The following is a 461,373-nucleotide window of genomic DNA, read 5'->3' on the forward strand; positions in this document are numbered from 1 at the left end:
CCCAGGCCGATGTCGTCCATCCAGCGCTGCACCGCCTCGCCCCCGAGCGGCGGCAGCGCCACCTCGCGCGCGCTCCGCCCCGCCTCCGCCGCCACGGCGGCGAGCGGCGCCCGGCCGCCCCCGTGCGGCGCGCGCTCGGCCGCGAGGAGCAGGACCGGATCCTCGGGCCCGAGCAGCCGGACCAGCGCCTCGAGCATCTCCCGGTCCGCCCCGGTCACCTCGTCGGCGTCGTCGAGCACGAGCACAAGCGCCTCGGTCTCCGCCCCCGACCGCCCCCGCGTCAGGCGCTCGTGCGCGCGCAGGGCGCCGAGCGCGCCGGCGGGGAGCGCCTCCTCGCCTGTCGCGCGGCGGAGCATCGAGGCGACAGGCGCCGCGGTCCGCGCGAACCCCTCCACGGCCTCCATCCCGAGCTCGGCGTTCCACTTCGCCTCGCGCAGCACGCGGCTCTTCCCGCACCCCGGCTCCCCGGCGATCACGCATAGGCGCGGCCCGCGCTCCCCGCGCTGGAGCGCCTCCAGCGCCTCGGCGACGGCGCGCATCTCGCCGTCGCGCCCCACGAGGTGGGGCGGCTCCGGCGGCGGCGGGGCCAGCGCGCGCGGCGACGCGCCCACCCAGTCGAGCACCTCGCCCGCGTCGGCCGGCCGGTCGCGCGGCTCCGGCCGCACGAGCCGCTCGACCAGCGCGCCCACCGCCTCCGGCAGCGGCTCGGCGAGGACCGGGGCCACGGCGGCGAGGGTGCGGCCGAGCGAGAAGAGGTCCGCGCGGCCGTCGGCCGGCTCGCCGCGGATCACCTCCGGCGCGAGGTAGCCCTGGGTCCCGGAGACGCCGCCGTCGGGCCTCGCGCCGAGCCGCGCCGCGCACGACAGATCGATCAGCACAGCGCGCCCCGACGCGCCGACGAGGATGTTGGCCGGCTTCACGTCGCCGTGCCGGATGCGCGCGCGGTGGAGGAACCGCAGCGCGTCGAGCACGTCCACGATCGCGGCCCGCACCTCCTCGAAGCGCCGGCCTGTCACGTACTCGTCGAGGGGCGCGCCGAGCACCGCCTCCGACGTGAAGTAGAACCGCGGCTCGCCGGCTCCGGGTTCCCGGAGCATGCCGAAGTCGTGCACCCGGACGAGGTGGGGGTGGAAGAGGCCCGCCAGCATCCTGAACTCGCCGCGGAACGCCGCCCGCTCCGCCGTGCGCGCGCGCCCGAGCAGCTTCAGACAGATGTCGCGGCCGAGCGCCTCGTCCCGCGCGAGCCACGCCGTGGCGAGCCCCCCGCGCCCCAGGGGCCGGATCAGGCGGTAGCGGCGGGCGACGAGCGTTCCTTCGGCCGGGATCACGTGCACAGTGTATCACCATTGTGCCATATGAGACAGTGAGACAGCTTATGAGACACTTGTGCCTTGGTTTTCGCGTTGATTTCCGTCCTTTTTCGTTCGGCACCACCCTTGCTCTAAGGACCGGCATGGCGATGCGGACGACAGCCAGACACGGAGACCGGCGGGGCGCGGTCGTTGCCCTGCTCTCGGTGCTCCTCGGCGGCTGCGTCGTGAGCCCGCAGCCGAGCCCGCCGGTCCACGAGCCGATCCTGGACGGGGGGCTCATCGGGGTGCCCGAGAGCTTCGTGAAGCAGGAGCAGATCTCCCTCCAGGGCCAGCCGGGGGCGGTCGAGCCGGCCGCGGGCGTCGTCCTGGTGACGAACCTCGACAGCCTCGACGCCCCGGTGCTCGCGGAGGTGGCCGACGACGGCAGCTTCCTGGTCACCCTGACGGCCGCCGAGGAGCACGTCCTGCGGATCCAGGCGAAGCAGGGCGAGCGCCGCTCGGCGCCGGTGGACGTCGTGCTCGCGGGGTCGCCCATCAGCGGCACGCACCGGGCGCTCGATCATCTGCCCTGCCTCGAGATCGACACGTGGGTCTCGCTCGAGGGCGGCGCCGGCGCCCGCGACGTGGTCGTCCGCAACACGTGCCTCGAGGACGTCGCCATCGAGGCGCCGCGCCTGCGGCGGGGCGCCGCGCCGTTCAGCGTCAGCCCGGCGGCGGCCTTCGTTGTGCCGGCGGGCGAGACGGGCCTGGTCACCGTGCGCGCGGACGGCGGCGGGGTGGAGCGCGAGGACGTGCTCTTCCTCGACGTCACGTCGCCCGAGCCTGGGCGACGCGCGCTGACGCTCACGCTCTCCGACTGAGCGGTCGGGGGGCGTTCGGGAAGACGACACCGGATCACGCGCCGCGCCTGCGCGCGGCGTCCTGGGCCCCTCCTCGGGAGGGGAGGGGCTCTCTCATGTCTTTCGCCTCGCCGTCCGCGGCGGGGCCCTGTTGGAGGAACATCATGAACATCCAGAATCGTCTCAAGAATAGCCGACTCGGTTCCGTTCTCTGGCTCGCGCTCTCGATCGCCCCGTTCACCGTGGGCTGTCAGGTGGACGTGAGCGACGGCAGCAGCGGCAGCCTCGACTCCGACGCGGAGGAGGTGAGGGGCGGCGGCGGGCAAGGTCGCGCATGCGGCGGCCTCCTGGGGCTCAGCTGTCGGTCTGGGTTCTTCTGCGACTACGAGCTCGAGGCCATGTGCGGCGCGTTCGACCAGACGGGCACCTGCGAGCGCATCCCCGAGGTGTGCACGCGGGAGTACAACCCGGTCTGCGGCTGTGACGGCAAGACGTACGGCAACGAGTGCGAGGCGAACGGCGCGGGCGTCTCGGTGTCGGCGCGCGGCGAGTGCGCGCCGCCTCCGCGGCAGGAGTGCGGCGGCCTGCTGGGCCTCGCGTGCGACGAGGGGTCCTTCTGCGACTTCGCGCCCGACGCGATGTGCGGCGCGGCCGATCAGACGGGCGTCTGCGTGCCCACGCCGGAGGGGTGCACGAAGGAGTTCGCCCCGGTCTGCGGCTGCGACGGCAACACCTACAGCAACGCGTGCATGGCGAACGCGGCGGGCGTCTCGGTGGCGTCGCGCGGCGAGTGCGCGCCGGCGCCGGGCGGCGGTGTGGGCGACGCGTGCGGCACCCGCGGCGCCGCCGAGTGCGCCCCCGGGCTCTTCTGCGACTTCCCGCCCAGGGCCGACTGCGGCTCGTTCGACCTGCCGGGCGCCTGCGCGCCGATGCCGGAGGCGTGCACGTTCCAGTACGACCCTGTCTGCGGCTGCGACGGCAAGACGTACGGCAACGCGTGCGCCGCGAACGCGGCGGGCGTCTCGGTGGCGTCGAGCGGCGAGTGCGCTCCTGCCCCGGAGAAGATCTGCGGCGGCCTGCTGGGCCTCGAGTGCGACGCCGGTTCCTTCTGCAACTACAGCCTCGAGGCGATGTGCGGCGCGGCCGATATGACCGGCGTCTGCGACCCCATCCCCGAGGCCTGCACGGAGGAGTACAACCCTGTGTGCGGCTGCGACGACAGGACGTACGGCAACGCGTGCGCCGCGAACTCGGCGGGCGTCGCGGTGGCCTCGCGCGGCGAGTGCCGCCGGTGAGCTAGCGCCGCGGGAGCCGTCCGGGCCGCGCCCCTCGCGGACTCGACTCGGCGGCTCCCGCCGCTCGCTCCTTGCTCCCGAGCACTCCTGATCAGGAAAAGCCGCACGCGTCTGTGCGATTGATGCGGGAGGGCACGCGGCGTATGCCTGCGCTGCCCTCCTTGCTCATGTCTCCCCTGCAGACCTCCTCCGCGTCCTCGCCGGGCGCGTCGTCGCCTGGCACGTCGTCGCCTGGCACGCCCCCGTTTGCCGCGCCGTCGTCCGGCGCTTCCTCGCCTGGGTCGCTGCGCCTCGGGCTTGTCTGGCTGATGGCGGCGGCCTCGGGCGTCACGGTGGCGAACCTCTATTACAACCAGCCGTTGCTCGGAGACATCGCCCGTGATCTCGGCGGCTCGGGCGGCCTGCTCGGGCTTGTGCCCACGATGACGCAGGTGGGGTATGCGGCGGGGATGCTGCTGCTTGTGCCGCTCGGCGACAGCCACGAGCGGCGGCGGCTCATCGTGGTGATGGCGGCGCTGGCGAGCGTCGCCCTGCTCGGCGCGGCGCTCGCCCCGGGGTTGTCGTGGCTGGTCGGGGCGAGCTTCGCGGTCGGCATCACGAGCGTCGTGCCTCAGCTCCTCTTGCCGTTCGCGGCGCAGCTCGCGCCGGACGCGCAGCGCGGGCGCGTCGTCGGGATGGTGATGAGCGGCCTGCTCATCGGCATCCTCCTGTCGCGCACGGTGGCCGGCTTCGTCGGCACGCAGCTCGGCTGGCGTGCGGTGTTCTGGCTCGCGGCGGGGCTGATGCTCGCGCTCGGCCCGGTGCTGCGCCTGGCCTTGCCGTCGCAGCCGCCTGTCGCGCCGATGTCGTATCCCGAGCTCCTGCGCTCGCTGGGCCGCCTCGCCCGCGACGAGCCTGCGCTCCGGCTGCACTCCGCGCTCGGCGCGCTAACGTTCGGCGCGTTCAGCGCGTTCTGGGCGACGCTCGCGCTGTACCTCCAGAGCCTGCCCGGGCGCCACGGCCCCCAGACGGCCGGCCTCTTCGGCCTCGTCGGCGTGGCCGGCGCCGCCGCGGCGCCGCTCGTGGGCCGCTACGCCGACCTGCGCGGCGACAGGCGGATCAACGCGCTCGCGATCGCTGTGCTGCTCGCGTCCTTCGGGGTGCTGTGGCTGCTCGGAGGGTCCTTGTGGGGCATCGCGCTCGGCGTGGTGCTGCTCGATCTCGGGGCGCAGGCCAATCAGATATCGAATCAGGCGCGGGTGTACTCGCTGCGTCCCGAGGCGCGCAGCCGGATGAACACGATCTACATGACCACGTATTTCGTGGGCGGCGCGGCAGGCGCGTGGCTCGGCACCGCGGCCTGGACGCGCTGGGGCTGGACGGGGGTCTGCGCGGTGGGCGGGGGCATGTCGGCGGCGGCGCTGGCGCTGCTGTGGATCTGGGAGGCGCGGGGGGCGCGCGGAGGGGGGGCCGGCGGAGGGGGGGCCGGCGGAGGCTGAGGGCGGGGAGTGTGGTAGCCTGCAAGCCATCGCCATGAGCAGCATGGAAACCAGGGCCGTCCGGGAGCTCGCCGTGTCGAAGCGAGCGTTCTCCGTACCAGCGCGCTCGCTCGAGGATGCGGTCCGCCTCTGCGACCCGTTCAGCCCGCTGGACCCACGCGAGGACGCGCTCCTGCACGAGGACCTGAGCCGGATCCGGGGCGGCGACCGACTCGCCAGGATCGCGCGGAGCATCCGGCGCGCGGGCGGGACGCCCACGCTGCACCTCTTGAGCGGCCACATCGGGGGTGGCAAGACGACGGAGCTCCTCCTGATGAAGAAGCGGCTCGAGTCTGCCGAGGGCGGGGCGGCTCCTGTCACGACGCTCTTCCTCGACGCCGATGCGGTCCTCGACCGGACCGACGTCGATCTCGAGGACATCCTCGTCGCGCTCTGGGGTCTCGTGTACGAGAAGGAGCCAGTCGCCGCCGCGAAGACCCTCGGCGCGATCTGGAAGACCCAGATAGCCGACATTGTTCGCAAGGTGATCGCGAACCTGCCGGACAAGGTGCCCGACGCGGTGAACAAGCTGCTCGGCGACGTCCGCCTCGCCGGTGTGGACCAGAAGAAGACGGTGAGGACAGCCCTCGGCTCCGTGACCACCGCGCTCATCGAGGGGCTGAACCTCGCCTTCGACGAGATCCGGAGGACCCCGCCCAACGACCCTACCGGCCCGCTCGTGGTGCTGATCGACAACCTGGAGAAGCTCAGCGAGGGGCAGCGCGCCAGCGTCGAGCGGCTTTACCTCGACCGGATGGTGGCTTTGAAGCGCCTTGACGCGCACCTCGTGATCACGGTCCCGCTCTACCTTTGCTATGTGGCGGCGGGGGCCAGCCTGATCGGCCTGTACGGGGGAAATGTCGTGGTCCTGCCGATGATCGAGGTGCGGAAGCGGGCGGCAGACGGCGACGGGGACAACCAGGGTGGTCTCGACGCCCTGGTCCATCTGCTCGAGAGGCGGGTCGCGTTCGAGGAGCTCTTCGAGGAGGCGCGGGCTGCGGCAGCGCGGATTGCGCGGTACAGCGGCGGGTGCATCCGCCACGCGCTGCGCCTCGTGCTCGACGCCGTGAACGAGCACGACCAGCCCAGGGTCACGGCGGCCTCGATCGAGCGCGCGGCAGGCGGCATCCAGGCCGACTTCGAGCGGGCGCTCCCGGAGGCCTATGTGCCCATCCTCCGGCAGGTGGCGCGGGACAACCGTTTCCCCGACGGCTGCGACGACCAGGTCAAGCGGGAGCTGCTCCGGCACCTCTACGTCCTCGAGTACCAGAACGGCGAGCCGGACCCCTGGTGGGCGGTCCATCCGCTCGTGGAGCGGTGCCGCAAGTACCGCGAGAGCGCGTGAGCCAGGGGGCGCAGGAGCCGCTTGCGCTCCTCACCGCAGATTCGGAGCACAACCTCGACGTGCTCCGGCGCGGTCTGCGCCGGGCGGCGAGCTTCGCTTTCTACGTCGTCCTGGCCGCGGACGCTGCGCGGGCCGAGGTATTGCGTCGCCTCCGCGCGTGGAGCGGCTCGGGGGGCGTGCCCGAGCTGCGCTTCTTCGGGGAGGGGGCCGACGGGGCGGAGGAGGTCGCGCGGTTCCTCGCCGTCTCGGATCGAATCCACCCGCTCGCAGGCGCGGTGATCCCTGACGGCGTTGCTCTGGTCGACACCGGAGGTGGCGCCGTTGTCGCGTCGCTCAACATGGCGCGCGACGTCCTTGGCAAGCTCATTCGCGGGCCGCTCGTGCTGGTGATCGCGGCGGATCGCGCGGCGGAGCTGTCGGGGATGGCGCCGGATCTGTTCGATGTGCGGGCAGCGACGCTGGAGATCGCGTCGGTGCCCGGCGATCCTGCTCCGACGTTCGCGCTGCATTCCGCGGAGACGCGAGACAGGCCGCAGGCGCGGTCGCAGGCAGAGCTCCAGGCCGAGGCAGCCCGGTTGCGGGCGTTCGCTGACGACGAGATCCCGGCCGGCTCGCTCGCCGATGCCTGGCTCCGGCTCGGCCGTGCGTTCTTCGACGCGGCCGAGCTGGGCGAAGCCAGGGCGGCCGCTGAAGAGGCGCGGCGGCTCGCCGAGGGCGTCGGTTACACGAGCGGTGTCGGCGACGCACTGGCGCTCGAGGCGCAGGTGCTCGAGCAGACAGGGCCTGCGGAGGCATGGGAGCAGGCCTTGCGACGGGCTCTCGTGCTCCGTCGTGAGGCCGGTGATCCCGCCTGGACCGCGGTAGACCTGTGCAGGCTCGGGCGGGCTGTGGCGTTCCTGGGCCGGCCGGAAGAGGCCGAAGCGCTCCTGCGCGAGGCCATCGGCCTGTTCGAGAAGCTGGGCGAGGTCCGCGGGCGCGCCGTTGCATTGGGTTGTATCGCCGATCTTCTTGAGCGTCGTGGCCAGCTCGACGAAGCGCTCCGTATTCGCCAGCAGGAGGAGCTGCCTGTCTACGAACGCCTCGGCGACGCCGGCATTCTCGCCGTCACGCTGGGCAAGATCGCCGACATCTATCTCGCTCGTGGCCAGCTCGACGAAGCGCTCCGTATTCGCCAGCAGGAAGAGCTGCCCGTTCACGAGCGCCTTGGCGATGTGCGCTCCCGCGCCGTCACGCTCGGCAAGGTCGCCGACATCTATCATGCCCAGGGGAAGCTCGATGAGGCCCAGCGGCTCCTCGAGCGGGAAGTGCTCCCTGTCCATGAGCGCACAGGCGCTGTGAGGCTGCGCGCCGTCACGCTGGGCCAGATCGCTGGCGTGCTCCGGGCTCGAGGCGAACTGGATAAGGCCCTCCACCTCCTCGAGCGGGAAGTGCTGCCTGTACTCGATCGCCTCGGCGATATCCGCAGCAAGCTGTGCTGCGAGACCAACATGGCGATCATTCACCTCGAGCGGCACGCCCCCGGAGACAGCGAAGCCGCCGCCGAGCTGCTCCGTTCTGCCGGCCGCGATGCCGAGCGTCTTCGGCTGCCCGAGGCGGCGATGATCCGCGACCTGCGTCGCAACGCTGGTCTGGACCGCTGAACCCCAATCACGGCCCGCGTCTCGCCGTGGCGCAGCCGCGCAAGGCACCCGTCACGCTCTCGACCCGATGCGACGCGGCGCTCCTGTGCTCATCGATGATCTGACCCCCGGTCGGCCGTGAACGGGTCCACCTCTGTAGAGCGGCATCGGTCTGGGCCTGTCGAAGGGCCGGATGTCACCGCCCGTACGCGGTCCCGCCGAGGTGTTACCGATCGTAACGCGGCCTCGCCGAACGAGCCCACTCGCGCGTCTGCCGCCGGTGAAACGTGTAGGCCCTCCAATCCTCGTGTGGTACAGCAGAGCGCGCGTGTGAGGAGCAATGGCATCGACTCGCGCTCTCGCGCGCGCCGCCCGACACCGACGGCGGGCAACGCTGCCATCTGATTGAACTCTTTGACCGGCCCGGTTGCCGCATCACGCAGGGCGGGGATCCGTCTGGATCTGCCGATCTTGCGCCGGATGGGCTGAAGGGCAGAGGGCTTGGGCGCTGCGCCGCGGGGGACTCGGGCGAACACGAACGGAGCAACCTTTCGAGGGTTGATGACCATGCGGAAAATTCTCTGGGCTCTTCTGTTTCTATCGGTCGCCGCTTGCGGCGATGACACCTCCGGATCCCCGACTTCGACCAGCAGCTCTGGCTCGACGGCCGCGTCCGGCTCCACCGGCGCGCCGACGACCACCAGCGGCACCACCGGCCCGGGCAGCACCGGGCACGGCGGCGGCGGGGAAGGCGGCGTCTCCGGCACCGGCGGCGCCGGCGGAGCGACAGGCACCGGCGGAGCGCCGGGCGAGGGCGGCGGCGGCGGCACCCCCGGTGAGCGCCGCTGGGTCGGCACCTGGACGACAGGCCCGCAGCTCACCGAGACGAACAACAACCCGCCGGCGCCGGGCCTCGGCAACAACACGCTGCGCCAGGTCGTCTATACCTCGATCGGCGGCAGCAACGTGCGGCTGCTGCTCTCGAACGAGTTCGGCGACGGGCCGGTGACCATGCAGTCCGTGCACATCGCGGACTCGACGACCGACGACGGCATCGACGCGAGCACCGATCACGCCCTGACCTTCTCGGGCGCCGAGTCGGTGACCATCCCGGTGGGCAAGGCCGTCTTCTCCGATCCGATCGATTACAACCTCAAGCCCGTCAGCAAGCTCGCGGTGACCATCCGGTTCGGCACCGTCCCGGCCGGGATCACCGGGCACCCGGGCTCGCGGACCACCTCGTATATCCAGACCGGCGATGGGGTCTCGTCGGCGACGCTGACCTCTCCGGTCAAGACCGATCACTGGTACTACATCACCGGGCTCGACGTCATGGCCGATCCCACGGCCGCGGCGGTCGTCATCCTGGGCGACTCGATCACGGACGGCCGCGGATCGACGACGAACGGGAACAACCGCTGGCCGGACTTCCTGTCGCGACGGCTGCGGACCAACATGGGGACCGAGAACGTGGCCGTGTTGAACCTCGGTATCGGCGGGAACAACGTGCTGTCCGGCGGGCTCGGGCCGACAGCCAAGGCCCGCTTCCAGCGCGACGTCCTGGAGCAGCGCGGCGCGCGCTGGCTGGTCATCTTCGAGGGCGTGAACGACATCGGGACCTCGGCCGCCGGCACCGGCCCGACCGTCGCGGACGGCTTGATCTCGGCCTTCGGCGAGTTCATCGACAAGGCCCACGACAAGGGGATGCTCGTTTACGGCGTGCCCATCCTTCCGTTCAACGGCCACGACTACTACACCACCGAGCGCGAGGCCGCCCGTCAGGAGGTCAACGAGTGGATCCGCACGAGCGGCGAGTTCGACGCGGTCATCGATCTGGACGCGGCGGTCCGTGACCCCAACGATCCTTCGAAGCTGCAAGATAGCCTCGACTTCGACGATTGGCTGCACTTGAACCCGACTGGCCTCGAGACGATGGCGAAGGCCGTCGACCTCTCGCTGTTCACCAAGTGACGTCGAGGTAGGTCCGGGAGCACGGCCGGGCGCCTCGAGCTCGTGCGCGCCCGGCGAAGACCACCCGCTCCCCCGGTTGGGAGCGGGTGGTGGCCCCGCCCATCGCGCGGCGCTGCGCCCGGTGACAACCGGTGCCCGGCGCCTCGATCGATCATCGAACACGTAAACGCCCGATCTGCTGCATGTTCACGCTTTGCGTTGTGCGTCCGCACGTGGTCAGCCGTCGCGGTCCTGAGTCGCCTTGGCTGGAGGCGGAGGCATGAGCCGGATCCTGCTGGTGGAGGACGAGGTCGTCATCCGGAAGGAGCTGCGGAGGCTGCTCGCCCGCCACGGCCACGACGTCGTCGAGGCGGGGTCGATCGCCGAGGCTGAGGCGGGCTGCGATCTGCGCGCGTTCGATCTGGTGCTGGCCGACGTGCGCCTGCCCGGCGAGCCGGGCACGGAGCTCGTCGGCCGGTGCGGCGCCGCGCCTGTCTTGCTCATGACGAGCTACGCCACGGTGAAGGCGGCGGTCGAGGCCGTGAAGCGCGGCGCCGCGGATTACCTCTCGAAGCCGTTCGATCACGACGAGCTCGTCTCCTGGGTCGATCACCACCTCGCCGTCGCGCGGTCCGGTGAGGGCGCTGCGCCGGGCGCCGCGCCGCCGGTGCCGCCCGTGCCTTCAGCGCCGCCCGTGCCTTCAGCGCCGCCCGTGCCTTCAGCGCCGCCCACGCCGGCCGACGACGAGCTCGAGGGGCTTGTCGGCGGCTCGGTGGCCATGCGGGAGGTGTTCGCGCAGGCGCGCAAGGTCGCGCCGAGCGACGCGACGCTGCTCATCGTCGGCGAGAGCGGCACCGGCAAGGAGACGCTCGCCCGCGCCGTGCACCGGCTCAGCCCGCGGCGGCAGCTCCCGTTCGTTCCTGTCCACTGCGCGGCCATCCCCGAGGCGATGATGGAAAGCGAGCTCTTCGGCCACGAGCGCGGCGCCTTCCCCGGCGCGCTCGCCGCGCGCGCTGGGCTCTGCGAGGCCGCCGAGGGCGGGACGCTCCTGCTCGACGACATCGCCGAGCTGTCCGCGAGGGTCCAGGCGCGGCTCCTGCGCTTCCTCCAGACAGGCGAGGTGCGGCGCGTGGGATCGAGCCGCGCCCGGCCGGTCGACGTGCGCCTCATCGCCACGACGCGCCGGGATCTCGCGGAGCGGGTGCGCGACGGGTCGTTCCTGAGCGATCTCTACTTCCGGCTGCGCGTCCTCGAGATCCGCCTGCCGCCGCTGCGCGAGCGGCCGGGGGACCCGGTGCGCATCGCCGAGTCGCTGCTCAGGCGGCGCGCGTGGTCGACGGCGCAGACGCCGCTCGCGCTGTCGCCCGAGGCGCGCGCCGCCATCGCGGCCGCCCCGTGGCCTGGCAACGTCCGCGAGCTCGAGAACGCCGTTCACCGCGCCATGGTCCTCGCCGGGCGCAACGAGCTGGAGCTGGTCCACCTCGGGCTCGACGCCGCCCCCGCGCCGCCCGCTCCGTACGTCGATGCGCTCGAGGCAGCGTCCCCTTCCGACTCGCTCGAGGGCTATTTCCGCCGCTTCGTCCTGGAGCACCAGGCCGCGCTGACGGAGACCGAGATCGCCCGCCGACTCGGGATCAGCCGCAAGACCCTGTGGGAGCGCCGGCAGCGGCTCGGGATACCTCGCCCGCGCTCCTGACGGATCGCAGGCGGGCCATTCGACGCGCGCCGCGGTCGGGCCTCCCCGGCATGTCTATCCGCGGCTCCGCAGGAGCGCGCGCGTCTCCATCAGGATCTTCCCGAGCATGTTCCTGCCGACGCCCTCGGCACCACATCCCCAGTAGTAGTCCGAGGTGGACTTCTCGACGATCTCCTCGTCGCCTGTCGCCAGCAAGATCTCCCGGATGTCGGCGTGGGTCTCGAATTTGCGCAGGACCGCGCGCCTCATCACGTCATCCTTGACGCTCTCCCAGTCCGGGCGGAGCGGGAGCCGCCAATCCCGGCCCATTTCCTTCGCGAGCCCGGGCGTCGCGGCGAGGCGTACGCGCTCCTCGTGCTCGGTGCCGGCGAACTTCTGGGCCTGGAAGTAATGCTCGACGGTGGGCCAGTACCGGCCATCCACAGTGAAGCCGTGGAGAGAGGCGTTCGAGAGGCAGCCGTACTCGTCCCGGGGAACGTAGAACGATAGGACCATGATGGTTCCTCGGATGACATCGCCTGACCGGCTCCCCGCCGCGATGCGGTCGAGGCGAGCGCTGCCCTGTTTCATGTACGTGAGTTCACGGGCGTGTGCGTCGCCCGGCGCGAGCCTATCACACGGCGCGGCGGGCGCGGCGGGCGCGGGGTGGGGCGGGCGACGTCGTCGATTGATGTGGACCGGATGCTCGGCGATCACGGCGACTGCCCACGTCTCCTCGAGATGGCGCCCTCCGGGCCGTCGGGCGCGCGCGCTCGGCCCGCCTTGACCGACCCGGGCGAGGCCGCGCCCGCGAAAATTGATTGCATGCCTAACCATCAGGCGGTAGGGTCCCCGGATGTTCGACCACTGCCTGTACTTCAACACGACGTCGCTCGCCCGGCTGCTCGAGCGCGCGTGGAGCGCGGCGTTCGCGCCGTTCGGGCTCACGCCGCCTCAGGGCTTCCTGCTGCGCGTCGTGCTCAAGCGCCCGGGGCTGTCGCAGCGCGAGCTCGCCGAGATCATGACGATCGCGCGGCCGACCGCCACCCGCATCCTGGACGGGCTGGTCGGCCGCGGGCTGGTCGAGCGCCGGACCGGCGAGGCCGACGCGCGCGAGCAGCACATCCACCCGACCCGCGCCGCCGAGCAGATCGCGGGCGCGCTCGACGCGGCCAGCGCCGATGTCACGAGGAGGCTCAAGCAGGCGCTCGGCAAGCAGGTGTTCGACCAGGCCGTCGGGCAGCTACGCGGCATCCGCGCCGCGATCGGATAGCCGCCGCCCGCCCCGGCCCTCCCGGCTCGGCCTGATGGTTAGCTTGCTAATCGATTGCGATCGAACAACGAAAGGAATCACCATGCCCATCCTCAACGTCAAGATCAGCGCCCAGCCCAGCCCGGAGCTCGTCCGTCAGGTGACCGAGGCCTTGCTCGATCTCACCACGCGGATCCTGCACAAGAAGCGCGAATTGACCGCCATCACCTTCGACTTCGTGCGCCCCGAGCACTGGGTGGTGGGCGGCAGGACCCTCGCCGAGCAGGGCAAGCGCAGCTTCTACTTCGATATCAAGATCGTCGACGGCACCAACACCAAGGACGAGAAGGCGGCCTACGTCGCCGCCGCCTTCCAGGCGTTCGCGCAGCTGCTCGGCGAGCTGCACGACGAGAGCTACATCCACGTGCACGACGTCCGCGCAGACGCCTACGGCTACGGCGGGCTCACCCAGGAAACTCGCTACGTGCGCGGCAAGCTCCAGCCCGGGTGAGCCATCGGGCGCGCCGACATCGACGCCGCGAGGGCGCGGCGCGGCCTGGGTGATCCGCTCGGGGAGGCCTGGTACAGGTGGAGCAGGAGGCCCTCCCTGAAGAACCCTCGGCGGCTCTCGCCCTTCCCGCTGGCGCTGATCGCGATCTCCTGTGGTCCCGCCGCCGGGCCGGCCCCGGCGGCGCTCGCGCCAGCCTCGGTCGCCATCCCTCCCGCCCCGCCGGAGGCGCCGGTGCGCGCCGAGGGCGAGCCCGCCGACCCACCCGTCGACCCCTCGGCCCCGCTGATGTTGCCGGCCGCCGCGACGCCGCCTGCGCCCTGGGTCGAGCCGCCCCTCGGAGAGCAGGAGCGCGCGCGGGCCGAGCGGAGCCCGTTCAGCGAGCACCGCGAGGTCGCCCTCGGCGCGCGCGTCGCGGTCTTCGCCGCGCCCGGAGACGGCGCCGGCGCCCCGGGCGGCGCCGGCGCCCCGGGCGCAGCCGCTGTCGGCGCCTTCGCCGTCCACGAGGACCTCGGCGTCGTCGGCCCGTTGAAGCTGCCCGCGGGCTTCACCTGGGTCGGCCTCGCCGGCCAGCGGGACGACGCCCTCCACGTCGCGACGCCCGACGGCGCGCTCCACAGCGCCGCCGACGTCCGCGCCGCGCTCCGGCCCGACGGCTTCGAGCAGCGCGGCAGCGTCGCCGGCGCGACGGCCTGGGACGCCGCCGGCGGCCTCGTCGCCGCCGCGGCGGGGGAGCGCGTCAGCGTCTCCGCGGACGAGGGCCGCACCTTCACCTCGGCCGTCGTCGCGCCGGGCAAGGCGGTGCGCGCGGTGCTCGTGCGGCCCGACGGCGCGCTCGTAGCGCTCGTGGCCGCCGCCGAGGCGCCCGCGCGCGGCCGCCCCTCGCCGTCGGGGCGCCCGGCGCCCCCGCCGCGCCCCGCCGCGCCGGAGACGTTCCTCTCGTCGGATCGCGGGCAGACCTGGGCGCGCTCCACGTTCCAGCCGCGCGCGGTCGAGCGCGCCGGCTCCTGGATCTGGAACGGCGATCCTGTCTGCCCCGCCGTGCTGAGCCGCGACGGCCGGTCGTGGACCCGGGCCGCCCGCGCCGACCTGCTGCACGGCTTGCCGACCTTCGGCGCCGCGCTGCACCTCTCCGACGCGATCCGGGCCCGGGAGGCCGGCGCTCTCCGTTCGGCCCTCGTCCCGCCTGCGCCCGGGCCGCCGCCGCGCGGCGCCGCGGCGGTCGGGCGGGAGCCGCCGTGCAAGGACGACGACGCGGGCGCGGGCGGCGTCATCGGCAGCCTCATGGGCGGCTACGGGGTCTCCTGCGAGGGGGCGCTGTGCCTGCTCGCGGGCCTCCCGCCGCGGCCGCCGCCGACGCGCACCTGGCTCGCGGCGTTCGGCGACGGCCTCTGCGATCCGGCGCGCGTGCCGCCCGGCGGCGCCTGCGCCGCGCACCTCGCGCGGCCGCCCACGTTCGCTGTCGTCGACCAGCGCGCCGGCGCCGTGACGCCCGTCGCGGCGCCGGAGGGGTGCGCGCAGCCGGTCGCGCTGCGCAACGCGGCCGGCGTCGGCCTGCTCGTCTGCCGGGGCGGAGGCGGGATCGCGGCGCTGTTCGTGCGCGGCGCGCAGGGCCCGTGGCGCGCCGAGGGGTCTCACGCGATCCCGGCCGACGCCGTCGAGCACCTCGCCGCGGCGCCGGACGGCACGCTGCTCCTTGTCGGTCCGACGCCGCCCGCGAGCGCCCCGCGGCGCGCGCCGCTGCAGGTGCTCGTGCGCAGCCCGCTGCCGCTGGGCGCGCCGCAGGCGTGGCGGCGCGTCGTGGTGCCGGACGGGGTCGCGGCGCTGCCGGCCCCCGGCGGCGCCGCGCTCCTCGCGAGCTCGCCCGCGGACTCGGCGGGCGGGCGGCTCGATGTGTCGCTGGATCGCCCGGGTCACCCGGTGCTCGTCCTGGCGCGCGGGGTCGAGGTGTCCCAGAACCTGACGAAGATCGAGGTGCACGACGGCCGCGTGCGGCTCCGCGTGCGCCCGAAGCCCGCGCCGGGGCTCCTGGGCAATCGCTGGCTCTCGCCGCCCGGGCCGCTGGACGAGCGCTGGCACGTGCTGACCCACGGCGGCGCGCTCGTCCCGGAGGCGCCGCCGCCGGGGACGCCGGCCGGCGAGCGCCGGTTCGGCCCCGCGGGGCGTTAGCGGAGAGCAGGGACCCCGCCGATGACGGAATACGACACGCTGCGCACACAGGTCACGCCGCGGGATCTCCGTATCGCGCGCCGTCTGGCGCGCAGGCTGGACCCCATCGGCGGGTTCCTTCTCTACGGATTCCTGTGGATCTATGTCTCCGTGGCGGTCGCTGTGTTTGCGGCGAGGGCCGTTGGCTCGGTGCTGAGCTCGACAGGATCCATGGCGCTTCCGCTCGCTCTCTTCGTCCTCGCGTACATGGTGTATCCGATCTGGGTCTGGCGCAGGAGACGCTCTGCGCGGCGGTTGTTTCGCGACGGCACGTTCGTCGACGCGACCGTGGACAAGGTGAGACACTCGTACATGGGCCGCGGGCGCTGGCGGGCGCCGGTCACGCTGGTCAACCTCCAGGTCACCCTCGATGGCAAGGAGAGGTATCCGGGGCTGTCGCTGTTCGGGCACATCGAGCGGCTCGAGCGGGGTGACGTCCTTCCGGTGCTCTCCGTGCCTGGGTACAAGCACTGCGCCGCGTTCCCTGGTCGGGGAGAGCTCGTCGTCGCACAACAACACTTCTTTCCTGAGCAGGGAGAGGGTGGCCCCCGGCGGCGACGGGGCGCGGCGCATGCGCTCATCGCTCGGCGAGGTGATGAGCACCTCGGCCGTTGAGCCGGAGGAGGCGAGCTCGCAGCGCCATTCGGTCTTACCGAGCTCGATGTGCGCCAGGCGCGCAGCGGGGCCGACCTGTATCGTCGGATCGTCGTCGCCCTCCCGCAGGTAGATGACACCGACAGCCAGGCGTCTGGCCGCGGACAGCCAGACGTCTGGCCACGGACAGCCAGACGTCTGGCCACGGCGTCGCGCCTCACGCCGGCGGCGCGGAGAGCGCCTCGGCCAGCGCGTCGCCGAGGTGAGCGGCGTCGTTCCAGACGACGACGCGGTAGCCGCTGCTCGGGTCGTGCTCTAGCAGGCAGACGCCCGTGTTGGCCGGCACCTGCAGCGCCTTCAGCCCGCCGGCGTCCATCTGGAGTATCCGCCCGACAGCGGTCTTGATGGCCGCGCCGTGGGACACCACGCCGATCGCCTCGCCCGCGTGCCGCCCCGCGATCCGGTCGAGCGCGCGCATCATGCGATCGCCGAGCTCCGCGTACGTCTCGCCGCCCCCGCGCCGGACGTCGACGCCGCGCCGCCAGGCGGCCCACTCCTCGGGGAAGCGCGCCTGCACGTCGGCGCGGCTGAGCCCCTGCCAGGCGCCGAGGCTCACCTCCCGCAGCGCAGCGTCCGCGACGGGCTCGAGGCCCAGCGCCGAGGCCAGGCACCCCGCCGTCTCCGCGGCGCGCTCGAGGTCGGAGCAGTAGACAGCCGAGAGCCGGAGCCGCGCGCCGGCGAGCCGCTCCGCGAGCCGCGCGGCCTGCTCGCGCCCCCGCGCGTTGAGCCCGCGCCCCGCCTGTCCCTGGAAGACCTGCGCGCGGTTGTCGTCGGTCTCCCCGTGTCGGATGAGCATCAGCTTCGTGGTGGCGTGCACGATGGCCGCACTGTAGCAGGGCGCGCGCGGCGCGACGGGACCCCGCAGCGCCGCGCTGCGGCTCCTCGCGGCCCGCGGCGCCTCGCGCCCGGGTGCTGGAGCCGCCGTACTACGGCGCGCGACCCGGCGCGCCGCCGGAAGGTCGGCACGAGCATCCAGGCGCGACGGCGCTGACACGCGCTCTGCGCCTCTGATACGGTGACCCCCCTCCAGGAGACAGCCATGCCTCGCTTGAATCAGATCATCGCTATCGAGAAGGGCGTCAAGGCCCGCTCCCACCAGCGCCTCACCGAGGCGCACCACGCGCTGCAGAAGCCGGCGCTGCTCTCCGGGATCTCGCGCACCTACCGCGCGAAGGACGAGGAGGGGGAGCAGCTCCCGCCCGAGGCGACGAGGGTGCAGGTGAAGGCCGAGGACATCATCCGGAACACGGTCGACATCCTGGGCGAGCTCTTCGACGTCACGGCCACCAAGGATCACGCCAACTGCAAGGCGCGCGCGGACGTGGTGGTCGACGGCAAGGTGCTGCTCACGGGGACGCCGGTGACCTACCTGCTCTTCCTCGAGAAGCAGCTCGTCGACCTGCAGACCTTCATCAGGAAGCTGCCGATGCTCGACGCGTCGGAGAGCTGGACGTTCGATCCCTCCGCGGACTCCTGGGCGACCGAGGCCGTGCAGAGCGCGCGGACCAAGAAGATCCCGCGCAACCACGTCAAGGCCGAGGCGACGGACAAGCACCCCGCGCAGGTGGAGGTCTATCACGAGGATGTCGTCGTCGGTTACTGGAAGACGGTGAAGTTCTCGGGCGCGCTGCCGGCGCGGCGCATCAACGAGCTGCTCGATCGGGTGGAGAAGCTGCAGAAGGCGGTCAAGTTCGCCCGCGAGGAGGCGAACAACCAGACGGCCGAAGAGCAGAAGGTAGGGGCCGCCGTCCTCGGGTTCATCTTTGGCTCCTGACCGCGCTCCTGACCGCGCTCCTGACCGCGCTCCTGACCGCGCTCCTGACCGCGCCTGAGCGCGCGCCCGCTCGCCTGCCCCGGTGGTGCTTGCGCCGCGGCGGCCGGGGCGATATCGTGGCGGCGGAGTGCAAGTTGAAGCTCAAGCTCAGCTTGATGGGCACGGCGCCCCAGTGCAGGTTCGAGTCCTGCCCCCGCCATTTCATCGTCGTCTTCACGGCGGGGTAGCCCAACACGGCAGAGGCAACGCCGGCCCGTTCAACGGTCTCAAGCTCTCACTCCAGGCTCGAGCATTCGCCGCCGATCACCCAATCGAACGGGAGGAGGCTTGAATCGTCGGATGCTGGTTCAATTCCAGCCTGGCCAGCCCGCGCTGCGGTGAGGCGTTGCCTCACCCTCGCGCGGCGCCGGGGCGCTCCCGCCCCGGCGCGCGGAACACGATGGCCGGTAGTTCAATGGCAGAACACGGCGGTGTAAGGACTGACCTCTGACCTTAAACGTGTGGGTGTGCGCAGAGGGCGGCAAACCGAGGCCCGGGATCAGGCCAGAGTCCCGGGCCTCACCTATTTCAGGCGCCTCCGTCTGGCAGGCGCCGGGCACGCCCCCGCGCCGGGCGGGGCCCGATCCTCAGCGCGCTGCCGGGTCGTTGACGCGTCCCGCGAAGAGGATCGCCTGCGTCGCCGTGTCGCGGATGAAGAAGAAGAACGGTCGGTCCAGGACGATCGCCGCAGGCAGCGCCGGGAGACCCGAGCCCGTGGAATTGAGGATGACCCCGGTCGACCCTGATGCCTCGGTCCCGGCCTCCTCCACGTCGATCCTCGCCGCGTGAATGACGTCATGGATCCAGAGGAGCTCTGCGCCCGCGATGATGCCCGTGAAGTCGGCCTCGGTGCCGAAGGCGACCTCCATGCCGAGATCGATGAGCGCTCCCTTGAGAGAGGTGGACGTGCCGAACGAGAACTTCGGCATCGTGATGTCGACCGGCTGCTCGTAGGTCGAGTCGATGATCGCCTCGAGCGCCGCGCCGTCGAGCGACGCCTCGAACGCATCCGTGGTCCCCATGGCAGGCAGCACGAGGAACATCGAGACGGCGGACCCCGCATACGGGATCCCCACCGCCTCCCAGCCGTCGCCGGCGCCGTAGCTCGCCTGATGCCTGCCGTTCATCATCTGGGCGGTGACGGTCGAGCCGTCGCCGCGCTGGAACGTCCCCGGCTGCGTCGCGTCCTTCACGAACGCCGTCTTCCACGCGGCGTGGAAGTAGACGGCGTTGACGAGCACGGCCACCGTCTCCGGCGTCACGTCGTCCTCGAGGAGCTTCGGGATCTTGCTCTCCGTCCTGTCGCTCACCCACGCGTTGATGAGCCCCTCGGCCTCCTTCGTGGCGGCGGCGAAATCCGCGAGCCGCACGTGCGCCCCATAGCTCTCGGCGAGCACGTTCAGGAACGGCTTCTCGACGGGGAGATCGATCTGCGCCCAGATCGCGTTGGCCGTGTCGAGCCGGAAGCCGCCTTCCTCGGCGTGCTTGTGGAGCTGGAGGTCCACGTGGTTGAACGCCGGGTGCAACCGCTCCTGGGGGAGCTCGAAGCGCATCGCCGCGGCCATTGCCTGCTCCGTCGTCGTCCGCGCGCCCGCGTACGTCATCGCGAGCGCCGTCGAGATGCTGAGAGGCGCAAAGACGACGTTCTCCGTCGCGCTGTGGAGCGCGCGGCCGAGGTCGAGCGCGAAGCTCGCGTTGTTGCGCGCGAGCGACGCCCGATCCTCCGTTGAGACGTCCGGAGTCTCGATCCGCGTCACGTCCGAGGGCACCACGCAGCCGGGCTTCACCTCGAAGCACTCGACAGGGGCCTCGACCGAGCCGCCCCCGCCCTGGCCCGAGCCGCCCCCTCCCGCGTTCCCGCCCTGGCCTGAGCTGCACCCCACCAGGGCTGAGAGCCCGATGGCCATCAACCATGTTGCCGTCCGCATGACGCTGGGCCTCAGCAGGCTTCGTGCCAGAGCGACTCCGCGCGGAGATCACGTCGTCGCGCCCTGGAACGTGCCATGTGCAACCGATCGTCAGACCAGATTGCGCCACAATGTGCCGCACGGCAGCGCCACGAGCCCGACGTCTGGCCGCTCGCTACTCCCCCGGCGCGAACGGCGCCATCGACGCCCTCCGGGCCCACGTCCCGCCCTCGCGCACGACCCGATGGACGTGGATTCGATAGCTGACGTCGCCGCCGACCCCGTCGCGCGCGATATCGATCTCGTTGTAGCCGTTGCAGGGCCGCGGCCCGCTTGGCGTCCGGCGCGCCCATGGCGCCCTGGCGCAGGTGGCCGATCAGCGACAGGAGCTCATCCCGCACCGGGTCCGTCCCGTGCTGTCCGCCGAACTCCGCCGATCCGAGCCGCGCGAACCGGATGAGCCGCGATCTGCACGACGGCAACCCGCGCGTACGTGGACCCCACTGCCGCCTTCTGCATTCGCTCGCTCTCGCTCGCTGCTCCCCGCAGTCCGCCGCCGCCCGCTACTCGCCAAGCAGCGCCGCGGCCGCCTCCAGCGGCACCTCGACGCGCAGCCAGTAACCGCCCTTCTCGCGGCGCGCCTCCACTGTCGCTCCCCTGGCCCCGCGCTTCCGCAGCGCCGCCTGCGCTGTCCGGGCCGCCGCCCTGGCGCGCTGCTCCTCGGGGTCGCGCCGCTTCGGCCCGGCGGCCTTCTCACGCACCTTGCCGGCCTCCGCGTTCAGCTCGCGGACGGAGATCTCCTCGACGCGCTTCCCCGCGATCGTGGCCCCCTGATCGAGGAGCCACGCCGGCGGATCGACCTCGGGCGTCGCGGCCGTGTACCGCGTGAGCGCATAGGCCTTCTCCGGCCCGAGGGTCAGGGCCTTGTCGCGCGGCAGCGCGTCGACGACGCCGATGAGCTTCTTGGCCTGGCTCAGCCCCATGATGCCGCGCGCCTTGAGCATCTCCCCGAACGTGGCGTGCTTGAGCACCAGATACAGCTTCTTCCGCTGGAGCTCCCGCAGCGCCTCGCCGATCTCGTAGAAGTCCTCCGCGATCCGGGCCTTGCGGCGCTCGATGAGCTCCAGCAGCGCCTGCGCCCGCTTCTCGGCCGCGCCTCCGCCCTTCACCGCCTCGGCCCGGACCCGCGCGAGCGCGGCGCCCGCGCCTCCGGCCTTGTCGACCGCCGCTGCGGCCTTGTCGCCCGCGGCCGCCTTGCCGCCCGCGCGCGCCGCCCTGTCGCTCGCAGGCCTGCGCTTGCCCTCTACAGCCGAGGTTTTCCCCGTCTTCCCCGCCATCCGGTGCCCCCTTGTCTGCGCGTCGAGACAGCGAGGCTATCGCGCGATCGCGGACCGTGGAAGCGAAAGCGGAGCGCCGCGCGGTCGTGGCCAGACGTCTGGCCATGCGCAGCCAGACGTCTGGTAATGGTCAACTTTGACACTCAGTGGTCAAATTAGCCTGATTCCCGTGGCGACTGCGGATCTCGCCGCGTAGGTTCGGCCCAAAGAAGTGCAGCCCGCGTCGGCGGCAACCGACCGGGCTGCGTGGCCGAACCCCGCTCACACGAGGTCCGACGTGACTGTAATACATCTACGCCCTGGAAAGGGCAAAGGGAGCGGTGCGCCCAGAGGGCGGCACGGCTCCGTGTGCCTCACCCGAGAGGAGAGCGCCGCCCTGCGTGCGGTGCTCCAGAACCTGAACCGAACGCGCACGTGGGCCGAGATCGCCCGCGAGATCGGCGTCTGCCGCAACACCGTCCGCTTCGTGGCGAACGGGCGGACACCCGGGTCCGCCGGGCTCGCTCTTCGCGTCGCGCGACTCGCGGGGCTCGGTCTGGAGCGCATCCTGTCGCCTGGACCGGTCGACGCCGGCAAGTGCGACCGCTGCGGGAGGCCCATGTGAGCCGCCCGCGGAAGGGGGCCCGCCGCCCGCCTGCCGTACGACATCCCCGGAAGAAGCCGACGATGGAGGCGCTCCTCGCCGAGCGCGGCATCGTCCGCGCGACGCTCGCCGGCATCCCGAAGCGCGACCGCGCCGACGTGGAGCAGGCCGTGTTCATCGGCGCCTGGAAGGCCATCCGAAGCGGCAGGTACCGTCCGAACCCGAAGGACCCGCCGCGCGACGCGCTCCGGAAGTGGCTCCACGGCATCGCCTGGCGGCAGGCGGCGAAGTACCTGGACTCGGCGTGGGTGCGGCGCTTCATCCTGGACCCGCAGCCACTCGGCCTGCTCCGTGGCGTTGTCGGTCCGAGCCTTGACGCCCAGGTGGAGGCCCGCGACCTGCTCCGGGCGATCGAACGGCTGGAGCCGCGCCACCGCGACATCCTGCTCGCGGTCGACACGCCGGAGACCCTCGCCTCGTACGCCGCGCAGCGCGGGATGAACCCGTTCACGGCTGCCAGCCGCCTCCGTATCGCCCGCGCCATGCTGGCCCTGCGAATCCAGAGGTGGCGGCGATGAGCAAAGAAGTCCGACGCGATCCGAATAGCGGGAAGCCGTACAGCGCTAATTACGCTGTGGCCGTTGTGCAGGGCGGGAAGCGGCACGCCTCATGGCGTGCTACGTGAGCGGTTGGCTTACTGAGTGCGCCTCACACGACGCATGCTGTAGAAGTCTGGCGGACTGCCAGCGTGCTTGATGGCGGCTTCGCGGATCTTGGTGTTCATGCCCTCTTTCCCAAGATCTGCGTCGGTGGCGTCAGCGTTGCGCTCAACGAGAACGGCAACCTGGCCATCGGGCGTCTTAAAGATTGCGGCGTGGAACTCCTTCCCTTTGACGTCAGTGACGTAGGTGCTGTCCAGAGGAATGTTGAATAGCTTGATGTCGAACGCCATGCGGCCCATGTACGCATTCCTCGTCGTGCCGGTAGCGGCGCTTCTGTTCAGTTGTATAGCTGCACCTCCTGCGGGATGCGGGACTGCTCTGGCCGCCAGCTTTGTCCGTCGAAAGTGCCCGGCCATGTGGTCTCGTCCGATCAGTCAGCCTCACCGAACAAGCTCAACTGCACCATCCTGCGCGGCCCCGGCGCGGGCGGCGGCTCTGACGGCGGGGGCTCCGGCTCACGGGGCGGCGTAGGCGTCACAGGCGCAGCCGACGCACTCCCGACGAGCCGAAGGAACCCGCGCCCGTTCGGCAGGGCCCTGGCGGGCGCTGTGGGCGCTCCCGTAGGCGCCTCGGGCAGCTTGAGCGCCTTAGGCTTCGGCGGCTCCGTGGGCGCCTCGGCGAGCGCCGTCGCGACTAACTCCTCGATGCTCCAGACGCGATCGGCCAGCCCGGCCTCCATGGCGGGCGTGACGCGCAGGGCCTCGTGCGGGCGGCAGAAGTTGTAGAACGCCATGTGCAGCGCGACGGCCGCCTTGTGGTGCGGCAGGCGCTTGCTGAAGCCGTTGCAGAGCCGGGTGAACCGGCGGATGTGCATGCGGATCGTCAGGTTCTGCCGCTCGACGTGGCTCGTGCTGGCGCGCTTCATGTCGGGCACCCCGAAGACGGGCGTGCGGGTGATGAAGGGGTCCCGCGGGGGCTCGTAGCGGTGATCGTCGTCGCGGCGCGCCTTTCGCGAGTAGTTCTTCACGACTTGGGCGTAGTCGACGCCGCCCGCGAACGACTCGCCCACCGCCGCGACGTACGGCGCCCACCCGTCGCTGTAGAGCTGCGGGACGGTCACCAGCCGGGCACGCAGGTCCTTGATGAAGGCGGTGGTGTTCTCCTCGTCGCGCTTCCCCACTCGGTAGCTGATGATGAGCTTCGACGCGCTCGCCATCCCCACGAACACGTACGCCTCGCCGACCTCGGGCGAGTCGCCCGGCTTCACGCGCGCCTGCTTCTTCTGGACGTAGCTCCAGATTTCGTCGACCTGCACCGTGCGGCAGTCGACGTCGCGCACCAGGCGGTTGTGCAGCCGCTCGCAGCCCTCGCCCACGCGGAGCAGCAGCGACAGGATCGCGGGCTTGCTCACCTCCGTCAGGCGCGACGTGGGCCGGATGCCCGCTCCCTCGACAAGATGAGCCACGACGTCGATGCGCTTCGCCATCGGCAGCACGTGTGCCATGCAGGGCCTTGCCTTCCCTCCGGCGTCGGCCCATGCTCGCGGTGCGATGCGCGTTCGGCGGGCCACCGCCGGATGTTTCGCAGCCCTGTCTCCGGGGTCCAGCCGGGGACAGGGCGCTTTGCTAAGTGCCCTGCAATATAGCGCAAAACGCCTACGTTTCTCGGCGTTTCGGTGCAGATAGGACACTCGCTGTCCTAGCCCTCGTGCGCGGTTACATCCTGTTTATGGCCCTTTCGCGTCGTGACTCACGAGCGGCAACGGACATACCGGTACGCGTGGCGGTGGCGCTTCGGGCGCGCGGCTTGGATGTCGACAGGTAGGACATGCGGGCGCGCGGGTGGGGCGCGCCTCGCTCCGGGTTCGGCTTCGCGGACGTGCATCTCGTCAAGCTCGCCAGGACCGATGCGGATGGCGCAACTGGGCTTGTTCGGCGATGGCTAGTCTTCGTTTAGGTTTGTCGCCCGGTAGACGCGCCACACGTACATCACGCGGTCTTTTTTATCGAACGTAAGCCTGACTCGGTACCGTCCGACACGTAAACGACCGGTGACAAGGTTATCTGTTGAGCGTGTGTAGTAGTCGCCTTCGCCGGTTGCGGCAAACCTCATAACCGCGGCTGAGACGTCTCCGGACTCTGGCCAGTCGGCCTCCATGAGCGAGGCATCGCCCTGCGGGGTCCAGATAACCGACCACGTCATCGGCGATGGAGAGCTTCAAGCTTCGCGACTACTTCAGCGTGCGACTTGCACTGGCCGCTGATGCCGGCCGCCATCGCCGCGAGTTCTTCCTCGGTGTCAGGCTCATCGTCGATGGGCGCGTTCATGATGGCATGCCACACCGGGTCGTTCTCGATGGACGCAGGCGCTGCGACCGGCGCGCTGCTACGTCGGCGCCTTGCGCCCGCTGTTCTTGTGCCACCGTCCATGATCCACCTCTTGACTGGTATCTACGACTGCATATACGCCACGGCGTATCAAACTTCCAGCTCCGCTTGCGCATCCTGCATCGAGCGAGCCCAAGTAGGCGGACCTCGGGCACGGGTCGTGCCAAATCTACGCGATCGCGTACGCTCGCACTGTACGGCGCCCCGTATGGCAGTCGGGCGGCCCGCGCCGGTCGTGCGAAGCCAGGCGGCGTCCGGTATGACATCCGTGTCATGGATCGCGGTGTGCCCACCCACGGCTTCCGGGCGTTGAGGTCGGCTGCCGTCGCTAGACAACTGCCCACGATCGAGCACGGAGCATGCTTCGGATTTAGCATCAAGGCGGCTGCTGTCCGGTTGGTCAATTTTGACCATTACCAGACGTCTGGCCATGCGCAGCCAGACGTCTGGCCACGACCGCGCGGCGCGACGCGCGCGCGCCGCGGCCCGCCCCTGCGGACGCGCGACTCCAACGATCCACCCCACACATCCGCCCCTTGCTTCGCGCCCCGCGCGCGGGAAAGATCCCCGCCATGGCTCGAACAGCACCGGTGCCGAACATCCCCGCCATTCCCGGCATGAACCCGGGCGTCTTCGTGATGGGAGGCGGCGGCGCCGGCGGAGGGAAGGGCGGGCGCGGGGGCAACGGAAACGGCGACGGGCAGGGCGCCGGGGGCAACAACGGCGGCCAGAACGCCGACGGGGGAGGGAAGGGCGGCAATGCGTGCGGGCAGGGCACGGGCGCCGCCGCCTGCACGAATCCACGCCACGGCGGGAGCGGCGGCACGTCCGCCGGCGATCCCGTCGACGTCGTGACGGGGCGCGTCTTCACCGTGCCCGCCGTCGATCTCGGTCTGCCAGGCCCGCTGCCCCTCGTGCTGCAACGCCAGTACTCCTCGACCGCCCGCGAGCGCGATGTGGGGCTCGGCTTCGGCTGGTCGCACTCCCTCGCATGGATGATCATCCCATCCCGCCGGCGCGTCGACATCCTCCAGGACGATGGCACCGTCCTCGAGGCGCCCCTCCCGGCCGTCGGCGAGTCGCGCCGGCTCTTCGGCGGCGTGTCGCTGCGCGCCGCGCGTTCGGGGTTCGCGCTGTCCCTCGAGAGCGGCGTGACCCTGCTCTTCCACGAGCAGGACGCCCTCGACGACGTGTACCGGCTGAGCGCGATGGTCGACCGCAACGGCAACGAGATCCGGCTCGCGTACGACGGCCCGGACCTCCTCACCGTCACGGACTCCGCCGGCCGCGTCGTCCGCTGCGTGCGCGACGCGTCGAGGCGTATCGCGCGGTTCGAGGTCAAGACCTCCACGGCCCCGAACGGATGGCACGCGTTCCACCGATACGAGTACGACGCTGCCGGCGATCTCGTCGCCGTCGTCGACGCCGAGGGCAACGCGACGCGGTTCGTCTACAGCGAGCACCTGCTCGTCGAGCAGCACCTGCCCGACGGGCTGATCGTCCACCACCGCTATGACCGACAGGGGCGCTGCGTCGAGACGTGGGGAGCGCGCGGCCAGGGGCGCGACCCGAGCCTCGCCGACGGCCTCCCCGAGGTGCTGGCGGACGGGAAGACCGAGGCGAAAGGCCTCTTTCATACCCGGCTCGCGTACCTGGACGACGGGTATACCGAGGTCACCGACGCGTCCCAGCTCAAGCGCGTCATCGGCAACGCCAACGGACAGGCGGAGAAGGTCGCGTGGGGACCAGGCGTGCTGTCCCACGAGTACGACGAGCTCGGAAACTGGGTCTCGTACACGGATCCCCTCGGCGCTGTCACGCGCGTCGAGCGCGACGAGGCCGGCAGGGCGAAGGCCGTGATCGATCCGCTCAACCGGCGCACCGAGTACGCCTACGACGCGCTGGGCGCCGTGACAGCGAGGGTCCGACCCGACGGCCAGGAGATCAGGTTCGAGCGCGACGCGCGGGGCAACGTCACCTTCATCTCCGATCGTCTCGGGCTCGTTGTCGGCTACGACTACGATGAACGCGGCCTCGTCCGGCGCGCCGTCCTGCCGAACGGCGGCGCGACGGCGTTCGAGTACGACGCGCACGGCAACTGCACAGCCGTCACCGAGCCGAGCGGGGCCACGAAGCGCATCGCCTACGACGACCTGGGCCGCCCCGTCGCCATGACCAACGCGGCCGGCGGGATGACCCGGTATGCATACGACGCGCGCGGATTGCTCCGGTTCCTGGAGGACCCCACCGGCGCCAGGACCAGCTACGATCACGACGGCCGGAAGCGGCTCGTCAGGATCACGGACGCGGCGGGGCGCACGGGGAAGCTGACATGGGGCGGCATCAACGCGCTCTGCGAGGTGGAGCGGCCCGACGGGACGCGGATCGGCTACCGGTACGACAGGGAGGGGCGCTTCCTCGAGCTCATCAACGAGGAGGGGCGCGTCCACCGGTACCGGCGGAACGGCGCAGGTCATGTCGTGGAGGAGGAGACGCTCGACGGCCGCGTCCACGCGCTGCGGCGGGATCTCTGCGGCCGGCTGATCTCCTGGCGGAGCTCGAGCGGCGACAGCGTGGAGTACGAATACGACGCCGCTGGCCAGCTCGTGCGGCGCGTGTATGCCGACGACACAGCCGACGAGTTCGAATACGACCTGGCGGGCAGGCTGGCCGTCGCGCGCAACGCCAGCAGCGAGTGCAGGCGCACCTACGACGCGCGGGGGTGCCTGGTCCACGAGGTCCTCGCCATCGGTGGCGAGACGTACGAGATCAGGAGCAAGCACGACGTGATGGGCAAGCGCGTCGAGCGGTCGACGTCGCTCGGGTATCTCGAGCGGCTGACCCGGGACGCGATGAGCGACGTCGTGCGCGTCGACTGGGGCAACGAGGCGCTCGACATCTTCCGGGACGCGCTGCGCCGCGAGCAGCAGGTCGTGCTCCCGGGCGGCGGGCGCGTCGCCTACGCGTACGACGGGCTGGGCCGCCTCGCGCGGCGCACGGTGACCGAGGCCGAGGCCGCCGCCGCGGCCGTCGCGCCGCAGGGAGAGCCGCAGTGGGTGGGCCGCCTGCCGCGCGGTGTCGTGTCCGATGTGTCGTATGCCTGGTCGCCCGTGGGCCTTCTGGAGCAGGAGACCGATGCCCTGCTCGGCGTCACGCGGTATCAGTACGACCCGGTGGGCCAGCTCGTGGCGCGGCTGCCTGCGGAGGCCGCGGGCGAGCTGTTTCGATACGACGCCGCGGGGAATCTCCGGCTGGGCAGCGAGGAGCACGAGCACGGCCCCGGCGGGAGGACGGTCCGGCTCGGAGGCCAGTCGTACCACCACGACAGCGGCGGCCGGCTCGTCGCGAAGGACGTGCCTGGAGGCGGGCGGTGGACGTACGCTTACGATGCCCGTGGTCTCCTGAGATCGGTGCGCGATCCCGCCGGTCAGGTCACCGAGTTCGACTACGACGCGCTGTACAGGCGTGTCGAGAAGCGCGTGCGCGCCGGCGACGGGAGCGCGCGTCGGGTGCAGTTCGTGTGGGACGGCGAGCAGATCCTCCATGAGCTGACGCGCGGGGCGCCGGCGGGGGAAGCGCCCGGCGCGGAGGTGCGCACGTACTGCTTCCTCGACGGCAGCCCGGTGCCCCTCGGCGAGATCGACGCGTCGGGCAGGCGGCGGTTCTACGTCCACGCGCCGAACGGCTTTCCCGAGCTCGTGATCTCCGGCTCGGGCGCGATCGAGGCCGCGCAGCGACATCGCGCGTTCGGCGCGCTCGAGGGCGGCGGCGCGGGCGCGACGCCGCTGCGCTTCCCGGGGCAGTACGCGGACGGCGAGACGGGGCTCTACTACAACCGCTTTCGCTATTACGATCCCGAGATCGGCGCGTACATCAGCGCGGATCCCATCGAGATCTCGCGCAGCCCACGGCTGTACGGGTATGCGGAGAACTCGCCGCCGAACGTCGTCGATCTCGACGGGCTCCAGCCGATGACGACGACCATCCGGCCTTCCGGCGCGTCGGGCCGGAGCGCGGCGGGGCGCGATCGGGACAACCCCGCCGAGGTGCACCCGACGGTCTGGAACAACATGGCCAACCAGGTCCAGGTGCAGTCGCCGAACGGGACGACGAACTGGGAGTTCCCGCAGGCGACGCGCCATCCGGCGAACTGCTCCGAGCCCGCCGCGCTCAGCCAGCACCTGTTCGACTACGAGGATCGAAATGAGCTCCCGAGGGGGACGTGCGGGTCCGCGAACGATCCGAACAACAACCACCTGCGGGCCGCGCTGCGGGGGATCGATTCGATAGAGTCGACGCAGGACGATGGTGGAGCGCGCAATGCGTGCCCCAACTGCGGGGTGCTGATGCGCAACCTCCAGAACCAGGCCAACCAGGGGCGCCCCGAGGGCGAGCCGCCTGTCGATCTCGTGAACCGCGTCACCCCCGGGATCGACGAGCCGAGCCAGCGCTACAGGGACGGCGTGGCCGCGGGCAACCCGCAGCGCACCGCCGTGGAGGCGATGCAGAACCCGAACGCGCCCGGCAACATGGCCGTCCGGCCGCCGCCGAACTGGCGCCCGCGGGGGTCGCGCCGGTGACGCGGACGGGCGGTGCGGCCGGGCGGAGGGGCGGGCGGGTGAGCGCGGGGCGCCTCGACGGGGACCGTCGCGCGATGGCCGCGGCCGCGCCGGCGCTCCAGGGGCTCTCTGACGGCGGGTCGAGCGAAGGAGGATGGGTGTGAGCAGCGGAAAGGAAGGCGGCGGGGCGGCGGAGTCGCTGGCGGGCGTCCTGTCGCCGCGGGCGACGGCGTGGCTCGGGCAGCGCGGCGCCGCGCGCGATCCCGGCCGCGCGACGGCGCCGGAGGCCCTCCGCGAGCAGCTAGCGCGGCTGGGGCTGACGGACGTGGGAGCGCTGCTGCGGTTCGAGGAGGCCTTCGGCGGCCTCTGCGTTCCCTCGGCCGAGGGAGAGGCGCTCTGGTTCGGGATCGGGCTCCAGATCGAGAGAGGCGCGCGCCCGCGGAAGGGTCGCGCGGCGATGGGCGACTTCCCGCACGGGACGTACTGGATGGATGCGCGCGGTCGGGTCGTCGTCGACGACGGGGTGGTCGAGCCGTTCGTCCTGGCCGAGGACGCGCGGCGCCTCTTCGAGCGGTTCGCGATCGGGCAGGAGTACCCGGTGTGTGCCTTCGACTGGCCCGGTCGCATGGCCGTGGAGATGACTGTCGATGTCGCGGCCGAGCTCGCCGCGGCGATGGGCGCACGGAACGTGGACGAGCTCAGCGACGGCTGTCAGGCGGTGTTCCAGAGAGGCGATCTCGCGATCTGGTCGCCGCCCGCGTTCGCGGAGATGAGCGTGGCGCCGTGCACCGCGGTGGCGAGCGACATCGCGAGCGTTTGCGCGCTCGTCGCGGCCGTGCGCCAGGGCTTCCCCGACGTCGGCCTGAGCGTGCGTGTTGGCGGGGCGCACGGCGAGGAGCGCAGCGGCGCGCCGGCGCCCGAGATGCCCGCCGGCGTCCCGTACGAGCGGTGGGACGACGGTGAGCCGACGGGCGCTATCGCGCTCTCGGACGACGGGGGCGTCGTGCAGTGGATCGCGTCGGGCGACGAGGTCGTCGTGGAGCAGATCTCCCAGGACGGCCTGCGCCGGGTCCGTTTCCGCCGCGCCGAGGCGTGACCGGCAGGCGCGGCGCCCGGGTCGCCGCGCGCGGCTCGCCGCCGAGCCAGGGCGCGGCGGACGCCTGCGCGGCGAGCTCGTGGGCGCGCTCGATCGAGCCACGTTACCGCGGCCGCTCGGGCCAGGCGGCGCTCAGCACTCGCACTCGTCCTCCCCTTCATAGGACTTGGCGATGAACGTGATGTCGTACGGGTAGGTCGCCTCGGGCGGCCCATAGATACGGAGGAGAAGGTCGTTCGCGGAATCCAGCCCGTCGCCGTCGAGCCACACCCGCCCATTGTCGCTCTGCCCAGCTCCGACGAGGTCCATCGTCGCCGCGCTGTAGACCTCCACGAACACCGTGTTCTCTGGACGGGATGGCGGAGTGTACTGCTCACAAGCTGCGCCGCACAGCTCTGCCCCGGCGGCCAGGACGCGAAGCCTCCAGTAAAACTCTTCGTACCCGAGAGATGTATCGAGCAGGTACCAATCCTCATTGCCTTGACAGAGGACAAAATCGATCCTCGAGAACCACGCGTCGAAAGAGCCGGCACCACCTGCCGTATACGCGAGCGGCGCCGCCGAGGTGGGCTCGTCATTCCCCTCGTAGGCGTCGTCTTCACAATGCGACGCTCCGCCGCTCCCGGTGTCGCCGCCGCCTCCACCGTCCCCACCGGTGCTGCTGCCGCCGCCGCTGCTGCTACCGCCGCTGCCGCCGCTGCCGCCGCTGCCGCCGCCGCCGCTGCTGCAGCTATCGCCGCTGCTGCTGCTGTCGCCGCTGCTGGTGCTGCTGTCGCCGCCGCTGCCGCTTGTGCTGCTGCTGCCGCCGCTGCCGCTGGTGCTGGTGCTGCTTGTGCTGCTGCTGCCGCCGCTGCCGCTTGTGCTGCTGCTGCCGCCGCTACCGGCGCCTCCACCACCGAGGCCTGCGCCGTCGTCCGACCATCGCAAGCAGGACGTCGTTCCAAGCAACGGGGTGCACAGCGCAGCGAAACTCATGAGACGAATCGAGCCACGGATGAGGGACATACAGAACTCCACTGGGTACAGGTGAACAACGACTTCAGGGCAAGAGCTCGCCCTCGAAGCGCACGCATCGAGCATCGCGCGAACCATGAACGAAATCGACATGTCAGATCATATCATTTCTCACGCTCCCTCCTTTTTCTCATGGCACCAGCGCGACAGCGACGTATCCTTGCCGGCGATGGATACGCATCGATCAATGTGCTCTCGCCGCCCTCGTCGTTGCCGCCGTCCGCGTCGTCCTCGTTCAATGGTCCCTCACTCCGATCGCGGGGCTCGCCTCCGCGGCGTCGCGTGGGGGGCTGTGTTCGCCGCCGTCCTGGGGTGCCGTTCGTCGTCGGCGCCGCCCGCCCGTCAGGAGGTCATCGATATCCATGTGCACCTGACGCAGGCCGACGCAGTGGCACCCTTGCTCGCTCACATGACGAAACATCACATCGATCGCGCCGTCATCCTGGCCAGCCCGGACCTGACCAGCGGCCGCGGTGGATCCGGGCTCGCCGGCTACCGCACGGGAAACGAGATCGTCCTCGATGCCGCTGCGGCCCACCCAGGAAAGCTCATCCCGTTCGTCACCCTGGATCTGGGCAACGACGACCCCGCGTACCTCGCCGACCTCCGCCGCCGGGGCGCCTGCGGCGTGAAGCTCTACCAGGGGCACAACCTCTTCCACGAGCGTCCCCTCGACGACCCCTCGCACCAGGCGACATGGCAGGCGCTCGCGGAGAAGGCGCTTCCGGTTCTCCTTCATGCCAACACAGTCCGCTACCGGAGCGAGCTCGAGGCGGTCCTGCGCGCCTTCCCCGACCTGCGGGTCGTGTGCGCCCATCTCTGCGGTAGCCGCACCGACCTCACCCGCGTGGAGTCCCTGATGCAGGCGTTTCCGGGCCTCCTCGTCGATACGAGCCACGGCTCTTCCGGCCCGGCGGCCGAGGGGTTCGCGCACCTCGAGCGCGAGCGCGCCCAGCTCCTCAGGCTGTTCTCCCGCTGGCCCGAGCGCTTCCTGTTCGGGACCGATCTCGTGACGAGCGGGCTGAACCCGACGTCGACGGAGATGTGGGACCTGCAGGTGGAGTCGAACATGGGTCTCTTGAAAGAGGATCATTTTCGTTTCTTTCGTCAAACCGCCGATCAGTCGGCTCGCACCCTCGGCACCTATCAAGGCCTTCACCTGCCCCCCGAGCTCCTGGGCCCCGTCCTCGGACAGAACGCCACGCGATGGCTCGGCTCCTGCCTGCGGTGAGGGGCATCGCGCAGACCGCCGCCCGCGGCCTCAGGGGCCGAACTTCGCGAGGAAAACATCCCTGGCGGACCGGCGATTCACGAGCGGCCCCGCGCCAAAGTTGATCGTCCCGACGAACGGCCCGGCGACGAACACGTTGCCCGCCCCGTCCATGGCCGTGGAATGGCCGTACTGGTGCCCCCTGTCGCCGCTGTGCCTCACCCAGCGCACGGCGCCCGTCGCGTCGATCTTCGCGACGAAGGCGTCGCCATAAGTGCAGTCCATCAGGCCGGTGCCGAAGTCGACGTCGCCGTACATCAAGCCGGTGATGGCGATCTCGCCGCCCGCGGTCGTCGCGACGTCCAGCGCCGTCTGTGGCCCGTCCTGCCCGAGGCGCTTGGCCCAGAGGAGCTCACCTTCGGGGTTCAGCTTGGTCACGAAGGCGTTGCCGCCCCACGTGACAGAGCCGGGTTCGAGCGGTCCGAACCCTCCGGAGCTCACCAGAGGACCTCCGCCAAAATCCACGCTCCCTTGGAACGTCCCGCTGACGACGATATCTCCAGAGCCGTCGACAGCGACGCCGTACGCCCTCTGGAGAGCGGCGTCGCCGAACCGCTTGCTCCAGAGGTGCCCTCCGTCGGCGTCGAGCTTCGCCACGAGGATATCCTCGCCGCCCGCGTTGATCAGCGGACCGCCGCCGAGGTCGATCGTCTCGGTGAAGTAGTCGCCGAAGCTGCCGGCAAGAACGACGCTGCCCGACGCATCGAGGGCGACGTTGTGGATCTCCGTGTGGCCGAATTGCTTGCTCCAGAGGCAATTCCCCGCAGGGTCGAACTTCGCGATGTAGGAGTCGGCCTGCCCGGCGCTGGTCAGCGAAGCCCCGCAGAGGCTGATCTGGTCCAGGAAGAACCCTGCCACCACGACGTTGCCGGCTGCGTCCACGGCGATGTGGTCCGCAAACTGATCGGAATCAGCGCCGATTCGCGCCGACCAGACGTGATCTCCGTCTGCCGTGAAGACGGCCACGAAGGCGTCCGACCGCTCCTCTGGCCCCACGAGCGGACCGCCTCCGAAGTCGACGCTGCTTCCACGAGTCGATCCCGCCGTGGCGATGAGCCCCGCAGGGTTGACTGCGACGTCGTGTACGAAGCTGGAATCGGAGATTTGCTTGTCCCAGAGGAGCGCTCCTTCGCCGTCGAATTTCGCGAGGGCGAAGACCGAGCTGCCCCGGATCGAGAGCGGACCGCCGCCGAAGTCGACGCCACGGGCGACGTCCATCGCGAGGACGACGTGGCCCGCCCCGTCCACGGCGATGCGGCCTCTCGAGAGCTGGGGTTCGCCTGCGTTCGCGCCGAAGTGCCGGCTCCAGAGAGGATCGCCCGTGCCGGGCGCGCTGCCGCCGCCGCTGCCGGCGCTGCCGCCGGCGCTGCCGCCGCCGCTGCCGGCGCTGCCAGCACTGCCGGCGCTGCCGCTGCCGGCGCTGTCGCTGCCGGCGCTGTCGCTGCCGCTGCCGTCGTCACCGCCTTGTCCCGTCGCGCCGCCGGCGTCGTCGCCGCGAATGGGATCGAGCGGAATACCGTCGCACGCCGCGACAAGCACGTTGAGCACGATGCATCCAGGTACGATGAGGTGTTTCAAGGAGCCCTCTCCGATCTCGGCCGAGGAAGCGCGCGTCGCCTGTTCCTAGGAATGGCCGCCTGCCGCGCCGGCGGCTCACCGCTGGACGACGACGCCGAGCGAGAACGACGCGAGCGGGCTGAAGGTCGATGTCACCCGTCCCACGAACCGGACATCGACAGGCGGGATCGCCGCGCCGCCGAGCGCGCCCGCCGTGAGAAAGAGGGAGTCGATGAGCCGGAGACGCACCTCGGCGCGCCCGTAGACGAGGGCGGTGAACGTGGACTCGTCGCTGTCGACGTAGGGCGGCCTCGCCTCGCCCGACGCGCTCACGTGAGCGAGGCCCAGGCCAGGGGAGAGGACGAGCCCGAGACGGCCCGTCCTCGCGACGGGCGCGAGGACGAGCTCGGCGCCGAGGAGCGTGGAGCGAAAGCCGACCTCGCCTTCCGGTGCCTGGATCGTCGGGCCGACGATCGGCAGGTCCGCAAGGAGCCCGATGCCGACCCGGGCCGAGGGCCAGATCCGGAGCGAGGCGTCGAGCGCCAGCGACACGCCAGGCGTCTGCCATCCCAGGGCCATCGCGACGCCCACATCGACGAGCGCGGCCCTGGGCGCAGCGGGCACCGGGAACGGGGGCGCGGGAGGCGCCCATGCGCCGAGCGGCAGGCTCCGCCACGCCTCACCAGGCCCCAAGGCCACGGCCGGAGGCGCGACGGGTGCGGGCGGGAGCGGCGCCGGCGCGACGGCCGCCGGCGGCGCGTCGCCGGGGGCGCGGGCCGGCGACCGGAGCGCTCGCACCAGCTCTGCCGCGCGGAGCACCCGGGTATCGAGCGGGCCGTCCGGCGCCACGCTCGCGACGAGGTCCGCCCGCCCGCCCGACGCCGACCAGATCTCGATGGCCCCGTCGTCGCCTTCGGGGACGACGATGAGCAGCCCGTCGGGGGCTACCGCCGTCGGGCTCGCCTCGACCTGCACCCGCAGGCCCGCCGCTTCGAGCTCCTGCGAGAGCCGGTGCGCCAGCGCCCCGCGCGCGCCGGCGACGAGGGTGACAGGCGACCGCTCGTCGGCGGCGCACGGCGCCACGAGCGCCAGGCACGCGACGAGCGCGCCGCCCATCGAGCTCGCGGCGGCGCGCGCTCCCCACGAGCTCCGTCGGCGCCGGCTCGACCCCCGTGACCTCCGCGCGCACAGGCTCAATCGGCCCCGCCGGCGAGCGTCGCCGCGAGCCCGGCGTGGGCGCCGTTCGGGTAGGCCGCGAGGTAGCGCGCGGCGAGCTCGCGGGCGCGCGCGTCGAGCTTCAGGTTCCTCGCGCACTCGATCGACCGGCCGAGCGCCTCGGGCGCGAGCGCGCCGCGCGGCCTCTCCGCGAGGTACACGGCGAACCAGCGCTCGGCCTCCGCCCAGGCGCCGCGCCCGTCGAACGCCATGCGGCCGAGGTGGTACGCCGCCACGGCTGCGGCGTCGCTCCCGGCAAACCGATGGCGCGCCGTCTCGTAGAACCGGGCAGCGACGCTCGGCTTGCGCGAGAGCCGAGCCGCGGATCCGAGATCGACCAGCTCCGCGCCGCCGGCGCGCTCGAGCACCGTGTCGACGCCCAGGAGCTCCACGTCCGCGAGCGCCTCGCCGAGCTTGCCTGCGGCGAGGAGCGAGCGCCAGCTCTCGGCGGGGGCCGCCACGGCCGAGGGCGCCTCCGCGCGGGCCGGCGGCGAAGGCGGCGGAGCGGGCGCGGGCGCGCCGGCGCTCGCGCTCGGACCGGCGCTCGCGCTCGGGACGAGCGCGGGAGGCTGGGCGTGCGGGCTTGCCGTCGGAGCGACGGCCGGCGCCGGCGCCTGCGGCGCGGCGGCGCGCGGGGCCACGCAGGTCAGCCGTAGCGACTCGGGGGCGGCGACGGCGCGCCCGGGCGGCTCGACGCAGGGGCCCAGGACGCGCACCCGGCCGGCGCTCATGGAGACAGCGAGCTCCTCGGCCTCCGTGTCCCACGTGACGTCGAACTCGGTGCCGATCACGTGCACCTCGAACGGCCCTCCCGCCACCACCCACCGGGCGTCGTCGCGATGCACGACGCGCACGTGCAGCGATCCGCGCTCCAGGAGGACCCCTGCGCCGAGCGGGCCGACCTCGGTCACGCGGGCGCGCGTCCCCGGCGCGAGGTCCACGCGCGACCCGTCCGAGAAGTCGAGGCCGACCTTCGCGTTGTCCGCGGCCACCCACCGGCCCACGGCGCCCGGCGCCCCGTCGACCCGGTACGTCAGCGGAGTTCCCGGCCCGGACAGCGCGAAGAAGAGGGCGGAGGCGGCGACGCACGCCGCCGCGAGCGCGAAGCCGAGCCGCCGCCGGGAGGGAGCCGCCGTGGCGCGCAGCGAGAGCGCGGCCTCTTTGCGGTAGATCGCCTGGAGCCGATCCGCCGCCGAGGGCCGCGCCAGCCGCTCGAGCTCGGCATCCTGGTGCGCGGCGACCCGGCGCCCCAGGGCCGCGATGTCCTTGGTCCTCACGTCCATCGGTCGCCCTCCGCGAGCCAGGAGGCAAGCACTTCATCCTTCTTGCAGCGCTCGACGAACGCGATCTCCGCGCGGTGGATCCGGCGCTTGACGGTCGCCACCGACACGTCGCAAGCGGCGGCCACCGCGGCGAGCTCCTGGCCCTCGACGATCCGCAGCGTGAAGGCCAGCCGCTCGTCGGGATCGAGCGTCTCCAGGGCGCGGTAGAAGGCGCGCACGCCCTGCCGGGCCTCCGGATCGACGCTGGCCGAGATCTCCGGCAGATCGTCGCTCGCGAAGAACGCGAGCCACCGGTGCCGCCGCTTCTTGCGGAGCGCCTCGCGCGCGACGAACACGGTGACGCTTGTGATGAACGGCTTCAGCGCCGCGGGCTCGCGCACGTCGTCGATGCGGGAGAACACCCGGGCGAACACGTCCTGCACGAGATCCTCCAGGGGCCGGATGTCGCCCAGGAGGCGAAACAGCATCCGCTCGACGAGGCCCGCGTAAGTGTCGAGCAGGCGGCGCTCCGCCGCGGGATTCCGGGCGTGCAGGCCGCGCAGGACCTCGGACGAGGTGGGCTGCGCGTCGCCAGGGGGATCCGGCGAGCGGGGCTTTCGGACGACGCGGAGGTGCGCGGACATCGCGGTGACTTCTAAGATGGCCGGTCCCCGTCGCGACGGCTCAGCTCCGCGTCGCACGCCGGACGAGCTCTGCCGTCGCCTGGCGAGGGGGCACGTGCTCCGCACCCCACCTCCGCAGGCCTCGCCTCCGCAGGCCTGGCTCCGTGCTCGAAGCGACCGCGCACCTCGAACGGAAGGACCAGGGCCGTCGCTCGGTGGATGAAGGCGAGACAGGTCATCGTAACGCTCTCCCCGAGCCCGCTCGGCCACGCAGGCCGATGGTTGCCTCCGGCGCGGGCTGCGCTTCTTCGGCCGAGCTTGGCCCGTCAGGCGAGCTCCGGAGTCGAAGTGCAGCACTCGAACCCAACGTGCAGCACGGCCAGACGTCTGGCTGTGCGTGGCCAGACGTCTGGCCACGGCACATCAGGCGACGGCGGCAGACGATGTGTCGAATTTTAAACGAGTCAGGTCGAGCGCGCGTAATCGATGATTCGGTGTCCGTGGCGCGGTCGAAGTGTGTTGTTTTCTTTCTCTCGTTCGCAGTGCATGCCAGTCTTCGCCCGCCATGCGAAACCGATTCGATCGGCTGGCAAAGGACGTCGCTCAAGAGGGGCTCACGACGACTGGCAAGGTCGTGACCAACGCGGAGGTCGCCGGGGAGACGCAACTCGCGGACGTGTGGTACGAGCCCGACCCGGCGCGCGCGTCAGAGCGGGAGCGTCTCGGGCTGCTCGGCCGCCTCGCGGAGACGGCGTGCACCATCGAGGCGTACAGCGACACGCCGAGCGCGGAGGAGGCGCGCGCGTGCGTGGAGAAGCACCTGGCCGTGTGGCGAGGCCGCGCGGCCCGGGATCGCGCGGCGGAGGCCCCGTTCCTGTGGATGCTGTCGACCGGCCGCCCGGCGGCCGTGCTCGGCGGCCTGTGCAGCGCGCGGATGGCCGGCTGGCCCGCGGGCGTGTACGAGGGCCCCGGTCTGCTGCGAACGGCGCTGATCGTGCTGAGCGAGCTGCCGCGCGAGCGCTCGACCCTCCTGATCCGGCTGGTGGGCGGAGGGCGCGTGCTGCGAGAAGCGATCGAGGATTTCCGGCGGCTGCCGCTGGATGCGCCGGAGCGCGCCATCGCGCTCGGGCCTCTGCTACGCTTCCGGGCGGCGATCGCCGAGGTCGGGCCGGCGACACCGGAGGAAGAGGAGATCGTGATGACCACGCAGGAGCTCGTCGAGCAGTTCATCGAGCAGGGACGCACGCAGGGGATGGCCCGGGCCACCATCACGCTGTACGAGGCTCGGTTCGGCCCGATGCCGCCGGCGCTGCGCTCCGCCGTCGAGGGCATTCGCGACCTGCCGACGCTCGAGAAATGGCACCTCCTGGCCGGCACCGGGACACGCGAGGAGGTGCACGATGCCATCACCGCCGGCACTGGCGTCGGGCGCTCGTCCTGATCATCGACTGACCCGCGCTCGATCGGCGCTGCCGGCGCCGCGTTGCCGCGCGTGGCCAGACGTCTGGCTGTGCGTGGCCAGACGTCTGGCCATGGTGCGCTCCGGCGCTCGGCGGCGGCAATGAGCGAATTCCAAACGCATCGACCTGAGCGCGCGTCAGCGCTCCTTCCGGTGTCCGCCGTGCGGCCGGAGCGTCCATCTTTGGTTGGTCTCGTCCGCACCGCGTGCCAGCTTTCCCACCATGCGAAACCGATCCGGACAACCGCCAGAGGACATCGCTCAACGGGAGCCCACGACGGCCGGCGAGGTCCCGACCGACGCGCAGGTCACCGGGAAGAAGCAACATGCAGAAGTGCTGGACGATTCCGACCGGGCGCGCGCGTCCAGCCGAGAGCGGCTGACCACGCAGGAGCTCATCGAGCAGCTCATCGATCAGGGACGCAAGCAGGGGATGGCGCAGGCGACGATCGCGCTGTACGAGGCCCGGTTCGGCCCCATGCCGCCGGCGCTGCGCTCCGCCGTGGAGGCCATGCGCGACCTGCCGACGCTCACAACGTGGACCCGGCTCGTCGGCACCGGGACGAGCGAGGCGGTGCACGACGCGCTCTCTTCTCATTCCTCTTCCGCCACGTCCGCCCGGCGGTAGCCCGACGCGCGGTGCGAGCGCCTCGTGACGACCCTCCAGCGCAACGCGGGCCCACCAGCGCGGCCGGCTTCTGGGAGCGCCCCGCCCGCCGCCGCGGCGCTGCGAGGTGACGGGGCGGCCGGGCGCGGGTAAGCTCTCGCCGTGCCGAGCCCCCGGAAGACCACCCCCCTGCGCTGCCTGCCCGCGCTCGCGCTCGTCGCGCTGACAGCCATCGCCGGCCCCGCCTGCGTCAGCAAGCCGACGATGCAGCTCGACCACGCCGAGATCACCGGGATCCGCATCGGCTTCCCGCCGAGCCTCGGCGTCCTCATGACCGTGGTCGTCAACGTCCACAACCCGAACTCGTACGACGTCGCTGTGCGCGCCGTCCGCGGTCAGGTCATGCTCGCCGGCCGCTACACGATGCCCGTCGACTTCCGCGCCGACGGCGACGGCGTCTGGCTCCCCTCCGACCGCACGACCCAGGTCCGCGTCCCGGTCAGCATCCCCGTCGACCTGGGTTTCCAGCTCCTGCGCGAGTCGTTCTCCTCTCCGGTCATCCCGTACCGCTTCAGCGGCCGCGCGGACGTCACGGCGAGCCGCACGTTCCGGCTCGAAGCAGACGATTACTCGGTCGACGACCACGGCGTCATCCTCCGCCATCAGATCGAGGCCGCCCTCGGCGTCATGCGATGAGCATGAACGGCGACGCGCGCCGCAGCACCTGATCCCCGGCGCCCCGCGCCGCAGCACCTGATCCCGGCGCCCCGCTGCCCCGGGTGATGGTGGCCGCCGCCGTCAGGTGGAGGCCGCCGCCATCAGGTGGAGGCTCGAGCCTCCAGGCCCCTCGATGACCAGCGACGCGCGGCCGCCGCCGGGGACATCCCACGCGAGCCACGCTCACCTCGGCGGCGGTGCGCCGCGCGACCCCACGGCGCCGGAGCGCCGGCGCGACCGCCGCCGGGCCGCGACGGAGCGACGCTCTCCGGAGCAGCGCGGGTCGCGCGGCTTTGCGACAGGTTGCGCAGGTCCTGCATGATCCGTCACACGGCCCCGACCCGACGCGCCCACGGGCTCCCCCGGGCCCAGCGCGCGCCAGCGGGCCGAGGCGTTGGCCACCGACTTGCTTGAGATCGTTGATCGTTGATCGCTCCTGCCCTCGGCCACGGCCGCGAGGCTCGAACGCCGCGCGCGCCACGCGCGACGGCGCACAAGGCACTTCGCAGCAACGGATGAGGGCCGGCGGCGCTCGCGGGGGCACGAGCGGGGTCGCCCGGACGGCGGTCGACTGCGCGCGATCCGTCGAGGCGGGCGCCTCCCGTCGAATCCATGCGTGGCCTGTCAGCGGATGATGAAGAGAGATCGAGTTCTGAGAGTTCCGTCGTGCCCTGGAGAGACGCTGTCGTACGGCGCTGGCCGCGACGGAACATGACCTGAATCACGCGCCTTCGTCGTGATGGAGAGCGTTCATGATGGATGACTGTCATAGCGGGTTTCTCGCGCTCGATCCGGAGATGCGTCGCCTCCGCGACGCGCTCGAGACCGTGGCCCCGACGCCGCTGCCGGTCCTGATCCTCGGCGAGACGGGGACGGGGAAAGAGGTCGTGGGGGAGTGGATCGCCGGCATGTCGCGGCACGCGCGCGATCGCTTCGTGAAGGTCAACTGCGCGAGCCTCTCGGAGACGCTCGTCGAGAGCGAGCTCTTCGGGCACGAGCGCGGCGCGTTCACCGGGGCGGTGGCGCCCCGCGAAGGGCTGTTCGAGGCCGCCCACGAGGGCACCCTGTTCCTCGACGAGGTCGGGGAGCTGTCCCCGCGCACGCAGGCGAAGCTGCTCCGCACGCTGGAGTACGGCGAGATCGTCCGCGTGGGGAGCACGCGCCCGCGGCGCGTGGACGTGCGCGTGATCGCGGCGACCCACCGCGATCTCGAGCAGATGGTGGCCGAGGGAGAGTTCCGGCAGGACCTCTACTTCCGCCTCAACGCGGTCACGCTGCGGATCCCGCCGCTCCGGGCCCGCACGTGCGAGATCCTCCCGCTCGCGGAGCTGTTCGCGGCGCGCCTGTCGCGCAGGCTCGAGCGCCCGGCGCCGCGGCTCACGCCCGCGGCGACCTCCGCGCTCCTCGCGCACCCGTGGCCGGGGAACATCCGGGAGCTGCGCCACGTGATCGAGCGCGCGGTGGTCATGGCCAAGGGGGGTCCCATCCAGGCGGACCACCTGATGCTTGTCGCGCCGCGCGCGCAGGCCGACGCCGGGATCCGGGGCGACGTGCGCTCGTTCGAGCGGGACCGCATCCTCGCCGCGCTCGACAGGACCCGCCAGAACCAGACGCGCGCCGCGGAGCTGCTCGGCGTGTCGCGGCGCACCCTCACCAACAAGCTCAACGCGTACGGCATCGCGCGGCCCCGCAAGAAGGCCGCGCTGGAGGAGTGCTGACGTGGCCTCGCCGTTCCTCCGCACCATGCGGTCGCTCGAGATCGAGCGCGGGCCGAGGACCTGGATCCGCCTCGCCGTGATCCTCGCCGTGCTCGGCGCCTGGGCGGGCTGGATGCACGCGGCGCGCGTGTCGGTCTACGCCACGACGGCGAAGGCGCGCCTGGAGGTCAGCCGGATGGCCCACCGCGTGGCCGCCGCCGAGCCCGGGCGCGTGTCGGTCGTGCGGGTGGAGCTCGGGCGCCGCGTCGAGCAGGGCGAGGTGCTCGTCGAGCTGGACGCCGCGGTCGAGGAGAAGCGCCTCGAGGAGGAGCGCACCAGGGTGGCCGTGCTCGCGCCGAAGATCGAGGCGCTGCGGCGACAGATCGCGGTCGAGGAGGAGGTGCGCGCGTGGCAGGGGAAGCTCTCCGAGGCGTCGATCGCCCGGGCCAGGATCGACCTGCGACAGCGCGACCTCTCGGCCGCGCAGGGCGAGGAGCTCCGCGCCATCTCCGAGAAGCTGCACCGCGAGCAGCTCGCCTCGACGGCCGATCACCTCCAGGCGAGGACCCGCGCCGCCGACGAGCTGCTCAAGGCCGAGGGGGCGCGCGCCGATCTCCACCGGCTCTCGGTGGCGCGGCGCCACGACGAGCGGCAGGCGGCGGCGCACCTCGCCGAGCTCGAGCGATCGCTGGGCGACCTCGCGGCCGAGCAGCGGGCGGCCGAGGCGGCGGTGCACACGGCGCTCGCGCAGATCGAGCGGCGCACGATCCGCGCGCCCATCGCGGGCAAGCTCGGGAACATCGCCGCGCTCCAGGTGGGCGACGTCCTCCAGGCGGGCGACGTCGTGGCGACCGTCGTCCCGGGCGAGGACGTGCACGCCGTGGCGCTCTTCGCGCCGTCCGACGCTGTCGGGCGCGTCGTCCCCGGCCAGAGGGCGCGCATGCGCCTCGACGGGTTCGCGTGGACGCAGTTCGGCATGCTCGAGGGGGAGGTCTCCCACGTGGCGAGCGAGCCGTTCGACGGCGCGATCCGCGTCGAGCTCGCCGTGCGGCCGGACAGCGCGGCGTCGATCCCGGTGCAGCACGGCATGCCGGGGACGACCGAGGTCGAGGTCGAGCGCGTGTCCCCCTGGACGCTGCTGCTGCGCGCCGTGGCGCCGGGAGGCCCGCGATGAAGCGCGCGTTCCTCGTCCCCGAGGTGCTGCAGACGTCGCTCATGGACTGCGGGCCGGCCGCGCTCAAGGCCGTGCTCCAGGGGTTCGGGATCGACGTCCACTACGAGTGGCTCCGCGACCGCTGCCAGACGGACGTCGACGGGACGTCGATCGACGCGCTCGCCGCGCTCGGGCAGGAGCTCGGGCTCGCGACCGCCGAGATGGTGGTCCCCCACGACAGCTTCCTCCTTCCCGAGGCCGACTGCCTGCCCGCGATCGTGGTCAAGCGCGGCGCGGGCGACGCGCTCCACTTCGTCGTCGTCTGGCGGAGGATCGGGCCGTTCGTGCAGATCCTCGACCCCGGCAGCGGGCGGCGCTGGGTGCGGTGCGAGCGGTTCATGGAGGACATGCCGCACTTCCCGATCCCGATCTCGATCGAGAGGTGGCGGCGGTGGGCGTCGTCCGACGACTCGCTCGCGCCGCTCCGCGCGAAGCTGCGCGCGCTGGGCGCGCAGGGGGAGGCGCTCATCGGCCGGGCGGACGCCGACCCGGGGTGGCGGTCGTTCGCGGCGCTCGACGCGGCCGTGCGGATGGCGGCGCGCCTGGTGCGCGGCGGCGCGATCGCGCGGGGCGGCGAGGCGCAGCGCGTGCTCGAGGGCGTCTTCGACCGCGCGCTCGCCGGCGAGCCGGGCGCGATCCCGAAGGGGTTCTTCTGGGCGGCCGAGGGCAAGGCGCCGGGCAAGCTCCTCGTGCACGGGGCCGTCATCGTCCACTTCGCCGCGCGCGGCGAGGCCGCCGCGCGCGCGGCCGACGTGGCCGCGCGCGCTGCCGCATCGCCCGAGCGGCCGGCGGCGCCGCCCCCGCCGAGCTACCGCGGCAGCGCCGCGCCCTCCGTCGCGCCGGCGGAGCAGGCTCCCCGCGCTGTCGCGACAGCGGTGCTCCCGGCCCCCGTCCGCCGGGAGCTCGAGCTGCCGACGCCCTCGCCGTCCCGCCTCTTCTTCTGGATGCTGCGCGCCGACGCGGGCCGCGCGCTCGCGCTCGTGGGCGTTGCGCTCGCGGCCAGCGCGGCGATCGCCGCGATCGACGTTGTCGTCCTGCGCGGGCTGTTCGACGCGGTGAAGCACATCACGGTCGAGTACCAGCGCGCGCTCGGACTGCTCGCGCTGGTCGCCTTCGCCGCGGGGGGCCTCCTGCTCGAGCTCTTCGTGGCCCACGCCGTCTCGCGCCTCGGGCGCGCCCTCGAGGTGCGCTTCCGCGCGGCCTTCCTGGAGAAGCTGCCGCGGCTCGAGGACCGCTACCTGCGCAGCCGGCCCACCTCGGACATGACCGCGCGCGGCCACGCGATGCACCTGATGCGCGAGGCGCCGGCGCTCTTCTCGCGCATCGCGCGCGCGGCGCTGTCGTTCGCGGCGACGCTCCTCGGCGTGCTCTGGCTCTACCCGGGCGGGGCGTGGCTCTCGCTCGTCGCGGCGGCGGTCGCGCTCGCGGCGCCGTACCTCGCGCGGCGGCCGCTCGTCGAGAGCCTCATGCGCCTGCGCACGCACGCGGCGTCGCTCGAGCGGTTCTACCTGGACGCGCTGCTCGGCGTGGTGCCGATCCGCGTCCACGGCGCGGAGCGGGCGGTGCGGCGCGAGCACGAGGCGCTCCTCGTCGAGTGGGCGCGGACCGGCCGGCTCGTGCACGCGCAGTCCACCGCGATGCAGGCCGTCCAGGGGCTCGCGAGCACGGCGGTCGCCGTCGCGATCGTCGGGGGCTACGTCGCCGCGGGCGGCCCCCCGGCGGCGCTGCTCCTGCTCGTGTTCTGGTCGCTGCGCCTGCCCGCGGTGGCGCAGGAGCTCGTCGCCGCGCTGCTCGGCTGGAAGAACGTGCGCAACGCGTCCGTGCGCCTCTTCGCGCCGCTCGCGGCGCCGGAGATGGACCTGCCCCGCGCCCCCGTCGAGGAGGACGCCGCGCCGGGCGGCGCCAGCGGCGCGTGCGGTACGTCGATCGACCTGCGGGGCGTCAGCGTGCAGGCCGGGGGGCACACGCTCCTGTCCGACGTCTCGCTGAGCCTCCCGGCCGGGGCGCACGTCGCGATCGTGGGCAGCTCCGGGGCGGGGAAGTCGTCGCTGCTGTCGCTGCTCCTCGGGTGGCTCCGGGCGTCGCGGGGCGAGGTCCTCGTCGACGGGCGGCCCTTCGACGGCGCGGCGCTCGCGCGCCTCCGCCGCGGGACGGCGTGGGTCGACCCGGCCGTCCAGCTCTGGAACCGCACGCTCCTCGAGAACATCACCTTCGGCCACGCCGGCGACGCGCTCGCGCGCGTGCCGCGCTCGATGAATCAGGCCGAGCTCACCGACGTGCTCGAGGGCCTGCCCGACGGGCTGCAGGCGGCGATCGGCGAGGGCGGCGCGAGGCTGTCCGGGGGCCAGGGGCAGCGCGTGCGCCTCGCGCGGGCGCTGATGAAGGCCGACGCGCGCCTCGTGCTCCTCGACGAGCCGTTCCGGGGGCTCGAGCGCGAGCGGCGCCGGGCGCTCCTCGCCCGCGCGCGCGAGCACTGGCGGGGCGCGACGCTTGTCTTCGTCAGCCACGACGTGATGGACACGGTCGGCTTCGATCGCGTGCTCGTGATCGAGGGCGGCAAGGTGGTGGAGGACGGCGCGCCGCGCGAGCTCCTCGACGACCCGCGGAGCCGCTACCGCGCGCTCGCGGACGCGGACGCGCGCGCGCGGGATGAGGTCTGGTCGAGGGGGCGCTTCCGGAGCGCGACCATGGAGGGCGGCAGGCTCATCGTGGAGGCTGTATGAAGGCCGAAGGCGCCGAATCGAAGGCGGACGACACCGAGCGCGCGGCGGCGCTGGCCGCTGTCGCGTGGGAGCCCTCGGCGCTCGGGCACGCGATGAGCGCGCTCACGGCCGCTTGCGGGCTCGCGAGCGGCGCGGCGCCGTCGCCCGGCGCGCCGCCGGACGGCGACCCCACCGCGTGGATCGAGGCGTACGCGGGCTGCATGGGCGTCGAGGCGGAGGCGGTCGAGAGCAGCTTCGCCGATCTGCCGCGCGCGATCGCGTCGCTCGGCCCGTCGATCGTCCGCGTCGGGCAGGGCTACCTCGCGGTGATGTCCGCGGGCCGGCGCGGCCTCTCGGTCCTGACGCCGGCGCTCACGCCGGCGCGGGTCCCGCTGGAGGCCGTGCGCCGGGCGCTCTCCGCCCACCTCGAGGACCGCCCCGCGTCGCACGTGGACAAGTGGCTCGCGGCCGCGCGCATCCCCCCGCGGCGCGCGGCGCGGGCGCGCGAGGAGCTCCTCGCGCAGCTCGTCGCGGATCGCCCGATCAGCGGCATGTGGCTGCTCCGCCCCGACCCCGGGTCGAGCTTCCGGCGCCTCCTCGCGCTCCGCGGCGTGCTGCGCCGGGGCGCTGTCTTCCTCGCCGCGGCCACGGCGCAGATCGCGCTCGGCGTGCTCGCCTGGTGGCTGATCGGCGCGGGCGCGCTCGACGGCGCGGTGGAGCCTGGGTGGCTCTTCGCGTGGGTGCTCCTGTCGCTGTCGGCGATCTTCGTGCAGCTCTTCGCCTCCTGGGCGGGGGGGCTGCTCACGATCGACGTGGCCGCGCTCCTCAAGCAGCGCCTGCTCTGCGGCGCGCTCCGCCTGGATCCGGCCGCGATCCGGACGCGCGGCTCGGGCGAGCTCCTCGCGATGGTCTCCGAGTCCGAGGCGGTCGAGACGGCGGGGCTCGGCGGCGCGCTCGGGGCGGTGGTCGGGCTCGTGCAGCTCGCGAGCGCGGCGCTGGTCCTGTCCGCCGGCGCGGGCGGCGGCCTCCACGTCGCGCTGCTCGCCGGGTGGGCGCTCGCGGTGGCGCTGCTCGCCCGCCGCTTCGCCCGGCGGCGGGCGGCGTGGACGCGCGAGCGGTTCGCGATCACGAGCGGCTTCGTGGAGAACGTCGTCGGGCACCGGACGCGCGTCGCGCAGGAGGCCCCGCACCTGCACCACGTGGAGGAGGACGCGGTGCTCGAGCGCTACCACGCCGCCTCGCGCGCGATGGACCGGGTGGGCGATCTCCTCTCGTCGCTGCCGGCGCGCGGGTGGCTCGCGCTCGGGCTGCTCGGCCTCGTCCCGGCCGTCCTCGGCGGGGTGAGCGTCGGCCCGCTGGTTGTCGCGACGGGCGGCATCCTCCAGGCGCAGGCGGCGTTCGCGGCGCTGGCGACGAGCCTCGGCGCGCTCCTCTCCGCCGCCGTCTCGTGGCGGTCGATCGCGCGGCTCTTCACGGCGGCCGCCGATCGCGAGCCCCCGGGGATCCCGCAGGCGGTGCTCGGGCGGCCCGCGACGTCGGACGTGATCCTGGAGGCGCGGGGCGTCACGTTCCGGTATTCCGGGGAGCGCGGCGAGCCGGTCCTGCGCGACTGCGGCCTTGTCCTGTCGAAGGGCGATCGGCTGCTGCTCGAGGGGCGCTCGGGCGGCGGCAAGTCGACGCTCGCGGCCGTGCTCTCGGGGCTGCACGCGCCGACGTCGGGGCTCGTGCTCCTCCGCGGCCTCGATCGGCGGACGCTGGGCGGCGCGGCGTGGCGCAGCCGCGTCGCGAGCGCGCCGCAGTTCCACGACAACCACGTGCTGTCGGGGACGCTGGCGTTCAACCTGCTCATGGGCCGCGCGTGGCCCGCGTCGCCCGAGGACCGGCGGGAGGCGGAGCTCGTCTGCCGCAGGCTCGGCCTCGGCCCGCTGCTCGATCGGATGCCCTCGGGGCTCGATCAGGTCGTGGGGGAGACGGGGTGGCAGCTCTCGCATGGCGAGCGGAGCCGGCTGTTCCTCGCGCGCGCCCTGCTCCAGCGGTCGGACGTCGTCCTCCTGGACGAGAGCTTCGGGGCGCTGGATCCGCTCACGGCCCGCGAGTGCGTGGGCGCGGTGCTCGAGCGGGCGCCTGCGCTCGTCGTCATCGCGCATCCCTGAGCGGAAGGGGGGCCCACCGTCGTTCCAGAGCACCCGTAGACGGGTGATCCTGGACGCGGTGCTCGCAGCACAAAAAGCGAAAGGCCCGTCGCTGCTCATCGCAGCGCGGGCCTTCGCTGTCGTGTTGTCAGGTTCGAGGAGCCGGTCGCCGCGGGCTGCGGTCCGCGGCCCCTCGCGGGCGTGTCAGCAGCAGCAGCCGGGCGGACAGGTGCAAACGACGTTGGCGCCGGCCTGGAGGTCGGTGGGGACCTCCACCGTCAGGCGCGCAGGGCGCTCCTCGACCGTCTCCTGCTTCTGCTCGATCTCGCCCTCGCCCTCGATCTTGATCTGCTCGCTCATGGTGATTGCTCCGTGGATCGGTTGGTTATTTCCAGTTGCGCACTCGACGTCGCGCGATGAGGGGTATTGCAGCCGTCGTGCCACCGCGGTTTTTGCGCGGATGCGGCCTCCGTTGGGCGACTCGTCTGCGCTGCGGCGGCCTCCGTTGGGCAACTCCTTTCCCAGTTGGAGAAGCGGCTCGGGAATCGGCCTTCCCGCCCGGACCACCCGTGTTCCCGCGCCGGGGTCGCGGGCGGCGTTCGCGCAGGCGGCACGGACTTCGCACGTTGATGCGGCGATGGAAACGTCGATGATCCCCGAGCTGCTCTCCTTCCGCGCCCCGTGGCTCGAAGAGAAGCTCGTCAAGGACCGGATGGCCTCTTCCCGCGAGGAGGCGGCGCGGCTCTTTGACGAGGTGAAGAAATACATCTTCGTCTGCCGGGCGGACAGGACGCGACAGGTCCCCATGTTCTCCCGGAGGGTCGACGAGGTCTGGCACCAGTTCGTCCTCTTCACCGAGGAGTACGCGGCCTTCGGCCACACCTTCTTCGGCGAGTTCGTTCATCACACGGCCAACACCGCGCCTCGCGGCGAGCTCGGCGCGCGCCCCGAGATGTCCTTCGACCAGTACCGCGCCGAGTACGAGGCGCTCTTCGGGCCCATCTCGGACGCGTGGCGCGACGAGCTCGCCGTGACGCCCGACACGCGCCTCATCCGCGTCAAGTTCGGCCGCCCCATCTTCGTGCGCGTCGAGGAGGGCAGGGCAGAGCTCGTGTGGTCGCTGGAGCCGCCGCGCATCCTGCTGCGGATCGACGCGTGGGCGAAGGAAGCGCTGCAGTTCATCGTCGACTGCGATCACTTCTATGTCCGCGAGCTCCCCGGCCTCGAGGACAGCGATCGCGTGGCGCTCTGCCGTCCGCTCGTGAAGGGCGACGTGCTCCGGATCGCGCCGTGAGGCTCGCCGAGCTCACCGCCCTGTTCGGGCAGCTCGACTTCCCGCGCGCGCGTGTTGAAGACCGCCAGCGGCCGCCGCGCGATCACGTGCGCGCTGTCGAGGGCGCGGTCCGGGCCGGGCTCTCGGACGACGAGCTCCCGCTCGAGCTCCTCGCGCTCGAGATCGAGCGGCGCGACGGCGCGCCGGATCTCGCGCCGTTCCACGTGATCCCCGAGCTCGGCGTCCGCATCGCGTTCGCGTACTGGCGCCCCGGGCGCGCGGCCGGCGCGCACGAGCACTCCGACTGGACGGTCACCGCGGTGCTCCACAACGCGCTCGACGTCGCGACCTTCGACTGGGACGCGACAGCGCGCGCGCGGCGGCTCGTGCCAAAGCGCCTGTTCTCCGCGGAGGCCGGGCGGGTCGGCCACATCCACGGACCGTGCATCCACGACCCGCGGAATCCGACCCCGCGCTGGTCGATCTCGCTGCACCTGTTCGGGCCGCACGACGGCCCCGTGATCGAGGAGCAGGTGGGCCCCATCGAGGGGCTGAGCCTTCCGGCGCCGCGTTCCACCCAGGAAGACGCGCTGTCGGCGGCGCTCGCCGCGCACGAGCGGGAGTGCGTGCGCCGGGCGCAGATCGACGCCCTCGCGCGGCGGGGCGCGCCGGCCGCCGCGCTCCTCGCGCGCCTCCACGCCCGCGGCGACGCCGGGACCCGGCGGCGCGCCGCCCGCGCGCTCGGCCGCGCCGAGGACCTCGACGCGCGCACCGTCCTCGCGCGCCGGTGGCCGGGCGTGGACCTCGACGTCGCATCGAGCGCAGGCCGCGCCGAGCTCCTCGCGCGCTGCGGCGAGCGCGCGCAGCCCCTGCTCCGCGTGGAGGCGTGGGCCGCGCCCGCGCTCCGCGCCCTCGCGTCCGCCGTCGAGCTCCGCCCCCGCGACATCCCCTGTCTCGCCGAGGCGGAGCAGATCGCGCTCGCCCGCGCGCTCGTCGACTGGGGGACGTTTCAGCCCCTCGAAGCCCAGGAGAACTGACCATGGAACCCATGCAGACGGAATCGTCCACGTCGAGCGCGTCGAGCGCATCGAGCGCGCGCAGGCGGCCCGATCTCTTCGCCTACCGGGCGCCCTTCGTCATCGACAAGCTGCTCATGAACAAGACCGTGGCCACCGAGCGCGAGGCAGAGGTGCTGTTCCGGGAGCTCGCGCGCTATCTGTGGCTCGTCGAGTCCGACCGCACCCGCGCTTATCCGATGTTCTCGCTGCGCGTCGACGAGGCCTGGCACCAGTTCGTCCTCTTCACGATCGAGTACGCCGACTTCTGCGAGCGCTTCTTCGGCCGCTTCCTGCACCACGCGCCGAGCAACGCGCCGGTCACGCACGCGGCCCGCGAGGCGACGTGGGACGAGTTCGCGGCCGCGTACAGCGGCCTTTACGGCGAGCCGCCGCCCGAGGTCTGGAACGACGCGGCCTCCGTCTGCGGCCCGCGGCGCGTGATCCGCGATCGCGATGTGTCGGTCCGGCTGAGCGACGGCAAGGCCGAGCTCGTCGACGGCGACGCGGTGCTCGTCCGCGTCGACCCGTGGGGCGAAGCGGCCCTGCGCTTCATCGCCCGACACGGCATCTTCTACGTGCGCGAGCTCCCCGGGCTCGACCTGGACGACCGCGTCGCCCTCTGCCGGGCGCTCGTCGCGTCGCGCACGCTCCGCGTCGCGCCGTAGCCGCGATCAGGCGCAGATCAGGGGCAGAAGGTGACCTCGAAGCTCGTCTCCGACGAGCACGCGTGGAGGCCGGCGGCGTCGTCATAAGCATAGCTGTACGCCGTGGGACACATCTCGTGCATCCGGCGCACGTAGTCCGTGTGCTCCACGCTCCGCGGGTCCGCGGTGTCACGGCACGCGTCCGACGTCATGCAGGCGTTGGCGGCGGTGCACTGGCCCGTGGCCGGATCGACGGGCGTCGGGCAGCAGAGGTGGAGCCCGGGATCGGCGCTCTCCGGCTGGCCCAGGCCCCAGGGCGCCGGGTAATTCCACTTCTTGCAGGGCGCCATGCAGGCGACCACGTTGCCGTTCCTGTCGCGCACCCGCAGATCCTGGTGCGCGTACGCGGGGAACTGGCCGTTGCCGAGATCCTCGTCGCCGGGGCACTGCGCCAGCGACAGCCGCGAGCAGTCCGAGGTGATACAGCTCCCCTGCTCTGCGCCGGCGCCCCTGGGGACGACCTTGAAGGGCAGGGTGTAGCCGTCCACCTGGCTGAGGTTGTACCAGGTCTGGGCCGCGCCCCCCTTGGCCGCGAAGGTGGCCTCGAACTTCGACTCGAACGGCGGCTGGCAGCCGCCGGCCGGGCAGGGCGCGACGCTGTCGCCCGTTGTGCAGTTATAGCCGCTCTCGTCGCAGCCGGTCTTCGGCCAGAAGCGCGTCGCGCTGATGCCGCCTTCGGGCACGTTGTACGTGTACGCTGCGCCCCGGGTGAGCTTGACGTTCTGCGGGCCCTCCACGTTGGTGGAGTGGGCGACCCAGATCGGCGCCGCGCAGTTGTTGATGATCTTCAGCGTGCGCGCGCCGCCGGGGGAGGAGCCGCCGCTCACCTTGTCGAGCGTCCAGCGCTGGTTGGTGGTGCCCTGGTAGGGGTACTGGAGGATCGCCGTCCCATCGGCGGCGTTGCCCCACGCCAGGTCGACGACCTGATCGCTGTGGCGCGCGTGGATGCTGAACTGGTCGCCCCCGCGGTTGACGAGCTTCCACTGCTGGTTGCCGCCGCCGTTGTAGCTCCATTGCTGGATGACAGCGTTCTGCGCGGTGCTCACGTCGCGCACGTCGAGGGCCTTGTTGCTGTTGACGTTGACGATCTTCCAGTAGCCGTCGCTGGTCGGGGAGACGCGGAACTTCTGCGCGTTGGTCCCGTTGCAGGTCCACTGCTGCATCCGCGTCCCGTCGGCGGTGCTGGACGAGGGCACGTCGAGGCACTTGTTGGTGGCGACCGAGCGGATGACGTACTCCCCCTCGCTGATGCTCGAGACGATGACCGCATCCGAGTCGTCGACGGTGGCCTCTGTCGACGCCATCTCGTCATCGGCGATCAGACACCCCCCCAGCAGCAGGGTCCACCCGAGCGCCAGCGACAGACCACCTAGGGCAACTTTGCGAGCCATGATCACCTCCTCGTCGTTGCGGTGCCCCCTCCATCCCGGTGCACCCGCTTGCCGAGGACGATTGCAGGCGGCGTTCCACGTGGGCAGTCCGTGAGGCGCGCCCGGGTTGCGGAGGTTTTCGCGGGTGTTTCGCGGCGATCCAGGGAGCACCGGGGCGATCTGCTGGATCGCCCCTCCCCGGCGGGAGGCGATCCGCGGGATCACCCCTTCCACGCGAGGGGCGATCCGGTGGAGCGCACCGCGTGGCCGGCCTCACCCCGCCAGCCTCACGGGCTCGCGGCCGCCGTGGCGCGCCAGGCCTGCGCCTGCGCCGCGGCGACCGGCGTGCCAAGGTGCCGCTGTCGCGGCGGCCACGCGCGCGACCGGCACTGGACGGGAGAAGGGACGGAGAGATGACGGATCAGGATCCGAGGACGCAAGAGGACGTCAGCGCGCTCTTCAGGCCGTTTCGGCTCAAAGGACTGACGCTCGAGAACCGGTTCGTCATGGCGCCCATGACGCGCCAGCGCTCGCCGGGGAACGCGCCCGGCGAGCCGAACGTCGCGTACTACGCGCGGCGCGCTGCCGGCGGCGTCGGGCTGATCCTGTCGGAAGGGACGGTGGTGGAGCGGCCGGGCAAGCTCCATCTCCGCGACGTCCCTCATTTTTACGGTGAGCGGGCGCTGGCTGGCTGGAAGCAGGTCATCGACGCCGTGCACAGGGAGGGGGGCAAGATGGCCCCTCAGCTCTGGCACGTGGGCCTCGCGCAGCGCAATCCGAGCGGCTACGAGGAGCCCGCGGACCTGGAAGGCCCGGCGAACATGTCCCGCGAGGACGTCCAGGCCACCGTGCGCGCCTTCGGCAAGGCGGCGGCGGACGCGAAGCGCCTCGGCTTCGATGCCATCGAGATCCACGGCGCCCACGGGTACCTGATCGATCAGTTCTTCTACGAGGTGACGAACCAGCGCACCGACGAGTACGGAGGAAAGACGATCGGCGAGCGGAATCGCTTTGCCGTGGAGGTCGTCGAGTCGGTGCGAGACGCTGTCGGGCCGGAGATGGTGGTGATCCTCCGCCTGTCGCAGTGGAAGATCGGCGCCTACGACCACAAGATCGCGAGGACGCCGGAGGAGATGGAGCAGTGGCTCTTGCCCCTGGCAGCGGCGGGCGCCGACATCTTCCACCTCTCCCAGCGGCACTACTGGGAGCCCGAGTTCGCCGGCTCCGATCTGAACGCCGCCGGGTGGGCGAAGAAGCTCACCGGCAAGCCCACGATCACCGTGGGCTCCGTCGGCCTGTCGAGCGACTTCATGGGGGCCTTCGCCGGCGAGGCCTCCGCGCCCCGGGGGCTCGGTGAGCTCGTGCGCCGCTTCGAGCGCGGAGACTTCGATCTCGTCGCCGTCGGGCGATCCCTCCTCAACGACCCTTCCTGGGTGGAGAAGATCAGGACCGGGCGCACCTCGGAGCTCAATCATTTCACGAGGGAGAGCCTCGGCCAGTACTTCTGATACGGCGAGCTTGTCCCTGCTCTCGTGAGAGAAATTGAACCACAGAGGGCACAGAGGGCACAGAGGGGAGAGAGAGAAAGAGAATTTGATTCTTTGTTCTCTCTGTCTCTTTCCTCTGTGCCCTCTGTGCCTCTGTGGTTCGATTCTCTCCTCTCACGTCACGTGAGACGAGGGCGGCGGACGCGGTATCACCGCGTGCCCGCGCCCAGGTTGGCGACCATCGAGAGGCGCTGGGGGCCGTCGCCGAAGCGCGCGCGCAGCCTGGCGAAGATCGCCTGGCCGAGCTCGTCCCAGCGCGCCTCGCCGAGCTTGTCGCGCAGCAGGACCAGCGGCGCGTTGCCCCGGCGCATCCAGCCCCAGAGCTCCTCGGTCGAGGACGCCTCCATCGGGTGCTCGACCTCGCGCACCGAGACGTCCCGGAAGCCCGCGGCCTCCATCTCGGCGCGGAGCTCGCCCGGATCGCCGAGCGGGGCCTTGCCCTCGCCGAAGGGGAAGCCGGGCAGCTCGGCGCGGATCGCCGAGAAGAGCTCCCCCAGGATCGGCGCCCTGTCCATCGGCGCCCAGCTCCCGACGACGGCGCGGCCGCCGGGACGCAGCACCCGGAAGAGCTCACGGAAGCCGCGGTCGCGGTCGGGGAAGAAGATCAGCCCGAACATCGAGAAGGCGGCGTCGAACGAGCCGTCCTCGAAGGGCAGCGCCATGCCGTCGCCGACGTGGGCGTCCACCGCGAGCCCCGCGCGCGCGGCGCGCTCGCGCAGCTGCTCGACCATCGCGGGCGCGAAATCGACGGCGGTCACGCGCGCGTCCCGGGCGGCGAGGAGGGCCAGGGTGCCCGGCCCGGCAGCCACGTCGAGCACGCGGGCCCCCGGCCCGACGCCCGCGAGCCGGAGCGCGTCGGCGGCGTATTTCTCGAAGTGCGGGACGGTATCCACCGCGTACTCGGTGGCGACCATGTCCCAGGCGACGGGGGTGGCGAGGGGGTTCGGAGGCTGGGTCATCGCGCAAGGCTGCTATCACGCGCGCGGAGCGCTCGTCCAGCCGGCGAGCCAGCGGCGCCGGGACGCTGGCGCCGTCGCCGCGGCGCGCCGGTCAGCGCGCGACCGTGCTCTCGCGGCGCTTCCCGAGGCGCGCGAGCGCCTTCGTCTTGCTCTGTGCGCCGGCGGCGCCGGCCGCCGCCTCGGGCGAGCTCGAGTCGGCGTCCGACCCTTCCTCCTGCTCCTGGTCCGCCTTGTCGGCGTCGGTCTCCGTCGTGTCGTGAGGCGGCAACACAGCCTTCGCCGTCGACACGAGCAGCACGCTCGCCAGGGTCACGACGCTCGCCGAGCCGAGGACGAGCAGGGCGACATGCAGCAGTGTGCGCTGGAGGAGGCTGCCTTGGTTCAACTTCCGGAGTTTCTGCATCATGGTGCACCCTGCCTCGTGGTCCAGCGACCGCTCGCCGCGCGCATCCGGTGATGACCGGAGCCGCCAGCCTCTTCGTTACCTCTCTGGCCAATGCGAGCGTCATGCCAGCAGCCATCCGCTGGATGATCGCAGGAACCGCGGCGGTTCCTGGTGCCGCTCTGCCAAAGTGGACACGCGGGCCACCTAGAGAATGGCGCATCTTGCCAGAATGACAATCCGTCCTGCGCCGGGCGCTCGATTCTTGTGTGATTCCGGTGTGCCCCGGGACCAGGGTGTGTGGAGCGCGGCGCGTCCGGCGTGGCTGGCGAGCCGCAGGCGCTGTCCGCGCGAACCCGTCATGACGTCATGCTCGACACGGATGCTGCTGTCGGCTCATCGCACCTGCGGAGACACCTCTCCAGCGCCGACAGCGCGGCGCCGCGGTGGCTCAGGCGCCGCGGGCGCGCGCGGGGGAGGCGCCCGCGAACGTGCGCGCGGCCTCCGGGTGCTCCGCGATGAGGCGGAGCGCGCGGCGCAGGAGCGAGATCCCGGGCTCCGTCTTGTGCCAGCTCGACGCGCCGCTCGGGTGCGGCAGGCAGATCACGTCGACGTCCACGCCGTGATAGCGCGCGCGGCGCAGCTCGCCGATCACGCCCGCGAGCGGCCCCCGGTGGCCGAGCACCTGCTCCGCCGCGAGGCCGCCCACCGGCAGGATCAGCCGCGGCTCCAGGATCCCGACCTCCCGCGCGAGGTGCGCCCGGCAGCGCAGGATCTCCTCGGGATCCGGCCTCCGATCGCCGCCGCCCCTGGCCTTTCCCGGGAAGCAGCGCGCGACGGCCGACATGTAGACGCGCCGCCTGAACTCCTCCTCGTCCACGCCGAGCGCCCCCTCGAACCAGCGGAACAGGGTGCGGCCCGCCGTCCACGCGAACGGCCGGCCGAAGCTGCCCTCGCGGGCGCCGGGCGCCTGGCCGATGAGCAGGATCCGGCTGGGGACGGCCGGGCCGTGGATCGCCGGGCCGATCATCTTCGGGCAAGCGCGGCACGCGTCGAGGTCGCGATGCACAGCGGCGAGCCGCTCGTCCGGGGTCATGACAGAAAGGCGAACCGCGGGGACGCTCATCGAACCAGCATGAATTGAAGGGAAATCAGCGCCCGGGCGAGGCGACGCGGGCGCGCTCATCCGCGCGGCCGGCGGTCGGCGAGCGGGCGCCCGACGGCGGCCGCAGAGCGCGCGCGCAGGCGGCCCGCGAGGAGGCGCGCCGCGAGGACACCGCCGAGGAAGCCGAACAGGTGGCCCTCCCACGAGATGCCCATCCGCGTGGGCAGCACGCCCCAGAGCATCCCGCCGTAGAAGAGGCCGACCCCCAGCGAGAGCGCGATCGAGACGGCGCTCCGCTCGAACCAGCCGCGGAGGAGCAGGAAGCCGAAATAGCCGAAGATGACGCCGCTCGCGCCGACGTGCACCGAGGAGGGCGACCCGATGAGCCAGACGCCGAGCCCCCCCACGAGGGCCGAGAGGAGCGTCACGAGGGCGAGGTCGCTCGTCTTGCGGAGCATGATCAGCCAGCCGAGCCCGAGGAACGGGAGCGTGTTCGCCGCGAGGTGGGCGAAGTCGCCGTGGAGCAGCGGCGCGAGCGCGATGCCGACGAGGCCCGGGACCGTGCGAGGACGGATCCCGAGCGCGTCGAGCGATCCGCGGAAGATCAGGAAGTCGAGGAGCTCGATGGCCCAGAGGAGCGCGACGAAGCCTCCGAGCAGCGTCGCATGGAGCTTGAGCTCACGGGTGATCGTCCTGGTTTCGGTGGTGCTCATCCTGATCCCTCGCGGGCCCCGTGAACCGTGACGTGCGTGCACGAGGAGCCCACGCCTTCAGCCTAGCTCGTGGAACGAGCACGCGCGCGCGCTCTTCCCGCGAATCCCGTAAGCACGACGTGAGCCGTCGAGCCCGGTCCGCCGCGCGGCCCCGCGCGCGTCAAGCCCCCGCGCCCGCTCGCCCGGGCGCGGGTCGTCGCGGGCCGCGCGCCCGGCGCGGCCCCGGCGTCGATGGCTGTGCGCTGCGCGGGCCGCGCGGTAGAAGTCGGGCTCATGCTGCTCACCCGCGCCGAAGCCACCGGATTCCGTGAGACCTCCCTGCACGCGGACGTGATGCGGTTCGTCCGCGCGCTCGCGGCCCGCGACGACCCGCGCCTCCACGTGACGCGCTTCGGGACCAGCCCCGGCGGGCGCGAGCTGCCGCTGCTCGTGCTGTCGCGCGACGGCGTGCGCTCCCCGGACGAGGCGCGCCGCGCCGGGCGCCCCGTGGTGCTGATGCTCGACGGGATCCACCCCGGCGAGGTGGAGGGCAAGGAGGCGAGTCTCGCGCTCGTCCGCGACCTTCTCGACGGCCGTCACCCCGACTGGCTCGATTCGCTCGTGCTCCTCGTCGCGCCCCTGTTCAACCCGGACGGCAACGACGCGCTCGACCCGCAGAACCGCCGGCTCGACCTGAAGAAGCTCACCGGCCAGCCGGGTCCCGTCGTCGGCACCCGCACCCAGAGCCAGGGCATCAACCTGAACCGCGACTACCTCCGCCAGGCCGCGCCCGAGATGCGCCTGCTCCAGCAGCACGTGTGCGTCCCCTGGGCGCCCGATCTCACGATCGACAACCACGCGACCAACGGCTCGGTGCACCGGTTCCACATGACGGTCGACGTGCCGCACACCACCGAGTCCGGCCGCGCCGAGCCGATCGCGATGGTGCGCGACAGCCTCGTCCCCGACGTGATCGCCGCGGTCCGGAAGCGCGGCTTCGAGAGCGGCTGGTACGGCAACTTCGTCGAGGACGAGCGCGCGCTCGACGCGATCGGCGACGTCGACCCGACAGCGCCCGTGGGCCTCGGGTGGATGACGTACCCACACCACCCGCGGTTCGGCTCCAACTACCGCGGCCTCACGAACCGGCTCGATCTGCTGCTCGAGTGCTACAGCTATCTACCGTTCGAGGAGCGGGTGCAGGCTGCCTCGGCGTGGCAAATCGAGACGCTCACCTGGGCGGCCGCGCACGCCGACGCCATCCGCGAGGTGGTCGCCGCGAGCGCCCGGCCCCCGGAGCGCGTCGCGGTCCGGTACCGGCTCGAGCCGACAGGGGCCCCGGTCGACATCCTCACGCGCAGCCCCCGGACGTTCGAGGGCGCGCCCGTCACGCTGCGGATCCCGCACCACGCGCGGTTCGTCGGGACCACGGTGGTGGACCGGCCGCGGGCCTACCTGGTGCCGCCGGCGATCGCCGAGGCGCTGCGCCGGCACGGGCTCCGCGCGGCGCCGGCCGAGGGCGTCCACGACGTCGAGGTCGCGCGGGTGGCGTCGCTCGGCGTCGAGGGCGGCCGCGCCATCCTGGAGGCGGCCCGGGTCGGCGAGGTCGCCGTGACGTGGCGCGAGGAGGCCCGGCGGGCCCCCGAGGGGTGGTCCCGGGTCGACACAGATCAGCCGCTCGGCGCGATAGCCGTGTACCTGTGCGAGCCCGAGAGCGACGACGGGGCCGTCGAGAACGGCCTCGTGGAAGCGCCCGCGGTCGGGGACGAGCACCCGGCGTGGCGGGTCCGGTGAGCGCGGGGACGCTTGGCATTTCGGGAGCATTCTGCTTTTTCAATGCAGGCGATCCGCTCCGGAGCCAGGAGAGCGCATGAAGGACCAGATTCCCGGTTTTCTGTTCATCGACCACATCGCTATCGCCGTCCCTGCCGGGCAGCTCGACGCGCAGGTGAAGGCCTACGAGCTGCTCGGCTTCCGCGAGGTGCACCGCGAGGAGGTCCTCGGCACGGATCAGGTCCGCGAGGTGATGCTCCGCGTCGGCGACAGCGACAACCTCATCCAGCTCCTCGAGCCGCTGTCCTCCGCGTCTCCCGTCCAGAAGCTCCTCGAGAAGAACGGCGGCCGCGGGGGCTTCGCCCACGTCGCCTACCGGGTCCGCGACGCCCATGTCGCCTTCGACGCGCTCAAGGAGAAGGGATTCCGCATCATCGACGCAGCGCCCCGGCCCGGCTCCCGCGGGACGACGATCTTCTTCGTGCACCCGAGATCGCGCGAGGACGCGCCGTTCGGCTATCTCATCGAGGTGGTGCAGGCCCATGAACATGAGTGAGAGGCTCTTCGCCGACTTTGCGCCGGTCGCGCTCGAGGCGTGGAAGCAGGCGCTCCACCGGGATCTGAAGGGGAAGACAGCGGACGATCTCGCCTGGGCGAGCGCCGAGGGCCTGCTCGTGCCGCCGATCGTCGCGCCGGACAGCCCGGAGCTGCCCGAGGCCGCCGGCGGCCCGCTCGTGGCCTCGCTCGTCGCCGAGCTCCGGGGCGGCGCGGCGGAGCTGCGCTTCACGATGGGCACCAGCTACTTCTTCGAGATCGCCCGCCTCCGCGCCGCGCGCCTCCTGGCCGAGCGCCTGCGGCCGGGCGCGACGATCACCGCCGTGGTCCCGTCGGCGGCCGTGCCCGGCGACGAGCCGCACAAGAACCTCCTCCGCGGCGTCGTCGGGATGATGGCGGCGCTCGCCGGCGGCGCGGACGAGGTCGTCGTTGCGCCGCCCGAGCGCCTGCTCGGCAACGCCCGCGTCATCCTCCGCGAGGAGGCTCGCTTCAACGCCGCGGAGAGCCCCGCGGCCGGCTGCTGGCTCATCGAGCAGCTCGCGCGCAGCCTCGCGCGCTCGGCGCTGCGGCAGATCGACGAGGCCGCCGAGCTGCCCGCGCCTGTCGCGGCGCCCGCGGACGCCGCGCCGCCCGAGCACCTCGGCTTCTCGGCCGGCATCGCGCCGTTCCTGCGCGGGCCGTACACAAGCATGTACGTGGTCCGCCCGTGGACCATCCGCCAGTACGCCGGGTATTCCACGGCCGAGGAGTCGAACGCTTTCTACAGGCGCAACCTGGCCGCCGGGCAGACAGGGCTCTCGGTCGCCTTCGATCTGGCGACCCACCGCGGCTACGACTCGGACCACCCGCGCGTCGTCGGCGACGTGGGCAAGGCGGGCGTGGCGATCGACACCGTGGAGGACATGAAGATCCTCTTCGACAAGATCCCGCTCGACAGGATGAGCGTGTCGATGACCATGAACGGCGCGGTGCTGCCGATCATGGCGTTTTACATCGTGGCGGCCGAGGAGCAGGGCGTGCGCCCCGAGCTCCTCTCCGGGACCATCCAGAACGACATCCTCAAGGAGTTCATGGTCCGGAACACCTATATCTACCCGCCCGCGCCCTCGATGAGGATCGTCGCCGACATCTTCCGTTACACCGCCGAGCAGGCTCCCCGGTTCAACTCGATCAGCATCAGCGGCTATCACATGCAGGAGGCCGGCGCGACCGCCGCGCTGGAGCTCGCGTACACGCTCGCCGACGGCCTCGAGTACCTGCGCGCCGGGATCGCGGCGGGCATGGATATCGACGATTTCGCCGGGCGGTTCTCGTTCTTCTTCGGGATCGGCATGGACCATTTCACCGAGATCGCCAAGCTGCGGGCCGCGCGGCTCCTGTGGGCGAAGATCGTGAAGGGGTTCCAGCCGAAGAACCCGAAGACGATGGCGCTGCGGACTCACTGCCAGACCTCGGGCTGGAGCCTCACCGAGCAGGACCCGTTCAACAACATCACGCGCACGGCCATCGAGGCGCTCGCGGCCGTGCTCGGCGGCACCCAGTCGCTGCACACGAACGCGCTGGACGAGGCGCTGGCGCTCCCCTCGGACTTCTCGGCCAAGGTCGCGCGCGACACGCAGCTCTTCTTGCAGAAGGAGACAGACGTCTGCCGGGTCATCGACCCCTGGGGCGGCTCGCACCACGTCGAGCGCCTCACGGACAGGCTGGCGCGCGAAGCGTGGCAGTTCATCCAGGAGGTCGAGTCGCTGGGCGGCATGGTCAAGGCCATCGAGAACGGCCTGCCCAAGCTGCGCATCGAGGAGGCGGCGGCCCGCAAGCAGGCCCGGATCGACGCGGGCCGCGACGTCATCGTCGGCGTCAACGCGTACCGGCTGGAGCGGGAGGCGCCGCTCGAGCTGCGCGAGGTGGACAACTCCGCGGTGCGCGAGACGCAGGTCGCGCGGCTCCGGGAGGTGAAGGCCGCCCGCGCCGGGGCCGCCGTGGACGCGTCGCTGGCCGCGCTCACCCGCTGCGCCGAGACGGGCGAGGGGAACCTGCTCGCGCTCGCCGTCGAGGCCGCGCGCCGCCGCGCGACGCTCGGCGAGATCTCGGGCGCGCTCGAGCGCGTCTTCGGCCGCTACGAGGCCCCGGTGCGCACGGTCAGCGGCGTGTATGGCGCGGAGATCCGCGAGGCGGGGGCCGGCCGCGACGTGGAGGCGCTCGTCCACGAGTTCGCCGCTCTCGAGGGCCGCCGCCCGCGCATCCTTGTCGCCAAGATGGGCCAGGACGGCCACGACCGGGGCATGAAGGTCATCGCCACCGCCTTTGCCGATCTCGGGTTCGACGTCGATATAGGCCCCCTGTTCCAGACCCCGGAGGAGGTGGCCCGCCACGCGGTCGAGAACGACGTCCACGTGGTCGGCGTCTCGTCGCTCGCGGGCGGCCATAAAACCCTGGTTCCCCAGCTCATCGAGGCGCTCGGGGAGGCCGGCCGCGGGGACATCCTCGTCGTCGCCGGCGGCGTGATCCCGCCGCAGGACTACCGGGTTCTGGAGGAGCGCGGCGTCGCCGGCGTCTTCGGGCCGGGGACGGTCATCCCCGACGCCGCGGCGCGGATCGTCCGCACGCTCATCGAGCGGCTCGGCGCGCAGGAGGCGCGCCCGGGTTGAGGCCGAGCCCGGGGCAGCTCGTCGACGGCCTCCTCGCGGGCGATCGCGCGGCGCTCGCCCGGGCCATCACGCTGGCCGAGAGCGCGCTCCCGCGGCACCAGGCGCTCGCCGAGGAGGTCCTGGAGCTCTGCTTGCCGCACAGCGGCGGCGCCGTGCGGCTCGGCATCACCGGCGTGCCGGGCGTCGGCAAGAGCACGTTCGTCGACGCCCTCGGCGTGCACCTCGTGCGCGAGCGCGACGAGACGGTCGCTGTGCTCGCGGTCGACCCCAGCAGCCCTGTCCACGGCGGGAGCATCCTCGGCGACAAGACGCGGATGCCGCGGCTGGCCAGCGACCCGCGGGCGTTCATCCGCCCGTCGCCGTCGGGCGGCTCGCTCGGCGGGGTGGCGCGCGCCACGCGCCAGGCGATCGTGCTCTGCGAGGCGGCGGGGTATCGCAACATCCTCGTCGAGACCGTCGGTGTCGGCCAGTCCGAGGTCGCCGTCGCCGACATGACCGATTGCTTCCTGCTCCTCATGCTCCCGGGGGCAGGGGACGAGCTCCAGGGCGTGAAGCGGGGGATCATGGAGCTCGTCGATCTCGTGATCATCAACAAGTCCGACGGCGAGAACGAAGGCCGGGCGGCGCGGGCGCGGCGCGACTACGAGAGCGCGCTGCACCTGTTCCCGCCGGCGCCGCACGGCTGGACGCCCGTCGTCGGGGTCTGCTCGGCCCAGGAGAACCGCGGCATTCGCGAGGCGTGGGAGCTCGTGCTGCGCCACCGCGCGCACATGGAGGCAGGCGGCTGGCTGCAGCGCCGCCGGGCCGCGCAGGCGCGAAGGTGGCTGTCCGCGCTGATCGAGGCGCACCTGCGGGAGGCGTTCCTGCGCAGCGCCGCGGTGCGGGAGCGGATGCCCGGGATGGAGGGCCTCGTCGAGGCCGGCGCGCTCAGCCCGCTGCGCGCGGCGCGCGAGCTGCTGGACGCCTGGGAGGCGGCTGGAGGCGGCTGACGGGGTAGGGCGAGCGCGCTGCCGGAGGGCCCCGGTCCGGAGAGCTCGCTAAGATGTCCGCATGCGCCAGCTTGCCTTGTCCCTCGCCGCCCTCTCTCTCCTGCTCACGGCCACCGCGCCGGCGCTCGCCGAGCAGACCGTCACCGAAGAGAGCTGGGCGAAGTCCTACGGCTTCCGTCTCGGCGTGGAGGCGGACGTGCTCGCCCGCACCATCGAGGCGAACCTCCCCGGCCGGGAGGCGGCGAGCGGCGACGGGACGAGCGGCGACGGGACGGGCGGCGACGGGACGGGCGCCGGCGTGGAGGCGCGCTCCTTCGCGGCGTCCTTCGCGGTTGTCGCTCAGATCCCGCTCTTCGCGGGGCTCCACCTGGACGCCGAGCTGCCCCTTGCGTACGGGAGCAGCCAGGCGCGCCCGCCCGGCCCGGCGGAGAGCGACGCGGCGACCGTCGCGCCGGAGCTCGAGGGGTTCTTCTTCGGCAATCCGTCGATAGGGCTCCACTACGTCGCGAGCGTCTTCCCCATGATGATGCTCATCGGCGGGCTCACGGCCTCCATCCCCATCACGCAGGATCCGTCCGACGACACGAAGGCGGCAGCAGCGGCGGCGCTGGCCTTGCGCGGGTACTTCGACTCGCAGCGCGCGCTCCTGGATCACGTCCCGCTGCGAGCCCGCGGCGGCATCGAGCTGCGCCCGTTCGAGGCGCTCTATGTGCGGAGCGATCTCGTGGCGATGTTCGCCATCCCCACCGGCGACGGAGAGACGGAGGTCTTCATCGAGCACGCCAGCGAGGCGGAGCTGCGCAGCGTGGGCGGGTTCGGGGTCGGCGCGCGGCTCCAGTCCGTGTTCCCGCTCACGCAGGCCGACAAGATACAGCTCGCGGCCGAGCCCTTCGTCGGGATGGAGCCGCCCACGTCGGGCGTGTACTTCCGGGCCGGGCTGCTCGTGGCGCTGGACGAGCCCCTCGGGTTCGGTCTGGAGCAGGGCAAGCTGGCGACGGTCCGTGTCGCGCTGGGGGGCAAATTCTGAGTCGGCCGCGGCAGCGGCCGCGGGGTGGGGGCCCCCGGGAGAATTGAAATTCAACCCGGAGGCTCTAGGGTGCCGCCGATGCGCGACGTCTGCTGGCGCTGCCGGCGCCCCCGCCCGGTCTGCTACTGCGCGCTCCTGCCCTCGCTGCCGACGAGGACGCGGGTCGTGCTCCTCCAGCACCCGCGCGAGCGCCGGGTGGGCATCGGCACGGCGCGCATGACCCACCTGTCGCTGCCCAACTCCGAGCTCCACGAGGGGGTGGTCTTCGAGGAGGACCCCCGGATCATGGCCCTCGCCGCCGATCCGACGACCGCCGTGCTCTTCCCCGGAGGCGACCCCGACCCCGCGGCAGGACCGCCAGTGCTGTCGCTCCTCGTCGTCGACGGCACCTGGTGGCAGGCGAGGAAGATGCTCGCCGTGAACCCGCGCCTCGCCGCTGTGCGCCGCATCGGCGTGACGCCCAGGGCGCCGGGCAACTACCGCATCCGCAGGGAGCCGCGCCCGGAGTGCCTCGCCACGGTCGAGGCGGTGGCCAGCGCGCTCGGCGCGCTCGAGGGCGAGCCCGCGCGGTTCGACGAGATGCTCCGGGCCTTCGAGTTCATGGTCGACCGACAGATCGAGCACCAGGCGCGGAGCGACGGCCCGCGGCGGCGGTCGCGCGGGCCGGCCGCCTCGCCGCTCGGGCCGCTGCGCCCCTACCTCGCCGCGCCGGAGCGGGTGGTGCTCGTCGAGGGCGGGGCCAACTCGGGGTGGCCGGCGGACGCCGGCGCGGCCGGGCCCAGGTCCGAGCTCGTGCACCTCGTGGCCAGCCGCGCGTCGGGCGAGCGCTTCGAGGCGTTCCTCCGCCCCCGGCGGCCGCTCGGCCCGAGCGTCGCGCACCAGCTCGAGGTGCCCGAGCGCCGCCTGCTCGACGGCGAGGAGGCGGGCGCGGCCCTGGCCCGGTTCCGCGCGTTCGTCGGCCCGGGCGGCGTGCTCGGCGCCTGGGGCGCCTTCACGGCGGACCTGCTCGCGCAGGAGGGCCTCGGGCGCCCGCCCTCCCTCGACCTGCGCTACCTGTGTGCGCGGCACCTGCGGCGCCGTCCGGGCGGCGTCGCGAACGGGGCGCGGGCGCTCCTCTGCGGGGAACCCACGGAACCCGCGGAACCAACGCCGCGCGGCAGCGGGCGGGCCGGGCGCACGCTGGGCTGGCTCGAGGTCGTCCTCGCGCGCCTCCTCGACCTCGCCGGCGAAGAGGACGTTGCGGCGCGCGGCGCCGCATGAGACGCTCCGTCCGTGCATTCCATCCGGTTCCGCTGAGTCCGGCATCCTCGTCCTCCCCGTAGCCCCGGCGCCGCCGGCGGCACGCGGCGAGCGCGCGGGTGCCTGTCCGTGCCCTGTCTTCCTCCGGGTTCGCTCGAAACGTGGAAGACCGGGGCGCGTCGACTCACGCCCGGCAGCCTGGATGGAGCACGCCACGCGCATCGGATCGGTCGTGAGCTCGCGCCGCGAGTCTTCCCCCTTGTCACGCGCGCCGCCGCCCTGCCGGCGGCGCGCCCAGAGGCTCGCGATCATGACCGAACGTAAAGACACCTCGTCCACCGGTTCTTCTCCCTTCGCGCCGATCGACTCCGTCGGCGCGCTCGCCGATGCGGCGCGCCGCGAGGGGCTCCGGCTCGCCACGAACCACGCCGACTTCGACAAGTCCGGGCTCGACTTCCTCGTCGTGCACGCCCAGGACGAGGACGGCGTGCCGTGGGTCGTGCGCACGCCGCGCCGGCCCGCGGTGGTCGCCTTGGCCCGCGTGGAGGCGCGCGTGCTCGCCCTGGTGCGCAAGCACCTGCCGGTCGCCGTGCCCGACTGGCGCGTGCACACCGATCAGGTGATCGCCTACCCGCGGCTCGTCGACGTGCCCGCGATCTCCATCGATCCCGAGGCGGGCGTGCGCTGGAACCGCCTCGATCCGGCGGCGCCCTCGGCGGCGTTCATCGCGTCGATGGCCGAGGCCCTCGCGGCGCTGCAGCGCATCGGCGCGGCGGAGATCGAGGCGGCGGGCGTCCCCGTGAAGTCGATCGACGACACGCGCCAGGCCCACGCGCGCGCGATGGAGGAGACGCGCGCCGCGCTGGGGCCGCCGGACGTCCTGTGGGCGCGCTGGCAGCGCTGGCTCGCGAACGACGCGATCTGGCCGCGCCACCTCGCCCTGGTGCACGGCGACCTGCACCCCGGGCACATGCTGCTCGACGAGGGAGGCCGGCTCACCGGGATCCTCGACTGGACCGAGGCCCACCTCGGCGACCCCTCGATCGACTTCGCGCTCTTCGCCGGCGCCTTCGGCAAGGGGGTGCTCGACGCGTGCATCGCGCGCTTCGAGGCGGCCGGCGGCGCCACGTGGCCCGGGCTCGCGGCCCACGCCGCCGAGCGCTGGGCTGCGTGGCCCGCGCTGGCCGCGAAGTGGGGCGTCGACTCGGGCAACGAGGGCGTGATCGAGCACGCGCGGAGCATGCTCGCCGGCCTCGCGGCCGAGAGCGCGTGAAGCGCGGGTGACTCGAGGCGCGCGCGACGCGGCGGGCGTCGCGCGCGCCGCCCGCCGCGTCGGCGCGGACCGGCGGGACCGACGTCTCCGAAGCGCGTCGCGCCGCGCCTTGACCGACCCGGACCTCGACGTGGCCCGCGCGCCCGCGCGACGTTTGCGCCGCGATGATGCGGTGCGTCGTTCTGCGGTGCGTATTCAGAGGCGGCGGCCCTGGGTAGCCTCTTCTCCATGAGCGGAGGACACGACGCGGAGGCCGGCGCGGCGGATCGCGCGCTCGTGCTCGTGCTGCTGGGTACATTCCTCCTGCTCTCGCCGGCGCGCCTGCTCTGGGCCCGCGGCCTGCTCGCGGTGGCGGCCGTCTTCGTTGTGTGGATCGCGCTGATCGCGTTCGCCGCGCTCGCGACGCGCGCCGATCGCGCCGATCGCGCCGACGAGGGCCGCGCCGACGCCGGCCGCGGCGATCGAGGGCCGCCGCCTTGATCAACGTCGGCGTCCTCCTCTTCGCCACCGGCGCCTGGCTGGCCGTGCTCGCCGCGATCGCCCTCGCCGCGCAGCGCGAGCGGATCCCCCGCGCGCTCGCGCGGCACCCGCTCGTGCTCGCCCTCTCGCTCGGCGTCTACGCCTCGTCGTGGACGTACTACGGCGGCGTCGGCTTCGCGCAGCGCCACGGGCTCGTCTTCCTCGCTGTCTACCTGGGCCCGACGCTCGCGTGCATCGCCACGCCGCTGCTCTGGTCGCGCGTCCTGCGCATCACGCGCGAGCAGCGCCTCTCCTCGCTCGCCGACCTCCTCGCGTTCCGCTTCCAGAGCCCGGCCGCTGGCGCGCTCGCCGCCGCGTTCTCCCTCGTCGCCAGCGTGCCCTACGTCGCGCAGCAGTTCCGCGCGACCGAGCAGTCGGTCCGCGTGCTCTCGGGGCCGGGGCACGAGGAGGCCGTCGGCGCCGTCTTCTGCGCGCTGCTCGCGCTGTTCACCGCGTTCTTCGGCGCCCGCCCGCCCGCCGAGCAGGGGCGGGACGGCCTCGCCGCGGCTGTCGCGTTCGAGTCGGCGGCGAAGCTCGCCGTGCTCGCGGCCGTGGGCCTCATCGCCGTGCTCGGGGCGTTCGGCGGCGCGGGCGGGCTCGCGGACTGGCTCGGCGAGCACGCCGCCGAGGTCGAGGCGCTCGGCCGCCCCGTGCGCGAGGACGGCGGCTGGACCTCGATGCTCGTCATCAGCTTCGCCGCGGCCTTCCTGCTGCCGCGGCAGTGGCACATGGCGTTCGCCAGCGGCGCCGGCGACCGCGCGCTCGCCACGGCGGCGTGGGCCTTCCCGCTGTTCCTCCTCGCGCTCAACCTGCCCGTCCTGCCCATCCTCTGGGCCGGCACCCGCCTCGCCCCCGCCGAGCCCGCCGACAGCTACGTGCTGCTCGTGCCGCAGCTCCTCGACCAGCGCTGGCTCGCGCTCGCCGCGTTCATCGGCGGCATCTCCGCGGCGAGCGCCATGGTCATGGTCACGGCCGTCGCCCTCGCGAACGACAGCGCGACGCACCTGCTCCTGCCGCTCGCCAGGAGGACGCTGCGCCGCAACGTCTACGCGCGCGTGCTGTGGATGCGGCGCGGGCTCCTCACCGCCATCCTCGTGGGCGGCTGGCTCTTCCACCGCGCGCAGCCGAACCGCGGCCTGCTCGTCGAGAGCGGCATCGTGTCGTTCGTCGCCTTCGCGCAGTTCCTGCCGGGGCTCTTCGCCGTGCTCTTCTGGGAGCGCGCGACGCGCGCGGGGTTCATCGCCGGGCTCGCGGCCGGCATCGCGACCTGGACGGCCACGTGCCTCGCGCCGCTGCTGCCCGAGACGACCGGGGTCGACCCGTCGTGGCTCGACCACCTGCGCGTGGGCGCCGGCCGCGCGGGGCACGTCGCCACCTGGTCGCTGCCGACGCTCGTGTCGCTCGCCGTCAACAGCGCGACGCTCGGGCTCGTCTCGCTCCTGCGCCCGCCGGCCGAGGAGGAGCGCGAGGCGGCGCGCCTGTGCAGGCGGCGCGAGATCGGCCCGTCGGTCGAGCGCGCGACAGTGCCCGCGAGCGTTGACGCGCTGGAGGAGCGGCTCGCCCGGCTGCTCGGCCGCGAGGCCGCCGGCATCGAGGTCACGCGCGCGCGCATCGAGCTCGACATCCCGCGCGACGAGACGCGGCCCACCGAGCTCCACGCGCTGCAGGAGCGGCTGCACCGCAACCTGTCGCCGCTCGTCGGCCCCGTGCTCGCGAGGACTGTCGCGGAGGCGGACGCCCCCGCCGCCGGCGGCGCGAGCGGCGCGCTCACCGAGCAGCTCCGGTGGCTGGAGCGGCGCCTCGCCCGCGGGGAGACGCGGCTCGTCGGCGCCGCCAGGGAGCTCGACCTCCTGCGGCGGTGGCTCCGCTCGGTGCTCGCGCAGCTCCCCCTCGGGGTCTGCGCCGTGGGCTCCGACGGCGCGATCAGCCTCGTCAACCGCCGCCTCGAGGCGCTCGTCGGCGTCGAGGAGCGCGACCTCGCCGGGGCGCCGCTCGACCGGCTGCCGCCCCCGTTCGCGGAGCTGTTCTCCCGCGCCTTCCGCGCGGCCTCCGCGGGCGAGGCCGGCGCGGGCGCCGACGAGGTCGAGGTGCGCGTGGCCGGGCGCGCGCGGGCGCTGCGCGTGCACCGCGCCGCGCTCGACCCGCTCGACGCGCGCGCGGCCTCCGGGGGCGTCGTCCTGCTCGTGGAGGACCGCACCGAGCAGCGCGCGCTCGAGGCGCAGCTCGCCCACCGCGACCGCCTCGCCCAGCTCGGCCGCCTCGCCGCGGGCGTGGCCCACGAGGTCGGCAACCCGCTCACCGGCATCGCCTGCCTCGCGCAGAACCTCCGGGCCGAGGCCGAGAACGACGAGCTCCGCGCGCGCGCGAGCCTCATCCTCGGCGAGGCGGCGCGCATCGAGGCGATCCTGCGATCGCTGCTCGACCACGCCCGGACCGGCGCGGTGCAGTCGCCCGGCGAGATCCGGCGCGCGCGGGTCGGGCGCGTCGCGCTCGCCGAGGTTGTCGCCGAGGCCGAGCGGCTGATCCGGCTCGACCGCGCGGCGCCGCGCGTCCACGTGGAGCAGGCCTGCCCGGAGTCGCTCATCGTCATCGGCGACAGGCGCGAGCTCGTCCAGGTCTTCGTCAACCTGCTCGCGAACGCCCGCGACGCCTCCGCGCCCGGCGCGACAATCGCGGCGCGGGGGCGGATCGAGGCGGGCGAGATCGTTGTCGAGGTCGAGGACCACGGCAGCGGCATCCCCGAGGAGCTCCTCGGCGAGGTGCTCGAGCCGTTCGTGACGACGAAGCGCGACCCGAGCGGCACCGGGCTCGGCCTGCCGCTCTCGCGCTCGATCGTCCAGGATCACGGCGGGACGCTCGCGCTGCGGAGCGCTGTGGGGCAGGGGACGACGGTCGTCGTGCGGCTCCCGCTCGCGGGCGCGGCCAAGGCGCGGCGCGCGCCGGAGGCGGACGCGTGAGCCGGATCCTGCTGGTGGAGGACGAGGTCGTCATCCGGGCGGAGCTCCGGCGGCTGCTCGCCCGCCACGGCCACGACGTCATCGAGGCGGGGTCGATCGCCGAGGCTGAGGCGGGCTGCGATCTGCGCGCGTTCGATCTGGTGCTGGCCGACGTGCGCCTGCCCGGCGCGCCGGGCACGGAGCTCGTCGGCCGGTGCGGCGCCGCGCCTGTCGTGCTCATGACGAGCTACGCCACGGTGAAGGCGGCGGTCGACGCGGTGAAGCGCGGCGCCGCGGACTACCTCTCGAAGCCGTTCGACCACGACGAGCTCCTCGCCCTGGTCGAGCACCACCTCGGCGCCGCGCGGAGCGCCGTCGCGCCGGGCGTCACGCCGCCCGCGCCGCCCGGGTCGCCCGTTGTCGACGACGAGCTCGAGGGGCTTGTCGGCGGCTCGGCGGCCATGCGGGAGGTGTTCGCGCAGGTGCGCAAGGTCGCGCCGAGCGAGGCGACGCTGCTCATCGTCGGCGAGGGCGGCACCGGCAAGGAGACGCTCGCCCGCGCCGTGCACCGGCTCAGCCCGCGGCGGCAGCTCCCGTTCGTGCCCGTCCGCTGCGCGGCGATCCCCGAGGGCCTCATCGAGGGCGAGCTCTTCGGCCACGAGCGCGGCGCCTTCGCCGGCGCGCTGTCGCCGCGCGCGGGGCTCTGCGAGGCCGCGGAGGGCGGGACGCTCCTGCTAGACGAGATCGGCGAGCTGCCGGTGAGGGTCCAGGCGCGGCTCCTGCGCTTCCTCCAGACAGGCGAGGTGCGGCGCGTGGGCGCGAGCCGCGCCCGGCGCGTCGACGTGCGCATCATCGCGGCCACGCACAGGGATCTCGCGGAGCGGGTGCGCGGCGGGTCGTTCCGGAGCGACCTCTACTTCCGGCTGCGGCTCCACGAGATCCTCCTGCCGCCGCTGCGCGAGCGGCCGGGGGACGCGGTGCGCATCGCCGAGTCGCTGCTCGCGCGGCGCGCGGGGACGGCGGACCGGGCGCCGCTCGCGCTGTCGCCCGAGGCGCGCGCCGCCGTCGCGGCGGCCCCGTGGCCCGGCAATGTCCGCGAGCTGGAGAACGCCGTTCACCGCGCCATCGTCCTCGCCGACGCGAGCGAGATCGGCGTCGCGCTGCTCGGGCTCGACGCCCCTCCGCGGCCGCCTTCGCCCGCCCCGCGCGTCGCCGCGCGCGACGGAGCGCCCCCGTCCGACTCGCTCGAGGATTACTTCCGCCGTTTCGTCCTCGAGCACCAGCACGAGATGACGGAGACCGAGATCGCCCGTCGACTCGGGATCAGCCGCAAGGCCCTCTGGGAGCGGCGACAGCGGCTCGGGATCCCCCGGCCGCGCACCTGATCCCGCGGTCCTCGGCGCGGCGCGGCGCGCGTCCGGACCGCGGCGGCGAGAACGATGCAGGCTGTCCATAACTCCCTCGCGGCGCGGCGCGGTCGCGTGTTACCGATCGTAACGCGGCCTCGCGGGACGAGCGCGCCCACGTGTTCCCCCGATGGCGGAACGGGTATTCCCTTCGCGCCCTGCGTGGTATTCCGGACGTGGACTCCGAGGAACTGCTCTTATGGCACAGACGTCTCCCCAAACCCTCGCAGTGAACCCCACGAGCCTCGCCGGCGATGGTGAGGGCCAGCGCGAGGTCGTCGACAGCGCGACGCTCTGGAAGGTCATCTTCGCCTCCGCGGGCGGCACGATGATCGAGTGGTACGACTTCTATATTTTCGGGAGCCTCGCGGCGATCATCTCCACCCATTTCTTTCCGAGGGACAACCCGACAGCGGGCTTCCTGCTGACGCTGGGCACCTTCGCCACGGGCTTCGTCGTCCGCCCCTTCGGCGCGCTCGTGTTCGGGCGCATCGGCGACATCGTGGGCCGGAAGTACGCGTTCCTCGTGACGCTGCTGCTCATGGGCGGCGCGACGGCGCTCATCGGCTTCTTGCCGACCTATGAAACGATAGGGCTCGCCGCCCCGCTCGCGCTCGTCCTGATCCGCCTCGTGCAGGGCCTCGCGCTCGGCGGCGAGTACGGCGGCGCGGCGGTGTACGTCGCCGAGCACGCGCCCGACGAGAAGCGCGGCTTCTACACCTCGTTCATCCAGATCACGGCGACGCTCGGCCTGTTCGTCTCGCTGGCGGTGATCCTCGGGACCCGGCTCCTGCTCGGCGAGGAGGACTTCAAGGAGTGGGGCTGGCGCGTCCCGTTCCTCCTCTCGGTCGTGCTCGTCGCCGTGTCCTTCTACGTGCGTACGCGCCTGAAGGAGTCGCCGATCTTCTCGAAGCTCAAGGCTCAGGGGAAGACGTCGGCCGCGCCCATCAAGGACAGCCTCGGCAACAAGCGCAACTGGAAGGTCATCCTGATCGCCCTCTTCGGCGCGACGGCCGGCCAGGGCGTCGTCTGGTACACGGGCCAGTTCTATGCCCTCTACTTCCTGCAGAACACGCTGAAGGTCCCCTTCATCACGGCCACGATCGTTGTCGCCGCCGCGCTCGCCCTCGGCATGCCGTTCTTCATCTTCTTCGGCTCGCTGTCCGATCGCATCGGCCGGAAGAAGATCATGCTCGCGGGCAACCTGCTCGGCGCGATCGGCTTCTTCCCCGTGTTCTGGGCGATGAAGCAGAACGCGGACAGCCCGGTCGTGCTCACCGCGCTCGTGTTCGTGCTCGTGATCTTCGTCACGATGGTCTACGGCCCGATCGCCGCGTACCTCGTCGAGGCCTTCCCCGCGAAGGTGCGTTACACGTCGCTGTCGATCCCGTACCACGTCGGCAACGGCGTTTTCGGCGGGCTGCTGCCGCTCATCGCCTCCTCGGTGACTGTCGCGACCGGCAACATCTACGCCGGCCTGCTCTACCCGATCACGGTGGCGCTCATCACCGTTGTGGTCGGCGGCATCTACCTGAAGGAGAAGAGCGACGTGCGCCTCTGGGACGAGCTCGAGCGCCCGCGCGAGTCCTGACGGCCGCGAGGCTGTCGCTCGGAGGCCGCCGCGCCGTCGCGGCGGCCCGCCTGCAGCGCACCGGGCCTCCCCGGCATCCGGTGAGACGGCGCGAACAGCGTCGGCGAGGGCGAGCGGCTCATCCAGCGCTGCTCGCCTCTCGTGAACACGAATCGATCTTCAGCCACTGACACTCTCGACGAGCACGGCGCCGCCGGAGCTCGCTCGCCCGTGGTTCCACGTGGGCCACGCCAGCCCCGCCGGACAGGCGAAGACGGGCGATCCTCCTGCCGTGCTCGGCTGTCGTCCACCTCATCTCTCCTGCCGTCACCGCCTCACGCCCATCGCGCGAGGCCGTCGTGCGCTCGCGCTGGGACGATTCAGCACATCATGCGACCATCGCCCTTGAGTCGCTAGCAGGCTGAGAAATGACACTCATGCTCGATCTGCGACGTGTCGTGATCAGACATTTCTTGATCGGGAATCTGCCGTGAGCGCGCCGTGTCCCTTGCTTTGCGCGCACCGCGCTTGCGTGGTGCGCTTGGATGAATTGATTCGCGGCTCGCTTCATCACTTCAAGGAGAAAGCTTCATGCGCTTTATTGGCTTGCTGGGCCTCTGCTCGGCCTCGATCGCGTGCTCCCTGGTCGCCTGCATCGGCGCATCGACGGACGACGAAGAGATCGCGTCCCTGGAGGGCGGCGTCGTCAGCGCGGACGGGTCGATAGAGGCGGTCCTCTCCGTCCAGTCGCAGTGGGGGTCGGGGTACTGCGCGAACGTGTCCTTGAAGAACGTGGGCTCCGCCCCGATCTCCACCTGGAGCATGGTCATCGCGCTCAACGGCTCCAGGCTGGACAGCGCGTGGAACGTGACCACCACGCCGTCGAGCGGCCAGTTCTCCGTCGCCCCCTTGAGCTGGAACGCGGCGCTGGCCAGGGGCGCCTCGACGAGCTGGGGCTTCTGCGGGGTCGGCGCCAGCCTGCCCACCATCGCGTCGATCAACGGCGGCGGGGTCAGCGGCTCGGCCTCGGCGAGCTCCAGCAGCAGCGCGTCGAGCAGCTCCAGCAGCAGCGCGTCGAGCAGCTCCAGCAGCAGCTCAAGCGCGTCCAGCAGCAGCTCCGTGAGCTCCGGATCGGGCGGCGCCGGTGGCGGGGGCGGCGCGGGTGGCGCTGGCGGTGCGGGCGGCTCCGGCGGCGGAGGCGGGGGAACCACGGGCCCTGGCTGGGACTGGGCCGGGATCATCGGCACCGGGCAGAGCCTGTCGGTCGGAGCGCAGGCGACGCCGATCAGGGCGACCACGCAGCGCCATCACAACCTCAAGCTCTCGCTGGGCAGCGTCAGCGTGCCCCCGTTCAATCCGAACGCCAGCGGGCTCTCGATGGTGCCGCTTGTCGAGCCCATCCGCCCGCTCGCCACCGGGTATCCGAGCGCGTATCCGCGCAACATGTACGGCGAGTCGCCGCACACGGCCATGGGCGACCAGATCACCACGCTGGCGCAGGCCTCGACGGGCCGCGATTACATCAGCGTGCACACGGTCGTCGGCGAGAGCGGACAGGCCATGTCGGTCATCCGCAAGGGCGCCAGCGACACCGGCTCCACGGGCCGGGCCTACGCGGCGTCGCTGTTCGAGACCGCGGCGATCGCCCGCCTCGCCGGCGCGCAGGGCAAGAAGTACGGCGTCGGCGCGATCGTGATCACCCACGGAGAGTCCGACGCCGGCAGCGCGAGCTACAAGAACGATCTCGTCCGGCTCTGGACCGACTACAACACCGATATCAAGCCGCTGACGGGTCAGACCCAGTCGATCCCGATGTTCGTGTCGCAGCAGCACGCCTATCCGACCGGCTCGAACCAGCGGTCGGCGTCCACGCTCGCGCAGTGGCAGGTCGGCGTCGACCGCCCGGGCGAGATCATCTGCTCCGGGCCGAAGTATCAGTATCCGTACGCGAGCGACAACATCCACATGACGGTGGATGGCTACGAGCGGCTCGGCGAGAAGCTCGGGCAGATCTACCACGAGAAGGTGGTGCAGGGCCGCGACTGGCGGCCGCTGGAGCCGACCCGCGTCGAGCGCAGCGGCCGCGTGATCACGGTGCACTTCCACGTGCCCGTGCCGCCGCTCGCCTGGGACAGCGCGCTGCCCGCGCCGCACCAGGGCGCGCTCACCGAGTGGTCGCAGGGGAAGGGCTTCGAGGTGCGCACGGGGAGCTCCCGGATCCGGATCAGCTCCGTCGAGATCTCGGGCAGCTCGGTGCGCATCACGGTCGGCAGCGATCTGCCGGCGACGGGCGTCTTCGTCGGCTATGCGATGACGAGCGACGGCACCGCGTTCGCCGGCCGGACGTGGCGCTCGGGCCAGCTCCGCGACTCGGATCCGTTCGTCGGCTCGATGACGCGCGTCGCCCAGCCGAACTACGCTGTCGCGTTCGAGATGCCGGTGCCCTGAGCCGCGCCGGAGCGGCGCTTGGAGCCGCGCCGTCGCGGTAGAGCGCCGCAGCCAGACGTCTGGCCACGGACAGCCAGACGTCTGGCCACGGACAGCCAGACGAGGTGCCCCGCCGGGCGCGCGTGGTCCGGGCCGACGTACTGCTCGAGGATCTCAATGCCGGAGCGGCATTGATAGAAACACGCGAGCGCGTCGTACTTCACCTGAGAGTAGACGGACGGGCTCACGTCGAATGGGCGTGCTCCGGGTGGCGAGCCCGCAGGGGCCCTCAACCTCGGGTGGGTCGCTCTCACAGCGACAGCGAGGCGGCGGCCCCATCGATGGCTCCGCGGCGTCGTGGACAGCGCTCCTGCGCCGCGCCCTGGCACAGCTGAACGCCCGAGCACATTGACGAGGAATCCATAGCATGACGATACACTGGCGCCCGATGCTCAGACCAGAGGACGCTTGCCGCCGGCTCGCTGCAGCCCTCGGGATCTCGGCTGGCGCCGCGATCGTGCTCTGGCCGAAGGCCGCCCTCGCGAATGCCGGCATCCCGATGATCGTCCTCGCGTGGCCCGCATCATGGATCGCCTTTGTTCCCGTCGTGCTCGTCGAGGCTGCGGTGGCTCGGCGGGTCCTGGCCCTGCCGACGCGAGAGGCGATCAAGCTTTCTCTGGCCGCGAACGCATGGTCCACGCTCGCAGGGATTCCGATCACGTGGGCTCTCCTGATGTGCCTCGAGATGCTCGCTTGGTCCATGCTGCCGATGGTTGGACGTGAGCTCGAAACGGTCGCCACATCGCTCTTGATACCGTTCTCTGCTCCGTGGATACCCTCCGTCGGGGAGCGCTGGATCGTGTTCGCCGCCGGGGCCTTTCTCTGTGTGCCCTTCTTCTTCGCCTCCGTGTGGATCGAAGCGCGAAGCGCTGGACGCCGCGTGCCGGCGGCCGACGCACGCCGCTGGGCCAAGAGGGCGAACGCCGTCACTTATGGCTTCTTCCTGGTCATGCTCGCGCTGGTCGCGTGGGCGAGCCACGCGGGCATCGTCGGCTAGCCGCGGCCGCGGGCGCTGTCAGCCCGCCTGCAGCTTGGATATCAATCCGGTGCCTGATCACGCGCGGCGCACGTCCGCCTGCGCCTCCGGCAGGGCATCCCGGTAATTCCGCTCACAGCCGCGGATCGATCGGCTCGCTCTCCAGCGCGAGCACGCCGAACACGCACTCGTGCACGCGATAGAGCGGCTCGCCCTCGACGAAGCGGTGGAGCGCCTCCAGCCCGAGCGCGTACTCCCGGAGCGCCAGCGCGCGCTTCGACGAGACGCTGCGGTGCCGCAGCCGCGTGAGGTGCTGCGGCATCAGGTACTCCGGGCCGTAGATGATGCGCAGGTACTCCGGCCCTCGGCACTTGATCGCCGGCTGGACGAGCCCGCGCGGGCCGCGCACGATCCACTCCCACGACTTGACCACCATCCCCTCGCCGCCGCGCTCGACCATCTCCGTCCAGAAGGCCACCGCCGCGGCCTCGCTCTGCGGGTCGGAGAGGTCGACAATGCGGTGCGGGGTGGGGACGAAGAACGCCGGATCGACCTCGCCGAGGCGCGCCAGCATCCGCAGGTGAAAGCCGTGGTCCCGCGCGGCGTGCACAGCGCCCTCGCTCGCGAGCAGGTGGAACGGCGCGAGCCGCATGTCGGCGAGCGAGCGCACAGGCCAGCAGTAGCGACGGTAGGCCGCCACGTACCCGTCCATCGCCGCCCTCCGCGCCGCGTGCCGCTCGAGCAGCGGCCGCGCGCTCTCGTCCCGCGCGGCCGCGAGCTCCAGCGCCCGGACCGCCGCGCCGAGCGACGCGCGGCCGGACGAGCCCACCGCCGCGTACTGCCCGCGCAGGAGGTCCTGCGCCTTCGCGGACCAGGGCAGGAGCTCCGCGTCGAGGCAGACCCAGTCGGTGCGGAGCTCGGTCCACAGGTCGGCGCTCTCCATCGCCGCGCGCACCCGGTCGACGAGCTCCAGGCTCCGCGCCTCGTCCGCGAAGAACGGCCTGCCCGTGCGCGTCGTGCACACGCCGAGCGGCCCCTCGTCGAGGCGGAACCTCCGCCGCCGCGCCGCCTCGTCGCGGCACACGACGAGCACCGCGCGCGACCCCATGTGCTTCTCCTCGCACACGACGCGGCCCACGCCGTTCTGCCGGAAGTACGCGAACGCCTCGCGCGGGTGCTCGAGCACGCCCCCTTCCTTCGCCGTCTCGGTCGGCGACATCGTCGGCGGCAGGTAGATGAGCCACCGCGGATCCACGGCGAAGCGGCTCATCGCCTCGAGCGCCGCCGCCGCGTTCTCCTCGCGGATCGTCACCATGCCGTGGATCCGCGTGCGGATCGCGCGCCGGCCCCGGATGTCCTCGATGTCGAGCACGTCGCCGTCCTGCCCGCGCGAGCCGGCCCTCGGCTCGCCCGCCAGCGGCGCGAGCGGCTTCTTCGGCTCGTAGTACACGCGGCGCGCCTTGACCTCGACGAGCTCGCGCTCCGGGTAGCGCAGCGCCGTGAGCGCGCCGCCGAACACGCACCCCGTGTCGATGCAGATCGTGCGGTTCTCCCACTCGGCCACGGTCGTCGGCGTGTGGCCATAGACCACCATCGCCTTGCCGCGGTACTCCGACGCCCAGTTGTACCGCACCGGCAGGCCGTACTCGTCGGTCTCGCCCGTCGTCTCGCCGTACAGGCAGAACTCGCGCACAGCGCCCGATCCGCGGCCCTGGAACGCCTCCTTGACCCCCGCGTGCGCGACAGCGAGGTTGCCATCGTCGAGCACGTAGTGGCTGACGAGCCCGTCGATGAAGTCGGCCGCCTTCGCCTTGAACTCGTCCGTCTCGACCTCGAGCTGCGCGAGCGTCAGCTCCAGGCCGTGCGTCGGCTTCACGTCGCGGCCGCGCAGCTTCTTGAGCAGCTTGACGTCGTGGTTGCCCGGCACGCACAGCGCCGCGCCCGACGCGACCATGGCCATCGCGAGGCGCAGCACGTCGGGCGAGCGCGGCCCGCGGTCCACGAGGTCGCCGAGGAAGAGCGCGCGCCGGCCCTCGGGGTGCGAGGCGCGGGGCGCGTCCGGCAGCCCCTCCAGGCGGTAGCCGAGCGCCTCGAGCAGCTCGACGAGCTCGTCGAAGCAGCCGTGGACGTCGCCGATGATGTCGAACGGCCCGTGATCGTCGCGGCGGTCGGTCCAGAGGCGCTGCCGCTCGACCGTGGCCGCCGCGGCCTCCTCGGGCGACGAGAGCACGTGCACGTAGCGGAAGCCCTCGCGCCGGAGGTCCTTGAGCGAGCGGCGCAGCTCCCGGCTCTGGCCTCGCACGACGTGCGGGCCGAACTGCCGGTCGGGCCGGCCGGCGTTGCGCGCGTGGCAGACCTTCTCGGGCATGTCGAGCACGATGGCCACCGGCAGCACGTGGTGCTCGCGCGCGAGCGCGACGAGCGGCCTGCGCGCGTCCGCCTGCACGTTGGTCGCGTCGATGACGGTGAGCCGCCCGGCCGCGAGCCGCTTGCCCGCGATGAAGCGCAGCACCTCGAAGGCGTCCGCGCTGGCGGCCTGGTCGTTCTCGTCGTCGGACACGACCCCGCGGTAGTGGTCGGACGAGAGGATCTCCGTCGGCTTGAAGTGCGCCCGCGCGAACGTGCTCTTGCCGGAGCCGGACGCGCCGACGAGCACGACGAGCGAGAGGGTGGGGACGACGAGGGGCTTCTGCTCGCTCACGGCGACACCTCCGCGCGCAGGAAGACCGCCATCTGCGTGGGCGCGCCGAGCGCGGGATCCATCGGGCCGACGGGCAGGTGCTCGACCGTGTAGCCGTGCGCGCCCGCGACCCTCTCGCAGAAGGCGTGGAGCTCGGCGCGCGTCCACTCGAAGCGGTGATCGCCGTGGCGGAATGCGCCGCGCGGCAGGTTCTCGAACCGCTCGTTGTACTCGGCGTTCGGCGTTGTCACGACGGCGACGCGCGGGCGCGCGTGCTCGAAGACGCTGCGCGCGAGCGCGCCGAGGCGCGAGAGGTCCACGTGCTCGATGACCTCGACCAGGGTCACGGCGTCGTAGCCCGAGAAGCGCGCGTCCCGGTACGTGACGGACGCCTGGAAGAGCTGGATCCGCCGCTTCTGCTTGTCGGGCAGGTCGTCGAGGCGGAGCCGGTTCTTCGCGATCTCGAGGCTGCGCATCGACACGTCGGCCCCGGCGACGCGCTCGAACACGCGCTCGTCGACGAGGCGCTTCAGCAGCTTGCCCTCGCCGCAGCCGAGGTCGAGCACGCTCCGCGCCTCGGCCCGGCGGAGCGCGGCGACGACCGCCGCGCGGCGCTCCTCGTCGAGGCTCATCCGCGCCTCGGCCCTGTCCTCGGGCGCGGCCTTCTCGTCCTCTGTGTCCTCGGGGCTCGGGTCCTCGTCGGCGACGAGCCGCGCGAGCGCCGCGCGGAAGAGCGGGCGGCTGTGCTTGAGGTAGCGGAGCGCGATCGCCTCGCGCTCGGGGTGCTCCGCGAGCCAGCCCTCGCCCTTGGCGAGGAGGTTGTCGACCTCGGCGTCGCCCACGTAATAGTGCTTCTTGTCGTCGAGCACGGGCACGAGCACGTAGAGGTGCGCGAGCAGCTCCCGCAGCCGGCACGTCCTCGCGAGCGAGACGCGCAGGGTCGAGCCCTGGCCCCACTCCGGGAACGCCTCGTCGAGCGGGAGCCGCTCGGCCGCGACCTCGTAGCCGAGCGGCTCGAAGAGCCGCCGGAGCAGCGCCTCGCCGCCGCGGCACGGCAGCGCCTCGATCGTCGCCGAGAGGGGGAGCGGCGCGTCGGCGAGCTCCGGGCGGTCGCGGCACTTGCCGCCGAGCGCCGAGCCGAACACCTGCGCGATGGCCACGGAGAGGAACGACGAGGCGACGTAGGGCCGGTCGTTGACGTACTGCGCGAGCGTGCCCGGCTCGCCCACGCCGCGCCCGCGCACGAGGTCCACGGGGTCGACGTCGAGCAGGAGCGCCGCGGTGCACCGCTCCTCGGTCGCCTCGGGATAGAACACGTGCGCCTTGCCGAACGAGAGCGAGAACGACTGCGTGTGCGCCGGGTTCTTGACGAGCAGGTACCCGAGGTCGGTCGCCGGTCGGTGCGTCGTGGTGAGCGTGAGGAGCATCGGAAACCGCAGTCTACGTGAGCGGGGCAACGCGCGACAATCGCGGCGCGCGCGCGCCGCGAGCGCCTCGCCGGGGCGCGCAGGGGGGGAGTCACCGGTCGAAAGACAATCTTGTATCGACGGAGATCGCGTGTTCGAGGGGGAACGGTGGTGATGTGGGCGCCCGTGGGGCTCGATGTGGGCAATCGGCGCCGGCGCAGGTGCGTTTGCCCGAGGTGAAATGTTCGGCGGATCCGCGGGTCTTCTTCGTTCAGGAGGGATCATTCCAGAGTCGTTGGGTCTCAAAATGATCTTCTGTGACTTCGCGTGATGGCGAGCTCTTCAATCTGCATTATTGAAGACGTCACCGGCTGCGCCCTCGCGGCGCGCCCACACTGTGGAGAATGCGATGCGATCCTTGGCTTCTCGATCCTTTGCTGTGCTTTCTTTCCTTGGCTTTGGCTTGCTTGCTGCGTGCACCGCTCCGGTGCAGGGCGACGAGGGCGACGACGCCGCGGGCGACCTCACCAGCGCCGTGATCACGACCGATGGGCTCGGGGTCGCGGCGCTGACGAGGTCGGCCGACTGGGGCAGCGGCTACTGCGCCGAGGTGAACGTCGTCAACGAGGGGACGGCGCCGGTGACGTCGTGGACCGTGGTGATCGATCTCCGGCAGTCGAACCTGATCAGCCTCTGGGAGGCCGAGTCCAGCCGGAGCGGCTCGATCCTGACGGTGACCCCGCAGGCCAACCGTCCCGCGATCCCGGTGGGAGGCGCGACGAGGTTCGGGTTCTGCGCGGGCGCGACCGGGAGCGACTACCAGCCGGTGATGGTGTCCATGACCCAGAACGGGTCGATCGGCTCGGGCGGCACCACCGGCTCGGGCGGCACCACCGGCTCGGGCGCGGCGACCGGCGGCGGCGGGGCAGGGGGGAGCGGCGGGGGCGCGACCAGCAGCGCGAGCGGCGGCACCGGCGGCAGTTCCGAGGGCGAGGGCACCACGACGGGCGGCGGGACCGGCGGGACCTGCTCGATCCCGCTGCCGAGCTACGAGGACGGCGACGGGTCAGTGACGTGGTACACGCTCGGCCAGGGCTCCGGGGGGGTCGTGAACTGCAGCTTCCCGGTCCTCGGGACGAGCCCGGACAGGGTCGCGCACGTCGCGACCGGCGGCGGGCGGTATTTCGCGGCCATGAACACGGCCGATTACGACACGGCGGCCGCCTGCGGGGCGTGCGTGGAGGTGAGCCGCGACGACGGGCGCAAGGTCGTGGCGACGGTCGTGGATCAGTGCCCCTCGAACGGCAACCCGAAGTGCACGCCAGGGCACATCGATCTGAGCCAGGAGGCCTTCCAGCAGATCGGGTCGATCGACGATGGGTATCTGGGCACCGGCAACGGCGGGGCCCGGGGGAGGATCTCGTGGAAGTACGTGCCCTGTCCGGTCGAGGGGGATCTCTCCATCTCGCTGAAGGAGCAGAACGCCTGGTGGAACGAGTTCCGCGTGCAGGGCCATCGCACCCCGATCGACAAGCTCGAGGTCCAGATCAACGGCACCTGGCAAGAGGCGACGCGGCAAGTCTACAACTACTGGCGCGTCGGCAACGGCAACATGCCGGCGGGGCCGTGGCGCGTGCGCGTGACCGACGTCCTCGGCGAGAAGATCGAGACAACGGTGCAGGTCAGCACGGCCGAGCAGTCCGCGTCGGCCCAGTTCTCGACGTGCGAGTGATCCGGCCGCTGTAGGGCCGGCGCGCCGAGGCATCCCCTCGAATCCTTCGGGAAGTTCACAGGGGAGCCGGGGAGCCGGGGAGGGAAAACTTCAAATCACTCCCTGTCTCCCCGCCTCCTGTTCAATTTCTCCGCTGAACCGAGCCCGTCCGAGCCGGTTGTTCCAGCCCCGCCGCCCGTATCAGCCCGCGCCTCCTGCGCCGGCCGAGCCGCCCTCGCCGCCGGTGCCAGGCGCGCCGCCCGCACCCCCGGTGCCAGGCGCGCCGCCCTCGCCGCCGGTGCCAGGCGCGCCGCCCGCACCCCCGGTGCCAGGCGCGCCGCCCTCGCCGCCGGTGCCAGCCGCGCCGCCGGTGCCAGGCGCGCCGCCCTCGCCGCCGGTGCCAGTCGCGCTGCCGACGCCGCCTTCGCCGCCGGTGCCGGTGGCGCCGCCGGCTCCACCGCCGCCGCCCGCGCCCCCTGCCCCGGAGTCGTCCAGCGGGTACGTGTCGTCGAGGCACAACGCGCCCTGGGGCGTCCGGGTGCACACCTCCCCTCGTGCGCACTGCCTCTGGCCCCTCGGACACGGCGTCACGCCGAAGAGGCAGAATCCGTTGGTGTCGAGCCCCGCGGACACGCAGGAGGCGTCCGGCAACGGGCAGTCGCTGTGACGCGTGCACGCGTTGGCGCAGACGCCGATGTCGCCGGCGCCGAGATCGTCCGTGAAGCCGTAGAGGCAGAGCCCGCTCTCCAGCCCTCCGCAGTCCTCGTTGGCGATGTCGCCGCCGAGCACGCAGAACCCGGCGCAGACACCGGACTCCCCGCCGAAATCGATGCACCACGACGCGCAGGGATCCTCGTCGTCCCGGCTGACCTCGCACGGGGAGCCGTCGGGAAGCCCCGGCGTCGGCTCGTCGACGCAGAGGTTCCACCGGGGGTCGCACCGGCGGCCGCCGGTGCACTGGCCGTCCGAGCCGCAGCTCGGCAGGCAGATCGATACATCGTCGAGCGTATCGCAGCGCAGATCCTCGCGGCCCTGGCACTTCCCCGGATCGAGCTCCGTCGCGATGCTCTCGAGCGGAGGCTCTCCCATCGTGCAGCCGAGGAGGCACGCGCCGCCGATACACACGCTGCCCTCGCCGGCACAGTCGCTGTCCTCGCCGCACGCCGCCGTGCAGTACCCGCCCGCGGGGCCTCCGCCGAAGAACTCGGGGTCCGACTCAGGGATGCACACGCCCGAAGGGCCGCAATCCGCGTCGTCCTCGCACCGGGCGCCGAGAGTCATCCCGTCGCCGGGACCGCCGCCGCCCGCGGCGCTGGAGCCGCCGTCGCCGCCCGCGGCGCTGGAGCCGCCGTCGCCGCCCGCGGCGCTTGAGCCGCCGTCGCCGCCCGTGGCGCTGGAGCCGCCGTCGCCGCCCGCGGCGCTGGAGCCGCCGTCGCCGCCCGCGGCGCTGGAGCCGCCGTCACCGCCCGCGCCCGCGCCGGCGCTCCCGGAGGCCGAGCCCGTCGAGCTCCCGCCGGGGTCGTCGCTCGCGTCGTCCGAGCAACCAAGGAACGCCGTGGAGAAAGCGAACGTGGCGAGCAAGGTCGCCGAAAATCCTCGAATGCTCATCGATGCCTCCCTGGCCAGGAGCCCCCGCCCACATCAGGCGCGCGCTGTCTGCGTCTCCGCACCGTACCGGAATCGGCGCCGCTCCACGCGGACAAGCGACCTCGTGCAGCCGGGCAGCTTCACCTGCGCCCGCGGGGAGTCGCGCGGGCGCCGCCCGGCTCAGAGCCGCACCAGCAGGCCCAGGAACCCAGCGAACGTCGGCCGCCCCGCGGCGCCGAGCCGCTCGCCGCCGAGCGTCACGACGGCGCGCGGCTCGGCGAGGATCGCGTGCACGTCCAGCACGAGCGCCGCGCGCTCGGTGAGGCGCAGCCCGGCGCCCCCGCCGAGGGCCGCGGCCACGGACCAGACCTCGCCGGTCGCGCTCCGGAGCGGGGGCAGGGGGTCGCCGCTGATGAACAGGTGATACCCGCCGAGGCCCGCCGAGAGCACGGGCGAGACAGCGCCGCCCGTCTCGAACGCCCACACCGCCTCGAGGAGCGCCATCTCCTGCCGGACCGACACCGTGCCGAGCGCGCCCTCGAGCGCCGGCCCGAGCGTCGGCCCCGCGAACGTCAGCCGCGCCGCGAGCCCCGCGGGCAGCACGCCGCTCCCGGCGGGGCCGCCGCCGTACGACAGCCGCAGCGCAGGCCCCAGGGACGGCCCGACGCCGCCGGTGCTCTGGAGCGCAGCGAGCCCGGCCTCCACGCCGACGCCCGCGAACATCCCGGGCCGCTCCGCCGCCGGATCCGCCGCGGCCTGCCGCCGCGCCGGCGCCATCCAGCGCTGCACGTCGTCCGGGACAGCGACGCCGCCGTCCGCCGCGCCCCCGGGCCGCGCGCGCGACGCGAGCAGGTTCGCCTCCAGGAGGCTCGCTTGCAGGAGCTCGACGGCGCGCACCGCCATGACCGAGGGCGCCGCGGCGCCGGAGACCTCCACCGTGCGCACGACCGTCTTCTGCGTCACCCGGTCGACGATCCAGAGGTCCGCGGTGGCGCCCGCCCTGGAGCGGAAGATCGCCGCGGCCGCGAACGCGCCCTCGTCCTGCGCGGCGCGCTCGAGCGCAGCCCGCACGTCGCCCTCGCGCGCCAGCGGCACGATCACCACCTGGAACCCCGCCGCGCCGAGCTCGGCCTTGAGCCGCGTCGCCGCCTCGCGGACCAGCGGGTCGTCCGCGTCGGCCTCGAGGATGGCGACGCGCGAGGCGGACGCCGCGGCCTCCTGCGGGGGCGCAGGGGGCGCCGCGGCGGCCCGCGCGGGCGCGAGCAGGAGACAGGCCAGAAGGGCGAAGGAGCGCACTCGCCAGGGCTTTATCAGATCGTGGGCGCGGCGCGCGCTGGGCCGGCGCGCACGACGCGCACGAGAGCAGCAGCGGCGCGAGCGAAGAAGTGGCTTTACAGGGCGCGCAAATGGTGGATCATGCGGCCGACGTTACACGACTGTGTGGGGGTGGCCTCAACACTGCACCCACGGTCGAGGTGGACGGGTTCTCGTTCACCGGCTCCGTCGCGGCCGGCCGCAGCGTCGCGTGCGGCGAGCGAGCGAGTCGCTATTAGCTCAAGATGGACGGCAAGAACTCCGCCGTCGTGCTCAGGGAGGCGCGGACATGAAGCTGTTTCGGTTTGCAGGCAGTGGTGGGCCGCGCCTCGGGATCGAGGACGAACGGGGAGCGCGCCACGATCTGACGGCGGCGTCCCCGGAGGCGTTCGCGTCCGTCGCCTCGTGGCTCGCCTTGCCCGACCCCCTCGGTGCTGTGCGCGACGCGCGCGCGCGCGCCGCAGCCCACCCCCTGCCGCCCGACGTCCCGCTGCTCGCCCCGATCGACGGGCAAGAAGTCTGGGCCGCGGGCGTCACCTACGAGCGCTCACGCAACGCGCGCAAGGAAGAGAGCGCCGGCGGCGGCGACTTCTACGACCGCGTGTACGAGGCCGAGCGCCCGGAGCTGTTCTTCAAGGCGACGCCCCGCCTTGTCGCCGGCCCGGGCGCGCCGGTGCGGATCCGCCGCGACTCGAGCTGGAACGTGCCCGAGCCAGAGCTCGCGCTCGTCGTGTCCACGGCCGGCCGCATCGTCGGCTACACGGCCGGCAACGACGTCTCGTCGCGGTCGATCGAGGGCGACAATCCCCTCTACCTGCCGCAGGCGAAGGTCTACGACGGCTGCTGCGCGCTCGGCCCCGCCATCGCGCTCGCGGACGAGCCCGGGCTGGATCTGCGCGCGCTCTCCATCCAGCTCACGATCCGGCGCAGGGGCGAGGCGGTGTTCGCGGGCGAGACCTCGACCGCGAGGATGCGGCGCGCGCCCGAGGAGCTCGTCGCCTACCTCACGCGCGAGCTGAGCTTCCCCGCGGGCGTCGTCCTCATGACCGGGACAGGCATCGTGCCGCCAGACTCGTTCACCCTGGAGCCTGGCGACCTCGTGGAGATCACGATCCCCGGCGCCGGCACGCTCGCAAACCCGGTATCTCAGGGGTAATCCATGGAATTCTTCGCCCATAACGCCGCCACCGGGGAAAAACTCGGCGCCTTCCGCGACGCCACCGCCGCCGAGATCGACGCCGCCGCGCGCGCCGCCGACGGGGCAGCGCGGGCCATCGCCGGCCTCGCGCCGGAGATGCGCGCGCGACTCCTGGAGACAGCCGCCGACGAGATCACGGCGCTCGGCGAGCTCCTGATCCAGACCGCACACAAGGAAACCGGGCTGCCCGTCGCCCGCCTCGAAGGCGAACGCGCCCGCACCACCGGCCAGCTGCGCCTCTTCGCCGCCGTCGTGCGCGAGGGCTCCTGGGTCGATGCCCGGATCGATCCCGCGCTGCCGGACCGCAAGCCGCTCCCGCGCCCCGACGTGCGCCGCATGCTGCGGCCGATCGGCCCTGTCGCCGTCTTCGGCGCGAGCAATTTCCCCCTCGCGTTCTCCGTCGCCGGCGGCGACACAGCCTCCGCCCTCGCCGCAGGCAACCCGGTCGTGGTCAAGGCCCACCCGGCGCATCCCGGGACCTCCGACCTCGTGGCCTCGGCCCTGCGCTCCGCCGTCCAGAAGGCGAGCCTGCCCGCGGGCGTGTTCGGCATGGTGCACGGCGCCTCGCCCGATGTCTCGCTCGCGCTTGTGCGCCACGAGGCCATCCAGGCGGTGGGCTTCACCGGGTCCACCCGCGCCGGCCGCGCCCTCTATGACGCCGCCGCCGCCCGCCCGCGGCCCATCCCCGTCTTCGCCGAGATGAGCAGCATCAACCCGCTTGTCGTGCTGCCCGGCGCGCTGCGCGAGCGCCGCGACGCGATCGCCGAAGCGCTCGTCAACTCGTGCACGCTCGGCGTCGGCCAGTTCTGCACCAAGCCGGGCCTCGTCCTCGGGTTGGCTTCCCCTGAGTGGGATGCGTTTGCGCTGTCGGTCGCCGACCGAGCCCGCGCCATCACCCCCGGTGTGATGCTGCACGCCGGTATCCAGGAGTCGTTCGACCGCTCCGTGCGGGAGCTGAAAGGCGTGGAGTGGCTGACCGACGCCGGCGCGCGCGTCGCCCGCGTCTCCGCCGCCGACTTCGCGCGGCAGCCGCACCTCGCGCACGAGATCTTCGGGCCGTACACGCTGCTCGTCACCGCTTCGGACCGCGGAGAGCTACTTCAGCTCCTCGGCGCGCTCGAAGGCCAGCTCACCGCCACGCTCCACGGGACCGACGACGATCTCGCCGCCGCCCAGGACCTTGTCGATGTGCTCAGCCGGGTCGCGGGCCGCCTCGTCTTCAATGGTTATCCGACGGGCGTGGAGGTGTCGCACGCCATGCACCACGGCGGGCCGTATCCAGCGAGCAGCGACGTGCGCTTCACCTCGGTGGGAACCGCGGCCATCCTCCGCTTCGCGCGTCCCGTTTGCTACCAGTCGTGTCCGCCGGCGCTGCTCCCGCGGGAGCTGCAGGACGAGAATCCGCTCGGGATATCGCGCCTCGTCGACGGCCGGGCCACCCGCGACCCCCTCGCGCCCCGCGCATGAGCCACGACCCGGTGCTCGAGTCCGGCAGCGAGGCGATCTACACCCTGCGCACCACCGCGCCCGGGCCGTCGGGGCGCCTCCCGCTCGAGGCCGAGCAGCTGCGCGCCATGTCCAGCGGCGAGCTGTTCGGCTGGACCCAGAATGCAGGGATGGGGTGGGATCCCGCGCGCCTGCGCGGGAAGCAGTTTCTCGTGCTCAGCACGCAGGGGGGGATCCGCGCGCCCGACGGCACGCCGATCGCGCTCGGGTATCACACGGGACACTGGGAGGTGGGGCTGCTCATGGAGGAGGCAGCCCGCACGTTCACGGCCAGCGGGGCCATCCCCTTCGCCGGCTATGTCAGCGATCCGTGCGACGGGCGGACCAATGGCACCGTCGGCATGCTCGACAGCCTCGCTTACCGCAATGACGCCGCCATTGTATTCCGGAGACTGATACGCTCGCTGCCCACCCGCCGAGGCGTGCTCGGCGTCGCCACCTGCGACAAGGGCCTGCCGGCCATGTTGATGGCGCTCGCCGGCTCCCTCGACCTCGCCACGGTGCTCGTGCCGGGGGGCGTCACGCTCCTCGCGGAGGAGGCCGAGGATACAGCCAAGGTCCAGACCCTCGCGGCGCGCTTCGCGCGCGGGGAGGTGAGCCTCGACCACGCCGCCGAGATGGGCTGTCGCGCCTGCGGTTCCCCCGGCGGCGGCTGCCAGTTCATGGGGACGGCCGCGACGAGCCAGGTGGTGGCGGAGGCGCTCGGCCTCGCCCTCCCGCACGGCGCGCTCAGCCCGTCGGGCGCCGAGATCTGGCGCGACCTCGCCCGCCGCTCCGCGCACGCGCTCATGGCCCTCGAGGGACGTGGCGTGACCACGCGGGACATCGTCACCGACGACTCGGTCCACAACGCCATGGTGCTGCACGCCGCCGTCGGCGGGTCGACCAACCTGGTGCTCCATGTGCCGGCGATCGCCCATGCGGCCGGGCTCCGACGCCCCACGGTGGACGACTGGGCGCGCATCAACGCCCTCGTTCCGCGCCTGGTGGACGCGTTGCCCAACGGGCCGCGACACTACGCCACGGTTCAGGTCTTCCTCGCGGGAGGCGTCCCGGAGGTCATGCTCCACCTGCGCGAGCTCGGCCTGCTGCGGCTCGACGCGCGGACCGTCAGCGGTCGGACCCTGGGCGAGAACCTCGAGTGGTGGGAGCACAGCGAGCGGCGCCGGCGCCTGCGCGACAAGCTACGGCAGCTGGACGGCATCGATCCGGACGACGTGATCATGCCGGCCGGGAAGGCGCGCGAGCGCGGCCTGACCAGCACGGTGACCTTCCTGCGCGGCAACCTCGCGCCCGAGGGAGCGCTCGTGAAGAGCACAGCGATCGCTCCCCAGGCGATCGGACCGGACGGCGTCTATCTGCTCGAGGGACCTGCGCGCGTGTTCGGCAGCGAGCACGCGGCGATCGAGGCGATCAAGACGGGCGCCGTGCAACCGGGGGACGTGATGGTGCTGATCGGCATCGGCCCCGGTATCGGGATGCCGGAGACGTACCAGATCACCTCCGCCCTCAAGCACGTGAAGGACGGGCACCGCATCGCCCTGGTCACGGACGGTCGTTTCTCCGGCGTCTCCACCGGGGCGTGCATCGGCCACGTCAGCCCGGAGGCGTGGGCGGGTGGCCCCATCGGCCGCGTGCGCGACGGCGACCGCATCAGGCTCCGGATCGACACGCGCAGGCTGGAGGGGACGGTGGACGTCGTGGGGGTGGAGACCGGCGATCTCGACGCCCGTTCGCCCAACCCAGCCCTTCAACCGGACGGCCGAGTGAACCCGGATACGCGGTTGTGGGCCGCGCTTCAGGATGCCAGCGGCGGCAGCTGGGGTGGTTGCGTCTATGATGCGGAGCGCATCATCGGGCTCCTCGGTCGCGCCATCGCCGCTGAGCGGAGCTCCTCTGGCACATAAGCTTTTGATACAGCGCCATTTTTCCAGGAGAAAGGCGGATCGCGTGAGGTTTCATCATTCAGCCAGCGCGTGCAGCGTGGCTGTACGATGAGAACGTTCACAACGAGGAGCTTGACTTCCGGATCGCGTTTGGATTTCCTAAGCGCCGAAACCAGAAGATCTCTCGTGGTGGGCCCCACGAGCGCCGCCGATCGCGTCATTGAATTGTGAGGGCACTCGCGAAATCCGCGTGGTGCCCCGGGAATGACGCGCGACACCGTCGCTCGCCAAACGCGAATCGTTTGTACCCCAGTGCTTTTGCCGTGAGCATGCGGCGGCACGCAGACATTGCCCTCGTGGTTCGTGAGGGCGAGAACGTGACGACGTGTGACAGGCCGTAGAGATCTCTATCCGACCACGTCTCTTTGCTCGAAAGGTAGCGGCACGATGTCGATTGGCCAGTTGAAGTCACGTGGATCGGCGCGGCGCGCAATGGCGGTGTTGAGCTGTGCGCTCGGGCTCTGGGGTCTCTCTGCCTGCAAAGGTAAGCCCGACAGCGCTCCGGCCGCAGCAGGCTCCGCCAGCGCCGCGGCCGAGCAGGCGCAGGCGCCGAGCGGGCAAGGGCCCAAGGTCGTGTCAGGGCCCGGCTTCAGCCCCGAGTGCTTCGCGCCGTGGAAGCAGGACACCAAGTATTTGCAGTGGACGGCGCGAAAGCCGCCGTTCCGCCTCGCGCTCGTCAACGGCTACGTCGGTAACGCCTGGCGCATCCAGATGGTCAAGACGGCCAAGGCGTTCGCCAAGGACCCGAGCATCGCGCCGCTGCTCAAGGAGTTCAAGGTGGTGTCGACCGGCACCGACGTCGCGGCCCAGCTCGGTGCGATCGAGGACTTCATCAACCAGGGCTTCGACGGCATCGTCACGCTCGCCGTCAGCCCCGACGGCTTCGATCGCGTGATCCGCCTCGCTGACAAGAAGGACGTCATCCTGGTTCCGTTCGACAACGTGCTCGACACGGACAAGGTGATGCAGGTCAACGAGGACCAGCTGGCGATGGGGCGCCAGTGGGGCGAGTTCCTCGACAAGCAGCTCGGTGGGAAGGGCAAGGTGCTCGAGGTCCGCGGCCTGCAGGGCAACTCCGTCGATCGCGACCGCCACGTCGGCTTCCGCCAGGTCATGGAAGCGCCTGGGAAGAGCTACACCATCGTGGAGGTGGTGGGCAGCTGGGACGACGGCAAGGCTCAGAAGGCGGTGGCCGACGCGCTGGCCGTGCACCGCCAGTTCGACGCGCTCTTCGCGCAGGGCGGCTCGACGGGCGCCGTCCGCGCGCTGCTCGACGCCGGACACAAGCCGATCCCGGTCGCCACGGAGGCCGAGAACGGCGTGCGCAAGCTGATCGCGAAGCACCACGAACAGGGCATGAAGGGCCTGTCGCTCGGCCAGTCGCCGGGGCTCGCGGCCATCGCGATGAAGGCGGCGATCGAGGGCCTGCAAGGCAAGGCGCTGCCGCAGATGATCTCCGTGCCGATCCCCGCCGCCGATCACACGACGCTGAAGGACGGCGAGAACTTCTTCTCCCAGCTCTCCGACAACTTCTTCACGCCCAACGAGTTCCCGCCCTGCGGGGTCAACATCTCGGGCGTGAAGATCATGAATGAGTCGGAATCCGACGTGAAGTAGACGTGAAGTAGACGTGAAGTAGACGTGAAGTAGACGTGACGTGAAGCAGCGTCCCGCGCGCGCCCCAGCACCATGACCGAACCGGTGAGCCCTCCGCTTCTCGAGCTCCGGGCCGTCTCCAAGCACTACGGCGGAGTCACCGCCCTGAGCGGCGTCGACTTCGCCTGCGAGGCGGGGAACGTGCACGCGATCCTCGGCGAGAACGGCGCGGGCAAGAGCACCCTGATCAAGATCATCGGCGGCGTGGTCAAGCCGAGCGCCGGGGAGCTCTTGCTGCACGGCAAGCCGGTCCGGTTCGACCACCCGATCGAGGCGAACGCCGCCGGCATCGTCTGCGTCTTTCAGGAGCTGTCCCTGATGCCGACGCTGACCGTGGCCGAGAACATCGGCATCAGCATGCCGACCAACCGCCTGGGGCTCTTCGATCGCAAGGCGCAGGTCCGCAGGGCCGAGGAGCTCCTGGCGCGCGTCGGCTGCGAGGGCGTGAACCCGAACGCCTGGGTGAGCGACCTGCCGCTCTCGCGCCGCCAGATGGTCGAGATCGCGAAGGCGCTCGGCAAGGATCCGCGGCTGCTGATCCTGGACGAGGCCACCTCCGCGCTGACCAGCAGCGACGTCAAGAAGGTCTACGACCTCCTGGCCGAGCTCAAGGCTCAGGGGGTCGGCATGCTCTACATCTCGCACCGCATGCACGAGATCAAGGAGCTCGCGGGCGTGCTGTCGGTCTTCCGCAACGGTAGGCACATCGAGACCTTCGCCAAGGGCCAGCGCAGCGACGACCAGATCGTGGAGCTCATGATCGGCCGTGACATGGGCCACGTCTTCCCGCCGAAGCCGGCGGCGCGCAGCGCCCCGGCGACGCTGCTCGAGGTGAGCGACCTGAGCTGGGAGCAGCAGCTCGAGAGCGTGTCGTTCAAGCTCGGCAAGGGCGAGATCCTCGGCATCGGCGGGCTCGACGGCCAGGGCCAGCGCGAGCTGCTTCTCAGCTTGTTCGGTGTGCTCAAGGACGTGCGCGGCGAGATCAAGATCGACGGCAAGCCGGTCAAGCTGACGAGCCCGCGCCAGGCCAAGGACCGTGCGCACGGCATCGCCCTCGTGCCCGAAGACAGGAAGACCGAAGGCCTTGTGTTGCCGATGGCCATCGCCGCGAACCTGTCGCTGGCGTCGCTCGACAGGTTCACGAGGGGCGCGGTGGTCGACCGCCGGCGCGAGGCCGGGCGCATCGACGAGATGGTGCGCCGTATCCAGATCAAGATCGGCTCGCTCGACAACCCGGTGTCGTCGTTGTCCGGGGGCAACCAGCAGAAGGTCGTGCTGGCCAAGTGGCTGATGACGGAGCCGCGGCTGCTGATGCTCAACGACCCCACCCGCGGCATCGACGTCGGCACGAAGCAGGAGATCTACCAGCTGCTCCGCGAGCTGGCGGACGCCGGCACGTCCATCCTCTTCTACACCACGGACTACGACGAGCTGATCGGCTGCTGCGACCGCGTGCTCGTCCTCTACCAGAACCGCGTGCAGGGCGAGCTCGTGGGGCCCGACATCACCGAGAAGAACCTCCTGGACCTGGCCCTCGGCCTGCGCGGCGGGCCTGAGCGCGCGACGCGCGAGGCCGAGCACGCGCGATCAGAGGCACGATGAAGGACTGGAAGCTCCGCCTGCGCCAGAACCAGGGCCTGCTCGTGGCCGTCGGTCTGTGCATCTTCTTCTACGGGCTCTATTCGCTGTCCCATCCCAAGGGCTTCAGCGCGTCGCTGCTGGGACAGAACGCCAACGAGTCGTTCGTGCTTGTGGCGGCGTCCATGGCCCAGACGATCCCCGTGCTGACCGGCGGCCTGGATCTGTCCGTGGGGGCGGTGATCACGCTCGTCAACTGCGTGGCCTCGCACGTCCTTGCCGGCGGCGCGCTCGCGAATTTCCTTGGCATCCTGCTGTGCGTGGCCGTTGGCATGGCGGCGGGCCTGCTCAACGGCTGCCTCGTCGTGTACGGCCGCCTTCAACCGATCATCGCCACCCTGGCCTCGGGCACGATCTTCCTCGGCATCGCGCTGTTCCTGAGACCGACGCCCGGCGGCCAGGTCGATGGCGATCTGGCGTTCGCGGCCACCTTCGATCTCAACGAGCTGCTGCAGGCCGCGGGCGCCGCCCCCCTCGAGGGCGCGCTGGGCTTCGTCGGCAGCATCCCGTCGCCCGCGATCTGGATGGCGCTGCTCGCGCTGCTCTGGACCTACTACCGCCGCACCCGCTACGGCCTCGGCGCTTATGCCGTCGGCGCGTCGCAGGAGGCGGCGTACATGTCGGGCGTCCGCATCAAGCGCGTCAAGCTGGCCGCGTACACGCTGTCGGGGTTCTTCGCCAGCGTCGGCGGCCTCTACCTCGCGCTGCAGACGACGTCGGGCAACGCCGACATCCCACAGGCCGGCTCCTACACGTTGAACTCCATCGCCGGCGTCGTGATCGGGGGCACCTCGTTGTACGGAGGGATCGGCGGCGCCATAGGATCGCTGTTCGGCGCGCTGGTGCTCCGCTCCGTCGCCTTCAACTTCCGCGTCTTCGACGAGGGCTCGGCGCTCGGCCTCCTCGCCAACCCGCTCTACCAGCCGCTGTTCGAGGGCCTCATCCTGCTCGCGGCCGTCTGCCTCGGCGCGCTCTGGGTCGTCCGCGTCAAGAACCGGCTGCACGTCTTCAGGTGAGCTCGATGCAACAGCTCCTCTCTCTCAAGAGCCGTATCGGCGAGATCGACAAGCCGACCTGGTATGCGCTGCTGTCGATCGGCGTCGTCCTCGTGAGCGGCTCGATCGGCACGCTGATCACCCAGGGCACGCTGAGCTTCCTGAGCCCGTACTACCTCCTGCAACAGCTGCAGATCGCAGCCTTCCTGGGCGTGGCCGCCACGGGCATGATGCTCGTGATCCTGCTCGGTCATATCGATCTCTCGCTGCCGTGGGTGCTCACCTCGAGCGCCATGCTGTCCGCGGGGATCGGCGGCTGGGCCGCGTTGCCCTGCGGCCTGGCCGTCGGCGCCGCCGCGGGGCTTGTGAACGGGATCGGCGTCGCCTACCTGCGCGTGCCCTCGATGATCTTCACGCTGGGCACGAACACCGTGCTTCAGGGGCTGATGGTGCTCTACACCGGCGGCTTCGCCCCGCGCAGCGAGGCACCGGCGTGGATGGAGGTCCTGGCCGTGGGCAGGACGCTCTCCATCCCGAACCCGCTGTTCGTCTGGATCCTGGTCGGCGCGGTCGTCACCTTCGTGCTGAAGAAGACAGCGCTCGGCCGCTACATCTATGCCGTGGGCAACCAGGAGCAGGCCGTCTACCTCTCTGGCGTCAGAACGCACCTGGTGCTGATCGGCGCCTTCGTGATGTGCGGCGTGTGCTCCGCCATCGCCGGTATGCTGCTGGCAGGCTTTTCTCACAAGGCCTACCAGGCGATGGGCAACGACTACCTCATGCCGGCCATCGCCGCGGTTGTGATCGGCGGAACCAACATCATGGGCGGGCGCGGGACGTACCTCGGCACCGTCCTCGGCACCGTCCTGATCGTGCTGCTCCAGAGCATGCTCAGCGTGCTGCAGATGCCCGAGGCCGGCCGCCAGATCATCTACGGCGCCGTGATCATCGCCATGCTGCTGGTCTACGGCCGACAGCATCAGGAGGGGTGATCACCCGTCGAGGACGCCTTCGGGCGCGGCGCCAGGCGCGTCCAGCGGCGGATGGCCGGGCCGTGGGCACGCGTCGCCCTGGCTAGCGCCCGGCGCCGCGGGTGTTCAGGTAGACCGCGTACAGCGAGGTCGTGCCGCAGATGAACAGGCGGTTGCGCTTGGCGCCGCCGAAGCAGACGTTGGATACCGTCTCGGGGATCAGCACCTTGCCGAGGAGCGCGCCGTCGCTCGCGTGGCAGTGCACGCCGTCGCCGGCCGACAGCCACAGGTTGCCGTGCACGTCGACGCGGAAGCCGTCGTACACGCCCACCGGGCAGGTCGCGAACACCTCGCCGCCGGTCAGCGCGCCATTCGCGCCGACGCGGAACTTGCGCACGTGGTGCGGGCCGCCCTGCACGTGCGTCGCGCCTGTGTCGGCGATGTACAGCAGCGACTCGTCCGGCGAGAAGGCGAGGCCGTTGGGCTGCGCGAAGTCGTCCGCGACGACCGCGAGCGCACCCGAGACCGGGTCGATGCGGTAGACGCGCTGCGCGCCCTGCTCGTTCGGCGACGCGTCGCCCTCGTAGTCGCTGTCGATTCCGTAGCTCGGGTCGGTGAACCAGATGCTGCCGTCGGACTTCACGATCACGTCGTTCGGCGAGTTCAGCCGCCTGTCCTCGAAGCGCGACGCGAGCACAGTGCGCGAGCCGTCGTGCTCGGTGCGCGAGACGCAGCGGCCGCGGTGCTCGCAGGAGACGAGGCGGCCCTGCAGGTCGACCGTGTGGCCGTTGGCGTTCATCGCGGGCTGGCGGAACACCGAGACAGAGCCGTCGGTGTCGTCCCAGCGCAGCATGCGGTCGTTCGGGATGTCCGACCAGACGAGGTAGCGCCCCGCCGGGAACCACGCCGGCCCCTCCGCCCAGCGGCAGCCCGTGTACAGCTTGTCGACGTGCACGTGCGGGAGCGCGAGCTTGCGGAAGCGCGGGTCGATCACCTCGAAGCTCGGGGTCAGCTCGATGACCATCGGGTCTCCTCCTTCAATCCAGATGCCTGCGGCCGTCAATCCAGATGCCTGCGGCCGCGGCCGTAGACCAGCAATATCGCGAGGTGATCCGCAGATAGCGGAGCGCCTGGTGGCCCTGGCCGCCCCGGCGTCACCCGCCCTGCGTCACGGCTTCAGGAGGTCGCGCGCAACGGGCGCGTGCGCGCCGCGCGGGTGGCGCTTCAGGTAGAGCTCGGCGATCGGCCGCGCCGCGGCCCGGCCGCCGGTGCGCTCGACAGCGACCATCTTGCGGCCGAGCGCCTCGGCCGCGAACGGGCCGCCGGGCGACTCGGCGAGGTAGGTGTCGTACCAGGGCACGGCCGCGCCGGGCGAGCCGCCGTCGTCGACCATGCGCCCGAGCAGGAAGGCCGCCGCCTTCCCGTGGCTCGTCCCCGGGAACCGCTTTCGCGTCGCTGTGAGCGCGCGCTGCGCGACATCGCCGCGTCGCGCGTACCGCGCCGCGTCCGCCAGCGCCACGAGGTCGTCGAGCGCGCCCCTGTCGAGCACCCCGCCGAGGCCGCGCTGCTCCGCCTCGGCCAGGACCGACCGGAAATCGCCCGCCGCCACGCGCTTCGCCCAGCTCGGCGCCACGGCCGCGCCGTCCGCCGCCGCCGCGCCGTCCGCCGCCGCGCCGGCGCCGTCCGCCGCCGCGCCGGCGCCGTCCGCCGCCGCGCCGGCGCCGTCCACCGCCGCCCCGTCGGCCCGCGAGCCCTCCGGCCGCGCGGCCCCGGCGTCCTCCTCGGATTCCCCTCCCGCGCCCGCCTCGGCCGCGCTGCCCGGCCCGATCGCCTTCTCCCCGGCCGGCGCCGCCGCCGTCGCGGACGACGCGCCTCCCTCCGCGGGCGCCGCCGCGCTCGCGGCGTCGAGGCTCGAGATCTGCACGGCGCCCTCGCGCAGCCGCGCCACGAGCCGCTGACCCGCGCGGAGCGGCAGCCCGTCGGGCGCGAGCGGGCCGCGCACCGTCACGCTCCCCTCGTGCAGATCGACGCGCAGGGTGCCGTCGCCGCGCGTCCAGGTCACGTCGAACGCCGTGCCGGTGACCAGCACCGCGAACGGCCCGGCCTCGACCGACCAGCGCGCCTTCGGCCGCGGCGTGACGCGCAGCGACGCGCGGCCGTCCTCGAGCAGCATGCGCGCCCCGGTCGCGTCGACCTCGGCCACGCGCAGCGCGCTGCCCGGCGCGAGCGCGACAGTGGTGCCGTCCGTGAAGCGGAGCCGGGCCTCCTCGCCCCCCGCCGCGGCGATGTACCCGCCCGCGGCGCCGGCCACGCCCTCGACCGCGTAGTCGAGCCGCCGCGCCGGCCAGAGCGCCACGAGCGCCACAGCGAGCGCCACGGCGCCCGCGAGCGCGAACCCCCACCGCGGCCGCTCGCCCGACGCGGGCCAGAGCCCGGCAGCCCGCAGCCACGCCTCGAGGTGCCCCAGCGCGCCGCCGCGGCGCAGGGCTGCCCCGCGGCTCACCGCCTCCACGAAGCGGGTCCGCTCGGCGGCGTCGTGCGCCGCGTCGACGTCCACGGGGACGCCCTCGCGCGCGAGGTCGGCGAGACGGCTCAACTTCTCCGCTTCATTCATCGTCAACTCCTGGCAGCTCGAGCGCCTGCGGGGCCTTCGCGAGGTAGGCCGAGAGCGCGGGATCGCGCTGCGCGGCGGTGAGGATCCGGTGCGACGCGCGCGCCAGGTGGCGCTTCGTCGTGGCCAGCGAGCACCCGAGCGCGGCGGCGATCTCGGTGAGCTCGAGCCCCTCGATGAACCGGAGGACGAACAGCGTCCGGGACCTGTCGTCCACCTGGTCGAGGAGGAGGTAGAGCCGCCCGAGCGCCGCGCGCCCCTGCGGGTCCTGCTGCGCGCCGCCGACCTCCGGGAGCTCGCCCGAGGACGAGAGCGTGAGCCAGCGCCGCAGGCGCCGGCGCCGCAGCTCGCCGCGCGCGACGCGCACCGCGATGCCGACGATGAAGCTCGAGAGCATCGACGGATCCCGCAGATCCTTCGCCACCCGGAAGAAGCGCAGGAACGTGTCCTGCACGTGGTCGTCGACCTCGTCGCCCGGCCCGAGGGTGCGCTTCAGGATCCGGCGCACGATCGGCGCGAACCGCTGCCACACGATCGGCGCGGCGCCCGGGTGCCCCTGCGCCGCGGCGCGCGCCAGCGTCTCGTCGTCGGTCGCGGACAGCGGCAGCGCCTGCACGCTCCCCCTGTGCGTGGAGGGCGCGACCGCTGTCAAGGACGGGACGGTCGACCGACGGCCTCGGATCACGCCCAGCAGTGTTCCCGGGGGGCCTTCGCGGCTCAAGATTCGTTCGACGAGCTCACGCCCCGACACCCTCGGGAGGCAGGCTCCCGGCGCGTGTCGGCATCCATGGGGCACAAGCTCATCGCGACGAGGCAAGACGTGGGGGCGCGCGGCGTTTCGGTCGCGCGCGAAGGCTTCCGGCGCCTCCGCGAAGGCTTCCGGCGCGCGCCCGGAGCTTCCGTCGCGGAGCGCGACGCGAAATTTGCCGGGAAATTCGTCCTCCGGCGCGCGCCGGACGGCGCCGACGGCGGAGCCGGAACCGCCAAGTGCGCGAAATGTCCTGCTCCGGAGCGCGCCGAAGGGCTTCGTTTCCGTGACGGAAGCTTCCGGAGCGCGACGGAAGGTCTCAGACGTGCGCCGAACGCCTCGATCCGTGTGCTGGAGCACTTCGCCTGGCTCGCAACCGCGTCGTCCGCTGGTGCGGCGATTTCCGGCGAGCTGCCGTGTGCGCCGAGGGCGGACGATGTGGCGCTCGGGGATCGTGAGCCTCGTCTCGGTGCCGCTCGGGCTGAACAAGCCTGTGTTCGACGTGTGGCGGAGAGGGACGGCGTTCTCGGGTGACACGACGGTCGATCTGAGCCTCGCGGAGATCAACCCGCCGCTCGCGCGCGACATCGCGATCCTCGAGGTCGCGATCGCCACGTTGCTCGAGAAGCTCGTCCGGAACGCCGCCAGGATCGCGGACCTGCGGGCGAGGATGGATCTGCTCCAGCAGCTCGACACCGAGCTGCACGATCTTGTCACCCGGCCGCTCGACGAGATCTCGCGCACCGACCTCGACGAGATCCTGGACCGCTACGAGGACGTGGTCGACGCGGAGGCGCGGGAGGCGATGGAGCAGCTCATCGACGATCTGAAGCGGAGCGTCACGGACCTGGAAAACGAGCTGGCGAGCCTGATCGACAACTTCGGCGCGCAGGCGGACTTCGTGGCGGACGTGCGCGCGTGGCGGGCGAACGAGGCGGCGCTGGAGCGCGCGATCTTGGCGAGGTCAGGGGTGTCGCTGGCGGACCAGATGAAGGACAGCCTCAACCTGTGGACGGGGGACGGGCTGGACCTGGAGCAGACGCAGCTTTACGAGACGATCAACGCGTTCGCGGGGGCGATGTCGACCGTCGGCGAAGGGGTCGAGGCGTACGCGGGCATGATGCAGACGCTGGTGCACGCGACGACGCGCATCGGGGTGGGGTTCGTGCCGGTGGTGGGGCCGACGCTCGATCTGTGTGAGGCGGTGACGGGTAAGGCGTGGTGCTTGCCGTCGGGTCGAGAGCTGAGCGACGAGGAGCGGATCTTCTCGGGGGTGGGATTCGGGCTCGGGGCGATCGGGCCGATGTGGCGTGGCGTCACGAGCAGCGGCCTCCGGCCGTCTGCGATCCGGGTGGCCGGGGAGATCGCGGAGATCGAGGAGGCGTTCGCCCAGATCCTGAAGACGAACCGCGTCAGGGGGTACAAGACGCTCACCGGGGCGATCACCAAGTTCGAGGTGGACATCTTCGAGAAGAAGGCGGCCAAGTTCCTGGTGGACGACGGCAGGTCGCTCGTCGGGGTCGGCGACGACGGCGTGCGCGAGGTGGTCGGCATTCCGAAGCACTCAAGCCCCGGCGGTAGCGAGGGGGCGGCGCCCGACTTCGTGTCGATATCCAGGGGGCACAAGCTCATCATCAGCGAGGCGAAGGGCGGAACGATCCCGGTCGACAAGGTTCGCAAGCAGCTCTCGAATGCGATGAAAGCGCTGAAGGAGAAGCGGCTCGACGGAGACGTGGCCCGAGTCGAGCTCATCATGGAGCAGGGGGCGGACTTCAATCCGAAGAAGTTCACCGTCAAGGACGGCTACCTGTTCGATTCAGACGAGGGCAAGACGGTTACCCTCGACGGTTTCAACAACTTCATCATGGTGATACGGCTATGAGCTATTCAGCACCTCAATTCTTCGCCTGGTGTGACGAACCAGAACGGCTCGATGCGCTCGCTACGGCACTGTCCACGCTGGTCATCCCGGGGGCTAACATCAGCCTGATGATGAGCGCGACCATATCGTGCGAGACGCGCTCCATCGACGAGGTGCTCGCCATGGTGCGCGCCCACTTTGGAGGGCAGAAGAGCGCTCACATCCTGTCCGACGTGAGACTGAACGATTCCGAGCGCATCATGATGCTCAGCCTGGCGTGCTACCCGGAAGAAAGCGAACGTCGCCATCCCTACGGCCCTCTCAAGGTGGAGGCGGGCGAACGCAAGCGCGATTTTTACCCGTACGAGATCGCCGTGGGCAGCTACAGCCCGCGCTTCGTGGAGGCCGAGGCCGCGGTCGCCTGCCACCTCGTTCAGGGCGACATCGAGGACCTCTTGCTCCGCCTCTGCGCGCCGGACGCGAGCGGGCGCGTGCCGACCGGCGCCTGCACGGGCGAGGAGGACTGGATCGCCCCTGTCGAGATGTGCGCGACCTACAACGCGAGCGCCGCGGGGCTCGCGCGCGATCTCGCCCTCTCGTGGGTGAGCCTCCACGAGAAGCAGAGCGTCTCGCGCATCGCAGGCACGCCGCTGGAAGCCCTGCACGCGCGCGTCGACGCCGCGCCGCGCGGCGCGCGCGTGCCCATGAAAGGCACGAGCGAGCTCACGCGCTCGCTCTCCCGCGAGACGGTCCTCAAAGCGCTCGCGACGCCGCCGGCCACGCTGCTCGACGCGCTCGAGGCCGCGGCGGTGCCCGACGACACGTGGCGCGCCGCCGAGCCCAGGGCGCACGAGATCCTGGAGCTGCTCCGCCAGCTCGGGGAAGCACCCGAGGGCGAGGGCCCGACCGCCTTCAGCGCGAAGGTCACATCGCCCGGGCATGTCCGCTTCCTCGAAGAACACGCCCCCTTCCACGTGCGCCGCCTCCCGAGCGGCGGCGTCGTGCTGGCGACCCACCCGTACCGCACGCTCTGGCCGCTCTGGTCCGACGCGCTCTTCGTGCTCGGCCTGATGTCCTGACGCACGTCGTGCACGTTCTCCCTGCTCCGGACGTCGCACCCCGAGACGGCGCACCCCTCCCCGAGCGCGCGGAGCGCGCGATTTGGCGCGCCCCGCATGGGCGCGGAACTGGAGGTGAAAGTCCTCTTGCGACCCAGACGGAAAGGAACCCAACAGCGAAGCGACATGGGCGAGCCCGCGAGGGGTCGTCTGGTGGAAATCTAAGGCGCAGTGCCACCTGCACGTGGTCGTCGACCTCGTCGCCCGGCCGAGGGTGCGCTTCAGGATCCGGCGCACGAGCGTCAAGATTCGGCACGCCCGCGCATCGGAGGAGCTCGAGACAAGGAACGAGCAGCAACATCAATGGGATGTGCGCTGGACTACCGGATCTCGGTCACGGCGGCTCCCGGTGCGACGTCCAACGCCGTCACGGTAGAGTCCGTAACGGTTGTAACCTGTACGTATGACAACACTGGGCGGGGTTCATGTCACCGGATCTGCGAGCCCGCTGCAGGGCTACGCCGCGGAAGCCATCCTCCACCAAGGGGCCATGGTCACCGTGCGCCGCGCGCGCCGCGCGTCGGACGGGCAGCCGGTCGTGCTGAAGGGGCCGAGCGCCGGGCGGGCGTCGCCGCGCGCGATCGCGAGGCTCCTCCACGAGCAGGTGATCACGCGCGAGATCGCGCACCCGGGCGTCCTCCGCGTCCTCGACGTCGAGGACTGCGACGAGGGGCCCGTGCTCGTGCTGGAGGATTTCGGCGGCGCGTCGCTCGACATCGTCCTGCGGAGCGAGAGGCTCAGCCTGGCCACGACCCTGCGGATCGGCATCCACGTCGCGGACGCCCTCGCGTCGCTGCACCACGCGGGCATCATTCACAAGGACGTCAAGCCGCACAACATCCTCGTCCGCCGCGAGCCGCTGCTGGTCAAGCTCGCCGACTTCGGGATCGCAACGCGCCTGTCGCAGGAGGCGCCGAGGGCCGAGAACCCGGGCGCCGCGGAGGGGACCCTGGCGTACATGTCACCCGAGCAGACGGGCTGGATGAACCGCAGCCTCGACTGCCGGACGGACCTCTACTCCCTGGGCGTCACCCTCTACGAGATGCTCACGGGCGCGCCCCCGTTCACGGCGCCGAGCGCCGTGGAGCTCTTGCACTGCCACCTGGCCAGGACGCCGACGCCGCCGCACGCCGTGTCGGCCGAGATCCCGCGCGTCGTCTCCGAGCTCGTCATGAAGCTCCTCTCCAAGGCCGCCGAGGATCGGTATCCGTGCGCCGAGGCGCTGCGCGCCGATCTCGAGGAGTGCCTCCGGAGGTACGAGGCAGGCGGCCGCGTCGATCCTTTCCCGCTCGGCGAGCGCGACGCGGGCGGCCGGCTCTGGCTGCCGGAGAAGCTCTACGGGCGCGAGGCCGCGACGCAGGCTGTCGTGGCCGCGTGCGAGCGCGCGGCGGCCGGCGCCGTCGAGCTGCTCCTCATCTCCGGCCACGCCGGCGTCGGCAAGTCCGCCCTCGTCCGCGAGGTGTACAAGGTGCTCGCGGGGCGGCCCGGATACTTCGTCTCGGGGAAGTTCGGCCAGCTCAAGCAGCGCACCCCCTACGCGGCCATCGCGCAGGCGTTCGGCGAGCTGTGCGAGCGCATCCTGTCGGAGCGCGAGGAGCCCGCGGCGCGCTGGAAGGCCCGGCTGAGCGCCGCGCTCGGCTCGATCGGGCAGGTCGTCGTCGACGTGATCCCCGAGCTCGAGCGCGTCGTCGGACCCCAGCCCCCCGTGCAGCCGCTCGGGCCGAACGAGTCGAAGAACCGCTTCAGCCTGGCGTTCCAGACCTTCGTCCGCGCCGTCACGGAGGAGCACCTCCTCGTGCTCTTCATCGACGACCTCCAGTGGGCCGACCCGGCCTCGCTGAAGCTCCTCGAGCTCCTGATGACCGATCCCGACAACCGCGGGATGCTCGTGATCGGCGCCTACCGCGACCAGGAAGTCGACGACGCCCACCCGCTGGCGAGGCTCGTCGGCGCCCTGCGGGCGACGGGCGCGCCCGCCGCCGACGTGTGGCTCGGGCCGCTCGATCTCGAGGACATCCGCCGGCTCCTCGCCGACGCCCTGCGCTGCCGCCTCGAGGACACGGACGCCTTCGCGGCGCTGATCCTGGAGAGGACCGCGGGCAACCCGTTCTTCATCCACCAGCTCCTGCACGCCCTCGCCGGCGAGGGCGTCGTGCGCTTCGATCCGGCCGCAGGGGCGTGGGCGTGGAGCCTCGAGCGCGCCCGGAGCGCGGAGGGCGCGGAGGGCGTCGTCGAGCTCATGACAGCGAAGATCCGGCGGCTCGCGCCCGGCGCGCTGCGCGCCCTCCGGCTCGCCGCCTGCGTGGGCCACCGCTTCGACCTCCGGACGCTCGCGCTCGTCGCCGAGCAGCCCCCGGGCGAGGTGGCCGCGGCCCTGTGGGAGTCCCTGCGGGAGGGCCTCGTCGTGCCCCTCGACCCCGAGTACCGCTTCGTCCACGCCGGCGACGCGGCGGTCGCGGGCAGGCTGCTCGAGGATCCCTCGTTCCGCGTCTCGTACAGGTTCCTGCACGATCGCGTCCAGCAGGCGGCGTACGCGCTCATCGACGAGCCGGAGCGGAAGCGGCTGCACCACCGCATCGGCCGGCTGCTCGCGGCGCGCCTCGGCGAGGACCCGAGCGACGAGGAGCTGTTCGTCGTCGTCGGCCACCTGAACCTCGCCGCCGCCCTGATCGAGGATCCGGCGGAGCGCGGCGAGTTCGTGCGGCTCAACCTCGCCGCGGGGCGGCGCGCGCAGGCGGCGACCGCGTACGACGCCGCGTTCGGCTACGTGAGCGCCGCGGCTTCCGCGCTCGGCCCGGATCCATGGGCCGGCGAGCCGGGCCTCGCCTTCGGCGCCTTCGACGTCTTCGACATCCATGCCGCGAAGGCCGAGTGCGCGCACCTGAGCGGCCGCTGCGACGAAGCGGAGGCGCTCTTCGACGCGCTCCTCGAGCGCGCCGCCTCGGACGTCCAGCGCGCGCGCGTGTACTGCATGCGGATGGTCCTCTACAACGCGCAGCACCGCTGGGCGGACACGCTCGCGGTGGCGCTCCAGGGCCTGCGCCTCTTCGGCATGGAGGTGCCCACCGAGGGCGAGGCGCTCGCCGCCGCGCTCCGCGCGGAGCACGCCGAGGCCGAGCGAGGCTTCGCCGCCCGGCGGGGCGAGGACGTCGGCGCGGGTCCGGAGCTCGCCGATCCGCGCGTCAGGGTCGTCGTCGAGATGCTCGGCTACGGCTCGCCATCGGCGTATTTCCTCAACCCGCCGCTGGCCCAGCTCCTCGCCGTCAGGATGACGAACCTGTCGCTCCGGCACGGGAGCTCGCCAATGGCCAGCGTGGCGTACGTGTACCACGGCTTCTACCTGGCCGCGTTCATGGGCCAGCCGCACGAGGGCTACAGGATCGCGCGGATGGCCGTCGCCCTGAACGACAGGTACCGGGTCGATGCCATCAGGGCGAAGCTCGACTTCAACTACGGGGTCGTCATGAAGCTCTCGAGGCCGCAGCGCGAGCCGCTCGAGGTCCTCCAGCGGGCGCTGGTCGCCGGGATGGAGACCGGCGACTTCATGTTCGCGTCGGCGTCCGCCAACCTCCTCGCCCAGATGAAGCTCAGCCTGGAAGGCGAGCTGCGGCGCGTGCGCGAGGACGTCGAGGGGTTCCTGCGCTTCACCTGCCGCACGAAGGACGCGCTGTCGACGGCGGTCCAGACCGTCGCGCGGCAGGTGATCCAGAACCTCGAGGGGCGCACGCTGGACCGCGGCACGCTGAGCGACGCCGGCTTCGACGAGGGAGCCCTCGTGCCGAAGTTCGGGGCGGTGGGCTTCGTGATCGCCGCCGGCTTCTACTACACGAACAAGCTCGCGCTCGCGTACCTCTACGGCGATCACGAGGGCGCGCTCCGGATGGCGCGCCGCGCGCACGAGCGGGCCTTCGCCCTGGCGGGCCAGTACGTCGGCATCGTCGATCTGCCGCTCTACACCTGCCTCACCATCCTGGCGCTCGGCCCTCAGGCGAGCGAGGAGGAGGGCGGCGCGCTGGCCGAGATGCTCGCGTCGAGCCACGACAAGCTCGCCGTCCTCGCGCGCGACTGCCCCGAGCTCCGGCACCTGGAGCTGCTCGTCCGGGCGGAGCGCGCGCGCGTCGCCGGGGAGGCGCTGGAGCCGGTCCTCGAGCTCTACCAGCAGGCGAGCGACGCGGCGGAGCAGGCGGGATACGTGCGCTACCGCGCGCTCGTCAGCGAGCTCTGCGGCAGGTTCCTCGCCGCGAGGCGCATGCCGTGGCTCGCGCGGTCGTGCCTCGTCGAGGCCTACCAGGCCTACGCGCGCTGGGGCGCCACGGCCAAGCTGCGGCAGATGGAGGAGGCGTACGTCGAGCTGCTCCCCCGCGCGGCGGCGGGCCAGCCCGCGTCCGCGCGCCCCCTGTCGAACCTGACCTCGGTCGCCTCGTCGACGACCGAGATGGTCGCGCGGCGCGTGGCGCTGCTCGACGCGGCGGCGCTGATCCGCGCCGCGCAGGCGGTGGCGCGCGAGATCGACGTCGGCCGCGTGATGACGCGGCTGCTCCGGCTCGCCATCGAGAGCGTCGGCGCCCAGCGGGGCGCGCTGATCCTGGACCACGAGGGCGGGCCGCGCGTGGAGGCCGTCGCCGAGGACGACGGCGAGGTGCGCGTCGGCCCGTCCACGCCCGTGCGCGAGAGCGGCGCCGCGGCGGCCCGGGTTGTCGAGCTCGCGATGAGCACCGGGAGCGCCGTCGTCGTGGCCGATGCCGCGCAGGACGCGCGGTTCGATGGCGACCCCTACGTCGCGGCGCGCAAGCCGCGATCGGTGCTCGCGCTGCCCATGGTGAGCCAGGGGGAGGTCTCGGGCACCCTGTACCTGGAGAACAACGCCGCGCCGGACGTCTTCTCGCCGGCCCGCCTCGACGTGCTCGAGCTCGTCGCCGCGCAGGCCGCTGTCGCCGTGAAGAACGCCCTGCTCTATGCGCGCGTCCAGGCGGCGAGCGACGAGCTCCGCCGGGCCAACGACGCGCTGGAGACGGCCGTGGCCGACCGCACAGCGGAGCTCTCCGCGGCGAAGGCGCGGCTGGAGGAGGAGCTCGCCGAGCGGGCGCGCGCCGAGCAAGCGCGCGCCGGCCTGCAGGAGGACCTCATCCGCATGCAGCGCGAGCGGCTCGCGGAGCTGTCGACGCCGCTCATCCCGATCACCGACCGGATCATGGTCATGCCGCTCATCGGGACCATGGACGCGGAGCGGGCGGACGAGGCGCTCGAGGCGGCGCTGCGCGGCGTGGCGGACACGGGGGCGCAGGTCGTCATCCTGGACATCACGGGCGTGAGGGGCGTGGACAGCAGCGTCGCCGCGACGCTCGTCCGGACCGCGACGGCGCTGCGGCTGCTCGGCGCCGAGGCGGTGATCACCGGGATCCGAGGCCATGTGTCGCAGACGCTCGTCGGCCTCGGGATCGATCTCAGCGGGACCGTCGTCCAGGGGACGCTCCAGCGCGGGATCGGCTATGCGCTCCGGAGGACCGGCGAGGCGCCGCGGCTCGCCAGCGTGGCCGGCGACCGACGCTGAGCGACGGTCGGGCTCAGTTGGCGAGCTTGGTTTCCTCGCGCGGGCCGAAGATCGCTTCCCAGTTGGAGCGGTAGGTGTCGGTGGCGACCTGCGCGGGGCCGGAGCGGGGCGCCTCGGCCCCGCGCTGCGCCGGGAGGAGCACCTCCACGTCGAAGAGCCGGGCGTGCTCGGAGCGCTGCGTCAGCTTCACGAGCTCTCCTGTCAGCGGGCGCCCGTGCTCGGTGGGCCGCAGCTCGCCGACCTCGATCCGGTCCTCGCGGCTCCGGATCACCCGGAAGCCCTCGCCCTGCTCGACGGGGCTGTGGATGAAGACGACATCCTGAGTCGCGGCCGGCGCTGGCTTGTCGTGTTTCTGCGGCGGCTCGTCCTTGCCCATCCCTGAAAGCTTCCCACGTTTGCCCCCTGGCGCGCCAGGCGAAGCGAGCTGTCGATCCACGCCGCGCCCGCGTGCGGCCGGGCGCCTCGGCGTGCGTCGCCGCGCGTCGCCGCCGCCGCGCGGTTCGCCGCGCCGCGCCGCGCGCCGTCGGCCCTGCGGCGCGCTCCAAATTTGGCCAGCGCGCGCCTTAGGCCGTACTGCCGGCCAGTGGGCCCTCTGCACCGCGGAGGTCCCGCGATCGCGGACGCGGCTTCGCGGCGAAAGCGGAGGAATGGGCGTATGAACGTTCGAGGCGCAGAGGGAGATGGCGTTCGCAAGGCGCCGGAATCCTTGGAGAGAGATCGCGAGGCCGGCGCGGAGCGTCGCGCCGGCGCCGGGCAGCGGGTCCGCATCGAGGCGCTCGTCGCGGTCGGCGAGACGTCGGGCGGCGGCTTCGAGGCCGAGTCGATCGACATGTCCCCGGAGGGGATGCGCCTGCGGACGGCGTACCTGCCGCGGGTCGGCGACGCGCTGATCTGCCGGTTCGACGGGCTCGGCAAGGAGCTGGTCGTCGAGGGCGAGGTCTGCTGGCGCGCCGAGGAGGCGCGCGGCGGCGAGTTCGGCCTCCGCTTCACCGGCCTCGACGGCGAGGCGGAGGAGGCCGTGCGCGCGATGTGCTCGTCGATGGATGCGGGCGCCGCGCCGGCGCTCACCGGCGCCGCGAGCGCCGCGCCGGCCGCGATGGAGACGGCGCAGCGGGGCGCGCGCGTGCGGCTCCACATCGACGGCCTCGGCTCGCCCATGAAGGCGCGCGTGCGCACGGGCGGCCCCGACGACCTGGAGGTCGGCTCGAACCTGGAGTTCCTCAAGGTGGGCCGCTCCCTGGAGCTGGAGGAGGTCGAGCAGGGCACGCGCCGCGAGGCGTACATCGACCACGTGAAGGTCGAGGTCGACCCGGCGACGAGCGTGCCGCAGCTCGTCGTCACGCTGCGCTACGAGGCCCCCCGCGCCGCCAGGGCGTCGCGGCCGCGCGCGTCGTCCGAGAGCCTGCCCCCGGCGCTCGCGCCCGCGCGGGCGTCTTCGGTGCCGCCGCAGGGCGAGGGCGCGCCCGCGCGGGCGTCGTCGGCGCCGGCGCCTGCGCGCGATCAGGGCGAGCGCGCGCAGGCGCGTCCGTCGTCGGCGCCGCCGCAGGGCGAGCGCGCGCAGGCGCGTCCGTCGTCGGCGCCGGCGCCCTCTCGCGACAAGGGCGAGCGCGCCCAGGCGGGCGCGGGCGGCGGCGCGGCGGCCGAGGTCGAGGACGACCACGACGGCGACATCTCGCCGGCGCCCTCGGCGAGCGAGGCGCGCGCGGCGGACGCGGCGCCGCCGTCGCAGGACGCGGCGCCGGCCTCCGCGGCGGACGCCTCGGAGGAGGCGGGCGCGGCGCCGGCGTCCGGCGCGGAGCCGAGCCGGCTGCGCGACGTCGGCGAGAAGGCCGCCAAGGCGGGCAAGGCGGTGGCGGGGAAGATCGCGCCCGCGCTCGCCGGCGCCGGGGCGCGCGCGGCCACGGCGATGGCCGGCATGGTGGCGAGGATCAAGGCGCGGCGCGAGGCGCGGGCGGCGGGCGAGGAGGACGGGTCGACGAAGGAAAGCCCGCGCCGCAAGACGGCGCCGCCGCCGGCCGGCGCGCTGAAGACCGGCAGGCGCCGGGTGGTGCGCGAGGAGGCCGAGGAGGCGGGGGGCGAGGCGTCGGAGCCGCCGCGCTTCAACAAGAAGGCCGCCGCGGTCGGGAGCTTCCTTGGGCTGGCGGCGGTGCTCGTCGTGTTCGGCGCGGCGCGCCTGATCGGCGGCCTGGGCGGCGGCGACGCGGCGACCGCCGGGGCCGCCGCGCCCGCCGACGGCGCCCCGGCGTTGCCGGCGTCATCGGGCGCGCCTGCCCTGGCGGCGGCCGCCGCGCCGGCGGCCGCGCCGGGCGGCGTGCTGACCGCGAACGTCCCGCTGTTCGGCGCGACGCCGCTGTCGACGACCGAGCCGGTGCCGCCGACGCCGCCGGCCGATCCGGGCGCGCTGGCCGGCGACCCGCTCGCGCAGCAGGCCGCGGCGGTCCCTGGCGGTCCCGGCGACGAGGACGAGGCGGAGTCGGGCGACGACGAGAAGGAGAGCCCGCGCGAGTGGGGTCAGGGGACCGTCAGGAACCCCGTCGTGCTCAAGCTGAAGATGGACGGCCCCATCGACGAGCTGAACGGCGCCTCCGGCGCGATGGGCTTCACTGTGTCGCTCCCCGAGCGGCGCGCGCTGTCCTCGGGCAGCGGCCTCGCCCGCAAGGACAAGCGCATCGCGTCGGTGCGCGTGGTCAACACGGCGCACGGCGCGGAGATCACCCTGCAGTTCAAGGACGGCGTGCCCGCCTACAAGGCGAAGGCGCGCGGCGATCGACTGGAGATCTCGCTGGGACGCGACGAGCCGAAGAAGGTCGCGTCGAAGTCGACGTCCAAGAAGGGCGACGACAAGAAGAAGAAGAAGAGCGAGAAGGGGAGCGACAAGAAGGACAAAGCGCGCTGAGGGCGACGCGCGAGGCGTTCGCGGAGCGCCGCCCGGAGCGTCGCTCGTGATCCAGCCGCGGAGCGTTCGAAGGAACGCCTCGCGGCTGTGTCGTTCGCGTCGCGGCGCGCGCCCGCGGCGCCGAAAGCTCGCGTACTCGGGAACGTGCCTGTCAGGGGCGAGACCGCCGCATCAAGGCGTGGCCGCGGGCGTCGGGCCTCGGTCATGAGGCTGTCCGTCGGCCGGCTCGCCGGAGGCGTAGGGATTGAGGTCGTTCGTGTACAGGTCGCGGGCGTTCATCTGACCCGGGCGCAGCTCTCCGTCCCTGATCAGCCAGTCGATCCAGATCTGAACGTCCCTGTCGTCCAGCACGCCGCCCTTTCACGGACGACCGCGTTCTCCTCGAGGGGGCGCGAGGCCGTGGAGCCGGGCAGCGCTAGATGGATCCGCCAGGCCCCACCGGCGGCGGGATCGACCACTCCGCGCTGTCCGACAGCGTGGGCTCCGCCTCCTCCGCCGCGCTCCCGAAGAAATCCGCGACGTCGTGCCGCCGCGCCTCCGCGTCCGCCCGCCCGAGCTCGATGAGCTTCCGCGTGAACGAGCCGTCGAACAGCAGGTAGCTCGCGAGATCCGCGTCGTTCTCCGCCCCCACGTCGACCAGCGACAGGAGCCGCCGCATCATCGCCGGCCCGCCCTGCACCTTGCCCGCCTTCACGTGCTCCGCCGCCAGGCGCCCGAGATCCACGCTCGGCCGCACCACCAGCGTCTCCACGCGCCTGTACGGCAGCGCCCCGCGCTGCGCCGCGGCCGCGTTGATCGAGGGCAGGAAATCCGGGCCGAACGCCCGCTCGCCGTCCTCGATCATGTGGTTCACCCGCGTCAGCACCTCGAAATCGGTCTGGATGTGGTCGAGCAGGAACGCGTTCAGCACCTTGCCGAGCACCAGCGCCATCCCCGGCGGCTTGCCGCTGTCGCCCGCGTCGATGCTCCGCACCTCCCGCGACAGCCCGATCGCCAGCACGTGCGTCGCGCCCAGCCGCAGCGCCGGCGCGATCGGCGTGTTCTGCCGCACGCCGCCGTCCATGTACAGATCGCGCCCGATGCGCACCGGCGGGAACAGGATCGGGATCGCCGCCGACGCGAGCGCGTGCGGCGGGCCGATCAGCGCGCCCCGGATGATCGTGCGCGGCGGCGCCGTCGTCGGCAGCGCCCCGTCCGGGCCCGTCTGCATGAAGATCACCGTGCGCCCCGTCCCGATCTCCGTCGCGGACACGCTCACCGCCGACAGGTACCCGTGGCGCAGCGTGCGCGCGATCGCCCGCCACGGGATCTCCCGCTCGACGAGCCTCTGCATCGGCGAGACGTCGAACAGCCCGACGCCCTGCGCCCCGCCGCCGAACACGAGCTTCGGCAGCGAGATCGCCTGCCGCACCCCGAAGCCGAGCACCGTCTCCAGCTTGAGCTGCGTCCACAGGTTCACGAGCCGCCGGATGCCCAGCGTCGCGTCGTCGAGGTGCGCCGCGAGGTAGCACGCGTTCACCGCGCCGACCGACGTCCCGCACAGGATGTCGATGCGCGGCGGCGCCCCGCGGAGGCGGGCGAACGCGTCGAGCACGTACGACAGCACGCCGACCTCGTACGCGCCCCGCGCCCCGCCGCCCGAGAGGATCACCGCGACCTTGCGCCGCGGCTTCGTCCCTGTCCTTCCGCCGGTACCCGTCATGCCATCTCCCCGCGGCGGAGCGGGTCGTGCCCCGCCGCCGGACCCTCGGCCTCCGCGGCGAGGATGCGCCGCACCACCGTGCGCTCCAGGAACAGCGCCCTCAGCCGCGCGTCGCGGATGTAGCCCGCCACCTGGCGCACGTGCATCGCGGCGCGGTGGTAGGCGTCCCCCGCGCTCGCCGGCGCACCCTTCTGCAGCGCCGCGCAGCAGAGGTCGCGCACCTCGATGCCGTACTCGGAGCTGCTCGCCTCGACCGCGCCGAGCGCCGTCCGCGCGAGCAGCACCCCGGTGTGCACCTCGCCCGCGTCCACCCGCGACGCCGCCTCGATCGCCGTCGCGTAGGCGTGGTAGCTCATCAGCCCCTGCGACTCGGCGAGCTGCCGCGCCTCGGACGCGTTCGCGAGCGCCCCCTGGATGTCCCCCCGCGCCCTCGCGAGCAGGCCGCGAACGTTGCGCTCGTGGATCATGTCATAGACGCTGCCGGTCATCGCGATGAGCGCGCTCGCGTCGGCGCAGAGCGCGTGCGCGGCGTCGACGTCGCCCGCCTCGAGCAGGATCCCCGCCGAGCAGAGGAGCGTGTCGGCCCGCGCGTCCTGGTCGTCATAGCGCTCGTGCGCCTCCCGCGCCCGCTTCATGTACGCGAGGCTGCGCTGCAGGTCGCCGAGCTTGGCGTACGCGTGGCCGATGTTGCTCAGCGTCTTCGCGATCTGGAACCGCCCCCCGATCGCGAGATCGATGGAGATCGACGAGAGCCCGACCGCGATGGCGTCCTCGAAGCGCTCCAGCACGAACATCGCCACCGCGAGCGAGTTCTTCGCGCGCGCCTCGCTGCGCCGCGCCCCCACCGCGCGGAACACCGCGATCGCCTCGGCGTAGGCCTCCACCGCCTCCTGCACGCGGCCGACCCGGCGCAGCAGCACCCCCTTCGTGCGCAGCACCTCCGCGCGCGCCCGCGGCGTCAGCCCGCCCGTGTGCGTCACCCGCAAGGCCCGGTCGGCCGCGCTGATCGCGCCCTGGACGTCGCCGAGCTCGCGCAGCACCTCCGACAGGATCGTCAGCGCCTCGACCTCGAGCGCGGGGCGGCGCGCGATGCGCGCGATCTCGGCGGCGCGCTGGGCCACCGGCAGGCCGCGCGCGAGGTGGCCGTCGTCGAGGTCGAGCCGCGCGGTGCGCACGAGCGCGAGCGCCGCCCAGCGCGCCTGCCCGCTCTCCTTGGCGAGCTGGCGCAGCGACGCGAGGTGCTTGCGCCGCTCGCGGCGGCGTCCGAGGTGGCGGAAGATCGCCTCCAGCGCCTCGTGCGCGATCATCCGGCGGGTGTCGCCGGTCGGCAGCAGCGACAGCGCCCGCTCGTAGTACCGGCGCGAGAGCTGCGCCTGGTGCCCCGCGCGCGCGGCCCGCGCCGCGTCGAGGTAGAGCTCCGCCGCCGGCCCGGGCGCCTCGCCGCGCGCGAGGTGCTGCGCCACGATCGCGGCCGAGAGCCCCTGCGCCAGCGGCGTCGTCGACAGGTGCTCGCCGAGCCGCCGGTGCATGCGCACGCGGCTCGCGCTGTCGAGCGCGAGGTAGGCGACGTCGCGCACGAGCGGGTGCCGGAAGTCCACCGCCCCGGCGCGCCGATCGCATAGGCCGCGCGCGCAGAGGCGCGTCACCGCCTCGTCGTCCGCGAGCCGGGTGAGGTTCAGGATGTCGTCCTTGAGCAGCGGGCCCCCGGCGACCGCGAGCCAGTTCACGACGTCGTGCTCCGCGGGCGGCAGCTCGCGCAGCCGGTCGCCGATGAGCTGCTCCAGCGTCGACGGGAGCGGCTCGCCGCGGTCTCCGGTCCGGTCGTGGCGGACGAGCTCGTGCCGCCCGCCCGGGTGCTCGACGATCTCGAGGGTGCCCCGCTCGAGCAGCGCGTCGACCATCTCGAGCAGGAAGAACGGGTTGCCGGCGACGCGCGGCACGAGCTCGCCGCAGACGGCGGCCACGCCCTCGCGCACGCCGAGGCGCGCCTCCACGAGGCGCATCTGCTCCTCGGCGCTGAGCCCGCGGAGCTCGATCCGCACGAGCCCCTCGATGAACGGGGTCACGCGCTCCTCGGGGCGGGTGAGGAGCAGGACGAGGACCGGGAGCCGCTCCGCGCGCTGCTTCAGGAGCTCCGAGATGAGCTCCAGGCTCGGGCGATCGGCCCACTGGAGGCCGTCGATGACCACGACGAGCGGCTGGTGGCGCGCCAGCGAGCCGAGCAGGTATTTCACCCCGCGCGCCACCAGATCGCGGCCGTAGGCGGTCGCGTCCTCCTCGGGGGGCTCGACCTGCTTGCCCGTGACGAGCTCGGCGAGGCGCGTGACGAGGCGCGCCCCGAGCGGCGAGCGCGCGATCGGCCCGAGCAGCGCGCGGATGACGTGCGCCGCGTCGTCGATCGCGTGGTCGAGCCCCATCCCGGTCACGTCGCGGAGCACGTCGCACACCGTGGCGAGCGGCAGCTCGCTCTTCACCGGCGAGCACTCGACGTGCAGCACGCGCGCCTCGCCCGGCAGCTCCGAGAGGAACGTCGAGATGAGCGCGCTCTTGCCGATGCCCATCTCGCCGACGAGGACGCGTGCCACCGACTGGCCGCGGAGCGAGCCGCCCGGCGGGCTGGGCGGCTTGCCCGACAGGCTCGGCGGCGGGTCGCCCTCGCCGAAGCGCTGCGCGGGCTGCGCGGGCTGCGCGGCGGGCTCACTGAGCGCCTTCGCGGGCGGCGAGACCGCCTTGTGGTAGGCCGCGTGCAGGTCGGCGCGCTCGGCGTCGCGCCCCACGAGGTCGTTCGGCGAGAGCGCGATCTCGGCCATGCGCTCCTCGCGCGTCAGCGGGCGCTGCAGCGCGTAGAGCCGCATCTGGTGCGGGACCTGGTAGCCCTGCGCGTCGTCGAGGTCGAGCGACGGCGCGTCGCCCCAGCGGAAGTCGCGCCGGACGAGGCGGTAGACGCCGCCCGCGACCCACGTCTTGCCGAACGGGGTGCGGCTGCCGAGGCGCTCGGCGAGGAAGTTCGCGGGCTCCTTGAGCGCGTGGTTGATGAGGTGCCCCTGCTCGTCGCGCTCGCCGTACGCGATGCCGCGGACGATGCCGATCGCGGCGCGCAGCTCGACGGGCAGGTCCTCCGACGCGCCCGCGAGCGCCTCGTGCACGTCGACAGCGAGCGACGCGGCGTCGGCCGCGGCGCGCGACGGGTTGGCGAGCAGGCCCACGACGGCGCGCGCGCTCGCGTGCGACTCCCACGACCAGATCGCCCCGTGCTTGAAGGCGATCGCGTCGAGCGTCGTGCGGATCGAGCGCCCGCTGCGCCTGCCCGCGAGCCGCCCCTGCGCCCCGAGCAGCGCGTCGACGCCCTCGATGCGCATCGTCACCACGGCCACGTGGCGCACCTCGCGCACGACGCGCGGCGCGCCGGTGCCCTCGACGTCGCCGCCCGTGCGCGCGGCCGGCACCGCCGCGAGCGTCTGCGGCTGCGCCTCGGAGCTCTCGTCCTGCTCCTCTTCCTTCGGGCCCCCGGCGGCGTGCGCGCGCGCCTCCTGCTCTCGCTCGCGGCCGAGCAGGTGCGCCACGGTCTGCTCGACCGAGGCGTTGTCGACGAGCTCCTGCTTCGCGAGCAGCACGCGCGCGATCGCCCCGGCGAGGTCGCGCGCGGTCTGGAAGCGGTCCTCGGGCGCGCCCGCCATGGCGCGCATCACGATCGCCTCGAGCTCCGCGGGGATGTCGGGCGCGTGCGCGGACGGGGGCTCGAAGAGGCCCTCCTTGACGGCCTGGAGCAGCGCCTCGTCGTCGAGCTTGCCGTACGGCGAGCGCATGGCGAGCAGCTCGTAGAGCACGACGCCGAGCGCGTAGATGTCGCTCCGCCGGTCGACGCGCTCGCCGCGCGCCTGCTCGGGCGACATGTACCCGAACTTGCCCTTCAGCACGCCGGGCTCCTCGCGGAAGAGGTTCGCGCTGGCGATGCCGAAGTCGGCGATCTTCACGACCCCCTCGAACGAGATCAGGACGTTCTGCGGCGAGACGTCGCGGTGGACGATCGCGAGCGGCATGCCGCCCTCGTCCTTGCGCTCGTGGGCGTAGTGCAGCCCCTTGGCCGCCTCGGACACGATGAACGCCGACACGAGCGGCGGGATCCGCGACCCTTTCTGCTGGGCGGCCCGCATCAGCTTGCCGAGGTCGAAGCCCTCGACGTACTCCATCGAGAGGAGCAGCCCGTCCTCGCCGTGGTCGGAGAACTCGTAGACCTGGACGATGTTCGGGTGGTTCAGGCGCGTCGCGAGGTGCGCCTCCTCGACGAACATCGCGCGGAAGCGCCGCGACGACCCGTGCGCGGGGAGGATCCGCTTGACGACGAGGAGCTTGTACGTCCCCTCGGCGCCTCGCTTCTTGGCGAGGAAGACCTCCGCCATGCCGCCGGCGCCGAGGCGGCGCTGGATCTCTAGGTCGGCGAGCTGGGACGGGTGCTTGGCCATGCAGCGAAGCGGCGCGCGGGCGCCGTGGCTGGGAGGCGCCGGGCGCGGTGGATCAGGGTGACCGAGGAGGTGAAGACCGCGCGCGGTCCCCCGATCCGTGGGAGGGCTACGGGGTCACCCGCATGGTAGCGTCCCGCCCGCGTCTTCGGGGGGACAACCATGGTGGAAAGGCGAATCTTTCTGGGCGGGTCGGGGATCCGCACCGGGGGTGAGCCTGTCTGGGCGCAGCGCCGCCACGGCCCTGCCGCCGTCCACCGCCGCCCCTGAGTTTTCGCTTGCAAGGCGCCCCGGCGCCGCCCCTGCGCCCGGCTGGCTGCTGCCGGGGGCCGCGGGCTGCTGCGCGAGAGCCACCGGCTGCTGCGCGAGAGCCACCGGCTGCTGCCCGGGAGCCACAAAGCGATTGCCCAGGAAGTGGGCGTCTGTTAAAACGGATGCCGCGTCTGTGATGGAAGACGCCGGGCGTCCGACCCTGGGCCACTGGCACCTTCGGTGGTGGGGTCGTCTGCGTGCGTGCGTGCGCGCGCGCCTGAAAACCAGAGGATTCGCAATGGACATTCGCGTGACAGAGGCGGACGTCGTCGTCGTTGGCGGCGGCAGCGCAGGCTCCACTGCAGCGGTGGAGGCGCAACAGCGGTTGCCTCGGGGGAGGGTGGTCCTCCTCGAGAAGGCGCATATCAAGCGGAGCGGCGCGATCGCGATAGGCATGGATGGCCTGAACAACGCGATCATCCCCGGTCACTCGACGCCGGAGCAGTACGTGAAGGAGATCACGGTGGCCAACGATGGCATCGTGAACCAGCGCGCCATCTACGAATATGCGCGCAACAGCTTCGCGATGATCCAGGAGCTCGACTCGTGGGGAGTGAAGTTCCAGAAGACGCGCTCGGGCGATTTCGACGTCAAGAAGGTCCACCACAACGGGAGCTATGTGCTCCCGATGCCGGAGGGCTACGATCTCAAGAAGATCCTCACCCGCATGGTCAAGCGCGCCGGGGTGCGCGTCGTCAACCGCGTCATGGCGACACGGATCCTCGTGTCGGACGGGCAGGTCGCCGGGGTGATGGGCTTCGACACGCGCGAGGGCCACATCGAGGTCATCAAGGCGAGGGCGGTGATCCTCTGCTGCGGCGCCTCCGGGCGGCTCGGGCTGCCGGCGTCCGGCTATCTCCACGGGACGTACGAGAACCCCTCGAACGCCGGAGACGGCTACTCGATGGCGTACCACGCGGGCGCCGAGCTCACGGGCATCGAGTGCTTCCAGATCAACCCGCTGATCAAGGACTACAACGGCCCGGCGTGCGCCTACGTGACCGGCCCGCTCGGCGGACACACGGTCAACGCGAAGGGGCACCGCTTCATCGAGAGCGATTACTGGAGCGGGCAGATGATGCTCGAGTTCTACCGGGAGCTCCACTCCGCGAACGGCCCTGTGTACCTGAAGCTCACCCACCTCGCCCCGGAGACGATCACCGAGGTCGAGCGGGTCCTCCACCAGACCGAGCGCCCGAGCCGCGGGCGCTTCCACGAGGGGAGGGGGCACAGCTACGCGAGCGATCTCGTCGAGATGCACATCTCCGAGATCGGCCTGTGCAGCGGGCACAGCGCGTCGGGGGTGTGGGTCAACGAGAGGGGCGAGACCACCGTGCCCGGGCTCTACGCCGCCGGGGACATGGCGTGCGTGCCGCACAACTACCTGCTCGGCGCGCTCACCTACGGGAAGATCTGCGCCCAGAACGCGCTCGATTACCTCGATCGCACGCCCGCCGTCGAGCCGCTCGCGTCCGCCGTCGACGCCGAGCGAGAGCGCATCCTCGCCCCGCTGTCCCGCAAGAGCGGGGTGGCGCCTCACCAGTACGAATACAAGGTGCGTCGCCTGGTGAACGATTACCTCCAGCCGCCCAAGACCGGCAACCGGATGACGCTCGGGCTCGAGTACTTCCTGCGGGCGAAGGACGAGCTCGAGGAGGTCACCGCCGCGAGCCCGCACGAGCTCATGCGGGTGATGGAGTGCCATTTCATCCGCGACTGCGCGGAGATGGCCGCGCGCGCCTCGCTGTACAGGACCGAGAGCCGCTGGGGCCTCTACCATCATCGGCTCGATTTCCCCGAGATGGACGATCGCCGCTGGTTCGCGCACGTGAACCTGAAGAAGGACGAGCGCGACGAGATGGTCGCCTTCAAGCGTCCGGTGGAGCCCTATCTCTTCCCGATCGACGACGGCGAGCGCAAGACATACCAGCAGCTGCGCATCCCCGCCGAGGAGCAGCGCGCGTCGCTCTGACGCGCCGAGAGGTCAATCCATGGGTCACCTTCTTAACAGAGAGTCCGTCAAGGCCCAGCGCGCGCGGACCGCGGGCAACGCCGAGGCCGTCGTCCGCTTCGATCTGCCGGTCGTTGTCGACGAGGCGTCCTGCATCAAGGGCTGCCGCATCTGCATCGACTCGTGCCCTGTCGACTGCCTCGCCGTGAACCCGGAGACGGGCAAGGCGCACATGGCCTACGACGAGTGCTGGTATTGCCTCGCCTGCGAGATCGATTGCCCCAAAGAGGCCATCACCGTGAAGATCCCCTTTCTCATTCGTTGACGACGGAGCCGGAGACGACATGACCCATCCGTCCCTTGCGCAGGAGCTGGAGAGCGTCCTGCGCGATCCCGACCCCGGCGCGCGCCAGCTCGCGCTGACCCAGCTCGAGGACCTCTCGGATCCGGAGATCGTGCGCCCGCTCATCGAGGCCGTCCGCGACGAGGACCCCACCGTGCGCGCCCTCGCGCTCGGGCACCTCGAGGACCTCGGCGACCCCCGCGCGGTGCCGGTCGTCATCGGGGCGCTCGAGGACGAGGAGACCCACGTGCGCGAGGCGGCCGCCGCGGCGCTCCGCGAGTTCCGCGGGGCCGACGCCGCCACCCACCTGATTGACGCAATGCGTCATGGGCCGCCGTTCGCGCGGGTCTCGGTCATCGTGGCGCTCCGCGAGCTCCGCGATCCGCGGGCGCTCGCGCACCTCGAGGGCGCGCTCGAGGACCCCGCGCCCGAGGTGCGGCGCGAGGCGGTCCTCACCCTGGCGTACCTGCGGCGGCCCGAGGCGGCGCCCGCGCTCCGGGCGCGCCTGCGGGATCCCGACGCGCAGGTGCGGCAGGTCGCCGTCGGCGCGATCGACGCGCTCGACCCGGCCGGCGCCCCCGCGCTCGTCCAGGATTTCATCGCGCTGCTCTCGGACCCCGACTGGCGGGTCCGCGTCGAGGCCGCCATCGTCCTCGGCCGCTCGGGCCACGGCCTCGCCGTGCCGCACCTCCGGAGCGCGCTCGACGACGGCGCCTGGCAGGTCCGGAAGGAGTCGGCGCTCGCGCTCGGGCGCCTCCGGGCCGCGCCGGCGGTGCCGGACCTGATCCGGCTGCTCGGGAGCGACCTCCCGGATCTCCGCCGCGCCGCCGCCCAGGCGCTCGGCGAGCTCAGGGCGGCGGTCGCCGAGGCGCCGCTGCACCGGCTGCTCGGCGACACCGACGTCGAGGTGCGCAAGGCGGCGACCCGCGCGCTCGAAGCCATCCGGGCGGGCGCCGGACGACATGAGACCTTCGCGAGGGACTGAGTCGATGATCCACCGTATTCGCGCGCTCCTGCTCCTCGCGGCGGTCCTCGTCGGCCTGTCGTGCAAGCCGGACGCGAAGCAGACGATCCGCATCGCCATCGGGACGCAGGACACGACCATCAACTGCGCGACCGGCGGGCTCCTGATCCGGGAGCTCAAGCTGCTCGAGAAGCACCTGCCGAGGGACGGCAAATACAAGGATGTCACCTACGAGATCGAGTGGAAGGACTTCACCTCCGGGCCGCCGCTGACGACCGAGATGGTGGCCGAGAAGCTCGACATCGGCGCGATGGCCGACTTCCCCGGCGTGCTGAACGGCGTGGCGTTCCAGAAGCAGGGCAGCCGCAGCCTCTACATCGCCACGCTCTCCGGCAGCGCGCTCGGCAGCGGCAACGGCGTTGTCGTGCCGATCGACTCGCCGGCGCAGGGCCTCAAGGACCTCAAGGGCAAGCAGATCTCCGTCCCGTTCGGCTCGTCCGCGCACGGCATGCTGCTCCGGGCGATCCGCGATCTCGGCTGGGATCCGGACAGGGACGTCACGGTCGTCTCGCAGTCGCCCGAGGTCGGCGGCTCCTCGCTCAAGGCGGGGAAGATCGACGCGCACGCCGACTTCGTCCCCTTCGCGGAGCTGTTCCCGTTCCGCGGCTTCGCCCGGAAGATCTACGACGGATCCAGCGTGAAGGTGCCGACAGCGCACGGCGTCCTCGTGCGCGCGGCCTACGCCGAGGAGCACCCGGAGATCGTCGTGGCGTTCCTCAAGGCGGCGCTCGAGGCGGACCGCCTGTTCGCGGAGGAGCCCGAGAAGCACAGCGAGCTCATCGAGAAGGTGACAGGCGTGGACGCGGAGGTCGCCTACATGTTCCACGGCCCGCTCGGCATCCAGACGCGCGACTTCACGATCAAGCCCGAGGTCCGCCGCGCCCTCCAGGTGGCCGTGGACACGCTGACGCTGCTCAAGCGCACGGACACGAACCTCGACGTCGGCCAGTTCGTCGACGACCGCTACATCCGGCGCGCGGCCGAGGAGCTCGGGCTCGACTACGAGGCGCGGCTCGCGAGCCACGCGAAGCTCCCGCTGACCGGCGGCGACGCCCTGTCGGGCGAGCCCATCGCCGACCCGGCGCTCGCCGCGCAGATCTGGGTCGCGGGCGAGCCCAAGGTGCGCGCGTACCGGAGCCCGGCCTCCGCGCTCGCCGCGCTCGCGCAGCTCACGGCCGAGGGCAAGGAGATCCGCGTCGCCTTCGTCCACGATCGCGAGAGCGGGGTGAAGCTCCTGGCCGATCGCGCGTGGTACGCGCGGCGCCCCGACGGGAGCGTCTCCGCGTTCCTGGCGAAGGAGGACGCCGCGCGGTGGGCCGCCGAGAACGCCGCGGCGGTCGTCGACTTCGCGGCGCTGCGGGGCGAGGCAGCGAAGCTCACGGCGGTGGCGCCGTGACGATGATCTCCGAGCACACCGCGCCGCCCCGGGTGGGCCTCGGCGGCCGCGCGGGCTTCGCGCCGCCCCGGGGGAGCGCGGCTCCGCGGAGCGCGCCTCCGGCGGCGGCGGGCGCGCTCCAGCAGGCGAAGCGCCCGCGGCTCCACCTGCGCCGGGCGTGGCTGCGCGCCCTGTCCGTGGCCGCGTGCGTCGCCCTCTGGCAGTGGGCGTCGGCGTCGCGCGCGGATCTCGGCGTCGTCACGTTCACCAACGTGCCCGCGCCGACCGAGATCCTCGCCGCGGCGCGGGATCTCCTCGGCTCGCCGAAGCTCTGGCTGCACCTCTGGAGCAGCGTGCTCCGCGTGCTGGCCGGCTTCGTGGCCGCGGGCGTCACGGGCGTCGCGCTCGGGCTCGTCATCGGCAGGTCGCGGCTCGCCGAGGACACCCTCCTGCCGCCGCTCGAGGTCCTGCGCCCCATCCCCGGCGTCGCCTGGCTCCCGCTCGCGATCCTGATGTTCCCGTCGGCCGAGCTGAGCATGATCTTCATCACGTACATCGGCGCGCTGTTCCCGATCCTGCTCGCGACGATCCACGGCGTGGGCGCCCTCGACCCGCGGCTCATCGCGAGCTCCCGCAGCCTCGGCGCGCGCCCGCTCCGCCTCTTCCTGGAGGTCGTCCTCCCGGGCGCGCTGCCCAGCATCCTCACCGGGATGAGCATCGGCATGGGCACGTCCTGGTTCTGCCTCGTGACAGCCGAGATGATCGGCGGCCAGTACGGCATCGGCTACTTCACCTGGGAGTCCTACAACCTGCAGCGCTACCCGGACATCGTCCTCGGCATGCTGCTCATCGGCCTCCTCGGCATGCTGAGCAGCGCGCTGGTCAAGCGGGCCGGCGTCTGGCTCACCCCCTGGCACCGGCCCGAGGAGAACGCACGATGAAGCCCTCAGCGCGCCCCGGGATCCCGGGGGGCACCGTGGAGATCCGCGGCCTGTCCGTCGCCCTCGGCGCGGGCCCCCGGCGCGTCGAGGCGGTGCGGGATCTCGATCTGACCGTCGAGGGCGGGGAGCTCGTGAGCCTGCTCGGCCCCTCCGGGTGCGGCAAGTCGACGATCCTGAACGCCGTCGCCGGGTACGTGACGCCGGAGCGCGGCAGCATCGTCGTCGGCGGCGAGCGGGTCGAGGAGCCCGGGCCGGAGCGCGGCATGGTGTTCCAGCAGTGCTCGTTGCTCCCCTGGAAGACGGTGCTGAACAACGTCGGCTTCGGCCTCAAGATGCGCGGCGTCCCGGCCCGCGAGCGCGCGGAGGCGTCCCGGCGCCTGCTCGACCTCGTGGGGCTCTCCGGGTTCGAGGACGCGTACCCGTCGCAGCTCTCGGGCGGCATGCAGCAGCGGGTCGAGATCGCGCGCGTCCTGATCAACGAGCCGCGCGTCGTGCTGATGGACGAGCCGTTCAGCGCGCTCGACGCCCAGACCAGGCTCTCGATGCACGAGCTGCTCCTCGACGTGTTCCGCCAGGTGCGCACCACGGTGCTGTTCGTCACGCACGACATCGACGAGGCCATCTTCCTCTCCGACCGCATCGCCCTCATGACCCGCCGCCCCTGCCGCGTCGGCGCCGAGATCGCGGTGCCGTTCGGGAGGCCGCGGAGCGCCGCGATCGTGGGCTCGAGCGAGTTCGCCGCGATCAAGCGGCGGTGCCTCGAGGCCCTGAGCGAGGAGCGCGTGATCGCCGCGGCGCCCGCGACGCCCGCGATCACGGCGCCGGGCCGCCGCCAGCAGGCCGGCGCCTGAGGCCGGGCCGCCGCGCCGGCGCGCCTGCGCCGACCAGAGGGCACGCGAGCGCCACGCCGCCCGCCGCGGCGTGTGGGCGGGCTCGCGTATCCGCTTGATGTTCCATGCGGTTTTCCTTACTACGAGCCGAGAGGAGTGATCCCCATGCTCAAGAGATTCCTGCGGGTGACCGATTTGCCGCCCCCCGCCTCGGCCGCGCTGCTCGCGCTTCGCGTCGTCACCGGCATCGCGTTCATCTTTCACGGCTGGGGGAAGATCCAGAACCCCTTCGGCTGGATGGGGCCCGGCGCCCCCGTTCCGGGGTTCCTGCAGGCGCTCGCCGCGCTCTCCGAGGTCGGCGGCGGGCTCGCCTGGATCCTCGGCCTCCTGACGCCGCTCGCGTCGCTCGGCATCGCCGCCACCATGGCCGTCGCGGTCCTCTCCCACGTGACCCGGGGCGATCCCTTCTTCGCGATGGGCGGCGCCTCGTACGAGATCGCGGCGGTCTACCTCTGCATCGCCCTCGTGCTGCTCCTCGTCGGCCCGGGGCGGTTCTCCGCCGACGCGGCGATCTTCGGGCGAAAGAGCTGATCCGAGCGCCCGCGCCCGCGCGGCGTGACGCGCCCGGCGTCCAGGCGCCCTGGAGCGCGCCCGTCCGTCGCGGCGGTCGGGCCGCGCCGCGCGGTCCTCGTTTCCCGCCGCGCAACCGAGCACGGCCCCTGCCGCGGCACTATACATCCCGGGCGGGAGGGGACGCCGATGGGGGAAGGGTCGACCAGGCGATCGGGCCGCGCGCCGCTTGACGTCGTGATCTTCGGCGCGGCCTGCTCGGTCCTCGCTGGATGCGCGGCCCTGCTGGGCTGGTCGACGCGGGAGACAGCGCTCACCTCGATAGCGCGCGGCTGGCCGAGCATGGGGCCCAACGCCGCGCTCGGCCTCGTCCTGGCCGGCCTCTCGCTCGCGCTGCTCGGCCGCGGGGGGCGCCCAGCGCCGCTCCGCCGGCTCGGGCTGGCGAGCGCCGCCGCCGTCACGGCGCTCGGCCTCGCCCCCCTCGCCGAGTACATCCTCGGGTGGGATCTCGGCGTCGATCGCCTGCTGTTCCCGTCGCGCGTGGATTTCCCGAGCGAGTTCCCCGGCAGGCCGCTGCCGAACACCGCGCTCGCCCTCGCCCTGAGCGGCGCGGCGCTGCTGGCGCTGCCCGCGAGGACGCCGCGCGCCTGCCGGCGCCTGGTGCTGTGCGTGCTGGTGGTCGTGGCGCTCGCGCTGACCGCGCTGAGCGGCTACCTGCTCGGCGTCGGCCACTTCTACGCGCTGCCCCCGCTGCTCCCGTTCACGGGCATGCCGCTCCACGCCGCTGTCGCCCTGCTCGCGCTGTCGGCCGGGCTCCTCGCGGCGCGCGCCGATTGCGGCGCGTTCGCCGCGCTGACCGCGAGCGCGCCCGGGGGCGTCCTCTTGCGGCGCCTCCTCCCCTACGTCGTCCTCGTCCCGATCGTCCTCGGCCGCCTCTTCCTGATCGGCGCGGATCGCGGGGCTTACCCGATCGCCGCGTCGTTCTCGCTCGCCTCGGCCGTCACCACGCTCTTTCTCGCGAGCGTGCTCTGGATCGTCGCGGCGCGCCTGAACCTGCTCGACGAGGCGCGGCGCCGGGCCGAGGAGGCGCGCGCCTTCCTCGCGACCCTCGCGCACTCCTCGGACGACGCCGTGATCGGCACCGACCTCGACGGGACCATCCTGAGCTGGAACCCTGCCGCGGCGCGCCTCTACGGCCACAGCGCCGCGGAGGTGATCGGGCGCAAGGTGCCCGTCCTGTACCCGCCCGAGCTCGCCGCCGAGGTCGAGGCGAACCTCGAGCGCCTGCGCCGCGGCGAGCGCTTCGAGCACTTCGAGACCGTCGGCCGGACCAGGGACGGGCGGACCATCGACGTCGAGGTCACCGTGTCCACCATCGCGGGCGAGGACGGGCGCATGACCGGCTTCTCCGCGATCTGCCGCGACATCGGGCGCCGCAAGGCGATGGAGGCCGCGGTCGAGCGCGCCCACGCGGCGGAGCGGCGCCTGCGCGCGCAGCTCGAGACAATCGGCGCCGCGAGCGCGGCGGTGTCCGAGGCCCTCGCGAGCCCGGCGCGCTCCGACATGCGCTCCGTGCTGGAGGTGATCGCGCTTCACGCGAAGGGGATCTCGGGCGCCGACTACGCGGCGATCGGCATCTCGGAGGACGACCGCCGGCCGTTCGACCCGTGGGTCCCGTGCGGCGTCGCCGCCGAGGAGGCCGCGCTGCTCCGCACGCCGCCGCGGCCCGTCGGCGTCCTCGGCGCGGTGGCGCGCGGCGAGCGCCCGGTCCGCCTCGACGACGTCCGAGCGCACCCCGACTTCATCGGGCTGCCGCCGCACCACGCGCCGATTCACGCCTTCCTGGGCGTGCCGTTCCGCTTCCAGGACCGGACCGTGGCCAACCTCTACCTCGCCAGGCGCCCCGGTCGCCCGCCGTTCGACGAGGACGACGAGCGCGCCGTGGCGCTGCTCGCCGAGCGGACCTGCGCCGCGATCGAGACGGCGCGGCTCCACCGCTCCGAGGCGAGCGAGCGCCGGCGGCTCCAGGCGGTCGTCGAGCAGATGCCCGAGGCGGCGCTCCTGGTCGACGCGGCGGGGCGGCTCATCACGTGCAACAGGCTCGCGATGAAGTACGCGATCCACCGCGAGGGCGAGCGCGATCCCTGGGACAACGCGGCGCTCTTCGACCACCGATCGCCGTCGGGAGAGCCCGTGGACTGGCCCGATCGCCCGATGACCCGGGCCCTCTGCCGGGGAGAGGTCGTGACGGGCGTCGAGGGGCTGCTCTGGAGCGCCGCCGAGCGCGCGTTCGTCCCGGTGCTGGTCAACGCCGCGCCGGTGCGCTCGGACGACGGCGAGACCCAGGGCGCCGTCGCCGTCTTTCAGGACATCACGGCGCTCAAGGAGATGGAGCGGCAGCGCCAGGAGTGGACAGGCGTCATCGCGCACGACCTCCGGCAGCCCGTCCAGGTCATCGCGACGGCGAGCCAGCTCCTGCGCCGCCGGCTCGGCGCGGCGCCCGCCGCGGACGGCGAGAAGCAGATCGGGAGGATCGCCGACTCGGTCGACCGGCTGCGCCGCATGATCGACGACCTCCTCGACGCCTCGCGCATCGAGGCGCGGCAGCTCACGCTGGATTGCCGCGCGGTGGATCTCCGCGCGCTGCTCGAGGAGATCGTCGAGCGGTCGGCCGGGGCGACCGAGGGCCACGCCGTGCGGCTGGAGGTCCAGGGCGACGTGCCCGCCGTCCGGGCGGACCCGGGGCGGCTCGAGCAGATCGTCACCAACCTGCTCTCGAACGCCGCCAGGTACGGTGAGCCGGGGCGCGACATCGTCGTCGCCGTCCGCGCCGGGGCGGCCGGCGCGCACATCGCCGTCACCAACCGGGGCCCGGGCATCGCCGAGGAGATGCTCCCGCACCTGTTCAAGCGCTTCTGGCGCGCGCCGGAGACCGGGCCGCGCCGCGTCTGCGGGGTCGGCCTCGGCCTCTACATCACGCGGGGCCTCGTGGAGGCCCACGGCGGGAGCATCTCCGTCGAGAGCACCCCCGGGGCCACGACGACATTCCACGTCACCATGCCGTTCGCGAGCGCGCCCGCGCCCGCGCCCGCGCCCGCGCCCACCACTGAGACGTAGAGACGTAGCCGCCCCGCGACGGCGCTCCTGCGGACACGTCGAGCGCGGCCGACTGCCCGCTTGGCGAGCTCGGCAATCGCGAGACGAGCTCGTCCGTGGTGGAGGCGAGCTCTTCGGTGCTATTGGCGGTTTTTGCTACACCCATGCTCGTTCTCCGACTTCGGTTTTGCGGTACCACCATCCTTTCGCAGTATTCTGCGCTCAGGCCGCTCAGAATGATCGCAGAAGGAACTTCCTGAGGTTCTTATCCTTGCTACACCTGAGATCCGCTCCGGCCCGACGTCGGGGTAGTGAGGTGGCGCAGCAGTGAATTCCTGGTTCTTGCAGGTGGGTAGGCGGCTGGGGCCCGCGGGGCGCCGGCTTTGGGCACTCGGGATCATGGGGGTGGTGCTTGCGGTGGCTCTCGGGTTCGCGCTCCGCGCGGCTCCGAGCGAGCGCGCGGCGACGTACACGGAGCTTCTCCAGATCGCGCAGGCGGGGCAGGCGACCTCTGTCGAGGTGAGCGGAGATCGCTTCTTCGTGCGCCAGGCGGGCGGCGTCGCCGTGACGGCCGTCGTCGACGAGCCGACGCTCCGGCAGGAGCTCGTCTCCCGGTTCGCGACCGCCGGCGCCTCGGTCGACTTCGCCTCTCACGAGGAGAAGTCGCGCGCGGCCACCGCGGTGCTCCCGGTGGTGGTCCTCGCCGCCGTCGGGTTCGCGCTCTACTCGGTGAGCCGGCGCCGCAGCCCGAAGGTCTTCACCGAGGCCAAGGCCGGGGCGACGCAGTCGCCCGTCCGCTTCGCCGACGTCGCGGGCATGCAGGAGGTCAAGCAGGAGCTCGCCGAGACGGTCGAGTTCCTGAAGAGCCCCGAGCGCTTCGCGCGCCTCGGCGGCCGCCCCCCGCGCGGCGTGCTGCTGACGGGCGAGCCCGGGACCGGCAAGACGCTGCTCGCGCGCGCCGTCGCCTCCGAGGCGGGCGTGCGGTTCCTCTCGGCGTCGGGGTCGAGCTTCCAGGAGATGTTCGTCGGCGTCGGGGCCTCCCGCGTCCGCGCGCTCTTCGCCGAGGCGCGCAAGGCCGCCCCGTGCATCGTGTTCATCGACGAGATCGACGCCGTGGGCCGGGCCCGCGCGAAGGGGCACGGCGACTCCGCCTCTGCGGAGCACGACCAGACCCTGAACCAGCTCCTCGTCGAGATGGACGGGTTCGATCACGCGACAGGCATCGTCGTCATCGCGTCGACCAACCGCGTCGACATGCTCGATCCCGCGCTGCTCCGGCCGGGCCGCTTCGATCGCAAGATCACCGTGCCGCTCCCCGACGTGCGCGGCCGCGAGGAGATCCTCAACGTCCACGCCGGGCCCATCCCGCTCCAGGGCGAGGTCGATCTCAGCACCATCGCCCGCAGCACCCCGGGCTTCTCGGGCGCCGATCTGGCGAACCTGCTGAACGAGGCGGCCATCCTCGCGGCCCGCGAGGGCGCCGAGGCGGTGGACTTCACGCACATCGACCGCGCGCGCGACCGGGTGCTCATGGGCCTGGAGCGCAAGGGCGTGCTTGTCGACGAGGACGAGCGCTACGCCACGGCGGTGCACGAGGCAGGGCACGTCGCTGTCGGGCTCCTCGCAAAGAACTGCGATCCGGTGCACAAGGTGTCGATCCTGCCGCGCGGCCGCGCGCTCGGCGTGACCCAGGCGATGCCCGAGAAGGATCGGCTGATGTACCGGAAAGAGTACCTCGAAGATCAGATCTGCATGCTGATGGGCGGCCGCGCCGCCGAGATGGTCATCCTCGGGACGATGACGGCCGGCGCCTCGGACGACATCCAGCGCGCCTCGACGATCGCGTGGAAGATGGTCGCCGAGCTCGGCATGAGCCACCTCGGCCCGATCTGCGTCGGCGACGGGCACCCCTCGCGCAGCCCCGCCCTGCTCGACCGCGTCGACGAGACGGCGCGGGCGCTCACGGAAGCGCAGCTCGCGCGCGCCGTCGAGATCGTGAACTCCCGGCGCGGCGAGATCGAGGCCCTCGTCCAGGCGCTCCTCAAGCAGGAGACGCTCGGCAGCGACGAGATCGGGGCCTGCTTCCCGGCCGACCGACGCCAGCGCGCCACCCAGGAAGCCGCCTGATCCCCGCGGGCGCCGGGGAGAGCGCTCCTCTCCGGGCGCGAGCCAGCCGCGGGCTGGGTTGCGCAGGAGCGGGGCGCTGCCCCAGGAGCACCGCGCATGACCGTCTCCTCGCGATCCGACCTCGCCGCGACCCCCGCGCCTCCGCCCGTTGACCCTGCCCGTCAGGGCAGCGCACCCGTCGCCCACGACCCTCGCTTCGAGGTGGCGGCCCCCGATCGGTTCGGCGAGCGGTGCGTCCGCAGCCGCGCGGCGTTCGCCGCGGGGGACGTGCTCCAGCCGTTCGGCGCCGCGGCCGTGCACGACCGGCCGGACCGGATGACGCTCCAGCTCTCCCGGGACCAGCACATCGATCTCGAGCCGGGGTTCCTGGCGTTCATCAACCACAGCTGCGATCCGAACGCCTGCTTCGACGTCGAGCTGCGCGCGCTCGTCGCGCTCCGGCCGATCGCGCCCGGCGACGAGATCACGTTCTTCTATCCTTCCACGGAGTGGGCCATGGCCTCTCCGTTCGCGTGCCGCTGCGGGAGCGCCCGCTGCCTCGGCCGCATCGCGGGCGCCTCCCATGCGACGCCCGGCGTGCTCGCCGAGCACCGCCTCGCGCCGCACATCGCCGGCCAGCTCGCGCAGCGCGCCCCGCCGTCGAGCGGCGCTGCCTGAGCGAGGGCGGCGCCGTCCGCGCGCTCGCCGCGCGCGGCGCCGTCAGTTCATGTCCCAGAAGTACTTGCCCCCGCTCGGCGGCGGCTCGTCGGCGTCCCCGTCGGAGGCGCCGCCGTCCCCTGATTTTGTTAGCTGAATCACTTCTTCGAGCGAGCTCGCCTCGTCGCGCCAGTACGCTTCCGTCCCGAAGTGCGGGAAAGTCCTGGGGAAAATGGGATCGTGCCACCGCCGCGCGATCCAGGCGGCGTAGTGGATCAGGCGGAGCCCGCGCAGCGGCTCGATCAGGCCGAGGGTCGACCGGTCGAAGCGGCGGAGCTCCTCGTAGGCGTCGAGGAAGAGCTCGCGCTGCCGCCGGGCGATCGCGTCGCGGCCGGGCAGGAGGAGCCAGAGGTCCTGCACCGCGGGGCCGACGACCATGTCGTCGAAGTCGAGCACGCGGAGCGCGCCGTCGCGGAGCAGCAGGTTGCCCGGGTGCAGATCGCCGTGGATGCGGAGCGCCTCGACGTCGCGCAGGCGCTCCTCGGCCGCGTCGGCGACGGCGCGCGCGGCCGCGAGGTACCGCCGCTCGACGGACGCGGGGATGATCTTGCGCTCGGCGAGCCAGCCGAGATCCTCGCGCGCGTACGAGTCGGCGGAGAGCCGGACCCGGTGCTCGGCGGCCCTCGCCGCGCCCACGTTGTGGATGCGGGCGGCGAGCCGGCCGAGGCGCGTGAACAGCTCGTCTCCGAGCTCGTCGGGCGCGCGGCCGCCCATGCGCTCGAAGAGGCAATACTGGATGTGATCGATCTGCTGGAGCGTCTCGCCGTCGGGGAACGGGCGCGTCGGGCAGACGGGGATCTCGGCCTCCGCGAGCTCCGCGAGGAACCGGTGCTCCTCCAGGATCTGCTCGCGCGTCCAGCGCCCCGGGCGGTAGAACTTGGCGATGATGCGGGTGCGGTCCTCGAGCTCGACCTCGTAGACGCGGTTCTCGAACGAGTTCAGCGGGTAGCAGACGCGGTTGCACAGCAGGCCCGCGGCTTCGACGGCCTCGATCACCTTGTGCGGGGTCAGCGACAGGAAGAGGTCGGTCGGGGTGGTGACGCTCATGGTGGGAGGAGTTGAGCACCAACCGGCGCCGCGCTCGACGAGAAGTTGGGCCGCGCCGGTGCGAGCCGGGCGGGCGCGGGCGCGGCGCGCCGACCTTGCCCGGCGCGCCGCGCGATCGTGATACGCTGCAGAGCGAACCTCATGACGGACGAGACGCAGCTTTCCTTTCCTCATCTCGAGATCAGCAAGCTCGAGGCGATGGTCGAGATCATGTTCCTCGCCGCCTACGCCGACGGGTCCGTCAACGAGGCCGAGCGCGACGAGCTCGCGGGGCACGTGGCGGCGATGAGCGTGGGCCGCATCGGGGCTGACGTCGTCGAGACGCTCATCGCGATCATCGAGCGCTCGGTGCGCGAGGAGGGCCGGCGCGGCCGGTTCGCGGCGCTCCGCGCCCGCCTTCCCGACGTGCGGATGCGCGAGGCCGCGATCGAGCTGGCGGTCCGGCTCGTCGCCGCCGACGGTGTGATCCACGAGAGCGAGCACGCCCTGCTCGTCGAGGCGGCCGAGGCGCTCGAGGTGCCGATCGCGTTCAAGGGGCGCGTCGCGCCCGGCTCGGCCCGCTGAGCGGCCGGACGGCCGCGACGTCGGCGCGGGACAGCGTGCGCCCCGGTATTGCCTGAACGTCGCCGCCGGCGGCTTCAGCGGCCAGGTGGACGAGGCGCTGACCGACGAAATGAAGGCCGCGTGGGGGCCGCTCGCCTACGTGCGCGGCGCGATGAAGGTGCTGCCGGATCTCACCGGCTACGAGACGACGATCGCCTGGGATGATCAGGAGTTCGAGCGCGTCGAGGCGCTCAATGTGATCGTCGCCAACGGCAGGACCTGCGCGGGCGGGATGAAGGTGGCCGCCGGGGCGAGCATGGAGGACGGGCTGCTCGACGTGGTGATCGTCCGGTATGCCTCGCTGCTCGATCTCGCCGCTGTGGCGGCGCGCCTCGTCACGGGCAGCTACCTCGACAGCGCCGAGGTGATGCACAGGCGCGCCTCCCGGGTGCGGATCGCCGCCAGGCCGGGGATGTGGTTCAATGTGGATGGCGAGCTCCTGAGCAACGCCCCCATTTCGTTCTCCGTCGAGCACCGCGCGCTCAGCGTGCTGGTCGGCCCCGGATACGACGCCCGGGGCGAGGGGACCTGACACCGGCGGTCGCTGTGTCCGCCCGTGTGCCGGCGCAGGGAATGCGCCGCTGCCCGATGGTTGCGCCGGCGGATCCGGCCGCGCGACGTCCGTGACCGCCCGGGAGCGCGGCGCGCCGCTGAGCTGAGGGGAACGACCGTCATCCGGCGCCGGATCTGAGGCCTCGGGCCCGCACCCGGGGGGCCCCGGCGGGCGCGAAAGACGCGCTTCCACTGCGGTTTGTGTCGGCCTGTTCCTTGCACATACTCCATGCACAAGGACATGGATAGCCAACGAACTGACAGCTCCACGACGCCACATGGCGCATCGATGGAACCCACGTCGAATCGATCCCGCCCCGCAAGTGGCGGCAGAGCTTCACCGCGCGCGTATCGCTCACCGCGATCTCCGCGCTGGTCGGTGGCGCACCGTCCTCCATTCGAGCCCGTCGACCTCCGGGCTTCCGGCAAGCTGTCGAGGCCGTCTGGCTCGGTCTGGTGCCCTGGCGCGGATGTCGCGCCCCTGAACCCGTCGGCGGACGCCCCGGCGAGCGCGCCGCCGGCCACGCTGCGGACCGGCCTCGCCGGCCTTTCCCAGCCCGCCGCTGCGCCGGCAGCCGCAGTCCTGCCGTCTCCTGCGGCGGGCGAGACGACCGCCGTGCTGCGGCGCTACGCCCCAGGCGACGTCCTCGCGGGGCGCTATCGCCTCATGGAGCTCATCGGAGAGGGGAGCATGGGCGCCGTGTGGAAAGCGCGGAATGTCGCCCTGAACCTCGATGTCGCGCTGAAGCTCATCCGCAGCGATTGCTCCGTTCCGGAGGCCGCCTCGCGGCTGCTCCGGGAGGCGCAGGCCACGGCGCGCGTGTCACACCGCGCCGCGGTGCGGATCTTCGACCTCAGCGTCACGGAGGAGGGCGAGCCGTTCGTTGTGATGGAGTTCCTCCACGGCAGGTCGCTCGCGCAGGTGCTCGCCGAGTCTGGGCCGATGTCGCCCATCTCCAGCGTCCAGCTCCTGCTGCCCGTGATCGGCGCGCTCAGCGCCGCGCACGGCGCCGGCGTCGTCCACCGCGACGTGAAGCCGGCGAACGTCGTGCTCGTGCGCGAGGGCCGCAGGATGATCCCCAAGCTGATCGACTTCGGGATCGCCTTCACGGCGACCCGCGTCGTCGGCGACGGGTGGCGGGAAGCGCTTGTCGGGAGCCCGGCCTACATGGCGCCCGAGCAGGTGCGCGGCGGGCAGGAGTCCGACGCGCGCTCCGACGTGTGGAGCGTCTGCGTGGTGCTCTACGAGCTCGTGAGCGGCCGTCGCCCGTTCGGCGGCCCGGGCAGCATCTCCATCGTGCACGACGTGCTGCGCCTCGACCCGCCGCGCCCGGACGCCTTCGAGGCGCACCCGCGGCTCTGGGAGATCGTCGCGCGGGGCCTGTCCAAGGCCCCGGAGGATCGCTTCCCCACGATGGCGGCGCTCGGCCGCGCGCTGGCCCAGTGGGCGATCGCGTGCGGCGTCTCGCACGACGTGACCGGCGCGTCGCTGGTCGACTACTGGCTCCCCTGAGCGGGCCTGCGGAGGTGGGGTGAGCCGCCGGCCGGCGGCTCAGAAGCGGACGCCGCAGCCCTTCGCGTCGACGAACGCCTTCATCGACGCGAGCTCGTTCGGCACCGCGTCCCGGTAGGCCCAGCTGATCGCGCCTGCGTATCCCTGGCTGTACCAGCTCTCCAGGAGCTTCGACACATTCGCCGTCGAGAGGCCGGCGGTGGGGAAATCGCTCATGACGACCGGCTTGTCGGTGATGCCGTAGTCCGCGGGCGACTGGTTGTAAGGCCAGTACCGGTTGACCCGGTCATTCATGTGGAAGGTGTAAAAATCGATGTCCGTGGTCGTCCAGGCCAGCGACCACTTCATCGAGGCCGAGCCGATCGTGATGAGCGCCTGACTGTCCGCGCGCAGCGCCTGGATCGTGTCGCGGAGGAACGCCTCCATCTGCTCGTGCGCGATCGGCTCCACATCGGGGTCCGGGGCGTAATCGGGGTCGCCGTACGGGCTCGGTCCGGTCATGGCGAGCTCGGGCTCGTTGATCACGTCCCAGGCGACCATCCGGTGCCGGTACGGGCTCTGCTCGACCGCCTGGGCGATCGGCCTGACGACGTTCTCTATCAGCGCCGCGCGCCGCGCCGCGTCCGTCACGAGGGGGGAGATGCCCACGGTCTTCACGTCCCCGTCGACCCGGCTCGGGTGGAAGTTGTCGAAGGAGAAGAGGCAGAACATGAGGTTGATGTCCGCCTGTTCGGCGAGCTCGAGGGCCTTCTGGACGTCGCTCCGCGTCGTCTCGCCGAGGCCGGCCGGGTCGCCGTTCTCGTCGAAGACGACGCTCTCGCCCCGGATCTCCGGCAGCATCCACCACCGCGCGACGCTCGCCCCGTTGGCGCGCATGCCGGCGAGGTGCTTTGCGTGCGTTTCCGCCTCGGCCGTGACGCCGCGCTTGTCCCACGCGGCGATACCGCCGAAATCGCCGGCGAAGTTGTGCCACGCGTAGTTCATCCCGAACAGGAAGCGTGTCTTGCAGCCGACGGTGATACCCCCGCCGTTCGCTGGGCACTCGTCGACACACGCAACGGTGCTGGCGTCGCCGCCTCCGTCGCCTCCGCCGCCCTGGCCGTCCTCGCCGCCCCCCTGTCCGCCGTGCCCGCGCACCGGCGGCGCGCCGCCCTGTTCGCCCTCCGCCTCGCCGTCGAGCGAGCCGGTCAAACGGCAGGCGCCGAGCGCCAGGGCGGCTGCCGTGATGAGAGCGCTGCGTCCCAGTGCACTTCCAGGGGATTTCATGGTGTTAATGGGGCGATGCTACGCGCGCCCGTCCACGGGCGCCATCCGGATTCATTCATGCGCTCACCGAGAGCACCTTTTGCGACGCCGCGCGCGCTGCTCGTGCAATGGTCCTGCGCGATAGCGGTTATCTGCCCCACGACCAGCCCAGTTCGTCTGTAAGGTGGAGTGGGAGTGGTCCGAGCGCGGTGCAGGCGGGGCGGTCGCGCTGTCGCTGGCCGGACGGCGAGCGGGCCCTGTCGGCGGGCGCGACCGCGCGGGCGGGCCGGGCGGCGGCCTCGGCCGGCGCTGCCCGCGTTCCCCTTGAAACCTGCTTCCCCGGCCGGCTAATGGAGGGGGTCGGGGCGCTCGGGCCCCGAACGCCCCGCTAGCGGGAGGAGAACCACCGATCATGAAAGCGCGCGCAGCCGTGGCCCACAAGGCCGGCGAGAAGCTCACGGTCGAGGACGTCCAGGTGGAGGGCCCTCGCGAAGGCGAGGTGCTCGTCGAGATCAAGGCCACCGGCGTCTGTCACACCGACGCTTACACCCTCTCGGGCAAGGATCCGGAGGGCCTCTTCCCCGCGATCCTCGGGCACGAGGGCGCCGGCGTCGTCGTCGACGTCGGTCCGTCCGTGAGGAGCCTCAAGAAAGGCGATCACGTCATTCCCCTGTACACGCCCGAGTGCCGGCAGTGCGCTTACTGCACGAGCGGAAAGACCAACCTCTGCCAGGCCATCCGCGCCACGCAGGGCCGCGGGCTGATGCCGGACGGAACGAGCCGCTTCTCGATCGGCAACGAGCGGATTCACCATTACATGGGCACGTCGACGTTCTCGAGCTTCACCGTGCTCCCCGAGATCGCTGTCGCGAAGATCCGCGAGGACGCGCCGTTCGACAAGGTCTGCTATATCGGCTGCGGCGTGACGACGGGTATCGGCGCTGTGATCAACACAGCCCAGGTGAGGCCCGGCGACAACGTCGTTGTCTTCGGCCTCGGCGGCATCGGGCTGAACGTGATCCAGGGCGCGCGGATGGCCGGCGCCGATCTCATCGTCGGCGTCGACATCAACCCGAAGCGCCGTGAGCTGGCCGAGAAATTCGGGATGACCCATTTCGTCAACCCGAACGAGGTGCAGGGAGATCTCGTTCCCTACCTGGTCGATCTGACCCGGGGCGGCGCCGATTTCAGCTTCGAGTGCATCGGCAGCGTGAAGGTCATGCGCCAGGCGCTCGAGTGCTGCCACAAGGGCTGGGGGACGAGCGTCATCATCGGCGTCGCCGGGGCGGGCGAGGAGATCTCCACGCGCCCCTTCCAGCTCGTCACCGGGCGCGTCTGGAAGGGCAGCGCGTTCGGCGGCGCGCGCGGGCGCACCGACGTGCCCAGGATCGTCGACTGGTACATGGAGGGGAAGATCAAGATCGACGAGCTCATCACCCACACGATGCCGCTCGACGACATCAACCATTCCTTCGATCTCATGCACGAGGGCGAGTCGATCCGCAGCGTCGTGCTCTTCTCCTGAGCTGAACGGCGCGGGGGCGAGACGCTCCGTCGACGCGCGAGGCGCGCCCTCGCTGGCGCTCCCCGCGCGCCGGGGAGGCAGTCCGGCGCGCGGCGCTGCCTGCCCGGCCGCCGTGCGGTGACCGCCGGGGCGGACGCGCTAGGGCGCTGCCTGCGCGGCGTCGTGCGCGGCCGCGAGGCGCGCGGGCGCGCGGCGTCTGGTCGTGGCGCGTCCGGTCATCGGGGGAGATGTCGGTGCCATGGCGGCGGCGACGGGTGCTGCAACAATGCGGCCCTCTGTGACATCATCCGTTGCCATGGTTCATGTCACCTCCCTGGCGGGGCTGCCCGCCAACGCCCTCGCCGAGGCGAACGCGGCGACCGCCGCCTGCGATGCTGTCGTCCTCGTCGCCCCCTCGCCGATCGCGAAGCACGTGGGGGGGCTCGGGCCCGCGGTGGGCGCGCTGATCGAGGCGGCCGCGCGGGCGGACTGCGCGCTGGAGGGCAGGTGTGCTCCGATCGTCCTGCCGGCGCCCGGGGTGCCTGGCGGGCGCCTGGTGCTCGCGCCGATGGGGGCGCTCTCGGAGGAGATCGACGACGTGCGCTCCGTGGCGGAGGCGGCGTCGGCCGGCTTCGCGCGGGCGGTGGAGGCGGGGGCGAGCCGCCCGCTCCTCGTCGTGCGCGCGCCGGCCGGGCCGCGGTTCGCGCGGGCCGTCGAGGTGGGGGCGCTCGCCGCGCTCGGGAGCCAGTGGACGCCGCTCGAGGCGCGCGAGGCGGAGATGGCCCCGCGCACGGCCGAGTCGGTCGCGGTGCTCGGCCTGCCGGAGGCGCGCGCCCGCGAGATCGCGGCCATCGAGGTCGGCCGCGCGCTCTGCCGCGACATCACCGGCACCGAGCCGGAGCGGATGGCCCCCCGCCGCGTCGCCGAGATGTGCGAGGCGGCGTTCGCCAGGACGGGCGTGCTCGTCAAGATCGAGCGCAACGTCGACGACTACCCGCTGATCAGCGCGGTCTCGCGGGCGTCGCGGGTCGTCGAGCGCCACCGGCCCTGCGTCGTGCGGCTCGACTACCGGCCTCGCGGGGAGATCCGGCGCACGGTGATGCTCGCGGGCAAGGGCGTCACCTACGACACAGGCGGCGTCGACCTGAAGACGGACGGGAACATGGCCGGGATGTCGCGCGACAAGGGCGGCGCCGGCGCGGTCGCCGGGCTGGTGCGCGCGGCCGCGGCGCTCGGCCTGGAGGGGGTGCGCATCGTCGGGCTGCTCGGGCTCGTGCGCAACAGCATCGGCGAGGAGTCCTATGTGAGCGACGAGATCATCCGCAGCCGCGCCGGCGTGCGCGTGCGGATCGGCAACACCGACGCCGAGGGGCGCCTGATCCAGGCCGACCTGCTCGCGCTCGCGCGGGAGCTCGCCATGAGCGGCGCGCCCGATCCGATCCTGTTCTCGGTCGCGACGCTGACGGGGCACGTCTACCGCGCCCACGGGCCGTACACGGGCGCGATCTGCAACTCCGCCGCGCGGCCCGAGCTCGACCGGCTGGACGTCCTCGCGGAGCGCTGGGGCGAGCCGATGGAGCGCGTGCGGCCGCGGCGCGAGGACTACGCGTTCGTCGCGCCCCGATCGTGCGCCGAGGACGTGGTCTCGTCGAACCGCCTCGCCTCGGTGAACACGCCGCGCGGGCACCAGTTCCCGTTCGCGTTCCTCGACATCGCGTCGGGGCTCAAGGGGGGCACGCTGCCGTTCATCCACCTCGACATCGGCGGCGTCGGGGTCGAGTCCGTGGACTGGCAGTTCGGCCGCCCCACCGGCATCCCGATTCCAAGCCTTACCGCCTACCTGTCCGGCGAGTCTTCTTAGGGGCTCACCCGCTTCGGAGACGGGCCCATCTCGACGTTTTCGGTGCTCGGCGTACAGAAGTACGCCTGTGCTCCTTGTTGGGGGCTCACCCGCTTCGGAGACGGGCCCATCTCGACGTTTTCGGTGCTCGGCGTACAGAAGTACGCCTGTGCTCCTTGTTGGGGGCTCACCCGCTTCGGAGACGGGCCCATCTCGACGTTTTCGGTGCTCGGCGTACAGAAGTACGCCTGTGCGCCGAAAACGCCGATCTGGGCCCGTCTCCTGTGCGGGTGAGCCCCGGCAACGGGTGGGGATCGAGAGAACGAGAGAAAGAGATCGGGGACGGATCGGTGCGAGGGGGAGGGGAGCGCGACGTCTGTGGACTTCCTGGGATGACCGCCTGGCCACGCGCGTACGCGCGGGGCGTTTGATCCGTCCGTGATGGCGGGGTGGGGCGCGGCCGGAGCGTGGATGTGTTGCGCGGTATCAGGGGGGCGCGGTTGCGGCCGGCACGTCGCTGGCAAGCTCGGCGGCCATGGGGACAGCTCGTTCGACAGCAATCGTCCGTCGCGCCCTGATTCGGCCCGTGCTCTCCGGATGGCTCGCTGCGGCGGCCGTCGCGTGCGGCGCGGGTGAAGGGGGGAACAACCTGGATTCACAGCGCCTCGGCGCGCCGCAGCGCGACAGCCGCGAGATCCTCCTGGCCGCCGCGGGCGAGGACTCGAGGGCCGAGCGCGCGCAGCCGGCGCCCGAGCGGGCCGGCATCAAGAGCGTGCCAGTCCCGATCGGCAGCACCGGCTTCGCGCGCGGGCGGTCGACGGCCGTCGTCAAGGCCCCGATCGAGCGCGTGCGCGCCGAGGTGCTCTCGTTCGAGCGCTATCCGGAGTTCATGCCGCACTACAAGAAGTGCCGCGTGCTCGGGCGCACCCCCTCGGGCGGGTGGGATGTCTACATGGAGGTCCAGGCGCTGAACGGCGCTGTCACGATGTGGGCGCGCCTCGAGATCCAGAAGCCGGCGCCCGTGGATGGAGTCGAGACCTACTCGTCCCGCTTCGTCTCCGGCAACGTGCAAGACCTCCAGGCCACCTGGCAGCTGGAGAAGATCGACGACCAGACGACGCGCCTGTCCCTCGAGGTCTTCCTCCGGCCGAAGCTGCCGCTGCCGAAGAGCCTCCTCAACTCGGAGAACCTCGACGGCTCGGCGCGCGCCGTCGCCGCCATCCGGGCGCGCATCGAGCAGGGGCAGGACGGGGGCCGCTGACGCGCGCGCGGCGGCCGGCGATCGCGTCAGGGCAGCCGGATGCTGAGGTTGTCCAGCGCCCCCGAAGGGCCGGGGAGGGGGCGGGATCCGAGCGTCCACTTGCGCACCGGCGTCCCGGCCGGCAGGCCAACGTAGTTGTGGCGGTGGCGCGCGCCGTTCAGGTGCGCCCGGTTCCCCGTGAAGGCGCTGAGCCCGGCGGGGGCCTCGTCCTCGATGCCGTACAGCGTGTTCCGCGACAGCGTGTTCCCCTCGACGAGCGCGCGCGCGCAGGCCCTCAGCCAGATGCCTTTGCCGTCGTTGTTGGCGGCCTGGCACCCGATGATCCGCGCGTCCTTCTGGCCCTCGAGCAGGAACCCCGCGCCCTTCCGCGGATCGCCGCGCGACGGGCCCGCGTCGACCGGCGGGGCCGGCGGCTGCACGAACAGCGGGGCGCGGTGGACCGTGTTGCCGTCGGCGATGCAGTCGATGAAGGCGTTGTCCTCGCCCCCCACGAAGCCGCCCTCCGGGGCCGCGAGCGGCGCCGACGCGATGAACCCGGCCGCGAGCCCGTCGTCCTCGGCGGTCCCGCTCGCGTTGCGGTTCCCCACGGCGGCGCAGCGCCGCAGCACCACCTGGCGGGTCGAGTGGAGCGCGAAGCCGCCGGCGGGCGCGTTCACGCCCACGCCGTGGTTGCCGATCGCGCGGCAGTCCTCGATCAGCGCGCGGTACACCGCCCTGCCGATGCGGAAGCCGAGCGCGGAGAAATCCCTGACCCCATCGGCGGACGCGCCCGGGTTCGCGTTGTAGTTCCCGTCCGCCTCGCACGCGATCATCTCGAGGTTGCTCGTTGTCGAGATGTTGAACCCGCACGCGCGGTTGCCCGTGAGCGTGTGGTTCCGGTTCGCCCGGCAGCGCAGGAACTTGTAGTTCTCCCCCCACGCGAAGAACCCGGCCGGCTCCCCGCCCGACGTGTTGTCGTGCGCCTCGCAGTCCTCCACGAGCACGTTGCGGCAGACGACGAAGTCGGCGCCGACGACGTTGAACTGCACGCCGCTCGGCCGGGCGCTCGTGTTCGCGTTCCGGTTGAACACGCACTGCTTGACCTCCACGTTGTCGCAGAACAGGACGAGCGCCCCCAGCGTCACAACGCCGTCGAGCCGGCTCGTGTTCTCCGAGCACACGCAGTTGAGCATCCGGATGTCGGAGGCGAAGGTGATGGCGTTGCTCGCGTCCTGCGTGCGCTGCGTGCCCATCACGAAGATCCCGCCGTTGCGGCAGAGGAAGCTCGTGTCGATCACCCCGTCGCCGCCGCACCGGCTGACCGAGAGATCGCGCAGATCCACATGGCGGCAGTCCCTGGCGACGATCCCGACCCCCTGGATCCCGACAACGCTGCCGTTCTCGATGACGATCCGCCGCCGCCCCTCGACGTGGACGCCCACGTTCCCGGAGACGACCTCGCCCCGGCACGGCCTCGCGCCCGGGTCGGCGACGGTCCTCGGCGCCGGGGGGTGCACCTGCCGCAGCGTCCTGCCGCACAGGTCGAGCGTCACGTCGTCGCTCGCGATCGTGATCGCGCGCGCGTCCGCGTCGCTCGCCACCCAGTCGACGTCCGCCACCAGGGCGTACTGGCCGGGCGCCGTGATGACGAACGGAGCGCGGCGGTCCGGGTCCGGCCCGCCGTTGATGTCCCGCGCCGTGATGGGGATCCTGCGGCAGCACGCGTCGTCGTGGGGGAGCTCGCTCATGGTTCCTCGCCGCGAGTCTACGCCGCGGGGCGCCCGGCGCGCGTCACTGGATCGGCGCGGCGCGCAGCGACCCGGCGAGCTTCGCGTAGAGTCCGCTCCGCGGGTCGTCGCGCCGGTAGACGAGGCGGAAGTGGTCGCGCGCGAGGACCGCGGACCGGAGCAGCCGCTTCAGCTTGCCGCTGCGGAGCTCGGCGGCGACCATGTGGAGCGGCAGCACGGCAACGCCCTCGCCCGCGAGCACCAGCGCCTTCATGGCGGCGCCGAGCCCCACCCAGCGATGGCGGGCGAACGCGAAGCGGCCGACGCCGCCCGTCGGGTCGGCGAGGTACCGGAACAGCGGCATGGTCGGGTCGATGTCGAGCAGGCAATGCCGCGCGGCGTGCTCCGGGCGGGAGAACTCCTCGCGCTGCAGCAGCTTCGGGGAGGCCACGAACGCGTAGCGCTCCTCGTGCAGCGTCTCCGCCGCGAGGCTCGCGGCGCTCCAGCGGGCGCTCGTGACCACGCAATCGACGCTGCGGTCGTGGAGGCGCCGCAGCAGATCGTCGGAGGCGCCGAAGTAGAGGTGGAGCGTCACCTCGGGGCGCCGCCGCGTCAGCTTGCCGAGCTGGGGGACGAGCCAGGACATCCCGAGCTCGAAGCGCGTGCCGAGCGTCAGCTCGACGGGCGCGGGCGCGGGGCTCATCGCGCTGCGCAGGCAGTCCTCGGCGATCGCCAGGCACTGTCGAGCGCGCGGCAGCATGGCGAGGCCGAGCGGCGTGAGCTGCACCCGGCGGGTGGTGCGCTCGAACAGCGGCGCGCCCACCTGCTCCTCGATCTGCTTGATGCGCTGGCCGAAGGCGGCGGGGCTGAGCGCGACGGCGCGCGCCGCGGTCCGGAAGTTCAGCGTCCGCGCCGCGGCCTCGAAGCAGGCGAGGTTCTCCAACGAGGGGAGCAGCATGGCCGCATTGTATCGCTCGCCACTACAATCCCTGTCACGAAAGGTCGTCGCCGGCCGTCACGGGCGCCGTGGCGCGGGCGCTGAACTTCCAGGCCGCGGCGCTGCTCGCCGCAGCAGCCGCGCGGCCCACAGCGAGAGCGCCAGCAGCCCGACGGCCAGCGCGGCCCCGATCGGCGTGCGGTGTCGCTCGGTGAACGGGAGGTCTCGCGCGGCGCGGGAGGCGCCGAGGGCCGGGTTGGCCTGCGCGGCGCCGAGCCTCGCCGGCGCGGGCGGCTGCTCGCGCTCGCCGCGATCGAGGACGTCCGCCAGGTCGTAGCGGGGGCGCGCGCCGAGCGGGTCGCCGACGTACAGCCGGTGCGGGCCCGGCTGGGCGGCGCGGAACACGATCTCGCGGGCCCGCACCTCGGCTTGCGCGCCCGACAGCGAGAGCGGCGCCGAGTCGCCGTCGTGGACCGTGAGGCGGAGGAAGCGCTTGCGGGTGGGGCTCAGCGGGATCCGCGTCAGCGCGAGCGCGACCCCTGCCTCGCCGCGAGGATGGATGCGGTAGATGAGGCCGCTGCCCACCGGGGGCCAGACCGCGCGGTAGGTGGTCGAGGCGACCTCGATCCGGCGGCTGAACTCCGGCGTGGCGACGTCGAGGAGCACGGCCTGCAGCGGCGCGCCGTCGGCGCCGGCGTCGAGGGTGACGAGGGTCATCTTCGCCTCGCTGTCCCGCTGCGTCTCGACGATCGCGAGCGGCAGCAGCGCTGTCTTGCCGGCGTCGGCCGGCGGCTCGCACGAGACGGCGCCGCCGGTGATCCGGACCTCCGCGGCCGCGCCGCGCGCCGGGGCCACCTCGGGGACGAGGCGGACGCGGACCAGGGCGGCGCGCGAGAGCGGATAGGAGACGGCGAGGTGCTCGACGGTCTCCGAGCCCTGGGGGATCCGGTACACGTGGGCACCGCGCGCCACCTCGCGGAGCGACCTCGGGTCCGCGCCTGTGTCGACCCGCGCCTCGCGGAGGAAGCTGCTGCCGAGCACGCTGAGCTCGATCCGGCAGTGGCGCGTGCCAGGCGCGTCGAGCGCCCAGCTCGCGTGCGTCACGCCGGCGGCGTCGACCCCCGGGTCGAGCATCGTGGCGGCGATCCGACCGGGGGAGGGCGCGGCGCCCGCCTCGCGGATCATGTACGGCACCTCGGCGCCGTCCGGGCCGGCGATGCGGACGTCGGCGAGCAGCTCCTCGGCGCGGCTCTCGCGGTAGAGCTCGAGATCGACGTCGACGCGGTGGTCGCCGGCGGCGTCGACGCCCTCGATGGGCCGGACGAGCGCGTGCTTCTCGATCGACAGGGCCGCGGCGGCCGGCGCCGCGGCGGGCGGCGGCGCCGTGGCTGTCTGGGCCTCCGACGGCCGCGCGAGGCCCGTCGCCGCGAGCAGGGCGAGCAGCCCGGCCGCGCCCCTCGGGCCGGCGCGCAGCAGCGTCACGAGGCGCCGGCCGAAGCGGGCGTAGAGGAAGCCCCCGCCGACGAGCAGCGCGCCGACGCCTGTGAAGAGCGCGATCTGGTAGATGCGCTCCACGTGCCATACGTCCCAGGTCACGAGCTTCGCGATCGTGACGGCGAACAGCGCGAGCCCGGCGTACCGATGGAAGGCGTCGCGCGCGGCGAACCCCGCGGTGAGCAGCGCGATCGCCGCGAGGGCGAGGACGAGCGTTGTCGCCATCGCGAGGCTCCCCTGCTGGGCCTCGAGGGCGGCGCGGTGCTGCACGGCGAGCTCGACGAACTCCGCCTCGTCGAGGGGGACGGGCGGCGCGGGGGGGAGCTCGGTGATCGCGCTGCGCACCTCGATGACAGCTGTCGTGATGAGCAGGGCGTAGCCGGAGCCGAGCGCCGCGAGCCCCGCGGCGCGCGCCGAGGGCCGCGATCGCGCGAGCATCCGCCCCGCGGCGAGCAGGGCCGCGCTCACGCCCGCGAACGCCCAGGCCCTCGCGTTGAGCAGGACGGGGGGGGCCATGGCGCCGTCGCGCCCGCGCGTCTCGAACCAGGTCGTCACGAGCGCCTCGGCCTCGGCCCGATCGACGACGAGCGCCCGGGTGAGGGCGGCGGCGAAGAGCAGCAGGGTGACGGCGAGCCAGGCGCGCTCGCCGGTGCGCGCCGCGATCGCTGCCGCGACAGCCGCGAGGATGCCCCAGATCACGGTGACCGTCGCCCCGCCGAGCCCGAAGGCGACGGCCGCGGCGAAGAGGGCGAGCGCCTGCCCGAGCAGCAGGGCGATGCGATCCGCGGGGGGCGCGCCGTCGCGCGGGGGCGCAGCGCCGGCGAGCGGGGGCGCCGCGCCGGCGCGCAGGAGCGCCGCGCCGAGCGCGAGGTCCAGGGCGCCGGCCGTCGCGGTGAGCAGCGCGCGCAGGGTCGGCGCGTCCTCCGGCGTCGCGCCGAGCGCGGCCGCGACGAACCCGAGCGTCCCCACGCTCGCGGCGAGCGCGGCGGGCCAGGAGAGCGCGGGCTCGCGCGGGCGCCGCGCCGAGGCGCCCACGGCGCCGAGGAACACCAGCATGACAAGCGCGGAGGCGACGAGGAAGCCCGCGTCAACGGCCGCCGGCGCGGCCGCCGCGTCCGCCTCGGCCGCCGCGAGCGCGCCGGGGGCCGCCGCCGCGAGCGCGCCGGCCGAGGCGAGCGCCGCGGCGAGGAGCAGGGCGGGGAGCTCGGCGCGCGCGGCCATCCACGCCACGAAGGCGGCGGCGCCGGCGACCGCGAGCGCGAAGAGCGCCGCCTCGGTCCCGAACAGCAGCATGCCCGCGGCGCAGGCGAAGAGCGACGCGCCCGCGGAGCACTCGACGGCGGTCCTCCTGTCGACGCGGCGCGCGAGCCCGGCGTCGCGGAGCCAGCCCGCGAGGTAGACGAGCGTCCAGGCCGCGACCAGCGCGACGAGCGTCGTCCGGCCCGGCGCCGGCGCGTCCGCGAACGCCGCGGCGAAGGCGAGGAAGCCGGCGCCCATCGGCGCCAGGAGCCAGCCGGCGGCGCCGAGCGCGCGCAGCGCCGCGACCGCCGCGAGCGCGATCGCGATCGCGGCGGCGCCGAGCGCGCGCGGGGCGTCGAGCAGCAGCGAGCCAGCGCCGGCGTGCGCGAGCACGAGCGCCGCGACGCCGAGCGCGACGGCGTCCGCGGGCGCGGCGGCGGGGACGGCGCCGGCCGGCGCGGGGCCGCCGGGCGGGGCCGCGCCCGCGGCGGCGGCGGCGCTCCGGCCGAGCGCGCGGCGCGCCCACAGCGCGCGCAGGACGCCCTGCGACGCGGCGAGCGCGACGAACGCGAGGGGCACCGCGCGCGCGGCGAGCGGGAGGTACGGTCCCGAGAGCGCCTCGACCGGCTGGTCGGGCCAGGGGGCCGCGCCCGCGTCGCCGAGGGCCGGCGCGGCGCTCGCGTCGAAGTACCGGTCGTACCAGCCCGAGAACAGCGCCGCGTGGCCAGCGAGCGCGAGCCAGGGCGCGACGCGGAAGCCGAGCTTCGCCGCCACCGCGTGGACGACGCTCGTCATGAGCAGCAGGTAGCCGAACAGCAGGAGCGGCCGGTCCTGCCCCGTCGACAGCACGACGGGGTTGAGGAAGCCGGCGACCAGCGAGAGCACGAGGATCGCCTCGCCGCGGTGGCGGAGCGCGAGCGCGGCGCCGAGCAGGAGCAGCACCGTCTCCGCCGCGAACGCGGCGGAGAACGGGATGAGCTCGTACAGCACCGCGCTCGCCCACACCGACGTGACGAGCACAGCGAGCCCGAGGCCGAGGAGCGCGTGGACGAAGCGACGCTGCGTTCTCCCGCGGATCGCCTCGGCGATCGCGAGCAGCGCGGCGCCCGTCGCCGCGCCGATCGCGACGCGCCCGGTGGGCCCGATCCAGGCGTTGTCCGAGGCGTACTTGAAGAAGAAGAGCGCGCCGAGCAGGAAGGTGGCCGCGCCTGCGCGCGTGAGCCACGTGAGGCCGAGCGTCTCCTCGATGGAGGGTCCCTCCGGGGCGCCGCGGTGCGCGGTGCCGCCGGCGCCAAGGGCGCCGTCGTGGAGCGTCCCCGCCGGGCGAGGTCCCGTGGGGGCGGCGAACGCGGCCGGCGCTGCCGCCGGGAGCGCGCCGTCCTCGCCGGCGGCCAGCGCCGCTGGCGCGGCCGTCGTCAGCGCAACGGCGGGGCCGTCGGCCGCCGGAAACGCGATCTCCGGAGGCGCGCCTGCGGCGCCTGTGGCCACCGCGGGCATGGCGCCCGAGGCGTCGGCGGCGATCGCGGGAGCCGCGCCTGCAGCCTCGACGGCGGCCATGGAAGGCGCGACCGCCGCTGGCGCGATGGCCGCCGGCGCGACCGCCGTGGGCGTGACCGCGGCCTGGGCGGCTTGCTCCGGCCCCGGGGCGCTCGCGCTGCGCGGGCCCTGCGTCGGCGCGATCAGCCCGGCTCGTCCGCGCTGCCCGGAGAGCTCGGCCACGCGGCGCTCGAGGGCGTGGATCTGCAGCAGCAGATCCTCATTGCGCCGGTTGGCCCGGACGGCGAACACGAACGCCACGAGGGGGGCGATCAGGAGATAAGCGACGAGCCCGAGCCCGAAAAAAACCAGGATCTCTGCCCCCATGAGGACTTCGTAGCATGGGGGCTGCGCCGACGGCGCCGCCCGTCCGCGCGATGACGCCAGTGCTGTTCATGCTGCTCTTGCCGACAGCCCAGCGGAGCAGCGAGGACCTTTCGGCGCGCGCTGGGACTGGAGTAAGGTGCATCCTCATGAGGAACACACGCCTGCCTGATCGCCCGGCGCCAGGCGCCTGCTATCTTCCCCGTGTTCCCGGACGGCGGCGTTGCTCGGGGGGGGAGCGCGGCCATTCGGGAACAGTTCTTTTGTCCTCGCGACCTGCTGATCAGGAGACCCTGCGATGCTGAAGCACCCCACCGTCTCCGCATGGCAGCGCGATCACGAGGAAGGCGGTTATCAGGCCGAGATGCGCGGCTGGACCTTGCGGGTCCGATGGATCCCCGAGCGTCCCGGCGAGCAACGCGGCTTCGTGTGGGAGGCCGTCGATCCGTCGGGAAAGAAGATCACCGCGCGCGAGATCCACGAGGAGATCGAGGTGGCCATGGCGCACGCCGAGGAGTGCGTGGCCCCCGATCCCGAGAAGCACGAGTCGAAGACCATCGACTGAGGGGCGCGCGCCGGGCTCAGCCCGCCCTGTCCGCCAGCGCGGCCTTCCGGCCTCGCTTGCCCCCGTAATTCCGGATCACGATCTCTCCCACGCGGCCGCGGGCGTCGCTCTTCGCGTTGATGCTCCGGAGCGCCGCGACCCTGTCGATCTTGAACCGCTTGTAGAGCGGCGGGATCTCCGGAACATCGGAGTTCGAGAGCATCACCTTGACGCCTCGCTCGTCGAGCGCCGCGAACAGGGCCGCGAGGCGCTCCTGGTCGCGGAAGCTGAAGCCGCCCGCGCTGTAGGACGTGAAGTTCGCCGTCGACGAGACGGGCGAGTACGGCGGGTCCAGGTAGACGAAGTCGCCCTCCTCGGCGTGGTCGAGCACGCGCTCGAAGTCGCGGACCTCGAGCTCGACGGCCTGGAGCGCCGCCGAGCAGGCCCGGAGCTGGGGCGGGTTGCAGATCGACGGGTTCACGTAGCGACCGAAAGGCACGTTGAAGCGGCCGGCGCTGTTGACCCGGTACAGCCCGTTGAAGCCCGTCCGGTTCAGGAAGATGGTCCGCGCGGCGCGCTCCGGCAGCGAGAGCGTCGTCGGGTCGAGATCGCGAACCCTGTAATAGTGCGCCTGGTCGTAGGCATGGCTGCCCAGCGCGGCGATGACGTCCTCGACCCGATCGCGCACCGCGCGGTAGCAGTCGATGAGCTCGGCGTTGACGTCCGTCAGGGCGGCGCGCTTCGGCTGCAGGCAGAAGAACAGCGCTGCTCCCCCAACGAACGGCTCGAAGTAGCGCCCGTAGGACGCGGGCAGCAGCGGCTGGAACTGCCGGAGGAGCTGGCCCTTGCCGCCGGCCCACTTGAGGAACGGGCGTGGCAGCGGGGGCGCGGCGCTGTCGGGTTCAGTGACAAGTGCGGTGGTCATCGCGCAATACTGGACGCCAACCTACCAGGGCGCGCGATCGTCCTCAACCACCGCGGCTCACAGCGAGCGAGCTCACCGTCCAGAGCGCCTCGCCGGTCCGCCCCCGCGCGCGGGGGGCACGCGCGCCATGCGCCGCGCCACGCGTCGCCCCGGGCTAGGACGTTCTATGTCCACATCCCGGCCCCGGCGGGCGGCGAGGTGCCCTGTCGTCGAGGGCCGGTATTGGTTTATTTTATGAAACAATTACGGATGCTTGCAAGTAAACGTGAGCGCGAATGACCCCGTCTGTCCACCGCCCGGATCATGGCATGTCGTCGCTTGCGCGGCAGCGCAGCAGGGATAAGTTGAAGTCTCGTCACGCGGGCCGAGCAGCCGCTGGTTGAGCGGAGCTCTCCCGCATCCACGCACCGCCGCCTCGGGCCGTCTCGCCGGCGGCCCTGGGCGGCGCGGCAGGGGCTCGCCCGGGCGCAGCGCGCGGGCGCCCCGCGCCGGGTGGCGGCTTTTGTCGAAGCCGCCGTTCCCTCTCGACAGGAGGAATGCCGCCATGATGCTTGCCTTCGACCTCGATCGCGACGACGCCCCGCAGCAGCGCCGCCCCGCTCCGGCGGACGGACCTGGCTGCTTCGGCGAGGCTGCGGATTACCGGGTTCAGCGGATCCTGTACGCCGCGCGCGGCTGGATCGCGGAGCAGGACAGCATGACCACCGACGGTCGCTCGCTCCTGCTGCTGCACGCCCAGAGGACGCCTCCGGACCGGCGCGAGGCGCTGGTGCGCTGCTTCGAGCGCGTGCTCCTGCACGCCCCCCGGCCGGACCTCCCGGCGCTCGCCGCGTCGCTGCGCCAGGCGGGGCTCTCCGTCGATGACGGGCTCTCCGTGATGGGCGCCCCGGCCGGCGAGGTGTGGGCCGCCGTGCAGGGCCTCGGCCGGTTCCGCTCGTTCCCGGCGGGCCTCCACCTGTCCAGGGTGTCGCCGGACGACGACGACGACGCGATCCGCGCGATCCAGGAGCTCCAGGCCGAGAGCGGCCACGCGCCGCTCCCGGGGTGGGCCCTGCGCGGCGGCGGGGGGCGCTCGTTGACCCTCGCGCTGCGCGACGGCCGCGGCGCGCTTGTCGGCTGCACGACCCTGTGGGTCCTGACGCGGCCCGAGCCTGCCGAGGGCGGGCGCGAGGCGCTCTCGCAGCTCGGGCTGCTGGGCGCCCCGCCGCTCTGGATCCCCGACGTGGGCGAGGCGCCTTCCTGGACCGGCATGCCGATCTGCACCTGCCTGCGCGACGAGTACCGCGGCCGCGGGCTCGGGGCGCCGCTCCAGGCCGCGGCGCTCCGGGAGGGGCACGAGCGCTTCGGGATCCGGTGGTTCTACGCGCTCGTCAGGGCCGGCGACGAGATCGCGAAGCGCATGAACGCGCGCTGCGGCCTCGCCCCGCACAGGGCCGAGGGGTTCCTCCTCGCCTCGGCGGGCCCGTCGGACCGGCCCCGGCGCCCGGCCGAGGCGCGCCGCGGGTCAGGCTGACAGCACGGGCGCGAGGATCCTGCCGAGCTCCGCGGCGATCTTCTTCTGCTGCGGCACGCGCGCGCCGATCGAGGCGAGGTAGAGCGTCCGGTCGCACACAGTGAGCCGCGTCGCGTAGAAGTCGTCCCCGCCGGCCACGGCGTCGACGAACTCGTCGAGCTCGGCGTACCCGGCGATCTTGTCGGCGCAGCCGGCGCCCAGCGCGGCGAGCAGCGCGAGCTCGTCGTCGCTCCCCGCGCCGCCAGCGCCGCGCGCCCCGGCGAGGAGCAGGCCCTCCTCGCCGGCGAGGGCCACGGCGCGCGCGCCGCTCCCCTGCATCGCCCTCACCAGGCAGCGCTCCACGGCATCTTGAGGGACATCGCTCGGCGTCATCTGTTGCTTCATCGGGGTGCCTCCGGCCGCGACTCTGCGCCGACCGCCGCGGATGCCCAAGAAATCGGCGGCCGATCGCGGAGCGACGCCGTGGCGCCGCGCGCCGGAGATCCCGTCGCGGGCGGCCGATCTGCGCAGCTGGCCGATCGACGACAGCGCCGGCGTCTCGCCCGCGAGGCGCGGCGGATGCTGTCGAGCGCGCGCCCGTCGTGGTAGCCGTCGCGCGCCACCTCGACGAAGCCGTACTTCATCGGGGCATGTCGCCCACCACCGACCGGGCGAACGCGAGCTTGTCGTACGGCTCGTCGCTGACGGGGCAGCCAGCGTCTCTACCGGCGCGAAGGGGCGACCCGGTGAGCTGCTGTGCCGAGGAGGCCAGCCTGGAGGCGTCGTCCGGAACGTTCGAACGACGACAGCGCGAGGGCTGACAGGGAAAGAAAAGCCAGAGTGGCGATCCCAGCGGGAATCGAACCCGCGTTACCGGCGTGAGAGGCCGATGTCCTAACCGCTAGACGATGGGACCTTGTTCTGTCGAGAAGGCCTACAGCAGAGCTGATCGGCCTGGCTGGGGGACAAGGATTCGAACCTTGATAGCAAGAGCCAGAATCTTGCGTCCTGCCGTTAGACGATCCCCCAAGGGGTGAGCGCTCTGCATCAGCGCCACGGGCCGCGGAATCTACTCGGGCTGCCCGGTATGTCAAGCGATGAAAATCGGAGCCGGCGACGAAAGTTCCTCGGGCCGGAAATCGGCTGCATTTCGCGCCTGTTCGTCGAACGCCACCCCGCTGGATTCCACCCGGGCGCGCGCCGGCCCGCCTCGGCGCCGGGTCCGTCCATCCCCGAGATACCCCGCCTGGCCGCCGCCCGCGCCACCCCGTGGCGCCTTGCTTCCCGCTTTCTACAGAAATTTTCCTTTCCCCGTCCGGGCGCTGCGTCGGCCGAAAAGTCGCGGCTGTCTGCCGTGCGCCCTTGACGCGCCGGGAGCCTGATTTACTTTCGGCGCGGTTTTAGCCACCGGCCTGGGAGAGTGCCAAGCAACTGTGATCCCGGGTACTTAGCTCTCGTCGTGTGGGCGGAATGCCCCGGCGGTGGGGGCGAGCGGGACCTCCGGCGAGGCCGATGGTCAGTCAACCAGCCGAGGACGAGGAGCCATCATGAGAATCAGGCCGCTGCAAGATCGGATTGTCGTCAAGCGTGTCGAGAGCGAGACGAAGACCAAGGGGGGCATCATCATCCCCGACGCCGCGAAGGAGAAGCCGATCGAGGGGCGCGTCGTCGCCGTGGGCAACGGCAAGGTCCTGAAGGACGGCAAGGTTCGCCCGCTCGAGGTGAAGGTCGGCGACAAGGTGCTGTTCGGCAAGTACAGCGGCACCGAGGTGAAGCTCGACGGTGAGGAGCACGTGCTCCTCCGCGAGGACGACGTGCTCGCCGTCACCGAGTCCGCCTCCGCCGCGACGTGATCCGGATCCAGGCAACCGAACCCAAGCGTTGCAGATGCGGCCGCGCGGCCGCGAGGGGATTGAGAGATGGCTGCGAAGCAGATCGTTTTTAGCCGCGGCGCCCGCGCCGCGATCCTGAAGGGCGTGAACACGCTCGCCGATGCGGTCAAGGTGACCCTCGGGCCCAAGGGCCGGAACGTCGTCATCGAGAAGAGCTGGGGCGCGCCGGTCGTCACGAAGGACGGCGTCACGGTGGCGAAGGAGGTCGAGCTCGTCGGCAAGCTCGAGAACATGGGCGCCCAGATGGTGCGCGAGGTCGCCTCGAAGACGAGCGACAAGGCGGGCGACGGCACGACGACGGCGACGGTGCTGGCGCAGGCGCTCTTCGGCGAGGGCCTCAAGCTCGTCGAGGCCGGCCACAACCCGATGGACCTGAAGCGCGGCATCGACGCGGCGGTCGCGAAGGTCATCGAGGCGGTGCAGCAGGCCGCCAAGCCCACCAAGGACAAGGACCAGATCGCCCAGGTCGCCACGGTCAGCGCCAACGGCGACAAGGAGATCGGCGCGATCCTCGCCGACGCCATGGAGAAGGTCGGCAAGGAGGGCGTGATCACGGTCGAGGAGAACAAGCGCATGACGACGGAGCTCGAGACCGTCGACGGCATGCAGTTCGACCGCGGCTACCTCTCGCCCTACTTCGTGACCGACGCCGAGAAGATGACGGCGGTGCTCACGAACCCGCTCATCCTCGTCCACGAGAAGAAGATCTCCGCGATGGCCGACCTCCTGCCGCTGCTCGAGCAGGTGGTGAAGCAGGGGCGCGAGCTGCTCATCCTCTCCGAGGACATCGAGGGGGAGGCGCTCGCCACGCTCGTCGTGAACAAGCTGCGCGGCACCATCAAGGTGGCCGCCGTGAAGGCGCCCGGCTTCGGCGATCGCCGCAAGGAGATGCTGAAGGACATCGCCATCCTCACCGGCGCGACCCCGTTCATGGAGGACCTCGGGCAGAAGCTCGAGAGCGCCACCGTGCGCGACCTCGGGACCGCCAAGCGGGTCGAGATCGACAAGGACAACACCGTCATCATCGACGGCCAGGGCGACAAGACCGCCATCAAGGGCCGCATCGAGGCGATCCGCAAGCAGATCGCGGACACGACCAGCGACTACGATCGCGAGAAGCTCCAGGAGCGGCTCGCGAAGCTCGCCGGCGGCGTCGCGGTGGTGAAGGTCGGCGCGGCGACCGAGACGGAGATGAAGGAGAAGAAGGCGCGCGTCGAGGACGCGCTGCACGCGACCCGCGCCGCCGTCGAGGAGGGCATCGTTGTCGGCGGCGGCGTGGCCCTGCTCCGGGCGGCCGCCACGCTCGACGGGCTCAAGTTCAACGACGAGCGCGACGCCGGCGTGCGGCTCGTGCGCCGCGCCGTCGAGGCGCCGGTCCGTCAGATCGCCCACAACGCTGGCGTCGACGGGACGGTGGTCGTGGAGAAGGTCCGGTCGGGCGCGCCCACGTTCGGCTACAACGCCGCGACGGACACGTACGAGGACCTGCTCGCGGGCGGGGTCATCGACCCGGCCAAGGTCGTGCGCCACGCGCTCACCAACGCGGCCAGCGTCGCGGCGCTGATGCTCACGACCGAGGCCCTCATCGCCGACAAGCCCAAGAAGGAGAAGGCCGCGGGCGGCGGGGCCCCCGGCGGCATGGGCGGCATGGGGGGTATGGGCGGCATGGGCGGCATGGGCGGCATGGGCGGCATGGGCGGCATGGGCGACTTCGACATGGGTTGAGCGCCTGTCCGCGCCGCGCTCGGTCCGGCGCCGGCCTCACGCCGGCGCTGGCCGCTGAGCGCGCCGCTCCCGATGCAGCGGGCCGAGGGGTCCTCCAAACCATGCTGGCTTGGAGGGCCCCTCGCGCTTTGTGAGGCCGAGCGCTCTTGCCTGGGTTTTTGACCCGCGGTCGCGCAGGGCGCTAGACTCTCGGGCAATGTCGGAATCGTCGTTCGCCCGCCGTGGCCGCGAGTACGTGCCGGGCGACGTGCCCTTTCACGGGGGCGGTTCCCACGCCGGGGCGGCGATCATGGTGACCGACATGCGGCGATCCAGGGTTTTCATCGAGCTCCTGAAGATGCCGCTGAAGCTCGGCGGAGAGAGCTGAGCCGGTGGAGCTGCGCGTCATCGGCTGCCACGGCGGCGAGACCCCCAGGCATCGCACGTGCGCGTTCGTCGTGGACGACGTCCTCGCGATCGACGCGGGCTCGCTGACGAGCGGGCTCGAGATCAAGGAGCAGGCGCGGATCGAGGCGTGCCTCGTGAGCCACGCGCACCTCGATCACATCCGCGACCTGGCCACCATCGCGGACAACCGCTGCCAGCTCGGGTGCCCGCCGCTCGTGATCGCGGGCACGCGCGAGACGCTGCGGACGCTGAAGAAGCACTTCTTCAACAACGTGCTGTGGCCCGATTTCGCGGTGATCCCGACGCCCGCGCAGCCGACCATCCAGTACCTCGAGCTGAAGCCGGAGCGCCCCACGATGGTGGCCGGGCGGCTCGTGCGCGCGGTCCAGGTGACGCACACGATCGACGCCTCGGCGTTCGTGATCGAGGGGAGCGGCGGCGCCATCGCGTACAGCGGCGACACCGGGCCGACCGACCGGCTGTGGGAGGTGCTGAACCAGCAGCAGGACCTCCGCGCGCTGCTCATGGAGGTCAGCTTCCCCGACAGGGAGCAGCGGCTCGCCACGGTGAGCGGCCACCACACGCCGCAGACGCTCGCCGTCGAGCTCCAGAAGTACCGCGCGCCAAGGGACCTGCCGACGATGCTCTACCACATCAAGCCGGTCTTCCAGGCCGAGGTGGAGCGGGAGTGCGCCGCGCTGAAGGGGCTGAACCTGGAGGTCCTCCAGCTCATGGACCACTTCGTCCTGTAAGCGGCGGGTCGGCGGGTTGCCGGGCTGCCCGGCCCGAGGAGACCCTGTTCGTCGCGCGGCGGGGGGACGCCGCCGGACTCGCCTGAGCCCTCGCTCCTCCGGCGCTGCCGGAGGAGGCCCGGCGACGCGCCGCTAGCGGCTCTCCTGCGTGGGCTCGTCGTTGAAGGTGCGCTTGCCGTCGGGGACTTCCTCGACGCGGGCGAGGACGACCGTGATGTTGTCGGTGCCGCCGAAGTAGTTCGCCCGGTCGACGAGCGCCTTGCACGCCGCGTCCAGCGAGCCGCTGGACATCACGAGCTCGAGGATCTGATCGTCGCTCACGAGCCCGGACAGGCCGTCCGAGCAGAGGAGGTACACGTCGCCGTGGCGCGTCTCGTCCGTCACGAGATCGACGAGGACGTCCTCGCGGATGCCGAGCGCGCGCGTGATGACGTTGGCCGGGAGCTGCCGGACCTCCTCCTCGGTCATCCACGGCGCCATGTGCGCGGCGTCGCTGACGAGCGAGTGGTCGCGCGTGAGCTGCGTGATCTGGCTGTCGCGCAGGCGATAGCAGCGGCTGTCGCCCACGTGGCCGACCGTCACGTGCTCGGCGTCCTTGGAGAACATCGCCGCCACGATCGTCGTGCCCATGCCGAAGTCGGCGAGCGTCTTCAGCGAGCGATCGAAGATGCGCCGGTTCGCCAGCCGGAGGCCGGTGACGACGTAGTTCTCTTCCTCCGTGAGGTTCGGATCGGCAGGGAACGGCCACGTCGCGTCCCTCCCGACCGTCACGGACAGGAAGTCCGAGAGGGTGCTCACGGCAAGCTGGCTCGCGACGTCGCCCGAGCGGTGTCCGCCCATGCCATCCGCCACGGCCACGACACGGTACTCCTCGCTGACGAGGAGGTTGTCCTCATTGTGGTCCCGGAGGAGCCCGGTATCCGTCATCCCGGCAAACCGGGTCCGCAACATGGGCAGAGAGTAGACGCGGAGCAGGGGGGCAGCGCAAGTTCAAGGCGAGGGCAAAGCTGAAATCCTGGGCCGGATCTCCCACAGGGGCCGCTTCGCGCCCGCAAGAAGCGGCCGGCCGCTGGGGGCATGGACCTTCCCGGCGGCGCCCGCTCGCCGCGCGCACTTTGCTCTTGAAAGATGAGGGTGGACGTGGGGGTTGCTCGTCGCGCGGCGCCGCGCGCGCTCCGCGCACGCCCGATCCAGCGGGCGCGGCGCGCTCTCGCGGCGGGCGACGACGGCGCAGGCGGCCGCTCAGAGCCAGGTCTCGCCGATCGCGATCCCGAGCGCGGCGGCGATCGTCTCGGCGGCGCGCACGCCGCTCGCCTGCGCCTCCTCGAAGAGCGCCATCCCGGCCTGATCGACGTGCGCCCAGGCGACGCGCTCCGAGAGCGCGCACGGCGGATCGAACGGCCGCGCGCCGAGGAAGCCGGGGCGCGGGCGCGGCATCGCGTGGCCCCAGATCATGACGTCCATGCGCGCGACCTCGTCGCGCAGGTGCGGGTGCGCCGGCGCGAGATCGCGCAGCACGCCGTCCGCGATCGACGCCCACGGCGCGCCGAGCAGCGCCGCGCGCGCGGCGGCAACGTCGGGCCCGCCGTGGGCGCGGTAGTATGTCAGCACGGTGCGCTGCATCGGCGTCGCGAGGCGCGACCGCTGCGTCGTCGCCGCCGCGAGATCGGTGAGCTGGTGGCGCGCGTCGACGTAGCCGAGCCCCTCTGCGCCATAGAGGACGGAATCCCACGCATGGTTCGGATCGAGGGGCCGCTCGACGTGCAGGTTCGCCACGAGCCACGCCGACGTTGTCCGCTCGGGCAGCGCGCCCGCCGCGCTCCCCGCGAAGATCCGGCGCGCGACGAACGCCGGCGCCGCGAGGATCGCGGCGCGCGCCTCGACCCGGCGCGCCTCGCCGCGCTGCACGTCGATGTAGCCGACCTCGACGCCGCCCTCCGGCAGCGGGCGCACCGACGTGACGAGCGCGCCGAGCGACACGCGCGGCGCCGCGCGCTCGAGCAGCGCCTTCACGAGCCGGCCGTTGCCCTCGGGCCAGATCAGGTAGTGGCTGCCCGCGAGCGCCGGCGTGCGCACCTTGCGCCCCGCGAAGTAGTGCAGCCCCGCCCAGGCCGAGATCTCCTCCGGCTCGCCGCCGAAGTCGTCGAGCATCGCGTAGCGCACGTACCAGCGCAGGAAGGGCGTGCGGTACCCCTCGCGATCGAGCCACGCCGCCATGCTGATCCGGTCGAGCTCGAGGAGCTCGGGATCGCGCGACGAGCGCGCGAGCGGGATCTGGAACGCCGGGAGCCCGTCCCTGCCGGTGAGCTCCGTGAGGTCCTCCTCGAGCGCGTGGAACCGCTCGAGCTCCTCCAGCGCGTCGTCCGGCAGCGCGTCGACAGGCGCGAGGCCGGCGTGCCACGCGCCCTCGTAGAACAGCCGCTCGCCCGGCGCGTGGCAGAGCCTGCGCGGATCGAACACGGGGCGCCCCGCCGCGTCCCACCCGGTGACGACGCCCATCTGATCGAGCAGCCGCAGCGTCGCGCGCGCCTCGACGTTCGGCGCGGCGAGGTAGTGCGCGCCCCACGGGTACGGCACCACGCCGTCCTCGCCCCACGCGCTCGTGCCGCCGGGCCGCGGCTCGAGCTCGAGCACCCGCAGATCGAGCCCGGCGTCGGCGAGGCGCCACGCGGCCGACAGCCCGCTCACCCCGCCGCCGACGATCACGACGTCCGCGCGCTCCGGCGGGCCGGACGCCGTCCTCGTCGACGCGCCGCCGCGGAGCAGGTGGCCCGCGCCGTGGGCCGCGCCGACGATCTCGCCGGCGAGCGGCGGCCGCCCCGGCGAGGCCGCGTGCACGAGCCAGCCCGCCGCGACGGAGCTCAGGAAGCCGCGGCGGTTCACCGGATCACCGCGACCACTCGGCCCACTCGCGCGTGTACACGGAGACGAGCTTCTGGTCGTTCAGCCGGTTCACCGGCGCCTCGACGCGGCCGAGATCGCGCGGGAACCGGAAGAGCTCCGGCAGGCCGCTCGAGTCGAGGTAGCGGAGCTTCGACGGATCGACGCGGAGGGCGCCGGGCGCGGTGAGCCCCTCGCCGCCGGCCAGGATGAACCCCCACTCGCCGAAGCTCGGCACGTAGACGTGCAGCGGCGCGGTCTTCCAGCCGGCCGCCTCGAGCGTCGTCACGACGCACCAGAACGACTCGCGCGCGTAGTGCGGCGACGTCGCCTGGACCACGGCGAGGCCGCGCACGGAGATCCGCTGCCGGAGCAGGTGGTAGAAGGCGTCCGTGTACAGCTTGCCGACCGCGTAGTTGCCCGGATCGGGGAAGTCGACGATCGCGAGATCGAACGACTCTGTCGACTCCTCGAGGTACTTGAACGCGTCCTGGTTGCGGATGACGACGCGCGGATCGCGGAGCGCGCCGCCGTTCAGGTCCGCGGCGAGCGGCAGGTCGCGGAAGGCGTCCGTGACCGCGGCGTCGAGGTCGACGAGCAGGATCTGCTCGATCGACGGGTACCGGAGCAGCTCGCGCGCGGCGAGCCCGTCGCCGCCGCCGAGGACCAGCGCGCGCCGCGGATCGCGCCCCAGCGCGGCGACGGCCGGGTGCACGAGCACCTCGTGGTACCGGTGCTCGTCGTCCGACGAGAACTGGAGGTTGCCGTTCAGGAAGAGGCGCGTCGTGCGCGGGCCCCTTGTGACGACGATGCGCTGGTACGGCGACTGCGCCGCGTAGACGATGGGCGCCCCGAAGTAGATCGCCTCCGAGCGCTCGACGAACCGCGAGACGAGCGCGAAGGCCACCCCGAGCGCCGCGATGACGACGAGGCAGAGCGCCCGCAGCTTGACGACGACGGCGCGCTCGAGCGGGAAGAGGAACGTGCTCGTGAGCGCGACCGCCGCGTTGAGCAGGCCGAAGAAGAGGCTCGTCTGGTGGATCCCGAGGCGCGGCAGGAAGATCGCGGGGAAGAGCAGGCTCGCGGCGAGGGCGCCGATGTAGTCGAGCGTGAGCACCCGCGCGACGAGCCGCTTGAGATCCAGCGAGAAGTTGAGCAGCCGGATGAGCAGCGGGATCTCGAGCCCCACGAGCACGCCGATGAGCAGCACGAGCGAGTAGAGCAGCGCGCGGAACGCCCCGAGCGCGGTGTAGACCCGGAAGAGCATCGGCGCGGAGAGCCCGCCGACGAGCGCGAGGCCGAGCTCGATCTCGACGAAGCGCTCGAGGAGGCGGCTCTCGATGTACTGCGAGAGGTACGAGCCGATCCCCATCGCGAACAGGTAGAGGCCGATGACGAAGCTGAACTGCGCCACCGAGTCGCCGAGCACGTAGCTCGCGAGCGTGCCGGTGATGAGCTCGTAGATGAGGCCCGACGTGGCGATGACGAACACGCTCGCGAGGAGCGCCGGGTGCACGAGCCGGGGCAGCGGCTGCGCCGCCAGGGCGTCTCCAGGAGGGGCAAGCGCGGCGCCCGTCGAGCGCTCGTCGGTGACCGGCATCGGCGCGGTCCTAGCACCGCTCGTGCTGGATCACAGCTGGCCTCCGCTTCTAGTATGGTGCTCGCGTGAGCACGCCCTTCGACCGAGCAGCCGCGTGCCCCTCCTGCGGCGCGCCGATCACGTTTCGCTTCGCGGGCGCGATGGCCCAGGTGTGCAAGCACTGCAAGTTCGTCATCGCCCGCACCGATCGGGACCTGCGCGCCATCGGCCGCGTCGCCGACCTCGTCGAGATCCCCACGCCCCTGCAGGTCGGGGTCACCGGGCGCTGGGGCAACGAGCCGTTCGTTGTCGACGGCCGCGTGCAGCTCGACCGCGCCGGCGCGCCGGGCGCGCCCTGGCAGGAGATCTTCATCGCGTTCCCGAGCAGCGGCCGCTGGACGTGGGTCGCCTTCGCCCAGGGGCGCTGGTACGCGACCAGCGAGGCGCCGCTCCCGCTGAACGGCCTCCCGCCGTGGACCTCGCTCCAGCCCGGCGGCCGCGTCCACCTCGAGGGGCACGGGATGTTCACCGTCGTCGAGGTGGGACGCCGGCGCGTCATCTCGGCCGAAGGCGAGATGCCCTACGTCGCCCCGCCGGGCGTGGTGACCGGCTTCGTCGACATCGCGGGGCCGCGGGGCGAGTTCGGGACCCTCGACTACGGCGACGGCCGGAGCCTCCCGCCGAAGCTCTACCTGGGCCGGCAGTTCGACCCGGCCGTGATGCGGCTCGACACCGGCGCGCCCGTGGAGGCGCCCTCGGCGCAGGTGACCGCCGTGGCGTGCCCCAGCTGCGGCGGCAACCTGCCGCTCGCCGCCCCCGGCACCGCGGAGCGCATCGTCTGCCGGTACTGCGGCACCGCGAGCGACCTCACGAAGGGCGCCCTGACCGCGCTCGGCCAGGTCCCCCGGCCGCCCGTGGAGCCGTACGTGCCGCTCGGCGCCGAGGGCCAGCTCCGCGGCATGCGCGTGCTCTGCATCGGCTTCGTCATCCGGGGCTGCACGGTGGAGGGCGAGCGCTACCGCTGGCGGGAGTACCTGCTCTACGGCGGCCCGAGCGTCGGCTACCTGTGGCTCATGGAAGAGGACGGCGCGTGGCAGCTCGTGACGCCGCTCTCGCCCGGCGAGGTCCAGCCCATGGGCTCGGTCGCGACCTACAAGGGACAGACGTACTCGCTCAAGCAGAGCGTCCAGGCCGAGGTGGAGTACGTCATCGGCGAGTTCTACTGGAAGGTCGAGATCGGCGAGTCGGTCCAGGCCACCGAGTACCAGGGCTCGGACGGCAAGGTCAGCATCGAGCAGGCCCCGACCGAGGTCAGCGTGTCGTTCTGCTCCCCGCTCCCGGGCAAGGAGCTCGCCGCCGCCTTCCACCTGTCGCCCCCGCCGCGCCCCGCGCTCGGCGGCGGGACGGGGATGAGCGCCGGCACGATCCTCGTCGTCGTCGTCGTCGTGATCATCGTCCTCATCCTCCTCAGCGCGCTCAGCGACTGCGGCGGAGGCGGCGGGGGCGGCATCCTCTTCGTTCCGACAGGCGGGAGCACCCCGAGCTTCGGCGGCGGGAAGTGATCCAGCTTCACTGCTCGATTCGGCTGGACCTGAATTGAACGACGCCGCGCCGCGGCGACTGACGCGATCCGGCTGGTGCTGAGTCGGGGCGCCGAGGGCTGGACATGTCTGTGTCCACCCCCGCAGCGAGGGTGATCGCGCGGCGAGCGGAGCGGTCGGATTCGGGCAGACGATGGTCGGTTTCGGGTACCGTTCGCGGACGGCCGCCCGTGGTGGTCGAGTGATTTCAATGGGTTACACGCTGGTCAGCGGCGGCCCATGACGTGCAATGTGCCGCCGAAGCCGGCGCGGGCCGGTGACGGAGGACCATGCAAACCGTGAATTCGGTCGATCCGCACGCACAGCTGCGCGCGCTCTACATCTCCCTGCTCCGGAACCAGGAGCACTTCGACGAGTTCAAGCAGCTCCTCGCCCTCTACGTCGTCGCGCCCGAGTCCGACGAGGAGCCGGCCGACGCGGCCAGCGTCCGCGCGCAGCTCAACGGGCGCATCCGCTCCTGGATCGGCGGCTTCTTCGACGGGCTGAGCGCCGCTCAGGTGCTCCAGTGGCGGGCCATCGTCGTCGAGGAGCGCATCAACGTGTGCCTGTCGCCCTGGAAGGAGTCGAACGTCTATTGATGCTGCGGCGCAGGCGACAGGCGGGGATGCACCGCCATCGACGTACGTCTCACCGGCGCGGCTCCGCCCCGGTGCCATCTACCGGCGCCCCGGGTGCGCGGCCATCCACCGGCGCCCGGAGCGCGCGGCGCAGGTCCGGCGGGGCGGCGCGCCTCGCGACGGAGGTGCCCGCTCATGGATGAGGCGCTGTGGGTGGATGAGCTCTACAAGGCGTTCTGGCGGACGCTCCCCGGCATGCTGCACGCCGAGGCGCAGGGGCTGGCCCACACCCTCGGCCTGACGCCGTCGCGCGACGTGCCCTGGAGCGCGGTGTTCAGCAACGAGTTCACCCTGTCCGCGCCCGCGCTGCTCGCGGACGCGATGCCCGGCGTCCGGGGGGCCACGGTGCAGGACGCGCTCCTCGCGCACCTGCTCGCCGTCATCGAGGCGTTCGCCACCGACCGCATCCAGGACGCGCAGATCCGCCCGACCTGGCAGCTCGAGGCGCTCCTGGCCCACGCGCGGCGGGCGCGCGACGAGGCGCTCCGCCGCGTCGCCCCCGGCGTCGACGACCCGGCCATCGACTTCGCCCGCGCGGACGAGGCCACGCTGCTCGCCATCGAGGCCGAGCGCGCCCTCCTCGCGAGCGGCGAGCCCGCCGGCTTCAGCCGCTACTACGCGCTCTCCCTCGCCAAGCAGCGCGTCGGCTTCCCGGCGTCGATCGCCCTGGCGCACGCCGCGGGCTGGACGGCCGCGCAGCGCGAGGTGCTCTCGCGGATGCTCTCGTCGGTGTGGCTCGGCCTGCAGCTCCACGACGACGTCATGGACTGGCAGGACGACTACCAGCGCGGCGGCGCCTGGGCCGTCGTCCTGGCCTCGGAGCTCCGATCGCGCGCGCACGGGGAACCGGACGTCGGCGATGTCGGCGACGTCGACGTCGACGACGGCGATGACGACGCCGCGCGCGGCCAGGGCCGCGCCCCCGGCGGCGCGCACCGCCGCGGCGCTGTCGCGTACGGGCCGCTCGGCACGCCGCCCTGGGGCATCGCCGCGACCCCGAAGGGGCAGAGCGAGCCGCCGACCTCCAGCGTGCCCTCGTCCCTGATCCCCGTCCGGCGCATGGTCCTCGAGGCCGGCGTCCTCGGGGCGATGCTCGACGGGGAGCGCCGGTGCTTCCGCGCCGCCCGGCGGCGCGCGGCCGTCCTCGGCGCGCGCCGCGTCGCCGCCTGGACGGCGGGGAGGGAGGCGCAGGCGCAGGAGCTCGCGCGGTGCGAGGCCGAGAGCCCGGGCTTCGCCAACCGCGCCCATGCGCTCAAATCCTGGGCCAAGGCCGTGCTGGCATGAGCCGGGGCCGCAGCGCGGCCACGCGAAGGGGAGGGGGGCCTCCGGCGGCCGGCGCGGCCGCGCGAGGGGAGGCGGCCCCCCCCGAGGGCGGCGCGGCCACGCCGGGAGGCGCGGGCTCCCCGGAGGGCGGCGCGGCCGCTCCAGGAGGAGAGGGCCTCCCGGAGGAGGGGCCCACCCGCCCGGAGCGCAGCCGATCGAGCGCTCCGCCCCCGGCGTCCGCCGCGTCGCGCAGGGAGCGCCCGCCGCGCCCGCCGTGGGAGTTCGGCTACGCCCCGGTGCCGACGGCCGCGTGCGACGACGACGGCGGCCCCCTCGATGTCGTCGTCGCCGCGCGCGGCGCCGTGGCGCCCGACGCCGTGGCCGCGGCGCTCTCGGCGCGGTGGTCCGGGGTCGAGGTCGAGCGGATCGTCGAGCGGGCGCCCATCTTCTGGCTGCGCGTCCGGTCGCCCGATCGCGGGCGGCGCGCCGAGGTCGCCGCGGCGCTCGCGGCCGCGGGGCTCCCGGTGCGCTACGTCGCGTCGGCCCGGCGCACGAGCGCCGCTGTCGCGCCGCGCTTCGACGCCGCCCCGGCCGACGCGGCGCGCCCCGACGAGGGCTGGGCCCCGCGCGGCGCCTCGGACGAGGACGAGCCCGTCACGCCAGGCCGCTGGTTCCTCCGCGCCGAGGAGGGCGGGATCGCCGTCGATCGCCGCCGCTGCGGGACCGGCGCCGGGATGCGCCTCGGCGTGATCGACGACGACGCCCAGGCGGTCGACGAGCTCGGGATCGACCGCGAGGTGCTGGTCCTCGTCGAGCAGCCGCCGCGCAGCCAGGCGCACGGCGCGCTGATGGTCGCGTGGGCCGTCGGGCTCCGCCGCCCCGGCGGGTTCCGCGGCGTCGCGCCGGACGCCTCGCCGCGGCTCTACCTGATCCCGAAGCCGGGCGCGTGCGTCCTCGCCCTGCCTGTCGCGATCGTCCGGGCGGTCAGCGACGGCGCCGACGTCGTTGTCTGCGCCGCGTACATCGAGGGCTCCACGACGCCGATGCTCGACGACGCGCTCGAGTTCGCCGCCCGCCTCGGGCGCCGCGGGCGGGGCTGCCCGGTCGTGTTCCCGACCGGCCGCGAGGCGTCGAGCCCCCCCGACTCGCTCCACGCGAGCTTCTCGCTCGGGTTCGGCGAGCCCGCGAGCGACCCGCGCGTGTTCTGCGTCGGCCCGGGCGCCCGCGGCGAGGGCTGGTTCCTCTGGCGGGATCGCCGGCGGCGCAGCCGCCCCTTCGCCAACCGCGGCCCGGCGGTGCGGTGGCTCGCGCCCGGCGACGATCTCACGTGCCCGCTCCCGCCCGCGTCGGGCGTGGGGCCAGCGACCGAGCGGCTCTGCCACGCGGAGTCGAGCGGGGCGTCGGCCCTCGCCGCGGGCGCCCTGCTCCTCGTCCTGGCGCAGAACCCCGCGCTCCGCGTGCCCGAGCTCGACGACATCGTCCGGCGCACGCTCGATCCGGTGCCCCCCGAGGCGCCCGCGTCGGCCGAGCCGGCGGCCGACAGGTGGGATCTCCTCCCCGAGGCGCGCGACCGCGACGGCCACAACGCCAAGCACGGCTACGGCCGCATGGACGCGGGCCGGGCCTGCCTCGCCGCCGGCGATCCGATCGCGCTGGCGCTGGTGCTCCTCGGCGAGGACGACGCCGCGCGCGCCTGGCACGACGCGCGCGCGGCGCGCCCGCTCGCCCGCGGCCTGTACTCGCGCCGCCTCGCGCGCTGGGCCGTCCGCGCGTTGCTCGCCGACCCGGGCCTCTGCCACGGCCTCTGCGCCCTCGCGCGCCACGCCCGCCTCACCGCGGGGGACCCCCGGCGCCAGCGCGCCCACGGCGTGGGCGTCGTGCTGCGGCACCTCGCGGTCCTCGTCCGCGGCCTCGACGTGAGCCGCCCGGCGCCGGCGCGCTCGCCGGGCGTGCGGGACGAGCTCGCCGCCCTGCTCGACCGGCTCGAGCGATCGGCGACCGACGCCGAGGCCGTCGAGGCGGTCGAGGCGCGCTTCGGGGAGCTGGCGGCCGCCGTGTTCGTCGGCGCCGCGGAGCGCGCCGCGCCCGAGAGCGCTGCCCGGGCGCGCTCCGCCGCCCCTCCGGTGGAGTGATCCCGCCCTCATCTCCGTCTTGGAACGTAATGGATCTCGCGTGACCGCGCCGCCGGGCGACCGGGATCGCGGGGGGCGGGGGCGCCGCGCCTCGGACGAGGACGAGCCCCGTTGGTTCACCCGGGGTTCCAGCGTATCGTGGGTAGCTCGGGGCGCAATTTTCGCGCTGTCGAGTCTCCCGATGCGAGCTATCGAGAATCGGCGTTGGCTCCTTGCGGCGATCGTCCTCGCGGCGCTCGTTCTGGGCGGCCTGGGGATCAGGAACGCGCTGCGCTGGTACGAGCGCCCGTTTCCTGGCGTCCTCGTCGACCCGGACGGCGTTGTCTCGAGCCTTGGCCTGCCCTCCTGGGAGGGCTTCCAGAAGGGCCTCCGGTTCCCCGATCGGATCGTCGAGGTGAACGGCTGGCGCCTCGAGAGCACCGAGGGGCGTTACCGCGCCAGCGTCTGGGACGCCGCGGTCGAGCAGGCGGCGCGCGAGGGGCAGCGCTCGGTGCGCGCCCGCGTCGAGACCGCGGGAGGGCTGCGCGACGTCGAGCTCAGCCTCGCCCCCTTCGATCCGCTCGCCTGGTGGTTCTACGCCGGCGGGCTGATGGTCCTCGCCTCGCTCTACGTGGGCGCCGCGCTCATCGCGCTGAGCGCGAGCCCGCACGGCAAGCTCGCCCGCGCCTTCGCGAGCGCGGCGCTGTTCACCGCGCTCTTCCAGTTCACGATCTTCGACTACCACGGCGCGCGCGACCTCGTTCCGTTCTTCCACGTCGCCTACGCGCTCGTCCCGATGAGCTTCTTCACCCTGGCGCTCCGGCTGCCGGACGACGTCCCGCTTGTCGCGCGCTACCCCGCCCTCGGGTGGATCGCGCAGGCGCTCGGCGGCCTGCTCGCCGCCGGCCTGCTCGCCTCGCACGCCGTGGGGTGGACCACCGTCGGGCTCCGGGGCGTCTGCGCGACGCTCATGGTCGCGTCGTTCTTCTTCTTCTCGACCGCCCTGATCGCCCGCTTCGCCGTGGCCGAGGGGGATCGCCGCCGCACGCTGCGCGTGCTGCTCCTCGCGATGGCGCCGCCGCACGTCGTGATCGCGCTCGGCTTCATGCTGGCCATGCTCGGCGTCTCGGCGTCGCTGCTCGCCTGGTTCGCGATCCCGGCGCTCGCCCTCACGCCTGTCTCGAGCGTCGTCGCGTTCATCCGCTACGACCTCTGGGGGAGCCGCGCGCTCCTCTCGCGCCCGCTCACGCGGGTCATCATCGCCGGCATGATGGTCGCGCTCACCGTGATCGTCTGCTCCGCCTGCGCGGGGTACGCCGGCCTGCCGCTGCTCGGCGCGCTCAAGGTCGCCGTGCCGGCCGCCGTCGTCAGCGCCGTGCTCGTCGTGTTCGCGCTCGGCGCCGGCGACCGGAAGCTCTTCCCGGCGCGCGCGGAGTACAAGCCCACCGTCGAGCAGCTCAGCGAGGAGCTGACGCTCGTCACCGATCCCGAGGAGGTCGCCGACGCTGTCGAGCGCATCGTGGCGCGCTGGCTGCCGTGCGAGCGGGTCACCTTCCGCCCCTTCGCGGTCGACGCGGCCGACGCCGGCCACCTCGAGAACGAGGCACGGCCGCCGGCCCCCGAGCAGAGCGGCGAGCGGATCATCGGGCTCGGCCCGCCCGAGGTGAGCGCGAGCGAGCTGTCGCTGACGGTGATGTTCCGCGGCCGGCTGCTCGGCGTCCTCGAGGTGGGCCGGAAGCGCGGCGGCGCCCTGTTCACGAGCGAGGACCTCGACCTGCTCCGCACCATCGGCAACCAGGCCGCGCTCGCCCTGGCGCACGCGCACAGCTACGCCGAGCTGGAGCGGCGGCGGCGCGAGCAGGCGGCCGCGTGGCGCGACGAGCGCGCGGCGCTCATCGAGACGCTCGCGGCCGAGATCACCCACGAGGTGCGCTACCCGATCAACTTCTTCCGCTCGGTGTTCCAGCGCGGGTCGAGCGACCAGCGCCTGGACGCCGAGGAGGTCGAGATCGGCTGCGAGGAGGTCGAGCGCCTCGAGCGCCTCGTGATGGGGCTGCGGCGGGTCACGCACCGGAAGCTCGAGCGCCGCCGCCTGTCCGTCGAGGAGCTCGTGAGCCGGGCGGAGATGCTGCTGCGCGATCAGCTCGGCAAGCGGCGGGTCGAGGCGCGGGTGAGCGCGACCCCGAGGCTCCGCTGCGACCCTGATCAGGCGACGCAGGTGCTCGTGAACCTGCTCTCGAACGGGCTCGACGCGGCGGGCGAGGTGGGGACCATCGGCGTCACCTGGACGACCACGGAGGGCGGCGCCGAGCTCGTCGTGTGGGACACGGGGCCCGGGATCTCGGGCGACGCGGCGCGGATCTTCGCGCCCTGGTACACAACGAAGCCCGGCGGGACGGGGCTCGGGCTCGCCATCACGCACCGCATCGTCCGCGCCCACGGGTGGACCATCGACGCGGAGCGGCGCGACGGCAGGACGCGGTTCGTGATCGCCATCCCGGCCGCCGACGTGTCCCAGAGCGCAGAGGAAGAGGTCGCGTGAAGATCCTGGTCGTCGATGATCAGCGGAGCGGCCGCCGCACGCTGCGGCAGATCCTGACCGCGCTCGACGAGGTCGAGGTGCTGGAGGCGGTGGGCCTGGACGACGCCATCGCGGCGGTGGAGCGGAGCGCGCCGGACCTGCTGCTGCTCGACGTGCGCCTCTCGGACGACCCGCGCGACCGCGGGGGCCTGGAGATCCTGCGGCGGGTGCGGGCCTCGGGGCGCAGCACGCCCGCGGTGATGGTCACCTCGGTGAGCGAGCTCTCCGAGATCCGCGAGGCCATGCGGCTCGGCGCCCAGGATTACGTCCTGAAGGACGAGCTCTGCCCGGAGATGCTGCTGCCGATCGTCGAGGGGCAGCGCGAGCGGCTGCTGCTCAAGGGCGAGGTGGTGCGGCTGCGCGAGCGGGTCGATCGCACGTTCGGCACGAAGGCGCTGCTCGGCTCGTCCGCGTCGATGGAGCGGGTGCGCCGGATCATCGAGCGCGTCGCGGAGTCGAGCAAGACGGTGCTCATCCGCGGCGAGACCGGCAGCGGCAAGGAGATGGTGGCCCGCGCGCTGCACGAGATGAGCTCGCGCCGCGGCGAGCCGTTCGTGGCGGTCAACTGCTCGGCGCTGCCCGGGACGCTGATCGAGTCGCTCATCTTCGGCCACGAGCGCGGCGCCTTCACCGGCGCCGAGAAGCGCATGCGCGGCCAGCTCGAGCTCGCGGGCGCGGGCACCATCCTGCTCGACGAGATCGCCGAGATGCCGGGCGAGCTCCAGGCGAAGCTGCTCCGCGTCCTCGAGGACCGCCGCTTCCGCCCGCTCGGCGCCGAGTCGGAGATCCCGCTCCGCGCCCGCGTCCTCGCCGCGACGCACGTCGACCTCGAGAAGCGCATCCACGAGGGGCGCTTCCGGGAGGACCTCTTCTACCGGCTCAACGTCGTGACGGTGCACGTCCCGTCGCTGGCCGAGCGCGACGCGGATCTCATCGAGCTCCTGCTCGCGTTCACCGCGGAGATCCCGCGCAAGCTCCGCTACACCGACGACGCGATCGCGTGGCTCGTCCGGCGGCCGTGGCCCGGCAACGTGCGGGAGCTCCGGAACGTCGTCGAGCGGCTGGCGCTGCTCGCGGACGACGATCTCATCGACGTCCCCACGCTCGAGGAGCTGGCGCGCGAGCGGCCTGTCGTCGACGCGACGGCGGAGATCGACAGGCTGGCGCGCGCGCTGCTCGCGCTGCCCGAGCGGCTCGGGTCGAAGCTGCGGGTGATCGAGCGGGCGGTGCTGCACCACGCGATCGAGAGCTGCGGCGGCAACAAGGCGGCCGCGGCGCGGCTCATCGGCGTCGACAGGAAGATGCTGGAGCGGCGCTGGGACCGGCACACAGGGGAGGAGCCGCCGAGCAGCCGGCGTCTGACGCCGGCGAACGCGCCGCGGTACCTCGGCGAGGAGCCGCCGAGCAGCCGCCGCTTCACGCTGCCGTCGGACCCGGGCGACACCTGAGCGGCCGCACGCCCGCGCCGCGGGCTGCGCGCTACTTCCTGCCGATCCCCGTGTACACGAACCCCATCCCGCGGAGCTCGTCGGGCTCCCAGACGTTGCGCCCGTCGAAGAGCGCCGGGGCGCTCATGATGCGCTTCAGCCGGTGGAAATCGGGGCGCCGGTACTCGTGCCACTCGGTGACGACGACCAGCGCGTCCGCGCCCTCGGCCGCGCCGTACATGCCGTCGCTCAGGAGGATGCGGTTGCCGTAGATCGCGCGCACGTTCGGCATCGCCTGCGGATCGTGCGCCTGGACCGTCGCGCCCGCCTCGAGCAGCGCGTCGATCAGCGTGAGCGCGGGCGCCTCGCGGATGTCGTCGGTCTGCGGCTTGAACGCGAGCCCCCAGACAGCGATCGTCTTGCCCTTCAGCGCGCCGTCGAAGTGGGCGCTCACCTTGCTCGCGAGGACCCGCTTCTGGCGCGCGTTGATCCGCTCGGTCGCCCGGACGATCTCGAGGTCGTGCCCCACCGAGCCCGCCGTGTACAGGATGGCCGAGAGATCCTTCGGGAAGCACGACCCGCCGAACCCCGGGCCGGCGAAGAGGAACTTCGTGCCGATGCGCGGGTCGGCCCCGACGCCCTTGCGCACGAGCTCGATGTCCGCGCCGACCTTCTCCGCGAGCAGCGCGAGGTCGTTCATGAACGAGATGCGCGTCGCGAGCAGGGCGTTGGCGGCGTACTTGGTGAGCTCGGCCGACCGCGCGTCCATGAGCTGGATGCGATCGCTCGCCCGGACGAACGGGTTGTACAGGTGGCGCAGGATCTCGCGGGCCTTCGGGTCGTCCGACCCGATGATCACGCGGTCGGGCTTCATGAAGTCGTTCACCGCGTCGCCCTCCTTGAGGAACTCCGGGTTCGACGCGACGGCGAACGGCTGCGACGCGTGCGCGCTGATGATCTGCCGGAGCCGGTCGGCCGTCCCTACCGGGACCGTGCTCTTGGTGGCGATCACCTTGAAATTGTTGATGTTCTTGCCGATCGTCTCGCCGACGGCCTCGACGGCGGAGAGGTCCGCGGAGCCGTCGTCGGCCTGGGGCGTCCCCACGGCGATGAAGACGATCTCCGCGTCGCGGATGGCGCTGGCGACGTCGGTCGAGAAGCGGAGCCTGCCGTCGCGCGTGTTCTTCGCGATCAGCACGTCGAGGCCGGGCTCGAAGATCGGCATCTCTCCGCGCTTCAGCATCTCGATCTTTGCAGCGGACACGTCGACGCAAGCCACGTCGTTCCCGAAATCCGCGAACCCCGCGCCGGCCACGAGGCCGACATACCCTGTTCCCACGACGGCAAGCTGCATGGGCGGGACGCTACCACGACTCCGCTGCTGTTCGAGCGGGCAGTCGCGCGAAGTGTGACCTGCGATCGATCCGTCCCGCTCCTGCAGCGTGCGCCCTCGTACGGACGCGTCCGCCGCAGGGCCGCGGGCGCTTGACGCTCGCGGCGGCGGGTGGATCAGGGGTGTACGAACACGACCGTTCCGGTGAGCGAGCGCGCCGCGCCGTGCCAGCCCGGCGGGACGGCGGGCTCGGTCCAGAAGAAGAGCCGGCGCGCGTCCTCCGGAGACAGGTTGATGCAACCGTGGCTCTTGGGCCGGCCGAACTTGTCGTGCCAGTAGGCGCCGTGCAGCGCGTACCCTTCCTCGAAGTACTGCACGTAGGGGACGTCGCGCAGCTCGAACTCCTCGCCGACGGCGTCCGAGTCCATGGTGATGGAGATGTACTTCGTGTGGATACGGAATATCCCGCGCTTTGTCGCGGTGCTGGACTCGTGATCTTCGAGCCCCGCCTCGCCGCTGGAGATCAGCGTGGCGTAGACGGGCTTCGTGCCCTCGTAGGCGACGAGCACCTGCTTCGTGAGGCTGACGTCGAGCCACTTCTCGCCGTTCTTGCCCCACGCGGGCATCTTCTTCGCCGGGTCGATGCGGCCGGCGTGGCGGTCGTCGACCCAGTCGCCGTCCTTCGTCTCGTAGTGCAGCTTGCCGCCGAAGAACTGCTGCTTGCCTGTCAGCGGCACGGCCGAGCGCCACTCGAGCTCTCCGCCCTCGACGAGCTTCTTGCCCTCGACGCGCCAGCGCTTGCCGCCGGCGCGGCGCACGAGCGCGAACGGGAAGTCGATGTCCTTGCCGATCTCGACGCCGTGGAAGTCGGAGCCGCGGATGGGGCGGAAGCGGTCGGCCGGGACGACGCGCAGGTCGGTGGTGACGTTGTAGCGCCGGCCCTCGTGGAGGAACGACTCGATGAAGGCCATGCCGTTGCGCCGCGAGACCTCGTCGATCTTCACGGCGTCGTCGGTCTTGATGAGGCCGGAGAGGTTGGGGGCGCGCCGGCCGTCGCGCAGGAACCAGGGGATGTCGCGATCGGTGACGCGCTGCGCGAGCGCGTCGAGCGCGGTCGGGGCGGGTTCGGTATGCCACTTGAGCCACACGTCGAGGCCGTAGGTGGCGCCGCTCTTCTCGTCCTTGGCCCAGCGGTCGAGGTGCTTCTTGAGGCTCGGCTCGTGGCGCGCGACGTCGTCCTCGGTGGGGATGCGCGCGTAGGCGGGGCCGCCGCGGGTCACGACGCCGTACATGTACGGGAGCTTGTGGGTGACGTCGGGGCGGCGGGACGCGGCGCGGACGATCTCGTGATCGAGGTCGAGCGTCGCGTCGGGGCCGAGGCACACGTAGCCGAACGGCTTGATCTTGCGGAAGCCCCCGGGGCAGCCGGCGGTGCCGGCGGGCTCGGGGTCCATCTCCACGATCGCGCCGGCGCGGAGGAAGCCGACGCGCTTCGCGTCGGTGCTGGGCCGGGCGTAGACGCGGGTGAGCATCGAGATGCTGGCGAGCCGCGGGCTGCCCTCCGGGGGCGGCGCGGGCGGGGTGGCGACGCCGCTCAGCGCGACGATGGGCGGGCCCACGGGCTGGCCGGGCGGCGGCTCGTCCTCGGCGGGGGCAGGGGAGGCGGGGGGCGCCGAGGCGGCGGCGGAGGGCGCGGCGGCCGCGGGCTTCTGGCCATCGCCGGGGCCCGGGGGCTCGCTCGGCGCGTCGGGGGCGCTCCCGGACTGGCCGCACCCCGGGAGGAGCGCGGCGAGGGCGAGGAGCGCGAAGGCACGGCGGCTCGCCGCGAGCGTGGCTGCGGCGCGCGATCGGGGCGGCGTGTCCATGGCAGGGCGACCGTAATGCACAGGTGGGGGAGGCAGGCCAGTTTTCGGCGGGCCTGTGGCGGCGTCAGCGCACGCCAGCGCCAGCGCTTCCAGCCCGCCCTGGCGCCGGCGCGGCGCAGGGGATCGTGAAGGCCCGCGCCGGTTCAAAGGCGCGCGAAGGCCACGCGCCTCCGTCGCCGGCAGGCCTTCGATCGAACATCGCACCTGCCCCGCCGTGAGCGATGACGATCGAGCGCGGCGTGCGCTGGGGGGAACGACGGCCTCGAGCACCCGAGGCGCTCCCCGCGGGCAGGCTCCGGAGGCCCGCCGGCAGGGTCCCGAACCGGCCGCACCCCCCTCGCGAGGGGGCGGGGGCATGTCGCGACGTGCCGGAGCGGGCTCCGGAGGCCCTCCGGCTCGGTCTCGGATCGACCCGACCCCCCTCGCGAGGGGGTGGGGGCATGTCGCGACGTGCCGGAGCGGGCTCCGGAGGCCTCCGGGTCGGTTTCGGATCGACCCGACCCCCCTCGCGAGGGGGTGGGGGCATGTCGCGACGTGCCGGGGCGGGCTCCGGAGGCCCTCCGGTTCGGTTTCGGATCGACCCGACCCCCCTCGCGAGGGGGCGGGGGCAGGTCGCGACCTGCCGCGCGGGGGGCGACGCGTCAGGATCGCCCGCCGGTGGACTCCATCCACGCGAGCCACTCGTTCGCCTCGCGCAGGGCGTCCGCCGCGGCGACGAGCGCGCCGTCGCCGCCGAGCCGTGCCACGAGCGGCGCGAGCATCTCCACGCCTCCCCAGCCGCCCAGCGTCGACGCCAGCGTGACCGAGCCGGCGGCGTCGCCGAGGCTCCTGGCGAGCAGCCACGCCGCGTCATGGAGCGACATCCAGGCAGCGCAGCGGATCAAGCTCTCCAGCCCGTCCGTGTCCCCGCTGTCGCGGTACGCCGCGACGGCGCGGGCGGCGAGCGACGGCCGCGACGGCGCGGGGGCAGCGCAGCAGAGCGCCGCGAGGGCCGCGACGACCGCGTGCCCCGAGCCTCCGCGCTCGGCGATCTCGATCGCGGCGTCGAGCCCCAGCACCTCGATCGCCGGGGCCGCATGGTCGGCCACCAGCGCGGCGGCGACCCACGCCGGCCGGAGAGACGCCACCGCCTCGCGCGCCGCGCCGGTGAGCGGACGCCCGCGCTCGGTGGCGGCGGCGCGCAGCAGCGGGCTCGCGCCGTGGACCCCGCCGCCGCAGAGCTGTTCGACGACGTCGAGCGCGCGCGCCGTCTCGCCGAGCTCCGCCAGCCGCACGGCGAGCGCCGCGCCCATGCCGGTCATCGGGTCGTCCAGCAGCTTCAAGAGCTCGGGCAACCCGAGGAAGGGGGCCAGCGCCTCGGTGCATGAGGGGTAGTCGACCGGCTCGCCGACCGCGCTCGCGCCGTCGACGAAGGCGCCGAAGAGCGCCGACACGCCGCGGTCCCGCTCGTCGCCGGGCAGCGCTCGCACGAGCGGCGCCAGCGCGTTGGCGCGCGACCCGGAGGGGAGCGCCATCGCCGCGCGAAGCAGCGAGCGCGCCTGGCCGGCGTCCAGCCCGGGCGCCGCGGCGAGCTGCGCGAGCGCGTGGCCGGGTCGCGGGGTCGAGCGCGCGCGCTCGATGGCCTCCGCGACAAGCGCCTCGGCCTCGGACGGCGGGAGGTACCGGGCCGCCGTGAGCCACAGGGGCAGGCTGGGGCCTTGCTCGTCGCGCGACGTGGCCGATACCGCCCAGCGCGCGAACGTCGCCGCGTCGTCGTCCGAGCTGGCGCGCGCCGCCGCGAGCAGCGCCTGCGCGTCGCGCCATGGCTCGTTGCGCCATGCGGCCCCGCGCTGCCGCACGAAGGCGCGCGCCTTCGCGGCGATCTCCTCCCTGGATGGCTCCGAGGCGTGCGCCGAGAGCGCGAGGAGCGCGACGGCGAGCGCCCGCTCGGCGTCCCCGCGCGCCACGTCGCCGGGGCCGGCGTCTCCGGGCCCCCACGCGCGGAGCAGCGTCCCGAGCGCGCCTTGCGCGAGCGCGACGCGGACGAGGTCGGGCACCGGCGCGGCCAGGGCATCACCCGCGCCGGAGACCTCGAGCGGCGCGGCGGCCGAGCGCCGGAGGCGCCGCAGCTCGGCGCGGCGCGCGGCGAGGTCCTCGAGCGAGGACGGCCACGCCCAGCGCGGATCGCAGAGCGCGACGAGATCCGCGTGCGGCACGCGCGGCGACGACGCGCGCAGGTGATCGCCGGCGTACCGGCGGAGATAGGCGGCGGCGCGGCCCTCCGGGGGACGACCGCCCGCCCGGGCGCGCGCGCCCAGCAGCGCCCGGGCGGCCTCGACGAACCGCCGCTCGCAGAGGGCGGCGCCGTCCTGGCTCGCGGCTACCCAGGCCGCGCGCAGGGCCTCGTGCCGGAACCGGAGCGCGCTCCACCGCTCGCCCCAGGCGAGCACCGGATCGATCACGGCGCGGTGCTCGCCGAGCGCGGCGGCGAGCTCGGCCTCGTCCGCGCCGAGGAGCGCCGCCGCGTCGCCGAGATCGAGCGGCGCGAACGCGCGCGCGACGGTCGACAGCAGCGCCTCCAGCCGCGCCGCCCCGCGCTCGCGGAGCGCGCCGGCCGCCGCCTCCACGGTCGCGCGCGGCCCCGGGCCGTCGATCGCCGCCCAGGCGAGCCGATCGCGCCAGGGGGCGTCGATCTCGTCCAGCCGGAAGCCGCTCAGAGGCACCCAGGCAGCGCTGTCCGTGCCAAGGGCGAGCCGCTCTGCCCACCGCTCGGCCGCCTCTCTGGGACCGGTGACAGAGACCAGCACGCGCGCGGAGGGGCCGAGCTCGCCGAGCACCGACAGCGCGCGATCCTCGGGCCAGTCGGCGCACGCGTCCGGCCCGACAAGACCGATGAGGAGCGCCGGCTCGCCCTGCTCGACGTCCCGGCTCGCGACCTCGTTCACGAGGAGCTCGCAGAGCCCCTGGCGATCCTCGGCGTGCGGCGCGTCGTCGGGCCACAGGCCGGCCGCGAGCCGCGCCAGCACGTCGTGCTCGAACGGCGCACCGGAACCCCGGCCCGCGCGGACGAGGACGCGCTGCGCGCCGGACCCATCGAGCGAGCCGAAGAAGCGGTCGATCACCGTGCCCTTGCCGGCGCCGGCCGGCCCGTACACGACGCAGGCGCCGGCGCGATCTTCGCGATGCCAGGCGCAGATCGCGTCGAAGGCTGCGGATTGGCTGCGCCCGAAGAAGCCGTGATCCATCGCCGTCTCCCGCTCCGTACCGCTCAATAGCCCCTGGGTTTGCGGTACGTGCCGTACTGCCCGCGCTTGCCCTTGGCGCCGACCACCGCGTGGCCGATCTGGAGGTCCGCGATCATCTGGCCACAGGAGTCACAGGGGTCGACGCGCGGCCCCCCTTTCTCCTGGAACGTCTCGATCGAGACGTTCGGATCGTCGAACCTGGCCCTGAGCCGGCGGTTCGCCTCGGCATCGACCTCGTTCGGGGTCATCGGCTTGAACGGCTGCTTCTTGTTCCCTCTCGCCTTCGCGACCCTCTGCTCGTCCTGGATCTGCCCGGTGATGTCGTTCTTCATGCGCTGGAGTGCCTGCGTCTCGGCGCACGGTTTGTTGGTGAAGGTCTGCGGGATCTGCCCGCCTCGCTCGGGCGGCTTCCCGCGGGCCTCGTCGATGTTGTAGCCCTCGGCGAGGACCGTGGCGGGATCCGTGCTGTTGTCGACGATGCGCGTGTAGACGAGCCCGTGAGGATCCCCGAAGAAGAACGGGCTGTTCCTGGCATACGCGAAGACGTTGAGGCCGCCGAGCAGCTCCAGCGGATCCGGCGAGATGTACCGGCCCATCTGCGGGTCGTAGTACCGGTACCGGTTGTAGAAGAGCCCGGTCTCCGCGTCGGCGTATTGACCCAGGAACCGTATCGGCGTCGCAGCCGTCCCGCCCTCCTGCATCGCGGTGGCGCCCCACACAGTCCTTCCGAGCTCGCCGAGGACGCGGCCGCCGCCGTCGACCAGCCGCTCGGGGAAGCCGGCCAGGTCGTTCACGTAGTACACCCAGGCGCCCTCGCTCCGCTTGCCGCCCTGGTGCAGGATCTCTCGGTGTGCCAGCGGCTCGCCGCCGTCATCGAAGTGATACCGGCGCTCGAATTGGACGCCGCCCGCCTCCGTGACCTCGTGCAGCAGGGTGTCTCCGCACCAGTGAAAGCGCGTGCGCCGGAGCAGCTCGCGGCCGCCCTCGGGGGTCGTCCGGTAAACCTCCTTCTTGAGCCGCCGCGCGAAGGCATCGTAAGCAAACTCGACGACGGTTCCATCGCCCAGCGTCACCCTGGAGAGCGTGCCCGCCTTCGTCCACGCATAGGAGGTGAGGCGCTCGCCGCCCTCGGCGTGCCCGCGCCGCTCGGTGAGCCTGCCGCGATCATCCCAGGCAAACGTCGTCCCCCCGGCGCGCAGCATCAGGTTCCCGGGGCCGTACTCGCGCGGCGCCGAGGTGTCGCCGGCTTCATGGATGTTGCCGGTCGCGTCGTAGGCGAAGAGCTCGCCGCGGGCGCCGTCGGGCACGGCCGCGAGGATCTGCCCGAGCGCGTCGTAGCTGTACCGCGTCGTGCCGCGCCGCGCGTCCCACAGCGTCGAGAGCTCGGACGACGCGTTGTACTCGAGCCGCTGGTGAACGGTCACCGCAGGATCCCGCGCTCCCACCCAGCCGGGCTCGCCTGGGCCCGCTGCCCTCGCGAGGTGCGGCGCGGTGACGCGCTTCTCCACGAGCCTGCCCGCTGGATCATGGCCGAACAGCACGCGCCCGCCGTGCGACAGGATCCGCTCGATCTCGCGCCCGGAGGCGTCGAGCCGCACCTCCGTCTCGTCGGCCCCGTCGAGCAGCAGCTTGAAGCTCCGCCCTTCATAGTCGCGACGCCACTCCGCGGTGTGGCCGAGCGACGTCCGGTGGCGCACCGGCATGCCGACGACATCGTGATCGACGGTGACCTCGAACGTCGCGCCGTCGACGATCTGCCTCTCCTTGGTGATCCATCCCGCGGCGTTGCGCGTGAACTCCACCCTCCCGGCCGCGGTCTCGGCGGCGATGATGTCGTCGCGGGCGTCGTACTCGAACAGCTCCTCGGATCCGTCGGATCGCGTTCGCTTCATGATGCGCCCGAGGAGGTCGCGCTCGAGGAGGACCTCGTCCCCGTCAGGCAGCGTGACGCGCACGACGCGGTCCGCGAGATCGTGCTCGTAGCGGAGCTCGCGCCCATCGAACGTGCGCTCGCGCCGCTTGACGCCGGTCGGTCCGAGCTCGACAGCGTAGGTCTCTCCGCGCGCGTTGTGCACGCGGATCAGCCGCTCTTTGCGATCGTAGCGCAACCGGATGGTGGTCCCGTCGGGCAGCCGCGCCTCGGCGAGCGAGCCGGTCCCCCCGCGCACGAGGACCGTCCGACGGCCGCCGGGGTCGGTCGCCTCGACCAGGTTGCCGAGCCCGTCGTACGCGAACGTCGAGGTGAGCCCGCCCGGCGCCTCGATGGCGAGGACGAGCCCCTTGTCGCTGTACGCGTAACGGGTGATCGCGCCCTCCTCGTCGCGCAGCGAGGTGCAGCGCCCCAGCTCGTCGTACGTCGCCTGCCACAGCGCGCTGCGCCCGTCCGACGCCTCGACGGCGTTGCCGTGATCGTCGTAGCGATAGATCCGCCGCCGCCCGTTGGGCGCGACCGCCTCGATAGGGAGCCCGCGCGCGTCGTACCGCACCTCGAACAGCGCGCCCGTGGGATCCTTGAGCAAGAGCGCGTTCGGGCCGAAGCTGATCTGCGTCTCGCCGCCGTCGGCGTCGATGATCCGCGTGATGTCGCCGTTCGGGAGCCGCTCCACGCGCGTCTCCCGGCCGAGCGCGTCGATGACGCGCGTCTCGTTGCCAAAGAAGTCGCGCTCCCACCGCGTTGTCGCGCCCAGCGCATCGGTGTACGAGGTGAGGTGTCCGCGCGCGTCATAGGTCCTGGAGAAGACGCGCCCGTTGGCGACGGCCTTGTCGACCTTGCCGTGCTCGTTGCCAAAGTTCCTGAAGACACACGCCGCGTCGACGACCTCGCTGTAGCCATGAGGGCCATAGTCGACCTTGACGTGATGAATGCCCCTGGCCTTCGTGGAGCCGTCCATCAGCAGCTCGGGCAGGTCGTCCGCGAGGCAAGGGTCGAAGCCGCTCTCGTGCTCGCCCCACGTCTCGACGCCGCGCCCTGCCTCATCGTAACGGAAGTGAAAGACGAGCCCGGTGGGCAGCCGATACGAGACGAGCCGGTGATCGTCGTCATAGGCGTACGAGGTAGCGTGCCCGTCCGCGTCGGTGACCCGGACGAGGCGCCCGGCCTTGTCGTAGTCATAGCGCGCGGCGCGCACGATCCGCCCCGAGGGGCAGACGACCTCGATGGCGGCGATGCGCCCCTCCCGCGTGGCCACCACGCGGACGGTGCGCCCCACGCAGTCGACGATGCGCGACAGGGCCGCCTTGTCGTGGACGAGCTGGATCCGGTTCCCTGCGCGGTCCTCCACGGCCGCGAGGCGGAAGCGCCGTCGCGTCGGATCGTCCAGGTCGGGCTCGAAGGTCCTCCGCGTGCCGTCGGGCACGTCGAGCGCGAACCCTTCCCCGTGGCGATGCAGCACCCACCCGTGGGGCCCGAGGACGCCCGCGCCCCGCTCGACGGCCCCGAAGGCCACGTCGAGGCCGTCCTCGGTCCAGACGACGGCGCCGCTGCGGCGCAGCTCCACTTCCCAGGCGAACGTGTGCGTCCAGCCGTGGCCGAGGCCGACGTCCCGGTCGCGGCTCGACGTCGCGTAAGAGCGCGCGAGCTCGAGCGGCATCGGCCCGGGCAGCTCGAGGTCGACGACCGGCGTCGTGAAGACGCGCCCGGTGACGACATCGATGGGATCTCCGTGCGAGGCCGCGCCGCTGCGGCTGCCGCCGTGGTGCCGGGGGCAGCCGCCGCCGTCCTTCCCCGGCGTGCCGCAGGCGTTCTTGCCGCCGCCCTCGGCGTCCTTGCCGCCGTTCTTCCCGTCGGCGCCCTGCGCGTTCTTCGACCCCTTTCCGCCGCGCCCTCCGCTGCCTCCGCCGGCGCCCCCGCCGCCCATCACGAACACGCCGGGGTTCATGCCGGGGATCGCAGGGATGTTGGGCACCGGTGCCGTGCGCGCCATGAGAGCACCTCCGCCCGCCAGCAGGCATCACGGGCTCCGCGCTGTCAAGCGCGCCCCCGGCGCGCGGCATGCGCAGATCACGCGGTGGTCAGCCGCTATCCCGTCCTCGCCGGCGCAGCGACATCGCCCGCCCGCGCGGGCTCTCGCCGGCTCGCTCCTGCGACGCGCGCGTCGCGACGGGAGCCGCGCTCTCGATCGAGCACCGCGCCAGGGGCTCCCCGCGCTAGGGCCGACCGAACCTAAGGAGCAGCCCGAGCCAGCCCCTCGCCAGGTAGAGGAGGTTGATGGCCACGTAGATCCAGAAGAACACGTCGAGCCGGTCCGCGAGCGCGAACGCCCAGATGTGGCTCGGGTAGTGGTTCAGGAAGCGCAGGAACGTCGTCACGAGCCCCGCCGCCCGGGCGACGGGCGACAGGGGGCGCTCCTCGGTGGCGGTCTCGTAGTAGGCGGAGACGGACGTCTCCTTGCCGCTGATCTCCGGGCGGCGGACGAAGTTCGTCAGCGAGATGGCCGAGGCGATCACCGCGACGCCGACGACGCCGGCGAGCAGGAAGCGCGGGTCGCCGGCGGGCCAGAGCGTCGCGTCGAGGCCGAGCCCGCCGCCGCGGAAGAAGCGCACCGAGAGGGCGCCCGAGAGGAGCACCGCCTTGAGCTCGTCCGTGAAGAAGTCGAAGAGGTGGCCCTCCTTCGACGCGAGCTGCTTGTGGCGCGCGAGCATCCCGTCGGCGCAGTCGAGCAGGTAGCTCAGCTCGAGCACAGCGATCGCGGCGAGGCCCCCCGCCGCCGTGGGCAGCGCGACGAGCAGCGCGGCCGCCACCACGAACACGGCGAGGTTGAGCAGCGTGACCTGGTTCGGCGTGATCGCGGTCCGCGCGAGCAGCGCGACGACGCCGCCGGCGAGCGGACGCATCAGGTACGTGTTGAAGAGCTGATCGTGCTTCTTCCGCGTGGCCAGGTAGATCTGCTTCGCTTCTCCGAGCATGCGGGGCGCATCCTAGTGCCGCGCGCCCGCGCCGCGCGCGAGAAATCCGGTTGGGCACGTGGCCGTCGCGGGGCGGAGGCGCCGCGCGGACCAGGGCTGTTCCCATGGGGCTGCGCCCTTCGAATCGGCATCGCGGCGGGACGCGCGCAGCACAAAGGTGTTTCGCCGGAGCTTCACCGAGGTAGCGCAGAGCTCGTCCGCCGTCGGTGCGCGTTCCCGTCGTGACCGTTTTGGCCCGAGGCAAGGCCACGGCGCGAGCCGCTGAGCGGCTTCCCTCGTGCGACGAGAACGTTTATCACAGTTCCTCATTCATTGAGCCGTTCCCCCGGGAACGAAGCAATCCGGCGGCATCCCCGCTGTTCAGTCGCGCGTCGCGCACGGAGAAGATCGGATGAAGCGTTCCATTCGCGGTCTCACGCTCTCGCTGGCGCTCTTCGCAGGCCCGCTCGCGCACGCGCAGCCCGGCAAGCGGCCCGACGTCAACGCGTACCTGCTCGCGCCGAAGGCGGCGATCGCCCCGGCAGATCCGCGCGCCGCGGCCGCCGCGCGCGCCGGCGGGATCGTCACGGCCGTCGACGAGCAGCGCGGCGTCCCGAGCTTCCTCTGGGCGGCGCAGGGGGACGCGCCCGCCGTCGCCGCGGGCGTCAGGCCGGAGGCCGCCGCCCGGCTCCACCTGAGCCGGTTCGCGGGGGCCTACGGCCTGTCCAGGGCCGCGCTGGAGACGGCGCGGGTGGTCCACGTCCACGACCTCGGCCAGGGGCCCGTCATCGTCACCCTGCGCCAGCGCGTCGACGGCGCCGACGTGTTCCAGACCGACGTGAAGGTGCTCATGCGCCAGAACCTCGAGCTCGTCGCCATCTCCGGCAACCTCCACCCGGCCGCCGTGCCCGCGAAGGCGAGATCGATCCGCCGCGCGTTCCGCCTCGCGCCGGCCCAGGCGCTCGCCACCGCGCTCCAGGACCTCTACGGGATCCACCCCGGGCCGGGCGGCATCGTCGACACCCAGCGCCGCACCGGCGACTACCACGCCCTCGACCTCGCGCCGACGAGCGCGCTCCGAGCCGCGGGCCTCCACCTGGTCGAGCCGGCCCGCGTGAAGATGGTCCAGTTCCCCATGCCGGACCGGCTGGTGCCGGCGTACTTCGTCGAGTTCATCTCGGGGAAGGTCAAGTCCGTCTCCTCGGACGCCTACGACTACGTGATCGCGGCCGACGACGGCCGCGTCCTCTACCGCCGCGACCTTGTCGAGAACGACGCGTTCAACTACCGCGTCTGGGCCGAGACAACCGGGAACAGCCGGCCCCTCGACGGCCCCCAGGCCGACTTCGTGCCGCACCCGACCGGCGCGCCGGACGGGTCGCAGCCGGCGTTCGTCCCGGCGCCGCTCGTCTCGATGGAAGGGTTCAACAGGAGCCCGGACGGCGGCGTCGATCCGTGGCTGCCGGAGAGCGCCGTCCAGACCCGCGGCAACAACGTGGACGCGTACGCGGACCACAACGACCCGGACGGCTACTCGAACGGCGACATCCGGGCGGTCACGACCGCGGACAGGACGTTCGACCACGTCTACGACCCCTTGCTCGAGCCGCTGTCGAGCGAGGCGCAGACGATGGGCGCCGTGACCCAGCTCTTCTACGTGAACAACTGGCTGCACGACTGGTACTACGACTCCGGCTTCACCGAGGCCGCCGGCAACGCCCAGCAGGACAACATGGGCCGCGGGGGCCTCGGCGGCGACCCGATGCTCGCCGAGGCGCAGGACGGCGCCCTCACGACGGAGTCGCCGCGCAACAACGCGAACATGACAGCGATGTCCGACGGCGCCTCGCCGCGGATGCAGATGTACCTCTGGAACAGCCAGGATGTCCGGCGCTCGCTGACGATCGCGCCCGGCGGCGCCAGCCTGAACACCGCCACGGCCTCGTTCGGGCCCGGCAACTTCAACCTCACCGCCGAGGTCGCGCTGGTCGACGACGGCACCGACCCGAACCCGGATGACGCGGTGGATGGAACGCGCGACGGGTGCGAGGCGCCGCTCCACAACGTCGCGGGCAAGATCCTGCTCGTCGATCGGGGCGGCTGCACCTTCAAGCAGAAGGCCGTGAACGCCGAGGCGGCGGGCGCGGTCGCCCTGCTCATCGCCAACAACGCGCCCGGCGTGCCCGCGCCGGCGCTGGGGAACGGCGCGCCCGAGGACGCCGTGGTGAGCATCCCGGTGCTCTCCACCTCGTTCGAGGACGGGAGCAGCCTCAAGGCCGCGGTCCTCGAGGGGCCGGTCACGGCCTCGATGGAGCGCGTCCTCGGGCTCGTGCGCGACGGCACGATCGACAACACAGTCACCGCCCACGAGTGGGGGCACTTCCTCCACCGGCGCCTGACCCAGTGCGGCACCGCGCAGTGCAGCGCGCAGAGCGAGGGCTGGGGCGACTTCCTCGCCCTGCACATGGCGCTCCGCGAGGGCGACGATCTCGGCGGCACCTTCGCGACCTCGATCTACGCGTCGGAGGATAGCGGCGACAGCGGCTACTTCGGCGGCCGCCGGGCGCCGTACACGGTCGACTTCGCGAAGAACGGGCTCACGTTCAAGCACATCTCCGATGGCGTGGCGCTCCCGGAGCACCCGATGATCGAGGGCGGCGGGCCGAAGAACTCCGAGGTCCACAACGCCGGCGAGATCTGGGCGCTCATGATGTTCGAGGCCTACGTCGGGCTGCTCACGCGCGAGGAGGACGGCAGCCGCGTCTACTCGTACGAGGAGGCGCGGCGGCTCATGTCGGACCTCGTTGTCGCGGGGATGAAGCTCGCGCCGACGGACGCGACGTACACCGAGCAGCGCGACGCCCTGCTCGCGGCGGCGTACGCGCGCAGCGAGGGCGACATGCTCGCGCTCGCGAACGGCTTCGCGCGGCGCGGCGCGGGGACGTGCGCCGAGTCCGCGCCGCGCAGCTCGGACGATCTCGTCGGCGTTGTCGAGGGCTTCGACCTGACGCCGCGGGGCGCTGTCTCGCTGGGGCAGCCGAACGACGGCGTGCGCTCGTGCGACGACGACGGCTTCCTCGACGCCGGCGAGCGCGGCACGGTGACGCTCGAGGTGCGGAACGCGGGCCCGGTCCCGCTCCGCGGCGCCGCGGCGACTGTCTCCTCGACGAACGAGCGCGTGTCGTTCCCGGACGGGACCGCTGTCGTGTTGCCCGAGATCCCCCCGTACGGGACACGGACCGTCGAGATCCAGGTCGACGTGGACGAGGCCGTGGCCGGGATCGAGACGCTGGAGCTCCGCGTGGAGGTCACCGCCCCGCGGGCGTGCGAGACGGAGGTCGTCGGCGTCGCCGGGGCGCGCCTCAACATCGACGACGCGCCGGGCTCGTCGAACGTCGAGTCGGTCGAGAGCGAGGTGCCCGTCTGGGCGAAGAACGGCGAGGAGGCGGGCTCGGTCTGGTCGCGCGAGAAGACCGACCTGACGAACCACGCGTGGCGCGGCATCGATTTCCCGAGCCTTTCCGACACGCAGCTCGTCTCGCCGCCGCTCACGGTCGGCGCGACCGAGCCGCTCGTGATCACCTTCAGCCACCGCTACTCGTTCGAGATCACGCCGGCGACGGACGCCGCGGCGGCGATCCACTGGGACGGCGGGCTCATCGAGATCAGCGACGACGACGGCGCGACGTGGAACGACGTCGCGACGTACGCCGATCCCGGGTACGGCGGGCCGATCGGCAACACGGTCGACGAGCCGTCGGTGAACCCGCTCGCCGGCCGCGAGGGCTTCGTCGGCGCCAACGAGGGCTGGCCGGCGCCGGAGCAGGTGACGCTGGACCTCGGCACGGCGTTCGCGGGGAAGACAGTGAAGGTCCGCTTCCGCATCGGCACCGACGCCTACGCGGGCGATTTCGGCTGGGAGATCGACGACATCGAGGTCCGCGGCATCACCAACGAGCCGTTCGGCGCGCTCGTCGCCGACGCGCCCGGGTGCGGTGAGCCGCCCGTGGGCGAGGGCGGCGCCGGCGGCGAGGGCGGCGGCGTCGGCGGCGCCGGCGGCGAGGGCACCGGCGGCGAGGGCACCGGCGGCGAGGGCGGGGCCGGCGGCAGCGGCGGCGCCGACGTGCCGACCGACAACCCCGCGCCGTCCGGCGACGACGACGGCTGCGGCTGCGAGGTCGCCGGCGGCCCGACGACGGCGCCGACGACCGCGGCGCCGATGGCCGCGCTCCTCGCCATGGCGCTGATGGGCGCGCGGCGGCGGCGCCGCGGGGTCGCCTGATCGGCGGCCGAGGCGCTCAGCGCCGCGCGGGGTGAGAGCCGGGCGCGCCCGCGTCCGGCGGCTCCTCGCTCCATTCGACGGCGATCGAGTCCTCCTTCGCGCTCGCCGGGCCCGTCCACTCGGTCGTGACAGCGTCCACGCTCGCGGGCGGCTCCTCGCTCCAGTCGACGTCGATGGCGTCGACGACGGTCGGGCTGCTCGCCGGGCTCGCGCGGACCGTGGCGGGCCCGGCCTCCTCGCCGGGGCCGGCGGGCGCCTGCTGCCCGTGCAGCGTGATCGCGTCCGGATCGATCGCGCGCGCGAACCGCGACGCGTACGGGGGCGGAGCCCCGCGCAGGAGGGCGCGCACGTCCTCGAGCATGTGGCGCGCGTCGGGGTAGCGCTGGTCGCGGTCGAAAGCGAGCGCGCGGTCGACGACGAGGCACACGTCGCGCGGCGTGCGCGGCGCGCGCTGCGCGAGGGGCGGCGCCGGCTCCTTGCCCATCTTCAGCAGGAGATCGAAATCGGTGCTCGCCTCGTGCACGTGGCGGCCGGCGATCAGGCGGAACATCGTGGCGCCGATCGCGAACAGGTCGGCGCGCGCGTCGATGTCGCGGCCCTTCGCCTGCTCCGGCGGCATGTACGGCGTCGTGCCGAGCACGATGCCCATCCGCGTGAGCTCGCCCTGGAGGCTGGAGTCCTGGCGGATCCGCGCGAGCCCGAAATCGAGCACCTTGATGCGCGGGCCGACGCCGGGCGGGGGCGTGCTCTCCGGGTCCTCGCGGACGACGAACAGGTTGGCCGGCTTGATGTCGCGGTGGATGATCCCCTGCGCGTGCGCCGCGCCGAGCGTGTCGAGCACCTGCGCTGTGAAGCGGAGCACCTCGGCCAGCGGGACGCCGCCGAGGCGGCGCTCGCGCTCGGAGAGCGACTCGCCCTCGAGCAGCTCCATGACCAGGAACGGCGCGCCGTCCTCGGCGACGTCGATGTCGCGGATCTCGACCGCGCCGGGGTGGCGGAAGCGGTTCGCTGCCTGCGCCTCGCGCTCGAACCGGTCGCAGATCTCCTTCGACTTCGCCGCTTGGGGGTGCAGGATCTTGAGCGCGTCGCGGCGCCCGATCCGGTGGACGCCGACGTAGACGGCGGCCATGCCGCCCGCGCCGAGCAGCCGCTCCAGCGTCCACTTGTTGCGGAGCGTGGTCCCCACGCGTCGTGAAGCGGTGTCGCTGCTCATGGGGTCCTCGCGCCCATGGAAGCGGCGCCGCCGCACGCGGTCAACGAGCATGCGAGGGTACGGCAGAGCTCGAGCGCCGCGGCACCCCCCTCGGGGCGCTGCTCGACGCGCGGCGCCTCGCCGGATCAGCGCTGCTCGACGAGCGGCGCCTCGCCGGACTCGGGGCCGAGCCGCTCGACCTCGCTCCACAGGGCGTCGAGGTCGAGCGCGAGCCCCTCGAGGCCGGGCACGCCGGAGACCACGCCGTCCGCCGCGGCGCGCGCGTGCACGTAGCGGCCGTCCGCGCCGAGCTCGAGGAGATCGAGCGTCGCCGCCTGCGGGTCGATGAGCCAGTACCAGCGCACCCCGAAGCGCGCGTACTCGTGCAGCTTCTCCACGCGGTCCCGGCGCGCGTCGCGCGGCGAGGGAGAGATCACCTCGACCATGATGTCGGGCGGGACGTGAATCACGCCGCGACGGGGCGGCGTGCGGCTCCCGGGCAGGTACGCGGAGGCGTCGGGCTTCCGGCCGGAGGAGGCGGCCACGGCGAACTTCGCTTCCGAGCCCAGCACCAGCCCCCCCCGCGCGATCAGCCAGCTCCGGAGCACCCCGATGACCCAGGCCACGATGACCTCGTGAACCGCGTCCGGCACCTCTTCCTCCGCGAGAAAGCCATCGACGAGCTCGCCCGGCTCGTCTTCCGGCAGGCTGGCCCAGTCGGCGAGGGTCAGCCTTCGCCTGGCCGACGCCTGGCTCGCCGCGCCGTACCCGATCTCGACCGCGCCTTGTACCATCACGACGGTCTCCAGCGTAGCACGCCGCCCTCGGTCTCCCGAGGGCATCGCCCCGGCCCTCCGCCGGCCCCGGCACTCTCCGCCTCCCGCTTCCTCCCCCCGGCCGCGCCGGCTACCCTCGGCGGGATGTTTCACCCCGTCGTGGACCGGTGGTTCCGCGGGCGCTTCGGCGCCCCCGCGCCCGCGCAGGAGCGCGCCTGGCCGGTCATCGCCGCCGGCCGCGACGCCCTGATCAGCGCGCCCACCGGCGCCGGCAAGACGCTCGCGGCGTTCCTCTTCTGCCTCGACCGGCTCGTCCGCGACGCGGCGCGGGGCGCCCTCGAGGACCGCACGGACGTCCTCTACATCTCGCCCCTGAAGGCGCTCTCCCACGACGTCCACCGCAACCTGGAGCAGCCGATCGCGGAGATCTCGGCGGCCATGAGGGAGGCGGGCCTGCCCGCGCCGGGCATCCGGGCCGTCGTGCGGACGGGCGACAGCCCCGCGCAGGAGCGGCGCGCCATGGCGGCCCGGCCGCCGCACGTGCTCGTCACCACGCCGGAGTCGGCGTTCATCCTGCTCACGAGCGAGTCGGGGCGGCGCGCGCTCTCGGGCGTGCGGACCGTGATCCTCGACGAGGTCCACGCCATCGCCGGCGACAAGCGCGGCGCCCACCTCGCCCTGTCGCTCGAGCGGCTCGAGGACCTCGTTGTCAGCCGCGGCGGCGCCCGGCCGCAGCGCGTCGGCCTCAGCGCCACCGTCCGCCCGATCGAGATCGCCGCGCGCCTCGTCGCCGGCGCGCGCGAGCTGCCCGAGATCGTCGACGTCGGGCAGCGGCGGGACCTCGACCTCGCCGTCGAGGTGCCCCGCGACGAGCTCGGCGCCGTCTGCACGAACGAGCAGTGGGCCGAGATCTACGACCGCATCGCGGCGCTCTCGGCCGGGGCCCGGTCGACCCTGGTCTTCGTCAACACGCGCCGCCTCGTCGAGCGGGTCGCGCACGCGCTCGCCGAGCGGCTCGGCGAGGACGTCGTGGCGGCCCACCACGGCAGCCTCTCGCGGGCCCGGCGGCTCTCGGCCGAGCGGCGGCTCAAGGCGGGGGAGCTCCGCGTCGTCGTCGCGACAGCGTCGCTCGAGCTCGGCATCGACGTGGGCGCGGTCGATCTCGCCTGCCTCGTGGGCTCGCCGCGGTCGATCAACGTCGCGCTCCAGCGCATCGGCCGCTCGGGCCACGCGCTCGCCGCGACGCCGCGCGGGCGGCTCTTCCCGCTGACGCGCGACCAGCTCGTCGAGTGCGCGGCGATCGTGCGCGCGGCGCGGCGCGGCGAGCTCGATCGGATGGCGTCGCGCGAGGGGCCGCTCGACGTGCTGGCGCAGCAGATCATCGCCGCGTGCGCGTGCGAGGAGCGGGACGAGGACGGGCTCTACGACCTCGTCCGCCGGGCCGCGCCGTACGAAGGCCTGTCGCGCCGCGACTTCGACGCTGTCGTGGCGATGGTGTGCGGCGGCGCCGCGTCCGCCGCGGAGGAGGGCGCCTCCGCCGCGCGGGGCGCGCGGCAGCGGGCCGGCTCGCTCGTCTACCGCGACGCGATCGGCCGCCGCCTGCGCGGGCGGCGCGGCGCGCGGCTCGCGGCGCTCACCTCGGGCGGCGCGATCCCGGACATCGCGGCCGTGGACGTGGTGCTCCAGCCCGACGGCACCAAGGTCGGCACGCTCGACGAAGACTTCGCGATCGAGTCGTCCGCGGGCGACGTGTTCCTGCTGGGCAACACATCGTGGCGCGTGCTCCGCCTCGAGGGCGCGCAGATGTGGGTCGAGGACGCCCACGGCGCCGCGCCCACCGTGCCGTTCTGGCTGGGGGAGGCGCCGGCGCGCACCCCGGAGCTCTCGGCCGAGGTCGCCGCGCTCCGCGCCGAGGTCGCCGCGCGCCTCGAGGAGGAGCGGGCCGAGGGCGCGCAGCGGGGCCAGGGCGGCGGCGAGGAGGCGCGCGCGGCGCTGTCGATCGCGGCCCGGTGGCTCATGGAGGCGTGCGCGCTCGACGCGCGCGGCGCGCTGCTCGTGCGCGACTACATCGAGGCGGGGCGCGCGGCGCTCGGCGCGGTCCCGGGCGGCGCGACGGTCGTTGTCGAGCGCTTCTTCGACGAGGCGGGGGGGCAGCAGATCGTCGTGCACACGCCGCTCGGCGGCCGCGTGAACCGCGCGCTCGGGCTCGCGCTCCGCAAGCGCTTCTGCCGGTCGTTCGACTTCGAGCTCCAGGCGGCGGCGACCGACGACGGCGTGCTGCTCTCGCTCTCGGCGGAGCACGGGCTGCCGGTCGAGGAGGTGCTCGATCTCGTCCGCCCCGAGGGCCTCGAGGAGGTGCTCGTCCAGGCGGCGCTCCAGGGCCCGATGTTCCGCACGCGCTTCCGCTGGGCCGCGTCGCGCGCGCTCGCGCTGCTGCGCTTCCGGGGCGGGCGGCGGGTCCCGCCGGCGCTCCAGCGCATGCGCGCCGACGACCTCTTGCTCTCGATCTTCCCCGAGCAGCAGGGCTGCCAGGACAACCACGGGATCGGCGCGCACATCGACCCGCCGGACCACCCGCTCGTCCGCGAGGCGCTGCGCGACTGCCTGGTCGAGCTGATGGACGTCGAGGGCCTGCGGGCGCTGCTCGTCGGTCTGCGGAGCGGCGCGATCCGGGTCGTCGCGCTCGACACGCCGGAGCCGAGCGTCTTCTCGCACGAGATCCTGAACGCGAACCCCTACGCGTTCCTCGACGACGCCCCGCTGGAGGAGCGGCGCGCCCGCGCCGTCCGGGTGCGCCGCGGGCTCCCGGCGGAGGTCGTCGAGCGGCTGGGCGGGCTCGATCCGGAGGTCATCGCCGAGGTGGTCGCCGAGGCGCGGCCCGACGTGCGCGACGCGGACGAGCTGCACGAGCTCCTGCTCGACAGGGTGGCGCTCCCCGCGGACGAGGGGATCCGGAGCGGCCACGCGCGGCTCTTCGAGGCGCTCTGCGCGGCCGGGAGGGCGGCGGAGGCGCGCGCGCCAGCGGACGCGGGCGGCGCGGCCGGCATGGCCGGCGGCTCGCCGGGCGCGCCGCGCTGGGTCGCGACGGAGCGGCGGCCGCTGGTCGAGGCGATCTGGCCGGAGGCCGTGTTCGCGCCCGATGTCGTCGTGCCGCCCGCGCTGCGCGCGCCCGACGGGGCCGATCGAGGCGCGGCGATCACGGCCCTCGTTCGCGGCTTCCTGAGCGCCGCGGGCCCTGTCTCGACCGGGGAGCTCGCGCGCCGGCTCGACGTGCCCGCGCACGAGGCGCTGTCGGCGCTCGCGCGGATCGAGCTCGCGGGCGGGGCGCTGCGCGGGCGCTTCCGGTCGACCGCGCCGGCGGGGGCGGCGCGCGGCGGCGCGGGCGAGGCGGACGCGCCGGGCGCGCGGGACGTCGGCGGCGCGCCGGGGGGATCGGGCGATCTGTCGCTCGAGTGGTGCGACCGCCGCCTCCTCGCCCGCATCCACCGCCGCACTGTCACGGGGCTGCGCAAGGCGATCGAGCCGGCGACCGCGGCCGAGCTCATCCGGTTCCTCCTCGGGTGGCAGGGCGTGCGGCCGGGCACCCAGGCGCGCGGGCCCGGGGGCCTCGGGCGCGTGATCGAGCAGCTCCAGGGCTTCGAGCTCGCCGCCGGGGCGTGGGAGCGGGAGGTGCTGCCTGCGCGCGTCGCCGGCTACGAGGAGGCGTTGCTCGACGCGCTCTGCCTGTCCGGCGAGGTGGCGTGGGGCCGCGTGGTCCCGCGCGAGGCGGCGGCGCCCACGCGCGCGGCGCCGATCACGCTGGCGCTGCGCCGCGATCTCCCGTGGCTCCTCGCGCCGCGCGAGCGCGAAGGGGAGCCGCCGCCGGCGTCGCTCGCCGAGCCGGCGCAGGGCGTGCTGTCGTTCCTGTCGCGCGCGGGCGCGTCGTTCTTCGACGACATCGTCGCGGGCGCGGGCCGCTCCAGGGCCGACGTCGAGGACGCGCTCTGGGAGCTCGTCGCCGCCGGCCTCGTGACCGGCGACGGCTTCGCCGCCCTGCGCTCGCTGCTCGGCGGCGGACCGGCCGGCGCGTGGGGCGCGGACGCGGCGCGGCTGCGCGGCGGGGGGCGCCGGGCGGGCCCTGTCGCGTCGGGCAGGTGGTCGCTCCTGCGGCCGCGCCCGGAGGCGTCCGCTCCCCTGGCCGCCGGCGCCGTCGACGAGGCGGGCGACGGCCTCGACGTCGTCGAGGCGCTCGCGCACCAGTACCTCCGCCGCTACGGCGTTGTCTGCCGCGAGCTGCTCGCGCGCGAGCCGCGGCCGCCCGCGTGGCGCGACCTCCTCCGCGTCTACCGCCGGCTCGAGATGGCGGGGGAGATCCGGGGCGGGCACCTCATCGCCGGCTTCGTGGGCGAGCACTTCGCGCTGCCCGAGGCGCTCGACGCGCTCCGCGCCGTCCGCCGCGAGCCGCCGTCCGGGGAGATCGTCCAGCTCTCCGCGTGCGATCCGCTCAACCTGGTCGGGATCGTCACGCCGGGGCCGCGCATCCCGGCCGGCCTCGGCAACGTGGTCATCTACCGCGACGGGGTGCCGCTCGCGCCGATCGCCGCCGCGCCGGCGGAGCGGGCGCGCGTGCCCGCTGCGCTCTCGCGAGCCGCCGTGTGAGCCGCGTGGCGCGTCCGCGGGCGCGCGCGCCGCGCGGGAGGGTCGGGACAGGGGCTCGTCACGGCGCCTGGCGCTGCGCCAGGCGCTCGCGAGCGCCGCTGGTGCGTGACTGGACATCCAGGCGCTCTGGCGGGTCGCCGCGTCGGCTCGATGATGAACTCTCGCTCCGATGTGGGCGCCACGGCTCGGGGTAGAATTGCGAGGGATACTACCTGATTCGGCCGCGTCGACCGGCAGCGTCCGTTCTTGAAAAACTCCGGCGCGCGCGGTTTGTATAGTGGCCCCATGCATCTCTTCGATCGCAGCGCTCACGTCCGCGTCCTCGCGATGATCTCGGCCGCCACGATCGCCGTCGCCTGCTCTCCCAAGGTGAGGAACTATGGATCTGGCACCGACGGTGTCGGTGAGGGTGGAGGCGGGAGCGGCGCTGGCGGCAGCGACCCAGCCGGCGGCGGGGGAAACGGAGGCAGCGCCAGCAGCAGCAGCACCAGCGGCACCGGCGGATCCGCGCCCGAGCCCGGCCGGTTTCGCTGGGCGCTCCAGATCGGGGAGAACGGCCACGACTCGGCCGCAAGCGTGGCGGTGGACCCGAAGGGCAACCCCGTCGTCATCGGTCATTTCTCCGGCGCCATCGATCTCGGCGGAGGCCCCATCGTCGCGCAGGAGGGCTCTGCTTCGTTTCTCGCGAAGTTCGATCGAGACGGCAATCACCTCTGGAGCAAGTCGTTCAGCCTGAGCCTGTCCTCTGGCCAGCACGTCGCGCACACCGGCGGCGGCGAGCTCTTCGTGGGAGGTAGCTACTTCCGGAACGTCGATCTCGGCGGAGGACCGCTGCCCGAGAGCAGCGGCGGGCTCGGGCTCGCCAAGCTCGAGAGCCTGTCCGGCGATCACCTCTGGAGCAAGGGGTTCGGCGACCAGTACTCCAAGGAGCTGAGCTACGTCGCCGTGGACGGCGCGGGGGCGGTCCTCATTTCCGGCTCGATCGGCGGCACGGCCGATTTCGGCGGCGGGCCCGTCGGCGACGAGTACAGCGGCAACGCGGTTTACGTCGCCAAGCTGGACGCGCAGGGCAATCACGTCTTCACGAAGTACATCGATGACCAGAGGTCCTGGCTGGGAGCCGGCGGGCTGGCCGCGGACGCGGCGGGCAACGTCGCTGTGGCGGGCGCGTTCCAGGCGAACTTCAACCTGGATCCGGCCGCCGCCCCCTTCTTATCGCGGGGAGGAAACGACATCTTCTTCGCCAAGCTGGCGCCGGACGGCGCGCTCCTCTGGCAGAAGGCTTTCGGCAACAGCCTTGAGGACAACGCCTCTCAGGTGGCGTTCGACGCGCAAGGCAACGTGTTCCTGGCCGGCACGTTCCAGGGGAGCGTCGATTTCGGCGGCGGCGCGCTTGTCGCGCTCGGCACGAAGCCGAACTTCTATGTCGCCAAGTTCGATGCAGCGGGAAATCATCTCTTCAGCCGTGGCTTCGGCGACTCGGATCTCCAGCAGGTCGCGTCGATCGCGGTGGATGCATCGGGCAACACGCTCATCACGGGGACGTTCCTCGGCGAGCTCGATCTCGACGGCGCCGTGCTCACGAGCAAGGGCACGATGATGGACCCCAACGGATTCCTCTGGGGCGGCGACATCTTCATCGCCAAGCTCGGGCCTGGAGGCCAGCACCTCTGGAGCCGCCACATCGGTGATCCGGACGTCCAGTCCGCGAGCGGCGTGGCCGCCGGCCCCGGAGGCGAGGTGTTCGCCGTCGGATTGTTCCGCGGCACCATCGATCTCGGCGGCGGCCCGATGACCACGCGCGGCGAGGCCGACGGCTACCTGGTCAAGCTCGACCCCTGAGCGTCCCCCGCCAGCGGGGGCGCCGCCGCCTCCCGCACGGCCCGACAGGAGATCGCGCCTGCGCGCGCGCTGACGGAGAGGACCGAGAGCCCTGACGCGCTGCGCGCGCCGCTGTACGCTGTTCCGCCCTGCCCGAGCACACATTGCGCCCCAACGCTGATGCGTCAATATCCTCGTCCAACAACGCGCTCGGGGGGGCGTTCCTTGTCAGCCGAGGCCACCTTCATGTGGATTGCCCGTCCCGCGCTTCGACATCTCCCCACCTCCGCCCGCTGTACGCCGAGTCCGTCCCAGGTATCCTGGACGATGAGGATCGCGATCTTCGCGGTGCTTCTGCAGGGCCTTGGGTGCGGCAAAGGCGAATCGGCTCAGCGTGAAGGCGCGAAGGCCGAGTCCGGAGGCAAGGCGGAGAGGCCTGCGCCCGACGTCAAGGAGGTGACGCTGGCCCCTGTGACGGAGCTCGATGTTGAACAAACCATCGACATCTCGGGGACCCTGGACGCCGATGAGCAGGTGACGGTCGGGGCCAAGGTGCCAGGGCGACTCGCGTCGATCTCGGTCGATCTCGCGAGCCCCGTCCAGCGAGATCAGGTCATCGCTCAGCTCGAGACGAGGGATTACGAGCTGCGGATCGAGCAGGCCGCGGCCGCGCTGGCGCAGAGCCGCGCTCAGCTCGGCTTGCCCCAGGACGGGCCTGACACAGAGCTCGACGTCGAGAGCACGGCGATCGTGCGGGAGGCCCTCGCGACGCTGAAGGAGGCGCAGGCCAACCAGGTCCGGGCGCGCAACCTCGCCAGGGAAGGGCTGATGTCGGGCATGGACCTCGACGCGGCGGAGGCGGCGGCGGTCCGCGCGGAGACGGCCGTGCAGTCCGCGCGCGAGGAGGTGCGCATCCGCGAGGCGGCGGTGCGCCAGCGTCGATCCGAGCTGCGCATGGCGCGGCAGCAGCTCACCGACGCCGTGGTGCGGTCGCCGATCGACGGCATCGTGCAGGTGCGGCGGGCGAGCGTGGGCCAGTTCCTCGCCGCCGGGGCGCCGATCGCGGACATCGTCCGCGTCGACCCGCTGCGGCTGCGCGTGGCCCTGCCGGAGACCGAGGCGGCCGGCGTGCGCGCCGGGCAGCAGGTGCGCGTCACCGTCCCCGGGGACACCGCCGTCCACGCGGGGACCGTCGCGCGCCTCGCGCCCGCGATCGATCCGCAGAGCCGGACGCTGCTCGTCGAGAGCGACATCAAGAACCCCGGCCACCTGCGGCCAGGCAGCCTCGTCAACGCGCAGATCGTCGTGAGCGCGAAGCCGGCGCCGTCCGTGCCCGCGACCGCCATCGTCCGGTTCGCCGGCCTCTCGAAGGTGATCACGGTCGAGGACGGCAAGGCGAAGGAGAAGCAGGTGGTCACCGGGAAGGCCGCGGGGGATCGCGTCGAGATCGTCTCCGGGGTCGCGGTGGGGGAGTCGGTCGTCGCCCGCCCCGGCTCGCTCCAGCAAGGCCAGCCGGTGCGCGTGGTGGAGGGGAGCTAGGATGCAAACGCTCGCCAGGATCTGCATCCAGCGGCCCGTGTTCGCCGCGATGCTGGGGCTCGCCCTCATCGTCGTCGGCGCCGTGGCGTACTTCCGGCTGGGCGTGGATCGCTTCCCCGCCGTGGACCTGCCGACCGTCTCGGTCCGCACCACGCTCCCCGGCGGCGCGCCCGAGGACGTCGAGGCGGAGATCACCGAGGAGATCGAGGAGGCGGTCAACACGGTCGAGGGGATCACCGAGCTCCGCTCGATCTCGTCGAGCGGCAGCTCCGTCGTCATCGCGACCTTCAACCTCGACCGGGACGTCGACTCGGCGGCGCAGGACGTGCGCGACCGCGTGCAGGCGGCGCTGCGCAGCCTGCCCGTGGGCACCGATCCGCCCATCATCGCGAAGCAGGACAACGACTCGACCCCGGTGATGACGATCGCCCTCTCCGCCGATCGCTCGATCCGCGAGCTCACCGAGATCGCCGACAAGCTCGTGCGCGTGCAGCTCGAGCGCTCGTCGGGCGTCGGCGAGGTGCGCGTCGTCGGCGGGCAGGAGCGCGCGATCAAGATCTGGCTCGCCGCCGATCGGCTCGCCGCGTACGGCCTCCCTGCCACCGCCGTCCGCGAGGCCATCGTCCAGCAGAACGCGAACATCCCCGCGGGCAACGTCACGGGGAAGGAAGAAGAGCGGACGCTGCGGACGATGGGCCGCATCGAGAACGCGGGCGACTTCAACAACCTGGTCGTCGGCAACGTCGAGGGCAGGCCCGTCCGGGTGCGCGACGTCGGCCGCGCCGAGGACGGCACCTACGAGCAGCGGTCGCTCGCGCGCCTCGACGGCAAGCCCACCGTCGTCCTCAACGTCGTGCGGCAGTCGGGCGCCAACACGGTCGCGGTGATCGAGGCCGTGAAGGCGAACATGGCGAAGCTCTCCGACCAGCTCCCGGCGGACGTGAAGCTCGAGGTGATCCGCGATCAGTCGGGCTACATCTACACGGCGCTGCACGAGATCAACGTGCACCTCGTCCTCGGCAGCTTCCTCGCGTGCGCGGTGGTCCTCCTGTTCATGAGGTCGTGGCGGTCCACGATCATCGCGGGCGTCGCCATCCCGACGTCGGTCGTCGCGACGTTCGGCATGATGTGGGCGCTCGACTTCACGCTGAACAGCGTGACGATGCTCGCGCTCGTCCTGATGGTCGGCATCGTCATCGACGACGCCATCGTCGTCCTCGAGAACATCTTCCGCTTCGTCGAGGAGAAGAAGATGGACTCCTTCGAGGCGGCCAGGGCCGCCACGAAGGAGATCGGGCTCGCCGTGCTCGCGACGACGCTGTCGCTCGTCGTCATCTTCGTCCCCGTGTCGTTCATGTCGTCGATCTCGGGGCGGTTCCTGTTCCAGTTCGGGATCACGGCCACGGTCGCGATCCTCGTGAGCCTGCTCGTCAGCTTCTCGCTGACCCCGATGATGAGCGCGCGCCTGCTCCGCAAGGAGGCGAGCCGCGCGCACGAGGCGGGCGGCGAGGGCGAGGTGAAGACGCGCCGCGGCTTCTACGGCCGGCTCGAGGCCCGGTACACGGGCGCCCTCGAGTTCGCGATGCGGCACCGCGCGCTGGTCGCCGTGTCCGCCGTCGTGGTGATGGCGTCGTCGGTGCCGCTCTATGGGCTCGTGAAGCAGGAGTACATCCCCTCGGGCGCGGACGACGCGGAGTTCGAGATCCGCGTCACGGCCCCGCTCAGCGCGAGCCTCGGCGCGATGGACGACGTGATGCGGCGGATCGGCGACGACGTGCGCAGCGTGCGCGGGGTGCGCAGCGTGCTCGCCACGGCGGGCGGCGGCTTCATCGGCGGCGTCAGCTCGGGCGAGGCGTTCGTCCGGATCGCCCCGCACGACGAGCGCACGTTCTCCCTGACGCGGCTGTTCCGGGAGACGTTCTCCGGCAACCCGCTCCGCGCGTTCAAGGACAACTACGCGCAGAAGGACGTGATGCAGGAGGTGCGGCGCAAGCTGCGCAAGTACACCGACCTCCGGATCTCGGTCCGCAACGTGCCCTCGTTCAACATCGGCGGCGGAAATTTCGAGATCGACTTCGCGATCCAGGGGCCGGACATCGAGGCGCTCGAGCGCTACGCGAACGAGCTCCGGGACCGCTCCGCGCAGCTCGGCGGCATCGTGGACGCGGACGTGACGCTGAAGATCGACAGGCCCGAGCTGCGGGTGCTCATCGATCGCGAGCGCGCCGCGGCGCTCGGGGTCCGGACCGAGGACATCGCGGGCGCGCTGCGCCTGATGGTGGGCGGCGATCAGGAGGTCTCGCGCTTCCGCGACGAGGAGGCCAACGAGAACTACGACGTGCAGCTCCGGCTCATCGAGGAGGATCGCGACGAGCTGGCGGCCGTCCGCCGCCTGTACGTGCCGCGGACGGCGCGCCCGTCGTCGGCGCAGCAGCCGGGGGTCGCCGGCGTCGCGGCGGCGCCCAGGGCCGGGGCGCCGCTGCTCCGGGGCGACCTGGTGCGCCTCGACAACCTGGTGCGCATCGAGGAGGCGAAGAGCCCGTCGCGCATCGACAGGCTCGATCGCCAGCGGGTCTCGAGCCTGCGGGCCGGCGTGGCTCCCGGCTACGCGCTGGCCGACCGGCTGGAGGCGCTGCGCGGCGCCGCGCGCGAGATGGACATGCCGTCGGCGTACACGACCAGCGTGCGCGGCCGCGGCGCGGAGCTGGAGCGCACGTTCGGCGAGTTCATCTGGGCGTTCCTGCTGTCGATCGTGCTCATGTACATGATCCTCGCGTCGCAGTTCGAGAGCCTCGTGCACCCGGTCACGATCCTGCTCTCGCTCCCGCTGTCGGTGCCGTTCGCGCTGCTGAGCCTGTGGGCCACCGGGAACACGCTCAACCTCTATTCGGCGCTCGGCTTCCTCGTGCTGTTCGGCGTGGTGAAGAAGAACTCGATCCTGCAGGTCGACCACATGAACAAGCTCCGCGCCGAGGGCATGCCGCGCGCGCAGGCGATCCTCCAGGCGAACCGCGACCGGCTGCGGCCCATCCTGATGACGACGCTCGCCCTTGTCGCGGGCATGCTGCCGCTCTGGCTCGGCACGGGCCCTGGCGCCGAGGAGCGCCACACCATCGCGGTGGTGGTCATCGGCGGTCAGTCGCTCAGCTTGCTGCTCACGCTGATCGTCACGCCGGTCTCGTACTCGCTGCTCGACGATCTCGCGCACAGCGAGCGCTGGGGCCGCGTCTGGGCCCGCGTGGGCTCGCTCCGCGACCGGGCCGTCGCGCAGGCCGGCCGGCTCATCGCGCGCGTGCGGCGGACGACGTAGGCGGGGCGGGCGCTCGGCCGGGGCGCGTCAGGCCTTCGCGATGCCGAGCGCGGCCACGACCACCGAGGCCCAGCCCACGAGCAGCAGCAGCCCGCCGAACGGCGTGACCCTGCCGAGGCCGCGGGTGCCGGTCAGGGTCATCACGTAGAGGCTGCCGGAGAAGAGGAGCACGCCGCCCGCGAAGCACAGGCCGGCGACGATCGCCGCCCTCCCGCCGGTGCGCGCGGCGAGGTGCGCGGCGAGCGCGAGCGCGAGCGCGTGGACGAGGTGGTACTGGGCGCCTGTCTGCCACCAGGACGCGCGCAGCGCGCCGTCCGGCAGCCCGTCCAGCCGCGCCTTGAGTCCGTGGGAGCCGAAGGCGCCGAGCGCCACCGCGAGGAAGCCGTAGGCGCCCGAGAGGAGGAAGAACAGGCGTTCCATCGGGCGCGGAGCTTAGCCCATGGCCACGGCGCGTCACCGGCCACGTGACGCGCGGGCCACGGCCGCGCCCGTCGTCCCGCCGTGGACCGCGCCTCAGCCGCCCTGCGCCGGTCGCCGCGGGAAGATCGTCCCCCGGATCTCGGCGGGCGACGCGCCGAACGCCGCCGCGAGGTGGCCGAGGACGAGGCGGTTCAGCCGGCCGTCCGGCGGCGCCTTGACAGCGATCACGAACGCGGCGTCGACAGGCGTGCCGGCGTGCCTCGCCGCCCGCTCCGCGAGCGCCGCCGCCTCCGGCCCCGGGAGCTCCCCCCGCCGCGCCACGCGGATCTTCACGTAGAGCGCCGCCCGCATCAGCGCGTGGTAGGCGTGGATCCACGCCATCCAGCGCTCCTCCGGGCCCCCGGCGAGCGCCAGCGCGAGCGCCTCGCGCCGCCGCTCGATTTCATTGAAGGGCAGGTTGTCGAGCTCGTTCAGCGCGCCGGGGAACTCGCCCGCCAGCGCGCGGAACACCTCCCTTCCCGGGATCGGCTCGCCGGCCGAGCGCGCGCGCCGGAGCTCCGCGATCGTGCGGTACTTGCGGTCGAGCTGCGACAGCGCCTCCGGAGAGAGCCGCGCGCCGCCGTCGGGGCTCGCCGAGGACGTCACAGCCAGCCGTGCGGGAACGCGAGCACGTCGCCGATCGAGGAGGCGCCGAGGCACAGCGCGACGAGCCGATCGACCCCGAGCGCGTTGCCCGCCGCGGGCGGCATCCCCTCCTCGAGCGCGTCGAGGAAGCGCTCGTCGATCGGGTAGACCGGCTTGCCCTGGGCCGCCCGCGCGACCTGATCGGCGAGCAGCCGCGCCCGCTGCTCGACAGGGTCGGTGAGCTCGCCGAATCCATTGCAGAGCTCGACGCCGCCGACATACAGCTCGAACCGCTCGCACACCCGCGGGTCGCCTGGCTTCAGCCGCGCGAGCGACGCGAAAGGCGCGGGGAAATCGACGAGGAACACCGGGCGGGGAAGCGCCGCGAGCGCCGGCTCCACCTGATCCACGAGCAGGCGGAAGAACCGCTCCTCGTCGCGCGACGCGAGCGCGATCGCGTCGTCCGCGGGCACGCCCGCCCAGCGCGCGAACGCCTCGCCGACAGAGATGTGCGGAAACGGCCGCTCCAGGCTCACCTGCCTGCCAGCCGCCGAGATCGTGCCCCCGGCGCCGAGCGCGTCCGCCACACGCTGTACGATCGCCTCCGTGTCGGACATCACCTCGTCCACACCCGCGAACGCGCGATACCATTCGAGCATCGTGAACTCCGGGTTGTGCCTGTCCCCGAGCTCCCCGCGGCGGAAGCAGCGCGCGAGCTGGAAGCAGCGCGGAACGCCGCCCGCGAGCAGCCGCTTCATCTGGTACTCCGGGCTCGTGATCAGGAAGGTCGGGCGCGCCGCCTGCACCTCGAACGCGTCGAGGTGCAGATCGAGCCCGGGGGAGGGGACCATGCTCGGGGTCTCGACCTCGAGGAACCCGCGCTCGGCGAACAGCGCCCGGATCGCCGCGAGCGCCGCGGCTCGCCGCGCGAGCGCCGCGCCGCGCCCGCGGTGGATCGCGCGCTCGGTCTCGCTCGACGGCGGCGCCGCGGCGCCCGCGCGCCCCCGCGGCGGCCTCCGCGGCGCGATCCGCTCGACGAGCCGCGCGGACGCGAGCGCGCCGCCGGCCGGCGCCCCCTCGACGACCGCGAGGTCGCCGACCTCGATCGGCGCGGCGCCCGCGCCGTCCAGCGCGACGCGCACGGCGCCGAACGCGTCGCCGAGGACGACGGCGCCCTCCGCGATCTCGAGCACGCGGCCGCCGACGCGCACCCGGCCCGGCAGCGGCGCGACGGCGGACGCGACGTCGCTCGGGGCGAGCGTCTCCGGGAACCCGGTCAAGATGTTTGTTTCAGAGCGACCCACGGGGACCTGCGCCGGAAGTCCCGGAGACATACCACGCATGTCCGCCAAAGACGTCAGGCAAGAAGCCAACGACGGTCACAGATCCTCACGTTTCCGCGAGGGCGCCGCCTCGCTCCTCCTTGAAGACCCAACGTAACTCGATACGTTGGTCGCGCTCGTCGGTCCGGCCTCGCCGCGCCTCACGCGAGCGCTGCTTGCAGAAACCCAGCCGGAGAGAAGACCCATGAGACGACAGCTCCTCTTGCTTCCGTTGACCGCGCTCGCGACCCTCGTCTCAGCGGGGCCTGCCGCCGCGTCCGACTGGCACACGGTGCCGCCGGGCTCGCCGGCAGCGGCCCTGTCCGCTCGCAGCGCGGCGGGCGCGCGCCAGGCGGCAGAGGTGTATCTGAAGCACGCTGCTCCCGAGCTCGGGCTTCACGGCGTCTCGCTGCGCTATCAAAGGGAGCTCCTGGCCGGGGAGCACCGCACTGTCCGGTTCGAGCAGTTCCACCTCGGGCTGCCCGTGCTCGGCGCCGCCGCGGCGGTCCGCGTCGCCCCGGGCGGCCGCGTGACGGCCGTGGTGCTCGACGTGGCGCGGGACCTGTCGGTGTCGACGGCGCCGAAGTACCGGGAGGAGGCCGCGCGGAAGGCGGTGGAGACGACGTACGGGATGACGCTGGCGGAGCGGCCGAGCGCGGCGCTCGCGGTGTTCCCCGAGGCGGAGACGGCCGGCAAGCTCGTCTGGGTTGTCGACGTCCGGTCCGAGCGCGGCGGGGACCGCTACCTCGTGGACGCGCACACAGGGAGCATCGTCCACCGGCGGCCGCTCGCCGTGGACGCGCGCGGGCGCGTCTACCCGATCAGCGCCGCGGTCACGCCGCGGGTCGAGGATCGCGAGCTGACGGACCTCGACGCGGCGGATCCCCAGACCTTGAGCGGCTGGAGCGGCAACCTCAGGGTGGTGAACTACGTGGGCGGCGACCTCCTGTCCGGCGTCCCGCTCACCCTGGAGCAGAGCGTGGAGCCCAACTCGGGCGCGGACTTCCTCTACAATCCCCCTGCGAGCGCGGACGACGCGCACGACCAGTTCGCGCAGGTCGGCATCTATTACCACCTCACGCGGATGCGCGATTACTTCAGGTCGACTCATCAGCTCGACATGACGGCGCCCAGCTGGAAGCTCGTCGCGGTCGCCAACATGCTGGAGTCGGGCCGGCCGATGGACAACGCGTTCTTCTCGCCGGAGGGCGTGGGAGCGCCCTTCGACGCGCCGAACCTCGTCGCCATCGGCCAGGGCTCCTATTTCGACTTCTCGGACGACTCCGACGTGTTCCTCCACGAGTTCACTCACTACATCTCGGCCAACGCGGTCGGCTACAACGAGGGCCAGTTCGCGATCAACGAGTACGGGCTCTCTCCGTGGGGCGGCAGCATCGACGAGGGCCTCGCGGACTACTTCGCGTGCACGGTGAACGGCGACTCCACGCTCGGCGAGGCGACGCTCGAGCTCTTCGGGATGCAGCGCGAGCTCACGGACGACGCCAAGACGTGCCCTGACGATCTCGTCGGCGAGGTGCACGAGGACGGCGAGATGGTCGGCAGCCTCGCGTGGTCCTTGCGCGACAGGTTCGGTCCGGCGGTGGGCGACAAGCTGGTCTGGAGCGCGATGACGCTGCTCACCCGCAACGCCTCGCTCGACGACTTCGCCCGGGCGCTCCAGACGTCGGCCGGCGATCTGGTGAGCGCCGGTGAGCTCTCGGCGGCGGACGCCAGCGCCGTGGACGCGCTCATCAAGAGCCGCGGCCTGGACGACTGCGACGAGGTGCTCGACCTGAGCGGCGGCAAGTCGCGGCGGACGCAGATGTTCGGCATCGACTCGCTGATCCTGGGCTCCGGGGCGTCGTGCGCGGAGGCCCGCGCGCAGATCAGCCTCCAGAGCCTCTTCCACTTCAAGAGCACGCCGGATCCGACAGCGAAGGGCATCCGCTTCACCGTGCAGCTCCAGCCCGCCGGCGGCGGCGACCTCGAGTGGAACATCTACGTGAGGACCGGCCGTCATGTCGGCTTCACGTCGACCGGCTTCCTGCCGGCGGCCACGCGCTTCGATTACAGCGTGGAGAAGATCACGGACACCCACGGTGAGATCGTCATCGACGAGACCTCCGATCCGCCGTTCGACCCCGCGCAGACGTATTACATGGTGCTCGGTCACGGGAACTGTCCGCCCAGCATCGTGACGGCGGAGAGCGAGGATCTCGGGGTCGAGCCGCCGCCGGATCCCGTGGATCCCGTCGATCCCGACGAGCCGGAGCCCGGCTCGTCGGGCGGCGCGACGCCGGGGCCGACCAGGTATCCGCCCGCGGATCCGCCGGCGGAGGGGTGCGCGTGCCGCGCGGCCGCACCGAGCGCGCCCGCCGCCCCGTGGGCGGCGCTCTCGGGGATCGCGCTCGCCGGAGCGGCCGTGCTCAGGCGGCGCGCCCGCGCGCGCCGGGCTCGCGGCTGAGCCGCCGCGCGTCACGCGGCGCGCGCCGCTCCTCGCGGGGCGCGCCCTCTACCTAACGCCCGCCGGCGCCGCCGGTGCCGCCGGCGCCGCCGGTGCCGCCGGCGCCGCCGGTGCCGCCAGCGCCGCCGGTGCCACCAGCGCCATCCGTACCGCCCGCACCGCCGTTGCCGCCGCCCGCGCCGTCCGTACCGCCCGCGCCGCCCGTGCCCGTGGCGGTGCTCGTCGTCGTGGTCGTGCTGGTGTTGCCGGCCGACGGCTCCAGTGAGGGGTCGCAGGCCTGCGTGATCACGCCGGGTCGGCAGCAACGGTGTTGTTGCGTTTGCTGGCCGATGGCCGTGCACTCGAGCCCGGCCGCGCAGTCCTCGCTGCCGTTCGCGATGTCGCAGGGCTCGCCCTCGCGCTGGTCGCTGCAGCTCGCGGCGGAGGCGAGGACGGCCGCGGCGAGCGCGGCCAGGAGGAGCGCGGGGCGCAGGGCGTTGCGCGACGTCTTCAGGGCTTTCACGCGCGCTGGTCTAGCAGAACCAGGCGGGCTTGCCTATTGCCCATCTACGGCGGAGGAGCCGCCCTGTTCTTGGCGTCGATCGCGTCGATGAACAGCCCCATGTACTGCGCTGCGCTCGTGATCGAGAAGATGAGCGACAGATAGATGAGCAGCCGCCCCACGTGCACCACGTCGACCTCGCCGAAGTCGACGCCGAGGTGGATCCGGTACGGGTAACCGAGGATCAGGCAGACGATGCCGATCATCTGCAGCGCCGTCTTGATCTTCCCGCCGTCGCCCGCCGCGATGACGAGCCCCTCGGTCGACGCGATCGAGCGGAGCGCCGTGATCGTGATCTCGCGCGAGATGAGCAGCACCACCGCCCACGCCGGGATCCGGCCCATCGGGACCAGCCACACCAGCGTGCTGGAGACGATGAGCTTGTCGGCGAGCGGATCGAGGAACTTGCCGAGCACGCTCACGAGGCCCTGCCGGCGCGCCAGGTAGCCGTCGAGCATGTCCGTGAGCGCCGCGAGCGAGTAGACGCACGCGGCCCAGAAGCAGTCGCGCGGCGCGCCCCGCGCCAGGAGCAGGAGGACGGCCGGGATCATGACGATCCGGGCGAACGTCAGCAGGTTCGGGAGGTTCTTCGCGTCCTCCCAGAGCGTCCTCCGCCGCTGCGCCTTGATGCCCCGCAGGGACGTGTCCGCGCTAGCGGCCATCGACGAGAACCATCCCCTCTCCACCGAACGTCACGAACCCCTGCATCCCTCCGGGCGCCTCGGTCGCGGGCAGCGTGCGCGGCAGGAGCCGCCCCATCCACCCGAGCACCGCCGTCGCGCGCGTCGACGTCGGCCGCGACGGCGTGATCTCCAGCGCCGCCGCGCGCTCGGGCACCGAGAGCACCACGTGGCCGCGTCCGCGGAGCTGCACCATCGCGATCGCCTCGCCGTCGCCGGCCGGCAGGCGGCCGTTCTCGTAGCCGATCGGCAGCTCGAAGCCGATGAGGACGTCCTCGCGCAGGTAGATCGGCTCCTCCCCGAGCGTCACGGCGTGGAGCCTCCGCCCCTCCGGCGCGCCGAGCACGAGCTCGCAGCGCCCGCCGATCTCCACGAACGGCGTGCTCGGCCCGCCGAGCGGCTCGTCGAAGATGCGGCCGCGCGCCTGCCGCTTCAGCACGTGCGTGGCCGTCCCGGAGTGCACGCTCATCGTGCGCAGCCCGTCGAGCCGGGTCACGAAGCCCTTCGCCGCCTGCACGAGGACGACGCCGGTCGCGTGCCGCGCGATCGCGACGTCACGCGGGAAGGTCAGCAGCCGCTCGCGCACGAGCCCCAGCAACGTCTCCGGCGGCTGCGCCGCGAGCGGCGCAGCCGCCGGCTGCGGCGTCGCGGGCGCCGCCGCGGGGGGCGGCAGCGACGACGACCTCGCGGCGGACTTCCGGCTCGCCAGCGACGCCTCGCTCGTCGCGGGGACGGAGACCGAGAAGCGGCCTGTGGGCGAGGGCTCCTCGGGCGCCATCGAGCCGCGGCGCAAGGACGGCTGCGCGCTGCCTGCGAGCGGCGCCTGCACCGCCGGCATCGACGGGACCGTCGGCGCCGCGCCGCCCCTCGGGCCCGGCGCTCTGCTCACGCCCGCCGCGGCTCCCGTGCGGCCGTCCGCCCCGAGGCTCCGGACCGACGGCGGCGCCGGGATGGTCGCCATCGTCTCGCGGCCAGGCTCGATCGCCGACCAGGTCCCGGACGGGATGCGCGGCAGATCCGAGTCGTGCCTAAAGCCCGCGCCGGCGCGATCGAGCGCCTGCACCGCCTCGCCCGCGGCGCGCTGCACCTCGGCTCGCGCCTCGGCCTTGGCCTCGACCGGCGGCTGATCCTCGGTGTCGGGCGGCTCGATCGGGTACCTGCCCGTGCTGCCCCCCGTCATGTCGAGGAGGCGGCGCGCCATCGCGTCGTGGCCGCCCGCCGCGAACGCGTGGCTCGCGCGCTCGTAGTCGCCCATGCGCTGGAACGCGAGCCCCAGGTAGCCCCAGGCGCGCTGGTGCTTCGGGTTCTGCTCGAGCGCCTTCTCCAGCTCGGACCGCGCCTGCGCCGGTTGCCCGGTCTTGAGGTACGAGAGCGCGAGGTTGATGCGCGGCTCGACAGCCTCCGGGTGGGCCTGGATCAGCCGCTCATAGATCGCGATCGCGCGCGGGTAGAGCCCGAGCCGGAAGTAGACGATGCCGAGGAGATCCTGCCCCTTGGGATCGCTCGGCTGGAGCGAGAGGGCGCGCTCGAGCTCCGCCTTCGCGGCGTGGACCCGGTTGTCCTGCAGGAGCTCGCTGCCCCGGTGCAGGTGGAACAGGAACTCCTCCGCTGCGACTTCGCGGGTGGAAGGCCGGGGATCGTCGCGCTCGGGCATCGTCGGGTGGATCGTACACGAAAACGCACACGCGCCGTCAGGCGCTCGCCGCCTCGATCGCTTCGGCGATCGTGAACGCCCCCTCGTAGAGCGCGCGGCCCACGATCACGCCGCTGACGCCGGGGAGCTGCGCGAGCGCCCGGAGGTGGGCGAGCGAGCCGACGCCGCCGGAGGCCAGCACGGGGAAGCCGCATGAGCCGGCGAGCTCACGCGTTGCCTCCAGGTTCGGCCCGACCTGCGTTCCGTCGCGGGAGACGTCGGTGTAGAGGAGCGCGGCGATCGGGGAGCCGGCGAGCGCGCGGGCGACGTCGAGCGCCGTGACCGAGGAGACCTGCTCCCAGCCCTGCACGGCCACGCGCCCGTCCTTCGCGTCGACGGCGACCACGACGCGCCCCGGGAAGCGGCCGGCGAGATCGCGCACGAGCGCCGGATCGTTCACCGCGGCGGTCCCGAGCACGATGCGGTCGGCGCCGAGCGCGAGGTAGCTCTCGGCCGCGGCGGCGGAGCGGATGCCGCCGCCCACCTGCACGCTGCCGCCGTTCACGCCGAACGCCGCGATGATCGCGCGGACCGCGTCGGCTTGCACGGGCATGCCGGCCCGGGCCCCTTCAAGATCGACCACGTGGAGCCGATCGCAGGCGCGGCGGAGGCGGGCGGCGAGCGCCGCGGGGTCCTGGTCGTAGACGGTGACCTGATCGTAGCGTCCCTGGTGGAGGCGCACGGCCTGGCCTCCGAGGAGATCGATGGCGGGGATGAGCTGCACGCGGCGGGTCTAGCGCGCCTCTGCGCCCGCGGGTAGAGGCGGCGAGGGCGGGCGGCGCTCGCCGCGCCGCCCCGCCGCCGCGCCGCGGCGTCACCACGCCCCGCGCGCGCCGATCACCACGCCGTCCGGCCCTGCCGCGAGCACGCGGGCGCGGATCCGCCTTGACGTCGCGGCGGCGGCCTCCTCGCCCTGCTTCGGCTCGGTCAGGAAGAGCACCGCCGCCGCCCCGAGCCCGGCCAGCCCCAGCCCGAAGCCGATCGTGCTGACGAGCCCCGTTGTGCTCGCGCTCTCCGCCGCGTCGATCCCCGTCTGATCGCACGCCGTCTCGTCGCTCACGCCGATCGCGCTGCCGCAGTGCTCCTCGACGACGCTCTTCTTGCCGAGCGTGAGCGCGCCCGTCACCCCGCCGAGCACGAGCCCCGCCACGCCCACGCCGCCCGCCACGAAGGCGGCCGTTCGCCGCCCCGAGATGCCGCCGGACGGCGCCGCCGTCGAGGCGCCGTTCACCTGCAGCGCCACGCGCTTCTTCTCGCCCTCGGCGAGCTGGATCCGCGTCTCCCAGACGGGCCCTCCCGGCGCCTGCGTCGACACGACGTGCTCGCCCGGCTCCACCGGCACGCCCTTGCCGAGCAGGGCGCCGTCCACCGCGCGGCCGTCGCGCTTCACCACCGTCCCTGCGGGCGCTCCCGGCGGGAGGGACAGCGACAGCTCCGGCACGAGCGGGCCCAGCCGATCGCGCTCCTTCCTGGCCACCTTCGCGCGCTCGCCTTGCCGGCTCTTCTGGTCCGGCGTCATCTGCTCGTACAGGGCCAGGTAGTCCCCGAAGCGCGTGAACGCGCTCGCGACGCGGCCCCACCTCGACTCGCAGATCGCGAGCGTGAAGAGCGCCCCCGGCTTCGGCTCGATCCGATGGCTCTCGGCGATGGACGCGCAGCCGGTCTCGTACTTGCCAGCCTCCATGTCGGCGAGGCCTCGGTCGAAGAGGGCCTCCGCCGCCGCGCTCTCCTGCGCCGCGGCGGGCGTCGCGGCGGCGAGGTGGCAGAGGGCGAGGGCGAGAGGAGCGATCCGGCGCAGGCAACGTGTCATGTTCTGGCGCACCCACAGGGCGAAGGGTCAACCGGCGTGCTCGAGCGTCGAGCCGACGTCGCGGCGGACATCGGACCTCAATCCCGCCCGAGCAAGGGAACTTTCGGGCGAGGCGGCGGGGGCCGTCGCTCGCTCGGGGGCGGCTTCGGCGCGGCCCTCGGGGGCGCGCTCGCTGTCGCGCGCGCGGTCGGCCCCGCGCTGGCGCTCGCGCTGGGCGCGGGCAGGGCGGGCTCCGCGACGGGCGCGGGCGCCGGCGCCGCGTCGGGGGCCGCCGTCGAGGGCTCCGCCGGCTGCGGGGGCGCGCTCGGCGCGGGGGTGACCGTGGCGCTGGCCGCGCCGGCGTCCGGCGCCGCGTCGTCCGGCGATGCAGCCACGGCCGCCTCGGGCTCGCCCCCGGCACGGAGCAGGAGCCAGCTCCCCATGCCGAGCACCCCGAGGCCCAGGACGACCGCTGCGGCGACGACCGGCGTCCAGCTCGGCCTCACCGGCACGAGCGCCCCCCCCGTGACGGAGGTCACCGAGGTCTCCATCATGGTCGCCGCGAGGGGCGCCCCCGCCGCGCGAGACGGGTGATCCGGCGGGCCCATCGGCGCGACGCCCGTCATCGAGGGCGCCAGCATCGCGGGCGCCGTGGTCATCGCGGGCGGCGTCGTCGCCTGCGCCGCGCTCGCGGGCGTCATCATCGCGGGCGCCGCCGTCCCGTGCGTCCCCAGCGCGGCCGTCGTCGGCATCGGCGTCGCGAGCACCGACGTGGGGGAGCTCCCCAGCGACCAGGGCGGCGCGCTCGCGTGGGGCGCCGGCCCGCTGCTCGGCGTGGCGACGCCGAGCACGTCGGCGAGCGCCTGCGCCGCCTCGCTCGCGGTGCGGAACCGCGCCGCAGGATCGACGGCCGTGGCGCGGGCGAACCACGCGTCGAAGCTCGGCGGCAGCACCACGCGGTTCGCCATCGCCCGCTTCATCGGGGCCTCCTGCGGCCCGTGGACGACCACGAGCGCGAACGCGATCACGTCGCCCGCGCTGAGCGCCTCCGGGCTCCAGTACGGCGTCCCGACGAGCAGCGTGTACGCGATCATCCCGAGCGCGTAGATGTCCACGGCGCTGGTGAGCTTCGTGTCGACCCGGAACTGCTCGGGCGCCATGTAGATGGGCGTCCCGAGGCTGCGCGTCACGCCGGCCGCGGTGCCGCCCTCGGCGAGCAGCTTCGCCACGCCGAAGTCGAGGATCTTCATGCGGGGCGTCCCGTCGTCCCGCTGCGTCACGAACAGGTTCTCGGGCTTCAGGTCCCGGTGGACGATGGATGCGGCGTGGGTCCGGTCGAGGGCCGACGCTGTCTGCTGGAGGATCGTCGCGACCTCGCCGGGCGGCAGCCTGCCGAGGCGCTTCAGGCGCTTGCCGAGCTCCTCGCCGCGCAGCAGCTCCATGACGAGGAACGGCATCCCGGTCGCCTCGTCGATGCCGGCGTCGAAGACGTCGACGATGTACTCGCTCTCGATGTCGGCCGTGATCTGCGCCTCGCGCTTGAAGCGGCTGCGCATCTCCTCGCTCTGGAAGAGGTACGCGTGCATCACCTTGAGCGCCCGGCGGCGGTTCGTCTCGATGTGCACCGCCTCGTAGACGGACCCCATCGCGCCGAGGGCGAGGAGGCGCACGACGCGATAGCGGTGCGCAAAGACTGTTCCGTCCGCGAGCGTGGCCGACACGGCGGGAGGGTCGCGCGCGGCGGCGGTCGCGTCAAGGATCCAGGACCGGCGGGGCCCTGCATGCCGCGCCCCTCCCTGCCGGCGCGCGCCTCGGCCGCCCGGACATCGCGCTCACCGCGCACAGCAGCCCGGCGCCGGCGTATTCGCCCGTCGGGGAGCGCTCCTGGAGGGGCCCGACCCTGAAGATTGCCGCTGCTCGCCGCCGCCGGCCGCCGCGTCATGCCGCTCCGCCGCCGTGGGTGCGGTCTCGAGACGAGCGCCGCGACTCCCACGCTCCTCGTGTCGAGCTCTGGCCGCGATCGTCGCTCGACTCCGCCTCACCGGAACAGAACGACACGTGATCGATCGTGGCCAGTCGCGAGCCACCGCGAGAGCCGGCCGTGGTCCCGCCGCCGTGACCTTCGCTGGGTCCTCTGTTCTAGGCACCTCCGCCCATGCCGGGCGACCCCGGGCCCCGCGCCACCGAGCGGACTCCGCGGTTTTTGCCTTGCTCCGGGAGCCTCCAGCGGTTCTTCTGGGCGCGCGGCGCGAGGGGACGGGGCGCAGGTGGCGAACGGCGTGGCGCAGCACGGAGGGGTGCTGGTAAAGTCGCACCGGGCTCGATTTCGACGTGGCCAGGAGCAGCGAGCGGACGTGAGGCAAGCGGGGCACGACGGAGCGGATGAGCCCGATGCGCGACGCGCTCGCCTCGCCGCGCGGGGCCGAGGAGCGCGAGCCGGAAGGGCATGCACTCCGCACTGTCGACAGCGCGCGGCGGCGGAGCCTTCGGCTCATGGCGGGCCGAGCCCATGGGCATGACCGGATCGGCGAGCGGTCGATCGGACACCATCCTGATCGTCGATGACGTGCCCGCCAACCTCGCGGTCGCCATCGCTCACCTGGAAGACCAGGGGTTCGAGGTCGCGATCGCGCAGGACGGCGAGGAGGCCCTGGAGCGGGCGGAGCTCCTGCGGCCGGATCTGATCCTGCTCGACGTCGTGCTGATGCCCGGGCTGGACGGCCTGGAGACGTGCCGGCGCCTGAAGGCGCGCGCGAGCACCCGAGAGATCCCCGTGATCTTCATGACCGCCCTGGCGGAGACCGCCGACAAGGTCGCCGGCTTCGAGGCCGGCGGCGTCGACTACGTCACCAAGCCGTTCCAGCTCGACGAGCTCGCCGCGCGCGTCAAGACGCACCTCGCCATGCACGCGATGCGCGGGAAGATCGAGGCGCAGAACGCGCAGCTCCAGCGCGAGATCACCATGCGCGAGCAGTTCGAGGCCGCGCTGAGGCTCGCCCGTGACGCCCTGGAGCAGCGGGTCGCGGAGCGCACGAACGAGCTCGCCGCCGCGAATGCCACGCTCCAGGAGGAGGTCGCCGAGCGCAAGCGGGCCCTCGTGGCCTTGCGGGAGAGCCAGGAGCTCCTCCGGGCCGTCATCGACAACTCGACGGCCATCGTCTACGTGAAGGACGCGGAGGGGCGGTATCTGCTGATCAACCGCCATTGCGAGAGGCTCCTTCATGTGACCGAGGCGTCGGTCCTCGGCAGGGCCGATCACGATCTGTTCCCCCGCGCGCAAGCCGACGCGTTCCGCGCCCTCGATCGGCGGGTGCTGGAGGCCCGGACGCCGCACCAGGCCGAGGAGCACGTGATGCAGGATGACGGCCTGCACACGTACATCTCGGTCAAGTGCCCGCTGTACGACGCCGCTGGCCGCCCGTACGCTGTCTGCGGGATATCGACCGACATCACCGAGCGCAAGCGCGCGGAGGAGGAGCGGGAGGCGCTCCTCGCCCGCGAGCAGGCCGCGCGCGAGAAGGCCGAGGCCGCTGATCGCCTGAAGGACGAGTTCCTCGCCACGCTCAGCCACGAGCTGCGCACGCCGCTCACCTCGATCGTCGGCTGGGCGCAGCTCCTGCGCAACGGCGTCGTGGACGCGGCCACCCTGCGGCGCGGCTGCGAGTCCATCGAGCGCAATGGCTGGGCCGAGCTGCAGATCATTGAGGATCTGCTCGACGTCTCCGCCATCGTCACCGGCAAGATGACGTTGAAGGCGCGTCCGGTCTGCCTCGTCTCGGTCCTCCGCGCCGCGCTCGACACGCTGAAGCTGGCCGCCGAGGCCAAGGGCGTCAGCGTCTCGATGTCATCGAGCCCGACGAGCGGGAGGGCCTGGGGCGACGGCGGTCGCTTGCAGCAAGTCGTCTGGAACCTGCTGAGCAACGCCATCAAATTCACGCCGTCCGGCGGGCGCGTCGCCGTGTCGCTCGAGGAGGTAGGCGGCGTGGCGCGCATCCGCGTCAGCGACACCGGGGAGGGGATCAGCGCGGAGTTTCTGCCGCACGTGTTCGAGCGGTTCCGCCAGGCGGACAGCTCGGTCCGGCGCGAGCGCGGCGGGCTCGGGCTCGGGCTCTCCATCGTGCGGCACCTCGTGGAGCTGCACGGCGGCACGGTTCGCGGCGAGAGCGACGGGCCGGGGCGGGGCGCGACGTTCACTGTCGATCTCCCCCTCGTTCCGGCGGTCGAGCAGCATGCTGCGCCGGGCACCGCCGGCGCGAGGCGGGGCGACGAGGAGGCCCCCGCGCGGGCCCTGGCCGGCATGCGCGTCGTGGTGATCGACGACGAGCCCGACATGCGGGAGCTGATGACGCGCCTCCTCGCAGGGGCGGGCGCCGAGGTCCGCGTGGCGGGGGTCGCGCGGGAGGGCTTCGAGCTGGTCGAGCCGTGGCGACCGGACGTCATCGTGAGCGACATCGGTCTGCCCGACGAGGACGGTCACGCGTTGATCCGCCGTGTCCGCGCGCTGCCCGCCGAGCGTGGCGGCAAGACACCCGCGGTCGCGCTGACCGCCCACGCCGGCCAGGGCGCGCGCGAGCAGACGCTCTCGGAGGGCTACCAGGTCCACATCGCCAAGCCTGTCGATCCCGCCACGCTCATCGAGGTGATCGCCAGCCTGGCCAGCCTCGGCAGGGCCGATCTCTCCCGCGCGTAGCGGGATGGAGCGCGGCCGGGGGCTCCCGCGCCTCGGGCGCGAGGCAGCGCGCGCCGTGGTCGCGCACCGAGCCCAGACGCCGTCGCGACGAAGATCCGCGAGGAGGGCGGCCACGCGCTCGCTCGCGCGGCCGATCTCTGCCGCTGCTGTCCCGGCGCGTCGGGCCGATCGCTGCCGTGGCAGCGGGCCGGCCGCGTCGGGCGGCACCTGGCCGGGCAGGCGCTGGTTGCGCGGCGTCGACGGGCGGATACCATCGCTCGCCGACGATGGCTGTGCTGACGCTCGAGCAAGCGGCGCGCCCGCTCCGGCAGGCGTACCGGGACGGCCGCCTCATCCCTTTTCTTGGCGCAGGCTTCTCTGCCCCGCTCCAGCTGCCGATGTGGAAGGAGCTGATGGGGTGGATGGGAGCGGCGCTCGGCTTCGAGCCCGCGCTCTTCGAGCTGCACGGCCTCCCCCCGCAGCTCGCCGGCTTCTTCGCCCGGGAGTGCGAGGGTGGCGTCGACAGCTTCATCGCCGAGATGCGCGCGCGTTTCCACGCGCGCGAGGTCGACGAGCGCCGGAGGAGCTCGTGCCAGCACAAGGCGCTGGCGCGCCGCGACTTCACGACGATCTACACGACGAACTTCGAGCACCACATCGAGGAGGCGCTGCGCGACGCGGGCAAGCCGGTCGTCGCCCTCTCCAAGTTCGACGATTTCGCGCGGTGCCCGGCCCAGGGCGTGTGCCAGGTCATCAAGTTTCATGGCGATCTCGACTGGCCGGAGACGGTGGTGCTGACCGAGTCCCAGTACTTCAGCCGCCTCCGGCTGGAGGCGGCGCCCGACCAGCGCCTGCGGGCGGATCTGCTCAGCAACAGCTTCCTCTTCCTCGGCTACAGCTTCAGCGACGTGGACATCCGGTACATCTGGTACCGCATGGAGCAGATGCGCATCGAGGGCAGCTCTCCTGGCGCCAAGCGAGCGCCGAAGCGCCGTGGCTACTGGGCGACCTTCGGCGCCGGGCTCGTCCAGCCCGCGCTGCTCGAGGACTGGCACATCGACGTGATCGAGCTCGACCCCAACGACAAGACGAAGAGCGTCGTGGATCTGCTCGACGCGCTGGACGGATGAGGGCGATGGCGATGGTCTATTTCGTCTCATCCAGCGAGAGAAAGCTCGAGGACATGGTCCACGCGTGGCAGGACGGCCCGACGCCGCTGCGTCTGTTGCTCCTCGACGTGCCCGAGGTCCTCTCCTCGGACCTCGACACGGTTGTACGGGAGAAGGCCATCGCTGCTTACCGCGTGGCGCTCGTGCCGCTGTTCGTGGAGCACGGCGGGCTCTTCATCGAGCACCTCAACGGCTTTCCCGGCCCGCTCGTGAAGCCGTTCTGGGAGCGGCTGCAAGACAGGATCTGTTCTCTCATCCCCCCGGGGCTCTCGCGCGCCGCGCGCGTCGTGCAGAAGGTGTGTTATTGCGACGGCCGGACGCTCCGCGTCTACACGGGCACCGTCCCTGGCGAGATCGCCTGCGAGCGGCGGGGCGAGTGCGGCGCGGACTGGGAGCCGATGTTCGTCCCCGCCGGGCACACGCGGACGCTGGGGCAGATGCCCCGTGACGAGCGCCTCCGCTGCTCGGCGATCGCGGAGGCCCTGCGCGCCTTCCGGTGCGATATAGGCCTGTGACGCGCGCCGCGCCCCTCCGGCGCGAGGACACGTGTGCTGGACGGCGCGTCGACCCAGGGCGACCCGCGCGCGTCGCACGACGCACGGACGCGCGGGCTGATGGTCCGATGAGGCGAACACGCGTCCTTCGAGGAGCGCCGCCCTGAAGACGCCATGACGACCTGCTGCGCGGACCCACGCAGCGCGCGGTCACAGCGATCACATTATCGCCGATCTCCCACATTCACCGACACGCGCGAGATCCAAGGTGCCTCGTGCGTTCCGGCACCGCTGAAAACCGAGTGTGCCACCAGATGAGGTGCTTGACTTTCGTATCGCATTGGAGTTCCTACCGTCCTCGATCGCGGCAAGGGAGCAAGAATCTGAGGTCTGGCATTCCTCTCCCCTGCGTCCAGAGGTTACGCCCAGTCTGCGCGGAGGAGATCCATGGAGTTCAGGTTGCTTGGCGGTTCAGGGTTCAAGGTTCCCGTGCTGAGCCTCGGGACGGGGACGTTCGGCGGAGGCAACGAGTTCTTCAAGGGGTGGGGCGCGAGCGACGTGGCCGAGGCGAGCCGGCTCGTCGACATCTCGCTCGAGGCCGGGCTGAACATGTTCGACTCGGCCGATATCTACTCTGACGGGCTGGCGGAGGAGATCCTCGGCCAGGCGATCAAGGGCCGGCGGGATCAGGTCATCATCTCCACGAAGGCGACCTTCCGGATGGGCGCGGGCCCGAACGACGTCGGTTCCTCGCGACATCATCTGGTGAGGTCGGTCGAGGGATGCTTGCGCCGGCTCCAGACGGATTACATCGATCTCTTCCAGCTCCACGGCTTCGACGCGCTCACGTCGATCGAGGAGACGCTCGGCACGCTGAACGATCTCGTGCGAGCTGGGAAGATTCGGTATCTCGGCTGCTCGAACTTCTCCGGCTGGCACCTGATGAAGTCGCTGGCGATCTCGGAGAAGTACGGTCTCTCTCGCTACGTGGCCCATCAGGCGTACTATTCGCTGATCGGGCGCGACTACGAGTGGGAGCTGATGCCGCTGGCGCTCGATCAGAAGGTCGGCGCGGTGGTCTGGAGCCCGCTGGGCTGGGGGCGGCTGACCGGGAAGATCCGGCGCGGGCAGCCGCTGCCGGAGGTCAGCCGGCTCCGGAACAAGCTGGCTGTCGACGGCGGTCCGCAGGTGGATGACGAGTATCTCTATCGCGTGGTCGACGCGCTCGACGAGGTGGCGAAGGAGACGGGCAAGACCGTCCCGCAGATCGCGATCAACTGGCTCTTGCAGCGGCCGAGCGTCGCGAACGTCATCATCGGCGCCCGGAACGAGGAGCAGCTTCGACAGAACCTTGGCGCGGTCGGGTGGAACCTGACGGCCGAGCAGGTCGCGAAGCTCGACGCGGCGAGCAAGACGAGGCTGGCGTACCCCTACTTTCATCAGACCGGGTTCGCCGAACGGAATCCGTTCCCCGTCGCGGTCTGATCGCCAGTGCCTGTTGCGGCGCGATCGACCCGCTCGATCGCTGTTTGATCGTCACGACCTGACGGCGCGTGGCCGCGGCCGCGGCCGCGCCCGGCGTGCGCCGCGGGCGCCCAGCCTCGGTCAGGTTCGACCGGGTGAGGGCGACACGAACGGGCGCCCGCGCGGTGGCGCCCAGTGTCCGGACGTGCAGAATCAGCGCCGTGCTCATCCTCAGTGACTTCGACGGAACGATCACCCTCGCGGACCTGACGAACCGGGTCTGGGACGCTCACCTCCGTTATGACTGGCGGCAGGCGCTGCTCACGCCTGTCGCTGACGGCCAGCTCACGCCGCTGGGGCTCCTCCAGCGCGGCTACGCCGATGTCGAACGCTCGGCAGCGGAGCTGCTGGAGGAGCTGCGCCCCCACGCCGCGCTGCGGCCCGGCTTCGAGGACTTGCTGGCGCTCTGCGCCCGCCGGGGGTGGGTCTTCCACGCCGTCAGCCACGGGCTACCGTTCTACATCCGCGAATTTCTGCCGCCCGGCACGGCGTTCTCCTGCTTCGATGCCGTCTTCGACGGGCGCTGGCGGGTCACGTTGCCCGAGGCGGTGCCGCTCGGTCCCGGGGACGACTTCAAGGTCCGCGTGATCGAGCAGCTGAAGGCGGCGACGGGCGAGACCGCCACGGTCTACATCGGCGACGGTCGCCTCGACTATCCCGCCGCGCGGCGCTGCGACCGCGTGTTCGCTGTGCGGGACAGCGCGCTCGACGCGCTCTGCGCCCGCGACGGGGTGCCGCGCACGCCTTTCGACAGCTTCACCGAGATCTGCGAGGCGCTCGACGACGAGGCGCGGCCCGCGGATGAACGTGCCGCGCGCGAGCATCGATAGAGCCCTCGTCAAGGCACGTCGTCATCCGGCCCGCGCCCCTGGCACGGGACTTCCCTCCTCTGCAGCGCGGGCACCGAGCACATGGCCGGTCAGGCCATGTCGGTCGCTCCGCTGCGCTCCCGCCGTAGCTGCGTGTCGCGGCGATGTCCTCGATGTGATTCCTTCCGGAGCCTATGATGTCCTCGCCGTCACCTCGAGAGCCCTGATGGGCGAGAGCAGGTTCTCAGCGTCGTGCCAGGCGTGCCAGGCGTGCCAACGGGGCGTGCCAGAGGACCCGGCGAGCAAACGCCTTCTGATGGATTGACCTCGCGGATCGGCGACGCTTCCTTGCTTCGGGTGATGCCGCGGACGACCTGCCTGCGGCGGGAACCACATTGCTCCACGTGCCGGGCACGGGACGTGCCGTGTGTAACGGGCACGGGACGTGCCGTGTGCAAGCGCCTCGATCGGTGCGGGCGTCTGTCCGGAAGAGCTCAGTTCCAGCATGGCGCGCCTACCAGACGAGTGCTAGATTGCAGGTTTTGCGAGTAGTACATCCGCAACCTGGACCTTAGATCGCTTTAGACGGTGTCCATGAGCGGCGGTATACAGCCCAGCTGTACCCATGGCATGATCAGAAGGGGGACGGGGGCGAGACCAGGGCGAGACCAGGGCGGGACCAGCGCGGGATCAGGACGGGATCAGAACTGGATATCAAGAGGAGCTTGACTTTCTGATCGAATTGGCTAGTTCCTATCCGCTTATCTCGAATGTATGAAGGCGACGTAGGAGGCTCGCCCGTTCGTCTTGTGCATTGCCTCTCAGGAGCCGCTTCGACCGCGGTCGTGTGCGTGCGGGGCAGGATACTGCGTTGTTGGCCACCCTCCGCGCATGCGCTTCGGAGAGGGCTCAGCGGCACAGGGCGAGCGTGGTGCAGGTGAACTGTAAATTGCGGCCCTTGCGAGAAGGCCAGCAGAAGGAGAGCGGTATGATCAGGCGAATGACCGGCGTGGCATTCCTGTTGTCTGCTGCTGCGTGCAGCGTCGCCCACGATGGCGAGATGATGGAAGAGCAAACCGCCGTTGCGATCGATGAGCTGGGCGTTGCGTACATCCGTGTCGACAACCAGGGGATGTCCCACGTGACCGCGTGGGACGAGAAGACGGGCTACGCCGGCCTGTGCTACGCGATGGCGCAGGATCGGCTCTTTCAGATGGACGTGCTGCGCCGCAGCGCTCAGGGCCGCCTCGCGGAGATCTACGGTCCCGGAGAGGCCGACACCTTCCTCAATCAGGACCTCCTCGCGCGCGCGCAGAACCTGCCCGCGTTCGCGGCGGCGCGCTACGCAGCGGCGGCCGCGCGCACCAAGCAGGCCCTGCAGGGCTGCGCCTCGGGCGTGAACCAGTACATCTCCAGAGCGAAGGCCTCGAGCAGCGGCTTGCCCCTCGAGTTCCAGACCCTCGGTTATCAGCCCGATCCGTGGACGCCTCAGGACAGCGTCCTCGCCTACATCTACGTGGGCGTCACGTTCGACACCCTGACGTGGTTCACCAAGCTCGAGCGCGCGTCGGTGGCGACCATCGCAGGGACGGAGGTCTCGACGACGCTGATCAAGGAGGCCCCGGACGATGTGTCGATGTTTGACGCGCAGGGCAACCTGAAGCCGGTCTCGCAGTTCCTCGTGCCGCCCGGTCCGAGCGCGCCGTCGGCCACCATCGTCAACCCGCCACCGCCGCCTTGCCTGGAGGGCTCGCGCGAGCTCGCGGAGCGGCTCCGGCGCATGGCGCCTGCTGGCGGGCGGGCCAGCAACGCGTGGGCGGTCGACGGGCGCCTCACCTCGACCGGCAAGCCGCTCCTGGCGACCGATCCGCACTTCCCTCACTCGACCCCGTCCGCCGTCTACGTGGCGCAGCTCAAGGTGCACGGGCAGTACAACGTGGCGGGCTGGATGGTGCCCGGGTTCCCCGGGTTCATCAGCGGCCACACCGACAGCATCGCCTGGGTGCCGACCTATTCGCTCTTCGACAGCGTCGATCTGTACGTGGAGACGCTCCGCGGAGCGAGCGGAGGGGGCGAGGAGGTGCTCATCAACGGCCAGTGGAGGCCGGTCACCACGCGCGCGGAGACGATCCGCGTGAAGGGGCAGCCTGACGTGCAGCGGACGTTCCGCGCGACGCCCCACGGGCCCGTCATCAATGATGGCCTCGATGGGCTGGAGTCGATCGGCACCCTCGCGCTGAAGTCCACCGCAGGTCAGCCGGAGTGGAAGGTGGATGGCTACTTCGAGATGCCGGAGGCGACGAACTGGACGAAGTTCAGGGCGGCGGCGCTGAAGCAGAGCATCGGGTGGAACTTCATCTTCGCGGACTATACCGGGCCCTACGGCCACATCGGCTACCAGAACTCAGGGCTCGCGCCGCAGCGCGAGAGCCCGCTCAACGCGCTCTATCCGGTGCCGGGGACGGGCGGACACGAGTGGACCGGGTACGCGACCAACGCCGAGCTGCCCTCGGTCTACGATCCGCCGTCGCATGTCCTGGTGACGGCGAATCACCGGATCGTCCCGCGGAGCTACGCGCCGAAGGGGCGCCCGGTCCACCTCGCCAACTACTGGGATATGCCGTGGCGCGCCCAGCGGATCATGACGCGGCTCACGACGGCGACGGCGCCGCTCACGCCGCAGGACATGGCGTCGATCCAGCTCGACACGCAGACAACGATCGGGTTGCCGCTGCGCGACACCTACCTGGCGGCGCTCGGGCGCGTCGGCCTGCCGGCGGACGATCCGAGCGCGGCCGCCGCGGTGGCCGCGCTCGAGCAGTGGGACGGGAACGCTGCGGCGAGCAGCCAGGGCGCGGCCGTCTACGAGATGCTCACGTTGATCCTGCTGCGCAACACGGTGAGGGACGTGATCGGGCCCGAGGAGTATGCGCTCTTCGCGCCCAGCGTGTTCCTCACGAACCAGCTCAGCGGCTTGATGGACGTGCTCGATAACCCGCGCGCGCCGTACTTCGGCGCCACCGCGGGCGTCGACCCGGGGGCCCTGCGCGACCAGGCCATCCGCACGGCGCTCGGCCAGGCGGACGCGATGCTCCGCGACGCGCTGGGACCGGACGTGAGCGCGTGGACCTGGGGCGGGATTCACACGCTGACCTACAACCACCCGCTCGCGGGCGAGGACGAGCGCTTCGATATCGGCACATTCCCCGCGACCGGCGATGTGGGGACGGTGAACATCGGCGGGTGGTTCGCGAAGGTCGGCAACCTGGATCTTCCGCCTGGTGATTTCGAGGCGGGAGGCGGGGTACGCGGCGCCCTCGATCAGGACTCGCTCAGCGCGACGCGCCTGGTCTGGAACCTCTCGCCGCTCGACGGCTCGCTGGGCGTGATGAGCACCGGCATGAGCGGGGATCCGCGCACGTCCCACTATGCGGATCACGCCGAGGCGTGGAGAGCGGGGCAGATCTTCCCGATGCCGTTCTCGTCCGCAGCGATCCCTTGAGTCGACCGAGACACGACCTGACCGGCGTCGCCATCACGAACACGACCTGACGGACGTCGCCGGCGATCGACGGCGTCCGAGCCCTACACCAAGAAGACCAGACGCCCTTGCGCCCTGACCCGGGTCAGGCCCCTGCCCGGCGCCCGCCACCGAACCCGCCTCGCGGGTCCCCGGATCCATCGCTCCGACGCCAGCCGCCGTCGCCAGTCGCCGCGTCGGTCAGGTCGCGACGGCCCCTTGATGCGGGGCACGTCGCCGCCGCCCGTCACGTCGCGAGGCCCTCCTTGACGTAGCCCGCCGCCGCACCAGACGACCTACCGATGGCCGCTATGTGCAGCGTACCCACGGCGGATCGAACGTTTCAGCCCGTGTGTGTGAATCAAGCGACAGTTTCTGCGCGTCCTCCCTATGCACATCAGGAAGTCCAGGAGACGTCGACCCACGAGCTCGCCGCCCTGAGGCGCTCCATCGGGGCGGCGCGCGAGCCCCCTTGTCGATCGCCCCTGTCGCGCCCGCGTCGGCGTTCGCGCGACACCTGGAGCGACACGAGCATCGACGCTTCACGGGCGCACGGGCAGGCTCTCAGCAGCGGGTGTGTATGGATGCTTACGTGCTCGGTGACCGGGGGATCGCCGGTCCTGGGTGAAAGCAAGGAAACAGGAGAGAATGCATGACATCGACGACACTGCGAGCTGAGGACATCACGGTGAGGGCCTGTGGTATCACCGACGTTGGCCGTGTTCGTAAGAACAACGAGGACACGCTCCTCATCGCGCATCTCGCGTCGGTCGCCAAGACAGCGCCGCCTGCCCAGGCGGTCACCTTCGAGGCGTCCTATCCCGTCTTGCTCGCCGTCTCCGATGGCATGGGCGGCGCGGCCGCCGGCGAGGTCGCGAGCGCCCTTGTCGTCGAGGCGCTGCGCCGCGCGATGGCCTCGGCGCGCGGCAACTGGGATGAGGCGACCCTCCTCGCCGTGGAGCGAGCAAACCGCGAGGTGTGGCAGGCCTCGCAGCAACCGGGCCACAAAGGGATGGGGGCGACGCTCACCGCGATCTGCGTACACGGAACGGAGGCGCACGTCGCCGAGGTGGGCGACTCGCGCGCCTACCTGATCCGCAACGGGCAAATTCTCCAGATCACGCACGATCAGAGCTTCGTGCAAGCGCTCATCGACGCGGGCATGATCCAGCCCGAGGAGGCGGAGCGCCACCCGATGAGGAGCATGCTTCTACAGGCGATGGGGCTGGACCCGGAGGTCAAGGCCAGCGTCGCCCGGCTCGATCTGCGGCGTGACGATCGCCTGCTGCTCTGCTCGGACGGGCTCTCCAACAAGCTCTCGGCCGCGGACATGCTCGCCGTGGTCGAGCAAGGTCCCTCGCTCGAGGCCACGTGCGAGCGGCTCGTCGCGCTCGCGAACGGTCGCGGCGGGGACGACAACATCACGGCGATCGTCGCCGAGGTGCATGGCGAAGGGCTCACGCCGCCGCGGAGGGGCGAGAGGGTCGCCCAGACGCTCCACACGGTCACCGAGTTCGAGCCGAAGAAGAAGAAGATCTGACGCTCGCCCTGCCGGCTCTGCCGCGCTGCCTCTTCAGCCCATCTGGCCGACCTGCGCGCGTCCCGTGGCGACGGGGGGAGCGCGTCGCCGCCGACCTCGCTGTCGCGGTGCGGCGCGCTCCGCGCTGGTCGCCCGGACTTTCGCGCGCCCGGGCTCGGTCGTGCTAGAGGCGGGCGGCAGGACAGGGGAGCGCGCATGATCTCGGGAACACTTCGCGGCGTCGCCTTCGATCTGGACGGGACCCTGCTGCGATCCGACCATTCGGTCTCCGCGGAGATGCGCTCGCTGTGCGCGGCGTTGAGCCGGCAGGGGATCCTGCTGACGCTGATCAGCTCGCGCCCCGCTCGCTCCGTGGAGGAGATCGCCCGCGGCCTCGGGCTTGAAGGCCCATGGTCGGCGCTGAACGGGGCCATCGTCATCGGCTCCGGCCGGGAGATCCTCGACCGCTCGCCGCTGCCGGAGGCGACCGTCGAGCGCCTCCTGGCGCGCTACGGGCGCGACGAGCGCGTCAGCCTGAACCTCTACGCGGGCTTCGACTGGATCGTTCAAGCCGTCGACGTTCGCGTCCGCGTCGAGGAGCACATCATCGGCTTCGCGCCCACGGTCGATGCAGGCTTCGCGAGCCGCCCCGTCACCGACAAGATCCTGATGATAACGGACGAAGCGACCGGAGGCGCATGGCTCGCCCAGGAGCTCGAGGCGCTCGACGACGATGTCGCCGTCGCGCGCTCGAAGCCGAATTATATCGAGATCACGCGCAGCAAGATCGACAAGGGGCGCGCGCTTGCGTTCATCGCCGCCTCCCGAGGGCTGTCCGCGCGGGAGATTGTCGCGGCCGGCGACGGCGAGAACGACATCCCCCTGCTGAAGGCGTCCGGTTATCCCATCGCGATGGGGCACAGCCCGCAATCGCTCAAGCAGGTGGCCGAGCTCGTCGTCGGCAGCAACGACGACGACTCGCTCACCGATGCGATCGGGCGCATCTTCGGCGCGGCTCGGTCGCGCTAGCTCGGGCGGCCTCTCACGCGCGGGCTCGCCGCGTCGGTCGCTCGGCCGCTGCTGGAGGGGGCACCGCGCCCCGGGGCGCCAGGTCGGCGCGGCGCTCAGATGTGCTTCGGCGGATTGAGCTTCTCGTCCGCCGACCTTCTCTGAACGAGCGCCTTGGCCTTCTCGTACAGGATCCGGAGCCGCCCGCCCTCGGGCTCCCAGTACTCGGCGCGCTCGACGCTCAGCTTCAGGAGGGCGGCGCGAGGGTGCTCGGGCCCGTCCGGCAACCACGCCTTCCACGACGGCTTCCAGAGGCTCCGGATCTTCTCCTCGTTCCTGTCGATCGTCGCGCGCGCCGAGATCGAGATGTATGCCCGATCCCGCGGCCTGTAGCAGCAGACCGCGACCTGGTGATCGTGGGCGATCTCGCCGGTCTTCGGCGTCTCCTCCTGCGTCACGAACCAGAGGTCGCAATCCATCAGCTCGGCCGGCTCCTGCATCTCCATCGGCCGCCCTCGCAGCAGCCCCTCCGGGGTCATCGTGACGAGCATGGCGGTGTCGAACTCCCTGAGCAGCGCGCGCAGCTCACCCATCGACCCGCGGGCCTGAGCCCTGGCTCCTGGCTCTCCACTCTGGTGTTGCTCTCCACTCTGGTGTTGCATGACCACAAAGCTTGTCCGCGAGCCCTGACCCGCAAGCAAGGGCGCGCCCGGACCCGCCTGCGCCGCGGCCTGGCGGCGCTCCGGCGCCCCCTGAGACCCGCTGCACAGGAGCCCGCCGACAGCGGGGATTTGCGCAGTTGGCGGGCGGGACGATGGCAGGATGCGACGCCGCGACGCGCGTCCGCTCGGCCGAAACGGCCCTCTCCATGCCGGAAGTGCCGTTCGGCAAAGGCGCCGGGACGGCACGCATCCTGCTCATTGCGGGGCACACCTCAACCCCGCCATCAGGCTCTGCCATGACCGCGCTCTGCGACGATCTCGACGATCGCGTCCCCGCCCTCTCGTTCCGGGACGACGCCGCCCGGCTCCGGGAGGACTTCCTCGTGCTCGCCGCGCACGAGATCAGGACCCCGCTCACCTCGCTGCTGCTCCAGCTCCAGCTCACGAAGCGGATGACCGAGCTCGAGCCCGAGAAGACCCCGGCGTGGGCGGCGGCGATGCTGGCCGTCTTCGACCGTCAGCTCGGCCGGCTCGCCAGGCTGTGCGACGACATGTTCGAGGCGCGGCGCGCCGAGCCGCCCCAGCGCGCCCCGGTCCGCGAGCGGGTCGACCTCGCCGCGCTCGTCCGCGGGGCGGTCGCGGCCGCTGTCGCGCACCGGCCGGCCGCGCGCGGCGCCATCGCTGTCGCCGTCGACGGCGCGGTGATCGGCCGGTGGGATCGATCCCAGATCGAGCGCATGGCCTTCCACCTGATCAAGAACGCGATCCTCTTCGGCGAGGACAAGCCGATCTCGGTCGAGGTGCGCGCGACGCGGCTGTGGGCGCGGCTCATCGTGCGCGACCACGGCATGGGGATCGCGCGCGAGGACCAGGAGCGCATCTTCGCGCCCTTCGAGCGCGCGGTCCCGGTGGAGCGCTTCGGCGGCCTGGGGCTCGGCCTCTACATCGCGCACGCCGCGGCGCGCGCGCACGGCGGCGCGATCCGCGTGCAGAGCGAGCTCGGCCGCGGCGCGGCGTTCATCGTCGACCTCCCCCTCGCGCCGCGCCCGACCGAGCGCGGGCTCGCGGCGCGCAGGGGGCGCCTCACGTCACGGCGCGGCCTGGCCCCGCGCGCGCCCGAGCTGCCGCGCGCCGCGCACCTCAAGCTCGCGCACCACCGCTTGCTGCGCTCGCACTAGGTCCCTCGGGGCTCCGCCCCGAACCCGGCGTCCGCGTCGCGGCTCACCCGCCGAGGAACCGGACGAGCAGGCGCAGGCCGGTCTCCTGGCTCTTCTCGGGGTGGAACTGCGTCGCTGTCACGTTGTCCCGCTCGAGCGCCGCGGTGATCCGGTGCGGGCCGTGCTGCGTCGTCGCCGCGATCAGCGTCGGATCGTCAGGGACGGCGTGGTAGCTGTGGACGAAGTAGACGAACGGGTTCTCGCCCCCGAACGCGCGGAGCGGGCCCTGGACCTCGCGGGTGATCGCGATGCGGTTCCACCCCATGTGGGGGATCTTGATCCCGGCCCAGGGCTCGCCCGCAGGCGCGCTGGCCTCGGCCCCGTTCATCGCCGGGGTGAGGCGCTTGACGATACCCGGGAAGACGCCGAGCCCTCGCGCGCCTTCGGCCTCCTCGCTCGCGTCGAGGAGCGCCTGCATGCCGAGGCAGATGCCGAGGTACGGCGTGCCCTTTCGGATCTGCTCGCGCAGCGCGTCGCCGAGCCCGGTCGCCAGCGCGGCCGCGCAGTCGCGGAAGGCGCCCTGGCCCGGCACCACCACCTTGTCCGCCCGCGCGATGAGCTCCGGATCGCCCGTGCGCGTCACGGCGCACGGCGCGCCGGCCTCTCCGGCGGCCTGGAGGAGCGCACGCTCGACGGAGCGCAGGTTGCCCATCCCGAAGTCGACGAGGGCGATCGCTTGCATGGTCAGAGGCTCCCCTTGGTGGACGGGATCCCGGCGACGCGCGGCTCGATCCGGGTCGCCTTCATCAGCGCCTTGGCGAACGATTTGAAGCAGATCTCGACGATGTGGTGCAGGTTGTCCCCCTCGATGAGGCGGACGTGGAGGTTGGCGCCCACGCCGCGCGCGAAGCCCTCGAAGAACACGGGGGCGAGCTCGACGTCCCAGGTGCCGAGCTTCGCCTTGGGCAGCGGCACGCGCCAGACGAAGTACGGCCTGCCCGAGAGGTCCAGCGCGCACTGCGCCATCGCCTCGTCCATGGGGAGCGTCGCCTCGCCGTAGCGCGCGATGCCCGCCTTGTCGCCGAGCGCCTGCTGCACGGCCGTGCCCAGGGTGATGCCGCAGTCCTCGGTCGTGTGGTGGCCGTCGATCTCCACGTCGCCCTCGGCGTGGATCGTGAGGTCGAACAGGCCGTGGCGGGCGATCTGATCGAGCATGTGCGTGAGGAAGGGGAGCGGTGTCTTGATCGACGAGCGGCCCTGGCCGTCGAGATCGATCTCGATGCGGATGTCGGTCTCGCGCGTCTTGCGCTCGACGTTGGCGATGCGGGGCATGGCGCGTAGGGTAGTCGCCCCGGAAGGCGATGGGGAGCGCCACGGATGAGCCGCCCGTCCGCTGCTTCGGCCCCCGTCCACCTCCGCTTCCACCGCCGCGCCTGGCCACGTCGGGTTTCCCGGCGCCCGGCTGGCGGGTCTTGGACGCAAGCGCCGGATGGAATAAGGTGGCCCCCTGGACAACGTGGCGATGGCGGCGCCCGAAGGCAGCCCCAACGCAGGAGCGTCCGTGAGCGCACCGGTAGCCGAAGGTCAAATTCTGTCGGGGAAATACCGGGTCGAGAGCATCCTCGGGCAGGGGGGCATGGGCGTCGTCGTCGCCGCCTTGCACGAGCAGCTCCAGCAGCGGGTCGCCATCAAGCTGCTCCACCCCGGCGCCAACGCGGAGATGGTGGAGCGCTTCGTGCGCGAGGCGCGCGCGGCGGTGCGCCTGAAGAGCGAGCACGTCGCGCGCGTGCTCGACGTCGGCACGCTCGAGACCGGCGCGCCGTTCATGGTGATGGAGTACCTGGACGGGAGCGATCTGCAGCAGACCCTGCGGCAGCGCGGCCCGCTCGAGCTCGAGGAGGCCGTGGGCTACGTGCTCGAGGCGTGCGAGGCCATCGCCGAGGCGCACGCGGCCGGCATCATCCACCGCGATCTCAAGCCGGCGAACCTGTTCCTCGCGCGCGGGGCCGACGGCAGCGGCATGGTGAAGGTGCTCGACTTCGGCATCTCGAAGGCGCTGGCGGAGCCGTCGGCGACCGGGGCCGAGCCGGAGCTCGGGCTGACGAAGACGGCGATGGTGCTCGGGTCGCCGCTCTACATGGCGCCAGAGCAGATGCGCTCGGCGCGCACGGTCGACACGCGCGCGGACATCTGGTCGCTCGGCGCCATCCTTTACCAGCTGCTCACGGCGCGCGTCCCGTTCGACGCGACCTCGCTGTCCGAGCTCATCCTGATGATCAACACCGAGGCGCCGCCGTCTCCGAGCCTCTTCCGGCGCGACCTGCCGCCGGGCCTGGAGGCGGCGATCTTGCGCTGCCTCGAGAAGGACGTCACGAAGCGCTTCAGGTCCGTCGCCGAGCTCGCTGGCGCCATCGTGGATTTCGGTCCTCCGCTCGCGCTGGCCTCGCTGGAGCGCATCGAGCGGACGCTGGGGCTCGTGCCCGCGGTCGCCTGGCGCGACCGGGCGAGCGCCGCGCGCGAGCGGATGAGCGTCCCTCCCTGGCCGACCGCGCAGGAGCGGGCGAGCAGCGTCCCCGCGGCGACGGCGCAGTGGCGGGGGAGCGGCAGCGTCGCGCCGCCCGCGGGCTCCACGGCCGGCGGCATGGCGGCGGCCGCGACGGCCGGCCACACGGCGGGTCCGGCGGCCACGGCGCCTGGCTGGTCGGCCGCGGGCTCGGCGTCCGCCGGTCGCAAGCGGAGCAGCCTGGTGCTCGCGCTCGTCGGGGTCGGGGTCGCGGCGGTGGTGCTCGGCGGGGTCTTGCGCTTCTTCACGTTCCGCGGCGACCCGGCCGCCCCTGCGGCTGACCCGCCGACAACGGCCGCGATCACCTCTGTCGAGCCGTCCGCGCCCACCACAGCGGCTCCGCCTGTCGCGCCGGTCGTGACCGCCGCGACCCTGGCGGCGCCGGTGGAGACGGCGACCGCGCCGACACCGTCTCCGTCGGCGACCGCATCGGCGGCGCCTCCGGCGACCGCGCGGCCGGCCCCCACGGCGCCCCGGCGGACGGGCCCAGCGGGGTCGGCTTCGGCTCGACCGGCCGCGACAGCTCCGCCCTCGGCGGCGCCGTCGACCACGACCGCCGCGCCGCAGGGGAACGCGAATCCCAGCGTCTTCGATCGGCTCAACGAGAGAGCACCCAAGTGAGCTTGCCTGAAAACGAACGACGCCCGCGGTGGAGCCGCGGGCGTTTCCACATCGCCGCCGCGCTCGCGCTCGGCGGCGTCACGCTGATCGGCCCCGCGCCTGCTGCGGCTCAGCCCGCACCAGCCGCAGCCCAACCTGCGCCAGGCGCGAGCGCCCCTGCGGCCCAGCGGCCGCTGTCCGAGACGCTCTCGGGCGAGGCCAAGGCCGAGTACGAGGCCGCGCGGATCCTCTTCAACGACGGCGACCACCGCAACGCGATCATCAAGTTCGAGCGCGCCTACGAGCTCTCCCGCGACCCGCGGTTGCTCTGGAACATCGCGCTCTGCCAGAAGAACCTGAAGCGCTACACGCGCCTGCTCGCGACGATCGAGCTGCTCCTCCGCGACGCGGGCCCGCAGCTCACCGAGCAGGACCGCAAGGACGCCGCGGAGCTCATCGAGGCGACGAAGGCCTATGTGAGCCGCCTCGATCTCCAGGCGAGCGAGGCGGGCGCGACCGTCCTCGTCGACGGCGAGGAGGTCGGCAAGACGCCGCTGGGCGAGCCCGTGCTGCTCGACATCGGCACCCGCAGGATCCGGGTGACCAAGAAGGGCTTCAAGGACGTCGAGGTCACCGAGCAGGTGGCGGGCGGCGGCGTGGTCACGGTCAAGGCCACGCTGGAGAGAGAGGTCCACGAGGGCCGGCTCGTCATCGCGGCGCCGCCGGATGCCGTCATCTCCCTCGATGGCCGCGTGGTCGGCCGCGGCACCTGGGAGGGCCCGGTGCCGAGCGGCGGGCATGCGCTCCGCGTCACGGCGTCAGGCATGGTGTCGCACCAGTCCGAGGTCATGATCCTCGACAACCAGACGCGTCGCGTGGAGGTCTCGCTGCTTCCGCAGCCCAAGGGGAGCAACATCGAGACCTGGATCTGGGTCGGCGGCGGCGTTGTCGTGCTCGCGGGCGCGCTCCTCCTGGGCTTCGGGGTGCTGGGCGGGGACCCGCCGGTCAACGGCAACACGTCGCCCGGCTCGGTCCCCCTGTCCGCGCGGGGCGGCGCCTCGTTCACGATCCCCTTCGGGGGTGGCCGATGACGCGCGGCCGCCGGTACGGGCTCGTCTGGCCCGCAGCGATCGTGGCGCTCGCGTGCGGGGGCTGCTCCGCGCAGGACGAGATCGTCATCGCCATCTCGACGGATCTCGCGCTGCCGAAGGACTTCGACGTCCTCCAGGTGCAGGTGTTCGAGGGCGGCGCCCGCAAGTTCGATCAGGCTTACGAGCGGCTCGGCGAGGCCGATCCTGCCGCGCGGTTGCCGGCGACGATCGGCTTCTACTCCGCGAACGGCGGGGGTGAATCGATCCGGATCAAGATCAGCGCCCGCGTCGGCGACGCGCTCGGCCCGGTGCGCATCCTGCGCGAGGCGGTCACGAGGATCCCGAAGGATCGCGTCGCGCTGCTGACCCTGCCGCTCGACTTCCTCTGCGACGACTCGGCGCGCAGCGAGGAGACAGGCGACGTCGTGAGCACGCTCTGCGAGGAGGGGCAGACGTGCGTCGCGGGGGCGTGCGTGTCGAGCCAGATCGACTCGAGCGCGCTGCCCGACTACGCGCCCAGGGACGTCTACGGCGGCGGCCTCGGCGACGGGAGCGGGGACTGCTTCGACGTGACCGAGTGCTTCGCGGGCGGGGCGCCGGCGGCTGTCGACGCGGAGACGTGCTCCATCGCGGCCGACCGCGGGGCCATGCTGAACGTGGCGCTGCAGACGGCGGCGGGCGACGGGATCTGCGACGACGGCGAGGGCGACGACAGGCGGTGCCTGGTGGCGCTCGACGCCGGGAGCGACGCCGGCTTCCGGGTCGAGGAAGACGGGCGGATAACGCTGCCGCCAGCTGTGTGCGGGCGGATGGCGGACAGGATCGCGGCCGTGCTGACGGCGCCGACGACGGCAGCGTGCGCCCAGAAGACCGCGGGGCTCCCGACGTGCGGGCCGTGGTCGGCGTCGGGGTCGAAGGAGCCCTGACCAGGGGGGCTACCTGACGGCTGCGGGCGCGTCTCCCCCTCGCCACCGGCGACGGCCGGCGAGGATCGTCGCGACCGCGGCGAGCAGCCACAAGGCCGAGGGCGCCGCTGCCCCTTCCGCGCGCGCCGCGAGCCCGCAGCCGTTGCCGTGAGCCCGCGGCGCGCCGTCGCCGGGCTGCGAAGCGCCACGACCGCCGCCGCCGACATCACCGCTGCCGCCCCCGCCGCCTTCCTCGCCGCCCGCGCCCCCGCCGCCTCCTGCGCCGGTGCCGCCGTCGCCGCCCGCGCCGCCGTCGCCGCCCGCGCCGTCGCCGCCCGTGCCGCCGCTCCCAGCGCCCGCGTCGTTGGGCACGCAACCGCCGGCCACGCAGGTGCCGCCGGGGCAGCGCGCGCCCTCTTTCGGGAACAGGGCGCACTCGCCGTACCGCGGGTGGCACTGCGCGGCGGTGCAGACGTCGCCGGAGGGCGCGCACTGCAGCGGATCGCCGCCCTTGCAGACGCCGCCCTGGCAGGCGTCGGTCAGCGTGCAGGGATCGCCGTCGTCGCACGGCGCGCCATCGGGCCTCTGCGGCGCGTCGCAGGCGCACGCGTCGCCCACGCCGTCGCCGTTCGTGTCCTCCTGCGCGCTGTTCGCCAGGAGCGGGCAGTTGTCGTCGCCGTCGGGCACGCCGTCGCCGTCGTCGTCGTCATCGCAGCGGTCGCCCGCCCCGTCGTCGTCGTCGTCGTTCTGGCTCGGGTTCGCGATCACCGGGCAGTTGTCCGTGCGGTCCGGGGCCCCGTCGCCGTCGTCGTCGTCGTCGCACACGTCGCCGTCGCCGTCGCCGTCGAGATCGGCCTGGTCGGGGTTCGGGGCGGCGCGGCAGTTGTCGACGCCGTCCTCCACGCCGTCGTCATCCATGTCCCTGGCGTTCAGATCGCACGCGTCGCCCCGATCGTCCCCGTCCTCGTCGGCCTGATCGGGGTTGGGGACGAGGGGACAGTTATCGACCTCATCCGCGAGCGCGTCGTTGTCGTCGTCGCTGTCGCACGCGTCCCCGCTCTCGTCCGGCGGCGACTCGCGGGGGTTGTTCTCCTGCCCCGCGTTGGGCGCCGACGGGCAGTTGTCGACGGCGTCGGGCACGCCGTCGCCGTCGTCGTCAGGATCGCAGGCGTCGCCCGCGCCGTCGCCATCCAGGTCCGATTGGTCGGCGTTGGGCACGAGCGGGCAATTGTCACGGTCGTCGATCGCTCCGTCGCCGTCGTCGTCGGGATCGCAGGCGTCGCCGTGGCCATCGGTGTCGGTGTCGGTCTGATCGGGGTTCGGCGCCGCCGGACAGTTGTCCTCGACGTCGTCCGCCCCGTCGCCGTCGCTGTCGTGGTCCAGGTCCCAGTTGACGACGACGGCGCGCTCTGCCGCCGTCATCCCGAGCAGCGTCCCCTCGGGGAGGGCATCGAGGGAGGCCGCGCTCGCGTGCGCATCGGCCCGGCTCGCGCGCTGCCCGCCGAAGTGCATGAGGACCCGCGTCCCCCCGGGCGGAAGCGGCAGGACGAACTCGGCGAAGGGGCCCTGCATGCCCGCGCAGTCGAAGACGATCATCCCGACGCGCACCGGCGCGATCACCGCGGAGGGCCCGTGGAAGTTGAAATGCAGGCTCGGATCTCCCGCCATGTCGGCGTCGTCCGTGGCGAGCCATCGATCGGCCGGCGTGAACTCCAGGTCTCCGCTCTGCGTTTGCGTGATGGTGGTGCTGTCGTCGGCCCCGACGTTCGACTCGATCCGCACGACGGCGTCGAGCGTGCCGTCGGTGGGGTTGTGGAGGATCTCCAGGAAGCGCGCCCAGCCTGCGTCTGCGGGCACGTACACCTTCCGGGTGACCTCGAGGTTGCCGAGGAGCGTCGGCCCGTGGACGAGCTGCCGCCCGTCCATCTCCGCCGCACGCGTCGAGGCAGGGAAGCTGACGCCGTCGACGCGCAGCCGTATGCCGGTGTCGAAGGCGTCGGCGCTCCCGTCGCTGATCACCCCATCTGTCCCGACGTCCCACCGGAAGCCGAGGCCATCGATGAGCTCCTGGAGGGGCCCCGCGGAGGAGCACTGCGCCGCCGCGCTCCGCGGCGCCGCCGCGATCGCCAGCGTGACGCCGAGCGCTGAGGCCATGACGGTTCGCTTCATCATCTCTCTCTTGCTTCCGGACCGCGCCGCGCGGCCCGACCGCGCCCCGTCGCCCTCACGGCGCCGCGCGTCGCGGATGCATGCCTACTTCTTCTCCAGGACCACGATCTCGATCCGCCGGTTCTTCTCACGCCCGGCCGCGCTCTTGTCGTCCGCGATCGGCCGGCTCGACCCGTACCCCTTCGCGACGAGCCGCTCGGCCGCGATCCCCTTGTCGACGAGCCACCTGCGCACCGCCTCCGCGCGCGCCGTCGAGAGCGTCTCGTTGAACCTGGCGTTGCCCGAGCTGTCCGTGTGCGCCGACACCTCGAGCTTCACCCACTCCGGGTGCTGCGCGATCACGTCGCGCACCTCGGCGAGCACCGCCTCGCTCTTCGGGTCGATCGGCGCCGGATCGTTCTTCAGCACGCGGAACAGCACCGGCTCCAGCAGCGCGACCTGCGCGCCCTGCACCCGAACGCGCGTCGGGCAGCCGCGCGCGGCCGGGTCGTCGCTCGCCGGGCCCTTCTCCGCGGGGCACGCGTCGGCGTCGTCGAGCAGGCCGTCGCCGTCCTGGTCCGCGGGCTCGCTCGGCGCGGCGGGGCAGCCGGGGCGCGCCGCGCCGCCCGCTCCGTCGCCCTTCTCCGCGGGGCACGCGTCGAGCGCGTCGGGCAGGCCGTCGCCGTCCTGATCCGCGGGGCAGCCGCGCCGCGCCGGATCGCCGTCCCCGCCGCCGGCCTCGTCGGGGCACCGATCGTCCGGATCGGCGACGCCGTCCTCGTCCCGGTCCTCCACCGGACATCCATTTCGCCGCGCCTCCGCGCTGGCCGGCCCGTGCGCGTACGGGCACATATCAGCGGGGCCGGCGATGCCATCCGCGTCCGGATCCGGGTCCGCCGCCGCCCCCTGCGGCTGCGCGGGGGGAGCCCAGGCCACCATCGCCACCGCGCGGAACGACGGCGTGCCGATCGCCTCCCCGAGCCCCGGACCGGCGGCCGCCCCGAGCACGAGGCCCGCGAGGGGGCGGAGCCGGGCGCTCAGCAGGAGCTCGGCGCTCGTGGTCCGCTCCACGGCGACGCGCTCGCTCCCGGTGAGCGACAGCGAGCCGCCCTGCAGCATCGTCTCGGCGTACAGCTCCGTGCCGATCTGCAGCCGCTCGTCCCAGAGGAGCACGGCCGCGCCGCCGCCGTAGGCGAGCGTCGACGGGTTCCCGGAGCTCCGCATCACCGCGCCGCCCGCGACGCTCCACGCCACGCGCGAGGCGCGGCCGCCGAGCAGGAGCTGCGGCGTGACGCGGACCGCGCCCTCGCCGACGTACGCGTCCGAGGCGCCCGTGGGCAGGTGCAGGGCCGCGCTCGTGCCGATCTGCAACGCGTCGCCCTCGTCGCCGAGCAGCCGGACGCGCACGCCGAGGCGCAGGTCGCCGAGCGCGGGGGACGACGGCGCGTCGGGCGCGCCCACGCCGGCCGCGGCGGCGGGGCCGTCGCCGCTCTGCGCGAGCGCCAGCGGCAGCGAGGCCGAGACGAGCAGCCGATCCCAGAGCGAGAGCGAGCCGCCGACGTGCAGGAGCGACTGGCTGCCGACGATCACGCGCTCGGCCGCGGCGCCACCGGAGAGCGTGAGCGGGTCCTCCGCGTGATCGAGCATGACGAGCCCGCGGGGGACCAGGTGCCCGCCGATGAACGGCGACGGCACGGCGAACAGCGGGTCGCCCGCGGGGGTCGGATCGAACCGGCTCAGCGCGACGGCGCCAGGCCCCTCTGCGCGCGCGGGCGACGAGCCCAGGGCGATGCCGAGGAGCGCGCCCGCGAGCGCCGCGCCCACCGTGATGAGGCCTCTCATGGGCGCCGGATGGTATCCTCGTCAGCGCAGGCGGAGCAAAGACGATTCGCCCACGACGTTCCTGTTGTTGCTCGCGCGGGGCGCGCATCGGGTAGCATCGCGGTGACCGGAGCTCGGCCTGCGAGGCGAGTCTCCGCGAGAGCAAGGAGGTTCGATGCGAGGGAAGCACCTGGGCCAGGGGTGGCGCGCCGTCGCGGCCGCGCTCAGCGTGGGGCTCGCGACGGGCATCGCCGCGGCCCAACCGGCGCCCGCTGCGCCGGCGCGGCCGGCCCCGGCCGCGCCCGCTGCGTCGGCCCAGCCGGCGCCCGCCGCGGCCGAGAAGCCGCTCTCCGAGTCGCTGACCGGGATGGCCAGGGCCGAGCACGGGGCGGGCACCGCGCTGTTCAAGGACGGCGACCACGCGGGCGCGCTCGCGCGCTTCGAGCGCGCCTACGAGCTGTCGCGCGATCACCGCCTGCTCTGGAACGTCGCGCTCTGCCAGAAGAACCTGCGGCGCTACGCGAAGATGCTCGCGACGCTGCGCCGGATGGAGATCGACGCGGGCGCCGCGCTGTCGGCGCGCGACAAGCAGGACATCGCCGACCTGATCCAGGCCGCCGGGGCGTACGTGTCCCACCTCGAGATCACGGCGAGCGAGCCGGGGGCGACGGTGTTCGTGGACGACGAGCCGGTCGGCACGACGCCGCTCGCCGCGCCGGTGCCGGTCGACATCGGCGAGCGCCGCATTCGCGTCTCGAAGCCGGGCTTCGTCGATTTCGTCCGCCAGGAGAAGGTGGTGGGCGGCGGCAGCATCGCCCTCGTGGCGCGGCTCGACAGGGCGTTGCACCGGGGGCGGCTCGCGATCGCCGCGGGGGACGACGACCTCATCGCGCTCGACGGCAAGGTGGTGGGCAAGGGCCGCTGGGAGGGATCGGTGCCGAGCGGGACCCACGCGCTGCGCGTGACCGCGCCCGGGATGACGCCGCACGAGGTCTCGATCCTGGTGCGCGACGAGGAGCGCCGCCGCATCGACGTCTCGCTGGAGCGCGCTCCGGAGCGGGGCGGCGCGAGCAGGTGGCTGTGGATCGGCGGAGGCGCGGCGATCTTCGCCGGCGCGCTCGTCGCGGGCGCCCTGCTCTTCGAGCCGGGGACGCCTGCGGAGCAGGGCAGCCTCGGCACGGTCCCGCTCGGGTTTGGAGGGAGACGGTGATGCGCATGAAGCGGACGAGGGTGGGTTCGATCGCGGCGGTGGGCTTCCTCGGCCTCGCGGCGGCGGCTGGGGTCCCGGCCTGCGGCGGCGAGAAGGGGCAGCTCATGGTCGTCTTCCAGACGGACATGTCGCTGCCGAAGGACATCGACACGATCCGGGTGGAGGCGACGCTCGACGGCTCGGTCGTCTACGACCAGACGTTCGAGCGGCTCGGGGGCGAGGGCTCGATCCGCCTGCCGGCCACGCTCGGCTTCCTCTCCCCGGACGACCCGACGCGGGCGCTCCGGGTGCGCGTCATCGCGAGCCGCGGCGGGAAGGACGGGGTGCGCCTGCTGCGCGAGGTGGTGACCACCGTGCCGGAGGGCCGGACCGCGACGCTCCACATGCCCATCCAGTTCCTGTGCGACGGCTCGGCCGAGGTCGAGCGCGACGCCGCGGGGAACGCGCTGCGCGACGAGCAGGGCAACGTGCGCGTGAAGAACAGCTGTCCCGAGGGCCAGAGCTGCGTCGCTGGCTCGTGCGTGCCGCGCGAGATCGACTCGCGCGCGCTGCCCGAGTACGTGGCCGAGGCCGTGTTCGGCGGCGGGGACGGCGACAACGACGGGCTCTGCTTCGACACGCTCCGCTGCTTCGCCGCCGCCGCGTCGGCGCCTGTCGATCTCGAGGCGTTCGCCGCCGACGACACCGACTGCCGGGCCGCCGCGCCGGGCGGCGACGTCAACGTCGCGCTCCTCACGCAAGGAGGCGGCATCTGCGGCGAGAGCGCGTGCTTCGTGCCGCTCGACGCCGAGAGCGACGCGGGGTTCCGGGTCGAGGCGGGCAATGTCCTCCGTCTGCCCGTCGAGGTGTGCAGGCGGGCGCAGCTGGGCAAGCTCGCGGGGATCGCGATCGCGCCCGCCGGCGAGGGCCTGTGCCGCCAGAAGGGCACGGACCTGCCCACGTGCGGCCCCTGGTCGGCGTCGGGCGGGGGTCAGTACACCGGTCCCGACGCGTCGGCGCCCATCCCTGTCGCTGTCGCGCAGGTCCACCCGGTGTCGCTGCGCGTGACCGCGGGCGGCGTGACCTGGATCTCCGGCACCACCTTCGACGAGGCCGGCATGGCCAGGCAGGATGGCGAGGTGAAGGTCGCGCCGCGCGACGGCGGTGAGCCGCTGATCCTCGGCGCCGCGCAGGCCTCGCCGCGGGACCTCGCGATCGACGAGGAGCGGCAGGTCGTCTTCTGGACGAACGCGGAGGCCGGGACGCTGATGGCGGCCCCGCTCGGGGGCGGCGAGCCGCGCGCGCTGCTCGAGGATCTCAAGCAGCCCGAGGGCCTCTCGCTCTCCGACGGCGCGCTCATCTGGACCGAGCTCTGGGGCGGCGGCGTCTTCCGGGCGACGCTGAGCGGCGCCGGCGCGGACGTCGAGCTCGGCGCGCCCGAGGAGCTCGCGCCGCCCGACGCGGTGGTCGCGTCGCCTTACCGCGTGGCCAGCGCAGGGGACACCGTGTGCTGGACCTACCAGGGCACGCTGGGCAGGACCGACGGCGCGGTGGCGTGCAGCAGGGCAGGGGTCACGCTGCTGGTCGCCTCCGAGCAGCTCACCCCGCGGGAGATCGCGCTCGACGTGGACGGCCAGGGGAACGCGGCGGCTGTGTACTGGGCGAGCTTCGAGGGCGGCAGCATCTTCCGTGCGGCGCTGGGCGAGGACGCGATCGGCGAGGTCAGCGAGGTCGTGTCGGGCCAGGGCCTGCTCAACGGGCTCGCGCTCGACGAGGCGTACGTCTACTGGGCACGGCGCGACGAGGGTGAGGTCGTGCGCATGCCGAAGGACGGCGACGCGCCCGAGGTGCTGGCCTCGCAGCAGCAGCGGCCGGGCGACGTCGCCGTCGATGAGGCGGCCGTCTACTGGATCAACGAGGGCTCTCCGGATCAGGGCGACGGCGCGCCGGTGAAGGACGGGGCCATCGTGAAGCTCCCGAAGTGAAGCACGCGGCGGCCGCGAGGGCGCGCCCATCGAGGCGCGCCGCGCGCCCCCGCCGCGCGCCGCCTGCGCGCTCGCCGCCGCGTGTGCTATGGCCGGACCTGTGAAGCGAACGGCCCTTCTCCTGTTCCTGCTGGCGCTCCCCGCGTGCGGATCGAGCTACGCCCAGCAGGGCCCGAGCGACACGCTCCGGGCCTACGCGCAGGCGCTCCAGGAGGGGCGCGTCGACGCGGCCTACCGGCTGCTCTCGGACGAGGCCAAGCGGTCGATGTCGCTCGAGGCCTTCCGGCGCGCGGTCCGGGACAACCCCGACGACGCGCTCGAGATCGCCCGCGCCATCGCGCGGCCCGCGGCCGATCCCGTGGTGACCGCGACGGTCACCATGCCGAACGGCGAGGAGCTCCTGCTCGTCTTCGAGGGGGGCCGCTGGCGGCTCGACGCGGCGGCGGTCGACCTGTACGGCCAGGCGACGCCCCGGCAGGCGCTGGTGGGGTTCCTGCGCGCCTTCGAGCGCAGGCGCTACGACGTCATCATGCGCTACGTTCCAGACGCCGAGAAGGAAGGGCTCGGCGAGCCGGCGGGCGGCGCGCCCGGCGAGGCGGGCGTCGCCGGGGGTGAAGCGAGCGCTGCCGTCGGAGAGGGCGCGGCGCAGCCTGCTGGGCCCGCGGGCGCGGCGGGCAGCGCGGGCGCTGACGCGTCGCAGAAGCCCGGCGGTGGGACCGGGACGGCCAGGGCCGCCGCGGGGGCGGCGCAGCTCACGCCCGACAAGCTGAAGGCCGCGTGGGAAGGGCCTCAGCGCGAGCAGATCAACCGGGTCGTCCAGGCGATCAAGGCGGCGCTGCCGACCGCGACCATCGAGGAGACAGGGGACAGCGCGTCGATGGCGTACGGCGCTGGCGGCACGGTCGCTTTCACCCGCGAGCACGGGGTCTGGAAGATCAAGGACTTCTAGCGGCGCGCCCGCAACATGGCTTCGAGAAGAGCGCTGTACTAGGGTTGTCCGTATGCCGACAGGCGATCCTTCTTCGCGAACGCCCCCCTCGCCCGACGCCGACAGCGTCCCGATCCTCCCGCTCCGCAACTCGGTGCTGTTCCCGATGTCGGTCGTGCCGATCAACGTCGGACGGCCACGGAGCGTCCGCCTCGTCGAGGATCTCCTCGGCCGCGAGCGCGCGCTCGTGGGGGTGATCAGCCAGCGGTCGCCGGACGTCGATGAGCCGACGTTCAAGGAGCTCTACTCCGTCGGGACCGTCGCGCGCGTCGTGAAGGTCATCCGGCTCGGGCCGAACAACTACTCGGTCGTGCTGAACGGGCTCGGCCGCTTCCGGGTGAAGGCGGCGTTCTCGCTGGAGCCGTACATGCGCGCGCGGATCGAGCGCATCCCGGAGTCGCTCGTTCGCGACGTGGAGCTCGAGGCGCTCGGCGCCGGCCTGCGCGAGGCGACGCGCGAGGTGCTCGGCCTCATGCCGAACCTGCCGCGCGACACGGCGGGCATCCTCGACAACGTGCGCGAGCCCGGCGCGCTCGCCGATCTCATCGCATCGAACTTCCCGCAGGCTCAGGCGTCGGTCGGCGACAAGCAGGAGATCCTCGAGGCGTTCGACGTGAAGGCCCGTGTCCGCCTCGTGCTCGCGATGGTCGGCCGGCAGCTCGAGGTGCTGCGGGTCAAGAAGGAGATCTCCTCCATGGTGCAGGAGGAGATGGGCAAGTCGCAGCGCGAGTACATCCTCCGGCAGCAGATGAAGTCGATCAAGGAGGAGCTCGGCGAGGGCGGCGACGACGACGAGATCGAGGAGCTCCGCGAGCGCATCCGGCGCGCGAAGGTGCCGGCGGAGGTCGACAAGGTCGTGCGCAAGCAGCTCAGCCGGCTGCGCTCGATGGCGCAGCAGTCGGCCGAGTTCAACGTCACGAAGACCTACCTCGAGTGGATCGCGGATCTGCCGTGGTCCAAGACGACCGTGGACAAGCTCAGCGTCGAGAGCGTGCGGCGCTGCCTCGACGAGGATCACCTCGGGCTCGAGAAGGTGAAGAAGCGGATCGTCGAGTACTCGGCGATCCGGCAGCTCCGCACGGACAAGAAGGGGCCGATCCTGCTCTTCATCGGGCCGCCCGGCGTCGGCAAGACGTCGCTCGGCAAGTCGATCGCGCGCAGCATGGGGCGGCGCTACGAGCGCATCGCGCTCGGCGGCGTGCGCGACGAGGCGGAGATCCGCGGTCACCGGCGCACGTACGTGGGCGCGCTGCCCGGGCGCATCCTGCAGGCGCTCAAGAAGGCGGGGACGCGGAACCCGGTGCTCGTGCTCGACGAGGTCGACAAGATGGGCGTCGATCTGCGCGGAGACCCGGCGGCGGCGCTGCTCGAGGTGCTCGATCCCGAGCAGAACTCGACGTTCCAGGACCACTACCTCGACCTGCCGTTCGACCTGTCGCAGGTGATGTTCCTCGCGACGGCGAACAACTGGGACGGCATCCCGGGGCCGCTCGTCGACCGTATGGAGGTCATCGAGGTCCCCGGCTACACGCGGACCGACAAGCTCGGGATCGCGCGGGAGTTCCTGGTGCCCAAGCAGCTCTCGGCGCACGGGCTCACGGACGAGCGCCTGGAGTTCACGGAGCCGGGCGTCGCGTCGATCGTCGACCACTACACGCGCGAGGCGGGCGTGCGCGGCCTCGAGCGGCAGATCGCGGCGGTGTGCCGCGCGACGGCGGTCAAGGTCGCCGAGGGCCACGACGTGCGCGAGGTGGCGACGCCCGAGCACGTCGAGCAGGTGCTCGGGCCGCACAAGCACCGGCCCGAGGTGGCCGAGCGGACGCTCCAGCCCGGGGTCGCGACCGGCCTCGCGTGGACGCCGGCGGGCGGCGAGATCCTCTTCATCGAGGCGACGAAGATGCCGGGCAAGGGCAACGTGGTGCTCACCGGCAACATGCGGAACGTGATGCAGGAGTCGGCGAGCACGGCGGTGAGCTTCGTGCGCAGCAAGGCCGACCGGCTGCACCTCGATCCGGAGTGGCTCAAGGAGATCGATCTGCACGTGCACATCCCGCAGCACGGCACGCCGAAGGACGGGCCGAGCGCCGGGGTGACGATGTTCGCCGCGGTGGCGTCGCTGCTCCTCGGCGCGCCGGTGCGGAGCGACGTCGCAATGACGGGGGAGATCTCGCTGCGCGGGCGGGTGATGCCTGTCGGCGGCGTGAAGGAGAAGCTCCTGGCGGCGCACCGCGCCGGCATCCGGCACGTGCTCATCCCCGCGAAGAACCGGCGCGATCTCGAGGATGTGCCGCAGGACGTGAAGGATCAGGTCGAGATCACGATGGTGTCGTCGATGGAGGAGATCCTGCCGATCGTCCTCGAGCCCCCGCGCCGCGCCTCGTCGCAGAGCGCGTCGGCGGACGAGGTCGAGGAGCAGGCGGGGGCGTGAGGGGGCTCGCGCGATGACGCGGGTGGCGGTGGTCTCGGGCGGCAACCGGGGGATCGGGCTCGAGGTCTGCCGTCAGCTCGCGCGCCGCGCGATCCACGTCGTGCTGGGGAGCCGGGACGAGGACCGCGGGCGCGCCGCCGCGGCCGCGCTCGCGGAGCAGGGCCTCTCGGTCGAGCCCCGGCGCCTCGACGTATCCGACGAGGCGAGCGTCGAGGAGCTCGCGCGCGCGCTCGCGGCGGAGCACGGCGGCGTCGACATCGTCGTCAACAACGCGGGCATCGCGATGAAGGGCTTCGACGCGGAGGTCGCGCGCGCCACCATCGACGTCAACTTCTTCGGGCCGCTCCGGCTGACGGACGCGCTCCTCCCGCGGATGCGGCGCGAAGGGAGGATCGTGATGGTGACGAGCGGGCTCGGCGACCGACGCAGCGTCTCCGCGTCGCTGCAGGCGCAGCTCGGGAAGGCCGACCTGACGCGCGACGAGCTCATCGGGCTGATGCGCAAGTTCGTCGGCGACGTGAGCGCGGGGCGGCATGCCGCGGAGGGGTGGCCGTCGTCGGCCTACGCGGTCTCGAAGATCGGGCTCAACGCGCTCACGGGCGTCCTCGCGAGGGAGCTCGCGGGGGACGGGCGCGGGATCCTCTGCAACGCGGCCTGCCCGGGCTGGGTGCGCACGGACATGGGCGGCGCGCACGCGCCGCGGTCCGTGGAGGAGGGGGCCGAGACGCCGGTGTGGCTCGCGCTGCTGCCGAGCGGCGGCCCGCAGGGCGGCGTGTTCCGCGACAAGGCCCCCGCGGCCTGGTGAGCGGCGCAGGTCGCCGCGCGCCGGCGCGGCGCGACGCCCGTCGAGCCGTCGGCGCGGCGGCATGGAGCGGCTCGCGCGCGGCCTAGCCGTGGCACGCCCGTACGAACCCGCAGCGCAGCCTGCGGCACGTCTCGACCGGCACCGCGTCGAAGCGGCCCTCGCCCCTCGCCTCGGAGAAGCGCTCGGCGAGCCGGGCGAGCTCGCGCTCGAACCGCGCATGCTCGTCGTCCGCGATCGTCCCCGTCGCCCCCGAGGCCCTGAGCCACGCGGGCTCCGCCGCGGCGCCGAGGAAGAGCACGCCGGCGCGGATCTGTCGATCCGGGTGGCGCTTCCTCAGCGCGAGCGCGCTCGCCCGCAGGCGAAGCTCGTACGGCGCGAGATCCGCCCGGGGGCGCGCGCGCTTGTATTCGATGACGTCGATGAGCCCGCTCGGATGCAGCACGGCGAGATCGATCGCGAGCGCCAGCGCGAGCCTGGCCTCGCGCCGCTCGCCGGCGCCCTGGGGCTCCACGTCGAGCACGAGCGCCTCCTCCCGGAGCAGCGCCGCCTCCTCGTCCCGCGCCTGCCGCGCGTAAGGCCCTCCCAGGAAGCGGGCGATGCCCTCGGCGGTGCGCAGCGCGTCGGGGCCGTGCGGCGCGAGCCCCTCGAAGGTGAGCCGCGCGACGACGTCCGCGGCGTCCGTCGGCTCGCCCCACCGCGCGCGCGGCCAGCGCTGGAGCACTCGGTGCGCGGCGCGTCCGGGTGGGCGAGGGTCCGCGCCGTCCTCGATCTCGACGCGCTCCTCGCCGGGCAGCTCGGGCGGGCCCTCGACGTCGAACAGGCCGAGCTGGCCCTCGCCGGCGGGCTCGCCGATGCCGAGGAGGTGCCTCAGCCGGAAGCGGCGCGGGCAGCCCTGGAACGTCGCGAGCGATGCCGTCGCGATCCGCACCGTCTGCGCGCGCGCGGGCTCCGCGGCCGCCAGCGCGGGGGGGACCGGCGCGGCGCGCGCGTACGCGTCGGTGCCAGGGGCGGGCGGCTTCGCCTCGGCGAGCAGCGCGCGGGCCTCGAGCGTGGCGCTGATCGTGCCGGCGAGCAGCGCGGGCACCCCGGGATCGACGGCGGGGGCCGGCGCGGGTCGGGTCTCGGCGCCGCCGTCGGCCGACGCAGGTCGGGGCTCGGCGTTCGCCGTCAACGTGAGCCACGCCGAGCCGCTCCGCGGCTTGGCCGCGGCGCCGACGAGCACGAGCTCGCGGCGGGCGCGGGTGATCGCGACGTAGGTCAGCCGCTGCCGCTCGGCGCGCTCCCGCGCCCGCACCTCGGCGCGCGCAGCCTGGAGCGCGGGCGTGCTGATGGGCCACGACGGCCCGTGCGCCGGCGCCTCGGCGTCGTGGAGCCAGCCGGCCCGCGACGGCCTGTCGACGCGCCGCGCGTGATGGCGCACGAGCAGCGCGGCGGGGCGTTCCCCGGCGGCGGGGATGTAGCTCAGGCCGGGCTGGTCCGCGCGGGGCTCCGCGTTCAGATCCAGGAGCACCACGGACGGAAAATCGAGCCCCTTGCTGGCGTGGATCGTCGTGAGCCGCACGGCGTCGTCGTCGGGCGAGAAGACGGCGGCCTCCGGCTCGTCCGCCTCGTCGCGGATCCGGCGGTCGAGCCAGCGGACGAAGCTCGCGAGCGAGCCCCCCCGCCGGCGGGCGATGGAGATCAGGCGGTCGACGTTGCCGATCCGCGCCTGAGCGCGGGGGAGCGCGGCGAGGACGCGGTCGAGATCGAACGCGGAGACAGCGGCGCGGATCGCCTCCCCGGGCGTCGAGCGGAGCGCCGCGCGGCGCAGCCCGGAGAAGCGGGCGCGGAACGCCTCGAGCCGATCGCGATCCGCCGCGGGCAGCCGCGCGAGCGCGGGGAGGGGACGCCCGTCCCCGGGCTCGGCGTCGTCCGGCGACGGCGCCCGGCCCCCCTGCGCGGCAGCGGCGCCTGGCCAGCGGCCGTGCAGCGGGACCGTGAGGCCACGTCCAGGAGGCGCGAGGATCGCGAGCGCCGTGTCCGAGAGCGCCACCATCGGGCCGCGCAGGACGGTCGCGAGGGCAAGGCGATCCTGCGGATCGAGCAGCAGGCGGAGGATCGCGGCGACGTCGCGGATCTCCGCCGCGTCGAAGAGCGCGCGGCCCGCCACAACGTACGGGATCTCGAGGCGCGCGAGGGCGAGCTCGACGAGCGGGATCGTGCTCCGTCGCCGCGCGAGCACGGCGACGTCGCGGAAGCGCAGATCGCCGCCCTCGGCCTCCCTCGCGCCGCTGCCCGCGCCGCGGACGCGCCGCGCGATGTACGCGGCCGCGATCATCGCCTCGCGGAGCTGCCCCCGCGCGTCGCGGACGAGCGCGTCGACCCCGTCCGGGGCGCTGCCGTCGTCGTGGACGAGCGCGACCTCCGTCGGGCCCTGCGAGGCCCCGCCCGGCGCCGCGACGAGGTGCTCCGCCGCGCTGTAGGCGATCTCGAACTCGCGCGGCGCGCCTGCGCCGCCCTCGCGCGCGCGGTCCTGGGAGAAATCGCGCGCCGAGAACGCGTTGATGAACGCGAGCAGCTCGGGCGTCGACCGGCGGCTCTCCCGGAGGGCGACGAAATCGGCGCTCGGCTCGGGCGACCAGAGCGAGGGCGAGAGCTCGAGCGCGCGGCCCGCGGCGGCGCCCGCGAGCTCCGCGCAGACGCGGCAGAAGATCGCGACGTCGGCCCCGCGGAACCCGTAGATCGACTGCTTGCGATCGCCGACCAGGAACAGCCCGTGCCCCCGGAGGCCCGCCGCCGTCGGAGCCACGCCGGCCGGGCGCGCCAGGGCGGCGTCGTCGCGCTCGCGCAGGAGGTACACGAGATCGCGCTGCACCGCGCTCGTGTCCTGGAACTCGTCGACGAGCAGCACGTCGACCGACCCGCGCGCCGCCGCGCCGATCGCCGGGTCGTCGCGCAGGCCGTCCCGGGCCGCGCGCAGCAGATCCCCGAAGCCGAGGCCGCCCTCGGTGCGGCGGATGGCGGCGAGCCGCTCGCGGATCTCCTCCAGCAGGTCGACGATCCGCCCCTCGCGGCGCGACAGCGCTGGCGCCTCACGGAGGAAGCCGAGGAGCTGCTGCGCCTTGTCGCGGTGGGTCTCGCCCGGGAGCGCCTCGCGGAAGGCGAGGAGCGCCTCGTCGGCCGGCGTGCACTTGCTCTTGTGCGGCTTGCGCTGCGTGAGCAGCTCGATCAGCGCGGCGCCCGCCGCGCCCGCCGGGAACGGCCCGCCGCCGGCGTCGCGGCCGAGCGCCGCGGCGAGCGCGGCCGCCGGCTCGCGGAACGCGGCGCTGCCGAGCGCGGCGCTCTCGGCGGCGAGCCGGGAGAGCTCCCGCGCGAGCGCGCCGGCCTCGGCGGCGTGGTCGGACAGGGCGAGCCGGCGCGGCGTGAGGCCGTCCTCGTCGAGCCGGTCGAGCAGGCGCGTCACCTCGCTCCGCGCGGCCTCCACGCTGCCCGTCGCGGCGACGAGCGCGCGCGCGGCCTCGGCGCGCTCGCCCCCCTCCGCGAGCGCGCGGCTCAGCGCCTCGTCGACCGCGAGATCGCTGAGCGCCTGCGCCTCCTCCTCGTCGAGGATGCGCGCGGCCGGCGAGAGCCCCATCGCGATCGCGTGCCGGTCCACGATCTGCTTGGCCACGCCGTGCAGCGTGTCGATGCGCGCGGCGGGGAGGCGGGCGAGCGCCTCCTCCGCGCGCTTCCGCAGCTCGCCCACGGAGAGCGCCTCGCCGCCCGCGCCGACGGCCGCCTGCCGCGCGCGGAGGATGTCGGCGAAGGGGATGCTCGCCTCGCCGTCCCAGCGCGCGATCTCCCGCAGCGATCGCTCGATGCGGTGGGCGATCTCGCGCGCCGCGGCCCGGGAGAACGTCGTCGCGACGATGCGGTCCGGCGGCACCGGCGGCGCGGCGGACGCGGCGTCGGGCCGGCCGAGCGAGGTGAGGCCGAGCGTGAGCAGCACGTAGAGCGCCGTGAGGCGGTGCGTCTTGCCGGTGCCGGCGCTCGCGGCGACAACGACGTTGCGGCGGAAGGCGTAGATGAGCGCGTCGCCCTCGGCGAGCTCTGCCCCGCGCGGCGCGGCGCTCACGCGACCTCCTCCGCGGCCTCGTCGGTCGGCACGACCGCGGGGCGCCGGCACACGTCGCGCGCGTCGCAGCGCGCGCACAGCGTCGGCAGCGCCGGCCGCGGCGCGGCCCTGCCGTGCCAGAGCGCGACCACCGCCGCCCGCGCCGTGCGCGCGGCCTCACCCCAGCCCTCGGCGAGCGCGCGCTGCTCCTCGGCCGTGCGCGGCCACAGCTCGATCATCCCGCGCTGGCGCACGCCGATGTAGACGGCGCGCACCTCCTCCGCGCCCAGCGCGCGCGCCGCGATGGCGCTGTAGAGCGGGAGCTGGAGCGCGCGCCGCCGCTCCTTCGCGTCGGGGAGCTTGCCTGTCTTGTAGTCGACGACCCGCACCACGCGTCGATCGGTCGAGCGATCGATGCGGTCGATCTGCCCGTCGACCCACAGGCTCGGCGCGCCGGCCGCGCCCTCCTCGTCGTCGTCCGACGGGGGTAGCTCGAGCGGCTGCCACGGGGGCGCCTCTCCCGCGCCGAAGCGCCGCTCGGCCAGGAAGAAGCGGAGCTCCGGCGACTCCTCCCCGTCGATGGCGCGGACCACGACCTCCAGCACGTCCGCGATCGCCTTCTCGACCGCCTCGCGGCGGAGCGGGGCCATGGGCGCCGAGACGCCGAGCGCCGCCTCGGCCGCCGCGCGCGCGGCCGCGAGCTGCTCGGCCGGATCGTGGTCCGGGCCGAGCTCGCGCAGCGCCTCGAACGAGGCCTGCAGGGCGCGGTGGATCAGCGTGCCGCGCTCGCGCGCGTCGGCCGACTCGGCGAGGTCCTCGGCGCGGCGCACGTGCAGCACGCGGCGGGCGAACCCCGCGAAGGCGCAGCCCACGGCGCGCTCGATGTGGGTGACCGCGATCGGCCTGTCCGGGTGTGCCCCGCCGATCGCGGCCCTGAGCTGCGCGACAAGCGCGGGATCCTCGTCGAGGCGGACGCGCCCCGTGTGGACGTCGATCGGCGCCCGCGGATCGAGGAAGAAGTCCGCGCGCGCGCGCTCGATCCGGACGCGCTCCGCGATGTCCGCCGCCGGCTGCCCGCCGCCCGCGAGGGCGATGAGCTCCGCGTCGCGCGGCCCGAGCGTCGCCGCGTCCGGCGCGACGCGCGAGGCCGGCTCCGTCCGCTCGCGCGCGCCGCCCGCGACGGCCGCCTCGAAGAGCGGGTGCGGCTCGTTCGGCTCGCTGTCGTCCCCGCGCGTGAAGCAGACGGCGACGCTCCTCGCGCCGGCGAGCGCCCAGCCGAGCTCCGCGCGCTGGGCCGCCTGGCGCTCGCGCCCCGCCGCGGGGCGGCTCGGCGCGGGCAGCCGGGCGCGGAGCGGCTCGCCGAGCAGGGTCTCGTCCGCGCCGGGGCTCCCGCCGTAGGCGCGCGCGTCGAGCCCCGTCACCACCACGACGTCGTGCTCGAGCGCCGTGAACCCGGCGGCGACGTCGACGCGCACGGCGCCGGCGCGGCCCGCGTCCCCGCGCGGCCCGGCGCCCAGCTCGGCCGCGCCCCGCTCGATCTCCGCGTGGACCTCGGCCGCGGTGGCGCTCCGCTCCTCGCAGCCGAGGTCGCGCGCCGCCCGCGCGAGCGCCTCCGCCTGCTCGCGGATCGCGCGCGCTGCCCGGGCGCCCTGGCCCATCGCCTCGAGCGCGATCGCCCCGCCCCCCCGCCGCTCCCCGCGCAGCGCGGCGCGGAGCTCCTCGACCCCGGGCTCGCCGAAGCCCAGCTTGTCGAGGAGCGACAGGAACCGCCGCACGATCTCGGGCCGCGTCGTCGCCTCGCCGACCCATCGGGCGCTGGCGAGCAGCCGCTCGAGCGCGTGCGGCATCCACGCCTCCTCGTCGTCGCCTTGCGCGTCGCCCGCGCGGCGCAGCACCTCCGCGCCCAGGTCGAGCTCCGCCTCCTCCATCCGCGCCGCGCGGCCGGCGGCCCGCGTCGGTCCGGCGCGGCGGTCCGCGCGGCGCGCCGCCACGACGGAGATGAGGCTCTCGATGAGCAGCCGGCCCGTGCGATCCACCTCGACCGGCACGTCGCGCAGCCGGTGGGCGAGGTCGGCCGAGCGCTTCTCCGCCTCGGCGGCGGACGCGCGGTCCATCCAGGCGCCCGCGTGGACCCCGGGCGCGCGGAGGATCTCGATCGTCTGCTCGCGCCGGACCGGGCCCACGGCGAGGCGGAGCAGCGCGAGCGCCACGCGCCCGTCGGGGCAGCTCGCGGCGGCGCGGCCGCGCGGCTCCCAGAAGCGGACCCCCGCGTCGGCCAGCGCGGCCCGGAGCGGCTCGAGCGCCGCGTCGTCGAGCGTGGGCACGACGACGGCGATCCGCTCGGGAGGGACGCCGCGGCCGAGCGCCGCGGCCACCTCGGCGGCGGCGGCGCGCGCCTCGCCCTCGGCGGTCTTCGCGCTGATCGCGGCGAGCGGCTCCGCGCCCGCGTCGGGCACCCACGCGATCTCCGGCGCGTCCTCGAGCGAGGCCCAGCGCCGCTCTAGGGCATCGGCGACGGGCGCCGCGCCGTCGCCCTGGAGCGCGGGTAGCTCGACGGTGACCCCCGCGCCGTCGCGGGCGCGGACGGCGGCGTGGAGCGCCTCGACCCAGGCGAGATCGTCCGGCTCCCAGGAGACGGCGCCGCGGATCGTGACCTTGCGCGGCAGCGGGAGCGCGCCGGACGCGCCCCCGGCGCGGAGCGCCCGCGCGAGCAGGAACCCCGCGCTGCGCGGGTCCACGAGGCGCGCCGCCCGCAGGGCAGCGTCCGCCCGATCGAGCACCTCGCCGATGGCGATCGCGTAGGGTGTGCCGAGCGCCTGCAGGTCCGCCGGGGTGGTGCCGGCGCGCCGGAAGCTCCCGAGGGCGCGGTCCAGGGCGTGCGCGAGCGCGACGCGCGCGGCGGGCTCGATCGGCTGCCGCAGCCGGTCCGGCGGCAGCGCGTCGAGGGCGAGCCGCGTGGCGAGGCGGGTCGCCTGCGGGCTCGCTATCGCGACGTCGGGCGCGAGCAGGGCGAGCGCCTCGGAGACGAAGCTCCACCGTGAACGGACTTCCAGGCCCCCGGCACGCGCCTCGCGCCCCTCGAGGGCGGCGAGCTCGCGCTCGACGTGCCGCTCGGTCGGGACGAGGAGGAGCGATGTCCTGATCACCGCTGCCAGACGGCCGGGCGCCGCTCCTGGGAAGCGCGTTCGCCCCACACTGCAGGAGGATGCTGCGAGGGGGCCGGTGCGCCTGACTGCTCATCCGGCAAGGGGAACCTCACCGCACAGGCTTTACTTCATGCATCCGTCCCCTCGCAACCTCCGTCAGGCGCGAGGGGTGTTGATTAACTCCCGCGGAAGGTGGGAATTCCTGTGGGAAGCTCGGAAGGCATGTTGAAACCCCCGAGCGCACCACGGGCGGCCGGGGCCGCACGCCCTGGTAAGCCCGCGGAGCTGCGGGCGGAGGAGCGAGCCGGGGCGCGTCTGGGACGCTTCGCGGTGCTCACAGGCGCAGCGGCCTCGAAGGGCCGCTGGGCGGCGGTCAGGTCTCAGGACAGGAGTCCTGGCCGAGCTCTACAGCAGATGGGGTGAGGGAAGTGGTCAGGCGCTCTGTCCGGAGGCGCCCCGAGGACGACGGCCAGCTACCGGCGCGCCACGTCCTTGGAGCGATGCACGCTGGCGTCATCGGCCGGCGGCAAGTCGGACACGGTCGTGGGCGACGGGGCGGGGGCTGCCACGCGGCTGCTCTGCTCGGCCGCCTGTCCAGCCGGGTCGGAGCCGCTCTGTGCGGTGGCGGTGGTGCTCGCGGCCGCCTGCGACGGTGCGCCGGGCGCGGCGGTCGCCTGCGCGCTGACGGGCGGCTTGCCCTGGGCGCGGTCGCGCACAGCGGTCACCGCCCTGTCCGCCGCCCTGACGAGCTGCGTCGTCACCACCGAGGGCGGGAACGGGAGCTTCGGCGCGACGAAGATCTCGAGCTTCAGGATCGTGTGGTGCTCATCGATGGCGCGGAGCCGCCAGCGCGCGCGAAAATCGGCGACGTTGCCGCGCTTGAAGCGCCCGGAGATCACCTCGTCGGCGCCGTCCTTCGTGGGCGGCGACATGTCGGCGACGGTCCAGATGTGCGCGGCGCCGTTCAGGATCGGCACCTGGAGATACACCTCGCTCGTGCCTTTGCGCTTCGCGAGCACGCGGCTCTGGTCAAAGGAGCTGATGAACGTCTTGTAGCTCCCGTAGGAGGTGACGAGCTTCCGGACGGTCGGCAGCGGCGCTTTCACGAGGATCGCCGCGCCCCCGGTGTCGATCGCGGAGGCCGGTCCGGTGGTCTTCAGCGTGTACCGCAGCGCTCGCCCAAGCGACGCGAGCTTCTCCGATTCGGCGTCGGCGGCGCGGGCCGCGCGCGGGGGCAGCGAGAGGGCAAGGACGGCGAGGGAGAAGGCAAACAGAGACAGGGACCACCACTTCTTCATGGACTCTCCTGTGCGAGCAGCGTCCGTCGTCGTGTGGTTGCCAACCACGTCGCGGGCGTGCGCCTCGGGCGGCGAGAGCGCAGCCTCCCAGTACATGTAACTCGTTGAACGGGCAGCCGCACCCCTGCGCATTATACAAAGTGCGCCTTCGTCGGAGGCGGCTGGAATTCAGCGCTCGGCGTCGGAGCGCTTCGCGCCGCGCTGCGCGACGCCGCCGCTGTCCTCGGCGGCCCTCGCGCCCTGTCCGGCGGTGTCGGCTTCCGGCTCGACGGACGCGGCGGGCGGCCGCGCCGACCGCTCACCGGGCTCGTCCTCCAGGGGGGCCATCTTGCACGAACCGTCGAACTGCACGCCGCGATCGATGAAGATGGCGGGCGCGTGCAGGGCGCCGGTCACCTTGGAGGGCGCGTAGAGCTCGATGGCGTCGCGCGCGCGGATGCTCGCCTGCACCTCGCCGCCCGTGACGATGCACGTCACCACGTGGATCTCGCCGATCACGAGCGCTCCCTCGCCGATCACGAGCACGTCCTCGCCGCGGATCTCCCCGCGGAAGCTTCCATCGATGCGCACCCGACCCTCGAAGAAGAGCTTGCCTTCGAAGTGCGTCCCGCGGCCGAGGAGGGCGTTGATCTCGGTGGGCCTGTGGCCGCCCGCGTCGTCGCCGCGAGGGCCTCCGGAGGATCGCGGCGAGAGGGGCGAGTCTCTGTCGCCCGGGAAGGACGTCGGCTCCATCGCCCGTTGGATTACTTCAGGCATCGTCACATTCGCAACGGGGCCGCGCGTCAGCGCTGTAACGCGCCCGCTGATACGGCCAATTTTCATCAATGAATCTGGATGCTTATGGCGATTTTGCTGCAGGGTACGATTTCTGCAGAGAAGCCGGGCCGAGCAGATCTGCCGGCGCGTTGACGCGCCGGGTGGCGGGCGAGGCGGGCGGACGTCTGGCCGAGCGCGCGGTGGAGCGGTGAGGGTCCGAAGGGACCAGGAGAGGGAGTGGAGATGACGTTCCGATCGTTGCTTGTGGCTGCCGGTGTCCTGGGCAGCGTCTCGGTGGCGTCCGCGCAGACGCCGCCCGAGCCGCCGAAGGCTCCGCCGGCCGATCCCGCGCCGCCCGCCGAGCAAGCTCCTCCGGCCGAGCCGGCGCCGGTTCCCGCCGGTGCCGCCGCCGCTGCTCCCGGCGCCGCCGCTGCTCCCGGCGCCGCTGCCGCTGGCCCGGGAGTCCCTGCTGGGACCGTTGGGGCCCAGCCCGCGGAGCCGGCGCCGCCGCCCCCCGAGCCGGCGCCCCAGGTTGCGCCGCCGCCCACGAAGACCCCGGGTCCCGACGTGGGGCCGGTCACCACACCCGCTGTGCGCTGGAACCAGGCCACCGCGGCCGACGTCCTGCTCGAAGAGGAAGAGGAGACGACCCTGCGCTGGCGCGGGACGACGTTCACATGGAACCAGGGCGGGAGCACGACGCTCCTCGGCGTCGGCGGCGAGTACACCCCTGCCGTCCAGGTCTACGGCTGGGACTTCACGCTGCGGCCGAACTACTACGTGCTCGACCGTCCCAGGGACAAGGTCTCGGTGTCCGCCGACATCGGCTGGGTCGTCGAGCTCACGAACAGCGACATCACGACCGATTACCGGGAGCCGCAGCTCAAGGACGTGGCCCTCAACGCCCGGTACAGCCGCGAGATATGGGAGAGCGGCGGCGCGAACCGCGGCGAGTACAAGACGGACGCCGCCATGCGCCTGCGCGTGACCCTGCCGACCTCGCCGGCGAGCTGGAACTCCGGCAAGTACTTCACGCTCGGGCTCGGCCCGCAGCTCATCCAGAAGGTCAAGCTGCTCGGGTCGAAGGCCGACGGCCTCAACCATGTGACGGCGACGCTCGGCGTGACCTACGCCCACCTCTTCGCCGAGTCGTACACGCCGGTGAACGATTCCCTCCGGCGACCGCGGCAGGCTCCGAGCGGTGAGGTGGCGCTCGACGAGCAGCTCACCGGGTGGTCCTTCGCCATGGATCGGCTGACCACGAGCCTCGAGCTCAACCTGCCGCTCTACAAGGACCTCTCCATGGCGACGAGCTTCGGGTTGCTCAGCGACTTCAAGCACGAGTTCGGGGAGGGATGCGTCGAGATCCTCGGCGGCTGCGCCCCGTACGACGGCTCCGGGGGGACGACCTACGTCCCCCAGACAGCGTTCAACGTCAGCCTGAGCTACCCGGTCTACGAGGTCGTCGACCTCACGCTCGGGTACAACAACACCAACCGCCAGATCGGGCCCGACGGCCGCCGCAGGAACTTCTTCTACAGCCCCGAGGCGCAGTTCTATCTCGACATCACCGCGAACCTCGACGTCATCTACTCGAAGGTGACAGGCCGCGGCGAGAAGCCCGAGAAGCCGGCCATGGCCAGCGCTGCGGGCCCGCGCGGGCTCTAGCGGACGCGGCCCGGAGGCGGGCGCACGGTCACGCTCGGTTGCTCACGGTCACGCGCGCCCGCGGCTCTCGCCCGTGGTCAGCCCGCCGGCGATGAGGTGCGCGGCGCGCAGGGGCTCGGGGAGGTGGCCGTGCACCGAGAGCCGCGCGATCAGCGCGCTCGTGTCCTCGAGCGAGATCCCGGCGCGCTGCACGTACACGCCCCCGACGGGCTCCATCTTGCCGGCGCGCTCGATGAGCGCCCACTTGCGGCGCCCTCCCCGGACGCGCGAGAGCAGCGCGTCGCGGATCGCGTCGAGGTCCGGGAGGCGCCGCGCGACCACCACGACGGGGAGGGCGAGGGCGTCGCGCAGCGCCGCGATGTCGACCACGTTGAAGCCCGCCACGGCGATGCCCTGCAGCATGACCACCTGCGCCTGGGGATAGAAGCGGGAGCCGGCGATCATCGCGGCGATCGCCGGCGTGGCGTTCCGCCCGTCGCGCCGGACGCGGGTCGAGAGCACCCCCTCGAGGCGCAGGCCCGCGAAGACCGTCCCGACGACCGGCACGTCGCCGCGGTGCTCGCGGGCGAACGGGGCGTCGTCGACGCCGACGACGTGCGACAGGCGGGGGGCGCGCGGCGGCACGCGCAGAGCTTATCGCGCTGCCGGCTTCTCCGGGCCGGGCGGTCGTGCTGTACTGCTACTGTGCGACCTCCCCGGTACCTCTCCGTGATCTTCTCGCTGGCGTTCGGCCTCGCCCCGTCGCTGGCCCTCGCGCAGAGCGCCCCGGCGGCCCCGAAGGCCGCCCCGGCGCCCGCGAAGGCCGCCGCCGCGGGGAATCCGGCGGCCGACGCCCCCCGCGCGGGCGCCGCCGGCGCGCCGCAGGCGACCCGGCAGCGCGCCGCTCGCGCGCGCAAGCCGAAGCAGAAGGCCGCGGTCCTCGACGGGCGGCCGGTCGCCACGTTCCCGGGCTTCCGCATGCTCCCGACCGGTGGCTCGCGCGTTTTCGTGCAGATCCACGGCGGCAAGGTCGACGTCGCCGAGTCGAAGGCCGCGGGGCGCCTCGTCTACCGGATGAAGGGCGCAGGGGCGATCCAGACGAACCGCTTCCCGCTCGTGACCGCCTTCTTCGCGACCCCGGTCAGCCAGGTGCAGCTCGTCGACCAGGGCAACGATCTCGACATGGTGATCGACCTGCGCGCGCAGACCGACGCGACCTACCGCGTGATCGAGACCGATCAAGGGGTCGTGCTGCAGGTCGACTTTCCCCCGTCCGTCCCCGATCAGGGCGCCGCGCCGCAGGCCGAGGGAGCGCGAAAGCGCGCTGTCCGTCGCACGATCCCGCAGGAGCCCGGGACCGGTGACGAGGGCTCGACCGAGTTCTAGAGGCGCCCCGCCCGAGGACCTGCCGGCGCCGCGATCGCCTTCAGGCGGCGACCGCCTCCGAGCGCGCCTTCTCCTCCCCGCTCGGGCCCGGATCGGCCGCCGCTGCCGGCTCGCCCAACGCGGCCGCGGCGAGCGTGACGAGGACCATCCACAGGAGATCGGCGAGCAGGAGGTGCACGAGCTGCATCCACACCGGCGCGAGCAGCAGGAGGTTGAGCAGCCCCGCGCCGATCTGCAGCAGCACGAGCCCCCCGGTCGCCATCGAGAGCCGCTCGACAAGCGGCGACGGGCGCCGGGCCGCGATGGCGCCTCGGGCGAAGAGCAGGTAGGCGCTCACGACCACCGCCACGACCGGGTGCAACGTGCGCAGCGGCAGCAGGAAGTGGGCCGTGGGCGAGAAATCCTGCGCGATGCCCTCGCGGAGCGAGCTCGCCGCGAAGAGCGTGTCGCCGAGCGCGGCGATGGCCCCGGTCACGCCGACCGCGAGGACCCCCGCGAGCCCGACGGCGAGCAGCGCGCCCGTCGCGCCCTGGCCGCGCCAGCGCACGCGCCGGCCCCCGCGCGCCCAGTAGAGCGTGCAGGTCATGGCGCCGACGAGCAGGAACGTGTTGATGAGGTGCACGGCCATCCAGAGCGCGCGGGCCGCGGACGCGTCGTGGGCGACGTACTCGAGCAGGACGATCCCGGCGCCGACCGCCGCCTCGGTGATCATGAACAGCATCGACGCGGCCGCGCCGCCGCGCACCGGGTGGCCCGACGGATAGGCGACGAACGCCCAGACGAGCTGCAGCGCGACGAGCAGGAACGCGATGCCCGACGTGGCGCGGTGGGTGAACTCGATGAAGGTCGCCGCGCTCGGTGAACGTGGGATGACGTCGCCGTTGCACGTCGGCCAGTGGCTGCCGCAGCCGGCCCCCGAGCCGGTCGCGCGCACGAACGCGCCCCACAGGATCACGCCGAGCGTGAAGGCCAGCGCGAGCGCCGCGAGCTTCCAGAACCGCGCCTGATTCATGAGGGGGTCCTTACCGCGAAACCAGCGCGACGGCAGCCCGCGAGGCCGGCCCGCGAGGCGGCCCCGCGAGCCGGCTCGCGCCGTCGTGCGATCTCGTTGCGCCCGGACCCGGCCGAAGGGAGGATGTGCCCGTGCCGATCAGCGAGGACATCCGGGGCGCTCCGCCCTCTGCGCCGGCCGAGCTCCTGAGCAGCCGTCCGCCCAGGATCGTGGTGGCGGACGACGACCGCCTCGCGCGCCAGATGCTCGTGAGCATCCTCCACAAGGCCGGCTTCCAGGTCGAGGCGGTCGACGACGGCCAGGAGGCGATCGAGCTCATCGGCCGCGGGGGGGTCGATCTCGCGCTCCTCGACATCGTGATGCCCCGGCTCACGGGCCTGGAGGCGTGCAGGCTCCTCAAGAGCATGACGTCCGAGAGCTTCCTCCCCGTGGTGCTCGTCACGGTGAAGACCGACACGGCGAGCCGGGTCGAGGGGCTCAAGATCGGCGCCGACGACTACGTCTGCAAGCCGTTCGAGGAGGAGGAGCTCCTCGCGCGCGTCGGGGCGATGCTGCGGATCAAGCGGCTGCACGACCACGTGGCGGCGCAGCGCGCCTACCTCGAGCAGCTCTCCATCCACGACGAGATGACGGGGCTCTACAACTACCGTTACCTCTTCACGCGGCTCAACGAGGAGTTCAAGCGCGCGGAGCGCTACCACGAGCCGTTCGCCTGCGTGCTCGTCGACATCGATCGGCTCAAGGCGATGAACGAGATCGGGGGGCGCACGCTCGGTGACGCCGTGATCCGGCGCGTGGCCGACGGGATCCGCCGCTCGGTCCGCGAGGTGGACGTTGTCGCGCGCTACGGCGGCGAGGAGTTCCTCATCGTGCTGCCGAGCACGCATTTCGCCGGGTCGCTGACCGTGGCCGAGCGGATCTGGCGCGAGGCCTCCGGCAACCCGGTCGAGTTCGGCGGCGCGACGCGGCCCTGCAGCGTGTCCATCGGCGTCTCGCTGTACCCCTCGCGCGACGTCCGCACCAAGGACGCGCTGATCCGCGCCGCGGAGAGCGCGCTCCACCAGGCGAAGCGCGAGGGCGGCAACCGGATCTGCGTCTTCCAGCAGCACGGCCAGATCTACACGCCGACCGGGAGCGCCGAGCAGCCGGCGCAGCCGCCCCCGGGCAAGCTCCGGCGGTCCAGCGATCCCGCCTTCGTCGCGGCCCAGGACGACGCGAGGGAGCCGCAGACGCGCCGGGGCACGGACCTCCCGCCCCTCCCGCGCAAGCCGCTCTAGTCCGCCGCCTCACGTCGTGAACGCCGCCGCTCGCGCCCGCATCCTCCTGGTCGACGACGAGCCGGCCCAGCGCCGCGGCCTGGCGCGCGCGCTCGTGCGCGACTTCGACGTCCTCACCGCGGAGGACGGCCCCGCCGCGCTCGGGCTGCTCGCGACCACCCGCGTCGAGGTCGTGCTGCTCGACCTCGCCATGCCGCGCATGGGCGGCGCCGAGGTGCTCGAGCACATCAAGGCGAGGTTCCCCACCGTCGAGGTCGTGGTGATGGCCGGCCACAGCGAGGTCGAGGCGGCGGTCGCGGCCGTGCGCGCCGGCGCGTACGCGTTCGTGATGAAGCCCGTCGACCCGGAGGCGGCGCTCGCGACAGCGATCGAGCGCGCGATCGAGCGCCGGCGGCTCGTCGCCCGCGCCAGGGCGCTCGAGGAGCGGGTCGGCGAGCACGAGCAGCTCGGCGAGGTGATCACGAGCTCCGCCGCGATGCAGGAGGCGTACCGGAAGGCGCTCGGCGTCGCGGCCCTGGCGGCGCCCATCCTGCTGATCGGCGAGCGCGGGACGGGCAGGGAGCTCGTTGCGCGCGCCGTCCACCGGCGCGGGCCGCGCGCCGGGGCGCGCTTCGTCGCGGTCGACTGCAGCGCGCTGCCCGGGCCGCGCGCCGAGGACGATCTCTTCGACGGGGATCGCGACCCCGCGCCGGACGGGCACGCCGGCGCGGGCCTGGTCGAGGCGGCGGACAAGGGGACGCTCTTCCTCGAAGAGGTCTCGGCGCTGTCGCTCGCGGCCCAGGCCAGGCTGCTCCGGGTCCTCACCCACGGCGAGATCGCGAGGGCAGGGGGCGAGCCGCGGCGCGTCGACGTGCGGGTCATCGCGTCGACGTGCGCCGACCTGAGGGAGCGCGCCGCTGCCGGCCAGTTTCGCGAGGACCTCCTCTACCGCCTCGGCGTCATCCTCGTCGAGCTGCCGCCGCTCCGGCGGCGCCGGGAGGACATCGCGCTGCTCGCGAGCCACTACCTGAACCGGTATGTGCGCGCCCACGGCCGCGACGTCCGGCGGATCGGCCCCGAGGCGGCGCGGCTCCTGCGCGAGCACGCCTGGCCGGGCAACGCCCGCGAGCTCGAGAGCGCGATCGAGCACGCCGTGATCTCCGCGCGCGGCGAGGCGATCCTGCCCGCGGACCTCCCGCCCTCGGTGTCGGGGCGCGCAGGGCCGGAGCGGCGTCCCCCCCGGGACGCGCTCGTCCTGCCCGCGCAGCTCTGCGAGCTCCCCTATGCGGAGGCCAAGGAGCGCGCCGTCGACGCGTTCGATCAGATCTACGTCCGGCGCCTGCTGCAGCGCACGGGCAACAACCTGAGCGAGGCGGCGCGGCAGGCGGGCATGGATCGCTCGAATTTCCGGAGGCTCAAGAAGAAGATCGCGGCGAGGGGAGACGAGGAATCGACGCAGGAGGCGCAAGAAGCGCAAGAAGCGCAAGAAGCGCAAGAAGCGCAGGAAGCGCAGGCGGACAGGCAGCCGGGAACGCTGGCAGCGGCGGACGCGGGGGCGGGGCCGGACGGGGACGACGCGGGCTGACGCGCTCCACGGGCATCGCGCGCCCCACGCCGCGCAAGCGCGCGGCCGGCTCGTGCTACGTTGCGCCGAAAATGGCCCGACGCGCTGCACGAGGTGCCCTTGTCGCCGCCGCCGTCTCCCTCGCGGTCCGGCTCACCCCGTCCGCCGCTGCCGCCGCCGACGCCGGCGAGGCGCCCCGGCGGCAAGCGGCGGTCGTCCACGACCTCCCCCGCGTCCTCGCGCTCGCCGACCGCAATCACCCGAACGTCGCCGCCGCCCGCGCGCGGCTCAACCAGGTCCGCGCGCAGCTCGACGAGGCCCACTACGCCCCGTTCTCGCAGTTCAAGCTGACAGGGGGCGTCGCGCTCGCGCCGACCGTCCGCGGCAACAACGTCTTCAGCCCGAACACCGACGTCTCGCTCACCTCGAGCCTCGGCGTCGCCTGGCGCGCGAACATCGACGGCGTCGTGCCGCTCTGGACCTTCGGCAAGATCACGAGCCTCTGGGACGCCGCCGAGGCGAACGTCCGCGTCAACCAGGCGAACGTGGAGAAGGAGCGGGACGCGGTCCGGCTCGACGTCCGCAAGGCCTACTTCGGCCTCCAGCTCGCGCGCGACTCGCGGAGCCTGCTCATGGACGTGCGGCGCGAGATGGACAAGGCGCTCCAGCGCCTGGAGGAGCAGGTCGAGCGCGAGGAGGGCGATCCCATCGAGCTCCTCAAGCTGCAGACCTTCGGGGCCGAGCTCGAGGCGCGCGGGGCCGAGGTCGACAAGTACGTCGCTGTCGCGCTGGCGGGGCTGCGCTTCTACACGGGCGTCCCGGACATCGACATCCCCGACGTCCCGATCCGCCCGCCGAAGCACCGGCTCGGTCACGTCAGCCGCTACCTCACCGCGGCGCGCCTGTACCGGCCCGAGCTCGCGCAGGCGCGCGCGGGCCTCGACGCGCGCACCGCGCAGGTGCGGCTCGCGCGCGCGCAGCTCTTCCCCGACATCGGCATCGGCCTCCAGGTCGGCGTGAGCGCCGCGCCCGAAGTCGCCGATCAGCTCAACCCGTTCACCAGCGACCCCGGCAACTACTTCCACTACGGCGCCGCGCTCGTGCTGCAGTGGAAGCTCGACCTGCTCCCGCAGTCGGCCCGCGTCCGCTTCGCCGAGGCGCAGCTCGAGGAGATGGCCGCGACGCAGCGCCTCGCCATGGGCGGCGTCGCCACCGAGGTCGAGACCGCCTACGCCGAGGTCGTGGAGGCCCAGCGGCGCCTCGACGCCTACGCCAAGGCGGCCAGGTACGGCAAGCGGTGGCTCGTGATGGTGCAACAAGGGATCGACGTCGGGACGATGGCCGAGAAGGATCTCATCGATCCAGCCAAGGCGTACGCGACGAACCGCTTCAACCAGCTCAACGCGACGATGGATCTCGACATGGCGATGTCGCGCCTCGCGAAGGCCACCGGCTGGGACGCGATCGCGCCAGACGGCACCTGAGCCATGGGACCGGACGCGCTGAGCCAGGGCGCCGCCCTTGCTCCCCCGGGGCCGGCCTCTGCGCGCACCGCGGCTTGAACGCGGCCGTCCTTGGCACTACCGTGCGCCCCAGCATGGGAGCTGACGACAGGCGGGCGCCGCACAGAATGGCCGTGGCAGCGAACGGGGATGCGGCGCGCCGCGGCGCCTCGGGCGGCTCCACCATCGCGTTCTCGGTCCTGCTCGCCGCGGCGGCCGCGGCCATCATCGGCACTCTCCATTTCGTCGCCTACGTCGTGCCGACGGAGGCCTCGATGGGGATCGTGCAGAAGATATTCTACTTCCACGCCCCCGCCGGGTACGCGATGTACCTCGGCGCGACCGCCTGCTTCATCGGCTCCGCCGGCTACCTCGCGCGCGGCACCCAGTGGTGGGACTCGCTGGCGAAGTCCGGCGCGCAGGTCGCCGTGGCGATGGGCCTGATCGTCCTCATCACCGGCCCGCTGTGGGCCGCCAAGGCGTGGGGCGTGTACTGGACGTGGGATCCACGCCTGACCACCTCGCTGCTCAGCGTCCTTATCTACGTCGCCTATGTCGTGCTCCGCGCCTTCACCGGCGACAGCGACGCCGAGCGCAAGTTCGCCGCGGCCCTCGGCGTCCTCGGCGCGGCCAACCTGCCGATCATCCACTATTCGGTGAAGATGTGGGGCGGTAACCATCCCACCGTCATCACGGGCAAGGGCGGCGGCCTCGGGCACCCTGACATGAAGTTGGCGCTCGGCTTCGGCTTCCTCGCGTTCACGCTGCTCTCCCTCGCGCTCCTGTGGGCGCGCCTCCGCGTCGATCTCGCGTCCGCGCGGCTCGCGGAGCTCGAGCAAGAGGCCCTCGAAGTCGGCATCGGAGAGGACTGAGATCGTGAATTCCCTTCATTCCTTGTTCGCTCACGCGGCCCTGCAGCAACCGACGGGCACCACAACGGACGACCGAGCGCAGTCGTTCCGCCCCGTGCAGGGGGGGAACGAGATCCAGAGCGGGGAGAAGCTGCTCGTCGAGGCCTACGCCGCGATCTGGCTCATCGTCTTTGCGATGGTCTTCCTCTCCTGGCGCCGGCAGAAGCAGATCGATCGTCGCATCGACGCGCTCGAGGCCGCCGTGCAGCGGGCGCGGGCCAGCTCGGGCCAGGGGACGAGCTGATGCCGAACATCGGGGAGATGACCCCGCAGCACGCGCTCTACATCCCCGTGGTGCTGATGCTGGGGCTGATCATCGGCTACATCTTGGGCAGCCGCGCCGTGCGCGCCGAGCTCGAGCGACGTAGGCGCAGAATGAAGGAGTGACGGGGGCGCGAGCCCTCGTCCCGCGTCCCGGTGGGCGCTGCGAGCGCCGCGCCTGCCCCACTAGCCGGAGGTCCCAGGTGGTCGATTTCTCTGTGAGCGAAGAGCACAAGGCTCTCATCGATACGGCGCGCCGCTTCACGAAGGAGCGCATCATCCCGATCGCGGCCGAGTGCGATCAGAAATCGTACTTCCCGATGGACGTGTTCCTGGAGGGCTGGAACATCGGCCTCGTCAACCCGACGTGCCCGGCCGAGTACGGCGGCCCGGGGATGGGCGAGCTCGAGAACGCCCTGCTCGCCGAGGAGCTCTCCTACGGGTGTACCGGGATCCAGACGAGCTTCCTCGCCAACGGGCTCGCGCTCACGCCCATCAAGCTCGCGGGCAGCGAGGAGCAGAAGAAGAAGTACCTCGGCATGCTCAACGCCGAGCCGATCATGGCGAGCTACTGCACGAGCGAGCCGGACGCCGGCAGCGACGTCGCCGGCCTCAAGACCCGCTTCACGAAGCACGGGGACGACTACGTGCTGAACGGGCAGAAGTGCTGGATCACGAACGCGAGCTTCGCGCGCTTCTACGTGATCTTCGCGACCTCGAACCCGGAGCTCCGGCACAAGGGCATCGCGGCGTTCATCGTCGATCGCGACACGCCCGGCCTCCGCGTCGGCAAGAAGGAGGACAAGCTCGGCCAGCGCGCGAGCGACACGGCCCAGGTGTTCCTCGATGACGTGAAGGTGCCGAAGCAGAACCTCCTCGCGCCGGAGGGGCAAGGCTTCAAGCTCGCGATGGAGACCTTCAACCAGACGCGCCCCGACATCGGCGCGGCCGCGACGGGGCTGATGCGGCGCTGCGTCGACGAGTGCGTCGCCTACGCCAAGGAGCGCAAGGCGTTCGGCCAGCCGATCGGCAACCACCAGCTCGTCCAGTGGATGCTCGCGGAGATGGCGATCCGCGTCGAGGGGACGCGTCTGCTCTACCAGAAGGCCGCGTGGAACCTCGATCACGGGGTGCGCGACCCGATCGTCTCGAGCTTCGCGAAGGCCTATGGCGCCGACAGCGCGATGCTGACCGCCGTCGACGCCGTCCAGGTGTTCGGCGGCAACGGCTACGTGAAGGAGTACCCCGTCGAGAAGATGATGCGCGACGCGAAGGTCCTCCAGATCTACGAAGGCACGAGCCAGATCCAGCGCATCGTCATCGCGCGCCAGCTCCTGTCGTAGGGCGCCGATCGCCCCTGGAGAGCCGGCCGCGGGCACGCCGAGCGGGGCCGGCTCGCTCGGCGCCTCACCCGGGCGGCGGCCTCGCGTCTGGCTTCAGGGTTGGGGGTGCCAGATCAGCGTCAGCTCGGGGCCCAGCGTGAGGGCCAGGCCCTCGGCGGGGATCATCACGCGGCGGACCTTCTGGCCCGCGTGCCTCGTCCCGTTCGTCGAGCAGAGATCGAGCGCCATGATCTCGGCGCCGTCCCGCAGGAGCAGCAGGTGCGTCCGCGAGATGTGCGTGCTCAGGACGGCGCGCAGCCCGCGATCCAGGCAGTTGTCGGCGCGCCCGAGCAGCACGCCGTCGTCGAGCGCCTGCTCGGGCAGCTCGACCGCGGCGCTGCGGTCGCTCGACTGCAGCGTGAGCCGCACGTACCCGGTCTTCGCCCGAGGCGCCACCATCTCCTCGATGTGCGAGACAGGGCGCACCGACGTGATGTGCGAGATCTCGCCGCGCGCGAAGCGGTGGCTGGTCGTGATGCCCTCGGTCGGCGCCTGGGGCGCCGCGCCCTCGACAGCGGGCTTCTCGGAGACGCTCTCGAGGCCGCGCGGCGGCTCGCTCATCCCGCACGAGCTCACCTGCAGCACCCGCGACGAGGCCCGCGGCCCGACCGGGATGCCGCCGACAACGTGCTTGCCGATGCGGACGAGCAGCGGGCCGCTGACAACGATCGAGCGACGCGGCACGTCGTCGTCGACGAAGAACGGGATCGAGGTCTGCAGATCCATGAGCCGCAGCCCGAAGCCGCCGTCGCCGAGGTTGCAGCAGGTGGCGACCAGGTGGCGCACGCACACGTCGTCGCCCGAGGCGAACTTCACGTCGCAGCGCGGGTGCGAGCCGAAGACGGCGTACGCGCCGCTGCTCGCCGGCAGATCCAGCCACGCGACGTCGCCGCCCGAGACGCGGAACAGCCGGTACCCCTCGACCATCGGCGACTCGGGCGGGTTCAGCGCCATCACCGCCTCGGCGGTGGACAGGGCGCGCCGCATCGTCGCGACGTCGATCCGCGGTTGCACGCTCATCGCGCGCTCCACGTTCTGCGCGGCGTCGCGCCTGGGAGCGCTCGCTGCGCCGATCGCGCCGGCCGCGTCTGCCCGCCGAGCTCGGGCGTGAACGGCGGAATCGCTGTGCGAGCCTGCGGTGAATCCGCGGCAGGGAGGGGCGTGGTGGAGTGCAGACAGCAGCAAGGCCTCATGCGGTCGAGCCGAATCCTACCGGAATTTTTCGTCTGGGGCTCTTTCGCTGACGCCTCGAATCTGCTGCGGCGCTGGGCTCGGGTCGAGACGACGGATGTCCGGCTCAGCTCACGCCGACGCTGACCTCCGCAACGAGCTCGCCGCCCCAGCGCCAGAAGGCGACCGAGCGGCTGAACAGGAGGATGACCTCCAGCCCGAGCCCACCGCCGAATTCGAGCCGAAAGCGCCCGGCGTCCACCTCGATGAGTTGCATGCCCCCCGAGCACGCGAGACTCGGGCCAAGCATGGATCCGTGCGCGTTGGACGCTGGTGTGTCCGCCGGGGGCACGGCCGCGCCCGCGCCCGGGCAGGGCGCGCCGGGGCCGCGCCGGCGTGTGCCCGGCGACGTCGCGCAGCGCGCGCGGCCGCGCTCCGGGGCGGCAGGGCGCGCACGCCGGAGGGGGCGAGCGCGAGGCGGCCGCGGGCGGGCGAGCGCGGAGGCGAGCGAGCGTGGCGCGGTCGAGCGGCCGATCGCGGTCGAGCGATTTTGACGCCGCCCGCGCGGTGTCTATCCTGGTCGCGGTGTCCCGGATCCTTCCGCGCTTCGACTACCGCATCGAGTTCGCCGCATCGACGGATGTCGGCCTCGTCCGCCCGAGCAACGAGGACCGGCTCCTCTGCTGTCCCGAGCTCGCCCTCTTCGCCATCGCGGACGGGATGGGGGGCCACGCCGCCGGCGAGGTCGCCGCCCAGATCGCGATCGACACGGTGCGCGACGAGGTGCTCCGCCCGCCCGCGGCCGCGATCCTCGACGCCTACGTGGCCGACCCGAACATCGAGGCGCGCCGCGAGGTGTTCGCGCTGCTCCGCCGCGTCGCCGAGGCCGCGCACGACGCCATCCTCGAGGCGCGCCGCAAGGAGCCGAGCTACCAGGGGATGGGCACCACGCTCGACTTCGTGGTGCTCGCGCACAGCCGCGCGTTCTTCGCCCACGCCGGCGACAGCCGCGCCTACCTGGTTCGACCGACGACCACCGTCCAGCTCACCCAGGACCACGCCCTCTACGATACGCTCCGCGCGGCCGGCAAGGCGACAACGGCCAGGAAGCCGCAACGGAACCCGCTCGTGAACGCGATCGGGCTCGCGGGCACCGTCTCCGTCGACACGCTGTTCGTGGATCTCTCCCGCGGCGACCGCATCCTCCTCTGCACCGACGGCGTCCACAACGCGATCGACAGCGAGGCGTCGCTCTCGCGCTTCTGCGCGAAGGGCAGCCCCGAGGACGTCGCGGCCGGCCTCCTCAATCACGCGCGCGAGCGGGGAGGGCTCGACAACGCGAGCGTGATCGTCATCGACATCAAGGAGCGCTTCGTCAAGCGCGCGGACGACGCCGGGCCGTCGTCGCGCGAGCTCTCGGTGCTCTCCGCGTGCCCGCTGCTCGCCGGCATGAGCCCCGCCGCGGTGCTGGGCGCGCTCGCGGCGGGCGTCGAGGTGGAGCTCAGCGCGGGCGATCGGATCCCGCGCGACGTCGCGAGCGATCTTGTCGCTTACCTGGTGCTCGACGGGGCCGTGGACCTGCCCGACGGCCGGCGGGTCGGCTCGTCCGGGCTGCTCTTCCCCGAGTCGCTCGTGGGCGCGCGGCGCAAGGGCGAGCTGCCCGTCGCGGCGGGGCGGACGCGGCTCATCCGGATCCGCAAGGACGACTTCGCCGAGGTCTGCGAGCACGACGCCGAGCTCGCGGCGGCCCTGTACCAGCGGCTCGCGCGCTACCTCGCGCTCGGGACCGGCTGAGCGCGGCCCGCGCGATGCAGCTCCCCCTGCTCCACCTCGACGACCGCGTCGCGGCCTTCGCGAAGCCGTCCGGGCTGCTCGTGCACCGCGGCTGGGGCGACGCGCCTGTCGTGTTCGTCGATCTCGCCGAGCGCGCGCTCGGCCGGAAGGTCTACCCGGTGCACCGCCTCGACAGGGCCACGAGCGGCGTGCTGCTCGTCGCGCTCGACGCCGCCGCGGCGGCGCTGCTCTGCGCGCAGTTCGAGCAGGGCCTCGCGCGGAAGCGCTACCTGGCGCTCGTCCGCGGCGTGCCCCCGGAGCGCGGGTGCATCGATCACCCGATCCCGCGGCGCGAGGGCGGCCCGCGCGTGCCGGCCGTCACCGAGTTCGAGCGCCTCCACGCGCTCGAGCGCTACGCCGTCGTCGAGGCGCGGCCGCGCACGGGCCGCCTGCACCAGGTGCGCAGGCACCTCAAGCACATCAGCCACCCGATCATCGGCGATGTGAACTACGGCAAGGGCGAGCACAACCGCCTCTTCCGCGAGCGCTACGCGCTGCACCGCCTCGCGCTCCACGCGGCCGAGCTCGCCGTCGCCCACCCCGAGACGGGCGCCCCGCTGCGCCTCGCCGCGCCGCTGCCCGACGACCTGCGCGGCCCGTTCGACCAGCTCGGCGTGCCGGCGTGGATCGGCGCGGCGCCCGCGGCCTGAGGCCGGCCCAGGATCGGCGCGCTACTCGGCCTCTGGCGCGCGCCGCTTCGGGGCGACGCCGTGCCCCGCGGCGATCGCGTCGAGCGAGAGCGCCGGTCCCGCCTGGGTGAAGCCGCCGTCGAAGGGGTTCTCGGCGAGGAACATCGGCGTGTCGAGATCGACGAACGAGAACCCGCCCAGGCCGGCGGCGAAGCACGCCGACGTCGTCATCGCGAGCACCGACTCGACCATCCCGCCGATCATGAGCCGCAGCCCCGCCGCGCGGGCGACCGCCGCGATGTCGAGCGCCTCGGCGATGCCGCCCTTCATCAGCTTGATGTTGACGACGGTCGCCGCGCGCTCCGCCGCGATGCGGAGGACGTCCTCCGCGCACGTGGCGCTCTCGTCGGCGGCCACGTCGACGCCGGCGCGCCGCGTGACCTCCTTCATGCCCTCCCAGTCGTCGCGCGGCACCGGCTGCTCCAGGAGCGCGACGTCCGCGCCGAGCCGGCGCGCGTGCGCGACGAGCGCGACCGCCTCGCCGGCCGTGAGCCCGCCGTTGCCGTCGAGGATCAGCGACGCGCCCGGCGCGGCCGCGTGGATCGCCTCGATGCGCGCCGGGTCCGACGCGGCGAGGCGGCCGCCGACCTTCACCTTGAGGACGCGGAAGCCCATGGCCGACGCGCGCCGCGCGGCCTCCTCCGCGCGCTCCGGCGAGCCGGTGGTGATCGTGATGTCGGTCGTGAGCGCCGTCCCGGCGCCGCCGAAGAAGGCCCAGAGCGGCATGCCCGCGCGCCTCGTGAGCGCGTCGAGGACCGCCGTCTCGATCGCGCAGCGCGCAGCGCCCGCGCCGCCGCCCGCCGCCGCCCGGAGCGCGCCCGCGATCGCGCGCCACGCGCGCGCGTCCGCGCCCTCCGCGGCGCCGCGCAGCGAGAGGGCGGCGGCGCGCGACGCCTCCTGCGTCTCGCCGTTGAAGGCCGGCAGCGGCGCCGCCTCGCCGAAGCCGAGCGTCCCGTCGGCGAGCTCCACGGTGACGAGGAGGTTCTCCGCGCGCTCCTGCGCGCCGCCGGCGATGCCGAACGGCTCGTGCAGCGGGATGTCGAGCGCCTCGACCGAGACGCGCCGGATCAGGGTAGGGGACATGAGGGCAACCGCCGCCTTCTCACCGGCCTCAAGGAGAGGAGGCCGGGCCGAGCAGCGCCTCGATCTCGCGGGAGATCCTCGCCTCCTCGCCGTCCTCGTAGCCCGCGTGGACGTGCCGTACGACGCCGCTCCGATCGACGATGTAAGCGGTCGGCATTCTCGGCGGGTTGTATTTTTTCACCGCGCTCTGGTCCTTGTCCCAGAGGATCCTGAACCTGACCTCGGCCTCGTTCGCGAACGCCACGAGCTGCTCCTTCGAGACGTCCTCGGGGGCGTCGAGCGCGACGGCGATCACGGCGACGTCGGCGCCGAAGCGGTCGACGATCTTCTGGTACCCGGGGAACGACTTCCGGCAGGGGTGGCAGTAGGTCGCCCAGAAATCGACGATCACCACCTTGCCGCGCGCCTCGCCGAGCGTGGCGGGCCCTTCGCCGCTCACGACCTCGGCGGCGAGCTCGGGCGCCGCGGCGCCGATGAGGCCGCCGCCGACGACAGGCGCCAGGGCGGCAGGCGGGGCGCCGCCGCAGCCGGCCGCTGGCGAGAGGGCGAGCGAGGCGCAAAGGACGGCGGCGATGCGGGCGAACGGCGGTGACGGGCTCCGGCTCATGGCGAGAACTTCCTCTCTGTCAGGGCTCGCGATCGACGATGGACGCGAGCATCTCCCCCTCGGCGCAGAGCGTCCCGTCGACGCTCGCCTCCCCGCGCAGCTTCCAGACGTTCGAGCGGTGGTGAACCACCTCGACGTAGAGGTCGAGCCGGTCGCCGGGCGTCACGGTGTGGCGGAACTTCGCCTTGTCGATGCCGAGGAAGAACATGAGGTTCGACGTCGCGTCGAACGGGTCGGACGCATAGGCGAGGATGCCGCCGAGCTGCGTGAGCGACTCCAGGATCAGCACCCCGGGCATGATCGGCCGCTGGGGAAAATGCCCCTGGAACCAGGGCTCGTTGTAGGCGACGCACTTGTAGCCGCGGATGCTCTTGTTGGCGGTGACCTGCGTCACCCGGTCGACCATCACGAGCGGGTAACGGTGCGGCAAGATCGACAGGATCTGATGGATGTCGAGCGTGACGGGCTCCTGGGTACGGTCAGGCAAGGCCGACTCCTTTCACGGCGTCGAGCGCGCGGCGCGCTACTTCGGCGCGTCCTTGTTCTCGGCCTTGTCGCCGCCCGCTTCGTCCTCGCCCCCGCCGGTGTTGTAGAGCTGGATGATCTGCTCGGTGAGATCGAGGTCGGCGCGGACGTACGGGGCCGCCTGCTTGTCGAGGATGACCTCGTAGCTTGCCTTCTTCGCGATCCGGGCGACGATGATCATCATCTTCTTGATGATGGGCCCGGTGAGCTCGCCCTGCTTCTTCTGCAGCTCCTTGTTGTAGTCGACGAACACGGTCTGGAGCTCGACCATCTGGCGCTGCCAGTCCTCCATCCGCTTCTGCAGCGACTCGCGCGAGAGCACGCGCGACTGCTTCTCGATGTCCTCGCGCGCCCGCTGGAGCTCCGTCTGCTTCGCGTCGAGCTCCTGCTGGCGCCGGTCGAAGAGCTTCTTCAGGGTGGCCTGCGCGCGGATGCCGTCCTCGGTCTGCATCACGGCGTGCTGCACGTCGACCACGGCGATCCGGGTCTCGGCGGCGGCGACGCCCGGCGCGACGAGGGCGAGCGACACGACGGCGGCGCGGGCGATCCGGGCGAGGGGCGGCGCGGGCCGATGCACAGGGGAGCGGGCGACCATCCGAGGCGATTACCCGCCGCGTGACGGACGGTCAAGGTGTGCGGGACAAGGACCACGGAAGCGGAAGGTGGTGAGGAGGGGGCGCCGAGGACGGCCCCTCTCACCTCCTGCGGCGAGCGTCGCGGCGGGCGAGCGGCGCGAGCGGCCCTGGTCAGCAGCCGTGGATCAGAGGCACTCGCCCGAGATGCAGTCTTTGCCGTCGGGGCAGGGCGCGTCGAGCGTGCACTCCGGCGCGACCTCCTCCCGCGTCTTGCAGACGCCGTCCTCGCAGCGGATGAAGCGGCTGTCGATGAGCCGGCATGCCTGCTCGCTGGCGCACGGGTAATGACAGTAGCCGTCCTCCATGCACTCCTGGCCCTGGGCCGCGCAGGCCGTGCCGCCGCAGCCGGGCTGCGGCGAGGGGTCGGGCATGCACGCGCCGGTCACCGCATTGCAGACCTCGCCGTCCGCGCAGTCCGCGTGCGTCGCGCAGCCGGTGGTGCAGGCGCCATCGACGCAGATCGCGCTGCCCTCGCACGGCGCCGCGTCGCCGCACGCGGGGTTCTCGGGGTCGGGGACGCAGACCCCGCGGTCGCAGCGGGTGCCGGGCTCGGCGCAGGGGACGCTGTCGGAGCAGCCCTCCGCGCACTCGCCATTCACGCACACCCGGCCGGCGCCGCACTGGTAGCTGAACTCGCACGCGGCGATGCAGAGCCCGTCGACGCAGCGCGTGCCGTCGTCGCACGCCTCGTCGCCGTCGCAGGGGCACGTGGTGAGCTCCGCGTCGCAGGCGGCCTCGTCGCCGCCCGCGCCGCCCTGGCCCGCGCCGCCCTGGCCCGCGGGGGCCTGGCCCGCGCCGCCCTGGCCCGCGCCGCCGGCGACGTCGGGCACCGCAGGGCGACAGCCGTAGCCGTCGCAGAGAAGGCAGTTCTCGCCGTCGCTGTCGCACTGGAGCGAGGCGTCACCGCAGCCGCCGCAGCCCGCCGCGGTCGCGGCGATACCCAGAAACAGCGCGCCTCGACCCAGGATCTTCGCAAGGGGGGAATGAAGAAGCATCGAAGTCCTCCAGCGGCGGCCGGCACCGGCGCGGCCCTCCCGCACGACTACCATGCCGGGCGCTAACACGCAGCGTGCCATGGGCCGGCGGGAGAGGATGGCCGGGAAGCCGGACCGGCCGTTCGCGCTGTGAACCTGCGTTCACCTGCGCTGGTCGCGCGAGGTTCACTGGCCCGCGGGCGTGGGGGAGCGCAGCGTGAGGAGGAAGACGGCCGGCGCTCCGGCCCGGCAGGCGCCCTGCTGGCGGCTGCTGGGCGCAGCAGGCGCTTCCGGTCAGGGCGAAGGCGCGTGTGCGCCCGCTGCGAGCGGCCCGGTCGTTCGCAGCGCGGGGATCACGAGCGGTATCCGGCGTTCACGTCGACGTAGCCGTGCCCGAGATCGCTCGTGAGATAGGAGAAGTCGCCGGGGCCGCTGCCGAGCACGAGCTCGATGACGTAGGTGTCACGCGCGAGCACCTCGTTCGCCTGGCGCTCTGCGTCCGCCCCGATGGGCCCGCCGTTCCGCACGATCGGGATGCCGCCGACGAGGATCTGGGACTGGGAGGGGTCGAACGGGACGCCAGCGCGCCCCGCGGCGGCGAGCAGCCTCCCCCAGTTCGCGTCCTTGCCGAACAGCGCGGTCTTCACGAGCATCGACGTGGCCACCGTGCGCGCCACGTCGCGCGCGGCCTCGCGCGTCGAGAGCCCGCGGACGCGGATCTCGGCGACGTGCGTGCTCCCCTCACCGTCGGCCACCATCGAGCGCGCGAGCTCGCCGCAGACCTCGATGAGGCCGGTCGAGAGCTCGTCGCGCGAGACGCGGCGCTGGGAGGCGCCGGAGGACAGGAGGATCACCGTGTCGTTGGTGCTGGTGTCCCCGTCGACGCTGCACGCGTTGAACGTCACGTCGCACGAGGCGGACAGCGCCAGGCTCGCCTCGCCGGGATCGATCACGGCGTCGGTGAACAGGAAGACGAGCATCGTCGCGTGCGGAGGCCCCACGTCGGGGTGGATCATGCCCGCGCCCTTGCCGATGCCGAGCAGCGTGGCGCCCGCGCCCAGCTTGCGCTGCGAGAGCTTCGGCCAGCGGTCGGTCGTGCAGATCGCCTGGGCGAAATCGAGGTAGCCCTCGGGCGACAGGCGCGCCGAGAGCTCGGGGACCCGCTCGACGATCCGGTGCGCCGGCAGGACGGCGCCGATGACGCCGGTCGAGGCGGGGAGGACCTCGTCCTCCGAGGCGCCGATGGCCTGGGCGATCGCGCGCGTGGTGTCGAGCGCCGCCTTCCAGCCGGCCTCGCCCGTGCAGGCGTTGGCGCATCCGCTGTTGACGACGACGGCGCGGGCGCGCCCGGACCGGACGCGCTGCATGGCGATGTCCACGGGCGCGGCGCGCACCAGGTTCCTCGTGAACATGCCGGCCACCACGGCCGGCTGATCGGCGACCGCGAGCGCGACGTCGATGCGCCCGTCTTTCCGGATCCCGGCGCTGACGGCGCCGAATCGAAACCCTGCAACTGGCTCGAAGCTCATGAGGGCGCGGAGTCTATGCACGAACGGGCGTGGGGAGAAAGCGGCAACGGTGTGTTGGCGGCGCGCTGGCGGCGCGTCCGCGACGCCGCGCGGCGTCGAGCGCGAGACGAAAGCCCACCACGCGCGCGAGCGCTCGACGCCCGGATCGCCGCCCTGGCGCGCGACTCCCGCGCTTCCAGGGATCACTCCGCTGCTCATTCCAGATCTCGCCGCGGCGGATGAGGCTCCGGAGACGGCCGGGCTGAGCGCGGCATTTGCAATGCTTCGCTCCGATGAGCGCCGTCCGGATCATCGACATCAAGGGCCTGTATCAGCCGGGCTTTCCGGACAGCTCGGCCCCGCCGGGGGAGACCCGGGCCGCTGGATACAACCCCGGCTACACGAGCCTCGACGACCAGGGGCGCGTCTACATCAACCGAGATCTCGACGGGCAGTGGGCAAGGAATACGCAGCTCATCGAGATCACAGTCGAGGTGACGAGCCCCGAGGGCGAGCTCCCGGAAGGCGCGCGGATCCGCTGGAGCGCGCGAGATCCCGACGACCCGTTCAACGAAAGGCCGGAGGTGCACCCGGACTGGGCCCCCACGATTGATGAGAACGACTTTGACGCCGCGGAAAACTATGTGGGGCCGGCCAAAGACGACAACGAGGGGACGCCGGACACGAGCCCTGACTGGGAAGAGGTGGAGGGCTATTCGCTGCTCGACGCGACGGAGACCAGCGCGAGCACGGCGATCGAGGGAATGAGGAGCAAGATCCGGCGCCACATGACCGACATCGCCGGAGACAACCTGATCGTCCGCGCCGAGCTCGAGGCCGAGGGCCTCGCCGGGTCGGCCGCAGACGAGACGGGGATCATGACGCTCTGGCGCAGGATCGACGTCGAGTACATCCGGATGGAGAGCGCCCATCCGCTGGCCGTGGAGCAGGTGCCGGCGCACTTCGAGCCGGTCTTCACGCAGCTCGACTTCACCGAAGAGCGGGTGATCCAGGATCGACAGCACCTCGCGCTCGACGCGGGCACGCTCGGCGAGACCGCCTCCCGGTTCGTGAGCGAGGTCTTCTCCCGCGCCGGGGAGCCGGGCTGGTTCTGCCTGATCGCCGCGCTCGAGCCGCACCCCGTGCCCCAGGTCCGGGGCGCGCTGCTGTTCACCGGGATGGTCACGATCCGGGCCGGCGGCGAGGGAGAGCGGCGCATGGAGTACGTGGAGATCCCGGGAGAGCACCAGGACGCGAGCTACGTCACATTTGGCTGGGACGGCGAGCAGATCAGCTTCTCGGTCGCGATCGCGACCGTCCTCGCGGACCCGCCGCGGACGCGGCTCTGGCTCGAGCCGCACGACATCCAGAGCGAGTTCACCGCGGGCGACGGGTCCGTGGCGCACGCGTACAGGGACCGCCTCTTCTTCTTCCCTCGCGCCCGCCGCAGGGGCGCGGCGTGGGAGCCCCCGGGCTACGGTATCCCCGCGCGCGTCCAGGCCGACGTGCGAGGCCCGGGCGCCGCCTACGCCGCCGGCATGAGCCCCACGATCGACGTCGGGCCGGCGAGGTACTTCGCGGGCAGGACCATCATCTTCACCCAGCACCGGGCGTGGTGGGATCCGGGGCTCGCGGAGCCGCGGCCCGGCTTCGAGCAGCGCACGCTCCACACAATCGTTCACGAGCTCACGCACGCGTTCGGGATGCCGCACAAGTGCGGCTACTTCGATTACCGGACGCCGCGCCGGACCACGTGCTGCATGAACTATCGATCCCACTGGATGATCGACGCCGATCAGCAGCTCATCCCGGGGACCGCCGATCGGGTCGGCACCGACCTGTGCGGGCGCCACGTGAAGGAGACCCGACGCGTGCGCCTGGAGAACAACAGGGGACTCCGATGGAGGTGAGGGGCTGTCATGTCAGATGACCACGCGCGGGAAGAGACGACGCCGGCCGGCCCGCCCGGCCTGGCGCTGCGCTCGATCGATCACGATCGCCGCTACGTGCTCGGCTTTCCGCTGCACGTGGCCATCACCGTGTGCGCCGATCGACCCGGGGCCTGCATCCGGCGGCTGCCGCGCGCGAGCTGGGCGGGCAACGCCGGCGCGATCGGCGTCCGCCTCGCGCGGGCGGGCACCGGCGAGGAGGTCGTCAGCATCGAGCCCTCGCCGATCGTGATCCGCGAGCTCGGCACGCCGGTGTTCCTCCTCGATCCGGGCGCGTGCCGGCGCATGCTCATCGACGTGTCGTCGTACCTGCCCGCGGGGATCGAGCCCGGGAGCTACGCGCTGGCGATCATCTACGCGGCGCCGCCGGATCGCGTGGAGAGCCCGCCGGTGACGATCGAGCTCGCGGCGCCGAGCCCCGAAGAGCGGAAGGAGCTGCAGCGGCTCGCGCCCGAGATCGCCCGCTTCGGCTCATGGGGCCGCTGGACGAGCCTCCCTCCGGACGGCGCCGCGCCGGTCGCGGACCGCGTCGAGCCGGGCGATCCGCTGCGCTTCAACCGCATTCTGCGTACCCTGATGTACGGTCCGGATTCGCTCTGCGACGTGGATCCGGCCCTGCTCGACGTCCTCGACGGCGTCTACGCGCCGGAGGCGCACGCGCTGCGCGCCGAGCTCCACGCCGCGCGGGGAGACGCGGCGGGCTTCGAGGAGCAGGCGGAGATCATCCGGACGAGGTACCCGGGGCTCGCCTGGTGGATCGACAGGATCGAGGCAGGGCAGAGCGAGCTTGGCTTCGTCCGGGCGTGCCGGGCGAGGACGCGCGGCGGGGGATGAACGGACGACGGAGGAGGCGCGATCGGCGGCGATCGAGGACGCCGGGGACCACCAGGGCCGCGCTCTTCTCGCGCGCGGCGCGCCGTGCCCCTTGACCGCGGCGCGCGGGGTTCCGAACATCCTCGAGGGTGGACATGAAGGTTCGTTCATGATCGACGCGTCGACGCTGGGCAGGGAGCTCGCTGGCCGGTACAGCGTGGAGGGGCTGCTCGGCGTGGGCTCGATGGGCGCCGTCTTCCGCGCGCGCCACCTCGCGCTCGCGCGGGTCGTGGCGATCAAGGTGCTCACCGGGCACGCGGACCCCAACGCGGGGGAGCGGATGCTGCGCGAGGCGCGCATCTCGGCGCTCATCAAGTCGCCGCACGTGGTGGGCTGTTATGACTTCGGCTTCCTCTCGAGCCGGTCGCCGTTCATGGTCATGGAGTACGTGGGCGGCCCGTCGCTCGCCGCGCGGCTCCAGAGCGGGCCGCTGCCGCTCGACGACCTGCGGCGCTACATGCTCCACGCGGCGCGCGGGATGGCCGCCGCGACGGAGCTCGGGGTGATGCACCGCGACCTCAAGCCGTCCAACATGCTGATCGCACCGTCCGGGGAGCTGAAGGTCGCGGACTTCGGCCTCGCGCGCCTGACGGCCACGACGGGCCCTTCGGCCCTCCGCGAGCAGCCCCTCACGGCCATGGGGACCGTGCTCGGCACGCCGTACTACATGGCCCCCGAGCAGGCCTGGAGCCCGCAGGAGAGCGACACGCGGGCGGATATTTACAGCTACGGCGCTTCTTTTTACCACGCGGCCACCGGGCAGCGGCCGTTCGAGGAGCAGGAGCTGCTCCCGCTGCTGCTCGCGCACCGTCAGGACATCCCGGCCCGGCCGCGGGCGCTGCGGCCCGAGCTCGACGAGGACGTGCAGGCCGTGCTGGAGCGCTGCCTGGCCAAGGACCCGAAGGACCGGTTCCAGTCGTTCGAGGAGATCGAGGCCGCGCTCGTGGGCGCGCAGAGCACGCGCTGGGGGGATCCGCACGATCTGACGCTGCGCACGTACCTGGACCAGTACCAGCGCGTCCGCCCCGTCCTCCTCGCGGGCGGCCCTCCCGGGCCGGTGACATCGTTCCAGTTCCACGGGGACCGGACGCTGGCGATCGTGCGCGCGAACATCGCGGGCGTGTCCGCCGACGCGCTCGTGAGCGCGGACGACGGGCAGCTCACCATGTCGGCCGGCGTGGCGCTGGCCCTGAACCACGGGAGCGGCGGCGTCTGCCACATGGAGACGCGCAAATACGTGCCCGTGCGGCACGGCGGGGTGGTGGTCACGTCCGCCGGCCGGCTGAGCGCGCGGTTCGTGTTCCACGCGATCACGCTCGACTGGGACCACGTGGCGACCTACCGCCCGACGCGCGATCTCATCCTGCGGCTCCTCGAAGGGTGCTTCTACCACGCGGACACGATGAAGCTCCGGAGCATGGCGCTGCCCCTGCTCGGGGCGGGGAGGGCGGGCTTCTCACCCGCCGAGTGCCTCGACACCATGGTCGAGTTCCTCGTCAAGGCGATGCTCCTCGCCGGGACCGGGCTGTCGCACGTGACCATCGTGCTCCGGGACGGGCCGTCGCTCTGAGCTCGCGTCCGGCGCGGCGGCGCCGGGCCCCGGCGCGCCGGCGCCCGCGCCGAAGGCGAGCAGGGCCATGGGGTGCCATCGACGGTAGCTCTCGGAAGTCGTCATCGTGACCTCGAAATCTGCTGCGGCGCGCGCGGCGCCCCGCGACGGGGCGCCGCGGCGGCCGCAGCGATGGGTGGGGGATGGGAATGCGTTCGCCTGCGGGGCAGTGCACAGGGCCTGCCACGCCGGGCAGCGGGCGCGCCGGCGCGCCAGGGCGACGGATCGGGCCGTGAGAGGCGGCGGGAACGGCGCTGGCGCGATGTCAGGACACCGCAGGCGCGGGCGGGCGGCTGAGGCGATCAGGCCTCACCGGGGAACGCCGGCTCCGGCGCGCGCGGCGCCTCAGTGCGCGCTGGGGCCGTTGCCCTGCGCCGATGCCGGCGCAGGCGCCGCGACGGAGACGCGCAGCGCGCCGATGCCTCGCGCCGCGGGCGTGGCGCCGCCGATGTCGATGACGAGCTCGTCGCCGGGCGCGAGCGGCCCGACGCCCTGGGGCGTCCCCGTCGCGATGAGGTCGCCGGGCTCGAGGGTCATCACCCGGCTGATGTAGGCGACCAGCGCGGGCACGCCCCAGAGCATCTGCGCCGTCATCCCGTCCTGCCGCACCTGCGTGTTCACGAGCGCCCGCACGCGGAGCTCGGCCGGGTCGAGCTCCGTCTCGATCCACGGCCCCACCGGGCAGAACGTGTCGAACCCTTTGCCCCGCGTGAACTGCACGTCCTTCCGCTGCAGATCCCGCGCGGTGATGTCGCCGAGGCACGTGTAACCGAACACGTGATCGAGCGCCTCCTCCGGTCGAACGGCCTTGCAGCGGCGGCCGATGATCACGCCGAGCTCGGCCTCGTGCTCGACCCGGTGGCTCTCCGGCGGGAGCACGATCGACTCGCCGGGGCCGATGAGCGCCGAGGGCGGCTTGAGGAAGAGCATCGGCTCGACAGGGACGTCGTTCCCGAGCTCCTGCGCGTGCGCCGCGTAGTTGCGCCCGATGCAGACGATCTTCGTGGGGAGCACGGGGCAGACGAGGTCGACATCCGTCCACGCCACGGCCTCTCCCGTGGCCTTGCCGCCGAGCCAGGGGGGCTCGTCGTAGACGAGCGCGGCCGCGCCCTCGAGGCGGGCGAAGAAGGCCGGGCGATCCTGTTCCGGGGGCACGATTCGGGCGAAGCGCATGGCGCGAGCAAAGCGCGATCTCCGCGTCGCGGCAAGCCCGGGCCCCGCGCGCGCCGCCGCGCCGCGGGCGACGTCGGTCGCGCTGCGGACGCCGTCACGTCGCGGACAACGTCAGGGCCGCAGGCGCCGTCACCCCGGACGTCGCGCGACGAGGCGGGCCTCGTGGCGCCCTTCCTCGAGCCACCCCTCGTCGTAGCGGACCACCTCGAGCGCCTCGCCGAGCAGGCCGGGGAGCTCGCCGTCCTCGAGCAGCCAGCGCGCGCTCGGGTGAGGGTGCCGCTGCAGGTTCGACAGCGTCGGATGCACGACGACGAGGTGTCCGCCCGGGGCGAGCTCCGCGGCGCAGGCCGCGAGCCGGCGCTCGAGGAAGTAGAAGATCACGATCAGGTCCCAGGGCCCCGCCGGCAGCGGATCGCGCTCCACGTCGAGCGCGACAGTGCGCAGCGCGAGCCCCTCCCTGGCCGCGGCGCCCCGCGCGACGCCGAGCCCGACCTCGGAGATGTCGGCCAGGGTCACGTCGAGCCCGCGCCGGGCCAGCCAGAGGGCGTGCCGCCCCGCGCCGCCGGCCAGATCGAGCGCGCGCCCGCGCCGGGGGAGCAGCGGGTCGAGCGCCGTGAGCACCGCCGAGGGCTCGCCCGGATCGGCGCCCCCCTCGCTGTAACGAGCGTCCCACTTGATGCGATCGTCGTCCGACACGCTGGCCTCCTGCTCGCCCGGGCGGCGCGCCGCGCCTCACCCGACGCCCGGCGCGACGAGGGCCAGGATGGCAGAGGACGCGCGCCGAGCGTAGCCTCCCGCGCCGAGCGTCGGCAGCGGAGCGCCCGGCGCCGTCGGCTGGACACGCAGAACGACCTGGCCTACCAAGCCGGCCGCCTGCCATGCCCGACGAGTGCCTGACCCTGGCCCCCACCCCGGATCCCCGCCGCTTCCGCGCGCCCGACGGCGCGCTGCTCTCGCCGCCCGAAGGCTGGGCGTGCCTGCCGCCGGGCGACGCCGGGCTCACGCGGCGGGTGAAGCTCGCGGGCCCGTCCTGGATGGTGGTCGAGAAGCGCGGGAACAAGACGTTCTCCCGCGGCCTCTGGGCGCCGTCCGCCACGATCGAGGCCGCCCGCGCGGCGCTCGACGCCGAGCGGAGCACGCCCGCCTACGCGAAGAAGCGCGAGGCGGACGCCCGGCGGCGGGAGCGCGATCAGGCGGAGTACGTGCGCGAGTTCGAGGCCGAGGTCGCCGCGTTCCTCCGGTTCTCGCCGCGCTACGCGGCGCTCGCGCAGGCGCTCGCGGTGAAGGTGACGCAGCACGCGACCCCCGTGGGCAGCGGCACCGTGGCCCGCACGGAGCGGATCCCTGTCGCGCGGCGCGCCGAGTCGGCCGTGATCGCCTGGATGCGGCACCAGACCACGGCGTACGACACGATGAGCATCCCGCGCGTGAAGGGGATGCGCCGCGAGGTGCGGCGCGAGCTCGCGCAGATCTCGCGGGCCATCCTCGATCTGCACCGCGGCGACGCGCCGCACGCGCGCGCGTCGTGCCCGCTCTGCGCGGCGCTCTGACGCCCAGGGCGCCGCCGGCGGCCCGCGCGCCCGGGCGCGGCTCGACCAGGCGCCTCAGCGTTCGAGCAGACCCTCGCTGACGAGCCGCTCGCGCAGCGCCGCGGCGCCGTCGAAGCGGTGCGCGCGCATCCCCACCGCGGCCGCCGCGTCGCAGTTCTCCGCGCGATCGTCGACGAACAGGCACTCGCCCGCGGCGACGCCGATGCGGCCCACGAGCCTGTCGAAGAACTCGCGCGCCGGCTTGCGCACGCGCAGGTGATGGCTCGAATAGACCCCCTCGAACAGGACGTCGAGCGCGAACGTCTCGCGCAGCTCCTCGACCCACACGGGGTAGTTGCTCGCCACGAACCGCAGCGCGCGGCCCTCGAGCGCCTCCACGATGTCCCGCACGCCGGGCAAGAAGCGGTATCCCGCGCGGCGCACCCGGTTGAACGCCTCGATGTCGAACGAGACGCCCTCGGCGCCCTCACGAAAGAACCGGCGGACGAACTCGGCCTCGTCGATCTCGCCGATCTCGAACGCGGGCCAGCACGTCGGGTCGCGGTGCCTGGCGATCTCGGCCGGCGCGACGGCACGGATCGCCGCGGCGAGCGCCTCGCGATAGGGGTCGTAGAGGACGGTATCCATCAGATCGAAACAGACAGCGCGGACCATGCGCGGCGGAGCCTAGCACCCGCGCCGCCCGATGTGAGTATGTAGGTCACATATGCGCACAGCGGTTATTTCGTCCACACGGGTGAGTTGCGCTGTGAGCGCCTGAGACAACGTGTGATCTGGAGCGTATCTATGGAGCATTGGGCGGCATTCTCGCCTATACTCCGCCCTGGTCTGGTCATGAGGGTCCCGGCGCCACGCGCCGGCTTGGGGCCGACCCCCGGGAGCCTCACGCGCCGCGTTGCTTTGTTACCAGCGCAGGGCGCTGGTACGCGCTTGGAGAGGAGTCAGGACATGAGATTGCCCACGATGGCCATCGCTCTGTCGCTGGTCGCCGCGATCGGCGCGGCGTGCAGCGTGAACTCGGGCGCCGAGGACGGCGCCGACGCCTCTCAGAGCAGCACTGGGAGCGGGGTTGGGAGCGGTAGTGGCAGCGGAAGCGGTAGTGGCAGCGGAAGTGGTAGTGGCAGCGGAAGCGGGTCTTCCGACAACGGTTTTGGTGACGGGGGCAATCTGAATCCGGGCGGTAATCCCGCCGCGAGCGGCGCGGGCGGCTCGACGGGCGCCGGCGACGCGTGCGCCACGAAGACGTCCGAGGCCGGATTCCAGCAGGTGTATCTCGCCTTCGCCTTCGACGTGTCGGCCAGCATGGGGTCGAACGACGTGGAGTGGCGCAGCAAGGCGCTCAAGTGGGATCCCGTCGTCGCCGCGACGAAGCAGTTCTTCCTGGATCCCGCGTCCGAGGGGTTCAAGGCGTCGCTCACGTTCTTCCCGGGCCCGGGCGGGCGGCGGGAGATGTGCTCGAGCGACTCGTACACGACCCCGGCTGTCCCGATGACGCTGCTCCCCTCTCCGGCCTTCGGCGAGGCGATCGATGTCGTCACGCCCCCGGACGACCGTAGCTGGCGCATCGGCACGCCGACGGCGTACGCGATCGATGGCATCTTCGAGTTCATCCAGGCGGAGCGCCAGCAGAACCCCGGGAAATACGCGATCGTGCTCGTGACCGACGGCTATCCGCAGGAGTGCCGCGACGACACGGACTCGATCGATGCCGTCGTGGAGCGCGTCGGCGCGGCGCTCGCCAGCGACATCTCGACGTTCGTGATCGGGGTCGACAGTCCGCCGGGGGAGGGCTCGCCGCCGAGCCTCACCAACCTGCACCAGATCGCGGCGGCGGGCGGCACGGCGGAGGCGTTCATGCTCGACACAGGCAACGCCGCTGCGACGTCGGCCGCGTTCACCGAGGCGATCGAGGCGATCCGCGGCGCCGCGGTCTCGTGCACGATCCCGATCCCGCCGGCCCCCGACGGGAGGACGTTCGACAAGCAGAAGGTCGTCGTGTCGTACACGAGCGCCGCGACCAGCACCGCAACGACCCTCGACTATGACCAGACCTGCGCGACCGAGAGCGCGTGGCGCTACGACGAGCCGTTGAACCCGACCGCCATCGTGCTCTGCAACGACACGTGCGCCGCGGTGCAGGCCCAGTTCGAGGTGTCCCTGGGCGTCGACTTCACCTGCGAGGACGTGATCGAGGTCCCGCTGTGAGCTGCGCGCTCACGCGCCGGCGCGCCCTCGACCGGGCCGCGCCGGCGCGCCGGTGAGGCGCCCCTCGTTCACGGCGCGCACGCGGGCGGGGTGAAGAGCGCCGGGACGAGGCGGCGGTAGTCGTCGTGGCCGACGCCGCCGCGGAGATCGGCGTCGAGCTTGTAATAAAAGCACCGAGAGGGGGGGATCCCCGCGGCCGTGTAGGTCGCGACGTCGCTCGGCATGTTGCCGAAGCCGAACAAGGGCACGATCCCCGTGCGCGCCTTGAGCCAATCGAGCTCGACGGTCTTGTAGCGGGCCGCCGCCCCGCCGAAAGCGCCGGTGACGCCGATGGTTGTGTGGAGGATGCCTGGCGGGAAGCCCTGTTCCCTCAGCCAGACCCGGGTGTTCCCCACGAGCCACTCGGGGCGCGCTGTCACGTAGAACAGGTGAACCCCGCTGCCGGCGAGCGCGTGCATCGCCGCGGCCGCGCCGGGGTGGGCGGCCGGCGGGCCGCCGCCGAGGAGCTCGCCGACAACGGCGACCTCGCTGGACGTGAGCGTCCCGTCGATGTCGGTGACGGCGACGCGCGCGTCCGGCGGCAGGACCTCGATGAAGAGGTCGGCGCTCGTGCCGTCGCCGACAACGGCGAGGTGCACGCGGTGCCGGCCGACCTCGAGGCGGCGGCCCGCGGTCAGGTCGAGATAGACGCGCCCGCCGGTGTCCGGGATGCCCTCCGTGGTCGGGTGCAGGTGGTCGTCGTCGCTCGTCCGGAAGGCGCCGAGCCGCTCCCAGGCGCCGCTGCAGCCGCGCAGGAGATAGGCCTCGACGTCCTCGTCCTCGAGGTCGTCGTCCTGCGGCCCGTAGGCGAACTTCGCGATCGCCCACTGCGGTCCGTCGGCGCGAACGAAGAGGTCGCGCCCGCGGTGGCGCGGCCACCCGCTCGCCACGTCGCGCGAGCGCGTGTGCCTGAACCCGCGCGGCAGGGCGGGCGGCGGCGGCGCGTCGCAGGCCGGCCGGGCAGGGCATGCGCCGGCGCTGGCCGGCGGCGGCGCGGGCGTGGCGACCTCGCGCGGGGCTCCGCTGCAAGCGACGAACGACAGGGCGGCGAGGGCGAGCGTGGCGGGCGGAGCGGAGCGCAAGGCGAGACGACGTATACCGCGGCGGCGCGCGGGCGCGCGACCGGCCGCGTCACCGCGCGCGCCCGGGCGGCACGCGCCGTGGCGCCGCGCCGGGTCAGGTCCAGAAGCCGGTGGGGTGCCCGAGCAGCGCGCCGCCGGCCTGGCCGAACCACCCCTCCGCGGCGGCGGCGTGCTGAGAGAACGTGTGGATATCCCGGAACCGCCGCTGCACGGGCGACGCATTCCGGGCGACGCCGCCCCCGCCGGCCTGGTAGCAGGCGTCGACGGCGCGGGCCGCGACCTCCGTCACCCAGGCCAGGGTGGCCGAGAGCCGCGGCGCCATGGCCGCGGCGGCACCGGGGTTGTTGACGCACGCGTCCCAGAGCTCGTCCCCCGTGTCGCGGAGCAGGGCGCGGGCGGCGCGCACGCTCGTCTCGGCGCGGCCGAGGTGCACCTGGAAGACGGGCGAGTCCGCGAGCCCGGCGCGCGCGTACAGCCGCTTCTTGCCCGATCGCGCGAGCGTCACCGTCTCATCGAGCGCGCCCTGGGCGATGCCGACGGCGACGGCGCCCATGTGAAGCACGAAGTGCAGGACCGGCGCGACGAAGCCCGGACAGGCCACCGACGGCTGGCCCTGGAAGATATCGAAGCTGTGCTCCGCCGGGCAGAACGCCCCCTCGACGGCGATATCGTGGCTGCCCGTGCCGCGAAGGCCGAGCACGGACCATGTGTCGAGGATGCGCACCTCGCGCGCGGGGAACAGCATGCCCCGCATCTCTGGCGTTTCGCGGACATCGCCCGCAGCCCCCGTCCGCGGGCGGCCGCCGTCCATGAGCACGCAGTTCCCGAACAGCCAGGCGGCGTGCTCGCAGCCGCTCGCGAAGCTCCAGCGCCCGGTGACGCGGTAGCCGCCCTCGGTCGCGTGGGCCTCGCCCTGCGCGTTGAACCCGCCGCCGATGATCACGTCCGGCCCGCCGGAGTAGACGGCGTCGAAGCGCTCGCGCGACAGGAGCGCGAACAGGAGCGGGCTCTCCGAGCCGAGCATCACCGTCCAGCCGGTGGCCCCGTCCGCCCAGGCGAGCGTCTCCAGGACGTCCATCCCCGTGCGCAGGTCGACCTCGAAGCCGCCATGGCTCCTCGGCAAGAACATCCGGAAGCAACCCGCGGCCTTGAGCTGATCGAGCAGGTCCACGGGGAGGCGCCGCGCCTCCTCGATCTCCGCGCTCCGGGACGAGAGGGTGGGGGCCAGATCACGGGCGGCTTGCAGCACCTTCGCTGCGTGTTCGTTCGTCATCGTCGTTCGCTCCTCGACACCGAGGAGTATCGGGACGTGTCGAGGGCGGCAAGACGGCTCATCCGCGCGGATCGGTCACGCGGCCCATGAACAGCACGGCGCCGGTCGCCACGTCGCGGATGAGGAACGCGAACGGGTGATCCGCGCGGAACACCTCCGGCGGCGCCGGGGCCGACCGCGTGGCCATGGCGACGCCGGTGGCCGCGGCGGCCTCGGTCCCCTCCTCGTTGACCTCCACGAACGCCTTGTGTCGCACCTGGGAGATGAAGAGCGGCTCCGCCCGCGTGATCCCGGAGAAATCGGCCTTCGCATCGTCGAACGCGAGCGGCATTCCCAGCTCGATCAGGGCCTTCGAGAGCTCGAACTCCGCGGTGATCTTGAAGCGGGGGAGCGCCACGTCGACCCGCGCCGGCTGGAGCGCGTCGATATATCCCTCGAGCTGCCCGGCCGACAGGCGCTGCTCGACCTGCGGCAGCCCGTCCGCCTGCGTGGGCAGGATGATGACCATCGCCAGGGGGCGCTCGGGGTTCTGCGCCTCGTACGCGAGCTCCAGCACCGCGGCGCCGGCGGCCTGCCCGAGCTTCGCCTGGAGGGTCTTGCGCATCATCGGCACCGCCGGCGCGGCGCCGGGCTTGACCGTGAACGGCTCGTTCTTGGTGGCCTTCTTGTCGAAGGGGGTCGCCCACTTGCCCTTGAAATAGATGGCGTTCGTGAGGACGAGCCGGGTGAGCGCGGTGACGCTGTTCGGCGGCATCAGGTCCTTGATCTTCGCGTTCGTCTGCTGCTCGACCCACTGGTTGATGCGCACGCGCGCCTTCTCGCTCGCGCCCTTGAAGTCGACGAGCTCGATCCCCGCCCCGTAGTGCTGCTGGGTGGTGCTCTGGAACGCGGGCTCGAGCGTCAGCCCGGCCTGGCCCCAGAGGCGGTTGGCGATCCGGAGCTCGGGCGCCTTGGGGCCGGTGGCCTGCGTGAGCTCCTTGACGAGCGCGCCGAACGCGGGGTGGAGCGCCTCGGGCGCCAGGGTGAACTCGAGCGTCTTCGCCATCTGGGCCGCCGTCTCGCCCCGGGCGCCGGCGTAGGTCATGGCCAGCGCGGTCGAGATGCTCGCCGGCGAGAAGAAGAGCTTGCCCGTCGTGGCGGCGAGCTTGCCGTAGAGCCGCTGCGCGAACGCCGCGTTCGCGTCGGCGAAGGGGGCGCCCGCCGGCTGCTGCGCGCCCTGCGGCTGCGCCTCGGGCTGGGCGGGCTGGCCCGGCGCGGGCGCCGCGGTCCCGGCGGCCGGCGTCGCGCTCGGGCAGACGTGCTCCCAGCCGCACGCGCCGCCCTCGGCGCGCGCGCACTGCGGGGCGGCCGTCGAGCCGTCGTCACAGATGCGGGCGATCTTCGCGAGCGGACCGCAGTCGGCTGGCTGGCACGCGGCGGCGCCCGTGTCCGGCGCGGGCGGCGGGACGTGGCTCCGGGCCTGGCACCCGAGTCCGAGGAGGCTGCACAGCGCGGTGGCGATCAGGAACCTTTGGGCCATGCCGCTTCGGTACCAGCGCGCAGGGACGCTGGGAAGCGTCCTGCGGCTGCCGGATGCGGGCGGGCGACGGGCGGGGCCCTGCAGGGGTCACGCGCTCGACCCCGATCGTCCAGGGCAGCACCCGTGTTGCCGGCAGGGGGCCCGGCGCGCCTTCACGGGCAGACAGGCGCGTCCGCGCGCCTCAGAAGTTGTGGACGAACGTGAACCGGCCAGCGAGCTTGCCCGTGACCGGTTGGAAGGTGACGGTGCTGTAGCGGCCCTCCTCCTGCGTCTCGTAGCCGAGATACATCAGGAGCTTGTTCCCCGTGCCGTAGTTCAGGCCGACGATGCCGCCGATCTGCAGGCTGGAGAGGCCGGTGTCGTCCGCCGGCGTGCCCGCGGCGCCGGGGATCTCGTTGAGGTCGACGTTGAGCTCGAGGTGCGGGCCGAGGCCGAAGTCGTCCACCGGGTAGAAGAGGAGGAAATGCCGCGAATAATAGTAGTTCTGAGTGCCCTCGTTGAAGACGCTGTTGAACTGCATCATGTTCCACGACTCGAAATAGACGGGCTTCGCGTCGACGTACAGATAGAGCTGGGGCGCGACCAGCGTGGCCGCCAGGTGGTTGATGAAGTCGAAGCCGATACCCACCATCGGACTGACGATGACCGGACCCAGCGTGAAGGCAGGGCCGATGTCGAACTCCGCGTACCCGTTCGTCGCGAGGTAGATGTCGCTGGCGATGTCGAGCGGGCCGACCTTGTGCGAGGCGCCGGCCCAGACCTGGAGGCCGTAGTTGTCCGCGTCGAACCGGAACCAGCTCGCGATCGGGCTCGCCTCGGGCTGCGGCTCGCCGACCGGCTCGGCGGTGCCCTGCGCCGGCGGGACGGGCGCCGCGGTGCCCGCCGTCGCCGCGTCGCCCGCAGGCGCGGGCGCGGGCGTGGGCGCAACCGCGGTCGGCTCCACCGGGGGCGCCGGCGCTGTCGGCTCCGCGGGGGGCGCCGCGGCGCCCGGGTCAGCCGGGGGCGGCGCGGGATCCTGGGCCCAGGCGGCCGGGGACGCGAGCAACCCCACGACGCAAGCGAGCGCCGTGCAACATTTCCCCATACCGTTCTCGATCATTGAACTGCCTCCTCTGCGCAACATCGCGTGAAAGCAACATGAAACGTGAAAGCAACATGCAACGTAACGGCAGCGGGAAGACAGTAACGTAGTGATGAGCCACTACGCAAAGCCGATGTGCATGGGCGCGAGAGATCAACGCCGCGCCCGCGCTCGCGCCGTGATCGAGGCGGCGCGGCGCGCTTGCCCACCGGCGCGGCGGCCGAGGCGGCGCGGCTGCCCGCGGGCGCGCCGCCTCGACCCTCGCTTCGGCACGCTGGAGGAGCTCGGCGCGCGCGTGCGCGACGCGCGCGCCGCCGGTCTCGAGGTCATCCTCGACACCATTCACCATCTCATCAAGGACAGCGAGCTCCGGGACAACCCGCCGAACCCTCGAGGCGTATCTGCCGTTCGATCGGCTGATGGCCTACGATGGACAGGCCCTGTCCGGCATGCACCTGCCCTTCAATTTGCACCTGATCGCCGAGGCGGGCGCGCAGGGCTGAGGGCGCTCGCGCCGCCGCTCACTGGAGGTGGTCGCGGTAGAAGCGGTCCCGGAAGTCGAAGAAGGGGGCGAGGTCGGGGTGCTCGACGATGCTGTGCACGGACGCGCCCGCGAGCGCCGGCCTGAAGAGGCCTCGCGACGGCGGGAATTTCAAGGGGTGCACGAGGGTCACGGCGGCGATGTCGGCGAGCGACGGCTCGTCGCCGACGAGGTACCTCGACGTCTCGAGCCGGGCGCAGAGGTCGGCGAGGGTGGCGCGCAGGGTGCGCTCCGCCTCGTCGAGCCGCCGCTGGACGGCCCCGAGCCGCGCCTCGGCGATCGGGACGACGGCGGCCATGGCGCGGAGCCCGGCGCTGACGAGCGGCGTCGTCGCGGCGCCCAGCGCGTCGAGGTACCGCTCGTCGCGGGCGGCGTGGCGCAGCCAGACGAGCGGCCCGCTTTTGCCGAGCGTGTCGTCGAGCTGCGCCTCGAGGGCGAGCACCTCGAGCCGCGCGCTGGGGTCTTCCGGCAGCAGGCGCCGCCGATCGGGGAAGGTGCGCTCGAGGTAGAGGGCGATCTCGGTGGAGTCCGCGACGACCGTGCCGTCGTGCTCGATCACGGGGAGCTTGCGCTGGCCGGAGAGGCGGTAGATGGCGATCTGCTCGGGGCCGGGCTGGTGCTCCACGATCCGGTACTCGAGCCCCTTGAAGTCGAGCGCCGCTCGGGCCTTCTCGGAGAAGTGGCTGATCGGAAAGCGATGGAGGACGATCGTCATCGCTCGTCGATACCACGGGCGGGCGCCGCTGTACCGACTCCGGCCGGCGCCTAGATGACGCCGAACTTCTTCCCGACCTTCTCGAACGCCTCGAGCGCGTGATCGAGGTGCTTGCGCTCGTGGGTCGCCATGTAGCTCGTGCGGAGGACCTGCTGCTTGGGCGGGACGCCGGGGGTGATGAACGGGTTCACGTAGAGCGCGTAGTCGTCGAGCAGCGACTTCCACATCATCACGGTCTTGAGGTCGTCGCGGATGTAGATGGGGATGACGGCCGTCTCGGTCTTGCCGAGCTCGAAGCCGAGCCGCTGCAGCTCCACGCGCATGTAGGTGAAGTTCTCGCGGAGCTTCTCCTGGCGCCAGGGCTCCTCCTGCATGATCTCGAGCGCGGCCATGGCGGCGGCGACGCAGGGGGGCGCCGCGCTCGCCGCGAAGAGGAAGCTGTAGGCGAAATGCTGAATGTAATCGAGCACCTTGCGCTCGCCCACGAGCCAGCCGCCGATCGAGGCGAGCGACTTCGAGAAGGTGCCGCCGATGAGGTCGACGTCCTTGCCGAGGCCGAAGTGCGCCGCTGTGCCGCGGCCGCCGGGGCCGATGACGCCGAGGGCGTGCGCGTCGTCGACCAGGAGCCGCGCCTTGTGCTTCTTCACCACCTCGACGATCCCGGGCAGGTTCGCGATCTCGCCCTGGGCGCTGAAGACGCCGTCGGTGATCACGAGCGCCCCCTCGGTGTCGGCGATCTCGGAGAGCGCGCTGTCGAGCGCCGCAGGGTCGCTGTGCTTGTACCGCACCATCCGGGCGCCGGCCGCCTGCGCGAGCCGTACGCCGTCGTAGATCGACGCGTGATCGTCCTTGTCGATCATGGCGACGCTCCGCTTGTTGCTGAGGAGCGCGGAGATGGTGGCGATGTTGACCTGATAGCCCGTCGTGAACACGAGCCCCGCCTCCTTGCCGTGGTAGGCGGCGAGCTTCTCCTCCAGCTCGTTGTGGAGGCGCATCGATCCGTTCACGAGCCGCGAGCCGGTCATGCTCGTGCCGTACTTGTCGATCGCGTTCTTCGCGGCCTCTCGCACCTTCGGGTGCGTCGTCAGCCCGAGGTAGTTGTTCGAGCCGAGCATGGTCACGGTCCGCCCCTCGAGCTGGGCCTCGGGGCCGTTGTTGAAGTCGAGCGGCCGGAAGAACGGGTAGACGCCCATGGCGCGGGCGTTGTCCGCGGTCATGAACTTGTACGTCTTCTCGAACACGTCGCGCCCGCCGATCCGCGACAGCGACGTCCGCGCCGCCATCTGGGTCGCGAGCTGCTGCTCGGCCGCCGCCGCGACGTAGGTGCCGGCGCCGTTCGCGCCCGCGCCGTTCGCGCCCACGCCGTTCACGTGCGAGCGGGCGGCGGCCGGCGCCCTGGCGCTCACCGTCTCCTCGACGGTCGACAGCCCCGCGCCACCGGCCGCCGGCCGGGCGGACGCAGCGCGGGCCGGGGTCGCCCCGTGGACGCCGGCCTCGTCGTCGAGCGCCGGATCGATGTTCGGGAGCGCGTGGCCGTTCAGCAGGATGTCCCACGCCTCCGCGGCCCGCTCCCCGGCGGCGCGCAGGCGGTTCTTCGCATCCATGACCCCGGTGGCGAGCCGCATCACGCGATCGTTGCTGACGACTCGGACGACCCTGCCCGACGACGCGAGCTTCTTTGCTTGGTCGACCAGACGATCCTTCATGCTCATGCCCTGGCTCCTCACGCGATCGAATTAAGGGACGCGGTCCTTCCCGCAAAACCCGCGCCGGCGTGTCGCGTGGGGCCGCGCGCGGCCCTGCTCGATCCCGGTGCGCGTCGCCGCTAAAGCAGCCTGCGCGACGTGCGTCAACTGGGCACCACCGCGCCGCCCTGGCGTCGCCCTGCGCCGGCAGCGCGGGCGCCGCGCAGGCGCATTCCGCGTCGCGCATCGGGCTTCGCGCGGTGCGCCGCGGCCTTCGCAGAGCCCGCCCGCCCCGCCGCGCGCCGGACCCGCACCCCAGCAACTCCCGGCAGATGGGCGCACCGCGGCATGGGCCGAGATGCAACTCGTTGCGGAGTGATGCGCGCCGGTGTAGGAAAAGTTTTCAGGGTCTATGCGCCGTGTCCTAGTCGTTGACGACGAAGAAAACCTGCGCCTCGTGGTGCGCACGTTCCTCAAGCGGGACGGCTACGAGGTCGAGGCGGTCTCGAGCGGCGAGGAGGCCCTCGCGATGGTCGAGACCTTCGGCCCCGACGTCATCCTCACCGACGTCCGGATGCCCCGGATGGGCGGGCTCGATCTCCTGGCGACGCTCAAGGCCAAGGGCAACGAGGCCACGGTCATCGTGATGAGCGCGTATGGCAACATCGACCTCGCGATCGAGGCGATGAAGGCGGGGGCCTACGATTACATCCAGAAGCCGTTCAAGGCCGAGGAGGTGCTGCTCACGCTCCGCAAGGCCGAGGAGCGGGAGGCGCTCCGCCGCGAGAACCGCGCCCTTCGCCAGGAGATCCGGCGGGAGAACTTCTTCGAGGAGATCCTCGCGAAGAGCCCGCCGATGCAGGCGATCTTCAAGACGATCGCGAAGGTGGCCGAGTACAAGACGACGGCGCTCATCACGGGCGAGAGCGGCGTGGGCAAGGAGCTCGTGGCCCGGGCGATCCACCGGCGGTCGAGCCGGCGCGGCGGGCCGTTCGTGGCGGTCAACTGCGGGGCGATCCCGGAGAACCTGCTGGAGAGCGAGCTCTTCGGGTACAAGCGCGGGGCGTTCACCGACGCGATCAACGACAGGGCGGGGCTGTTCGAGCAGGCGAACCACGGCACGCTGCTGCTCGACGAGATCGGCGAGCTGCCGCTCTCGCTGCAGGTGAAGCTGCTCCGGGTGCTCCAGGAGGAGACGATCCGCCGCCTGGGGGACAACCGGGACCTCAAGGTCGATGTCCGCATCCTGGCGGCGACGCACCGCGATCTCGCGGCCGAGACGCAGGCGGGCCGGTTCCGCGAGGACCTGTTCTACCGGATCAACGTGCTCCCGATCGCGATCCCGCCGCTGCGGGAGCGGCGCGAGGACATCCCGATCCTGCTCGATCACTTCCTCGCGCGGAACAACGCGCGGTTCGGCATGAACATCCGCGGCTTCGAGCCCGAGGCGCGCCGGCTGCTCCTGGAGTACCGGTGGCCGGGGAACGTCCGGGAGCTGGAGAACACGGTCGAGCGCGCGATGGTGCTCTGCGAGGGCGAGCGCATCGGCGAGGCCGACCTGCCCGACCGGATCCGCGAGGCGCGCGACCCGATCCAGATGCAGCTCACGAGCGGGGAGCTGTCGATCAAGAAGACGTCGCGCGTGATCGAGGAGATCCTCATCCGGCGGGCGCTCCAGAAGACCAAGGGCAACCGGACCAAGGCGGCCGAGGTGCTCGAGATCAGCCACCGGGCGCTGCTCTACAAGATCAAGGACTACCGGATCGATCTCTGAACACATCGGGACGCCCGGGACATGGCGATCCGGCCGAGTCGACGGGCGATATTTCCCCGGATGTCCGGGAGGGGCTCCGGCCGATGGACGGATGACGACATCCTCCGGCGGGCGACACAACAGCTCCCTTGCGCCCGTCCCTCCAGGGGGGTACGTCGTCGCGCCCGACCCATGAAGAAGAATTACGTTCTCGACGCGAACGTCCTGCTCCACGACCCCCACGCGATCTTCAAGTTCGAGGACAACGACGTCATCATCCCGATCTACGCGATCGAGGAGATCGATCAGTTCAAGCGGGAGGGCTCGGAGCGCGGGCGCAACGCGAGGACCATCGCGCGGCTGCTCGACGAGGTCCGCGGCGCCGGGCCGCTCGCGACGGGCGTGCTCCTCGAGAGCGGCGGGACGCTGCGGATCGCCATCCCGGAGCGGCGGCCGGAGCTGCTCGTGGGGCTGGAGTCGGGCTCGCAGGACAACGCCATCCTGCAGACGGCGATCGACATCCGCGACAGGCACAAGGACCGGCCGACCATCTTCGTGACGATGGACACGAACCTCCGGATCCGCGCCGACGCGCTCGGGATCCCGGCGGAGACGTACGAGAACCAGCGGGTGGACGACCCGTCGATCGAGCAGTCGGTGGTCGAGCTCGAGGTGCCCGGCACCGAGGTCGACGCGTTCTTCCAGAACGGCTTCCTCGCGAGCGCCAACCTCGCGGATCTATTGCCGAATGCGGCGGTGCTCCTCCGCGACGCGGCGGCGCCGAGCCACACGGCGCTCGGCCGCTTCGACGCGGCGCGCGGGCAGATCGTCGCGCTGCGCGTCGGTCGGGAAGGGGTGATGGGGGTCCGGCCGCGCAACAAGGAGCAGGCCTTCGCGCTCGACCTGCTCCTCGACGATTCCGTCCGGCTGCTCACGCTGGTCGGCAAGGCGGGGACGGGCAAGACGCTGCTGGCGCTCGCGGCGGCGCTCAAGCGCACGACGGAGGACAACGCCTACAGCCGGCTGCTCGTGAGCCGGCCGATCATGCCGCTCGGGCGCGATCTGGGCTTCCTTCCGGGCGACGTGGACGAGAAGCTGAACCCGTGGATGCAGCCGATCTTCGACAACCTCGAGTTCCTGTTCTCGAACGGCGGCACGAGGCCGGGGCGCGACGCGCGCGGCTTCGTGGAGCTGCTCGAGAGCGGGCAGATCCAGGTCGAGCCGCTGACGTACATCCGCGGGCGCAGCCTGCCGCACCAGTACCTCATCGTGGACGAGGCCCAGAACCTCACCCCGCACGAGGTGAAGACGATCATCACGCGGTGCGGCGAGGGGACGAAGATCGTGCTGACCGGCGATCCGCAGCAGATCGACAACCCGTACGTGGACCACGCGTCGAACGGCCTGCTCGTGGTGGCGGAGCGGTTCAAGCGCGAGCGCATCGCGGGGCACGTGGTGCTCGCCAAGGGCGAGCGCAGCGAGCTCGCGGAGCTCGCGGCGAACCTGCTCTGAGGCAGGCAGCGCCGGGCGCGCGACGCGATCGCGGGAGGAGCGGGGGCGTGGCGAGCGTGGCGAGCGTGGTGAGCGCGGCGAGCGTGAAAGGAGCGGAGGGTCGTGGCGCGGCGTCCTCGGGCTAGAGCGGCGGAGCAAGGCGCGCCGCCGGCCTGGGTGCCGGACGCGGACCGGCTCCTCGGCGCGGCGGCGCGGCGGATCCGCGTCGTCGGCGCGAGCACGCCGGTGAACCTGGTGGAGGAGCTCGCGCGGCTCGTCGCGGCGTGGGGGCAGAGCGGCGCCGAGGTGCCGCGCTTCACCTATGCGCCGGCGCAGGACCACAGCGACGTCCGGAGGGCGATGGAGGCGGCCGCCGAGCGGCTCGCGGAGCAGGGGGAGCTCGGCGCCGTGTACGCCGGCCGCGCCCGCGAGCTCGCCGCGGAGGCCGCGATCTGCGAGGCCGCGGGCGGGGCGGGGTGCTGGGCAGCCGCGCGCCTGCGCTACGCGGCGCGCGACGCGTTCGACGAGCAGGCGGACGCGCTCGCCGCGGCCTGGGCCGAGGAGGAGGCGGGCGCGGCGGCGTGCGAGGAGGCGCGGGTGCGGAGCGACGACGCGCGCGCGCCGGGGTCGCTCGTGTCGCGGATGCGGCGCGAGATCGGGGCGCGCCGGTTGCCGCTGCGGGTGGTGATCGCGGACATCGCGCCGCTCGCCGCGACGGGCGACGGGGTGATCCAGGTGGCGCGCGGGCGCATGCTCACGCGCGACGACGTGGAGCGGACGGTGCTCCACGAGATCGAGGGGCACGCGGCGCCCGGCGTGCGCGCCGCGGCGCTCCCGCTCGGGATCTTCGCGATCGGGACGGCGAACGGCGGCGACGATCAGGAGGGCTGGGCGCTCGCGCGCGAGCGCGCCGCGGGCTACCTGGTCGGCGCGCGGCGGAGCGAGCTCGGGCTGCGCCACCTGGCCGCGCGGAGCGTCGAGCGCGGGGCGGGGTTCGTCGAGACCGCGCGGCTGCTCGAGGCGCGCGGGGCGCGCTCCACCGGGGACGCGCTGCGCATCGCGGCGCGCGTCCACCGGGGCGGCGGCCTGGCGCGGGAGGTCGTGTACCTGCCGGCGCTGCTGCGGGTCGAGGCGCTGCTCCTGGCGCAGCCGGCGCTCGGCCAGGTGCTCGCCTCGGGCAGGGTCTCGGTGAGCGCGGCAGCGTCGCTTGCGTCCTGGGCGCAGGGGAGCTGACCGGACGAGGCTGAGGGAGCCGACCGAGGTTGAGGTGAACCGACCGAGGTTGAGGGAGCCGACCGAGGTTGAGGGAGCCGACCGAGGTTGAGGGAGCCGACCGAGGTTGAGGCCGACCGAGGTTGAGGCCGACCGAGGTTGAGGCTGACCGAGGTCGAGGCCGACCGAGGTTGAGGTGAACCGACCGAGGTTGAGGTGAACCGACCGAGGTTGAGGTGAACCGGCCGAGGTTGAGGTGAACCGACCGAGGTTGAGGTGAACCGACCGAGGTTGAATGAGCGGTGAGCTGGCGACCGAGGTTGCCGGGTTCGAGCCGGAGGTTGGGAAGCCGGGAAGAAAATTCCGGGCTTCCCCTGAACTTCATGCCTTCCCGCGAAACCTATCCGGTGAAATGGAGGACCGCGGTCGGCGAGCGGAGCGAAAGGGGGCTGCGTGAAGGGAAGGATCACTTCAGCCGTGCGAGCACGGCATGGAACGCGCTTGTCGTGTCCGCCGGGAAGCAGGGTGTCCCGCGCGCGGGGGCTCGACCCGGTCGACAGCGCGCCGCGCGGAGCCGCATCCGGGAAGGCGGGGCGCGGAGGGGCCAGCGGGCGGAGGGGGACATGAACTCGAAGAAGACCATGGAGCGAGGCTCCAGACGGGCGCCGAGGGGGATCGAGGCCCCGACGGTGGTCCTCAAGGACGACCTTCATGTGGTCGATCTCGGCGCCGGCGTGATGCTCGACGTGTTCATCAACGTCGAGGGCCGACTCACGACGTTCGTCAGCCTGGACGGCCAGCTCATCGCCGAGCTCCGCGTCGCAGGTCACGCCTGAACCGAGGCGACGCCGCCTCGCCCAGAGAGGCCTGCAGAGGGGGCGAACGACCCGAGCGTTCGCCCCGCCCTCACGCCTCCCTGGGCGTGTCGCCGCGCCGCCCCCGCCGCTCGCCGTGCCCGGGCGCCCCTCCGGCGATCACGGGCCCGAGAACTCCCGCACCACGCGCAGGATGCCCTCCCCGTAGCTCGAGATCTTCGCCTGCCCCATCCCGCGCGCGAGGGCGAGATCGTCGAGCGAAGTGGGCCGGATCCGGGCGATCTCGCGGAGCGTCCGGTCGTGCGCGATGATGTACGCGGGCAGCGCCTTCTCCTTCGCGAGCGCCGCCCTGTGGGCGCGGAGCGCCTCGAACAGCGGGACATCCTGCTCCTCGATCTCGACGCCGGGCCCCTCGCCCGCCGCGCGCGGCGAGGGGAGGGGAGCGGCCGCCTCGGGGGGCGCCGCGCCGGCGTGGGCCGCTTCCGCCGATGACGGGGGCGCGGCAGGCCGCGCGCGCGCCGGCGCGGAGGCCGCGGCCGGCGCCCGCGCGGCGGGCGAGGGGCCCGGCGCCCCGCGGCGCAGCGGCTTGCGGCGCGCCGCGGGGAGCGGGAGCCGCACCCGGGCGGGCACCTCGCCGCGCATCACGCGCCAGCCCGGCGGCGTGACGAGCGGGACGGGGAACTCGCCGGTGGTGAGATCGATCCAGGCGTTGGCGAGCAGGACGCGCAGGATCGACATCGCCTCGTCGTGGCTCTTCCCTTCGAGGACGCCGAACGTGGAGAGCCGGTCGAGCCCCATGCGGCGGACGCGCTCGTTCGACTCCCCGACGAGCATCGACGCGATCGCCTGCATCCCGGCGCCGCCCTTCACCCGCGCGACGCCGGCGAGCGCGCGGCGCACGAGGTCGTTGTCGCGGGCGATCGCGGCCGGGTCGCTCGCCTCGAGGGCGTCGACCTCGAGGCAGACATCGCAGTGACCGCAGCCGCCGAGCGACTCGGCCTCGTCGCCGAAGTAGCGGAGGATGAAGTCGTGCCGGCAGGTCGCGGCGTCGACGTAGCGGAGCAGCTCGCGGAAGAGCCCCCAGGCGCGCGCGGCGTCGTCCGCGTTCGCCTCGACGCCCCCCTCGCCGAGCTGGCACAGCCGCCGGCGCAGCGCGATGTCCGCGGGCGCGAAGAGCAGGAGGCCGCGCGCCGGATCGCCGTCGCGCCCGGCGCGCCCGACCTCCTGGTAGTAGGCCTCGATCGACGACGGCGGCTGGGCGTGCACGACCAGGCGGACGTCGGGGCGGTCGATGCCCATCCCGAAGGCGTTCGTGGCCACCACCACGGAGAGCGTGCGGTCGGCGAAGCCGGCCGACAGGCGCGCGCGCGACTCGGGGGCGAGGCCGGCGTGGTACGCCTCCGCGTTCCAGCCGGCGTCGCGGAGCGCCTCGGCGAGCCGCTCCGCGCCCTTGCGGGTCGCGGCGTAGACGATGCCCGCGCCGCGGGGCCGCCCGGGGTCGCCGAGGGCGTCGGACAGCGCCCGCGCCGCGCGGCGCCCGGCCTCGCGCGGGCCGTCGACCGCGGAGACCTGCAGGTGGAGGTTGGGCCGGGCGAACCCGCGCAGGATCACCTTGGGCGGCGGCTCATCGGACCCGCGCGACCCGCGCCCGTCCTCCGTCTCGCCGTCTTCGTCGGAGGAGCGCAGCGGCCAGCCGAGCCGGCGGATGATCTCGTCGCGCGCGTCGGGGGTCGCTGTCGCGGTGCAGGCGAGCACCCGGGGCGGGCGGAGCCGCGCGAGCGCGGCGCCGATGCGCAGGTAGTCGGGCCGGAAGTCGTGCCCCCACTGGACGATGCAGTGCGCCTCGTCGATCGCGACGAGCGAGAGCCGGCTCGCGGTGAGCGCCTCGAGGAAGCCGTCGAGCGCGAGGCGCTCGGGCGCCGCGTAGACGAGCTTGTACTCGCCCCGGCGGAGGGCGCCGAGGCGACGGCCGTTCTCCTCGCGCGAGAGGCTGGAAGCGACGAACGTGGCGGGGATGCCCCGCGCCTCGAGCGCGCGCACCTGATCTTCCATCAGGGAGATGAGCGGGCTCAGGACGAGCGTCGTTCCGGGCAGGGCGACGGCCGGGAGCTGGTAGCAGAGCGACTTGCCGCCGCCGGTCGGCGCGACAACGAGGACGCGGCCCGCGCCCCCGAGCAGGGCGTCGATCGCCTCGCGCTGCCACGGCCGGAACGAGGCGATGCCGAACCGCTCCGCGAGCACGGCGTCGATCGACGGCGGCGGGCCTTCGGGGGGGCGCAGCAGGGAGGGGGCGAGGCGCTCGGTCAGGATGGACAAGGGGGGCTCCGCGAAGACCATGGCGGCGGCCTCCAGCGAGCGCCGTGCCCGCCGCGAGCCCTAGCATTTTCGCGCGCTTGCGTCGCGGCGGGGGTGGCGGCGCCATGGCGGCCGCGGGATCGCCTGCGGGCGCGGTAGGGTGGGTAGGGGAGCGGCGATCAGGCCTGGACGACGCCGATGCCCTTGGCGAGCGCTTCCATGTCGTCGAAGTGATAGACGTGGCGACCGGGGTTCCCCTGGAGCGCGGCGGCGACCATGGCGCCGGCGACGGTCCTCGCGTCGATCGGGCGGTACCTGCGCAGGCCTCCCTTCATCGTGAACCGGAGCGTCTGCGCCGCCGCGACGCCGATGGCCTCGCCCTTCCTGACCTCGCCCCGCTCCCCGAGCAGCAGGCTCGGGCGCATGACGTGCACCGACGCGAAGCTCGCGGCGGAGAGCTCCTGCTCGAGCTCTCCCTTCACGCGCAGGTAGAAGCTCGTCGAGCGCGGATCGGCGCCGACGGAGGAGACGAGGACGAGCTGCTTCACCCCCGCCTTCTCGGCGAGCCTGGCGACGGAGATCGGGTAACGATAGTCGATCTGATAGAAGGCCTCCTCGGAGCCGGCCTTGGCGATCGTGGTCCCGAGCGCGCAGAACACGTCGGTGACGCCGGCGAGCTCGGCGCCGTCGAGCCGGTCGAAGTCGACGATGCGCTGGGAGAGCCGCGGATCCTCAAACGGGGCGGGGCGCCGCAGCAGGGCGATGACCCGCGCGTACGCGGGCTGCTGCACGAGGAGGCGCAAGCAATGGCCGCCGACGAGGCCTGTTCCTCCCACGATGAGGGCTGTCTTGTCGACCGTCATGAGCTCCATGTCCCTGCAGAATCGCCTGCGGAGAGAGCGCCGCCGCGGGGATCCACAGCCGTACAGCGCAGCGTAACCGAAGCAGCGCTGGATCGATAGCGGTCGGCCGCCGCGCCGAGGGCGGCCAGGCTGGGCGATGGAGACCGACCTTGCGCGGCGCGGGCGGACGGCCTGGGCCGGACTCCCACGCTTGCCTCCTTCGTGTGTGCGGGCTCTACAGTCCCCCGATCGCCGGGCAGGACCGCGGCGCGTGGCTCACGCGGGGGTGGGGCTGGCCTTCTGCGAGATCTTCGTCCGCCGGGCGTGGAGTGCCCTGACGGCCATCGGGATGACCTGCTCCCGGTGCTTGGGTATCATGTTGTTCGGGAGCTGCTCTATGGGCCACCAGGTGCCCGTGGCCGGGACCTCGGCGAGCTTCGCCTGATGGACCCGGGACAGCATCCAGCCGCGCGCGGCGGCCGAGAAGTAGTCGCCGATGAACGTGAAGTCGGAGATGGCCACCCCGACCCGATCGAGGACGTGCTCGGGCTGCTCGCCCGGCGAGAGGACGCTCCCGGGGCAGCCCCACGCGCCCGGCTCCGACTCCGACGCTCCGCGCTGGGTCAGGAGCACCTCCAGGGCGCCGGAGTCGGCGTTCTTCCGGAGGCACACGGCGTCCGCGGCGAGGTGGATGGGGAGCCGCGAGATGGCGTTGATGAGCGAGCTGCCGATCGGTTCCCTGGGATCGACGCGCCCGAGCAGCCAGTCGGTCATGGACTTGAACAGCCTCATCGGGTCACCCTCCTCGACGGCGTGAGGTGGGACCGCCGGCTCGTCGCCGCGGGGCGCGCGTTCGGGCGAGCGCGTCGGTGCTGCTCGGGGCTGGACGCCGCGCCGGAGCCGTTCGTCGCGCCGCTCCCCGAGCGGCGCGCTTGGGTCGATGGGATCTCGGTTCGAGTTGGATCTAGCATAGGGTGTTGCGCTGGGTTCGTTGTGCGTTGTCGCGTCACGTGGAACAGGCTCAGATCTTCATGTCGCTCCTCCTGAGTTGTCGGACCGCTCCGACGACGTTGAGGAGCCTACAATAGGCATTGTTTCTTTGTCGTTTCATTCATGCAGCCCGCGCGTGAATCATCGACTTGCGTTGTTGATGGCGCTGTTGCTTGCGTGTTTCGCGAGCTCCGGACGCGGGGTCCAGGCGCGGTGTGCAAGCAGGTGTGGGAGGAGCGTTGACGCCCCGGGGCCGGCGAGCGCGCATGGGCTCGCCAGCGCGTCGGTGTCGCCGGGGTGTCAGCGGGGCAGTCGTCGCGTGGTCTGCTGTGCCGGCCCGCCGCGCGCGTCGTCGTCGGTCACCTCCGCCTCGACGTCGATGACCTGCCGTGGCGTCGCCTCTCGTCGCGGCCCGTCAGGGCGCTCGCCGAACGGCCCGCCGCCGCCGAAGTCGATGACCCTCATGCTGAAGAACGCGCCGGCGCCCGGGCCGGCTCCGCCGAAGCCTGCGGCGCTCGCCGCCGCCCGCCGCTCGAGCCGCTCGCGCACAAGCGCCGCGATCCGACGGCGCGTGGGCGGGAGCAGGAGCAGGATCCCCGCCACGTCGGTCAGCACGCCCGGCGTGATGAGCAGCGCCGCGCCGAGGAGCACGAGCAGCCCTCCGGTGAGCCCCTCGTCGGGGATGCGGCCCTCGGTCATCGCGCCCCGCCAGGCGGCGAGCACCTTGAGCCCCTCGCGCTTGCCGAGGGCCGCGCCGAGGACCGCCGTTCCGAGCGCGAGCGCGACGGTGGGCCAGAAGCCGATGAGGTCCCCGATCGAGAGAAGCAGCCAGAGCTCCACGATCGGGATCACCGTGAAGAGCAGGATGAGCTTGCCCATGACTCCCCCGTCTAGCGCCGTCCGCCGGGCGGCGCACGCGGCATGGAGCAAGCCGCTCGCCGAGGTGAACCGCGCGCCCGAGGGCCGCGGTCGTGGGCGAGCCGCGCGCGCGCCGCCGGGCCTCTCGCGGTCGGCCGCTCCGCCGCGGATCCCGCGCCGGAGTACCGGCCGCGGCGAGAGTGCGCTAAGACCGCCTGCCCCGGAGAAATCCATGACGACTGTCCCCGTGGAGCAGGAAAAGGTGGAGGCGTGCCGCGCATTTGCGGCCGACATCGCCGACGAGGTGCAGCGCTTCATCGACCGCCACACAACGGTCGGCGTCGAGCGCACAGTGGCCCGCGCCTACGGCGTGGTGGGCGCCGACGCCGAGGGGACGCCGCTCGTGAACGCGCTGGTCGACCGCATCCACAAGGCCGGGCAGGCCGGCCGCGGCGTCGCGTACCACCTCGGCCGGGCGCTCTGCGAGGGCGCCGCCTCGGTCCAGGAAGCCGCGGAGATGCTGGCGTTCAGCGAGGCGGCCGACTTCGGCCAGGGCCCGTCGGTGGCGGAGGCGCGCGGCGCGCTCGAGGCGGCGACGCGGGAGGCGATCGCCCGGATCGACAGGGCGCGCGACGAGCGCGAGGCCAACAAGGCCGCTCACCGGGTCGGCGCCGCGCCGCTCAAGTACGTCATCGTCGCGACCGGCAACATCTACGACGACGCCGTCCAGGCCAAGGCCGCCGGCTTCGCCGGGGCCGACATCGTCGCCGTGATCCGCGCGACAGCGCAGTCGCTTCTCGACTACGTGCCGGAGGGGCCGACCACCGAGGGATACGGCGGCACGTACGCGACGCAGGAGAACTTCAGGATCATCCGCCGCGCCACCGACGAGGCGACCCGCGACACCGGCACCTACCTCGCGCAGACCAACTACTCGTCCGGCCTGTGCATGAGCGAGATCGCCTGGATGGCGGCGGTCGAGCGGCTCGACATGCTGCTCAATGACGCGATGTACGGGATCCTGTTCCGTGACATCAACATGCAGCGGACGTTCATCGATCAGTACTTCTCCCGCCGGATCATCGCGAGGAGCGGGATCGTCATCAACACGGGAGAGGACAACTACCTCACGACCGCGGACGCGGTCGAGAAGGCCCACACGGTGCTCGCGTCGCAGTTCATCAACGAGGCGTTCGCCCTGCGCGCGGGCCTCCCCGAGGAGCAGATGGGCCTCGGCCACGCCTTCGAGATCGACCCCTGGCTCGAGGACAGCCTCCTCCTCGAGCTCGCGCAGGCCCAGCTCGTCCGGCAGATCTTCGACAGGCACCCGATCAAGTGGATGCCGCCCACCAAATTCAAGACAGGCGACATCTTCCACAGCCACGTCCACGACGCGATGTTCAACCTGGTCGGGATCACGACGGGCCAGTCGATCGAGCTGCTCGGGATGTTCAGCGAGGCGGTCCACACGCCGCTCCTCATGGACCGGTATCTCTCGCTGAAGAGCGCCCGCTACATCTTCACGGCGGCGCGGCACCTCGGCGACGAGATCCAGTGGAAGCCGGGCGGCGTCGTCGAGTCGCGCGCCCGCGAGGTCCTCGACAGGGCGCACGCGCTGCTGCGCGAGGTCGAGCGGGACACCCTCTGGGACGCGATCGGGCGCGGCGCCTTCGGCGACGTGAAGCGCACGCGCACCGGCGGGAAGGGGTACGCGGGGGTCGTGGCGCGGCACCCGGAGTACCTCAATCCGATCCTCGAGGTGCTGGAGCGATCTTGAGCCTGACTTGGCCCACCGCCGCGCGCAGCGCTTTCAGAGCGCGAGCACCCAGTGAGCGAGCGCTCGCCCGCGAGGCGCCGAGCGCCCCGGCGCCTGTCGGCTCGTCGCGCGCGCCCGGCGCCGCAGGTCGGCGCCTCGATGGACTCCACCCCTCGGGCCGATCGTCCGTCGCGCTGAGAAGGCGGGATTTCAGGGACAGAGCTCCAGAGCTCCAGCCGCTCAGCGCTCCAGCAGACGTTCCTCCTGACTTCACGTCTTCCGCGCGCTCTCGGCGCTACCTCGGTCACTCGATGGCTCTAGCGGCGCGAGGCCGGCTGGCGCTACTGTCAGCGAGGGATCGGCGCAGCCCGCCCCCCGCAGAAGGAGGTGAGCATGACATCGCGAAACATCCTGCGTGCGTATGGCGATCGCGAGGGCGACGGGATGGTCCAGATGTCGTTCACGCTCCGCGTCCTGCCGGGCGACCGCGCGCGCGAGGCGGCGAAGCGCTTCGCCGAGGCGCACGGGCTGCGCGAGCCCCTGGTCACGGCCATGGAGCAGGTCAGCCGTGAACACACGTATTTCGTCGTCTACGGACACTCCCAGCACGGGGTCGACATCTCGGACATCGAGGTTCAGGAGCTCGCCGCCCAGCCGCTCACGCGCGACCAGATCGAGGCGCAGGCGAAGAAGCTCGGCCGCAAGATCGTGGTCGTGGGCGCCTGTACCGGCAGCGACGCGCACACCGTGGGCATCGACGCGATCCTGAACTACAAGGGCTTCGCCGGGGAGAAGGGCCTCGAGAGCTTCAAGTGCTTCGACGCCCACAACCTCGGCGCGCAGGTCGAGAACGCCGAGCTCTGCGAGAAGGCGAAGGCGCTCGGCGCCGACGCCATCCTGGTCTCGCAGGTGATCACGCAGCGGAACTGCCACAAGGAGAACGCGGCGGCGCTCGTCGAGATGGCGACGCGCCAGGGCTTCCGGGACAAGGTGATCCTGCTGCTCGGCGGCCCGCGGATCGATCACAACCTCGCCGTCGAGCTCGGCTTCGACGCCGGCTTCGGCCCGGGGACGAAGCCGATCACGGTGGCGTCGTTCCTTGTCGAGCGCCTCGTGGGCAGGGCGTAGCGGTCAGGCGACGAGCAGGTGGTAGGCGGCCGAGAGCTCGGCGAACCGCGCGGTGCGCCGGGCGTGCTCGGCGGGCTGCGAGCCGCCGAGGTCGGGGTGCAGCACCGCGGCCAGGCGGCGGAACGCGCGGCGGATCTCGACCTCGGTCGCGCCCTCGCGCAGGCCGAGCACCTCGAGCGCCCGGAGGCGCGGCTCGTCCACGCGGGCGGCGCGCGGCGCGCCCCCCGCCGCGCCGCGCGGCGCGCTCGACGAGGCGCTGCGCGCGGCGCCCGCGCTCGCGACGCGGCGGTGGCGGTCCCGCGCGCGCGGGCGGCCGTGGAGGAAATCGCTCGGCGCGAGCGGGCCGGTCTGCCGGAGCGCCGCGGCGAGCGGCCGCGCTGTGTGGAAGCAGATGGTCGCCTCCTCGATCGCGAAGAGCGCCTCGAGGCGCGCGCGGAGCTGGATCCGGAGCGCGCGCTCGACCGCGCTCTCCGGGATGAGCCCCGCGGCCACGAGCACCTCGCCGGTCCGGCGCCCCCGGTGCGCCGCGACGAGCGAGGCGAGCCGCTGGATCGACGGCCCGGGCGCGGAGCCGTCCTGCGCGAGGATCTCGCCGAGGCGGGGGACCCGGAGCGGCGTCTCGACGGCCGTGACGAGGCCGGAGAAGAGCTGGATCCGGTGCTGCCGGCCGGGCACCGTGGAGCCGCTCGGCGTCCGGAGCTCGCAGAGCTCGAGGAGCCCGGTCGTCTTCTCACGGTACAGCGCGCCGAGCAGGTCTCCCAGGGTCGACGTGGAGAGGCGGCTGGGCAGTTGCATCGAACGCGGCGTTACCATCCCCGCCCGCGATCGGTCAAAGAAGCGGCGGGCGGGCGCGTGCGCGCGCACGAATGTGCGCCCGGGTCGAGGCCCGGTGTGCGAAGCTCCGCGCGAAAACGGCCCGGCGCACAGCGCCGGCGCGCGGATCAGGAGGAATCTGCGATGGGCTTGCTCGACGGAAAGGTCGCGATCATCACGGGCGCCGGCGGCGGCATCGGCCGCGAGGAGGCGCTGCTCTTCGCCAGGGAGGGCGCGAAGGTCGTCGTCAACGATCTCGGCGGCACGCGCGACGGGTCGGGCTCGAGCGACGCGATGGCGTCCCAGGTCGCGGAGGAGATCCGGGCCGCGGGCGGGGAGGCCGCCCCGAGCTTCGACAGCGTGACGACGCCCGAGGGGGCCGCGAGGATCGTGAAGACGGCCGTCGACGCGTTCGGCAGGGTCGACATCCTGGTCAACAACGCGGGAATCCTCCGCGACAAGACGCTCCTCAAGATGGATGAGGGGATGTGGGACGCCGTCATCGCCGTTCACCTGAAGGGGACGTTCCTGTGCACGCAGGCCGCCGCGAAGCAGATGATCGCGCAGGGCGGGGGAGGGCGCATCGTCAACACGACGAGCGTCTCGGGGATGCTCGGCAACTTCGGGCAGGCCAACTACGCCGCTGCCAAGGCGGGCATCTACGGGCTCACCCGCACCGCCGCGATCGAGCTGCAGAAGCAGCGGATCACGGTCAACGCGGTCGCGCCCATCGCCAAGACGCGCATGACGGAGGATCTGCCCATGTTCCAGTCGGCCGGCGACACGCTCACGCCGGCGCACGTCGCGCCCGCGGCGCTGTTCCTCGCGTCCGACCTGTGCGCCGACCGGACGGGCAACGTCCTCGCGGTCGCCGGCGCGCAGATGTACATTTACAAGGTCGTCCAGAGCCCCGGGAAGTTCAAGGACGAGGGCGGTATCTGGACGGCGCAGGAGATCGCCGATCACTGGGACGCCATCAACAAGCTCTGATGGCGACGCCGGCGCGCCGGCGCTGGAGGCCCGCCGATGTGTCGGCCGGCGCGCGGGGCGAGCGCGCCCGCCCAGGGCTGCCGTCGCCGCGGACCCGGGGGCGCGCGTCGTCGACCGGCGGGCAGCGCGCAGCGGGCGCGGCAGACGCGAGGGGCATCGGGCGCGCCGACCGTTGCTGTGCTGATCCCCGGATGCTAGGTTCGAACCGCTTCCTGGGTGCGATTGGCGCATCGGCGTACTGTTCGAGCAGGTCGTTCACGCGGAGTCTGGAGGTGCCACCGGTGACCGTCGTTCGCTGCTGTTACGGCTGCGCCTCGTCGCGCGGCGCCGTCTCTGCAGCGCGGAGGCGCTGAGATCCATGTCGCGCGACGCCCACATCCCGCTCGCCCTGTGGATCTGCGCGGCGATCGTGGCGCACATGGCGGGCGGCGGCGGCGCGGTCGAGGTGGCGCAGGTCATCGAGGACCGGGCCCAGCTACGCCAGATGGTCCAGGCGGTGCGGCAGGGCCTCCGGCCGGGCGACATGACGTTCGAGGTGCTGACCGACGGCCTGGCCGCCACGCCGCCTCCCGCCCCGCTCGCGCCGCCGGAGCGACCTTCGGACGCCCCGGCGGAGGGCGAGCCGGACAAGGAAACGCCCCCCGATCCGCAGCAGAAGCCCGATCCGCCCAAGGTGGCGCAGACCCCGCCGCCCAGGCCGGAGCCGCCGCGCGAGAAGGCGCCGCCGCCCCCGCCGCCCGAGCCGCCGAAGGAAGAGGTGGTCAAGGTGGTGCCGGTCAAGCCGGTGCCCCCGCCGCCGCTGCCGCCGGCGGATCGCCGGATCGCCATCCGCCAGCACGTCGAGAAGGACCAGGAGGACAACCCCGAGGCGAGCCGGATCGCGGACGACGCCAACAAGGTCGCCGAGGAGACCATGGCGCAGATCCGCTCGAAGGATCAGGACGATGCCGCCCCGACGCCCGGGACGCCGTCGGGCCCGATGGGGCCGAAGGACAAGGTCGGCGACAGCGATCACGACCACAGCGGCCACAGCGAGGAGCGGGCCGGCAACGAGAAGCACGCGCCCGGCGAGAGGAAGCCCGAGAGCGAGAGCGCAGAGCACCACAGCCCGGCGTCCCCGGCGCAGGCCGCGCAGGCCGCCCGGGTGGCGCCGCCGCCGAGCGTGCCGGGGGCGACAGGCGGCGGTCGCGTGGCGCAGGCGCCGCCCGCCGCCGTGCCGCCGCCGGACAAGGGCGCCGCGGGCGGCGCGGGCCCGGCGTCGCCCGAGGTCATCGACAGCCCGCACGGGGGCTACTCCCTCAACCCGGCGAACCCGGGCGGCGACGGCAAGAGCCGCGTCGCCGGCAAGAAGGCCACGCCGCAGCCCTACCAGAGCCCGGTCCGCGTCGGCTCGATCGGCCTCGGCGCGCCCGGGCTCCCCGGCGGGCCCAACCTCAACCTGAACATGGCCGGCGTGCAGGCGGCCGTGGGCAACGAGAAGCTCAAGGCGGAGCGGGCCGCGGACGGCGCCTCCCGCAAGAGCGCGCACCGGGGCTCGTGGGAGACGACGGACAAGTGGAGGAAGTGGCGCGCCGCGATCGAGAACTACGACCCCTCGGTCAAGCCCGGCAACCAGACCTCCCTCAACGCCGCGCGGGTGCCGTTCGCGACGTACATCAACATGATCCACAACCGGCTCCACCCGATCTTCGCGGAGGAGTTCCTCGCGTCGCTCGAGAGCCTGCCCTCCGGGCACGCGTTCAACCAGAACCGGGTGACGCACCTGGAGATCGTGCTGAACAAGGACAGCGGCAGCGTCGTGCGCCTCGGCGTCACGCGGCCGAGCGGGATGACAGCGTTCGACATCGTCGCGCTGAGCTCGGTGCACCGGGCGTCGCCGTTCGGCAAAGCGCCGGACGCGATCGTGTCGCCGGACGGCAACGTGTACCTGCACTGGGAGTTCCACCGGGATCCGTACGACGCGTGCTCCACGCGCAACGCCAAGCCCTTCCTGCTGAAGGCGCCGTCCGACGCCGCCCCGGTCGAGCCGCCGCCGGTGCGCAGGCCGCCGCGGCCCGTCCCGGGCGACGAGAAGAGGATGCCGTCGTCCGGGCCGCTGCTTCCGCTGCGGCGATAGGTCCCGGCTCTGCATCGGGACCGCGGCGATGTATCCTCGGCGTCATGCCGAAGGATTCCGACGCGGCCGTTCAAGTGACCAACGCGCGCATCGAGGCGGCGCTCGCGGATTCCCCAGCGTTCACCCGGGTCGAGCCGCAGTTCTACGTGGTCCGCCAGGGGACCGCGTACGTTTACCTGCATGTGCTGGCGTGGGCGCCGGATCGCGCGCTCGTGCGGCTCGTCGCCCAGCTCGCCCGCGGCGTCGAGATGACGCCGGATCTCGCGATGAAGCTGCTCCGCCTGAACGCGCGCATCCGCTTCGGCGCGTTCGGCTACGTCGCGCAGGGCTCGTGCGTCGTCATCGTCCACACGCTCCTCGGCGGCGAGACGCTCGACGCCGACGAGATCCTGGTCGCCCTCCGGGATCTGTCGGTGCTCGCGGACGAGTACGACGACCGCATCGTCGAGGAGGCCGGCGGCCAGCGGATGCAGGACCTGATCGACGCCTCCGCGACCGCCGCTGTCTTCACCGATCTCGACGCTGCCCCCCGCGCCTGGGACAAGGGCTGAGCGACGGGCGCTCCTCTTCATTCATGCTCCTCAACATCGATCTTCCCCCCGAAGCCCCTCCTCCCTCCGCCGCGCCGGACCCCGCCGCCTCACCGCGCCGCGAGGGGCGCGGCGACGCTCCGCCCGCCGAGCCCACCGAGCCCGCCGAACAGCGCTCCTCCGCCGCCCCGCGGCCCCCGCTCGTCGGCATGCCCGTGCTCGCGCTGATCCGGCCGCTCGCCGTGCTCGCCCTCCTCGCGATGGTCCTCGGCCGCATGCTCGCGCCCGCGATGGTCGGCCTGGCGGTGGGCATCGAGCGCACCGCCCACGCGGTCGAGCTCGCAGGCGCCGGCGCCTCGCAGCTCTTCGCGATCGGCGCCATCGTGATGGCGATGGCGCTGATCAGCGCGGTCGTCCGGAGCCGCGTCCCCTACGCGCTGCGGATCGCGGCGATCGTCGCGGGGAGCTTCGTGATCCTCGTCGTCCTGCACGCGACGGTGCAGCGCGTGCCCGATCTCTCGGCCGCGCTCATCGGCGTGAGCGCGGCGATCCTCGCGCTCGGCAGCGCCTGGGAGGCGCTCCGCGTCCCGTTCATGCGGCCGGTCGCGGCCGCGCTCGGGCTCGTCGGGGCCTCCGCGCTCGTGCGGCTCACCGGCGTGCTCCTGGCGGTCTGGGCGAACGAGCGCGGCTCGAAGGCGCTCGCCGGCGCGACGAGCTCCGTCGCGACCGCCGCGTTCGCGCTCGACGCGCTGGCCGTCCTTACCGCGACCGTCGCGCTCGGCGCCGGCCGCGACGCGCGGTCGCGCGGCGCCGAGCAGCCCCGGCCGGGGCCACGCCTCGTGAGCCCGCTCTCGCTCGCGGCGCTCGCCGCGGCGCTGCTCGCCACGCGCGCGGCGCTCGCGGGCGCCGCGGAGGACGCATCGATGGTCGAGACGCTCTTCCGCCGCGCGCTCGACCGGCTGCTCACGCGCCCGGCGCCCGTCGTGCCGCTCTCGATGCAGGTCTTCGTGGCCGCGCTCTCGGTGGCGGTCGTCGCGCTCGCGCTGATCGCCCCGCCGCGGCTGCCGGCGCTGGGCGGCGCGCTCGCGCTGCTGCTCGTCGCGCGCAGCGCCCCCGAGGTGCCGCTCGGCGCGCTGTCGCTGGTGATCGCCGCGCTCTGCGTCGCGCTCGCCTCGCGCGACGAGCGCGGGTTCTGGGCGTCCGTGCTCGCGACCGAGCGGGAGCGCGCCCCGAGCGCGCTCCCGGGCGCCGGGAACCGGACCCCACGGGGCCCCACCGGCGGCGCCTCAGGTTGACGCGAGCGACGACACTCGTTAAGGACGCCCTCGCTGCGCGGAGGATCAGCGCGCGGCGTTCCACCTGCTGCTCGCCACCGGGATGACGTGGGAGCGTCCGGTCTCGCCGGCCTCGCCTCGCGCGGACCCGGAGGGGCGCGACCCAGGCTCGCGACAGCGCGCCAAGGGCCCGGGAGAGTCTCATGTACCCTCGCGATCTCGTCTCGCTCTCCGCTGTCTCGCTCGCCGCGTTGACGCTTGGCGTCGGGTGCCCCGACGAGCCTTCGAGACCCGCCGGCGGGGCGGCCGCGACCACCGCGACGGCGGCGGCGCCGACGGCATCGGCCGCGAAGCCGAGCGCGGAGCCCGCGGCGTCTCAGGCGCCGCACGTCAGCGGCCAGGCGGCGGCGCCGGCGGCGCCCGAGGGCAAGGGGACGATCAAGGGCGTCGTCAAATTCACCGGCAAGCCGGTCGAGATGAAGGTCCCGACCGCGCGCAAGGACGCCCCTGTCTGCCAGGACAAGGACATCGTGTACAACGCGGTCGTCGTCAACGACGGCAAGCTCAGGGACACCTTCGTCCGCATCGCGGTCGGGGGCGTGCCGGGGAACTGGAAGGCGCCCGACGCGCACGCGGTGGTCGACCAGAAGGACTGCATGTATGAGCCGCGCATCCAGGGCGTGGTCTCCGACCAGCAGGTCGACATCAAGAACAGCGACCGGACGCTGCACAATGTGCACACCTACAAGGGCTCTGAGACGCTGTTCAACCAGGCGCAGCCGAGGGGCGCCGAGCCGCTCACGAAGACGTGGAAGGACGGCATCATCAAGCTCACCTGCGACATCCACCCGTGGATGCGCGGCTTCGTCGTGGTGACGGATCACCCGTTCTTCGCCGTGAGCGGCGATGACGGCGCCTTCACCATCGAGAAGGTCCCTGCCGGCAAGTACAAGCTCGAGGCGTGGCACCCCCGCTACGGCCTGAAGACGGCCGAAGTCTCCGTTGCCGACGACAGGCCCGCCCAGGTCACGTTCTCGTACGCGGGCACCGAGCCCGAGCCGGCGGAGAACAAGGACGAGCTCAAGGGCCTCTGGTGAGCCTCCCGGCGCGAGGGGCGCGGACGGCGCCCGAGGTCGCCCGGCTGGCCCAGCGCGGCGCGAGCGGGGCTGACGATCGGCCCTGCCTGGATCTGCGGCGCTGCAGACGGGTGTTCGTCGCGACGGAGCCGCTGCGGCGCGCCGTGACCGTTGCCGAACGCCGGTTCGTTCCCTATCGGAATCGAGCGCGATCAACTGACGATCTCGACTCCCCGAGGCGCGTTGCGCGCGCTAGTCTCCCGGCCCAGATGCTGTTCTTCCCCGTCACCCTCGCTCCGGCGATGAAGTGGTTTTCCGGCCTGGCCATCCCTCGGCCAGGGATCTTCGGAGATGTCGCGCTGCCGCCGGGCGCGGGCGCCGGACACGACAGCGAGGTGTCCGCGTGACCATGAGCGCCGAACAGGTCACGGAGCGGGCCCCTGTGCCTTACGTCCGGCAGGCGGAGCCTTCAGCGAGCGATGGCGACGGCGCGCTCCACACGAGCGCGCGCCCGCTGCTCAAGGTAGCGGCCGATCTGGTGAGCCTCACCAAGCCGCGAATCACGCGGATGGTGGTGGCCACGATGCTCGGCGGCATGTGGGTCGCCAGCCGCTATCTGCGGTCCGGGCTGGCCGGAGAGGCCGCGATCGAGCGCGCGGCGGTCCCGACGACACAGCTCTTGCTGGCGTTGCTCGGGACGGTCCTCGTCGTGTCGGGCGCCAACGTGCTCAACATGTACCTCGAGCGCGACACCGATGTGCTGATGGAGCGGACGCGAAACCGCCCCCTGCCGGCGCGGCGGCTCGCGCCCGAGGTGGCGCTCTGGTTCGGGATCGCGCTGTCGGCCGCGTCGATTCCGCTGCTGTTCGTGTGGGTGAACGCGATAACGGCCGCGCTCGCCGCGCTGGCGCTGCTCAGCTACGTGCTCGTCTACACCCCGCTCAAGCGCCGGACGACGCTCGCGCTGCCGATCGGCGCGATCCCGGGCGCCATCCCTCCGCTGCTCGGGTGGACGAGCATCACCGGGCGTATCGACGTGCCCGGCTTCCTGCTGTTCGCCGTCATGTTCCTCTGGCAAATCCCGCATTTCCTGGCGATCGCGACGTTCCGTCGCGACGAGTACCGGCGCGCGGGGCTCAAGGTGCTGCCCGTCGAGAAGGGAGATCGCACAACGCGGCTCCACATGGTGGGCTATCTCGCGCTGCTCGTCCTCGCCTCGGTGCTCCTCGTGCCGCTCGGCGTCGGAGGTCCTGTCTATCTCGGCGCCGCGATCGTCCTCGGCGGCGCCTTCTTCGGCGTCGGCGCCTACGGGCTCCGCGCCGGCACCGGCAACCGCTGGGCCCGCGGGGTCTTCGTCTCCTCCATGGTGTATCTGGTGCTCCTCTTCGCCGCGATGATGATCGGCGCATGAGCGGAGCCCGCCGGCTTGACGCGCTGGGCACCGGCTCCTAAGCGTCGCCGGATGGCGTCCATGGAGCCGACGCGCCAGGCCAACGGCGCTCCTCCTCTCACGGAGGTCGAGCAACCGACCAGCCAGCCGCTTCCGTCGGAGCGCGGTCACGACCAGCGGCCCCGGCGCGCGGCGCTCGGCGGCAGGCCGCTCCTCTGGATCGCGCTCACCTCGCTCGCCGGGCTCGTCGCGCTCTTCTTCGTCAGCCGCGCCGTCCGGAGCCACGCCGCCGAGCCGCCCGCGATCCGCATTCCGCTGCCGGCCTTCGAGCTGACGGACCAGCGGGGCCAGCGGTTCGGCCTGGAGCAGCTCCGGGGCCGCGTGTGGATCGCGGACTTCATCTTCACGACCTGCCCGACCGTCTGCCCCAAGCTCACGCAGCGCATGAAGGAGATCGAGCAACGGAGCCGCGATCTCGGCGGCGCGCTGCACCTCGCCACCTTCACCGTCGACCCGGAGAACGACACGCCGGAGGTGCTCGCGCAGTACGCTGCGTCGCAGGGGCTCCCGCTCGAGCGGTGGACGCTGCTGACAGGCCCTCTCGATCAGATAGAGTCGACGATCGTCAAGGGCTTCAAGATCGCGATGGGCAAGAAGGAGTCGAGCCCCGGCCTCTTCAGCATCTTCCACGGCGAGCGTCTGGTGCTGGTCGACCAGGAGGGCGTGATTCGCGGCTACTACGAGGCGAACGACGAGGGCATCCCCGCGATCTTGCGCGACGCCCGCGCCCTCGTGAAGTAGCGGCGGCCGCCCGGGATCGCCTCACACGGCGATCGCGAGCCGCTTGATCATCTTCTGCAGGCCGAAGCGCGACAGCCCCAGCAGCCTGGCGGCCTGCGTCTGGTTCCCGCGCGTGCGCGCGAGCGCGTCGCGCACGAGCTCCGTCTCCAGCGCGTCGATGCGCGCCCGCACGTTGAGGCCGAGCTCGCGCGGCGCCGCGCCGCCGTGCGCGATCTCCGGCGAGAGGTGCTCCCGGTCGATGGTCCCATCGCAGAGCACGAGCGCCCGCCGGATCTCGTTCTCCAGCTGGCGCACGTTGCCGGGCCACCCGTGGGCCGAGAGCCGATCCATCGCCGCGCGCGTGACCCGGACCGGGCCGCGGCTGTGCTTGGCGAGGAGGTGCTGGACGACGAGCGGCACGTCCGTCGCGCGCTCGCGCAGCGGCGGCACCCGGATCGTGATGATGTTCAGCCTGTAGAGAAGATCCTCGCGGAAGGCGCGCGCGCGGACGAGCGCCTCCAGATCGCGGTGCGTCGCGGCGATGACGCGCACGTCGACCTTGCGCGCCCGCTCCGAGCCGAGGGGCCGCACGAGGCCGTCCTCGAGGACGCGCAGCAGCTTCGTCTGCATGCCGAGGCTCATCTCGCCGATCTCGTCGAGGAACAGCGTGCCCCGATCCGCCACCTCGAAGAGCCCGGCGCGCGGCCGCTCCGCGCCCGTGAATGCGCCGCGCACGTGGCCGAAGAGCGCCGACTCGAGCAGCCCCTCCGGGATCGCGCCGCAGTTCTCCGTCACGAACGGGTGCGCCGCGCGCGACCCGTTCTGGTGGATGGCGCGCGCCACGAGCTCCTTGCCGCTGCCGGACTCGCCGGAGATGAGCACCGGCACGTCCGACGCTGTCACGCGGTCGACGAGGCGCAGCATCGCGCGTACGGGCTCGCTCTCGCCGACGATGGCGTCGTACCGGAAGCGCGTGTCGCGGCCGCCGCGCGCTCTGGCCAGCTCCAGCGCCGCCACATCGAGCTCCGCCTCGCGCCGCGCGAGCTCCTCGGCGAGCCGCGATGAGGCGCGCTCCGCGCGGCGAGCGGCGCGGCGCAGCTCCACCTGCGCGCGCGCGTCCGCGATCGCGAGCGCCGCGACCGACGCGATGGTGCGCGCCCACCGCAGCTCCTGCGCCCCGAACGCGCCGCGGCGCACGCGATCGTCCAGGTAGACGACCCCGAGCGCCTCGCCGCGCGCGATGAGCGGAACGGCCAGCACGCTCCGGAGCTTCAGCGCGTGCACGCTGCGGTGCACGCTCGGCAGCTCCCCCGCCGCGTCGACGGCGATCACCGGCTCGCGCGCCTCCAGGGCGCGGCGCGCGAGCGTCTGCGACAGCTCGAGCTGCTCGGCGCCGAGGCGGGAGCGCGCCAGGTTGCGCGCGGCCCGCGGGACGAGCCGCCCGTTCGGGGCGCGCAGGAGCAGGAGCCCCCGCTCGACCCCCGTCCAGAGCACGAGCGCGTCGACGACCCTGTCGAGCAGCGGCGCGAGCCGCTCGCGCTCGCCGAGCGCGCCGACGAGCGCCTCCAGATCGCGCGCCTGCTCGGGCCGGAGCCCGCTCTCCGGCAGCGCCCGCGCGCGGGCGACCCACGGCAGCGACCGGACCGCGGCGGCGATCTCCGGCGCGCCGGGCGATGCGGCGGAGGCCGCGGCCGAGCCCGCGTCGGCGTTGCGCCTGCAGAGCTCGCGCGCGGCCTCGGCGAGCGCGGCGAGCACGCGGTGCGCGACGTCCGTCTGCCCGGTCCGGACCGCGAGCGCGTGCGCCGCGGCGAGCGCCGGGCCGCGCGACGCGATCGGCGCGCGGGCTCCCGCGAGCGCGGCGAGCGCCGCGAGGGCGCGGTCGGGGACGCCGCCCTCTCCAGGCGATCGCGCGTCGCGGCCCGGCGCATCGTCTGCGGCGGCCGCCGCGACGCCGTCCTCCGCCACGGACGCCGCGACGCCGTCCTCCGCGGCGAGCGCGCGCGCCGCGCGCGCCCCCCACCAGTCGAGCCGCGACGCCGCGGCGAGCTCCGGGCTGCTCGCGAGCTCGTCGAGCTCCGCGACGCGGGCGCCGTCGAGCTCGCCCGCGCCGTGGCGCAGGAGCCGCGCCGCCGCCCGGAGCGTGTCGTCCGCGGAGCCGCCGGCGAGCAGCGCAGCGGCCCGGGCCGCCGCCGCCCGCGCGCCGGCGTGCGACCCGAGCCCCGCGCCCGCGACGCCGTCGCCGCGCGCGGCGGACACGTCCGCGATCGCCCAGAGCGCGTAAGCCTCCGCCTTCGTGTCCCCGGCGTCGCGGGCCCGCGCGATCGCGTCCTCGGCGATCCGACATGTCTCGTGCGCGAGGCCCGCGGTGGCGTAGGCCGCCGCGCACGCGAGCAGCGCGCGCGCCGCCTGCGCCGGCCGGCAGAGGTGCTCCCAGAGCAGCGCCGCGCGCGTCGAGGTCGCGATCGCGCCGCCGAGGTCGCCGAGGTCCACCGCGGCCGCCGCCTCGCCGGTCCGGTAGGTCGCCTCCTCGACCACGGCGCCGGCGCGCACGGCGTAGTCGACCGCGGCGCTGAACGACGCGTGCGCGCGCTCCGGATCGCTCGCGTGCCACGCGTAGCCGCGCACGGAGGCCATCCGCGCGAGCTCCTCGACGGAGCTCGCGAGCGCCTCGCCGCGCGCCACCTCGGCGAGCGCCCGCGCTGCGTCGCCGCGCAGCACGGCGATCAGCGCCCGCGCCTCGCAGAGCGGCGCGGTGAGCTCGGCCCCGGCGAGCGCCTCGGCCGCGCCCAGCGCCCCCGCGTCGATCGCGAGGCGCGCGAGCACTGCGCGCGCGCGCCCCTCCGGGTCCGCGTCGGCGTCGATGGCGGCGCGGGCGCGCTCCTCCGCGAGGGCGCGGTCCCCGGCGCGCCGCAGCACCTCCGCGGCGAGCGGCGCGGCCTGCTCGGCGTCCCGCACGCGCGCGCGCAGCACGAGGCTCCGCGCGCGCCCGAGGTCGCCGTGCAGCCGGAGCGCGTTGGCCGCGGCGACGACCAGGTTGGCGGGCGCGTCGTCGCGCTGCTCGATCGCCTCGATCGCGAGCGGATCCGGCGGCACCCGCGCGATCGCGAGCGCGAGCTCCGCCGCCTCCGCGGCGCCGATGCGCTCCGCCGCCGCTGCCCCGTCGCCGCCGCGCTCCGTCGCCGCCGCGCTCCGTCGCCGCCGCGCCCCGCTCCCGAGCGCGGCCGCCTCGACGTCAGCGAGCGTCCATGCCCGCGGCGGGATCTGCCGGGACAGCGCCACGAGCGCCTCCGCGAGCGCGCGCTCCGGGACGGACGCGACGGCCCCCATCGGCCACGCCGCGGCGCTCGTCCCCACGAGCGCCGTGAGCCACCGCGCGACGCGGTCCGGGCCGAGCCGCCCGAGCCACTGCGCCTCGCCCTCGGGTGAGCCCGCGCGCGCCGCGCCGGCGCCCTCGGCGCTGGCGAGCGCGCGCGCTCGCTGCACCATCACGAACGCGTCCGCGAGCCAGGCGGCCGCGTCGTCGCGCACCCCGAGCGCCGCCTCGATCTCGTGCCGGCGCAGGCGCAGGTACGCGGCGCGCACGCGGCGCGCGTCACGATCCTGCCGGTCGCGCTCCGCGCACGCCGCCCCGGGATCGCGGACGGCGCGCCCCGCGGGCCGCCCGGCGGAGGGGCCGCGCGCCTGCTGCGCGCCGGCGAGCGCGGCGCGGGCCGACTCGGTGACCCACGCTGCCGACGGGCGCGCCGCGGGGCTCGGCGACAGCAGGGCCCTGCAGATCGCGTCGAGCGGCGCCCCCGCCGCGCTCTCCGTGGCCACCGCGGCGCGCGCCGCCCCGATGGGATCCGGCGCGGCCGCCACGCCGGGGAAGGCGACCTCCGCGAGCAGCGTCCCCAGCGCGAGCAGATCCCTCGCCCGCGCGTCCCCGAGCTCCGCGTCGCCCCGCGCGATGTACCTGAGCGTCGCCCCCTCCACGGAGGTCTGGTGGAGAGAGCACGCGAGCCCCAGGTCGATCATCCCGATCCGCCCCTCCGGCGTCAGGATCAGGTTCTCCGGCTTGAGGTCTCCGTGGGCGAGGCCGATCCCGTGCAGGTCGCCGAGCGCCTCGCCCGCGTCGCGCGCGATGGCCAGCGCGAACGCCGCCCGCTCGTCCGCAAGCAGGCCGCGCGCCGCCTCGGCCACGGCTTGCCCCTCCATCCAGCGCATCGCCACGAACGCACGTCCGTCCTCGCCGGGGGCGCCCTCGATGCGCGCGACGCCGGCCCGCGCCGCGAGCCAGCCGACGTCGACGAGCTCCGGCAGCCGCGGCGAGAGCGCCAGCGCGGCGTACATCGCCTCGCGGGCGAGGGCCTGCCGCGCGGCGGCGCGCTGCTCCCGGGGCGCGCCGCGATCGCGCCGCTCGACCTTGAGCGCCACCGCGCCGCCGCGCTCCTGATCGACGGCCCTCCAGACCTCGGCCGACCCGCCGGACCCCGCGAGCTCCAGCAAACGGAAGCGCTCTGCCAACCGAGGTGACAGGGTTGACGGATCGAGCATCCCACGGATGCTCCCGGCGCGCGGGCCACCTGTCAACCCTGGTTACAGCCCCGGCGTGCCGCCGCCGGGCGCGTCGCCGCCGGGGGTCTCCGCGGGCATCGCGCCGTCGCAGCGCGGCGCGCCGCCGTCCGGCCGATCCACGTCGACAGCCGCCGCGTCACCGCACGTGTCTTCCGGGCCCTTGGCGTAGTTGTCCGCCACGAAGCGCGACAGCGACGCCTTGTCGAGGCACGTCGCCGTGTACGTGGCGCCCCAGGCCGCGGCGGCGATCGGCGTGTCCAGCGCGCCGTCGGGCGTCATGACGAGGCGCGCCTCCGGCCCTCCGGGCAGCATGAGGCACCTCGGATCGGACGCGGCCTCGGTCCGCACCTCGTCGAGCATCGCCGTCACCTCCGCGCAGCCGGACGCGGGGCACCTGTAGGCGAGGACGATCGCGCCGTGCTCGAGGCTGTGCACGTAGAGCTCGCGCGGCACCTCCGCCTCGTACCGCTTGTACGCGGCCCAGGAGCCCCAGTGATCTCCGCCGCTCGGCGGGTTGGTCGCGTACTGGACGGGCGTGCACGCGGGCAGGTGGCCCGCCGAGGGGACGGGGATCCCCGTCTGGATCACCACCTTGCACTCGGCCTCTCCCGGGAGCGGCGGGGCGTCCGGGAAGAGGGTGACGGGCTCTGGCGGCGTCGACGCGTCGCGCTCGTTGTGGACGACCGGGGGCGCGCCCTCGCCGCACCCGGACAACGGGGCGGCGAGCGCGGCGGCCGCCGCCGCGACAGCGCCATACATCCTCGCGAAACCGCTGCATTTCATGGTCGCAGGCTACCATGTCCGACGCGCGACGCGCGTTGCCCTGCGAGGCCGGCTCTGGTGTACTTGGGTCCTCCAGCGTGGCGAAGCAAGAGAACGATCATCGGCAGACGCTCGTCACCTGCACCTCGATCGCGCCGCCCGCGATCCCGGTGGAGCCCGGCACCGCGTGCCTGGTCGTGATCTACGGCACGGAGCTCGGTCGCCGCATCGCGCTCGGCACCGGGGCGATCGAGTGCGGGCGCTCGATACAGACCGATATCCCGCTCGACGACGAGGCCGTGAGCCGGCGCCACGCGCGCATCTCGTGGACGGGGATGAGCTACGCTGTCCGCGATCTCGGCTCGACCAACGGCACCTACGTGAACGACATCTCCGTCGACGAGCGCGTGCTCAAGGACGGTGACCAGGTCAAGATCGGCCGGACGATCTTCAAGTTCATCCAGGGCGGGAACGTCGAGCTCTCGTACCACGAAGAGATCTACCGCCTGATGACCTTCGACGGGCTGACGCAGGTCCACAACAAGCGCTCCTTCGAGGTCGCGCTCGAGCGGGAGGTGTCGCGGGCGTGCCGCTACCATCGCCACCTCTCGCTCATCATGTTCGACATCGATCACTTCAAGAGCATCAACGACACGCGCGGCCACCTCACCGGCGACGCGGTGCTCCGCCAGATGGCCGCGCTCGCCGCCGCGAACGTCCGCCGCGACGACGTCCTCGCGCGCGTCGGCGGGGAGGAGTTCGCGCTGCTGGTCCCGGAGATCCCGCTCGACAGCGCGCGCGTCGTCGCCGAGAAGCTGCGCGTCATCGTGGAGCGCACGCCGTTCCGCTTCGAGGAGGGCGAGATCGCCGTCACGGCGAGCTTCGGCGTCGCCGCCGTCACGCCGGACGCGCCGGTCTCGCCGATGGAGCTCTACCGCCGTGCCGACGAGCGGCTCTACCATGCGAAGAAGGGCGGACGGAATCGCGTGATGTGACGGCGCGCGGGCGCCGTCGCGGGGCCGTCAGGGGGCCGGCGTGGAGCAGTCGCGCGGCGCGGCGCCGGCGAGGATCCACGCCGAGAGGATGTCCATCCCGTCCACGTACGGCGTGAGGCTCGGATCGCCCGGCTGCTCGGGGAAGAACCTGAACACGGGGCCCGACTCCGGGGGCGGCATCGGCATGCCCATGACGAACGCGGCGCGCAGCCGCTCGGTCTCCTCGCGGAGCTGCTCGGCCGCCTCGCCGGTCAACGAGGGGTCGATCGCGCTCTCCCCGACGATGATCTTGTAGAGCAGGTAGCTGTTCCCCGGGTTGTTCGGGTCGATGAGCGGCATGGCCCTGCCGAAGCGCTCCGGGGTCTTCTCGGCCACGTACGCGTGCTCGCCGATCTGGGTCTGGTGCGCGGCGTGCCCGATCGCCGTCTCGAGGAGCGGCGCGGCGTTGTTGAACAGCGGCGCCCCCACGCTCAGCTTCAGCCCCGCCGAGGCGTTCCCCTCGACGTGGCAGCCTATGCACGTGGCGAGGACGTACGCCGCGCCCCTCACGCAGGTGCCGCACAGCGGATCGTCGGGGCACATGGCCGCCACGCACTCCAGGTCCCGCTGGCAGTAGAAGTCGCCGCCCGGCATCCTGAACTCCGGCATCGCCTGGGGCGGGTTCGTCGCCGCGACGGTGAACTCGACGCGCACGTTGTCGCGCAGCGGCGCGCCGTCGAACGCGCGGACACCGGACGGCGCGTCGTCGTCGACGGGCTTCAGGACCGTGAGCGCGTACCGGCTCCCCGGAACGAGGCCCTGCATGCCCTCCACCTGACGGAGGATGACCTCGCGCTGCACGGGGTTGTACGTCGCCGCCAGCGGGATCGGGTTGAGGCAGTCCGCCGGCGTCGTGACCTGCGTGGCCAGGTCGCCCGAGAGGCACACGAAGTCCGCGAGCGCCGCGCCGCCCACGGAGCGCGGCAGCAGGAAGCGGTCGAACTTGAGCACGATGCTCGCGGTCGACAGCACCTGGGTCGCGCCGGCCGGGTCGAGCGCGGTACGGGCGGGCTGGTAGTTCTGGTCGAGGCTGGTCGTGGCCCGCACCTCGATCAGCTGCACAGGCGGGGCGTCGACCGGCTGGTACGAGGCCTCGCCGACGTCGCAGCCCACCGTCGGGAGGGCCGCGAGCAGGCAGAAGGGGAGGGGAGTGAGGCGCGCCGCGCGGGCCGGCCTGCTCAGCTTTCGGCGTAGAGCGAGAGTTGCTCGCGCACGACCTTCTCGTTCACCCCGCTCTGGATGTGCTCCTTGAGACAGTCGGCCAGCGTGATCAGCATGTCGTCCACCCCCTTCTCCTCGATGAGCTTCGACAAAAGTTGGCGTGCCTCCCGTCCGTCGTCCTCGCGGAGGAAGCCCCGCACTGTCTCCAGCGTGATTTCCCCTTGGAAATCGAGATAGAGGTTGTCGATCAGGTACTTGATCAGCTCCTTCACGCCCGTTCTCCTTGGCGTTCGCGGCGATCGTTAGGGAAGCCGCGCGCACCTCGCTATACCCGTCGCCGGAAGGCCAGGGCAAGGAATATACTGACCGATTTTGACTTTTCATTGGCAACGCTGCAGGAACGTGTCGCTCGACTGATGGCACACGAGGCACGGGCGCGGGTTCCGGGAGAACGCCGTCTTGCACTTGCTCTCGAACCCGAGCGGATGCGGGTTCAGCCCTTGCCCGCCTGACGCTCCGCGGGTCGCGTGGCAGGTCGCGCAGTCCCGCTCGGTGTGGCAGGAAACGCACGCATTCAGGTTTCGCTCGGCTTCCCAGGCGTGGTGCTTCGCGCTCCGCGGCGCGTTGGTCCACTCCGCCGGCGGCGGATGGAAGCGGCGCCCCGCGGGCCGCGTGGCGCTCGGCGCGTCGCGCGCCACGCCCGTCCGGCGGTGGCAATCTGCACAGAACGTCTGCTGCTGATGGCAGCTCACGCAGCGCGGATTGTCCTGTCGGGCCGCCTGCGCGTGCATCGACAGGAAGTCGTTCGGATGGACGTTGCGCGGACGGACCTTCCCGTCGTGGCAGTCGGTGCAGTAGTTGTCCGTGTGGCACGTCCCGCAGAAGGCGCTGTCGTTCGCGGCGATCTGCTTGTGCCGCTCGAGCCAGTCGGGCGTGTGCCCCGCGTTGTGGAGCCACCGGGGCGGAAGCAGATCGCCCGTGGCGAACGCTGTCACGAGCCGCCCGTCGGGGCGCGTCAGGTGGCAGACGTCGCAGTCGCTCTTCGCGTCGCCCTGGGCCGCGCCGCTCATGTTGTGGCAGCTGAAGCAGCCAGCCATACGGGGCAGTTGCTCCCGCGTGGCGAGCTCGAGCTTGTCGACCCGGCCGTGGCACTGGCTGCACTTCATGTTGCGGCCCACGTGCTTCTGGTGCGGAAAACGGAGGTTCGCGTGCGGCAGCACGAGCGGCGCCACCTTGCCGCCGTTGCCCGCGTCCTCGCCGATGTGGCAGTAGGCGCACTGCCCGTTCTCATTCGTCCCCGCCTTCACCTGGGTGAGGTCGGAGTGATCGACATCGTGGCAGTTGTCGCACGTCTCGCCGGGCCTCGGCAGCAGCCGGTCCGACACAGCGTTGCTCGTGTACGCCGCCGCGTGGCACGACTTGCACGTCTGCCGGAGCCCCTTGACGTGCTTCTTGTGGTTGAAGCGGATCGTCAGCGTCTGCGGGGGGTAGATCTCGTCGCTCGGGATCGGCGTCGCGCTCGTCCCGGGCGGCATCCAGGCCAGCGGCACCTCCGCGTCGCCGGGCATCGGGTGCAGGCCCGACGTGTACCCGCCGTGCGGCGGCTTCGCGCTCGCCTCGCCCTCGGCGTCGCCTTCCTCGGCGTCGTCCGCGCCCTCGGCCGCCTCCTCGCCGTCGTCCTCCGCCGTCGCCGCCGGCTTCGGCTGGGCGGCCGCCTCGGGGCCCACGATCGCGAGCGCCAGCGCGCCCAGGCACGCGACGATCGCGACCCACCCGGGGATGAACCTCGCCTCGTTCCGCCGCGCGCCGCGCCGGCCGTCCTGTCCTGCGTCCACGCGTTGGCCGTCCTGTCCTGCGTCCATCCGATCCTCGCTCACGGCGCCACCCGCAGGTTCACGAGGCCGACGACCCGGAAGCGCTGGCCCACCAGCCGATTCATGTCGTGCTCCCACTCGAGCTTGAAGTCAGCGGCCTCGCCCGGCCGGTACCCGGCCCCGAGGACATACCCGAACGACGTCGCGCCCCGGTCCGGCCTGAGCGGGTCCTCCCAGTTGTACAGCGACACCCGCGCGCCGAGCGCGTAGCGCTGCCCGTGCAGCCGCCTCTCTCCCGAGAGATCGGCCCCCGTCCGCCGCCCGCGCTCCCCGGTCTGCAGCATCCCGCGGAGCTCGACCGACGTCGTGCGCGTCCGGTAGCGGCCCGCGAGGTTCGCGAGCACGTCGGTCGAGATCGTCGCGGCGCGGTTCTTCTCGTCGCGCGCGTAGTCCTCGAGATCGCCGCTGCTCGACGGATCGAGCACCGTCGTCCCGAGGCAATCTCGCTGAAGCCCCGCGATCTCGCACTGATCGGCGCCGAACTCCTCCGGGTTCCCCTCGGCGATCCACATCCGCGTGCCGCCCCAGGCCGCGAGGTCCACCTCCCGGGTGATGTCGACCGCCGCCCGCCCCGTGATCGTGGTGATGGGATCGTGGGTGAACCAGTTCCAGATCGAGTCGGCGTCGAACGTCGGAACGAAGTAGTCGACGTCCGCGCCCAGCGTGACGCGGCTGCCCGCGTAGACCTCGAGGCCGCCGTAGAACGAGCCGACGAGCTGGTTGTAGAAGTCGTAGGTCACCCCGCCCTTGATCCCGCCGAGATCCGGCTTGTTGATGTCGGCGGCGTACCCGAGCCGATCTTGCGACACGCGCGATCCCTCGACCGTGCGGACCGCCCCGCCCTGGTCCTGGAACTGCCGGCTGACCGTGGTCCCCAGGTTGTAGACGCGCCTGTAGGTGAGGCGGCCGTGGACGAAGCTCGGGCCGGCGCTCTCCAGCGCGACGCCGAAGGCGGGGGCCAGGTCGGCCTCGTGGTACGACGGGTAGTCGGCCGCGCTGCCGGGCTGGGTCTTGTCGCTGCCGAAGCCGCGGTGGCTGCCGCGCCAGATCCCCTGGCGCTCGTAGCGCGACGTCGAGAGCGGCAGTCCGCCGCGCTGCTCGAGGCCGCCGTACGCCTCGAGCTGGACGTAGTAGGGCGTCGTCACCCGGAAGAGCGCGCCGTCGAACGACCACCAGCCGAGCACGTCGCTCACGTACTGCCGGCCGACCCGGAAGCCGAGCCAGCCGCTGGCGACCTTCCGGCCCTCGAAGTACGCGTACATCAGGTCGAGCGGCGCCTCCTGGAGCCCCGGGATGAACCGAGAGCCGCCCGCGACGCTGTAGTCGGTCTCGCCGCCCTGATACGGGCCTTCGAGGTGGCCGTTCACCCCGAAGTCCGCGTCGAGCCGGAGCCGCAGGGTCGCCGAGTAGTCGGCCCCGCCTGGAGCAGAGTCGCCCTCGAGGTTGTAGACGGCGAGCCCCAGCGTCTGCAGGAGGCGCCGCCGCTCGATGTTCGTGTTCCCCCAGGGGCTCGCGACCTCGTAGGCCTGGACGCCCGTGGTCGACTCGACCTCGAAGTCGGCCGCGGCCGCGCCGCGCGGCGCGAGCGCACAGCGCACCAGGCAGGCGGCGGCCAGCGCGCGCGGCAGCGAGACGTACCGCGCGCTGGGTAGGGGCGTTGCTGGCTGCGTCCCGCCGGAGCGGGGGCGCGGCTCAGGGCGTCGTGACGGGAGCTCCGCCATCGACGAGCGGTGCTCAATCACGGACTCTGCGCTCGCTTTCCTGTGGTGCGGGCCGGCGTGCGCGGCCTCCGCTCTCAGCAGCCGCCGAGGGCTGAACAAGCATGAGGCGGAGTTTCGTCCACGCGCGGCGATGCTGTCAACCGGATCGCAGGACGAGCAGCTCTGTCACAAAAAGCGCGCTGTCAGCCGTAGCCGGCGCCCTTCCGGAGCTTGCCGTCCGGGCCGACGCTGAAGCCGTTGGAGTCCTGGAGCGCCTGGTTCGCGCTGTCCCGCAGCTCGGCCGGGACCGTCCAGCCCCGGCCCATCAGGCCCTCGGCCACCTTGTTCTTCACCCGCACCGACTCCTCGGCGGGCAGCATCTTCACCAGCGCCGGCACGCTCGCCTCGTTGTCCTGGGAGAAGGTGGTTTGCACGGCGTGGAACCGGACCGTCTCGTTCACGTCCTCGAGGAACCGCTCCACCGCGATCCGCACGTCGTCGCCCTTGATGTCGCCCAGCGCGACGATGAGCTGCTGCTTCGGCTCGACGTTGCGCGCGTACTCGGTGTCGAACCGATCGAGCAGGCGGACGAGCTCGGCGCGGCAATCCGCCTCATCGAGCACCTCCCGCAGGACCTTGAGCGGCCAGGTGAGCGCCTCGGCCTTGAGGCAGAACTCGACGACGGGCGGGACCGCATCCTTGCCGGCGTCCACGATCCCCCGGAACGCCAGATCTTTCTCTTCCTGGTCCGTGATCGAGGGATCGATGGAGAACGTGAAGCGCCGGAGGAGCGCCGCCGCCGCGTCGGCGCTCTTCATCGCGGCGAGCGACTGGATGGCGTCGAGGCGGTCGTACGTCTGGGCCCGCTTGTCCGCGACGACCTTGGCCAGACCGGCCACCTTCTTGTCGGAGGAGACGCCTCCGGCGGGGGGATTGCTCTTGCGGAGAAAATCGAAAATACCCAACGCTGACCTCTGGTGGCTGTCCCGCCGCCGCGGTCCGGTCTACCCGGCGTAGCCGCCGGCATCGACCGCCGAGGGCCACGATTGCGGCCTCGGCTGGTGCGATCCTCGCCCGGCTTGCGCCGGACGAGCCGGCTCGGTCACGCCGAGCCGGCGCAGCCGTCTACTCCGTCGTCTTGATGGCGGTGGGGAATTGAATACTCAAGCTCACGGTCACCATGCTGGTGAAGTGGAATTCGCGGTCCTTGTCGTCCACCTTGTTGTCGGGGAACGCCTCATCCGTGCCGAGCCCGTGGTTGTCGAAGCCCGAAGTATTCCACGCGAACGGCAGGGCGCGCCACTCCGCGCCGAAGCCGAGGAAGTCCGACGGGTAGAAATTCAGGCCGAGGCCGAACGTCGGCGCGAAGGCCAGGCGGCTCTCGAGCCCGAAGGTGGTCGCGCAGTTCTCGCTGCACTGCTTGCGCTCCTTCACCCCGACGGCCGCGTAGCCCGCGAAGAAGTTCACGTCCGTGTCCACGAAGAGCTCGGCGAACAGCGCCAGCTTGCCGCGGAAGGGCACGAACGTGAGCTGCGGGGCCGCGACCCACTGGATCTGAGCGAGCTGATCCTTCGTCAGGTCGCCCCGCGTCAGGTTGACCCGGGTCAGCTGGCATTCCTTCGTGAACGGCCGGTTGGTGCAGTCGCGTGCGTCGATCGCCACGCGCTGGAGCTCGTCCGTCAGCCCGGTGTTGTACTGGAACCCGTAGCCGCCCCAGGCGCCGATGCCGAGCCAGTCCGTAAGATGGTAGGTGAGGCGCATCCCCGGCATGATCGTCCGCCGGTACTCGTCCAGCAGCGTGAACGATGCGCCTGGAGCGACCTCGAACCGCCCGTCGCGGTGGAGCCGGAGCTTCCGCACGGCGGGCGCACCGGCCAGGGGGCCGGTGAGCTGAATCTCCTGCGCCTCCGCGGGCGCAGCCGTCATCATAAGTGCACAGCCGGTAAGCCCTGCCACCATGGTGCAGAGGCTTTGGACGAATCGACGCATCATGCCTGTCCCCGTCTTTGGCTGAATCATCCTCATGTCACGCGCTCGGCGTCCGCGCGTCCCCACGTCCAAAGGCCTCACTTTGGCAGCCGATATTCCCAGGAGAACGGCAGGAAGACCGAGAACCCGACCTGTGCCTGCACGTTGTTGGTGAAGCTGTTCCCCTCGGCGAGCCACGTGCTCTTGTCCTGGGCGCGCCCCTGAGCGACGCTGGGGTTCTCGAGTTCGTCGAAGAAGATGTAGTCGCTGACCTCGGCCATCGCCGCGAACCAGCGGTTGAAGAAGATGCGGATCCCGCCGCCGACGTGGAACGCGAGCTTCGGCTTCCAGTCGAAGGTGCGGTTGTCCGGATCGACGACGGCGATGGGCCGCGTCGAGATCGCGCCGACACCGCCCAGCACGTAGAAGTCGTAGTGGAAGATGAAGTCGCTGAACCCTGCGAACTTGCCGTACGCGGGGACGTACGTGAAGTTCGCATTCGCGTTCCACTGGTACTCGGTGATCGGCTCACCGATACGGGCCGCCCTGCTCGTCTGGAAGTTGAAGTCCGACGGGGTGTTGAGGCCGCCGTACCAGTTGCCGTTGACCCCGATCGCGAGGACGTTGGTCAGGTACCAGTTGATCGCGAGCCCGGGGCCGTTGTGACCGACGAACTGGTCGTTCATCGTCAGGCCGAAGTACGGGTTCACCTCGAAGCGGTGATAGCGCAGCGCGTAGATCTGCTGCACCGCGTAGGTCTCGTTGTTGAGATCCTTCGCGGCTTCCTTATTCAAGTCGATCGTGGGACACGCCGTCGGGTCGATCTTGCAGATGTCCCCGAGCCCCGCCTCATCGCCTTCCCCCTCGGCCGGGGCCTCCGGGGCCTCCGCCGGCTCCGTGCCCTCGGCAGGAGTCTCTGGCTCGTCGAGGTTGATTTCCTTGGGTTGCTCTTTTGGCTGAGCAAACGCCGTGAGCGGCACCGCGACCAGCGCAGCCGCAACGAGAAGCCCCACGCGAGCCTGGTTCATCGCCATCCCTTCCGAAGTCCGTGCGATGCGAGCGATCGATCGCCCAGGTAGTACAGCTTCCTAACTACTCGAATTTATTAATTAATTCGGTCAACCGCCAAGCCCGACGGACTATATCACGCGGAAAATCAAAGGATCAACAACCAAATCCTTTTGCCACGGACGACCGTGGCGGGCCGCCAGACGGACCGCCCGATCGACTCGGGCCGACCTGCGGATGGACTGCAACATCACCGCCGGCTCGGATCTGCCCATGTGCGTGCGACGGGGGTACATGACGATGGCGTCTCCTGTCGGTTCAGCGGCGCGGGTCGGCGGCGCGAGGCCCAGGACCATCGCCCGTTTCTTGGACCGTTGTCGAGAAAAGTGATTGGGGGGGTGACGCAGAGATCGCTCGCACGACGTGGAGCGGCGCGGAGCGCGCTCGTCAGGCGGCCGCGTCCTCGGAGCCGTTCGCGCGGCCGAGCATCGCCTCGACGAACTCGTCGGGCTCGAACTCGCGGAGGTCCTCCGCGCGCTCGCCGATGCCGACGTAGCGGACCGGCAGCCCGTGCTCGGCGCAGATGCCCAGGATGACGCCGCCCTTGGCGGTGCCGTCGAGCTTCGTCAGCACGATGCCGGTGATGGGCAGCGCCTCCTTGAAGAGCGCGGCCTGCTGCATGGCGTTCTGTCCGTTCGTGGCGTCGAGCACCAGCAGCGTCTCGTGGGGCGCCCCCTCGAGCGCCTTGTTCATCGTGCGCGCGACCCGGGCCAGCTCCTCCATGAGGTTCGTCTTCGTGTGCAGCCGGCCCGCGGTGTCGGCGAGCACCACGTCGGCGCCCGTGTCCTTCGCCTTCTGGATCGCGTCGAAGATCACCGCGCCCGGGTTCGCTCCGTCCTTGCCTCGCACGACCTCGCAGCCGACGCGCTTGCCCCAGACGTTGAGCTGCTGCACCGCCGCCGCCCGGAACGTGTCGCCCGCGGCGAGCACCACCGTCTTGCCCTCGGCCTTGAGCTGCGTCGCGAGCTTGCCGATCGTGGTCGTCTTGCCCACGCCGTTGACGCCGACGACCATGACGACGGTGGGCTGCGTCTTCAGCGAGAGCCCGCCGCCGGCGCCGACGCGGAGGATCCGCTTCGCGTGCTCGCGCAGCGCGTCCCAGACCTTGTCCGTGTCGGCGAGCTCGTTCCTGCTGAGCGCCGAGCGGATCTCGTCGAGGAGCAGCTCGGACGTCTTCACGCCGACGTCCGAGGTCAGCAGCACCTCTTCGATCTGCTCGACGACGTTGGGATCGATCTCCTTCTTGCCGGCGAACAGGGCCTTGAGCCGGCCGAAGAACCCCTCGCTCTCGCGCACCTTGGTGAGGCCCTTGCGGAGCCCCTCGATGTCGCGCTTGCGCGCGCCCGGGGGCGTCGTCTCCCGCGCGGGCCGCGCGGCCGGCTTGACGACCGGCGCCTCGACCACGGGGGGAGCCTCGTCCACCACGGGCGCCGCGGCGTCGGGCGCCGCCTTCTCGGCGGCGGGCGGCACGAGGGGCACCTCGACGGGGACGGGCGCCGCGACGGGCGGCTCCTCCCGCGGCGAGGGCTCCTTCGCCTTGGCCGGAGGCGCTTCCTCCGCCGCGGCCTTCTGGGGGCGCGGCTTGTCAGCCGGCTTGGCGGTGGGCTGCTTCGCCTTCTCCGGGAGCTTCTTCGGTCCGGGGGGCGCTTCGATCTCGGGCGGCGCCGCCTTCTTCGTGATGAAGTAGACGATCGCCGCCACCACGACGAGGCCGACGATAATTAGGGCGATTTCCACGTTGGCGTTCTCCGGCGAGGGAGCCGACTATATGGGACGCGCCCCATACGTCAACGTGCGCTCGCGGGGGGCGCCCGATCCGGCCAACGAAACTGCGGGTCGGCGCGGCTGCGGCGGTCGCCGCGCGCCGCTCGGTTCACGGAGGAGCGAGCTGCGAGACGCCCGGCTTCGGCTCCGACGCGCCGAGGTCCTGCTCGACGCGCTCGTCCACGGGTTCGGGGCCGAAGGCGGCGTGCTCGACGCGGGTCGCCCACAGCTCCACCTCGTGCTGCTGGGCCCTGCTCGCCGCGCGGCGCACGTGCCCGGGCGTCGGCTCCGGCGGACCCTCGAACGGGGCGCCCTGCCGCCGCGCCCAGCGGACGAGGCGGTCGAGCACGGCGCGGCGCCGCGTGACCAGCGCGATCCCCAGCTTGCTCGGCGGCGGGAGCGCCTGCTCGTAGCTGCTGTGCGTCGACGCGCGGACGACGAGCTTCGCGTCGCTCCGGTGCGGCGCCTCGATCGAGAACTCGCCGCCGTCGTCGGTCACCGCGCGCGCGACGACGCCGCTCCCGTCGAACGCGGGCACCACGATCGTGAGCTCCGCCTGCGCGATCGGCGCGCCGTCATGGGCGTCGGAGACGACGCCGCGCCAGCCGGTCGCGTCGTCGATCGGCCCCATGATGCGCACCCCCGCGCGGCCGGGCGGCGCGGCGGGCTTCTCCTCGCTCGCGTGCGCCGCCGCGCGCTTCGGGGCGCGCCGCCATCCGCCGAGCACCCAGCCCGCGATCGCGAGCACGGCGGCGCCGAGCGCCACCTGGCGCCACACGCCGGGGCCCGTGACGGGCACGTCGATCGCGAGCTCTGCGCCGGGGATCCACCACGGGGCGGCGGGCACGTAGCGGAGCGAGATCGGCTCGGTGCCCTCGCGCTCGGCGGTGAACGCGGCGATGACGCGCGCCTTGCCCGAGATGACCGAGGCCGCGCCGACAGGCTCGCCCGCGCGCAGCGCCTCGACAACGCCGCCCTCGACCGGGCCGCGCGACGAGCGCACGTCGACGTCGATCGGGACGCCGTCCTCCGCGCGCGCCGGCTCGACGGGGCGGGAGAGCGCGAGCGTGACCTGCGCGTACCGGACGACCCCGTGGCTCACGCTCGCCTTCGCGAGCACGTCGGTCCCGTCGAAGCGCGCGCGCAGCGCGCCCTGCCCGGCGCCGCCGAGGCTCTCCGTCGCGAGCTCGAACCGCGCCCTGCCGTCGCCGCCGGTCGGGGCCTCGGCGAGCTTCGCGCCGCGCTCGTCCTCGAGCGCGACGGTGAGCCGCTCGCGCTCGAACGGCGCGCCGAGCGCGAGCGCGCCGCGGCGCTCGATCCGGAGCGCGACGGTGACGTTGAGGGTCGGTCGATCGAGGTCGATCGCGTCCACCGGCGGATCGAACCGGAGGATCACCGGCGCGAGCGGGGCCGCGTACGCCTCGATCGGGATCTTCGCCTCGGCCGGCTCGTGGAGCTTCCCCCCCGCGAAGCGGACGCGCAGCGTCGCGTCCGCGAGCGGCGCGCGCCCCCGCAGGCAGAAGGCGCCCCGCTCGTCGGTCGCGATCACGTACCCGCCCTGCGACGCGCGGTGCTCGCGCGCGCGGGCCGCGCCGTCGGCCGCGCACCCCTCGGCCGGCGGCAGGTCCACCGGCGCGCCGCCGCTCGAGATCGCCTCGATGGAGAGCGGCGCCTCCGCGATCGCGCTCCGCGCGTCGTCGACGACGCTGCCGCGCACGACGAACCCGCCGGGCTCGGTCCACGCGACGGCGTCGATCTGCGCGCTCCCCCGCACATGGATGCGGAGCGGCGCACCTCGCGTCTGCGCGTGCGCCGAGGGCGCCGCGGCGAGCGCGGTCGTCGCGAGGAGCACCGCCGGCCACCATCGCCTCACGCCGCCCATCTCCCGAAAGCCTCCGGCGAGCTCCTCGTCATGATCGCGCATTATTCGTCACGCGGGCAGCGCCCGGGCAAGGAGAAGCAGCCTCGACGCGGTTCTGAGCTCGAGCCCGCCCGCCTCGCCGTCGCCCTGGCGGTGCGCGGCGAGGTCGAGCGCGGACGTACGCGGACGTGAGCGGACGGTGCACGTCGAAGACGTCGGCGCTGCGGCCGCGGCACGGCGCGTACGTTCGATGGATACGTGGATCGTGATGCCGTGTTCGCCCTGCTCCACCATGGCTCATGACCTTGAAGCCCCGCGCGCTGGGCGCGTCAAACCGTTCAGTCCGGCGGCAGCGAGGAGCGAGCGAATGCAAGGCAAAAGTGCGAGCGTGTGCGCACCAGATTTCGAGGGCGGGTACGATCATCCGATCGCCACGGCGGCGATGCGCTCGTGTATCGTCGGACGTGGAATGCGTCGCCCCTCTCCTGTGCTCGTGTTGCTGGTTGTGGCGCTCGTACTCTCGCTGATCCCCACGAGGCTCTACGCGGAACAGCGCACGAGCTACCTCGCCGAGCAGCTCAAGGCCAACGACGACTACCGCGTGCGCACGCAGGCGGCGCTGGCGCTCGGCGCGTCGGGGGACGACGCGGCGACGAAGCCTCTCTGCGATGCCCTCTCGGACGCCAACGCGTCGGTCAAGGTCGCGGCGGCCGCGGCGCTCGGCAGGCTCGGCAAGCCCGCGGGGCTCGCGTGCCTGCAGCGGGCCGAGGGGCGCGAGCAGACGCCGGCCGTCAAGTCGCAGATCCAGAAGTCGATCGCGACGCTCTCGTCGGGCGGCGGGGGCGGCGTGGCGGCGCCGCCTCCGCCGGGCGCGGACACGAAGTACTACGTGGCGATCGAGATCACGAACAAGAGCGGCCGCCCCGAGTCCGAGATCGAGCCGCTCCTCCGGGCCGCGATGCAGTCGAAGATCCTCGCGAGGCCCGGCTACGCCGTCGCGCCCAAGGGCGAGACGGTGGCTCAAGGCAAGAAGATTCTGAACGGCAAGAAGCTGAAGGGCTTCTATCTCCTCGCCACGGTCGAGCCGGCCGTGTACCAGGGCGGCAACCTCACCCAGGTGGTCCGCGTCAGCATGTGGACCTATCCGTCCAAGTCGCTCCAGGGTGAGTTCGCGCCCAAGCTCACGCAGAGCGGCACCCCGAAGAAGGACGTCCAGAGCGAGAACGTCCTGATGAAGATGTGCGTCGAGAACGCGGTCGAGACCTTCCAGAAGGTCGTCGCCTCGCTCTGACCCATCATCGTTGCTCGACATTGGCTTTTTCAGTGCGTCACGACCCCTGTCATCTCCAGCCAGCTTCGAGGATCCCATGAGCGACGCTTCCAGCACGGCCCCGCAGACCTCCGCGCCGGAGGTCAGAGCGCGCTACCAGCGGAGCGCGCGGAACTACCTGCTCGATCAGAGATTCCAGCTCAAATACACGGGGTTCCTCGTGGGCATCAGCCTCGCGCTCTCCGTCGCGCTCGGGGTCCTCCTGTGGAACGCCAGCTCGAAGATCATCGAGCAGAGCCGCAGCGCGGTGCAGCAGGGGCAAGAGACCGTCCGTCAGGGTCAGGAGACCGTCAAGCGCGGCCAGGAGGTGCTCGTCCAGAGCCGGCGGGTCAGCGAGGTCGTCGCGATGAACATCGCGAAGGAGTACAAGGACGACCCCGAGCTCGCGAAGACCTTCGGCGAGGCCGCGCTGCGCGACGAGAGCAAGCTGAAGGACGAGCAGGCGCGGCTCGAGCGCGACGCGGCGATGCTGCAGCAGCGCGCCGAGGCGCTCGGGCAGCATGCCGCCGGGGTCGCGCAGAACCAGCAGATGCTGCTCCGCCTCATCGTCGCGCTGCTGTCGTTGCTCGTCCTCGGCGTCGGCGTGGCGGGCATCGTCTTCACGCACAAGATCGCTGGTCCGATCTTCAAGATGAAGCGCCTGCTCCGCCAGGTCGGCGAGGGCAAGCTGGTCGTGCGCGAGCGGCTGCGGAAGGGCGACGAGCTCCAGCACTTCTTCGAGGCGTTCGAGAAGATGGTCGAGGATCTGCGGGCGCGCCAGCAGTCCAAGATCGCCAAGATGGATGCGATCCTCGAGAAGCTCGAGGCGGACGCGCGCGCCCCGCAGGCCTCGCGCGAGATCGACGCCGAGGGCCTCGCGCAGCTCAAGCGCCTCCGCGCCGAGATGCAAGAGCAGATCGACGCCTGACCGCGATCGCGCGCGCCTCGAGCGCCCGCGCAGCAGCATCGAAGTCGCCCCGAAATCAACCCGAAAATCTGATATCCGCTCACCGGCGGCGGCGCGGATCGTCTCCGCTCCGCGGCTAGAACGCGGCTTTGATGTGCTCGATCTTCGTCTCGCCGCCGGGGAGGAACGTCACCGACGCGGCGTCGAAGCGCATCCGCTCCACGCCGCGCACGCGCGAGAAGCGGGCGCGCCAGAGCTGCTCGCCCGCGCGCCGCACGCGGGCGCGCTTGCCGGCGTCGATGCTGTCGAGCGCGCGCACGTACGAGCCGGCGCCCCGCGTCCGCACCTCGATGATCGCGATGACGGGGCCGTCGCGCGCGATCACGTCGATCTCCAGTCGACCGACCCGCGCGTTGCGCGCGACGACCTCGATCCCTTGCGCCGCGAGGTAGGCGACAAAGGCGTCCTCCGCGCGCGCCCCGAGCGCCCTCCGCGCGTCGTCGAGCTCGGGAGGCCGCGGCGCTCCTGCGCGCGCGGCGCGCGCCGCGCGGGCGGGGCGCCGGCCTTCGTGTGAATCGGATCCGTCGCCTGAGGGGAGGGGGCTGCCGGCCTGATCGGCCGGCGCTCGTCGAGGGCTGCGCGGGGGGCGGCCGCCCGTCACCCGGTGCCTACGGCGTGCCTTCGCACTGTTCCGAGTTGTAGCGGCCCTGCACCTGGCCGCAGCCCTGCTCGTTCACGAACTGCGAGCCCTGCTTGATGCAGTACTTGCCGGTGATGTTCGGATCCCCGAGCCCGACGTTCGGACGGATCTCGGAGCACTCGAAGCCCTGCGGGCACTCGCAGAAGTTGAAATTCGGGTCGTCCGGCTCGCCTTCGGCCACGCCGCACCGGCAGGAGCAGTACACCGCCTGCTCCGCGTTCCGGTCCGAGTCGGCGGCGCACTGGCCGCAGACCGGCGACGCGACGGGATCCGTCGTCCCCGGCACGCAGCACGCCTTGCCCTGGTTCTCCGCCGCCGACTTGGTCGGGTCCTGGCAGCCGGTGATGTTGTCGTGGCAGATGTGCAGCGTGCAGACCCCGTTCTCGCCGCAGGTCCAGTCCCCGCTCGGGCAGTCCTGGGCGCTGGAGCACCGGCAGAAGGCGCCGCCCGGATCGCACATGCCGCTGAGGCACTGCCCGGCGCCGCCATCGTCCCTCGTCGGGTCGCAGTCGGGCGCGTAGGTCCCCGACGGCCTGCAATCGGTGCATGTGCCGGGCTGGGCGGGGTTACAGGTCGGCGGCGCCTCCTGGCCGAGCGGGCAGCTCACGCGCCCCTGGAAGTGGTTCACGAGGCAGATCCGCGTCTGGCACTGGAAGGACCGCGATTCGATGTTCTCTTCCGTCACCTTGAAGCCAGCGAACTGCGGATCGTACTCGTCTTCGGGCAGGCACGGGTCGCCCACGCCGCCGCTTTCACACGCGGAGGGCAGGCTCGCCATAGCGACGACGCTGAGCAGGCCGAGCAGGCCGGACAGAATGGAACGGGTCATCAGAACGTGCTCCTTCGGCGGCGGTGCGCGCCATCGCCTCGGCAGAGGCGCGCGGACGGGAGGCAAGAAAACGCTCAAGTCGAGGTGCTCAAAGGCACAACGTCAGCGGTTGGACCCTAGACGAAGGGCGCCAGGAGCGTCAACAGCCGGATGGAGCGCGCCACCGCCGACGTGGGGCGTCGCCCGCGCGGACCGTTCGACCCTGCGCCCGACGCGCCCTTGGGAGCGGCCGGTCACCGGGCCGTCGTGACGCGCCGGCGCGGCGAGCCTGTTAAGGAAGCGAGCGCGCACCGGTTCGATAATTCCACCCTCGACTCCTACGCAGTGCGCCACCCCAAGCTCGACGCGGGGCCTGGTGTCTGAGGGCCGGAATGTAGAGCAGGCCGACCGTTGGCATCGCTTGACAAGCCGCGCGCCACAATCCTACCATCCCCGGCCACACGCAAGTATCCGTTGATTCTCATTGAACTTTTTGGTTCTCGACCGAGTCGCCTCGGGGGTCTACGGCGCGCGCTTCCGGTGTGTGGAGCCGCGAACGGGGCGAAGGGGCCACGATCTTTACGTCGCCGAAAGCGAGGAACGACGATGCGGAACCGGGTGGCGAGTATCTGCCTTGTAGCTTCTGCCCTGTTGCTCACCCCCGCCATGGGGCATGCGCAGGGCAAGGGTAAGCCCGTCGCGGCTGAAAAGGCGGACGCCAAGGGCGGCACGAAGCCCAACAAGGAGATCAACCTCGACGAGGATGCTGGCCCCGTGACCGCGGGCCAGATGACCGAGCAGGCGGCGCAGGGCAAGCGGCTGTTCGACAGCGAGCGGTGGAGCGACGCCGCGCTGCAGCTCAAGCGGGTCGTCGACGGCGACACGGGCGACGACGAGGGCAACCGGCAGATCGCGCAGTACCACCTCGCGATCGCGCTGTACCGGCTGCAGTTCTACCAGGCGAGCTACGCGATCTTCTCGCAGATCGCCGACAAGCCGAACCACCTGAAGTTCAACGAGACGCTGCTCTGGCTGTCCAAGCTCGCGACGCAGCTCCCCGAGCCGGCGGACATCATCGAGCGCGTCGGCAAGTACAAGACCGAGCAGATCGCGCGGTTCAACAACCCCCAGCAGCGCGACCTCTACTGGCAGCTCAACTACCTGCTCGGCCGCTACAAGTACCGGAACCGGAACTACGAGGAGGCCATCAGCCTCTTCGCCAAGGTCGACGCCAACAGCAAGTACTACGTCCAGGCCCAGTTCTTCAGCGGCATCTCGTACGTGCAGCTCCGCAAGTCGGTGCCGGCGGTCAAGTCGTTCCAGCGCATCGTCCAGGCGATCGACGACGGCGTCGAGGGCGTCGAGGACGAGGCGCGCATGCGCGACCTCGCGTTCCTCTCGATGGCGCGGACCTACTACTCCGCCTCTGTCCGCCTCGACGACAACAACGTCCCGACGATCGACGCCGCGAAGCTCTCGGCGGCGGTCAAGTACTGGAACCGCGTCGACGTCGCGAGCGAGTACTGGCTGGACAGCCTCTTCGAGCAGTCCTGGGCGTACTTCATGGCCGGGCTGTACCCGCAGGCCCTCGGCAACATCCACACGATCGAGTCGCCCTACTTCCCGAACTCGTTCTATCCCGAGGCCGACATCCTGAAGGCCGTCGTCGCGTTCACGATCTGCCAGTACGGCGACGCGACCATCACGGTCGCGAAGATGAAGAAGAAGTACGAGCCCATCAAGAAGGAGCTCGAGGCGATCCTCAACCGGTTCCAGGGCGAGGGGAACGAGGAGCGCTTCTTCCAGTTCCTGAAGGACGTGGGCGCCGGCAAGGCCAACCTGTCGCCGACGGTCCGCCCGATCGTCGAGAACGCGCTCTCGGATCGCCAGCTCCGCCGCAACATGGAGTACGTGCGCGTGCTCGACGAGGAGGCGGCGCGGTTCAAGAAGGCGCCCGCGAACTTCCGCAACTCCCCGGTGGGCAGCGAGGTGACCGACGCCCTCGATTTCGCGCGGAGCCTCGCGGTCCGGAACGCGGGCACGCTCGGGCGGGAGCGCTACCAGCGCAACCTCGACGAGCTCAACGAGCACCTCCGCGACTCGTCGAAGATCCTCATCGACATCACCGCGGCCGAGCGGAACAAGCTCGATCAGCAGGTCGTCAGCGGGCAGCTCTCGAAGGAGGACGCGCTCACGTACGGCGTCGTGAAGCCCGACGACGAGCACGTGCTCTGGCCGTTCGACGGCGAGTACTGGCGCGATGAGCTGGGCTTCTACCGGCAGGTCGTGACGTCGAAATGCAGCAAGTGAGCCGTTTTATCATGGTTGGCCCCGCGGCCGTGGTCCGCGGGGCAGGCAGCGCTTCCTCACGGGGGTCCGTGGCGGAGGGACGGAGATGGAGATGAAGCAGTCGAAGTTCAGTGTACTGCATGCGCTCCGCGCGGCGGCAGGCACGTTGGCCGTCGCGGCGTGCGCGGTCACGGCGAGCCCCGCGTCCGCGGCCGACGCGTGCATCACGCAGCCCGCGAAGGACGCGATCGCCGCCTGTCCGGGCGGCAAGCTCCAGGTGTCGGCCGGCAAGAAGCCGCAGGTCAGCTTCAAGTCGGCCCCCACCGGGATCAACCTGAAGAAGCGAGAGGACCTCACGAAGCCGGCCAACCCGACCGCCTCGCAGGCGTCGGCGCAGCGCGACGAGCGTCGGAATCGGCTCGCCCCGAAGGTGCGGAGCCTGCTGATCACGGAGATCCAGGGCCTGGAGGGCCTGTACGCCTCGACGCCGAAGAACGCGCCGGATCGGCCGAAGCTGATGCGGCGCCTCGCCGAGGGCTACGTCGAGCTCGAGTCGGCGGCCTTCCGCGACAAGACCGAGGGGCAGATCAAGGCCGACGAGGCCAAGCGGAAGAACCCGAAGGCGGTCGCCGGCCTGCGGGCGGAGATCTCCAAGGCCGACAAGATCCTCGCCGCCGCGCGGAAGAGCGCGATCAAGTACTACACGAACCTCAAGACGCAGTACCCGAAGTACTGCCAGAGCACCAACGCGGCCGACCCCGCGAAGAGCACGGGCTGCACGGACGAGGTCCTCTACTACCTCGCCTACGAGTACGAGCAGGCGCAGCAGCTCGAGGACGCCCGCAAGGTCTACTTCGAGCTCATCAAGAACTGGCCGAACTCGAAGTACATCCCGAACGCGTACCTCGCGTTCGGCGAGCTCTTCTTCAACGAGGCGCAGGGCGACCCGTCCAAGTGGGACCTCGCCGAGCAGTCGTACGTCAAGGTCACCCAGTACCCGCCGCCCGAGAACAAGGTGTGGGGCTACGCCCACTACAAGCTCGGGTACGTCTACTGGAACAAGGGCGACTTCGCCCGCGCGATCAGCGAGTTCAAGAAGACGATCGAGTACGGCCAGCAGTACCAGCAGATGCCGAACGCGGCCCAGCTCGCTGTCTCGGCGCGCCGCGACATCATCCCGGTCTACGCGCTCGCCGGCGACCCGCGGAAGTCCCATGACTTCCTCCGGCCGCTCAGCGGCGACACGAGCGGCAGCTCCGAGAAGACGTTCAAGATGATGGACGATCTCGGGCAGAACTACCTCGACACCGGTCATTACAAGGAGGGCATCGAGCTCTACACCGACCTGATGACCCGCGACCGGGGCCCGAAGTACTGCGTGTACCAGGGGCACATCGCCGAGGCGACGCTCGCCATGAAGTCTGGCAACAAGGACCAGATCATGGAGGTGCTCGGGCGCCAGCTCGACGTCCACAACAAGTTCGGCAACGAGGGGCACCCGGCGGACGCCAAGCTGAAGTGCTCGAACATCACCGCCGGGCTGCTGACCGAGACGGCGATGGCCTGGCACCTCGAGGCGGTTGGCTCGGGCGGCGTGCGCGGCACCGGCGACAAGAAGACGATGCAGCTCGCCGCGCAGCTCTACGACAAGGTCGTCAACAACTTCAAGCAGGAGCAGTTCGCCAAGTTCGAGTTCCCTCGCATCCTGAAGGAGGACTGGCCGAACATCTTCAAGATCAAGTACGCGATGGCCGACCTTCTGTACTTCCAGAAGGACTGGGCCAAGTGCGGCCCCGCGTTCGACTCGGTCGTGGCCGAGGACCCGAACGGCCCGCAGGCGGCTGAGGCCGCGTACGCCTCGGTGCTCTGCTACCAGAACATCTACACCGAGACCCACAAGGACGGCTCCGACAAGAAGGGGGCCGGCAACCTCCCCGATCCGGGGACGGGCAAGAAGGGCGAGAAGGACAAGAAGGCGGACAAGGCGAAGTTCCAGCCCAAGGAGTTCAACGACAGCCAGAAGGGCATGATCACCGCCTTCAACCGCTACGTCTGCTACATCAAGCCCGCCGCGAACGACAAGGAGGCGCAGGAGCAGTACGTCGAGGTGAAGTACGCGCGCGGCCGCACGTACTTCGAGGCGCAGCACTGGGAGGAGGCCGCGCTCGCGTTCCGCGACGTGGCGCTGAACCACGCCGACAAGGAAGTCGGCATCTACGCCTCGCAGCTCTACCTCGAGTCGCTCAACGTCCTCGGCGCGAACATGGATCCGCCGCGTCCGTCTTGTTACGACGACATGGCCGCGGATGTGCCCAAGTTCATCGACCTCTACTGCAAGGGCGGCAAGGAGAAGGAGAACGCCGAGCAGTGCGGCATCCTGATCCGCATCCAGCGCGACATCGAGCGCCTGCGCGCCCAGAAGCTCGTCGAGGCGGCGGACGCGGCCGGCGGCGTCGAGGCCCTCAAGAACTACGAGAAGGCCGCGCTCGCCTACATGGACATGTGGAAGAAGTACGGCGAGGCCGCCTGCGAGGCCAAGCAGCCCGCCTGCGACAAGAGCGAGGAGGTCCTCTACAACGCCGCGAAGGCGTTCCAGGCCGCTCGCCTCATCGCCAAGTCGATCTCGGCCCGCAAGATCCTGCTGGATCCGAGGTACAACCTCCACAACACCGAGCTGGCGAAGACGTCGATCTACGAGATCGGCGGCAACTACCAGGCGATCGCGGTCTACGACGAGGCGGCGAACTGGTACGAGCGCTACGCCCGCGAGAACCCGAAGGGGGAGAAGGCCGCAGAGGCGCTCCAGGACGCTGTCGTGCTCCGGCTCGGCCTCGGTCAGGAGGACCAGGCCATCAAGGACGCCGACCTCTTCAACAAGAACTACGGCAAGGCGAAGCCGGCGCAGACGGCGCAGATCGCGTTCGCGATCGGCGCGCACTACATCGACCGCGAGGACTGGGATCAAGCGCGCCGGCGGCTGTCGACGGCGATGCCGCAGATCGACCGCAACGCGACGTTCGACGTCCAGGTGCAGGCGCACGCGATGTACGCGCGCGTCCTCCTGCAGACGAAGAGCGTGACCCCGGCGAACGGCGAGTACAACAAGGTCCGGGGCTACTGGAAGGACCCGGCGGCCGCGCTGAAGAAGCTCGACGCGATCGGCGGCGAGGAGCCGGAGAAGCTGCGCCGTCTCGGCAAGGTGCTGACCGCGGTGGGCGAGGCCTACTTCCACTTCGCCGAGCAGAAGCGGAAGGAGGTCGATAAGATCAAGTTCCCCGAGTACAAGGGCGCCGGGAACCGCGAGGACGTCCTCAAGCACATCAACACCAAGGTCGCCGACTGGGTGAAGAAGAAGCGCCCGGCGATCGAGGCGGCCGACGCGGAGTACCAGAAGATCCTCAAGCTGGAGCCGACGCCTCCGCCGCGGTGGGTCATCGCTGCCGGCGCGCGCGTCGGTCAGATGTGGGGCAAGTTCGTCGCCGAGTTCCGCGCCGCGCCGATCCCGAAGGAGTGGAAGGGCCGCGGAATGGTGCCGGGCACCGACGTCTCGTACGACGAGATCCGGGGCGAGTACTACTCGCGCCTGGATGAGGCGAGCGAGCCGCAGAAGCAGATGGCGAAGGGCGCGTTCAAGACCTGCCTCGACCTGTCCGTGAAGTACCAGTACTTCGACGACTACTCGCGCACGTGCGAGGTGTGGCTGTCGAAGAACTACGGCGCCGAGTACCACCTCATCGACGAATTCCGCGGCGCCCCGTCGCGGGTCAACTCCGGCTTGAGCGATCGTCCCGCGCCGCTGAACCTCGACGGGACCCCGTACCGCGAGGCGCTGACGGTCACCGACAAGCCGGCTGCCAGCAAGGAAGAGGGCGACGAGAAGACGAAGGAAGCGCCGGCGAGGTCCGGCGCCTCCAAGCAAGGCTCGCCGCTCGATCGGGCCACAACCCGACCCAGGAAGTGATGGAGCGAAACATGAGAAGCATCACCTCATTGGCAGCGATCGCGGTGTTCCTCCTGGCCGCGTCGGGTTGTGGCGGCGGTAGCACCGGCGGCACGGCGCACGCGGCGAAGGATCCCACGACCGGCAAGGCGATCACGGACAGCAAGGGCAACGCCGTGTCGGTCGCGGCGGCAAACAAGTTCAAGACCGCCATGGACACCATGGTCCAGCACGACAAGGCTGGCGATTGGACCGCGGCGACCTGCAGCTCGACGGCCAAGCTCTTCCTCGACGCGGCGGACGAGCAGGGGGACACGACGTTCGCCGAGGCGATCTACAACGCGGGGCTCGCGTACCAGCGTTGCAAGAACGACGCGGAGGCGAAGAAGCACTTCCAGCAGGCGCTCCAGAAGAACCCGAAGTTCCACCCCGCGCGGGTCCAGGTGGCGCTCTACAACCTGGCCGAGTCGGGCGAGCGGAACATCGACGCGGCGATCAGCGAGATGCGGCAGGCCGCGGTCGTCGACGCCCAGTACAAGAACGTCGAGGCGCTCGTGCACCTCGCGCTCCTGTACATGAAGCGCGGCAACCAGGTCGCCGACAGCGACGGACCCAACGACTTCCAGCGCGCGAAGCGGTACATCCAGAGCGCGCTGGCGGTCGACGACGCCTTCATGCCGGCGTTCAATCAGCTCGCCATCTACTACCTGGAGACGGCGAAGCAGAAGGCCGGCCGGAGGTCGGGCAAGGCGGTCGCGACCAACGTCAGCAAGCAGAAGAAGGTCGACACGCAGGCGCTGGAGCTCGCTGCGCTGGTCTGCTCCCAGGCCATCCGCAAGAACCCGAACTACGCGCCGATCCACAACACCGCGGGGATGATCCAGGTCGAGCTCGCGAACCTGAACGGCGCCGTTCAGGAGTTCAACCTGGCGAGGAAGCTCGACCCGACCTTCTACGAGGCGCAGATGAACTACGCGGCTGTGAACCTGAGCTTCCGCGGGTTCCAGCAGGCGGAGGAGGCGTACCGCGCGGCCCTGAAGATGCGTCCGAACGACTACGACGCTCACCTCGGCCTCGCGCTCGCCCTGCGCGGTCAGATCGACGACTCGAACTTCGACAACATGGTGGCGGCCGCCAGCGCGGAGCTCGACGCCGCGAAGAAGCTGTCCCCCGAGCGCCCCGAGACCTACTACAACGAGGCGATCCTCACCCAGGAGTACAAGGCCAAGTCGGGCGGCAAGTCCGCCGAGGGCGCCCTCCAGTCGGCGAAGGGGCTGTTCGGCCAGTTCATCCAGAAGGCGGGCTCCAGCGCCGAGTTCACCGACGCGGTGAAGCGGTCGAAGGAGCGCATGGAAGAGATCGACCAGATCATCGCCTTCAACAAGCAGACCGAGGCCGAACGCAAGGCGGCCGAGGCTGACATGAAGACGAAGGAGGCCGAGCAGGAGGCCGCTGCCGGGGCCGACGGCGAAGAAGGGGCCGCTCCGGCCCCGTAAGCAGCAGGAGCGTTGTCCTGAGCCCTGTCTGACGCACGTCGTGAGCGGCCCGAGCCCGGCAGAGCGAGCGAGGAATACGGCAGTATTCCAGGCGAGCTCTACCGGTGCGTCGGGCCGCACCGCAGCGCGTCAGGCAGCGCGACCAGCCTCCCTCTCTCTCCGCGTGCTCGCTGCATGCTCGCCGTCACGGAGGAGAGGGGGGCTGGTCACTTTCATGGCATCGCTCGGGAACCTTGGGTTGAATCGGCTGTCGAGGCGGATGTGGGTCGTGCTCTCTGCCGCCTCGAAGGCTTGCGAAGCTGGTTGACCGGCCGCCGCGATAGGCGGTACAATGGCACTGTAACGGCGTCGGAACATTCTGAGGAGGCTGAAATGAGAGGGTTGACCCGATTGGGTGCGGGAGTCGTGGCTGCCGTTCTTATGAGCGTGGTCGCCTCATCGGCGTTCGCGCAGGAGGCTCAGGGCGGCGGCGGTGGGAAGAAGGACGAGGGCTACGGGTACGAGTTCTCCGACGATCCGCTGAACGCCGGTGGATTCGGCCCCAACGACGCCACCATCCGCGTGCGCCCCGGTCCGGTCCGGACGACGCTGATCCGGCCCCGCACCTCGTTCGTCCCGGAGATGCTCAAGTCGGTCGAGAACCTCTGATGTGCCGGGCAGGCTGGAACCTGCCCTATCGATTTATCCCCAGATGCTGGGGGCGTGCGCCGCGGGGCGCATAGGGAAGGCTGGCGGAGATGGAAGGCAAGCAAAGGGTCGCTCTCACATTTGCGCTCTACCAAAACGAGGCGCTCGTCCGTCGGGAGACGATCACGCAGGATATCGTCAAGGTAGGCAAGGACGCGAAGAGCCATCTGCGTGTCGATGACGAGCTTGCCTCGCGCATGCACGCGGTCATCGAGGTCGCCTCCCCGCAGGACATCACGCTCATCGATCTCGGCAACGAGCCGGGAACGATGGTGAACGGGGCGCGCGTCAACAAGTGCAAGATCAGCCCAGGCGATCAGCTCCAGATCGGCGGCACGAAGATCATGCTGGAGCGCGCCGAGCCGGTGGCGGTCGCCGCCGCGGCGGGCCCCGCGAAGCCGGTGCCGGCGAACCCCTTCGCCGCGGCGCCCTCGAACCCGTTTGCCGCCGGTGCGCCGGCGAACCCGTTCGCTGCCAGCGCGCCGGCGAACCCGTTCGCCGCGAGCGCGGGGGCAGACCCGTTTGCCTACAACAACCCGTTCGCGCAGTCGGCGGCCGCCGTCGACGAGGTGCCGCCGGACGCGCCGGAGGGATCCTACACGTACACGCTCGTGAAGAACGGGCCGGACGTGCCGAGCGAGGAGGTCGAGGTCCCGGCGGCGTCCGTCGAGATCATGATCCTGTGGGATGCCGCCGTGCTCCACGTCGAGCACCTCACCCCGCCGCGCTCCTTCTACGTGGGTGAGGAGGAGGGCAAGAACTTCAAGTGCGACTACTTCATCCCGTCGGAGAAGCTCGGCACGACGCGCGCGCCCATCGTCCTCGCGGACCGCACCGGCTCGGTCTCGGTGGTGCTCCTGCCCCGCGCGACCGGGACGATCGAGCTCCCCGGACATCCGAAGATGACGGTGCAGCAGGCGATTGACCAGGGGCGCGCGCAGCCGTGCTCCGAGCTCTCGGGCGCCTACCAGATGGCGCTGCCGTCCGGCGCGAAGGCGAAGGTCGAGCTCGACGGCATCATCTTCCAGGTATCCGCCGTGAACGCGGGCCGCGTCGTGGCCGGGCACTTCCAGCTCGACACGCAGGGCCTGCTGTACACCGGCCTCTCGATGGCGGTGCACCTCGGGCTGCTCGCGGCGATGGCCTTCTTCATGCCGCCGCTCGGCGACACGGGCGAGGACGGGATCTCCGCGGATCAGCAGTTCCTCATCCAGCAGTACCTCGCGGCCGCCGCCGAGAAGGAGATGGAGGAGAAGGAGACCGAGCAGGTCGCCGAGAACGCGGCGGACAACAAGGAGGGCGGCACCGGTACCCGCGCCAAGGGTGAAGAGGGTTCGATGGGTAACCCGAACACCAAGGCCACCGGCAACCGCTATGGCGTCCAGGGCCCGGCCGACAACCCCGATCCGCACATCGCCCGCCAGGCGGCGCTGCGCGACGCCGCGGAGTTCGGCATGATCGGTCTCCTCAACGCCGGCGCCGGCGGCGATCCGAACGCCCCGACAGCGCCGTGGGGTCGTGACGACTCGCTCGGCAACGATGCGCTGAGCGCGCGCGGCAACATGTGGGGCGACCAGATCGGCGACTCGTTCGGCGCTGGCGGCCTCGGCCTCTCCGGCATCGGCGAGGGCGGCGGCGGTCGCGGCGAGGGTATCGGCCTCGGCTCGATCGGGACCATCGGTCACGGCGCCGGCACCGGCACGGGTCAGGGCTTCGGCTCCGGCCACGGCCGCCTCGGCGGGTCGCATCGCACCAAGCCGCCGCAGGTGCGTATGGGTGCGACGAGCGTCAGCGGCCGTCTGCCCCCCGAGGTCATCCAGCGCATCGTGCGCCAGAACTTCGGTAGGTTCCGGCTCTGCTACGAGAACGGCCTCAGGAACAACCCGAACCTGCAGGGCCGCGTCGCTGTGCGCTTCGTCATCGGGCGCGACGGCGCTGTGTCGAACGTGGGTAACGGCGGCTCGGACCTGCCGGACAACGGCGTGGTCTCGTGCGTGGTGCGGGCCTTCTACGGCCTGTCGTTCCCGCAGCCCGAGGGCGGTATCGTCACCGTCGTCTACCCGATCATGCTCAGCCCCGGCGGCTGAGCTCGCCTGATAGCGTGGCGTGCGCGAGCGCCCTGCACGGACCGTGCGGGGCGTTTGCCATTTCAGGACCGGACGCGACCTGAGCCGCGGGCGCGCTCGGCGTCTGCGTCCATCGCGCGGCGGTCGGTGGGGGGGGGCGCCCAGGTCGTCGCGCGTCGCGCCGCAGGGGAGGGGCGGGCGGCGCCCGAACGCCGTCCACACGGTCGCGGGTGCGGGAGCTGAAGCCCTGGACTTCCGCGGTTGCATCCGCCTATTCTCGCGACGCCGCGCGAGGTTGAACGCGCGCCACCTCAGGACGCATGTGACGGTGCCACACCACGGAGCGGCGCAGCTGGCTCCGGGATGCGGGGACGGAGCGGCGCAGCCGACTCCGGGTTTGCTGAAGGAGCGGCGCAGCCGACTCCGGGTTGCTGAAGGAGCGGCGCAGCCGGTCCGGGATGCTGACACGGAGCGGCGCAGCCGCTCCCGGGATGCTGGAGAGGGGCGACGCGACGCCCACGATCACTTGGGAGCCGGCGGCGCCGGTTTCATTCGAAAGGTGAGGAGATGAAGCTTCGGGCATTCTTGATGGTTGGGCTGGTCGCGGCGAGCGCGGCGGGGCTGGGCTGCACCCGGCATCGGCAGGAGGCCGTCATCCTGGCGAATCAGGCCGACAAGGAGGTCGCCGTCAATCCCGAGGGGGCGGCGAACAAGTACGAGCAAGCGACCAAGCTCGACCCCACAAACCACCGCATCTTCTTCAAGCTCGCCATGGCGCACAAGAAGAAGGAGGAGTGGGACAAGGTCGCATCGACGCTGGCGCGCGCCACGCAGATCGCCCCGAAGTTCGCCAACTACTGGTTCGAGCGGGGCTGGGCGCTGGAGCAGCAGGCGAAGAAGAAGACGATCTCCTACGAAGAGGCCAAGGAGCCCTATCAGAAGTGTATCGAGAACGATCCCAACTTCGCTGACTGCTACTCGCAGCTCGGGAACGTTTACCTCTGGACGGATGACGAGCAGAAGGCGCTCGAGAACCTCACCAAGGCGATCGAGCACAACCCGGACGAGATCCGCTACTACGCGGCGCTTGCCGACCTCTACACCCGCCTCGGCTACACGAAGGAGGCCGAGCAGGTGCTGAACGAGGGGAAGTCGTTCGCGAAGCCCGGGGACAAGTACCTCTTCGGCATCCACAGCCTGCTCGCGACGGTCTACCAGGAGCGCGGGGCCACGGCGGAGATGGTGGCCGCGCTCGAGGCCGCCCGGGCGGCCGCGCCGGCGGATGGTCCCGAGTCCGTGCAGATCCTCTGGAGCCTTGGGAGCACGTACGCGACCCTGGATCCGCCTCGCAAGCAGGAGGCCATCCAGATGCTCAAGGGGTTCACCACGCGCGCCTGCAAGGGATCGAGGGCGGCGAGCTTCAAGACCGAGTGCGAGACGGCGAACACGCTCGTCGCGCGGCTCGGTGGCCAGTAGCTGTGATGCCGCGCGCCGCGCGGGACACGTGAGCGTTTCAATCCGTTCGAAGGTCGGGGCCGAGGGTCGATAATCAATGGATCTTGCGCAGCGTCTCAATCATCTCGAGTCGGTTCATGACTGGCAAGGGCTCGTCGAGGAGCTCGAGAAGGGGATTGCGGCCGAAGGGGACGCGACCCGGAAGGCGGCATATCACCTGAAGCTCGGGCGGCTGCTCGAGGAGAAGTTCCTTCAGGCCGTCAAGGCGCTGAAGCACTTCCAGGACGCATACAAGCTGAATCCAGCGCTGCTCGAGGCGCTGGAGTCGGCTCGTTCCATCTACTGGGACCTCGGCAAGACCAACATGGTCCAGAAGCTCCTGGAGCTCGAGCTGAGGAACGCCCCGGAGGGGACCGCGGCCGCCGAGCTCCTCGTGGAGCTCGGCGACGTGCTGTGCGACGCGGGCGATTTCGAGCGGGCGACGGCGACGTACGCGCGCGCGCTCGGCGTCTCCAGCGGCACGAGCGAGGAGGCGCGCGCGTGCCTCGGCGACATGCAGGTCGATCAGTCGTCGTGGGCGGCGCACATGACGGAGCTGGTCGACGCGGCCGACGCGGCCGCGACGACGAGCGAGCGCAAGAGGCTGCTGCTCCGCGCGGCGCGGCTCGCGAAGCGCTTCGATCGCGGTCAGCTCGAGGACCTGCTCCGGCGGGCGTACGAGGCGTCGCCCTCCGACAAGCAGGCAGCGGCGATGTTCGAGGGGCTGCTCGCCGAGGAGGAGCGGCCGCAGGCCATCGTGGAGACGCAGCGCCGTATCCTCGACGCGCGCGCCGGCGTGGCGCGCGGCGAGGCGGCGTTCAAGTTCGGCGTCCGCTGGGCCACGCGGCACCAGAACGTCGAGATCGGCTCGAAGCTCCTGGAAGAAGCGCTCCGGTACGACCCGTCGAACGAGGCGGCGTTCGCCTACCTGCGCGAGCTCTGGGGGACGAAGGAAGGCAACTGGGAGCGCGTCGCGGCGCTGGCGGAGAGCGCCGCCAACCAGAACGGCAGCTCCCCGTACATGATCGCGCAGGCGGGCGGCATCGCCTGGCGGCAGCTCGGAAACCTCATCCGCGCGAGGAGCTGGTTCGAGCGGCTCTCGGCGGTCGCCCCGACGCACCCGAGCGTGAGCGCGTTCGAGGCGCAGATCGGCGAGCGCCTCACGGCCGCCGCGGCAGCGCCCGTCGCGGCAGCGCCCGTCGCGCCTGCGGCGCCCGTGGCCGCCGCGCCCGCGCCCATCGATCGCGCGGCGGACGCCACGCCCATCCCCGTGAGCGCGCCGGCGCCTGTCAGCGTGCGCGCTCCCGTGAGCGCGCCGGCGCCTGTCAGCGTGCGCGCTCCCGTGAGCGCGCCGGCGCCTGTCAGCGCGCCGGCGCCCGTGAGCGCGCCGGCGCCCGTGAGCGGCAGGGCGAGCACGCCCGCGGACGTCCCGGCCGACGCCTCGTCGGACGATGACGCCAGCGCGAGGACCTCGGTCATCGCTGCAGAGCCGGCGCCGCCGGCGCGCGCGCCCGCCGAGAGCAGGCCCGCCGACTCCGAGATCGGCCGGCGCCCGACGGCGCCGCCGCCGCCCGCCGCCGAGGCCGCGGGCCGGGTCGAGGAGCTCAAGGCCAAGGCCCAGAAGCAAGAGCAGGCCAAGCGGTACAACGAGTACGTCAAGACGCTGATCGAGATCGCCGAGGCGGTGTCGGATCCCGCCGAGAAGATCGAGAACTACTCGAAGGCGGCCGAGCTCTATTCGGGCAAGTTCTCGAACGCGGCCGAGGCGGTGAAGTGCTACGAGGCGATCCTCGCGATCGACGGCGAGCACACGCAGGCGATCGACTTCCTCCGCCAGAGCTACGAGAAGCGGCGCGACTGGGAGAAGCTCATCGGGCTGCTCCGCCGCGAGGCCGCGGCGCTCCCGGAGGGCGGCGAGCGCGCCGCGAAGTACCTCGAGATCGCGAAGCTCGCGTCCGAGCGCGTGAAGAAGGTCGACTTCTGCATCGAGCTCTGGGACGAGGTCCTCGCGAACGACCCGGAGAACCCCGAGGCGCTGAACGCGCTGGCCGGGCTCTACGAGAAGAACAAGGACTACCAGGCGTTCGCGCGGGTGCTGCAGAAGCAGGTCGACACGACCTTCGACAGCGGGCAGAAGCTCGCGCTCCTCAGCAAGCTCGCGCAGCTCTACGGCGAGCGCCTCAAGGACGACGAGGCCGCCGTCCGCGCGTGGCAAGAGGTGATCGCGCTGAACCCCCAGGACCGCAAGGCCCAGGAGGCGCTCAAGAAGGCGTACCTCCAGCTCCAGCGCTGGGACGACCTCGAGGTGTTCTACGCCGAGAGCGGCAAGTGGGACGAGTTCATCCGCGTCCTCGAGTCGCAGGAGGCGAAGGAGACCGACGACGCCGCCAAGATCAGCCTGCTGGTCAAGATCGCCGAGCTCTGGATGAACCAGAAGCAGAAGGCCGATCGCGCGGCGCGCGCCTACGAGAAGGTGCTCTCGATCGACGGCTCGCACCTCGCCGCGGCCGAGGCGCTGATCCCGATCTACACGCAGGCGAACAACCCGAAGGGGCTCGCCGGCGCGATCGAGGTGAAGCTCTCGCACGACCAGGACGACGTCTCCCGGCTCGACCTCTACCGGCAGGTGGCCGCGCTCTACGAGACGCGGCTCAAGGAGCCGCAGCGCGCGTTCGAGCGCTACCTCTCCGCGTTCCAGATCGCCCCGCAGGACGAGCAGTGCATCGACGACGTCGAGCGGGCGGCGCGCGCCACCGAGGGGTGGGACGCGCTCATCGACGCGTACTCGACGGCGATCTCGCGCGCGGAGGGCGAGGGGGACATCGCGCTCGGCGTCGATCTCCGGCTCCGCCTCGGGCGCGTGCTGCTCGACGAGGTGAAGCGCATCGACGAGGCGCTCGCGCAGTTCCGCGCCGTGTACGAGGCGGACGGCGAGAACGAGGCCGCGATCAGCGCGCTGGAGCGTCTCTACCGCGAGACGGGCCGGTTCGGCGATCTGCTCGGCATCTACGAGAAGAAGCTCGAGATCATCGCCGAGCCCGAGGAGCGCAAGCAGATCCTCTACGCCATCGCGGAGCTCTATGAAGGGGAGCTGCGCGACGCGGCGCGGGCGATCGCGACGTACCGCCAGGTGCTCGACGACGAGCCGACCGACCCGCAGGCGCTCGCGGCGCTCGACAAGCTCTACCGCGAGCAAGGGGACTGGGAGTCGTACGTCGACGTGCTCCGCAAGCGCATCGACTCCCCGCTCGACGAGCAGGCGCTCATCGACCTCAAGTTCCGGCTCGGGAGCACCCTCGAGAAGCACCTGAACGATGCGGCCGGAGCGCTCGAGAACTACAAGGAAATCCTGATCCTCGATCCGGGCAACGACGCGGCGCGCCTCGCGCTCGAGGCGCTGCTCTCGAACGAGTCGCTGCGGGCCGAGGCGGCGGCGATCCTGCAGGAGATCTACGAGGGGCGCGGCGACTGGGAGAAGCTGATCCAGGCGCTCGAGATCCTCGCGGCCGCCGAGGGCGACACGGCGACGCGCGTCTCGCTGCTCCGGAAGGTGGCGCGGACGGCGGCCGAGAGCCTGAACGACCTGGGCCGCGCGTTCGACGCGCAGTCGCGGGCGCTCAAGGACGACCCGTCGCACGCCGAGACCCGGGCGGAGCTCGAGTCGCTCGCCGCGCAGGCGGGCGCCTGGGATCGGCTCGACGTGATCTTCAGCGAGATCGCGGACTCGCTGAGCGACGCCCGGCTGAGCCGCGAGTACTGGATGCGGCTCGCGAGCATCCACGAGCGGCTCGGCAAGGTCGAGGAGGCGGCGAACGGCTATCTCCGCGTGCTCTCGATCGATCCGGGCGACTCGGAGGCGCTCGAGGCGATGGACGCGCTCTACCGGCGCACCGAGCGCTGGGGCGATCTCATCGGCGTCTACCGGCGCCGCATCGAGCTCGTGCACGAGCCCTCCGAGCGCGAGGGCCTCTACGCCCAGATGGCCGAGGTCTACGAGCAGCGGCTCGGGCAGCCGGAGGAGGCGATCGCCGCCTACCGCGAGGTCCTCTCCATCGACGACACGAGCCTTGTCGCGCTGACCGCCCTCGACGGGCTCTTCAGCCGCCAGGGCATGTGGGAGGAGCTCGCGGACAACCTCGAGGCGCAGCTCAGCATCGCCGTCGAGGAGGAGGCGCAGATCCGGCTCATGCTCCGGCTCGCGGCGCTCCGGGAGTCGCGCATGCGGCTCGTCGATCCGGCGATCGACATCTACCGGCAGGTGCTCGAGCGCGAGCCGACGAACGTCGAGGCGCTCGCGGCCCTCGAGCGCCTCGGCAAGCTCCCCGAGCACGAGGTCGCGATCGCGGAGATCCTCGAGCCCCTGTACCGCCAGTCGGGCGACTACACGAAGCTCATCGGGGTGCACGAGGTGCAGGTGCGCCGCAGCGACGACGTGACCCGTCGCGTCGAGCTGCTCCACCAGATCGCCGTGCTCTACGAGGACGCGGGCGGCGACCTCAGCTCGGCCTTCGACACCTACGCGCGGGCGCTGAGCCAGGATCCGGCCTCGGAGTCGACGCAGGAGGGGCTCGATCGGCTCGCGCGCGCGACCGGTCGCTTCGCCGACCTGGCGCGCGTCTTCGAGACGCTGGCGGCGCAGCAGACCGACGCGGAGCTCGCGAGCACGCTCTACACGATGAGCGCGCGCATCTACGAGAGCGACCTCGGCGACATGGACAGCGCCGTCGGGCACTACCGGCGCGTGCTCGAGATCGATCCGCGCAACCTGCACGCCGCCGAGTCGCTCGAGCGGCTGTTCCGGACGTCGGAGCGCTACAACGAGCTGTCGCAGATCCTCCAGCAGAAGGCGGACATCCTCGACGACCTGAACGAGAAGAAGCTCGCGCTGTTCCAGGCCGCGAGCATCGAGGAGGAGGTGCTCGAGCGGCACGACCAGGCCATCGCCGTCTACGGCAAGGTGCTCGAGCTCGACGCCGAGGACCTGCGGGCGATCGACGCGCTGACCAAGCTCTACCTCAGCCTCTCGCGCTGGCAGGAGCTGCTCTCGGTCTACGCGAAGAAGGCCGATCTCGTCCTCGATTCGGGCGAGAAGAAGCGCATCTACTACCAGATCGGCGCGGTGTACGAGCGCGAGCTCGGCAACGTGGCGAGCGCGATCGACACCTACCAGCGGGTGCTCGAGATCGACCCGGACGACCTCCAGGCGCTCGGTCGGCTCGACGTCCTCTACCAGACCTCGCAGAACTGGCTCGAGCTGCTCAGCGTGCTCCAGCACGAGGCGGAGATCACCTCCGACCCGGCCGAGGGCATCAGCTACCAGTACCGGATCGCGGAGCTCTACGAGAAGCACCTCGACGACGTGCCCCGCGCGATCGAGCTCTACCGCGACCTCCTGCAGCAGATGCCCGATCACGAGCCGACGCTCCGCGCGCTCGAGCAGATCAAGGACGGCAGCAGGGACGCGCTCGGCGCCGCCCTGGTGCTCGAGCCGATCTACGACGCGTCCGGCGAGTGGCAGAAGCTGATCAGCGTGCTCGAGGTCCGGGTCCGGGTCGCCGAGGATCCGTACGAGAAGGTCGATCTGCTCCACCGCGTGGCGCGCCTCTCCGAGGAGATGCTGAGCGATCACCTCTCCGCCTTCGAGACGTACGCGCGGGCGGTGACGTGCGACATCGGCAACGAGGAGTCGCTCTCCAACCTCGAGCGGCTCGCGATGATGGTGAACCGCTGGCCGCAGGTCGCCGCGCTCTACGACACGGAGCTCGGCCGGCTCGGCGAGGAGCCGTCGCGCTTCGTCGAGCTCGGGCTCAGGCTCGCGCAGATCTTCGAGACGCAGCTCGACGACATCGACAGCGCCGTCGCGCGCTACAGGCGCGTGCTCGAGGTCGATCCGGAGAACCAGGCCGCGATCGCGTCGCTCGACCGCCTCTTCACCGCGACCGAGCGGTGGAGCGACCTCGTCGAGATCCTCTCGCGCGAGGCGGAGATCGCGCAGTCGCCGGACGAGATCCTCGAGTTCAAGTACCGGCTCGGCGTGGTGCACCAGACGCGGCTCAACGACCTGCCGGCGGCCATCGCGGCGTACCGCGAGGTGCTCACCGCGGCCCCCGAGCACACGCCGACGCTGGAGGCCCTCGAGGGGCTCTTCGCGGCCGGGATCAAGCAGATCGAGATCGGCGCGATCCTGGAGCCGCTCTACCAGGCCGCGGCCGAGTGGGAGAAGCTCGGCGGCGTGCTCGAGGCGGAGCTCGCGCACCTCACCCAGGAGTCCGACCGGGTGGCGATGTACTACCGCCTGGGCGAGCTCCACGAGGAGCGGCTCATCTCGGTGGACGGGGCCCTCAGCGTCTACATCCGGGCGCTCAAGGAGTACCCGCGCGACGAGAAGACGCTCGAGGAGGTCGAGCGGCTCGCCGGCTCGGTCGACGGCGGCTGGGAGCTGCTCGCGAACGCGTACGCCGACGTGCTCGGCATCCACGCCGACAAGGACGTGCAGACCAGCATCGGCAAGCGGCTCGCGCGCGTCTTCGAGACCGACCTCAGCGACGTCGCGAAGGCGGAGGAGACGTACCGGTACGTGCTCGGCATCGAGCCGCTCGAGGCGGAGGCGCTCTCCAACCTCGACCGGATCTACACGCAGCTCGAGCAGTACCCCGAGCTCGCGAGCGTGCTCGAGCAGCGGGTGCGCGCGACCGAGGACCGCCCGGAGCTCGTCGACCTCTACCTCCGGCTCGGCCAGACGTACGAGGAGCGGCTCGGCCAGCTCGACGACGCCATCCGCGCCTTCCGGCGGATCTTCGACGAGCTCGAGACGACGAACGAGCAGGCGATCAGCGCCCTCGAGCGCATCTACACGACCAAGGGGGCCTGGACCCAGCTCAAGGTCGTGCTGGAGCGCGAGCTCGAGAACGCGATGGGCGACAGCCAGGAGGCGGACATCCGCGCCAAGATGGCGCACCTGCTCGCCGACCGGCTGAACGACGTCCAGGGCGCGGTCGAGACGTGGAAGCGCGTCCTCGACCTCCGCGGTGAGGATCCGGAGGCGCTCGCGGCGCTGTCGAACCTGTACGAGCGGGTCGGGCAGTGGGCCGAGCTCTGCGACGTCCTCGAGCGGCACTACGACATCGCGATCGACGACGAGTCGCGCGTCGCGGTGCTGCTCCGCCGCGCCAAGCTGTTCCACGAGCAGCTCGGCCGCGACGACTCCGCGCTCGACGACTACCAGCGCGTCCTCGACATCGACTACGCGAACCTCGAGGCGCTCTACGCCATCGCGGCGATCTGGCGGCTGCGCAACGAGCCCGAGCAGATCGTGACCGCGCTCCACCAGACGGTGGATCGCGCGCGGGACGTGCTGCCGGCCGAGAACGTGATCGCGCTCTACCGCGAGCTCGGGACGACCTACCAGCACGTCCTCGGGCAGTCGTACGACGCGATCGACGCCTGGCGGAAGCTGCTCGACGTCGACCCGAAGGACTTCGAGGCCATGGCCGCCCTGGAGAACCTGCTCCGGGCGGAGGGGCGCTGGGTCGAGGTCATCGACGTCAAGATGGGCCGGGCTGCGGCCTACGAGTCGCCGGCCGACAAGGTGCGCGAGTACCTCGAGGTGGCGCAGATCTGGGAGCACCAGGTCGAGGAGAGGGACAAGGGCACGCTCGCGTACGAGAAGGTCCTGGAGCTCGAGCCGACGCACGACCAGGCCTTCGCGGCGCTCGAGCAGCTCCACGACGCGGCCCGGCGCAGCGAGCCGCTCATCGAGCTCTACCTCGCGCGGCTCGACTCGCGCGAGGAGGTGCACGAGAAGACCGAGATCCTCCGCAAGGTGGCCCGCGTCTTCGAGGAGCAGCTCGAGGACAAGCCCCAGGCCTTCGACGCGCTGCTCACGGCGTTCGAGATGGACTTCTCCGACATGGACACGGTCCGCTACCTCGAGCGCATGGCGCAGGCGACGAACCGCTGGCCCGAGCTCGTGCAGACGGTGAACGGCTGGCTGCAGCAGCAGACCGCGCCGCTCCAGAAGATCACGCTCTGCCTGCGGCTCGCCAAGTGGTACGCGGAGGACCTCGGCCACCCCGAGTACGCCCAGCCGTACTACCAGCAGATCCTCGCGTACGACCCGAACAACGTGGCCGTGCTGCGCCAGATGGCCAACTACCTCAAGAAGACCGGCCAGTGGCAGCAGCAGGGCCAGATGCTGACCAGCGCCCTCAACGTCGCGGTCACCGACGTCGACCGGAAGGAGATCCTGACCGAGCTCGGCGAGGTGCTCGAGAAGCACATGGGCGAGGTCGAGCAGGGGCTCAGCTTCTACCGGCGCGCCCTCGACGTCGATCCGCTCCACCTGCCCGCCCTCGAGGCGCTGGAGCGCATCTACACGGACCGCGATCAGTCGAACGATCTCGTCGACGTGCTGCTCCGCAAGGCGCGCGCCGTCACCGAGCCCGACGTTGTCGCGTCCGTGAAGCTGCGCACCGCCGGCCTGTACGAGACCAAGCTCGGCCTGATCGACAAGGCCGGCGCGGTCTACCGCGAGGTGCTGGACATCGACGCCTCGAACCTCCTCGCCATGCGGGGGCTCGAGCGCGTGTACACGAGCACGCACCAGTGGCCGGATCTCGTGCGCGTCCTCGAGATGCAGCTCGACGTGGTCACCACGGAGCGCGAGCGCATCGACGTGCTGATGAAGATCGCGACCCTCCAGGAGGAGCAGTTCCTGAAGCCCGATCTGTCGGCCGCGCGGCTCGAGCAGGTGGTCGAGATCGACCCGTCGCACGAGCCGGCGCTCGAGGCCCTCGAGCGCTGCTACCGCCGGCTCCGGCAGTGGCACGATCTCATCAACACGTACGACCGCCACATCAACGCCGCCGAGGATCGCCAGAAGAAGATCGAGCTCTGGTCCCACACGGCGAAGGTCTACGCGGAGGAGATCGAGGATCTCGACCGCGCGATCGACGCCTACCTGAACATCGTCGACATCCAGGAGACGCACATCCCGGCCCTGGAGGCGCTGGCCAAGCTCTACGAGAAGCAGGACAACTCGTCGAAGGCCATCGAGTACATGACGCGCGTCGCCGACCTCACGGCCGACGGCAAGCAGCGCGTCGAGATGTACTACCGCATCGGCCGGCAGCTCGACGAGAAGCTCGGCGAGCGGGGGCTGGCGCAGGAGCGGTTCGAGATGGCGCTCGATCTCGATCCGTCCCACGTGCCGACGCTGGCGGCGCTGCGGGTCATCGCGATCGACGCGGCCGACTGGGACCGGGCGGCGCGCTACCTCGAGCAGGAGCAGATGAACACCGACGCGCCCCGCGCCAAGGCGCGGCTGCTCGTCGAGCTCGGCAAGCTCCGCGACGACATGCTCGGCGAGCACGCGCTCGCGGTGCAGGCGTACGAGATGGCGCTCCAGAGCGACCCCGACAACGAGGACGCCGCGATGCCGCTCCTCACCGAGTACGTCTCCACGGAGCGGTGGGCCCAGGCCGAGCCGCTCGCGGAGATGCTCGTCCGCAAGAGCGGCAAGCGCGACCGGTCGGAGCAGCACCGGCTGCAGCGGACCTTCGGGCGGGTCCTCGAGCGGCTCGGGAAGGACGAGGCGGCGCTCAAGGCCTACACGGCTGCGCACAACCTCGACCTGACCGACCAGGAGACGATCCGGGGCCTGGCGGACGTCAGCTTCAAGCTCAGCGACTGGGCGAGCGCGCTGACGAACTACCAGAAGGTGCTGACCAGCCTGGACGAGGCCGAGACCGAGGAGCGCGCCACGGTCTACTACAAGCTCGGCTGCATCAAGCAGGCGCAGGGGCAGTCGAAGCAGGCGGTCAACAACTTCGAGAAGGCGCTCGGGGCCGAGCCCGCGCACCGGCCGACGCTCGAGGCGATGGTCTCCGTCTACGAGGGCCTCAAGGACTGGAAGCAGGTCTGCCAGTACAAGCGGCAGATCCTCGACAACATCATGGACGGCCCCGAGCGGTTCAGGATGTTGAACGAGATCGGCGACATCTGGGTCGAGAAGGAGAACAACATCCCGAAGGGCGTGGAGGCCCTCGAGGAGGCGCTCGAGCTGGAGCCGCACAACCACGTGCTGCTCCACAAGCTGCTCCAGCTCTATCAGCGCACGGGGCAGTGGTCGCAGATGGTGGAGTGCCTCCAGCACATCGCCGAGCTCGAGCCGCAGCCGGATCGCAAGAGCCGCTACCTCTACACGATGGCGCAGATCTACCGCGACAAGCTGGAGGACCCGGCGCGCGCGGTGGAGCTGTTCAACGAGACGCTGGACCTGAACCCGCACTCCCTCGAGGCCTTCGAGCGCATCAACAAGATCCTCACGGCGCAGAAGGAGTGGAAGCAGCTCGAGCGGGCGTACCGCAAGATGCTGCACCGGGTCGCCGGCAAGGGGAACACGGACCTCGAGTACAGCCTCTGGCACGCGCTCGGGCTCATCTACCGCGACCGGCTCGGCGACAGGACGGCCGCGGTCGAGACGTTCCGCATGGCCTCGAGGCTCAAGCCCGACGACGCGACGGAGCACCTGATCCTGGCGGAGCTCTACGAGCAGGCGGAGCAGTTCGATCAGGCCACCGGCGAGTTCCAGGCGATGGTCAAGCTCGATCCGATGAAGATCGACCCGTACAAGCGGCTCTACCGCCTGTACGTGGACGGCAAGCAGTACGACCAGGCCTGGTGCGTGGCGGCGGCGCTGGCGTTCCTCCGCAAGGCCGATCCGGACGAGCAGCAGTACTTCGAGGACTACCGCCCGCAGGGGCTCATCCAGGCGAAGAGCCGGCTCGACAACGAGCAGTGGATCAGGAACCTGTTCCACGAGGAGGAGAACCTCTACGTCGGCAAGATCTTCGAGATGATCGCGGGCGCCGCGCTCAGGGCGAAGATCGAGACGCTGAAGCAGCGCAGGGAGCTGCCGGTCCTCGACCAGCGGTTCCTGCAGGATCCGGCGACATCGACGGTGACGTTCGCGCGGACCTTCGGCTGGGCTGCCAACGTCCTCGGCATCACGGCGCCGCGGCTCTACGTGCGCAGCGACGTGCCCGGCGCGCTCGTGGCGGTGGCGAACGAGCAGCCGGCGTCCGTCGCGGGGCAGACCGTCTTGACCGGGTTCTCGCCGCAGGAGCTCACGTTCATCGTGGGCAAGCACCTCGCGATGTACCGCGGCGAGCACTACATCAAGACGCTGTTCCCGACGGTCACCGAGCTGACGGTGCTCCTCTTCGCGGGGATCAAGCTCGTCGCGCCCGACACGCCGGTGCCGCAGGACATCGAGAAGCAGATCACGGCCACCGCGCAGACGCTCCGCGGGTTCATGCAGCCCATGCAGCTCGAGGGGCTCCGCATGGTGGTCAAGAAGTTCCTCGCGGAGGGCGCGAAGGCGAACATCAAGCGGTGGGTCCAGTGCGTCGACATCACGGCGGCGCGCGCGGGCCTGCTCCTCTCGGGCGATCTCGAGATCGCCAAGAAGATCATCGCCGCCGAGCCGCAGCAGCCCGGGGATCTCCCGCCCCAGGACAAGCTCAAGGAGCTCATCACCTTCTCGACAAGCGATCAGTATTTCGCGCTGCGTCAGGCGCTCGGCATCGCCATCGGCGAGGGCTGAGCGCGCGCGGAGAACGACCCAAGGTAGCGGAATTTTCCTCAACCATCGGAGCACCCGGGGCCGGAGCCGTTCGCTCTCGGCCCCGGGTGTCGGTCGGGATGCACATCTCCATGAGTCTGCTTGACGAGTCAGCAATCCTTACGAACGATCGGGTGCTGTGACCTCGTCATCGATGATCGTCCGGCTCCCCGTGCAGTCCGCGAGAGGCTTCGGGAGATACAGGCTGATCGCAAAGCTTGGGCAGGGAGGGATGGCCGAGGTCTTCCTCGCTGCGCATCGCGGCCCGCTCGGGTTCGAGAAGCTGGTCGTGATCAAGCGGCTGAAGCCGGGCATCGCGACCGAGCCCGAGGTCAACGCGATGTTCCTCGACGAGGCGAGGCTCGCCGCGCGGCTGAACCACCCGAACGTCGTGCAGACGTACGAGTGCGGTCAGATCGACGACCAGTACTACATCGTCATGGAGTACCTGGAGGGGCACTCGCTCGACCGGATCTGCCGGAAGATCGACCCGTCGCGGCACCGCGCGATCTACCTGGCGATCCTCTCCGACGCGCTCGCCGGGCTGCACTACGCGCACGACCTCATGGACTTCAACGGGCAGCCGCTCCAGGTGGTCCATCGCGACATCAGCCCGCACAACATCTTCGTCACCTACGACGGGCAGGCGAAGGTCGTCGACTTCGGCATCGCGAAGTGGGCGACGCGCGACGCGGACACCAGCACCGGCGTCGTCAAGGGGAAGATCCGGTACATGGCGCCGGAGCAGGCCCTCGCGACGATGGTGGATCGCCGCGCTGACGTCTTCTCGATGGGCCTGATCTTCTGGGAGCTCGTCGTGGGCGAGCGCTTCTGGGGGGATCTCTCCGACGTGCAGATCCTCCAGCGGCTCACGTTTGGCGAGATCCCGCAGCTCCGCGAGCGCTGGCCGGCGGCGCCCGAGGCGCTCGATCGCATCTGCTCGCGCGCGCTCGCGATGGCGCCGGAGGACCGGTACGCGACAGCGGCCCACATGCGCGAGGACGTCGAGGCCTACCTCGCGACCATGGGGCGGCGCCCGTCGTCGGCGGAGATCGGCCGCCTGATCGGGGAGACGTTCGCGAACCGCCGCGCGGAGGTGCGATCCGCGATCAGCGATCAGCTCGGTCGGCTCCACGCGGACACGGCCGACGGCCCGGAGGAGTTCGAGGTCCTGCCGGTGCTCGAGGAGCGCGGCGCCGCGCCGTGGTCCCAGCGAATGCCGATGTCGCAGATGGCCGCGCAGATGTCGCAGATGTCGCAGCCGTACGCCCATCAGGTGCCGGACCACACGCTCGGCGACGACGGCGCGCGCGAGGACAGCATCTCAAACCGTCAGACGATCCCGACGATCATGGTGGCCAACACGCAGTCGACCCGGCGTAAGGCGCTCTGGACTGCGGGGATCGCGGTGCTCTCCGTCCTGCTGATCGGCGGGGCCGCGTGGGCGGTGATGACCATGAAGTGGCCCCCGCCCGGGCCTGCGCCGGAGCAGGCGCTTACGGTCGAGCCGACGGTCCCGGGCCCCGGACCCGGCCCGACCCCTGCTCCTGTCGCCAACCTCATCGAGCTCCGGATCATCGCCACGCCGCTGGACGCGAAGATCTACCTCGACGACGTCGAGCTCCCCAGCAACCCGTTCTTCGCGCGGTTCAGCAGGGATGGCACCGGGCACCGCATCCGGGTCGCGGCCGACGGCTACACGCCGGAGGCGCGCTTCGTCGTGTTCACGCGCGACGAGGTGCTGACCATCAACCTGCGCCCGGTGGCGCAGGCGCCGACGCCCAGGTCGGGCGGCTCTTCGCCCCGGAAGTGACAGGCAGGGCCGCGGGCCCTCGTCGCCCGCCGCGGAGGCGCGCCGCGAGCCCCCGGGCGCGCCGCTGCTGGCGCGCCCGGGGGCCCAGCGCGCCGCGCGCTGCCTGCCTCCACGCGCGCCGCCCGCGCCGCTACGGCCTGCTGTTCAGCATCGCCTCGAGCTGCGGCGGCACGCAGCCGTACGCCTCGGCGGCGGCGAGCAGCGCCGAGTTCTGCGGCAGGTTGAGCAGGAACGAGCTCGCGTAGAGCGTCCCCTCGAGGCCCTTCAGCCGGCGCAGGAGCGGGGGCATCGCGCGCTCCATCGCATCGCGCGCGCCCTCCAGATCGCCCATGTCCACGCACGCGTCGTGGAGCGCCAGGTAGATCGGCGCCTCGTTGAGCAGGCTCGGCGCGCCCGCCTCGACCAGGGCCGCCGCCTCCCGCGCGATGTCGCGCGCCTGCTCGGCGTCGCCGAAGCGGCGCTCCGCCTCGGCGCAGAACCCGAGCGCCACGGGCAGCACGTCGCGGTTCTCCGTCATCCGGTAGGCCTCCGTCGCCTTCTTCAGCAGCGAGCGCGCCCGCGCGAGCCCCGACGACTCGAAGCGCAGGAGCTCGCAGCCCCGGTAGAACAGGATGCCGAGCGTCACCCTGTCGCGCACGACCCACATGCTCCCCGCGGCCTCGTCCGCGCTCGCGCGCGGCTCCGCGAGCTCGGCGTCGAGCCGCGGCTCGGGGCCGAACGTGGCCGCCCAGCAGAGCAGGATCATCTGCCCGTGCCGCACCGCCCCGGAGCTGCCGATCGCCTGCGCCCGGGCGATGCCCCCCTCGATCTCCTGCAGCGCCTCCGCCCGCGCGCCGATGGTCGTGAGCGCGAAGCCGACGTTCATCGTCAGCATCGCCTCGCGCTCCTGCAGCCCCGCGCGGCGCGCGGCCCGCGCCGCGTTCCGCCGCGCCTCCAGCGCCGCCGCGGGCTCGCCGCGCGTCTGGTGGGCGACCGCGCGCGTCTGCCAGGCGTCGACCGCGGCCCACACCAGCCCCCGCCGCGCCGCGAGGTCGAGCAGGTGCGCCGCCTCCTGCTCGGCCATCGCGAGCTGCCCGGCGAACGCGTGGACCTGCGCCAGCGTGGCCGAGCACTGCGCCTCCTCCTCGACGCGATCGATCGCCCGCGCGCGGTCGCGCAGCGCCGTCAGGCGCCCCTCCAGGTCCATCCCGGAGCCGCACGCCTGGTCGTAGCGGGCGCGCGCGGTCAGCGTGCGGAGCTCGCTCGCCTCGTCGTAGACGTTCTCCCACATCGCCCGGATCGCCGAGTCGCGCTCGGGCGAGCGCGCGTCGAGCCGCGAGTACGCGTCCTCGAGGAGCACCGCGCGCGCGAACCCCGTCGGCTTGTCGGACGCGAACACGAGCGCGCGATCGGCCATGGTGACCGCGTCGCGGAGCGAGTTCGTCGCGAGGGCGCGCCGCGCGGCGGCCTCCCAGCGGATCGAGGCCTCCTCGTGCTCGCCGCCGAGGTCGAAGTGCTGCGCCACCGTCGCGCTGTCCTCGCCCATCCGATCGAGCCAGCGCGCGGCCGCGGCGTGCAGCCCCTTGCGGAGGTCCTCGCCGGCCGAGGCGTACGCGACGTCGCGGACGAGCGCGTGTTTGAACAGGTACTCGCGCGCGGCCGGGAACCGCGACGCGGGCTGCTCGACGAGCAGCTCCGCGGCGATGAGCTTCTTCAGCGCCGCCCTGGGCTCGACAACGCCGACCTCGGCGAGGCCCACGTCCCACACGGACAGGCCGAAGACGCTCATGCGCACGACCGCCTCGCGGGTGCAGTCGTCGAGCGCGTCGAGGCTCACCTGGATCGCCGCCTCGATGGTCGGCGCCGTGGCCGCGTCCTTGCCGGAGGCGATGACCCGCGCCAACTCCTCGGCGAACAGCGGCGAGCCGGCCGCCTGCTGCGCGACGCGGTCGAGCGTCGCGTCGTCGACCGGCCGCGCGGCGGCCGCCGCGCTGAAGACGGCGCGCGCGATCTCGCGCGTGGCCCGGCGCGCGATCGGGCGCAGCTCCACGCGCACGTGGTCGCGGCCGGTGAAGCGCTGGCCCTGGTCGCGCCAGAACGCCGGGCGCACCATGAGCATGATGAAGAGCGGCCTGCCCGAGGCGCGCCCGAGGAGGTGGTCGAGCCACGCGACGCTCTCCGGGTCGGCCCACTGCGCGTCCTCGACGAGCAGCGCGCACGGCTCGAGCGAGGCGGCGCCGACAGCGATGTCGGTCATCGACAGGTACAGGGCGTCGCGCGCGCCCCGCAGGTCGATGCCGTCGGGGAACGGCTGGTTCGCGAGCAGGCGCGCGAGGAGGCCGCCGTCGCCGTGGTGCAGCCGCCGCGCGCGCACCGCGTCGTCGGCCTGCTCCACCGACGCGCCCTTCGGCAGGCCCATGAGGACGCGCAGCCCGTCGGTCGCGACGCCGAGCGCCTGCGCCCGCCCGAACGACTCGCAGCGGAGCTGGACGAGCCGCGGCGGATCGGCGCGATCCGAGATGCGGCCGACGAACTCCCGCGCGAGCCGGCTCTTGCCGATCCCCGGCGGCCCCGAGATGCTCACAACGACCGGCGTCCGCTCCTCCACGCAGCGGTCGAAGGCGGCGACGGTCGTGATGAGCTCGGCGTCCCGCCCCACGAACGGCGTCTGCGCGTCGGGCCGCTTCGGCGCGCGCGAGAGCACCCGCACGGCGCCGCCCTCCTGGGGCGCGCACAGGTAGCGCCCGCGGGACAGCTCCACCGTTGTCGCGTCCGCGAGCACCCGCCCGAGGCCCGCCTCGCGCGCCAGGGCGACCGCGCGGTCGACGACCTCGCCCGCCGAGCGCGTCCTGTCGACGCGCATGCGGCCGGAGGCGACGCCGACGCGGCCGCCGCGCTCGCCGAGCGCGAGGCCGAGCTCGAGGGCGCGGGACGCCTCGTCGCCGTGGGCCTGGCGCACGCCGAGGTGGGCGGCGATCGAGTCGGCGCCGAGCGGCAGCGCGTCGGCCCCGCGGCGCCGCAGCGCCTCGAGCTCCCGCTGCCGCTCCTCGCCGGTGGCCACGTGCAGCGCCACGATCGTGGTCACGAGCCGCGTGCCCATCACCCCCGGCGGGTTGTCGCTCACGCGCAGCGGCGACGGGGTGGGCAGGTGCGGCTCGTCGAGGAGGGCCGCGAGCTTCTCTGCCACCTCGCGCGCCGAGCTCGGCCGGAGCCCCCTGTCGGCGAGCAGCAGCGCGTGGATCAGGTCGTCGAGCGCGGGGACGACGTCGAGCAGGAACTCCGAGAGGCGCGGCGCGGGCGTCGTCGCCAGGCGCACGAGGGTCGCGATCGAGGTCGGCCCCATGTGCGGCGGCCGGCCGGCGATGAGCTCGAACAGCGTCGCGCCCAGCGAGTAGAGGTCGCTGCGCGCGTCCACCGTCGCGTCGCCGCGCGCCTGCTCCGGCGAGATGTACGCCGGCGTGCCGACGAGGCCGCCCACGTCGGTCGTGAGCACGACCTCCTTCGACGCCGCCACCCCGAAGTCGACGAGCTTGATCCGGATCGGCCCCTCCGGCGGCCCGCGGAGCAGGAGGATGTTCGACGGCTTGATGTCGCGGTGGACGACGCCCGCGTCGTGCGCGGCCGCGAGCGCCCTCGCCACCTGCCGGCCGACCTCGAGCCCGTCGCGCAGCGCGAGCGGGGAGCGCCGCTGGCGCGTGGCCAGGTCCTCCCCGTCGAGCCACTCCATCGCGATGAACGTCGACCCCTCCTCGATGCGGTGCCCCTCCGCGTCCGACGCGCTCGACTCCACCGTCCCGAACGCCACGACCCGCACGATCCCCGGGTGATCGAGCTCCGAGAGGATCTGCCCCTCGCGCGAGAGCCGGGCCTGGCCCTCGGCGTCGACGCCGACCGCCGTGATGATCTTCAGCGCGACGTACCGCTCGGTCTGCACGTCGAACGCGCGGTGCACGGTGCCGACGCCGCCCCGGCCGATCTCGCGCTCGATGTGGAACCGGCCAGCGACGAGCGGTCTTGCTGGCTCGATGCGCACGGGGTCCATGCGCTAGCCGAGGGGGGCCACGGGATGAGCGCCGAGGGCGCTCGGACGCGGCAGACAGGCGATCTCGGGGCGCCGGGCCGGGTGGGCCTGCGGTGTTCCGACAGGGCGCATCGGAGAGGAGACTACGCTGTCGTTCATGGCAGTTCCAGCGTCGCGGTCGCGGACGTACGCGCTCGAGCCGCGCCTGGTCCTGCCGCGGGGCCACGCCGCGCGCGCTCGCGCCGCGCCCTGCGTCGCCGGTCGATCGAGCTCGCCGGGCTTCCCTTGACGGATCCGGCGGCTCCTCTTACGGTCGCGCTCTGCGCTAACGCCGGGAGCCATGTCGATGCTCGATCGCGTCGCCGTTCACCAGACCCGGCTGCGCACGCCCGGCCTCGGGCTCGATGCCAAGGGCGTCGCGCTCGGGGCCAAGGGGCTCGTCCTGCTGCCGTCCATCGATCGGCTCGTCGCCTTCCTCGCGCTCTACACGAGGCAGGGCTCGCTCGGGGACATCCTCCGGTCGCTCGTCGTCGAGGTCGTGCGATCGAAGCTGGGCGCCCGGGAGGTCACCCTCCTGTTCGCGGCCGAGAGCAGCGACCGGCTCGACCGCGTGGCGGAGATCGCCCGGCTGGCGGGCGGCTACTGCTTCACGGGGACGAGCCGGCACTTCGTCCAGTACCGCGACGCCGCCGCGCCCTTCGGGTACGACATCCCGCAGATCCTGCCGAGCGACGCCGCGCTCTCGCTCTACCACAACGCCTTCTCGCAGACGTACGAGGTCGAGCGGCGCCTCGACGTGCGCGGGCTGCTGCTGCGGCTCGAGCCGCACCTCGATCCGGCCGCCGGGCGCGAGCCCGGCCCGCGCTGGATCCTCGCCGAGTCGGGCCTCGGCCCGGCGCTGATCCGCTACTTCTCCCGGAGCAGCGTCGAGGCCGAGGTGGGCCTCTGCGAGTGGCCGCCGGAGTCGAGCTTCGACGACGCCCCGATCCTCCGGTACCTCTTCCGCGTGCCGGCGATCCCCGGCCGGATGGTCCCGTTGCTCACGGGCACGCCAGGCCTCGGCTACTTCGTCCCGGTCGCGCCCGGCGCCGCGGTGGAGATCGGCTTCCGGCACCCGGTCAACCTCCGCGCCTGCCCTGTGTTCAGCGAGGCGGGCCTCGTGCTCTTCCGCGGCAGGGGCCGCGAGGCGCTGGAGATCGCGAAGCTGCCGGCGATGGGGGACGTCTCCGCGTTCGCGCGGGTCGAGCTCAGCCGCGAGCCGGCGGTGGCGCGATCGACGGCGGACGCCCAGCGCCCCGCGTCGGTCGTGCTGTCGCTCCGCCTCGTCCCGAGCTCGGAGCCGTGGCGGTCGGTCACGGCCTCGTGGATCCGGCCGGAGGAGATGCAGCTCCTCCGGCACGTCGCCTACGCGCTCGGCCCCGACACCCTGCGCCGCGCCCGCATCGCCTTCACCGCCGCCGGCGCGTTCCTCCGCCACCCGACCGGCATCGAGGGCATCCCGGTCGGCGAGTTCTTCCGCGAGGTGCACCCGGGCCTCTACATCCCGGCCGGCTACGACGCCGTCCCTGCGGTCGCGCCGGCCGTGCTGTTCCGCGCGCTCGGCGCCCCCGCCGGCCAGGCGCTGTTCATCGGGCGCGACGGGGGCGCTGTCGGCGTGCCCGAGGAGGCGTTCCTCCCGCTCGAGGCCGCGCTCCTCGAGGCGCAGCAGTGGTCGCCGGTGGCCGCGCTGTCCACGGGCCTCACGACCGCGCTGGCCACCGAGCTGCCCGAGGTCGTCCTCGGCGGCGTCGGCATCCGGCCGTTGCGCGACCTGGCGCCGCCCGACGCGCCGGCCGAGCCGAAGGCGCTCCCGCCGGGCGCCGGCAGGGCATGACCCACCCCGAGGCCATCGCCGAGCGCGTCGTCGAGCTCCAGGCGAGCGTGCTCGCCCCGCTCGTCCTCGGCGGCCCCCTCCACCTGGTGCGCCCCTTCGGGGTCCGGCTCGCGCTGCTCCTCGGCCACGGCGCGAGCGCGATCGACCGCGATCTCGGCTCGCGCATCGACCTCGCGCGCGTGCGCGTCGCGCGCCTCATCGCGCCGATCGACGCGCTCCCGGAGCTCGTCGCCGCCGACTGGGCGCTCCTCGCCGCGCTGAACGACCTGCTCCAGCTCACGAACCACGAGCTCGCCAGCGCCCTGACGCGCAGCCGGTACCCCCGCCTGCTCGCGAGCGTGCGCGATCTCTGCGAGCTCGTGCCCGCGCCGGCGGACGTCGCGACAGCGCTCTCGCGGCACGCGACGTTCGCCCGCGTGCTCGACTGCTTCCGCACGGACGCACACGTCGCCTGGTGGACGGGCCGCGCGAGCTTCCGGGGCCAGCGCCCGCCCGCCCGGCTGCTGCGCTGGCGGCAGCTCCGCAACGTCGAGGTCGAGACCCGGCGCGTCGGCCTGGCCGACATGGGCCACGGCACCCCGGGGCTCGCGCCGACGGACTTCGCCGACGCGCTCTCCCTCTGGCTGACGCGCACGCCGCTCACGGATCTCGCGACCGCCACGCGGAAGAGCCCGCCGTTCGCGTGGTCGGCCTCGACGCTCGCTGTCGTCGCCATACCCCCTGGCCGGAGCCTCGCGTACCGCCTCCTCGTGCGCCAGCCCCACGACCTCGCCGTCGCCGCGCTCGCGCGCGCCGCCAGGGAGGTCCCGCCCCGGTTCGGTCAGGCGAGGGTGATCGCCGAGTCGTTCGCCAGCGAGGTCGCCGCGGGGATCAAGCTGCTCGACGAGCGCTCCGGGGCCGCGTGAGCGCGCGCGCGCGCCGGCGGTGGTCCGCGCGCCGCGCCGCGCGGCTTTTGATCGGCGCAAACGGGGCGTGATACGCTCCGTCCCCATCGAGCGAGACCGCCGTCTCGCCCGTCGTACCTTCGACTTCACGTCACGAGCCTCGCTCTGGAGCGACGAACCGTTTGAACCGGCAAGACGCTGAACACGCCGAGAAGAGTCCCGCTCTCCCCTTGCGCTCCTTCCGTCTCGGCGGTCGCTCCCAGGACGCGGCCCGACGCGCTCTGCGCTCGAGCGCGCGCGCCGCGGGCCTCGCGCTCGCGCTCGCGCTGGCGGTGAGCCCCGGGGTCGCGTTCGCGCAGGCGGAGGCGCTGCTCGACGAGGGCAAGCAGCTCATGAAGAAGGGCAAGCTCGCGGAGGCTTGCCCCAAGATCGAGGAGAGCTACCGGCTGAGCCCGAGGTCGGCCACGCTCCTCGCGCTCGCCACCTGCCACGAGAAGCAGGGCAAGATCGCGACCGCCTGGGTCGAGTACATCGATCTCGGCGCCGCCGCGCGCAAGGAGGGCAACAAGCGCCTCGAGGCCGACGCGAAGGCGAGGGGGGCGAAGCTCGAGCTGCGGCTGCCGCGGCTCACGCTGAACGTGCCGCGTGCCGCCGCTGTCGAGGGGCTCGAGGTGACGCTCGACGGGACGCCGGTCGACGGCGCGGCGTGGGGCCAGGCCCGGCCGATCGACCCCGGCCAGCACAAGGTGAGCGCGAGCGCCCCCGGCAGGAAGCGCTGGGAGCAGACGGTCACGATCAAGCGGGGCGACAGGAAGGCCGTCACGGTCCCGGCGCTGGCCAGGGACGCCTCGGCCGCGCCGGAGCCGACGCCGGCCGCGGAGGCGCCCGCAAAGGAGCCGCCGGCGCCGGTCGCCGCGGCGCCGGACCGGGGCGCGGCGGGGGCGGGGAAGGGCGCAGGAGGCGCGGGGAAGGGCGCAGGAGGCGCCGGGAAGGGCGCAGGAGGCGCCGGGAAGGGCGCGGACGGGCCGGAGGCGGCCGCAGCGGAGCCGGAGACGGCCGCAGCGTCCGCCGAGGCCGCCGCGGCCGAGGAGCCGGCGCCGACCCCTGGAGCATCGCCGCGGCACGCCGGGACCTTCGTGATCGAGGCCGGCGCGGCCGGCGGCGCGCTGATCGGGCTGATCGACGCGGGCAGCTTCGGCAACCTGAGCTCGTATTCGTACAGCTACAACGTACCCGAGGGCGAGCTCATCGCGCCCTGCAACGATGACGTCTGCCACGCGGGCTTCGACCCGGCGATCGGGCCGTTCGCCGGCGGTCAGGCCTTCGTCGGGCTCGCGCTCTCCGAGGAGCTGCACCTCGGCATCCGCGCGCTCGGCGGCTATCGGTTCGGCGGCGGCTACCTCGCCGTCGGCGGACCTTCCCTCTCGATGCGCTTCGGGCGCCTCTGGCTCGGCCTCTCGGGGCTCGCCGGCGCGGTGGGCCAGAACGCGAAGGTCACCGGCGTGAAGGGAGAGATCCCCTCCGAGATGGTCGACCTCAACCACGGCCGGACCGAGGTCGAGGTGACCGCGCGCGAGGGCAGCCTGCCCGAGACCGCGCTGGTCGAGACGCTCGCGTTCGGCGGGAGCGTGGACGTGTCGCTCGTGCTCGCGGACCTGCCGAGCTCGAGCTGGACGTCGGGCGCGCTTCTCCTGACCGTGTCGCCGACGTTCATGAAGGGGCTCGACGGCTTCGTGCTCGTCGCGCCGGCGAGCCTCGGCTACCGCTTCTACTGACCGCGGCGGTCCCCCCACGGTGGGCTGCACGCCGGCGGCGGTCCCCCACCGGCCGCCCGGCTACCCCGCCTTGCCGGCGCGCCCCCGGCGGGCGCGGCGCCCCTCGCTGCGGATGCCGTCGGGCCGGTCGGGGAGCGCCACCTGCGGGGCGAAGCCGATCGCCGCGAGCTCCTTCTCGCCGACAACGTCGCCCTCGGCCATGAGCGCGGCGCGGAGCAGGACCGCGCCCATCTCCGCGTCGTTGCCCGGCCACGGGTGGTCGAGCACGGCCTGCAGCGCGCGCAGATCGAGGCCGAACGGCCGGCCGCGCAGGCGGACGCCGATGCGCGCGAGGTGATCCAGCGCGAGCGCCCGGAGATCCTCGGCGCGCGACGCGAGCGACGGCAGCGCGACCGCCCGATCGCCGAGACGATCCGCGAGCCGCTCGCTCATCTGGCCCGTCGCCACCAGCGCGTCGACCGTCTGGGGCACCGCCACGACGAGGCCGACATCGTCGGGCAGCGCCGCGCCGAGGTAGCTCTGCACCTCGGGCGACAGCGCCTGCGCGTCGAGGATGAGCAGCGTGCCCCCCCGCGCCGCCTCGATCGGCGAGCTGTCCGGATCGCGCCACAGCGCGAGCGCGCGCGGCGTGTCCTCGGAGCCGGCGGCGGGCGCCGCGCCGTCGCGCTCGGGCGAGCCGCCCCGGGCGCGCGCGAACGCCTGCGCGAACGCCTCGGGCGCGGGCGCCGCGCCGTCGACGATCGCCAGCGGGCCCGCCACCCGCGCGGAGCTCAGGTGCACGACAGCGCCCCACGCGACAGCGTCGATCCCGGGCGCCGTGAGCAGCGTGACCGGGCCGCCGGCGGCGCCGAGCCGCTCGAGCTGCTCGATCGCCGCGCGCGCCGCGGGGCTGTAGGCCGCCGCCCGCGCCGGCCGCGCGAGCAGCCCCGCGATCGCCCGGAACCGGCCCGCGCTCTGCGCCACCGCGCGCTCCAGCCGGCTCACCTCGCGCGCGCGCTCCTCGGCCTCGCGCCGGGCGGCGACCTCCCGGCCGCGCGACCCGGACAGCATCGCCGACACAGCGATCACCGCCCCGAGCCGGTCGGCGACGGCGCGCAGACCGCTCACCTCCTCCAGCGTCATCGGCGACGCGCGCCGGCCCCGCGGGATCGCGAGCGCCCCGATCGGGCCCTCCGCGTCGTTCACCAGGGCCACCACGCCGACGTCGCGCTCGGCGAGCCAGGCGAGCAGCGGGCGCACCTCCGGCCGCCGGACCTCGACCGCCTCCGCGGCCTCGACGCGCAGCACGCGCTCCGGCTCGACCTGGGCGAGCTCGATGAGGCGCGCCGGCACCTGCGCCGGCTCGCTGCGCGCGTACCCCGCGCGATCGACGGTCACCCGCTCGGGCGGCGAGAGCAGGTACAGCGCCGGCGGGGCCTGCCCGGCCATGCCCGCGTCCGACGCCTCGCGCAGCGCGGAGAGCGCCGTCTCCAGCGCCGCCTCCGGCTCCGGGTTCATGGCCGCGCGCGTCGCGGCGTCGAAGGCGCCGAGCCAGCGCGCCCCCTCGGGCGCGAACCGGCGCGCGAGGGCCGGCGCCGCGAGCCCCGCGAGCGCGCAGATCGCGCACGCGCCGAACACGGCGACGCCGATCGAGGACTGCGGCGCGCCGCGGAGCCCGAGGTCGCCGCGCGGCGCCTCGTGCACCGCGTAGACGGCGAGGAGCGCCGGCGGGGTCGCGAGCGCCGCGATGGCGAGCGTGAGGCGCAGCGCGCGCGAGACCTTCGCGGCGTCCGCGGCCACGGTGCAGAGCGCGACGCACACCGCCGCGATCGCGCTCGTGACGGGCAGGATCGCCTCCGGGCTCGCGACGCCGACGAAGGCCGCGGCGACGCCGACGGCGAGCGCCGTCGCCGAGAGCAGCAGCGCCGCCTCTACCCGGTCGGCGACGCCGAGCTCGAGGCGCCGCGCGATGCGGACGCGCGCGAGCGCGACGAGCGTCACCGTGAGCGAGCCGAGCGACGCGGCGGACGTCGCGTAGTGCACGAGCAGCGGATCGAGGTCCGCCGCGCGCGCGGGCGCCACCGCCGAGATCGTGGGCAGGGCGACCGCCACCGTCCAGAAGAGCGAGGCGAACGCCGCGGCGTCGAGGCGCCGCGTGCTGGGCGGGGGCTCGAGCAGGCCGCCGAGGCCCGCGATGCGCGCGAGGCCGACCAGCGCGGCCATCGCGGCGGCCGCCGCGCCGAGGTTGCCGAGCGCGATCAGCGCGAGGCCGCTGGGGCCGCTGCGCGCGGCGGCGAGCATCGCGGCGCCGGTGAGGCAGACGGCGGCCGCGCGGCGGGCGGCCGGCTCGATCCGGTCCTCGCCGCGCGGCGGCCGCTCGACCCAGCGGAAGCCGAGGGCGAGGAGCACCGGCAGCCCGAGCAGGGCGAGCCACGCGGGCCCGTGGCCGCCGGACGCGCGGAGCGCAGCGAAGGCCGTGTAGGCGACGGCCGCCGCGGCGATCCAGAACGAGCGCCGGCGCAGCATCGCGGCGAGGGTAGCGTCTGGCCGCGGGGGCGCCAACGAGGCGGTCTCATCCAGGGGACGATCGCCCCGCCCGCGCCGCCGCGGCGGTCAGCCGCTCGCTCACTTCCTCAGGGGGTGAGCGCCGCGATGAAGTCGCGGAGACACGCAATCTCGGCGTCGCTGAGCGGCGTGCCTCCGAGCGGCATCCGGTTGTTGCACGGCGGATCGGGCGTGACCTTCGTGTAGACCGAGCTGGCGTCCGGATCGCCGGGCACGAGCACCATGCCGCCGCACGCGGACGTCTGGCCCCGGATGCTGGTCTCCCACCCCGCCGCCAGCGAGAGGCCCGCCTGCTTCGAGTTCGCGTCGTGGCAGCCCGCGTTGGCGCACTTCATCGTGATCATCGCCGGCGCCTCGGCGCATCCGGTCGGCGCGGGGCCGGTTGCCGTCGAGGTGGTGGTGGGGTCGCCGCCGGTGGCCGCGGTCGTGGCGCCGTCGCCGCCGGTGGCCGCGGTCGTGGCGCCGTCGCCGCCGGTGGCCGCGGTCGTGGCGCCGTCGCCGCCGGTTGTCGCTGCGGGGGAGGTGGTGCCGGATCCCTGGGTGTCTCCGCCGGCGCCTTGCTGGCCGCCCGGGGGGAACTCGTCCTCGTCGAGGGTCCCAGCGCAGCTGATGAGGAGCGCGCTGCCCGTCAGCAGGGCGGCTGCGGTGAGCGCGATGCGCCCGTCAAGGGAAGTCAAGAACGTCACGTGGTACCTCTCTCTCTCAGTAGACATAGGCTCCGGCGAGCCGCAGTCCCAGGTATTGGTCGATGGCCCCACCCGCGATGTACGGGTCGCCCTGCTCGGGCTGGAACGACGAGAAGAACCGGGCGTACTCGACGAGCACGCGCGCCTCGACGCCGGTCGCGACCGGGATCATCAACCCGGCCATCGCGCCGATGCCCTGCACGCTCGCCCCGGTGAACCGCTCGTAGACGGAGCCCGACGAGAGCGGCAGGAGGTACTCGGCGCCCAGCGCCAGCGCGACAGGGCCGACAGGGAAGCGGCCGTCGAGGCCGGCCCGGAACAGGGTGTAGGAGACGTTGGGCACCGTCCTGGCGAGATCCGCCGGCGCCTCGATATCGAAGGTCAGGAACCGGAGCCCGGCGGAGATCCCGAGCTGGGACGCCTCGCCGATCGACAGCCGCTCCCGGAGGCCGAGGTTGATGCGCTGGTAGGTGGTGCTGATCGGGTCGCCGTCGCCCACCGCCGAGTTGAGGCCGAGCGCCCGCGCGTAGCCCGCGGTGATCCCGAGTCCCTTGAGCACCGCGATGTTCGTCGACGCGAGCGGGTACACCTCGCCCGCGATCGACAGCGCGGGCTGCCCGAAGACGCTGTAGGGCCGCAGGTTGTTCGTGCGCGGATCGGAGTAGTCGAACCAGCGGCCGATGAACTCGACGCCGACCTCGACCGAGAAGAGCGCCGAGTTGACGTCGTTGCGCTTGCGCTTGCCGCCCCTGTCGGCCGCGCCGGCGTCCTCGCTGGCCGTCTCCTCGCCGTCGCCGTCGCCGTCGCCCTCCTCGCCCTTCTGTTCGTCGCCGCCCTCGCCGCCCTCGCTCGCCTTGTCCTCCTCGGGCGGCGGCGGCGCGATCTGCGCCAGCGTCGGGCCGAGCAGCTCTTCCAGCGCCTTCTTGCGGTCGTCGCGCGAGCCGGTCACCGGCACCGCGCTGTCCACGGAGAGGTCGCCGGCGTTCTCGTCGACGTAGACGAGGTGGACCTCTTTCTTCTTCTTCTTGTTCGTGCGCGAGACGCCGTAGATGACGCCTTCCGCCTTCGCTGCCTTGCCCGCCTTGCGGATGCGGTCGAGGGCCTTCTTCCGCTGGGCCTTGGACACCAGCGTGTCTCCGACGGGCTTGGTCTGGCCGGCGCCCTTCAGCGCCTTCGAGAACGCAGCCTGCTCGACGACCCCCAGCGTCTCCGGCAGCAAGGCAAGGATGTCCTCGCGGATGGCCGCCGCGTTGGGACCCTCGATGTGAACCGCGATCGACTTCGACGCCGTGGGAGCGGCGAGCGTGACGGGAGCGAGCGCGAACGTCACGGCGGTCGCGGCCGAGAGCCCGAGCAGGATCCGCCCGCAGAGGCTCATAGAAAGGAACAGCGTTGTGGTCCTGGTGGGTTTGCGCACGGGCCTCTCGCTAGCGGCAATGACGTCAACCGGGGCTTGCACGCGCGCGAGCCTACAGGCGACGACCCCACAGAATCCAGCGTAATTTCGAAGCGCTGGGCGATCTTCGGCGCGACACGCAGTGTCGCTAGGAGACTACGTTACAGCCGGATTCACGGGATCTCTCCGCCGCGGCTCCTTCCATAACTGCCTTCCGTGGAGTAAAAAAATGCCGTCGCGCGATGCGCAGCGCCACAACGCGACGCATCGTGGCGACGACGTCCTGGAGAGAGGGCCTATGGATCGGTCAAGAGGACGGCGCCGCCGAGGGGAGCGCGGACCCGGCGGCGCTCTCGGGATCGCCGTGCTCCTCGCGACGGCGGCCGCCTGCTCGGGTAGGCCCGGCGACGGCGCGACGCACGAGCCGCCGCGCTGCGCGGAGATCCAGCCGGGCGCCTCGCCGCTCCGGCGGATGACGCGCTTCGAGTACAACAACACGATCCGGGATCTGCTCGGTGACGACAGCGCGCCGGCCGGCGCCTTCGTCGTCGAGGAGGAGGCGCTCGGGTTCAACAACCAGGCGGCGGCGCTCGGCGTCACGCCGCTCCTCGCCGAGCAGCTCATGAAGGCCTCCGAGGCGATCGCGGCGCGGGCCGCGCGCGATCCCGAGCGGCTGCTCGCGGGGTGCGATCCGGCCGTGCAGGGGCCCGACGCGTGCGCCGCGGAGCTCATCGAGCGGCTCGGCAAGCGCGCGTTCCGCCGGCCGCTCACGCCGCAGGAGATCGAGCGCTTCGAGCGGCTCTTCGCCTGGGGCAACGACGAGCGCGGCTTCTCGACCGGCGTCGAGGTGGTGATCCAGGCGATGCTCCAGTCGCCGCACTTCCTCTACCGCGTCGAGCTGGGCTTGCCGGACCCCGCCGGGGGCGCCGTGGTGCCGCTGTCGGACCACGAGATCGCCTCGCGGCTCTCGTACCTGCTCTGGAGCTCGATGCCGGACGACGCGCTGCTCGCCGCGGCGGACGCGGGCGAGCTCCGCACCGCCGAGCAGATCGCGGCGCACGCGCGGCGCCTCCTCGAGGACCCGCGCGCCCGCGCCGCGGTCGCGAACTTCCACGCGCAGTGGCTGCAGCTCACGAACATCGCCACGATCACCAAGGACACGGCGGTCTACCCGCGCTTCCACGACGGGCTCCCGGCGCTCCTCCGGGCCGAGACCGAGGCGTTCCTCGATCACGTGGTGTTCGAGGACGAGGACGGCGACGTGGCGACCCTGCTGACGGCGCCCTACTCGCTGATGAACGCCGAGCTCCGCGCCTTCTACGGGCTGGAGGAGGCCCCGGCGGGCGGCGCGGCGGCGCCCGGCGACCTCGCTGTCGTGCCGCTCGATCCGGCCGAGCGCGCGGGCTTCCTCACGCACGCGAGCCTCCTGTCGGTGCTCGCGAAGCCGGACCAGTCCTCGCCCATCCACCGCGGCAAGTTCGTCCGCGAGCGGCTGCTCTGCCAGACCCTGCCGCCCCCGCCGCCCGACGTGGACATCCAGCCGCCCGCGGTGCGGCCGGGCATCCCGACCCGCCGGCAGTTCGAGCGGCACGCGGAGGACCCGGGCTGCGCGGGCTGCCACCGGCTGATGGATCCGATCGGGTTCGGGTTCGAGCACTACGACGGCATCGGCCTCTACCGCGCGACCGACCAGCAGGTGCCGGTCGACGCGAGCGGCGAGATCACAGGGAGCCGCGGCACCGACCGGCGCTTCGACGGGGCGGTGGAGCTCGCGCACCTGCTCGCGGAGAGCGACGAGGTGCGCCAGTGCGTCGCGACGCAGTGGTTCCGCTTCGGCTACGGCCGCGCCGAGCAGGCGGAGGACGAGTGCAGCATGAGCCAGATCCAGAGGGCGTTCGCCGACAGCGGGTACAACATCAAGGCGCTGCTCGTGGCGCTCACCCAGACCGACGCGTTCCGCTACCGCCGGGCGCCGGGCGCCGGGGGCGCGCCGTGAGCGGCGCCGCGCGGCACCGGCCGTCGAGGCGGCGCCTCGATCGCCGCACGTTCCTGCGCGGGGTCGGCGGGCTCGCCGTCGCGCTCCCGTTCCTCGACGCGATGTCCGGCTCGGCGAGCGCCGTCGAGTTCCCGAAGCGCTTCGTCGTCTTCTTCACGGGGCTCGGCACGGTCAAGGAGGCCTGGCAGCCCACCGGGACCGAGGCGTCGTTCGAGCTCGGCGACATCCTCGCGCCGCTCGCGCCCTACCGGGACAAGCTGCTCGTCATCGAGGGCGTCGACATGGAGTCCGCCTACAGCGGGCCGGGCGACGCCCACCAGCAGGGCATCGGGCAGGCGCTCACCGGCACGGAGCTCCAGGAGGGGACGCTGTTCCCCTACGCCTGCAACCCCGCCGCGCGGGTAGGCTGGGGCGGGGGCATCTCCGTCGACCAGTTCCTCGCCGCCCGGCTCGGGCAGCGCACGAAGCTCTCGTCGCTCGAGCTCGGCGTCCAGGTCCAGTACGCCAACGTCTCGTCGCGCGTCTCGTACCTCGGCCCGGGCCAGCCCGTCCCGCCCGAGGACGATCCGCGCGCGGCGTTCGACAGGCTCTTCACCGATCTCAGCGCCGATCCGGCGGACCTCGCGCGGCGGCGCGCGCTGCGCCGGCGGGTGCTCGGCGACGTCATGGAGGACTACGGCGCCCTGGCGCAGAAGCTCGGGGGCGAGGACCGGCAGAAGCTGGAGCACCACCTGGACGCGCTGAACGAGATCGAGGCGCGGCTCGAGGCGCCGGGGCTCCTCGGCGGCGCGTGCGCGCTGCCGGAGCTGGGCGAGCCGCTCGACGTGTACGCGAACGACAGCTTCCCCGCGATCGGGCGGCTGCAGATCGATCTGCTCGCGACGGCGCTCGCGTGCGATCTCACGCGGGTCGCGTCGATCCAGTGGAGCGCGACGCAGGCGGGGAAGGTGTTCACCTGGCTGGGGCAGTCGGAGACGCACCACGCGCTCTCGCACGCGAACCTGACCGACGAGGACAAGCAGCGGCAGCTCGTCGACATCGGCCGCTGGCAGGCGGAGCAGCTCGCGTACCTGCTCGGGAAGCTCGACGCCGTCCCGGAGGGCGCGGGCACGCTCCTCGACAACACCATCGTGCTCTGGTGCACCGACATCTCGGAGGGGCAGAGCCACTCGCGGCGCGACATGCCGTACGTGATCGCGGGGGGCGCCGGCGGGGCCCTCCGGACCGGGAGGTACCTGCGCTACGCCGGCGACCCCCACAACAACCTGCTCGTCACGCTGTGCAACGCGATGGGCGTTGAGGTGTCGACCTTCGGCAACCCCGCGTACTGCACGGGGCTGCTGCCGGGGCTCCTGGCCTGAGCGGCGGACGCGGCCGCGGGTCGGCCGCGGGTCGGCCGCGGGTGTTTTGGGCTTTTCGTCGCGCGCCGATTTTGGCAAGTACGCCTGCATGGGCGGCCTGCTGTCCTCCGGGAAGCCTCGTCGTGCGCTGCGCTCGGTGCGCGCAGCGCGCATGGTTCTTCGTCTCGCGCGCCTCGCGGCGCTCTCCGCGGCGGCCTGCGGGGCGTGGGCGTGCCAGAAGGCCGCGGACGCGCCGGCGGACGCCGGGGCCGTCGCCGACGACGCGGCGACCGGCGCGGCGCTCGCGACCGGCGCGGCGCAGCAGGAGGCGCCGGTAGGCGCCGCGGCGGAGCCGCCGAGCGGCAAGCCGCTGCTCGGCGTGACCGCCTTCGTGGCGACCGTCTACAAGGAGCCGCGCGACACGTCGAAGAAGCTCGGCTACCTGCGCGTCGGATCGAGGGTGGCCCGCGCCGCGGAGCCCGCCGGCACCGCCGGCTGTCCGGGCGGCTGGTACGAGATCGAGCCCCGCGGCTTCCTCTGCGTGGGCGAGGACGCGACGCTCGATCTCGACGACCCGATCCTCAAGGCCGCGGGCCCGGGGCCGAACCTGAGGACAGCGCTCCCGTACCGGTATGCGTTCGTCCGCGCCGTGCTGCCCCTCTACCTGCGCGTCCCCACGGCCGAGGAGCAGCGCAAGTCGGAGTTCAAGCTCGACGAGCACCTCGCGTGGTTCGAGGAGAACAAGGCGACAGTGCAGCGGGTCATCCTCGGCGCGAACGACGTGCCGATCGACGAGCGCGGCGCGCCGCTGCCCGGGAAGCAGCTCGGCGAGCTCGGCCTCGCGAAGAACTCGCTCGAGCTCGGCGAGGGCGCCCTGCTCGGCGCGGAGGGGGAGAACGATCCGATCCCGTTCTGGCTGGAGGGCGGCAAGCGGCGCATCCGCAACATCAGCGACTTCAAGGTCCCGGACTACGCGGTGTTCGCGGACCGGGCGCGGCGCTTCACCGGCCTGTCGCTGATCGGCTCGTTCCCGACCGGGCCCGAGTCGCTGAACCGGCGGTTCGCGATCACCACGGATCTGCGGCTCGCGCCCGCGACGAAGATCAAGCCCGACACGGGCTCTCCCTGGCACGGCGTCGAGCTGAACGATCAGCTCACGCTGCCGCTCGCCTTCGTCCGGGCGCGGAGCGCGCGCGACGTGCAGATCCAGGGCGACAAGGCGACGCCGGGCAAGGAGCTGCCCTTCCGCGACGTCGTCCCGCTGAGCGGGAGGATGCGCCGGATCGAGGGGGTGAAGTACTACCGCACGAAGGACCAGCGGTACGTGAGCCAGCTCGACGTGGGGCTGGCTGTCGCCCCGTCGTCGTGGCCCGTGGTCGCGGAGAAGGGCGAGAAGTGGATCGAGGTCTCGATCCAGCACCAGACGCTGGTCCTCTGGGAGGGCAAGCGCCCGGTCTACGCCACGCTTGTGTCGACCGGCCAGGCGGGGGTGGCGGACCCGAAGACCACGACAGCGACGGTGCGGGGCATCTTCCGGATCCGCAACAAGCACATCACGGCGACCATGGACTCGAACGAGTCGTCGAGCGTCGGCGGCCGCGCCGACACGACGGCGGAGGCGCCCTCGGCCTCGCGCGGCGCGAAGCCGGACAAGGGCGGCTCCTCGAAGGAGCGTGCCTCGAAGAAGCCGGGCGCGAGCGCGGCGTCGAAGCCCGAGGCGGGCGCGAAGGCCCCCCGCAAGGGCGACGGGGAGTACGGCGTCACGCGGCGCCGCGGCGAGGGGACGTACGCCCTGAAGGACGTGCCGTACATCCAGTACTTCGCGGCCGGCTACGCGCTCCACGCCGCGTACTGGCACGACGTCTTCGGCACGCCGCGCAGCCACGGCTGCATCAACATGTCGCCGATCGACGCCCACCGGGTGTTCCTGTGGACCGAGCCCCGGGTCCCGCCGGGATGGCACGCCATCAACACGGGCGAGGAGTTGGGCGAGGGCACCACGATCATCGTGCACGAGTGAGAGGCGGTCGCCCGCTTCGGATACGGGCCCATCTCGACGTTTTCGGTGCTCGGCGTACAGGAGTACGCCTGTGCGCCGAAAACGCCGATCTGGGCCCGTCTCCTGTGCGGGCGACCGCCGCGATCGCCGTCTGGAGGAGAGAGGGGGAAGAGAGAGGGGGGGCTTCAGACGGCGCGGCGTGGAGCGGTGCGGAGGATGTCGTCGACGGCCTCGTCTGCGGCGGCGGCGAGGGCGTCGAGCAGCGCGGCGAGGCCGTCGTGCTGCTCCGGCGTGAAGGGGGGCATGCCGAAGCGCGAGCGCACGCCCGCGAGGCGCAGCGCGAGGCCGGCGCCGTCCTGGTAGCCGGCGATCCAGGGGCCGTGGGCGAGCTCGTCGCAGATGCGACGGAGACGCGCCTCGAAGGCGGCGCGGTCGGCGAGCGCGGCGGGCGGGGAGGGCGCGTCGGCAAGGGACGGGGCGTCGGTGGGCGCGGCGGCGGGGGAGGGGGCGCGCCGCAGGAAGTGGTGGATGGAGGCGGCGGCCTCGCCGGGGACGCCGTCGATGGCGGTGAGTCCGGCGCGGAGGGCGTCGAGGGCGGGCGCGAGCCCGGTGCGGCGCAGGAGCGCGCCGTCGAGGCACATCTCCCAGAGCACGTGGGCGAACAGCGCGAGCCGCGGCGCGCCGAGCGAGGCGCCGCGCAGCGCGTCGGCGAGGCGGCGCTCCCCCTCGACGAAGACGGGCGCGGCGTGGAACCAGCGATCGAGGGCGACGTGGTGATCGATGCCGGCCAGCACCTCGGCGAGGCGGGGCGGCGGGGCGGCGGGGCGCTCGGCCGCACGCGAGGGCCTCACGCGCCGGTCGGCCATGCGCCAGAGATCCGGGAGCATCGCCCCCGCGCCGGCGGCGACCGATCCGAGGTCGCGCGCCGCGAGGTGGCGATGAAGCAGGAAATTCATGGGTTCAGGATGGCGCCGCCGCGCAGGGCGGTCGACGGTAAGCTGACCGTACCTGACGCGAGCTGACGCGAACGGACGGTCAACCGATGCCGCGCTCCCTCCCCCGCCTGTCGCTGTTCGAGTGGAACGACTCGCCGTGGTCTCCCGGTCCGCTGCGCGAGCTCATCATCGAGTCGCTGAGCCGGACGATCCGGTGGGGCGGCATGCTGCGCGGCCTGATCGAGCCGTTCCGGCGCTTCCTCGCCGCCTCGGGGGCGACCGAGGTGATCGAGCTCGGCGCGGGCGCGGCCGGGCCGTCGGAGGTGCTCATCGGCGAGCTCCTGCGCGCGGGCGCGACGCCGCCGCGGTTCGTGCTCACGGACCTCCTGCCGCAGCCGGAGGCGTGGGCGGCCGCCGCCGCGCGGCACCCGTCGTTCGTCGCCTTCGAGCCCTCGCCGGTGGACGCGACGCGCATCCCGCCGGCGCTCGCCGAGGGCCGCGCGCGGCTGATGATGAACGCCTTCCACCACTTCTCTCCCGAGCTCGCGCGGGCGATCCTGGCCGACGCGGTGCGCGGTTCGTCCGGCATCTTCCTGTCCGAGGGGTTCGAGCGGACCCCGCTGGGGTTCCTGCCGATGGTCCCGGTCGGCGTCGCGGCGCTCGCCGCGAACCCGCTGCTCACGCGCCGCTCCCGGGCCGCCAAGGCGTGGCTCACGTGGGCGACGCCGATCGCCGCCGCGGCCAGCGTGTGGGACGGCGTGGTGAGCACGCTGCGCGTCTACTCCGAGGCCGAGCTGCGGGAGATGGTCGCCCCGCTCGGCGACGCGTTCACGTGGGAGTATGGCACCTACCGCTTCCCGCTCCTCGGTAAGGGGTACTACTTCTTCGGCGTGCCTGCGCGATGAGCTGGCGCCGAGGGCGCTCGGCGATCGCAGGAGCCTCCGACGAGCAGCTCACCGGGGATGGTGAGCCAGCGGTATTTTTGCGGCCGGGAAAGCCGGCCATTTTGTTGAAAAAAAATTGACCCGCTCCTCCCACCACCGCGCACAGGGGCGGAAGGTGGCGGCGCGGTGTCTCCGACGTCGTTCCATGCGGATTCGACGGCTTCTACCGCTCGGGAAAAGGGGCAAGACATGATGGCTTATCGACGGACCATGATGGCGGTATCGGCGCTCGTCGCCCTCGTGGCGGCGACGGCGTGTGCAGGAGGTACCGACGACGCTTCCTCGGACGGCGCAGGGACGGCGAGCGGCGGCGACGGGACGACGAGCGGCGGGACGACGAGCGGCGGCGACGGGACGACGAGCGGCGGCGACTTCGGGGAGGACCCAGGCGACATCGGGGGTAGCGCGAGCTCGGGCGGTGACCCGAGCGCGGGCGGCGACGCCTGCGGCAGCGAGCTCATCGCGATCGTGCGCGACTTCAAGGATACGCACCCGGATTTCGAGGTCCGGCCCGGGGAGGACCGGGGCATGGTGGAGGCTCAGCTCGGCGCGGACGGCAAGCCGGTCTATGCGGGCGGCGCCGAGGGCACGTTGACCACGAGCGGCAAGGAAGCCTTCGATCAGTGGTTCCGCGACGTGCCCGACGTGAACACCGCCATCCAGATATCCATCTCGCTCACGGACAACGGGAACGGCACGTCCACGTACGACGATACCGACTTCTTCCCGATCGACGACATGGGGTTTGGCAACGAGGAGCGGCGCCACAACTATCACTTCACGCTCGAGCTCCACACCACGTTTGAATACAAGGGTGGCGAGGTGTTCACCTTCTCGGGCGACGACGACCTCTTCACCTTCATCAACGGCCGCCTCGCGATCGATCTGGGCGGTATTCACAAGCCGGAGAGCGCGACGATCGACCTCGACGCGCGCGCGCAAGAGCTCGGCATCACCCCGGGCAACACGTACGCGCTCGACTTCTTCTTCGCCGAGCGCCGCACGACCGAGTCGAACTTCCGCATCGACACGTCCATCGGTTGCTTCACCCCGGTCGTCAACTGAGCTCGCTCTTCCGCTGACCCGGCGCGACCTGGCCCCACAGCGCCCTTCATTTCCCGCCGCCCGCGTTCCCCGGCTCACCGCCCCGCCCGCGCCGTACCCCGCCCAGCGGCTCGCGCCGACCGCCCCCCTTTCCCCCGGGAGCGGCGGCCGCTGCCACCTTGCTCGTGGTTCATCGCAACAGGTAGCCTAGGCAACGATGCAGGCCAGCGACCCGTTCGGCTGGATAGGGTCGATCATCGACGGCCAGTTCGCCGTCGAGGCGCTGGCGGGCGAGGGAGCGTTCGGCGTCGTCTACAGGGCCCGGCACCTCGGCTTCGACGCGCCCGTCGCCGTCAAATGCCTCAAGATCCCCACGGGCCTGAGCCCCGACCAGCAGGACGGCTTCCTCGCCAAGTTCCGCGAGGAGGCGCGCCTGCTCCACCAGCTCTCGCGCCGGACGATGGGCATCGTCCAGGCGCTCGACATCGGCGCCGCCGCCGCGCCGCGGGGGCCCTGGACCCCGTACATCGTCATGGAGTGGCTCGAGGGCGAGACGCTCGAGCAGGACCTCAAGCGCCGCCGCGCCGAGAACGTCGCGCCGCGGAGCCTCGGCGAGGCGATCAAGCTCCTCGCGCCCGTCGCCTCCGCGCTCGCCGTCGCGCACGACGGGAACGTCTCGCACCGCGACGTCAAGCCGGCCAACCTGTTCCTGCTCGGCGATCGCATGAAGGTGCTCGACTTCGGGCTCGCCAAGGTCTTCTCCGAGACACCCAAGTTCGCCGAGGCGCTCGTCCAGACGGGACGAACGTTCCGCGCCTTCACGCCGCAGTACGGCGCGCCGGAGCAGTTCAGCCCGCGGTTCGGCGCCACCGGGCCCTGGACCGACGTCTACGCGATGGCGCTCATCCTGATCGAGGTCGCCAGCGGTCAGCCCGCGCTCTGCGGCGCCGACGTCATCCAGCTCTTCGTCGCGTCGAGCGATGAGGCGATCCGGCCGAGCCTCCGCGCCCGCGGGGTGAACGCGAGCGTCGACGTCGAGGCGGTCCTCGGCCGCGCGCTCGCGATCCACCCGTCGCAGCGCTTCCACAACCTCGGCGAGATGTGGTCCGCCCTGGAGGCGGCCCAGCGCGCGAGCGTCGTCGTTATCGCGCGCGACACCCTGCGCGCGCCCGCCTTCAGCCCGGGCGGCAACGACGACGATCCCGACGGGCTGCTCGACTTCGCCGCCGTCCACGTGCCGCCGCTGCCCCCGCCGCCGTCGCTGTCGCTGCCGCCGTCGTCGCGGCGGCCGCCGTCGCTGCCGCCGCAGTCGCCGCCGCGGTGGGCGCCGGAGAGCAGCGGGGTGAGGGGGACCGTGAACCCCGATCGCAGCGCGCCGAGGGGGCGCGCCGTCGTGCCGTTCGAGGGCGGCGAGCACCGGATCTGCACCGTCCTGTTCGCCGATCTGTCCGAGGTGAGCGCGCTCTCGTCGCGGCTCGATCCCGAGGACGTCAAGGACGTCGTCGACCGCTGCTACCAGGTGCTGGCGGAGCACGTCGAGCAGATGCACGGCGTCGTCGAGCGGCCGATCGGCGGGCGCGTCATGGCCGTCTTCGGCGCCCCCCGCTCGACCGACAACGACGCCGAGCGCGCGATCGTCGCGGCGCTCGGGGCGCAGGCCGCGATCCCGAAGCTCACGCTGCCGCGCGCGGCGCGCTCGATCCGCCTCTCGGTGCGGATCGGGATCACGACAGGGCGGGCCTTCGTCGGCACCGGCGGCTCGGCGCGCCAGGACCTCGCCGTCGTCGGCGACGCTGTCGACGGCGCCGCGCGCCTCCAGCAGCTCGCGCCGCGCGGCGCGATCGTGATCGGCCGCGACACCCACCGCCTCGTCCTCGGGCGCTTCCGGATGGAGCCCTTCGAGGGGCTCGCCGTCGTGGGCCGCGCCGCGCCCGAGCCCCCCGCGCGCGGCGCGGCGCTGCCGATGTACCGCGTGCTCGGCGAGGGCCCGCTCCACCACACGTTCGCCCTGCCCGATTTTCACGGGCTCGCGACGCGCCTCGTCGGGCGCGGCGCGGAGATGCAGCGGCTTTGCGATCTCGTCGAGACCGCCTTCCACGAGCGGCGGCCGCGGCTCGTCACGCTGGTCGGCGCGCCCGGCGTGGGCCGGACGCGGATGCTCGCCGAGCTCGTCGCGGAGCTCGGCGGCGGGGCGGAGCGCGGCGGGGCAGCGCGCGGCGGGGCGGAGCGCGGCGGGGCAGCGCGCGGCGGGGCGGAGCGCGGCGGGGCAGCGCGCGGCGGCTCCGGCCCCGAGCACGGCCTCGCCTCCGCGCTGCCAGGGGAGCCGTTCGTCCTCCCGGCGCAGTGCTCAGCGCTCGCGCAGGAGACGAGCTACGGGCTGGCCGGCACGCTGCTGCGCCGGTGGTTCGGGATCCACGAGGCCGATCCGGCGCAGGTCATCCTGCGGAAGCTGCGCCGCGGGCTGCGCTGGCTGCGGCTGCGCGCCGCGCGCGCCCGCGCCCGCGCCGAGCGCGAGGCCGCCGGCGCGGGGGTCCGGGCCGCGCTCGGGGGCGCGTCGCCCGTCGTCGCCCGCACGACGTCCGTCCCCCTGCGCGGGCCGATCAGCTCGACAGTGAGCGGGCGCAGGGGAGCCGGCGCCGTGCAGTACGAGGACGACGACGAGCTCGATCCGTCCCCGTCGCTGGCGAGGCCGCTCGGATCGAGCGATCTCGAGGACATCCTCGCCCGGCTGGCGGCCATCCTCGGCGCGCGGCCAGCGCCCGCCGGGCTCCTCGACACCGCGGCGCGCGGCAGCATCCTGGCGAAGCGCCGGATCGCGTCCGCGCTCGCGCACCTGGTCACGTTCGCGCTCGAGCGGACGCCGATGGTGATCGTCTGCGACGACCTCCAGTGGGCCGACGACGCGACGCTCGATCTGCTCGAGGAGCTCGTGGCGCACGCCGAGGGGCTGCCGCTCTGCGTTGTGTGCGCCGCGCGCCCCGAGCTCTACGAGCGCCGCCCGGACTGGGGCATCGCGAAGGAGGCCTACGTCCGCGTCGAAGCGCTCCCGCTCGCGCGGCGGCACGCGGAGGAGATGATCCGCGATCGGCTCCGCGGCGTCGCCGAGCTGAGCCCCGAGCTCGTGCGCGCGCTCGCCGAGCGCGCCGAGGGCAACCCGCGCACGGTCGAGGAGATGCTCCAGCACCTCGTTGACGCCGGCGCCATCGAGGCCGAGGGGGGCGCGTGGCGCGTGCGCGAGGACGCGCTGGGCACGCTGAGCCTGCCGCCGACGGTGCACGGCGTCGTCCAGGCGCGCCTCGACCGGCTCGACGCCGACGCGCGCGGGCTCCTCGCGCAGGCAGCGGTCGTCGGTCGGACCTTCTGGGAGGGCGCTGTCGAGCGGCTCCGGAACGACGCCCCGCAGGCGCGCTCGCCGATGTCGAGCGAGCGCATCCTCGCGGAGCTCCAGGATCTCGATCCGCCGTTCTCGGTGCGCCACGGCGGCGGCGCGTCCACCGGCGAGCTTCTCGCGCGCCTGTGCGAGCGCCAGCTCATCCGGCTGCGCTCCCCCGCGACATTCCCGGGCGAGCGCGAGTACGTCTTCGCGGAGCAGGCGACGTGCGAGGTCGCCTACGAGATGCTGAGCCTCAAGATCCGTCGGCGGATCCACCTGCTCGTCGCCGACTGGCTAGAGCTCCGCGCGCCGGGCGACGAGGGCGCCGCCCTGCTCGCCCACCACTACGATCGGGGCGGCGATCTGCGGGCGGCGGCGGCGGCGTACGCCCGCGCCGCGACGTACGCCGCCGCGATCGGCGAGGGCGCCGAGGCGGCGCGCCACGCGGCGCGCGCCCGCGAGCTGCGCGAGGAGTTCGAGGCCGACGAGGCGTAGCGCCGGGCCGCGTCGACGCGCGGCGCCCCGCGCGCGCCCCGGGCTCCGCGCGTCAGCGCTTGCCGTGCCGCAGCCTCGGCAGGCGGGCGCCTGACACGAGCAGCGCGTGGCGCAGGGCGTCCTCGAGCTCGGCGAAGGTCTCGAACGTCCGCGCGTCGCTGCCGAGCTCCACGATCGCCTGCGCGACCCTCGGGGAGATGCCGGAGATGAGGCAGCGGCTGCCGAGCAGGCTCGCGGCGCGGGCGACCTGGAGCAGGTGGTCGACCGTCGGCGCGTCCACGTCCTCCACGCCGGTCAGATCGAGCACGGCGAAGTGAGCCTGCGTGCGGACGACCTCCCCGAGCAGCTTCTCCATGATCTGCGTGGCCCGGCCGCTGTCGAGCGCGCCGATGATCGGCAGCACGAGGACGCCCTCCCACGCCTGGATGATCGGCGTCGAGAGCGCGCGGATCGCCTCCTGCTGCTGGCGCAGGACGCTCGCGGTCCGCTCGCGCTCGGCGTTCTCCTCGGCGAGCAGCCGGTTCTTGCCCTCGAGCTCCTCCGCGTACGACTCGAGGCGCTCGATCGACTGGCGGAGCTGATCCTCGAGCCGCCTGCGATCGGTCGTGTCCCGCATCGTCACGGCCACGCCGGCCTGGATCGGCACGACGTGGTGGTGCACCCAGGCGCCCGGGCGCGACGGCTGGCCGGGCGGCGCGGGCAGGAGGACCTCCTCCTCGAGCGGCGCCCCCCTCCGGACGACGCGCAGGCACCTGTCGAGGAGGACGCCGGCCTCGGGCGAGTGACCGAGCTCCGACAGGCGCTGGCCGAGGAGCCCCTCGCGCGGCATCGAGAGCATCGCCGCGGCGCGCGCGTTGAGCCCCGTGATCACGAAATCGGCGACCTCCTCGCGCTCGTCGCGCCGGGAGATCATCGTGAGGAAGGCGTCCATGCTGGCCTCGACGGCGGCGTGGAACCGCACCTCGCTCTCGCGTCGCTGCTCCTCGGCGCGCCGGCGATCGGTGATGTTCTCCGCGACGATGAGCAGGTTCGTGGCGTCGCCGGCGCCCGGGATCGTGCTGACGTGGTTCGCGTACCACGCCGGCTCGCCGTTCGCCCCGAGGCCGACCGCCTCGTACTGCGCCCGTCCGCCGGTCTGGAGCACGGTCTCCAGCGCCCGCCTCACCGTGTCGTGGTGCTCCGGCGACGTGAAATCGTAGAGGCTCCTGCCGACGATCTCCTCGCTCCGGAGCACCGGATACAGCCGGTTCACGGAGACGATCCTCGCGTCCTTGTCGGCCACGATCAGGATGTGGGGGATGCCTTCGTACAGCGCGCGCAGCTTCTCCTCGGAGTCGCGGAGCGCCAGCTCGGCGCCCTTGCGTCGCGTCACGTCGCGGGCGACGAAGTAGACGAGCCCCTCGTCGAGCGCGAGCATCGCGTTCCACTCGAGCCACCGGTACGAGCCGTCCTTGCAGCGGAAGCGGTTCTCGTAGGTCAGCGTCTGCGCGCCCGTCGAGAACGTGTCGGTCTCGGAGAGGGTGCGCGCCTTGTCCTCGGGGTGGAGGAAGTCGACGTACGGCCGGCCCATCAGCTCCTGGCGGCTGAAGCCGAGCGTGCGCTCCCACGAGGGGCTGAGCTCCTTGAACCGCCCGTCGAGCGTGGCGGTGCCGAGCATGTCGACGGCGAGCGCGTAGAGCCGCCGCTGCTCCTTGTCCTCCTCGCGCACGACGGCGCGCAGGACCGGCCCGGCGCCGTCGGCGAGGGCGAGCCGCGCGAGCTGCGTATCGCCGTGGACGAAGCCCCCGCCCGGGCGCCGGTAGAGCCAGCGGAACCGCTGCGGCTCGCCGCGGCTCGCCGCCTCGATCTTCTGCTTCAGCCCTTCTGCGGAGGCCTGGCCATCGGGCTGGAGGAGCGGCGACAGGTCCGCGAGCTCGCGCCCGAGGAGGCCCTGCTCGGGCCCCGAGAACAGCCGCGTCGCGCCCGGGTTCGCGTCGATCACGCGGCCGTTCTCGAGGAGGAAGAGCGCGTCCTCGGCCGCGTCGAACGCGGCGCGGTAGAGATCTCGGTGGCTCATTGTCGGCGCCGTCCACTGTCAGGAGCGCCACGCTGCTGGGTTGTCCTCTCGACCTCGATCGCCAATCCGCACCTCGAGCGGCCGCCGTCCCCACCGCTCGGTCGCTGCCGCAACGGCCCATTGTGCAGGAACCCCCGCTGGAGTCGAGATCGATGCGCCGCGCAGCTCGCCCGTGCGCCTCGTCGCGCGCTGTTGGCTGCCCGCCATCTGTCTCCGACTATCTTCCGTCTGCCTTCCGTCTGCTTTCCGTCTGCCCCGACGACCTGTCGCGCGTCGCGCGCGCCGTGGTAGCGTGGGTGTGTGTCGGGGAGGTTTCCTTCTGCACGGCCTGCTGGCGGGCGGCCGGCGCGCGGCGTGAGGGGCGCGCGATGATCTCCGAGGCGTGCGGGCTCTGTGCGTGGCCGGCGAGCCTCGTGGTCGAGGACGTCCAGCGGCACAAGAGCGCGCTCATCGACGTGGCGTTGCGGATGCGCGCCGACGGCAAGGAGCCGCTCGCGCGCGTGGCCTTCCGGGGCGCGCTGTACTGGCAGCGGTGGCTCCTGACGAAGGAGCCTGGGCTTCACGAGGAGGCGCGCGTCGTCTCCGGGCTCGAGTTCGCGCGCGAGGCTGGCGACTGGAAGGAGGCCGATCTGCTCGTCGCGCACGCCGACCGGTCGAGCGCGCTCGCGGAGCTGCCGTTCGTCGAGCACTGGAAGAAGCTGGTGGCGCAGCACTTGCCGGAGCAGGTCAGCGACGAGCAAGAGCTCGAGGAGGCGTTCCAGGAGTTCCGCCGCCACCCCAGCGAGCAGGCTGCGGAGGGCGTGCGTCGTTGCGCGACCGCGATCGCGCCGCTCGGCTCGCCGGTCCCTGTGCACACCATCCTCGCGCGTGTCGCGACGGGTCTCGGTCAGACCGACGAGGCCGAGTTCCACCTCGCCGCGCTGGTCGTCTGCCGCCCGCTCTGGATCCCCTACGTCGTCCAGCTCGCCGAGCACCAGGCGAAGCTCGACCTCCCCCGCGCCCTCCGCACGATCGAGGCCGCGCGCCGCCTCTTCGGCCCCGACTTCTGGCTGCCGCTGTAGCTCTCGCTCCCTCGACCGAGGCGCGCCAGCCGGCTCAGGCCAGCGCCAGCGTCCTCATCCACCCGCTGATCCGCGTCCCCGCCGGCTTGGGCCACCCCATCCGCGCGAACCGCTCGAGCAGCTGCGGCGTGTGGTCCCCCGTCCGGCTGTCCTTGAAGGACGCCCGCGCCGCGTCGAGCTCCCGCGCCGCCTCGTGGAACCGCCCCTCGTGGTACGCGAGCCACGCGAGCGTCAGGTGCCGGTGCTGCCGCGGCTCGGCCTCGGCGAGCGCCACCGCCTCGCACGCCATGAGGTGCTCCCGCGCCTGCTCCGCGTCCCCGCGGTGGAGCGCGATCTGCGCGAAGAGCAGCCGCGCCTCGACGAGCCCCCACGGGTCCGCCAGCGTCTCGTAGATCCTGCCGGCCGCGAGCGCGTGATCCTCGGCGAGCTCCGGCGCGCCCGCGTCGAGCGCCACCATCGAGAGCAGCCGCTCGCACCCGGCCTCGCCGCGCGGGTTCGCGAGGTCGCGGAAGCTCTGCCGCGCCGCGAGCGCGCCCTCGCGCGCCGCATCGAAGCGCCCGAGGCGGTGATCCACGTGCGAGAGCGTCAGGTCGCACTGCGCGAGCCCGAGCCGGTAGCCGATCGCGTCGAAGTCGGCGCGCGCCGTCGTGAGCAGCGTCCGCGCCGCCTCGGACAGCGCCCCGGCCTGCTCGACCATGCTCTGCAGGAGCAGGCACTGCGCCCGGCCGAGCCGATCGCCGACCTCCAGGAACCGCGCCTCGCCCGACGCGAGCACCGCCCGCGCCCGCGTGTGCTCGCCGAGCTGGTAGTCGATCTCCCCGAGCAGCACCTCGCACTGCGCCTGCCCGTGGCGGTGGCCGATCTCGTCGAAGATCGCGTGCGCGCGCGCCACGAGCCGCCGTCCCTGCGCCTCCGCGCCGACGTCCGACGCGATGTGCCCGAGCAGGCGCAGGCAGTGCGCCTGGTTCTCCCGGTCGCCCGCGTGCTCGAAGATGCGCCGCGCCTCCTCCGCGTCGCGCCGCGCCTCGTCGAGGCGGCCCGCCAGCCGCAGCGCCTCCGACCGGAAGCGGAGCTGCGTCCCGAGCCGCGTCCCGGTCAGGATGGGTCGCGTCTCCACGCCGTTCCGGAGCCCCGGGCGCGAGTCGCTGCCCGACAGCTTGCCGTCGAGCACAGCGAGATCGCGCAGCGTCGCCGAGATGTCGCGCGAGCTCTGCCAGTGCGCCGCCACGTGCGCGTGCATGAGGTCCGCCGCCTCGTCGGTGTCGCCGGCGCGCAGCAGGTTGACCACCCGGTGCCGGAGGATGCGGCGGCTCGACGCCGCCGGGTGCGCCCCGAGCGCGTCGGCGGCCGCGCGGAAGACGCGCGCCGCGTCCGGCTCGAGGAAGAGCTGCGAGAGGAGGTGCTCCTGGAGCAGCGCGTGCGGCCAGCGCAGCCGGTCGCCCACCGCGAGGAGGATCTGCGCGCGCTGCATCGCCGCGATCGCGCGATCCGCGGGCAGGTCGAGCGCGTCGAGCAGCGCGCGCAGGATCTCGCGCCGGATGTCGCCGCCGAGCGCCGCCGCGGCGCGCGCGCCGCCCCGGAGATCGGCGGGCAGCGCCGCGAGCCGCTCCTCCCAGAGGTCGGCGGTGGTCGACGCCTGCACCGCCATCGACCCGCGCGGCACGAAGTACTTGCCCGCCCGGAGCTGGAGGTGGCCGCCGCCCGCCCACGCGTGCAGGAGCTGCAGCGCGAAGAGCGGGTTCCCCTTGCACCGCGCCGTCGCCGCCTCGGCCGCCGCGTCGTCGAGCGGCAGCGTCTCGCGGAGCAGCGCGTGCGTCTGCGTCGGGTTCAGCGGGGCGACGTCGAGCCGCTCCCCGCCGTACGCCGCGAGCGCGCCCTCGATCCGCCGCGCCGCCGCCGGATCGCACTCGACCGCCTCGCTCCGGACGGTCGCCACGACGAGCAGGCCGAGGTTCGGCGCGTCGCGGTGGAGCGTCAGGAGCCCCTCGAACGTCGTCGACGAGGCGTAGTGCAGGTCATCGAGCCACAGCAGCACCGGCCGATCGCGGCCGATCCGCTCCAGCGTCTTGCGGATGATCAGCCAGCGGAGCTCCGGGCGATCCAGGCGGAAGCGCTTCCCCGTCGGGCCGACCGCCTCGCTGCCGGGAGGCGACGGCTTGATCCACTCGGCTGTCGCGGCGACCCACGTCTTGCCGACCTCGTCCTCGGGCGGGACCTCCCAGAGGTTCATCAGCACCTTCTCGACGATCTCCCGCTCCGCCCGCTCCAGCCGGTAGTGCTGGGTCACCGCGCCGAGCACGCCGTCGAGCGGCGCCGCGATCCGCCGGTAGCGCGCGCGGAGCGGCACCATGAGCGCGCGCTCGTGGACCTCCTCGCAGAGCCACTCGGCCAGCCGGCTCTTGCCGACGCCGGCCTCGCCCGCGAGCAGGACGAACCGGTGCATCGCCTTCGGCGCGTCGACCATCTCGGCCACGACCTCCATGAGGCGCGCCCGCTCGCCGGTGCGCGCCACGAACGGGCTCGGCCGGAGAGCGAGCAGGCCCGTGGTGGTCACGGACGGCGGCGGATCGTCGTCTGGAGGCTCGATCAGCTCGGGCGTGAGCAGCTCCTTGCGGCTCGGGGGCAGCCGGCCGCTCGTCAGGAGCGCGATCGGCAGCGGCGTGGCGATCGCGTTCACGTCGCTGCGCGGCTCGAAGCGCTTCCAGACCCGCCGCGCGTCGCCCGCGAAGTCGAACCGGTGCCACGGCCGCTTCGCGAGCAGCCGCTTCGCGAACTTGGCGACGTCGCCGGGCACCTCCGGCGGCAGCGGCAGATCCGGGATCGGCGCGCTCCGGTGCTGCTGGAGGAGCTCCTCGTTCGTGCCGTCGTAGACCTCGCCGCCGGCGAGCAGCGCGTAGAGGATGCAGCCGAGCGCGTAGAGATCCGTCGGAGGCCCGACGTGGGGCGCCGCGAAGCGGATCTGCTCGGGCGCCATCCAGCCCGGGGTGCCGGCGCCCCAGCGCACCGTCGGCTCGCTCTCCCGGGAGCCGTCGAGCCGGTGATCGATCCGGTCCTGGATCAGCCAGGCGAGCCCGAGGTCGAGCACGTGCACGATCGGCGGCTCGCCGCCGTGCTGCAGGTCGACGAGGACGTTCGACGGCTTCAGGTCGCCGTGGATCACGCCGCGCGCGTGCGCGTGCGCCAGCGCGCCGAGGACCTGGTCGATGGCGCTCCAGATGATCGGCCAGGGCAGGGGGTTCTCGAGCCGCGCGAGGTAGAGCCACTCGTGGAGCGATCGCCCCGGGACGGCGTCCATCACGAGGTACGGCGTTCCGTTCGCGAGCGCCCCGAAGTCGCGGGCCTTCACGAGCGCCGGGTGCGAGAGCCCGGCGAGCGCGCGGGCCTCCTCCTGGAACCACCAGGCGTCCTCGGGGCGCGCGCCTGTGCCCGGCCGATCGAGCAGCTTCACCGCGACGCGCTCGTCGATCACGAGATCGCGGCAGAGATAGACGACGCCCATGCCGCCGCGACCCAGCTCGCGACGGACCTGATAGCGACCGGCCAGGATGGTGCCCGGTAAAAAGCCTTCTTCGGACATGGCGGAGAGCGGTCCGATGATAGCCGTGCCGGCCGGGCCCGGTAGGCACATCTCGCCGGGGTGGCCCCGGGGCGCTCGGCCCCAGTTCGTCGTGTCGCGCCAGCGCAGCGATGCTAGCTTCCGGCCATGGATGCCGCTGTTCGCGTGCTCGCGTTCGCAGGCGCGAGAGATGTCCTCGGCGCCGGAGAGGTCGCGCTGCCGCTCGCCGGCCCCTGCACGGCGGCGGAGCTCCTCGACAAAGTCTGCGCCCGATATCCTGGGCTCACTCCCTACAAGGGCTCGATCCGGGTGGCCGTGAACGGCGTGTATGCGACGCCGAGCGATCCTGTAGGTTTCGGCGACGAGGTGGCGCTCATCCCACCTGTGGCGGGCGGCTAGGGAGACCCGCGAGGGACGACATGCCTTCTCCGACTGGCCTCGATCCGGCGCCCACCTCAGCAGACGCATCGGCCCTGAGGCGGCGCTCGTTGCCGCTCCTCGGCGGCGGCGGCGGGGCCGGGCGCCGCGCCGCCATGATCCCGTACCGGGACGGCGCCGTCGAGGCGCCCGGCGCGCGCGCGACGCCCCCGCCGCGGAGCGTGCGCATCTCCGTCACCGACCGGTGCGACTTCGCGTGCACCTACTGCCGCCCGTCGCGCCACGACGGCTACACCGACGGCCGGCTCATGACGCCCGCCTGGCGCACCCTGTTCGAGGCCCTGCGCGACGCCGGCGTCCGGCGGGTCCGCCTGACCGGCGGCGAGCCGCTGCTCCACCCCGACATCGTCTCCATCGTCGCGTGCCTCGCCTCGCTCGGCTTCGACGATCTGGCCCTCACCACGAACGCGTCGCAGCTCGCGCGGCTCGCCGGGCCGCTGCGCGACGCCGGGCTGCACCGCCTGAACGTCTCGATTGACACCCTCGATCCGCAGCGTTTCCGCGAGGTGACGCGCGGCGGTGACCTCGCCCGCGTGCTGGGGGGCCTCGACGCGGCGGTCGCGGCGGGCTTCTCCTCCATCAAGCTGAACACGGTCGTCCTCCGCGGGGTGAACGACGACGAGCTCGAGCGCCTCACGCTGTGGGCCTGGGAGCGGCGGATGATCCCGCGCTTCCTCGAGGTGATGCCGATCGCCGAGGGGGCCAGGCTCGTCGGCGAGCACCTCGTCACGGCGGCCGAGATGCGGGCGCGGCTCGCCGAGCACCTCCTCCCGGAGGAGGCGGTCACCGATCCGGGGCTCGGCCCGGCCCGGTACGTCCGAGCCCGCCGTGACCCGTCGCTCCGCGTGGGGTTCATCTCGGGCACGAGCGACACGTTCTGCGAGAGCTGCGACCGCCTGCGCGTCTCTTCGACGGGCGTGCTCCGGCCGTGCCTCGCCACGGACGACGGGGTCGACGCCTCGCTCGAGGCGAAGGCCGGCGATCGGGCGGCGATCCGCCAGCGCCTCGACGAGGCGTGGCGCCTCAAGCCGGACGGCACGGTGTGGAAGGGCTGCACCGAGGAGACGGCGTCCTCGGTGTCGATCCGCGCTATTGGCGGCTGAGGCGGCGTCTGACGCGCCGGCTGATCGGCGCGGCTCCGGGTCACGGTTCGGCTTCCGGTCCCGCGGCTCGCCGTGTCAGATTCCGGATCGATGTCGCGAACCCCCGAACAAACCGGCGAGGGCCAGGCGCTCTCGACCCACCTCTCCCCGAGCGGCGAGGCCCGCATGGTGCCTGTCGAAGGCAAGCCCGTCACGCACCGCCGCGCGGTCGCGTCGGGCGCCGTGCGCATGCGCCCCGAGACCATCGCGAGGGTCGCGCGCGACGACGCGCCCAAGGGCGACGTGCTGGCCGCGGCGAGGATCGCGGGGATCATGGCGGCGAAGCGCACGCCGGAGCTGATCCCGCTCTGCCACGGCATCGCGCTCACGCACGTCGCGGTCCAGCTCGACGTGGACGAGGCCTCCGCGTCGATCCGCGTGACCGCCGCCGCGGAGGCGCTCGATCGCACAGGCGTCGAGATGGAGGCGATGGTCGCGGTGAGCGCCGCGTGCCTGACGATCTACGACATGCTGAAGGGCATCGACCGCGAGATGGTGATCTCGGAGATCAAGCTCCTCGAGAAGAGCGGGGGCCGCTCCGGCCACTTCCAGAGGAGCGCGCCGTGAGCCGGATCCGCACCGAGCCGCTCCGCCTCGACGAGCTCATCGCCGCCGTGTCCCACCCCGGCGCGGGCGGTATCGCCACGTTCCTCGGCGTCGTTCGCGACGTGAACGACGGCCGGTCCGTCACGCTGCTCGAGTACGAGGCCTACGGCACGATGGCCGAGGCCGAGCTCGAGCGGATCCTGGCCGAGCTCGCCGCGGAGATCCCCGGCGTGCGCGTCGCCGCGACGCACCGGATCGGCGCGCTCCGGATCGGCGACGTCGCCGTGGCCTGCGCCGCGAGCGCGCCGCACCGGGGCGAGGCCTTCCGCGGGTGCCGCCTGCTCATCGATCGCATCAAGGCGCGCCTGCCGATCTGGAAGCGCGAGCACGGCCCTGACGGGCCTTACTGGGTCGGCTGGGAGGACGCCCGCTGCGGCGGCGAGCACGAGGAGCACCACGGGCACGCGCACGGCCATGGCGGCGCGGCGCCGCCGGGCGACGGCTAGCGCACCCGCAGGCCTGGCGGCGGGGGCCGCGTGGAGAGCGGATCGTTCTCCTTCAGGCGGTTGTTGTGCCGGATGTCCGTCCCCTTCACGAGGAACACCACCGACTCGGCGATGTTCATCGCGTGATCGGCGATGCGCTCCAGGTACTTCGCGATCGACTGGATGCGCGTGGCCCTGTACACGGTGCTCGGGTCGCGGCTCATCGTGTGGAGCACCTCCTGGAAGATGCGGGCGTAGTGCTCGTCGATCACGTCGTCGCGCGTGAGGAGCTCCTTCGCGCGATCGCAGTCGCGGGCGACCAGCGCGTCGAGCGCCTCGTGCACCACCTCGATCGCCTCGTCCGATAGGCCCTGCAGCTCCGCCGCCGGCGCGAGCGGCGGCTCCTCGTTGAGCTCTTGCACCCGCTCGCAGACGTTCACCACGAGGTCGCCGATGCGCTCCAGGTCGGTGACGATCTTGAGCGCCGTGGTGACGAAGCGCAGGTCGGAGGCGACGGGCTGGCGCGTCGCGAGGATCCTCATGCACAGCTCGTCGACCTCGCACTCCAGGCTGTTGATCCGGCGGTCGAGCCGGATCGTCGCCTTGGCGAGGCCCGTGTCGCGCGTCGCGAGCGCGGTCGAGCCTTTCTGGATCATCTCCTCGACCAGGCTGCCCATCAGCAGCAGCTTCTCTCGCAACGTCCGTAGCTCGTGCTCGTAGACCTTGCTCGTGTGCGACGTCGGCATGAATCTCCCCGCTCCCCTCAGCCGAACTTACCGGTGACGTAATCTTCGGTCTTGCTTTCCTTGGGGTTGGTGAAGATGGTCTGCGTCCTGTCGAACTCCACCAGATCCCCCATGTAGAAGAAAGCCGTGTAGTCAGAGCACCGCGCGGCCTGCTGCATGTTGTGTGTGACGAGCACGCAAGTATACCGCTGCTTCAGCCCGTCGATGAGCTCCTCGACGCGCGCGGTCGCGATCGGGTCGAGCGCCGAGCACGGCTCGTCGAGGAGGATGACCTCGGGCTCGACGGCGAGCACGCGCGCGATGCAGAGCCGCTGCTGCTGGCCGCCGGAGAGCGAGAGGCCGGACTGGTCGAGCTTGTCCTTCACCTCGTCCCAGAGCGCGACCTGGCGCAGGCACTTCTCGACGAGGCCTGTAGGGTCCTTCACGGAGTTGCCGTTCAGCTTGTGGCCGGCGAGGACGTTCTCGCGGATCGACATGGTGGGAAACGGGTTGGGCTTCTGGAACACCATGCCGACGCGGCGCCGCAGCCGCACCGGGTCGACGGCCTTGTCGTAGATGTTCACGCCGTCGATCATGACGGAGCCCTTCGCCGTGGCCCCGGGCACCTGCTCGTGCATCCGGTTGAGGCAGCGCAGGAACGTCGATTTGCCACAACCGGACGGCCCGATCACCGCCGTGACGTGGCGATCCGGGATGTCCAACGTGATGTCGTGGATCGCGTGGAATTTGTGGAAATAGGCGTTCAGCCGGGTGACGCTGATCTTCGCTGGCGGCGCCTGGGGCTCGGGCTCGACGGAATGGCCGTCGATGCCGTTGGCGTCGAGCCCTCTGCGGCGCTGACCGATCTGTGCATTGTGCGGCGAGTCGAACGAGCTCATCGAGTGCCTTTAACGCGCCTTGACGCTCCGGGACGTGACGATGCGGGCGAGCAGATTCAGGAAGAACACGATGGCGATCAGCACGAGCGCGCCAGTCCAGGCCTCCTGCTGCCACTTCGCGTAGGGCGACGTCGCGTTGCGCCAGATCTGCACGGGCAGCGAGGCGATGGGGCGATCGACGGCGACGCTCCAGTACTGGGAGCCGAGCGCGGTGAGGAGCACCGGCGCGGTCTCGCCGGCGATGCGGGCCACGGCGAGCATCACGCCGGTGCCGATGCCGGGAGAGGCCGTGCGGAGCACGACGAGGAGGCTCGTGCGCCACTCCGGGACGCCGAGGGCGAGCGACGCCTCCCGGAGGTGCGCGGGCACGAGCTTGAGCAGCTCCTCCGTCGTGCGGGTCACCGTCGGGAGCATCACGATCGCGAGCGCGATGCCGCCGGCGAGCGCGGAGAACTGCTTCATCGTGACCACGACGAGCGCGTAGATGAACACGCCGATGGTGATCGACGGGACGCCGCCGAGCACGTCCGCGATGAACCGGATGGCGCTCGCGAGCTTGCCCCGGCCGATCTCGGCCAGGTAGATGCCGGCGAGGATGCCTGTCGGGAGCCCGATGCAGGAGCCGATGGCGATCAGGATGAGCGTGCCGACGACGGCGTTGCCCATGCCGCTCCGCTCGTCGCCGACCGGCTTCGGGAGCTGGGTGAAGAAGTCGAGGGACAGCCCGCCGATGCCCTTGCTGACGACGTAAATGAAGATGAGGAACAGCGGGACCAGGACGACGACGGCGCTCGCGGCGCAGAGCCCTTCGAAGAAGTAGCCGCGGGCGCGGCGCAGGCGCTCGCCGGGGGCCGGCGCGAGCAGCGTGCGCCGGGGGGCGCTGGACGGCCTGGCGACGGGGGGAGGGGTCGTGCTGCTCATGCGCGTCGCTCCAGCTGGCTCTTCGTCGAGCTCACCAGCCATCGGGCGAAGAGGTTGAGGAGGAGGGCGACCCCGAAGAGGAGCAGCGCGATCTCGGAGAGCGCCGACACGTACATGTCGCTCGTCGCCTCGACGAACTCGTTCGCGATGACGCTCGACATCGAGTACCCGGGGTGGAGGATCGAGGCGCTCACCTTCGGGACGTTGCCGATGAGCATGGTGACCGCCATGGTCTCGCCGAGCGCCCGGTTCAGCCCGAGGATGATGGCCCCGATGATGCCCGAGCGCGCGGACGGCAGGACCGCGTAGCGGATGGTGTCCCAGGCCGACGCGCCCAGGCCGACCGCCGCCTCGCGGTGGAGCTGGGGCACCGCCTGCATCACCTCCCGCGACACCGACGTGATCGTGGGGACGATCATGATCGCGAGGATGACGCCCGCGGCGAACATGCCGAAGCCGAGCGGCGGGCCCTCGAAGAGGGGCAGGTAGCCGAAATACTTGATGAGGACCGGCTCGACGGTGTCCCGGAGCCAGGGGCGGAGCACGGCGATGCCCCAGAACCCGTAGACGACGCTCGGGATCGCCGCGAGCAGCTCGACCATGAAGCCGAGCGGCCTGCGGATCCGGTGGGGCGCCAGATCCGACAGGAAGATCGCGAGGCCGAGCGAGACGGGGACCGCGAGCGCGATGGCGATCAGCGACGTGACGATCGTGCCGTAGATGAACGGGAGCGCGCCGAACTGCTCGCGCGCGGGGTCCCACACGGTCCCGGTGAGGAACCCGAGGCCGAACTTGTCGATCGAGAGCCGCGATGACCGGACGAGCTCCAGCACCATCAGCAGGGGCACCGCGAGCACCGTCAGGCCGAACACCGTCAGGATGGCGCGGAACGCTCGGTCTGCGCCGCGCGCCCCGCCCGCCGCGTCGCCTCCTGTCGGCGACGAGGCAGCTTGTTGCATCGGGACTTCTACCGTGCTCATGACCTACCTGCGCGCACCGCGGCGGCGACGCCCGGCGGAACCGCCGCTCGCGCCGCGCGCGGGCCTTCCTTCGGGGTTACTACGGGGCGAGCAGCGGCTTGCCGTCGGGGCCCACCAGCGCGGCGAGCTTCGCGTTGACCTTCTCCACGACGGCTGCGGGCAGCGGCGCATAGTGGAGATCGTGGGTGAACTTCTGGCCGTCCTGCATCGCCCATCTCATGAACCGGGCCAGCACCTTCCCCTTCGCGAGATCCTTCTGCTCCTGGTACGCGAGGAGGTAGGTGAAGCCGGCGATGGGATACGCGTCCTCCCCCTCGGCGTCCACGAGCGAGATCCGCAGATCGTCGGGCATCCTGGCGGCGGCGCCGGCGCCCGCGGCGGTCGTGCTCTCGAGCGACGGGGCGACGAACTTCCCGCTCTTGTTCCTGAGCGACGCGAACGTGAGCTTGTTCTGCATCGCGTACGCGAGCTCGATGTACCCGATGGCGGCGGGCGTGCTGGAGATGAGGGCGGAGACGCCGTCGTTGCCCTTCGCGCCGAGGCCACCCGGCCAGTTGACGCTGGTCCCGGTCCCGGGGCCGCTCTTCCACTCCGGGCTGACCGCGCTCAGGTAGTCGACGAAGATCTTGGTCGTGCCGCTCCCGTCCGAGCGGTGGACCGTCGCGATGTCCTTCTCGGGGAGCTTCACGTCCGGGTTCTCCTTCTGGATGGCCGGGTCGTTCCACTTCTTGATCTTGCCGAGGAAGATTTGCGCGGCGGCGTCCGGCGTGAGCTTCAGGCCCGACGGGATGCCCTCGAGGTTGTAGGTCAGCACGACAGCGCCCAGGCACGTCGGCAGGTGGAGGATGCCGGCCGCCTTCGCGAGCTGCTCCTCGGTCATCGGCGCGTCGGTGGCGCCGAAATCGACGGTCCGCTCGGTGATCTGCCGGATCCCGCCCCCGGAGCCGATCGACTGGTAGTTGATCTTGACCTTCGCGTTGGTCTTCTGGAACTCGGAGATCCACTTCGTATAGAGCGGGTATGGGAACGTCGCGCCCGCGCCCGTCAGCGCGATCTCTCCATCGGCGGTCGGCTGGGGTCCGGCGCTCTTGTTCGAGCCGGGGAGCGAGCCGGTGTCCTGCGGGGCATCGGAGCGACCGCATGCCGCGGTCACGGTCAACATCGCGAGGGTGAGCAGAGTTCGAGTCATGCAGCCTCAGGCGTAGTCGAGCTCTGTGACAGCCGCGTGACAGCGAGGTGGAACGGAGAGCACCGCTCTTTCCCGGCTTTGCAAGGTTGCAAGGTCACGCAGCGCGCGCGAGGCGGACGGTGAACTGGGTGCCGCGGCCGATGGCGCTCTCGACCTCGATCGAGCCGTTCATCAGCTCGACCAGGTGCTTGACGATGGCGAGGCCGAGCCCCGTGCCGCCGAGGTCGCGCGAGCGGCCGGCGTCCACGCGGTAGAACCGCTCGAAGATGCGGCCCAGGTGGTGGGGCGGGATGCCGGGGCCGTCGTCGGCCACCGCGATCGTCACCTGCTGGTCGGCCGACCGCGCCTTCACCAGGACGTGGGCGCCCTCGCCGGCGTACTTGATGGCGTTGTCGAGCAGGTTCATGAGCACCTGCTCGAGCGCGCGTCGGTCGCACCGCGCTGGCGGGAGGGCGGCGGCGTCGACCGTCACGGTGATCCGTCGCCGCCGCGCCGACTCGCCGAGCAGGTGCGTCACGTGCTCGATGGCGGGGGCCACGTCGAGCCCCGACAGCGAGAGGCGGAAGCTCTTCGCCTCGATCTTCGAGAGGTCGAGCAGGTCGTCGACGAGGTGGCGCAGGCGCTTCGCGTGCCGGTCGATCACGTCGACGAACTCGGCCGCCTCGTGCGGGTCCTGGAGCGCGCCGAGCTGCAGCGTCTCGGCGGCGGTGCTGATCGCGGTGACAGGGGTCCGCAGCTCGTGGGACACGTTGGCGACGAAGTCGGTCCGGATCGTCTCCAGCCGGCGGAGATCGGTGACGTCGTGGAACACAGCGATGAACCCCGGCTCGGTCGAGCCCCCGTCGTGGTCCGCGCCGCGCGCGTCGTGCGCATCGCGTGCGTCACGTGCGTCACGTGGGCAACGCGCCGGGCTCTTCCTGCGCGACACGCGCACGAGCAGCCGCCTGGGCAGCGTCCGCCCGAGCTCGACCTCGACGTCGACCGGCTCGTCCCGCTTGCCGGCGAGCTGGATCGCCTCGGTCAGCCGCGCGTTGCGGATCGCCTCGATCACCGATCGGCCGAGCGCGTCGTCGCCGAGGGGGGCCATCGCGCGCAGCGCCCGGTTGGCGAGGAGGATGCGCCCGTCGCGATCGAGCACGAGCACGCCCTCGCTCATGCCGTCGAGGATGCTCGCGAGCAGGTCGCGCTCCGTCCGGGCCTCGGCGATGGATCGGGAGAGCTCGCCCGTGAGGTGGTTCAGCGCGCGCGCGAGCTGGCGGAGCTCGCCCGAGCCGCGCAGGGGCGCGCGCGTCGACAGGTCGCCCTCGGACATGGCGAGCGCGGAGCGGGTCAGCCTCCGGATCGGGCGCGTGATGAGGAACGTGGCGGCGGCGCCGACCGAGATGGCGACGACGATCACGGCGCCCATGCCGATCAGCAGGGTGCGCCGCGAGCGCCAGACGGCCGCGTCGACGGCGGCGCGCGGGCTGTGCTCCGGGACCAGCGCCGCCTCCATGTCGCGCGCGGCGAGGCGCTCGATCGGGACGCCCGCGACGAGGAGGACGAGCACCGTCGCCCCCACGAGCTTCGCGCCGACGCCGAGCCGCCGCAGCGCGCGCATGGCGCCCTACGCGGCCTCGGGATCGGCGCGGAACCGGTAGCCGACGCCGCGCACGGTCTCGATGTAGTCGCCCGCGGCCCCGAGCTTCTCGCGGACGCGCTTCACGTGGGTGTCGACGTTGCGCGCGGTGACGTCGACGTGCGACCCCCACACCTCGTCGAGCAGGAGGTCGCGCGAGAGCACGCGGCCGCGGCGATCGTAGAGCATCATGAGCAGGCGGAACTCGAGCGCCGTCAGCGCGATCTCGTTCTCCTGCACCCAGGCCCGGTGCGCGGCCCGATCGACCCGCAGGATCCCGAAGTCGAACTTCTCCGGGGCTGACGTGGGGCTCTCCGACCGCTTCAGGATCGCCCGGGCGCGCAGGATGAGCTCCCGCACGCTGAACGGCTTGACCACGTAGTCGTCGGCCCCGAGCTCGAAGCCGACGATCCGGTCGATCTCCTCGCCCTTGGCCGTGACCATGATGACGGGGACCGCCGAGGTCTGCGGGTTCTGCTTGAGGCGGCGGCAGATCTCGGTGCCCGACATGTCCGGGAGCATCAGGTCGAGCAGGACGAGATCGAACCGCTCTTCCTTGACCGCTCGGAGCGCTGTCTCGCCGCTCCCGGCGGAGACCACATCAAACCCAGCCTGACGAAAGTTATAAGTAAGGACGCGCTGAAGGTCGCGCTCGTCCTCGACGATGAGCACGTGGCTCGGCATGGACGACGGGTGTAGCAGCGCATTGTGTCAGCTTGATGGCGATCGCGCGTGCCGCGCGTCGCCCCCGCGAGGCGGAAATCCAGCGAGCAGCAGGCGAAGAGAGAGAGCGAGGAGAGGCGTACGGGAGAGCGGGCGGGTCGATGGCGGACGGATGGAGCTGCCGGGGGCGCGCGGCTGCGGACGAACCGCAACGACGGGATGGCGGCGGCGCGCGTGGCGCTTGCAAATCTCAGAATTTTCGCCTAACTGGCCCGCCCATGGCCCTCGAGCGAACCCTCTCAATCATCAAGCCTGATGCGATGGAAAAGAACACGGCCGGCGCGATCATCGCCCGCCTGGAGCAGGAGGGCTTCACGGTCAAAGCGATGAAGCGGATCCACCTCACCCGCGCGGAGGCGGAGGGCTTCTACGCCGAGCACCGCGGGCGCGGCTTCTTCGGCGAGCTCGTGGAGTTCATGTCGCGCAGCCCCATCCTTGTGATGGCGCTCGAGCGCGAGGACGCGGTCGCGAAGTACCGCGAGGTCATCGGCGCGACCGACCCGGCGAAGGCGGCGGAGGGGACGATCCGCAAGCTGTTCGGGGCGAGCGTGGGCGAGAACGCGGTCCACGGCTCCGACAAGACGTCGACCGCGGCGCGGGAGATCGCCTACTTCTTCGCGGGTTACGAGGTCGCTCCGAGCGCGACGGCCTGATGCTCGGCGAGCGGCTCGCGGCTGCGCTCGGCGCGGCGCGCGACGGCGCTGCAGGCGTCGAGAGCTTCGCGCACCTGCTCGGCTCGCGCCGCGTCGGGCCGCGCGGGGTCGCCCTCGCGCTGCCCGAGGTGTGCGAGGGGTGCACGGCGCTCCTCGCGGCCCTCGACAGCCTCTCCGCGGCGGTCCGCGACGGCTTCGTCGAGACGGGCGACGCCGCGGCGGCCGACGCCGCGTGCGCGGCGCTCGGCCACGCCAGCGTCGAGGTCGCGCGCCTCACCGACGAGCTGTCGCGCGCCTCGGCGGGCGCCGCGCCGGGGCGCACCCCCGCGCGCGGCCGCGGGGAGCGCGGCGGCTCCGAGCGCGGCATCGACGCGCGGCAGCGGCTCGCGCTCGAGTCGTCGGTCCGCCGGGCGGCCCGCGAGCTGAGCGGCTCGTTGCGCCTGTCCGAGCTCGTGATGGCGACCCTCGAGCTGCGGCCGACGCCGCTCGACCTCATCGACGTGCTCCGCAACTGGAGCGCCTCGCCGGCCGAGGGGCGGCCCGTCCTCGCCATCGCGGTCGCCTCGTCCGACGGCCGCGCCAACGAGGTGGAGGGCGACGTGCGCGCGGTGAGCGGGCTCATGGAGCTCGCCGTCGGCATGGTCAGCGCCGCCGGCGTCGCGAGCCCTCACCTCACCGTGTCGCGCCTCCCGGACGGGCGCTCGACGGTGCGCATCGCGGAGCAGAGCCCGCGCGAGGCGGCGACGTCGGTCGCGCTCGACGTGGTGGTGCGCGACGGCGGCGAGCGCGCCGTCGCCGTGGCCCGCGTCGTCGCGCGGCGCGCGCGCATCGAGCTCGCCGAGGGGACCGGCGGCCGCGTCGTCACGATGACGTTCTGACGCGGTGCCGGTGGTGGCGCGGCCGTGCTAAAGGCGGCGCCATGGTCACCGACGAATCCTTGAAGTCCCTCGTTGAGGCGGCGTTCCGCGACCGCGAGCTCCTGCGCTCGCCCGCGCACGAGGCCGCGGTCCTCCGCACGATCGAGTGCCTCGATCAAGGCCTGCTCCGCGTCGCCGAGCGCGACGCCAGCCCGCAGGCGGGCGGCGAGGGCGCGGCGCTCGCGGGCGAGGACGCGCCGCACCGGTGGGTGACGCACGCGTGGATCAAGGAGGCCATCCTGCTCTACTTCGCGCTCCGCGGCATGAGCGTGATGGAGGCCGGCCCCCTCGAGTTCTACGACAAGATCCCGCTCAAGCGGGGGCTCGAGAAGGCGGGCGTGCGGGTCGTGCCGCCGGGGGCGGTGCGCTACGGCGCGTTCCTCGAGCAGGGCGCGATCGTGATGCCCGGCTACGTGAACATCGGCGCGTGGGTCGGCTCGGGATCCATGGTCGACACCTGGGCGACGGTCGGGAGCTGCGCGCAGGTCGGGCGAGGGGTCCACCTCGCCGGGGGCGTCGGCATCGGCGGCGTGCTCGAGCCGCCCGGCGCGCGACCGGTGATCATCGAGGACGGCGTCTTCGTGGGCTCCCGGGTCATCGTCGTGGAGGGCGTCGTTGTCGAGGAGGAGGCGGTGCTCGGCGCCGGCGTGGTGCTCACCGCGTCGACGGCGATCCTCGACGTCACGGGGCCCGAGGTCGTCGAGCACCGCGGCCGGGTGCCGGCGCGCAGCGTGGTGATCCCGGGGACGCGGCCGAAGCGCTTCCCTGCAGGGGAGTTCTCGATCCCGTGCGCCCTCATCATCGGCAAGCGGAGCGAGGCGACCGACCGCAAGGTGTCTCTGAACGCGGCGCTGCGCGACTTCGCGGTGCCGGTGTGAACACGCTGCCCGACCAGGACGCGGCGGCCGAGGCGGCCCTCGCGGACACGCTGCTCTGGCTGTGCTCCGTCCCGTCGCCCACCGGCGAGGAGCAGGCGCTGTGCTCGGAGGTGGCGGAGCGGCTCGGGCGGGCCCGGCTCGCCGCGCCGGTGCGCCGCCACGGCGACTCGCTGGTGGTGCAGGTGACGCAGGGCACCGGCGGCCCGAAGATCGCGCTGGCCGGGCACCTCGACGTGGTGCGCACCTCCCACGACGGGCCGCCGCGCATCGAGGGGGATCGCCTCTACGGCCCCGGCGCGAGCGACATGAAGTCCGGCCTCGCGCTGATGCTCGACCTCGCCGAGGGCGAGCGGAAGGACATTGCCGGGGTCGATCTGACGCTCGTGTTCTACGCCCGGGAGGAGGGTCCGTACCTCGAGAACGAGCTCGCGCTGGTGATCGAGCGCGAGCCGGGTCTCCGCGCGCTCGACCTCGCGGTGTGCCTCGAGCCGAGCGACAACAAACTGAGCCTCGGCGCGAGCGGCTCGCTCCACGCGGGGCTGACGTTCCGGGGGCGTACGGCGCACAGCGCGCGGCCATGGCAGGGGGAGAACGCCATCTACAAGGCGGGCCCGTTCCTCGTCGAGCTCGCCGCCCTCGCGCCGCGCGAGGTCGAGATCGACGGCTTCGTCTACCGGGCCGTGACGACGGCGACGATGGCGCAGGGCGGGCGCGGGCGGAACGTCGTGCCCGACGAGTTCACGATGAACCTGAACCACCGCTTCCCCCCCGGGACGTCGATCCAGGAGGCGCAGCGGACGATCGAGGCGCTCGTGGCCGGCCGCGCCGAGATCGCCTGGCGCGATCTCAGCCCCTCGGCGCCGCCGCACGCGTCGCACCCGCTCGTCGTGGCGCTGCGCGAGGCCGGCGTCGCCGCGGTCGAGCCGAAGCAGGCGTGGACCGACGTGGCCCGCTTCGCGGAGCTCGGCGTGCCCGCGGTGAACTTCGGCCCGGGCGAGAACGCCCAGGCGCACCAGCGCAACGAGTGGGCGTCGCTGCGAAAGCTGCACGAGGGTCGCGCGATCCTCCGCCGCTGGCTCTCGGCCTTCAAGCCGGCCTGACGGCGCGCACCCCGCGGCGGCGCGCGCGGCTGTCCAGCGCCCGCCGCTCTGCTACGCGCGCTCTGCCTCGGCGGAGCGCACCGAGAGCCCGGCGGCCGGGATGGTGAAGAAGAACGTGCTGCCGTGGCCGGGCGAGCTCTCGACCCAGATCGTGCCGCCGTGGGCCTCCACGATGCCCTTCGTGACGAACGCCGCGAGGCCCATCCCCTGTCCCATGGGCCTCCGGGCCGGCGCGTGGCGAGCGAAGAGCAGCGGGTGCAGCTCCGACGGGATCCCGGGGCCGGTGTCGGCGATCGAGAACCGCGCGTCCGTGCCCGATGTCTCTGCGCGCACCGTGATGCGCCCGCCCTTCGGCGTGAAGCGCAGGGCGTTGCCGAGCAGGTTCGCGATCACCTGGACGATGCGATCCCGGTCGCACGCGATGGGCGGCACGTCGTGCGGCATCTCCTTCGCGATCTCGAGCGGCTTCAGCGCGACCGTCGGCGCGACGAGCTCGATCGCCCGGTCGAGGATGGGCTCGACCTCGTGCGCGCCCTTGCCGATCTTCAGCGAGCCGCTCTCGATGCTCATCGCGTCCACGAGGTCCTGCGCGAGCTGGTTGATCTCGTCGGACGCGCGGGTGATCGCCTCGAGCTGCCTCCGCCCCGGGCCGTCCTGAGGGATCGAGCGCATCAGCATGCGAGCGCTCACGACGATGACGCTCAGCGAGTTCCTGAGGTCGTGAGAGATGGTGGACACGGTCTCGCGGAGCATGCGCTCGGCCGCCTCCGCGCGGCGCTCCAGCCGCTGGCACTGCTCCTCGAGCCGCTCGCGCTCTGCCGCGTCGCCCCGTGAAGCGTGTCGCTCCGAGTCCACCTTCGATCGCCTGGGCACCCTGGCGCGCAGGGTAGCCGGTCCTGCCGAGCGAGGCCCGCTCGCCGCGACGGACGTCGAGCCCCTCTTCGGCGCGCGCAGGGGCACCGCCGAAGCGCGCCCGCGGAGCGTGCGCCCGTGCGCTGATTCCGCGCCGTCCGTCGCGTTCTTGCCGGCTTTTTTTCTGGTCACCCCCGCCATCCTTGTTCCCTCTTGGCTCTCAGGTGATCAGTTAGCCAGAAAGACTGTGCTCGGAATAGTCAGGTGGTGCCTCAGTCAAGTCCTGGCAACGCGGGAGCGCATGTGCGTGTTTCGCGGTCTCGCTGGTCTCGCGAATCTTGCGGATCTCGCGGATCTCGCCAGTACTTGCCTGTTTTGTTTGCGTTGTCCGCGCCGTCTCGCTCGTCGGCGTCGTCTGCCGGTCGGCCTCGTCCCACGTCAGCTTCGTCGGCGTCGATGGTTCGTGTGCGCCGCGCAGACTTCGTCGGTGCTTCGGCGAGGGATCATCGACCCGTCAGGTCGCCCTCTCCGGCTGCGACGGCGCTCCGCGCGCCTCGCTTTCGGTTCGCGACAGGAGGCGGCGAATCTCGAGCACGAGCGTGTCCGGCAGACACGGCTTCGTGAGGAAGGCGTCGCAGCCCGCGTCCTTGGCCTCGCGCGAGTGCCCGGCGAGCGTGTGACCGGTGAGGGCCACGATCGGGATCCGCTTCGTGCGCGGGTCGTTCTTGAGGTGGCGCGTGGCCTCCCATCCGTCGATCTCCGGGAGCGACAGATCCATCAGGATGAGGTCCGGGATCAGCTCGAAGGCGCGATCGAGCGCTTCCCGCCCGGTCGCCGCCTCGGCGACGCGGAAGCCGGAGAAGGACAGGTACTCCGCGAACATCTCCCGGTTGTCCTGGAAGTCGTCCACGACCAGGACCAGCGGCGAGAACGCGTTGTCGTCACACTTCACTTCCATCCCAGTGAACCTTTCCATTCGTCAGCGCGCCGGCCGATCGATCGCGAGCGGCGCCGGCGTCGTTCGGCCAGCCTGACGCACTCCACCTAGGGGAGCGATCCGCTCGGGTCACGCGAAGTTTGTATACCTTATTGCCGGCCCGATGCCGGGCATTTCCCCTCCCGCGCAGGGATAGACCTGCACTTGCCCTGAGGGGGTCTAAGGGTAGTCCCTACTCGCCCTGGGTAGGCCCGTAGGGTCGGCGAAATCCGATGATCTCGTGGAGCAAACGAGCGGCGCTATCCCAGTCGACCGGCTTCACGAGCACGCCGTCGAAGGCCGAGGCGTCGAGGGCGGCGCGGGCCTCGAGATCGCGCCGGCCGGTGCACGCGAAGATGGCGACGTGCTGGGTCGCCGGGTCGGCGCGGAGCGCCTCGGCGACGACGAAGCCGTCGATGCCGGGCATCCGCAGGTCGCACAGGATCACATCCGGCACGTCCTGCGTCGCGAGGAACACGCCGCGCAGCCCACCGGCCGCTCGCTCCACCAGGAAGCCGTGCGCGGCGAGCGCCGCCTCCGCCATGAAGAGGAAGTCGGGATCATCATCCACGATGAGGACCCGGCGCCGCCGCTCGATCACCTGGGTGTCGTCGTCGGCTGGCTCTTCGTCCCGCTCGGTGAACTCTCTGCGCTCTGCCTCGGACATGCTCCCCCGCTCGCGGCTCGGCTGACAGCGCTCCCCAGGTGCTCGGGCTTGGATGCGCGGCCGGGAGAGCAACGACTTCCGCCGGCGTTTCTGGAAAGGTCCCCCCACGATGGTAGAGGCGGAACCTGGACCCAGGGTACACCTTGTGCCCAGGTCGCTTATCCGCAACCATCAACTGTCCAGCGCAGGTGGGGGCTCTGCGCGGTTCGTCCTCGCTGGCCGGCGACCGCCGTTTCGGGGTGGGCCCGACGACAGTTGGCTTGCTCGTCTGATGCTCAAGCTCCGCGCTGCTGCATATTCGGAGCAGGCGTTTATGTGGATGAATGACGAGTTCTTCGCGCGCGTTGGCCACGACCTGCGGGGTGAGCTGGCGACCATGCTCGCGGGGGTCCATTATCTTTTGCGTTACCAGAAGGACCTCGGCGCAGGGCCGCGCGACATGCTGGAGCGCGTGCGAGGCGCAGGCGAGCGGCTGAAGCGGCTGCTCGACGAGTTCGACAACTCCATCTGGCTCCGCGCGGACGCGAGCCGTCCGATGGCGATCGCCCGGTATGACGCTGTCGAGCTCGTCCGCCGGGCGGCCGCGCACCTCGAGGGGGCGGCAGCCGCTCGCGGCGTGGGCATCTCCTTCGACGCTGAGCCCGAGGGCGACGCCACGCTGGAGGGGGATCCAGAGCTGCTCAGGGTGGCGCTCGAGTACGTGCTCGGCTTCGCCATCCTGCGGTCGCGCGACCGGCCGATCCGGGTCCGCGTCGCGATCGCCGACGTCGGGCCGGTGGTGACGGTCGTCGACGAGGCGGGCCCTGTCGCGCCGGAGCCGCTCGCTCGCTTGCTCGATCCGTTCGGCGAGCGGGCGGCGATCCCCGCCGACCCTGTCGCGCCGCGCCGCCGCGAGCGGCTCGGGCTCGGGCTCGCGATCGCGCGAGGCATCCTCGACGCGCACGGGGGCGGGCTGACCGTGGAGCCCTCGCCCGAGCGCCGGGATGGCGGCGCATCGGCGTCGGGCGCGGTCTATGCTGCGACCGGGCTGCGCTTCACGTGTACCCTCGGCGGCGTTGAAGGGAACGCTCACCCGGAGCCTGCGTGAGACGCGAGGCCATCGCCACACGGTCGGCGGCGACGATGGCAAGACGAGGTCTTTCAGGGCCCCCAACGCGCGGATCGTGTCCGATGAAGACTTCGTCTAGGATGGACTCGGTTGCACGTCGCGAGCGTGCTCCATCTTCCACCGCACACGGATGAATGCGCCTCGATGCCGACGCTGAGCTCTCTCCTCGTGCAGCATGGGGTTACCTCGATGCGAGTGGTCGAGGAGGCGATCGCTCGCCAGGTGCTCCACGGCGGTGACCTCGCCACGAACGTGCTGGAGCTGGGCGCGGTGCGCGAGCGCGAGCTCACGGCGCTGCTCGCGGAGAGCCTCGGGCTGCCGCCCGCCGTGGGCCGGCTGCGCCCCGCGTCGCCCGAGGTGCTCCGGGTCGTGCCGGTCGATCTCGCGGTCGAGCACAGCGTGTTCCCGCTCGATGTGCGCATGGATCTCGAGGCCGCGGCGATGGGGGCACCGCAGCCCGAGGCGACGCTGGTCATCGCCACGGCCGAGCCTCTCGCGCCGGCGGTGGCGGAGAAGCTGAGCGTCACGCTGGGGGTCAGCCTGCGTCAGCTCGCCGCGCCGCTCGTGCGCATCCGCCAGGCGTTCGCCGAGCACCACGGGATCGCCCTCGATCGGCGCATGTCGCGGCTCGTGAAGCAGCTCGACGCGCGCGCCGAGCCGAGCCTGACGGAGGCGGTCGAGAGCAGCGCTGCGGCGGCCGCAGCGCTCCCGCCCAGAGCGCCTCCGCCGCCAGCCTCTCCCGCCGGGAGCGAGACGGCGTCGGCCGCCAGCGTCGATGCGTCGTCGCCCGCCGGGGGCGCGGCGGCGGCGCCTGCTGGTGCGCAGGAGGCAACGCCGGCCGCAGACGACGCGACGCTGCCTTCCGGCGTCGGTGCAGCCCCGCGCGCGCCCGTCGATGCGGCCGCGCCCGTCGATGCGGCCGCGCCCGTCGATGCGGCCGCGCCCGTCGATGCGGCCGCGCCCGCCGCGGTCGACGACCGTGCGGAGGCGGCCGAGACGCAGGAACAGAAGCGGCACAGCATCGACGATGCCCCGACCGTGGAGGCGCTGACCTCGATCTATGACGAGGAGACGGTGAGCGCGGAGGCCGTGCTCAGCGAGGCCGTGCCCACGCCGAGGAAGCCGCCGCTCCACGAGCTGGATGACGAGCCGACCGTCGTCGCCGAATACCCGCTCGACCTGCCTTCGTTCCGCTATCTCGAGCCACGCACGCTCCGGGTCGAGGCGCCCGCGTCACGCGCGACCGAGGTCGCGCCGCAGCGCGATCGAGCGATCGCGGCTGCAGCCAGGGACGAGAGCGCCACGGGAGGCCCGGGCGAGGAGCCCGAGCATCCGGACCGCGCCGCTCCGTCGCGTGAAGAGCCCGCGATCGAGCCCGCAGAGCCGACGCCGCGCTCCGAGGAGCTCGCGCCGCGGCTGGCGTCGTTCGCCGCGTCGGAAGCGGTGCACGCCGCGCCGGTCGTGGCGTTGGCGGAGCCGCCGGCGGCAACGCCCGTGGCGCCGGCTGTATCGCCGGCGCCGCATGTGCCAGCGCCGTCCGGGGCGCGTCCGCCGACGCGGGGCAATCACCTGCTGACTGGCTGGCTGAAGCGGGCGTCGGCCGCGCATCGCGCTCAGCAAGACACGGTGCCGCCAGCGGCCGCCTCGCTCCAGCGCCAGCCCGGCGGAGCGGCTCCTGTTGCGCCTGCCGCCTTGCTGCCCGCGGCGCTGGTTCCTGCGGCGGCGGCGCCCGCGGCGCTGGCACCTGCCGCCGTGGCGCACGCTGCTGCAGCGCCCGCCGCCATGGCGCCTGCCGCCGAGCGGCGCGATCGCTCGTCCAGCGCGCCGCCGGTGGAGGTCCCCATACGCGCAGCGGGCCGGTCCGCGCCCGCTGCGCAGCGGCGGAAGGGCCCGTTCACGCTGGCCATGGCCGAGCAGGAGCTCGCTGCGGTCGACGCGAGCGAGGCGGTGCTCGCGGTCCTCTTCGACTTCGCGCAGCAGTACTTCGAGTACACGGTCCTGTTCACGGTGCACGGTGAGCGCGCCGAGGGCCGCAACGCCGCAGGCCCGGGCGCAGAGCGCGAGCGCGTCGCGACGATCGCGGTGCCCTTCGATCGTCCGAGCGTCCTCGCGAGGGCGCGCTCGCTCCGCGCGCCGCTCGTCACCGTCCTCGCCGGCAGCGCCCCCGACGCCGAGCTCCAGCGCGAGCTCGGCCGGAAGGGCCACGCGGCCGCCGTGGCCGTCGTTCCGGTCGTCGTGCGCGGCCGCGTCGTCGCGCTCATCTATGGCGACGACGGCGCCACCTCGGTCGAGCTCGCCAGCATCGGCGATCTCATCGCGCTCGCCGGGATCGCCGCGACGGTGCTGGAGCGGCTGATCCTGCGGAAGAAGCTGAACCGGAGCGGCGCGACCCAGCAGAGCGACAGCCCGGCGGCCCGTGACTCCGCCGTGCCGCTGCACCGGGCATCGTCGCCGCCGCAGCCGGCCGCCGCGCCGCCGCACCGGGCATCGTCGCCGCCGCAGCCGGCCGCCGCGCCGCCGCACGAAGCGGCCGCGCCCACCGACGAGCACGCCGCGGAGGGACCGCTCTCCATGCGCACCCGCGCCGCGCTCCTCGAGCTGAGCAACATGGTCCGCGCCGAGACGCACGGCTCGCCCGTCGCAGATGCGGGGGCCGCCTGGCCCGACCTGCATGCAGCTCCCGGCCCGGGGGAGCCGCGGCGCGCCGACGGCGCGGACGTCGAGCCGCAGGGCGCGCCGCCGCAGGGCGGCTGGTCCACGGAGGACGGCGGCTCGGGGATCGACGCTGTCGCGAGGGCGTTCGGGCTCCGCGGCACCGGCGTGGAGGCCGATCCCGTGCAGCCGGACGAGGGGCCCGCGCACGCGATGGCGTTCAGCTCGACCATCCCGCCGGCACCGATGCCGCACGCACCGAGCCGCCCGGTCGAGCCGCAGTTCCGCCTGGGCCGCGAGGCCGGCGCCGACGTCGTGTCGGGCACCGCCGTGACGGCGCCGATGATGCCCGCCGTGACGGCGCCGATGATGCCCGCCGTCACGGCGCCCGCGCCGCCGGCGGTCATCGACGAGATCCCCGACCTCGAGATCCCGACCGCGCCGTCGCCGTCGCCGTCGCCGTCGGAGGATCTCAGCGAGCCTGAGGACGCGCGGACGAGGCGGTACTCACGCCCTCCGTGGATGCTCGACAGCTCGATCATGCCCGGCGGCGAGGAGCACCGCGAGCCCGGGCCGCCGCCGGCCGCGGGTCGCTCCGCCTCGCGGCGTCGCACGCCCGTCTCCGTCGAGGGCTCCGTCGCGTACCCGCGGCCCCCGTCCGAGCGGCGCGCCGCGGCCTCGCCCTCTCCGGCAGGCGATCTGCGCGCGGAGTACACCTCGCTCCTGCAGCACTTCCTCGCGGGCGGCGAGGCGGGCGCGCGGGCGTTCGCCGAGCTCGTGCGCCACGGTGAGACGGCGGTCTCGGTCGTCGCCGCGCGCTTCCCCGGCCCGCTCCGGGTCGATCGCCAGCGCTTCCGTGAGCAGCTCGCCGGCCCCGACGGCGCCGCGGGCGTCGCCGCCGCGCCGCCCGCCTCGCAGTGCGGACCGCTGCTCGAGCTGATCGTGGCGATCCGGCGCCCGGCGCTCCCCTTCATGACCGTGCGGAGCGCCTCGCCCGATCCCGAGGTGCGCTTCTGGGCCACGCACGTGCTCGGCGAGCTCCCGTACCCGGAGGCCGCCAACGCGCTGCTCCCTCGGCTCTTCGACGACAACCTGGCCGTCCGCCGGATCGCGGTCCGGTCGGCCTCCTTGCTGATCGCGGCGCCGCCCGCGGGCGGCCCGATCCTGCAGGGGATCGAGCACATCGCGCGCGACCGCGAGGAATCGCCGACGCGGCGGCTGACCGCCATCGACACGACGGCGGAGATCCGCGCCGGGTCCGCCGTGCCCGCGCTGATCAGCGCGCTCACCGATCCTCACGAGGCGATCGTCGAGGCCGCGGCCCGGGCGCTGGTCGTGATCACGCGGGACGATCTCGGCCGCGACGCGCGCAGGTGGGCGTCGTGGTGGTCGAGGAACGGCGAGCGCCACCGCGTCGAGTGGATCATCGACGCGCTCACGCACGACAAGCCCGCGATCCGCCGCGCGGCGATCGACGAGCTGAAGGGCATCACCAGGGAGTACTTCGGCTACTACGAGGACCTCCCGCGGCAGGAGCGCGAGGCCGCCCAGCAGCGCTACCGCGCGTGGTGGACCTCCGAGGGGCGCTCGAGGTTCCGCTCCACGAGCTGACGCTGCCCGCGCGGGCGCGGGCTGGCGGCCCTGCCGCGCGTCGACGCGGCTGCCGGCCCTGCCGCACGAAGCACGCGCGCGCACCGCAGCGTCCATCGGACCGCGGCGTCGATCAGGAAGGTGGGCGGCTCGCCGGATCACGGGAGCCGCCCTCGGGGCGGGTTGGTCTGGGGGAGGGAAGTCAGACCGCGCGGAGGCGGCTCACTTCGGGGCGGCGGGAGCGGCCGGGGCGGCGGCGGGCTGCACGGCGCCTGCCGGCTTCCTCGGGGCTTCCACCTTCGCGGCGGCAGGCGCGGTCTCGCCGGCCTCCTTCATGGCCTTGTCGATGAGCTTCTTGAACTTCGAGAACGGCTGCGCGCCGCTGATGAAGTAGCCGTTCACGACGAACGCCGGCGTCCCGCTGATGCCCGCCTTGTCGGCGACGGAGTTCTCGGCCTCGACGAACGCCTTGTGGGTGTTCGTGTCGAGCGCCTTCTTGAACTTCGTCATGTCGAGGCCCGTCTCCTCGGCGTACTTCTCGAGCGAGGCGCGCGAGAAGGCCTCCGGCTGCCCCTGGTTCTTGAAGAGCAGCTCGTGGTACGCCCAGAACCCGGCGTTGCCCTTCTGCGCGTAGGCCTCCTGCGCGGCCTCAGAGGCGAGCGGCGCGTTCTTGTGCATCGGCAGCGGCCGGTGGCGCCACACGATCTTCAGCTTGTCGCCGTAGGTCTTCGAGACCTGCGAGACAGTGTCCTCGACGCGCTTGCAGAACGGGCACTCGAAGTCCGAGAAGACCTGCATCACGACCTTGGCCCGCTCGCCGCCCTTCCACGGGCTGTTGGGCGCCGGCGGGGTGACCTCCTTGCGCTCGGGCGGCGGCGGCTCCTTGCCGTCCTTGATGATCTCGGCGTAGAGGTCCTTGGCGGCGACGCCCTTCGCGAGCAGCCCCTCGGCCTTCTTGATCTCCTCGTCGACGATCGTCTTGAACTTGTCGATCGGCTGCGCGCCGACGAGCCGGCGGCCGTTGATGAAGAAGTGCGGGGTCCCGGACGCCTGCAGGTCGTCCGCGAGCTCCTGATCGGCGGCGATGGACGCGCCGTACTTCTTGGTCGTGATCGCGACCTTCACCTTCTCGACGTCGAGCCCGAGCTCCTTGGCGTAGCCGAGCAGATCCTCGTCGGTGAGCTTCTGCTGGTTCTTCCAGAGCAGGTAGTACGCGTCCCAGAAGCCCTTGTCGCCCTTCTGAGCGCGGGCCTCCATGGCGAGCTCGGCCGCGGGCTCGGCGCGCTGATGGAACGGGAGCGGGTTGTTCTTCCAGACGAACCGGACCTTGTCCCCGTAGGTCGTGAGGAGCTCGTCGATGGTCGGGACGACCTTGCTGCAGAAGGGGCACTGGAAATCGGACCACTCGACGATGGTGACCAGCGCGGTCGCCGGGCCCTTGGCGGGCGCGTCGCCGACGGGCACCTTCCAGACGGTCTTGTCGTCCTCCTGCGGGCGCTCGCGGTCCTGCTTGGGCGGCGCCTTCGCCTTGTTCTCCGCGGCGAGCTTGGCGTACACCTTGTCAGGCTTGGTGCCCGAGGCGACCGCCGCCTGCGCGGCCTTGAGCTGCTCGTCGATGACGGCGGTGAACTTGTCGATCGGCTGAGCGCCGCTCAGGAACACGCCGTTGATGATCGAGGCAGGCGTGCCGGTGACGCCGGACGACTTGCCGACGGCCATGTCGGCGTCGATCTTGGCCATGTACTCCTGCCGATCGTACGCCGCCTTGAACTTCGCCTTGTCGACGCCGGCCTCGGCGGCCCACGCCTCGAAGTTGGCGGGCGTGAGGGCCTTCTGGTTCTGGAAGGCGAGCTCGTGGAACTTCCAGAACGCCTTCGACCCGCCGAGGCGGAACACGGTCTCGGCCGCGAGCGCCGCCGGGCGCGCGTTCTTGTGGAAGGGGAGCGGGTTGTTCTTCCAGATGATCCGCAGCTTCTCGGGGCCGTACTTCTCCTTGATCTGGTTGATCGTGGTCTCGACCCTGGTGCAGAACGGACACTCGAAGTCGCTGAAGACGACCATGGTGACCGGCGCCGTCCGCGAGCCCCACATCGGGTCCTTCGACGAGACCGGGATCGCCGCGTCCTCGTCGCTCCACGGCTGCCCGTCGTCCACGGCCGACGCGATCTCATGCCCGCGCGAGCCGGCGCTCCGATCGATGCTCCACATCAGCCCCATCCCTGCGATGAAGCAGAGAAGAAAGCCGACGATGGCTGTTCCCTTGTTCATGAATGATTTCCTCTCTCAACGTTGGTGAGGCCCGCCAAGCGGGCCCCTCCTTCAACGCGGGCGCGACACCAGGTGGCGCGCCCGCGACAAGATGGCCAATCGAACTCCCTGGATGGCGAGCCACCCAGGGCCGAAGGAGCCGCCGCCGCGTGCGCGCGGCGTCAGCCCCTGGCGGAGCGCCGGGACCGCTCTCGACCCGTCGCGCTGGCGTCAGCGCCCGGCTCCGGCCGCGAGGGGCGCGTCGCCCGTGGAGGGGCGCGCCTGCGCGACGTGGGCCCGGACGAGCGCCTTCGGGCTCGGGTCAGACCGGCAACGCTCCGGATCTCGCGGCGGCGCCGAGATCGCGATCCGATCCGCGGCCTCCGAGAGACCGCGCGGCGCGATCGACCGCGGCCCGCCGGCGAGCGCGCCTCATCGAGGCGGGTGGTAGACGCCCTGCTCGACGCCGGAGCGCGGGCCCCCGGCCGTCGCCATGAACGAGAAGCTCGCCGCGGGCGCGAACGGGGCAGGAAGGACGAACTCCGGAACGAGCAGCGCCGGCTGCGGGGCGCTGGAGAGCTCGCCCGCGGGCACGGGGTGGCGCGAGCTCGGCCCGACGCTCGGCGACGGATCGCCACCGTCGCACCCGGGGGCCGCGTCGATCCGATCGTCGGCGACAGGCAGGGTGCGGGGCGGGGCGACCGAGGAGGCGCCGCGGGGATCGCAGATCGGCGCGTCCCTCGTCTCACCCGTCGCGTCGTTCACGCTGGTCAGGATGGTGCACGACGGCTCGTCCGGCGGAGCGACGAGCGTCATCCGGTCCTCCTCGCAGACCGGAACGATCGCGGCGCCCGCACGCAGCGGGATGACCATCGCCAACGCGAACGTCAGCAAGATCATCAGGCGCTGGACAGCGTGCCGGGGCATCCCTCGCAAGGATTAGCCGAGGCCCGCAGGAAGAGCAATGGCCCGGATCCACAGGGGATCGCGGCGTTTCATGGGTTCCCTGGACGGATCCATGCTCCGCCCACACGCTGTGTCCGTTGCGCGACTTTGTCGACAGGGTGTGGATAACCCTGTGGATAATCTGGAGAGCCCCTGTGTCGAAATGGTGCGTTGAGCCGGACCTACCAGGGATCTTCACGCATTGTGAGGCCTGGCGAAGCGGGCCTCCCGAATTTGGCCCACCTTGTCCTACATCCGGTAGGTTCGCTCCATGGCGAACTCCTCGGTGACCGTGCCTCGTCCGGTTCTTCCGCCCTCGCACGAGCCCAGCAGGAGCGGCTTCGCCGCGGACGACGTTCCGCGGCCGCTCGGCCGCTACGTGCTCCTGCGACGCATCGCGCGCGGTGGCATGGGCGAGGTGTTCCTCGCCTCGACGACCGGCCTGGAAGGGGCCGAGCGGCCCGTGGTCGTGAAGATCATCCGCCGCGAGCACGCGTCCGACCCGAGCTACATCGCGCGCTTCCTGGACGAGGCGCGGGTGCAGGCGCAGCTCCAGCACTCCGGCGTCGCGCAGGTCATCGAGGCGGACGTCGACCCCGCGACGGGCGAGCCGTACGCCGTGGTCGAGCACGTCGAGGGCCGGAGCCTCGGCGAGGTCCGGGCCCGCGCCGTGCAGCTCGGGCACCGGTTCGACTGGGCGGAGGCGGTCGCGATCGCGACGATGATCGCGGAGGCGCTCGCGCACGTGCACGAGCGCAGGGACCCGTCGGGCGGCGCGCTCAGCATCGTGCACCGCGACCTGTCGCCCCAGAACGTGATGCTCGGGTTCTCCGGCGACGTGAAGATCATCGATTTCGGCACCGCGCGCGGGCAGAACCGGCGTTGCCACACGGTCGCGGGCGTCGTGTTCGCGAAGCCGGGCTACGTCGCGCCGGAGGTCGCCAACGGCGACCCGGGCGACGCGCGGGTCGACCTCTACGCGCTCGGGATCATGCTCTGGGAGCTCTGCGCCGGGCGGCGCTTCCTCCAGGGCGACGCGCAGACGCACATGGCCGCTGTCGCGCGCAACCAGAACGACCCGCCGCCCATCGCCGTGGGGCTCGAGGCGCCGCCGGCGCTCGACGCCGTGATCGCGCGGCTCACCGCCTTCGACAGGGACGCGCGGTACCCGTCGAGCCGCGCCGCCGCGCGCGATCTCGCCGCGCTCCTCGGGGCGGCGGTCGCCTTGCCCGGCGGCGAGCGCGGCGTGCGCGCGCGGGCCGCGCACCTGATGCAGCGGCTCTTCCCGGGCGAGCCGGGGCGCTCGCGCAGCGAGTTCGCGAGCCTCGTCGCCGCCGCCAAGGCGCACCGCGCCACGGCCGTGACGCCGGTGAGCCCCCGCGCGGAGGCGATGGCCTCCGCCGAGCGCGGCGACGAGGGCATGCTGCCGGGCACGCGGTACCGGCTGCTGCGCGAGATCGGGACCGGCGCGAGCAGCACCGTCTACGAGGCGGAGCACGTCGACCTGGGCCGCCGCGTGGCGCTGAAGGTCGTGTCCGCCGAGCACTCCGCGACCGACGTTGTCGCGAGCCGCTTCCGCCGCGAGGCGCGCGTGCTCTCGCGCCTCTCCCACGAGCACCTCGTGAAGGTCCACGACTTCGGCATGGCGGCGGATGGCCGCCTGTTCTGCGGCATGGACCTGCTCGAGGGCGAGACGCTCGACGCCGTGCTCGTCCGCGGGGCCGCGATCGACTGGCGCGACGCGCTCGCGATGGCCGTCAAGGTGCTGAGCGCGCTCGAGCTCGCGCACGCGGAGGGCCTCGTGCACCGGGACGTGAAGCCCGAGAACCTGTTCCTGACGCGCCCGAGCGGCGCCCCGGGCTCGACCTCCCTGGCCGACGCCGGCCTGAAGCTGCTCGACTTCGGGCTCGCGAAGTGCCTCTCCGAGGATCGCGGCGAGGCCGACGGCGTCGCCGACGCCACCGGCGCGGGGGAGGGGCCGGCCCGAGCCGCGATCGCGATCGTGGGGACGCCGGAGTACATGGCCCCCGAGCAGGCGGCGTCGGGGCGCATCGACGGGCGCGCCGATCTGTATGCGCTCGGCTGCGTCCTCTACGAGATGCTCACCGGGCGCCTGCCGTTCGTCGAGCCGAGCCTCGTCTCGCTGCTCGACGCGAAGATCAAGGGGAGCCCCGAGCGCCTCCGCGAGCGCGCGCCGTCCCGGCAGATCCCGCCGTTCGTCGACGAGCTTGTGATGCGCGCGCTCGCGCGCCACCCGAGCGTCCGCTTCCAGAGCGCGACAGAGATGCGCCGGGCCGTCCTGACGGCGCTGGAGGCGCCCGCCCGCGCGCGCTCCCGTCGCCGCGCGCTCGGGTTCGCGGCGGTCGCCGCGGTGATGACGGTCGCGGGCGTGCTCGCCGTGGGGAAGGGGCGCGAGATCGCGGCCGGCGTCCCCGCTGTCGCGAGGCTGCTCGATGTCGCGGGCGACGCGGGCTCTTCGCCACAGGAGGCGGCGGCCCAGGCCGCTGGGCCCGATGTCGCTGCGAACGACCGGCCGGCGGCGAACGCGGCCCCGGCGGCGGAGACACAGGCGGGCGCGGAGGCGCCGGCGACGGTCGCGCCCGCAGCGGCGGCGACCGCGGAGAGCGCCACGGTCACGCAGACACCGGCAGCAGCCGCGGAGACGCCGGTGGCGTCGGCAGCCGGCGCGGCCGCGTCCGGCGCGGCGGGGCAGGGGATCGCTGCGCCTCCGGCCCTCGCTGTCGCGCCCGCCGCCCCGCCCGCTGTGGCCGCGCTCCGGGCGGGCGCCGCGCCGCCCGCGCCGGTCGCCCCGCCCGCTCCGGCGGCCGTCGCGAAGAGCGAGGCCGCGAAGCCGCCCGCCAGGGGCGAGGCTGCGCCGCGCGGGCCCGCCGTGGCCACGCGCAGCTCGGCTCCGAAAACCGACAAGCCCGCCGCGCGCGACGCGGCGGAGCGCGCCTCGCGCGAGGTCGCGAAGCGCGACGCGAAGGCGCGCGACCGATCGTCCTCATCCTCGGCGCGCGAGTCCGCGGCGCCGACACCCGCCCGTGGCGAGGCTGACACGCGGGACAAGGAAGGCCACGAGGATCACAGCGAGGCGAAGCGGCGCCGTCACAAGCGGCGGTCGCGGGTCGCCAAGGCCGAGTAAGCTGCGCCGCTCGCGGCGCATTTCCCTCGCGCGCACGCTGCGGCGTTGTATACCGCGCAGCCTGCGATGGCTCAGATCGTCCTGCCCGCGCCCGGTCCGAACGCCGTCACGTCGGGCCCACCCCATCGCGCCATCCTGAGGCTCGCGCTGCCGACCGTCGCGGCGATGCTCACCCAGAGCATCGTCAACGAGGTCGACATCGTCTTCTTCGCGCACCTGCCGTGCCCCGAGTCCTCGAACGCGCACGCGGCGCTCCTGCCGTCGCTGATCGTCCTCTGGCTGTTCGGCGGCTCGCTCAGCGCGATCTCGGTCGGCACGCAGGCGTTCACCGCGCGCCGCTTCGCCGAGAAGCGGCCCGAGGACGCGGGCGCGGTCCTCGCGAACGCCCTGTTCTTTGCGCTCGTCGCGGGCGTCGCCTTCTCGGCGCTCGGGTACCTGACGATGCCCTACATCCTGTCGGTCATCATCAAGGTGCCGGACGCGCGCCAGGCGGCGCTCGACTACCTCGGCTGGCGCCTGCTCGGGGTGACGTCGATGGCGGCGACGTTCGCGCTGAAGGCGTTCTTCGACGGGATCGGCAAGACGCACATCCACCTCGTCTCGGCGCTCGCGATGAACGCGCTGAACATCGTGCTGTGCCTCCTGCTCATCTTCGGCAACGACGCGCTCGGCATCCCGAGGTACGGCATCGCGGGCGCGGGCATCGCGGGCTTCATCTCGACCTACGTCGGCCTCGCGATCATGCTCGCGTACGCGCTCCTCCCGCAGTACCGGCGCGTCTACCGCCCGTTCGCCGCGAGCAAGCTCTCGGTCCCGCTCACCTGGTCCATCCTCAAGCTGTCGATCCCGAGCGCCGTCGCCACCATCGCGATCATGACCGGCTTCGGCCTGTTCTACGCGATCGCCAGCAAGCTCGACCAGGTCGCGCCGGCGGGCGTGATCTCGCCGCTCTGCCCGGGGGGCCGCGCCGAGCCGGTCTACGGCGCGGCGACCACGGTCATCGTCGGGATCCTGAAGCTCACGTTCACCGCCTGCCTGGCCTTCGGCACCTCGACGGCCACCCTGGTGGCGCAGTCGCTCGGCGAGAAGGACGGCGACAAGGCCGCGCGCTTCGGCTGGGTGAGCGTCCGGCTGGGGCTCGTGATCTTCGGCGTCGTCGGCCTGCTCGAGGCGATCTTCGCCCCGCAGATCCTCGCGTTCGCCAGCAGCAGCGAGCTCGTCCAGGCCGCGGCGCTCCGGCCGCTCCAGGTGATGGGCATCTGCACGCCGCTCGTCGCGGTCGGCATGATCCTGACGCAGGCGCTCTTCGGCGCGGGCAACACGCTGTTCGTGATGGTCGTGGAGCTCATCCTCCACTTCACCTGCCTCGTGCCGCTCGCGTGGCTGCTCGGCATCACGCTCGGCTTCGGCCTGATGGGCATCTGGGGGGCCGGCGTGATCTACGTGGTCCTCCTCGCCGCGACCATGGTGTGGAAGTTCCGCTCGGGGGACTGGAAGAAGATCCGGCTCGACGCGCAGGATCAGCCCGGCAAGGCCGCGCTCGGCGAGGGCAGCGGCGGCCCGAGCGCGCAGGGGCTCTGACCCGGCCCGCTCACCGGGGGAACGCCGCCGCGTTCCCGCCGTCGACGGTCAGGACGCAGCCGGTCGTGGCCTCGGCGGTCGCGAGGTAGAGGAAGCTCTGCGCCACGTCGGCCGCGGTGGTCTCGCGCCGGAGCAGGTTGTCGCGGAAGTAGTCGTCGACCGAGACGTTGCGGGCGCGCGCGCGCGCCTCCAGCAGGCCGGCGCCGAACAGCGCGGTGCGGATGCGGTCGGCGTTCACGGCGTTCGCCCGGATGCGCTGGGGGCCGAGGTCGACGGCGTACTGGCGCATCAGCGCCACGAGCGCCGCCTTGGCGACGGCGTACGGGCCGAAGGCGGGCCCCTGGTTGAACGCGCTCTTCGACGCGTTGAACAGCAGCGCGCCGCCCGCGTCCTGGGCGAGCAGCACCCGCGCCGCCGCGCGGGCGACGTTCTGGTGGCCGAGCAGGTTCAGCTCGAGCGAGGCGCACAGCGCCTCGTGCCCCTCCGACGTGTGGAGGGACCCCGAGAACGCGCGCCCGGCGTTCGAGACGATCACGTCGACGCCGCCGAAGTGCGCCGCGGCCTGCGCGAACGCCCGGTTCACGCTCGCCTCGCTGCGCACGTCGCACGCGATCTTGATGCAGCGGCCGCGGTGGCGCGCGTCGAGCTCGGCGGCGGCCTTCTCGAGCGGCTCCTCGTCGCGATCGAGCAGCGCCACGTGCGCCCCCGCGGCGAGGAACGCCGCCGCTGTCGCGTGGCCGATCCCCGACGCGGCGCCCGTGATCAGCGCGATGCGCCGATCGAGCGGGCCCTTCTGGCCGGTCCCGAGCTTCAGCTTCGCCTGCTCGAGGCTCCAGTACTCCATGTCGAACAGGTCGAGCTCGGGGACCGGCTCGTACCCCCGGAGCGCCTCGGCGGCCTCGATCACGGAGACGGTGTGCTCGTAGACGTCCGCGACGATCTCGGCCTCGGCGCGCGAGCCGCCGACGCACAGCGCGCCGACCCCCGGGAACAGCAGCACCCGCGGGAACGGATCGAGCTCGTCGCGCCTCACGCCGCGCGCCGCGCAGGAGCGGCGGAAGTACTCGTGGTACTCGGCCACGTACTTCGCGATGCCCTTGTCGACGGCCGCGCGGAGGCGCCCCACGTCGGCGACGGCGTGGCCGTCGACCACGAGCGGCCGCGCCTTGGTGCGGATGACGTGATCCGGGGTCGCGCAGCCGATCTGCGAGACGCGGGCGAGGTCGTCGCGCTCGCAGAACGAGATCAGCTCCAGGCTGGTGCGGAGCGTGCAGACCCACGGGCGGCCCGAGGCGCGGGCGAGCGCGCCCCGGACGACCGGACCGATGGCGGCCCGGATGTCCGGGTCCGGCGCCGACACGGTGGGGTGCGAGGCGATCGCGCTGCGCTGGACGATGTAGCGCTCGGCGCGGGTGACCGCGTCGATCATGCGCGTGTAGCTCTCCTCGGCTGTCTCTCCCCACGTGAAGACGCCGTGCTTGTCGAGGATCATCAAGGACGGGAGCGACCCCTGCTCGAGGCGCGCCCGGATGAGCTCGGCGACGCGGCGCGCGAGCGCGAAGCCCGGCATCACGTAGGGCACGAAGAGCGCGTCGTCGCCGTAGATCGCCCGGACGACCTCGGCCGAGCCGCGCAGATCGATGACCGACAGCACGGCGTCCGCGTGCGTGTGATCGACGAACTTCGCGGGGATGATCGCGTGCAGCAGCGCCTCGACCGACGGCGTCGGGCTCGATGGATCCAGCATCTGGCCGCGGAGGAGCGCGACCATCTGCTCGTCGGTCATCGCCTCGAGCTCGCACGCGCGCTGGAGCGGCGCGAGGCGGCACGCCGGGAAGCCGCGCGGCTCGATCGTCGCGAGATCCCACCCGCTGCCCTTGATGAAGAGCACGTCGACGCGGTCGCCGAGCAGGTCGACGGCCGTGCTCTTGACGCTGGTGTTGCCCCCGCCGTGGAGGACGAGCGACGGATCGGCGCCGAGCAGGCGGGAGGTGTAGACGCGGAGGGCGAGATCCTCGCCGCAGGTGGCGGCGTAGGTGTCGAGGTAGCGCTGGGCTTCTGCCTTGCTGTGGCGAGGATCCATCGATCGGCCGCCTACCCCAGCGGCGGAGGCGCCGAAAGCCCGCCGCTCAGTAGCGGTAGTTCTCGGCCTTGAAGGGGCCCTCGGCGGGGATGCCCAGGTACTTCGCCTGCTCCTGCGTGAGCTGCGTCAACTCGACCCCGAGCTTCGGCAGGTGGAGCGCAGCGACCTTCTCGTCGAGCTTCTTCGGCAGCAGATGGACGCCGACCGTGTACTTCTCCGTCCACAGGGCGATCTGCGCGAGCACCTGGTTCGAGAACGAGGTCGACATCACGAACGACGGGTGGCCGGTGGCGCAACCGAGGTTCACGAGCCGGCCGCGCGCGAGGACGATCAGCCGCTTGCCGTCCGGGAAGATGAAGTGGTCGACCTGCGGCTTGATGTTCTCCTCCTTGATCTCGGGGTTCTTCTCGAGCCACGCGATCTGGATCTCGGAGTCGAAGTGGCCGATGTTGCAGAGGATCGCCTCGTCCTTCATCGCGAGCATGTGCTCGGCCCGGACCACGTCGGCGCAGCCGGTCGCCGTGACGAAGATGTCGGCGATCGGGGCGACGGTCTCGAGGCGCTTCACCTCGTAGCCCTCCATCGCCGCCTGCAGCGCGCAGATCGGGTCGATCTCGGTGATGATCACGCGCGCGCCGAGGCCGCGCAGCGACTGCGCGCACCCCTTGCCGACGTCGCCGTAGCCGCACACGACGGCGACCTTGCCGGCGAACATCACGTCCGTGGCGCGCTTGATGCCGTCGCCTAGCGACTCGCGGCAGCCGTAGAGGTTGTCGAACTTGCTCTTCGTCACCGAGTCGTTGACGTTGATCGCGGGCACCTTGAGCTTGCCCGCGCGGTGCATCTCGTAGAGCCGGTGCACGCCCGTCGTCGTCTCCTCCGACAGCCCGCGGATCGGGTCGTTGCCGGTGAAGAGATCCGGGTGCTTCTCGTGGGCGATGATCGTGAGATCGCCGCCGTCGTCGAGGATCATGTTGGGCCCCTTGCCGCCCTTGAAGGCATAGAGCTGCTGCTCGATGCACCAGTCGTACTCCTCGATCGTCTCGCCCTTCCAGGCGAAGACCGGGATGCCGGCCGCCGCGATCGCCGCCGCCGCGTGGTCCTGCGTCGAGTAGATGTTGCAGCTCGACCAGGTGACCTCGGCGCCGAGGGCCACCAGCGTCTCGATCAGCACCGCGGTCTGGATCGTCATGTGGAGGCAGCCGGCGATGCGCGTGCCCTTGAGCGGCTGCGTCGGGCCGTACTCGGCGCGGAGCGCCATCAGCCCGGGCATCTCCTTCTCGGCGATGCGGATCTCCTTGCGGCCCCAGTCTGCGAGCGTGATGTCGGCGACCTTGTACGAGAGCTTCTTCTCAGCAGTCATGATGTCCCCTTGTCGTTATCCCGTGAATGCGCCGGTGCGCGCGCCGCGCCAGCCGACGAGTAGCTGCCAAACCAGGTGTCGATCCGGGCCTTCTCCCTGCCAGGCGGACGGCAGCCGCCGGATCTCGATGCCGCAGAGCCCGGCCTCCTCGGCGAGGCGCCTGAGGTCGGCCGGCGTGAAGCCGAGCCAGATGTCCGCCTCTTGCTCCCGCAGCGTCGGATCGTTGTGCGCCTCGTAATCGAGCACGCACACCGCGCCGCCGCGGGCCCGCAGGGCGTCGTCCCCGTGGGGGGGCGCGGCCGGCCGCGCGAGCTCGACGAGCGCGCGCATGGCCCTCGCCGGCTGCGGCGCGTGGTGCAGCACGCGGGCCGCGAACACCACATCGGCGCCGCCGGAGAGGGGCTCGCCGGCCTCGGGCGGATCGCCCCCGAGCGCGCGGGCCACGGCGCGGATCACCTCGGATCCGTCGATCTCGCCGCACACGAGCTCGACATTCTCGAGGCTGCGCCGCCGCATACGCTCTGCCGCGAGCTGGAGCTGGGCGCTCGCGCGATCGAGCGCGACAACGCGGTCGAAGACGGGAGACAGCACCTCGAGCAGCGCCCCGTCGCCGGTGCCCGCATCGACCGCCAGCCGGCGGTGGGGCAGGAGCGGCGCGAGCGCGGCGAGGTAAGCGGCGAGCTCGGACGGCGGCCCCGAGCGGAGCGGGCGCCCGCCGCGCGCGAAGAACTCGCGGGTCTCGGCGTCGCGCGCGGCGAGCACCTCCTCGATGCGCGCGAGCGTGCCGTCCGCCGCGCACGCGCGCTGGCCCGCGCGCACGGCGTCGTCGACCACCGGGTCGGTCGTGGCGCGCGGGTCGAGGCGGAGCAGCGTCCACGTGCCCTGACGCCGCGCGAGCAGGATGCCCGCCTCGCGGAGCGCGGCCGCGTGGCGCGAGATCTTCGGCTGCCCCTCGCGGAGCAGCTCGGCCAGCTCGCCGACGGCGAGCTCTTCCGCCGCAGCCAGGCCGAGGAGCCGCACCCGCACCGGATCGGCGAGCAGCCTGTACAGCTCGCACCGCGCGACCGCCTCGACAGGCTGGGCCGGGGACTCCATGACGGTGGTCACGGGCAAGCTATATGCGTCGATGCGCATAGATGCAAATATAAACTCGTGGTTCCGACCACCTTCTGCCGGGGTGACGGGAACCACGCCCGCCAGCGCCGAGGGGATCGAGGCAGCCACGCTCCGCGAGGCTCGGCGGGCGCGCTCCCCGGCGACGAGCACGCCGTCCGTGGTTGAGGACAAGCAGGCCATCTTCCGTGGCTGAGGTGCGGGAAGCGCCGTCCGTGGTTGAGGACAGAAGAGGCGGCGGCCGTGCGCGAAACGCGGCTTATTCCACCTTCCCTGGATCTGCCGTGTGTCCCGGCGCGCCGCGGTGGGCGGCGCGTCAGCCGAACGAGCGGACGGCCTTCTCGAGCTTCGCCTCCTCGGAGGCGCGGAGCAGGCCCACGGCGACGACGGTCAGCCGCTCCGGCCGGAGCAGAGCGCGCGCGGCGTTGCGCACGTCATCGACGGTGACGCGGGCGAGCTCCTCGTGCCGTTCCTCCGGGGTCCGAGCGATGTCGGCGAGCGCGGAGAGCCCGTAGAATCCCGCGGTCGCCTCGGGGTCGTCCTGCATCGCCTCCACCGACCAGAGGTGGCGGTCCCGCGCCTTGGCCAGCTCGTCCTCGCGCGGGCCGGTCTCGGCGAGCTCCCGGAGCAGCGCGAAGATCTCCCGGACCACCACGGTCGCGCGGTCGTGCTGCACGCCCGCGGCGATGTCGACGACGCCGTCGTCCTCGTACGCCTCGAACATCCCCGACACGTCATAGCAGAGGCCCAGCCGGTCGCAGATCCGCTCGTACAGCCGCGTCGACATGCCGTCGTCGAGCACGCGGAGCAGCATCTCCACGGCGGGCTCGCGCGGATCGCGCTCGCTCACGCCCCGGAACGCGACCCGCAGCTCGGTCTGGCTCGACTGGTTCTCGATGAAGCGGAACCTCGGCTTCTTCTGCCCGTTCGGCGGCGGCGTGGCGGGCACCTGCTCGCCGCGCGGCATCGCGCCGAAGTGCCGCTCGATCACCCGCGCGCACGCCTCCGGATCGAACCGCCCTGCCACGCAGAGCACCGCGTTCGCCGCCGTGTAGTGCCGGGCGTGGTGCGCGCGCAGCATCGGCTCGTCGAACCGGTCGAGCGCGTCGATGCCCCCGGTGATCGTGAAGCCGAGCGGGTGCCGCTCGTACATGAGCGCGCGGGCGTTGTTGTCCGCGTCGATGTCGCGCCCCTCGTCGTCGAGGTCCTCGAGGATCTCCTCGCGCACGATGCCGCGCTCGACCTCGATCGCGGTGAAGCGGGGCGACGTGGCGACCTCGCCGAGCAGGGCGAGCACCGGGTCCAGGTTCGACGGCGGCACGGAGATGCTCATCACGCCGTGGTCGACGTGGGTCGCCGCGTAGAGCGTCCCACCGAGGCGCTCGAAGGCGAGCGCCTGCGCGTGCGCCGAGGGCAGCGTCGACGTCCCCCGAAACACCATGTGCTCGAGGAAGTGAGAGATCCCGTTGTTCTGCTGGGTCTCGAACCGCGAGCCCACGCGCAGGTAGAGCGAGGCGACCGCCCGGTGCACCTGCGGTTGCGGGACGAGCACGACCTTGAGGCCGTTCGAGAGGACGACGTCCCGAGCGTCACGCAGCGGGAGCGACGTCATTCCCCCTCGTCGTCGATCGGGAGCTCCGGCTCGCCGGAGCCGTCCTCGGCCGGCCTGGCCTCCTTGAGGAGGCTCTGGTCGTACTTCACCTCGCTGCCGATGGTCGACTTCAGCCGGCGCATGTACCCGACGAGCGCGTCGTTCTGCTTGGCGGCCCGCATCGCCGATGTGTAGAACTCGCGGTCCTTGTCCCATTGCTCCTGGCTCGGGGAGGTCTTCTCCTTGAGCTGGATCACGGCATACCCGTTCTCCAGCGCCACGACGTCCTTGGGCAGGTCGCCCGGCTTGTCGAGCTGGAAGGCGATGCGCGCGGGCTCGGTGCTGTCCCTCGCGTCCGCGATGGGCGACCCCGACACGTTGAACGGCAGGCTCGCCTCGACGGTGGGCCGGTTCGGATGGTTCGCGATCGTGTAGGGCGCCCGCGCCGCGCCCGGCTCGGTCTGGCCGTCGTTCTTCGTACCGCCCGCGTCCGTGGCTCCGCCCTGCTTCGCGGCCTTGTCCTCCGGCTTCGCGCCCGGCGCGGCGGCCGCGCCCTTCGCGGGCGTGAGCTGCGCCATGTAGGCGGCGAGCGCGTCCTCCAGCGACTTGCCGCCGGCGGCGGCGGCGAGCACCTGCTTGGCGGCCTCGGCCGCGAGCCGCTCCGACTCGTGGGCCACGTAGAGATCGCGCGCCGCCTCCAGCCGGCCGATCTTCTCGGCCTCGGCGTCCTTCGCGATCTGCTCGACCTTGATCACCTGGAAGCCGTCCTCGGTCTCGACGAGGTCCGACACCTCGCCCGCCTTCATCTCGAAGAGCTTGTCCTCGACGGGCTTGCTGAGCCGGCCCTTGGTCACGCAGCCGAGCTCGCCGCCGCGCGCCGCGCTCGGGTCGTCGCTGGCGCTGCGCGCCACGTCGGCGAAGCTCTCGCCCTTCTTGAGGCGCTGGACCGCCTGCTCGATACGCGCCTTCGCGGCGGCCTTTCCCGCCTCCGGCCCCTGCTCGGCCTCGTCGGGCTTCACCTCGGCCGTGATGACCCGGGCGACCCGGCACTCGGGCAGGTACTGCGCCTTGCGCCCCTCCCACGTCTTGTCGAGCTCCTCCTTGTTGGCGTCGGCCCAGGCCTGGATCGCCTTCTCCGAGGTATCCACGACGAGATCGCTGTAGAAGCGCCGGTCGAAGCGCACGTAGCTGAGCGTCCGGGTGGATTTCTCGCGGGAGAACTGCTCGAACGCCTCGTTCTCGCCGACCCGGACCCGCGCGCGGATGAAGTCGCGCATCCGCGCCGCGATGAGCTCCTTCCGCTGGTAATCGCGGAAGTCCGTGGGGCTCATCTTCGTGATGTTCCGGATTTGCCGCTCGTACTGCTTGTTGTCGAACTTCTTTGTCTGGCGGTTGCGGACGTCCAGGTAGCGAATCAGGTCCTCTCGGAGGTTGAGCGCGTAACCGACCTGGCGGATCTTGTCCGCCGGGAGCGAGACACGCACCCTGCCGGTCCCGAGCTCGGCCGTCAGCTCGTCGTCCGAGACGCTGATCCCGAGGCGCTTCGCGTCCTCGTTGAGGAGCCACCGCTCGTAGAGCCCCTCCGCCGTGATCCGCCGGAGCCCCATCGCCCGGAGGCGATTTTCGTCGACGCTCCGCATCGCGAGCAGGTTCCTCGAGGCGTTGAACTCGATCGAGGAGAGGCAGCTCCCTCGGACCTCGACGGCGCAGGTGCTCGCGGTCGACTGCACGGGGCCGGTGTTCGGGCGAAACTGGACGATGAAGACGACGGCGATCGCGATGACGATGGCAGCGCCGAAGATTTGGCTCAGTCTGTTCACGAAGGGCTCGCTCCCGGGGCGCGCTGCTCGCTCCTCGAGCAGCCTCTCGCCTTGGCCTGGCGCGGCATAGCACGGCGTCGACGGCGTGTCTTTACGGCGGTCGAGAGCGGGGTTAGGGGCTCATCCCATGGCAAGCTCGAAGTCACACCTCCCTGATTGCGGCCTCTACCTGACGACAAAGCCGCTCCCCGGAAACGAGGACAAGGTGCCTGCCGGCATCATCGTCTCCTTCCACAACCACTCGGACAACGGTCTGCCGACGGTCACGACGCCCGATCACAACGTCCACAACCGCTGGCACTTCCACGGCCCTGCCGTCTCGTTCCGGGGCACGACGTGGGCGGACTCGCTGCAGCGCCTCCCGGCCGAGGGGTTCTACACGCTCCGCAAGGAGCTCACGTTCGACGGGGGCAACTGGCCGAAGGGCACGCTGGTGCAGCTCGGCTACACGCAGGCGGGCATGCCTATCCTGTTCATCGCCCGCGTGCGATCGCGGCTGCAGGAGAACGACCTCTTCTTCTCCGACAAGGGCGTGGGCATCAAGCGCGACCAGCTCTCGCTGCTCGAGCCCGTCTCCGTGTTCGAGGAGCCGAGCGACGGCTCCGGCCACAAGCCCGACCACGCCGAAGCCCACTGATCAGCTCGCCCCTCCCGTCCAGACTGAACTTACTCGGGAGGTGTCGAAACTCATTCCCGGGCACGGCGTGTGCTTGTAATTTTCTTCTGTGATTCGACGCAGAACCCTCACTCCTCCGTCGCTCCAGATTCCACCTCAGCTCCTGGCGAACCGCCGCAGAAGCGCTCGCCGTGAGCTCAGCGAGCGGGTGCGCCTCGAGACCGAGGATCGCGCGGTCTCGGGCTGGACGCTGAACGCCAGCGTCGGCGGGCTTCGGGTGGTGATAGAAAATTCACTCGATCCCGGTACGGAGCTAACGGTCTGGCTCGACGGCAGGGCCCCGCGCCCCGGCCGGATCACGTGGGTCCAGGACGAGCCGGACGGGTCGATCGTGGGCGTCTGCTTCCTCGACGAGGGGGAGCCGAGGCCGTCGCGGTCGAGCTCGTAGCCCGCACGGGACGGCGCAGAAATGCGCGGGCGCGCCAAAGCGCCACAGACCCATGGCAGCGCTGTCAGCTTGACGAGGCCCCCGCAATTTTGCGATGGATGTTCCTGCTGGCATGGGGGTAGCCGGGAACCAGCGGACGATGCCGACACCCGCGGAGATAAAGAAAGCCCTGCTCCAGGCCGGATTCGAGGTCTACCGCACCCGAGGCGACGCCGTGCACGTCGCGGAGCGGGTGCGGGAGAACCTCCTCATGGACTCGGGGATCGTCGTGGGCGCCGAGCCGCTGCGCGTCGGGTTCGTTGTGCGCGCGCAGCGCAACGACTTCCCGGGCGCGGCGGACGAGCAGCTCTTCGAGCGGGCGCGCGGCCTGGCCGAGCCCGCCGTGGCGCGCGGCTACACCGAGGGCGAGGCCGCGCTCCGTCAGGTCCGCGATCCCGGCGACGCGGAGCGGACGCTGGACACGTGGTGCGAGGTCCAGTTCGAGAAGCCGGTGGCGTCGCTCGAGCTCGCCGTCAGCGAGGTGGGGTTCGCCCTCTCGCTGGAGAAGACTGCCCTGCCGCGGTAAGCGGTCGACGATGCCGTTCGACCGAGCCGCGAGCCTGCTCGGGCCCTCCGGCCCGTTCGCGCGCGGCCTGCCGGGCTACGAGGACCGCGAGGGGCAAGTCGCGATGGCGAGCGCGGTCGAGCGGGCGATCGCCGAGGACCGCATCCTCCTCTGCGAGGCGGGCACCGGGACGGGCAAGACGCTCGCTTACCTGGTCCCCGCGATCCTGAGCGGCCGCAAGGTCGTCGTCTCGACCGCGACGAAGGCGCTCGAGGACCAGATCTACACGAAGGACCTGCCGCTCGTGGCCGAGCACCTCCGGCTGGATCCGCGCGCGGCGCTGGTGAAGGGCCTCGGCAACTACCTCTGTCTGCGCCGCTACAACGAGCTCCGCCAGAGCCCCGGCGCGGGCGCCGGGACCGCGGGGCGCTCGCTGCCGCTCCTGGAGGCGTGGGCGCAGGAGACCGAGATGGGCGACGTCGCCGAGCTCGCCTACCTCGCGGAGGGCGATCCGCTCTGGCGGGAGGTGGCGTCGTCGAGCGAGACGCGGCTCGGGGCCTCGTGCGACTACTACGACGAGTGCTTCGTCACGCGGATGAAGCGCGACAGCGAGGCGGCGCGCCTGCTCATCGTCAACCACCACCTCTTCTTCGCGGATCTCGCGCTGAAGATCGCCGGTGCGCGCCGCGGCTTCGCTGGCGCCGGCGCGCTCCCCCCGTACGACGCAGTGATCTTCGACGAGGCGCACCAGCTCGAGGACATCGCGACGAGCTTCTTCGGCGTCCGCGCCTCGCGCGCGCGGGTCGACTCGATGCTCCGCGACGCGGACCGGGCCTTCATCGCGTCGGGCCTCGCCGACCACATCCTCGGGCGGGGCGAGGGGACGGCGATCACGGCCGTGGTGCGCGAGTCCGCGGACGCGCTCTTCGATCGGCTCGCCGCGCTCGGCGGCGCCGCGGGCAGCGCGGATCGCGGCGACGCCCGGGTCCCGCTCGCCAGGGACGCGTGGTCGGGCGAGCTGCTCGGCGCCTACCATCGCCTGGACAACCACCTCGAGGCGCTCGCGAGCTACGCGAGCGCGAACGCGATCAGCGAGGCGGTGCAGCTCGTCGGCAACCGCGCCGCGCAGCTGCGCGACGACGCCGCGCGGATCGTCGACCCCGCGACCAACCAGGTCACGTGGGTCGAGGTGCGCGGGCGCGCCGTCTCGTTCGGCGCGTCGCCGGTCGATCTCGGGGACATGCTGCGCGAGCACGTCTTCGAGAGGATCGGCGCCGTGGTGCTGACGAGCGCCACGCTCACAACGGGCGGCTCCGGCGCGTCCGGGTTCCGCTTCCTCCGCTCGCGGATGGGCCTCGACGAGGAGGTGTCGGTGCCGGTCGACGAGCTCGAGGTCCCGTCGCCGTTCGACTACCCGAGCGCCGCGCTGCTCTACACGCCGCGCGACCTCCCCGAGGCGACCGACGCGGCGTTCGTCGATCGCGCGGCCGATCGCATGGCCGAGCTCATCGGCATCACCGGCGGCGGCGCGTTCGTCCTGTGCACGTCGATCCGCGCCATGAACGCGCTCGCCGCGGCCCTGCGCGCCCGGCTCGCCCGCGCGCCCGCGCAGGCCCGGGCGGCCGGGGGCGCGGCGCGGCAGCCGATCCCGCTGCTCGTGCAGGGGGACGCGCCGAAGGGCGCGCTGCTCCGCCGCTTCCGCGCCGAGCGGCACGCCGTGCTCGTCGCGACGATGAGCTTCTGGGAGGGGGTCGACGTCCCCGGCGAGGCGCTGCGCCTCGTGATCATCGAGAAGCTCCCGTTCGCGGTGCCGACCGATCCCGTCGTCGCCGCGCGGTGCGCGTCGATCGAGCAGTCCGGCGGCAACCCCTTCATCGCCTACAGCGTCCCGCAGGCCGCGATCACCCTGAAGCAGGGCTTCGGCCGGCTGATCCGCACGCGCACCGATCGCGGCATCGTCGCGATCCTGGACCGGCGGGTGCGCACGCGCGGCTACGGCCGCGTGCTGCTCGACAGCTTGCCCGACGCGCGCCGGACGGAGCGCATCGAGGACGTGCGCGCGTTCTGGACCGCCGCCCCGGCGGAGGCGCAAGGAGAAGCGCCGGCGCGCGGCGACGAGCCGCGGTGAGGTGAGCGTGCGGTGAGGCGGAGGCGCGGTGAGGCGAGCGGAGGCGGGGGCGCGGTGAGGCGAGCGCGCGGCGGGATGGCCGTCAGGGGTACGACGTCTTGCCGTAGATGCACCAGGCGCCGCCCTTCTTCAGGGCGATGGTCTGGCGGAGCTTGTAGTCCTTCTTGAACCGCGGATCGTTGTACGACGCGCGCGAGGAAGGCACCGTGGGGTTCCGGCAGTCGGCCCCGGAGGCGATGATCAGGAAGTAGCGCGGGTTCTTGGAGAAGAGCGCGTCGGTGTAGCCGGTGCCCACCTTGTGCGTGTACCCGCCCGGCAGGCTCGAGACCTCGGGGCTGAGCAGCCCCAGCATGTCGACGATCGGGAAGCCCGTGCGGTACCCGACGTAGCCGATGTCCGCGATCGCGATGGGGCCGGGCTCCGCGTTCTGCACGAGCCAGTCGGCCGTGCGCCCGGCCGCGTCGTCCCAGAACCCCTTGTCGTTGACGAGGAGGTTGCTCTGCGCCCGCCAGAGCTCGCCGGTGCGGGTCGCGATGGTGATCGCGCCGAACGCCGCGAGCGCGAGCGACGCGGCCCGCTCGCGCCGCGCGGCGATGCCGCGGATCGCGTCGTCGGCGAGCAGGAACGCGAACGGCTCGGCGGGCGCGAGGAACCGGAAGTACGGCATCCAGTCGCCGCCCACCACGACGACGTACACGCCGAAGAGCAGCGCGATCGACGCGATCGCGAGGCCGCTCCGGCGCCGGTGGACGATCGACGACGCGACCGAGACGAGCCCGAGCCACAGGAAGGCGCCGGCGTGCTGCGCGTACTTGCGGACGTAGTCGCTCCCGCCCTGGAGCTGCTGCGCGAAGTTGCCGGTCTTCGCGGCGAGCGTGTTCGGGAGCCACGCGCCGTAATAGCTGTGCCGCCAGAGCAGGTGCGCCGCGACAGGGAGCGCGAAGGCGAGCAGGCGGAGCAGGTTCCGCCGCGAGAACGCCTGGTCCACGTGCCAGATGACGAGCAACCCGAGGAACAGCGGCGCCTCCGGGCGGGTGAGCGCGGCGAGCGCGAACACCACGCCGGACCAGGGGAACGAGGACAAGGTGAGCGCCAGCCGCGGTGCGTCGCCGGCCGCGGCGGCGTCCTCCTCGCGGAGGAAGAGCTCGGTCCCCGCGAGCGTGAGCAGGAGGAAGAGCGGCGTCTCCAGCCCGAACACCGCGTAGCCGGAGAAGAGGATGCTCGTCGCGAGCAGCCACGTCGCGAGGCAGGGGAGGTTCGAGAACGCGCGCAGCCGCCGCGAGAGGAGGTACGTCGGGACGAGCGCGCCGCACGCGCACGCGACGCCGAGGACCTTCGCCGCGGCCGGCGGCGTCGCCCCGAGCTTCACCGCGCCGGCGAGGAGCACGGTCCAGAGGAAGTTCGTGTAGCCCTCGACGCGCTCGCCCACGTTGTAAACGAGCCCGTTGCCGTTCGCGAGGTTCTCCGCGTACCGGAACGAGATGTACGCGTCGTCGATCGTGAAGCTCGCGACGCGCAGCGCCCCCACGAGCGCGACCAGCATCGGCAAGACCAGCCCGAGCGCGACCTGGAGCCACGCGGGGAGGGGAGCGCCCGCGAGCCAGGTCCGAAGATCGCGCGCCGGCGATGTCGGGCGCTCCTCGTCATCCATCGACTCCTCGTCTTCCGCCGGCTCGTCGCGTCCTACCTCGTCGCTCGTGTCCACTGCGCTTCTGGCCTCGTCGCTCATCGGGGGCCGACCATACCGCGATTGTCACAGCCATAACCTCGGGCTGCGTAAATCAGGACAGGATGGTGTGCGAACACCCCGACGCAGTGCGAACGAAATTGCGCACTCCGCTCGTCGGATTAGGCTTTCAAGGCAGCCATGATGACGGCCTCGGGCGAGATGAACGGTGTCGCAGGCGCGATCGTTTCCCGGATCGCTGCGGCGTCCGCGGGCGGACGCCGGCGTCCCGGGGAGGTCGATCTCGCCGCCGAGCTCGCGCGTGGCCGCAGCGCCGTCCGTGAGGCGCCGGGGCGTCCGGTCAGCCCGGCGCCCGCGCTGACAGGAAAGGAGTCGAATGATGAGCGACGTCGTCGCGCACCTGCCCGTGATCCTTCTCGTCGTTGCGCTCGCGGCGCTCGCCCTCGCCGCCGTCGGCCTCGCGCGCAGGGCCCGGGCCTCCGGCGCGCCCGCCCGCGCGCTCTCCGTGAAGGAGCGGGCCATCGTGGCTGCCTGCGCGGACGCGCTATTTCCCGCCGGCGGACCGATCCCGCTCTCGGGCACCGAGGCCGGGCTGGTCGAGTACGTGGAGCACTACGTTGCGCGCACCCCGCGGCCGCTCCGGCCCTACCTGCGGCTGCTGCTCCACGTCGTCGAGCTCTCGCCCTGCGTCTTCGGGCCGCGGCGCGCCCGCTTCACGCGGCTCCCGCCGCCCGATCGCATCGCCGTGCTCGCGTCGATGGCGCAGAGCTGCATCTACCTCCGGCGGGTGACGTTCCTCTCGCTCCGGACGATGCTCTCGATGGGTTACCTCGCGAACGAGAAGGTGGCCCGCGCGATCGGCGTCGCCTGCTGCGCGACGCCCTTTGAGCGCCGCGCGGCCGCGCGCCCGGCGGGCGAGGGGGTCGCCGTGAACGCGCCGTCGCTCGCGCCGGGGGTGACGGCATGAAGCTCCCCGGCCTGCCGGGGGCGCTCCCGCCCGCGAGCCCCGAGCGGCGCCCGCTCTCCGTGGCCGCGCTCCGAGCGCGGGCCGCGGTCGAGCCGCTCGCGCCCAGCGAGCCGCGCCCCCAGGTGAAGGTGTTCGCCGACTACGACGGTGAGGTGCGGGCGTCCTGCGAGGTGCTCGTCGTCGGGTCGGGGCCGGGCGGGGCGGTCGTCGCCAAGGAGCTCGCCGAGGCGGGGCGCGACGTGATCCTCGTGGAGGAGGGGCCGCCGTTCGGGGTGGAGGATTTCCGGCAGGAGGCGGGCGAGTCGCTGGCGCGCACGCTGCGCGAGGGCGGGATGCGCGCTGCGCGCGGGCGCATGCTCATCCCGACCATGCAGGCGATCGCGCTCGGGGGCGGGTCGGTCGTGAACTCGGCGATCTGCGCGCGCTCGCCCGCGTGGGTGTTCGACAAGTGGGCGGACCGGACAGGGACGGCGTCGATCACGCTGGAGGCGCTGTCGCCCCACTACGAGCGCGTCGAGCGCCTGCTCGGCGTCGCGCCCACGCCCGTCGAGGTGCAGGGCGAGCGCAACCTGCGCTTCAAGCGGGGCTGCGACGCGCTGGGCCTGTCGAGCGAGCCGACCCACCGCAACGTGCGCGGCTGCCGTGGCTCGGGCGAGTGCTTCACGGGGTGCCGCAACCGCGCGAAGATGTCGACCGACATCTCGTACGTCCCCGCCGCGATCCGGGCGGGCGCGCGCGTCTTCACCAGCGTGCGCGCGGAGACCCTGCTCCTCTCCGGCAAGCGGGCGGTCGGGATGCGCGGCCGCACCATCGAGCCGTTCACGTGGCGCGAGGGGGCGCCTGTCGAGATCCGGGCGAAGCTCGTCGTGCTCGCGGCGGGCTGCATGGCGACCCCGCTCATCCTGCTCCGCAGCGGCGCCGCCAACTCCAGCGGCCATGTCGGCAACGAGCTGCAGCTCCACCCGGGGCTCGCGATCATGGCGGTGTTCCCCGATCCCATCGACCCGTGGGAAGGCGCCACCCAGGGCTATCACTCGCTCCACTTCCTCGAGCAGGGCATCAAGCTCGAGGTCCTCTGGTCGCCCCCCGCGGTGCTCGCCGCGCGGTTTCCCGGCTTCGGGCACGACTACCAGCGTCACCTCCGGACGTATCACCGCATGGCGCCCTTCGATGTGATCATCGCGGCCGAGCAGTCGCGGGGGACGGTCCGTCCGAAGCGCGGCTCGTGGGATCCCGATGTGCGGTTCGACTACGCGCCGCGCGACGTCGAGAAGATCCAGCGCGGCCTGGGGATCCTGTCGGACATCTGCTGGGCGGCGGGCGCTGCGTCGATCCTGCCCGGGCTGCACGGCATCCCCGACGAGCTGACGTCGCCGGCAGAAGCCGAGATCCTGAAGAGCAAGCGGCTCGACGGGCGCGACACGATCACCGCGGCGAACCACGCCTTCGGCTCGGCGCGGATGTCGAGGAACCCTCGGGACGGCGTCGTCGACGAAGAGGGGCGCTGCCACGATCTGGAGAACGTTTACGTCGCCGACACGAGCGTCTTTCCTGGAAGTCCCGCCGTGAACCCGATGCTTACGTGCATGGCGCTGGCCGATCGCATCGCATGCGGCATCATCGAGCGCTGGTGATGCACGCGCTGGCGTGTCACCACAGGGGGCAGCGACCCGGGGGCGTCGCATCCGTTGCGCATGGACGGCATGTCACGGACGGCATGTGAGGGGGGCTTGCACCGAGAAGTAGGCAACTCCCGAGTTGATGTGAAGCCCTCGCAGGGTACACATTCAGCGGCACGTTTCATATCGCACGGGGCCGAGCCGTCCGTCCGCCGAGCTGGGAGGGAAGCTTTGGGACCGAACGCAGTATCTGCTGCAATTCCGCGCGGACAAGCGCGCTCGCCGCATCGGAGCCACAACCAGCACGGCCGTGTGCTGCTGGTCGAGGACGAGCCCGACCAGGCGGCCATCCTCGAGGCGGTGCTGCGCCATGAAGGGCTCGACGTCGTCGTCGCCTCGAGCGGCGAGCAAGCGCTCGAGATCCATCAGCGGACCCCGGCCGACGTGCTCGTCACGGACCTCAACCTGCCAGGGATGACGGGCGTCGATCTGATGCGCCGGCTCTCCCCGGGCGAGCTCGATGGGCCCGAGCCGAAGACGCCGCCGCCCGCCGTCGTCATGGTCACCGGCGCCGCGTCGATCACGAGCGCCGTCGACGCGCTCAAGCTCGGCGCGGCCGACTACCTCCAGAAGCCGCTCGACCCAGCGCGCCTCGTACTGCTCGTGCGCCAGTTGCTCTTCGACGGTCCGGCCCGCGAGTTCGTCGAGGGCGAGGACGACGATCCCCTCCACGGGCAGCTCGTGTTCGAGGGGATGATCGGCGGCTCGGCCCGGATGCGGGAGGTCTTCACCCGCATCGAGCGCGTCGCCGCGACGATGGCGCCCGTGCTGATCGTGGGCGAGAGCGGCACCGGCAAGGAGCTCGTCGCGCGCGCCATCCACAACCGGAGCCGCCGCCGCGCCGGCCCGTTCGTCCCGGTGCACACAGGCGCCATCCCGCGCGAGCTCATCGGCAGCGAGCTCTTCGGCCACGAGAAGGGCTCGTTCACCGGCGCGTTCGCGGCCGCGGAGGGCAAGTTCGAGGCGGCGGCCGGCGGCACCGTCTTCCTCGACGAGGTGGGCACGATGGACGCTGCGGTGCAGGTCAGCCTGCTCCGCGTGCTCGAGACCTACCGCTTCACCCGCGTCGGCGGCCGCAAGGAGATCGAGGCCGACGTCCGCGTCGTCGCCGCCACGAACAAGGATCTGCTCGATCTCGTCGACGACTGCGTCTTCCGCGAGGATCTCTACTACCGGCTCAACGTGTTCACGGTGACGCTGCCCCCGCTGCGCGAGCGCCGGGAGGACATCCTGCCCATCGCCGAGCGCTTCCTGCTCAAGTTCGCGAAGCGCTACGGCACCCCGGCGCGCCGGCTCACGGACGCCGCCGTCGAGCGGCTGACGGAGCACGACTGGCCGGGCAACGTCCGCGAGCTGCGCAACGTCATCGAGCAGACCGCGCTCTTCGCCTCGAGCGAGATGGTGTCGGCCAACGACGTCCAGCTCGGCCAGGGCCGGATCGAGCGGCGCTCCGGCCGGCGCGCCCATGACAGCGTCGCGTCCCAGCGGACCGCGGCGCCGGTCGTCCCTCTCGAGCCGGCCGAGCCGCTCTCGGTGCCGATCGTCCACCCCGCGGACATGGCGGTCCCGTCCGACCCTGCGCCATCGCACGTCGTCGCGCCGCCGCCGCCCTCCGTGGGCCCCGCCTCGCTGCCGCGGAGGCCTCAGGAAGGCAGCATCCCCGACGCGGAGCCGCCGCGGGACGCCGGCGAGGCGGCCGAGCACCCGCTCGTGCTGCGCCTCCCGGTCGGCACGCGCCTGGCCGACGCGGAGCGCAAGCTCATCCTGCTGACCCTCGAGGCCGTGCGCGGCAACAAGCAGCGCGCGGCCCGCGTGCTCGGGATCAGCCGCCGCGGCCTGTACTCGAAGCTGCAGGCGTACGGCGAGCACGTCGGGGGCCACGAGGCCCCGGGGCCGAGCGAGACCGCCGAGCCCCACGATCCGGTCGACGACGTGCCGGTCGTGACCGACGAGCCCAGCCTGGAAGAGCTCGGTTCCGCGCGCGGCGACGCCTGAACGGCGCGCATCGCCCTCCGCCGCCGCGCGTGACCGGCCCTCCGCGGCGCGCGCGCCCCGCGCCTTTCCTGGCAGGTCGGCGCGCGGGGCGCGACGTGACCGGTCGCACTCCAGGCGCCGGCCTGCGCGCCCGTGTGACGCACCCCGACAACGGTTCCATCAGCGGCTTCGTTCCTTTGTGCTTTACGAAGGGATGACGACCTCGGCTATCGTAAAGCGGAGCTGCGAGATCAGACGCGCGACTGGCACGTCAGAGAGCGAGCCACCGGCGCGGCATCAAGGTAAACTTTACGCGACGCCTCGCCGGCATTACCCCCCTGCGGGCCAGCCCCCAATGAAGATCACCTGCCAGTCCTGTCAGTCGAAATACACGGTCTCGGACGAGAAGGTCCAAGGCAGAACCGTCAAGATCAAGTGCCGCAAGTGCGGCGCCACGATCCTGGTGAACAGCTCGGGCGTGACGACCAACGGCGGGGTCGCCGATCCGGTCTCCGGCACGAGCGTTCCGAACGACGGGACCACGTACCTGGTCAACGTGGCGGACGGCGATCAGCGCTCGATGACGCTGGCCGAGATCGTCGCCAGCTACCAGGCGGGGGTGATCAACGCCGAGACGTACATCTGGGCGGACGGGATGGCCGACTGGCAGCCGGTCGGCCAGGTCGACACGATCGTCGCGGCGCTGCACGCCGGCAGCGCCCCGGTCTCGACGGCCGTGCAGGAGCCGGCGCCCGTGCAGTCGCAGCCCGCGCCGAGCGCTGGCGCGGCCGCATCGCAGACCTCCTCGGGCATCGAGGCGGTCGCGGCGTCCGCCCCGGCGCCCCGCGCGGCGGCCGTGCGCCGCGATCCGGCGCGCCCGACGCAGGACCTCTTCGGCGCGAGCCCGGCGCCCGAGGCGCATCGGCCGAGCTCCGACGACGTGGCCACGAGCGCTCCGCTCTTCAAGAGCGGCACCGCCCCCGGCCAGCGCGACGAGAACTCGATGCTGTTCTCGCTGAGCGCCCTCACGGCGAAGGCCGCGCCTCCTCCGGCGCGGTCGAGCGTCAGCGCGTCGGAGGACTCCGGCCTCATCGACCTGAAGGCCCTCGCGTCGGGAGCGGGCGTCAGGGCGCCGTCGCCGGTGGCGAGCATCGTCGCGAACGACGGCGGCCTGTTCCAGCTCAGCGCGCCCATCGTGACCACGGCGCGGGCGCCGTCCGTCGCGCCGCCGACGAGCATCGAGGCGGCGCCCAAGAACCGCGCCCCGCTCATCATTGGCGCCGGCATCGCGATCGCGGGCATCGCGATCGCGGGCGTCTTCTTCATGATGAAGGGCGGTGGCGAGGCGCCGGCGCCCGCCGCTGCCGACAACGCGACCACGGCGGCAGCCCCGGCGACGACGACACCGCCGGAGCCCGAGCCGACGCCGACCGCGACGGCGACCGCGAGCGCGACGGCCACGGCGAGCGCGGAGCCGGTCGCGAGCGCGACGCCGAGCGCCGCGCCGACGGCTGCGCCTGCCCGCGCTGGCGCGCGGCCTGCGCGGCAGACCTCCGGCGGCTCCGCAGGCAAGGCGCAGCCTGCCTCCGGCTCCCCGGCCCCGGCCGCCGCCCCCGCGCCGGCCAAGCGCGGCGGCTGCGGGTGCGCGGCCGGCGATCTGATGTGCGCGATGCAGTGCTCTGCCAAGGGCAAGTGAGCGCGCGAGGGCTGTCCTGGCCCTCGCGATGAGCCGAGATCCCGTCGCTTGAACCTCTCGCTCGGCGTCCGCGCTCCGCGCCGGCAGCGACGCCGTCTGCCCAGACGGCGATCGCAAGGACGGTGCGGCGCCCAGGGGGGCGCGCTAGCATCGTCCGTCATGAGCGAGCCCGACCGGCGGTATCACGCGCCGATTGCGCGTCGGGCGCCGGGCGCAGCGCCGCTCTTCGCGACGATGCTGCTCCTCGGCGCGGGCGCCGCAGGGTGCGGCGGACGGGCGCCGAGCGCGGCGCAGGCGTCGCGCGGCGGGGCTGCGCAGCCGGCGCTCCCGGCCGCCGGTGGGCGAGCCGCGCAGGGGGCGCTCGTCACCATGATCACGCCCTCGCAGCTCCTCCCTGACCTCGTCGGAGAGCGCGGCGTCGTGGCCAGCGAGGCGGGGTCCCGGCGGGTGCTCATCGATCGCATGCGCCTCATCGCGCACGACGACGGATCGCTCGAGCGCGCCGCCGAGCTGCTGCCGTCCGGTCAGGTCACCGCGCTCAAGCTCCCGACGCGGCTCGGCGGCGGCTACCTCTTCTACGCCTCGAACCGCGGGAGCGCGCAGCTCTGGCGGGCCCGGGAGTGGCTCGCCCCGCTCGATCCGCTGGTCCAGTTGCCGTCGGAGGCGAACGAGATCACCGCGGGGTTCGATCGCCTCTACGCCCGGCTCTCGCACAGCCACCGGCTCATCGCGATCGACGCGCAGAAGGGCGAGCCGATGCCGCTCGGCCCGCTCCCGTCGGCGAGCGCGTACGGCCAGCTCGCGTTCGCCGACGGGTGGCGCGCCGTGGTCGAGGCCGATCTGCGCGGGCTGCTCGTCACCTTCGACGCAGGGGCCACGTGGCGGCCGGTCGAGGTCGACGCGCGACCCACCTCGCTCACGGTCATCGGCGGCGACCCGGCGGTGATGACCGCGAACGGGTTCTACTCGGTCGACGCGCGCGGCGGCGTCACGTACCGCACCCTGGAGACGCCCGAGGACGTGCAGGAGGCGCCGGCGCGGGCCCAGGGGCCTTTCGGGCGGCGCCCGCTGCGCGCCGCGGTCGAGGACGGGTGGCCCGACTCGAGCTCGACCGCGGTGGTGGCCCGCGCCGGCGCCCTGGCGCGCGTCTCGCTGCGCGACGGCGCCGTGGTCGACGTCGCGCTGGACGCCTACCCCGAGCGCGAGGCGACGTGCCACGCGATCCGCGCGGGCGCCTCGTTCGGCTTCGTCTGCGGCGAGCGCGACGGGCCGACGACGCTCTACGCCTTCCAGCCGCCGTTCGGCATGCGCCGGCTCATGCGCTTCGAGGAGCCGCGCTTCGTGGCCGCGAGCGGCAACGGCGCGCTGGTGATCCGCGGCGCCTGCGGAGAGCGCGGCGGCGCGCATGACGGCCGCGCGTACTGCATCGTCGCCGCCGACGGGGGCACCCGCGAGATCCACGTCCGCGCGCCGGCGCGGGACGTCGGCGTCGAGCGCGTCGTCGCGCTCTCCGACGGCCGCGTCGCCGTCCTCTCGCCGCCGCGCCTCGGGGCATCGGGGCAGCTCACCCTGCTGAAGGGGAGCGACGTCACCACCGTCCCGCTGATCCTTCCGGGCAAGCCCCGCAGCATCGTCCGCGATCTGCAGCGCGGGATGTGGATCGAGGGGTTCGAGGAGCGCGAGCCCGGGGTCCTCGGCGGCTGGGTGGAGGCAGGCGGCCCGATCGTGGGCGTCCGGATCGACGTGAAGAGCGGCCATGTGACAGCCGGCGCGTCGCGCCAGGACGGCACGGGCGCGCTCCTGTCAGGGCGGTTCGCGTTCTCTCTAGGAGAGGGCGAGCGCTCCGCCGAGTCGACGGACGGCGGCATGACCTGGCGTTCGGTCGAGCTGCCCGAGCGGGACGACGACGCCGCGGCTCCCCGGACGCGCGCGTGCGGCCCTGTCGGCTGTGTCTTCAAGGGCTGGATACGCGTCGGCTGGGGCAAGACGGCGCTGCCGGACGACCTCGCCGAAGCGAAGCCGCCGCCGGTGCTCCAGACGCCGCTCCGCGCGGGCAGCCCGATCGCGATGCGCTGCGAGGCGCTCGGCTCGTCGACCCCGCCGCTGCCGGAAAGGCCATCCGCCGCGCCCGCCGCGCGCCCCCGGCAGCCGGCCGCGCGCCCGCAGTCCAAGGAGGCGGCGAGCTCGGCGTGGGCGCCCTTTCGCAACACCGCGCCGCCCACGCTCGGCGCGGATGAGATCGGCTTCGACAACGGGGCCCCGTACGACATCGTGACCGTGCGCGCCTACGCATGGGGCAAGCGGGGCGCTGACTGGGCTCGGGCGGGGCGCTGGCTCATCCGGTTCGACGATCGCTTCGACCCGGATGGCGGGGTGCGCTCCAGCGCCGTGAGCGCCTCGCCCTGGTCGGACGAGGCCACCGCGGCCGAGGCGCTCGGGGTCGTCAACTACGGGGCTGCCTCCTGGGGCGCGTACCTCGACCCGGGCGGACGGGCTGCCCTGACCCACGTGTGTCGGGGCGCAGGATGCAGCCTGTTCGCGGTGTCCGAGGGGCTGCCGGTGCTCCCGCTCCGCGACGGCGGCGGCCGCTCAGGCAACTTTCTCCGGCCCTTTCCGAACGGTGCGGTGCGGCTCGGCGAGACATGGTTCTTCGTGGCGCCCGGCGGCTCGTACGAGTCCGTGACGCTGTGGCGCGCCGACCTCGGCATCGCGCGGCCGCTCGCGACCTATCATCGTCCCGCGCGCACGAGCTATGGAGTCGACCCGCCGCGCCTGGTCCGACGCGCGCTCGGCGGCGGTGTCGGCCTGCTCATCTCGACGGCCCCGGATCCGGGCGTGCGCGCCGGTTCCTGGCATGTGCTCCCGATCGACCGCGATACCGGCGCGCTCGGCGAGGCGGTGCCGCTCGGGCGCAAAGATCTCGTGGACACGCCGCTCGACCGCTGCCAGCCGGGCCAGGACGGCTGGCTCCTGGACACGAGCCTGGAGGGCTCACCGAGCTTCGATCTCGGCGGCAGTTACCCGTCGGTCGATGGCGCCGAGTTCCGGCTTCGCCTGGATCCTGGCGTCGCGTGCGTCGAGGCGATGTCGGTGAGGCTGCAAGGGATCTTCTCGAAGACGCCCGAGAAGCAGCACGACGTTGCTGCCAGCGCCATCCCGCTCGCCGCGACCGAGCGGACAACGGGGCGGAGGTGGCGGCTGCGCTGCGAGCCCAGGGGCGCTGGCCGATGAGGCGCTGGTGACCGCGGGCGGTCAGTTGGCGATGACGTCCGTGGAGACGGCGTCCACCTTCCCCTCGACGCTTGCCTCCAGGCCCCCGTAACGGACGGTCCCCAGCCAGTCTGCCGTCCACGAGATCGGCGCGGCGGCGCTGTTGACCTGCGCTTCTCCTGAGGCGTTCACGACGATCTCGCCAGTTCGGCCGGCCTTCGCCTGGGCCTCCAGGCCATCGTGCCAGAGGATCCCGAGCCCGCTCGCGCACAGCGTCGCCATGCAGTCGCTGTTGCAGCCGGAGTAGCCGACGAGCACATCGCCCAGGGTCGCACAGTCCGCCGCAGCGGCGAGCGCGGCGGGGACGGACTCGGCCTCCGCCTCCAGGGTCGCCCCGAGCGCCGCGGCGCCGCCCACGTAGAGGCTCGGCACCCAGGAGAGGGTCCCGGCGAGCCGGAGCACGTCGCCGGGATCCGCCGTCCACGTCATGACGTCGGGCGCCCGTCCGCCCGTGTTCTCGGTGGGCGCGCTGCCGAGCCAGCTCACGTCGAAGAGCGCGCTTCCTGGCATGTCTTTCGCGCCGTTCAGCTTGCCGTCGATCGTGAGCGGCGCAGCTTCCTGTCCGGCGCGTGCCCACCCATGGCACCGGTTGCGCAGCGAGGTCGGCAGCGCGGCGACGTGCGCCTCTGCGGCGGTGTCCCAGCCGTGCTCCCGACGTCGCGCCGCGAACTCGGGCGCCTGGTCCGGGGGCGCGGCGCGCTCCATGGCGTCGAGCAGGGACGCGGCCTCCGCGCCAGCAGGCAAGAAGGCGTCGAGCATCTCATCGGTCGCCGTGTCGAGCAGCGCGTCCAGCCCATCCGCCGACGCGATCGTCAGCTTCGTGTTGAGGCTCGTCGCCGCAAGGTCGATGGGCAGATCCCTGACCGGGACCCACACGTCGCGCGAGGAGCCGGCCTGCAGCTCTCGTTCACTCGTGCAGCCCCACATGATTTTTCCGCTGTGGAGCGCAACGGTAAGGGTCAGCCCCACCGGGGCGCCCGCGACGATGAGCGGTTCATCCGGGCCGCCATGCGCCACGAGCGCGCCCGCGGGCGCTTCGGGCGCTACGGTCGCGAGCTCCTCGCACGTGGCCCCCGTGATGACGCTCGCCGTCCACTCCTTCGCGAGACGCCTGCCCTGGTAGAGCGGAAGGACGCGCAGCGCCCCGAAGCCCTCGGCGCTCACCGACACGCCGAGCTCGGCGGCGGGGCCATCCTTCGTTGCGGCGCGAAGTCGAAACGTGCTCCCCAGGCTCGAGGCATGGAGCTGGACCGAGGCCCTGCCGTCCTCGCCCGCCACGACGGTCGTCCTGTCGACCCACGCGCCCGCGGCGTCGCCGAGGAGGGTAAAGGTCACCTCGTAGGGCGCCGGCGGCTGGCCGGCGACCCAGACCGTGTGCAACTGCCCCGGCGCGAGTTGCAGCGGTCCTTGCTCCTCGAACGCCAGGATCACCGGCGAAGAGGTGTTGGTGGGGGGATCGGGCGCCGGCGATCCCGCTTCGTCGCTCATGCGAAGCGAGCAGGACGCCAGACCGAGCATGGCGACCCGCGGCGCCCAGTGTCTCCAAGGCAAGCTCACGATGGGAGTGTACCTTGCACCCTCCCCGGCGAGAAGCCGCGGGGCCGAGCGCACCACGCCGCTCCCGGTGAGCCGTGGCCGAACGCGCTGCTGGAGCAGCTTACGGCGCAAGCGGGCTCACACGAGGGCGAAGCTGCTGTCGGGCCCTCGCCCCGGGAGCATGCCGTCGCTCCGACGAAGGGCGAGCCCAACGGCTGCGCCGCGGGGCCGGGCGGCGCGCGTCGCGCGCTGCGGACGACGACGCCGGCTCGCGATGCGACATGCCCGCGAGGCGGCGCCGTGAAGCCGCAAGGAGGCGACTACTTCACGTAGATCTGGCCGACGGCCATCCCGCTGCCGCGGGCGCGCAGGACGGCCTTCGCGGGGCCGCCGATGGGGAGCGGGTTCTTGAAGCACTGGCCCTTGCCGCCGAGCGTGGCGTTCGGGCCGGTGGTGCTGTCCTGGGCGAGCACCACGGGCGGCATCGGCGGCGTGTGCGCGACGAGCTGGATGTCGAGCTCCTGGAGGCCAACGCCCACACCGATGACCGAGTAGCACTTGCCCGGCTGGATGTTGAACGGCTGCTCGAGCGTCTGGCCGTCCTGGAACTGCCCGGCGAACGCGCCGCCTTCCGCCTGCATGCCCTGGACCTCGGAGGCCGCCATCGCGGTGAGCACCGGGGTCGCCGCGGCCACCATCGTGGGCGCGATCGGTGCGGCTTGCCCGCCGCTCGCACCCGCAGCGGGGGTGGTCGGCGTCGTGGGGGTCGTCGGGGTGCCGGCGGGTTGACCGTACTGACCAGCCGGGGCGGGCTGGCCGTACTGACCGGCCGGGGCGGGCTGGCCGTACTGGCCCGGGGGGTACTGGCCGGGCGGGTACTGGTTTGACGCCCCGTACTGGTTCTGCATCTGCGACGGGTTGTTCGGCTCCGGGTCGCTGCCTCCGCAGCCGAGGGGCGCGAGGCCGAGCAGGGCTGCAGGGATGAGGACGTACAAGCGCATACGAGGCTCCTTCAGGGTTGTGCGAGGTGAGGCCACGACATTGGGACGCTCGCCGCACCCGCGGCGGCTCACGGCCGCTGGTCACGAACGGTAAGACGGCCCAGGTGGGGGCGTGTTCTACAACGACTTGGCGGCGCGAGGCCAGACGCTGCGGTTCCCGGGCCCGAGGCGCGAAAAACGAGCGAAATGCGGCGCTGATCCCCGGACCCCCGAGGGCCGAGAGCGCGCCGTCCGCCGTCGTTCGAGCGCTGCTCCCCGAAGACGAGCACCGCGCTGCGTCGAGCGCCCGCGCCGCGATCATGCAAGGTCGTGGCCGCCCGACGCCATCGCGGAGGCGCGCTGCGCCTGGTCCACGCGGCGCGCGGCTCACGGCGGGCCCGAACCCGAAGGGGACAGCGGCGCGCCGAGCAACGAGGACGTGCCCTGTCGCGGCATCTGTTCGCAGGCACATCCCAGCGGGAGGGGACCCAGCGGCGCGTTCGCCCAGTTGACGCGGGCGACGGTCGACACCAGAAAGCGTGCTCGTACCTGCGCGTCCGGGGCGCGAAGGTCACGTGGTCGCCTGGCGAGCCGGGTGCGATCCCGTCGAGAGCCCCCTGCCGGTCGGGTCAACGCGCGGTCCGGCGACTCGCGCGGCTTCTGTGTACGTTGAAAGATGGGCGATCCCGCTCGCGGCGGGAGATCAGGAACGAGCCATGAGCGACATCCACCAGGCGATCAAGGATACCGTCGAGAGCAACCGCGTCGTCCTCTTCATGAAGGGCACCAAGACCTTCCCGCAGTGCGGCTTCTCGGCGCGCGCCGTCGACATCCTGAAGAAGTGCGGCGTGGAGTTCAAAGATGTCAACGTGCTGACCGACCCCTCGCTGCGGCAGGGGATCAAGGACTACTCGCAGTGGCCGACGATCCCGCAGGTCTACGTGGACGGGAAGTTCATCGGCGGCTCCGACATCCTGATGGAGATGTTCCAGTCGGGCGATCTGCAGAAGATCCTGTCGAAGCAGGAGTAGGCTGCGGGACGCGCCTGGCGAGCGCGGGCGATCAAGAGCGCGGCGCTTCGAGCGAGCTCTACCGATCGCTCGGGCCTCAGGCGGCGCGCAGCCCTGCTGCGCGCATGGCGCGGCGCAGGACCTCGTCGAACATGTCGCCGGTGAGCCGCCCGGTCTGGGTGTTCTGCTGGCTCACGTGGTAGCTGCCGAAGAGCCGCGCCTCGCCAGCGCCGCCGCGCGGATCGGGGATCGTCGCCTCCACGCCGTGCGCGAACGGCGGCAGGCGTGGATCATCCTCGGCGCGACGCCGCGCGCGCTCCCCGGCGGCGGAGGCGCGCTGAGCGCGGGCGAGCGCGCCCACGGCGTCGTAGCCGATCTTGCCAAGCGCGAGGTAGACGCGCGCGCGGCGCAGGGCCGCGAGCTCTCGCTCGATCCAGGTGCGGCACGCCGCGAGCTCGTCGATCGCGGGCTTGTTGTCCGGGGGAGCGCAGTGGCAGGGGGCCGTGATGAACACGCCCTGCAGCGCGAGGCCGTCGTCGCGTGACGTGCTCGTCGGCTGCGACGCGAGCCCGGCGCGGAAGAGCGCCGCGTAGAGGAAGTCGCCCGAGCGGTCGCCCGTGAACATCCGACCGGTGCGGTTCGCGCCGTGCGCCGCCGGCGCCAGCCCGACGATCACGAGCGGCGCGTCCGGATCGCCGAAGCCCGGCACCGGACGGCCCCAGTAGGTCTGGTCCCGGTAGGCGCGCCGCTTCTCGCGCGCGATGTCTTCCCGCCACGCCACGAGCCGCGGGCAGCGACGGCACCCGACGAGCTCCGCCGCGATCTGCTCGAGCGCGCGCCCCGCGCCGCCGGCGCTCATCCGCCGGGATCCTCGACGGCGGGGCCGCCGATCGCGCTCGCCGCGGCGGCGGTTTGCTCCACGTCCCCACGCTCCGGCGCGACCGTCTCGATGACCGGGCGCGGCGGCGGCGTGGCCTGCTCCGACAGGCTGCTCTGCTCGCCGGCCATCATCCCGGTCACGATGCGATCGAGCACCGCGTCGAAGCGCAGGCGATTGAAGCGCGCGCCGCTTGCCAGCCAGTCGATGTGCCCGCCCTTGCCCGGAAAGTGGCCGACGACGTCGAGGTGATCGGCCTTACCGGCCCAGATGAGCTCTCCCCAGACCTGCGAGGCGAGCGGGACAACGCCGTCGTTGGCGTCCGGCGGCGGCAGCTCGCCGAGCACGCGCGCGAGCTTCTGTTCGATCGAGCCGTCATGCGAGCGGCAGGGGTAGTGCTCGTCCAGGCGGGCCGTGATGTTCGAGAGCGCCGTGAAGATGGCGGCCGACATCGCCCCCCACGGCGACCTGAGCGCCGACACCCAGTCGCGGACGGCGTTGCGCGGGGCGTACGTCGCGACGCTCTGGTAACGCAGGCCGGCGCGGTCCTCCAGGCCGGCGTGGAGCAGGTCCATCGCCTCGGGCATGAGCTGGACGATGGCGCCCTGATCGTCGCGGAGCAGCTTCAGCCAGGCGCGCAGCTCGCGGCTGGAGGCGTCGTCGAGCACGCGGATGAAGCTCTCGACGGCGCGATCGATGAGCTCGATCTCGAGGAAGCCGAACTGCGCCCGGCCGAACGCGGCGACGAGCGCCGACGCGGCCGCGAGCGGCGGCGCGCCGAGCTTGAGGCCCGCCACCGTGAGCGCCGTGACGGCGTAGAGCAGGCGCTGGCCGCTCACCGTGGCGAAGAAGGCGGCGAGCGGCGTGCCGAAATGCGGCGTGTTGATCGTGGTGACGGACCGCAGCCGGCTCGTCCAGCCGAGCCGGCGGTGCGCGTTCCCGGGGAGGCGCACCGAGGGCGAGGCGACGAGGCGGGCGTCGAGGCCGCCGGTCGAGTGGCCGATGATGTGGATCGGGCCGCCGTCGTCCCCGGCGCTCTCGTCCACGAGGCGAGCGAGCTTCGCGGCCCGGCGGAGGAGGGAGGCCGTCGGGTGCACCTCGCAGACGCGTATCTCGACGACGCGGCCGCGATCGCGGAAGCGCTCCTCGATCGCTCGGCTGAAATGCTCGAAGTACTCGAGGGAGGCGAGGGTGGCGAACCCGAACATGCCGGGCGATAGGTAGACGCGCGTCTTCTGCACGCGCAGGAATGTGCCATTTCCCTCGGCCGCGCGCGGCATTTCCCGCGCCGACCAGGCGCTCCCGGGCCCGCCCCGCGAGCCCCGGGCGCCGCGCAGAGAAGCGGCGGGCACGCCGACCTCAAATCCGGTTACTCTGCGATCGTGGACGACCTCAGCGCGCGGGAAATCGAGGCGGCGGTGCAGGAGGCCCTCGGCCTGTTTGGAACGTCGGGATCGGTGAGCGTCCAGGGGCGGCAGATCGCGCTGCGCGGGCGCGGGGCGCCGGTGGCCATCGACCTGGAGCAGCTCGTCGAGCAGTGGCCGCTCCTGCCGCCGGACCTGCGCGCGCGCAAGGCGTCCGACCTCGCGCGGCGGCTCGCGCAGGCGCAGCGCGCGGTGACCTCGATGGCGCCGCCGGGCGCGAGGGCGCCGGGGCGGCCGGCGCGTTACGTCGTGATCCCCGTCGTCGCGGTCGCGGTCGCGCTCGTCGGCGCGCTCGTCGCGGCGCGCGCGCTGCGATCGCGGGAGGACCCGGTGGCCTCGCCGGTCGCGCCGGAGACGACCGCGGCCGAAGACGCGGCGAGGCACGCGCGCACCTGCGAGGCGGCGCGCAAGCGGATCTACTCCGGCGCATCCATGGGGCCGTTCGAGCTCGCGGGCTGGGTCGCCGAGCTCTGGCTGGCGACGCCGCGCGGCGCGATGCAGGCCGCCGCAGAGCAAGAGCCCCCGAGCGCGGAGGCCGTGGGGCTTGGTGGGCTCATCTCCGAGGGCAAATTGACGGCGAGCGCCGACGCCGAGCTCGCGGCGGTGACCGACGGGCTCGTGGAGATCGTCCCGGGGTTCGACGCGGAGGAGGCGGGGCGCTCGCCGTCGTGGCGCGCGATCACCGCGCGGTTCTCCGGCGGCTATGCGCGCGCGTACTTCGATCCCGCGCTCCGGGCGCGCTTCGTCGCCCTGGCCGACCGCATGGCCGACGGGGCATCCGCCGAGCTCGGCGCCCTGTATGCGCGCTGCGCGCACCTGCCCTACCACGACGCGGGCGCCTGGTTCCGTGGATCGGACCCGGCCGCCGCGGCGGCGGCGCTCGTCCATGCATCCGGCCTGTTCGCCGAGCTGCCGGCGGTCGATCGCGGGGCGCTGGCGGCGCTGAAGGGAGCGGGGCCGATCGACGCCCTGCGCAGCGCCGGCGCCTCGCTCGATGGAGCGAGCCTGGGCAAGCTCGTGGGGGCGCACGGCGGCGGTATCACCAGGGGCGGGGCGGGCGCCGTCGTCATCACGTTCCCCGTCGGCGGCCCGACCCGGGCGACCAGCGCGAGCCGCATCGTCGCGCGCAAGCTGCAGGTCGGCGTGGGGCAGGACTGACCGCTCACTCGCCCGCGGCGAAGTGCACGATCGAGTAGACGCGGGCCGCGTCGCCGGCGCGCCGCGCGAGGAGCGCCCTCCCGCCGAGGAAGTCGAGCTCGACGACGAAGGCGAAGCCGACGACCTCGCCGCCCTGCTTGCGCGCGAGCTCCGCGGCCGCCGAGGCGGTGCCGCCGGTCGCGAGCAGATCGTCCACCACGAGGACCCTGGCTCCAGGCTTGATCGAGCCCTTGTGCATCTCGATCTCGGCCGTGCCGTACTCGAGATCGTACGCCACGCGATCGGCCGCGGCCGGGAGCTTGCCGGGCTTGCGCACGGGCACGAAGCTCGCGTTGAGCCGAGCCGACAGCGCGCCGCCGAAGATGAAGCCACGCGACTCGACGCCGACCACGACGTCGACGTGCTCACCGATGTAACGCTGGGCCAGGAGATCCAGCGTGATGTGGAGCGCCCGCGGGTCGGCGAGGAGCGGCGTGATGTCCTTGAAGAGGATGCCCGGCTTGGGAAAATCCGGGACATTGCGGAGGTGGGCCTTGAGGTAGCGGAGCGCGTGCTCGGAGGGCAGGTCGTCGTGGTTGAACATGGCGCCGGAGCCTAGGCGAGCGCCCCCGACCCGGGAAGCGCAGCAGGGCGCCGCAGCGCGAGGCTTCAGGGGGTCCGGCCGTCGTTGAGCTCCGCGGCGATGCCGCTCGCGATGCCCTCGTGCTGCGCTGCGAACAGGTCGAGGGTCAGCGGGGTGACGCTGACGGCCCCCTCGTCGTACGCCTCGGTGTCGGATCCGGGGACGAGGTCGTGGCGCACGCCTGCGCCGCCGATCCAGAGGTACTCGTGCCCGCGCGGATCCTGGCGGAAGATCACCTCCTCGGTGTACAGGCGCGCGCCGATGCGCGTGGCGCGCACGGGCCAGCTGCTGCCCGCGGGGATGTTGACGTTGAGCAGCGGCGCCGGCCGGCGCCCTGCCTGCCCGGCGGCGCGGTGGAGGGCGAGGGCGAGCTTCACGCCGAGCGCCGCCGCGGCGCCGCGCGAGGCGCCTGCGTCGGCGGAGAGCGCGATCGAGGGAATGCCGCGCAGCGCTCCTTCGCGCGCGGCGGCCACGGTCCCCGAGTAAAAGATGTCGGAGCCCAGGTTGAGCCCGTGGTTCATCCCCGACACGACGAGGTCGGGGCGGCGCGGCAGCACGCGCGCGCCGGCGTGAAGGGCCACGTAGATGCAGTCGGCGGGCGTCCCGTCGACAGCGAACACGCCGGGCGCGGCTTCCAGCAGCCGGAGGACGCGGTGCAGGCTCAGCGAGTGGCTCGTGGCGCTCTGGTTGACCGCGGGGGCGCACACAACGACGTCGGCGTGCTGGATGAGCTCGTCCCGCACCGCGATCAGACCCGAGGCCGAGTAGCCGTCGTCGTTGGAGAGGAGGATCAGGGGGCGCATGCGTTGCCTCGACGGGCCTCCGGATCAGCGGCCGAGCATGCGCCTGGCGAACGCGGCGACGAGCTCGACAAGGGCGCTGATGCGGCCGAACCATCCGGCTCCGCCTCGCACCCGCGCCATCGCGAAGGCGATGGTCCGGAGCGCTGGAGTATAGGGATACCACCACAGCTCGCTCTTCGCCCTGCTGCGATCTTCGAGGTAGAAGCGCGGCCGCGTCAGCTCCGCGAGCGCGTGCGGGCTGCTCGTGACGCCGAAGCCGCTGTCGCCCGTCCCCGTCCACGGGGCGGCCGGGAGCGCGCCCGTGAAGCCGTGGTTGTTGATCGTCACCACGCCCGATCGCAGCCGGCGCGCGAGCACGTGGGCCCGCTCGTACCCGCGGGTCCAGAGGCTGGTCGTGAGCGCGAAGCGCGACGCGTTGGTGCGGGCGATCGCCTCCTCGGCGTTGTTGACCACCAGGACGGGGAGGACGGGGCCGAAGGTCTCCTCCCGGAGCAGCGGCGTGTCCTCGCGCTCGACCTTGAGGACCGTCGGCGGGAAGGCGAGAGAGCCAGGCTCCGGCGCGCCGCCGGCGAGCAGCTCGGCCCCGTCCGCGACGGCCGCTTCGAGCTGACGCCGGACGATGTCGGCCTGCCGCGCGGTCGTCATCCGCCCGACGTCGATCCCCGCCCGGAGCTGCCCGGTGAGCGCGACGACGCGCTCGATGAAGCGGTCCGCGATCGCCTGCTCGACGTAGACGCGCTCGATCGAGGCGCAGTTCTGTCCGGCGTTCGTGAAGGCGCCCCAGACGACGCCGCGCGCGGCGCGCTCCAGATCGCAGTCGTCGAGCACGATGGCGCTGTCCTTCCCGCCGAGCTCGAGCGACGTCGGGACGAGGCGCTCGGCGCACGCGACCGCGACCTTCTTGCCGGTAGCGACGCTGCCGGTGAAGACGACGAGGTCGACGCCGGCGTCGATGAGCGCGGCGCCGACGTCGCCGCCGCCCTGCGCGACGGCGAGGACGCCGTCGGGGAGCAGCCCGTCGAACAGCAACGCCACGAGGGCGCCGGAGCGCGGGGTGACCTCGCTCGGCTTGAAGACCACGGCGTTGCCCGCGAGCAGCGCCGGCACGATCGTGCGCAGCGGGATCGAGACGGGGTAGTTCCACGGCGTGATGAGCGCGACGACGCCGCGCGGTTCCCTCCGGACGCGCCCGGCCTTGCCCGGGTAGGCGAGGGGGTTGAGATCGACGGTCACCTCGTCGAGCAGCTCCTCGATCGACACGGTCCAGTAGTCGATGAGATCGGCGTTCGGCAGCACCTCGGCCAGCGCGGCTTCCTCGATCGGCTTACCGCACTCGCGGTGCAGGAGCGCCGCGATCTCCTCGGCCCGCGCGAGCAGGCGCCGCTTGACCTTCCCGATGAGCTCCGCGCGCTCCCCGATCGGGACCTCGGCCCAGACGCGCTGCGCCGCCCGCGCCCGGACGACGATCTCCCCGACAGCGGAGGGCGCTGTCTCCGCGACGTCGTCGAGGGGCTCTCCCCCCGCCGGGCCGCTCACCGGAAAGGGTCCAGCGCTCGCCGTCGCGCCGGGCGTCCGCAGGGCCGCCGCTTCGTCGGCCTCAGCGCCTGCCGCGTGGGGGAAGGCGGTCGTCTTGGATTCCATGAGGGGCGCAGCCTAGCACCGCGCTCCTGCATACCCGCAGGAGCGCAGGCCGCCCGGAGGGCGGGCTTCCATCGAACAAGCGCGGTGGACTTTTTACGGAGCAGGATCGCCCGCCGGCGCAGGCGCGTCTCCCCCGGCGGGCGCCGGCGCCGCGCCCTCCTGGTCGGGGGCGGGGGTGGCGGCCGGGCTGGCTTTGCGCTTCGCAGGCCGTTCGGGCGCCGGGCTCGTCGGGGTGGGATTGATCGACAGGACCGTCTGCTTGCGGCAGCCCACGATGACCGCCTGGCCGGAGGAGAGCCACGCGGGGGTCGACGTCTTCTCCGTCGTCAGCTTGCCGAGCCGCACGTAGCGCGTCCCGCAAGGAACCTCGAGCGTCTCTCCCGTGTTTCCGGCGAGCGAGCCGTTCACGTACACCGAGGCCTGCTCGGGCGAGTTGACCAGCAGATGGCCGCGGTTCGACGGCAGACTCTCCGAGCTGCCCGCAGCCGGCGCGGCGGTCTCGGCCGGCGCGGCGGTCGCGGTCGGCTCAGCCGTCGCGGTCGGCGTCGCGGTCTCGACCGCCGACGGCGCGGCGGGCGCCGTCTCTGCGGGCGTGGCGGCCGGCGTCGGCTGCGTGGGCGGGGGCTGCGCCGTGACGTCCTGCGCTGCGCCCGCGTTGGTGTCAGGACCGACGTTCGCCGGGGGCGCCGGCTCGGAGCCGAACAACCCCAGGCGGTGCGCGACGGCTGCGCCGGCCACGAGGAGCGCCACCGCCGCGATGAGGAGGCCCACGCGCGAGCGAGGCGCCGCCGGGCGCTCGGTGACGCTGACGCTGGTGTCCGCGGGCGGCCGCGTCGTGGCGACCTCGGACTGCTTCGGCGGCGCCTTGTCCGCCGGGACGATGGGCGGATCCTTGGTGATGACCTTCGGGAGCAGGTCGCGGTCGAGCGGCTTCGGCCTGGACTTGCGATCCCCTTCGTCGACGGCCCCCCTGGGCAGCACCCCGGGAGCCGCGTCGACCGTCTCTTGGTCGTGGACCGAGCGGGCGATCGCCTGGGCCTCGGACCGCGCGGAGCGGACGGCCGTCTCCTCGTCTTCGAGGCCCTCGGGGCGCGAGCGGATGACCGTGGGCTCGTCCTCGAGCATGCCGCGGATCACGGTCGGCTCATCGTCGACCATATCGCGGCTGAGCTCGCGCTCGATGGCCGGCTCGCCCATCGCGCGCCGCGCGTTGGCCGCGAGCGTCTCTGCTGGCGCGGCCTTCGGCGTGACCGGTTCGCTGATGGCCGCGCCGCGCTCCGCCGCCGCCTCCAGCGCGAAGGCGCCCTCCTTCGCGACCGGCGTGCTCGCGGCGCGCGCCGCGACGGGGGCCTCGGCGCGGTCAGCCAGCGACCTGCGCGCCTCGGCCGCCGCGGGCTCCGGCCTGCGCTCGGCGGGGAGCTTCAGCGCCGCGCCCGGCTTCGGCGCGGCGGTCGGCTCGTCGGGGAGGAGCCCCGCGAACGAGAGCTCGCTGTCGCTCTCGACCGGCTTTCCCCTCGCCGCGACGTCCTCGTGCGGGAAGAACGGCTTTCCTTCGGCGCGCGGGCTGGAGCCGCGGGCCGGCGGCACCGCCGCGCCGCCAGAGAGCTGGCCGGGCGACCTGGCGGCGACCGGCGCCCCGACCTTGGACGCGGCAGGTCTGGCCGCATCTCTCGGCTTCGGCTCGGCGTCCGCGGGCGGACGGTAGGTCTCCTGGCCACCGGCGATGGGACCGGTGTCGCGGGCGTCGGCCCGCGGCAGGTCGAGCGAGGCTGCGGGCCGCCCCGCCGCCGGCCTCTCGGGGGCGCCGAGCGACTGCGCCGAGGCGCGCGCCGGCGCTGCCGCGGCCGTCCTGGAGGCCGATGTCCTGGCCGCGCCCGCGGCGGGCGTGGCCGCAGCGGGCGTCTTTACCGGAGGCTGCTGCGGGGTCTTCGCCGCCGGCTGCTGCGGGGTCTTCGCCGCCGGCTGAGCCTCCTGCGGTGCCCTGGCGGCCGCGGCCGGCTGCCTTGCAGCGGTCTGCGGCGCCTGAGCGGCGGGCGACGCGGCGACATGGCGCGCATCGTCGAGGAACGGCTCGGGGGCGCGAGGCGGCCCGCCCGCGGCGACCGCTGCCGGCCGCGCTTCGCTCGCCGGCGACGTCTCCGCCGGGCTCAGCCCGCCGTCCGGCCAGGCCGCGCCTGCGATGTCGTCGGCGATAGCGCCGGGCGCCTCACCGCGGTGAGGGACGAGCTCGGCCGAGACCGGGAGCAACGTCCGGGTTCGAGGCGCAGCGGCGTTCCGCTGCACCCGCTGGAGGAGCGCTTCGAGGGTGGCGACTTTTTCTGCGACGTTCACGCCGCGCCAGCATATCGCGGCTCGGCGCTCGTTACATCATTCGCGGTGAGGGGGGCGCGATCAGGGCGGGATCTCCTGCGGAAATCCCGCCGGAACGCCGGATCTGAGGAGGGTCAGAGGGTCTCGAGGAAGGCGACCAGATCGTCGAGCTGGGCGTCCGACAGGTGAGACGTCTTGCCGTGCATGTCACCGCCGCCACAGGCGGCCTTGGTGAACCGGTCCTTCAGCGTCGTCGCGCACCCGTCGTGCATGAACGGCGCGCGCGCGCCGATGCGGACCAGCGACGGCACCTGGAAGGCCTTGCCCGTGCCGACGTCGAACGACTCGTTGCTCGTGAGCTGAGCGCCCGCGTGGCACCTCGCGCAGTCCACGGTCTTGTCGTGGAAGAGGGACTCGCCGCGCGCCACGGCGTCCTTGTCGGGCGCCGACGACACCGGCGGCGCGGGGAGGCTGTCGATCCACCGGGCGAAGACCTTCACCCGGCGCGGACCCTGGTGCATGCCGCCCATCCGCCGCTCGAACACCTCGCTCATGATGGCCTCGATGCCGGACATGTCGCCGTCCCAGTGGAACGGCGCGGTATTGAGGATGCCGCCGCTCACGAACTGGGTGCGCCGCGGCCCGATCGGGTTGAAGACCCAGGTGTGGCCGTCCTCGCCGCCTTCCGGGTGGCACGACGCGCACGCCATCGAACCCGACGCGTTCTTGTGGAACATCTCGTGGCCGGTGTCCCTGCGGCTCTCGCCGGGGAGCGTGATGACGCGGTTGCGGGAGACGCCGTCGAGCGCGAGCACCTGGAGGCTCGCCGGCTCGCGGGTCTGCACGATCACGGCGTCGCCGGCGAACGCGACGGCGGTGGGCTCGCCGTCGACCGTCACCCGGTGCTGCGGCTCCATGCAGGTCCCCTGCTCGAAGCCGACCTCCACATTCTGGCTCAGGCTCGCGGGGCTGGTCACGAGGACCTCGTTCCTTCCGGCCGCGACGACCGCGTACGACGCGCCGTCCTCGGAGATCGCGAGGTCGACAGGGAGGGTCGCGGACGGGAGGGCTGGCGACAGCTTCAACAGGCCGTTCGGGGCCGCAGTCCCGAGCTCCGACACCGTGCTGTGCACGATGCTCCCATCGCAGCCGCCGGAGCTGTAGCCGCCCTCCACGATCTCGACGGGCGCGATCAGGGCGCGCTGGTGCACCATCGCGACGCCCCCCGTCGGCAGCGGGAGCGTCCGCCAGGCGACGGCCGGGGCGAACACCTGCCCGAACAGGTCGAACTGCGGGAGCGACTCTCGCCCCGCGATGCTGCCGTTCGCGTCGACCGTGAGCAGCTCCGCCGCGCGGAATCTGCTGACCAGGAGCCGATCACCGTCCACGACCACGTCGCGCAGGTCGCGCTCGAGCTGCACGCGGCGCGTCGCCGCCCCGGGACCGGCCGGGAGCGTCACGAGCTCGCCGCCGAGGCAGGCGACATGGAGCTGGTCGGTCGTCGCATCGTAGGCGATCCCCCTCGGGGCAGGGCACGCGTCGCGCCGGTCGACGACCTTGCCGCTCTCCGCGTCGATCGAGACGACCGCGCCTCCGCGGCGGAGCGCGACGTGGAACCGCCCCACGTCATCCTCGACGACCCTGCCCGGCTCGTCTCCCTTCTCGAGGACGATCTCCGCGGTCAGCTTCTGCGCCTCGAGATCGATGATCCACACCCGATCGCGATCCGGATCCGCGGCCACCGCCCGGACAGCGCTCCTGCTCACGGCGAGCGTGCCACCGCTGATCGCGGGCGGCGGCTCCGCCGCGACCGCGACGCTCCCGGGATCGTCTACCTGCGGGGGCTCGTCTTCCCCGAGCTCCCACGGAGCGCAGGCGGCAAACGATGATGCGGTCGCGAGGATGGCGAGCATCGGGGAGAAGCTGCGGCGCGATGCAGGCAGTCTATGCATGAGGGCCTCCGGTCCGCCGCCAAGCAAGATGGCGGCCACTTCATTGGATGTTCTTCCATCCCCTGGAGCATCGCAATACGCGCTGCCGCGGAGCGCGCGACGGATTGCTGCCGTCCACAGCGCGCGTGCGTGGGTGCGGACGGTGCGTTGCCCACGCGCTGAGCGGCGCACCGGACCAGACGCTTCTCAACGTTACCGGCGCTGATGTCCCGGCTGTCATGGCTCACTGCGGCACGGCATGACGACCACGCCAGGCCACGGCGCCGAGCGGGGTCACGGACAGCGCCAGCGGAGTCACCGATTCCTTCGCGCCAGAGCTGCCGTCGGTTCGAGCGGGCTAGCTGCCCGGTCACGCGCCGGGTCACGATCGCGGCAAGGCGGGGTGAGCGATCGCCGTGGCGCGGTGCGGGCGATCGCCTGTGACTTGACGGGTGCTTTCGCCGCCCATAAGTGACCGACCGGTCATGAAAAGCACCGCACCCTCGTCTCGACGCAGCATCTCGCTGGCCTCGACGCTCGCCGGGCTGCTCGCCCTCGGGCTCATCGCGCCGCCCGCCGCGGCGCAGCCGGCCGCTCCGCAGCCGGCCGCCCCGCAGCCCGCGGCCCCGCAGCCCGCGCCGGCCCCTCCCGCCCCCGGCCAGGCGCAGCCCCCGCAGGCTCCCGTCGCTGCGGCCCGGCCGGGGGCGAAGGCCGATCCGCTCGTCACCGCGCTCGCCCCGCAGCCAGGCGGGTTGACCCCGGACGAGTTCGCGAAGATTGCCCTGCAGACGCACGCATCGCTCCGCGCCAGGCAGGCCGACCTCCGGGCCGCGTCCGCGCGGGTCGACCAGGCTGCGGTGAGCTTCTTTCCGCGCATCACCCTGACCGCGAGCTACATGCGCCTGTCCGAGGTGGAGCAGGACCCGCGACTTGCGGAGTTCGGCCTGGGCGCGCAGTTCCTCAACCAGTATTCGCTGTCGGCGAGCCTGGCGGTGCCCATCTCGGACTACGTGCTCCGTATCTCCCAGGGATACGCGGCGGCGTCCCACTCCGAGAGCGCGAAGAAGCTCGAGGTGCAGGCCGAGGCCTTGAAGATCGCGGCCGACGCGAAGATATCGTTCTTCAACTGGGTTGGGCTGAAGGGGCTGCTCGTGGTCCGTGGCGAGGCCGTGTCTCAGGCGAAGACGCACCTGGTGGACGCCCAGCGCACGTTCGAGGTGGGGCTGCTCTCGCGGGCAGACGTGCTCCGTCTCGAGGCGCAAGTCGCGAGCGCAGAGCAGCTGCTCACCGAGGCCGAGGCGATGCTCCTCGTCGCCGACGAGCAGATCCGGATCGCGCTGGGGGCGGCGGCGCAGGGCAGGCCGCTCACGGTGGGGATCGACGTCATGACCGGCAGCGTCGCCGCGCAGCCGCCTCCAGCGTCGCTCCCCGCGTTGCAGCAGGAAGCGCTCGGGAAGCGGCTCGAGATTCGCGCCCTCGACGAGACGCTCTACTCGCTCAAGAAGACCGAGCAGATCACGCGGGCCGGCTACTTCCCGCGCCTGGATGCGGTCGCCGACCTCACGTACGCGAACCCCAACCAGCGCATCTTCCCGCAGCGGGAGGAGTTCGACCTGACATGGACCGCAGGCGCCCGCGCCACGTGGGTCCTCAACGACATCGCGACGACCGCGGCGGCCTCCGCCGAGGCGAGCGCCCGGACGGCGCAGGTCGCGGAGCAAAAAGCCTTGCTGCGCGACGGGCTTCGGATGGAAGTCGCCCAGGCCTACACCGACGTGAGCAAGGCCGCGCGCAGCATCGAGACCGCGGAGCGGCAGCTCGCGGCGGCCGAGGAGTCGATGCGCGTCAAGTCGGAGCTGTTCCGGGCCGGGCGCGCGACGAGCACCGACCTCGTTGACTCGGAGAGAGAGGTCACGACGGCGCGGCTGCAGCAGCTCAACGCGCGCGTCGGGGCGCTCGTCGCGAGGACCCGGCTGGAGCACGCGATCGGGCGCGATGCGAACGACGTGAAATGACCGGTCCGCGCGCGTCGTCTTCGCTTGCGCGGCCCTGCTGGCCGGAGTAGGGAAGGCGTGCGCCGCTGCAGCGCGGGTTCCTGCGGCGCTCCCGCGGGCATCGTCCGCACCATCCTCACCGGCCGAGGCAGCGCTTTCACGGTGCGCGCCCGGCCCGCCCGTCATGACGGAGCTTGCGCTCATCCTCAGCGGCGGCCTGATCGGGCTCGCCTTTGCGGCCTATCTCGCTCGCTGGGTCGTCGCGCGCCCCGCGGTCGAGCCGGAGATGCAGCGCGTGGCCGCGCTCATCCAGGGGGTCGCCGAGGCGTATTCTCGCCGCCAGAGCAGCGTCATCGGCGCGGTCTCCGCGATGCTCGGCGGCGCCATCTTTCTCGCGTACGGCCTCCTCCGGCGCGCGGGGGAGAAGAACCCGGTGCCCGCGCTGGAGCTCGGCGTCTGGCTCACGCTCTCGTTCGCGGTCGGGGCGGCCAGCGCGGTCGCGACGGGCCGCATCGCCACCTGGATCGCGCTCCGCACCAGCGTGCGCGCCGCGAGCGGCGCCCGCCGCTCGCTCGATCTTGCCCTGCAGATCGCCCTCCGCGGCGGGGCCGTGTCGGGGCTCTTCGTCGTGAGCATGAGCCTCCTCGGCCTCGGCGGCCTGTTCGCCGCGGTGCTCGCGTTCCGGGGCGGCTTCGGGGCCGAGCCGGCCGAGGCGCTCGCGCTCGCGCCGACGATCCCCTGGGTCATCGCCGGCTACCCGCTCGGCGCCTCGTTCGCCGCGCTGATGGCGCAGCTCGGCGGCGGCACCTTCTCCAAGGCGGCCGACCTCGGCGCGGATCTCGCCGGCGCCGAGGTCGGGCTCGATGAGGACGACCAGCAGAACCCGGCAACGATCGTCGACCTGGCGGGCGACATGGTCGGGGACTGCGCCGGGCGCGCGGCCGGCGTCTTCGCCTCGACCGTCACCGAGAACGCGGGCGCCATGGTGGTCGGCGCGATGCTCTTCCGCAACAACGCCGGGCTCCCGAGCGCCCTCGCCGTCGTGCTCTTTCCGCTGGTCAGCCGCGCGTTCGGCCTCATCGCGACGCTCTTCGGCGTGATGGTCGTCAAGACCGACGACCGGGAGGACGCCTTCAACGCCCTCGTCCGCGGGCTCTACGTCACGGCGATCCTGCACGCCGTCGGGATGGCCGGGGCCGCCAAGTGGCTGCTCGGCGCCCACTGGGTCGTCTTCTTCGCGTGCGGCGTCATCGGCATCGTCGCCGGTGTCGGCGTGCTGCACGTCACGCAGTACTACACCGAGCAGCGGCATCGCCCGGTCCGCGAGCTCGCCGAGGCCGCGCGCAGCGGCTCCGCGATGGCCGTGCTCCGCGGGCTCGCCATCGGCCTCGAGAGCTCGGTGCTCCCGCTCCTGGTCGTCGTCGGCGCGACCTTCGGCTCGTACCTGCTCGGCGCCCGCTCGGGCCTCGCCGGGGGAGGCCTGTTCGGCACCGCGGTCGCCACGATGGGGATGCTGGGCACCGCCGGGTATGTCCTCGCCATGGACGCGTTCGGCCCCATCGTGGACAACGCGGGCGGCATCGTCGCGCTGACGGTGGCCCGCGACCGACCGGACGTGCGAGGCCGCACCCTCGTGCTGGATGCCGTCGGCAACACGACCAAGGCGCTCACGAAGGCGTACACGGCCGGGGTCGCGGCGCTCGCCTCGCTGCTGCTCGTCGCCGGCTACCTCGACGAGTCCCGGCGGCGCGCGCTGACGTTGAGCGCGCCGAGCACCGGCGACACGGCCGCCATGGTCGTGCGCCTCGACCGGCCCGAGGTCTACCTCGGCGCGCTGGTCGGGATCCTCCTGGTCTTCTGGCTCGCCGGGCGCTGCATCCGCAACGTGCTCCAGGCAGGCCGCCGCGTCCTTGACGAGGTGAGGCGCCAGGCCCGGGCCCGCCCGCCGGGCTTCGTCGGCGACCACGAGCCCTGCGTCGAGATGGTCTCGCGGGCGGCGCTACGCCACATGATCGCCCCGGCCCTTGTGTCGGTGGCGGTGCCGGTCGTCGTGGGACTTGCCTTGCGCTTTGCAAGGACGGAAGATAATCCTCTGGTCGCGGCGGATTCGGTCGCGGCCCTGATCATGGCCGGGACGGTCGCAGGCGTCCTCGGGTCGCTCTTCTTGGGGAATACCGGGGCGATCTGGGACAATGCGAGGCAGTACATCGCGACCGGCGCGCACGGCGGGCGCTACCTTGTCGACGAGACCGGGGCGCGGGCGGACAACCCCACCTACGGCGCCGCCGTCGTTGGCGACACGATCGGCGATCCTCTCAAGGATGTGGCCGGTCCCGCGATCCATGTGCTCATCAAGATGCTTCCCGCCGTGACCATCGTGTTCTTGCCGTTCTTCATCTGATGCCGGTTCTTCATCCAGCGGGATCCGCCAGAGATCCCGTCCACCCGACCCCTCCCGGCGAATTGCCGCCGCACCTGTATCCCGAGCCCACGACGTGCCGCCTCCGATCTCCGACGCACTCTCCACCCTCAGCGATCGTGGCCTGCGAAGGCTCCTTGGCGCCCGCACCTTTCTCCGCGGGCTGGAGTACTTTCGTCGCCGCGTCGTCGAGGACATTTCAATCAACGAGACGATGGCGAGCGGCACCGTCCGCGCCGCCGACTCCGAGCCGTACCCGGTCAAGGTGGAGCTCTCGCCCGATGGCATCCAGTCCCAGTGCTCCTGCCCGGCCTTCCAGAAGGCCGGACAGCATTGCAAGCACGTCGCGGCGCTGCTCATCAGCATCCGAGACCAGGCTCGCGGCGCGCAGCCCCGACGCGAGCCGCCGATCCCGGCGCTCGTCCCTCAGACCGCCCATGCCGGCGGTGACGCCCTGAAGCGCGTGCGACGTCGTGACCGCCGCGGGCGGCTGGCGATCACGCCGCCGGCGCCTGTCCCCACCGTCGTTGGCAGCCACGGGCCGCCGGGCTCCGCCGTCGCCCTCACGGCCCCCGTGCTCGACGCCACGGCCAAGCAGACCGGCATCGGCGCGTGGCTCCCGCCCGAGGGGGTCACCGGCGCCCGGCGCGTGGAGTTCCGCCTTCACGTGCGGCAGGGAGCGCTGACCGTCACCGTCCTCGACGCCGAGGCGCGCGTCCCTGTGCTGCCCTCCGCGGCGCTCGCCTGGCAGGCGCTCTATCCGACGCCCGATCGCGACGCCCTCCGGCTGCTCGCCCGCTTCGAGAGCGGCAACCCGCGTCACCCCGCCGTCGATATCCGCGGCGAGGACGTGGCCGAGCTGCTCCCGCTGCTGGAGGGCCAGCGCGTGCTCCTCGAGCCGGCGCTCATGCAGCTCCGCTTCGGCGAGGACAGCCTGCGGCCGCGCTTCGACCTCGAGACCGTCGGTGGCGACACGATCATCGTCAAGGCGAGCTTCGAGCGGGGCAACGACAAGCGCCGCTTCTCCCTGCTGCAGGGCGGGTGGTTCGAGGGCTGGCCGGGCTGGCACATCGACACGCAGGAGGGGCTCGCGCGCCGCATCGACAAGCGCGTCTCGCCCGCGGCGATGCGCCGCCTGCTGCGCTCGCCGACCATCGGCGAGCCGATGAGCGAGCTGCCCCGCATCATCATGCAGGGGCTGCCCAAGATCGCGCTCGAGGTCGGAGCGGAGCTGCCCGACCTGAACCAGATCGCCGAGGTCGTCGACCTCGTGCCCACGTTCCGCATGCGCGCGGGCGGCTCGCTGATCGAGGCGCGCGTCACGCTGTTCGCCGCGTACGGCGACGCGGAGGTCGCCGTACGCGCCGACGGCATCTCGCCCCCGGTGCTCGTGCAGCCGCCCGAGGAAGGGATGAAGCGCGCCCGCTGTATCCGCGTGGACATCGCCGCGCAGCAGGACGCGGCGGGCAAGCTGCTCGGCCTCGGGCTCAGGCCGGACGAGACCGGCCAGGGCTTCATCGCGAACGGCGACCACGCGCTCACCTTCTGGACCGAGGGCCTCGCCGAGCTCCCCGACGACTGGGACCTCTTCGTCCCCGAGGATCTCGTCGACACGCAGGTGCGCAGCAAGCCCATCGGCGTGTTCGCCAAGGTCACCTCGGGGATGGACTGGCTGAACGTCAGGCTCAGCTTCGAGAGCGAGGGCGTCGGCGTCGATCGCGACGAGCTGCGCCGCTGCCTCGCCGAGGGCAAGCGCTACGTCCGCCTCGAGGACGGATCGTTCGCAGCGTTCGACCCCGACGCCGTGCGCGCGATGCTCGATCGCGAGGTCGAGCTGATGACGACCGCCGGCAAGAACGGCCGGCTGCCGCTGGCGCAGGCCGGGCGGGTGCACGAGCTGCTCCAGCACGCGAGCTCGTCGAGCGTGACCGCCTCCGCGCGCGAGCTCTTCCACAAGCTCAGCAACATCGACGAGATCGGCAGCACCAAGCGGCCCCGGAACCTGAAGGCGACGCTGCGTCCCTACCAGGAGGCCGGCCTGTCGTGGCTCAAGTTCATCCACGACATCGGCTCGGGCGGCGTGCTCGCCGACGACATGGGCCTCGGCAAGACGGTCCAGACGATCGCGCTCCTGCTCGCCGTCAAGCAGGAGGAGAAGCACCTGCGCGCGCTGATCGTCGCGCCGACGAGCGTCGTGACGAACTGGGAGCGCGAGCTCGCCCGGTTCGCGCCGTCGCTCTCGGTCGCCCTGTGGCACGGCGCCGACCGCAAGGACCAGATCGACGAGGTGAAGGCCGCCGAGGTGGTCATCACGAGCTACGCGCTGCTCCGCCGCGACGAGGACTTCCTCGCGCAGCTCGATCTGACCTACGCGATCCTCGACGAGGCGCAGCACATCAAGAACCCGATGAGCGCCACGGCGGCCGCGGCCAAGCGGCTCCGCGCGAAGCGCCGGCTCGCGCTCACGGGCACGCCCATCGAGAACCGGCTGTCGGAGATCTGGTCGATCTTCGACTTCGTCTCGCCGGGCCTTCTCGGCTCGCTCGACAAGTTCGAGGCGCGCTTCTCTCGGCCGATCGAGGCGGGCGACTACAAGTCCGCGCAGCGGCTCCGCGCCGTGATCCACCCGTTCATCCTGCGGCGCACGAAGCAGGAGGTCGCCAAGGATCTGCCGGAGAAGATCGAGATGGACCAGATCTGCGATCTCACCGGCGAGCAGCGGGCGCTCTACATGCATGTGGCGCGCGAGGTGCGGGCGCAGGTCCTCGGCGAGGTGGAGCGCGTCGGGCTCGCGAAGAGCCAGCTCCAGATCCTCGCCGGCCTCACGCGGCTCCGGCAGGCGGCCTGCGACCCGCGGCTGCTCGGCTTGCCGCGCGAGTTCGGCGACGACGACTCGGGCAAGCTCGTCGCTGTGCGCGAGCTCATCTCGAACGCCGTCGAGGGCGGGCACAAGGTGCTCGTCTTCAGCCAGTTCGTGATGATGCTGAAGCTCATCGAGCGGGCGATGAAGGAGGATGGCGTCGCCTACGAGTACCTCGACGGCTCCACGAAGGACCGGGCGGAGCGCGTCGAGCGCTTCCAGAGCGATCCGAGCGTGCCGGTCTTCCTCATCAGCCTCAAGGCGGGCGGCACCGGCCTGAACCTCACCGCGGCCGACACGGTGATCCACTTCGATCCGTGGTGGAACCCCGCGGTCGAGCAGCAGGCCACCGACCGCGCCCACCGCATCGGGCAGACCAAGGTGGTGACCGCGTACCGCCTCATCGCCGCGGGCACCATCGAGGAGAAGATCCTCCTGCTCAAGGCAAAGAAGCGCGAGCTCGTCGCCTCCGTCCTCAGCGAGGACGCCGGCGGCGCCAAGAAGCTCACCAAGGCCGATCTCGAAGAGCTGTTCGCGGTCGACTGACCGCCCTGGCGACACGGCGCGCGGGGAGCGCGCCGGTCGCAGGGCACAGGTCGGGGCTCACAGCGCGGGGGAGCGAAGGGGGCGCGCCCGTCGAGGGGCGCGCCTCGACCGAGCGACGGCGCGCCGGTCGTGGGGTGGGGTGGGGTGAGGTGCGTGGCCACGGTAGGTGGCCGTCGGGAGCGGGGTAGGGGAGCGGCTACTGCTTGTTGCCGCTCAGCACCATCAGGTGGTACTTACCGAACTCGCTCTGCCCGAGGGTGAACAGGACCTCGATCAGCAGGCGGTACGGCGTGGTCGCGTCGGCCACGATGATCGCCTCGGACGACGACGGATCGAGCCCCTTCGCGGCGCGGATGGCCTTGTCCGTCTCGCGCGCATGGGACAGGGCGTTCGCGAGCGGGACGACGTAGAGATCGTTGGGCCCGCTGCGCTTGTACTTCGCGTCGACGCCGGACTGGGCGAGCTGCTCGCGGTTGGGGAGCACGACGATCGGGGTCGGGTCCTCGCCCACGAGGATCTGCGACTTCG

The 461,373-nt window shown here is 72.6% G+C and carries 320 protein-coding genes, 2 tRNA genes and 1 pseudogene (2 of these 323 cut by a window edge); 183 read left to right on the forward strand and 140 right to left on the reverse strand.

Going from position 1 to position 461,373, the window contains the following annotated elements; genetic code table 11:
- Positions 1 to 1,328, reverse strand: the beginning of a protein-coding gene (locus WMF42_RS12930; protein WP_437692149.1) for a sigma 54-interacting transcriptional regulator. It extends 3,781 nt beyond the left edge of the window; only the first 1,328 of its 5,109 coding nucleotides appear in the window; it begins with the start codon at positions 1,326 to 1,328; its stop codon lies off the left edge, out of view.
- A gap of 125 nt (positions 1,329 to 1,453) precedes the next feature.
- Between WMF42_RS12930 and WMF42_RS12935 the strand changes: the two genes are divergently transcribed.
- From WMF42_RS12935 to WMF42_RS12965, 7 genes are all read left to right on the forward strand, one after another.
- Positions 1,454 to 2,173 (forward strand): hypothetical protein, encoded by a 720-nt coding sequence (locus tag WMF42_RS12935; protein WP_061609930.1) that lies wholly within the window; start codon positions 1,454 to 1,456, stop codon positions 2,171 to 2,173.
- A 143-nt stretch (positions 2,174 to 2,316) separates the two neighbouring features.
- Positions 2,317 to 3,447: a Kazal-type serine protease inhibitor family protein gene (locus tag WMF42_RS12940; protein ID WP_437692151.1), complete on the forward strand. Its 1,131-nt coding sequence runs from the start codon at positions 2,317 to 2,319 to the stop codon at positions 3,445 to 3,447.
- Between the two features lie 308 nt (positions 3,448 to 3,755).
- Positions 3,756 to 4,925, forward strand: coding sequence for an MFS transporter (locus WMF42_RS12945; protein WP_437694268.1), 1,170 nt, complete (start codon positions 3,756 to 3,758; stop codon positions 4,923 to 4,925).
- 34 nt (positions 4,926 to 4,959) lie between these two features.
- The gene (locus WMF42_RS12950; protein ID WP_437692153.1) at positions 4,960 to 6,309 is read left to right on the forward strand and encodes a hypothetical protein; all 1,350 of its coding nucleotides are present in this window, start codon (positions 4,960 to 4,962) and stop codon (positions 6,307 to 6,309) included.
- A complete protein-coding gene (locus WMF42_RS12955) occupies positions 6,306 to 7,949 on the forward strand; it encodes a tetratricopeptide repeat protein (RefSeq protein WP_437692155.1) in 1,644 nt (547 codons plus the stop codon). The genes WMF42_RS12950 and WMF42_RS12955 overlap by 4 nt, the downstream gene beginning before the upstream one ends.
- 546 nt (positions 7,950 to 8,495) lie before the next feature.
- The gene (locus tag WMF42_RS12960) at positions 8,496 to 9,899 is read left to right on the forward strand and encodes an SGNH/GDSL hydrolase family protein (protein ID WP_061613297.1); all 1,404 of its coding nucleotides are present in this window, start codon (positions 8,496 to 8,498) and stop codon (positions 9,897 to 9,899) included.
- A gap of 259 nt (positions 9,900 to 10,158) precedes the next feature.
- Positions 10,159 to 11,574 (forward strand): sigma-54-dependent transcriptional regulator, encoded by a 1,416-nt coding sequence (locus tag WMF42_RS12965; protein WP_437692158.1) that lies wholly within the window; start codon positions 10,159 to 10,161, stop codon positions 11,572 to 11,574.
- Positions 11,575 to 11,628: 54 nt separating this feature from the next.
- Here WMF42_RS12965 and WMF42_RS12970 read toward each other — a convergent pair whose 3' ends face one another.
- Positions 11,629 to 12,069 carry an NADAR family protein gene (locus WMF42_RS12970; RefSeq protein WP_061607687.1) on the reverse strand — a complete coding sequence of 147 codons (441 nt, stop codon included), beginning with the start codon at positions 12,067 to 12,069 and terminating at the stop codon, positions 11,629 to 11,631.
- Between the two features lie 340 nt (positions 12,070 to 12,409).
- Between WMF42_RS12970 and WMF42_RS12975 the strand changes: the two genes are divergently transcribed.
- The 4 genes from WMF42_RS12975 (at position 12,410) to WMF42_RS12990 (ending at position 16,136) form a co-directional block, all read left to right on the forward strand.
- On the forward strand, positions 12,410 to 12,826 hold the full coding sequence (locus WMF42_RS12975) for a MarR family winged helix-turn-helix transcriptional regulator (RefSeq protein WP_437692160.1): 417 nt from the start codon (positions 12,410 to 12,412) through the stop codon (positions 12,824 to 12,826).
- 82 nt (positions 12,827 to 12,908) lie between these two features.
- Positions 12,909 to 13,316 (forward strand): tautomerase family protein, encoded by a 408-nt coding sequence (locus WMF42_RS12980; protein ID WP_061607685.1) that lies wholly within the window; start codon positions 12,909 to 12,911, stop codon positions 13,314 to 13,316.
- Between the two features lie 231 nt (positions 13,317 to 13,547).
- Entirely contained in the window at positions 13,548 to 15,482 is a 1,935-nt protein-coding gene (locus WMF42_RS12985; RefSeq protein ID WP_437692162.1) for a hypothetical protein, read from the forward strand.
- Positions 15,483 to 15,503: 21 nt separating this feature from the next.
- Positions 15,504 to 16,136: a hypothetical protein gene (locus WMF42_RS12990; RefSeq protein ID WP_437692164.1), complete on the forward strand. Its 633-nt coding sequence runs from the start codon at positions 15,504 to 15,506 to the stop codon at positions 16,134 to 16,136.
- A gap of 196 nt (positions 16,137 to 16,332) precedes the next feature.
- Here the strand turns inward: WMF42_RS12990 and WMF42_RS12995 are convergent, their stop codons facing one another.
- Positions 16,333 to 16,992, reverse strand: coding sequence for a histidine phosphatase family protein (locus WMF42_RS12995; RefSeq protein WP_437692166.1), 660 nt, complete (start codon positions 16,990 to 16,992; stop codon positions 16,333 to 16,335).
- Between the two features lie 222 nt (positions 16,993 to 17,214).
- Here WMF42_RS12995 and WMF42_RS13000 point away from each other — a divergent pair, with 222 nt between their 5' ends.
- Positions 17,215 to 17,949: a DUF7873 family protein gene (locus tag WMF42_RS13000; RefSeq protein ID WP_061609730.1), complete on the forward strand. Its 735-nt coding sequence runs from the start codon at positions 17,215 to 17,217 to the stop codon at positions 17,947 to 17,949.
- Between the two features lie 626 nt (positions 17,950 to 18,575).
- On the opposite strand, the gene WMF42_RS13005 is transcribed toward WMF42_RS13000, so the two are convergent.
- Together WMF42_RS13005 and WMF42_RS13010 are read right to left on the reverse strand one after the other, a co-directional pair.
- Positions 18,576 to 19,916 (reverse strand): serpin family protein, encoded by a 1,341-nt coding sequence (locus WMF42_RS13005; RefSeq protein ID WP_437692168.1) that lies wholly within the window; start codon positions 19,914 to 19,916, stop codon positions 18,576 to 18,578.
- Positions 19,917 to 20,458: 542 nt separating this feature from the next.
- On the reverse strand, positions 20,459 to 21,232 hold the full coding sequence (locus WMF42_RS13010) for a hypothetical protein (protein ID WP_437692169.1): 774 nt from the start codon (positions 21,230 to 21,232) through the stop codon (positions 20,459 to 20,461).
- Positions 21,233 to 21,578: 346 nt separating this feature from the next.
- Between WMF42_RS13010 and WMF42_RS13015 the strand changes: the two genes are divergently transcribed.
- Complete coding sequence (locus WMF42_RS13015) at positions 21,579 to 21,836, forward strand: transcriptional regulator (protein ID WP_437692171.1); 258 nt, start codon at positions 21,579 to 21,581, stop codon at positions 21,834 to 21,836.
- A 62-nt stretch (positions 21,837 to 21,898) separates the two neighbouring features.
- Positions 21,899 to 22,393: an RNA polymerase sigma factor gene (locus WMF42_RS13020; RefSeq protein WP_437692173.1), complete on the forward strand. Its 495-nt coding sequence runs from the start codon at positions 21,899 to 21,901 to the stop codon at positions 22,391 to 22,393.
- Positions 22,394 to 22,509: 116 nt separating this feature from the next.
- Here WMF42_RS13020 and WMF42_RS13025 read toward each other — a convergent pair whose 3' ends face one another.
- The 3 genes from WMF42_RS13025 to WMF42_RS13035 form a co-directional block, all read right to left on the reverse strand.
- Positions 22,510 to 22,767, reverse strand: coding sequence for a hypothetical protein (locus WMF42_RS13025; RefSeq protein ID WP_437692175.1), 258 nt, complete (start codon positions 22,765 to 22,767; stop codon positions 22,510 to 22,512).
- Positions 22,768 to 22,907: 140 nt separating this feature from the next.
- Complete coding sequence (locus WMF42_RS13030; protein ID WP_437692176.1) at positions 22,908 to 23,981, reverse strand: IS1 family transposase; 1,074 nt, start codon at positions 23,979 to 23,981, stop codon at positions 22,908 to 22,910.
- 694 nt (positions 23,982 to 24,675) lie between these two features.
- Entirely contained in the window at positions 24,676 to 24,804 is a 129-nt protein-coding gene (locus WMF42_RS13035; protein WP_437692178.1) for a hypothetical protein, read from the reverse strand.
- A 632-nt stretch (positions 24,805 to 25,436) separates the two neighbouring features.
- Here WMF42_RS13035 and WMF42_RS13040 point away from each other — a divergent pair.
- Together WMF42_RS13040 and WMF42_RS13045 are read left to right on the forward strand one after the other, a co-directional pair.
- Complete coding sequence (locus WMF42_RS13040) at positions 25,437 to 29,444, forward strand: RHS repeat-associated core domain-containing protein (protein ID WP_437692180.1); 4,008 nt, start codon at positions 25,437 to 25,439, stop codon at positions 29,442 to 29,444.
- Between the two features lie 139 nt (positions 29,445 to 29,583).
- Positions 29,584 to 30,519: a hypothetical protein gene (locus WMF42_RS13045; protein WP_437692182.1), complete on the forward strand. Its 936-nt coding sequence runs from the start codon at positions 29,584 to 29,586 to the stop codon at positions 30,517 to 30,519.
- A 132-nt stretch (positions 30,520 to 30,651) separates the two neighbouring features.
- On the opposite strand, the gene WMF42_RS13050 is transcribed toward WMF42_RS13045, so the two are convergent.
- Entirely contained in the window at positions 30,652 to 30,858 is a 207-nt protein-coding gene (locus tag WMF42_RS13050; protein WP_081426673.1) for a hypothetical protein, read from the reverse strand.
- A gap of 316 nt (positions 30,859 to 31,174) precedes the next feature.
- On the opposite strand from WMF42_RS13050, the gene WMF42_RS13055 reads away from it, so the two are divergent.
- The gene (locus WMF42_RS13055; RefSeq protein WP_437692184.1) at positions 31,175 to 31,549 is read left to right on the forward strand and encodes a hypothetical protein; all 375 of its coding nucleotides are present in this window, start codon (positions 31,175 to 31,177) and stop codon (positions 31,547 to 31,549) included.
- Between the two features lie 222 nt (positions 31,550 to 31,771).
- Positions 31,772 to 32,764: an amidohydrolase family protein gene (locus WMF42_RS13060; RefSeq protein WP_434047118.1), complete on the forward strand. Its 993-nt coding sequence runs from the start codon at positions 31,772 to 31,774 to the stop codon at positions 32,762 to 32,764.
- Positions 32,765 to 32,794: 30 nt separating this feature from the next.
- Here WMF42_RS13060 and WMF42_RS13065 read toward each other — a convergent pair whose 3' ends face one another.
- The 4 genes from WMF42_RS13065 to WMF42_RS13080 form a co-directional block, all read right to left on the reverse strand.
- Complete coding sequence (locus WMF42_RS13065; RefSeq protein ID WP_437692186.1) at positions 32,795 to 34,381, reverse strand: hypothetical protein; 1,587 nt, start codon at positions 34,379 to 34,381, stop codon at positions 32,795 to 32,797.
- Between the two features lie 75 nt (positions 34,382 to 34,456).
- Positions 34,457 to 35,476 (reverse strand): hypothetical protein, encoded by a 1,020-nt coding sequence (locus tag WMF42_RS13070; protein WP_437692188.1) that lies wholly within the window; start codon positions 35,474 to 35,476, stop codon positions 34,457 to 34,459.
- Between the two features lie 77 nt (positions 35,477 to 35,553).
- Positions 35,554 to 36,858 carry a FecR domain-containing protein gene (locus WMF42_RS13075; protein WP_437692190.1) on the reverse strand — a complete coding sequence of 435 codons (1,305 nt, stop codon included), beginning with the start codon at positions 36,856 to 36,858 and terminating at the stop codon, positions 35,554 to 35,556.
- Positions 36,849 to 37,481 (reverse strand): RNA polymerase sigma factor, encoded by a 633-nt coding sequence (locus tag WMF42_RS13080; protein ID WP_061605332.1) that lies wholly within the window; start codon positions 37,479 to 37,481, stop codon positions 36,849 to 36,851. The genes WMF42_RS13075 and WMF42_RS13080 overlap by 10 nt, the downstream gene beginning before the upstream one ends.
- Positions 37,482 to 38,025: 544 nt before the next feature.
- On the opposite strand from WMF42_RS13080, the gene WMF42_RS13085 reads away from it, so the two are divergent.
- The 7 genes from WMF42_RS13085 (at position 38,026) to WMF42_RS13115 (ending at position 48,008) form a co-directional block, all read left to right on the forward strand.
- Complete coding sequence (locus tag WMF42_RS13085) at positions 38,026 to 38,901, forward strand: hypothetical protein (protein WP_437692192.1); 876 nt, start codon at positions 38,026 to 38,028, stop codon at positions 38,899 to 38,901.
- 241 nt (positions 38,902 to 39,142) lie between these two features.
- Positions 39,143 to 39,547: a hypothetical protein gene (locus WMF42_RS13090; protein WP_437692194.1), complete on the forward strand. Its 405-nt coding sequence runs from the start codon at positions 39,143 to 39,145 to the stop codon at positions 39,545 to 39,547.
- A 141-nt stretch (positions 39,548 to 39,688) separates the two neighbouring features.
- A complete protein-coding gene (locus tag WMF42_RS13095) occupies positions 39,689 to 40,222 on the forward strand; it encodes an LEA type 2 family protein (protein ID WP_061608925.1) in 534 nt (177 codons plus the stop codon).
- 773 nt (positions 40,223 to 40,995) lie between these two features.
- On the forward strand, positions 40,996 to 41,961 hold the full coding sequence (locus WMF42_RS13100) for a sigma-54 interaction domain-containing protein (RefSeq protein ID WP_061608926.1): 966 nt from the start codon (positions 40,996 to 40,998) through the stop codon (positions 41,959 to 41,961).
- A gap of 1 nt (position 41,962) precedes the next feature.
- Positions 41,963 to 43,114: an HlyD family secretion protein gene (locus WMF42_RS13105; protein WP_061608927.1), complete on the forward strand. Its 1,152-nt coding sequence runs from the start codon at positions 41,963 to 41,965 to the stop codon at positions 43,112 to 43,114.
- The gene (locus tag WMF42_RS13110) at positions 43,111 to 45,876 is read left to right on the forward strand and encodes an ATP-binding cassette domain-containing protein (RefSeq protein ID WP_437692197.1); all 2,766 of its coding nucleotides are present in this window, start codon (positions 43,111 to 43,113) and stop codon (positions 45,874 to 45,876) included. Before WMF42_RS13105 ends, WMF42_RS13110 begins: the two co-directional genes overlap by 4 nt.
- Positions 45,873 to 48,008, forward strand: coding sequence for an ATP-binding cassette domain-containing protein (locus tag WMF42_RS13115; RefSeq protein ID WP_437692199.1), 2,136 nt, complete (start codon positions 45,873 to 45,875; stop codon positions 48,006 to 48,008). Before WMF42_RS13110 ends, WMF42_RS13115 begins: the two co-directional genes overlap by 4 nt.
- Positions 48,009 to 48,191: 183 nt before the next feature.
- Here WMF42_RS13115 and WMF42_RS13120 read toward each other — a convergent pair whose 3' ends face one another.
- Positions 48,192 to 48,347, reverse strand: coding sequence for a hypothetical protein (locus WMF42_RS13120; RefSeq protein WP_433935874.1), 156 nt, complete (start codon positions 48,345 to 48,347; stop codon positions 48,192 to 48,194).
- Positions 48,348 to 48,624: 277 nt separating this feature from the next.
- On the opposite strand from WMF42_RS13120, the gene WMF42_RS13125 reads away from it, so the two are divergent.
- The 3 genes from WMF42_RS13125 to WMF42_RS13135 are packed head-to-tail and all read left to right on the forward strand — an operon-like array spanning position 48,625 to position 50,983.
- Positions 48,625 to 49,281, forward strand: a complete 657-nt coding sequence (locus tag WMF42_RS13125) for a hypothetical protein (protein ID WP_437692201.1) — start codon at positions 48,625 to 48,627, stop codon at positions 49,279 to 49,281.
- Entirely contained in the window at positions 49,278 to 50,297 is a 1,020-nt protein-coding gene (locus WMF42_RS13130; RefSeq protein WP_437692203.1) for a hypothetical protein, read from the forward strand. Before WMF42_RS13125 ends, WMF42_RS13130 begins: the two co-directional genes overlap by 4 nt.
- Positions 50,298 to 50,299: 2 nt before the next feature.
- On the forward strand, positions 50,300 to 50,983 hold the full coding sequence (locus WMF42_RS13135) for a glycine-rich domain-containing protein (protein ID WP_437692205.1): 684 nt from the start codon (positions 50,300 to 50,302) through the stop codon (positions 50,981 to 50,983).
- 17 nt (positions 50,984 to 51,000) lie between these two features.
- On the opposite strand, the gene WMF42_RS13140 is transcribed toward WMF42_RS13135, so the two are convergent.
- Positions 51,001 to 52,413 (reverse strand): RICIN domain-containing protein, encoded by a 1,413-nt coding sequence (locus tag WMF42_RS13140; protein WP_437692207.1) that lies wholly within the window; start codon positions 52,411 to 52,413, stop codon positions 51,001 to 51,003.
- Between the two features lie 392 nt (positions 52,414 to 52,805).
- Between WMF42_RS13140 and WMF42_RS13145 the strand changes: the two genes are divergently transcribed.
- The gene (locus WMF42_RS13145; protein WP_437692209.1) at positions 52,806 to 53,900 is read left to right on the forward strand and encodes an NADH:flavin oxidoreductase; all 1,095 of its coding nucleotides are present in this window, start codon (positions 52,806 to 52,808) and stop codon (positions 53,898 to 53,900) included.
- Between the two features lie 188 nt (positions 53,901 to 54,088).
- Here WMF42_RS13145 and WMF42_RS13150 read toward each other — a convergent pair whose 3' ends face one another.
- The 4 genes from WMF42_RS13150 to WMF42_RS13165 form a co-directional block, all read right to left on the reverse strand.
- Positions 54,089 to 54,898 carry a class I SAM-dependent methyltransferase gene (locus tag WMF42_RS13150; protein WP_437692211.1) on the reverse strand — a complete coding sequence of 270 codons (810 nt, stop codon included), beginning with the start codon at positions 54,896 to 54,898 and terminating at the stop codon, positions 54,089 to 54,091.
- Between the two features lie 91 nt (positions 54,899 to 54,989).
- Positions 54,990 to 55,304, reverse strand: a complete 315-nt coding sequence (locus WMF42_RS13155; protein ID WP_437692212.1) for a hypothetical protein — start codon at positions 55,302 to 55,304, stop codon at positions 54,990 to 54,992.
- 427 nt (positions 55,305 to 55,731) lie between these two features.
- Complete coding sequence (locus WMF42_RS13160) at positions 55,732 to 56,376, reverse strand: uracil-DNA glycosylase family protein (protein ID WP_437692214.1); 645 nt, start codon at positions 56,374 to 56,376, stop codon at positions 55,732 to 55,734.
- A gap of 86 nt (positions 56,377 to 56,462) precedes the next feature.
- Positions 56,463 to 57,098 (reverse strand): rhomboid family intramembrane serine protease, encoded by a 636-nt coding sequence (locus tag WMF42_RS13165; protein WP_437692216.1) that lies wholly within the window; start codon positions 57,096 to 57,098, stop codon positions 56,463 to 56,465.
- 273 nt (positions 57,099 to 57,371) lie between these two features.
- Between WMF42_RS13165 and WMF42_RS13170 the strand changes: the two genes are divergently transcribed.
- The 14 genes and pseudogenes from WMF42_RS13170 (at position 57,372) to WMF42_RS13235 (ending at position 76,496) form a co-directional block, all read left to right on the forward strand.
- On the forward strand, positions 57,372 to 58,871 hold the full coding sequence (locus tag WMF42_RS13170; RefSeq protein ID WP_437692218.1) for a M14 family metallopeptidase: 1,500 nt from the start codon (positions 57,372 to 57,374) through the stop codon (positions 58,869 to 58,871).
- A gap of 76 nt (positions 58,872 to 58,947) precedes the next feature.
- A complete protein-coding gene (locus tag WMF42_RS13175) occupies positions 58,948 to 59,406 on the forward strand; it encodes a VOC family protein (RefSeq protein WP_437692220.1) in 459 nt (152 codons plus the stop codon).
- Entirely contained in the window at positions 59,399 to 62,053 is a 2,655-nt protein-coding gene (scpA, locus tag WMF42_RS13180) for a methylmalonyl-CoA mutase (protein WP_437692222.1), read from the forward strand. Before WMF42_RS13175 ends, scpA begins: the two co-directional genes overlap by 8 nt.
- On the forward strand, positions 62,050 to 63,042 hold the full coding sequence (gene meaB, locus WMF42_RS13185; RefSeq protein ID WP_437692224.1) for a methylmalonyl Co-A mutase-associated GTPase MeaB: 993 nt from the start codon (positions 62,050 to 62,052) through the stop codon (positions 63,040 to 63,042). The genes scpA and meaB overlap by 4 nt, the downstream gene beginning before the upstream one ends.
- Positions 63,043 to 63,103: 61 nt before the next feature.
- Positions 63,104 to 64,069, forward strand: a complete 966-nt coding sequence (locus tag WMF42_RS13190; protein ID WP_437692225.1) for a hypothetical protein — start codon at positions 63,104 to 63,106, stop codon at positions 64,067 to 64,069.
- 78 nt (positions 64,070 to 64,147) lie between these two features.
- A complete protein-coding gene (locus WMF42_RS13195) occupies positions 64,148 to 65,329 on the forward strand; it encodes a DTW domain-containing protein (protein ID WP_437692226.1) in 1,182 nt (393 codons plus the stop codon).
- Positions 65,330 to 65,618: 289 nt separating this feature from the next.
- The gene (locus tag WMF42_RS13200; protein ID WP_437692228.1) at positions 65,619 to 66,581 is read left to right on the forward strand and encodes a macrolide 2'-phosphotransferase; all 963 of its coding nucleotides are present in this window, start codon (positions 65,619 to 65,621) and stop codon (positions 66,579 to 66,581) included.
- A 228-nt stretch (positions 66,582 to 66,809) separates the two neighbouring features.
- Complete coding sequence (locus WMF42_RS13205; protein WP_437692230.1) at positions 66,810 to 67,061, forward strand: hypothetical protein; 252 nt, start codon at positions 66,810 to 66,812, stop codon at positions 67,059 to 67,061.
- A complete protein-coding gene (locus WMF42_RS13210) occupies positions 67,058 to 70,057 on the forward strand; it encodes an ATP-binding protein (protein WP_437692232.1) in 3,000 nt (999 codons plus the stop codon). Before WMF42_RS13205 ends, WMF42_RS13210 begins: the two co-directional genes overlap by 4 nt.
- Positions 70,054 to 71,421, forward strand: a complete 1,368-nt coding sequence (locus WMF42_RS13215) for a sigma-54-dependent transcriptional regulator (RefSeq protein ID WP_437692234.1) — start codon at positions 70,054 to 70,056, stop codon at positions 71,419 to 71,421. The genes WMF42_RS13210 and WMF42_RS13215 overlap by 4 nt, the downstream gene beginning before the upstream one ends.
- 220 nt (positions 71,422 to 71,641) lie before the next feature.
- A complete protein-coding gene (locus WMF42_RS13220) occupies positions 71,642 to 73,033 on the forward strand; it encodes an MFS transporter (RefSeq protein ID WP_437692236.1) in 1,392 nt (463 codons plus the stop codon).
- A gap of 570 nt (positions 73,034 to 73,603) precedes the next feature.
- Positions 73,604 to 73,957 (forward strand): annotated as a pseudogene (locus tag WMF42_RS13225) (cellulose binding domain-containing protein); the annotation flags it as partial.
- 396 nt (positions 73,958 to 74,353) lie between these two features.
- On the forward strand, positions 74,354 to 75,460 hold the full coding sequence (locus tag WMF42_RS13230) for a dockerin (RefSeq protein ID WP_437694484.1): 1,107 nt from the start codon (positions 74,354 to 74,356) through the stop codon (positions 75,458 to 75,460).
- A gap of 406 nt (positions 75,461 to 75,866) precedes the next feature.
- Positions 75,867 to 76,496: a hypothetical protein gene (locus WMF42_RS13235; protein ID WP_437692238.1), complete on the forward strand. Its 630-nt coding sequence runs from the start codon at positions 75,867 to 75,869 to the stop codon at positions 76,494 to 76,496.
- A gap of 112 nt (positions 76,497 to 76,608) precedes the next feature.
- On the opposite strand, the gene WMF42_RS13240 is transcribed toward WMF42_RS13235, so the two are convergent.
- A complete protein-coding gene (locus WMF42_RS13240; RefSeq protein WP_437692240.1) occupies positions 76,609 to 79,176 on the reverse strand; it encodes a polynucleotide kinase-phosphatase in 2,568 nt (855 codons plus the stop codon).
- Positions 79,173 to 80,582: a 3' terminal RNA ribose 2'-O-methyltransferase Hen1 gene (locus WMF42_RS13245; RefSeq protein ID WP_437692242.1), complete on the reverse strand. Its 1,410-nt coding sequence runs from the start codon at positions 80,580 to 80,582 to the stop codon at positions 79,173 to 79,175. Before WMF42_RS13245 ends, WMF42_RS13240 begins: the two co-directional genes overlap by 4 nt.
- Positions 80,583 to 81,024: 442 nt before the next feature.
- Here WMF42_RS13245 and WMF42_RS13250 point away from each other — a divergent pair, with 442 nt between their 5' ends.
- Positions 81,025 to 82,293, forward strand: coding sequence for an expansin EXLX1 family cellulose-binding protein (locus WMF42_RS13250; RefSeq protein WP_437692244.1), 1,269 nt, complete (start codon positions 81,025 to 81,027; stop codon positions 82,291 to 82,293).
- A gap of 180 nt (positions 82,294 to 82,473) precedes the next feature.
- On the opposite strand, the gene WMF42_RS13255 is transcribed toward WMF42_RS13250, so the two are convergent.
- Together WMF42_RS13255 and WMF42_RS13260 are read right to left on the reverse strand one after the other, a co-directional pair.
- Positions 82,474 to 83,880: a hypothetical protein gene (locus tag WMF42_RS13255; RefSeq protein ID WP_437692246.1), complete on the reverse strand. Its 1,407-nt coding sequence runs from the start codon at positions 83,878 to 83,880 to the stop codon at positions 82,474 to 82,476.
- Positions 83,881 to 84,039: 159 nt separating this feature from the next.
- Entirely contained in the window at positions 84,040 to 85,155 is a 1,116-nt protein-coding gene (locus WMF42_RS13260) for a hypothetical protein (protein WP_061611343.1), read from the reverse strand.
- A gap of 307 nt (positions 85,156 to 85,462) precedes the next feature.
- On the opposite strand from WMF42_RS13260, the gene WMF42_RS13265 reads away from it, so the two are divergent.
- The 7 genes from WMF42_RS13265 (at position 85,463) to WMF42_RS13295 (ending at position 95,104) form a co-directional block, all read left to right on the forward strand.
- On the forward strand, positions 85,463 to 86,329 hold the full coding sequence (locus tag WMF42_RS13265) for a fumarylacetoacetate hydrolase family protein (RefSeq protein WP_437692248.1): 867 nt from the start codon (positions 85,463 to 85,465) through the stop codon (positions 86,327 to 86,329).
- Positions 86,330 to 86,332: 3 nt separating this feature from the next.
- Positions 86,333 to 87,838 (forward strand): aldehyde dehydrogenase (NADP(+)), encoded by a 1,506-nt coding sequence (locus WMF42_RS13270; RefSeq protein ID WP_437692250.1) that lies wholly within the window; start codon positions 86,333 to 86,335, stop codon positions 87,836 to 87,838.
- On the forward strand, positions 87,835 to 89,784 hold the full coding sequence (locus tag WMF42_RS13275; protein ID WP_437692252.1) for a YjhG/YagF family D-xylonate dehydratase: 1,950 nt from the start codon (positions 87,835 to 87,837) through the stop codon (positions 89,782 to 89,784). Before WMF42_RS13270 ends, WMF42_RS13275 begins: the two co-directional genes overlap by 4 nt.
- Positions 89,785 to 90,264: 480 nt before the next feature.
- Positions 90,265 to 91,440 (forward strand): sugar ABC transporter substrate-binding protein, encoded by a 1,176-nt coding sequence (locus tag WMF42_RS13280; RefSeq protein ID WP_437692254.1) that lies wholly within the window; start codon positions 90,265 to 90,267, stop codon positions 91,438 to 91,440.
- Positions 91,441 to 91,512: 72 nt separating this feature from the next.
- Positions 91,513 to 93,081, forward strand: a complete 1,569-nt coding sequence (locus tag WMF42_RS13285; RefSeq protein WP_437692255.1) for a sugar ABC transporter ATP-binding protein — start codon at positions 91,513 to 91,515, stop codon at positions 93,079 to 93,081.
- Entirely contained in the window at positions 93,078 to 94,133 is a 1,056-nt protein-coding gene (locus WMF42_RS13290; RefSeq protein ID WP_437692257.1) for an ABC transporter permease, read from the forward strand. Before WMF42_RS13285 ends, WMF42_RS13290 begins: the two co-directional genes overlap by 4 nt.
- Before the next feature lie 5 nt (positions 94,134 to 94,138).
- Positions 94,139 to 95,104, forward strand: coding sequence for an ABC transporter permease (locus WMF42_RS13295; protein WP_061611352.1), 966 nt, complete (start codon positions 94,139 to 94,141; stop codon positions 95,102 to 95,104).
- Between the two features lie 82 nt (positions 95,105 to 95,186).
- Here WMF42_RS13295 and WMF42_RS13300 read toward each other — a convergent pair whose 3' ends face one another.
- The 3 genes from WMF42_RS13300 to WMF42_RS13310 form a co-directional block, all read right to left on the reverse strand.
- Positions 95,187 to 96,107, reverse strand: a complete 921-nt coding sequence (locus WMF42_RS13300; protein ID WP_061611350.1) for an SMP-30/gluconolactonase/LRE family protein — start codon at positions 96,105 to 96,107, stop codon at positions 95,187 to 95,189.
- Positions 96,108 to 96,251: 144 nt separating this feature from the next.
- The gene (locus WMF42_RS13305) at positions 96,252 to 97,697 is read right to left on the reverse strand and encodes a FecR domain-containing protein (RefSeq protein WP_437692259.1); all 1,446 of its coding nucleotides are present in this window, start codon (positions 97,695 to 97,697) and stop codon (positions 96,252 to 96,254) included.
- Positions 97,690 to 98,379 carry an RNA polymerase sigma factor gene (locus WMF42_RS13310; protein WP_437692261.1) on the reverse strand — a complete coding sequence of 230 codons (690 nt, stop codon included), beginning with the start codon at positions 98,377 to 98,379 and terminating at the stop codon, positions 97,690 to 97,692. Before WMF42_RS13310 ends, WMF42_RS13305 begins: the two co-directional genes overlap by 8 nt.
- Positions 98,380 to 98,878: 499 nt before the next feature.
- Between WMF42_RS13310 and WMF42_RS13315 the strand changes: the two genes are divergently transcribed.
- The 3 genes from WMF42_RS13315 (at position 98,879) to WMF42_RS13325 (ending at position 106,972) form a co-directional block, all read left to right on the forward strand.
- Complete coding sequence (locus tag WMF42_RS13315) at positions 98,879 to 100,324, forward strand: hypothetical protein (protein ID WP_233561084.1); 1,446 nt, start codon at positions 98,879 to 98,881, stop codon at positions 100,322 to 100,324.
- Entirely contained in the window at positions 100,321 to 101,382 is a 1,062-nt protein-coding gene (locus WMF42_RS13320; protein WP_061606074.1) for a hypothetical protein, read from the forward strand. The genes WMF42_RS13315 and WMF42_RS13320 overlap by 4 nt, the downstream gene beginning before the upstream one ends.
- Positions 101,383 to 101,824: 442 nt before the next feature.
- Positions 101,825 to 106,972, forward strand: a complete 5,148-nt coding sequence (locus WMF42_RS13325) for an AAA family ATPase (RefSeq protein ID WP_437692263.1) — start codon at positions 101,825 to 101,827, stop codon at positions 106,970 to 106,972.
- Positions 106,973 to 106,985: 13 nt separating this feature from the next.
- On the opposite strand, the gene WMF42_RS13330 is transcribed toward WMF42_RS13325, so the two are convergent.
- Positions 106,986 to 107,348 carry a hypothetical protein gene (locus tag WMF42_RS13330; protein WP_437692264.1) on the reverse strand — a complete coding sequence of 121 codons (363 nt, stop codon included), beginning with the start codon at positions 107,346 to 107,348 and terminating at the stop codon, positions 106,986 to 106,988.
- A 330-nt stretch (positions 107,349 to 107,678) separates the two neighbouring features.
- Here WMF42_RS13330 and WMF42_RS13335 point away from each other — a divergent pair, with 330 nt between their 5' ends.
- Complete coding sequence (locus tag WMF42_RS13335) at positions 107,679 to 109,868, forward strand: PilZ domain-containing protein (RefSeq protein WP_437692266.1); 2,190 nt, start codon at positions 107,679 to 107,681, stop codon at positions 109,866 to 109,868.
- A 171-nt stretch (positions 109,869 to 110,039) separates the two neighbouring features.
- Here WMF42_RS13335 and WMF42_RS13340 read toward each other — a convergent pair whose 3' ends face one another.
- The 3 genes from WMF42_RS13340 to WMF42_RS13350 all read right to left on the reverse strand — a co-directional run bounded on the left by WMF42_RS13340 (position 110,040) and on the right by WMF42_RS13350 (position 116,033).
- Positions 110,040 to 110,219, reverse strand: a complete 180-nt coding sequence (locus tag WMF42_RS13340) for a hypothetical protein (RefSeq protein WP_437692268.1) — start codon at positions 110,217 to 110,219, stop codon at positions 110,040 to 110,042.
- Between the two features lie 64 nt (positions 110,220 to 110,283).
- A complete protein-coding gene (locus WMF42_RS13345) occupies positions 110,284 to 111,570 on the reverse strand; it encodes a patatin-like phospholipase family protein (RefSeq protein WP_061606968.1) in 1,287 nt (428 codons plus the stop codon).
- Positions 111,567 to 116,033, reverse strand: a complete 4,467-nt coding sequence (locus tag WMF42_RS13350) for a serine/threonine-protein kinase (RefSeq protein ID WP_437692270.1) — start codon at positions 116,031 to 116,033, stop codon at positions 111,567 to 111,569. The genes WMF42_RS13345 and WMF42_RS13350 overlap by 4 nt, the downstream gene beginning before the upstream one ends.
- Before the next feature lie 547 nt (positions 116,034 to 116,580).
- On the opposite strand from WMF42_RS13350, the gene WMF42_RS13355 reads away from it, so the two are divergent.
- The 10 genes from WMF42_RS13355 to WMF42_RS13400 all read left to right on the forward strand — a co-directional run bounded on the left by WMF42_RS13355 (position 116,581) and on the right by WMF42_RS13400 (position 129,256).
- Entirely contained in the window at positions 116,581 to 118,314 is a 1,734-nt protein-coding gene (locus WMF42_RS13355) for a fumarate reductase/succinate dehydrogenase flavoprotein subunit (protein WP_061606966.1), read from the forward strand.
- 19 nt (positions 118,315 to 118,333) lie between these two features.
- Positions 118,334 to 118,618: a 4Fe-4S dicluster domain-containing protein gene (locus WMF42_RS13360; RefSeq protein ID WP_061606965.1), complete on the forward strand. Its 285-nt coding sequence runs from the start codon at positions 118,334 to 118,336 to the stop codon at positions 118,616 to 118,618.
- A 19-nt stretch (positions 118,619 to 118,637) separates the two neighbouring features.
- Positions 118,638 to 119,621, forward strand: a complete 984-nt coding sequence (locus tag WMF42_RS13365; protein ID WP_061606964.1) for a HEAT repeat domain-containing protein — start codon at positions 118,638 to 118,640, stop codon at positions 119,619 to 119,621.
- 4 nt (positions 119,622 to 119,625) lie between these two features.
- Positions 119,626 to 121,056, forward strand: a complete 1,431-nt coding sequence (locus WMF42_RS13370; RefSeq protein ID WP_437692273.1) for an ABC transporter substrate-binding protein — start codon at positions 119,626 to 119,628, stop codon at positions 121,054 to 121,056.
- 2 nt (positions 121,057 to 121,058) lie between these two features.
- On the forward strand, positions 121,059 to 121,976 hold the full coding sequence (locus tag WMF42_RS13375; RefSeq protein ID WP_081426306.1) for an ABC transporter permease: 918 nt from the start codon (positions 121,059 to 121,061) through the stop codon (positions 121,974 to 121,976).
- Entirely contained in the window at positions 121,973 to 122,827 is an 855-nt protein-coding gene (locus tag WMF42_RS13380) for an ABC transporter ATP-binding protein (RefSeq protein WP_061606962.1), read from the forward strand. The genes WMF42_RS13375 and WMF42_RS13380 overlap by 4 nt, the downstream gene beginning before the upstream one ends.
- 144 nt (positions 122,828 to 122,971) lie before the next feature.
- Complete coding sequence (locus tag WMF42_RS13385; RefSeq protein WP_437692275.1) at positions 122,972 to 123,397, forward strand: DoxX family protein; 426 nt, start codon at positions 122,972 to 122,974, stop codon at positions 123,395 to 123,397.
- Between the two features lie 168 nt (positions 123,398 to 123,565).
- Entirely contained in the window at positions 123,566 to 126,493 is a 2,928-nt protein-coding gene (locus WMF42_RS13390; protein ID WP_437692277.1) for a PAS domain S-box protein, read from the forward strand.
- Between the two features lie 378 nt (positions 126,494 to 126,871).
- Positions 126,872 to 128,599 carry an ATP-dependent zinc metalloprotease FtsH gene (gene ftsH / locus WMF42_RS13395; protein ID WP_437692279.1) on the forward strand — a complete coding sequence of 576 codons (1,728 nt, stop codon included), beginning with the start codon at positions 126,872 to 126,874 and terminating at the stop codon, positions 128,597 to 128,599.
- Positions 128,600 to 128,695: 96 nt separating this feature from the next.
- Positions 128,696 to 129,256, forward strand: a complete 561-nt coding sequence (locus WMF42_RS13400; RefSeq protein WP_061606959.1) for an SET domain-containing protein-lysine N-methyltransferase — start codon at positions 128,696 to 128,698, stop codon at positions 129,254 to 129,256.
- Between the two features lie 42 nt (positions 129,257 to 129,298).
- Here WMF42_RS13400 and WMF42_RS13405 read toward each other — a convergent pair whose 3' ends face one another.
- Positions 129,299 to 130,342: a serine/threonine protein kinase gene (locus tag WMF42_RS13405; protein WP_061606958.1), complete on the reverse strand. Its 1,044-nt coding sequence runs from the start codon at positions 130,340 to 130,342 to the stop codon at positions 129,299 to 129,301.
- 141 nt (positions 130,343 to 130,483) lie between these two features.
- Here WMF42_RS13405 and WMF42_RS13410 point away from each other — a divergent pair, with 141 nt between their 5' ends.
- The 3 genes from WMF42_RS13410 to WMF42_RS13420 all read left to right on the forward strand — a co-directional run bounded on the left by WMF42_RS13410 (position 130,484) and on the right by WMF42_RS13420 (position 133,010).
- Positions 130,484 to 130,906, forward strand: coding sequence for a TerB family tellurite resistance protein (locus WMF42_RS13410; RefSeq protein WP_061606957.1), 423 nt, complete (start codon positions 130,484 to 130,486; stop codon positions 130,904 to 130,906).
- A 52-nt stretch (positions 130,907 to 130,958) separates the two neighbouring features.
- The gene (locus tag WMF42_RS13415; RefSeq protein WP_437694271.1) at positions 130,959 to 131,477 is read left to right on the forward strand and encodes a diacylglycerol/lipid kinase family protein; all 519 of its coding nucleotides are present in this window, start codon (positions 130,959 to 130,961) and stop codon (positions 131,475 to 131,477) included.
- A 636-nt stretch (positions 131,478 to 132,113) separates the two neighbouring features.
- Positions 132,114 to 133,010, forward strand: a complete 897-nt coding sequence (locus WMF42_RS13420) for a serine/threonine-protein kinase (RefSeq protein ID WP_233561251.1) — start codon at positions 132,114 to 132,116, stop codon at positions 133,008 to 133,010.
- 39 nt (positions 133,011 to 133,049) lie between these two features.
- On the opposite strand, the gene WMF42_RS13425 is transcribed toward WMF42_RS13420, so the two are convergent.
- Entirely contained in the window at positions 133,050 to 134,201 is a 1,152-nt protein-coding gene (locus WMF42_RS13425) for a hypothetical protein (protein WP_437692283.1), read from the reverse strand.
- 466 nt (positions 134,202 to 134,667) lie between these two features.
- Here WMF42_RS13425 and WMF42_RS13430 point away from each other — a divergent pair, with 466 nt between their 5' ends.
- The 3 genes from WMF42_RS13430 (at position 134,668) to WMF42_RS13440 (ending at position 138,860) form a co-directional block, all read left to right on the forward strand.
- Positions 134,668 to 135,780, forward strand: a complete 1,113-nt coding sequence (locus WMF42_RS13430; RefSeq protein ID WP_437692285.1) for an S-(hydroxymethyl)glutathione dehydrogenase/class III alcohol dehydrogenase — start codon at positions 134,668 to 134,670, stop codon at positions 135,778 to 135,780.
- Between the two features lie 295 nt (positions 135,781 to 136,075).
- Complete coding sequence (locus WMF42_RS13435; RefSeq protein WP_233561249.1) at positions 136,076 to 137,620, forward strand: aminopeptidase; 1,545 nt, start codon at positions 136,076 to 136,078, stop codon at positions 137,618 to 137,620.
- A 565-nt stretch (positions 137,621 to 138,185) separates the two neighbouring features.
- Positions 138,186 to 138,860, forward strand: a complete 675-nt coding sequence (locus tag WMF42_RS13440) for a type II toxin-antitoxin system RatA family toxin (RefSeq protein ID WP_233561248.1) — start codon at positions 138,186 to 138,188, stop codon at positions 138,858 to 138,860.
- A gap of 26 nt (positions 138,861 to 138,886) precedes the next feature.
- On the opposite strand, the gene WMF42_RS13445 is transcribed toward WMF42_RS13440, so the two are convergent.
- Genes WMF42_RS13445 through WMF42_RS13455 form a run of 3 tightly spaced genes read right to left on the reverse strand, consistent with a single transcriptional unit; the run spans position 138,887 to position 146,099 of the window.
- Entirely contained in the window at positions 138,887 to 140,587 is a 1,701-nt protein-coding gene (locus WMF42_RS13445) for a right-handed parallel beta-helix repeat-containing protein (RefSeq protein WP_437692287.1), read from the reverse strand.
- 43 nt (positions 140,588 to 140,630) lie between these two features.
- A complete protein-coding gene (locus tag WMF42_RS13450) occupies positions 140,631 to 141,524 on the reverse strand; it encodes a LysR family transcriptional regulator (RefSeq protein WP_061606951.1) in 894 nt (297 codons plus the stop codon).
- A gap of 57 nt (positions 141,525 to 141,581) precedes the next feature.
- Complete coding sequence (locus tag WMF42_RS13455; protein WP_437692290.1) at positions 141,582 to 146,099, reverse strand: DUF2339 domain-containing protein; 4,518 nt, start codon at positions 146,097 to 146,099, stop codon at positions 141,582 to 141,584.
- A gap of 295 nt (positions 146,100 to 146,394) precedes the next feature.
- On the opposite strand from WMF42_RS13455, the gene WMF42_RS13460 reads away from it, so the two are divergent.
- A complete protein-coding gene (locus WMF42_RS13460) occupies positions 146,395 to 146,661 on the forward strand; it encodes a hypothetical protein (RefSeq protein WP_061607220.1) in 267 nt (88 codons plus the stop codon).
- Positions 146,662 to 146,677: 16 nt separating this feature from the next.
- Here WMF42_RS13460 and WMF42_RS13465 read toward each other — a convergent pair whose 3' ends face one another.
- Positions 146,678 to 147,565 (reverse strand): DNA adenine methylase, encoded by an 888-nt coding sequence (locus WMF42_RS13465; protein ID WP_061607221.1) that lies wholly within the window; start codon positions 147,563 to 147,565, stop codon positions 146,678 to 146,680.
- A 544-nt stretch (positions 147,566 to 148,109) separates the two neighbouring features.
- Here WMF42_RS13465 and WMF42_RS13470 point away from each other — a divergent pair.
- On the forward strand, positions 148,110 to 149,078 hold the full coding sequence (locus tag WMF42_RS13470; protein WP_061607222.1) for an N-acetyltransferase: 969 nt from the start codon (positions 148,110 to 148,112) through the stop codon (positions 149,076 to 149,078).
- On the opposite strand, the gene WMF42_RS13475 is transcribed toward WMF42_RS13470, so the two are convergent.
- The 3 genes from WMF42_RS13475 to WMF42_RS13485 form a co-directional block, all read right to left on the reverse strand.
- Positions 149,070 to 149,462, reverse strand: a complete 393-nt coding sequence (locus tag WMF42_RS13475; protein ID WP_061607223.1) for a hypothetical protein — start codon at positions 149,460 to 149,462, stop codon at positions 149,070 to 149,072. The two genes, WMF42_RS13470 and WMF42_RS13475, sit on opposite strands and share 9 nt — an antisense overlap.
- A gap of 436 nt (positions 149,463 to 149,898) precedes the next feature.
- Positions 149,899 to 149,973: transfer RNA gene (locus tag WMF42_RS13480), tRNA-Glu, on the reverse strand.
- A 39-nt stretch (positions 149,974 to 150,012) separates the two neighbouring features.
- A tRNA-Gln gene (locus tag WMF42_RS13485) sits at positions 150,013 to 150,086 on the reverse strand.
- A 518-nt stretch (positions 150,087 to 150,604) separates the two neighbouring features.
- Between WMF42_RS13485 and groES the strand changes: the two genes are divergently transcribed.
- The 4 genes from groES to WMF42_RS13505 all read left to right on the forward strand — a co-directional run bounded on the left by groES (position 150,605) and on the right by WMF42_RS13505 (position 153,813).
- Positions 150,605 to 150,910 (forward strand): co-chaperone GroES, encoded by a 306-nt coding sequence (gene groES / locus WMF42_RS13490; RefSeq protein WP_061607224.1) that lies wholly within the window; start codon positions 150,605 to 150,607, stop codon positions 150,908 to 150,910.
- Between the two features lie 66 nt (positions 150,911 to 150,976).
- Positions 150,977 to 152,674, forward strand: a complete 1,698-nt coding sequence (gene groL / locus WMF42_RS13495) for a chaperonin GroEL (RefSeq protein ID WP_061607225.1) — start codon at positions 150,977 to 150,979, stop codon at positions 152,672 to 152,674.
- 196 nt (positions 152,675 to 152,870) lie between these two features.
- Positions 152,871 to 153,041 (forward strand): hypothetical protein, encoded by a 171-nt coding sequence (locus WMF42_RS13500; protein ID WP_155798228.1) that lies wholly within the window; start codon positions 152,871 to 152,873, stop codon positions 153,039 to 153,041.
- Positions 153,042 to 153,045: 4 nt separating this feature from the next.
- Positions 153,046 to 153,813 carry an MBL fold metallo-hydrolase gene (locus WMF42_RS13505; RefSeq protein ID WP_061607226.1) on the forward strand — a complete coding sequence of 256 codons (768 nt, stop codon included), beginning with the start codon at positions 153,046 to 153,048 and terminating at the stop codon, positions 153,811 to 153,813.
- Positions 153,814 to 153,945: 132 nt separating this feature from the next.
- Here WMF42_RS13505 and WMF42_RS13510 read toward each other — a convergent pair whose 3' ends face one another.
- The 3 genes from WMF42_RS13510 to WMF42_RS13520 form a co-directional block, all read right to left on the reverse strand.
- Entirely contained in the window at positions 153,946 to 154,764 is an 819-nt protein-coding gene (locus WMF42_RS13510; RefSeq protein ID WP_061607227.1) for a PP2C family protein-serine/threonine phosphatase, read from the reverse strand.
- 291 nt (positions 154,765 to 155,055) lie between these two features.
- Complete coding sequence (locus WMF42_RS13515) at positions 155,056 to 156,696, reverse strand: FAD-dependent oxidoreductase (protein ID WP_061607228.1); 1,641 nt, start codon at positions 156,694 to 156,696, stop codon at positions 155,056 to 155,058.
- A 4-nt stretch (positions 156,697 to 156,700) separates the two neighbouring features.
- Positions 156,701 to 158,293 (reverse strand): polyamine aminopropyltransferase, encoded by a 1,593-nt coding sequence (locus WMF42_RS13520; RefSeq protein ID WP_061607229.1) that lies wholly within the window; start codon positions 158,291 to 158,293, stop codon positions 156,701 to 156,703.
- 65 nt (positions 158,294 to 158,358) lie between these two features.
- Here WMF42_RS13520 and WMF42_RS13525 point away from each other — a divergent pair, with 65 nt between their 5' ends.
- The 6 genes from WMF42_RS13525 (at position 158,359) to WMF42_RS13550 (ending at position 167,893) form a co-directional block, all read left to right on the forward strand.
- A complete protein-coding gene (locus WMF42_RS13525; protein ID WP_061607230.1) occupies positions 158,359 to 159,834 on the forward strand; it encodes a DUF4178 domain-containing protein in 1,476 nt (491 codons plus the stop codon).
- A gap of 308 nt (positions 159,835 to 160,142) precedes the next feature.
- Positions 160,143 to 160,451: a hypothetical protein gene (locus WMF42_RS13530; RefSeq protein WP_061607231.1), complete on the forward strand. Its 309-nt coding sequence runs from the start codon at positions 160,143 to 160,145 to the stop codon at positions 160,449 to 160,451.
- 174 nt (positions 160,452 to 160,625) lie between these two features.
- Positions 160,626 to 161,774, forward strand: a complete 1,149-nt coding sequence (locus WMF42_RS13535) for a hypothetical protein (protein WP_061607232.1) — start codon at positions 160,626 to 160,628, stop codon at positions 161,772 to 161,774.
- A complete protein-coding gene (locus WMF42_RS13540; RefSeq protein WP_437692296.1) occupies positions 161,771 to 163,885 on the forward strand; it encodes a hypothetical protein in 2,115 nt (704 codons plus the stop codon). The genes WMF42_RS13535 and WMF42_RS13540 overlap by 4 nt, the downstream gene beginning before the upstream one ends.
- Positions 163,886 to 164,066: 181 nt before the next feature.
- On the forward strand, positions 164,067 to 166,406 hold the full coding sequence (locus WMF42_RS13545; RefSeq protein ID WP_437692298.1) for an ATP-binding protein: 2,340 nt from the start codon (positions 164,067 to 164,069) through the stop codon (positions 166,404 to 166,406).
- Entirely contained in the window at positions 166,403 to 167,893 is a 1,491-nt protein-coding gene (locus WMF42_RS13550; protein ID WP_437692300.1) for a sigma-54-dependent transcriptional regulator, read from the forward strand. The genes WMF42_RS13545 and WMF42_RS13550 overlap by 4 nt, the downstream gene beginning before the upstream one ends.
- Before the next feature lie 31 nt (positions 167,894 to 167,924).
- On the opposite strand, the gene WMF42_RS13555 is transcribed toward WMF42_RS13550, so the two are convergent.
- The 5 genes from WMF42_RS13555 to WMF42_RS13575 all read right to left on the reverse strand — a co-directional run bounded on the left by WMF42_RS13555 (position 167,925) and on the right by WMF42_RS13575 (position 179,199).
- Positions 167,925 to 169,226 carry a UDP-glucose dehydrogenase family protein gene (locus tag WMF42_RS13555; protein WP_061607236.1) on the reverse strand — a complete coding sequence of 434 codons (1,302 nt, stop codon included), beginning with the start codon at positions 169,224 to 169,226 and terminating at the stop codon, positions 167,925 to 167,927.
- Positions 169,227 to 169,381: 155 nt separating this feature from the next.
- A complete protein-coding gene (locus tag WMF42_RS13560; RefSeq protein ID WP_437692302.1) occupies positions 169,382 to 171,070 on the reverse strand; it encodes a L,D-transpeptidase in 1,689 nt (562 codons plus the stop codon).
- Positions 171,071 to 171,711: 641 nt separating this feature from the next.
- Entirely contained in the window at positions 171,712 to 174,294 is a 2,583-nt protein-coding gene (locus tag WMF42_RS13565) for a hypothetical protein (protein ID WP_437692304.1), read from the reverse strand.
- Between the two features lie 23 nt (positions 174,295 to 174,317).
- Entirely contained in the window at positions 174,318 to 178,217 is a 3,900-nt protein-coding gene (locus WMF42_RS13570) for an RHS repeat-associated core domain-containing protein (protein ID WP_437692306.1), read from the reverse strand.
- 223 nt (positions 178,218 to 178,440) lie between these two features.
- Positions 178,441 to 179,199: a CDP-alcohol phosphatidyltransferase family protein gene (locus WMF42_RS13575; RefSeq protein WP_437692308.1), complete on the reverse strand. Its 759-nt coding sequence runs from the start codon at positions 179,197 to 179,199 to the stop codon at positions 178,441 to 178,443.
- Positions 179,200 to 179,590: 391 nt separating this feature from the next.
- Here WMF42_RS13575 and WMF42_RS13580 point away from each other — a divergent pair, with 391 nt between their 5' ends.
- Positions 179,591 to 183,460 (forward strand): M36 family metallopeptidase, encoded by a 3,870-nt coding sequence (locus tag WMF42_RS13580; protein WP_437692310.1) that lies wholly within the window; start codon positions 179,591 to 179,593, stop codon positions 183,458 to 183,460.
- Between the two features lie 16 nt (positions 183,461 to 183,476).
- Here the strand turns inward: WMF42_RS13580 and WMF42_RS13585 are convergent, their stop codons facing one another.
- Entirely contained in the window at positions 183,477 to 184,673 is a 1,197-nt protein-coding gene (locus WMF42_RS13585) for a serine/threonine-protein kinase (RefSeq protein ID WP_437692312.1), read from the reverse strand.
- A gap of 125 nt (positions 184,674 to 184,798) precedes the next feature.
- The gene (locus WMF42_RS13590; RefSeq protein ID WP_061611394.1) at positions 184,799 to 185,446 is read right to left on the reverse strand and encodes a Uma2 family endonuclease; all 648 of its coding nucleotides are present in this window, start codon (positions 185,444 to 185,446) and stop codon (positions 184,799 to 184,801) included.
- Positions 185,447 to 185,572: 126 nt separating this feature from the next.
- Between WMF42_RS13590 and WMF42_RS13595 the strand changes: the two genes are divergently transcribed.
- The 4 genes from WMF42_RS13595 (at position 185,573) to WMF42_RS13610 (ending at position 196,736) form a co-directional block, all read left to right on the forward strand.
- The gene (locus WMF42_RS13595) at positions 185,573 to 190,066 is read left to right on the forward strand and encodes a DEAD/DEAH box helicase (protein WP_437692314.1); all 4,494 of its coding nucleotides are present in this window, start codon (positions 185,573 to 185,575) and stop codon (positions 190,064 to 190,066) included.
- A gap of 285 nt (positions 190,067 to 190,351) precedes the next feature.
- Positions 190,352 to 191,908, forward strand: a complete 1,557-nt coding sequence (locus WMF42_RS13600) for a hypothetical protein (RefSeq protein WP_437692316.1) — start codon at positions 190,352 to 190,354, stop codon at positions 191,906 to 191,908.
- Between the two features lie 306 nt (positions 191,909 to 192,214).
- Positions 192,215 to 193,426, forward strand: coding sequence for an efflux RND transporter periplasmic adaptor subunit (locus tag WMF42_RS13605; protein WP_233562334.1), 1,212 nt, complete (start codon positions 192,215 to 192,217; stop codon positions 193,424 to 193,426).
- 1 nt (position 193,427) lies between these two features.
- Positions 193,428 to 196,736, forward strand: coding sequence for an efflux RND transporter permease subunit (locus tag WMF42_RS13610; protein WP_437692318.1), 3,309 nt, complete (start codon positions 193,428 to 193,430; stop codon positions 196,734 to 196,736).
- Between the two features lie 27 nt (positions 196,737 to 196,763).
- Here the strand turns inward: WMF42_RS13610 and WMF42_RS13615 are convergent, their stop codons facing one another.
- The 3 genes from WMF42_RS13615 to epmA all read right to left on the reverse strand — a co-directional run bounded on the left by WMF42_RS13615 (position 196,764) and on the right by epmA (position 199,060).
- The gene (locus tag WMF42_RS13615) at positions 196,764 to 197,156 is read right to left on the reverse strand and encodes a DUF423 domain-containing protein (RefSeq protein ID WP_434047241.1); all 393 of its coding nucleotides are present in this window, start codon (positions 197,154 to 197,156) and stop codon (positions 196,764 to 196,766) included.
- Positions 197,157 to 197,249: 93 nt separating this feature from the next.
- Positions 197,250 to 197,801: a hypothetical protein gene (locus WMF42_RS13620; RefSeq protein WP_437692320.1), complete on the reverse strand. Its 552-nt coding sequence runs from the start codon at positions 197,799 to 197,801 to the stop codon at positions 197,250 to 197,252.
- Positions 197,798 to 199,060: an EF-P lysine aminoacylase EpmA gene (epmA, locus tag WMF42_RS13625; protein WP_437692322.1), complete on the reverse strand. Its 1,263-nt coding sequence runs from the start codon at positions 199,058 to 199,060 to the stop codon at positions 197,798 to 197,800. Before epmA ends, WMF42_RS13620 begins: the two co-directional genes overlap by 4 nt.
- 247 nt (positions 199,061 to 199,307) lie before the next feature.
- On the opposite strand from epmA, the gene WMF42_RS13630 reads away from it, so the two are divergent.
- Positions 199,308 to 201,566 (forward strand): hypothetical protein, encoded by a 2,259-nt coding sequence (locus tag WMF42_RS13630; RefSeq protein WP_437692324.1) that lies wholly within the window; start codon positions 199,308 to 199,310, stop codon positions 201,564 to 201,566.
- Between the two features lie 52 nt (positions 201,567 to 201,618).
- Here WMF42_RS13630 and WMF42_RS13635 read toward each other — a convergent pair whose 3' ends face one another.
- The 6 genes from WMF42_RS13635 to WMF42_RS13660 form a co-directional block, all read right to left on the reverse strand.
- Entirely contained in the window at positions 201,619 to 202,068 is a 450-nt protein-coding gene (locus WMF42_RS13635; protein ID WP_437692326.1) for a hypothetical protein, read from the reverse strand.
- Positions 202,069 to 202,112: 44 nt separating this feature from the next.
- Positions 202,113 to 202,769 carry a CDP-diacylglycerol--glycerol-3-phosphate 3-phosphatidyltransferase gene (pgsA, locus tag WMF42_RS13640; RefSeq protein WP_061610878.1) on the reverse strand — a complete coding sequence of 219 codons (657 nt, stop codon included), beginning with the start codon at positions 202,767 to 202,769 and terminating at the stop codon, positions 202,113 to 202,115.
- Positions 202,759 to 204,441, reverse strand: a complete 1,683-nt coding sequence (locus WMF42_RS13645) for a tetratricopeptide repeat protein (protein ID WP_061610877.1) — start codon at positions 204,439 to 204,441, stop codon at positions 202,759 to 202,761. Before WMF42_RS13645 ends, pgsA begins: the two co-directional genes overlap by 11 nt.
- 37 nt (positions 204,442 to 204,478) lie before the next feature.
- Complete coding sequence (gene hisA, locus WMF42_RS13650; RefSeq protein ID WP_061610876.1) at positions 204,479 to 205,204, reverse strand: 1-(5-phosphoribosyl)-5-[(5-phosphoribosylamino)methylideneamino]imidazole-4-carboxamide isomerase; 726 nt, start codon at positions 205,202 to 205,204, stop codon at positions 204,479 to 204,481.
- Between the two features lie 90 nt (positions 205,205 to 205,294).
- Complete coding sequence (locus WMF42_RS13655) at positions 205,295 to 206,290, reverse strand: hypothetical protein (protein ID WP_437692328.1); 996 nt, start codon at positions 206,288 to 206,290, stop codon at positions 205,295 to 205,297.
- Positions 206,291 to 206,367: 77 nt separating this feature from the next.
- Positions 206,368 to 207,990, reverse strand: coding sequence for a protein kinase domain-containing protein (locus tag WMF42_RS13660; protein WP_437692330.1), 1,623 nt, complete (start codon positions 207,988 to 207,990; stop codon positions 206,368 to 206,370).
- A gap of 725 nt (positions 207,991 to 208,715) precedes the next feature.
- On the opposite strand from WMF42_RS13660, the gene WMF42_RS13665 reads away from it, so the two are divergent.
- The 8 genes from WMF42_RS13665 (at position 208,716) to WMF42_RS13700 (ending at position 221,002) form a co-directional block, all read left to right on the forward strand.
- Positions 208,716 to 210,959, forward strand: a complete 2,244-nt coding sequence (locus tag WMF42_RS13665; protein ID WP_437692331.1) for a response regulator — start codon at positions 208,716 to 208,718, stop codon at positions 210,957 to 210,959.
- A 266-nt stretch (positions 210,960 to 211,225) separates the two neighbouring features.
- Positions 211,226 to 212,068, forward strand: coding sequence for an SIR2 family NAD-dependent protein deacylase (locus WMF42_RS13670; RefSeq protein ID WP_437692333.1), 843 nt, complete (start codon positions 211,226 to 211,228; stop codon positions 212,066 to 212,068).
- A 5-nt stretch (positions 212,069 to 212,073) separates the two neighbouring features.
- Positions 212,074 to 212,622, forward strand: a complete 549-nt coding sequence (locus tag WMF42_RS13675; RefSeq protein WP_437692335.1) for a non-canonical purine NTP pyrophosphatase — start codon at positions 212,074 to 212,076, stop codon at positions 212,620 to 212,622.
- A 426-nt stretch (positions 212,623 to 213,048) separates the two neighbouring features.
- Positions 213,049 to 214,086 (forward strand): aldo/keto reductase, encoded by a 1,038-nt coding sequence (locus tag WMF42_RS13680; RefSeq protein ID WP_437692337.1) that lies wholly within the window; start codon positions 213,049 to 213,051, stop codon positions 214,084 to 214,086.
- A gap of 200 nt (positions 214,087 to 214,286) precedes the next feature.
- Positions 214,287 to 214,955 carry an HAD-IB family phosphatase gene (locus WMF42_RS13685; RefSeq protein ID WP_061607673.1) on the forward strand — a complete coding sequence of 223 codons (669 nt, stop codon included), beginning with the start codon at positions 214,287 to 214,289 and terminating at the stop codon, positions 214,953 to 214,955.
- A 979-nt stretch (positions 214,956 to 215,934) separates the two neighbouring features.
- Positions 215,935 to 218,436, forward strand: a complete 2,502-nt coding sequence (locus WMF42_RS13690; RefSeq protein ID WP_233561370.1) for a penicillin acylase family protein — start codon at positions 215,935 to 215,937, stop codon at positions 218,434 to 218,436.
- Positions 218,437 to 219,106: 670 nt separating this feature from the next.
- The gene (locus tag WMF42_RS13695) at positions 219,107 to 219,994 is read left to right on the forward strand and encodes a PP2C family protein-serine/threonine phosphatase (RefSeq protein ID WP_061607675.1); all 888 of its coding nucleotides are present in this window, start codon (positions 219,107 to 219,109) and stop codon (positions 219,992 to 219,994) included.
- Positions 219,995 to 220,189: 195 nt separating this feature from the next.
- The gene (locus WMF42_RS13700) at positions 220,190 to 221,002 is read left to right on the forward strand and encodes a Cof-type HAD-IIB family hydrolase (RefSeq protein ID WP_437692340.1); all 813 of its coding nucleotides are present in this window, start codon (positions 220,190 to 220,192) and stop codon (positions 221,000 to 221,002) included.
- A 95-nt stretch (positions 221,003 to 221,097) separates the two neighbouring features.
- Here WMF42_RS13700 and WMF42_RS13705 read toward each other — a convergent pair whose 3' ends face one another.
- Entirely contained in the window at positions 221,098 to 221,574 is a 477-nt protein-coding gene (locus WMF42_RS13705) for a pyridoxamine 5'-phosphate oxidase family protein (RefSeq protein WP_061607677.1), read from the reverse strand.
- Positions 221,575 to 221,939: 365 nt separating this feature from the next.
- Here WMF42_RS13705 and WMF42_RS13710 point away from each other — a divergent pair, with 365 nt between their 5' ends.
- The gene (locus WMF42_RS13710; protein WP_437692342.1) at positions 221,940 to 222,821 is read left to right on the forward strand and encodes a sensor histidine kinase; all 882 of its coding nucleotides are present in this window, start codon (positions 221,940 to 221,942) and stop codon (positions 222,819 to 222,821) included.
- A gap of 43 nt (positions 222,822 to 222,864) precedes the next feature.
- Here the strand turns inward: WMF42_RS13710 and hisH are convergent, their stop codons facing one another.
- Entirely contained in the window at positions 222,865 to 223,542 is a 678-nt protein-coding gene (hisH, locus tag WMF42_RS13715) for an imidazole glycerol phosphate synthase subunit HisH (RefSeq protein ID WP_061607679.1), read from the reverse strand.
- A 2-nt stretch (positions 223,543 to 223,544) separates the two neighbouring features.
- Complete coding sequence (gene hisB, locus WMF42_RS13720) at positions 223,545 to 224,132, reverse strand: imidazoleglycerol-phosphate dehydratase HisB (protein WP_061607680.1); 588 nt, start codon at positions 224,130 to 224,132, stop codon at positions 223,545 to 223,547.
- 229 nt (positions 224,133 to 224,361) lie between these two features.
- Between hisB and WMF42_RS13725 the strand changes: the two genes are divergently transcribed.
- The 3 genes from WMF42_RS13725 to WMF42_RS13735 are packed head-to-tail and all read left to right on the forward strand — an operon-like array spanning position 224,362 to position 227,980.
- Positions 224,362 to 225,984, forward strand: coding sequence for a serine/threonine-protein kinase (locus WMF42_RS13725; RefSeq protein ID WP_437692345.1), 1,623 nt, complete (start codon positions 224,362 to 224,364; stop codon positions 225,982 to 225,984).
- Positions 225,981 to 227,054: a PEGA domain-containing protein gene (locus WMF42_RS13730; protein ID WP_437692346.1), complete on the forward strand. Its 1,074-nt coding sequence runs from the start codon at positions 225,981 to 225,983 to the stop codon at positions 227,052 to 227,054. Before WMF42_RS13725 ends, WMF42_RS13730 begins: the two co-directional genes overlap by 4 nt.
- Positions 227,051 to 227,980, forward strand: coding sequence for a hypothetical protein (locus WMF42_RS13735; RefSeq protein ID WP_437692348.1), 930 nt, complete (start codon positions 227,051 to 227,053; stop codon positions 227,978 to 227,980). The genes WMF42_RS13730 and WMF42_RS13735 overlap by 4 nt, the downstream gene beginning before the upstream one ends.
- Before the next feature lie 9 nt (positions 227,981 to 227,989).
- Here WMF42_RS13735 and WMF42_RS13740 read toward each other — a convergent pair whose 3' ends face one another.
- Positions 227,990 to 230,131 carry a thrombospondin type 3 repeat-containing protein gene (locus WMF42_RS13740; protein WP_437692349.1) on the reverse strand — a complete coding sequence of 714 codons (2,142 nt, stop codon included), beginning with the start codon at positions 230,129 to 230,131 and terminating at the stop codon, positions 227,990 to 227,992.
- An 81-nt stretch (positions 230,132 to 230,212) separates the two neighbouring features.
- Positions 230,213 to 231,949 (reverse strand): OmpA family protein, encoded by a 1,737-nt coding sequence (locus WMF42_RS13745; RefSeq protein ID WP_437692351.1) that lies wholly within the window; start codon positions 231,947 to 231,949, stop codon positions 230,213 to 230,215.
- A 154-nt stretch (positions 231,950 to 232,103) separates the two neighbouring features.
- On the opposite strand from WMF42_RS13745, the gene WMF42_RS13750 reads away from it, so the two are divergent.
- The 5 genes from WMF42_RS13750 to WMF42_RS13770 all read left to right on the forward strand — a co-directional run bounded on the left by WMF42_RS13750 (position 232,104) and on the right by WMF42_RS13770 (position 239,323).
- Positions 232,104 to 233,138, forward strand: coding sequence for a PEGA domain-containing protein (locus tag WMF42_RS13750; RefSeq protein WP_437692353.1), 1,035 nt, complete (start codon positions 232,104 to 232,106; stop codon positions 233,136 to 233,138).
- Positions 233,138 to 235,102 carry a hypothetical protein gene (locus WMF42_RS13755; RefSeq protein ID WP_437692355.1) on the forward strand — a complete coding sequence of 655 codons (1,965 nt, stop codon included), beginning with the start codon at positions 233,138 to 233,140 and terminating at the stop codon, positions 235,100 to 235,102. The genes WMF42_RS13750 and WMF42_RS13755 overlap by 1 nt, the downstream gene beginning before the upstream one ends.
- Positions 235,103 to 235,202: 100 nt before the next feature.
- Positions 235,203 to 236,051: a hypothetical protein gene (locus tag WMF42_RS13760; protein WP_155798846.1), complete on the forward strand. Its 849-nt coding sequence runs from the start codon at positions 235,203 to 235,205 to the stop codon at positions 236,049 to 236,051.
- A 52-nt stretch (positions 236,052 to 236,103) separates the two neighbouring features.
- Positions 236,104 to 238,518: an endopeptidase La gene (gene lon / locus WMF42_RS13765; RefSeq protein WP_061611486.1), complete on the forward strand. Its 2,415-nt coding sequence runs from the start codon at positions 236,104 to 236,106 to the stop codon at positions 238,516 to 238,518.
- Between the two features lie 13 nt (positions 238,519 to 238,531).
- Complete coding sequence (locus tag WMF42_RS13770) at positions 238,532 to 239,323, forward strand: SDR family oxidoreductase (RefSeq protein ID WP_437692357.1); 792 nt, start codon at positions 238,532 to 238,534, stop codon at positions 239,321 to 239,323.
- 82 nt (positions 239,324 to 239,405) lie between these two features.
- Here WMF42_RS13770 and WMF42_RS13775 read toward each other — a convergent pair whose 3' ends face one another.
- From WMF42_RS13775 to WMF42_RS13790, 4 genes are all read right to left on the reverse strand, one after another.
- The gene (locus tag WMF42_RS13775) at positions 239,406 to 243,416 is read right to left on the reverse strand and encodes a UvrD-helicase domain-containing protein (RefSeq protein ID WP_437692359.1); all 4,011 of its coding nucleotides are present in this window, start codon (positions 243,414 to 243,416) and stop codon (positions 239,406 to 239,408) included.
- Positions 243,413 to 246,541 (reverse strand): PD-(D/E)XK nuclease family protein, encoded by a 3,129-nt coding sequence (locus WMF42_RS13780; RefSeq protein WP_437692361.1) that lies wholly within the window; start codon positions 246,539 to 246,541, stop codon positions 243,413 to 243,415. The genes WMF42_RS13775 and WMF42_RS13780 overlap by 4 nt, the downstream gene beginning before the upstream one ends.
- 473 nt (positions 246,542 to 247,014) lie before the next feature.
- On the reverse strand, positions 247,015 to 247,935 hold the full coding sequence (locus WMF42_RS13785; RefSeq protein WP_061608910.1) for an SRPBCC family protein: 921 nt from the start codon (positions 247,933 to 247,935) through the stop codon (positions 247,015 to 247,017).
- A 72-nt stretch (positions 247,936 to 248,007) separates the two neighbouring features.
- On the reverse strand, positions 248,008 to 248,571 hold the full coding sequence (locus tag WMF42_RS13790; protein WP_437692363.1) for a bactofilin family protein: 564 nt from the start codon (positions 248,569 to 248,571) through the stop codon (positions 248,008 to 248,010).
- Positions 248,572 to 248,838: 267 nt separating this feature from the next.
- Between WMF42_RS13790 and WMF42_RS13795 the strand changes: the two genes are divergently transcribed.
- Positions 248,839 to 250,263: a hypothetical protein gene (locus WMF42_RS13795; RefSeq protein ID WP_437692365.1), complete on the forward strand. Its 1,425-nt coding sequence runs from the start codon at positions 248,839 to 248,841 to the stop codon at positions 250,261 to 250,263.
- Positions 250,264 to 250,311: 48 nt separating this feature from the next.
- Here WMF42_RS13795 and WMF42_RS13800 read toward each other — a convergent pair whose 3' ends face one another.
- Positions 250,312 to 250,887: a DUF99 family protein gene (locus WMF42_RS13800; protein ID WP_437692367.1), complete on the reverse strand. Its 576-nt coding sequence runs from the start codon at positions 250,885 to 250,887 to the stop codon at positions 250,312 to 250,314.
- A gap of 60 nt (positions 250,888 to 250,947) precedes the next feature.
- On the opposite strand from WMF42_RS13800, the gene WMF42_RS13805 reads away from it, so the two are divergent.
- Positions 250,948 to 251,628 (forward strand): hypothetical protein, encoded by a 681-nt coding sequence (locus tag WMF42_RS13805; protein WP_437692369.1) that lies wholly within the window; start codon positions 250,948 to 250,950, stop codon positions 251,626 to 251,628.
- A 40-nt stretch (positions 251,629 to 251,668) separates the two neighbouring features.
- Here WMF42_RS13805 and WMF42_RS13810 read toward each other — a convergent pair whose 3' ends face one another.
- Positions 251,669 to 252,640, reverse strand: coding sequence for a COX15/CtaA family protein (locus WMF42_RS13810; protein WP_061613426.1), 972 nt, complete (start codon positions 252,638 to 252,640; stop codon positions 251,669 to 251,671).
- A gap of 131 nt (positions 252,641 to 252,771) precedes the next feature.
- Here WMF42_RS13810 and WMF42_RS13815 point away from each other — a divergent pair, with 131 nt between their 5' ends.
- The 7 genes from WMF42_RS13815 to WMF42_RS13845 all read left to right on the forward strand — a co-directional run bounded on the left by WMF42_RS13815 (position 252,772) and on the right by WMF42_RS13845 (position 259,477).
- Positions 252,772 to 253,917: a diguanylate cyclase gene (locus WMF42_RS13815; protein WP_061613427.1), complete on the forward strand. Its 1,146-nt coding sequence runs from the start codon at positions 252,772 to 252,774 to the stop codon at positions 253,915 to 253,917.
- A 16-nt stretch (positions 253,918 to 253,933) separates the two neighbouring features.
- Positions 253,934 to 255,481, forward strand: a complete 1,548-nt coding sequence (locus tag WMF42_RS13820; RefSeq protein WP_437692372.1) for a sigma-54-dependent transcriptional regulator — start codon at positions 253,934 to 253,936, stop codon at positions 255,479 to 255,481.
- A gap of 71 nt (positions 255,482 to 255,552) precedes the next feature.
- Positions 255,553 to 256,944, forward strand: a complete 1,392-nt coding sequence (locus tag WMF42_RS13825) for a TolC family protein (RefSeq protein ID WP_061613430.1) — start codon at positions 255,553 to 255,555, stop codon at positions 256,942 to 256,944.
- Between the two features lie 146 nt (positions 256,945 to 257,090).
- Positions 257,091 to 257,834, forward strand: coding sequence for a cytochrome c biogenesis protein CcsA (gene ccsA / locus WMF42_RS13830; RefSeq protein WP_233562726.1), 744 nt, complete (start codon positions 257,091 to 257,093; stop codon positions 257,832 to 257,834).
- A 4-nt stretch (positions 257,835 to 257,838) separates the two neighbouring features.
- Complete coding sequence (locus WMF42_RS13835) at positions 257,839 to 258,117, forward strand: CcmD family protein (protein WP_061613432.1); 279 nt, start codon at positions 257,839 to 257,841, stop codon at positions 258,115 to 258,117.
- On the forward strand, positions 258,117 to 258,260 hold the full coding sequence (locus WMF42_RS13840) for a hypothetical protein (protein WP_199694562.1): 144 nt from the start codon (positions 258,117 to 258,119) through the stop codon (positions 258,258 to 258,260). The genes WMF42_RS13835 and WMF42_RS13840 overlap by 1 nt, the downstream gene beginning before the upstream one ends.
- 77 nt (positions 258,261 to 258,337) lie before the next feature.
- The gene (locus WMF42_RS13845; protein ID WP_061613433.1) at positions 258,338 to 259,477 is read left to right on the forward strand and encodes an acyl-CoA dehydrogenase family protein; all 1,140 of its coding nucleotides are present in this window, start codon (positions 258,338 to 258,340) and stop codon (positions 259,475 to 259,477) included.
- Between the two features lie 93 nt (positions 259,478 to 259,570).
- On the opposite strand, the gene WMF42_RS13850 is transcribed toward WMF42_RS13845, so the two are convergent.
- Together WMF42_RS13850 and WMF42_RS13855 are read right to left on the reverse strand one after the other, a co-directional pair.
- Entirely contained in the window at positions 259,571 to 260,536 is a 966-nt protein-coding gene (locus tag WMF42_RS13850; RefSeq protein WP_061613434.1) for a hypothetical protein, read from the reverse strand.
- A 277-nt stretch (positions 260,537 to 260,813) separates the two neighbouring features.
- Positions 260,814 to 260,963, reverse strand: a complete 150-nt coding sequence (locus WMF42_RS13855; protein ID WP_155799138.1) for a hypothetical protein — start codon at positions 260,961 to 260,963, stop codon at positions 260,814 to 260,816.
- A gap of 308 nt (positions 260,964 to 261,271) precedes the next feature.
- Here WMF42_RS13855 and WMF42_RS13860 point away from each other — a divergent pair, with 308 nt between their 5' ends.
- Together WMF42_RS13860 and WMF42_RS13865 are read left to right on the forward strand one after the other, a co-directional pair.
- Entirely contained in the window at positions 261,272 to 262,480 is a 1,209-nt protein-coding gene (locus WMF42_RS13860; protein WP_233560951.1) for a protein phosphatase 2C domain-containing protein, read from the forward strand.
- A gap of 14 nt (positions 262,481 to 262,494) precedes the next feature.
- Positions 262,495 to 263,169, forward strand: a complete 675-nt coding sequence (locus tag WMF42_RS13865; protein ID WP_061605389.1) for a pseudouridine synthase — start codon at positions 262,495 to 262,497, stop codon at positions 263,167 to 263,169.
- A 21-nt stretch (positions 263,170 to 263,190) separates the two neighbouring features.
- Here the strand turns inward: WMF42_RS13865 and WMF42_RS13870 are convergent, their stop codons facing one another.
- The 6 genes from WMF42_RS13870 to argJ form a co-directional block, all read right to left on the reverse strand.
- Positions 263,191 to 264,291 carry a dipeptide epimerase gene (locus WMF42_RS13870; RefSeq protein ID WP_437692376.1) on the reverse strand — a complete coding sequence of 367 codons (1,101 nt, stop codon included), beginning with the start codon at positions 264,289 to 264,291 and terminating at the stop codon, positions 263,191 to 263,193.
- Between the two features lie 28 nt (positions 264,292 to 264,319).
- A complete protein-coding gene (locus tag WMF42_RS13875; RefSeq protein ID WP_437692378.1) occupies positions 264,320 to 264,898 on the reverse strand; it encodes a TlpA family protein disulfide reductase in 579 nt (192 codons plus the stop codon).
- Positions 264,899 to 264,917: 19 nt separating this feature from the next.
- Positions 264,918 to 265,385: a 3-hydroxyacyl-ACP dehydratase FabZ gene (fabZ, locus tag WMF42_RS13880; protein WP_081426786.1), complete on the reverse strand. Its 468-nt coding sequence runs from the start codon at positions 265,383 to 265,385 to the stop codon at positions 264,918 to 264,920.
- A 36-nt stretch (positions 265,386 to 265,421) separates the two neighbouring features.
- Complete coding sequence (locus tag WMF42_RS13885) at positions 265,422 to 266,018, reverse strand: OmpH family outer membrane protein (RefSeq protein ID WP_061610578.1); 597 nt, start codon at positions 266,016 to 266,018, stop codon at positions 265,422 to 265,424.
- Between the two features lie 165 nt (positions 266,019 to 266,183).
- Positions 266,184 to 267,053 (reverse strand): hypothetical protein, encoded by an 870-nt coding sequence (locus WMF42_RS13890; RefSeq protein WP_437692380.1) that lies wholly within the window; start codon positions 267,051 to 267,053, stop codon positions 266,184 to 266,186.
- A 332-nt stretch (positions 267,054 to 267,385) separates the two neighbouring features.
- Positions 267,386 to 268,561, reverse strand: a complete 1,176-nt coding sequence (gene argJ, locus WMF42_RS13895; RefSeq protein WP_061610580.1) for a bifunctional glutamate N-acetyltransferase/amino-acid acetyltransferase ArgJ — start codon at positions 268,559 to 268,561, stop codon at positions 267,386 to 267,388.
- Positions 268,562 to 268,833: 272 nt separating this feature from the next.
- Here argJ and WMF42_RS13900 point away from each other — a divergent pair, with 272 nt between their 5' ends.
- From WMF42_RS13900 to WMF42_RS13910, 3 genes are all read left to right on the forward strand, one after another.
- Entirely contained in the window at positions 268,834 to 270,450 is a 1,617-nt protein-coding gene (locus WMF42_RS13900) for a hypothetical protein (RefSeq protein ID WP_437692382.1), read from the forward strand.
- A gap of 9 nt (positions 270,451 to 270,459) precedes the next feature.
- Positions 270,460 to 271,323 (forward strand): hypothetical protein, encoded by an 864-nt coding sequence (locus WMF42_RS13905; protein ID WP_437692384.1) that lies wholly within the window; start codon positions 270,460 to 270,462, stop codon positions 271,321 to 271,323.
- Positions 271,324 to 271,471: 148 nt separating this feature from the next.
- A complete protein-coding gene (locus WMF42_RS13910; RefSeq protein ID WP_437692386.1) occupies positions 271,472 to 272,932 on the forward strand; it encodes a serine/threonine-protein kinase in 1,461 nt (486 codons plus the stop codon).
- A 384-nt stretch (positions 272,933 to 273,316) separates the two neighbouring features.
- Here WMF42_RS13910 and WMF42_RS13915 read toward each other — a convergent pair whose 3' ends face one another.
- Positions 273,317 to 274,144: a fumarylacetoacetate hydrolase family protein gene (locus WMF42_RS13915; protein ID WP_061610583.1), complete on the reverse strand. Its 828-nt coding sequence runs from the start codon at positions 274,142 to 274,144 to the stop codon at positions 273,317 to 273,319.
- Positions 274,145 to 274,273: 129 nt separating this feature from the next.
- Entirely contained in the window at positions 274,274 to 274,840 is a 567-nt protein-coding gene (locus WMF42_RS13920) for a class I SAM-dependent methyltransferase (protein WP_061610584.1), read from the reverse strand.
- 182 nt (positions 274,841 to 275,022) lie between these two features.
- Here WMF42_RS13920 and WMF42_RS13925 point away from each other — a divergent pair, with 182 nt between their 5' ends.
- Positions 275,023 to 275,694, forward strand: a complete 672-nt coding sequence (locus WMF42_RS13925) for a DUF2293 domain-containing protein (RefSeq protein ID WP_061610585.1) — start codon at positions 275,023 to 275,025, stop codon at positions 275,692 to 275,694.
- Positions 275,695 to 275,748: 54 nt separating this feature from the next.
- On the opposite strand, the gene WMF42_RS13930 is transcribed toward WMF42_RS13925, so the two are convergent.
- Positions 275,749 to 276,348 carry an HAD family hydrolase gene (locus WMF42_RS13930; RefSeq protein ID WP_437692389.1) on the reverse strand — a complete coding sequence of 200 codons (600 nt, stop codon included), beginning with the start codon at positions 276,346 to 276,348 and terminating at the stop codon, positions 275,749 to 275,751.
- A gap of 294 nt (positions 276,349 to 276,642) precedes the next feature.
- Here WMF42_RS13930 and WMF42_RS13935 point away from each other — a divergent pair, with 294 nt between their 5' ends.
- Entirely contained in the window at positions 276,643 to 277,899 is a 1,257-nt protein-coding gene (locus tag WMF42_RS13935) for a vWA domain-containing protein (RefSeq protein ID WP_437692391.1), read from the forward strand.
- Between the two features lie 68 nt (positions 277,900 to 277,967).
- Here WMF42_RS13935 and WMF42_RS13940 read toward each other — a convergent pair whose 3' ends face one another.
- The 6 genes from WMF42_RS13940 to WMF42_RS13965 form a co-directional block, all read right to left on the reverse strand.
- Complete coding sequence (locus tag WMF42_RS13940) at positions 277,968 to 279,020, reverse strand: LNS2 domain-containing protein (RefSeq protein ID WP_437692393.1); 1,053 nt, start codon at positions 279,018 to 279,020, stop codon at positions 277,968 to 277,970.
- Positions 279,021 to 279,114: 94 nt separating this feature from the next.
- On the reverse strand, positions 279,115 to 280,293 hold the full coding sequence (locus WMF42_RS13945) for an acyl-CoA dehydrogenase family protein (protein ID WP_437692395.1): 1,179 nt from the start codon (positions 280,291 to 280,293) through the stop codon (positions 279,115 to 279,117).
- Between the two features lie 58 nt (positions 280,294 to 280,351).
- Positions 280,352 to 281,812, reverse strand: a complete 1,461-nt coding sequence (locus WMF42_RS13950; protein ID WP_437692396.1) for a serpin family protein — start codon at positions 281,810 to 281,812, stop codon at positions 280,352 to 280,354.
- Between the two features lie 181 nt (positions 281,813 to 281,993).
- A complete protein-coding gene (locus WMF42_RS13955) occupies positions 281,994 to 282,911 on the reverse strand; it encodes a hypothetical protein (RefSeq protein WP_437692398.1) in 918 nt (305 codons plus the stop codon).
- A gap of 503 nt (positions 282,912 to 283,414) precedes the next feature.
- A complete protein-coding gene (locus tag WMF42_RS13960; protein WP_061610362.1) occupies positions 283,415 to 284,149 on the reverse strand; it encodes a glutathione S-transferase family protein in 735 nt (244 codons plus the stop codon).
- A gap of 50 nt (positions 284,150 to 284,199) precedes the next feature.
- Complete coding sequence (locus tag WMF42_RS13965; protein WP_437692400.1) at positions 284,200 to 285,861, reverse strand: aminotransferase class I/II-fold pyridoxal phosphate-dependent enzyme; 1,662 nt, start codon at positions 285,859 to 285,861, stop codon at positions 284,200 to 284,202.
- Between the two features lie 385 nt (positions 285,862 to 286,246).
- Between WMF42_RS13965 and WMF42_RS13970 the strand changes: the two genes are divergently transcribed.
- The 4 genes from WMF42_RS13970 to WMF42_RS13985 all read left to right on the forward strand — a co-directional run bounded on the left by WMF42_RS13970 (position 286,247) and on the right by WMF42_RS13985 (position 291,126).
- Positions 286,247 to 287,608: a sigma-54-dependent transcriptional regulator gene (locus tag WMF42_RS13970; protein WP_434047299.1), complete on the forward strand. Its 1,362-nt coding sequence runs from the start codon at positions 286,247 to 286,249 to the stop codon at positions 287,606 to 287,608.
- Between the two features lie 171 nt (positions 287,609 to 287,779).
- A complete protein-coding gene (locus tag WMF42_RS13975) occupies positions 287,780 to 289,099 on the forward strand; it encodes a PhoH family protein (RefSeq protein ID WP_061610363.1) in 1,320 nt (439 codons plus the stop codon).
- A gap of 156 nt (positions 289,100 to 289,255) precedes the next feature.
- Positions 289,256 to 290,311, forward strand: a complete 1,056-nt coding sequence (locus WMF42_RS13980) for a tyrosine/phenylalanine carboxypeptidase domain-containing protein (RefSeq protein ID WP_437692402.1) — start codon at positions 289,256 to 289,258, stop codon at positions 290,309 to 290,311.
- A gap of 602 nt (positions 290,312 to 290,913) precedes the next feature.
- Positions 290,914 to 291,126, forward strand: coding sequence for a hypothetical protein (locus WMF42_RS13985; protein WP_061613018.1), 213 nt, complete (start codon positions 290,914 to 290,916; stop codon positions 291,124 to 291,126).
- Positions 291,127 to 291,264: 138 nt separating this feature from the next.
- On the opposite strand, the gene WMF42_RS13990 is transcribed toward WMF42_RS13985, so the two are convergent.
- From WMF42_RS13990 to WMF42_RS14005, 4 genes are all read right to left on the reverse strand, one after another.
- Positions 291,265 to 293,442 carry a RecQ family ATP-dependent DNA helicase gene (locus WMF42_RS13990; RefSeq protein ID WP_437692404.1) on the reverse strand — a complete coding sequence of 726 codons (2,178 nt, stop codon included), beginning with the start codon at positions 293,440 to 293,442 and terminating at the stop codon, positions 291,265 to 291,267.
- 137 nt (positions 293,443 to 293,579) lie between these two features.
- Positions 293,580 to 294,272: an oxidoreductase gene (locus tag WMF42_RS13995; RefSeq protein WP_061612075.1), complete on the reverse strand. Its 693-nt coding sequence runs from the start codon at positions 294,270 to 294,272 to the stop codon at positions 293,580 to 293,582.
- Between the two features lie 246 nt (positions 294,273 to 294,518).
- Entirely contained in the window at positions 294,519 to 295,034 is a 516-nt protein-coding gene (locus WMF42_RS14000) for a hypothetical protein (protein WP_061612074.1), read from the reverse strand.
- Between the two features lie 498 nt (positions 295,035 to 295,532).
- Positions 295,533 to 296,111, reverse strand: a complete 579-nt coding sequence (locus WMF42_RS14005; RefSeq protein ID WP_061612073.1) for an FxsA family protein — start codon at positions 296,109 to 296,111, stop codon at positions 295,533 to 295,535.
- A gap of 211 nt (positions 296,112 to 296,322) precedes the next feature.
- Between WMF42_RS14005 and WMF42_RS14010 the strand changes: the two genes are divergently transcribed.
- Together WMF42_RS14010 and WMF42_RS14015 are read left to right on the forward strand one after the other, a co-directional pair.
- Positions 296,323 to 297,867: a lysine 5,6-aminomutase subunit alpha gene (locus WMF42_RS14010; protein ID WP_061612072.1), complete on the forward strand. Its 1,545-nt coding sequence runs from the start codon at positions 296,323 to 296,325 to the stop codon at positions 297,865 to 297,867.
- Between the two features lie 372 nt (positions 297,868 to 298,239).
- Positions 298,240 to 298,974 (forward strand): OAM dimerization domain-containing protein, encoded by a 735-nt coding sequence (locus tag WMF42_RS14015; RefSeq protein ID WP_061612071.1) that lies wholly within the window; start codon positions 298,240 to 298,242, stop codon positions 298,972 to 298,974.
- Between the two features lie 3 nt (positions 298,975 to 298,977).
- On the opposite strand, the gene WMF42_RS14020 is transcribed toward WMF42_RS14015, so the two are convergent.
- A complete protein-coding gene (locus tag WMF42_RS14020; RefSeq protein ID WP_437692407.1) occupies positions 298,978 to 299,769 on the reverse strand; it encodes a J domain-containing protein in 792 nt (263 codons plus the stop codon).
- Positions 299,770 to 299,931: 162 nt separating this feature from the next.
- Here WMF42_RS14020 and WMF42_RS14025 point away from each other — a divergent pair, with 162 nt between their 5' ends.
- The 8 genes from WMF42_RS14025 (at position 299,932) to WMF42_RS14060 (ending at position 307,964) form a co-directional block, all read left to right on the forward strand.
- Complete coding sequence (locus WMF42_RS14025; RefSeq protein ID WP_061611966.1) at positions 299,932 to 300,777, forward strand: SDR family NAD(P)-dependent oxidoreductase; 846 nt, start codon at positions 299,932 to 299,934, stop codon at positions 300,775 to 300,777.
- Between the two features lie 358 nt (positions 300,778 to 301,135).
- Positions 301,136 to 302,893 (forward strand): hypothetical protein, encoded by a 1,758-nt coding sequence (locus tag WMF42_RS14030; RefSeq protein ID WP_437692409.1) that lies wholly within the window; start codon positions 301,136 to 301,138, stop codon positions 302,891 to 302,893.
- A 44-nt stretch (positions 302,894 to 302,937) separates the two neighbouring features.
- Positions 302,938 to 303,444 (forward strand): T3SS (YopN, CesT) and YbjN peptide-binding chaperone 1, encoded by a 507-nt coding sequence (locus WMF42_RS14035; protein WP_061609562.1) that lies wholly within the window; start codon positions 302,938 to 302,940, stop codon positions 303,442 to 303,444.
- A 23-nt stretch (positions 303,445 to 303,467) separates the two neighbouring features.
- Entirely contained in the window at positions 303,468 to 304,718 is a 1,251-nt protein-coding gene (locus tag WMF42_RS14040) for a hypothetical protein (RefSeq protein ID WP_437692411.1), read from the forward strand.
- A gap of 182 nt (positions 304,719 to 304,900) precedes the next feature.
- Positions 304,901 to 305,794, forward strand: coding sequence for a carboxypeptidase regulatory-like domain-containing protein (locus WMF42_RS14045; RefSeq protein ID WP_061609564.1), 894 nt, complete (start codon positions 304,901 to 304,903; stop codon positions 305,792 to 305,794).
- 248 nt (positions 305,795 to 306,042) lie between these two features.
- Positions 306,043 to 306,180 (forward strand): hypothetical protein, encoded by a 138-nt coding sequence (locus WMF42_RS14050; protein ID WP_155798566.1) that lies wholly within the window; start codon positions 306,043 to 306,045, stop codon positions 306,178 to 306,180.
- A 2-nt stretch (positions 306,181 to 306,182) separates the two neighbouring features.
- Complete coding sequence (gene cyoE / locus WMF42_RS14055; RefSeq protein ID WP_061609565.1) at positions 306,183 to 307,184, forward strand: heme o synthase; 1,002 nt, start codon at positions 306,183 to 306,185, stop codon at positions 307,182 to 307,184.
- 51 nt (positions 307,185 to 307,235) lie between these two features.
- A complete protein-coding gene (locus WMF42_RS14060; RefSeq protein ID WP_061609566.1) occupies positions 307,236 to 307,964 on the forward strand; it encodes an SCO family protein in 729 nt (242 codons plus the stop codon).
- A gap of 21 nt (positions 307,965 to 307,985) precedes the next feature.
- On the opposite strand, the gene WMF42_RS14065 is transcribed toward WMF42_RS14060, so the two are convergent.
- Together WMF42_RS14065 and WMF42_RS14070 are read right to left on the reverse strand one after the other, a co-directional pair.
- Positions 307,986 to 312,476 carry a sigma 54-interacting transcriptional regulator gene (locus WMF42_RS14065; RefSeq protein WP_437692414.1) on the reverse strand — a complete coding sequence of 1,497 codons (4,491 nt, stop codon included), beginning with the start codon at positions 312,474 to 312,476 and terminating at the stop codon, positions 307,986 to 307,988.
- Positions 312,477 to 312,518: 42 nt separating this feature from the next.
- Complete coding sequence (locus WMF42_RS14070; protein WP_061612686.1) at positions 312,519 to 313,280, reverse strand: DUF3105 domain-containing protein; 762 nt, start codon at positions 313,278 to 313,280, stop codon at positions 312,519 to 312,521.
- Positions 313,281 to 313,357: 77 nt separating this feature from the next.
- Between WMF42_RS14070 and WMF42_RS14075 the strand changes: the two genes are divergently transcribed.
- Positions 313,358 to 314,254, forward strand: a complete 897-nt coding sequence (locus WMF42_RS14075) for a diguanylate cyclase (RefSeq protein WP_061612687.1) — start codon at positions 313,358 to 313,360, stop codon at positions 314,252 to 314,254.
- Positions 314,255 to 314,281: 27 nt separating this feature from the next.
- Here the strand turns inward: WMF42_RS14075 and WMF42_RS14080 are convergent, their stop codons facing one another.
- The 10 genes from WMF42_RS14080 to WMF42_RS14125 all read right to left on the reverse strand — a co-directional run bounded on the left by WMF42_RS14080 (position 314,282) and on the right by WMF42_RS14125 (position 325,983).
- Entirely contained in the window at positions 314,282 to 315,406 is a 1,125-nt protein-coding gene (locus tag WMF42_RS14080; protein ID WP_061612688.1) for a hypothetical protein, read from the reverse strand.
- Between the two features lie 65 nt (positions 315,407 to 315,471).
- A complete protein-coding gene (locus tag WMF42_RS14085; RefSeq protein WP_020735484.1) occupies positions 315,472 to 315,726 on the reverse strand; it encodes a hypothetical protein in 255 nt (84 codons plus the stop codon).
- Positions 315,727 to 315,834: 108 nt separating this feature from the next.
- The gene (locus WMF42_RS14090; protein WP_233562590.1) at positions 315,835 to 317,316 is read right to left on the reverse strand and encodes a cytochrome c3 family protein; all 1,482 of its coding nucleotides are present in this window, start codon (positions 317,314 to 317,316) and stop codon (positions 315,835 to 315,837) included.
- 11 nt (positions 317,317 to 317,327) lie between these two features.
- Positions 317,328 to 318,926, reverse strand: a complete 1,599-nt coding sequence (locus WMF42_RS14095; protein ID WP_437692418.1) for a hypothetical protein — start codon at positions 318,924 to 318,926, stop codon at positions 317,328 to 317,330.
- A gap of 305 nt (positions 318,927 to 319,231) precedes the next feature.
- Positions 319,232 to 319,993, reverse strand: coding sequence for a hypothetical protein (locus WMF42_RS14100; protein ID WP_061612690.1), 762 nt, complete (start codon positions 319,991 to 319,993; stop codon positions 319,232 to 319,234).
- Positions 319,994 to 320,153: 160 nt separating this feature from the next.
- A complete protein-coding gene (locus WMF42_RS14105; protein WP_233562592.1) occupies positions 320,154 to 320,957 on the reverse strand; it encodes a hypothetical protein in 804 nt (267 codons plus the stop codon).
- 137 nt (positions 320,958 to 321,094) lie between these two features.
- Positions 321,095 to 322,024 (reverse strand): outer membrane beta-barrel domain-containing protein, encoded by a 930-nt coding sequence (locus WMF42_RS14110; RefSeq protein WP_437692420.1) that lies wholly within the window; start codon positions 322,022 to 322,024, stop codon positions 321,095 to 321,097.
- Positions 322,025 to 322,451: 427 nt separating this feature from the next.
- A complete protein-coding gene (gene ftsY, locus WMF42_RS14115; RefSeq protein WP_061612691.1) occupies positions 322,452 to 323,801 on the reverse strand; it encodes a signal recognition particle-docking protein FtsY in 1,350 nt (449 codons plus the stop codon).
- Between the two features lie 136 nt (positions 323,802 to 323,937).
- Positions 323,938 to 325,710 carry a carboxypeptidase regulatory-like domain-containing protein gene (locus WMF42_RS14120; protein ID WP_437694273.1) on the reverse strand — a complete coding sequence of 591 codons (1,773 nt, stop codon included), beginning with the start codon at positions 325,708 to 325,710 and terminating at the stop codon, positions 323,938 to 323,940.
- A gap of 48 nt (positions 325,711 to 325,758) precedes the next feature.
- Positions 325,759 to 325,983 (reverse strand): hypothetical protein, encoded by a 225-nt coding sequence (locus WMF42_RS14125; protein ID WP_061612693.1) that lies wholly within the window; start codon positions 325,981 to 325,983, stop codon positions 325,759 to 325,761.
- 175 nt (positions 325,984 to 326,158) lie between these two features.
- On the opposite strand from WMF42_RS14125, the gene WMF42_RS14130 reads away from it, so the two are divergent.
- Complete coding sequence (locus WMF42_RS14130) at positions 326,159 to 326,980, forward strand: HEAT repeat domain-containing protein (protein WP_437692422.1); 822 nt, start codon at positions 326,159 to 326,161, stop codon at positions 326,978 to 326,980.
- 76 nt (positions 326,981 to 327,056) lie between these two features.
- Positions 327,057 to 327,926, forward strand: coding sequence for a HAMP domain-containing protein (locus WMF42_RS14135; protein ID WP_061612695.1), 870 nt, complete (start codon positions 327,057 to 327,059; stop codon positions 327,924 to 327,926).
- Between the two features lie 115 nt (positions 327,927 to 328,041).
- On the opposite strand, the gene WMF42_RS14140 is transcribed toward WMF42_RS14135, so the two are convergent.
- Positions 328,042 to 328,566, reverse strand: coding sequence for a YraN family protein (locus tag WMF42_RS14140; protein WP_061612696.1), 525 nt, complete (start codon positions 328,564 to 328,566; stop codon positions 328,042 to 328,044).
- A gap of 7 nt (positions 328,567 to 328,573) precedes the next feature.
- Positions 328,574 to 329,434, reverse strand: a complete 861-nt coding sequence (locus WMF42_RS14145) for a hypothetical protein (protein ID WP_061612697.1) — start codon at positions 329,432 to 329,434, stop codon at positions 328,574 to 328,576.
- A gap of 645 nt (positions 329,435 to 330,079) precedes the next feature.
- Between WMF42_RS14145 and WMF42_RS14150 the strand changes: the two genes are divergently transcribed.
- From WMF42_RS14150 to WMF42_RS14185, 8 genes are all read left to right on the forward strand, one after another.
- Entirely contained in the window at positions 330,080 to 331,723 is a 1,644-nt protein-coding gene (locus tag WMF42_RS14150; RefSeq protein WP_437692425.1) for a tetratricopeptide repeat protein, read from the forward strand.
- 85 nt (positions 331,724 to 331,808) lie between these two features.
- Positions 331,809 to 335,663: a hypothetical protein gene (locus WMF42_RS14155; RefSeq protein ID WP_061612699.1), complete on the forward strand. Its 3,855-nt coding sequence runs from the start codon at positions 331,809 to 331,811 to the stop codon at positions 335,661 to 335,663.
- 11 nt (positions 335,664 to 335,674) lie between these two features.
- Positions 335,675 to 337,138 carry a tetratricopeptide repeat protein gene (locus tag WMF42_RS14160; RefSeq protein WP_233562596.1) on the forward strand — a complete coding sequence of 488 codons (1,464 nt, stop codon included), beginning with the start codon at positions 335,675 to 335,677 and terminating at the stop codon, positions 337,136 to 337,138.
- A 405-nt stretch (positions 337,139 to 337,543) separates the two neighbouring features.
- Entirely contained in the window at positions 337,544 to 337,786 is a 243-nt protein-coding gene (locus WMF42_RS14165; RefSeq protein WP_434047331.1) for a hypothetical protein, read from the forward strand.
- An 89-nt stretch (positions 337,787 to 337,875) separates the two neighbouring features.
- Positions 337,876 to 339,912: an AgmX/PglI C-terminal domain-containing protein gene (locus WMF42_RS14170; protein WP_061612702.1), complete on the forward strand. Its 2,037-nt coding sequence runs from the start codon at positions 337,876 to 337,878 to the stop codon at positions 339,910 to 339,912.
- Between the two features lie 546 nt (positions 339,913 to 340,458).
- Entirely contained in the window at positions 340,459 to 341,367 is a 909-nt protein-coding gene (locus WMF42_RS14175) for a tetratricopeptide repeat protein (protein WP_233562598.1), read from the forward strand.
- 76 nt (positions 341,368 to 341,443) lie between these two features.
- Positions 341,444 to 352,990, forward strand: coding sequence for a tetratricopeptide repeat protein (locus WMF42_RS14180; RefSeq protein WP_437692429.1), 11,547 nt, complete (start codon positions 341,444 to 341,446; stop codon positions 352,988 to 352,990).
- A 250-nt stretch (positions 352,991 to 353,240) separates the two neighbouring features.
- Positions 353,241 to 354,821, forward strand: a complete 1,581-nt coding sequence (locus tag WMF42_RS14185; RefSeq protein ID WP_233561373.1) for a serine/threonine protein kinase — start codon at positions 353,241 to 353,243, stop codon at positions 354,819 to 354,821.
- Positions 354,822 to 354,951: 130 nt separating this feature from the next.
- Here WMF42_RS14185 and WMF42_RS14190 read toward each other — a convergent pair whose 3' ends face one another.
- Positions 354,952 to 358,842: a serine/threonine-protein kinase gene (locus WMF42_RS14190; protein WP_061609915.1), complete on the reverse strand. Its 3,891-nt coding sequence runs from the start codon at positions 358,840 to 358,842 to the stop codon at positions 354,952 to 354,954.
- Between the two features lie 319 nt (positions 358,843 to 359,161).
- On the opposite strand from WMF42_RS14190, the gene WMF42_RS14195 reads away from it, so the two are divergent.
- The 3 genes from WMF42_RS14195 to WMF42_RS14205 all read left to right on the forward strand — a co-directional run bounded on the left by WMF42_RS14195 (position 359,162) and on the right by WMF42_RS14205 (position 363,353).
- Positions 359,162 to 360,694 (forward strand): hypothetical protein, encoded by a 1,533-nt coding sequence (locus WMF42_RS14195; RefSeq protein WP_233561944.1) that lies wholly within the window; start codon positions 359,162 to 359,164, stop codon positions 360,692 to 360,694.
- Complete coding sequence (locus WMF42_RS14200; RefSeq protein WP_061609916.1) at positions 360,691 to 361,599, forward strand: hypothetical protein; 909 nt, start codon at positions 360,691 to 360,693, stop codon at positions 361,597 to 361,599. Before WMF42_RS14195 ends, WMF42_RS14200 begins: the two co-directional genes overlap by 4 nt.
- Before the next feature lie 209 nt (positions 361,600 to 361,808).
- Positions 361,809 to 363,353 carry a hypothetical protein gene (locus WMF42_RS14205; protein ID WP_437692432.1) on the forward strand — a complete coding sequence of 515 codons (1,545 nt, stop codon included), beginning with the start codon at positions 361,809 to 361,811 and terminating at the stop codon, positions 363,351 to 363,353.
- Positions 363,354 to 363,413: 60 nt separating this feature from the next.
- Here the strand turns inward: WMF42_RS14205 and WMF42_RS14210 are convergent, their stop codons facing one another.
- From WMF42_RS14210 to WMF42_RS14220, 3 genes are all read right to left on the reverse strand, one after another.
- A complete protein-coding gene (locus WMF42_RS14210) occupies positions 363,414 to 365,858 on the reverse strand; it encodes a hypothetical protein (RefSeq protein ID WP_437692433.1) in 2,445 nt (814 codons plus the stop codon).
- Positions 365,859 to 365,965: 107 nt separating this feature from the next.
- Entirely contained in the window at positions 365,966 to 366,583 is a 618-nt protein-coding gene (locus WMF42_RS14215; RefSeq protein WP_061609702.1) for a c-type cytochrome domain-containing protein, read from the reverse strand.
- Positions 366,584 to 366,599: 16 nt separating this feature from the next.
- The gene (locus WMF42_RS14220; RefSeq protein WP_437692435.1) at positions 366,600 to 368,000 is read right to left on the reverse strand and encodes a hypothetical protein; all 1,401 of its coding nucleotides are present in this window, start codon (positions 367,998 to 368,000) and stop codon (positions 366,600 to 366,602) included.
- A gap of 343 nt (positions 368,001 to 368,343) precedes the next feature.
- On the opposite strand from WMF42_RS14220, the gene WMF42_RS14225 reads away from it, so the two are divergent.
- From WMF42_RS14225 to WMF42_RS14235, 3 genes are all read left to right on the forward strand, one after another.
- Positions 368,344 to 369,975 carry a DUF1592 domain-containing protein gene (locus WMF42_RS14225; protein WP_437692437.1) on the forward strand — a complete coding sequence of 544 codons (1,632 nt, stop codon included), beginning with the start codon at positions 368,344 to 368,346 and terminating at the stop codon, positions 369,973 to 369,975.
- Positions 369,972 to 371,336 carry a DUF1552 domain-containing protein gene (locus tag WMF42_RS14230; protein ID WP_437692439.1) on the forward strand — a complete coding sequence of 455 codons (1,365 nt, stop codon included), beginning with the start codon at positions 369,972 to 369,974 and terminating at the stop codon, positions 371,334 to 371,336. The genes WMF42_RS14225 and WMF42_RS14230 overlap by 4 nt, the downstream gene beginning before the upstream one ends.
- Positions 371,337 to 371,424: 88 nt before the next feature.
- Positions 371,425 to 373,335 carry a L,D-transpeptidase gene (locus WMF42_RS14235; protein WP_437692441.1) on the forward strand — a complete coding sequence of 637 codons (1,911 nt, stop codon included), beginning with the start codon at positions 371,425 to 371,427 and terminating at the stop codon, positions 373,333 to 373,335.
- Positions 373,336 to 373,499: 164 nt separating this feature from the next.
- On the opposite strand, the gene WMF42_RS14240 is transcribed toward WMF42_RS14235, so the two are convergent.
- A complete protein-coding gene (locus WMF42_RS14240; RefSeq protein WP_437692443.1) occupies positions 373,500 to 374,270 on the reverse strand; it encodes a hypothetical protein in 771 nt (256 codons plus the stop codon).
- An 86-nt stretch (positions 374,271 to 374,356) separates the two neighbouring features.
- On the opposite strand from WMF42_RS14240, the gene WMF42_RS14245 reads away from it, so the two are divergent.
- The 3 genes from WMF42_RS14245 (at position 374,357) to WMF42_RS14255 (ending at position 380,105) form a co-directional block, all read left to right on the forward strand.
- A complete protein-coding gene (locus WMF42_RS14245) occupies positions 374,357 to 375,154 on the forward strand; it encodes a hypothetical protein (RefSeq protein ID WP_437692444.1) in 798 nt (265 codons plus the stop codon).
- 228 nt (positions 375,155 to 375,382) lie between these two features.
- A complete protein-coding gene (locus tag WMF42_RS14250; RefSeq protein ID WP_061609708.1) occupies positions 375,383 to 376,258 on the forward strand; it encodes a fibro-slime domain-containing protein in 876 nt (291 codons plus the stop codon).
- A gap of 196 nt (positions 376,259 to 376,454) precedes the next feature.
- Positions 376,455 to 380,105 (forward strand): protein kinase domain-containing protein, encoded by a 3,651-nt coding sequence (locus tag WMF42_RS14255; RefSeq protein ID WP_437692446.1) that lies wholly within the window; start codon positions 376,455 to 376,457, stop codon positions 380,103 to 380,105.
- Between the two features lie 52 nt (positions 380,106 to 380,157).
- On the opposite strand, the gene WMF42_RS14260 is transcribed toward WMF42_RS14255, so the two are convergent.
- A complete protein-coding gene (locus tag WMF42_RS14260) occupies positions 380,158 to 382,161 on the reverse strand; it encodes a PAS domain S-box protein (protein WP_437692448.1) in 2,004 nt (667 codons plus the stop codon).
- A 368-nt stretch (positions 382,162 to 382,529) separates the two neighbouring features.
- On the opposite strand from WMF42_RS14260, the gene WMF42_RS14265 reads away from it, so the two are divergent.
- On the forward strand, positions 382,530 to 383,222 hold the full coding sequence (locus tag WMF42_RS14265; RefSeq protein WP_061611876.1) for a hypothetical protein: 693 nt from the start codon (positions 382,530 to 382,532) through the stop codon (positions 383,220 to 383,222).
- 34 nt (positions 383,223 to 383,256) lie between these two features.
- Here the strand turns inward: WMF42_RS14265 and WMF42_RS14270 are convergent, their stop codons facing one another.
- Positions 383,257 to 386,799 (reverse strand): serine/threonine-protein kinase, encoded by a 3,543-nt coding sequence (locus tag WMF42_RS14270; protein ID WP_199694115.1) that lies wholly within the window; start codon positions 386,797 to 386,799, stop codon positions 383,257 to 383,259.
- A 126-nt stretch (positions 386,800 to 386,925) separates the two neighbouring features.
- Here WMF42_RS14270 and WMF42_RS14275 point away from each other — a divergent pair, with 126 nt between their 5' ends.
- The 4 genes from WMF42_RS14275 (at position 386,926) to WMF42_RS14290 (ending at position 389,410) form a co-directional block, all read left to right on the forward strand.
- Positions 386,926 to 387,177 (forward strand): MoaD/ThiS family protein, encoded by a 252-nt coding sequence (locus WMF42_RS14275; protein WP_061611874.1) that lies wholly within the window; start codon positions 386,926 to 386,928, stop codon positions 387,175 to 387,177.
- A gap of 89 nt (positions 387,178 to 387,266) precedes the next feature.
- Complete coding sequence (gene moaA, locus WMF42_RS14280; RefSeq protein WP_437692451.1) at positions 387,267 to 388,319, forward strand: GTP 3',8-cyclase MoaA; 1,053 nt, start codon at positions 387,267 to 387,269, stop codon at positions 388,317 to 388,319.
- Between the two features lie 90 nt (positions 388,320 to 388,409).
- Positions 388,410 to 388,925, forward strand: coding sequence for a cyclic pyranopterin monophosphate synthase MoaC (gene moaC / locus WMF42_RS14285; protein ID WP_437692453.1), 516 nt, complete (start codon positions 388,410 to 388,412; stop codon positions 388,923 to 388,925).
- Entirely contained in the window at positions 388,922 to 389,410 is a 489-nt protein-coding gene (locus WMF42_RS14290) for a molybdenum cofactor biosynthesis protein MoaE (RefSeq protein WP_437692455.1), read from the forward strand. Before moaC ends, WMF42_RS14290 begins: the two co-directional genes overlap by 4 nt.
- On the opposite strand, the gene phoU is transcribed toward WMF42_RS14290, so the two are convergent.
- The 7 genes from phoU to WMF42_RS14325 all read right to left on the reverse strand — a co-directional run bounded on the left by phoU (position 389,407) and on the right by WMF42_RS14325 (position 396,405).
- Complete coding sequence (phoU, locus tag WMF42_RS14295) at positions 389,407 to 390,135, reverse strand: phosphate signaling complex protein PhoU (RefSeq protein ID WP_061611870.1); 729 nt, start codon at positions 390,133 to 390,135, stop codon at positions 389,407 to 389,409. The two genes, WMF42_RS14290 and phoU, sit on opposite strands and share 4 nt — an antisense overlap.
- 17 nt (positions 390,136 to 390,152) lie before the next feature.
- Positions 390,153 to 391,013, reverse strand: a complete 861-nt coding sequence (gene pstB / locus WMF42_RS14300) for a phosphate ABC transporter ATP-binding protein PstB (protein ID WP_437692457.1) — start codon at positions 391,011 to 391,013, stop codon at positions 390,153 to 390,155.
- Positions 391,014 to 391,022: 9 nt separating this feature from the next.
- Positions 391,023 to 391,934 (reverse strand): phosphate ABC transporter permease PstA, encoded by a 912-nt coding sequence (gene pstA, locus WMF42_RS14305; protein ID WP_437692459.1) that lies wholly within the window; start codon positions 391,932 to 391,934, stop codon positions 391,023 to 391,025.
- Positions 391,931 to 392,893 (reverse strand): phosphate ABC transporter permease subunit PstC, encoded by a 963-nt coding sequence (gene pstC / locus WMF42_RS14310; protein ID WP_061611869.1) that lies wholly within the window; start codon positions 392,891 to 392,893, stop codon positions 391,931 to 391,933. The genes pstA and pstC overlap by 4 nt, the downstream gene beginning before the upstream one ends.
- Before the next feature lie 100 nt (positions 392,894 to 392,993).
- Positions 392,994 to 394,103 (reverse strand): phosphate ABC transporter substrate-binding protein PstS, encoded by a 1,110-nt coding sequence (gene pstS, locus WMF42_RS14315; RefSeq protein ID WP_061611868.1) that lies wholly within the window; start codon positions 394,101 to 394,103, stop codon positions 392,994 to 392,996.
- A 94-nt stretch (positions 394,104 to 394,197) separates the two neighbouring features.
- Positions 394,198 to 395,703, reverse strand: a complete 1,506-nt coding sequence (locus WMF42_RS14320) for an ATP-binding protein (protein ID WP_437692462.1) — start codon at positions 395,701 to 395,703, stop codon at positions 394,198 to 394,200.
- 6 nt (positions 395,704 to 395,709) lie between these two features.
- Positions 395,710 to 396,405, reverse strand: a complete 696-nt coding sequence (locus WMF42_RS14325) for a response regulator (protein WP_061611866.1) — start codon at positions 396,403 to 396,405, stop codon at positions 395,710 to 395,712.
- 257 nt (positions 396,406 to 396,662) lie between these two features.
- On the opposite strand from WMF42_RS14325, the gene ndk reads away from it, so the two are divergent.
- Genes ndk through dapE form a run of 4 tightly spaced genes read left to right on the forward strand, consistent with a single transcriptional unit; the run spans position 396,663 to position 399,992 of the window.
- Complete coding sequence (gene ndk / locus WMF42_RS14330) at positions 396,663 to 397,097, forward strand: nucleoside-diphosphate kinase (protein WP_061611865.1); 435 nt, start codon at positions 396,663 to 396,665, stop codon at positions 397,095 to 397,097.
- A complete protein-coding gene (locus tag WMF42_RS14335) occupies positions 397,097 to 397,975 on the forward strand; it encodes a hypothetical protein (RefSeq protein ID WP_437692464.1) in 879 nt (292 codons plus the stop codon). Before ndk ends, WMF42_RS14335 begins: the two co-directional genes overlap by 1 nt.
- A 41-nt stretch (positions 397,976 to 398,016) precedes the next feature.
- The gene (locus tag WMF42_RS14340) at positions 398,017 to 398,892 is read left to right on the forward strand and encodes a 2,3,4,5-tetrahydropyridine-2,6-dicarboxylate N-succinyltransferase (protein ID WP_437692466.1); all 876 of its coding nucleotides are present in this window, start codon (positions 398,017 to 398,019) and stop codon (positions 398,890 to 398,892) included.
- Positions 398,889 to 399,992: a succinyl-diaminopimelate desuccinylase gene (dapE, locus tag WMF42_RS14345; protein ID WP_434047362.1), complete on the forward strand. Its 1,104-nt coding sequence runs from the start codon at positions 398,889 to 398,891 to the stop codon at positions 399,990 to 399,992. Before WMF42_RS14340 ends, dapE begins: the two co-directional genes overlap by 4 nt.
- A gap of 51 nt (positions 399,993 to 400,043) precedes the next feature.
- Here the strand turns inward: dapE and WMF42_RS14350 are convergent, their stop codons facing one another.
- The 3 genes from WMF42_RS14350 to WMF42_RS14360 form a co-directional block, all read right to left on the reverse strand.
- Positions 400,044 to 400,847, reverse strand: a complete 804-nt coding sequence (locus WMF42_RS14350; RefSeq protein WP_233562414.1) for a sensor histidine kinase — start codon at positions 400,845 to 400,847, stop codon at positions 400,044 to 400,046.
- A gap of 511 nt (positions 400,848 to 401,358) precedes the next feature.
- The gene (locus tag WMF42_RS14355) at positions 401,359 to 401,802 is read right to left on the reverse strand and encodes a response regulator (RefSeq protein ID WP_434047364.1); all 444 of its coding nucleotides are present in this window, start codon (positions 401,800 to 401,802) and stop codon (positions 401,359 to 401,361) included.
- A 211-nt stretch (positions 401,803 to 402,013) separates the two neighbouring features.
- On the reverse strand, positions 402,014 to 402,487 hold the full coding sequence (locus WMF42_RS14360) for a response regulator (RefSeq protein WP_061611861.1): 474 nt from the start codon (positions 402,485 to 402,487) through the stop codon (positions 402,014 to 402,016).
- Between the two features lie 271 nt (positions 402,488 to 402,758).
- Here WMF42_RS14360 and WMF42_RS14365 point away from each other — a divergent pair, with 271 nt between their 5' ends.
- Positions 402,759 to 403,574, forward strand: coding sequence for a sensor histidine kinase (locus WMF42_RS14365; RefSeq protein ID WP_437692469.1), 816 nt, complete (start codon positions 402,759 to 402,761; stop codon positions 403,572 to 403,574).
- Positions 403,575 to 403,784: 210 nt separating this feature from the next.
- Positions 403,785 to 407,858, forward strand: a complete 4,074-nt coding sequence (locus WMF42_RS14370) for a hypothetical protein (protein WP_437692471.1) — start codon at positions 403,785 to 403,787, stop codon at positions 407,856 to 407,858.
- A gap of 201 nt (positions 407,859 to 408,059) precedes the next feature.
- On the opposite strand, the gene WMF42_RS14375 is transcribed toward WMF42_RS14370, so the two are convergent.
- Both WMF42_RS14375 and WMF42_RS14380 read right to left on the reverse strand, forming a co-directional pair.
- Complete coding sequence (locus WMF42_RS14375; protein WP_061612628.1) at positions 408,060 to 410,105, reverse strand: DsbA family protein; 2,046 nt, start codon at positions 410,103 to 410,105, stop codon at positions 408,060 to 408,062.
- A gap of 411 nt (positions 410,106 to 410,516) precedes the next feature.
- On the reverse strand, positions 410,517 to 411,011 hold the full coding sequence (locus tag WMF42_RS14380) for a hypothetical protein (protein ID WP_061612626.1): 495 nt from the start codon (positions 411,009 to 411,011) through the stop codon (positions 410,517 to 410,519).
- 289 nt (positions 411,012 to 411,300) lie between these two features.
- Here WMF42_RS14380 and WMF42_RS14385 point away from each other — a divergent pair, with 289 nt between their 5' ends.
- Both WMF42_RS14385 and WMF42_RS14390 read left to right on the forward strand, forming a co-directional pair.
- Positions 411,301 to 414,174, forward strand: coding sequence for a serine/threonine-protein kinase (locus WMF42_RS14385; RefSeq protein WP_437692473.1), 2,874 nt, complete (start codon positions 411,301 to 411,303; stop codon positions 414,172 to 414,174).
- A gap of 66 nt (positions 414,175 to 414,240) precedes the next feature.
- A complete protein-coding gene (locus WMF42_RS14390; protein ID WP_061608161.1) occupies positions 414,241 to 415,755 on the forward strand; it encodes an MATE family efflux transporter in 1,515 nt (504 codons plus the stop codon).
- Between the two features lie 10 nt (positions 415,756 to 415,765).
- Here the strand turns inward: WMF42_RS14390 and WMF42_RS14395 are convergent, their stop codons facing one another.
- The 5 genes from WMF42_RS14395 to WMF42_RS14415 all read right to left on the reverse strand — a co-directional run bounded on the left by WMF42_RS14395 (position 415,766) and on the right by WMF42_RS14415 (position 423,725).
- A complete protein-coding gene (locus tag WMF42_RS14395) occupies positions 415,766 to 417,838 on the reverse strand; it encodes a bifunctional aldolase/short-chain dehydrogenase (RefSeq protein WP_437692475.1) in 2,073 nt (690 codons plus the stop codon).
- 46 nt (positions 417,839 to 417,884) lie between these two features.
- The gene (ahcY, locus tag WMF42_RS14400; protein WP_061608163.1) at positions 417,885 to 419,201 is read right to left on the reverse strand and encodes an adenosylhomocysteinase; all 1,317 of its coding nucleotides are present in this window, start codon (positions 419,199 to 419,201) and stop codon (positions 417,885 to 417,887) included.
- 15 nt (positions 419,202 to 419,216) lie between these two features.
- Positions 419,217 to 420,335, reverse strand: coding sequence for an ArsR/SmtB family transcription factor (locus WMF42_RS14405; RefSeq protein WP_437692477.1), 1,119 nt, complete (start codon positions 420,333 to 420,335; stop codon positions 419,217 to 419,219).
- Between the two features lie 295 nt (positions 420,336 to 420,630).
- On the reverse strand, positions 420,631 to 421,926 hold the full coding sequence (locus WMF42_RS14410) for a M16 family metallopeptidase (RefSeq protein ID WP_061608165.1): 1,296 nt from the start codon (positions 421,924 to 421,926) through the stop codon (positions 420,631 to 420,633).
- Complete coding sequence (locus WMF42_RS14415; protein ID WP_437692479.1) at positions 421,923 to 423,725, reverse strand: peptidylprolyl isomerase; 1,803 nt, start codon at positions 423,723 to 423,725, stop codon at positions 421,923 to 421,925. The genes WMF42_RS14410 and WMF42_RS14415 overlap by 4 nt, the downstream gene beginning before the upstream one ends.
- A gap of 127 nt (positions 423,726 to 423,852) precedes the next feature.
- Between WMF42_RS14415 and WMF42_RS14420 the strand changes: the two genes are divergently transcribed.
- The 4 genes from WMF42_RS14420 to WMF42_RS14435 all read left to right on the forward strand — a co-directional run bounded on the left by WMF42_RS14420 (position 423,853) and on the right by WMF42_RS14435 (position 427,461).
- The gene (locus WMF42_RS14420; RefSeq protein ID WP_061608167.1) at positions 423,853 to 424,362 is read left to right on the forward strand and encodes a hypothetical protein; all 510 of its coding nucleotides are present in this window, start codon (positions 423,853 to 423,855) and stop codon (positions 424,360 to 424,362) included.
- 88 nt (positions 424,363 to 424,450) lie between these two features.
- Positions 424,451 to 424,789 (forward strand): PilZ domain-containing protein, encoded by a 339-nt coding sequence (locus tag WMF42_RS14425; RefSeq protein ID WP_081426462.1) that lies wholly within the window; start codon positions 424,451 to 424,453, stop codon positions 424,787 to 424,789.
- Positions 424,790 to 424,928: 139 nt separating this feature from the next.
- Positions 424,929 to 425,354, forward strand: a complete 426-nt coding sequence (locus WMF42_RS14430; protein ID WP_061608173.1) for a hypothetical protein — start codon at positions 424,929 to 424,931, stop codon at positions 425,352 to 425,354.
- 10 nt (positions 425,355 to 425,364) lie between these two features.
- Positions 425,365 to 427,461: an ATP-dependent DNA helicase gene (locus tag WMF42_RS14435; RefSeq protein WP_061608169.1), complete on the forward strand. Its 2,097-nt coding sequence runs from the start codon at positions 425,365 to 425,367 to the stop codon at positions 427,459 to 427,461.
- 82 nt (positions 427,462 to 427,543) lie between these two features.
- On the opposite strand, the gene WMF42_RS14440 is transcribed toward WMF42_RS14435, so the two are convergent.
- Positions 427,544 to 429,190: a hypothetical protein gene (locus WMF42_RS14440; RefSeq protein ID WP_437692482.1), complete on the reverse strand. Its 1,647-nt coding sequence runs from the start codon at positions 429,188 to 429,190 to the stop codon at positions 427,544 to 427,546.
- A gap of 334 nt (positions 429,191 to 429,524) precedes the next feature.
- On the opposite strand from WMF42_RS14440, the gene WMF42_RS14445 reads away from it, so the two are divergent.
- The 5 genes from WMF42_RS14445 to WMF42_RS14465 all read left to right on the forward strand — a co-directional run bounded on the left by WMF42_RS14445 (position 429,525) and on the right by WMF42_RS14465 (position 438,695).
- Positions 429,525 to 430,115 carry a hypothetical protein gene (locus WMF42_RS14445; protein WP_233561459.1) on the forward strand — a complete coding sequence of 197 codons (591 nt, stop codon included), beginning with the start codon at positions 429,525 to 429,527 and terminating at the stop codon, positions 430,113 to 430,115.
- The gene (locus WMF42_RS14450; RefSeq protein ID WP_437692484.1) at positions 430,112 to 431,749 is read left to right on the forward strand and encodes a GMC family oxidoreductase; all 1,638 of its coding nucleotides are present in this window, start codon (positions 430,112 to 430,114) and stop codon (positions 431,747 to 431,749) included. Before WMF42_RS14445 ends, WMF42_RS14450 begins: the two co-directional genes overlap by 4 nt.
- Before the next feature lie 297 nt (positions 431,750 to 432,046).
- On the forward strand, positions 432,047 to 433,789 hold the full coding sequence (locus WMF42_RS14455) for a sigma-54-dependent transcriptional regulator (RefSeq protein WP_233561460.1): 1,743 nt from the start codon (positions 432,047 to 432,049) through the stop codon (positions 433,787 to 433,789).
- A gap of 334 nt (positions 433,790 to 434,123) precedes the next feature.
- Positions 434,124 to 435,464, forward strand: a complete 1,341-nt coding sequence (locus WMF42_RS14460) for a zinc-ribbon domain-containing protein (protein WP_437692486.1) — start codon at positions 434,124 to 434,126, stop codon at positions 435,462 to 435,464.
- Between the two features lie 159 nt (positions 435,465 to 435,623).
- Positions 435,624 to 438,695, forward strand: a complete 3,072-nt coding sequence (locus tag WMF42_RS14465; protein WP_437692488.1) for a hypothetical protein — start codon at positions 435,624 to 435,626, stop codon at positions 438,693 to 438,695.
- 21 nt (positions 438,696 to 438,716) lie between these two features.
- Here WMF42_RS14465 and WMF42_RS14470 read toward each other — a convergent pair whose 3' ends face one another.
- Both WMF42_RS14470 and WMF42_RS14475 read right to left on the reverse strand, forming a co-directional pair.
- Entirely contained in the window at positions 438,717 to 440,222 is a 1,506-nt protein-coding gene (locus WMF42_RS14470) for a hypothetical protein (protein WP_437692490.1), read from the reverse strand.
- Positions 440,223 to 440,590: 368 nt separating this feature from the next.
- Positions 440,591 to 441,271 (reverse strand): hypothetical protein, encoded by a 681-nt coding sequence (locus tag WMF42_RS14475; RefSeq protein WP_061606526.1) that lies wholly within the window; start codon positions 441,269 to 441,271, stop codon positions 440,591 to 440,593.
- A gap of 695 nt (positions 441,272 to 441,966) precedes the next feature.
- Here WMF42_RS14475 and grxD point away from each other — a divergent pair.
- The gene (gene grxD / locus WMF42_RS14480; protein WP_061606525.1) at positions 441,967 to 442,281 is read left to right on the forward strand and encodes a Grx4 family monothiol glutaredoxin; all 315 of its coding nucleotides are present in this window, start codon (positions 441,967 to 441,969) and stop codon (positions 442,279 to 442,281) included.
- A 76-nt stretch (positions 442,282 to 442,357) separates the two neighbouring features.
- Here the strand turns inward: grxD and WMF42_RS14485 are convergent, their stop codons facing one another.
- Both WMF42_RS14485 and WMF42_RS14490 read right to left on the reverse strand, forming a co-directional pair.
- Positions 442,358 to 443,119, reverse strand: coding sequence for a uracil-DNA glycosylase (locus WMF42_RS14485; RefSeq protein WP_061606524.1), 762 nt, complete (start codon positions 443,117 to 443,119; stop codon positions 442,358 to 442,360).
- Positions 443,116 to 444,489 carry an esterase/lipase family protein gene (locus WMF42_RS14490; RefSeq protein WP_437692493.1) on the reverse strand — a complete coding sequence of 458 codons (1,374 nt, stop codon included), beginning with the start codon at positions 444,487 to 444,489 and terminating at the stop codon, positions 443,116 to 443,118. The genes WMF42_RS14485 and WMF42_RS14490 overlap by 4 nt, the downstream gene beginning before the upstream one ends.
- Positions 444,490 to 444,519: 30 nt before the next feature.
- On the opposite strand from WMF42_RS14490, the gene WMF42_RS14495 reads away from it, so the two are divergent.
- Entirely contained in the window at positions 444,520 to 445,719 is a 1,200-nt protein-coding gene (locus WMF42_RS14495) for a hypothetical protein (protein WP_061606523.1), read from the forward strand.
- A 4-nt stretch (positions 445,720 to 445,723) separates the two neighbouring features.
- On the opposite strand, the gene WMF42_RS14500 is transcribed toward WMF42_RS14495, so the two are convergent.
- The 5 genes from WMF42_RS14500 to WMF42_RS14520 all read right to left on the reverse strand — a co-directional run bounded on the left by WMF42_RS14500 (position 445,724) and on the right by WMF42_RS14520 (position 453,047).
- A complete protein-coding gene (locus tag WMF42_RS14500; protein WP_061606522.1) occupies positions 445,724 to 446,302 on the reverse strand; it encodes an adenine phosphoribosyltransferase in 579 nt (192 codons plus the stop codon).
- 65 nt (positions 446,303 to 446,367) lie between these two features.
- Positions 446,368 to 447,144 (reverse strand): 5'/3'-nucleotidase SurE, encoded by a 777-nt coding sequence (surE, locus tag WMF42_RS14505; protein ID WP_061606521.1) that lies wholly within the window; start codon positions 447,142 to 447,144, stop codon positions 446,368 to 446,370.
- Positions 447,145 to 447,168: 24 nt separating this feature from the next.
- Positions 447,169 to 448,785, reverse strand: a complete 1,617-nt coding sequence (locus WMF42_RS14510; RefSeq protein WP_437692495.1) for an aldehyde dehydrogenase family protein — start codon at positions 448,783 to 448,785, stop codon at positions 447,169 to 447,171.
- A 93-nt stretch (positions 448,786 to 448,878) separates the two neighbouring features.
- Positions 448,879 to 451,116: a hypothetical protein gene (locus WMF42_RS14515; RefSeq protein WP_437692497.1), complete on the reverse strand. Its 2,238-nt coding sequence runs from the start codon at positions 451,114 to 451,116 to the stop codon at positions 448,879 to 448,881.
- Positions 451,117 to 451,229: 113 nt separating this feature from the next.
- Positions 451,230 to 453,047, reverse strand: coding sequence for a c-type cytochrome (locus WMF42_RS14520; RefSeq protein ID WP_061606518.1), 1,818 nt, complete (start codon positions 453,045 to 453,047; stop codon positions 451,230 to 451,232).
- A gap of 464 nt (positions 453,048 to 453,511) precedes the next feature.
- Here WMF42_RS14520 and WMF42_RS14525 point away from each other — a divergent pair, with 464 nt between their 5' ends.
- The 3 genes from WMF42_RS14525 to WMF42_RS14535 all read left to right on the forward strand — a co-directional run bounded on the left by WMF42_RS14525 (position 453,512) and on the right by WMF42_RS14535 (position 460,845).
- The gene (locus WMF42_RS14525; RefSeq protein WP_437692499.1) at positions 453,512 to 455,041 is read left to right on the forward strand and encodes a TolC family protein; all 1,530 of its coding nucleotides are present in this window, start codon (positions 453,512 to 453,514) and stop codon (positions 455,039 to 455,041) included.
- Positions 455,042 to 455,204: 163 nt separating this feature from the next.
- Positions 455,205 to 457,421 carry a sodium-translocating pyrophosphatase gene (locus WMF42_RS14530; protein WP_061605619.1) on the forward strand — a complete coding sequence of 739 codons (2,217 nt, stop codon included), beginning with the start codon at positions 455,205 to 455,207 and terminating at the stop codon, positions 457,419 to 457,421.
- A gap of 232 nt (positions 457,422 to 457,653) precedes the next feature.
- Positions 457,654 to 460,845 carry a DEAD/DEAH box helicase gene (locus WMF42_RS14535; RefSeq protein ID WP_233560993.1) on the forward strand — a complete coding sequence of 1,064 codons (3,192 nt, stop codon included), beginning with the start codon at positions 457,654 to 457,656 and terminating at the stop codon, positions 460,843 to 460,845.
- 196 nt (positions 460,846 to 461,041) lie between these two features.
- Here the strand turns inward: WMF42_RS14535 and WMF42_RS14540 are convergent, their stop codons facing one another.
- Positions 461,042 to 461,373, reverse strand: the 3' portion of a protein-coding gene (locus WMF42_RS14540; RefSeq protein WP_061605617.1) for an ExbD/TolR family protein. 277 nt of this gene lie beyond the right edge of the window; the window shows 332 of its 609 coding nt (coding positions 278–609); the start codon falls outside the window, past its right edge; the stop codon is at positions 461,042 to 461,044.

The sequence above is a fragment of the Sorangium sp. So ce176 genome (assembly GCF_051519835.1).
In the GTDB taxonomy this organism is placed as follows: domain Bacteria; phylum Myxococcota_A; class Polyangia; order Polyangiales; family Polyangiaceae; genus Sorangium; species Sorangium cellulosum_G.

Bases quoted from the DNA above. Each gene is read 5' to 3' on its own strand.
- WMF42_RS12935 (WP_061609930.1), top strand. From the start codon at position 1,454: ATGGCGATGCGGACGACAGCCAGACACGGAGACCGGCGGGGCGCGGTC.
- WMF42_RS12940 (WP_437692151.1), top strand. From the start codon at position 2,317: ATGAACATCCAGAATCGTCTCAAGAATAGCCGACTCGGTTCCGTTCTC.
- WMF42_RS12945 (WP_437694268.1), top strand. From the start codon at position 3,756: ATGGCGGCGGCCTCGGGCGTCACGGTGGCGAACCTCTATTACAACCAG.
- WMF42_RS12950 (WP_437692153.1), top strand. From the start codon at position 4,960: ATGAGCAGCATGGAAACCAGGGCCGTCCGGGAGCTCGCCGTGTCGAAG.
- WMF42_RS12960 (WP_061613297.1), top strand. From the start codon at position 8,496: ATGCGGAAAATTCTCTGGGCTCTTCTGTTTCTATCGGTCGCCGCTTGC.
- WMF42_RS12965 (WP_437692158.1), top strand. From the start codon at position 10,159: ATGAGCCGGATCCTGCTGGTGGAGGACGAGGTCGTCATCCGGAAGGAG.
- WMF42_RS12970 (WP_061607687.1), bottom strand. From the start codon at position 12,069: ATGGTCCTATCGTTCTACGTTCCCCGGGACGAGTACGGCTGCCTCTCG.
- WMF42_RS12975 (WP_437692160.1), top strand. From the start codon at position 12,410: ATGTTCGACCACTGCCTGTACTTCAACACGACGTCGCTCGCCCGGCTG.
- WMF42_RS12980 (WP_061607685.1), top strand. From the start codon at position 12,909: ATGCCCATCCTCAACGTCAAGATCAGCGCCCAGCCCAGCCCGGAGCTC.
- WMF42_RS12990 (WP_437692164.1), top strand. From the start codon at position 15,504: ATGACGGAATACGACACGCTGCGCACACAGGTCACGCCGCGGGATCTC.
- WMF42_RS13000 (WP_061609730.1), top strand. From the start codon at position 17,215: ATGCCTCGCTTGAATCAGATCATCGCTATCGAGAAGGGCGTCAAGGCC.
- WMF42_RS13005 (WP_437692168.1), bottom strand. From the start codon at position 19,916: ATGCGGACGGCAACATGGTTGATGGCCATCGGGCTCTCAGCCCTGGTG.
- WMF42_RS13010 (WP_437692169.1), bottom strand. From the start codon at position 21,232: ATGGCGGGGAAGACGGGGAAAACCTCGGCTGTAGAGGGCAAGCGCAGG.
- WMF42_RS13020 (WP_437692173.1), top strand. From the start codon at position 21,899: ATGGAGGCGCTCCTCGCCGAGCGCGGCATCGTCCGCGCGACGCTCGCC.
- WMF42_RS13025 (WP_437692175.1), bottom strand. From the start codon at position 22,767: ATGGCGTTCGACATCAAGCTATTCAACATTCCTCTGGACAGCACCTAC.
- WMF42_RS13030 (WP_437692176.1), bottom strand. From the start codon at position 23,981: ATGGCACACGTGCTGCCGATGGCGAAGCGCATCGACGTCGTGGCTCAT.
- WMF42_RS13035 (WP_437692178.1), bottom strand. From the start codon at position 24,804: ATGAACGCGCCCATCGACGATGAGCCTGACACCGAGGAAGAACTCGCG.
- WMF42_RS13040 (WP_437692180.1), top strand. From the start codon at position 25,437: ATGGCTCGAACAGCACCGGTGCCGAACATCCCCGCCATTCCCGGCATG.
- WMF42_RS13060 (WP_434047118.1), top strand. From the start codon at position 31,772: ATGGTCCCTCACTCCGATCGCGGGGCTCGCCTCCGCGGCGTCGCGTGG.
- WMF42_RS13070 (WP_437692188.1), bottom strand. From the start codon at position 35,476: ATGGGCGGCGCGCTCGTCGCGTGCCTGGCGCTCGTGGCGCCGTGCGCC.
- WMF42_RS13075 (WP_437692190.1), bottom strand. From the start codon at position 36,858: ATGGACGTGAGGACCAAGGACATCGCGGCCCTGGGGCGCCGGGTCGCC.
- WMF42_RS13080 (WP_061605332.1), bottom strand. From the start codon at position 37,481: ATGTCCGCGCACCTCCGCGTCGTCCGAAAGCCCCGCTCGCCGGATCCC.
- WMF42_RS13085 (WP_437692192.1), top strand. From the start codon at position 38,026: ATGCGAAACCGATTCGATCGGCTGGCAAAGGACGTCGCTCAAGAGGGG.
- WMF42_RS13090 (WP_437692194.1), top strand. From the start codon at position 39,143: ATGCGAAACCGATCCGGACAACCGCCAGAGGACATCGCTCAACGGGAG.
- WMF42_RS13100 (WP_061608926.1), top strand. From the start codon at position 40,996: ATGATGGATGACTGTCATAGCGGGTTTCTCGCGCTCGATCCGGAGATG.
- WMF42_RS13110 (WP_437692197.1), top strand. From the start codon at position 43,111: ATGAAGCGCGCGTTCCTCGTCCCCGAGGTGCTGCAGACGTCGCTCATG.
- WMF42_RS13115 (WP_437692199.1), top strand. From the start codon at position 45,873: ATGAAGGCCGAAGGCGCCGAATCGAAGGCGGACGACACCGAGCGCGCG.
- WMF42_RS13120 (WP_433935874.1), bottom strand. From the start codon at position 48,347: ATGAGCGAGCAGATCAAGATCGAGGGCGAGGGCGAGATCGAGCAGAAG.
- WMF42_RS13125 (WP_437692201.1), top strand. From the start codon at position 48,625: ATGGAAACGTCGATGATCCCCGAGCTGCTCTCCTTCCGCGCCCCGTGG.
- WMF42_RS13135 (WP_437692205.1), top strand. From the start codon at position 50,300: ATGGAACCCATGCAGACGGAATCGTCCACGTCGAGCGCGTCGAGCGCA.
- WMF42_RS13140 (WP_437692207.1), bottom strand. From the start codon at position 52,413: ATGGCTCGCAAAGTTGCCCTAGGTGGTCTGTCGCTGGCGCTCGGGTGG.
- WMF42_RS13145 (WP_437692209.1), top strand. From the start codon at position 52,806: ATGACGGATCAGGATCCGAGGACGCAAGAGGACGTCAGCGCGCTCTTC.
- WMF42_RS13150 (WP_437692211.1), bottom strand. From the start codon at position 54,898: ATGACCCAGCCTCCGAACCCCCTCGCCACCCCCGTCGCCTGGGACATG.
- WMF42_RS13155 (WP_437692212.1), bottom strand. From the start codon at position 55,304: ATGATGCAGAAACTCCGGAAGTTGAACCAAGGCAGCCTCCTCCAGCGC.
- WMF42_RS13160 (WP_437692214.1), bottom strand. From the start codon at position 56,376: ATGACCCCGGACGAGCGGCTCGCCGCTGTGCATCGCGACCTCGACGCG.
- WMF42_RS13165 (WP_437692216.1), bottom strand. From the start codon at position 57,098: ATGAGCACCACCGAAACCAGGACGATCACCCGTGAGCTCAAGCTCCAT.
- WMF42_RS13170 (WP_437692218.1), top strand. From the start codon at position 57,372: ATGCTGCTCACCCGCGCCGAAGCCACCGGATTCCGTGAGACCTCCCTG.
- WMF42_RS13175 (WP_437692220.1), top strand. From the start codon at position 58,948: ATGAAGGACCAGATTCCCGGTTTTCTGTTCATCGACCACATCGCTATC.
- scpA (WP_437692222.1), top strand. From the start codon at position 59,399: ATGAGTGAGAGGCTCTTCGCCGACTTTGCGCCGGTCGCGCTCGAGGCG.
- WMF42_RS13190 (WP_437692225.1), top strand. From the start codon at position 63,104: ATGCGCCAGCTTGCCTTGTCCCTCGCCGCCCTCTCTCTCCTGCTCACG.
- WMF42_RS13195 (WP_437692226.1), top strand. From the start codon at position 64,148: ATGCGCGACGTCTGCTGGCGCTGCCGGCGCCCCCGCCCGGTCTGCTAC.
- WMF42_RS13200 (WP_437692228.1), top strand. From the start codon at position 65,619: ATGACCGAACGTAAAGACACCTCGTCCACCGGTTCTTCTCCCTTCGCG.
- WMF42_RS13205 (WP_437692230.1), top strand. From the start codon at position 66,810: ATGAGCGGAGGACACGACGCGGAGGCCGGCGCGGCGGATCGCGCGCTC.
- WMF42_RS13220 (WP_437692236.1), top strand. From the start codon at position 71,642: ATGGCACAGACGTCTCCCCAAACCCTCGCAGTGAACCCCACGAGCCTC.
- WMF42_RS13235 (WP_437692238.1), top strand. From the start codon at position 75,867: ATGACGATACACTGGCGCCCGATGCTCAGACCAGAGGACGCTTGCCGC.
- WMF42_RS13245 (WP_437692242.1), bottom strand. From the start codon at position 80,582: ATGCTCCTCACGCTCACCACGACGCACCGACCGGCGACCGACCTCGGG.
- WMF42_RS13255 (WP_437692246.1), bottom strand. From the start codon at position 83,880: ATGAGCATTCGAGGATTTTCGGCGACCTTGCTCGCCACGTTCGCTTTC.
- WMF42_RS13265 (WP_437692248.1), top strand. From the start codon at position 85,463: ATGAAGCTGTTTCGGTTTGCAGGCAGTGGTGGGCCGCGCCTCGGGATC.
- WMF42_RS13270 (WP_437692250.1), top strand. From the start codon at position 86,333: ATGGAATTCTTCGCCCATAACGCCGCCACCGGGGAAAAACTCGGCGCC.
- WMF42_RS13275 (WP_437692252.1), top strand. From the start codon at position 87,835: ATGAGCCACGACCCGGTGCTCGAGTCCGGCAGCGAGGCGATCTACACC.
- WMF42_RS13285 (WP_437692255.1), top strand. From the start codon at position 91,513: ATGACCGAACCGGTGAGCCCTCCGCTTCTCGAGCTCCGGGCCGTCTCC.
- WMF42_RS13290 (WP_437692257.1), top strand. From the start codon at position 93,078: ATGAAGGACTGGAAGCTCCGCCTGCGCCAGAACCAGGGCCTGCTCGTG.
- WMF42_RS13295 (WP_061611352.1), top strand. From the start codon at position 94,139: ATGCAACAGCTCCTCTCTCTCAAGAGCCGTATCGGCGAGATCGACAAG.
- WMF42_RS13300 (WP_061611350.1), bottom strand. From the start codon at position 96,107: ATGGTCATCGAGCTGACCCCGAGCTTCGAGGTGATCGACCCGCGCTTC.
- WMF42_RS13305 (WP_437692259.1), bottom strand. From the start codon at position 97,697: ATGAATGAAGCGGAGAAGTTGAGCCGTCTCGCCGACCTCGCGCGCGAG.
- WMF42_RS13315 (WP_233561084.1), top strand. From the start codon at position 98,879: ATGTGGCGCTCGGGGATCGTGAGCCTCGTCTCGGTGCCGCTCGGGCTG.
- WMF42_RS13320 (WP_061606074.1), top strand. From the start codon at position 100,321: ATGAGCTATTCAGCACCTCAATTCTTCGCCTGGTGTGACGAACCAGAA.
- WMF42_RS13325 (WP_437692263.1), top strand. From the start codon at position 101,825: ATGACAACACTGGGCGGGGTTCATGTCACCGGATCTGCGAGCCCGCTG.
- WMF42_RS13330 (WP_437692264.1), bottom strand. From the start codon at position 107,348: ATGGGCAAGGACGAGCCGCCGCAGAAACACGACAAGCCAGCGCCGGCC.
- WMF42_RS13345 (WP_061606968.1), bottom strand. From the start codon at position 111,570: ATGACGGGTACCGGCGGAAGGACAGGGACGAAGCCGCGGCGCAAGGTC.
- WMF42_RS13350 (WP_437692270.1), bottom strand. From the start codon at position 116,033: ATGGCCAAGCACCCGTCCCAGCTCGCCGACCTAGAGATCCAGCGCCGC.
- WMF42_RS13355 (WP_061606966.1), top strand. From the start codon at position 116,581: ATGGACATTCGCGTGACAGAGGCGGACGTCGTCGTCGTTGGCGGCGGC.
- WMF42_RS13360 (WP_061606965.1), top strand. From the start codon at position 118,334: ATGGGTCACCTTCTTAACAGAGAGTCCGTCAAGGCCCAGCGCGCGCGG.
- WMF42_RS13365 (WP_061606964.1), top strand. From the start codon at position 118,638: ATGACCCATCCGTCCCTTGCGCAGGAGCTGGAGAGCGTCCTGCGCGAT.
- WMF42_RS13370 (WP_437692273.1), top strand. From the start codon at position 119,626: ATGATCCACCGTATTCGCGCGCTCCTGCTCCTCGCGGCGGTCCTCGTC.
- WMF42_RS13375 (WP_081426306.1), top strand. From the start codon at position 121,059: ATGATCTCCGAGCACACCGCGCCGCCCCGGGTGGGCCTCGGCGGCCGC.
- WMF42_RS13380 (WP_061606962.1), top strand. From the start codon at position 121,973: ATGAAGCCCTCAGCGCGCCCCGGGATCCCGGGGGGCACCGTGGAGATC.
- WMF42_RS13385 (WP_437692275.1), top strand. From the start codon at position 122,972: ATGCTCAAGAGATTCCTGCGGGTGACCGATTTGCCGCCCCCCGCCTCG.
- WMF42_RS13390 (WP_437692277.1), top strand. From the start codon at position 123,566: ATGGGGGAAGGGTCGACCAGGCGATCGGGCCGCGCGCCGCTTGACGTC.
- ftsH (WP_437692279.1), top strand. From the start codon at position 126,872: ATGGGGGTGGTGCTTGCGGTGGCTCTCGGGTTCGCGCTCCGCGCGGCT.
- WMF42_RS13400 (WP_061606959.1), top strand. From the start codon at position 128,696: ATGACCGTCTCCTCGCGATCCGACCTCGCCGCGACCCCCGCGCCTCCG.
- WMF42_RS13405 (WP_061606958.1), bottom strand. From the start codon at position 130,342: ATGAGCGTCACCACCCCGACCGACCTCTTCCTGTCGCTGACCCCGCAC.
- WMF42_RS13410 (WP_061606957.1), top strand. From the start codon at position 130,484: ATGACGGACGAGACGCAGCTTTCCTTTCCTCATCTCGAGATCAGCAAG.
- WMF42_RS13430 (WP_437692285.1), top strand. From the start codon at position 134,668: ATGAAAGCGCGCGCAGCCGTGGCCCACAAGGCCGGCGAGAAGCTCACG.
- WMF42_RS13435 (WP_233561249.1), top strand. From the start codon at position 136,076: ATGGTTCATGTCACCTCCCTGGCGGGGCTGCCCGCCAACGCCCTCGCC.
- WMF42_RS13445 (WP_437692287.1), bottom strand. From the start codon at position 140,587: ATGAGCGAGCTCCCCCACGACGACGCGTGCTGCCGCAGGATCCCCATC.
- WMF42_RS13450 (WP_061606951.1), bottom strand. From the start codon at position 141,524: ATGCTGCTCCCCTCGTTGGAGAACCTCGCCTGCTTCGAGGCCGCGGCG.
- WMF42_RS13455 (WP_437692290.1), bottom strand. From the start codon at position 146,099: ATGGGGGCAGAGATCCTGGTTTTTTTCGGGCTCGGGCTCGTCGCTTAT.
- WMF42_RS13460 (WP_061607220.1), top strand. From the start codon at position 146,395: ATGCTGAAGCACCCCACCGTCTCCGCATGGCAGCGCGATCACGAGGAA.
- WMF42_RS13465 (WP_061607221.1), bottom strand. From the start codon at position 147,565: ATGACCACCGCACTTGTCACTGAACCCGACAGCGCCGCGCCCCCGCTG.
- WMF42_RS13470 (WP_061607222.1), top strand. From the start codon at position 148,110: ATGATGCTTGCCTTCGACCTCGATCGCGACGACGCCCCGCAGCAGCGC.
- WMF42_RS13475 (WP_061607223.1), bottom strand. From the start codon at position 149,462: ATGAAGCAACAGATGACGCCGAGCGATGTCCCTCAAGATGCCGTGGAG.
- groES (WP_061607224.1), top strand. From the start codon at position 150,605: ATGAGAATCAGGCCGCTGCAAGATCGGATTGTCGTCAAGCGTGTCGAG.
- groL (WP_061607225.1), top strand. From the start codon at position 150,977: ATGGCTGCGAAGCAGATCGTTTTTAGCCGCGGCGCCCGCGCCGCGATC.
- WMF42_RS13500 (WP_155798228.1), top strand. From the start codon at position 152,871: ATGTCGGAATCGTCGTTCGCCCGCCGTGGCCGCGAGTACGTGCCGGGC.
- WMF42_RS13510 (WP_061607227.1), bottom strand. From the start codon at position 154,764: ATGTTGCGGACCCGGTTTGCCGGGATGACGGATACCGGGCTCCTCCGG.
- WMF42_RS13520 (WP_061607229.1), bottom strand. From the start codon at position 158,293: ATGCCGGTCACCGACGAGCGCTCGACGGGCGCCGCGCTTGCCCCTCCT.
- WMF42_RS13530 (WP_061607231.1), top strand. From the start codon at position 160,143: ATGCAAACCGTGAATTCGGTCGATCCGCACGCACAGCTGCGCGCGCTC.
- WMF42_RS13535 (WP_061607232.1), top strand. From the start codon at position 160,626: ATGGATGAGGCGCTGTGGGTGGATGAGCTCTACAAGGCGTTCTGGCGG.
- WMF42_RS13540 (WP_437692296.1), top strand. From the start codon at position 161,771: ATGAGCCGGGGCCGCAGCGCGGCCACGCGAAGGGGAGGGGGGCCTCCG.
- WMF42_RS13545 (WP_437692298.1), top strand. From the start codon at position 164,067: ATGCGAGCTATCGAGAATCGGCGTTGGCTCCTTGCGGCGATCGTCCTC.
- WMF42_RS13555 (WP_061607236.1), bottom strand. From the start codon at position 169,226: ATGCAGCTTGCCGTCGTGGGAACAGGGTATGTCGGCCTCGTGGCCGGC.
- WMF42_RS13560 (WP_437692302.1), bottom strand. From the start codon at position 171,070: ATGGACACGCCGCCCCGATCGCGCGCCGCAGCCACGCTCGCGGCGAGC.
- WMF42_RS13565 (WP_437692304.1), bottom strand. From the start codon at position 174,294: ATGGATCACGGCTTCTTCGGGCGCAGCCAATCCGCAGCCTTCGACGCG.
- WMF42_RS13570 (WP_437692306.1), bottom strand. From the start codon at position 178,217: ATGGCGCGCACGGCACCGGTGCCCAACATCCCTGCGATCCCCGGCATG.
- WMF42_RS13575 (WP_437692308.1), bottom strand. From the start codon at position 179,199: ATGCTCGGAGAAGCGAAGCAGATCTACCTGGCCACGCGGAAGAAGCAC.
- WMF42_RS13580 (WP_437692310.1), top strand. From the start codon at position 179,591: ATGAAGCGTTCCATTCGCGGTCTCACGCTCTCGCTGGCGCTCTTCGCA.
- WMF42_RS13585 (WP_437692312.1), bottom strand. From the start codon at position 184,673: ATGAGCAGCGACACCGCTTCACGACGCGTGGGGACCACGCTCCGCAAC.
- WMF42_RS13590 (WP_061611394.1), bottom strand. From the start codon at position 185,446: ATGGTACAAGGCGCGGTCGAGATCGGGTACGGCGCGGCGAGCCAGGCG.
- WMF42_RS13595 (WP_437692314.1), top strand. From the start codon at position 185,573: ATGTTTCACCCCGTCGTGGACCGGTGGTTCCGCGGGCGCTTCGGCGCC.
- WMF42_RS13600 (WP_437692316.1), top strand. From the start codon at position 190,352: ATGCATCTCTTCGATCGCAGCGCTCACGTCCGCGTCCTCGCGATGATC.
- WMF42_RS13605 (WP_233562334.1), top strand. From the start codon at position 192,215: ATGAGGATCGCGATCTTCGCGGTGCTTCTGCAGGGCCTTGGGTGCGGC.
- WMF42_RS13610 (WP_437692318.1), top strand. From the start codon at position 193,428: ATGCAAACGCTCGCCAGGATCTGCATCCAGCGGCCCGTGTTCGCCGCG.
- WMF42_RS13615 (WP_434047241.1), bottom strand. From the start codon at position 197,156: ATGGAACGCCTGTTCTTCCTCCTCTCGGGCGCCTACGGCTTCCTCGCG.
- WMF42_RS13630 (WP_437692324.1), top strand. From the start codon at position 199,308: ATGAGACGACAGCTCCTCTTGCTTCCGTTGACCGCGCTCGCGACCCTC.
- pgsA (WP_061610878.1), bottom strand. From the start codon at position 202,769: ATGGCCGCTAGCGCGGACACGTCCCTGCGGGGCATCAAGGCGCAGCGG.
- WMF42_RS13645 (WP_061610877.1), bottom strand. From the start codon at position 204,441: ATGCCCGAGCGCGACGATCCCCGGCCTTCCACCCGCGAAGTCGCAGCG.
- WMF42_RS13655 (WP_437692328.1), bottom strand. From the start codon at position 206,290: ATGACACGTTGCCTGCGCCGGATCGCTCCTCTCGCCCTCGCCCTCTGC.
- WMF42_RS13665 (WP_437692331.1), top strand. From the start codon at position 208,716: ATGCACTCCGCACTGTCGACAGCGCGCGGCGGCGGAGCCTTCGGCTCA.
- WMF42_RS13670 (WP_437692333.1), top strand. From the start codon at position 211,226: ATGGCTGTGCTGACGCTCGAGCAAGCGGCGCGCCCGCTCCGGCAGGCG.
- WMF42_RS13675 (WP_437692335.1), top strand. From the start codon at position 212,074: ATGGCGATGGTCTATTTCGTCTCATCCAGCGAGAGAAAGCTCGAGGAC.
- WMF42_RS13680 (WP_437692337.1), top strand. From the start codon at position 213,049: ATGGAGTTCAGGTTGCTTGGCGGTTCAGGGTTCAAGGTTCCCGTGCTG.
- WMF42_RS13690 (WP_233561370.1), top strand. From the start codon at position 215,935: ATGACCGGCGTGGCATTCCTGTTGTCTGCTGCTGCGTGCAGCGTCGCC.
- WMF42_RS13695 (WP_061607675.1), top strand. From the start codon at position 219,107: ATGACATCGACGACACTGCGAGCTGAGGACATCACGGTGAGGGCCTGT.
- WMF42_RS13700 (WP_437692340.1), top strand. From the start codon at position 220,190: ATGATCTCGGGAACACTTCGCGGCGTCGCCTTCGATCTGGACGGGACC.
- WMF42_RS13705 (WP_061607677.1), bottom strand. From the start codon at position 221,574: ATGGGTGAGCTGCGCGCGCTGCTCAGGGAGTTCGACACCGCCATGCTC.
- WMF42_RS13710 (WP_437692342.1), top strand. From the start codon at position 221,940: ATGACCGCGCTCTGCGACGATCTCGACGATCGCGTCCCCGCCCTCTCG.
- hisH (WP_061607679.1), bottom strand. From the start codon at position 223,542: ATGCAAGCGATCGCCCTCGTCGACTTCGGGATGGGCAACCTGCGCTCC.
- hisB (WP_061607680.1), bottom strand. From the start codon at position 224,132: ATGCCCCGCATCGCCAACGTCGAGCGCAAGACGCGCGAGACCGACATC.
- WMF42_RS13735 (WP_437692348.1), top strand. From the start codon at position 227,051: ATGACGCGCGGCCGCCGGTACGGGCTCGTCTGGCCCGCAGCGATCGTG.
- WMF42_RS13740 (WP_437692349.1), bottom strand. From the start codon at position 230,131: ATGATGAAGCGAACCGTCATGGCCTCAGCGCTCGGCGTCACGCTGGCG.
- WMF42_RS13745 (WP_437692351.1), bottom strand. From the start codon at position 231,949: ATGAGAGGCCTCATCACGGTGGGCGCGGCGCTCGCGGGCGCGCTCCTC.
- WMF42_RS13750 (WP_437692353.1), top strand. From the start codon at position 232,104: ATGCGAGGGAAGCACCTGGGCCAGGGGTGGCGCGCCGTCGCGGCCGCG.
- WMF42_RS13755 (WP_437692355.1), top strand. From the start codon at position 233,138: ATGCGCATGAAGCGGACGAGGGTGGGTTCGATCGCGGCGGTGGGCTTC.
- lon (WP_061611486.1), top strand. From the start codon at position 236,104: ATGCCGACAGGCGATCCTTCTTCGCGAACGCCCCCCTCGCCCGACGCC.
- WMF42_RS13770 (WP_437692357.1), top strand. From the start codon at position 238,532: ATGACGCGGGTGGCGGTGGTCTCGGGCGGCAACCGGGGGATCGGGCTC.
- WMF42_RS13785 (WP_061608910.1), bottom strand. From the start codon at position 247,935: ATGTACTGGGAGGCTGCGCTCTCGCCGCCCGAGGCGCACGCCCGCGAC.
- WMF42_RS13790 (WP_437692363.1), bottom strand. From the start codon at position 248,571: ATGGAGCCGACGTCCTTCCCGGGCGACAGAGACTCGCCCCTCTCGCCG.
- WMF42_RS13795 (WP_437692365.1), top strand. From the start codon at position 248,839: ATGACGTTCCGATCGTTGCTTGTGGCTGCCGGTGTCCTGGGCAGCGTC.
- WMF42_RS13810 (WP_061613426.1), bottom strand. From the start codon at position 252,640: ATGAATCAGGCGCGGTTCTGGAAGCTCGCGGCGCTCGCGCTGGCCTTC.
- WMF42_RS13825 (WP_061613430.1), top strand. From the start codon at position 255,553: ATGGCCCGACGCGCTGCACGAGGTGCCCTTGTCGCCGCCGCCGTCTCC.
- ccsA (WP_233562726.1), top strand. From the start codon at position 257,091: ATGGCCGTGGCAGCGAACGGGGATGCGGCGCGCCGCGGCGCCTCGGGC.
- WMF42_RS13840 (WP_199694562.1), top strand. From the start codon at position 258,117: ATGCCGAACATCGGGGAGATGACCCCGCAGCACGCGCTCTACATCCCC.
- WMF42_RS13850 (WP_061613434.1), bottom strand. From the start codon at position 260,536: ATGAGCGTGCAACCGCGGATCGACGTCGCGACGATGCGGCGCGCCCTG.
- WMF42_RS13855 (WP_155799138.1), bottom strand. From the start codon at position 260,963: ATGCAACTCATCGAGGTGGACGCCGGGCGCTTTCGGCTCGAATTCGGC.
- WMF42_RS13865 (WP_061605389.1), top strand. From the start codon at position 262,495: ATGCAGCTCCCCCTGCTCCACCTCGACGACCGCGTCGCGGCCTTCGCG.
- WMF42_RS13870 (WP_437692376.1), bottom strand. From the start codon at position 264,291: ATGTCCCCTACCCTGATCCGGCGCGTCTCGGTCGAGGCGCTCGACATC.
- WMF42_RS13875 (WP_437692378.1), bottom strand. From the start codon at position 264,898: ATGAGCCGGAGCCCGTCACCGCCGTTCGCCCGCATCGCCGCCGTCCTT.
- WMF42_RS13885 (WP_061610578.1), bottom strand. From the start codon at position 266,018: ATGGTCGCCCGCTCCCCTGTGCATCGGCCCGCGCCGCCCCTCGCCCGG.
- WMF42_RS13890 (WP_437692380.1), bottom strand. From the start codon at position 267,053: ATGCTTCTTCATTCCCCCCTTGCGAAGATCCTGGGTCGAGGCGCGCTG.
- argJ (WP_061610580.1), bottom strand. From the start codon at position 268,561: ATGAGCTTCGAGCCAGTTGCAGGGTTTCGATTCGGCGCCGTCAGCGCC.
- WMF42_RS13900 (WP_437692382.1), top strand. From the start codon at position 268,834: ATGAGCGCCGTCCGGATCATCGACATCAAGGGCCTGTATCAGCCGGGC.
- WMF42_RS13905 (WP_437692384.1), top strand. From the start codon at position 270,460: ATGTCAGATGACCACGCGCGGGAAGAGACGACGCCGGCCGGCCCGCCC.
- WMF42_RS13910 (WP_437692386.1), top strand. From the start codon at position 271,472: ATGATCGACGCGTCGACGCTGGGCAGGGAGCTCGCTGGCCGGTACAGC.
- WMF42_RS13915 (WP_061610583.1), bottom strand. From the start codon at position 274,144: ATGCGCTTCGCCCGAATCGTGCCCCCGGAACAGGATCGCCCGGCCTTC.
- WMF42_RS13925 (WP_061610585.1), top strand. From the start codon at position 275,023: ATGCCCGACGAGTGCCTGACCCTGGCCCCCACCCCGGATCCCCGCCGC.
- WMF42_RS13930 (WP_437692389.1), bottom strand. From the start codon at position 276,348: ATGGTCCGCGCTGTCTGTTTCGATCTGATGGATACCGTCCTCTACGAC.
- WMF42_RS13935 (WP_437692391.1), top strand. From the start codon at position 276,643: ATGAGATTGCCCACGATGGCCATCGCTCTGTCGCTGGTCGCCGCGATC.
- WMF42_RS13945 (WP_437692395.1), bottom strand. From the start codon at position 280,293: ATGACGAACGAACACGCAGCGAAGGTGCTGCAAGCCGCCCGTGATCTG.
- WMF42_RS13950 (WP_437692396.1), bottom strand. From the start codon at position 281,812: ATGGCCCAAAGGTTCCTGATCGCCACCGCGCTGTGCAGCCTCCTCGGA.
- WMF42_RS13955 (WP_437692398.1), bottom strand. From the start codon at position 282,911: ATGATCGAGAACGGTATGGGGAAATGTTGCACGGCGCTCGCTTGCGTC.
- WMF42_RS13960 (WP_061610362.1), bottom strand. From the start codon at position 284,149: ATGACGATCGTCCTCCATCGCTTTCCGATCAGCCACTTCTCCGAGAAG.
- WMF42_RS13965 (WP_437692400.1), bottom strand. From the start codon at position 285,861: ATGAGCATGAAGGATCGTCTGGTCGACCAAGCAAAGAAGCTCGCGTCG.
- WMF42_RS13970 (WP_434047299.1), top strand. From the start codon at position 286,247: ATGCGCCGTGTCCTAGTCGTTGACGACGAAGAAAACCTGCGCCTCGTG.
- WMF42_RS13975 (WP_061610363.1), top strand. From the start codon at position 287,780: ATGAAGAAGAATTACGTTCTCGACGCGAACGTCCTGCTCCACGACCCC.
- WMF42_RS13985 (WP_061613018.1), top strand. From the start codon at position 290,914: ATGAACTCGAAGAAGACCATGGAGCGAGGCTCCAGACGGGCGCCGAGG.
- WMF42_RS13990 (WP_437692404.1), bottom strand. From the start codon at position 293,442: ATGGTCTTCGCGGAGCCCCCCTTGTCCATCCTGACCGAGCGCCTCGCC.
- WMF42_RS13995 (WP_061612075.1), bottom strand. From the start codon at position 294,272: ATGGAGCTCATGACGGTCGACAAGACAGCCCTCATCGTGGGAGGAACA.
- WMF42_RS14000 (WP_061612074.1), bottom strand. From the start codon at position 295,034: ATGAGGCTGTTCAAGTCCATGACCGACTGGCTGCTCGGGCGCGTCGAT.
- WMF42_RS14005 (WP_061612073.1), bottom strand. From the start codon at position 296,111: ATGGGCAAGCTCATCCTGCTCTTCACGGTGATCCCGATCGTGGAGCTC.
- WMF42_RS14010 (WP_061612072.1), top strand. From the start codon at position 296,323: ATGACGACTGTCCCCGTGGAGCAGGAAAAGGTGGAGGCGTGCCGCGCA.
- WMF42_RS14015 (WP_061612071.1), top strand. From the start codon at position 298,240: ATGACATCGCGAAACATCCTGCGTGCGTATGGCGATCGCGAGGGCGAC.
- WMF42_RS14020 (WP_437692407.1), bottom strand. From the start codon at position 299,769: ATGCAACTGCCCAGCCGCCTCTCCACGTCGACCCTGGGAGACCTGCTC.
- WMF42_RS14025 (WP_061611966.1), top strand. From the start codon at position 299,932: ATGGGCTTGCTCGACGGAAAGGTCGCGATCATCACGGGCGCCGGCGGC.
- WMF42_RS14030 (WP_437692409.1), top strand. From the start codon at position 301,136: ATGTCGCGCGACGCCCACATCCCGCTCGCCCTGTGGATCTGCGCGGCG.
- WMF42_RS14035 (WP_061609562.1), top strand. From the start codon at position 302,938: ATGCCGAAGGATTCCGACGCGGCCGTTCAAGTGACCAACGCGCGCATC.
- WMF42_RS14040 (WP_437692411.1), top strand. From the start codon at position 303,468: ATGCTCCTCAACATCGATCTTCCCCCCGAAGCCCCTCCTCCCTCCGCC.
- WMF42_RS14045 (WP_061609564.1), top strand. From the start codon at position 304,901: ATGTACCCTCGCGATCTCGTCTCGCTCTCCGCTGTCTCGCTCGCCGCG.
- WMF42_RS14050 (WP_155798566.1), top strand. From the start codon at position 306,043: ATGCTGTTCTTCCCCGTCACCCTCGCTCCGGCGATGAAGTGGTTTTCC.
- cyoE (WP_061609565.1), top strand. From the start codon at position 306,183: ATGAGCGCCGAACAGGTCACGGAGCGGGCCCCTGTGCCTTACGTCCGG.
- WMF42_RS14060 (WP_061609566.1), top strand. From the start codon at position 307,236: ATGGCGTCCATGGAGCCGACGCGCCAGGCCAACGGCGCTCCTCCTCTC.
- WMF42_RS14065 (WP_437692414.1), bottom strand. From the start codon at position 312,476: ATGCTCGATCCGTCAACCCTGTCACCTCGGTTGGCAGAGCGCTTCCGT.
- WMF42_RS14070 (WP_061612686.1), bottom strand. From the start codon at position 313,280: ATGAAATGCAGCGGTTTCGCGAGGATGTATGGCGCTGTCGCGGCGGCG.
- WMF42_RS14090 (WP_233562590.1), bottom strand. From the start codon at position 317,316: ATGGACGCAGGACAGGACGGCCAACGCGTGGACGCAGGACAGGACGGC.
- WMF42_RS14105 (WP_233562592.1), bottom strand. From the start codon at position 320,957: ATGATGACGGCTGCGCCCGCGGAGGCGCAGGAGATTCAGCTCACCGGC.
- WMF42_RS14110 (WP_437692420.1), bottom strand. From the start codon at position 322,024: ATGAACCAGGCTCGCGTGGGGCTTCTCGTTGCGGCTGCGCTGGTCGCG.
- WMF42_RS14120 (WP_437694273.1), bottom strand. From the start codon at position 325,710: ATGGGCGGCGTGAGGCGATGGTGGCCGGCGGTGCTCCTCGCGACGACC.
- WMF42_RS14125 (WP_061612693.1), bottom strand. From the start codon at position 325,983: ATGGTGGAGCAGGGCGAACACGGCATCACGATCCACGTATCCATCGAA.
- WMF42_RS14130 (WP_437692422.1), top strand. From the start codon at position 326,159: ATGCGTCGCCCCTCTCCTGTGCTCGTGTTGCTGGTTGTGGCGCTCGTA.
- WMF42_RS14135 (WP_061612695.1), top strand. From the start codon at position 327,057: ATGAGCGACGCTTCCAGCACGGCCCCGCAGACCTCCGCGCCGGAGGTC.
- WMF42_RS14145 (WP_061612697.1), bottom strand. From the start codon at position 329,434: ATGACCCGTTCCATTCTGTCCGGCCTGCTCGGCCTGCTCAGCGTCGTC.
- WMF42_RS14150 (WP_437692425.1), top strand. From the start codon at position 330,080: ATGGGGCATGCGCAGGGCAAGGGTAAGCCCGTCGCGGCTGAAAAGGCG.
- WMF42_RS14155 (WP_061612699.1), top strand. From the start codon at position 331,809: ATGGAGATGAAGCAGTCGAAGTTCAGTGTACTGCATGCGCTCCGCGCG.
- WMF42_RS14160 (WP_233562596.1), top strand. From the start codon at position 335,675: ATGAGAAGCATCACCTCATTGGCAGCGATCGCGGTGTTCCTCCTGGCC.
- WMF42_RS14170 (WP_061612702.1), top strand. From the start codon at position 337,876: ATGGAAGGCAAGCAAAGGGTCGCTCTCACATTTGCGCTCTACCAAAAC.
- WMF42_RS14175 (WP_233562598.1), top strand. From the start codon at position 340,459: ATGAAGCTTCGGGCATTCTTGATGGTTGGGCTGGTCGCGGCGAGCGCG.
- WMF42_RS14180 (WP_437692429.1), top strand. From the start codon at position 341,444: ATGGATCTTGCGCAGCGTCTCAATCATCTCGAGTCGGTTCATGACTGG.
- WMF42_RS14185 (WP_233561373.1), top strand. From the start codon at position 353,241: ATGGCCGAGGTCTTCCTCGCTGCGCATCGCGGCCCGCTCGGGTTCGAG.
- WMF42_RS14190 (WP_061609915.1), bottom strand. From the start codon at position 358,842: ATGGACCCCGTGCGCATCGAGCCAGCAAGACCGCTCGTCGCTGGCCGG.
- WMF42_RS14195 (WP_233561944.1), top strand. From the start codon at position 359,162: ATGTCGATGCTCGATCGCGTCGCCGTTCACCAGACCCGGCTGCGCACG.
- WMF42_RS14200 (WP_061609916.1), top strand. From the start codon at position 360,691: ATGACCCACCCCGAGGCCATCGCCGAGCGCGTCGTCGAGCTCCAGGCG.
- WMF42_RS14210 (WP_437692433.1), bottom strand. From the start codon at position 365,858: ATGCTGCGCCGGCGCTCGTTCTGGATCGCCGCGGCGGCCGTCGCCTAC.
- WMF42_RS14235 (WP_437692441.1), top strand. From the start codon at position 371,425: ATGGGCGGCCTGCTGTCCTCCGGGAAGCCTCGTCGTGCGCTGCGCTCG.
- WMF42_RS14240 (WP_437692443.1), bottom strand. From the start codon at position 374,270: ATGAATTTCCTGCTTCATCGCCACCTCGCGGCGCGCGACCTCGGATCG.
- WMF42_RS14245 (WP_437692444.1), top strand. From the start codon at position 374,357: ATGCCGCGCTCCCTCCCCCGCCTGTCGCTGTTCGAGTGGAACGACTCG.
- WMF42_RS14250 (WP_061609708.1), top strand. From the start codon at position 375,383: ATGATGGCTTATCGACGGACCATGATGGCGGTATCGGCGCTCGTCGCC.
- WMF42_RS14255 (WP_437692446.1), top strand. From the start codon at position 376,455: ATGCAGGCCAGCGACCCGTTCGGCTGGATAGGGTCGATCATCGACGGC.
- WMF42_RS14260 (WP_437692448.1), bottom strand. From the start codon at position 382,161: ATGAGCCACCGAGATCTCTACCGCGCCGCGTTCGACGCGGCCGAGGAC.
- WMF42_RS14265 (WP_061611876.1), top strand. From the start codon at position 382,530: ATGATCTCCGAGGCGTGCGGGCTCTGTGCGTGGCCGGCGAGCCTCGTG.
- WMF42_RS14270 (WP_199694115.1), bottom strand. From the start codon at position 386,799: ATGTCCGAAGAAGGCTTTTTACCGGGCACCATCCTGGCCGGTCGCTAT.
- WMF42_RS14275 (WP_061611874.1), top strand. From the start codon at position 386,926: ATGGATGCCGCTGTTCGCGTGCTCGCGTTCGCAGGCGCGAGAGATGTC.
- moaC (WP_437692453.1), top strand. From the start codon at position 388,410: ATGTCGCGAACCCCCGAACAAACCGGCGAGGGCCAGGCGCTCTCGACC.
- phoU (WP_061611870.1), bottom strand. From the start codon at position 390,135: ATGCCGACGTCGCACACGAGCAAGGTCTACGAGCACGAGCTACGGACG.
- pstB (WP_437692457.1), bottom strand. From the start codon at position 391,013: ATGAGCTCGTTCGACTCGCCGCACAATGCACAGATCGGTCAGCGCCGC.
- pstA (WP_437692459.1), bottom strand. From the start codon at position 391,934: ATGAGCAGCACGACCCCTCCCCCCGTCGCCAGGCCGTCCAGCGCCCCC.
- pstC (WP_061611869.1), bottom strand. From the start codon at position 392,893: ATGCAACAAGCTGCCTCGTCGCCGACAGGAGGCGACGCGGCGGGCGGG.
- pstS (WP_061611868.1), bottom strand. From the start codon at position 394,103: ATGACTCGAACTCTGCTCACCCTCGCGATGTTGACCGTGACCGCGGCA.
- WMF42_RS14320 (WP_437692462.1), bottom strand. From the start codon at position 395,703: ATGCGCGCGCTGCGGCGGCTCGGCGTCGGCGCGAAGCTCGTGGGGGCG.
- WMF42_RS14325 (WP_061611866.1), bottom strand. From the start codon at position 396,405: ATGCCGAGCCACGTGCTCATCGTCGAGGACGAGCGCGACCTTCAGCGC.
- ndk (WP_061611865.1), top strand. From the start codon at position 396,663: ATGGCCCTCGAGCGAACCCTCTCAATCATCAAGCCTGATGCGATGGAA.
- WMF42_RS14335 (WP_437692464.1), top strand. From the start codon at position 397,097: ATGCTCGGCGAGCGGCTCGCGGCTGCGCTCGGCGCGGCGCGCGACGGC.
- WMF42_RS14340 (WP_437692466.1), top strand. From the start codon at position 398,017: ATGGTCACCGACGAATCCTTGAAGTCCCTCGTTGAGGCGGCGTTCCGC.
- WMF42_RS14355 (WP_434047364.1), bottom strand. From the start codon at position 401,802: ATGGAAGTGAAGTGTGACGACAACGCGTTCTCGCCGCTGGTCCTGGTC.
- WMF42_RS14360 (WP_061611861.1), bottom strand. From the start codon at position 402,487: ATGTCCGAGGCAGAGCGCAGAGAGTTCACCGAGCGGGACGAAGAGCCA.
- WMF42_RS14365 (WP_437692469.1), top strand. From the start codon at position 402,759: ATGCTCAAGCTCCGCGCTGCTGCATATTCGGAGCAGGCGTTTATGTGG.
- WMF42_RS14370 (WP_437692471.1), top strand. From the start codon at position 403,785: ATGCGAGTGGTCGAGGAGGCGATCGCTCGCCAGGTGCTCCACGGCGGT.
- WMF42_RS14375 (WP_061612628.1), bottom strand. From the start codon at position 410,105: ATGAACAAGGGAACAGCCATCGTCGGCTTTCTTCTCTGCTTCATCGCA.
- WMF42_RS14380 (WP_061612626.1), bottom strand. From the start codon at position 411,011: ATGCCCCGGCACGCTGTCCAGCGCCTGATGATCTTGCTGACGTTCGCG.
- WMF42_RS14385 (WP_437692473.1), top strand. From the start codon at position 411,301: ATGGCGAACTCCTCGGTGACCGTGCCTCGTCCGGTTCTTCCGCCCTCG.
- WMF42_RS14390 (WP_061608161.1), top strand. From the start codon at position 414,241: ATGGCTCAGATCGTCCTGCCCGCGCCCGGTCCGAACGCCGTCACGTCG.
- WMF42_RS14395 (WP_437692475.1), bottom strand. From the start codon at position 417,838: ATGGATCCTCGCCACAGCAAGGCAGAAGCCCAGCGCTACCTCGACACC.
- ahcY (WP_061608163.1), bottom strand. From the start codon at position 419,201: ATGACTGCTGAGAAGAAGCTCTCGTACAAGGTCGCCGACATCACGCTC.
- WMF42_RS14405 (WP_437692477.1), bottom strand. From the start codon at position 420,335: ATGCGCATCGACGCATATAGCTTGCCCGTGACCACCGTCATGGAGTCC.
- WMF42_RS14410 (WP_061608165.1), bottom strand. From the start codon at position 421,926: ATGACGTCGCTCCCGCTGCGTGACGCTCGGGACGTCGTCCTCTCGAAC.
- WMF42_RS14420 (WP_061608167.1), top strand. From the start codon at position 423,853: ATGGCAAGCTCGAAGTCACACCTCCCTGATTGCGGCCTCTACCTGACG.
- WMF42_RS14430 (WP_061608173.1), top strand. From the start codon at position 424,929: ATGCCGACACCCGCGGAGATAAAGAAAGCCCTGCTCCAGGCCGGATTC.
- WMF42_RS14435 (WP_061608169.1), top strand. From the start codon at position 425,365: ATGCCGTTCGACCGAGCCGCGAGCCTGCTCGGGCCCTCCGGCCCGTTC.
- WMF42_RS14440 (WP_437692482.1), bottom strand. From the start codon at position 429,190: ATGAGCGACGAGGCCAGAAGCGCAGTGGACACGAGCGACGAGGTAGGA.
- WMF42_RS14445 (WP_233561459.1), top strand. From the start codon at position 429,525: ATGATGAGCGACGTCGTCGCGCACCTGCCCGTGATCCTTCTCGTCGTT.
- WMF42_RS14450 (WP_437692484.1), top strand. From the start codon at position 430,112: ATGAAGCTCCCCGGCCTGCCGGGGGCGCTCCCGCCCGCGAGCCCCGAG.
- WMF42_RS14460 (WP_437692486.1), top strand. From the start codon at position 434,124: ATGAAGATCACCTGCCAGTCCTGTCAGTCGAAATACACGGTCTCGGAC.
- WMF42_RS14465 (WP_437692488.1), top strand. From the start codon at position 435,624: ATGAGCGAGCCCGACCGGCGGTATCACGCGCCGATTGCGCGTCGGGCG.
- WMF42_RS14470 (WP_437692490.1), bottom strand. From the start codon at position 440,222: ATGAGCGACGAAGCGGGATCGCCGGCGCCCGATCCCCCCACCAACACC.
- WMF42_RS14475 (WP_061606526.1), bottom strand. From the start codon at position 441,271: ATGCGCTTGTACGTCCTCATCCCTGCAGCCCTGCTCGGCCTCGCGCCC.
- grxD (WP_061606525.1), top strand. From the start codon at position 441,967: ATGAGCGACATCCACCAGGCGATCAAGGATACCGTCGAGAGCAACCGC.
- WMF42_RS14485 (WP_061606524.1), bottom strand. From the start codon at position 443,119: ATGAGCGCCGGCGGCGCGGGGCGCGCGCTCGAGCAGATCGCGGCGGAG.
- WMF42_RS14500 (WP_061606522.1), bottom strand. From the start codon at position 446,302: ATGTTCAACCACGACGACCTGCCCTCCGAGCACGCGCTCCGCTACCTC.
- surE (WP_061606521.1), bottom strand. From the start codon at position 447,144: ATGCGCCCCCTGATCCTCCTCTCCAACGACGACGGCTACTCGGCCTCG.
- WMF42_RS14510 (WP_437692495.1), bottom strand. From the start codon at position 448,785: ATGGAATCCAAGACGACCGCCTTCCCCCACGCGGCAGGCGCTGAGGCC.
- WMF42_RS14520 (WP_061606518.1), bottom strand. From the start codon at position 453,047: ATGCATAGACTGCCTGCATCGCGCCGCAGCTTCTCCCCGATGCTCGCC.
- WMF42_RS14525 (WP_437692499.1), top strand. From the start codon at position 453,512: ATGAAAAGCACCGCACCCTCGTCTCGACGCAGCATCTCGCTGGCCTCG.
- WMF42_RS14530 (WP_061605619.1), top strand. From the start codon at position 455,205: ATGACGGAGCTTGCGCTCATCCTCAGCGGCGGCCTGATCGGGCTCGCC.
- WMF42_RS14535 (WP_233560993.1), top strand. From the start codon at position 457,654: ATGGCGAGCGGCACCGTCCGCGCCGCCGACTCCGAGCCGTACCCGGTC.